Source organism: Enterobacter cloacae complex sp. ECL414, from assembly GCF_021869685.1.
Taxonomy (GTDB): Bacteria; Pseudomonadota; Gammaproteobacteria; order Enterobacterales; family Enterobacteriaceae; genus Enterobacter; species Enterobacter kobei.
Genome location: NZ_CP091481.1, coordinates 1,494,832 through 1,956,204, shown reverse-complemented (window position 1 = coordinate 1,956,204; position 461,373 = coordinate 1,494,832). Strand labels below are relative to the sequence as shown.

Genomic DNA, 461,373 nt, shown 5'->3' with positions numbered 1-461,373 from the left:
GAGCAGCTCAAGGGCATCACCACCACGCTGGTGCTGGGTAACGCCTTCGACAAGGAATACTGGTCTCCTCAGGGTATTCCGCAGGACGGTCGTAACGGCAAGATTTTTGTGAGTTATCAGTGGTAATTCCCCGCGGGGAAACTATTCAGAAGGAAAAGACAATGGATCACTACACGCGCTGGCTGGCGCTAAAAGAAGAAAACCCGGGTAAGTATGCGCGCGATATTGCAGGGTTAATGAACCTCAGTGAAGCAGAACTGACCTTTGCGCGCGTGGGCCATGATGCCTGGCGACTGCGCGGTGAAATTCGCGAGATCTTAGGCGCGCTTGAAGCCGTAGGGGAAACAAAATGCATCTGCCGCAACGACTATGCCGTTCACGAGCAGGCAGGCAGCTTCACCCATCAGCACCTGAACGGCCACGCCGGGCTGGTGTTGAACCCGCGCGGACTGGATCTGCGCCTGTTCCTCAACCAGTGGGCAAGCGCGTTTCACCTCAGCGAAACCACCGCACGCGGCGAGCGGCAGAGCATTCAGTTTTTCGATCATCAGGGTGATGCCGTACTGAAAGTTTACACCACGGACAACACCGACCTCGCCGCCTGGGCTGACGTGTTGACCCGCTTTATCTTTGCCGATAACCCATCGCTTGAGCTGAAGGCTGCCGAGGCCCCGCTGCATGCCGAAAATGCAGATGCCGCCCTCGTGGACAAAGCGTGGCGTGCGATGACTGACGTGCACCAGTTCTTCGGCCTGCTGAAACGCCACAACCTCAGCCGCCAGCAGGCATTTCGCCTGGTGGGCGACGACCTCGCCTGCCAGGTTGAAAACAATGCGCTGGCACTGCTGCTGGAAACCGCGCGCCAGCACGGCAACGAAATCATGATCTTCGTGGGTAACCGCGGCTGCGTGCAGATCTTCACCGGCGCGGTGGAAAAAGTCGTGCCGATGAAAGGCTGGCTGAACATCTTTAACCCCACCTTTACCCTGCATCTGCTGGAGGAGACGATTGCGGAGAGCTGGGTCACGCGCAAACCGACTGCAGACGGTCACGTCACCAGCCTGGAACTGTTTGCCGCAGACGGCACGCAAATTGCCCAACTCTATGGTCAGCGTACGGAAGGCGAGCCGGAGCAGAGCCAGTGGCGTAGCCAGATTGATGCCCTGACGCCAAAAGGGCTGGCCGCATGAAAACGTGGTTTGCCCTGCTGACCGCCCTGCCGCTGGTGGCGTTTGCCGCCGCGCAGGAGAAAATTGTCACCCTTGGCGGCGACGTCACGGAGATTGTTTATGCGCTTGGCGCGGACTCTTCGCTGGTCGCACGCGACAGTACCAGCCAGTGGCCGCAGGCAGCGAACGCGCTCCCCGATGTGGGCTATTTGCGCCAGCTTAACGCCGAAGGGATTTTGTCCATGCGTCCCACGCTGGTGCTGGCCAGCGACCAGGCGCAGCCGTCTCTGGCGCTAAAGCAGGTTGAACGCAGTCACGTCAGGGTGATTACCGTTCCTGGCCGCAACGATCTGAGCGTCATTGACGAAAAGATCCGCATTATTGCCGAGGCCACCCACCGTGAAGCGCAGGGAGAGAGCCTGCGCCGCTCGCTACGTCAGGCGGTGGCGGCTCTGCCCGCAGAACCGCTCAACAAACGGGTGCTGTTTATCCTCAACCACGGGGGAATGACCGCCATGGCCGCCGGACAGCAAACCGGCGCCGATGCCGCCATCCGTGCCGCCGGGTTACAGAACGCGATGCAGGGTTTCACGCGGTATCAGCCGCTGTCGCAGGAAGGGATTATTGCCAGCCAGCCCGACATGGTGGTGATTTCGCAGGACGGCGTGAACGCGCTGGGTGGCGAGGCGAATCTGTGGAAGCTGCCCGGACTGGCGCAAACCCCGGCGGGACGGCACAAACAGCTGCTGGCGATTGATGACATGGCGCTGCTGGGTTTCAGCGTGCGCACGCCGGAAGCCATCCGGCAGTTGCGTGCTAAAGCGGAGCAACTGCCCTGATGTCCCGGCGGATCGCACTGTCGCTGTGGATGCTGGCCGCAATTCTGAGCATCATGACCCTTACGGCAACAGGCTTTGGGGCATTGCCTCTGCCGGTCAGCCTGCTGTGGAACGGCAGCGATGAGGCGATGCGTCAGATCTGGCTGACCATTCGCCTGCCCCGCGTACTGCTGGCGCTGGTGATTGGCGGCGCGCTGGCGCTGGCCGGGTGCGTGATGCAGGGACTGTTCCGCAACCCGCTGGCAGACCCGGGTTTGCTTGGGATCAGCAGCGGCGCGGCGCTGGCGGTCGCGATGTGGGTGGTTATTCCTGTCACGTTGCCGGCCCTGATGATGCTTTACGCCCCGATGGTTGCGGCATTCCTCGGCGCGCTGGCTGCAACCGTTGTGATCTTCCTGCTCAGCCAGCAGCGTCACGGTTCCCTGTCCCGTTTACTGCTGGTGGGGATCGCCATCAACGCCCTGTGCGGCGCGGCCGTCGGTCTCCTTTCCTGGCTTAGCAACGATGCGCAGCTTCGCCAGCTTTCGCTCTGGGGAATGGGCAGCCTCGGGCAGGCGCAGTGGTCCACCCTGCTTGCGGTGACCTCGCTGATGGTGCCTGCGGTTCTGATTATCTGGCGGCTGGCTGGTCCACTCAATTTGCTGCAGCTGGGTGATGAAGAGGCGCACTATCTCGGGGTGGATGTTGCCCGGGTACAGCGGATCCTGCTGCTGTGCAGCGCCCTGCTGGTCGCTGCGGCGGTGGCCATCAGCGGCGTGATTGGCTTTGTTGGCCTTGTAGTCCCACACCTGATGCGTATGTGGCTGGGGGCCGACCACCGGGCCGCGATCCCCGGCTCGGTGCTGGCCGGAGCGTTACTGCTGCTGGCTGCCGATACGCTGGCGCGCACTCTGGTCCCCCCGGCGGAAATGCCCGTCGGGTTGTTGACCAGCCTTCTCGGTGCGCCGTGGTTCCTGTGGCTTATCTTTCGTCGTGGAGGTGCGCATGGCTGAACGCTATTGTGCGGAAAACCTGGTCTTTCACGCCGGGCAACGGACGCTGATCGACGATGTATCACTGACCTTATCTCAGGGTGAGCTGGTCGCGTTGATTGGCCCTAACGGTGCCGGGAAATCGACATTATTACGGCTGCTGACCGGCTATCTCACACCCGCAAGCGGGCGGTGCAGTCTGGCAGGCACGCCGCTTGCGGACTGGCCAACGGAGACCCTCGCCCGCTACCGGGCAGTGATGCGTCAAAATACGCAGCCCGGATTCGACTGGCCGGTGGAAGCCGTGGTCGGTATGGGGCGCGCGCCCTGGACGCGCTCCCCTGAGACGTCAGTGGTTGAGGAGGTCATGGCGATCACAGGCTGTTTACCCCTGGCGGGCAGACGCTATTCGGCACTCTCCGGAGGCGAGCAGCAACGGATCCAGCTCGCTCGGGCGCTGGCCCAACTCTGGTGCGACGGCGCCCCGCGCGGCTGGCTGTTTCTTGATGAACCGACCTCCGCACTGGATCTCTTCCACCAGCAACATCTGCTGCGCCTGATGAAAACCCTGACCCGTCGGGGGCATCTCCACGTCTGCGTGGTTCTGCACGATCTTAATCTGGCGGCACTGTGGGCGGATCGTATCCTGCTGCTGCATAACGGCAGGCTGGTCTCCCGGGGGGCACCGGAGGACGTTTTGCAGGCCGGGACGCTGGCGCGCTGGTATGGCGCGCAGGTGCTGGTCGGCAGCCATCCGGCTCATGCCGTGCCGCAGGTGTTCCTCGCTCCCTGAGCGGGGTGGTAAAAATCCTTCAGCGTTTCCAGCAGGGCATGCGCCGCTTTAGAGAGCTGCGTGTGCCCGGGATGGATCACCCCGATGCACTTTTCAATGGGCGGGTTATCCAGCGGAATACAGACCGCCCCCAGGGAAGCCATCTGCGCCTCGCAGAGCGCCGGCACGGCGCTGCCACCCAGCCCGCTGGCGACCATGCGCCCTACCGTCACCAGTTGATGACTCTCCAGCGCCACGTCCAGCTTTCTGCCGCTCCGCGCCAGCTCCTCCTCCATCATCAGACGTACCGCCGAAGGGCGCTGCAGGGTGATGAAATCCAGCGTCAGCAACTCCTCCCATGCCAGGCGTTTTTTTCCCGCAAGCGCGGAATCTTTCGGCACAATGGCGACAAACCTGTCCAGCCCCAGCGGCGTAAACAGCAGGTTATGCGTGGGTGCCGGCTCAAAAGCTATTCCCATCTCAACCCGCCCTTCCCGCACCATCTCAATCACCTGCTCGTTGATGACATCATGCACGGTGACGTTAACCCCGGCATGGCGATCGCGAAACGCTTTCAGCACTTCCGGTAAAACGTTGGCGGCAAACGACGGCATCGCCGCGACCGAGATTTTGCCGCGCTGGAGCGTAAAGCACTGGTGCATTGCCTCTTCCACGTTATCCCAGTCGGCCAGCAGCTGCCGCGCCATCGGCAGAAATGTTTCTCCCTCCTGCGTGAGGGCAACCTTGCGCGTGCTCCGCTGCAACAGCGGCCCACCGAGCGCATCTTCCAGGCTTTTAATCGTCAGGCTCAGCGCTGGCTGGGAAAGATTTAAGCGTTCGCTGGCGTGCGCGAAATTGAGAGTGTGAGCTACCGCTAAAAACGCGCGTAACTGTTTGACACTCATTCTCATTTTTCATCCTGTTAACTAATTGAAAAAATTTAGTTAACAGGAAATTAATAAGAAATCCAAATGAGTAGGTCACAAATTCAAAATTAACAAATGAGTCGCCACCCCTAATGATACCGGCACGGTTAACGGGAGGGATGACTATGGCAGGACTGGATAAGCGCGTCAGCAGCTATGCGCAGGCGCTGGATGGGCTGACGGACGGCATGACCTTGCTGGCGGGCGGCTTCGGGCTGTGCGGTATTCCTGAGAACCTGATTGCAGAGGTTCGACGCCGTCAGGTGAAAGATCTGACGGTCGTGTCAAACAACTGCGGCGTGGATGGTTTCGGTCTGGGGATACTGCTCGAAACGCGCCAGGTTCGCAAAGTGGTGGCGTCTTACGTCGGCGAGAACGCGCTGTTTGAGCAGCAGGTACTGAGCGGGGAACTGGCAATCGAACTTACTCCGCAGGGGACGCTGGCAGAAAAGGTCCGCGCGGGCGGGGCCGGTATTCCGGCGTTTTATACGGCTACCGGTTATGGCACCCCCGTGGCAGCGGGCAAAGATGTGCGCCAGTTTGGCGGTAAAAATTACATTCTTGAAGAGGCCATTACCGGTGATTTCGCGCTGGTTAAGGGCTGGAAAGCGGACTGGTACGGCAACGTTATCTATCGCCATACCGCGCAAAATTTTAATCCACTGATGGCAACGGCGGGCCGAATCACGGTTGTGGAGGTGGAAGAGATTGTTCCGCCGGGTGAACTTCCTCCGTCGGCTATTCATACGCCGGGAATTTACGTCGACAGGCTGATTGTCGGCCAGTTTGAAAAACGCATTGAACAGCGCACGCTGCGCGCGCAAGGAGTCTGACGATGTTAACCCGAGAACAGATGGCGATGCGCGTCGCCCGCGAACTGCGCGACGGGTATTACGTCAACCTGGGGATCGGCATCCCTACGCTGGTGGCGAATTATATTCCCCCGGAAATGGACGTGATGCTGCAGTCGGAAAACGGTCTGCTCGGAATGGGGGCTTTTCCCGATGAGCAGAGCCTTGATGCCGACATGATCAACGCCGGAAAACAGACGGTCACTGCGCGGACCGGCGCGGCCATTTTCGACTCGGCCCAGTCGTTTGCCATGATCCGCGGCGGCCATGTGGATCTGACCGTGCTGGGCGCATTTGAAGTCGATGTCGAGGGCAACATTGCCTCGTGGATGATCCCCGGAAAGATGGTGAAAGGGATGGGTGGCGCGATGGATCTCGTTGCCGGGGCGCAGAACATCATTGTGGTGATGACCCACGCTGCAAAAAACGGTGACTCCAAACTGCTGCCGCGCTGCACGCTGCCGCTCACCGGTGTGGGCTGCATCCGTCGGGTCCTGACCGATCTCGCGTTGCTGGAGATAGCGGACGGCGCGTTCATCCTGCGGGAGTACGCCCCGGGTGTCGGTATCGACGAGATTGTCCGTAAAACGGCCGGAAAAATCATTGTGGCGGACGACGTTCGCGAGATGCGCTTCAACTGAGGACTCAACATGAAAAAGGTCATGATTGTCGGGGCAACGCGAACCCCCATTGGCAGTTTTCGCGGTTCGCTCTCGCCCCTTTCAGCCATTGAGCTGGGTGCCGTCACGGTACAGCGTCTGCTGGAGAGCAGCGGCCTTCACCCAGAGCAAATAGACGAACTGGTTTTCGGTCAGGTGCTGACGGCCGGGTGTGGACAAAACCCCGCCCGCCAGACGGCCATCACTGCCGGATTACCCGTCAGCACCCCGGCGACAACGGTCAATCTGGTGTGCGGCGCGGGGTTGAAAGCGGTACAGCTCGCCGCCCAGGCAATCCGCTGCGGTGACGCAGACGTGGTTATCGCTGGCGGCCAGGAGAGCATGAGTAACGCCCCGTATCTGCTGGATGGCGCACGTTCAGGGCTGCGTTTTGGGCATACGGGCCTGCAGGACAGCATGATCACCGACGGCCTGTGGGACGCCTTCAACGATTACCACATGGGCATCACTGCGGAAAACGTCGCCCGTGAGTACGGCATTTCCCGCGAGCAACAGGATGCCTTCGCCTTCCGGTCACAGCAAAAGGCAGCGTCCGCCATTGAGACTGGTCGGTTTGACGCCGAAATAGCGCCAGTGACGGTGAAACAGGGCAAACGTGCGCCACAGATTGTCCGCCATGATGAACAGCCACGCCCGGAAACCACCGCCGGGCAGCTTGCACAGCTTCGCCCCGCATTTTTGCATGACGAGGGCACGATCACGGCCGGGAACGCCTCCACCCTTAACGATGGTGCCGCCGCGGTACTGCTGATGAGCGAGGAAAAGGCGCGGGAAAGCGGGTTACCTGTTCTTGGCCACATTGTGAGTTACGCCGTGACAGGCGTTGATCCGTCGGTGATGGGCATCGGCCCGGTCAGCGCCTGCCGGACGGCGCTGGCGCGGGCGGGCTGGACGCTCGACGACGTCGATCTCATTGAAGCCAACGAAGCCTTTGCCGCACAGGCACTGGCGGTGGGCAAAGAGCTTGGCTGGGATGAACAGAACGTCAACGTTAACGGTGGCGCCATCGCCCTGGGCCATCCGATTGGCGCATCCGGCTGTCGCATCCTGGTGACCCTGCTCCATGAAATGCAGCGCCGGGGGGTAACAAAGGGACTTGCCACCCTGTGCGTTGGCGGCGGACAAGGCATTGCCCTGACCGTTGAGCGTTAAACCTCTCGTTGGTACCCGAATAATAATTAAAGTGAGGAGTCGTAATGAGTGTGTTAATAGCCCTGGCGGCGCTGGGATTACTGATGCTGGCGGCCTACCGCGGATACAGCGTGATTTTGTTTGCGCCGATTGCGGCGCTTGGTGCCGTGCTGCTGACCGATCCGGGTGCCGTCGGCCCGACGTTTACTGGCCTGTTTATGGAAAAGATGGTCGGCTTCGTTAAACTCTATTTCCCGGTGTTCCTGCTGGGGGCGGTGTTTGGCAAGCTGATTGAGCTTTCCGGTTTTTCACGATCCATCGTTGCCGCCGCGATCCAGATCCTCGGTCGTCGGCACGCTATCCCCGTGATAGTCCTGGTGTGTGCGCTGTTAACCTACGGCGGCGTGTCGCTGTTCGTGGTGGCATTTGCGGTGTACCCGTTTGCCGCCGAACTGTTCCGCCAGAGCGGCATTCCTAAACGGTTAATCCCCGCTACCGTGGCGCTGGGGGCGTTCTCGTTTACCATGGACGCCCTGCCCGGCACGCCGCAAATCCAGAACATTATTCCCACCAGCTTCTTTGGCACTAACGCCTGGGCGGCCCCGTGGCTGGGTCTTATCGGCTCTCTGTTTATTATCTTCTTTGGCCTGCTCTGGCTGGAGCGGCAGCGGCGTAAGGCGATCAATAACAATGAAGGTTATGGCACGGACCTGAAAAACGAACCTGAAACGCCGGACAATATTCATCTCCCGCATCCGCTGATTGCTCTCTCCCCGCTGCTGGTCGTGGGTATATTGAACCTGCTGTTTACCCGCTGGATCCCCGGCTGGTACGGTACGAGTCATGAGCTTACCCTGCCAGGACTGGCGAAACCGATTGTGACCGAGGTGAGCAAGATCACCGCCATCTGGGCCGTGGAGGCGGCGCTGCTCTCCGGTATTGTGCTGGTGTTGATTTTTGGTTTTCGCAATATCCGGGGACGTCTGGCAGAAGGCAGCCGAACGGCGGTGAGCGGCGCCATCCTCGCGGCGATGAATACCGCGTCCGAATACGGTTTCGGCGCGGTTATCGCCGCCCTGCCCGGTTTTCTGGTGTTATCTAAAGCGCTGTCTGCCATCCCGAACCCGTTGCTGAACGAAGCCATCAGCGTGACCGTTCTCGCCGGGATCACCGGCTCAGCGTCCGGCGGAATGAGTATTGCCCTTGCGGCCATGGCGGACACCTTTGTTGCTGCCGCCCACGCGGCCAATATCCCGCTTGAGGTGTTGCACCGCGTGGCGTCAATGGCAAGCGGCGGGATGGATACGCTTCCCCATAACGGGGCGGTGATTACCTTGCTGGCCATCACCGGCCTGAGCCATCGTCAGGCCTACGGCGGCATTTTCGCTATCACTATCATTAAAAGCCTGGCAGTGCTTTTTGTCATTGCCGTGTTCTATCTGACCGGCATTGTGTAAGGAGAGAAAAATGAATCTGAACGGTAAAATCGCCCTGGTGACCGGCTCGACAAGCGGCATTGGCCTGGGGATCGCTCGCGTGCTGGCGAAATCAGGGGCGCAGTTAATTCTCAACGGTTTCGGTGACAGCGGCTCAGCGCGAGAAGAAATTGCACAACTGGGCAAAAAGCCGGGCTACCACGATGCCGACCTGCGTGACGTGTTGCAGATTGAAGCCATGATGCGCTACGCCGAATCGCAGTTTGGCGGCGTGGATATTCTTGTTAACAATGCCGGGATACAGCATGTGGCTCCGGTGGAGACCTTCCCGGTGGAGAAATGGAACGACATTATCGCCATTAACCTTTCTGCGGTGTTTCACACCAGCCGGCTGGCGTTGCCCGCCATGCGTGAACAAAACTGGGGACGCATCATTAATATCGCCTCCGTTCACGGGCTGGTTGCGTCGAAAGAGAAGTCCGCCTACGTTGCCGCCAAGCATGGCGTGGTGGGCTTTACCAAATCCCTGGCGCTGGAAACCGCACGCACCGGCGTGACCGCCAATGCCCTCTGCCCGGGGTGGGTACTGACCCCGCTGGTACAACAGCAAATCGATAAGCGCATCGCGGATGGCGTCCCGCCGGAACTGGCGCAAGACCAGCTTCTCGGGGAAAAGCAGCCTTCAGGTGAATTTGTCACCCCGGAGCAGTTGGGCGAACTGGCGCTGTTTTTATGCAGCGACAGCGCCGTTAACGTTCGCGGCGCCGCGTGGAATATGGATGGCGGCTGGGTGGCACAGTGAGTTTCTGGCCGGGTAAGGCGAAGCCGCTACACGGCCAGAAATGTTTAGCTTGAGCAACTCACTTCCAGCCGTTTGCCCCAGTCTGGCGGGCGGCTGATATAGTCATCATCCCGGTCGGCAAACGGCGTGCGCAACGCCAGGTGCAGACGGTGCAACTCGTCATACTCTCCCTGCTCTGCCTGTTCAATCGCCCGCTGCGCCAGCCAGTTGCGCAACACCATCGCGGGATTCGTCGCGTTCATCTGCGTCTGACGGGCGGCGTCATCGACCTGTTCCTGCTGCAAGCGGGAGCGGTAACGTGCAAACCAGTCGTCAAAGGCCTGCCTGTCAATAAACTCGTCGCGCAGCGGCGAGGCAGCACTGTGCTGCTCCGTCTGGCCCAGCATCCGGAAAGTGCGGGTATAATCACTCCCCTCACGCGCCATCAGTGCAAACAGATCGTTCAGGATCTCGTTATCCCCTTTCTCCTGGGTCATCAGCCCCAGCTTGTTGCGCATCAGCGTGCCATATTCTCGCAGCAAAACGTCCTGATAGCTGTCGAGAGTATCATTCAGGGCATCGACATCCATAAACGGCGACAATGTTTGCGCAAACCGCTGCAGGTTCCATAGCCCAACCGCTGGCTGGTTGTCAAAACTGTAACGTCCCTGATAGTCAGAGTGGTTGCAGATATACCCCGGCTGATAATCATCCAGAAAACCAAACGGCCCATAATCAAAGGTCAGCCCGAGGAGCGACATGTTGTCAGTGTTCATTACCCCATGCGCAAAGCCCACCGTTTGCCAGCGAGCAATCATCCTGGCGGTACGGGCGACCACGTCCCGGAACCAGAGAACGTATTTATCAGCCTCATCCTGCAAATGCGCCCAATGGCGGCGAATAGCGTAGTCCGCGAGCTGACGAACCTTGTCCGTCTCACGACGATAGTAAAAGTGCTCAAAATGGCCAAAGCGCAGATGGCTTTGTGCGATACGCATCAGCATCGCCCCTTTTTCTACCGTTTCGCGCATAACCGGCGTGTCGCTGGTGACAATCGACAGCGCGCGCGTGGTGGGGATCCCCAGAGCATGCATGGCTTCAGATGCCAGGCATTCACGTATTGTTGAACGTAATACTGCGCGGCCATCGCCCATCCGAGAATAAGGGGTAAGACCTGCACCTTTCAGATGCCAGTCAACCGTCTCTCCGTTGGAAAGCTGTTGTTCGCCCAGCAGGATCCCCCTGCCGTCGCCCAGCTGTCCCGCCCAGACGCCAAACTGGTGTCCGCTATAGACCTGGGCAAGAGGTTGCATACCGGGCAGAAGCGTTTCGCCTCCCCAGACGCCCGCGCCCCCGGAAGGCTTAAACATCTCAGGCGGAACGGCCAGTTCATCGGCCAGCCGGTCGTTGTGCCAGATAAGACGTGAATTGTGTAACGGTGTGGGTTTGAGTGCGGTGTAAAAGCCAGGCAACTCGTCATGCCAGTGTGCAGTAAAAGACAGGGTCATAAGTCCTCCTGCTTTTAGTGTAGAGGGTTTGCCCGAACTTAAACACGGGCGAAAGACAGGGTTATCGCTACTGAACCAGCGTCGTGACATGCTCCGCCGGGACAGCGGGCCACAGCGTGCCCTGCATGGCGCCAAAATTGAAGGACAAGACGCGTTGCAGCAGACCGTGGTCGTCAATACCTGAGACGATCACCGACTGGCAGTGCGGCGTTATTTGCCAGAGGATAGCGCGCATAAAAGGTTCGAAAGAGAGCTCCGAAGCCCGCTGCTGGATGAAACCTTTATCGAGAATCACCCGTTTAAATAATCCATCATAGACAGCTTTGAGCGATGCCGCGCCTGCACCAAAGTTTGCGAGGACCAGCGGGAAATGGATCGCCATTCTCGCCAGTTGCAGATCATCCTTTCCGTTATTTAAACCTGGATAATTCTCATTAACAGTAAACTCAAGAAAAGGATACCGCTCAAGAATTGAAACAGCATTCCCATTACTTAATAAAAATTCAACAATAGCCGGTGTAATATTGATCCATGCAATTAACTGATGCTGAATAAAAAACAGTTTACATGTATCAAGCAATTGCAGTTTTTCGTTAAACAGCGCTAACTCTTCTGCCGCGGAAAGCCGGGGGATAACGAGCTCAGTGGGGATCCTCACATCGGTGCCGACGCCAGTAAAGTTAACCAGAACCTCTAAACCTTTAAGCTCGCCAGCACTATTACGTGCTGGCAAAAGCATCAGTTCAGACTGGTATGCATTATCTAGCGTAATCATCATTGCACTCGCCCCGCATTAAAGATGAGAGAGGACATCCTGGAGCAATTGCCGACACAATTCCACTGTCTTGATTTTAATAAGTTTAATTTCATTAGTTCCGTATTAATTTTCAGATTTATCCCTGAATCTAAAATAATCTTATCCTGGTTACAGAGTAATAGCCAGTTTTAGATAAAACAGACACATAAGGATGACGCTAATTTTAGGTAAATTTAACTTTAATCAGCTTATTCAAGAAAAACCGGCATGATTTAATAGTTACCCTGCCGGCAGTGAGACGTGTTCGGGCAGATTAAATACGTCGTGCCTGCCAGAAATTTTTACGCCAGTAAACATTATCCAGAGAAGAGCGCATCACCCCACGGCTTGTTGAGGCATGAATAAACTGGTTGTCCGTGTCATAAATGCCGACATGCAGGCCACTTTCTCCCGAACCGGTTTTGAAAAAGACCAGGTCTCCCGGCAGCAGGTCGTCTTTATCAATTTCAGTCCCAATTTCAGCCTGCTTGCGCGTTTCGCGCGGAAGCTGTAAATCAAACTTGTCACGAAACGTCATCAGCACAAAACCAGAGCAGTCCACCCCGCCGCGACTCATACCGCCGTAGCGATAAGGCGTCCCGCGCCAGTTGCTCAGCTGGTCGTTCAGACTGGCAATGACGGTGATAGAATCTGAAAGCCGCGGATTAGGCGGCGGTGCACGATGGCTGCTGCATCCCGCAAGAAAGAGTGCCGCCACCAGGATAAACCAGAATCGCATTTTCAGACGAATCCTCTGCTTTTATTGTTCTTTCGGTAATTTAGCGCGCAATTGTGTTAACAGGCAAGAAACGGTTACTCCTGCCCCGTAGAAATCAGCATCTTATGTCCCTCGATATCCAGCCTGCGGAACGACATGTTATAGGCACGTGCCAGATGTGGCGGCGTAAGAACCTGGTCCCGCGCGCCGCTGGCAATCATCCTGCCGCGCGACAGTAGCCACACCCGATGGGCATGGCGCAACGTATGGTTAAGGTCGTGGCTGCTCATCACCACGGCAATACCTTTCCGGCTCAACGCGCTTAACAGCGAATCCAGCGCCGCCTGCTGGGCGACATCCAGACCACTCATGGGTTCGTCCAGGAGCAACATCCGCCCGTGAGGGTTGCCTGCGGGGTGGATCTGCAGAATGACCGCCGCCAGACGCACTCGCTGCCATTCACCGCCGGAAAGCTGGCTGGCATGGCGGGGCAGTTTATCTTCCAGTCCTAACGCCGCCGCCACCTCCGTAAGCAGTGCCGTATTCTGTTTGTCGTGCAAATGCAGCATCAGATAATGCCAGACCGGCATCGCAAACGGCGGTACCTGCTGCTGCACCAGATAGCTGCGCCGGTGGGCCAGCGAGCCGGGAGACCAGTCAGCAAGAGGATGTTCCAGCAGTGTGATCTGCCCGGGCCCGGTGGTCAGCCCTGCCATCCGCGCCAGCAGCGTGCTTTTTCCCGCGCCGTTTGGCCCAACCAGATGCAGGATTTCCCCCGCATTGATAGCGCCGGTCATCGGCTCCAGACGCCCCTTCTCGGCGACGTCCGTGAGCTGCATCAGCAGTGACATTATTTTGCCAGCGCCAGCTTGATCGATTCCATGACAATCGGATCCTCAGGCGTCATATCCGGCGAGAAGCGCTGAACGACCTGGCCGTCGCGACCGATCAGGAATTTTTCGAAGTTCCACAGAATATCGTCCGGATAGAGCGGCGCGCGGCCTTTGCTGGCCATACGCTCGTAAAAACCACTGCCCTCAGGCGCAACGGCCTTCGGCGCGGCAGCAATCAGCTTCGCGTACAGCGGATGGCGATCTTCACCGTTAACATCAATTTTGCTGAACATCGGGAATGTTACGCCATAGGTGGTGCTGCAGAAGGTTTTGATCTCTTCTTCGCTGCCCGGCTCCTGGCCCAGGAACTGGTTGCACGGGAAGCCCAGCACGGTGAAACCGTCTTTCTCCCAGGCTTTCTGAATGTTCTCCAGCTGTTCGTACTGTGGCGTCAGGCCGCATTTGGACGCCACGTTGACGATAAGCAACACGTTGCCTTTGTAGCTTTCCAGCGTGGTTTTCTCGCCATCAATGGTCGTCACTTCGGTATTCAGGATATCAGTCTGCATAGCATTCCCTCAGGTTGTCTTACGGGTCGTTTTTTAACGTCCGGATTTTAATAGTAGCCAGATAAAGACTGGCGCGCCCAGCGTGGCGGTTACCACACCAATCGGTAACTCCGCGGCTGTCAGGGCAAGACGAGCGATGATATCAGCCACCAGCAGCGTGACGGCTCCGGCCACGGCCGAAGCCGGAAGCAAGGTTCGATGGTCCGTGAAGCCACACAGACGCAGCATATGCGGGATAACCAGCCCGATAAAACCAATCGCTCCCGCCAGCGCCACGCTCACGCCCACCAGCCAACCGATGGCAATGACCAGCACGTTACGCCAGAACGCCATCGGCATGCCGAGCTGACGGGCTGAGATCTCCCCCAGCGCGAGCATGTTCAGCGGCTGCGCCTGCAGGGCTGCCCATACAACCCCAGGCACCAGAAGTGCCATCAGCCAGCCCTGATGCCAGTCAACGCCACCAAAGCCGCCCATCATCCAGTACATCAGCTGACGCAAGTCAAAGGAGGTCGAGAAGTAAACCGCCCAGGTCATTAGCGCGCTGCAGATGATCCCCAGCGCAACCCCGGCAAGCAGCAGGCGGCTGGTCGACAAGTGCCGTCTGGCAAAGCGAAGCAGGATGATGGTGATCAGTAATGCGCCGAGAATGGCACTGAGGCTAATGCTCCATGCGGAGAGTTCTCCCCCGCCCAGCATTACCGCCGCAATCAGTCCGACGCCTGCACCGTTCGACACCCCGAGCAGCCCGGGTTCCGCCAGCGGGTTTTCAAACAGCGCCTGCATAACGGTACCTGACAGCGCCAGTGCAGCACCGACCAGCATCACCGCTACGGTGCGCGGCAGACGAATTTGCCAGACGAAGAGTTGCCCGTCAGGCCCCAGCCAGCGTTCGGGCCCAATCCAGCTGTCGCCCGCGCAGAGGCTGATACCCGCGGCGACAATCAGCAACAGCGCCAGCAATAGCAGGCGACGTCGGTCGGAACGGTGTTGGCGATGAGCATAATCAAGCATGAGCGTGGTTTTATTAGCGTGTGATGTCTTTGATTTTACGGTCGGTTTGCCAGAGAGCGCAAAGAAAAAAGGCCGCGTGGGCGGCCTTTTTGGTTAGTTCATATTACTCTGCTTTGGGCGTTGCGTTTTCGACACGGCTTTTTAACTTCTGGCCGGGTCTGAAGGTCACCACGCGGCGGGCTGTAATGGGAATATCTTCCCCCGTCTTCGGGTTACGGCCCGGACGTTGGTTTTTGTCTCGCAAATCAAAATTGCCAAAACCGGAGAGTTTTACCTGCTCACCATTTTCCAGAGCACGACGGATCTCTTCGAAAAACAGCTCTACCAGCTCTTTGGCATCCCGTTTGCTAAGCCCAAGCTTATCAAACAGATATTCTGACATTTCAGCTTTTGTAAGCGCCATAGGTTCAATCCCTCAATGATGCCTGGAATCGCTCTTTTAATGCCTCTACACATTTGGCGACGGTAGCGGCAATCTCCTCTTCTTCGAGTGTACGGCTGGTATCCTGAAGGATAAGGCTGATAGCGAGGCTCTTGAAACCTTCTGCTACGCCCTTGCCGCGGTACACGTCAAATAAGTTTACGCCAACTACCTGATTTACGCCAACTTTCTTACATTCGGCCAAAATATCTGCTGCGGGAACGTTTTCCGCGACCACAACCGCGATATCACGGCGGTTCGCCGGGAAGCGGGAGACGTCCTGCGCCTGAGGAATGACGCGGTCTGCAACCGGGCTCCACTCCAGCTCAAACACGATGGTACGGCCGTTCAGGTCCAGCTTACGCTCCAGCTCAGGATGAACAACACCAATGAAACCAATGCGTTTGCCGTCTAAATAGATCGCCGCACTCTGGCCCGGATGCAGGGCTGGAATCGCTTCTGCACGGAATTCAATTTCAGATAATTTACCGGTCAGATCCAGAATGGCTTCCAGATCGCCTTTCATATCGTAGAAATCAACCGTGCCTTTTGCCAGGTCCCAGTGCTCTTCATAACGGTTGCCGCTGATAGCACCAGCCAGCATGAGATCCTGACGGATGCCTAAATTTGCCTGATTATCCGGTACAAAGCGCAAACCGCTTTCGAAAATTCGCACGCGGTTTTGCTGGCGATTCTGGTTGTAAACGATAGTGCCCAGCAGCCCGGTCCACAGGGACAGACGCATTGCGGACATTTCGCTGGAGATTGGGCTTGGCAGGATCAACGCCTCCTCGCCCGGGTGGATCAGTTGCTGCAGCTTAGGATCAACAAAGCTGTAGGTGATCACTTCCTGGTAGCCTTTGTCGTTAAGCATGGTTTTCACACGCTTCAGGGACAGGTCAGCTTCACGATGGGTACCCATCACCAGACCGGCCTGAACGGGCTCGTCCGGGATGTTGTTGTAGCCGTATACGCGGGCCACTTCTTCCACCAGATCTTCTTCGATTTCCATGTCAAAACGCCAGGATGGCGCAACGGCTTTCCACTCGTCCTGACCTTCGGTCACTTCACAGCCCAGACGCGTCAGAATGTCGGTCACCTGGGCATCGGCAACATGATGACCAATCAGGCGATCGAGCTTGCTGCGGCGCAGGGTAATGGTTGCGCGTTTCGGCAGCGTCGCTTCGTGAGTGACATCGATAACCGGACCGGCTTCACCGCCGCAGATGTCGATCAGCAGGCGAGTCGCTCGCTCCATCGCTTTGTACTGCAGCGCAGGGTCAACGCCACGCTCGTAGCGGTGAGACGCATCGGTGTGCAGGCCATGACGGCGTGCGCGACCGGTGATAGAGAGCGGGCTGAAGAAGGCGCATTCCAGCAGGACGTTTTGCGTTTCGTCATTTACCCCAGAGTGTTCGCCACCGAAGATACCGCCCATCGCCAGCGCTTTGCTGTGGTCAGCAATCACCAGCGTATCCGCGTTCAGCTTCGCTTCGGTGCCGTCAAGCAGAACCAGGGTTTCGCCCTCTTTTGCCATACGGACAACAATACCGCCTTCGATACGATCTTTATCGAACGCATGCATTGGCTGACCCAGTTCCAGCAGAACGTAGTTGGTGACGTCAACCACCGCGTCGATAGAGCGAATGCCGCAGCGGCGCAGCTTCTCTTTCATCCACAGTGGTGTTGGCGCTTTCACGTTGATGCCTTTTACCACGCGGCCGAGGTAGCGTGGGCAAGCATCCGCGGCGTCAACCTGAATAGGCAGTACGTCACTGATGGTCGCTTCTACCGGTACGATCTCCGGCGCTTTCAGTTCGGTCTGGTTCAGCACGGCCACGTCGCGCGCCACGCCGATGATACCTAAGCAATCAGCGCGGTTTGGCGTAACGCTGATCTCGATGGTGTTGTCATCAAGCTTCAGGTATTCGCGGATATCGGTGCCAATTGGCGCATCCAGCGGAAGCTCAATGATGCCGTTGTGATCGTCGGAAATACCCAGCTCGGAGAAGGAGCACAGCATGCCTTCAGACGGCTCACCGCGCAGTTTAGCCGCTTTAATTTTGAAATCACCCGGCAGTACCGCACCCACGGTTGCCACGGCGACTTTCAGGCCCTGACGGCAGTTTGGCGCACCGCAAACGATGTCCAGCAGGCGGTCGCCGCCGACATTCACTTTTGTCACGCGCAGTTTGTCGGCGTTCGGATGCTGGCCGCACTCGACCACTTCACCGACCACGACGCCGGTGAAGGCACCGGAAACCGGCTCAACGCCGTCAACTTCCAGGCCCGCCATGGTGATCTGGTCAGACAGCGCGTCGCTGTCCAGCGTGGTATTGACCCATTCGCGTAACCACAGTTCACTGAATTTCATTGTTCTGTCCTGCCCTTATTTAAACTGTTTGAGGAAACGCAGATCGTTTTCGAAGAATGCACGTAAATCGGTCACACCGTAACGCAGCATGGTCAGACGCTCCATGCCCATACCGAAGGCAAAGCCGGAGTACACTTCCGGATCGATACCGACGTTGCGCAGTACATTTGGATGCACCATGCCGCAACCCAGCACTTCCAGCCATTTGCCGTTTTTGCCCATCACGTCAACTTCCGCAGACGGTTCAGTGAACGGGAAGTAGGATGGACGGAAACGAACCTGCAGGTCTTCCTCAAAGAAGTTGTTCAGGAAATCGTGCAGCGTGCCCTTCAGGTTGGTGAAGCTGATGTTTTTATCAACAATCAGACCTTCCATCTGGTGGAACATTGGGGTATGGGTCTGATCGTAATCGTTACGATAAACGCGACCCGGCGCGATGATGCGGATTGGCGGTTCCTGATCCTTCATGGTACGGATCTGTACGCCAGAGGTCTGGGTACGCAGCAGACGCGTGGCGTCAAACCAGAAAGTGTCGTGGTCAGCGCGTGCCGGATGATGGCCAGGAATATTCAGGGCATCGAAGTTGTGATAATCATCTTCAATTTCCGGGCCAGTCGCCACGGTAAAGCCGAGCTCACCGAAGAAACTTTCAATGCGATCGATGGTACGGGTAACCGGATGCAGCCCCCCGTTTTCGATACGGCGACCCGGCAGAGAAACGTCGATCGTCTCTGCGGCCAGGCGCGCATTCAGCACCGCGCTTTCCAGCTCGGCTTTACGTGCGTTCAGTGCCTGCTGCACCTGCTCTTTAGCTTCGTTAATCACCGCACCCGCTGCCGGGCGTTCTTCTGGCGGCAGTTCACGCAGGGTTGTCATTTGAAGGGTCAGGTGCCCTTTCTTCCCAAGATATTCGACGCGGACATTGTCTAACGCGGCAACATCTGAGGCCTGATTAATGGCGGCTGTTGCACTGGCAACCAGCTCTGCGAGATGTGACATGATTTTCCTCATTATGTCGGTGCAGACACCGATTTGGTGGAGTTATTCTCTCAAATTCAGATACAAAAAAAGCCTCCATCGGGAGGCTTATCTGGCGCTGTTTTTCGTTTCATCTTTCACGCGCTAGCCTCCTGGAGTCAGGTGCTAAAGTAAAAGAAGAAGCGGAAAATAGCAGCATTCATGCTTGCGTTACCTTGTTGGGTAAAAACCGTTGAGAACTTATTGAAAAGCCTGCACGGATAAATGTCAATCTTCTGATGGTGTTAAATGAAAAGAGGAGGCAAAGCCCCCTCTCTCAACTGGCTTATGCCAGTGCTGCTTTCGCTTTTTCGACCAGAGCGGTGAACGCTACTTTGTCGAATACTGCGATGTCAGCCAGGATCTTACGGTCGATTTCAACAGAGGCTTTTTTCAGGCCGTTGATGAATTTGCTGTAAGAAATACCGTTCTGACGTGCTGCTGCGTTGATACGCGCAATCCACAGTTGACGGAACTGACGCTTACGCTGACGACGGTCACGGTAAGCGTACTGACCTGCTTTGATAACAGCCTGGAAGGCAACGCGGTATACGCGTGAACGCGCACCGTAGTAGCCTTTAGCTTGTTTCAAAATTTTCTTGTGACGTGCACGTGCAATTACACCACGTTTTACGCGAGCCATGTGTGCTCTCCTGTATCTATTCTAAGTTAAAAAAGTTAAACGTTAACGACTTATGCGTACGGCAGGCACGCGATTACCAGGCCCAGATCGCCTTTAGAAACCATGGCTTTTGGACGCAGGTGACGTTTACGCTTGGTAGCTTTCTTAGTCAGAATGTGACGCAGGTTAGCGTGCTTGTGCTTAAAACCACCTTTACCGGTTTTTTTGAAGCGCTTAGCAGCACCGCGTACGGTCTTAATTTTTGGCATTTTAATAACTTCCACTTCGCATTGTTAAATAAACGAAACATAGGCGAACAAAACCTATGAAACCCGAAGGCTCCACAGATTTTGCTGCTTGAAGGCCTTACTGTTTCTTCTTAGGAGCGAGCACCATGATCATCTGGCGGCCTTCGATCTTCGTAGGGAAGGATTCGACTACTGCCAGTTCACTCAGATCTTCACGGACGCGGTTAAGCACTTCCATACCGATCTGTTGGTGGGCCATTTCACGACCGCGGAAACGCAGTGTGATCTTGGCCTTATCGCCATCTTCCAGAAAGCGAATCAGGCTGCGGAGTTTTACCTGATAATCGCCATCGTCGGTACCAGGACGGAATTTGATTTCCTTAACCTGGATAACTTTTTGCTTCTTCTTCTGTTCCTTAGAAGACTTACTCTTTTCATAAAGGAACTTGCCGTAGTCCATGATACGACAAACTGGCGGTTCGGCGTTAGGGCTGATTTCAACTAAATCTACTCCAGCTTCTTCAGCCTTTTCGATTGCTTCTCTCAGACTCACAATCCCCAGCTGCTCGCCTTCCAGACCTGTTAAGCGAACTTCCTGGGCGCGAATCTCGCCATTGATACGATTCGGACGTGCCGTTTGAACTCGTTTTCCGCCTTTAATACCTTATTCCTCCAGTTGTTGAAGACTGCGGCTGCGAATCTCTTGTTGCAGCTTCTCAATCACTTCACTTACGTCCAGGCTGCCCAGGTCTTTACCACGGCGGGTGCGAACGGCAACTTTGCCTGCTTCCACCTCTTTATCACCACAGACCAACATATACGGGACACGACGTAAAGTGTGCTCGCGGATTTTAAAGCCAATCTTCTCATTTCTCAAGTCTGCTTTTACGCGAATGCCCGCATTTTGTAGTTTCTGCGTCAATTCTTTAACGTAATCTGCCTGAGAATCGGTAATGTTCATCACCACTACCTGCACTGGCGCAAGCCAGGTTGGGAAGAAGCCCGCGAACTCTTCGGTCAGGATGCCGATGAAGCGCTCCAGTGAACCGAGGATTGCACGGTGAATCATAACCGGTACCTGACGTTCGTTGTCTTCGCCAACATAAGAGGCGCTTAAACGCTGCGGCAGGGAGAAGTCCAGCTGTACAGTACCGCACTGCCATGCGCGATCGAGGCAGTCATACAGGGTAAATTCAATTTTCGGACCGTAGAATGCGCCCTCGCCCAGCTGGTATTCGAACGGAATACCGTTCTCTTCCAGCGCCACGGCGAGATCCGCTTCTGCGCGATCCCATGTCTCATCGCTACCGATACGTTTTTCCGGACGCGTTGAGAGTTTGACCACGATCTTCTCGAAGCCAAAGGTGCTGTACATATCGTAGACCATACGAATACAGGCGTTAACTTCATCACGAACCTGATCTTCAGTACAGAAGATATGCGCATCATCCTGAGTAAAGCCACGAACACGCATCAGACCGTGCAGCGCACCTGATGGCTCGTTACGGTGGCAGCTACCGAACTCCGCCATACGCAGCGGCAGGTCACGGTAGGATTTCAGACCCTGGTTGAAGATCTGAACGTGGCCCGGGCAGTTCATTGGCTTAATGCAGTATTCACGGTTCTCGGATGAGGTGGTGAACATCGCATCTTTGTAGTTGTCCCAGTGGCCGGTTTTTTCCCACAGCACACGGTCCATCATGAACGGGCCTTTTACTTCCTGGTACTGGTACTCTTTCAGCTTGGAGCGTACGAACGTTTCCAGTTCACGGAAGATGGTCCAGCCGTCGTTATGCCAGAATACCATACCCGGCGCTTCTTCCTGCATGTGATACAGGTCAAGCTGTTTACCGATTTTACGGTGGTCACGCTTCGCCGCTTCTTCCAGGCGCTGCAGATAGGCGTTCAGGGCTTTTTTATCGGCCCATGCGGTACCATAAATACGCTGCAACATTTTGTTGTTGCTGTCGCCACGCCAGTAGGCGCCTGCGATCTTCATCAGTTTAAAGTGATGACAGAAACGCATATTCGGCACGTGCGGTCCACGGCACATGTCGATGTATTCTTCGTGATGGTACAAGCCTGGCTTGTCATCATGAGAGATGTTCTCGTCAAGAATAGAGACTTTATAGCTCTCGCCACGCTTGACGAAGGTTTCACGCGCTTCGTGCCAGCTGACTTTCTTCTTGATGACGTCATAGTTCGTTTCGGCGAGCTCGTGCATACGTTTTTCGAGCGCGTCGATATCTTCCTGGGTCAGGGTGTGGTCAAGGTCAACGTCATAGTAGAAACCGTTGTCGATAACCGGACCAATCGCCATTTTGGTGTTTGGCCACAGCTGCTTGATAGCATGACCTAACAGGTGCGCACAGGAGTGACGAATGATCTCCAGACCTTCTTCGTCTTTCGCGGTGATGATTGCAAGCGTCGCATCGTTTTCAATCAGATCGGACGCATCAACCAGCTCACCGTTCACACGGCCGGCGATGGTCGCTTTCGCGAGGCCAGGACCGATATCCAGGGCAACATCCATTGGGCTAACAGCGCGGTCGAAATGGCGTTGGCTGCCATCAGGAAGAGTAATTACAGGCATTTTATATCCTTATTTGCAGTGATGCCCCACACATAAGAGCATATACAAAGAAAATAATCGTGATTAAACAGTAGATTACGAAACATCTGACCAACAATCGTCAAATTGGTTCGTTATCCTGCACCTGCCGAATTCAGATAAATGCGGGTTTACGGCAAGGGACTTAATGTTAACACTAACAGCAAGGGGATTGCACCCTCTGCTGCCACAATGAAGGACTGGCATGTTGCAGATAGTTGCAGATTGCGTCTCTCTGGCACTCGCATTTCGCCGATGCTGAGCTAACTTTGAACAGGCCTTTAAAATCCACAGGTGCTTACCATGAACGTATCCAGTAGAACGGTAGTGATATTAAATATCCTGGCAGCAACCGGTTTATTGTTGATTCTCGCCGATCGATTCCACTGGTTCTGAGCTGAACCCCATACCGGCATAACCCGATTGCTTCCGGGAAGGGGCATATTTCGGCCCCGTTTGATAGACTATGCGTATCAACGGACAAGGATTAGGTTATGCCAACAAAACGATTTGCCGTAAAACACTGGAAAATGGTGCTGGTGCTGATTGCCATCTGCGGCGCGATGCTGCTACTTCGTTGGGCGGCAATGATTTGGGGTTAGAGAATCAGAAGGGACGTCTGGCAGAAATGAGAAACGGGCCGATATTTTCGGCCCGCCATGATTACATTCTATAACCCAGTGAAACGGTGGTTCTGCGATCGGTATGTTCAGGCGCGCTTGCTGGTGGTGAAGAGTTCCAGGTCACGTTGTAGGCCACTTTCAAACCGAAGTGTTCATTGATAGCCACGTTCAGGGCACTTTCAGAGTTCAGCGTTGTATCCTCGGCACCAAACACAGACACACCCTGAGTGAATTTGGTGTTATCGGTCATCTGCCATGCGTAGGTACCTGACGCATAACCCAGCGGCTGGGTTTCATCTTCGCCGTTGGTGTACTCGTCGTAGCGAACACCAGGACCGAATTCAAAACGGAAGCTGTGTACAGGCCCATTCAGGAACTGACGACCATAACCCGTCGTGAATACATCACGCTGGCGATAGCCATTATAACGGTCGGTTAACCAGCTTGCCTGACCGAATATGTAGTCATAGTCGGTCATGTTGTAACGGCTACGTCCACCTGCCGCATATTTCTCGGAAGAGCGTTCATCGTTAGCGGACGTGTTGCTGGCATTCCCCCACAGCGACCATGCTGTGGTATTACCGTACCAGGTCAGGGTGCTGTCCGCCGTCAGAGAAGAGCTTTTTGTGTTACCTGATTGCGCGAGATACCCGGCATTCAGATTACCTTCGAAGGGTTTTTTGGCAGTGGAGGGATCGTCCATGACAGTAAAAACGGTGTCATCGGCGGTTGCATTCAGTGATGCAAATACGCCACCCGCCAGCATCAGTGCTGCGGGTACTGTCTTCAAAAGCTTCATTTTATTTAAGGAGTCCGTACAACAAAAAAAGAGACCACCACGGTCTCGGAAACTTTCTTGAGGATCAATGACAAGGCGTCCAGAGAAAGGTAACAAATTATAAAAAGGCGCAAATAACATAGCAATATTTTCTTATTTCATTTTTTGAATAAGAACGATCCCAAAGCGCGTTTTATTTTATATATCTTTTATCACGCTTGTTTCAGCATTCATTTTTAAAATCATACTGTTATTTACATTGCCTTCCTGTCGATCGGTGCCAGGCTTAAAAGAACCCATACTAAAAGGAGGTTATGATGGCTTCTATTTATACGCTGACGCTCTCCCCTTCCCTCGACTCCGCGACTATCACCCCGCACATTTACCCTGAAGGTAAACTACGCTGTAGCGCCCCTGTGTTTGAGCCGGGCGGCGGCGGCATTAACGTGGCGCGCGCCATTACCCATCTTGGCGGTAAAGCCACCGCCATATTCCCTGCCGGGGGTGCCACGGGGGAACATCTTGTCTCTTTGCTGGCGGATGAACAGGTTGCCGTAGACACCGTAGCGGCCCAGGACTGGACCCGGCAGAATCTGCATGTCCACGTCGAATCCAGCGGGGAGCAGTATCGTTTCGTGATGCCGGGCGCCAGACTGAGCGATGATGAGTTTCGTCAACTGGAAGAGAAGGTACTGACCATTGAAAGCGGCTCACTGCTGGTTATCAGCGGTAGTCTGCCGCCAGGCGTCAAAACGGAAAAGCTGACGGCGCTGGTTAAGGCAGTGCTTCAGCGTGGTATCCGCTGCATCGTCGACAGCTCAGGTGAAGCCCTGCAGGCAGCGTTAGTCCCCGGGCATCTTGAACTCGTTAAACCTAACCAGAAAGAGCTTAGCGCGCTTGTGAATCGCGAACTTAACCAGCCTGATGACGTGCGCACCGCCGCAGAAGAACTGGTTCGCAGCGGCAAAGCGCACCGCGTGGTCGTCTCTCTCGGTCCTCAGGGGGCACTGGCTGTCGACAAGACGGGCTTTGTGCAGGTTGTGCCGCCGCCCATGAAAAGCCAGAGTACCGTGGGTGCGGGCGACAGCATGGTCGGCGCGATGGCGCTAAAACTGGCGCAGGGTGCTTCTCTTTTGGAAATGACGCGTTATGGCGTCGCGGCGGGGAGTGCCGCCACCATTAATCAGGGGACGCGGCTGTGTTCGCTTGCCGATACGCAGAAAATCGTCGATTACCTTTCAAAAGACTGACCTCTATTCCCCTTCCCAATCGAATGGGAATTTACCTTAAAGTCGCCAAATATGGCATATCAACTATGCTAAAAAAACTTTCAGAATAACAACGAGGTGAATTATGAGCAGTGGTGATATCACCCGCTATGTCGCAACCATCAATCTTCGTGAAGCGTCACTGACCGAGCTGAACGAGCTCAATAACGCCTTTACTCGCGCGAATTTTCTGCTCACGCTGACGGACGATGACGGCCATATTCATGATTTAGGCACGCTGACATTTGGTTTGATCGCTGCCCTGAGTGAAGAAGACGTTCACGCCCTGGCCGCCAGCCTGGTGGAAAGTGTGACCGACAAGCCCGCCGACATCACCGTGGAAACGTGGGAAAGCTGGCACAAAAAAGAACAATAAGTGCGCTGCATGAATTTAAACCGCTCAGGTGTGCGTTAGTTCGTATTTTTTTACCGCAATTATGCGCTAACTTTATGATCTGGCAGACAACATGGGAGAGTCAACATGTGGCAGGCTATCAGTCATCTTTTAAGTGAGCAACTGGGTGAAGGTGAAATTGAACTGCGTAACGAACTGCCAGGCGGAGAGATCCACGCCGCGTGGCATTTACGCTACGCAGGACGCGATCTTTTCGTGAAGTATGATGAGCGAGAACTGCTCCCGATATTCACCGCTGAAGCCGACCAGCTGGAACTGTTGTCTCGCAGTAAAACGGTGACAGTACCGCAGGTGCTGGCTCTGGGCAGCGACCGGGACTACAGTTTCCTGGTCATGGACTATCTCCCTCCCCGCCCGCTGGATGCCCATAACGCCTTCATTCTTGGACAACAGCTCGCGCGCCTGCACCAGTGGAGCGACCAGCCCCAGTTTGGGCTCGATTTTGACAACGACCTTTCCACTACCCCACAGCCCAACGCCTGGCAGCGTCGGTGGTCGACGTTTTTTGCCGAACAGCGCATCGGATGGCAGCTTGAACTGGCCGCCGAAAAAGGGCTGGAATTTGGCAATATTGATGCCATCGTTGAGCATGTACAACAGCGCCTGGCCTCCCATCAGCCGCAGGCATCTCTGCTGCACGGCGATTTATGGTCCGACAACTGCGCGCTGGGTCCCAACGGCCCCTATATCTTCGACCCGGCCTGCTACTGGGGTGACAGAGAGTGCGATCTGGCCATGCTGCCCCTGCATCCAGAGCAGCCCCCGCAAATATATGATGGCTATCAGTCAGTCTCCCCTCTGCCGTCCGATTTTCTCGAGCGCCAACCGGTGTATCAGCTTTATACGCTGATGAACCGCGCTATCCTTTTTGGCGGGCAGCATCTGGTCAACGCCCAGCGTGCGCTTGAACGCGTACTTGCGGCATAGGGACAAATCGGGTGGCCGTGCCGCCACCCTCATCTGTCAGAGAAAACCCAGCAGAGAGAAGAAGAAGTATCCCGCCACAATGATGATAATGGGGAGAATATAGAGCGGGAAAATTTGCAGGAAAATGGTGTGACGCGGTACCACAATGCGGGATTCAATCTGCTCCCGGCTCATTCCTTCCGGGCCTTTCGCCTGTTCCAGAATTAACTGATCCTCAACGCCTTCGCGCAGAAAACGGGTCTGGCGACTCATTCGCGCACCGGATGCCTGTAACGCCATGGCAATAAAAATCAACGCATAGATGACCCAGAACCCAATATTAAGCTGCTGGTGAAAATCCGGCGTTGGCGAGTTGAACCAGAAGACATTCAGGAACGGGGTGTTGAACCGCATCATCTCAATCATGACATGCGCAAAATCAAGCATGACGGCATTAATGCCTGGCTGTTTTTCGCTGTGATCGTACATAAATTTGAGCACAGAAATCAGCGTAGAGATGACGGCGGGAATAAAAATCACCCAGCCAGCAATACGTTTTAAGACAGCAATGCGTCCAGCTTGTTGATACGTCATCAGTTCCTCTTCATAAAGACGCGTTATTTGTGGCTAAGTCTACCTGCTGGACAGCATTTTCGCCCGATCTTTGAAAGCAATATGCTAAATTGCTAAGTGTGCTTAGCACTTATCGTCTGTCGAACACCCTGGATAAGGAGACGTTGTGATGTCGACACCGCGCCAGATACTTGCCGCTATTTTTGACATGGATGGATTACTGATTGATTCCGAGCCGTTGTGGGATCGCGCCGAGCTGGACGTGATGGCCAGCCTGGGCGTTGATATCAGCCGCCGTAATGAACTTCCCGACACGCTGGGCCTGCGCATTGATATGGTCGTAGACCTCTGGTACGCCCACCAGCCGTGGAGTGGCCCAGATCGCGACGAAGTCACCGCGCGCATTATCAGCCGCGCCATCGCGCTGGTGGAGGAGAACAAGCCGCTATTGCCTGGCGTGCGTGAAGCGGTCGCGTTGTGTAAGGCTCAGGGGCTGAAGGTGGGCCTGGCCTCCGCTTCACCGCTGCATATGCTGGAAAAAGTGCTCATTATGTTTGAGCTGCGCGACAGTTTTGACGCCCTGGCGTCAGCTGAAAAATTGCCCTACAGCAAACCGCACCCGCAGGTCTATATGGACTGTGCCGCTAAGCTGGGTCTTGATCCGCTTACCTGTGTCGCGCTGGAAGATTCCGTTAACGGCATGGTCGCGTCCAAAGCCGCACGTATGCGCTCCATTGTGGTTCCGGCAGAGGAAGGCCGCCACGATCCCCGTTTTGCCCTTGCCGATGTGAAGCTTAATTCGCTGACAGAACTCACGGCGCATCACCTTAAGGGCGGCTAACAACATGCTCCATTTGTGACAAACAGTTACACCGTCACCTCTTCCGCCTACTGTATAAAAACCCTATACTGTATGAATTGACAGTTTCGTGGGTTTTATCATGACGGCGGAAGGCCACCTCCTTTTTTCCATAGCGTGCGCAGTATTTGCCAAAAACGCTGAACTCACTCCCGTGCTCGCACAGGGGGACTGGTGGCATATTGTCCCTTCCGCCGTATTGACCTGTCTGCTGCCCGATATTGATCATCCCAAATCATTTCTTGGACAACGCCTGAAGTGGGTATCGAAACCCATCGCCCGCGCGTTCGGCCACCGGGGGTTTACGCACAGCCTGCTGGCCGTTTTTGGGCTGCTTACCCTTTTTTATTTAAAAGTGCCCGAAAGCTGGATCGTCCCTGCTGATGCCATTCAGGGGATGGTGCTCGGCTACTTAAGCCATATTCTTGCCGATATGCTGACGCCCGCTGGCGTTCCACTTCTCTGGCCGTGTCGCTGGCGCTTTCGTTTTCCCATCCTTGCGCCACAGAAAGGGAACCAGCTTGAGCGCGTATTGTGCATGGCGCTCTTCGCTTACGCCGTCTGGATGCCACAGACATTGCCCGAAAACAGTGCAGTGCGCTGGTCTTCGCAGATGATCAATTCGCTGCAATTTCAGTTCAATCGCTTTATTCATCACCAGATTGAACAGTAAACCAACAAAATCATTCCGTTTGTCATAAACCATTCCATTTGGATATAAGCGCGACATCACACTTCTGCTAACCTTCCGCCAACAGGATCGGGAAAAACCGATCCCATAATAAATCAGGAGAACGGGGATGAATTTTCCACTCATCGCGAACGTTGTTGTGTTCGTTGTATTGCTATTGCTTCTCGCGCAGACGCGCCACAAACAGTGGAGCCTGGCGAAAAAAGTGCTGGTTGGTCTGGCCATGGGTGTCGTATTTGGTCTGGCGTTGCAGGCGATTTATGGCTCCGATAATCCAGTTCTGAAAGACTCTATTCAGTGGTTCAACATTGTCGGCAACGGCTATGTCCAGCTGCTGCAGATGATCGTGATGCCGCTGGTGTTCGCCTCTATTCTGAGTGCCGTTGCCCGCCTGCATAACGCCACTCAACTGGGTAAAATCAGTTTTCTGACCATTGGTACCCTGCTGTTTACCACGCTGATCGCCGCGCTGGTGGGTGTGCTGGTAACCAACCTGTTTGGCCTGACGGCCGAAGGTCTGGTGCAGGGCACGGCTGAAACAGCACGCCTGACCGCGATTCAAACCAACTACGTGGGTAAAGTGGCCGATCTGACGGTTCCGCAGATGGTGCTCTCCTTCATTCCGAAGAACCCGTTTGCTGACCTGACCGGCGCCAGCCCAACGTCCATCATCAGCGTGGTGATCTTCGCGGCATTCCTCGGTGTGGCCGCACTGAAACTGCTGAAAGACGATGCGCCGAAAGGCGAGCGTGTGCTGACGGCGATTGATACCCTGCAAAGCTGGGTGATGAAGCTGGTGCGTCTGGTCATGCAGCTGACGCCATACGGCGTGCTGGCGCTGATGACCAAAGTGGTTGCGGGTTCTAACCTGCAGGACATCATTAAGCTGGGCAGTTTTGTCGTCGCCTCTTATCTGGGCCTGGGCATCATGTTCGTCGTACACGGTATCCTGCTGGGCGTGAACGGCGTCAGCCCGCTGAAATATTTCCGCAAAGTCTGGCCGGTACTGACCTTTGCCTTCACCAGCCGCTCCAGCGCCGCGTCTATTCCACTGAACGTTGAAGCGCAGACCCGTCGCCTGGGCGTGCCAGAATCTATCGCCAGCTTCTCTGCGTCCTTTGGTGCCACCATCGGCCAGAACGGCTGTGCGGGTCTCTACCCGGCGATGCTGGCGGTGATGGTTGCCCCGACCGTGGGTATCAACCCGCTGGATCCGGTCTGGATCGCCACGCTGGTCGGCATTGTGACCATCAGTTCCGCCGGTGTTGCCGGTGTTGGTGGCGGCGCGACCTTCGCTGCGCTGATTGTGCTGCCTGCACTGGGTCTGCCAGTAACGCTGGTCGCGCTGCTGATCTCCGTTGAACCGCTGATCGACATGGGTCGTACCGCGCTGAACGTGAGCGGCTCCATGACCGCCGGTACGCTGACCAGCCAGTGGCTGAAGCAGACCGACAAAGCCATTCTGGAAAGTGAAGACGACGCCGAACTGGCGCACCGGTAATTGCCGGGAAATAAAAAAACCGCCTGATGGCGGTTTTTTTATGGCTGTTATTCTTCAACCTCTTCATCCTGGCGGATTTGCACCGCCCATCGCTGGGCAGACTCCGGCACGGAAAACGTCGGCGATCGACGGAAATGCTCCCTCATCAGGACAAACGCCACATATTTACCACGAAGCTGCCAGACATCACGAAAACCCTCCACTTTCAGGGCATGGTCAGGCGGCGCGGGTTCCACGCGGGGCACATAGCTAATAACCTGGCGGTTTTGTTGACGAAGAGGTTTCATAAGCGACGGGTTCACTAAAGCAAATTCTTGAAGCAGGAAAATTCTATGATAGCCGATTCTGCTCCCTTCCGTCGCGCTCCGAATGGCTGAGAGGGCTCCTTTCGTTAATGGCGGCATGTGAAAACTCTTAGTTCGCGAGCTATCTCACGACATTGTTCTATCCTTAATAGGGTTTTTAGCAATGGATAAAGGAGAAGCGTGCAATGTCGAACAAAGATAATACACATCAATCACCGATTCATGGCACTGAAGAATCTCAACCGGGTATGGACTCTCTCGCCCCTGCTGACGGCTCTCACCGCCCCTCGCCAGGCCCTTCCGCCCCCGGCGAACAGCCTACCGCACCGGGAAGCATGAAATCGCCGGACACCGGGAACGAGAAGCTGAAATCGCTTGAGCCACACCGTAAAGGTGGTGAAGGTTTTGCACTCACGACCAATCAGGGCGTGCGCATTGCTGACGATCAAAACTCTCTTCGCGCCGGCTCGCGCGGCCCCACCCTGCTGGAAGACTTTATCCTGCGGGAAAAAATTACCCATTTCGACCACGAGCGAATTCCGGAACGTATCGTTCACGCGCGCGGCTCGGCTGCGCATGGCTACTTCCAGCCGTACAAGAGCCTGAAAGCGATCACCAAAGCAGATTTCCTCTCCGACCCGGATAAAATTACCCCGGTGTTTGTCCGATTCTCCACCGTACAGGGGGGCGCGGGTTCGGCAGACACGGTGCGTGATATTCGCGGTTTCGCCACCAAGTTTTATACCGAAGAGGGTATTTTTGATCTGGTGGGCAATAACACCCCGGTGTTTTTCATTCAGGATGCGCATAAATTTCCTGACTTTGTCCATGCGGTAAAACCGGAGCCCCACTGGGCCATACCGCAGGGACAAAGTGCGCACGACACCTTCTGGGACTATATCTCTCTGCAACCTGAAACGTTACACAACGTGATGTGGGCGATGTCTGACCGGGGTATTCCGCGCAGCTATCGCACGATGGAGGGGTTTGGTATTCACACCTTCCGTATGATTAACGCGGAAGGAAAAGCCACGTTCGTCCGGTTCCACTGGAAGCCGGTAGCGGGCAAAGCCTCGCTGGTGTGGGATGAGGCGCAGAAGCTGACCGGGCGCGATCCAGACTTCCATCGTCGTGAACTGTGGGAGTCCATTGAAGCCGGCGATTTCCCTGAATATGAACTGGGCCTGCAGCTCATTCCGGAAGAGGACGAATTTAAGTTTGATTTCGACCTTCTTGACCCGACCAAACTGATCCCCGAGGAGCTGGTGCCGGTTCAACTGGTGGGGAAAATGGTGCTCAACCGCAACCCGGATAATTTCTTTGCCGAGAACGAGCAGGCCGCGTTCCACCCGGGGCATATCGTGCCGGGACTGGATTTCACCAACGATCCGCTCTTACAGGGACGTTTGTTCTCGTACACCGATACGCAGATCAGCCGCCTTGGCGGGCCGAACTTCCACGAAATTCCAATTAACCGTCCGACCTGCCCGTACCACAATTTCCAGCGCGACGGGATGCATCGTCAGGACATTGATACCAATCCGGCTAACTACGAGCCTAACTCGATCAACGATAACTGGCCGCGCGAAACACCGCCAGGCCCGAAACGCGGAGGTTTTGAGTCGTACCAGGAGCGTATCGATGGCAACAAAATTCGCGAGCGCAGCCCTTCCTTCGGCGAGTATTACGCCCATCCTCGCCTGTTCTGGAACAGCCAGACGCCGATCGAGCAGCAGCACATCATCGGCGGCTTTAGCTTCGAGTTAAGTAAGGTGGTGCGCACCTACATCCGCGAGCGCGTGGTCGATCAGCTTGCGCACATTGATATTCAGCTCGCCCAGAGCGTGGCGGATAACCTGGGTATTACCCTGACCGACGAGCAGCGCAACCTTGCTCCGCCAAAAGAGGTCAACGGCGTGAAGAAAGATCCGTCGCTGAGTCTGTATGCGATGCCAGGTGGCTCAATTAAAGGCCGCGTGGTCGCCATCCTGCTGAACGATAAAACCCGGGCCAGTGACGTACTGGGCATTATGCAGGCGCTGAAAACCCAGGGCGTACACGCCAAACTGCTTTATTCCCGAATGGGTGAAGTGACGGCTGATGACGGTTCCGTGCTGCCGGTGGCTGCGACCTTTGCCGGGGCACCCTCGCTGACCGTCGATGCGGTGATTGTGCCGTGCGGGGATATTGCCAGCCTGTTGACCAACGGTGACGCCGTCTATTACCTGCTGGAAGCTTATAAGCACCTGAAACCGATCGCGTTGTCCGGCGATGCGCGTCAGTTTAAATCCCAGCTGAAGGTTGCCGAGCAAGGTGAGGACGGCATTGTCGAGGGCGATAACGTGGACGACGCCTTTATGACGAAGCTGTTTGACCTGCTCGCCGCGCACCGCGTCTGGTCACGCAGCAGCAAGATTGACCAGATCCCGGCGTAAAAAAAGCCCGGTGGCGGCTTCGCCTTACCGGGCCTACAAAATCTCAGGAAATGTAGGCCGGGTAAGCGCAGCGCCACCCGGCTTTTTTCCTCACAGATCCCCGAACGTCCCCAACCGATACCCACGTTCGGCAATCGCGTATTTCAGCGACGGCGACGTCAGCACATCCAGCTCCGCCAGGCGCGGCCAGCAGTACGCGCTCTTGCGCACGATATTATCGACAAATGCGGGGTGCGCCATGACCTCCAGTGACTTTTCTCCCCGGGCTGCAGAATCATCCAGCACCTTCAGGAACAGCGCTTCGTCGATCGCCTCGCCGTAAAACGCGCTGCTGAACCCTGCGGTGGTTGTCACCGCACTGTCCGGCAACCCTTGCACCTCACGATCCACGCGCATCGCTACGCCTTTGCGTTGAGCAAACGCCGCAACGATCGGGAAAATTGCCGGGATCATATGCACGTGGTGATGGCTGTCGATGTGTGTTGGCAGATCACCAAACAGATCAGCAAAGCGGTTGAACTGACAGTCCAGCTCGCGGGCAATATCTTCCAGCGGCAGAGCGTCCTGCTCCGCCTGTTCCCAAATCCATTTACCTAACTGTCCGTCACGGGTCAGACCCGGCATTGGCGTAAGCGGTATACCGAGCGTCAGCACAAAATGCATCCCGACGCCCAGCTCAGGCACGTCGCGGCTTAGCTGCGCCGCGTGTTCAACCGCTTCACCATTAACCAGTGCCGTAGTGGATGTCACAACCCCCCGGCGACAGGCTTCAATAATGCCGTAGTTCTGACCTTTCGAGAGGCCAAAATCATCAGCATTAACGATCAGCAGGTTTTCCATTGTGCGTCCTCTCAGTGGTGTTTGAACTTCAGCTTCTCGATCGTGGCGGCAAAGTTCGGCAACCATTTTTCATGCGCCAGGATCATCTCTGCTGCAAGCTGCTCCGCATCGCGGTCGGAATGCACCAGCGGGCTGAGGTTCAGTGCCAGAAGCACGTCATTCAGCTCGCCGCTCAGCGCCGCCTGACTTGCCGCCACTTCAAAGCCTTTAATGGTGTGGATCAGACCCATAACTTTGTCATCAAAATGAGTAATGCGCGGATGCGGTTTAGCGCCATCGCGTCCCAGAATGCAGGTCATCTCAACGGCCCAGTCAGCCGGGATATTGTCGATGTGGCCGTGGTGCGGCACGTTAACATAGTGTTCCGCTTGCTTGTCGTTGTAGATGGCGTTGATCACTTCACACGCCGCATCGGAATAATAGGCCCCGCCGCGCTGCTCAAGCTCTTTCGGCTTGACGTTCAGGTTCGGATCTTTATACAAGTCGAACAACTGCTTCTCAACTTTCTGAACGATTTGCGCCCGCGCGCCCCCCTTGTAATACTCGCCCATTTCGATGGCCAGCATCTCTTTCTGCTTGAAGTAATAAAGCAGGTAGGAGCACGGCAGCAGATTCAACGAGCGGATCAGCCCTTCGCTGAACGGCAGGTCAAAGATGTTTTTCACAGACGCAGCGGTCAGACGACCCGAGGCGACCCCGTCCAGCAGTTCAGCAAAACGCGGTGTTCCGTTCACGATGACATCTTTAATGAACACCATATGGTTCAAACCGAACAGATCGATAGAGAGATCGTCATTATCGGTCAGTTCCAGCACGTCACGGATAAACATTTTCATGCCGACTGGAATATTACAGACGCCAATAAAGCGCCTGAAACCGGTATGACGATAGACCGCTTCGGTCACCATCCCTGCCGGGTTAGTGAAGTTAATTACCCACGCGTCTGGACAGATTTCCTCCACGTCTTTAACGATGTCGAAAATAACCGGAATGGTACGCAGGCCTTTGAACAGGCCACCGGCACCGTTAGTTTCCTGACCGAGATAACCGTGGCTCAAGGGAATACGCTCGTCCAGTTCACGCGCTTTCAACTGGCCAACGCGCAGCTGGGTGGTCACGAAATCTGCATCTTTCAGCGCCAGTCGACGATCCAGCGTTTTATGCACGGTCAGAGGTACGCCCGCTTTCTCAACCATGCGTTGGCACAGATCGAAAATAATATTCAGCTTCTCCTGACCTTCCTCCACGTCCACCAGCCACAATTCGCTGACCGGTAATTCATGATAACGTTTCAGAAAACCTTCAAGTAATTCCGGGGTATAGCTGCTGCCGCCACCAATGGTTACGACTTTTAATTTCTTTTGCATAATATCTCCCTTTGCGTATCAGGTTAATCGCCTGCAAGGTATAGCGTACTCTTCCCGCTATTTGGGCAAGCCATTAAAGCAATATTCGTGGCGGATAAAACCGCCGAAAGTTAATTCATTACCGTCAAACTTTTGCGGTAACTGTTCGGGGTGAATGACGTTAATTTCTTAAACGTTTTAATAAACAGGCTGGGGCTACTGTATCCCGATTCGTAAGCAATATCGGTGACCGAGTAGTTAGTAATTTCCAGCTGTTTTTTGGCAAAGTTAATGCGAATGTCATTAATAATTTGCACAGGTGTTTTACGATAATACCGCTGCGTCGCGCGGGTCAGATATTCCTGGGATTTTCCCGACAGGGAAACCATATTCTCCAGTGCATTGTCACTGAACTGGGCTTTATCGTGCATCAGTTCAACAGTGCTGCGCAGCCACTGTGGAATATCATCCGTCACCTGCTGCTCTTCACGATGATGACGCAGCCGGTTCATCACATAGAAAGTCACCGTTTCAATAAACTCGTCAAATTCATTTTCACGGAAGTTAAGCGAGGCAATAACCGTTTCAATCCAGGTCATGAACTCGTTTTTCACGCGATAAACCTGAGACGCCACAAAGCAGAACGGTACCAGCGGCAGATAGTGCTTTTCAAAGAAGCGCCTGCTGACGCCGACATTCAGAATGCGGGTTGCACCGAATTCGTAAAAGCTCTGGTGATAGGACCCCATCGGCAGGAAGACAAAATCCCCTCGCTCAAGCAGGACGCGCTTACCGTTGATCTCCTGGTAGTAGCGGCCGGTCAGAACAATCGTGAACTCGTAGTAGTCATGCTGGTGCAGACCACTGGCGCTCTCCGTCTTGTTGTAGATAACCACGTGAAAATTTTTGCCATTAAACAGCTGCTGTTCAAGTGCGGTTTTAATTTCCATCGTGCTGACCTCCTTCTGCAACATCCGACTTAGTGCATTTTCTCGTGAAGCTCAATCAACTCCGCCACCAGCTCGCGCGCCAGCATGGAGGTCATCAGGTGATCCTGCGCGTGTACCAGCACCGGGCTGACCTTCATCTTCCCTTCACCCTGATCGCTTTCAATAAGCTTTGTCTGCACCAGGTGCGCTTCGTTCAGCGCGGTACGGGACTGCTCCATCATGGTTTTTGCGGCGGCAAAATCACCCTGCTTGGCCTGCTTCAGTGCGGCATACGCCAGGCTGCGGGCCTGCCCGGAGTTGATGATAAGCCCCATCACCACTTCTTCAAGATCGTTCTCTGCGGCGTCGTCTGCGACGATACTATCCAAATCTAACATGTTTAAGCTCCTTGTGGCTGACGCGGGTTTCCCCGCGTCGGTCAATCTTAGAATTTCAGTGAGAGGGCAATGTCCTCTTCGCTCTCTTCTTCATCAATGATGGTGGCAGCTTTGTTCGCAATCGCCACGAATGGCATGTAGAGCAGGGTCGCAATCCCGAGGTTGAATATCGCCAGCAGGAAGGCCGCGACGCTACCGTTGGTATTGAAGAACGCGCCCAGCCCCGCTGGCATGGTCCACGGTGCAATGTTGGTCACCGGCGGAATAATGCCCATGTAGTAAGCCGTCAGGGTGATGGCTGCCAGCAGTGGTTGAACCAGGATGAACGGAATGAACATGACCGGGTTCATGATGATTGGCAGGCCAAACAGAATCGGTTCGTTAATCTGGAAGATACCTGATGGCAGCGCCAGTTTGGCTACCTGACGATAGTCAGCACGACGAGAGACAATAAAGACCGCGATGATCAGACCCAAGGTCGCCCCGGTACCACCCAGGAAGATATAGGAGTCAAGCATCGGCTTCGCCCATACATGGAAGGTTTTACCTGCCGCCAGCGCCGCGTCAACGGAGCCGTACTGCTGGTAAAGTGCCACGTTTTCCAGTGCCCACGGGGTCATAATTCCGCTATCCAGCGCAGCCAGTGCCAGTGAACCATGTACGCCGAAGAACCACAGCAGAGAGGTGAAAATCACATACGCCCAACCGACCACACCACCCATCGACGCCAGCGGCGTGGAGATAGAATCCATGATGATCTGGTGGAAGTTCGTGCCCCAGTGAGAGAGCGCCCAGGCAATAATCCCCATAATGGAGAGAATAATAAAGCCCGGAATCAACGCGGAAAATGAACGAGAAACGGACGTCGGTACGCTATCCGGCAAGCGGATAACCCAGTTGCGACGAATAATAAAGGTGAACATTTCCGCCACCACCAGACCGATAACAATACCGGAGATGATGTTCGCCCCACCCAACCAGTTGGCGCCGACGGCATACGCCTCCCCTACGCTGTAAGGCGTGACGGTCATAAATGCAGCAACGGATAATAACCCGGCAGCCAGCGGATCCACTTTTCGCTCTTCTGCCAGTGCCATGCCAATAAAGAAAGGCGCCATCAGCGACATAATACCTAACGTACCGTTATATACGTTGCCGCCGATGGCTTTAAAACCATTAAGGGTTTCAATTGTGGAAGCGTCTAACCGAATGCCTAATGAATAAAAGAAGGAACCTTCACCAAAGCTCAGAAAAACGTTGTTAATTAAAACGAACATGGCCCCGGCCAGCGTCAACGGCATTAATTTAATAAAGCCGTTTTTAATGGCATTAACGTGAGGCTGCTTTCCTATTTTAACAGCAAAAGGAAGGAGTACCTTTTCAAGTGAAGCGATGACTTTACTCATAGGTAAATACCCTTAAATGCCGTAACTCGTGTTACGGCGTATTGTGTGTGAAATAACTCTTTGACGGGAAAAATAAAAATTAATTAGCAGCTTTTTTAATGGCTGCCACAGCAGCTTTCAGAACACCTAAACCATCAATCTTGCCATACAGCCCCGAGTCGATCACTTCGACCGGTTTGTTGGGTAGCAGTCGTTGTATTTCGGGCAACATATAGGCGATTTGCGGCCCCAGTAAAACAACATCGGCTTTCTGGCCTTTCTCGCCCGCCAGTGTTTCTGGAAACGCTTCAATCACCACAGGGACTTCATACTTTTCAGCCTGCGCACGCATCTTTGACACCAGCAGTGAGGTTGACATGCCCGCTGAGCAGAACAGGTAGATATGTTTCTTTTCCATCGTAATTTCCCTCTTGTAGGTCTACCTGCCATCGCGCTATCACTCGACTTGCTGTCCCGGCAGACAGGTAGTTTGCATACTGTTGTTTGTCGTTGGAGTGAGTATACGCAATGGTACAGACAGGGGATAATTCTGAACAGGTTGAAATTGTCTCTCATTGACCTGGCTTGTTGACTACCTTCACATTTCGGGCAAATAATTCGCGCAAAGAAATAAGATTTACGTATACACAAAAAAACCGGCCCATGGGCCGGTTCGTTAACATCTTCACACAAGCTGGGTTACTGAGCCTTTGGAGCCTGGGGATCGGTGTCGTATTCAGCACAGGTCTGATAACCGGAGTTAATAACATGACCAGTGTCATCCAGGGCGACAAAGTAGGTCTCTGCCTTACCATCACGTTGACCCAGGATATAGGTCTGGCAGGTCCCTTTCGCATGAATCATTGTCACTTCAGAAGAAGGTTTACCGGCGATCGCAGCGACCTGCGAACGGGTCATCCCTTTTTTAACGTCTTTAACCACGGGCTGTGTAAACTGATCCTTGGTGCGATCGTAAGCCGTACACCCTGCCAGCATCGTCAGTACTGCCGCTGCGCTAAGAATTCCTGCTACGTTCTTGTTCATATTCCGTCCTCTTGTTTATCAGCGTGTTATCTAAGCATGGAATAAAAAGTACTATTGTTCAACTTTGTGAATTACGCCAGACGAATTTCGGAAAATTCTAATAAAACAACGATAACCTGCTAAATCGGCGCAAATTAGCGCACTCGAAACTGTGATCCTTGTCGTTTCTCGCCCAAAGGGTTAGTTTTAACAGTTAACACATTCTGTTTATGTTCTGCATATGGAGGGCGTGATGGCTCTGCAACACGAGATTATTCAGGCACTGGGCGCGAAGCCCGCGGTAGATGCACATGAAGAGATCCGCCGTAGCGTGGATTTTTTAAAATCGTACTTAAGAAAGAACGCTTTCCTGAAATCCCTGGTGCTGGGCATCAGCGGCGGGCAGGACTCCACCCTGACCGGTAAACTCTGTCAGATGGCGATTTCAGAGCTTCGCGAAGAAACGGGCGATGAGAAATTGCAGTTTATCGCCGTGCGTCTTCCCTATGGCGTGCAGGCCGATGAACAGGATTGCCAGGATGCCATCGCGTTCATCCAGCCCGATCGCGTACTCACCGTTAATATTAAAGGGGCGGTGCTGGCAAGCGAGCAGGCACTGCGCGAAGCGGGCATTGAGCTGAGCGATTTTGTTCGCGGCAACGAGAAAGCTCGCGAGCGTATGAAAGCCCAGTACAGCATCGCCGGAATGACCAAAGGCGTGGTTGTCGGCACCGACCATGCGGCAGAAGCCATCACCGGTTTCTTCACCAAATATGGCGATGGCGGCACCGACATTAACCCGATTTTCCGTCTGAACAAGCGTCAGGGTAAACAGCTGCTTGCCGCGCTGGGCTGTCCTGAGCACTTGTATAAAAAGGCACCGACGGCGGATCTGGAAGACGATCGCCCTTCCCTGCCGGATGAAGCGGCCCTTGGCGTCACCTATGACAATATTGATGATTATCTGGAAGGCAAACAGCTGGATGAAGGTACCGCGAAGATCATTGAAAGCTGGTATCTGAAAACCGAACACAAGCGCCACACGCCGATTACGGTGTTTGACGACTTCTGGAAATAAAAGCAAAACGGCAACCCCGTTGCCGTTTTTAGTGTTTGCGCCCTCTCCCGTGGGAGAGGGTTGGGGTGAGGGCAACAGACCGCACGATGTGGCCGGGTAAGGCGTAGCCGCCACCCGGCTCTTTTTTAACCACAGCGCACCTGCTACACTGTATACCTGAACAGTATACGGAGTAATATGTGAGCAGGCGTCAATCCGCCCCGCGTCTTGAGTTTGAAGCGGCGGCTATCTACGAATATCCCGAGCACCTTCGCCCCTGGCTTGAGGCGCTGCCAAAACAGCCTGGCGTGTACATTTTTCACGGTGAAAGCGACACCTTGCCGCTTTATATCGGCAAAAGCGTCAATATTCGCAGCCGGGTGTTATCCCACCTGCGTACCCCGGATGAGGCCGCCATGCTGCGCCAGTCGCGGCGCATCACCTGGTTTCAGACGGCGGGAGAAATGGGTGCGCTGTTGCTGGAGGCCCGGCTGATAAAAGAGCAACAACCGCTCTTTAATAAGCGCCTGCGCCGCAACCGTCAGCTTTGTTCCCTGCAGATCAGCGACGGTAAGCCGCAGGTGGTTTACGCCCGCGACGTCGATTTTTCTCATGCGCCAAACCTTTTTGGATTATTTGCCAACAAACGCGCGGCCCTTCAGGCTCTGCAAACACTGGCCGACGAGCTACAGCTTTGCTACAGCCTTTTAGGTTTAGAAGGCACCACGCGTGGCCGCGCCTGTTTTCGCTCCGCGCTGAAGCGCTGCGCAGGCGCCTGCTGCGGCAAAGAGAGCGTTGAGGCGCATCACGCACGCCTCCTGAGCGGTCTTGCGGCCATCAGCATCAACTGCTGGCCGTGGGAGGGCGCCGTGGCGCTAAAAGAAGTGGGTGAAACGATGACGCAGTATCACATCGTCAATAACTGGCTCTGGCTGGGGGCTGTCGATGATTTAAGCGACGCGGCAACCCTGTTACGCACCCCCGCCGGGTTCGATCAGGATGGCTATAAAATCCTCTGCAAGCCCGTTTTAACCGGCAAGTTTGAGGTCATTATGCTCAGTGACCCGGCAGCCAGTTAATTTCACTGAACAGCAGGGTACCCTGAGACTCCAGCAAACGCAGAGTATGGGTCCCCTCCTCCCAGCTGGCGCCCTGATCGGCCGTCAGCAGTTTATCACCCAGCTGCCACGCCCCGCTTAGCACAAACACCACGCCGCCACGCGAGCCAAACGTAGTAAAGGTACGGTCGGCAACGCGCACTTTCGCCTTGCAGCAGTCACGCCGGGTCATGATGTTGAAGTCCATCGCCATCCTGCCATCGGAAAGCAATGCCTTTACCGGCAAATCGCCGGCAAAATGGTAAGGTTGATGCGGTTTAAGAGTATGGCGGAACGCCTGTCCGGCATCCAGCGTCACCTCCCCGCCCTCCAGCAAGGTAATGACCCGGTCAACTCCGGGAAAAGCGGAGAATTCGCCGTTGCTGGCGATCGTCGCAATACTGGCTCGCCAGCAAAAATCGCGCGTTGCGGGAGGGATACAACAAATTTCTCGCGTTTCGCCAGCACCATTACGCCAGAGGCTGACCGGCATTTTACGGATATCAAAGAACTCCATCACCACTCCTGAATGGCACAACCCGTGCCAGGGCAAGGATATCGCTACCCTTGCAGTCTTGTTTGTTATCGTTAGGTATTCACAGACACAGTATCGGCAGCAAAGCGGGCAGGCCTTAGCGGAACGTCAATAAAATTGCTAACGCCATGACTCTACAAACATTCTCTGAAGCGACTACAGGAGAATACCGCGCTGGCAGCGGCAGACAAGAGGGCAGGAAAGAAAAACCGCCGGTCCTGTCCACAGCGGTTGCGCTTTTGTGGACAGGATCCCGGCGGTCTTAAGATGTTGAACCAATTATTCGGTCGGTGCTGGCATTTTACCTTCCATCGCCGGACGTTCTGTCAGACGCTTCTCAAAATTGGCATTAAACTGTTTTTTCTGTTCCGGGGTCAGAATGTTGTAGATCTTGTTCTGGGTTTCCATGTGGGCCAGCATGCGGGCTTTATGCTGCTCGGCCATTTTGTCGATCTGCGCTTCGGCTTTCGCCTTATCGAAGGTGTCGCTGGCAATGATGTCATGCATTGCGCGGCGCTCTTCCAGCGGAGGACGCTTCATCTGGTCGCGCTGGCTTTTCATGATGTCGCGGATCTGCTGCTTCTGCGCATCCGTCAGGTTGAGCCCCTTAAACATCATCATCTCGTTGTGCATACCCGGGCCTTTATGATGCATCATCATTTTGCCTTCGGCCGGTGCGGCAGTCGTGGTTGCGGTATCTGCGGCGAACGCCATGCTGGTAGCGCCCAGAGCCAGGGTAGAAGCAACAAACAGTGCAGTAAACTTACGCATAATTTATTTCCTTTCTTTCAGTTATTCTTCGGCGCTATGCCGTGTTGACGAGATTAACTTTACGGGGTTTATCGTCAATTAGTCAGAGCAACAGTAAAACAATGAAAGTGTAAAAAACAATTTTTCGCCAAATGTGGAGGAAATAAGGATAAAGCGTGGAGAGTTGCAACAAAAAATATTCAAAACGATGAATTTAAAGCAATTTCTAAAAAGTATAGCGAAGTGAAGATGAATAATAAAGCAATTCACCAGGAATATTCCGCAAAACAAGGACCAGCGCTTTAAACGTTAAGAAACGTTTTTACTTTCCCCTCCCGGATGATGAGAGGGGAAAGGTTCATGATATTTTTTCCAGCATCAGACCGGCTCGCAGGCCAAACGCGACGGTAGGGTTAGGGAACAACACATATTCCGTTGTTTTCTGCACTTCGTAACGTTCTTCACCATCTTCCGCCAGCAGCGCTCCTTTGCGAAACGGCGTGAAGTTCAGGGTGTGCGCGGCCATATGAAGCTGGAAAGCATCGCTGCGGCGGGTGATCTGCTGTACGACGCGATACCGCTCAACGGGCTGATGCTCATGGTCGGGAGCCTCTCCCCCGAGCAGAGCCCGCAGCGCGAGATGCGTGGGAGCAAAACGCGTCAGATCGTTCTCACCGAAAGGAAGCGCTTTTCCCAGTTCCAGCGTACAGGCCAGGGCAGCAAAATGTTCGCAGGTAAAATGGGTAAACGTTCCGCCCGGCGACTGATGAAAGACCAGCGCCTCCAGCCCGGCGTCCCCCAGCCAGCGTAGAAACGCTTCATCCCAGGGCTGATTCCGCTGCGGTAACACGCCAAAGCGCACATGGTAAGACGCGCGGATCGCGGTATGGAGATCAAGATGCCAGCGCACTGGCCCCGCCGTGGAGAAAAACGCGGTCACGACATTCTCAAGCCACGCGGCCCTTGCCGTTTCTTCACTTTGCGGAAACTGCGACCAGCGACCGCCAAACATGCGGTTAATGTCACTCACCAGGTAGCGTTTGTTTTGCGCCAGCGCAGGCGGATTGCCCAGCACCACCAGTACGCGACACGTAAGGGTGATATCTCCGCGATATAACGCACGCAGTAGCAAATCGACAATCTCAACGGGCGCCGTTTCATTGCCGTGAATGCCCGTTGAGAGCAGCAGCGACAGCTCGCTGTCGGTAGTCGGCGTCAGCTCAAGCACCCCGCGCCCCAGCCACCGCCAGCGGAATGAGGGGCCGTCCCCTTCTTTCTGTTCCGGCGTTTCATCGGCCAGGGTCAGCGCCAGTAAATTTTCCATACCCACTCCTTTAGCGCTGGAACGGATAAACCGATCCTAGTTGCAGGATTGATGTCAACGCGTCCAGCGCCTCGCGCCCTTCACGCAGAAGCTGCGGGTCAATCAGATCCGCCTGCGTTAACCGGTCGCGATAGTAGCGATCCACCCAGCCATTAAGGGTGGTAAACAGCGCTTCGTTCATCATGACTGCCGGGTTAACGGCCTGCATTTCATTCGGCGTTAATACCACGCGCAGACGCAGGCAGGCAGGACCGCCGCCGTTAGCCATGCTTTCACGCAGATCAAACACGCGCAGTTCGTCAATGGGGTTATCGGCCTTAACCAGTTGCGTCAGGTATTGCCAGACGCCTTTATGATCCTGTGACTCCTGCGGTAGCACCAGCATCATGCTGCCGTCATCGCGGCTCAGCAGCTGGCTGTTGAACAGATACGTTTCAACCGCGTCCTGCACGCTGACGGCCTGCGTGGGCACCTGAATGGGCATAAAGCCGGGTACGCGTTCGCGCAGTGTCGCGAGCAGTTTCTCCTGATGCGCAAACGCCTGCTCATGGCAGAACAGCACCTGACGGTTGGAAACGGCAATCACGTCGTTATGGAACACGCCCTGGTCAATCACCTGCGGGTTCTGCTGGGCAAAAATCACCTGTGAAGGATTGACCTGGTTCAGGCGAGCGACCGCCTGGCTGGCGGCCAGCGTCTGGCGGGCAGGATAGCGAACGGGGGCAGAATGACCGCCCTCCTCGCGCCCGTAGATAAACACCTGTACGCCAGGCTCGCCATAGTCGCCTCCGAGACGGTTATGGTTGGCCGCGCCTTCGTCGCCGAACATCGCCACCTGCGGCAGAGCCTGATGCACCTCAAAATGGGCGTCATGGTTGAAAATAGCGCGCAGCACGCGCTCGGTGGTTTCCGCTTCGGTGGCGCGGTGGAATTTGTTGTTCAGGTTAGCCACCGTCAGATGGACTTTGCCATCCAGCGTATCGGCTGACGGTGCGACGGTCGCCGCGTTCGCCACCCACATAGAGGAGGCGGAGCTCGCCGCCGAGAGCAGATGTGGCGTTTGCGTGCCCGCTTTTTCGACCACCTGCTCATCACTCCCGGTAAAGCCGAGCTGGCGCAGCACCGCCACGTTCGGCCGTTCCTGCGGCGGGATCACCGCCTGTGGAAACCCGGCATCTGCCAGCGCTTTCATTTTCTGCAGGCCCTGCTTCGCCGCCAGTTTCGGGTTGGAGACCTGAAACTGATGCTTCGTCGAGGCTTCATTACCAAAGGAGAGACCGGCATAGTGGTGGGTCAGCCCCACCAGCCCGTCAAAGTTGACTTCACGCGCTTTCATGACGATCCCCTTCGCTAAAATCCAGCCCCGGACTGAGCGTCTCCGGCAGCGTCAGCGCCGGGGTTTCCAGGCTCGCCATCGGCCATGCACAGTAATCCGCGGCATACCACGCGCTGGCGCGATGGTTACCCGACGCACCCACGCCGCCGAATGGCGCGGTGCTCGCCGCACCGGTCAGCGGTTTATTCCAGTTTACAATCCCGGCGCGCGCTTCCAGCAGCAGTTGATCAAACTTCTCGCGATGCGGCGAAATGAGTCCGCTCGACAGGCCATAGCGGGTGTTGTTTGCCATCGCAATCGCCGCATCAAAATCGTCGTAACGCCAGACGCACAGCAGCGGGCCAAAGACCTCTTCATCCGGCACGTTGCTCGCGCCGCTCATCTCAACAATACCCGGCGTCAGCAGCGAGGTTCCCGGCTGTACCTGCCTGGGTTCCAGCAGGGTTTTCGCGCCGCGCGCAACGTGGTTTTGCCAGGCGTTAAGCACATTCAGCGCGGCCTGTTCGGAAATCAGTCCACCCATAAACGGCTGCGGATCGGCATCCCACGCGGCGGGGACCAGACGTGCGCTCACGTCGACCAGGCGTTTCAGGAAGGCATCCCCTTGTGCGCCTCGTTTCACCAGCAGGCGGCGGGCACAGGTGCAACGCTGTCCGGCGGTGATAAAGGCGGACTGGATCGTCAGGTGCACCGCGGCGTCAATATCATCGGGGTCTTCAACAATCAGCGGGTTGTTGCCCCCCATCTCCAGCGCCAGAATTTTTTCCGGCTGTCCCGCCAGCTGGCGATGCAGCTGATAGCCCGTTCCGGCGCTGCCGGTGAACAGCAGACCGTCAATATCGCTCAGCGCACTGAGCGCCTGACCGGTTTCACGACCGCCCTGCACCAGGTTCAGCACGCCCGGCGGCAACCCGGCCTGTTCCCACAGCTTCACCACCGCCTCGCCGGTTAAGGGGGTTAACTCGCTCGGCTTGAAAATAACGGCATTGCCCGCCAGCAGTGCGGGAACAATATGGCCGTTCGGCAGATGTCCCGGGAAGTTGTACGGGCCAAATACCGCCAGCACGCCGTGCGGACGATGGCGCAGCGTCGCCGCGCCGTCCGGCATCTCGGTGTGTTGCTCGCCGGTGCGGGTATGGTATGCCTTCACCGAAATGGCGATTTTGTTGATCATCGCCGTCACTTCCGTTGCCGCTTCCCATCGTGGCTTACTGGTTTCGGAAGCAATAATGCGCGTGAGCTCAGCTTTGTTCGCCTCCAGCAGCCCGGCAAACGTTTCAATAATGGCCTGGCGCGTGGCGAAAGGCTGTTTGGCCCACGCCGGAAACGCACGACGCGCGGCATGACAGGCTTGTTCCACCTGGCTGGGGCTGGCGTCATTTCCCTTCCAGAGCACCTCATTACCTACCGGATTGGTCTTTACGCGCAGCTCGCCTTCGCCCATTACCCAGTCACCGTTAATCCATAATGTCATGCTGTTTTCTCCTCAGGGCAGAGACGCACCAGACGAACCGTATCGCCGGCGTTACATTTCAGGGCATCCAGTTCTGCAGCCGTCAGCACCAGACGTTCACATTTCGGGTTAGTCCGCACCAGCATGGCGCGGAAGTGGGTGTAATTTTCGTTCGCCACCAGACATGCCGGCCAGTCGCCTGGCGCGGGCTGACCTTCAGAGACCTCTACCAGGCGGCTTTTACGGATCGCGCGAACGCGGTCGATATCGCACTCAAGCGTCGGTCCGCCGTCAAAGATGTCGACATAGTTACGGTAGCGGAAGCCCTCTTTCTCCAGCACTGCGCGAGCTGGCGCGGTTTGCGGATGCACTTCGCCGATCACCGCCTGCGCTTCCGGGCTAAGGAAATGGGTATAGATAGGATGCTTCGGCATCAGCTCGGCAATAAAGGCTTTCTGGCCGGTGCCGCAGAGATAGTCTGCACGGCTGAACTCCATAGAGAAGAAGCGCTCGCCCAGACTCTCCCAGAACGGCGAGTAGCCGGTGTCATCGATCACGCCGCGCATCTCGGCGACCACCTTTTCGTTAAAGCGATCGCGGAAGGCAGCCATAAACATAAAGCGCGATTTGGAGAGCAGATAACCGTTGCCCTCTTTGCGCCACGCCGGGTCGAGGAACAGCGTGCAGAGTTCGCTGGCACCCGTGTGGTCATTACAGAGAAACAGCGTCGGCAGCGCGTTATAGACGTTCAGCTCTTTCGACGCGTGAACCATAGTGCCGACGCGGTAGTTATACCACGGGTCGTTAAGGCCGACGGCCACTTCAATGGCGCAGATCCCGGCCACCGTCCCCGTCTCGGTATCTTCCAGCACGAACACGTAGCCCTGTTCGCTTTTTGGCAACGTCCCCTGCCAGGTTTGCAGGGCGCGCTCAATGCGCGCCGACAGCGTTTTTTCATCGGCAGGAAGCGAGGTCAGCCCGCCTCCCGTCTTACCGGCAAGCTGCATGAGCCCGGCGATATCGCCGCGCTCAACGGGACGGATGACCATCATGATGACACCCCGGACTTCACTTTTTCACACGCCAGTGCAAATCGATCCAGACCGGTTTGCACCTCTTCCTCGCTGACAATCAGCGCGGGAGCAAAACGCACCACGTTGGCACCGGCAATCAGCACCATCACGCCCATTTTTGCCGCTTCCTGTGAAATAAGTTTAGCTTTTCCGGCAAACTCAGGGGTGAGCTCGCAGCCAATTAACAGCCCCAGGCCGCGAATTTCTTTGAACAGTCCGGTCTTGCCATTGATGGCGTTCAGGCGTTCAACAAACCAGTCGTGACGCTGCTTAACGCCCTTCAGCACCTCAGGGGTGTTAATGATGTCGAGAACCTGTCCGGCCACAGCGGTCGCCAGCGGGTTACCGCCGTAGGTGGTGCCATGGGTGCCCACGGTCATCACGCTGGCGAATTTATCGGTCGTCAACGTGGCCCCAATCGGGAAGCCGCCGCCCAGCGCTTTGGCGGTTGAGAGAATATCCGGCGTCACGCCGTAGTGCATATACGCATACAGCTCGCCGGTGCGGCCGACGCCGGTCTGTACTTCGTCGAAAATCAGCAGCGCATTATGGCGATCGCACAATTCGCGCAGCCCCTGAAGGAATGCTTTTTGCGCCGGAAGCACGCCGCCCTCGCCCTGCATCGGTTCGACGATCACCGCGCAGGTGGTGTCGTTAATCAGCTCGCTGGCAGACTGCAGATCGTTATAGATGCCGTGGCGAATATCCGGCGGCAGCGGTGCGAAATCCTGCGAATAAGAGGGCTGACCGCCCGCGCTCACGGTAAACAGCGTGCGTCCGTGGAAGGCATTTTTAAATGCCACAATCCCGCTCTTGTGGGTACCGAACTTGTCGTGGGCATATTTACGTGCCAGCTTCAGCGCCGCTTCGTTGGCTTCCGCCCCGGAGTTACAGAAAAAGACTTTTTCGGCAAATGTCGCGTCAATCAGCTTTTTCGCCAGACGAAGCGCAGGCTCGTTGGTAAAACCGTTACCGGTATGCCAGAACTTCGCGGCCTGATCGTTCAGCGCCTGACGCAGCGCCGGATGCGCATGACCCAGCGCATTCACCGCAATCCCCCCGGCAAAGTCGATGTACTCTTTCCCCTGCTGATCCCACAGGCGTGAGCCTTCCCCGCGAACCGGAATAAACGCCGCCGGCGCGTATACCGGCATCATCCATTCATCGAAATTTTCACGCGTAATTGACAGAGACATAGCGACCTCATCCGGTAAATAAAAGGTTATTTGAATGTTAAATAATTGAGTGTTTGCACTGTGAATGTAGATTGCAGCCTTCGTGCCAGCCAGCGATAAAAATGCATAAACGGGTTGAGGCAACAGAATATCAATGAGTTATGACATGGAGTTATTCACTGTTACTGCATAAAAAGTGAATATTTTTACGATAAGCGGCGCTTTGCCGCATGAAAATAAGAAAGAGTATGCAAAGGCAAAATATAATTCTGGAATTGTGATCGCTCGCGAAATTTCCCGGCCATTTACGCCCTGTCCGGGGGCAAAACGCGTCAGGATGGTGCAAATATTGCACCACCGGCATTATCTGTCGCAGTTATTGGTCGAACCCGGTAACAGTTGATGCAAATTCTGCTACCATCCATGCACTATTCACCTTGCACTGGCAGCGACTATGAAATTTGTCTCTTTTAATATCAACGGCCTGCGCGCCCGTCCTCATCAACTGGAAGCCATTGTTGAGCAACATCAGCCCGATGTTATCGGCCTGCAGGAGACCAAGGTTCACGACGACATGTTCCCCCTCGAAGAGGTCGCGAAACTGGGTTACAACGTCTTCTACCACGGTCAGAAAGGTCACTATGGCGTCGCGCTGCTCACCAAAGAAACCCCGGTTTCCGTGCGTCGCGGCTTCCCCGGGGACAATGAAGAAGCGCAGCGCCGTATCATCATGGCGGAAGTGCCCTCTGCACTTGGCAATATCACGGTCATTAACGGCTATTTCCCACAGGGTGAGAGCCGTGATCACGAGACAAAATTCCCCGCCAAAGCGAAGTTTTATCAGGATCTGCAGAACTACCTGACAACCGAACTGAAAAAAGAGAATCCGGTGCTGATCATGGGCGACATGAATATCAGCCCGACGGATCGGGATATCGGCATAGGCGAAGAGAACCGCAAGCGCTGGCTACGTACCGGCAAATGTTCCTTCCTGCCGGAAGAGCGCGAGTGGATGGAACGCCTGCTGGGCTGGGGCCTGGTGGATACCTTCCGCCATGCGAACCCTGAAACCCAGGATCGCTTCTCGTGGTTTGACTACCGCTCAAAAGGCTTTGACGACAACCGTGGCCTGCGTATCGACCTGCTGCTGGCCAGCTCGCCGCTGGCTGAGCGCTGCATCGAAACCGGGATCGACTACGATATCCGCAGCATGGAAAAGCCATCGGACCATGCGCCGGTGTGGGCTAAATTCAAGCTCTGATCGCGCGTGAACAGTCGAAAACTACTCTTCCTGTGCGCCCTTCTGGGCGCATTTATTCTGACGTTTGTCATGTTGCCACCGGGCACGCTCTCTCTGGAAGGGATTAAAACTCACCAGCAGACGTTACTTTCCCATGTCGACCGCGCGCCGCTGCAGAGCGCAATGATCTTTTTTGCACTCTACGTAGCGGTCTCCGCCCTGTCGCTTCCCGGCGCGACGATCCTGACCCTGCTGGGCGGGACACTGTTTTCCCTGTGGGAAGGCACCGTGCTGGTCTCGTTTGCCTCTACGCTCGGGGCTACGCTGGCCATGCTTGCCAGCCGTTATCTCCTTCGCGACTGGGTTCAGCAGCGCTTTGCCCGACAGATGAATACGGTGAATACCGGTATGGCACGCGAGGGTACGGCCTATCTTTTTGCCCTGCGCCTGATGCCGCTGTTCCCGTTTTTTGTGGTGAATTTGCTGATGGGGGTGACCCGCATCACGGTGAGGCGCTACTGGTGGGTTAGCCAGGTCGCCATGCTGCCCGCCACAGTTGTCTTCCTCAACGCCGGGCGCGAGCTGGGAAAAGTGACATCGCTGCACGATATTGTATCGCCGGGTATGGTCTTCGCCTTTACACTATTGGGGTTATTGCCGCTGGCTACCCGCTGGCTGTATTCCCGTTACACCTCTTCGTTCAAAAAGTGAGGCATTATGCGCCGTGTGCGTTTTTGCACGTTTCTGACAGGCCTGCTGCTGGCCGTCCCCCTGTATGCCGCCGACAGCTGGCAAAGTATCCAGCAACAAGCCAACGGGCAGACTGTCTGGTTTAACGCCTGGGGAGGCGATCCGGCGGTCAACCGCTACCTTGAGTGGGTGAGCGGCGAGATGCAAACGCACTACGCCATTACCCTTAAAATCGTCCCGCTGGCCGACGCTGCCGATGCGGTAAAACGGATCCAGACCGAAGCCGCCGCGGGGCGCAAAACGAATGGCTCGGTCGACCTGCTGTGGGTCAACGGCGAAAACTTCCGCACGCTAAAAGAGGCTAATCTCCTGCAAACCGGGTGGGCGCAGAGGTTGCCCAACTGGCGCTATGTCGATACCCGCAAACCTGTCACCGAAGATTTCGCCATTCCCACAGACGGCGCGGAATCGCCGTGGGGCGGCGCGCAGCTGACCTTTATCGCCCGCAAAACCAGCATGCCGACGCCGCCAGAAGATCCGCAGGCGTTGCTGGATTACGCAAGGCAGAACCCCGGCAAGCTCAGCTATCCCCGCCCGCCCGATTTTACCGGTACCGCGTTCCTTGAGCAGCTGCTGATGACGCTCACGGCTCATCCGGATGCGTTGCAAAAAGCACCCGATGACACCTTTGCCCAGGTGACCGCCCCGCTCTGGGCGTATCTCGATAAATTGCACCCGCTGCTGTGGCGTGAAGGGAAAGACTTCCCTCCCTCGCCCGCCCGGATGGATACCCTGCTTGCCAGCGGGAGCCTGAATCTGTCGCTGACCTTTAACCCGGCGCATGGGCAGCAGAAAGTGGCGAGCGGCGAACTGCCTGCCGACAGCTACAGCTTTGGTTTTCGCAACGGGATGCTCGGCAACGTCCATTTTGTGGCGATTCCGGCCAATGCCAGCGCAAGCGCTGGCGCAAAAGTCGTCGCCAACTTCCTGCTGTCACCGCGGGCGCAAATCCGCAAGGCCGACCCGGCCATCTGGGGTGACCCGAGCGTGCTGGATGTGAAAACGCTGCCCGAAGATGAAGCAAAACAGCTGCTGGCTCATACGCCGCAGGGGCTGCCGAAGGTTCTGGCAGAGCCGCAGTCCGCCTGGGTTAACGCGCTGGAGCAGGAATGGCTGCGTCGTTACGGCACCCGTTAAGCTGGCTTGTCTGGCTGGCGATGGCGATTATTTATCTGCCGCTCCTGCCCGCCGGTGCCATGCTGCTTGCTCCGGCATTTTCTGTCGTTAACTGGCAGCGGCTGCTGAACGACCCACAATTGCCTCAGGCAGCCATCGCCACCCTGGTTTCAACGCTTATCGCCACGCTGGGGGCGTTGTTTATCGCCCTTTCTCTCGTGGCCCTTTTCTGGCCCGGCAAACGCTGGCGGCATCTCAGTACGCGCCTGCCGTGGCTGCTGGCCGTGCCCCATGTGGCTTTCGCCTCCAGCGCGTTGCTGCTGTTTGCCGAAGGCGGTCTGTTTTATCAGGTCTGCACCGTCTGTTCACCTCCGTATGACCGCTACGGCATCGGGCTGGGTCTGACGCTCGCGGTCAAAGAGAGCGCGTTTGTGCTGTGGGCGATTTACGCCGTGCTGCCGGAAAAACGGCTCGCACCGCAGAAGATTGTCCTGCAGACCTTCGGCTACGGGCGTTTTCAGACGCTTAACTGGCTGCTCCTTCCGGCGATCGCGCCGGTACTCGGCGCGGTGATGCTGGCGGTGCTGGCGTGGTCGCTGTCCGTCGTGGACGTGGCGATCGTTCTCGGGCCCGGTAACCCGCCGACGCTGGCCGTGCTGGCCTGGCAGTGGCTGAGCCAGGGCGACATACAGCAGCAGGCAAAAGGGACGCTGCTGTGCCTGCTTCTCCTTCTGCTGCTGGCCGCGCTTGCTGCGCTGGGCTACGGGCTGTGGAAGGTGTGGCGTCGCACGTTTGCACATCCGACGGGCGCACGCCAAAGGTCTCATCTCGCCCTGCCAGAGCGTGTATTCAGCGGCTTTCTGCCCGCGTGCGGGATACTTTGCGCCGCGGTGCTGTTGATGCTGGCCCAACGGGACGATGTTGGCCCGGTGAGTACCAGCCTTTCTTTCGGTCTGCTTTCGAGCCTTGTCGCCCTGATCGTCATTTTTCTCTGGCTGGAATGGGGGCCGCAGCGAGGCGCTCCGTGGGTGTGGTTACCGCTCGCGCTCCCGGCGCTACCGCTGGTCACAGGGCAATATGCCATTGCGTTACATCTGGGCCTCGACGGCCACTATGCCGCCGTGCTCTGGAGCCATCTGCTCTGGGTACTCCCCTGGATGCTGCTGGTGCTGCAACCGGCCTGGCAAAGGCTCGATCCCCGGCTTATTCTTACCGCCAGGACGCTCGGCTGGCGGCGGGCAAAAATCTTCTGCCTGCTGAAATGCCCTCTGCTGGTGCGCCCTGCGCTGCTGGCCTTTGCCACCGGTTTTTCAGTCAGCATGGCGCAATATATGCCGACGCTGTGGCTGGGCGCAGGTCGTTTCGCCACGCTGACCACCGAGACCGTCGCGCTCAGCAGCGGGGGCAGCATCCCGGTTCTCGCTAACCGGGCGCTGGGTTTACTGCTGGTCACGGGCACGGTGTTCGGTCTGGCCTCACTCTTCTCCCGCCTTGCGGGCCGCTATCGTCAGGGATTACGTTAATGTTGAAGGTAAAGGATCTCACCATCGAACCGCTTTTCCGCGAGGTCAATTTTTGCGTTCCCCGCGGGGAGATCGTCACCCTGATGGGCCCCTCCGGCAGCGGAAAATCGACCCTTTTTTCCTGGATGGTCGGCGCGCTGTCAGATGATTTTCAGGCACGGGGCGAGCTGTGGCTCGATGAGCGTCGCTGCGACGGCCTTCCCGTCGAATCTCGCGGGCTGGGCATTCTCTTTCAGGACGCGCTGCTGTTTGACGCGTTCAGCGTCGGGCAAAATTTGCTGCTGGCGTTGCCTGAGCGGATCGCCGGACGCGCACGTCGGGAAACCGTAGAGCTGGCGCTGAATTCCGCCGGGCTTGGCGACCGTTACGCCAGCGACCCGGCAACCCTTTCCGGCGGTGAGCGCGCCCGGGTGAGTCTGCTGCGCGCCCTGCTCGCTGAACCGCAGGCACTGCTGCTGGATGAGCCCTTCAGTCGCCTCGATAAAGCGTTACGCACGACGTTTCGGGCCTGGGTGTTTGACACCGTCCGGGCGCGCAATATTCCGGTGGTGCTGGTCACCCATGATGAGGACGATATTCCGCCCGCCGGCGAGGTGATTGAGATTTCTCGCTGGCAATAATGTGCTAACGCAATGTTTTCTGTTTCGGGAGAGACGACAATGCCCCCCTCTTTTACTGACGTCAGGTTATTCGATGAAACGTGTTTCTCAACTGACCGCGCTGGCCCTGCTCTGCGGCCTCGCTTCGTTTTCCTCTCAGGCGGCTGAAATGGCCAATTCACTCACGCTGTCCCAGCTTCAGGCGCAGCACGGTACGCCTGTCGACACCCGTGCCAGCGCGTTCTACAACGGCTGGCCGCAGACCCTCAGCGGTCCTTCCGGGCATGAACCCGCAGCGCTCAACCTTGCGGCCAGCTGGCTTGACGCAATGAGCGACGAACAGCTGGCGCGCTGGGCTAAACAGCATCAGCTTTCGCCTGCGACGCCTGTCGCGCTGTACGGCGACGATAGCGCCAACCAGGCGGTGAAAGCGCGCCTGGAGAAAGCCGGATATCACGCTATCTCGCTGCTCAGCGATGCGCTGCAAACCCCGGACCGCCTGCAGCGTCTGCCGCACTTTGAACAGCTGGTCTATCCGCAGTGGATCCACCAGCTCCAGCAGGGTAAACCGGTGACAGCCGCGCCCGCGGGTGAATGGAAAGTCATAGAAGCGGCCTGGGGCGCGCCGAAGTTTTATCTGCTGAACCATATTCCCGGCGCGGGATACATCGACACCAACGAAGTGGAAAGCGAGCCGCTGTGGAATAAAGTTTCCGACGACAAGCTGAAAGCGATGCTGGCGAAGCACGGGATCCGTCACGATACCACCGTCATTTTGTATGGTCGTGACGTTTACGCCGCCGCGCGCGTGGCGCAGATTATGCTGTATGCAGGCGTGAAGGATGTGCGCATACTCGATGGCGGCTGGAAGGCGTGGTCAGATGCGGGTCTGCCGGTTGAACGCGGTACGCCAGGGAAAGTGAAACCCGCCCCTGATTTTGGCGCACCGATCCCTGGTCAGCCGCAACTGATGGTGGATATGGAACAGGCACGCGGTATGCTGCACCGCCAGGATGCCTCTCTCGTCAGTATTCGTTCGTGGCCGGAATTTATCGGCGAAACCAGCGGCTACAGCTACATCAAGCCAAAAGGTGACATTGCCGGCGCCCGCTGGGGCCACGCGGGAAGCGATGCCACCCACATGGAAGATTTCCACAACCCGGACGGCACCATGCGCAGCGCCGACGACATCACCGCCATGTGGAAAACGTGGGATATCCTGCCGGAGCAGCACGTCGCCTTTTACTGCGGCACCGGCTGGCGAGCGGCTGAAACCTTTATGTACGCCCGGGCGATGGGCTGGAAGAACGTCGCCGTCTATGACGGCGGCTGGTATGAGTGGAGCAGTCACCCGCAGAACCCGGTCTCCCGCGGAGAGCGCGGGCCCGAGAGTACGCGTTAAGGTTTGAGTGACTTTAGCGTCACATAACCGCTCCAGATGCGCGTTGTGGTGGTCAGCCAGCACAATGCGCCAAATATCCACGCGAACACGGCAAAATGGGCCGGAAACAGGCAGCAGAGCACGAACAGCACGATGGTCTCCGTCCCCTCCGTTAACCCGCCGATGTAGTAAAACGACTTGTGCGCATAGCCGGGGTTGTCGATATTGTGCTTCGCCGCCAGTGCCGCAAAGGCCAGAAAGCTGCTCCCGGTGCCAATAAATGCGAACAGCAGCCAGGCGGCAGCCAGCGTATTCTGCTCAGGTGCCGCCAGCGCAAAGCCAAACGGCACCAGCGCATAGAACAGGAAATCGAGCGCGATATCCAGAAACCCTCCCGCATCCGTGAGCCCTCTCCGGCGCGCCAGCGCACCGTCCAGACCATCCAGCAGGCGGTTCAGGACGATGGCGACCAGTGCTGCCGGGTACCAGCCGAGGGCCAGAAATGGCAACGTCAGCAGGCCGATGGCAAACCCCGCCAGGGTAAGTCCGTCGGGCGTGATGCCCGGCTTATCCAGCACAGAGACCAGACGATTCAGCCCGGGTTTTATCCGTGGGTGCAGGTGACGGTCAAGCATCAGGCTTCCCTTTAAACGTGGCGCACAGCCCCTGCGCCGGGATATCCAGCGCGGCGTTAAAGCGGGCGGAGAGATTCTGAAAGGCGATGAGCGCCGTCATTTCAGTAATAACCTCATCGGTAAAGTGGCGTTTCAGCGCCGTTTTGATTGCTTCATCCACCCTGGGCGGCGTGGCGGTGACCGCCTCAACATAGGCCAGCGCCGCGCGCTCTTGTTCACTGAACAGGTCAGAGTCTGGCCAGTCGCTCACGGCCTGGACTTTATCCAGCGCCCCGCTGCGCTCGGCCAGACGCAGGCTGTTAGCATCAATGCAAAAAGCACAGTGGCACAGCTGCGATACCCGCGTCATCAGCAGCGAGCGGAGTTGCGGCGTCAGGCGCGCGTTTCTTCGCTCCAGAAAACCGACAAACAATGCGACCAGCCAGAACAGACGCGGCATGCGCCCCCACCAGCGTGTGGGATTCAGGACTGCACCAAAGTGTTTTCGCTGCATGGCGGCAATCGGTTTTACGCTCGCCGGAAGGGTTGGGATGGGTTCTACCCAGGTGGACGACTCTTTCACCTGTTTCTCCTGATGACTGGACTCTTTGAAAGGGCACGATAATATGTCGTTTTTCGCTATCAAGTATTGACGACCATGCTAAAAACAGTCGATGTCGTTGCGGCCATCATCGAAAAAGACGACAAAATTTTACTGGCGCAGCGCCCTGCTCACGCCGATCAACCGGGAATGTGGGAATTCGCTGGCGGAAAAGTCGAGGCCGGTGAAACCCAGCCTCAGGCGCTAATCCGCGAGCTGCGTGAAGAGTTGGGTATTGAGGCGCAGCCCGTGCAGTATGTGGCAAGCCACCAGCGCGAAGTGTCGCAGCGGTTAATCCACCTGCACGCCTGGTATGTTCCTGCCTTTAGCGGAGCGTTAACCGCACACTACCACAGCGCGCTGGCGTGGTGCACGCCGGAAGAGGCGTTGAGCTACGACCTGGCCCCGGCGGATATTCCGCTGCTGGAGGCGTTTATTCTTTTACGCGCCGCCAGACCAGCGGGTTCGTGCTGATCGCGCGTTCATCACGCTGGCATTGCAGCAAAACCCCGTCCGCTTTTACCACTGCTCCTTCAGAATAATTTTGATCCTGATAGATACAGCACTGGTTACAGGGTTGCGCACGCTGGCCGCCGGAGCTAAAGACCTCCGGCGGGACATTCACCTCCACGTCCGGGCGAATGCGGTCAGCCTGCGCGCCAGCGGTCAACACCAACGAAAATGCAGCCATCACGTAACGATTCATAGACTTGTCTTCCTGTTATGTCCTGATAATGACTATAACGGTTAATTGGGCGGAATCTTTAATTTCGCACATCATCGCTTTTTGTTATGACGCAGCGTGAGTCATTAATTTCCCTTTCACCCTACATTTCTGCTTGCTTCACAAAGCAGTACGGGTGGTATAGTCAAAAAAACAACACAAATCGCATAAGCAATATACATAAATGACTATAAGGGGTTCTTATATCTATGGATCAGACACGCTCTCTGGAAAGCTTTCTTGCCCATGTTCAGCAGCGCGACCCGAATCAGAGCGAGTTCGCTCAGGCCGTTCGTGAAGTGATGACCACCCTGTGGCCTTTCCTTGAAGAAAACCCGCGTTATCGTCAACTGTCGCTGCTGGAACGTCTGGTTGAGCCAGAACGGGTGATCCAGTTCCGCGTGACCTGGGTGGATGACCGCAATCAGGTCCAGGTCAACCGCGCCTGGCGCGTACAATTTAACTCCGCCATCGGCCCGTTTAAGGGCGGCATGCGTTTCCACCCTTCCGTGAACCTGTCGATCCTGAAATTCCTCGGCTTTGAGCAGACGTTTAAAAACGCGCTCACCACCCTGCCGATGGGCGGCGGGAAAGGCGGGAGTGACTTCGATCCTAAGGGGAAAAGCGAAGGTGAAGTGATGCGTTTCTGTCAGGCGCTGATGACCGAGCTCTGGCGCCACCTTGGTCCGGACACCGACGTACCGGCGGGGGATATCGGCGTGGGGGCCCGCGAAGTGGGCTTTATGGCCGGGATGATGAAAAAGCTTTCCAACAACAGCGCCTGCGTCTTTACCGGCAAAGGATTGTCGTTTGGCGGGAGTTTGATTCGCCCGGAGGCGACCGGATATGGTCTGGTCTACTTCACCGAGGCGATGCTCAAGCGTCACGGGTTAGGGTTTGAAGGGATGCGCGTGGCGGTGTCCGGCTCCGGTAACGTGGCGCAATACGCTATCGAAAAAGCGATGCAGTTTGGCGCCCGCGTGGTGACGGCCTCGGACTCCCGTGGCACGGTGGTGGATGAAGCGGGCTTTACGGCAGAAAAACTGGCGCGCCTGTGCGAAATTAAAGCCAGCCGCGACGGGCGGCTCGCAGACTATGCCCAGGAATTTGGGTTGACGTATCTGGAAGGCAAGCAGCCGTGGGGTGTTCCGGTGGATATTGCCCTGCCGTGCGCCACGCAAAACGAACTGGACGTGGACGCCGCGCGCACGCTGATCGGCAACGGCGTGAAGGCGGTGGCCGAAGGGGCGAATATGCCGACCACCATCGATGCGACGGATCTGTTCCTCGAAGCGGGCGTGCTGTTTGCCCCAGGCAAGGCCGCCAATGCGGGCGGCGTGGCAACCTCCGGCCTTGAGATGGCGCAAAACGCCGCGCGTCTTGGCTGGAAGGCGGAGAAAGTGGATGCCCGTTTGCACCATATCATGCTAGATATTCACCACGCCTGCGTGGAGTACGGCGGTGAAGCGTCGCAAACTAACTACGTGCGCGGAGCGAATATCGCCGGATTCGTGAAGGTGGCGGATGCGATGATTGGGCAGGGTGTGATTTAAGCTTTCACTGTGTTCTCGCCCTGTAGGCGCGGTAAGGCGTAGCCGCCACCGGGCTTTTTTTCAGGCCGCAGAGCTGCTTTTCGCCGGGTGGCGGCTACGCCTTACCCGGCCTACGGTTTAAGAAGCTGCCGCGCTCTTTTTCTTTTTAAAGGGCTTCTTCGCGCCGCTACCCGGCGCAACCATCCCTCTGAACCGCTTCACCGGCGTACTGCGTGCCTGATCGATCAACTGATACAGCGTCCCCACCAGCGGCTGCATAAAGTCCTGGTAGCGGCACTGCTTTTCACTGATTTGCGTTAGCACGGATTCCCAGTGCGCGGTCATGTCCGGCCTCGCGGCCAGCTCCGGAAGGGAGTGGATGAGAGCCCGCCCCGGCTCCGTGGAGTGGATATAGCGTCCTTTTTTCTCCAGGAAGCCGCGCTTGAACAACAGTTCGATGATCCCCGCTCGCGTCGCTTCCGTACCCAGACCGTCGGTGGCGCGCAGGATTTTCTTCAGATCTTTATCCTGCACAAATCGGGCGATCCCGGTCATGGCCGACAGCAGCGTCGCATCGGTGAAATGGCGTGGCGGCTGGGTCTGACGTTCAACCACTTCACCTTTCTCGCACAATAACTCGTCATCTTTGGCGACTACCGGCAGCGGCGTACCGTCGTTCTCCTCGTCACGCTCTTTGTTGCCGAGCAGCGTGCGCCAGCCCGCTTCCGCGAGGAAACGCGCTTTGGCGATAAACTTACCTTTGGCAATCTCAAGCTCAATGACGCATTTGCGGAACACCGCGTCCGGGCAGAACTGCATCAGATACTGACGGGCGATGAGGTTATAGACCTTCGCTTCGTTATCCGTCAGGTTAACGTGGCTGGCGCGTGCCGTCGGGATAATTGCATGGTGGGCGTCCACCTTTTTATCATCCCAGCAGCGGTTATGGGTGTCCGGATTCACCACCGGCTGCGGCAGGAGATCGGCGGCGTGTACGCTTATCGCATTCAGTACCGCGTGGCGACCGGCAAAATGTTCTTCCGGCAGATAACGGCTATCCGAACGCGGGTAGGTGATCAGCTTGTGGGTTTCATAGAGCTTCTGGCAGATATCCAGCACGTTTTGCGCGCTGAGGCCAAAGCGCTTCGCCGCCTCAATCTGCAAGGCCGAGAGCGAAAACGGCAGCGGTGCGGGTTCTAATTCCCGTTTATCGTTATAGCTGGTGACGATGGCAGGCTGACCGGTAATACGGTTAACCACATGCTCCGCCAGCGGACGGTGCAGCAAGCGCCCCTCTTCATCCTGGTACGATTCACAGGCATCGCTCGGCTGCCAGACGGCGGTAAAGCGTTCGTCCTTAGGCGTAACGATATGCGCTTTCACTTCAAAGAAATCTTTGGCGACGAAGTTCTCAATCTCTTCATCACGACGCACCACCAGCCCCAGCACCGGCGTCTGCACGCGGCCCACGGAGAGTACCCCCTGATAGCCCGCATTACGCCCGAGGATGGTGTAGGCGCGGGTCATGTTGATCCCGTACAGCCAGTCAGCGCGCGCGCGCGCAAGCGCCGAGACGCACAGCGGGATAAACTCGCTGTTGGCACGCAGACGCGAGATCGCACGCTCTACCGCCTGCGGGTTGAGGTCGTTTATCAGGCAGCGCTGTACCTGCTGGCGTTTTTCCGGCGCCAGCTCGAGATAGTCCAGCACTTCATCTACCAGCAGTTGCCCTTCCCTGTCCGGGTCACCTGCGTGAACCACTTCAGAGGCTTCGTGCAGGAAACGCTTGATCACGTTCAGCTGTTTGGTCACCGAAGGCCGGGGCTGCAGGCGCCATTTTTCCGGCACGATGGGCAGATCGTTGAGGTTCCAGCGGGCGTAGCGGCTGTCGTAGACGTCCGGCTGCGCCTGCTCAAGCAGGTGACCAATACACCAGGTCACCACCTGCCCGTTACCGCATTCGATAAAGCCGTCGCCCTTGCGGTGCGGCTTCGGCAACACGTCGGCGATGGCGCGCGCCAGGCTCGGCTTTTCGGCAATAAACAACCGCATCGAATTAACGGATCTCAATCATCGGTCGGCCACCGCGTGCGGTCACCAGCTCGCCGATCGCCGTCAGGGTAATGCCAAACTCGGCGGCCGTTGCCTGAACGTCAGCTTCGGCTTCCGGTGTGACCGCCAGCAGCAGGCCGCCGGAAGTTTGTGGATCGCACAGCAGGTTGCGCCACTCTTCAGGCATCTCGCCCATCAGGTGACCGTAGCTGGCAAAGTTGCGCTGAGTACCGCCCGGCACCGCGCCCTGCGCAATGTACTCTTCCACGCCCGGCAGTTTCGGCACGTCCTGATACCACACCTGTGCCTGCACGCCCGCGCCCTGACACACTTCGGAGAGGTGTCCCAGCAGACCAAAACCGGTCACATCGGTCATCGCCTTCACGCCGTCGATATTGGCGAATGCCGCGCCCGCAAGGTTCATCTGGCACATCACTTCCGTTGCCAGACCTTTGTGTTCCGGCTTCAGCAGGGATTTTTTCTCGGCGGTCGTGAGTACGCCAATGCCGAGCGGCTTGGTGAGGAACAGCTTGCAGCCCGCCTGCGCGGTGCTGTTGCGCTTCACGCGCTCGGTCGGCACCACGCCCGTGACGGCCAGGCCAAAAATAGGTTCAGGCGCGTCAATCGAGTGACCACCGGCCAGCGCAATTCCCGCCTGCTGACAGGCGAAACGGCCGCCATCAATGACGTCGCGGGCAATTTCCGGCGCGAGGGTATTAATTGGCCAGCCCAGAATGGCGATGGCCATAATCGGCTTACCGCCCATCGCGAAGATATCACTGATGGCGTTGGTGGCCGCAATGCGCCCGAAATCGAAGGGGTTATCGACAATCGGCATAAAGAAGTCAGTGGTGCTGATAATGCTGGTGCCGTTACCTAAGTCATAAACTGCAGCATCGTCACGCGTTTCATTGCCGACAAGCAGGTTCGGGTCGACAAACTTCGCCTGTTCACTGTGCAGAATGGTCTCCAGCACTTTCGGGGAAATTTTACAACCGCAACCGGCTCCGTGGCTGTACTGCGTTAAACGAATGGTTTGCTCGCTCATGGACGTCTCCTGTCATCTCAATCGCGCTATGGTAGCGCTCATTCCATAAAGAGGTAAGTATGACTGTCTGAATTCTGCGGCAGATGCTCAGAATCCAGACAGTTTAGCGTGGGTTATCAGAAACGGCTGACGAAAGGCGAAGTGTCCGGCACGCTGATGGTGCTGGAGGCTTTAAGCTGCGGCGTACCGAGGTAGAGGAAACCGACAATTTTATCGTGCTCACCGCAGCCAAAACCGTCACGGACTACCGGGCTCCCGGTCAGCGGACCGGTACGCCAGATACCGTTAAACCCCTGTGCGACAGCGGCCATTTGCATCGCCATTACCGCGCAGCCAGCAGACATTTCCTGCTCCCAGACCGGGACTTTGTGGCCAGCCTGACATTTCGCCACGACGGCGATGATCATCGGCGCACGGAACGGCGCATTGCGCGCTTTATCGATACCCTTCTCATCCTGCCCGACGGCAACCGCGCCCTGCTCCAGCAGCTGGCTGAAACGATCGCGGCCTTCACCTTCAATCACAAAGAAGTGCCACGGCTGCAGCGTGCCGTGATCGGGGGCACGCATCCCGGCACGCAGAATGTTTTCCAGCTGCTCGCCCGCCGGGGCAGGTTCGGCCAGACGTGACGCGCTGCGGCGGTTAACAAGCAGTTCAAGTGCGTCCATTGGTTAACTCCTTTATTGAAATTTACTCACAAAATTAACACGGCCGCAGATTTTGTTACAGCCTGGCAGGCGATTCCTGCTGACAAGTGGCGGTTGGGTCATTACGATAACCCAACATTACCGTCCAGTGGCGACGGAAACAGTCATTTTCTGGTTAGGGAGAATACATGCGAACCCTTTGGCGAATCTTTGCCGGTTTCTTTAAATGGACGTGGCGACTGCTCAACTTCGTCCGCAACCTGGTGATGAACATCTTCTTCATCCTGCTGGTTCTGGTTTGCGCAGGCATCTGGATGCATATCAGCAATGCGAATCAGGCGCAGCATTCAACTCGCGGGGCGCTGTTACTCGATATCACCGGCGTCATCGTGGATAAACCGTCCACCAGCAACCGTCTGGGGGTCATTGGCCGTCAGCTGTTTGGCGCGACGTCCGACCGCCTGCAGGAAAACTCCCTGTTCGATATTGTCGATACTATCCGTCAGGCCAAAGACGACCGAAATATCACCGGGATCGTACTGGATCTGAAAGATTTTGCCGGAGGCGACCAGCCTTCAATGCAGTACATCGGTAAAGCGCTGCGTGAATTCCGCGACAGCGGTAAGCCAGTGATCGCCGTGGGCGACAGCTACAGCCAGGGGCAATATTATCTGGCAAGCTTCGCCAACAAGATCTGGCTCTCTCCGCAGGGGACGGTCGATCTGCACGGCTTTGCCACCAACGGCCTGTACTACAAATCGCTGCTCGACAAGCTGAAAGTGACGACCCACGTCTTCCGCGTCGGCACCTATAAATCAGCCGTGGAGCCGTTTATTCGCGACGATATGTCCCCTGCTGCCCGTGAAGCGGACAGCCGCTGGATTGGCGAGCTGTGGCAGAACTATCTGGGCACCGTGGCCGCTAACCGTCAAATTACCGCTGAGCAGGTCTTCCCGGGCGCACGTGGCGTGCTGGAGGGTCTGCGTAAGGTTGACGGCGATACCGCGAAATATGCCCTCGACAATAAACTCGTTGATGCGCTGGGTACCAGTGCAGATATCGAAAAAGCCCTGACCAAACAGTTTGGCTGGAGCAAAGAGGACAAAAACTACAGCGCGATCAGTATGTATGACTACGCTGCGAAAAAACCGGACGAGAGCGGTGACAGCGTAGCCGTGGTGTTTGCCAACGGCGCCATCATGGACGGTCAGGAAACCCCGGGTAATGTCGGCGGTGACACCACCGCGTCGCAAATCCGTGACGCGCGCCTTGACCCGAAAGTGAAAGCCATTGTTCTGCGCGTAAACAGCCCGGGCGGCAGCGTGAGCGCCTCCGAAGTGATCCGCGCTGAGCTGGCCGCGGCCCGCGCTGCGGGCAAACCGGTCGTCGTCTCCATGGGCGGAATGGCGGCATCAGGTGGGTACTGGATCTCCACGCCAGCCAACTACATTGTGGCTAACCCAAGCACGCTGACCGGCTCTATCGGCATCTTCGGGGTGATTAACACTGTGGAAAACAGTCTGGATTATCTGGGCGTGCACACCGACGGTGTTTCTACGTCGCCGCTGGCAGATGTGTCGATAACAAAATCCCTGCCGCCGGAAGTGTCGGAGATGATGCAGCTGAGCATTGAGAACGGGTATAAGCGCTTTATTACGCTGGTGGCTGACTCGCGTAAAAAGACGCCAGAACAGATTGACCAGATTGCTCAGGGCCACGTCTGGACCGGTCAGGACGCGAAGAACAACGGACTGGTGGACAGTCTGGGTGACTTTGACGACGCCGTGAAGAAAGCGGCCGACCTGGCGAAGCTCAAGCAATGGCACATTGAGTATTATCAGGATGAGCCGTCATTCTTCGATATGGTGATGGACAGCATGTCTGTCTCCGTTCGCGCCATGCTGCCGGAGGCGCTGCAGGCTTACCTGCCTGCGCCGGTTGCCACTGCAGCGAAAGCGATGAAGACGGAAAGCGATAAGCTCGCGGCCTTTAACGATCCACAAAGTCGTTACGCGTTTTGCCTGACCTGCGCGAACGTCCGTTAAAAACCGTCCCCTCTTCCCGCGAAGAGGGGATTTTTTTCTTTTGAAGAACAAGAACTCACTACCATGCAGAAGAAATCGATTTATGTAGCCTACACTGGCGGTACCATCGGTATGCAGCGCTCTGAAAATGGCTATATTCCTGTCTCCGGCCACCTTCAGCGTCAGCTTGCGTTGATGCCTGAGTTCCACCGTCCGGAAATGCCTGACTTTACCATCCATGAATACGAGCCGCTGATGGACTCCTCCGACATGACGCCAGAAGACTGGCAGCACATCGCGGATGACATTAAAGCGCATTACGACCAGTACGACGGCTTCGTGATCCTGCATGGTACCGACACCATGGCGTTCACGGCCTCGGCGCTCTCCTTCATGCTGGAGAACCTGAGCAAGCCGGTTATCGTCACCGGGTCGCAAATTCCGCTGGCGGAGTTACGCTCCGACGGGCAGATCAACCTGCTGAACTCCCTGTACGTGGCGGCAAATTACCCGATTAACGAAGTCTCGCTGTTCTTCAACAACCGTCTGTATCGCGGCAACCGCACGACGAAAGCCCATGCCGATGGTTTTGACGCCTTCGCCTCACCGAACCTGCAGCCGCTGCTGGAAGCGGGGATTCATATCCGTCGTCTGGGCACGCCGCCTGCACCGAATACCGCTGGCGAGCTGATTGTGCATCCGATTACCCCGCAGCCCATCGGAGTGGTTACCATTTACCCGGGTATTTCCGCCGACGTGGTCCGCAACTTCCTGCGCCAGCCAGTGAAAGCGCTGATCCTGCGCTCCTACGGCGTGGGCAACGCCCCGCAGAACGGTGAGTTTCTGAAAGAGCTTCAGGAAGCCAGCGAACGCGGAATTGTGGTGGTGAACCTGACCCAGTGTATGTCCGGCAAAGTGAATATGGGTGGCTATGCCACCGGCAACGCGCTGGCACATGCGGGTGTCATCAGCGGTTTCGATATGACCGTTGAGGCGACGCTGACTAAACTTCACTATTTACTGAGTCAGGATCTGGACATTCAGTCCATTCGCAACGCCATGATGCAAAATCTGCGCGGTGAACTGACCCCGGACGAATAAGGAGGCCTCATGACGCAACGCGCCCTGCTACTGGTCGATTTGCAAAATGATTTCTGCTCAGGCGGCGCGCTGGCCGTCGCCGAAGGTGACAGCACCGTTGACGTGGCGAATACGCTGATTGACTGGTGTAAAGCCCGCGGTGAAGCGGTGGTCGCCAGCCAGGACTGGCACCCGGCTAACCACGGCAGTTTCGCCAGCCAGCACAACGTCGAACCGTTCACTCAGGGTGAACTCGACGGGCTGGCGCAAACCTTCTGGCCGGATCATTGCGTGCAGCAAACGGAAGGCGCGGCGCTGCATCCGCTCCTGAATCAGAAAGCCATCGACGCGGTGTTCCATAAGGGTGAAAACCCGACAATAGACAGCTACAGCGCGTTTTTTGATAACGGTCATCGTCAGAAGACCGCGCTGGACGCGTGGTTACGCCACCATGAAATCACGGAGCTGATTGTGCTGGGGCTGGCGACAGATTACTGCGTGAAGTTTACCGTACTGGACGCGCTCCAGTCAGGCTACACCGTCAGCGTGATCACCGACGGCTGCCGCGGGGTCAACATTCACCCTCAGGACAGTGCTCAGGCGTTTATGGAGATGGCTGCCGAAGGCGCGACGCTGTATACCCTGGCAGACTGGCTGGAAACGCAGGCGTAGTTTTTTAAGCCGGGTGGCGGCTTCGCCTTACCCGGCCTACTTTCTCTGGAGCGCAGCGCCACCCGGCATTTCTTCTCCAATCCCCATAAAGTGAACTCCCTCGCATCCTCAGCGAAGCGGCAATGCTATTCTCGTCAGGTTGTTTTTTCGCCACGCCTTTTCTGTGGCGTGGTTATTTTTATTAAGTCAAAGAGGAAATTATATGAAACGTTTGCCCTTGCTGGCAGCATTACCCTTGCTTTGCGCGTCACTGGCTTCCGCTGCGCCCCTGATGTCCGTCGGCTATTTCAACGGGGGTGGCGATGTCACCGCCGGACCGGGTGGCGACATTAATAAACTGGATGTCCGCCAGATCACCCACCTGAACTATTCGTTTGGTCTGGTCTACAACGACGAGAAAGACGAAACCAACGCCGCGCTGAAAGATCCGACGAAACTGCATCAGATCTGGCTTTCGCCAAAAGTGGCATCCGATCTGGCCTTAATCCCCACTCTGCGTAAACAAAACCCGCACCTTAAAGTGCTGCTCTCTGTTGGCGGCTGGGGTGCGCGTGGTTTCTCTGGCGCAGCGGCCACCAAAGAGAGTCGTGCGGTGTTTATCCGGTCCGCTCAGGAGGTTGTCGACAAATACGGTCTGGACGGGATTGATCTCGACTGGGAGTACCCGGTCAACGGCGCGTGGGGACTGGTTGCCAGCACGCCAGCCGACAGGGACAACTTCACCGCGCTGCTGAAAGAGATGCGCGACGCATTCGGGCAGAAAAAGCTGGTGACCATTGCGGTAGGCGCCAATGCGGAAAGTCCGAAAAGCTGGGTGGATGTCAAAGCCATCGCTCCCCTGCTCGACTACATCAACCTGATGACCTACGACATGGCGTATGGTACCCAGTATTTTAACGCCAACCTCTATGATTCCAGCGCCTGGCCGACGGTGGCTGCTGCCGATAAATACAGCGTGGACTTTGTGGTAAATAACTATCTGGCCGCGGGACTGAAACCACAGCAGATGAACCTCGGGATCGGGTTTTACGGTCGCGTACCGAAACGCGCCGTTGAGCCGGGTATCGACTGGAGCAAGCCGGACGCACAAAAAAATCCGGTCACCCAGCCCTACTTTGGACCGCAGGAGCTCGGCTTGTTCAGGTCGCTCGGCTATGACCTGACCAAAGATACCTACGTGAAGTACAACGATATCGTGAAAAAGCTGCTGAACGATCCGCAGAAGCGTTTTACCGAGCACTGGGACGACCAGGCGAAAGTGCCGTGGCTCTCCGTGGAAGCAGCCGACGGCAAGGCGCTCTTTGCGATTTCGTATGAGAACCCACGTTCCGTGGCGATCAAAGCGGACTACATTAGACAGAAAGGTCTCGCCGGGGCGATGTTCTGGGAGTATGGCGCGGACGATAACAACCAGTTAGCGAAGCAGCTGGCAGAGTCATTAGGGATCCCGCAAAAGTAGCGACGCATTCAAACCCTCTCCCACGGGGAGAGGGTTGGATGAAGGCATCAGCCCGCACGGTTATTGCATTTTCAGCGTCGCAATTGGCTTCGGCGTGATGCCAAAATCTTCTTTCAGCTCTCGCTTGCTTTTCATCACCATCTGGCCGTTGGTATCGATCGTCATGTGCTGCGCGTCAGTATTGTTGCGCGCCTGCCACAGCATCACCAGCTGCAAACTGTTCTCTTTTTGCTCAGGGGTAAGCGCCACGCCATCCGGCCATTTTCCCAGTTCAACGGCGGTGACCAGACGCTGATAAACATCCTGGGTCATCCCGTTAATCATGTCATCAATATTCACGATCTCTCCCTTTCAAAGGAATAATTTGCTGAATCGTTTTTTCAACCCTTGATCTGGTCGCCGTTTTCATCATCCGTAAAGCTCATGGAGGCCGAATTGACGCAGAAACGCTCCCCCGTTGGCTGTGGACCATCCGGGAAGACGTGCCCCAGGTGCGCGTCGCAGGTCCCGCAACGGATTTCCGTGCGCACCATGCCGTGCGAGGTGTCAGTCAGATAGCGGATGGCCTCATCGCTCACCGGCTCGTAAAAGCTCGGCCAGCCGCAGCCGGAATCGAATTTCGTTTGTGAGTTAAACAGCGGGGCATCACAGACCAGACAGTGATAGACGCCGTCTCGCTTGTTGTGCAGTAAACGCCCGGTGAATGGCGGTTCCGTGCCGTGGTTCTGCGTCACGTAAAACTGCATTTCTGTGAGGTTTTTTTTCAAATCGTCAGGGTTACGTTGGTTCGACATATGCTTACATCTCGCTGTAGAAACAGACATCTTTTAACCCGGATTCTAACAAAACATTAACACCCTTGCGTGCACTTTTGTTCTAAACTTATGTGTCGCGAAAAGGCGGTCAGGCAATTGTGATCATGTTCACATTTTTATCCTGCGAGGACTTTAAAATTCCGGGCGCAGCCCCCATGTGGTTGCAAGCTCAAAGGGAAAGTGAGGCGAGTCAGTCGCACAAACGTTAGTCACAGGATTGATTTGTCGCAATGATTGACACGATTCCGCTTGACGCTGCGTAAGGTTTTTGTAATTTTACAGGCAACCTTTTATTCACTAACAAATAGCTGGTGGAATATATGACTATCAAAGTAGGTATCAACGGTTTTGGCCGTATCGGCCGTATTGTTTTCCGTGCTGCTCAGAAACGTTCTGACATCGAAATCGTTGGTATCAACGATCTCCTGGACGCTGAATACATGGCGTACATGCTGAAGTACGACTCAACTCACGGTCGTTTCGACGGCACCGTTGAAGTGAAAGACGGCCACCTGGTTGTTAACGGCAAAACCATCCGCGTTACTGCTGAGAAAGACCCAGCTAACCTGAAATGGAACGAAATCGGTGTTGATGTTGTAGCTGAAGCTACCGGTATCTTCCTGACCGACGAAACTGCACGTAAACACATCACTGCAGGCGCGAAGAAAGTTGTTCTGACTGGTCCTTCTAAAGACAACACCCCAATGTTCGTTCGTGGTGCAAACTTCGAAACTTACGCTGGCCAGGACATCGTTTCCAACGCATCCTGCACCACCAACTGCCTGGCACCGCTGGCTAAAGTTATCAACGACAACTTCGGCATCATCGAAGGTCTGATGACTACCGTTCACGCTACCACCGCTACTCAGAAAACCGTTGACGGCCCGTCTCACAAAGACTGGCGCGGCGGCCGTGGCGCGGCTCAGAACATCATCCCATCCTCTACCGGTGCTGCTAAAGCTGTAGGTAAAGTACTGCCAGAACTGAATGGCAAACTGACTGGTATGGCGTTCCGCGTTCCAACGCCTAACGTATCCGTTGTTGACCTGACCGTTCGTCTGGAAAAAGCTGCTTCTTATGAAGAAATTAAGAAAGCAATCAAAGCTGCTTCCGAAGGCGCAATGAAAGGCGTTCTGGGTTACACCGAAGACGACGTTGTATCTACTGATTTCAACGGCGAAGTGTGCACTTCCGTGTTCGATGCTAAAGCTGGTATCGCACTGAACGACAACTTCGTGAAACTGGTTTCCTGGTACGACAACGAAACTGGCTACTCTAACAAAGTACTGGACCTGATCGCTCACATCTCCAAATAAGTTGAGATGAGTGTTTGATCCAAAAAGGCGACTTCGGTCGCCTTTTTTATTGTTTTTTAGACAGAGGATTGCTTAATGATTAATAAAATATTTGCACTTCCGGTAGTCGAACAACTTACCCCTGTGCTCTCCCGCCGCCAGATTGACGGCGCTGATGTTATCGTCGTTGACCACCCGCGCGTGAAAGCCTCCGTGGCGCTGAATGGCGCCCACCTGCTCTCCTGGAAGCCTGAGGGCGAAGAGGAAGGACTGTGGCTGAGCGAGGCCACCTCGTTCAAAAAAGGGGCTGCTATCCGTGGCGGCGTCCCCATCTGCTGGCCATTGTTCGGCCCGTCCACACAGCAGGGTTTGCCGTCTCACGGTTTTGCCCGTAACCAGCAGTGGACGCTGAAAGCGCACAATGAAGATGACAACGGTGCCGTGCTGACCTTTGAGCTGCAGGCGAATGATGAAACCCGCGCCCTGTGGCCGCATGATTTCACCCTGTACGCCCGTTTCAAGCTGGGTAAAACCTGCGAAATTGAGCTGGAAGCGCATGGCGAGTTCGAAACCACGTCTGCCCTGCACACCTACTTCAACGTGGGTGACATCAACGCAGTGAAGGTGAGCGGCCTCGGCGATACCTTTATCGACAAAGTTGATAATGCGAAAGAGGGCAAGCTGAGCGACGGCGTTCAGGCTTTCCCCGATCGTACCGACCGCGTCTATCTCCACCCGGAAGCCTGCAGCGTGATCCACGATGGTGCCCTGAACCGCGGCATTGAGGTCGTTCATCATCATCACAGCAATGTGGTGGGCTGGAACCCAGGTCCGGCATTGTCTGTCAGCATGGCCGATATTCCTGATGACGGTTACAAAACATTCGTTTGTGTAGAAACAGCCTGCGTGACCACGCCGCAGAAAGCGAGCGAAGAAAAACCGTCTCGTTTAGGGCAGACGATCCGTATTGTTAAGCGATAATCGCCCTGCACCACAAAAAAGCAAACGGGGCGCAAGCGCCCCGTTTTGATGCAATGATTGCACTGAATTAATGCACAATCAGAACTTGTAGGTCACACCCACAGAGAAGATACCCGCCCAGGACTTATCGACCATCGGGCTATCTTTCACTTCATCGCTCAGACGCTCATAACGGCCAGTACCGTAGACGCTCCAGTCGCCAAGGAAGTTATAGCTCGCGGTCAGCTCCAGGTAGGGATCCCAGCCATCATCTGCGCTGTAGCTTTTCAGACCACTGCGGCGAGACTCGTTTTTAGAGACGCCGTAATAGTAGTCATTGTAGTTTTCACTGTTGTACTGCACACCGATGCCCGGCGTCAGGGTGAGCCCGCCGTTGGTATAACGGTACAGCCATGCCAGATCCCAGATAAAGCCGTTGCTGTTGTCCAGCGTATCACCTGCCAGAGCAGTACGCAGGAAGCCATACTCGGTGTTATGCACGTATGAAAGCCCGGCCATCATGCTACTTTTGCGCTTATCGAGCTGGCGAAGCGCGTGGCTGTCGCTGTCTCCCGGCTTGAAGTGCGTTGGATCGTAGTAGGCCATGATAGAGAGCTTGTCGGCCGTGTCGTTCCAGAGATAGTAGCCGCCGCCGAGACCGCGGAACCAGACGTTCTCGCCTTCATAGGTGATAACGGGAACAGGATATACGTCACGATCATACTGTTTGTATGGGCTGTTAATGACGCCAACACCCGCGCCAACCGTCCACTGACTTTCCGCCTGAGCGGTGCTAACTGCGGTCGCGGCAAGGATGCCCAATGCCAGAAGTTTGAGTTTGGTCACAATCCATTCTTTCCTGTAGTCAAATAATCAGCGGGAGAAGTGTAACCGCCATTCCCGTACAACCCAAAATTTTTTGCCTGCTAATCAGTCTGATTAACCCGTTATTTTTCACTTTTCAGATGACAGCACGCTTTCATTTATATGACCACTGAATGAAAAACGTGCTTAAGCCTTAGAACCCAGGTGGAAATTTTTGGATGAGTTATTGATATGTCATTGAAATTAGATTTTCTCAGCATGCAAGTTTGGCAAATGCCATCTACGCTTAATTTTAAGAAGAGTTTTCCTGAACGCCCTGCGGTTCTTAGCCTCTGACCTGGCACACAGGTTGCTGCTCTGGCAGTGAGGTGCGAGAGATTCTCTTCCGGGAGCCTCCACTACTCATACGAACGGCTCTTATCCTGTGCTAAAAAACGAAAGGACGGCATGCCATGAATATATTCGATCACTATCGCCAGCGCTATGAAGCTGCCAAGGACGAAGAGTTCACACTGCAGGAGTTTCTTACCATTTGTCGGCAAGATCGCAGTGCCTATGCCAATGCGGCAGAACGGCTATTGATGGCTATTGGTGAGCCAAACATGGTTGATACTGCCCTGGAGCCACGGCTTTCCCGTCTATTTTCGAATCGGGTGGTCGCCCGATATCCGGCGTTCGAAGAGTTCTACGGCATGGAAGATGCCATTGAACAGATTGTCTCCTATCTGAAGCATGCCGCTCAGGGTCTGGAAGAGAAGAAACAGATCCTCTATTTACTCGGCCCGGTCGGTGGCGGTAAATCCTCGCTGGCTGAACGCCTGAAGTCGCTGATGCAGCGCGTGCCGATTTATGTGTTGAGCGCTAATGGCGAACGCAGCCCGGTGAACGACCATCCGCTGTGCCTGTTTAATCCACAGGAAGATGCGCAAATTCTGGATAAAGAGTTTGGCATTCCGCGCCGCTACCTCGGCACCATCATGTCGCCGTGGGCGGCAAAACGCCTGCATGAGTTTGGGGGCGATATCACCAAATTCCGCGTGGTGAAAGTGTGGCCGTCTATCCTTGAGCAGATCGCCATTGCCAAAACGGAACCGGGTGATGAGAACAACCAGGATATCTCGGCTCTGGTGGGTAAAGTTGATATCCGTAAGCTGGAAAACTTCGCACAAAATGACCCGGATGCCTACGGCTATTCCGGTGCGCTGTGCCGCGCCAACCAGGGGATTATGGAATTCGTGGAGATGTTTAAAGCACCAATCAAAGTGCTGCATCCTCTGCTGACGGCGACCCAGGAAGGGAACTATAACGGGACGGAAGGTATCTCCGCCCTGCCGTTTAACGGGATAATCCTCGCCCACTCGAACGAATCCGAATGGGTGACCTTCCGTAATAATAAAAACAATGAGGCCTTCCTTGACCGCGTGTACATCGTCAAGGTGCCTTATTGCCTGCGGATCTCCGAAGAGATCAAGATTTACGAGAAACTGCTCAACCACAGTGAGCTGGTGCACGCACCCTGCGCGCCAGGCACGCTGGAAACGTTGTCGCGCTTCTCTATCCTTTCGCGTTTGAAAGAGCCGGAAAACTCCAGCATCTACTCAAAAATGCGCGTCTATGATGGCGAAAGCCTGAAAGACACCGACCCGAAAGCGAAATCCTATCAGGAGTATCGTGATTACGCCGGGGTCGATGAAGGGATGAACGGCCTGTCCACCCGTTTCGCGTTTAAGATCCTCTCCCGCGTCTTTAACTTCGACCATGCGGAAGTGGCGGCCAACCCGGTTCACTTGTTCTACGTGCTGGAGCAGCAGATTGAACGCGAGCAGTTCCCGCAGGAGCAGGCTGAACGCTATCTTGAGTTCCTGAAAGGCTACCTGATTCCGAAATACGCCGAGTTCATTGGCAAAGAGATCCAGACAGCCTACCTGGAATCCTATTCAGAGTACGGACAGAATATTTTCGACCGTTATGTCACCTACGCTGACTTCTGGATCCAGGATCAGGAGTACCGCGACCCGGATACCGGCCAGCTGTTTGACCGTGAATCCCTGAACGCGGAACTGGAAAAAATCGAGAAGCCTGCCGGGATCAGCAACCCGAAAGACTTCCGTAATGAGATTGTGAACTTCGTCCTGCGCGCCAGAGCGCATAACAACGGACGCAATCCGAACTGGACCAGCTACGAGAAACTGCGCACCGTGATTGAGAAGAAAATGTTCTCCAATACCGAAGAGCTGCTGCCGGTTATCTCGTTCAACACCAAAACCTCAACCGATGAGCAGAAGAAACACGACGATTTTGTCGACCGTATGATGGAAAAAGGCTACACCCGCAAACAGGTTCGCCTGCTCTGCGAATGGTATCTGCGCGTGCGTAAATCGTCCTAAAACAAGTGCCCGGCAGCGCTAGCGCCTGCCGGGCCAACAAAAACGCAAGTTGGCAAATGCAGTACGGGGGGTATATGACCTGGTTTATTGACCGGCGTCTTAACGGCAAAAACAAGAGCACGGTGAACCGCCAGCGCTTCTTGCGCCGTTACAAAGCGCAAATTAAACAGTCGATCTCCGAGGCCATCAACAAACGCTCGGTGACCGACGTCGACAGCGGCGAGTCTGTTTCCATCCCCACCGATGACATCAGCGAACCGATGTTTCATCAGGGGCGAGGCGGTCTGCGCCATCGCGTACACCCAGGTAATGACCACTTCGTTCAGAACGACAGAATTGAGCGTCCTCAGGGCGGCGGCGGTGGTTCAGGAAGCGGTCAGGGACAGGCCAGCCAGGACGGTGAAGGTCAGGATGAGTTCGTTTTCCAGATTTCAAAAGATGAATACCTCGACCTGCTGTTTGAGGACCTGGCGCTGCCGAATCTGAAAAAGAATCAGCATCGTCAGCTTAACGAGTACAAAACCCATCGCGCGGGCTATACCGCCAACGGCGTCCCCGCCAACATCAGCGTTGTGCGTTCGTTGCAGAATTCGCTGGCGCGACGCACGGCCATGACGGCAGGCAAACGTCGTGAACTGCGCGAACTTGAGAGTAGCCTGAAGGTCGTGGAAAACACGGAGCCGGCGCAACTGCTGGAAGAGGAGCGCCTGCGCAAAGAGATTGCCGAGCTAAGAGCGAAGATCGATCGTGTTCCGTTTATCGACACGTTCGACCTGCGTTACAAGAATTATGAAAAACGCCCAGAGCCCTCCAGCCAGGCGGTGATGTTCTGTCTGATGGACGTCTCCGGCTCCATGGACCAGGCCACCAAGGATATGGCGAAGCGTTTTTATATCCTGCTCTACCTGTTCCTGAGCAGAACCTATAAGAACGTGGAAGTGGTCTATATTCGCCACCATACGCAGGCTAAAGAGGTCGACGAGCATGAGTTCTTCTACTCGCAGGAGACCGGCGGCACCATCGTCTCCAGCGCGCTGAAGCTGATGGATGAAGTCGTGAAAGAGCGTTACGACCCGGCGCAATGGAATATCTATGCCGCGCAGGCGTCCGATGGTGATAACTGGGCCGACGACTCACCGCTTTGTCACGACATCCTGGCGAAGAAAATTCTGCCGGTGGTGCGTTACTACAGCTATATCGAAATTACCCGTCGCGCGCATCAGACCCTGTGGCGGGAATATGAACATCTGCAATCGATGTTTGATAATTTTGCCATGCAACATATCCGTGACCAGGATGATATTTATCCGGTGTTCAGGGAGCTCTTCCACAAGCAGTCTGCTAACAGCAACGCATAATCTCACAGCCAGCGAACGCGCTGGCTGTTTTCTTTCGACGCCGTTCTTCTCGTGCTAATGTAGCCATCTGCATACTGGATTATCACCGGGAAAATCACGATGACTGACGACGTTATGGGGACAGGAACCCACCAGCAACTGATAACCTTACTCACCGGGCAAGGCGCACGTTTTCGCGTTATGGAGCACGAGGCGGTCGGGAAATGTGAAGCGGTAAGTGAAATACGCGGGACCGATCTGCGTCAGGGCGCAAAAGCCCTGGTCTGCAAAGTGAAGGGAAACGGTGTTAAAAAACATGTTCTGGCGATCCTGGCCGCCGATCTGCAGGCAGACCTGAGCCGGCTTGCCAGCCATTTCGGCGGGCTTAAAGCCTCCCTCGCCAGCCCGGCCGAGGTAAGTACCCTTACCGCCTGCGTATTCGGCGCTATTCCGCCTTTTAGTTTCCACCCCGATCTGACGCTGGTCGCCGACCCGCTGCTGTTCGAGCGTTTCGACGAAATCGCGTTTAACGCCGGCCTGCTGGAAAAATCCGTGATCATGGATACCCAGGATTACCTGCGCATCGCCCGTCCTGAGCTGGTGACTTTCCATAAAGTCTAACCGTGAAGGCTGACTGTCAGCCTTTTCTCTCCAGCAACAGCACGGAGGCGACGAGAATCGCGGCAATGGCGAAAAACGATGAGGAGATAATCAGCGTTTCAACAAACATGTGATCGTTCATGATAGCGACCCCTTTGCGATATCTGCCTTCGTTTTAAACCGCGTAAATGACAAGGTTATGACAGCGGTAAAATCTTTTTAAAACTGTTCTCCGCCCTTTTTCCGCGTACAGTAAGCAGGACGATTATTTTGGCAAGGATTCCCTATGTTTGACCCTACTCTGCTCATTCTCCTGGCACTCGCCGCGCTGGGTTTTATCAGTCATAACACCACCGTCGCCATCTCGATTCTGGTGCTGATTATCGTACGCGTCACGCCGTTAAATACCTTTTTCCCGTGGATAGAAAAGCAAGGCCTCACCATCGGGATAATCATTTTAACCATCGGGGTGATGGCGCCCATCGCCAGCGGTACGCTTCCCGCCTCAACGCTGCTGCACTCGTTTGTCAACTGGAAATCGCTGGTGGCTATCGCGGTAGGTGTTTTTGTCTCATGGCTCGGGGGGCGCGGCGTTACGCTGATGAGCAGCCAGCCTTCGCTGGTTGCGGGTCTGCTGGTGGGCACGGTGCTGGGCGTAGCGCTCTTTCGCGGCGTGCCGGTGGGCCCGCTGATTGCAGCCGGGCTGGTCTCCCTGTTTATCGGGAAGTCGTAGTCAGGCTGGCCATGTAACGCGCCGGCGTCTGACCCAGCCCCTTCTTAAACATGGTAATAAACGCGGTGGTCGAGTCATAACCCAGTGACTGCGCCACCTGCTGTACCGATTTCCCGCCGATCAAATGCTGTAACGCCACAATAAGCTGCAGCTGGTGACGCCAGCGACGAAAGCTTAAACCGGTCTCTTTTACCACCAGTCGCGCCAGGTTGCGTTCGCTCATGGCGAAGTGGCTTGCCCATTGTGCCAGCGTCTGCCAGGCCGCGGGCTCTTCAGCCATCTTCTCGCTCATCAGCCGGATTTTTGGATGGGGCGAGACGGGTAACTGTAAATGCTCCTGACGCTGTAGCGGCAGTTCATCAAACAGGACATCGACCAGCCGGGATGTGGCCGCAAGCTGAAGCTGTGCCTGCGATTTTTCTGCCAGAGATAAAATGAGCTCCCGCACCAGAGGGGACATTTTCAGCGTACAACAGCGGTCGGGCAGACTGGCGGCGCCGGGCTCAATGAACAAAAAGCAGAGCTGCGCCCCCGGCGTGGCCCTGTTACTGTGCGGCATCTGCCCGGGGATCCAGACCGCGTACTGGGGCGGTACCATCAACATGGCATTTTCCACTTCACAGGTAATCGCGCCGCCAAGCGCCAGAATCAGCTGTCCCTTGCGGTGATGATGCAGGGGAATATATTGTTCCTCCGCCACCACACGGATGCGAAAGGCGACGGCCGCATCATGCTGGCTATCAGGATCGTAGCCGTCCAGTCCCAGTCCAATCATCATGTTGTCCGATTTTAGCGATAAACTGTCATTTTAGCCTGATTTCAACCGCCGGGAAAATCGGTATTGTGTGCGCTCGCTTGAACGTATGAGAACATAATGACTACTGCTATTCGCACCTCAGGAAAACACGGCGCGCTGTTGATTGCAGGCATCCTGATGATCGCCACCACGCTTCGCGTCACCTTTACCGGCGCAGCCCCGCTGCTGGATACCCTTCGCCTTGATTATGGCTTAAGCACGGCGCAAACCGGTCTGCTGACCACCCTGCCCCTGTTGGCTTTTGCCCTGATCTCCCCGCTCGCCGCAGGTCTGGCCCGACGTATTGGCATGGAGCGTAGCCTGTTTATCGCCCTCTTGCTGATTTGCGCCGGGATAGCCGTTCGCTCCCTGCCTTCCGCTGCCCTGCTTTTCATCGGCACGGCAGTGATTGGCTGCGGGATCGCGCTTGGGAACGTGCTGTTACCAGGTTTAATTAAACGTGACTTTCCGGGCCAGGTGGCGAAACTCACCGGTGCCTATTCCCTGACGATGGGGGCAGCCGCCGCGTTAGGCTCGGCGCTAATCGTGCCGCTGGCCCAGGGTCATGCAGGCTGGCAGGGCGCGCTGCTGATGCTGATGGTGTTTCCGCTGCTCGCCTTGCTGCTCTGGCTGCCGCAGTGGCGTCAGAAACATGTTGCGACGGTAACAGGCGCAGGCGCGTTACATAACCGCGCAATCTGGCGTTCTGCTCTCGCCTGGCAGGTGACGCTCTTTCTGGGGATTAACTCTCTTATCTATTACGTCATCATCGGCTGGCTGCCGGCGATACTGCTTAGCCACGGCTACAGCGAGGCGCAGGCAGGTTCGGTGCATGGTCTTTTACAGCTGGCGACAGCCGTGCCGGGACTTGCCGTTCCGCTGATCCTCCATCGGCTGAAAGATCAGCGGACGATCGCCGGTGCAGTGGCGCTGATGTGCGCAGTAAGCGCTGCGGGATTGTGGTTTATGCCGGATATGGCGGTGATGTGGACGCTGGTGTTTGGCTTTGGCTCCGGAGCAACGATGATCCTCGGCCTGACGTTCATCGGTCTGCGCGCGAGCTCTGCGCATCAGGCGGCGGCATTGTCCGGTATGGCACAGTCTATCGGCTACCTGCTCGCTGCCTGCGGACCGCCGCTGATGGGTAAAATCCACGATTCGGTAGGAGACTGGCGCATCCCCCTTCTCGCCTGTGCGCTGGCCGCGATCGTCATGGCCGTCTGCGGGATACTTGCCGGGCGCGACCGGGAAATCGCGCCCCGCTAAACACGAAGGCAGACCATCGGGTCTGCCCTGTTTTAGCCCCGCGCCGCGCGAAGCAATGCCTGTACAAGAACCACCGGACGTCCTTCCAGCGCAGCACGCTCGTGCTGGAACAAAGTGATCACAAAGAACGGGTGGGTTATCAGCTCCGCCGCACGGATTTCCCCCTGTTCGTCCCAGCCCGTCACGCGCATATCACCGCTCTCCAGCGCCTGAGCAAATTCCGGCGACACACCATAGTTGCAGTGATATCCCTCTTCAATTTCGGGTTTGCCGTAGGCTTTGGCGATCAGCGTATTGCTGCGCAGTTCAATGGCATCGGATATTTCCACCAGCGAGCAGGTCAGCGGCGCGATCACCATAGTGCCTTCGGTATCCGTCTCAGCATGTGCCGCATCGTGCCAGCCCAGCACGTTACGGGCATACTCAATCAGCGCATGCTGGAACCCACCGCAGGTCCCCAGGAACGGAATACTGTTTTCACGGGCGTAGCGTGCGGCGATAAAGGCGGCCTCTGTGTTTTTATAGGGGCTCGCAGGAACCAGCCAGATGGCATCGTAGCCCACCAGATCCTCAGAACTGGTTAATTCCGGGGTAGCAAGCCAGTCGTAATCGGCGGTGAGGTCAAGAACGGCCGCAGCATCGTCAATGGCCAGCGGGATCGCCTTGTGTGCAATAACATCAGGATTGTAATCGCCAACCAGCGCAATGCGGAGCGTCGTTTTAACCGGGAGGTGTTCCATGAAAGGTTCCTTATGCCAGAGTATTATCAGATAACATAAGGAACCTCAGACTACCGATCTTCTGCAATTATCACAATACCTTAAATTGGGAGGGTGGAATTATGATTCAGTGCAAACGCGTCTATGAGCAGGCAAGCCCGGACGATGGCTATCGGGTGCTGGTGGACAGACTCTGGCCGCGCGGGGTTAAAAAAACGGACCTCGCCCATGACGAATGGTGTAAAACACTCACGCCATCGAACGCATTACGTCAGGAGTATCATAGCGAAGCTATTGATTTTGCGACTTTCAGTAAAGCCTATCAGGAAGAACTGGCGCAGCATAAGGACGAGGGAAGGCGTCTTGCGGCGCTGGCACACAAGCAGACTCTCACCCTCCTCTATGGCGCGAAAAACACGGAACAGAATCACGCCCTGGTTTTAGCCGACTGGCTACGCCATTTGTGATCAGCTGATTGTCAGCTCATCCAGCATTTGCGGGGCTTGATCAGGGGTGAGCGGCATCAGATGTTCGGCGCGAACAAACGCAAAGCCGTGCTGATTGTCAAAGGCATAGACGTCTCCGGTGACCAGCCAAAGCGCACGATCCGCACTTGCGGGTAATTGCGTCATCACGCCGTTAACCGGGTTTACAAAACGCAGGCCAGGCTGGCAAAGACCAAACAACTCAACAGATTTACCAATATTGCGACGGCCAGACGCCGTGCGGGCACCGATGATCATCGCCATGCTGCCCGGTTTAAGCTGAAACATACTTCTCTCGCGGTAACAGTAGCCAGATACTGGCTAAGAATAATCCTAAAGAGAAGTGTATCGCAGCACCTGCCCTTCTGTCACCTGGTGGGTTGCGGATGATCGCGACGATAGAGCGTCCATTCGTCGATCACTTCACCACCCGGCAGCTTGCACTCGGTACGAACACCCTGCGGGCTTTGAATCGGGATCTGTTCCCCGCCCTTTTCCAGACAGTAAACGGAAGCCGGGTTCGCCATACCTACGGCCTGTGGCGGTTTGGGCGCATCGGGTGGGGTTGTTTTTGCGGTACAGGCGACCAGGGGAAGCGTCAGCGCCAGAAGCAGAAATCTCATCGCATCGATCCTTGTGACATCATCTTTGCCTAAGGGTAACGGCTCAGCGCCGCTTTCTCCATATATAAAATTTTCTGCATTCATGTTTTACTATGCCTGAAGCCTAAGAATTCAGCATAACATGCAGATGCAGACGTCTTCTGCCTGGGAGTCTTTCTACGTCATGTCGGATATTATCCTTGCCCGTGTTTCAGAAACCCTCGTTACTGAGCAATCCCTTGAAAGTCTCGTTCGTCAGCTGCTGGAGATGCTGGAAATCGTCACCGATATGGAGTCGACTTACCTGACGAAGGTGGATATCCAGGCGCGGCTGCAGCATATCCTTTATGCCCGAAACAGTAAGCAGATGACGATCCCGGAGGGGCTGAGCGTGCCCTGGGATGAAACGCTGTGTAAGCGCGCGCTGGATAGCGACACCATCTTCAGTAACGATGTCCCCGAGCGCTGGCCGGAGTGCGAAGCGGCGAAAGCTCTCGGTATTACCACTTACATGAGCATTCCGGTTCATCTCGCCGATGGCTCGCTTTACGGTACGCTTTGCGCCACCAGCACGGCTAAAAAGCCGCTCAGCGAGCGCGGTGAACAGATGTTAAAATTATTCGCCGGGTTGATTGGTCAGTACATTCAGAAAGAATCTCTGGTGAACCAGCTTCGGGAAGCCAACGCGGCGCTCATCGCACACTCTTATACCGATGCCCTTACCGGCCTGCCCAACCGTCGCGCCATCTTTGAGGATCTGACTACTCTGTTTTCCCTGGCTCGGCACTTGAAACGTAACGCCATCATTGCGTTTATCGACCTGGACGATTTTAAACTGATTAACGATCGGTATGGGCATGAAGCAGGCGACCAGTTCCTGATTGAAGTGGGCAAGCGTTTGACCGCAGAAAAACAGCAGGACGATATCATTGGTCGGCTGGGCGGCGATGAGTTTCTGGTGGCCTCTCTGAGTCATGTCGACAATGAGGAGCACATGAATCAGCTTAAAGCGCGCTTCAGCGCCCGCATTGCAGGGGAATACTGGCTGGGTAACATTAACCTTATTTATCCGGGAGCCAGCCTCGGCGTCATCGAAGTGGACCCAGACGTAACCGATCCGGACAGCGCATTACGTGCTGCTGATGTGGCGATGTATCAGGATAAGAAAGGAAAAAGCAAAACACGCTTTCTCGCGATGGATTAACCCCGTACACTCTACGGCGTTATAAAAAGAAAAAGGTGATGATATGAGAATAGGGATCCTCTTCCCTGTCGTTATTTTTATAACGGCAGTCGTGTTTCTGGCATGGTTTTTTGTCGGTGGTTACGCTGCACCGGGGGCATAAATGAGAAAAACCACGCTCATTATGTTAATCATCGCCATTGTGGCCTTTGCTGGCACGCAGCTTGGCTGGTGGTGAACCCGTGATGTAAAAAGGCCGCCATCCGGCAGCCTTTTTTAACGTTTCAGTTTTAGCTTTTGATCTTTCTGTAGATAAACAGCACAACCAGCGCGCCGATCACCGCAACCGCAAAGCTGCCGAAGTTAAAGCCATCTACTTTCCCGAAGCCGAACAGCGTACTGATCCAGCCGCCGACTACCGCGCCGACAATACCCAGTATTACGGTGACGATAAACCCACCGCCATCTTTGCCCGGCATGATCCACTTCGCCAGAATACCCGCAATAAGCCCAAAGATAATCCAGGATAAAATTCCCATAACTTTCCTCTCTGTATGGTTTTTGTCATTAAATCAACGACACAAAAAAGGATAGCACAGGATTTGAGAAAGGAAATTTGTGATAAGCCTCACACTGACCGGATGCGCATTTTGCCATCAAAATGCCCTTCCCCAGGAAATGTGGGGTTGCATCTTTTGTTGAGAAAGATTATCTTTCTCAATGCTGAATAGTTGAGAGAAATACTCAGGTATTCAGTACGACATTGCTCACATTGCTTCCAGTATTTCTTGCCCACGCTTTCGTGGGCTTTTTTTTGGGTTATACCCCAACAAAAGCGTGCCGGTTACGGCCTCCGCGTTTTGCCTGATAGAGCGCCTGGTCCGCGGCAATAATAATATTCTGCTGACTGCCCGCGATGTCGACAGCACGCGCAGTGGAGATGCCTACACTTACCGTGACCCGCCCAAAAGGACTGAACGCGTGTTCAATGTGGAGTGAGAAGACATTGCGAATAATCGCCTGTGCAAGGCGGAGCGCCTCCTGGATATCCGATTCAGGCAATATCAATGCAAACTCCTCCCCGCCATATCGCGCCACAAGCTGGTTGTCGCGAGTGAGGCTTTCCCTGAGGCAGTTTCCCAGTAATGCCAGACACCTGTCCCCTTCCGGGTGACCATAGTTATCGTTGTACTTTTTGAAGTAGTCCACATCCACGAGGAGGAGCGAAATAGGCGCGTCCTCTGCCGCACACGTCGCGATATCGGAGAGAATTTTTTCATCGAAAATACGTCGGTTATAAAGCCCAGTCAGGGCATCCTCCGAGGCAATAATCTTTAGCGCTTTGTTATCCCGTGTTTTTCTGGATAAGTCGGAATACAGGAAATAAGACGCCACGATGAGTATCGCGGTAAAAACGAAAATAAGTAAGGCAAGCTGAATCGCCTGCTTGCGCCAGGGGGAAAGGGCTTCATCCGCGCTGACCGCCACCGTCGTGACCAGTCCGTAGCGGCTGTTTTTCTCATAGGCATAAATGCGTTCGATTTTATCAAACCGGGAAACGGAGCTGGCTATCCCTGTATTTTGTACTTTTAGGTATTTCCTGAAGAGAGGGGAATCTGAAAAAATCGTACCGATATAGGTATTCTTAAAGGGGTAGCGAATCAGTAAAACGCCTCTTTGTGTCGTTAAGCCAATAACGCCCGCGTGTCCGATATTGATCTGTCCATAAAGGGTCAGAAAGTTTTCGATACCCAGCGTCACCACCACGACGCCGTTAAATGCCCCCGTGTGAGTCTCAAGGCGTCGGCTTATGGTAATAACCCATTTACCATTGGTTCTGCTTATCACTGGCTCGCCAATAAATATCTGCTGGCTTTTATTTTCCTTGTGATAGACAAAGAATGACCGGTCCGCGCCTTTACGGGGACCTGCAAAAGTTTCGTGCAAGGCGGTGAAGATATCCCCCTGCGCATCATAGACAACCACATTATTAATCTGGGTAAGAAGGTTATCCTGATTGCTTATCATTCGCTGAATATTGATCGCCTGTTGCGGGGTCATGCCATAAATTTCAAGGGTGTCGGAAACGGTGGTAATCAACATTTCACTTTGGCGTATGATCCCTTCTGTATAGACATTCAGGGTATGGCTCAGGTTGGCAACGCTGGTATTGATCTGCTGGATTGACTGCTGTCGGGACGTTGCAATCTGCACGGCAAGCGACAATGAAATGATCAACGAGACAATGATGACGGTAATGGTTGTTGTGTAAAAAGTATTTTTGACATGCACGAGCTTTTCCACCTTATCACGCCTGACATCCCTGGCTGACAACTCTTGTCACTGTAACAAAGCTCAGGTTAAGAGGAAAATGAATTGCACTTAAGCATAGTTCATCCGCCTGGATTAGGCTGACTACCCATATTATCAGGCTTGTAGCAAGCCCAGCCTGTGATAAGATTTGAAAAATCAGGGAGCGGACAAGGTATCTGGAAAATGAAAAAGATCGTTGCCGTTACTATCGTTTCAGCGTTTCTGGTCTTTCTGTCTCTCTATACGGTCAATGCGGTTATCATGGGCCAGCAGAAAAGCAAACTGCGTGAGATTTCCCAGACCCTTTTACAGTATTCAGAAGGCCTGTCTCAGAGCGTGGCGCAGACACTCAAAGGCCTGACCACTCAGGGATGCGACAAAGCCAGCCTTGATCGCTACAGACAGATTAAGCTCGACAGCCTTTATTTTGCAGACATCGGTTTTATAGAGCAGGGAAAAATAATCTGTACCGCTTTTTGGGGAAAACTCGCTAACCCTGTCCCCCTGCCGGCAGAGCTCCATAAAACACCCAGAGGATTCCTGCTCGCGCAATTTTCCAGAAAAGATTTTTTCACGGGCAATGCGGCCATCTACAATAATCTTATTATCTTCTCCTCCCGCTACGCTTACGATAAATTCACCCCGGTTACTAACAATTACTCACTCAGCGCAACCACCAAAGACTTTGCCAGAATATTTTTTTCAGCAACCCATGAGGTAAAAGAACAGGATGGGGTACATTCCACGTTATTTACCCTCACCCTCACAGAGTGCAGCGCTTCCTGGGATTTGTGCGTCATTGTGAAGCATCACCATGCAGGACTGGCCTCGTTATCTCCCGCGGTGTTTGCCTTTCTCGTGGCTATTTTATGTTTTATCTGGATTGCAATAACGTTATTTTTCTTTCGACTCAATGAAGACCGCTTTTCACTGGAACGGACGTTGGTTAAAGCCGTCTTAACCAACACTATTGGCGTTCACTACCAGCCCATAATTCGCATTCAGGATAGCAAAATAGTGGGCGTGGAGGTTTTATCGAGATGGCGCGACGCAAAACACGGTGACGTCTCGCCGGAATTGTTTATTCCATTAATCCAGAAAATTGGTTTGTATAAAAAATATTATACCCATATTCTTGAGAAATCCCTTAAGGACATCGCACCGCTGGTGCTTAAGCATCAGCTGGTCGTTTCGCTCAATGTTGGTCGAACGGAAATTGAAGATGGACAATTTATCAGCATTTTGCGCCGTGGATGTTTAGCCAACAACATTCCGCTGTCTCTGGTAAAAGTCGAGCTCTCTGAAAAAGCCGTTTCCACCGCGAATATTCTGGAGGGCTTCTGTCAGAAGTTAAAATCCCTTGGTGTCAGAATATCCATTGATGACTTCGGTGTGCAAAACTCCAACCTGGCCAGGCTTTCGCTTCTTGAATATGATGAGATCAAAATCGACAAGTCGCTGGTCGATGGCATCAGTGAGCATTATAAGCAGAACATTTTTGTGATCTTTAGCGACGCCCTCGCAAAACTGAATAAAACGCTGGTTTTCGAAGGCGTTGAGAACGAAATACAATTCCGCTTTATTGCTGAACGATATCCTGAGGCTCTGGTTCAGGGATGGTATTTTTCAAAATCTGTTTCCCGCCGTGAGCTTGCGAAGCGGCTCCTGGGTCTGGCGCGGTAGGCTATTCATTTCCCCACTGATTAAGGAAGTTCGCAATATCATCAATACGTTCAGCATGAACCCCGGCTTCACGCGCCATCTCTTGCTGAGCTTCCTCATCAATCTCCTCATTATTTGATAACCGCGTGAGCAGCAGCTGGAAATAATGCGCCAGTGGGTCCTGCTCTGACTCACTGACAGGCTTTGCGGCTTCCGTCGCGTATTCTTCGACGATGTCATAATACTTCAATGGGATGTCGTTATTCATAACTGTCTAAACCTCTCAGGATGAAGTCACAAGTATATCGGACGACGCACGGTTGACCAACGCGTTGCTTCAGATAAGCAGCGCAAGCAGGGCGGCAAGCGCAGGTAAAGCCTGAACATACAGAATCTTCCGGCTGGCGGTCACTGCGCCAAAGAGACCGGCAATCAGCACGCAGGCCAGGAAGAAGATGGCCACATGAACACCCTCTTCACCGAGCCAGAGGCTCCAGAGCAAACCCGCCGCAAGAAAACCGTTGTATAGCCCCTGATTCGCGGCCAGCGCGCGGGTTTCACGCGCAAATTCCGGGCTGAGATTAAACGCCTTATGCCCGGTTCTGGTGTCCCACAGGAACATTTCCAGCACAAGGATGTAAAGATGGATAAATGCAACGACAGCGATAAGAACAGTGGCTAGCATCGTGTTATTTCCTGCAGGCAGAGGCAAAAAAAACGGGAACCCTCAGGCCCCCGCTCTTGTTTAACCCAGAGTCTGGATTACATGTTCGCGATGATCGCGTCGCCAAACTCTGAACATTTCAGCAGTTTAGCGCCTTCCATCAGACGTTCGAAATCGTAAGTTACGGTTTTGGCGTTGATCGCGCCTTCCATACCTTTCACGATCAGGTCTGCGGCTTCGAACCATTCCATATGACGCAGCATCATCTCTGCGGACAGGATGATAGAGCCTGGGTTCACTTTGTCCTGACCTGCATATTTAGGAGCAGTACCGTGGGTCGCTTCGAACAGAGCGCACTCGTCACCGATGTTTGCACCAGGGGCGATACCGATACCGCCAACCTGTGCTGCCAGGGCGTCAGAGATGTAGTCACCGTTCAGGTTCATACAGGCAATCACGTCGTATTCAGCAGGACGCAGCAGGATCTGCTGCAGGAACGCATCGGCGATCACATCTTTAACGATGATCTCTTTGCCGGTGTTCGGGTTCTTGATCTTCTGCCACGGGCCACCGTCGATCAGCTCACCGCCGAACTCTTCTTTCGCCAACTGGTAACCCCAGTCTTTGAAGGCACCTTCGGTGAACTTCATGATGTTGCCTTTGTGAACCAGAGTCACAGAGTCACGGTCGTTGGTGATCGCGTATTCGATAGCCGCGCGCACCAGACGTTTAGTCCCTTCTTCGGAGCATGGCTTGATGCCGATACCGCAATGTTCAGGGAAGCGAATTTTCTTCACGCCCATCTCTTCGCGCAGGAATTTAATCACTTTTTCTGCGTCTGCAGAGTCTGCTTTCCACTCGATGCCCGCGTAGATGTCTTCTGAGTTTTCGCGGAAGATAACCATATCGGTCAGTTCAGGGTGCTTAACCGGGCTTGGGGTGCCCTGATAGTAACGCACCGGACGCAGACAGACGTACAGGTCCAGCTCCTGACGCAGTGCCACGTTCAGGGAGCGGATACCGCCGCCGACTGGGGTGGTCAATGGGCCTTTGATAGCAACGCGGTAGTCGCGGATCAGGTCCAGCGTTTCTGCTGGCAGCCAGACGTCCTGGCCATAAACTTGAGTCGATTTCTCACCGGTGTAAATTTCCATCCAGGAAATTTTACGCTCGCCTTTGTAGGCTTTCTCAACAGCGGCATCAACCACTTTCAGCATTGCCGGGGTAACGTCTACACCGATACCGTCACCTTCAATGAACGGGATAATCGGATTGTGAGGAACGTTAATCTTGCCGTTTTGCAGGGTGATCTTTTTACCTTCCGCCGGAACAACTACTTTGCTTTCCATTAACCTCTCCTTCGAGCGCTTCTGGTTGTTACTGATCTTATGTTAATAAATTGTAATGAGCCCTTCGATAGTACCTGAATGTCCTGCGCCATGAAAGGTCTTCGTTATTAGGCTATAATGCGGCAATTGATAACGCCTGAAAATACCATGAAGAAAACTTCTTTTACAAAACACCGGGTTGAGCGATTCAGCTCGCGACAAGCCGCCAGAAGACCGCAAGAAACCCAGCCGAAGCGGGTTATTTTGTTCAATAAACCCTACGATGTTTTGCCGCAGTTCACCGATGAGGCCGGACGCAGCACGCTGAAGGATTACATTCCCGTTCAGGGCGTTTACGCCGCCGGGCGTCTGGACCGGGACAGCGAAGGACTTTTAGTTTTAACCAACGACGGCGCTCTGCAGGCAAAGCTCACACAGCCGGGAAAACGCACGGGCAAAATTTACTTCGTGCAGGTCGAAGGCGAACCGGACGAAGAAACGCTGGAGAAATTACGCCGTGGCGTAACGCTGAACGATGGCCCAACCCTGCCTGCAGGTATTGAACGCGTGGATGAGCCGGAGTGGCTATGGCCGCGCAATCCGCCCATCCGCGAACGCAAATCCATTCCGACAAGCTGGCTCAAAATCACCCTTTATGAAGGCCGCAACCGTCAGGTTCGGCGCATGACCGCTCACGTCGGCTTCCCTACTCTGCGTCTGATTCGCTACGCCATGGGCAGCTATACCCTGGAAACGCTGGCAAACGGTGAATGGCGAGACGTTACCGCTTAAGGAGTCACTATGTTTAAACCTCATGTTACGGTCGCCTGCGTGGTCCACGCCCAGGGTAAATTCCTTGTGGTCGAAGAGAGCATTAACGGTAAAGCGCTGTGGAACCAGCCAGCCGGGCACCTTGAAGCCAATGAGACCTTACTGCAGGCAGCAAAACGCGAGCTGTGGGAAGAGACCGGCATACACGCTGAACCCCAGCACTTTATCCGACTGCATCAGTGGATTGCGCCCGATAGCACCCCGTTCCTGCGCTTCTTGTTTGCCGTCGAGCTTAGCGAAATGTGCGCCACAGAGCCGCAGGATGACGATATCGACCGCTGCCTTTGGGTGACTGCCGAGGAGATCCTTAACGCGCCAAACCTGCGCTCGCCGCTGGTTGCGGAAAGCATTCGCTGCTGGCAGTCTGCTGGCCGCTTACCGCTGGAAGTCATCGGCGCATTTAACTGGCCGTTTACAGAGGGTGCCAATGGTGGGGGGGCGTGATAGAATACGCCGCCTTGAAGTTCAATGTCGTGAGTATTCCATGTCAGATAACAGCCAGAAAAAAGTGATCGTCGGCATGTCCGGCGGTGTCGATTCCTCCGTTTCCGCCTACCTGTTACAGCAACAGGGCTATAAGGTGGAGGGCCTGTTCATGAAGAACTGGGAGGAAGATGATGGCGAGGAATACTGCACTGCCGCTGCGGATCTCGCCGATGCGCAGGCCGTGTGCGATAAGCTCGGCATTGAACTGCACACCGTTAACTTTGCTGCAGAATACTGGGATAACGTCTTTGAACTGTTCCTGGAAGAGTACAAAGCGGGGCGCACCCCGAACCCGGATATTCTGTGCAACAAAGAGATCAAATTTAAAGCCTTCCTGGAATTCGCTGCGGAAGATCTGGGCGCAGACTACATTGCGACCGGCCACTACGTGCGTCGTGCAGATGTGAATGGCAAAAGCCAGCTGCTGCGCGGCCTGGACGGCAACAAAGATCAGAGCTACTTCCTTTATACCCTGAGCCACGAACAGATCGCCCAGAGCCTGTTCCCGGTTGGCGAGCTGGAAAAGCCGCAGGTACGTAAAATCGCGGAAGAGCTGGACCTGATCACCGCGAAGAAAAAGGACTCTACCGGCATCTGCTTCATCGGTGAGCGCAAATTCCGTGATTTCCTTGGCCGCTACCTGCCTGCACAGCCGGGTAAAATTGTCACCGTTGATGGCGATGAGATCGGCCAGCACCAGGGGCTGATGTACCATACTTTAGGCCAGCGCAAAGGTCTGGGTATCGGTGGAACCAAAGATGGCAGCGAAGATCCGTGGTATGTGGTCGACAAAGATGTCGAAAACAATATTCTGGTTGTCGCCCAGGGGCACGACCATCCGCGTCTGATGTCCGTTGGCCTTATCGCGCAACAGCTGCACTGGGTCGATCGCGAGCCGCTGAAAGGCACGCTGCGCTGCACGGTGAAAACGCGCTACCGTCAGACCGATATTCCTTGCACCGTTACCGCGCTCGATGACGAACGCATTGACGTGCGTTTTGACGAGCCGGTTGCCGCCGTCACCCCGGGTCAGTCTGCTGTCTTCTACAGCGGCGAAATCTGCCTGGGCGGCGGGATCATTGAACAGCGCCTGCCGCTGCCCGCTGTTTAACAGAGTGCACACATAAAGGAGACCATGTGGCGAAGAACTACTACGACATCACCCTGGCGCTGGCAGGAATTTGCCAGTCTGCCCGTCTGGTGCAACAGCTGGCGCATCAGGGTCATTGCGATGCCGATGCCCTGCACGTTTCACTCAACAGCGTTATCGACCTTAACCCCGGTTCAACTCTGGGTGTATTTGGTGGGAGTGAAACCAATCTTCGTCTCGGTCTTGAAACCCTGCTTGGCGTGCTTAACGCCAGTAGTCGTCAAGGGTTAAACGCAGAACTGACCCGTTACACCTTAAGCCTGATGGTACTTGAGCGTAAGTTGAGCGCGGCGAAAGGCGCGCTCAATACCCTGGGCGATCGTATCGGCGGGCTCCAGCGTCAACTCGACCATTTTGATCTGCAATCCGAAACGCTGCTGAGCGCGATGGCCGGTATTTACGTTGATGTCATCAGCCCGCTGGGCCCACGTATTCAGGTCACCGGATCCCCTGCCGTGCTGCAAAGCCCGCAGGTGCAGGCAAAAGTACGTGCGTCCCTGCTGGCAGGGATCCGCGCCGCCGTGCTGTGGCATCAGGTTGGCGGTGGCCGTCTGCAGTTAATGTTTTCTCGTAATCGCCTGACCACTCAGGCAAAACAAATTCTTGCTCATTGTTAACCTCCCGGAGTTGCGAATTATGGAATTATCCTCACTGACCGCCGTATCCCCTGTCGATGGACGCTACGGCGATAAAGTCAGCGCGCTGCGCGGGATCTTCAGCGAATATGGTTTGCTGAAGTTCCGTGTTCAGGTTGAAGTACGCTGGCTGCAGAAGCTGGCCGCCCAGGCAGCAATCAAGGAAGTTCCTGCTTTTGACGAAAAGGCAAACGATTACCTTGATAAAATCGTTGCTGAGTTTAGCGAAGAAGATGCCGCGCGCATTAAGACCATTGAACGCACCACCAACCACGACGTGAAAGCGGTTGAGTACTTCCTGAAAGAGAAAGTGGAAAGCGTCCCTGCCCTGCACGCGGTGTCAGAGTTCATTCACTTCGCCTGTACCTCTGAAGATATCAACAACCTGTCTCACGCGCTGATGCTCTCTACCGCGCGTAAAGAGGTTGTGCTGCCTTACTGGCGTAAGATCATCGACGCGGTGAAAGCGCTCTCCGTGGAATACCGCGACATTCCGCTGCTTTCCCGTACTCACGGCCAGCCAGCCACCCCTTCCACCATGGGTAAAGAGATGGCAAACGTGGCGTACCGCATGGAGCGCCAGTACCGTCAGCTTGAGCAGGTTGAAATTCTGGGCAAAATCAACGGCGCGGTCGGTAACTACAATGCCCACATCGCCGCTTACCCGGAAGTGGACTGGCACCAGTTCAGCGAAGAGTTCGTGACCTCTCTGGGTATTCAGTGGAACCCGTACACCACCCAGATTGAGCCGCACGACTATATCGCCGAACTGTTTGACTGCATCGCGCGCTTTAACACCATCCTGATCGACTTCGATCGTGACGTGTGGGGCTACATTGCGCTTAACCACTTCAAGCAGAAAACCATCGCCGGTGAAATTGGTTCTTCCACCATGCCGCATAAAGTGAACCCAATCGACTTCGAAAACTCCGAAGGCAACCTGGGCCTGGCGAATGCGGTGCTGCAGCATATGGCGAGCAAACTGCCGGTATCCCGCTGGCAGCGTGACCTGACCGATTCCACCGTGCTGCGTAACCTGGGCGTGGGCATTGGCTACGCGCTGATCGCTTACCAGTCCACCCTGAAAGGCGTGAGCAAACTGGAAGTGAATCGCGATCGTCTGCTGGACGAACTGGATCACAACTGGGAAGTGCTGGCGGAGCCGATTCAGACCGTGATGCGTCGCTACGGCATCGAAAAGCCGTATGAAAAACTGAAAGAGCTGACTCGCGGCAAGCGTGTAGATGCTGAAGGCATGAAACAGTTTATTGACGGTCTGGCACTGCCAGAAGAAGAGAAAACGCGCCTGAAAGCCATGACGCCGGCGAACTACATTGGCCGCGCCATTACCATGGTCGACGAGCTGAAGTAACACCCCTTCCCCCCTTTCCGCCCGGAAAGGGGGTTGCTTTTCCCCGGTTTACTGAATGTTTATCCCCACGGCAACATAATCAGCGTTAAACTATTCGTACTACATATTCTGGGAGAAAAGATGATGCGCGTACTGGTTGTTGAGGATAACGCATTGCTACGCCACCACCTGAAGGTTCAGCTTCAGGAGATGGGACATCAGGTGGACGATGCTGAAGATGCAAAAGAAGCCGATTATTATCTCAATGAACATCTGCCGGATATCGCCATTGTCGATTTAGGCTTGCCTGATGAAGACGGTCTGTCGTTAATTCGTCGCTGGCGCAGCCATGATGTTTCTCTCCCGGTGCTGGTTCTGACCGCCCGCGAAGGCTGGCAGGACAAAGTTGAAGTGCTCAGCGCCGGTGCGGATGATTACGTCACCAAGCCGTTCCATATTGAAGAAGTGGCTGCGCGAATGCAGGCGCTATTACGCCGCAACAGCGGGCTGGCTTCACAGGTTATCTCCATCCCGCCTTTCCAGGTGGATCTCTCCCGACGCGAGCTCTCGATTAACAATGAAGTGATCAAGCTGACCGCATTCGAATACACCATCATGGAAACGCTGATCCGTAACAGTGGCAAGGTTGTGAGCAAAGACTCCTTAATGCTCCAGCTCTACCCGGACGCGGAGCTGCGCGAGAGCCATACTATTGATGTGCTGATGGGGCGTTTGCGTAAGAAAATTCAGGCGCAGTACCCGCAGGATGTGATCACGACCGTCCGCGGCCAGGGCTACCTGTTTGAATTACGCTAAATGAGACAGATTTTGCGCCATATACTGCCCCTCTCACTGCGGGTTCGTTTTTTGCTGGCAACGGCCGCAGTGGTGCTGGTGCTGTCGCTCTCCTACGGTATGGTCGCCCTGGTGGGTTACAGCGTCAGCTTCGATAAAACGACTTTTCGACTGTTACGTGGCGAAAGTAATCTGTTTTACACTCTGGCGAAATGGGAAAACAACCGTATCAGCGTTGAAATGCCCGAGAACCTGAATCAACAGAGCCCTACTTTAGCCCTGATTTACAACGAAAAAGGGAAGTTGCTGTGGGCGCAAAGAGATATCCCGTGGCTGGTTAAAAGCATTCGTCCGGAGTGGCTTAAAACCAATGGTTTTCATGAGATAGAAGCCGATCTTAACACCACCAGCTCGCTGATTCGCGAAGATCGCTCTATGCAGCAGAAACTCAATGAAATCCGCGAGGATGATGCCGAAACGGAGATGACGCACTCCGTGGCGATTAATATCTACCCGGCGACGATGAACATGCCGCAGCTGACCATTGTGGTGATCGACACCATTCCTGTCGAGCTCAAGCGCTCCTACAGGGTCTGGAGCTGGTTCGTTTATGTTCTGGCCGCTAACCTGCTGCTGGTAATCCCGCTGCTTTGGGTGGCGGCGTGGTGGAGCTTGCGCCCCATTGAATCCCTGGCGCGAGAGGTGCGCGAGCTTGAGGAACACCATCGCGAAAAACTCAATCCGGAAACCACCCGTGAGCTGACAAGTCTGGTACGTAATCTCAATCGCCTGCTGAAAAGTGAACGTGAACGCTATGATAAGTACCGTACAACTCTGACTGACCTCACTCACAGCCTGAAAACACCGCTGGCCGTGATGCAAAGTACCCTGCGTTCAATGCGCAGTTCAAAGCTGAGCGTTGATGATGCCGAGCCGGTGATGCTGGAGCAGATCAGTCGAATCTCACAGCAAATTGGCTATTACCTGCACCGCGCCAGTATGCGTTCCGGCAGCGCGCTTCTGAGCCGCGAGCTGCACCCGGTGGCACCGCTGCTGGATAATCTTACGTCCGCCCTCAACAAGGTGTACCAGCGTAAAGGGGTGAACATCAGCCTCGATATCTCGCCTGAGATAAGCTTTGTCGGCGAAAAGAATGACTTCATGGAAGTCATGGGCAACCTGCTGGATAACGCCTGTAAATACTGCCTGGAGTTTGTGGAAGTGTCTGCGCGTCAGACGGATAACGAGTTACATATTATCGTTGAAGATGATGGCCCGGGGATCCCGCGCAATAAACGTGATGTGGTGTTCGATCGCGGCCAGCGCGCCGATACGCTGCGCCCCGGCCAGGGGGTGGGGTTAGCCGTCGCACGTGAAATTGTCGACCAGTACGATGGAAAAATTGAAACCAGCGAAAGTTTGCTGGGCGGCGCCAGAATGGAAGTGATTTTTGGTCGCCAGCAGCCCACATCGAACGATAGTTAACCCGTTATGTGAAAAATGCGAGGATCTCGCAGCCGGGGGGCTGAGCTTCCGTTATAATCCGTGTCAGTAAGAACCTGCGGAATAAAAAAATATGGATTATCACTTAACGCTTAACTGGCCCGAGTTTATTGAACGTTACTGGCAAAAACGCCCGGTGGTTCTGAAACGTGGGTTCAGCAACTTTGTCGACCCTATCTCGCCTGACGAACTGGCCGGTCTGGCCATGGAAAACGAAGTCGACAGCCGCCTGGTCAGTCACCAGGACGGGAAATGGCAGGTCAGTCACGGTCCTTTCGAAAGCTATGATCATCTCGGTGAAAACAACTGGTCGCTGCTGGTGCAGGCCGTCAACCACTGGCACGAACCCACTGCCGCGCTAATGCGCCCGTTCCGCGCCCTGCCCGACTGGCGGATGGACGATCTGATGATCTCCTTCTCCGTTCCGGGTGGCGGCGTGGGTCCGCACCTTGACCAGTACGACGTGTTTATTATTCAGGGTACGGGTCGCCGCCGCTGGCGCGTGGGCGAGAAAGTGCCGATGAAACAGCACTGTCCGCATCCGGACCTGCTTCAGGTGGATCCGTTTGAAGGGATTATTGATGAAGAGCTGGAGCCAGGCGATATTCTCTACATTCCGCCTGGGTTCCCGCATGAGGGTTACTCCCTGGAAAACTCGCTCAACTACTCGGTTGGGTTCCGCGCACCAAGCGGTCGCGAGATGATCAGCGGCTTTGCCGACTATGTTCTGCAACGCGAGCTGGGCAGCTATCGCTACAGCGATCCGGATGTGCCTGCGCGCGAGCATCCGGCAGATATTCTGCCAGCAGAGCTGGACAAGCTGCGCGGTATGATGCTGGATCTGATCAACGAGCCGGAACATTTCAGACAGTGGTTTGGCGAGTTTATTAGCCAGTCCCGCCACGAGCTGGACGTGGCGCCTCCGGAGCCGCCTTATCAGGCTGACGAGATTTATGATGCCCTTCAGCAGGGCGACAAGCTGGTTCGTCTGGGCGGGTTGCGCGTGCTGCGCATCGGTGAAGAGGTCTTCGTCAATGGCGAGAAGCTGGATTCCCCGCACCGTCCTGCCCTGGAAGCGATTGCCAGCCATATGGTTCTGACTGCTGAAACCTTTGGCGATGCGCTGGAAGATCCCTCATTCCTCGCCATGCTGGCCGCGCTGGTTAACAGCGGGTATTGGTTTTTTGAGGATTGAGTCACCTTAATGCCCGGTGGCGCTGCGCTTACCGGGCCTACGGGATCGTGCTTTTGTAGGCCGGGTAAGGCGTAGCCGCCACCCGGCTTTTTCACTTCCGCTCCCCCGCCGCAAACTCCTCGATCTCACCTGCCCAATCGGCAGGATATAATCCCTCGTGAACATCGCGATGAAACGTTGAAAACGGCCAGTCGATAACCTTACTGACATACCCATGCTTCATCGGATTGATGTAGATGTAATCCAAATGCCGCCGGTAATCCTCTTCGTTTCGAATGGTGTGCTCCCAGAAACGCGGCTGCCAGATATGACGCATGTCGATGTTACGACTGAACGTTTTTTTGATATCACGCCAGCGTGCCGAAAAGTCACTGTCTCCTTCCGGTAAGGTCCAGATACAGTGCATATGTTCAGGGAGAATAACCCAGGCGTTAATGGTGAAGGGTTTCGCACGTTTAACCGTTAAGGTTGCAGCACGTAAGCTGTCGATATGGCGGGTAAGCAAATCGCTCTGGCGGTTTTGAAGGTTAACGGTGAAAAACCAGGTGCCGCCGGGAATATAGTGGCGACGATAGTTTGACATGGGGGCTCCTTGCCTGAATGCCGGGTGGCGGCTTCGCCTTACCCGGCCTACATTTCGATCGTAGGCCCGGTAAGCGCAGCGCCACCGGGCAATGTCTCACCGCTTCGCGGTTAACTCCGCTATGCGCACAATCACCTTCACCGCTTTTTCCATTCCTTCCAGCGTCACAAACTCATGCTTGCCGTGGTAGTTGTAGCCACCGGTAAACAGGTTCGGGCACGGCAATCCCATAAATGACAGCTGCGAACCGTCGGTACCGCCACGAATCGGTTTTAAGATCGGTTCAATATCGCAGTCGCGCATTGCCTGCCGGGCGATATCAATTATGTGCGGATGCGCCATCACCTTCTCACGCATATTGTAATAGCTGTCTTCGATGATGAGTTCAATGTAGCAGTCAGGATGCAGCCCTTTGCCTACCTTTTTGGCGATCTCCATCATCTTACGCTTGCGCGCTTCAAAGGCTTTACGGTCAAAATCGCGCACGATGTAGTGCATCTGGGCGCTATCCACGGTGCCCTTAATGCTGGTCAGGTGATAGAAACCTTCATACCCGTCTGTCATCTCCGGGCTCTCTTGCGCCGGGACTTCAGCATGAATACGCGACGCCAGCGACAGCGCATTCACCATCACCCCTTTGGCTGAGCCGGGGTGAACGTTGTTCCCGACAATTTTAATGGTGACCGAAGCGGCGTTAAAGTTTTCATACTCCAGCTCGCCCACGCCACCGCCATCGACGGTGTAGGCCCACTGCGCGTTAAAAGCCTCCACATCGAAATGTTTCGCGCCTTTCCCCACCTCTTCGTCCGGCGTGAAAGCAACCCGGATATCCCCGTGCGGAATGTTTTTGCCTTTCAGCACCGCCAGCGCCGTCATGATCTCCGCGATCCCCGCCTTATCATCTGCGCCCAGCAGCGTTTTCCCGTCGGTGGTGATGAGCGTCTGACCGAGCAGCTGGTGCAGGACCGGGAACATCACGGGAGAGAGCACTTCATCGCCAATGCCCAGCGCAATATCACCGCCGCGGTAGTTTTCAACAATCTGCGGGTTCACATGTTTACCGCTAAAATCCGGAGAGGTGTCGACATGGGATATAAAGCCAATCGCCGGGATATCACCCGGGACATTCGCCGGCAGCGTCCCCATCACAGTGCCCTTTTCGCTTAACGTGACGTTAACCAGCCCCATGGCGTCGAGCTGCTCTTTAAGCAGGTTTAATAACTTCCACTGGCCTTCGGTGCTTGGCACCTGGCGGACACCCGGTTTAGATTGGGTATCCAGCGAAACATACTGTAAAAAACGCTCAAGTAATTTATCCATGCAGTCACCCTCACTTTTTGTGACAACATTATCAATAAGCATCAAAACGCAAATATTGCGTCAGGTCACTTTTATCCCGCAAACGAGAATATTTTCCGTTTATATCGTTCTGCGTTAGTAAATGTAGCTTATGAATCAGTGACAAGGATTGGCGATTCCCGAGGTTTGCCGTAGAATGTCCGCCCTCATTACGAGTCACCAAGGTGGTTACACACAAACCCCGCTTCGGCCTGCTGCCTGAGGCGTCTATATGGGACAGTGCAAAAATTGAATACACAACCCCGTTCTCGTTCACCGCTGGTGCAACTTGAACGAATTCGTAAAAGTTTTGATGGCAAAGAGGTCATTTCCGACCTCAATCTGACCATCAATGACGGCGAGTTTCTTACGCTGCTTGGCCCCTCCGGCTGCGGCAAGACAACCGTACTGCGCCTTATCGCCGGGCTGGAAAGCGTCGATAATGGCCACATCCATCTTGAGAACCAGGACATAACCCAGGTTCCTGCCGAAGATCGCCACGTCAATACCGTCTTTCAGAGCTATGCCCTGTTCCCTCACATGACCGTGTTTGAGAACGTGGCGTTTGGCCTGCGGATGCAAAAAACGCCGGCCAGCGAGATCCCCCCGCGCGTCACGGAAGCCCTGCGGATGGTGCAGCTGGACGAGTTTGCTCAGCGAAAACCCCACCAGCTCTCCGGCGGTCAGCAGCAGCGCGTGGCCATTGCCCGCGCCGTGGTCAATAAACCGCGCCTGCTTCTTTTAGATGAGTCGCTTTCCGCGCTGGACTACAAACTGCGCAAGCAGATGCAGAACGAGCTGAAGGCGCTACAGCGCAAGCTTGGCATCACCTTCGTCTTCGTCACCCACGACCAGGAAGAGGCGCTGACCATGTCAGACCGTATTGTGGTGATGCGCGATGGCAAAATAGAGCAGGACGGCACGCCGCGTGAAATTTACGAAGAGCCGAAAAACCTGTTTGTCGCCAGCTTCATTGGCGAAATCAATATCTTTAATGCCACGGTGATTGAACGTCTGGACGATCGGCGCGTGCGCGCGAACGTGGAAGGACGTGAATGCAATATCACCGTGAACTTCGCCGTCGAGAAGGGACAAAAACTCAACGTCCTGCTGCGTCCTGAAGATCTGCGTGTCGATGAAATTCACGGTAATACCGAAGCCGAAGGGCTTATCGGCTATATCCGCGAGCGCAATTACAAAGGGATGACGCTGGAGTCCGTCGTCGAACTGGAAAATGGCAAAATGGTAATGGTCAGCGAATTCTTTAACGAGGACGATCCTGACTTCGACCACTCTCTCGACCAGAAAATGGTTATCAACTGGGTAGAAAGCTGGGAGGTTGTACTGGCTGATGAAGAACACAAGTAAATTCCAGAAGGTGGTGATTACCACTATCGTCGGTTGGCTTGTGTTATTTGTCTTTTTACCCAACCTGATGATCATCGCCACCAGCTTTCTGACCCGCGACGATGCCCACTTCGTTAAGCTGGTCTTTACGCTGGATAACTACGCGCGCCTGCTCGACCCGCTCTATTTTGACGTGCTTCTGCACTCGCTGAATATGGCGCTGATTGCTACCGTCGCCTGCCTGCTACTGGGGTATCCTTTCGCATGGTTCCTGGCCGGGCTGCCACAAAAGGTGCGCCCGCTTTTGCTGTTTCTGTTGATCGTGCCGTTCTGGACCAACTCGCTGATTCGCATCTACGGGTTAAAAATCTTCCTGAGCACCAAAGGCTACCTCAACGCGTTTCTGCTGTGGCTGGGGGTAATTGATACCCCTGTACGCATCATGTTTACTCCGGGTGCGGTGATTATTGGCCTTGTCTATATTCTGCTGCCGTTTATGGTGATGCCGCTCTACTCCAGCATCGAGAAGCTCGATAAACCGCTGCTGGAAGCGGCAAAAGATCTGGGTGCTAACAAGCTGCAAACCTTTATCCGCATTATCATTCCACTGACCATGCCCGGCATTATCGCCGGTTGTCTGCTGGTGATGCTCCCGGCAATGGGGCTGTTCTACGTGTCAGATCTCATGGGCGGGGCAAAAAACCTGCTGATTGGTAACGTGATCAAGAGCCAGTTCCTGAACATCCGCGACTGGCCGTTCGGATCCGCGACCAGCATTACGCTGACGGTGGTAATGGGGCTGATGCTGCTGGTCTACTGGCGGGCCTCACGATTGCTGAATAAAAAGGTGGAACTCGAATGATCGGTCGACTGCTTCGCGGCGGTTTTATGACCGCCATTTACGCTTACCTTTATATTCCGATTATCATTTTGATCGTGAATTCGTTTAACAGTTCACGCTTCGGCATCAACTGGCAGGGCTTTACCACCAACTGGTACAGCCTGCTGATGAATAATGACAGTCTGCTGCAGGCCGCTCAGCACTCGCTGACGATGGCGATTTTCTCCGCCACCTTCGCCACGCTGATCGGTTCCCTCACCGCGGTGGCATTGTATCGCTATCGCTTTCGCGGTAAGCCGTTCGTCAGCGGCATGCTGTTTGTGGTAATGATGTCGCCGGATATCGTGATGGCGATTTCGCTGCTGGTGCTGTTTATGCTGCTGGGCATTCAGCTTGGCTTCTGGTCGCTGCTGTTTTCCCACATCACCTTCTGCCTGCCGTTTGTGGTGGTCACCGTCTTTGCACGTCTGAAAGGGTTTGACGTGCGTATGCTTGAGGCGGCGAAAGATCTGGGGGCCAGCGAGATGACCATCCTGCGCAAAATCATTCTGCCGCTGGCGATGCCCGCGGTAGCCGCAGGATGGCTACTCAGCTTTACGCTGTCGATGGATGACGTGGTTGTTTCTTCGTTCGTGACCGGGCCGAGTTACGAAATCCTGCCACTGAAGATCTATTCGATGGTCAAAGTCGGCGTCTCACCTGAAGTGAACGCGCTGGCGACCATTCTGTTGGTGTTTTCGCTGGTTCTGGTGATTGCCAGCCAGATTATTGCTCGTGATAAAACAAAATCTCAGGGGACAATGAAATGAAAAAAATGCTCGCCGCTGCGGCACTGGTACTTGGCATGGGTGCCGCGCACGCTGATGACGGTAAAACGCTCTACTTCTATAACTGGACCGAGTATGTGCCACCGGGCCTGCTGGAACAGTTTACGAAAGAGACGGGCATCAAGGTCATCTACTCGACCTACGAGTCGAATGAAACCATGTATGCCAAGCTCAAAACCTACAAAGACGGCGCATATGATCTGGTGGTGCCGTCTACCTACTTTGTCGACAAAATGCGCAAAGAGGGCATGATTCAGAAGATCGATAAAACGAAGCTCACTCACTTCAACAATCTCGATCCGGAGATGCTCAACAAGCCGTTTGACCCGAATAACGACTACTCCGTTCCTTACATCTGGGGCGCAACCGCAATTGGTGTCAACAGCGAGGCTATCGATCCGAAAACCGTTACAAGCTGGGCCGATCTGTGGAAACCGGAATACAAAGGCAGCCTGCTGTTAACCGACGACGCGCGCGAAGTGTTCCAGGTAGCGCTGCGTAAGCTCGGCTACTCCGGCAATACGACGGACCCAAAAGAGATTGAAGCGGCCTATAACGAGCTGAAAAAGCTGATGCCTAACGTGGCGGCATTTAACTCTGATAACCCGGCAAACCCGTATATGGAAGGCGAAGTGAATCTGGGCATGGTGTGGAACGGCTCCGCGTATGTTGCCCGTCAGGCCGGTACGCCGCTGGAGGTAGTGTGGCCGAAAGAAGGCGGGATCTTCTGGATGGATAGCCTCGCGATCCCTGCCAATGCCAAAAACGTGGAGGGTGCGCTGAAGCTGATTAACTTCCTGCTGCACCCGGACGTGGCGAAGCAGGTTGCCGAAACGATTGGCTACCCGACACCGAACCTCGCGGCACGCAAGCTGCTGAAGCCTGAAGTGGCTAACGATAAGTCACTCTATCCGGATGCCGACACCATCAGCAAAGGGGAATGGCAGAATGACGTTGGTGACGCCAGCCGCCTCTACGAAGAGTATTACCAGAAGCTAAAAGCGGGCCGATAAACGGCATCGCGCGATTCCTCACGCCGTGCGAACGGCGTGAGGAAGCATTAACTGGCCGCATTCTCGCCAGCCCAAATCGTCGCCCTTCTCATCACCTCGACCACATCATCATCCGACAGCCCCAGTGCGTGACTCAGTCTTGTCGCCTCCTCCCACTGCTGCTGCTCGTAGTAACGACAGAGTGCGATCATATCAGCTAGCTGCCCCTCCTGATGGCACAGTGCGTTGCTCACGCTCTGCGGTACCGCAATCTGCTTCATCAACTCGGTCATCGGCAGTTCAAGGAGAGTATCCAGCAGCGAGAACAGGCCGCACAGAAAGGCATTTTCAGCCAGCGTCGGTTCGTTTATCGCCTCTGCGATCAATTCGCAGAATTTCCCACGCATCATGCTCAACGGATAAAGCTCGCTGACGGTGTCATTGTCCGCACTCGCCAGGACCACGACGGCAACGAACCGTCTCAGCTGATTCTCCCCAAGATAGCGGAGTACCTCACTCAGGGTTAACTTGCTGAAATTACAGGCACCAACATGTTTAAATGCCGTGTGCTTCATGTAGCGCATAATTTTCCAGGAGAGGGTGAGATCACTTTTTATCAGCGACTCGATAATGCGATAATCAGGTTTATTACGTCCGATTTCCATTTGCAGGCGGAAAATCGCAAGCTGATTTTGCGATAAGCGTTTATATTTAATCATCTCCGGACGGCAGAAAAAATAACCCTGAAACAGAGAAAATCCTTCATCTCTGAATCGAATAAATTCCTCTTTAGTCTCAATTTTTTCAGCGAGATATTTTATATGTGCGGTCTCTTTTTTACGCGATGCCAGATACTCTTTAATTTGCGCTAAGGTATAATTTCTGACATCGAATTTCAGAACCGAAATATAAGGTAAAAACGCATCCCATTCCGGAGCGAGGGTGAAATCATCGAGTGCGAAGTGGTAGCCGTGCGCATTCATCTCTCTGACGGCCTGCAACAGCTCAGCCCCCGGAACCGCATCTTCCAGTATCTCAATGACCACGCTCTCTTTATCGAGCGCTTCTCCGCTCCGGTCGATGACCATCCGGGAGGGAAAATTAATAAACGACGTGTGCTCCCCGGCGATCCGTTGCGCGGGTACACATAAAAACTGATCTGATATCATTCTGGATGTCGCATATTCCGCCGAGACATCCGGAAAACGGTTTGTCATTCCCTCTCTGAAGAGCAGTTCATAGGCGACCGTCTTCATCTCCGGGTTAAAAATGGGTTGTCTGGCGATAAATCCGTACATATCCCATCCTCCTCTACCACTTAATATTTATTAGCATCCTCTTTCTACACGACGATAACGAGCATTATCGAGCACTATTTTGATTGAATGCACAAAATAAAAGCATCCACACTAATTAACAGGGTTTATATTCTCAGAATTTAAATTAAATACTCCCGGTACTCTACAGAAAGAGAGTGATATATCCGATAAGTAATATGTGCCTGACCGACACGCACACGATTACGGGAGATAAGAATGCAAAACGCCAAGGTCCGAAGATCAAAAATGAGCGTCAAAACGTTAATGCTATTGTCCATTTTTCTCACCGTGACGGTAGGCTTTACCGCCACGATTGGTTTTATGATGTGGCAGTGGATGGCGCAGCAGGACAGTCTGGCCAAAAAACATATCCGCCAGATTGCTGAGGTGCAGTCTTTGCAGGTCAGTAAGGAGATGGATTCCGCGCTGGCTGCCGCCAGGGATATGGGCAACAGTGCCCTGGCGCTGAGGGATGCGGGCATCTCCGATCGCCAAAGTCTCAACCAGCTGCTGATCCATTATCTTGCGGCCCACCCGCAGTTTCTCTCCATGTCGATGGCTTTTGAGCCCAACGCGTTTGACCATCAGGATGCCGCCTTTGCCGGACAGAGCGGAGAGGATCCTGCCGGACGCTTTGCCCGCTATGTCGACCGCGATGCCTCTGGCAAACCCGCACTGCACCTGCTGACGGACCTGGAAACACCCGGCAGCGGCGATTATTACCTGCTGCCGAAGCAACGGCAAAAAGAGGTGATCATCGAACCCTATATCTACCCGTACAATGGCGTAGACGTCATGCTTACCTCCATTGCCGCCCCCATTATGGCTGACGGCAAGTTTCTGGGATCGGTCACCTCTGACTTTTCACTCGCCACACTGCAAGCCATGACTGGGGCAATAAAACCGTGGAACGGGACTGGCTATGCCCTGCTCCTCTCAGCGGAAAATAAAGTGGTATTCAGCCCGGACAAACAGGCCACCGGAAAGCCTTACGCGGGGAAGATAACGGGCCATGATGTCATCCGGGAAAACGATCCACTGCTGAAGGAGGAGGCATTTATTACCTGGCAGGATATTGCAATTGGTAACAGCCAGACGCCGTGGAAGCTGGCCATCGTCACTCCTGTCAGTGAGGTGATGGCCGAGGCGCGTGCATTTTTGCTGAAAGCCATTGTCCTTATGGTGCTCAGTATCGTAGTGGTGAGCCTGGTCATGGCGCAAATCTTTACGCGTAAAGTTGACCGACCGGTGGGTGGCGAACCTTCTGACGCCGCCGGAATTGCCCTGGCCGTCGCCCGCGGGGAGCTGAACAATACAATTCCGGTGCGCGCGGGAGATACTCGCAGTATTTTTTACGCCCTGCACACCATGCAGATGCAGCTCAAACGCATCGTCGACAACATCAGCGATGCCAGCCATTCCGTGCGGGGTGGCACCAGCGAGATTTCGGCAGGTAACCTTGACCTTGCCTCGCGAACCGAGGAGCAGGCAGCAGCGATTGTGGAAACCGCGGCCAGCATGGAAGAGATTTCGGCCACGGTGAAGAATAATGCCGACAATGCGCACAAAGCGACCACGCTGACCGACCGCGCCGCCAGCCTCGCCGGACATGGCGAAACGCTGGTGAACGACGTCGTCACGGTGATCGGCGAGATTGATGACAGCGCGCGTAAGATCGGTGAGATCAACAGCATTGTCGATGGCATTGCCTTCCAGACCAATATCCTGGCGCTAAACGCTGCCGTAGAAGCCGCACGGGCGGGTGAGCAGGGACGCGGTTTTGCGGTGGTGGCCGGTGAAGTCCGTAACCTGGCCCAGCGGAGCGCTAACGCAGCAAAAGAGATTTCTCAGCTCATTGCCGAATCGTCTGGCCGCGTCAACAAAGGCGTTGAGCTGGTCAATGAAACCGGCGTGATGATGAAACAGGTTATCGAGGCGGTGTCGCATGTGCATCTGGTGATCAACGATATCGTTCAGGCGCTGGACGAGCAAAATCGGGGGGTTAGCCAGGTCAGCACCGCCGTGAATCAGATGGACAGCACAACCCAGCAGAACGCCGCTCTGGTGCAGCAGATCTCAGCCGCGGCGCTCTCACTGGACGAGCAGGCTAAATCGCTGGAGAAGACGCTGGCGTTCTTTCATTCGTAAATCGTCAGGCACCCGCAGGACGGGTGCCTTTTTACACCATTGCCGCTACAGCCCTTTCAGCAGCTTGTCGACAAATTCCGGGACGACCGCGCTTGCCAGACCGTAGTGTTTCTCTTCAAACTCGCTGCCCACCTGGCTTGGCTCCAGATTGAGCTCAACCGTATGGGCGCCGTGCAGTCGCGCTTCGTGAACAAACCCCGCCGCCGGGTAAACATGGCCGGATGTACCAATGGCGATGAACACGTCCGCCATCGCCAGCGCGCTGTAGATATCATCCATCCCCAGGGGCATCTCCCCGAACCACACCACGTGCGGGCGCAGGCGTGCGGGGAACTGACAGCAGTGGCATTTGTCTTCTGGCAGCACGTCCTCTTTCCAGTCCAGCACCTGGCCGCTCCAGGCACAGCGAACTTTGAGCAACTCACCGTGCATGTGGATGATGTTTTTGTTACCGGCTCGCTCATGCAGGTTGTCGATATTCTGCGTCACCAGCAGGAAACGATCCCCCAGCGCCTCTTCCAGCTTCGCCAGCGCCAGATGCGCCGGATTGGGCGCAATCTCAGGCTGCTGCAGCTGGCGACGGCGGGCGTTGTAAAACGCCTGCACGAGATCCGGATCGCGGGCAAAACCTTCCGGCGTGGCGACATCCTCCACGCGGTGTTCTTCCCACAGTCCGTCCGCCGCGCGGAAGGTTCGAATTCCTGACTCTGCGGAGATTCCCGCCCCGGTCAGCACCACCACTCTGGGTTTATCCATCGCTTCTGGCATCATTCTGTCTCTGAAAAAGATCCGCTGACGCAAGCGCTCACGTAAGCGGCGTTTGTTTTTGCGAAAACGGCTGAGTCGACCCTGGCGACGCGACAGCATAGAAACCTCGTAAACTAATCGGTGAGATGAAGGAATGCGGCTCCGCGCATGCCTCCTGCGTCCCCGTGTCGCGCACGTTCAATACGCGGCACGCGTGCAACCGGCAATAAATGTCGGGGCAAACGCCCGGACAACTGTTCCGTAATCGCAGTGAAGTTTGACAACCCTCCCCCAATCACCAGCAGATCCGGGTCGACGATAGTGAGAATATTTCCCAGACATACCGCCAGCAGATCCAGATAGCGCTCAACGTGCTCACGCGCCTGCGCATCCCCTTGCTCCCACAAGGTAATGATTTGAGGGGCCTCAAGTTTCTGATGATAGAAGTGTTCGTAAAGCCATGCAAACCCGCGGCCGGAGAGGTAGTTCTCAATACAGCCGTGCTGGCCGCAGCCGCAGCGGGTCAGCGGAAACTCACGCCCGACAACGTCCAGGGCATCCACCGGCAAGCGGATATGGCCGAACTCACCGGTGATATAGCTACGCCCGGTGATGGGCTTACCGTTGATCACGATCCCTCCGCCGACGCCCGTGCCGAGGATCAGTCCCATGACCAATGGATACTGACGGAATTCATCATCCCAGGCTTCAGAGAGCGCAAAACAGTTGGCATCGTTATCTAAACGCACGTCGCGTTCAAGGCGGGCAGAGAGATCGGCGCGCAGCGGTTTGCCGCTGGCAGCAGGTACGTTGGCGGCATACAGCGTGCCGTCGTCGGTTTCGGGCATGCCCGGAATACCAATGCCGACGCTGCCTTTGACGCCAAAGCGTTCATCTGCTTGCGCCACCAGCGCGGCAATGGCGGTTAAAAATTCGTCGTAGCTCTCGCGCGGCGTGGGAACGCGCGTTTCCCACTGCAGCCTGAGGTCTTTATCAAATACGCCGAGCGCAATCTTGGTGCCGCCAATATCAAATCCATAATACATAGTGCATTCCTCTTTTGACCTGGCGGCCCAAAAGCCGCTAGATCATGACGTAATTACTGGCCACTTAATACCCTCGCCGGATCAATTCGGCTTGCGCGACGCGCCGGATACCAGCTTGCCAGCAGACTCAGTAAAAGTGCTGTAACCAGCACATAAAAAACGTCCAGCCAGTGCAATTCAGACGGCAGGAAGTCAATAAAATAGATATCACCCGACAGGAACTGGTGACCAATAAGCTTTTCAATGCCGTTGATAATTGGCGTCAACTGCAGGGAAACCACCACGCCAATCACCACGCCACACAGGCTACCGAACAATCCTGCCAGCAAACCGTACCAGACGAAGATGGCGCGAATAAGACCGTCTTTCGCCCCGAGCGTTCTCAGCACGGCAATGTCACCGCTCTTGTCCTTGACTGCCATCACCAGCGTCGAGACGATATTAAAGCACGCGACGCCAATCACCAGCACCATCGCCAGATACATAATCGCGCGGATCATCTGGATATCACGGTACATATACCCGTAAGTGCCGATCCAGCTTTTGATGTAAACATAGTTATTGGTCACGCTGCCCGCGTCGCGTACCAGTTTGTTGGCATTAAAGACGTCGTTCACCTTAATGGCAATGCCCGTCACGCTGTCGCCCATGTCGAGATACTGCCGCGCATCTTCCATCGGCACCATCGCAAAGCTATGGTCAAGCTGACCGCTCAGCTGAAGAATACCGGTGACGTGCAGGCGCACGCGTTTCGGCTGCTGCAATTTGTGATCGGCGCTGGCGTTCGGGATCATGATCGACACCCAGTCGCCCTGCTTCACCTTCAGGGCATCTGCAACGCCTTTGCCCATGATGATCTGCTGCTCGCCGGCCTTAAAGTTTGCCCACGCGCCGTTCTGCACATATTTCGGCAACGCGCTCAGGCGTTCTTCCTGGGCGGGGTTCACCCCTTTCACCTGGATGGCACGCAGGTTTACCCCGCTCTCCACCAGCCCGGTAAAGTTGATATAGGGCGCGGCAGCAGCGATGCCCGGGACTTTCTCTACTTTGTTGAGCGCATCGCTCCAGTGGGTCCAGGGCTGGTTAACCGGCTCGATTTCCCCGTGCGGTACCACCGCCAGAATGCGGTTATTCAGTTCGCGCTCGAAGCCGTTCATGGCGCTCAGGCCGACAATCAACACCGCCACGCCCAGCGCAATTCCGATGGTCGAGATGACGGAGATGAGCGACACCATGCCGCCGCGACGGCGACCGCGGCTAAAGCGTAACCCGATGAGTAACGATAACGGTGAAGCCATTACTCCGCTCCCATCAGGGTCAGTTCTGCATTCAGATGACCGTCGCGCATTTCAAGCTGGCGCCCCATGCGTTTTGCCAGCTGCAGATCGTGGGTGACCACCAGAAACGCGGTGCCCTGCGAGGCGTTAAGTTCACCCAAAAGCTGGAAAATACTGTCCGCATTACGCGCATCCAGGTTACCGGTCGGTTCATCCGCCAGTACCAGACGCGGGTTGTTGACCAACGCACGGGCAATGGCCACGCGCTGACGTTCGCCGCCGGAAAGCTCCGACGGACGGTGATTGCCACGGTGACCCAGCCCTACTGCGTTCAGCATGTCGCTGGCGCGGGCGTTAATTTCTGCCGGTTTCTTTTTGCCAATCAGCAACGGCATCGCCACGTTTTCCAGCGCCGTGAAATCCGGCAGCAGGTGGTGGAACTGGTAGATAAAGCCCAGCTCGCGATTACGCAGCTCGGCCTTCGCCGCTGAGGACATTTTGCTCATCGGCTGGCCGGAAAAAATCACGTCGCCGTTGGTTGGGGTATCCAGCCCGCCCAGCAGGTGCAGCAGCGTACTTTTGCCCGAGCCGGAGCTGCCGACAATCGCCATCATCTCGCCTTCGCCCACGCTAAAGCTCACATTGTGCAGCACGTCGGTCTGCACAGCGCCTTCCTGATAGCGTTTGGACAGGTTGTCGCATTGCAACAGGATCTTATTCATAACGTAAAGCCTCAGCGGGTTGAGTGGCGGCAGCGCGCCAGGAAGGATAAAGCGTCGAAAGCAGCGCAATGGCCATCGCGGCCAGCGCAATACCGATAACCTGCAGCGGCTCGATAGCCACCGGCAGCGCCGCGCCATCAAGCAGCGCGCCGATGATCGGCATTAAATTATTAAGCTGGCTGGCAAGCAGTGCGCCGAGCCCCGCCCCCAGCAGCGCGCCGATAATCCCGGCGCTGGCACCCTGCACCATAAAGACCGCCATGATCTGGCGCGGCGTGAGCCCCTGGGTTTGCAGGATGGCGACCTCGCCTTGCTTTTCCATCACCATCAGACCCAGCGAGGTGATGATGTTAAAAGCGGCCACGGCCACGATCAGGCTCAACAGCAGCCCCATCATGTTTTTTTCCATACGCACGGCCTGGAACAGTTCGCCTTTACGTTCGCGCCAGTCCTGCCATTTGGTGCCGTCCGGCAGTTTTTGCTGGCTGAGGGTATCAACCTTCAGCGGCGCGTCGAGCCACAGGCGCCAGCCCGTGATGTTCCCTGCCGGGTAACGCATCAGGCGCGAAGCATCCTGAATGTTAACCAGCATCTGATAACCATCGACTTCGCTGTTGGCGGCAAAAGTACCAATTACGTTAAACAGGCGCTGGCTTGGCAGGCGCCCCATCGGCGTAAACTGACTGGCAGAGGGCACCATCACACGCAGCTGGTCGCCACGGTTGACGCCAAGCTGGCCGGCAAGCTGCTCACCCAGAATAACGTTGTATTTTCCGGCGGCCAGATCGGTCTGCTTCACGTTAACCAGGTACGGCGTCAGCGGATCGTTTTGTGCAGGGTCAATACCCAGCATGACGCCGACCGCCACGCTGCGGGCGCTTTGCAGCACCACGTCGCCGGTTGTTAACGGCGCAACGCGCGTGACCCCCTGTAACTTCGCCGCACTTTCCGGCAGCTGTTGCGGGTTCAGCGAACCGTTGGTGGAGGAGAGAACGGCCTGCGGCATCAGCCCCAGGATGTTGTTTTGCAGCTCGCGCTCGAAGCCATTCATGACGGAAAGGACCGTCACCAGTGCCATCACGCCGAGCGTAATGCCAATAGTCGAAAGCCAGGAGACAAAGCGACCGAAGCGGTCCGCGGCGCGCCCACGCATGTAACGTAAGCCTATGAAGAGTGCGACAGGTTGATACATGAAATCCGTCTGTTTGCTGATAGCAGACCCACGAGTATATAAGCGAATCCGTTAAGCGTAAATGACTGAAACCGTAAGCTTTGGTAATCATTTTTCTGAAAAATTCAGATAAATCAGCGTGCTATTGTCTGAATTGTCGCCTCGCAACCTCCACCTTTTCCGAAAAACCTCCTGATACAGACTGTTACCCGTTACATCCCGGTTTCATTTCAGAACAATTGCTCGTTCGTTTATGGCAATTTAAGGTAGTCGCGAACAATGAAGCAAAAAGCATTATGGATTAACCAGATAAAAGGGCTGTGTATCTGCCTGGTGGTTATCTATCATTCGGTCATCACCTTTTATCCGCACCTGAGCGGGCTGCAACATCCGCTATCCGGCCTTCTCGCGAAATGTTGGGTCTATTTTAATCTCTACCTCGCCCCATTCCGCATGCCGGTATTCTTCTTTATCTCCGGCTATCTGATCCGTCGTTATATCGATGAGGTGAACTGGCGAACCAGTCTCGACAAACGGATCTGGAGCATTGTCTGGGTTCTGGTCCTGTGGGGGATTCTGCAATGGCAGGCATTGACCCACCTGAATGCCTGGCTGGCGCCCGATCGTGAGCTTGCCACCTCCTCGAACGCGGCCTACGCCGATTCCCTCTCAGGATTTGTACGCGGTATGCTCACCGCCAGCACCAGCCTGTGGTATCTGTATGCTCTGGTCGTCTACTTCACGCTGTGTAAACTACTGAGCCGCTGGAAGCTACCGGTGCTCGGGCTGCTGGCACTGGCGAGCGTCGCGATCAACTTCCTGCCGTTGCCGTGGTGGGGAATGAACAGCGTAGTACGCAACATGATCTACTACAGCCTCGGAGCGTGGTATGGCGCAGAGCTGATGGCGTGGATGAAAAGTTTCAACCTGCGCCGCACGTGGCTGGCGACAGGCGCGTTCGCCGCCGTCTCCGTGGTGCTGTGGTTTGCTAACGTTCCTCTCCTGCTTTCCCTGCTGTCGATTGTGTTGATCATGAAGCTTTTCTACAGTATTGAGCAGCGTTACGCCGTGCATCCCAACAATCTGCTGAACGTGATTGGCTCCAACACCATTGCGATCTATACCACCCACCGCATCCTCATTGAGGCCTTCAGCCTGTTCCTGATTGGCGAGATGAATGCCGCATACTGGCCGGTCTGGGCAGAGCTGGGCTTAATTCTGGTCTATCCGTTTGCCAGCCTGCTTATCTGCACCCTTGCCGGGCTCGGGGTGCGCAAACTCTCCACCGCGCTGTTTGGCGATCTTTTCTTCTCTCCTCCGTCAACGCTCTCCCTGTCACCGTCCCCCCGCTAATGCCTTCTCCGCCCCCCGTTTTGGGGGCGGAAAGTCACCCCGTGCGGTTACAATTTGCTTATGTAAAACGATCGAGGATAATAAAGACATTGCGTATCAGTGATATGCCCCAATACTGTTGGTATATCCATAAGAGACTCTGACATAGCCATGCCTGAACACTATCGTTATTCCTTGCCTGTCAAAGCGGGCGACCAGCGCCAGTTGGGTGAACTTACGGGCGCGGCGTGCGCCACGCTGGTGGCAGAAATTGCTGAGCGACACCCCGGCCCGGTGGTGCTTGTTGCCCCGGATATGCAAAATGCCCTGCGCCTGCACGACGAAATCCGCCAGTTCACCGATAGCCTGGTGTTCAGCCTGGCCGACTGGGAAACGCTGCCGTATGACAGCTTCTCTCCGCATCAGGAGATCATCTCCTCGCGCCTGTCGACGCTCTACCAGTTGCCGACCATGCAGCGCGGTGTGCTGATTGTGCCGGTAAATACCCTGATGCAGCGCGTCTGTCCGCACAGCTATCTGCATGGTCATGCGCTGGTGATGAAAAAAGGCCAGCGCCTGTCCCGTGATGCCCTGCGCGAGCAGCTTGACGGTGCCGGCTATCGTCATGTCGATCAGGTGATGGAGCACGGGGAATACGCAACCCGTGGCGCGTTGCTTGACCTTTATCCCATGGGCAGCGACCAGCCGTATCGTCTCGATTTCTTCGATGATGAAATCGACAGCCTGCGCGTGTTCGACGCCGACACCCAGCGCACGCTAGAGGAAGTAGAGTCCATTAACTTACTGCCCGCGCATGAATTCCCGACGGACAAAACTGCCATCGAACTGTTCCGCAGCCAGTGGCGCGATAAGTTCGACGTCAAGCGTGATGCCGAGCACATCTATCAGCAGGTCAGCAAAGGCACGCTCCCGGCCGGGATCGAATACTGGCAGCCGTTGTTCTTTAACGAGCCGCTGCCTGCCCTGTTCAGCTACTTCCCGGCAAATACGCTGATTGTGAACACCGGCGATATCGACGCCAGCGCCAGCCGTTTCGAAAGCGAAACCCGCGCCCGCTTCGAAAATCGGGGCGTTGACCCGATGCGTCCGCTGCTGCCGCCGGAAGCGCTGTGGCTGCGTACCGACGAACTCAATGCGGAGCTGAAGCGCTGGCCGCGGATCCAGCTCAAAACCGATTCGCTTGCCGATAAGGCCGCCAACACCAACCTCGCCTTCCGGACGCTGCCGGACCTGGCCGTTCAGGCGCAGCAGAAATCGCCGCTGGATAATCTGCGCAAGTTCCTGGAGTCCTTTACCGGCCCGGTGGTGTTCTCCGTTGAGAGTGAAGGCCGCCGCGAAGCACTCGGCGAGCTGCTGGGTCGAATAAAAGTTGCGCCGAAACGCATTCAGCGCCTGAGCGACGCGGCCGGAAACGGCCGTTATCTGATGATTGGTGCCGCCGAACACGGGTTTATTGATACGCTCAACAACCTGGCGCTGATTTGCGAAAGCGATCTGCTGGGTGAGCGCGTCGCGCGGCGCCGTCAGGACAGCCGTCGAACCATTAACCCGGACACGCTGATCCGTAACCTGGCCGAACTGCATCCGGGCCAGCCGATTGTTCACCTGGAGCATGGCGTTGGGCGCTATCAGGGAATGACCACGCTGGAAGCCGGCGGCATCAAAGGTGAATACCTGATGCTGACCTACGCCAACGACGCCAAACTGTATGTTCCGGTGTCATCCCTGCATCTGATCAGCCGATACGCGGGTGGCGCGGAGGATAACGCCCCGCTGCACAAACTGGGCGGCGATGCCTGGGCTCGCGCGCGCCAGAAAGCGGCGGAGAAAGTACGCGACGTGGCGGCCGAGCTGCTGGATATCTACGCCCAGCGCGCGGCCAAAGAGGGCTTCGCCTTTAAGCATGATAAAGAGCAGTACCAGCTGTTCTGCGACAGCTTCCCGTTTGAAACCACGCCGGATCAGGCCCAGGCCATCAACGCCGTATTGAGCGACATGTGCCAGCCGCTGGCGATGGACCGCTTAGTCTGCGGCGACGTCGGCTTCGGCAAAACCGAAGTGGCGATGCGCGCCGCCTTCCTGGCGGTTGAAAACAACAAGCAGGTGGCGGTGCTGGTGCCGACCACCCTGCTCGCCCAGCAGCACTTCGACAACTTCCGCGACCGTTTCGCCAACTGGCCGGTGCGCATTGAGATGCTGTCACGTTTTCGCAGCACCAAAGAGCAGACGCAGATCCTCGAACAGGCAAGCGAAGGCAAAATCGATATTCTGATCGGTACGCACAAGCTGTTGCAAAGCGACGTGAAGTGGAAAGATCTGGGGCTGCTGATCGTCGACGAAGAGCACCGCTTCGGGGTGCGTCACAAAGAGCGGATCAAAGCGATGCGCGCCGACGTCGATATTCTGACCCTGACCGCAACGCCAATTCCGCGTACGCTGAACATGGCGATGAGCGGCATGCGCGATCTGTCGATTATCGCCACACCACCGGCGCGTCGTCTGGCGGTGAAAACCTTTGTCCGCGAGTACGATAATCTGGTGGTACGCGAGGCGATCCTGCGTGAGGTACTGCGCGGGGGCCAGGTTTATTATCTTTATAACGACGTTGAAAATATCCAGAAAGCCGCGGACAGGCTGGCCGAACTGGTACCGGAAGCGCGTATTGCCATCGGCCACGGGCAGATGCGCGAGCGCGAGCTGGAGCGGGTGATGAACGACTTCCACCACCAGCGCTTTAACGTACTGGTGTGTACCACCATCATTGAAACCGGCATTGATATCCCGACGGCGAATACCATCATTATTGAGCGTGCGGATCACTTTGGTCTGGCGCAGCTTCATCAGCTGCGCGGTCGCGTCGGGCGTTCGCATCATCAGGCTTACGCCTGGCTGTTGACCCCGCATCCGAAAGCGATGACCACCGACGCGCAAAAGCGTCTGGAAGCCATCGCCTCGCTGGAAGACCTCGGTGCAGGCTTTGCGCTGGCCACGCACGATCTTGAGATCCGTGGTGCCGGCGAACTGCTGGGCGAGGATCAGAGCGGCTCCATGGAAACCATCGGCTTCTCGCTCTATATGGAGCTGCTGGAAAACGCGGTTGATGCCCTGAAGGCCGGACGCGAGCCGTCGCTGGAAGATCTCACCAGCCAGCAGACCGAGGTCGAGTTGCGTATGCCGTCCCTGCTGCCGGATGATTTCATTCCTGATGTGAATACCCGCCTGTCATTCTACAAACGCATTGCCAGCGCGAAGAATGAAAATGAGCTGGAAGAGATCAAAGTGGAACTGATTGACCGCTTTGGCCTGCTGCCCGATGCGGCGAGAAATCTGCTGGATATCGCGCGGCTGCGCCAGCAGGCGCAGAAGCTGGGGATCCGCAAACTTGAAGGTAATGAAAAAGGCGGCGTCATTGAATTCGCCGAGAAGAACCACGTCAACCCGATGTGGCTGATTGGCCTGCTGCAAAAACAGCCGCAGTATTTCCGCCTGGATGGGCCAACCCGTCTGAAATTTACCCAGGAGCTGGCGGATCGCAAAACCCGTATGGACTGGGTGCGTAACTTTATGCGGCAGCTCGAAGAGAACGCGGTCGCGTAATCTGACCTCCCCCCGTTAGCCAGTGCTGCCGGGGGGACAATTTACAAACTCTTTGCACTTCACCCGATCTTCCCGACACACCCTTTCGCCATAATTATCATTAACACCTTATAAAACAATAACCTTATCATTTATATGGATTATGGTGATGATGACCTCTTCGCGTTTTACCCGCTCGATAACCCTGTTTACGCTGGCTGCCGCCGTCGCGGTTGCACTTCCCGCTCGCGCAAACACCTGGCCTCTTCCACCGCCTGGCAGCAAGCTGGTCGGGGAAAACCGCTTTCATGTGGTTGAAAATAATGGCGGTTCACTGGAAGCCATTGCCAAAAAATATAACGTCGGTTTTCTGGCTCTGCTGCAGGCGAACCCCGGCGTCGATCCGTATGTCCCGCGCGCGGGCAGCGTACTGACGATCCCGTTACAAACTCTCCTGCCGGATGCCCCGCGCGAGGGGATCGTCATAAACCTGGCTGAGTTACGTCTCTATTATTATCCGCCGGGTAAAAATGAAGTGACCGTCTACCCTATCGGTATCGGTCAACTGGGCGGCGACACCCTGACACCGACGATGGTGACGACCGTCTCGGATAAACGGGCGAATCCAACCTGGACGCCAACGGCCAACATTCGCGCCCGTTATAAAGCCCAGGGCATCGATCTTCCCGCGGTTGTTCCGGCTGGCCCGGATAACCCAATGGGGCACCACGCGATCCGCCTGGCGGCATACGGTGGGGTTTACCTGCTGCACGGAACGAATGCCGACTTTGGCATCGGCATGCGCGTCAGCTCCGGCTGTATTCGTCTGCGCGATGACGATATCAAAACGCTGTTCAACGTCGTTACGCCGGGGACTAAAGTGAATATTATCAACACACCGATTAAAGTCTCTGAGGAGCCGGGCGGCGTACGGCTGGTCGAAATTCACCAGCCGCTTTCAAAAAATATCGGCGACGATCCGCAGACGTTACCCATTAACCTGAATGCTGCGATGGTGAGCTTTAAAACGAATGCGAATACCGAGAGCCAGGTGATGGAACGTGCGATAGAGGCCCGGTCAGGCATGCCGACCGATGTCACCCGGCATCACGATATCGTTCAGCAGTCGATGTAAAACAGAACGTAAAACGCCCTGCTTAGCAGGGCGTTTTTTATTGCAGTGGCATAAATGAGGGTTTATGCCCGGCTTATTTGTAGATGACAGCCGTGCCGTGCAGCGTGTTAGGACCGGTCACAGAGGTGATGCGGTAGGATTTTGCACCCATTGCTTCCGCTTTTTGTGCCAGCTGATCTTCCAGTGAACCCAGGTTAGTCCCGGCAGACGCAGAGATCGTCCCGACTTTATGCTGATCGGCTGGCGTTGACTGAACTTGTACAGCAGCAAAGCTTGCGAAAGAAAGTGAACTCAGTACGGCTGCAGCGATGAGGGTTTTTACGTTTTTCATGATGTTTACCTTTGGCAGATGAATTTGGAGGTCGTTAGCGATTTAGTTAACGATCGATAGGTAAATCATAAATGTGATCCAGCTCACGCGTCAACATAATTTTATAACGAGCATTAATTAATTTTTAAAGTCTTTAATTTTCATACATATATGATTAATTTATTTTTAAGCATTCTGCACTGGTGATGGGTTGCGTTTATTTTTATAATGGTTATTCAACAAATCAACAGAGGACCAACGGCAAATGACAACCGACGTCACGAGTTGTGCGAAGAAAAGCCGTGGCCGACCAAAAGTGTTTGACAGGGATGCAGCGCTTGATAAGGCCATGACTCTCTTCTGGCAACATGGGTATGAAGCGACCTCGCTTTCCGATCTGGTAGAAGCCACCGGCGCCAAAGCACCGACGCTCTATGCTGAATTTACCAACAAAGAGGGGCTGTTCAGGGCAGTGCTGGACCGATACATTTCGCGCTTTGCAGCGAAACACGAAGCCCAGCTGTTTTGTGAAGAGAAAAGCGTTGAACAGGCGCTACGGGATTACTTCACCGCCGTTGCCACCTGCTTCACCAGCAAAGATACGCCCGCGGGCTGCTTTATGATTAACACCTCCGCCACCCTGGCGGCAGCGTCGAAAGAGATCGCCAATACGGTGAAATCGCGTCATGCCATGCAGGAAGAGACGCTCAGCGCATTTCTGGCTCAACGCCAGCAGCGCGGTGAAATTCCCGCGCATTGTCAGCCGCAGATGCTGGCGCAGTACCTGAGCTGTATTTTGCAGGGTATGTCGATCAGCGCGCGTGAAGGCGCGACGCTGGAAAAACTGCAGAATATAACCGAAACCACACTACGCTTGTGGCCTGAACTCCTCAAAATTTGAGGTAAAAAAAAGCTCCTCAGCCTGAGCGCTTGAGGAGCTAAGTTCAGAGAACATCTTTTTTACACTTTGTTATTCAGTACCAGCTGGCCATTTCCATCCAGTGGGATTTGCGTTCCTGGGTCTTTATCCATACGGATTTTGCCCTGCTGATCGCCAATTTTGTAGGTGACGTCATAACCCAGCATTTTTTCCGACTTGTCATAGACGGTTTTACAACGCTGCTGAGTCGTGGTGTAAGTATCGTTATCCTGCATCGCACCCTGCACCTGGTTGCCGGCATAGCCGCCACCCAGCGCACCAACGACGGTCGCGACATCTTTACCCCGGCCACCGCCAAACTGGTGACCAATTACCCCACCCGCTACCGCACCCAGAACAGAGCCGGCAATACGGTTTTCATCCTGTACCGGACGACGGTGGGTCACGGAGACGTTACGGCACTCCTGACGAGGGGTTTTTACGGTTTCTTTAATGGGAGTAGCAGAAACCACCTGCGCATACTGCGGGCCGCGATCTAATACGTTGAGACTGGCAACAGCAGCCACACCTAACGCCGCTGCGACACCAATCCCTATACCCGCCAACATAGATTTATTCACGGGACTTCCTCCTTTGTTGCTATTGGTAACAATTTTGCAATGAAGCCACGGCTTCGCCAATAAGACAAAGGATCAAAAAGTGGACACTGGAGAGGGATATATCATGTTTAGGAGAACTCTTAAGCACCTAATCCATGACGGGCAGCATGATATGCTAAAAACTCCCTCCGGAGGGCCCGGAGGGAGTGAAAGATTAGTGGAGTTTAAGACGCGGACGGATGACGCGGTTGATTCTGCCCACCAGCATCATCAGACCCGTTTTGAAGTAGCCGTGCAGTGCGATCTGGTGCATACGGTACAGTGAAATATAGACAAAGCGTGCTATGCGCCCTTCTACCATCATTGAGCCACGCATCAGGTTACCCATCAGGCTACCGACGGTTGAGAAGTTGGACAGCGATACCAGAGAGCCGTGGTCTTTATAGGCATACGTCTTCATCGGTTTGCCTTTGTACTGCGCCAGAATATTATGCAGCACCAGGCTTGCCATCTGGTGCGCAGCCTGAGCACGCGGCGGCACGAAGCCACCTTCAGGGCGCGCGCAGGAAGCACAGTCGCCAATTGCAAAGATTTCCGGGTCGCGCGTGGTTTGCAGCGTTGGCTCCGTCACCAGCTGGTTAATGCGGTTCGTTTCCAGACCACCGATATCTTTCATAAAATCAGGTGCTTTGATACCTGCCGCCCAGACCATCAGATCCGCTTTGATGTACTCACCGTCTTTGGTGTGCAGACCGCCTTCGTCGGCGCTTGTCACCATCGTCTGTGTCAGCACCCGCACACCCAGTTTGGTGAGTTCATTGTGCGCCGCACCGGAGATACGCGGAGGCAGCGCCGGGAGGATGCGTTCACCGGCTTCGACCAGCGTGACGTTCAGCGCGTCGTTTGTTAACCCTTTATAGCCGTAGCTGTGCAGCTGTTTCACCGCATTGTGCAGCTCAGCAGAGAGCTCTACCCCCGTTGCCCCGCCGCCGACAATTGCAATGTTAACCTTGCCATTCGCACCCATGTTATTGGTGTACTTCAGGAACAGGTTCAGCATCTCCTGATGGAAACGACGTGCCTGGTGCGGGTTATCAAGGAAGATACAGTGCTCTTTCACGCCCGGCGTGTTGAAATCGTTAGAGGTACTGCCCAGCGCCATTACCAGCGTGTCATACGCCAGTTTGCGTTCAGGAACCAGCAGCTCGCCTTTTTCATCACGCAGTTCTGCCAGGGTGATGGTTTTGCTTTCACGGTTGATATCCACCACGGAACCCAGCTGGAACTGGAAATGGTGATTGCGTGCGTGCGCCAGATAGCTCAGCGCATCCACGCCCTCATCCAGCGATCCGGTCGCCACTTCGTGCAGCAACGGTTTCCACAGGTGACTGTGGTTACGATCCACCAGCGTGATTTTGGCTTTTTTACCACGACCCAGCTTCTTACCCAACTGTGTGGCCAGCTCCAGCCCGCCAGCACCACCGCCTACAATCACTATCTTTTTCAATGGCGTAGTCAACGTGACCCCCTCAAATTATTAACCAATTGTTAATTAAAAGTTATAAAAATAACCCTTAATTAACAACAGGTTACAGCACTGAAACCATTCAGGTGAATTGAGAATACCACGTCAGGCGCATTGGTCATACCAAAATTGATATGCATCAAGTTTTGATGGCTTAAAAGTAGACAATTCTGGACAAAAAGAAACCCGGTACGCATTAGCGACCGGGTTCCGGAGGTGACTGACTGTGACTTAGCCCAGCGTTTTAAAGGCTTTTATGCGCTGCAGATGTGGGGAGATGTTCTTGAACTTATGGGTCTGTTCTTCATCCCAGACAATCTCATAGTAATGATGCAGAAGCTCCGCAGCCCGGTGGCTGTTGAGCGCCTCATCATTACGCGAAAGGATCACCAGACACCGGTCGCGGTTTTTATCGCGAAAATTACTGACGCACTTGGTGGCAATATCGACGTACTCTTCCGGGCGGTCAATTTTGCCTTCCATGTTCTCATTCGGGAAAAGGTTAGGATTAAATACAACCTGGCGAATGTCGCACAGAAAACCAATCCGCTCTGCCCAGTAGCCACCCAGGCCCACGCCGCAAATCAGCGGGCGATCGTCGATATTAAGCTGCAGCATCTTGTCCACTTCTTTGAGCAGATGCTGCATATCATGCTTCGGATGGCGCGTGCTGTAGCTGATCAACCGGACATCGGGATCGATAAACTGCAGCTGCAACACCTTCTCATGATTACCTGGACTGTTTGAGTCAAAACCGTGTAAATAGATGATCATTGTCTTCTCACCATGCTACGCCTTCCGGGAGGGATTACAGGCTGGCTTTGTGCGCCTGCCAGCGCTCATTCAGGTCTTCAAGCCGGGCGTTGACCGTCTTCCAGCGCGCCGAATCCATCAGATCCTGACGGCTAAATGAACCTTTATGATACAATTGTGTAACACGCTCTGCATTGATCGGCGACAGGTTATCCAGCACGCTAACAGCCCCTTTACGATTATTGCAGACCAGGATCATATCGCAACCTGCGTCCAGCGACGCCTGACCGCGTTCTGCATAGCTGCCCATAATTGCCGCCCCTTCCATCGACAAATCGTCGGAGAAAATCACGCCATTGAAACCCAGCTCCTGGCGCAATACGGTTTTCAGCCAGTGCGGAGAGCCACTGGCCGGCCGCGGGTCGACGTCGCTGTAAATCACGTGGGCAGGCATGATAGCGTCAAGTTTGTTATCGGTGATAAGTGAACGGAACACCGACATATCTTTGGCACGAATTTCCGCTTCCGGGCGCGGATCGCGCGGGGTCTCTTTGTGGGAATCCGCCGTCACGGCCCCGTGGCCCGGGAAGTGTTTGCCGGTGGTTTTCATACCTGCATCGTGCATCCCGTCGATAAATCGGGTCGCCATTGCCAGCGCAATACGCGGATCTTCATGGTATGAGCGCTCGCCAATAGCGGCGCTGATATGGCCCACATCAAGTACCGGGGCAAAACTGATATCGATATCCATGGCTATCATCTCGCAGGCCATCAGCCAGCCCGCTTCCTGCGCCAGTTTGCCCCCCTCTTCCGTACCGAGCAGCGCGGCAAAAGACTGGGCAGCCGGCAAACGGGTAAAACCGTCGCGAAAACGCTGCACGCGTCCACCTTCCTGATCGACGGCCACCACCAGATGATTGCGCGATGCCGCGCGGATCTGACGCACCAGTTCACGCAACTGCGCCGGATCGTGATAGTTGCGGGTAAACAGGATCAGGCCGCCAACCAGCGGATGCGCCAGAATGTCACGCTCCTCCGCATCCAGCTCAAACCCTTCAACATTCAACATGACTGGACCCACACTCACCTCTCTTATCCTTTCGTTTGTAACTGACGCCAGGCATCGTTTGCCAGCGCAATAAATTGTTTATCTCTGGACTGCTGAAGGCGAATTTCAAACCAGCCCGCCATCAGCATAATGACCCAGGGTCGCCAGCGTCTCACCTGCCGAGCCAGCGCGTCGGCGTCAATATGCGCTACTCTGGCATACTCTCTGATGAGCGTCAGCCGCGCGGCGTCACTTTCCGTCCAGACCGCGGCCAGCTCCAGCGCCACATCGCCGTCTCCGGCATATTCCCAGTCAATAAGTCTGGCTCCTCCTGACGTATGCACAATGTTCCCGGCGTGTACATCCATATGTAACGGTGAGAGCCGAATCGGTTGCGGCTCGCCCGCTTTACGCAGCCGTTTGAGATGCGCAAGCCAGACTGGGGTACGTCTTTTCGGGGAGGCTTGCTGCCAGTAGTGCTCAAGCAGCGGAAGTAACGCGATTCGCCACCCCAGACGCTGTTGCTGGTGCAGATGATACAGCATCGCCGCGAGCTCCGGGGTGTCCGGCAGCGCGCTTTTCACCTCGCCCTCAAGATAGTCGACGGCCATCCAGCCCTGTCGGAAAAAACGGGGTTCCGGCACGAGATCCGACGGAAGACGTCTGAGGGCACGAAACTGACGACGAAAATGGAAAGCGGGCGCGAAGGGATCGTGATTATGTCGTAAGACCAGACGGTGCGCGCCCTGCTCCAGAATACAACTCGCGCCGCCAAGCCCGGAGTGGGCCTGCGGCGCGATAAGGCGGTACTGCGGAAAATAGCGCGTCAGGATCGCATCACGCGTGCTGTCATTGTTGCGTAACCGCACCTTTACCTGACCAGATAATTTCGCCTGTCTGAACCAGCATCAGCTGCATCTGCAGGGCTGGGGTATTCACGTTGCCGGTCGCATTAGAGTACAGCACATACTGGGCGCCAACGTTGCGGGCAATCCCAATCGCCTTGCTGCGGGTGCCGAGGCTATCCTGCGGCGACAGGCCGAGTTGCTGTTTGGCCACCGCGAGCTGCTGAGCAGAGACCAGCGTAAACTTGCCGTTGTTCGCCAGGGCATTGCGCAGGGTTTCCGTCGCTTCGCCCGCGTTCAGCGAACCGTTAGTACGGTTGTTAACGCTGTCGACCAGCAGCACGCCGCCTGCCGTCACGCCCTGTGCCTGCAGCATTTTACCGACCATCGGTTGCATTGCACCGTTCCAGTCATAATGGCGCACGCGCGGCGTAGGCTGTGACGTCTGGTCCGGGTGCTCAATTGGACCGGGCTGGGACGGAATAGACGGTACAGACGGCACGGTTGGCTGTGGCTCCGTTGGCGTTGTCGGCTGCTCAGTACCCGGTTTAGCCTCTTCTACAGGTGCAGGCTGTTCAGTACGGGTCACACACCCTGCCAGAAACAGAGCGAAAGCGGTCACGAGCGCATAACGGCTCAAATTTTTAATCAAAGTTCACCCCTTACAGATAAAGATAAAGTCTTACCTTATGTGCACCCAAATAGCTGGCGCTGTCATAGATCGTTACCGACGACCTCGCCGGAAGGGTGACGCTGCGCGGCGCCTCCAGCGGATGCATTTCAAGACCTCTTACGTCATACCAGAAAAAACGGTAGTGGACCGTCACGGGTTCATTTCGTTCGTTAAAGAGCGCAGAGGAGGCTGAAGACTTAATTTCACTGACCGTTAACGCGGGCTGTTGCGCCGTAATACCCGCCGCCAGCACGGAGGACTCCATCACCAGCGTCTGTTCATCGCTCACGGGGATCGCCGGGCGCGTGCTGCATCCCACAATCATCATCGTCATTACCAGCGCTGCAATACGCCCTTTAAACATGTCAAAGACCTTTGTGTGCCAGCATCGGCCCCAGAGGACGTCCACCCAGCAGATGCATGTGAATATGATAAACTTCCTGGCCGCCATGACGATTACAGTTCATGATCAGACGGTAACCGTCTTCCGCTATGCCTTCCTGCTCGGCAATTTTCGCCGCCACCGTCAGCATACGACCTAACGCCACTTCGTGCTCGGTTTTTACGTCATTTACGGTCGGAATCAGAATATTGGGAATGATAAGGACGTGTGTCGGTGCCTGGGGGGAAATGTCCCGGAAAGCCGTCACCAGTTCATCCTGATAGACGATATCCGAGGGGATTTCGCGACGGATAATTTTACTGAAAATCGTTTCTTCAGCCATGACCTTTTCCTTTTTTGTTAAATCTGGCGTGGTGCGTCCGCTGATAACACACTCTCGGGAAGACTGTGTGACACAATCCAAGAGTATGAGCGAGTTTCTCCTGTCCTTTCAACCTTCTCCCCCGAATTCTTTCCTGAATCTTCATCAGCTGAATGAAGAGTGACCGCTCAGGCGTATTCACTGGCTGAAACATTATTTCAGTTCCGCTCGACACATCTGTTTACAGCATTAATGGCAATGCGTATATTTCGCATTTGCATTTTCATGCGCATTTTTAACATAGAAAACGACGTCAGACCGCGATCGCGGGACTGATGCTACCAACCTTCACCGTTCTTAAGGGTTTGATCATGTCTTTCAATCATCATACCAGGGATGGGCAACGTCAGCCTGTCGCAACGCCTTCGTTGCTGGCAGCCTGTATTGCTATGGCATTGATGCCAGCCGTGAGTTTTGCCGCCTCCACAGACGAAGATACCGTTGTGGTTGATGGCGGTTTCGATAACGCGCCAGCCTTGTCCGACGGGCAGGATCGGGACTACAGCGTCAAGACCACCACCACCGGGACCAAACTGCTCCTCGTGCCTCGCGATATTCCGCAGTCCGTCAGCGTCATCAGCCAGCAGCGCATGGCGGATCAAAACCTGCAGTCTATCGGTCAGGTGTTAACCAATACCACTGGCGTGACGGCGCAGGTTCAGGACAGCGACCGTACCGTATTTTACTCACGCGGATTCTTCGTGAGTAACTATGCGTACGATGACCTGCCGACCTCCATCAGCGAAGTGTGGAACTTCGGCGATACTGCCGCCGATACCGCGATTTATGACCGTATCGAAGTGGTACGCGGCGCAACCGGCCTGATGTCCGGGACGGGAAACCCGGCGGCCTATGTCAATATGGTGCGCAAACATGCAGACAGCAATGAATTCAAAGGTAATGTCAGTGCCAGCTACGGCAGCTGGGATAAACAGCGCTACGTGCTGGATCTGCAGGCGCCGCTGGTGGAGTCCGGCAAGATACGCGGCCGCCTGATTACGGGCTATCAGGATAACGACAGCTTTGTTGATAACTACCACTACCGTAAAAAATTCCTCTACGGCGTGGTGGATGCAGATGTGACCGACAGCACGACCCTTTCTGTCGGCTATGAATACCAGGAAAGCAACACCGAGGATCCGACCTGGGGCGGATTGCCAACCTGGAACAGCGACGGGAGTAAAACCCATTACGATCATAGCCAGACCGTAGCGCCAAAGTGGGCATATTCGGATAAAGATAACACCCGCATTTACGCCAACCTGACTCAGCGCTTTGACAACGGCTGGGAAGCCCACATCAACGGCATGCATGCTGATACGAATTTCGACAGCAAACTGATGTATATGTCCGGCTATCCCGATCAAGCGACCGGTGCAGGCATGGTGGGCTATGGTGGCTGGAACAAAGGCGAGCGCAAACAGGATGCGGTTGATGCCTTCCTGCGCGGCGGATTCGATCTCTTTGGCCGTCAGCACGAAATGATGTTTGGCGGCAGCTTCAGCCGCCAGCGCAACCATTATGACAATAGGATGCCGGATACGTTATACGGCATGGTCGACGTGGGTAATTTCAAAAACTGGAACGGGGATATTGCCGATCCTCAGTGGACGCCATGGACGCTCTACAGCCAGGACGACATCCGTCAGTCATCGGCCTATACTTCCGCCCGCTTCTCGCTGGCCGATCCGCTGCACCTGATCCTCGGGGCGCGCTATACCAACTATAACATTCGCTATAACCCGGCGGGCTCTCCGGACACCCGTCTGGAAAGTACCAAAGATGACGTCACGCCTTACGCGGGCCTGGTCTACGACATTAATGAAGACTGGTCGACTTACGTCAGCTATACCTCAATCTTCCAGCCTCAGGACAAGCGTAATGCCAGTGGTCGTTACCTCGACCCAACCACGGGTAAAAGCTATGAAGCCGGTGTGAAAGCGGACTGGTTCAATACCCGCCTGACCACCTCGCTGGCAATTTTCCGCATTGAACAGGATAACGTGGCGAGCAACACTTATACCTACATGCCGAGCGGTGAATCCATTTATGAATCGCTGGACGGTGTGGTGAGCAAAGGGATTGAGTTCGAGCTTAACGGCGCGCTGACGGATAACTGGCAGCTAACGTTCGGCGCAACCCGCTACATTGCTGAAGATAAAAACGGCAACGCAGTCAGCTCCGATCAGCCGCGCACAACCATGAAGCTGTTTACCCGTTATCAACTGCCAATGCTGCCAGAACTGACCGTGGGCGGTGGCGTAAACTGGCAGAATAAGGTGTGGACGGATGTGGACGGCGGCCCGGCGGGACAATCACGTGCAGAGCAAGGCAGTTACGGGCTGGTTAACCTGTTCAGCCGTTATCAGGTCACCAAAGAGTTTGCCGTCCAGGCTAACGTCAACAACCTGTTTGACAAAGAGTATTACGATTACGTCGGCTCTTATGTGGTTTACGGCGCGCCGTTGAACGTCTCGGTGAGCGCGAGCTACGACTTCTGAGTGTTTAGCCGGGTGGCGGCTGCGCCTTACCCGGCACAACAAACCGCAGCAATAAAAAAGGCAGCCATTCGGCTGCCTTAGTCTCCCCTGCTCACAGCTTAGCTGTTGCGGATGTACTCATCCATTTCGGTTTTCAGGTTATCGGATTTCGTACCGAAGATTGCCTGAACACCAGAACCTGCAACAACCACGCCCGCTGCGCCCAGTTTTTTCAGACCCGGCTGGTCTACTTTCGCAACATCGGCAACGCTCACACGCAGACGAGTGATACACGCGTCCAGGTTAGTGATGTTCTCTTTGCCACCGAACGCTGCAACCAGGGCCGGAGCCATTTCGCTGGTCACACCTGCTTTGCTGTCTTCAGTTGCATCTTCACGGCCTGGGGTTTTCAGGTCCAGTGCTTTGATCAGCACGCGGAAGATGGTGTAGTAGACAACGGCATAGCACGCACCCACGATTGGGAACAGCCACAGTTTGCTGCTGTTACCGGACAGAACGATAAAGTCGATCAGACCGTGAGAGAAGGACGTACCGTCACGCATACCCAGCAGGATACAGATTGGGAACGCCAGACCCGCCAGAATCGCGTGGATAACGTACAGGATCGGCGCAACGAACATGAAGGAGAACTCGATCGGCTCGGTGATACCGGTCAGGAACGAGGTCAGCGCTGCGGAGATCATGATACCGCCCACTTTTGCACGGTTCTCTGGTTTAGCAGAGTGCCAGATTGCAATCGCAGCAGCCGGCAGGCCGTACATTTTGAACAGGAAGCCACCAGACAGTTTGCCTGCAGTTGGATCACCTGCCATGTAACGTGGGATATCACCGTGGAATACCTGGCCCGCTGCGTTGGTGAATTCACCAATTTGCATCTGGAATGGAACGTTCCAGATGTGGTGCAGACCGAATGGCACCAGGCAACGCTCGATGAAGCCGTAGATACCAAACGCCACAACCGGGTTCTGGTAAGCAGCCCACTGAGAGAAGGTCTGGATCGCGGAACCGATTGGTGGCCAGATGAAGGACAGGATCACGCCAGTGAAAATCGCTGCCAGACCAGAGATGATCGGAACGAAACGCTTGCCCGCGAAGAAGCCCAGATACTCAGGCAGCTTGATGCGATAGAAGCGGTTAAACATATACGCTGCAATCGCACCGGAGATGATACCGCCCAGAACACCGGTGTCTGCCAGGTGTTTCGCGGCAATCTCTTCTGCCGGTAAATGCAGAACCAGAGGCGCAACCACAGCCATGGTTTTCACCATGATGCCGTAGGCAACCACTGCAGCCAGCGCAGAAACGCCGTCGTTATTGGTGAAGCCCAGCGCCACACCGATCGCGAAGATCAGAGGCATGTTAGCAAAGACGGAACCGCCTGCTTCGGCCATCACATGGGAAACTACGGCTGGCAGCCAGCTGAAGTTTGCAGAACCGACACCCAGCAGGATACCTGCGATAGGCAGTACGGATACTGGCAGCATCAGCGATTTACCGACCTTTTGCAGGTTAGCAAATGCATTCTTAAACATAATTGAGAGTGCTCCTGAGTATTTGTGCTTTTTTTACGCTTTCACGCATTGGCCCGGGGGGAGTACCGTGCCGTGGACAGGACATCTAAGCGCCCTTTATTTATTACACAGAGTAAAATAATTCCCTCTGGGATTGTTTGACGGCTATCACGTTTCAGCTTAAGACGGACGAAAAACTTGCAGTTATTTACAAAAAGCATGTCTGGATGTGTCTAAATACATCCTCACCGCCCCAAATGAGGCGGTGAACTTTACTCGTTTTGTTTATTAATTACGAGCCTAAAAAAAACAGGTGTATCAGACAGATTGCAGGCGGGCGGGGTCGATATGGAACAGCGCAGAGAAGTTTTCCGTCGTGACGCGGGCCAGCTCTTCGATGCTGACGCCTTTAAGCACGGCCATGTATTCCGCAACGTCTCGCGTCATGGCTGGCTGGTTCTCTTTCCCGCGATGCGGTACCGGTGCCAGATACGGAGAGTCTGTTTCTACCAGAATGCGGTCGAGCGGAACATAACGCGCAGCATCACGCAGCTGCTCTGCATTACGGAACGTCACGATCCCGGAAAACGAAATATAAAACCCTAGATCAAGCAGTTTACCCGCCGTTTCTCTGTCTTCTGTGAAACAGTGTAGTACGCCACCGCAATCCGTCACCTTTTCTTCCTGGAGGATCGCCAGCGTATCGGCGCGTGCATCACGGGTATGCACGATGACCGGTTTATTCAGCTCGCGGCCAATGCGGATATGGTTGCGGAAGGATTCCTGCTGGCGCGGTTTCGTTTCCGGCGTGTAAAAATAGTCCAGCCCGGTTTCACCCATCGCCACGACGCCCTCTTCCGCAGCCAGTCGGCGTAACTCATCAACATCGTACGCTTCATCCTGGTTCAGCGGATGCACGCCGCAGGAGAACACCACGTTATCGCGAACGCCCACCAGCTCACGCATGGCGCGGTACCCCGGCAACGTCGTCGCCACGGCAAGACAAAATTTCACATCGCGGGCAGCGGCTTTTGCCAGCACGTCATCCACGTCATTGTGAAGGGATTGATAATCCAGGCCATCAAGATGGCAGTGTGAGTCGACTAAAAACATAATGTCTCTCTCAGAGATGGGAAACAGGCGGCGTAACGCCTGGTTGCAGGTAATGTTCAATACGCAGTAACTGGTCGGTCAGTAACAGCTCGCGATTAAGACCCGTTACGGTTAAAAGCTGTTCCCGGCTTTCGCAGATATCATGAAGGATAGCGTGCAAGGACGTTCCTGAAAGGCGGCTCGCCAGCAGGTTCACCAGTGGCCACGCGTCCGGGTTTGTCAGTAGCGTTGCCCGCTGCTGGAGCTTTAGCGCATCCAAAAGTAAGGACGCCAGCCAGTGCAAACGCTCAACGGCCCGATCGCTATTCAGTGCAGGCAGCAAGCTCAACCAGTCCTGGCTGTTGAGCGAAGCCTCGACGGCCTTACAGAGCGTTTCTCGCTGCGACCAGACGTCGGGTTGCAGTAATGCCAGCGCCGCTGCGGGCGCGCCGCTGCTCAGGCGAAGCGCAGAGAGCGCACTTTCCTGTGACGTTGTCACCTCGCGTTCTAGCCAGCTCAAGGACCATGATTCCTGGGGCACCGCAAGGTGATGAAGACGACAGCGGCTGCGCAACGTTGCCAGCAATCGGCCCGGATCACGGCATGAGAGGAAGAACCATGTTTTCTCCGGCGGCTCTTCCAGCGTTTTGAGCAGCGCGTTAGCCGCCGCCTCGGTCAGTAACGCAGCGTCGTTGAGCCAGACGACTTTCGCCCCGCCCAGCCGCGCATGTTCGTACAGTTTTTCACTGACTTCACGCACGGCATCAATACCGAGCGCGCTTTTACCCTTCTCAGGCGCCAGCGTGTAATAGTCAGGATGCGTGCCCGCCTGCATCAGCTGGCAGCCACGGCATTTCCCGCAGCTTTTGTGCCCTTCAGGCTGCTGGCACATCAGGAAACGGGTAATGGCGTAAATTAACGCATCATCCCCCATCCCCGGCAATGCCTGAATCAGTAACGCATGATGCCCCCGACCGGCCTGATAGCTGTTGATCAGCTGTTCAAAGTGCGGGCGCAACCATGGATACCATTTCATGCCTGCTGCTCCTGTAGCCACTGCGTAACGGTCTGCTGGATGTCTTGCGTGACGTCTTCCAGCGATTGCGTCGCATCGATGGTACGAATTGAGCTGTCCTGCGCGGCCAGCTCAAGATAGCGTGCGCGGGTGCGGTTAAAGAAATCAAAGGACTCTTGTTCAATGCGATCCAGCTCGCCGCGCGCGCGGGCGCGTTTGAGGCCCACTTCCGGAGTGACATCCAGATAGAGCGTCAGGTCCGGGCGAAAATCACCCAGTACGGCATTACGCAGCGTTGCCAGCATTGTCTGGTCAATACCGCGTCCCCCGCCCTGATACGCCTGAGTGGACAGATCGTGACGGTCGCCGATCACCCACTTGCCATTGGCCAGAGCGGGTTTAATCACCGTCTCAACCAGCTGGACGCGCGCCGCATAGAACATCAGCACTTCGGCTTTGTCAGTGATAACTTCGTCACCAACAGATTTGATATCCAGCACCAGGCTGCGCAGTTTCTCAGCCAGCTGAGTGCCGCCTGGCTCTCGGGTGAAGACCATGTCAGTGACGCCAAGCGCGTTCAGCGTTTCCACCACTACGTCGCGAGCGGTGGTTTTCCCCGCGCCTTCGAGTCCCTCAATGACAATGTATTTACTGCGCATTTTTTTCCTTAAGTGCCTTCAGATAGTCCTGAACAGAGCGATTATGACTGACAAGGTTGGTGTTAAAGGTGTGCCCCCCTTTTCCGTCAGCCACAAAATAGAGATACGGTGTTTTGGCCGGATGCGCGGCGGCTTTAAGCGACGCCTCGCTCGGCGTTGCAATCGGGCCCGGCGGCAGGCCGTTAATGACGTAGGTATTATACGCCGTTGGCGTCTCGAGATCTTTCCTCGAAATCTTTCCGCTGTAGCGCTCGCCCATGCCGTAAATAACGGTAGGGTCGGTTTGCAGACGCATGCCAATGCGAAGACGGTTGATAAATACCGACGCGACCCGATCGCGCTCGGCAGCAACGGCAGTCTCTTTCTCGATGATCGAAGCCATGGTCACGAACTGGTTTTGATCTTTATAGGGCAGCCCTTCCATACGCCCTTCCCAGGCGGAATCGACTGCCGCGACCATCTTTTTGTGCGCCCGTTTAAGAATTGCGACATCCGTCGTGCCCGCGGTGTACATCCAGGTGTCCGGCCAGAACCAGCCTTCCACCCACTCAGGATGCTCAAATTTCAGCACCCCGGCGACCGTCTCGTAACGATCATCTTTCAGAGTGTGCTTGATATAGGGCGCATCACGCAGCTGTTTCAGGTAATCGCTCAGTCGCATCCCTTCGACAAAACGCAGCGGGAACTGCGCTTCTTTGCCACTTTCCAGCAGCTGCAGCATCTCCCTGACGGTCATGCCGGGCGTAAAACGATAGGTACCGGCCTTGAAGTGAGACAGTTCCGGCTCGATACGCAGTAACCACTGGAACACGCGCGGGCGGTTGATGATTTTATCGCTGTAAAGCTGTTCGCCCAGCGCCATCCGCCCGGTACCGGCTTTAAGGGTAAAAATCGTCTCGTCTTTAATGAGGATCTTACTGTCCGCCAGTTGGAAAACTTTCCATACACCGACGCCGGCGGCAGCGCCGAGGACAACCAACAGTAACAGAACAAGGCGTAACAGTTTCATCATGCTAATCGGACGACTCACAAATTGGGGCTAAATAGTGGTAAAGTTCGCGCGCGGGCCACTCTCGCTCTGCGTAGCGCTGTACGGGGACAACCGGCATTAGCGCGTTACAGATAAGCACTTCATCAGCCTGCGCGAGCGCCGTTAGCGGCGCATTCACTTCGACAACGCGATACGCGGTCAGTGCCAGTTGGGCGATAATAAACTGCCGCATAATGCCGTTTACGCCCGCCTGATCGAGGCGTGGGGTAAAGACATCCTGCCCACAGCGCCAGAACAGATTTGCGGCACAGCATTCCGTAAGCCACCCATCGCTGTCAAGGACAAGGGCTTCATCGGCATCCGTCTGCTCAAGATGAGAACGAATCAGCACCTGCTCAAGGCGGTTGAGGTGCTTCATTCCTGCAAGATAAGGGTTGCGACCCAAGGGGATCGGGCTGAGAGCAAGCGTTACGCCGGTTTCTTTCCAGCGTGCGTAATGCGTAGGATATTCAGAAACGCTCAGGATGCGCACCGGTTGCTGACAGCCTGCGGGGCTATAGCCGCGACCGCCAGCTCCACGCGTGATAACGACCTTTAACACGCCGTCACCCTTTTTTTGCGCCATATCCCGCATTTCCGCAGCAAGGGTTTCCCATGCATCAAACGGGATAGCCAACCTTGTGCAGGCCGTCTGCAAACGTGTCAGATGGTGGCTGAAAAGTGAAACAACGCCGCCGCTAATTCGAGCAGTGGTAAAACAACCATCCCCAAACTGAACGCTACGATCGTTCACATCTAACTTTTTTTGTAACTCACCATTAATTAGATACATTCACCCTCCATATAAATACCTGACTAGGGTGGCAGGTGAAAGAGGATATCGCAAGTCTGTTATCTTCGAATAAATGTAAAAAAGCACAGGAAGGTTGGGCGCGCCTACGCCTGTATACATGAGAGAAATGCTATTCATCTATTAATGAATAAATGAAATATTATTCACGGAGAGGATTATTAAAGTTAAATTAAAAACACTCATTAGATATAGTTTATAGTTCATATTTTAGCACATAGATATAATCCCCCATGTGAATACCCAAGTGCGCAAGATAGTTTTAAAAACACAAGACAATGTTTCTTGCTGAAAACTATCGAGCATCATCACATCGTGTGCCATGAGTACTCACCTGTGTTTTATATCAATCACACTCTTCAAGGACATTATCAATGAAAGGAAAAGTAGCGGCTGTTGCCTTAATCACTACACTCGGAATGGTTTCTGCCGCGCAGGCCGATGATGGACAGGTAAATTTCACCGGTAATATCATCGAGCAAGGTTGTAAAATTGACACCACCATGACCGCGCCGCAGACCGTCAAGTTAGGTGATATCGCTAAAACTGCTCTGCCAGAGGCTGGTTCTGTTGCCGCGAATACTCGCTTTACTCTGAAACTGTCTGAGTGCCCGGCAGACCTGAAAGGCAAAGCTGTTGTTGTGAAATACACCGGCAAACCAGACGCCACTAATAATGACTATCTGGAAGTCACCGGCGCAGGCACCACTGGCGTTGCCAAAGGCGTTGCTATTCAGTTGCTGAACGGCGACGGCACCGCGTTACCGCTGGCAACCGCATCTAAAGCAGCGACCATCGATGCGACTGCTGGCACCGCTACCATGAATTTCAGCGCACAGTATATCGCAACTGCCGCTACCGTTGAGGCGGGTTCCGCTAACGGTACCGCTAACTTTACGCTGGCATACAATTAATCATCGCGCGATAAATTTCCGCCTTTGGCTATAAGCAATGCCGGGGCTTCCCGGCATTGCTATTTTGAGGTTAACCAGATGAAATTAGTGAATTCATTAATCGCCGCTGCATTTGTTTTTTCAATGGCAACAGCGCAAGCGGGTGTTATTATTGGAGGCACTCGCATTATATACCATGCAGACAAAAAAGAATCTTCCCTGGACGTCAAAAACCCAGACCCATACTCCTATTTAATTCAGTCATGGGTTGATAAAGATGAAAACGACACCAGTAAAACACCGTTTATCGTCACGCCGCCCCTGTTCCGCTTAGCTGGCAATGAAGAAAACAAACTGCGTATTATTAATACGGGCGGGAATCTGCCACAGGATCGTGAGTCACTGTTCTGGATGAACATTAAAACCATTCCGGCAACAGAAAAGTTAGACAACGTAAATACCCTACAGATTGCGATTAAGACACGTATCAAACTCATTTATCGCCCCGCATCGCTTACTGAGATGCCGGAAAAGTTTGCCAGCAAGCTTAGCTGGAAACGCAGCGATCAACAGCTTACGGTCAGTAACCCAACCCCCTATTACATGAACTTCAGCGAAGTCAAAGTCGGTGCCAGTACGGTTACGGATGCGACATACGTTGCGCCCATGTCCAGCGCGACCTTCAGTCTTCCGGCAAATGCCAAAGGCAATATTCGCTGGAAAATTATCAGTGACTTCGGCGCAGCTGGCGCGGAACACCAGACGCAGTAATCACTCATTAGATACTCGGACTCCGAAAGGATCACGGAATGATCAGAGCTAAAAAAAATAAGATCTCGCCAACCAGGCTGGCCTGCTTCATCGCATTGCAGTGTACATTCTCGTTGTCGCACCCTGCCTGTGCCCGGGAATATTTTAACCCCGCGCTACTGGGTATTGACGGTCCAGGTAAAGACATTTCTGACCTGAGTGCCTTTGAAGAAGGTGTTGGCCAAATGCCGGGTACTTATCGCGTTGACGTGCTGGTCAATCAGACATTGACTGGCACACATGACATTGAATTTAGCATGCAAAAGGACAGTCACGGCCAGACATCATTGCAACCGTGCATAAGCGTGGAGATGCTACGTGACTTTGGCGTCCGAACCGAGCAATTTCCGCAACTGACCGGAGAGAACCATTGCGCAAACCTGGCCGCTATTCCCAACGCTGCTACTCAGTTCGTCTTCAATAAACAGCAACTTTTGTTGAGCATCCCTCAGGCGGCGATGAATAACCAGGCGCGTGGATATGTTGCTCCAGAACGCCTGGATGAAGGCATCAATGCGCTGCTGCTTAATTACAGCTTTACAGGCGGCAACACCCAGGCTCGTCACTCTGATATGACCGATTCAGACAGCTATTACCTGAACCTGCGCCCAGGGCTAAATATCGGCCCATGGCGCGTACGTAACTACAGCACCTGGTCACGCAACACCAGCGGCAACAGTACCCAGAATAACTGGGATTCGGCATATACCTACGCTCAGCGAAATATTATCGCGCTCAAAAGTCAGCTGACGCTTGGCGAAAGCAACTCCCCTTCCGATCTGTTTGACAGCGTACCTTTCCGGGGTGCGCAACTGGCCTCCGATGACGACATGCTGCCTGACAGCCTGCGCGGCTACGCACCGGTGGTTCGCGGAATTGCCCGGACCAACGCCCAGGTCATCATTAAACAAAACGGCTACACCATTTACCAAAGCTATGTGTCGCCGGGGGCATTTGAGATCACTGACATGTATCCCACGGGCAGTAGCGGCGATCTGGACGTGACGATTAAAGAAGCTGACGGCAGCGAACAGCACCAGTTGGTCCCCTTCGCCTCACTGCCGGTTCTACAGCGTGAAGGTCGTTTAAAGTACAGCCTGACCAGCGGTCAGTACCGTCCTTACGACAGCGCCGTCGATAAAACATTCTTTACTCAGGGCTCGGCCATCTACGGCCTGCCAGCAGGATTTACCGCCTACGGCGGCGGACAGCTATCGCAACATTATCAGTCGCTACTTGTGGGGATCGGTAAAAACTTTGGTGGGCTGGGAGCCGTATCCGTCGATGGCACGCAGGCCTGGTCAACCCAACAGGATCAGGAAAAAGCGATCGGCCAGTCAATGCGGGTTCGTTACAGTAAAAACATTCTCGAAACGGGGACCAATATCGCCATTTCGGGTTATCGCTACTCAACTTCAGGCTATTACACCCTGCAGGAAGTACTCGACACCTGGCGGGACAGTAACTGGCAGGACAATACCGAACGCCGGCGTAATCGTGCCGAGATATTGCTTAACCAGAATCTCTGGGAAGGCGCGGGGTCCATCTCGTTAAACGCCATTAGCGAGGATTACTGGAACAGCGACCGAACAATGCGCTCAATCGGCGCGGGTTACAGCAACAGCTGGAACGGCATCACCTGGAGCCTGAACTACAGCTTTAACCGTAACACCACTGATGCCCGCGACAGCGACACCGTTTACAGCGAGGACCAGGTGTTCTCAATGAGTATCAGCGTGCCGCTGGATCGCTGGCTCAGCAGCAGTCGCGCCACCTACAACCTCAATACCAGTAAACATGGCAGCACCAGCCATACGGTCGGGCTGAATGGCACCGCGCTGCAAGATCAGAACCTCAACTGGAGCGTGCAGGAAAGCGAGACGAACCACGATGGGGGTAACGGTGGTAGCGCCAGCCTGGACTATCAGGGTACCTATGCCAGAATGAACAGCGCCTACAGTTACGACCATGATCAGCGCCGGGTAAATTATGGTATCAGCGGCGGTGTGGTTGCGCATGCAAATGGCATTACGCTGAGTCAGGAATTAGGTGAGACCGTCGCTCTGGTTGAAGCGCCGGGAGCAAGCGGTGTTGATATCACTAACCAGACGGGCGTCAGCACCGATTTCCGCGGCTATACCGTTGTGCCGTTTATCAGCCCATACCGTGAAAACACGCTGTCGCTGAATACCGAACAACTGCCGGATGATGCCGACGTTGAGCTTTCTGCGAAAACGGTCACGCCAACCCGAGGGGCTATTGTCCGGGCACATTTTGACACACGTGTGGGTAAACGCGTTTTGATGACGTTAACCCGTCGTGACGGGCGCCCTGTTCCGTTTGGTGCAATCGTGACTGACGACAAGAACGCAAAAACCACCTCGATTGTCGGTGATGGTGGACAGGTTTATCTGGCTGGTATGTCACTTCAGGGAAGTGCAACCGTTAAATGGGGTGCAAATAAGCAGTGTCATACCCGCTGGCAATTACCAGAGAGCACATCATCAAGCGCAATTGTAGAGGTCAACGCATCATGTCGTTAAATAAAATGCTTAAAAAATGGCTAACCCCTGTTATTTTTATTCCATGTGGTCTGTCAGGCATAAATTGCGCCTACGCAAATTATATTGAAGTTCAATCTTTCCATGTCATGCACCATGGATTTTCTACATTATCTATACCGAATGTCGTGGGCGGCACGACAGACTGGTATGATAATGATTCCATTTATACCGAGACTATCCCCGGCGAAGGAAAAAACTCCTATATTGATTTGTCTGTTAACGGACAATTACTTGCCGACAATGTGACCTGGGCAACAAGCAATCCAGGTATTGGTATTCAATATCAGGTCCATGTTTCATCTGTACCGGGATATTCACCGCAAGATAATCCCACAGCTCCCAATTACCGCATCAATCTGCCAATTGTCGATGGTAGCGCGCGTGACGGTTACTACCATGTATGGTATCGCCTGGTCAGATTAAGTGAAAAAATACCAGCAGGTACTATTATTTCTGTCCCCGACGTAACCATGAACGTACATAACCCTGATGGTGATGGTGTTGCGTTAGATTCGGGCCTGATTCTGTCCGGCGTAGTCAGTCAGCCAATTATAACTGCCTGTACTATTAACGCACCAAAGGAAATAAAATTATCCCCACTGTATGGCGCAAGCCTGGCAAGTGGCGCATCAAACATTACCGACGTACCCAAAGTTGAGTTGAAAAACTGCCCTGGCGCGATTAATGGGATCACCTATAACTTATTCGCGGTATACGGCGCACACAATGCCAATAATGGGGTATTAAATACGGTCACTGGCGATGGTTACGCCAGCAATGTCTATATTCAGGTAAAGAACGCCGATGGTTCTGCACATAAGATCAACAGTGAGATCAATCTGGGCCTTTATGACGGCTCAGGCGACTACACCCTGCCCGATTTTAAGGTCGCTTATTATATTGATGACGCTGCAACCGTTACTGCTGGCAATGTGAAATCGGCCATTGAACTTAAAGTAACCTACAACTAATACATAAGGAATGAAAATGAATATCGCGAATGGAAAAAAAATAGCGATTCTGGCAACGCTCTGCGGAGGTCTGTTTTCTGGCGCGTGTTCAGCCAACTCGGTCAATATTGACATTACAGGCACGGTTGTTGCCTCACCCTGTGTGGTCAATGGAGATAGCCCCTCGCTGGCGGTAAAATTAGGTGACAATATACAGGCTGATAGTCTGGCCACTGCCGGAAGTGCAACAAACTGGACTAACTTTACGCTTGCATTAACAAACTGCCCTGCTTCAACGTCCAGCTTTAGCGTTACTTTTGGCGGTACAGCGGATACCGATACTAACTATTATAAAAATACCGGAACGGCCACTAACCTGAAGCTGGAGTTGACCGACGAAACGACTAACACGGCTTACAAGAGTGGCGCCACGTTGCAAAATGTCGCCATCAGCAGCAGTACGCACGCCTATGATTTGAAAATGCGCGCCCGAGCCGTTTCCAACGGCAACGTGATGCCAGGCACCATTATCGGCCAGGCACAGGCCACCTTTACCTATCAGTAATGCAGGATGGGGATGATGATAGAACGGGTAAAATCTACTCTCGCATGCCTGGTGTTTGCGCTTTGTAGCACCGCGCAGGCAACCACTATCGATCTGAGCGGCACGGTCGTGGCGTCTGCCTGTACCGTGGATGCGGGATCCAAAAATCAGACAGTAAGGTTCGATCAAGCACGAGCGGTAAACTTTAGTCGCGTTGGGGCAACCGGAGAATGGCAGGATTTTTCACTCACGCTTTCATCCTGCCCCAGCTCAACGACACGTGTTAAGGCTACCTTGACCGGCGATTCAGACAGTGACGATCAGACAAAATTTGCTAATAGCAGCGGGGATGCAACAGGCATGGCGATGCAGATCATGACCCGCGATCATCTCACCGAGATCTCACCCGCGGGCTCGATTACCGTCGATGTAGACAGAACAACGCACAATGCGCAGTTTCCTCTCGCGGCCCGCCTCTATACCCCTACGGGAACCGTCACGGCAGGCGAATTTAACACCACCGTCCAGTTCACTTTTACCTATCAGTAACGAAAATGTGAACTAAAAAAAACGGAGCGCTATGCGCTCCGTTTTTTATGGGCAAGAAACCATTACACGCGTTTGAAAATCAGCGAGCCATTGGTACCGCCGAAGCCGAAGGAGTTACACAGGGTGTACTCCATACCGCTAACCTGACGCGCTTCGTGAGGCACGAAGTCCAGATCGCAACCTTCATCCGGGTTATCCAGGTTGATGGTTGGTGGAACCGCCTGATCGCGCAGCGCAAGGATAGAGTAGATTGACTCTACTGCACCCGCCGCACCCAACAGGTGACCGGTCATGGATTTTGTGGAGCTGACCAGTACGCGGCTGGCAGACTCGCCGAAGATAGACTTAACAGCCTGAGCTTCCGCTTTGTCGCCTGCAGGTGTAGAGGTACCGTGCGCGTTAACGTAGCCAATATGAGCTGGCGTAATGCCCGCATCACGGATCGCGTTTTCCATTGCCAGCGCAGCACCTGCGCCATTCTCCGGAGGAGACGTCATGTGATAAGCGTCGCTACTCATACCAAAGCCAACGACTTCAGCATAAATTTTCGCGCCGCGTTTTTTCGCGTGTTCGTACTCTTCCAGCACGAGCATGCCCGCACCGTCACCCAGTACGAAACCGTCACGGTCTTTATCCCACGGACGGCTTGCCGCCTGAGGATTATCGTTACGGGTAGAGAGCGCACGCGCTGCACCAAAACCACCGACACCCAGAGGGGTACTGGCTTTTTCTGCACCACCCGCAACCATAGCATCTGCATCGCCGTACGCAATCATGCGCGCGGCCTGGCCGATGTTATGTACGCCAGACGTACAAGCAGTCGCGATTGAAATGCTTGGACCACGCAGGCCAAACATGATGGTCAGGTGACCCGCCACCATGTTAACAATCGTGGACGGAACGAAGAACGGGCTGATTTTACGCGGGCCGCCATTCATCAGGGATGTATGGTTTTCCTCGATCAGGCCAAGACCGCCAATCCCGGAGCCGATAGCGGCACCGATACGGGTTGCGTTCTCTTCCGTAATTTCAAGGCCAGAATCCTGCATGGCCTGAACGCCAGCGACAATTCCATATTGAATGAAGGCATCCATCTTGCGCTGTTCTTTGCGCGAGATGATCTCTTCACAGTTAAAATCCTTTACTAAGCCAGCAAATTTCGTTGCATAGGCGCTAGTATCGAAATGGTCGATTAGGCTGATGCCGCTCTGACCGGCAAGGAGAGCTTTCCAGGTGGACTCTACGGTATTGCCGACAGGAGACAACATGCCAAGTCCGGTCACAACTACACGACGCTTAGACACGTTTGTCCTCCAGGGAGGGATAAAAAAAGAGATTCGTGGGACTAAAAAAGATAAAACTCAGGCGGTCGAATGACCGCCTGGAGATGTTCACTTACGCCTGGTGGCCGTTGATGTAATCAATGGCAGCCTGAACGGTGGTGATCTTCTCAGCTTCTTCGTCCGGAATCTCAGTATCAAACTCTTCTTCCAGAGCCATTACCAGCTCAACGGTGTCAAGAGAATCTGCGCCCAGGTCTTCAACGAAGGAAGCGGAGTTCACAACTTCTTCCTGCTTAACGCCCAGCTGTTCGCCGATAATTTTCTTAACGCGTTCTTCGATAGTGCTCATACTCTTAAATTTCCTATCAAAACTCGCTTTCGCGATGGTTTTCGTAGTGTATAAAATGTTGAAAAATTTGCAACTAAATCCCGGCAGGTCTTACCACGATTTTACGTTATTTTGAGGCCATTTGCCCTAATAACGCAAATATTTTCGATCGTGATTAAACCATGTACATCCCGCCGTTGACGTGGAGGGTTTCACCAGTGATGTAACCCGCTTCGTCAGAGGCTAAAAATGCAACCGCACTGGCGATTTCTTTAGGGTCGCCAAGACGACCCGCCGGAACTGCCGCCAGTGTACCCGCACGCTGCTCATCGGTCAGCGCACGCGTCATGTCCGTTTCAATAAAGCCCGGAGCAACAACGTTTACAGTAATCCCGCGGGACGCGACTTCACGCGCCAGCGACTTACTGAAACCAATCAGACCCGCTTTCGCCGCAGCGTAGTTAGCCTGACCAGCATTTCCCATGGTACCAACCACAGAACCAACAGTGATAATACGACCATGACGCTTTTTCATCATAGCGCGCATTACCGCTTTTGACAGACGGAATACAGATGACAGGTTGGTTTCGATAATATCGTTCCACTCATCATCTTTCATTCGCATCAGAAGGTTGTCGCGAGTGATCCCGGCATTGTTTACCAGAATATCCACTTCGCCAAACTCTGCACGAATATTTTCCAGAACAGATTCGATAGATGCAGGTTCGGTCACATTCAGTACCAGACCTTTACCGTTTGCCCCCAGATATTCGCTGATGGCCTGAGCGCCATTCTCGCTGGTTGCTGTACCAATCACTTTCGCGCCGCGCGCAACCAGTGTTTCAGCAATTGCGCGCCCGATACCACGGCTTGCGCCAGTGACCAGGGCAATTTTTCCTTCAAAACTCATGGTATTCCTCTTTTATTGCGAGAGTGCCGCTGACATCGCTTCCGGCTCGTTAATCGCGGACGCTGTCAGGGTGTCAACAATACGTTTTGTCAGACCGGTGAGGACCTTACCTGGGCCGACTTCATACAGTTGCTCAACGCCCTGAGCGGCCATAAACTCAACGGTTTTGGTCCACTGTACCGGGCTGTAGAGCTGGCGAACCAGCGCGTCGCGGATGGCTTCCGGCGCGGTTTCGCATTTCACATCGACGTTGTTCACAACGGAAATCGTCGGTGCGTTAAAAGTGATTTTTTCCAGCTCAACCGCCAGTTTCTCGGCAGCGGGCTTCATCAGTGCACAGTGAGACGGCACGCTCACCGGCAGCGGCAGTGCACGTTTCGCGCCTGCAGCTTTACAGGCAGCACCGGCACGTTCAACCGCTTCTTTATGACCGGCGATAACAACCTGGCCTGGCGAGTTGAAGTTAACCGGAGAAACCACCTGACCTTCAGCAGACTCTTCACACGCTTTTGCAATCGCGGCATCATCCAGGCCGATAATGGCAGACATGCCACCCGTGCCTTCCGGCACCGCTTCCTGCATGAATTTACCGCGCAGTTCTACCAGGCGCACCGCGTCAGCAAACGCGATTACACCGGCGCAGACCAGCGCAGAGTATTCTCCCAGGCTATGACCCGCGAGCAGAGCGGGGGCTTTACCGCCCTGCTGCTGCCAGACGCGCCACAGTGCAACGGAAGCGGTCAGTAATGCTGGCTGGGTCTGCCAGGTTTTGTTCAGCTCTTCGGCCGGACCCTGTTGAGTCAGCGCCCACAGATCATAACCCAGCGCGTCAGAAGCTTCACGAAAAGTCTCTTCAATGACCGGGTAGTTTGCTGCCATTTCAGACAACATCCCAACGGTTTGAGAACCCTGGCCCGGGAACACAAAAGCAAATTGCGTCATTTTTTATTCCTTATCCTAGAAACGAACCAGCGCGGAACCCCAGGTGAACCCGCCACCGAAGGCTTCAAGCAAGACCAACTGGCCCCGTTTGATTCGTCCGTCGCGTACCGCTTCATCAAATGCGCACGGTACTGACGCCGCAGAGGTGTTGCCGTGACGGTCCAGCGTCACCACAACGTTATCCATCGACATGCCCAGCTTTTTAGCGGTCGCGCTGATGATACGCAGGTTCGCCTGATGCGGTACCAGCCAGTCGAGTGCGGTACGTTCAAGGTTGTTCGCTTCCAGCGTCTCATCGACAATGTGCGCAAGCTCAGTCACCGCCACCTTGAACACCTCATTACCCGCCATGGTCAGGTAAATAGCGTTATCCGGATTAACGCGATCGGCGTTAGGCAGCGTTAACAGTTCACCGTAGCGACCATCGGCATGCAAATGCGTAGAGATGATACCCGGCTCTTCGGACTGCCCCAGCAGCACCGCGCCTGCACCATCACCAAAAATAATGATCGTCCCGCGATCGGTTGGATCGCAGGTACGCGCCAGTACGTCAGCACCGATCACCAGCGCATATTTGACGGAACCCGATTTAACATACTGATCGGCAATGCTCAGCGCATAGGTAAAGCCTGCACACGCGGCGGCAACGTCAAACGCCGGGCAGCCTTTAATACCGAGCATGTTCTGCACCTGACACGCTGCGCTAGGGAAAGCATGCGTGGCAGACGTCGTAGCGACCACGATCAAGCCAATCTGTTCTTTATCAATGCCCGCCATTTCGATAGCACGCTGTGCGGCTTCGTAACCCATGGTGGACACGGTTTCGTCTGGCGCGGCGATACGACGTTCACGGATACCTGTGCGCGTGACAATCCACTCGTCAGACGTATCTACCATTTTTTCCAGATCGGCGTTGGTACGCACTTGTTTTGGCAGGTAGCTGCCGGTACCTAAAATCTTCGTATACATGTACGCTCAGTCACTTTTAGCTAATACAGATTCCAGGCGAGCGGCAATCCGCTGAGGGACTTGTCGCTGCACCGCCTGCACTGCCTGTTCTATGGCGACAGAAAATGCTCGCTGATTGGCGGCTCCGTGACTCTTAATCACAATGCCGCGCAATCCTAACAGACAGGCGCCATTATACTGGTCGGGGTTGAGGTGACTGAATCGCCGCGTCAGGCTTTTTTGTAACCAACGTTTCAATAAAATTAGCCACCAGGCACTTTTTTTGCCCTCTCCCTGAGATTTCAGCAGAGAAAGGAACATGCGCACGACCCCTTCCATGGTCTTCAACGTGACGTTCCCGGTGAAGCCATCGCACACCAGAACGTCCGTTTTCCCCGTCAGCAACTCATTGGCTTCGAGATAACCAATATAGTTGATGGAGGGAACCTGTTTGAGCATTTCAGCAGCTTCGCGAATGCTGTCCAGGCCTTTGGTCTCTTCTTCACCAATATTTAATAACGCCACGCGGGGATTCTTAATCCCGACCACGTCTTCTGCCAGCACCGATCCCATCACGGCGAACTGAGCCAGCATGGTACTATCACAATCCACGTTAGCACCGAGATCCAGCACCACCGTTTTGCCCTTTTGTTGATGCGGTAATACCGTCACCAGCGCCGGGCGCTCAATACCCTCAATCGGCTTGAGCAATAATTTCGACAGCCCCATCAGCGCGCCGGTATTTCCCGCACTGACGCAAGCCTGCGCTCGCCCTTCTTTCACCAGCTCCAGCGCGATCCGCATTGAGCTCCCACGGCTGTTGCGAATCGCCTGCGAAGGCCGGGCATCACTGGCAATAACTGACTGCGCAGGAATAATCTGCAGACGTGAACGTTGTTCAAAGTCAGCTTTTGCAAGTAATGGCGTGATTGTGTCGGGATTGCCGACTAAAAGAAGTGTGAGTTGCGAATTAGAATTCAGTGCCTGCAATGCTGCAGGCACTGTCACGGAAGGGCCAAAATCTCCCCCCATGACATCTAACGCCAGGGTTAGACGTGTCAAGGTATCGTCGCAGCCTGGTTCGGTAACTTCCCCGTTTGCACGGGGAAATCCTCACTAAGCCTAATCACGCTGACGCGTGATTACTTAGTGATAACCTTGCGGCCGCGGTAGAAACCGTCAGCGGTGATGTGGTGACGCAGGTGTTTCTCACCAGAAGTCTTGTCTACAGACAGGCTGGTAACTGCAGTCAGCGCGTCATGGGAACGACGCATGCCACGTTTGGAACGGGTTGGTTTATTCTGTTGTACGGCCATGGACCTTACTCCTCAATTACTTACGCTTTAAGCTGGCTAATACGGCAAATGGGTTTGGTTTTTGCGCTTCATCAGGCAATTCCCCAAAGACCATGTCCGCCTCGGACACTTCACAGTGTTCAGAATCATGCACCGGAACCACTGGCAAGGTGAGGATGATTTCATCTTCAACCAGAGCCAGAAGATCGATTTCACCGAATTCGTTTACCTCAATCGGCTCATACGCTTCCGGGAGTGCTTCAGCCTGTTCGTCAGAACGAACCGGACTAAAACAATACGTTGTGTGAACATGCTGTACAAACGGTTTCCCGCAACGCTGACACTCGAGGGTTACCGTCACCTTTGCATCACCGGTTAAAACGGCGAGACGCTGGTTGTCGATAGCGAACGACATGGAGCATTCTACATCACTGTCCACACTGACTACGGATTCGGCAATACGCTCAGCCTGATCGGAAGTATAAATACCTTCGTAATCGAGGCGTTTTTGAGCCGTACGAACCGGATCAAGAGTCAGGGGTAATTTTACCTTTTGCATAGGGCGCGCATATTAACTTTGTAACGTCATAGAGTCAAAGAAAAAGGCAACCAGAGCTGCCTTTTGCCAATTATTCGCACACATTGCGGCCTGTAGTTTAAAATGGCTGGCATCGATACGCTATATCTGGTGATAAAAATATGCCAAATCTCGTCCTTGCTTCCACTTCTCCTTACCGCCGAATGTTGCTGGAAAAGCTTGGGATCCCGTTTGAATGTGCCGCACCGGATGTTGATGAAACGCCACAGCCTGGTGAATCACCACGACATCTGGTGAGCCGTCTCGCTAAGGAGAAGGCGCAGTCGCTCGCCGCGCGCTATCCTTCACACTTGATTATAGGCTCCGATCAGGTTTGTGTGCTGGACGGAGAAATAACAGGTAAACCGCACACTGAAGAGAACGCGTTCAAACAGCTTATGCAGGCGCGTGGCAACATTGTGACCTTTTATACGGGTCTGGCGCTCTATAACTCCGCCTCTGGTCATCTGCAAACGGAGTGTGAGCCTTTTGACGTGCACTTCCGCCATCTCAGCGAGCAGGAGATCATGGATTATGTACGCCGGGAGCGTCCGCTGAACTGTGCGGGAAGTTTTAAAAGTGAAGGATTGGGGATTGCGCTATTCGACAAGCTGGACGGACGCGATCCGAATACGCTGGTGGGGTTACCGTTGATAGCGCTGTGCCAGATGTTACGCAGAGAAGCGTGTAATCCGCTGACCCTGTGACGTTTGCCCAGCGGCGCTTCGCTTGCATGGGCCTACAGATTTCGTAGGCCGGGTAAGCGCAGCGCCACCCGGCACATAATCAGCCGCGCAAAACCTTCAGGCAGCGTTTCAACTGCTCATCCAGCGGCGCTTCAATACGAATGACTTCCCCGGTATTCGGATGGGTAAACTTCAGCGCAGCCGCATGCAGGAACAGACGAGACAAGCCGGTTCCCGCCAGCTGCTTATCAAATTCGCGATCGCCATAGCGGTCATCAAACGCAATCGGATGGCCCGCAAACTGCGTATGCACGCGAATCTGATGGGTACGCCCCGTCACCGGGCTGCAGCGTACCAGCGTGGCAAACTCATAACGCTCTTCAACTTTAAAGCGCGTCTCAGACGGTTTCCCTTCCTGGTTTACGCGGACGATGCGCTCACCGCTTTGCAGAATGTTCTTCAGCAACGGCGCCTGCACCACTTTCACATGGGACTGCCACTGACCGCGCACCAGCGCGAGATAATCTTTCTGCATGCCTTTCTCACGCAGTTGCTCATGCAGGGAACGCAGCGCGGAACGCTTTTTCGCCACCAGCAGCACGCCGGAAGTATCGCGGTCAAGACGGTGAACCAGCTCGAGGAAACGGGCTTCCGGACGCAGCGCGCGTAACCCTTCAATCACGCCGAAGCTCAGGCCGCTACCGCCGTGGACTGCGGTCCCTGACGGCTTGTTCAGCACCAGAATGTGGTCGTCTTCATACAGGATCACATCACTCAGAGCCGCCACTTTCTGTAGTTTAGGTGAAACGGTCTCTTCTTCACGCTCGGCAACGCGCACCGGCGGAATGCGCACTTCATCACCCGCCTCGAGTTTGTACTCGGGCTTCACACGTTTTTTGTTAACCCGCACCTCGCCCTTACGCAGGATGCGGTAAATCATGCTCTTTGGCACCCCTTTCAGTTGGGTACGCAAAAAGTTGTCGATACGTTGCCCCGCGTCATCATCCGCGATAGCAACCATTTTTACGGCTGGAGTCTCTGTTTTCATGGTTGGCGATTCTAAATATCGTCAGCCATTAGCGCCACTCATTTTTCTATGCTTATATTTACTTTTGTCCGGCCTGCACCCCGTTTCACGCAATCGATTTGGTGGTTATTAAACCAATCACCGTTTTGAAGTGAAGAAACTGTGAGTAACCGGGTGATAATTGGTAAAAGTCATCTTGCTATAACCCGGCGAGCAGTGGAATAATGAAGCCGTTTTCCGTGTTAAATCCTGGTTACGTAAGGATGTTGACGGAATGACCAATTTTGCCTGACCGATCATCCACGCAGCAATGGCGTAAGACGTATTGATCTTTCAGGCAGTTAGCGGGCTGCGGGTTGCAGTACTTCCCGGTATAAGGATTGTTCTCTGGAGAGTTCTACCCAGGCAATTCCCCTGATAATTGCGCTGTGTTTCCGTATGAAATACAGGCAACCGACACTCTGCGCCTCTTAAGCGAGCGACAACCGTGAGGTTGGCGACGTGAACAGACACGAGGCCATCGGTTCATACCCCGGAAAGCGTCACCTTGCCCGCAGCTTTGTCGTCAATGTAAGAATAACGAGTAAGTTACGATGAAAAGAATGTTAATCAACGCAACTCAGCAAGAAGAGTTGCGTGTCGCCCTTGTGGATGGGCAGCGCCTGTACGACCTGGATATCGAAAGTCCTGGACACGAACAGAAAAAAGCGAACATTTACAAAGGTAAAATCACCCGCATTGAACCCAGCCTTGAAGCTGCATTTGTTGATTACGGTGCTGAGCGTCATGGTTTCCTCCCTCTGAAAGAAATCGCCCGCGAATATTTCCCTGCCAACTACAACGCCCATGGCCGCCCAAACATCAAAGATGTTCTGCGTGAAGGTCAGGAAGTTATCGTCCAGATTGATAAAGAAGAGCGTGGCAACAAAGGTGCCGCACTGACGACCTTTATTAGCCTGGCAGGGAGCTATCTGGTGCTGATGCCAAACAACCCGCGTGCGGGTGGCATCTCTCGCCGTATCGAAGGTGATGACCGTACCGAGCTGAAAGAAGCGCTGGCAAGCCTTGAGCTGCCGGATGGCATGGGGCTTATCGTGCGTACCGCAGGCGTGGGCAAATCTGCCGAAGCGCTGCAGTGGGACTTAAGCTTCCGTCTGAAGCACTGGGAAGCTATCCAGAAAGCTGCAGAAAGCCGCCCTGCTCCGTTCCTGATCCACCAGGAAAGCAACGTTATCGTGCGTGCCTTCCGTGACTACCTGCGTCAGGACATCGGTGAAATCCTGATCGACAACCCAAAAGTGCTTGAACTGGCTCGCCAGCACATCGCCGCACTGGGTCGTCCGGATTTCACCAGCAAAATCAAACTGTACACCGGCGAAATCCCGCTGTTCAGCCACTATCAGATTGAATCCCAGATTGAGTCCGCCTTCCAGCGTGAAGTGCGCCTGCCCTCTGGCGGTTCTATCGTAATCGATACAACAGAAGCGCTGACCGCAATCGACATCAACTCCGCACGTGCCACACGCGGCGGTGACATCGAAGAGACCGCCTTCAACACCAACCTTGAAGCCGCAGATGAAATCGCCCGCCAGCTCCGCCTGCGCGACCTGGGTGGTCTGATTGTTATCGACTTCATCGACATGACGCCGGTCCGCCACCAGCGTGCGGTCGAGAACCGCCTGCGTGAAGCGGTACGTCAGGATCGTGCACGTATCCAGATTAGCCATATCTCGCGCTTCGGCCTGCTGGAGATGTCCCGCCAGCGCCTGAGCCCGTCGCTGGGTGAATCCAGCCATCACGTCTGCCCGCGTTGCTCCGGCACCGGTACCGTACGTGATAACGAATCTCTCTCCCTCTCTATCCTGCGTCTGATTGAAGAAGAAGCGCTGAAAGAGAACACCAAAGAGGTTCACGCCATTGTCCCTGTGCCAATTGCCTCCTACCTGCTGAACGAAAAACGTGCTGCGGTGAGTGCTATCGAAGCACGTCAGGGCGGCGTTCGCTGCATCATCGTGCCAAACGACCAGATGGAAACCCCGCACTACCACGTGCTGCGTGTCCGTAAAGGTGAAGAGACCAGCACGCTCAGCTATCTGCTGCCGAAACTGCACGAAGAAGAGATGGCGCTGCCTTCCGATGAGGAACCCGCCGAGCGCAAACTGCCAGAGCAGCCTGCGTTAGCCACTTTTATCATGCCAGAAGCACCGCCAGAAGCGGCCCTGGAAAAACCAGTCACTAAACCTGTCGTGCAGAAACCAGAAGCCGCTGCACCGAAAGCCCAGCCGGCGCAACCGGGTCTGCTGAGCCGCTTCTTCGGCGCGCTGAAAAAGATGTTTGCGGGTGAAGAAGTCCAGCCAGAGCAGCCGAAAGAAGAACCAAAAGCGGCTAAACCTGAGCGTCAGCAGGATCGTCGTAAACGTCAGAACAACCGCCGCGATCGTAATGACCGCAACGACCGTAACGATCGTAACGACCGTCGTGACAACCGTTCAGACAACAGCGAAGGCCGTGAGCAACGCGAAGACAACCGTCGCAACCGTCGCGAGAAACAACAGCAGAACGTTGAAGATCGTGAAATTCGCCAGCAGGCGGGCGATGAGTCTGAGAAAGGCAAACAGCGTGACGACCAGCAGCCACGTCGCGAACGTAGCCGTCGTCGTAACGACGAGAAACGTCAGGCGCAGCAGGAAGTCAAAAATCTGAACCGCGAAGAGCCTGTAGAGCAGCAGGACAGCGAGCAGGAAGAACGTACTCAGGTTATGCCACGTCGTAAGCAGCGCCAGCTGACGCAGAAAGTGCGCATTGGTGCTCCTCAGGCAGAAGAAACCGCAGCTGTAGCGGCTGAAGTACCGGAAGCCGCAACGGGTACGCAGATTGCAAAAGTTGATCTGCCAGCCGTTGTGGAAAATCACGTTGAGCAGGATGAGAATGGGGAAAACCGTGACAACGCAGGCATGCCGCGCCGTTCACGTCGTTCTCCGCGTCATCTGCGCGTCAGCGGCCAGCGTCGTCGTCGTTACCGTGACGAGCGTTACCCGACTCAGTCTCCAATGCCGTTGACCGTCGCGTGCGCGTCACCTGAAATGGCATCCGGCAAAGTCTGGATCCGTTACCCGGTTGCTCGCCCGGAGCAGGCTGTTGAAGAACAGGCTGTGACCGAAGAGGTGATTGCACCTGTCGCCGCGGTTGAAGAGGTCGTGACTGAAGCCGCAACCGTGGTTGAGCCTCAGGCTGTTGAAACAGCAGAACCTCAGGCTGTAGAAGTCGAAACCACGCACCCTGAAGTGATTGCCGCGCCGGTTGAAGCCGCTCCACAGCTGATTGCTGAAGAAGATGTCGTGGTCGCTAAGGACGTCGCTGAAGAGGCTGAACCTGTAGCCGCAGTGGAAGAGACCGCTGAAGCCATCGTCGAAACCACCACTGAAGACGTTGTTCAGGACGTTGAGATTCAGGTTGAACCGGTTGTCGAAGACGTGAAAGCGCCTGAAGTGGAGCCAGAGCCGGTTAAGATTGTCGCCGCGCCTGCGCCAGTTCACGTTGCAACAGCGCCGATGACACGTGCTCCGGCACCGGATTATGTGCCTGAAGCACCGCGTCACAGCGACTGGGTTCGCCCGGAATTCAACTTCGAAGGTAAAGGTGCAGCCGGTGGTCACAGTGCTACGCACAAGGCTACTGCACCAGCCACCCGTCCGCAGTCTGTTGAATAACGGACGCTGGCGCTGAAAGCCGACCTTCGGGTCGGCTTTTTTATGGCTGCTGCACGGGCTTTCTCATTCCCGTGACCTCCGGCATGACCTGCCGCATCAACTCCAGAAAACGCCGCAAACGCGCAGGATAATAACGAGACCAGGGATAAACCAGATGCACCGGTAATGCCGCCGGTTGCCACTCTGGCAGCACATGCACCAGCCGCCCTTCCCGAATATCGTCATGTACCGTCCAGCTTGACACTACCGCCACACCCAGCCCGGTGAGTGCCGTTTTACGTGCAACATACAGGCTGTCAGTGCTGAGGCGCGGAGTAATGTCAATTCGCGCGGTGGCTGACGAAGCATCATGAAAAAGCTCTACATGACGCTGGTAGAAAGAGTTAATGGCAATCCACGGAAACGGTTGCAAATCCTCAGGCGTGTTAACCGCCGGGAAACGGGCCAGTAATGCCGGAGATGCCACCACCGAGCGCGGCACTTCCGCCAGCAGCACGGATACGGTCGCCGGATCGACTTCTGCCCCCACCCGAATAGCACAATCAAGGTTGTCACCGAGAAAATCAGCCGACCGATCGTTGAGCAACCACTCAATGGAAAGCTGCGGATAACGCTGCAAAAACTCGGTTAACGGTTGCAGGAGTTGATCCTGACCAAACGCGTGCGGTGCCCGCACCCTCAGCACACCTACCGGTTCATCTTCCGTCTGCCCCACCTCATCTTCCAGTGCCAGCCAGCTGTCAATCACCCGACGAGCGTGCTGATAGCAGCGTTCACCGTCATCCGTCAGCCGTGTCGTATGGGTGGTGCGCAACATCAGGCGTACGCCAAACATCGTCTCAAGCGATTGCAGCCGTCGACTCACCGTGGCCTGGGTTGTTGCCAGCTGGCGTGCCGCAGCAGAGAGTGAACCAGCCTCAACAATACGGACAAACGTTCGCATTAACTCCACCCTGTCTATACGCTCAACTCTTTTCATTATCTTTCCACTTATACGTTCAACGTATAAGCGTTTTACCACCGGGCCCGCTACCGTCGCAAGGCGTCCTGGTAAAAAATAGCCGTACACCATGAATGAGGAATGTCTTATGAAAACAACCACTGCCGCCCATGCCGTAAGCCGCTGGGTCATTTTAATGCTGGCACTCGGGGCTGGCTTTAGCGTGGCATCTATCTATTATGCCCAGCCTCTGCTGCCCCTGATGGGCGCAGACCTTCACCTGAGTATCGAAGGAATGGGCATGGTCCCTACGCTCACCCAGGCCGGTTATGCCTTAGGGATCCTGTTCCTGTTACCGCTCGGCGACCGCCACGACCGCAGGACATTAATACTGATAAAAAGTGCGGCGCTGGCGCTGTTTCTTCTTGGCTGTAGTCTGACCGGACAGATCCACTCCCTGCTGCTGACGAGTCTGCTCATCGGCATGGCCGCCACCATGGCGCAGGATATTGTCCCGGCAGCGGCTATTCTTGCGCCGGAAGGTAAACAGGGGAAAACCGTGGGTACAGTGATGACCGGTCTGCTGCTGGGGATTTTGCTCTCCCGAACCGTCAGCGGTATCGTGGGCGAAGCGTTCGGCTGGCGCGTGATGTATCAGCTGGCTGCGGCAAGTATCGCATTTATCGGCGTGGTGATGTGGGCGGTACTTCCTCGTTTTGCCATTCACTCCACGCTGAGCTATCCCGCGCTTATGCGCTCAATGGCGCATTTGTGGCGTCGTTACCCCGCTCTGCGCCGTGCGGCGCTGGCTCAGGGTTTTCTGTCGATTGCCTTTAGTGCCTTCTGGTCTACGCTGGCGGTCATGCTGCTGGAACGCTATCACCTCGGGAGTGCAGTCGCGGGTGGTTTTGGTATCGCCGGTGCGGCCGGTGCGTTAGCCGCGCCGCTGGCGGGTGGTCTGGCAGACAAATTGGGTGCCGGGAAAGTCACGCAGCTTGGTGCAATCCTCGTGACCATCTCGTTTGCCCTGATGTTCCTGATGCCCGCGCTGGGGATGCACGGACAGCTGGTTCTGATTGCCCTCTCTGCCGTCGGGTTCGATCTGGGTCTGCAGTCCAGCCTGGTTGCACACCAGAATCTGGTCTATAGCCTTGAACCGAAGGCGCGCGGTCGTCTTAACGCCCTGCTCTTTACCGTGATCTTTATCGGCATGGCATTGGGCTCCGCATTAGGCAGCAATATTTATACGCTGGCGGGCTGGACGGGCGTGGTCGCTCTGGCAACGGTATGCGGCATCATTGCGCTGGCAATCCGTCTGGTTGAAAGCGCCCGCCTCGCCTCAGCGCCGGCGGAAATGGCATAAAAAAATGCCCAATCCAGACGGATTGGGCAGCAAAACATGCCCAGTTTCAAGACATGTTCTAAGAGGTCAAGATGTTATTTGTTCAGCTGGAACAGAGACATGCCCTGCATATCGCTAAACGCTTTATACGAGGCCTGCAAGGCCGCCTGCTGCATGGTGTAGGATGAAATTACCGAGTTCCAGTCCACGTCAACCAGGTCACTCATCTGTTGGGTCTGGCCCAGAGCACGGTCTTCACCCAGAGAATCCAGCTTGCCTAGCTCATCCAGCTTAATGCCGAGATCGGCGCGCACGGTCAGAACGTTGTTGAGAGAGTTGCTCAGGCCACGGTTGGCTTTATCAATAGCCGCAGTAAACGCCTCGGCTTTCGTTTCGTCATCACCAATCGGCGTATTCAGCGCCCCGATAGCGGTGTCGAGGATCTTGAACAAATTCGTTTCCTGCGTACTCCCCGCCGGCTCTGGTTTCGCATTGCTGGTGAAGCTGTCGAAAACTTCTGCGCCCGTATGGCTTATTTGCATCGTGCGCGCGGAGTCAACCTGCTGGCTGATTGGCGTCCCGCCGCCCTTATAGTCACCGGTAGTCTGGTCAAAAGCCGCCGCTTCGGTTTTGTATCCTGAAAAGATATAGCGACCGTTACCGTCCGTGCTGTTAGCCAGGTTCATTAGCTGATCGCGAATACCTTGCAGGTTCGTTGCCAGCGAAGCGCGGTCATCATCACTTAACGTGCCGTTGCCCGCATTGACAATCTTTTCCTGAGCAGCCTGGATAGCGGTTGTCACTTGCGATAACACGTTCTCTTCCAGCGAAACTTTTGTCGTAGCGAAGGAGCGCGCCAGCGCATACTGGCTGTTTTGTGTTTGAGCCTGAGAGAGCACAACGGCCTGCGAGGCGGCAATCGGGTCGTCAGAAGGACGGTTGACGCGCTTACCCGTAGACATCTGCTCGCCGTAGCTTAGCCAGAGGCTTTGGGAGTTCGTCACGCCGCGCATGCTTTGCTCATACATCATTTGAGTACTAATACGCATTTTTTATGCCTCAGCCTTAGCGGATATTGATCAATGCATCAAACAGCGTACTCGCCGTTTGAAGCACCTGCGCATTCGCCAGATAGTACTGCTGATAGCGCTGGAGGTTGCCATACTCTTCATCCAGGTTAACCCCGGAGATTGACTGCTGTTGTTTGGTAAGCTGCGTCACCACGTTAACTTTGGTTTCACTGCTGGTTTTCAGCGACGCCGTGGTGCTACCCACCGTACTGACCAATGAGGCATAAGCATCGTTAAAGGTTTTATTCCCACCCACCAGCCTGGCGCTCTGCAAATCCAGGAGCTTTTGGCCATTGGTATTGTCGCTTGCTCCGCTTCCATTCGCTGAAGCCATCGCCAGTTTGGACTCGTCGCTGATCGTAACGTCCATATTGATGATAACGTCATTCACCGGTTTGACGATGAAACTGTCTTTAGTATTGGCTGAGCCACTAATATTGACGTTGAGACCATCAAACGACAGATTACCACTGGTATCAGGCTGGGCCGTGAAGCTGGTGTTGTCTGAAAGACGCGTGATTGTCCAGTCAGTACCGTTGTACTCAACTTTATAGTTTGTCGCCTGGACCTTAGTACTGTCCGTCATCGTGGCCGTAACAGACGCACTTCCGGTATTTTTGCCATTACTCAGCACCGCCGGAGATCCAAAGTCGAACAGTTTACCGCCTGGGTCCCCGTTTGCATCAAAGCCAGCCTGATGCTGGGTATTCATGGCATCAGCAAACGCCAGCGCCATCTGGTTAAGCGTATTTCGTGCCTGATCCAGATCCTGAGAACGAAACGTTAACAGCCCCCCAAGCGACCCCGTGGTGATCTGTTTTTCCTTGATCTCCACGCTACCCGCTACGGCATCCACATAAGCAATGGTTGTACGCGCAGGATCCGCGCTGGATTTCACCGCCGCCAGCTGGCTTGCGTTGCTGCCCTGTACCAGGCTGTAGCCGTTGGCGATAGAGATGTTGTAGGTGCCACTGTCCTGTATGGTGACATCAACACCGACAATCTTATTCAGTTCACTCACCAGCTGATCGCGCTGGTCGAGCAGTTCGTTAGGCGATGCACCCGCGCCAACACCGGTAAGACGGGAAATCTGATCGTTCAGATTGGCAATCTGCTTCGCATAGTTATTGATCTGATCGACGCTGGTAGAAATCGCCGTATTAACCTGTGAATCCTGGTCACGGAGATACTGATCGTTCGTTTTGAACTGATTCACCAGACCGTCCGCTTTACCCAGCACCGTTTGACGTGCAGCCGGGTCTTCGGCGTTGCTCACCAGCGTTTGCAGACTTTTGAAGAAATCCTGCAGGGTGGTTGAAAGCGAGTTCGTGGTATCGGAGAGCACATCGTCAATTTTTGACATCTGCTGATAGCGCGTCGTCAGGCCGCTGCTCTGGGTCTGCGCGGCGCGCAGCTGGTTGGTAATGAAAGCGTCATACTCACGCTGGACACCGGAGACATACACCCCGTTACCCACCCAGCCACCGCCGGTCAGCGTGCTGTTAGAGGCACCCAGTACCGTGGTCTGGCGGGTGTAACCTGCCACGTTATAGCTTGAAATATTATTACTGACGGTATTGAGTGCCGACTGCGCGGCACTGAGGCCACTCATGGCGCTGTTAATCAAACTGGACATGGGGGTTCCTTTTATACGTTCAGACACGAGTCCTGATGAAGGTTATCGGCAACCTCCACCGGGACTTGAGAACTTTCAGAACAGATTTTCAATATCTGTGCTATAGGCTTTACTGACCTTCTCGCCCATGGATTTCAGCTGCTGGATCATGCTGGTAAGCTTACGAGCGTAGTTCGGGTCGGTCGCGTAGCCTGCGTTTTGCAGGGCCTGAGCGCCCTGCTCCGCCGTCGCCGCCTGCGTAACGGCGGTATAACGTGGATTTCGGCTCAGCAGACCGACATAGTCGGACAATGCTTCCAGATAGGAGCTGTAAACACGGAATTTCGCTTTCACCTTCACCGCCGCACCGTTCTCGTATTCGGTGGTGGTGATCTCCGTTGTCGGTCCCTTCCAGCTGGAGGTGGCCTTCACGCCGAAGATGTTAAAGCTCGGGTCGCCGTTTTCCTTACGGATCTGGCGCTGGCCCCACCCGGATTCCAGCGCGGCCTGGGCCAGAATAAGATGGTGTGGCACACCGCTCTGCTCACTGGCAAGGCGGGCCGGCAGCGAAAGCTGCGCCAGAAAGTCTTTGCTGTCACCGGAGAGCGGCTCGTCGCTGCTCACCGTCGCCTTCGGTATCGCTTTACGCACCATTTGCGTCAGGGCCTGGTTCTGATAGCTGGTCACCGTTTGCAGGTCAAACTTCATCGGTACCTGCTGCGGCTCATCTTTCGGCTGGATCCCCTGCGCGGCTTCGGTCTGTTTGACTATCATGTCAGCCAGACCGAGGCCTTTACCGGCGGTCATCTGCTGCGCAATCTGCTGGTCATACATGCTGGTGTAAAGACGCGTTGAATCGCTGCTGAACATCCCGTCTTTCGGCAGGGTTTCACGCATGCTTTTCAGCATCATCTGTACAAACATCCCTTCCACCTGGCGGGCGACCGGGCGGATATTCGCCGCCGGGTCTTTACCTGCTTTGGTTTTCAGTTCGTTGAGCGACTGCGCATCCCAGGCGGCACTGGTCAACAGTTTGCTATCGGTCAGCATCAGATGATTTCCAGTTTGGCGCGCAGACAGCCTGCACTTTGCATGGACTGCAGAATGGACATCAGATCCATCGGCGTGGCACCCAGCGCATTCAGAGCACGCACGACGCTGTTCAGGTTGGCGCTGGAGCGTACGCTCTGCAGAGAACCACCGCTCTGACGTAAATCAATCTGCGTTTGTGGCGTCACCACCGTCTGGCCGCCACCAAATGGGGTATCCGGCTGGCTGACGTTGGCAGAACGGTTAACCGTCACGGAGAGGTTACCCTGCGCCACGGCGCAGCTATCCAGCGAGACTTCCCGGTTCATCACCACGGAGCCCGTACGGGAGTTGATGATCACTTTGGCATCCTGAACAGGGACGTTCACTTCCATATTCTGGATATCGGCCAGCATGCGCACCTGGTTGCTGCTGCCTGTGGAGGTACGGATCTGCACGGTACGGGCATCCAGCGCCGTCGCACTGCCATAGCCGCGGCTGCGGTTGATGGTGTCGGCGATCTGCTGCGCCATGGTGAAATCTTCGTTGTTCAGCTGCAGGTTGATGGTATTCCCGGCGCCGAACTGGGTCGGCAGTTCACGCTCAATGATCGCGCCGTTGGTAATGCGTCCGCCGTTCAGCTGGTTCACCTGCACACTGCTACCGCCAGCTGAGGCCCCCGCACCGCCGACCAGAATGTTACCCTGCGCCAGGGCATAGACCTGGCTGTCGACGCCTTTCAGCGGCGTCATCAGCAGCGTACCGCCGCGCAGGCTTTTGGCGTTCCCCATAGAGGAGACCACCACATCAATGGTCTGCCCCTGGCGTGCAAACGCCGGGTAAGAGGCCGTGACCATGACCGCAGCCACGTTTTTCAGCTGCATGTTGGTTCCCGCCGGAACGGTAATACCGAGCTGGGAAAGCATGTTGTTCAGGCTCTGCGTCGTGAATGGCGTCTGGGTTGTCTGGTCACCCGTACCGTCCAGCCCCACCACCAGGCCATAGCCAATCAGCGAGTTCTCGCGTACGCCCTGAACGCTGGTGAGATCGCGAATACGGTCAGCCTGGGCAAAGGTAGCCACCAGAACCAGCGCCACGGCGAAGATCGATTTAAACATGGGTCACCTCGCTTACATCGGCGATAAATTAAGGAAGAAGCGCTGCAGCCAACCCATATTTTGCGCTTCATTAATGTAGCCGTTACCGACGTACTCAATGCGCGCATCCGCCACCTGAGTGGACGGAACGGTGTTGGTGCCGCTGATGGTGCGTGGATTCACCACGCCCGAGAAGCGAATGAATTCAGTGCCCTGGTTAATGGCGATCTGTTTTTCACCCACAACGTGTAAGTTGCCGTTAACCAGCACCTGGTCAACCGTGACCGTCAGCGTACCGCTAAAGGTATTGCTGGCGTTCGCGCCACCTTTACCGTTAAAGGTATTGCCGCCGGAAGCCTCAACGTCCGCTCGCGCATTGCCGAAGAGTCCTTGCAGATAACGCGGTACGGTGTCAAAGCCAAAATTGGTTTTGCCATCGCGGCTGGCATTCGCCGACGAGCTCTTGCTCGCGCTGACGTTTTCCTGCAGAACAATGGTCAATGTATCGCCGACGTTACGCGGGCGGCGATCTTCAAACAGCGGCTGATAACCGTAATTAATCGGCTGCGCGGTCTGGAAAATAGAGCCGTTTACCACTGGCGCAGGGCCAGGAACGGGTTGGGCAGTCGTCGCACCCTGGACTAATGGTTTAGACGGGATCCAGGCACACCCGCTGAGGGTGACGGCCAGGACAGTCAGTATCGGATAACGAAACGCCGCGTTTTTTTGCATTGCCTTCATCTTCGAAAACAGGGAGCCGGTGCGGCGTTTACCGCACCGGGCAACACCTTAGAGTTGCGTCAGTTTTTGCAGCATCTGATCGGTCGTCGAGACTGCTTTACTGTTAATTTCATACGCGCGCTGAACCTGGATCATATTCACCAGCTCTTCCGCCACGTTCACGTTGGAGGTTTCTACATACCCCTGATACAGCAAACCCGCACCGTTCAGGCCAGGCGTGCTTTCATTTGGCGTACCGGAGGATTGCGTTTCGGTGTAGAGGTTCTCACCAATGCTTTCCAGACCGGTATCGTTCATGAAGGTGGTCAGGTTGAGCTGTCCGACCTGGACCGGCGCAGCCTGGCCCTGCTGGGTCACGCTGACCACACCGTCGCGGCCGATAGTAATGCTCAGGGCGTTCGCCGGAATGGTGATCGCAGGTTGAACCTGGAAACCGCCCGCCGTCACCAGCTGGCCGTTCTGATCGACCTGGAACGAGCCGTCACGGGTATAGGCAGAAGTACCGTCAGGCAACTGCACCTGGAAGAAGCCCTGACCTTTGATTGCCACGTCTTTACTGTTGTTGGTCTGAGACAGGTTGCCCTGGCTGTGCAGACGCTCGGTGGCCACCGGGCGAACACCGGTACCGATCTGCAGACCTGACGGCAACGTCGTCTGTTCAGAAGACTGCGCGCCCGGCTGACGGATGGTTTGATAAAGCAAATCTTCGAAAACGGCGCGCTGACGCTTGAAACCATTGGTGCTGACGTTTGCCAGGTTGTTGGCAATCACATCCATGTTGGTTTGCTGCGCGTCCAGGCCAGTTTTCGCGATCCATAAAGAACTGATCATAAAGAGTCCTGTTAACTCATAGACAGAAGTTGGTTAGCCTTGCCCGCGTTTTCATCCACGCTGCTGATAATTTTCATCTGCATTTCGAAACGACGGGCGCTGGCGATCATGTCGCTCATGGCGGCTACCGGCTTGACGTTACTGCCTTCCAGAACGCCGGACATCACGCGGATGCTCGGATCGGCCTGTAACGTAGCACCACGGGTAGCCTGAGCAGCCTGGGTCAGACGGAACATCCCGTCGTCACCACGCTGCACCTCTTTGCCTTCCGCTTTTACCAGTTTCAGTCGTCCGACAGGGGCAACGGTATTGGCCGGATCGCCCGGGTTCAACGCGGAGATGGTACCGTCAGCCGCGATGGTCAGCTCAGAGCCTTCAGGCACCGTCAGCGGACCCGCTTCCCCCATCACCGGATGACCCTGAATCGTCAACTGGCCGGTTGCACTAACCTGGATATTCCCGTTACGGGTATAGCCTTCGCTGCCATCAGCGGTCTGCACCGCCAGCCAGCCGTCCTGCTGCAGCGCAACGTCCAGCGGGCGTGAGGTGTAATCCATCTGCCCTGGCGTCATATCTGCGCCAGGGGTAGAGGCGGCGACCAGCGTACGGGTCGGCAGGGAAAGACCTTCTACCGGCACCGCGCGCAACGCATTCAGCTGCGCGCGAAAGCCCGGCGTCGAGGCGTTTGCCAGGTTGCTGGCAGTAACGGCCTGCTGATTGAGCGTCTGACTTGCCGCGCCCATCGCGGTATATATTGCGTGATCCATTGCGCTTTCCTGTTAGCCGCTTAACGCAGGTTAACCAGCGTGTTGAGGATCTGATCCTGGGTCTTGATGGTCTGCGCGTTCGACTGATAGTTACGTTGCGCGACAATCATGTTCACCAGCTCTTTACTCAGATCGACGTTTGAGGCTTCCAGCGCACCGTTGGTCAGCGTGCCGAAGTTACCGCTTCCCGCTGTACCCAGCAGCGCCACGCCGGAGGACTGGGTAGCCGACCAGACGTTATCGCCTTCAGACTTCAGGCCTTCGTTGTTGGCGAAGTTTGCCAGCACGATCTGACCCAGCACCTGAGTCTGTTCGTTGGAATAGTTCCCCACCACGGTACCGTCATCGTTGATCTGATAGCTCACCAGATCGCCCGGCTTGAAGCCATTCTGGCTGGTCGCCACGATATTGTTTGCGCCGGTGTTCTGCTGCATAGAGTTAGCAAAACTCATGGCGAAGGTCGCAGGGGTCGCACCCGGGATGGTCCCGGTCGTCAGGTTGATGTTTCCACCACCGGTCAACGTCCCGTTATTATCGAAGGTCAGCGTGGTGGCCAGTGCCGCCGTGCTGCCTGCCACGCTACCGTCCTGGGCATACACTTTCCAGGAGTTGGCCGGAGTCGCATCTTTGACGTAAAACAGGTTCATGTTGTGCGCATTACCCTGGCTATCAAAGACGGTTACCGTGCCTTTTTTGTTGTAGGTATCCGGGTTAGCCGGATCAAAGGCGGTGGTCGGTGCGGTGTCGGTGGAATTGAGGTTAATCTGCTGGGAAGCCGTGGAGGTGGACTTCGCGGCCATCAGCGTGGTCGGGATATTAATCGCCTGTGGATTCGCACCGGTCTGAACCGTTGATGGCGTGCCGGCAACCGGATAACCGGTTAATTGCATCCCCTGCATGTTCACCAGGTTACGGTTCTCGTCCAGCTTAAACTGGCCGTTACGGCTGTAGAACACCGAGCCGTTTGCATCGACCATACGGAAGAAACCGTTCTGGCTGATGGCAACGTCCAGGCCGCGCCCGGTATTGGTGGTGGTGCCGTCGGTAAAGTCCTGAGTGATACCCGCAACTTTGACGCCCAGCCCCACTTTGGAACCGGCAAACATGTCTGCAAAGGAAGCAGAACCGGATTTAAAACCATAGGTCGCGGAGTTGGCGATGTTGTTGCCAATGACATCCAGGTTGGTGGCCGCAGCATTCAGGCCGCTGACCGCTTGAGAAAAGGCCATGACTTACTCCTGATAAGTGTTAAGGCTTAGATAATCTGCCGAACTTCGTCGAGTGTGGTGGTACCTGAGGTACCCAAATCCAGTTTGTTGCCGTCGCCCCCTCTAATCACGCCCTGAACCAGCGCGAACTGCAGCGGCTGCGCCACCAGCTGGGTTGTCCCGTTGCTGGCGCTAATCGCGACTTTGTAGGAGCCATTTGGTGCTTTGGTGCCGTCCGCCAGGCTGCCATCCCAGGTAAAGGTATGAACGCCCGCCTTCAGCTCACCAATGTCGATGGTGCGAACCACCGCGCCGGTCGAGTCGGTGATCGTCGCAGTCACTTTGTCAGCGGCCTGCTGCAATTCAACGCCAAACGGGGTCGTCGTGGTGGTCGAGGTACCGTCTGTGGTGCTGGTGCCGGCAAGAATAGTGGTGCCCGGGATCATTACCCCGTGACCAATCAGGCTGGCCGCCTGCAGAGACTGGCTGCTGTTAATCTGGCCGGAGACGGAACCCAGGGTCGTGTTAAGTTTCTCAATGCCGCTCACGGTACTGATCTGCGCAAGCTGCGTCGTCAGTTCGTTGTTCTGCATTGGGTTCGTGGGATCCTGGTTCTTCAGCTGAGCCACCAGCAGCGTCAGAAAGCTGCTCTGCAAATCGGAGGCGTTACTTCCCGTCAGGGAGCTGGAGCTTGTCGAACTTTGGGTGTTATTAACACCCGTGTTCGTGGGATCATTCACATTGACGGCGATGGACATGCGTGTCTCCTTTACTGGCCGAGAGTGAGTGTTTTGAGCATCATGCTCTTCACGGTATTAAGCACTTCGACGTTCGCCTGGTAGCTACGAGAGGCCGACATGGAGTTCACCATCTCACCTACCACATCCACGTTTGGCATCTTCACGTATCCGTTAGCGTCCGCAAGCGGGTTACCGGGCTCATACACCAGCTTGTCCGGCGCCTGGCTCTCTACCACGTCAGACACCTTCACGCCGCCCGTGGCCGCACCGGGCGCCGCATCGACCTGAAAGACGACCTGTTTGGCACGGTAAGGCTGTCCGTCAGGTCCGGTCACGCTGTCGGCGTTCGCCAGGTTACTGGCCGCCACGTTCAGACGTTTGGACTGAGCGGTTAACGCCGAACCGGCGATATCAAAAATGTTCAGCAAGGCCATTTATCAGTTGCCCCCCTGCAGGACGTTCATCATGCCTTTGATTTGTCCGCCGAGTAGGGTCAGGCCCGTCTGGTATTTCAGGCTGTTATCGGCGAACTGCGTACGCTCCCGGTCCATATCCACGGTGTTACCGTCGAGTGATGGCTGGTCGGGGATGCGATAAAGTAAATCGGTCGCTGGCGCGGTCATCGCCTGAGCAGGAATATGGCGAGAGGATGTCATGGCAAGTGCAACACCCGTTCCTTCGGCACGTCCACGCTCCATCACCTTTTTGAGTTCACTGGAAAAATCAATATCGCGCGCCTGATACCCGGGCGTATCGGCGTTAGCGATGTTGGCGGCTAAAATCTCCTGCCGCTGGGCGCGTAAATTGAGCGCTTCCTGCTGAAAACGTAACGCGGCGTCGAGTTTATCGAGCATGTCTCCTCCGCTGATGGCAAAATTTCAGTTCACAGCTTAAATCTCACCCGGTCTCCCCTATCGACGGAATAAGCGCAAAATGCGTCGCTATTTATTCCGTTGATGCAAAACCACTGCAGGTAGAATTCAGTCAACTCTGGAAACGGTGGAACTTGCGATGCAAACGTTAAAACGTGGTCTGGTGGCGGCTTTCTTGCTGTTTAGCCCTCTGGTGCAGGCTGAAGGTTTACAGGATCAGTTAACGGCTTTCTTTGCCCAAAAGCTGGCAGGCTTTAGCGATGACGTTACCGTTACCGTACGTACGCCCCCGAATCTGTACCCCACCTGTGAGCAACCGTCATTCAGCGTCACGGGAACCACGAAGCTGTGGGGCAATGTGAACGTGCTGGCTCGCTGCGCCAACGAAAAACGCTATTTACAGGTTGCCGTTCAGGCGACGGGCAATTATGTTGTTGCCGCCGTGCCTATTGCGCGTGGCAGCCTGCTGCAGGCAAACAGCGTGACGTTGAAGCGCGGGCGCCTGGATCAGCTCCCGCCACGGACAATGCTGGAAATGAACCAGGCACAGGATGCCGTCAGCCTGCGCGATGTTGCGCCAGGCCAGCCGATTCAGCTTTCAATGCTGCGCCAGGCATGGCGTGTCAAAGCGGGACAGCAGGTGATGGTTGTGGCCAACGGAGACGGCTTTAGCATCAACAGTGAAGGGAAAGCGTTAAACAATGCCGCGGTCGCGCAAAACGCCCGCGTCAGAATGTCCTCAGGCCAGGTGGTGAGCGGAACCGTCGATTCTGATGGGAATATTCTGATTAACCTATAATCTTTTTAAAGATTTCGCGGCGCGTGCCGATAAATATTCAACTAATGATGATGTCAGGCGCAAACGCCGCGAACCCTCGATGAGGACAACACTATGAGCATTGATCGTACATCAGCCCTGAAGCCGGTAAGCGCTGTACAGCCTCGCGAAACGAATGACGCTACCCCTCAGAAAACGCGTCTGGAAAAACCGTCAACGTCTAACAGCACCAGCGTGACGCTGAGCGATGCCCAGGCAAAACTGATGCAGCCCGGCAGCAACGATATCAATATGGAACGTGTGGAAGCGCTGAAAACGGCAATTCGTAACGGCGAGCTGAAAATGGACACCAGCAAAATCGCTGATGCCCTGATTCAGGAAGCACAGAGTTTCTTACAGAGTAACTAACCGTATGAGTCGACTGTCAGAAATACTGGATCACATGACGGTTGTCCTGAACGACCTGAAAACGGTAATGGACGCTGAACAGCAGCACCTCTCTTCCGGTAACATCAACGGCAGTGCGCTGCAGCGGATTACTGAGGATAAGAGTTCGCTTCTGGCGACGCTGGATTATCTGGAGCAGCAACGACGCGCTGAGCAGGATCCTAAGCGCAGCGCCAATGACGATATTGTTGAGCGCTGGCAGACCATAACGGAAAAAACCCAGCACCTGCGCGACCTCAACCAGCATAACGGCTGGCTGCTTGAAGGCCAGATAGAGCGTAATCAGCAGGCGCTTGAAGTGTTGAAGCCGCATAAAGAAACCGGACTGTACGGTGCGGATGGTCAGACAGCGACGGCGCGCATTGCGGGTGTGAAAAAGATTTCGATTTGACGCATATGCGGCAAATCATGCAGTGGGGAGCACCCTAAGGTGAACTCCCCTTTTGGCGTTTATGCCGTACGGCGGGCAAACTCTTTCACTTTGAAGCCCAGTACGGCGAGCGTGGCAAAGTAAGCTACCACCCCGACGCCCACCACGGCCATCAGCCGCATCAGACGATAAGGCATCGTGCCCTGGGACCACTCTGGCATAACATGCATCATCCCGAGTAATGCCGCAGACATCACCAGTACTGCAATAATCAACCGCACAAGGAAGCTCGCCCAGCCCGGCTGCGGCGTAAAGATATCCTGCTTGCGCAGTTGCCAGTACAACAGCCCGGCATTCAGACAGGCCGCCAGACCAATAGACAGCGACAGACCGGCATGCTTCAGCGGGCCGATAAACGCCAGGTTCATCAGCTGCGTCATAATCAGCGTCACAATGGCAATTTTCACCGGCGTTTTAATGTCCTGACGCGAGTAGAACCCCGGAGCCAGCACCTTGACGACAATCAGCCCCATCAAGCCGACGGAGTAGGCAATCAGCGCCCGCTGGGTCATCGCGGCGTCAAAGGCAGTGAATTTACCGTACTGGAACAGGGACACAGTCAGCGGCTTGGCCAGAATCCCCAGCGCCACCGCACTTGGCAATGCCAGCAGGAAGCAGAGACGTAACCCCCAGTCCATCAGGCGGCAGTATTCATCATGGTTGCCGCTGGCAAAGCTTTTTGACAGCGACGGCAGCAGGATGGTCCCCAGCGCCACGCCCAGCACACCGGATGGAAACTCCATCAGACGGTCCGCGTAGTACATCCACGACACAGAGCCCGACACCAGGAAAGAGGCAAAGATGGTGTTGATGATAAGCGAGATCTGGCTGACGGAGACGCCAAGAATGGCGGGCCCCATCTGCTTAATCACGCGCATCGCGCCGGCATCTTTGAGATTAATGCGCGGCAGCACCAGCATACCGATTTTCTTCAGGTGCGGCAGCTGATACGCCAGCTGCAGCACGCCGCCCACGGTTACCGCCCAGGCCAGCGCCAGTACCGGTGGGTTGAAATGCGGCGCGGCGAACAGGGCAAAACCGATCATGCTGACGTTAAGGAACGTCGGCGCAAACGCCGGAACGGAGAAACGGTTCCAGGTGTTCAGTATCGCCCCCACCAGCGAGGCCAGCGAGATCAGCAGAATATAGGGGAAGGTAATGCGCAGCAGCTGCGAGGTCAGTGCAAATTTATCAGCCGTATCGGCAAAACCGGGGGCGGTCACCAGAATCACCCACGGCGCGGCCAGCATCCCGATAACGGTCACCACGGCTAGCGCCAGGGTCAGTAGCCCAGAGACGTAAGAGACAAAGACGCGGGTCGCATCCTCGCCCTGCTTGCTTTTATATTCCGCGAGAATAGGCACAAATGCCTGCGAAAATGCCCCTTCCGCAAAAATACGACGCAACAGATTTGGCAATTTGAACGCGACGAAAAAGGCGTCCGTCGCCATTCCTGCACCAAAAACCCTTGCCACAATCGCGTCACGTGCAAAGCCCAGCACGCGAGAAAACATGGTCATCGAGCTGACTGCCGCCAGCGATTTTAATAAGTTCATTAACGTGAATTTCCAGAACCATACGGATGTGTAGGCCGGGTTAGCGTAAGCGCTACCCGGCAAAGCCAACAAGCGGCGCTTAGTCTAACCGGATTTCATCGAATTACTATCGGCAGATGTTACAGCGAATTATTCACTCATGGCATCGCGCCAGAGCCTTTCCACAATGCGCTGCGCCAGAATGGCCTGCTCGCCGGACGTTTCAGGAACCGTCTGATTTTGCACACAGGTGATGAAGTGACGGGCACATCCTGCGAAACCACGCTGCTCAAGCGTACTTTGCCAGCCGGGTGCAGGAGGCGTAACAACGCCATTGCCCTTCTCTTCGCGCCACTCGCGCATATCGGTAATGTCATACAGCGCACCGTCGGTGACGGCCTGAACGAACTCACGCTGGCTGCCCGCACGACGGTGCATACTGGTGGTAATCTGAAGATGCTCAACGGCAAAATGGTGTTCCGCGTACACCATCTCCCCTCGTTCGTTAGTGACCAGGGTGCCGCTTTTCAGCTGTGCATTACCGTTGCTCAGCCACAGCGCGGTATCCACCACGTGAAGATAATCATCAAGAAGGGTAAAACGCAGATCGTTCGGCCCTACGCTGTCGGTACGATGCTTATCCATACGCAGCGAAGCCATATTGCCGGACTGCGCTTTCAGCTGCTGGTAAAGCGGCGCAAAGCGGCGGTTAAACCCCACCATCAGGGTCAGGTTTTTACGCGCCGCCAGATCAATCAGGCGTTCGGCGTCCTGCACGTTTTCCGCCAGCGGTTTATCCACGCAGACGTGGACGCCCGCATTGAGCAGCTCGCTTACCACCTGATAGTGGGTGGCCGTAGAGGTATGCACAAAGACGGCGTCACACTCGCGGGCCAGATCCTGCAGCGAGGCGGCATACGGAATACGCCAGGTTGCGCAGATACGCTCTGCTTTTTCACGGCCAGGAGACCATGCGCCTTGCAGCGTCCAGTCGGTCGCAGCCCCTAAAACCGGTAGCCAGGCTTTTTGCGCTATTCCGCCCAGCCCCACGACGCCAATGCGTAATTTTTTCACCGTCAGTCTCCCAAATGTGCCAGTAATGCATCCAGACGTTGTTTCAACCCGGCAATCTCACCTTCCAGAGCCTCCACACGGGCAACCAAATCGTCATCGCCAGTTGTTATATCGGTTACAGGAGACTTAACTGAAATATCAACGTCACCGCAGAAGAGATGCATATAGCGGCTTTCACGTTTACCCGGCTCGCGGGCCAGACGGACAACGTACGGGCCATCTTCACGTGCGGCCAGCCCCTCCAGCGTCTGCTCAACTTCCTGCATGTCGCTAAACTCATGCATACGGGAAGCACGCGTGCGCAGCTCCCCTGGCGTCTGCGCCCCGCGCAACAGCAGCGTAGTAACGACCGCCACTTCGGCGCTGCTCAGCTTCAGGTCGCCAAATTCGGAGTTACAGAAACGCTGTTCGTATTTGGTCACGCGGTTACCGAAGCCGCTGACGGTGCACAGATAGTGGCGTTTTACCAGCGCATCCAGCACCTCCTGAACGTCATGCTCGCTGAGGTTCATCACCGGCTCACGGTTCGTTTTTTGGTTACAGGCCATGGTCACGGCGTTAACAGAAAGCGGATACTGTTCCGGCGTGGTGACCTGTTTTTCGAGTAAGCACCCAATCACGCGCGCTTCTGTACCGTTTAGCTGATACTTCATCTTTTCTCCTTAACGACCTGCAGTCCAGTCACGGGTGGTTAACGCCGTCAGCACGTGGTCACGCCACTCGCCGTCTATCAACAAATAGTCTTTGGCGTAACCTTCTTTCTCGAACCCTAAGCGCGCCAGTAAATTTCCGCTGCGCTGATTATGCGGCATATAGTTCGCCATAATGCGATGAATGTGTTGCGTACGTTGCATATAGCGGATGGCCGCCGTTAACGCCTCGTACATCAGCCCCTGCCCCTGCCATTTCTGACCGATGGAGTAGCCAAGGTAACAGGCGTGAAACGACCCGCGCACCACATTCGAGAAATTGGCGATCCCGATAATTTCTTTCTCTTCTGGATCCAGCAACGCAAAATAAAACGCGCTACCCTGCTTATGAAATTCCGCAATCATGCTGAGGCGCGCCTGCCAGCCGGAGGGGTAACAATGGCTCTCATCCCGAACGGGTTCCCAGGGTTTCAAAAACTGGCGATTCTCGGCGTAATAATCCGCCAGACGCCAGGCATCACGCTCATGCACCAGACGAACGACCAGCCGGTCCGTTGTCAGACGCACTTTTGGCACATTACTGCGATAGCCAAACATCAATACCACTCCTTCCCGTCACTTCAGCTTGCCCATTAGCTTTACTATACCTGCGCCCGTGCCGTCTGTGAAAACAGTGACATACCATTTTCACCTCTTTTCACCTTTTTCAATGAAAACTCTCTATCAAAGCACCCTTTTGATAAAAAAATATTGTCGCGTCCAGGGGTGGGAAAAAACGTGGCGACACCGCAGAATGTTAGCGTGCTCACCTTCTTATTTTCCCTGGAGGGAAAATGTCCCGCGTATCACAGGCGAGGAGCCTGGGTAAATATTTCCTGTTAGTCGATAACATGCTGGTCGTGCTCGGCTTTTTTGTCGTGTTCCCTCTCATCTCGATCCGCTTTGTCGATCAAATGGGCTGGGCGGCGGTAATGGTCGGTATTGCCCTGGGACTGCGTCAGTTTGTCCAGCAGGGTCTGGGCGTCTTTGGCGGCGCGATCGCTGACCGCTTTGGCGCTAAACCGATGATCGTGACCGGTATGCTGCTCCGCGCGGCAGGCTTTGCCACGATGGCCGTTGCCCACGAGCCCTGGCTGCTCTGGTTTTCCTGCTTCCTCTCCGGTATCGGCGGCACGCTGTTTGACCCGCCCCGTACCGCGCTGGTGGTGAAGCTGATTCGCCCGCAGCACCGGGGGCGTTTCTTCTCCATTCTGATGATGCAGGACAGTGCCGGCGCGGTGGTTGGCGCATTGCTGGGAAGCTGGCTGCTGCAGCACGATTTCCGTCTGGTCTGTGCGGCCGGGGCGGTACTCTTTATTCTGTGCGCGCTGTTTAACGGTCTCTATCTTCCCGCCTGGAAACTGTCGACGGTAAAAGCGCCGGTGCGCGAGGGGCTAGGTCGCGTTCTTCGCGACAAGCGTTTTGTCACCTACGTATTGACCCTGACCGGGTATTACATGCTGGCCGTGCAGGTGATGCTGATGCTGCCGATCATGGTAAACGATATTGCGGGCACGCCTGCTGCCGTTAAATGGATGTACGCCATTGAAGCCTGCCTGTCACTGACGCTGCTCTACCCCATCGCCCGCTGGAGCGAACGGCGTTTTCGCCTGGAACATCGCCTGATGGCCGGGCTGTTTCTGATGACGCTGAGCATGATGCCGATCGGTCTGGTGAGCTCGCTCCAGCAGCTGTTTACGCTGATTTGCACCTTCTATATCGGCTCCATCATCGCCGAGCCCGCCCGGGAAACGCTGAGCGCCTCGCTTGCGGACGCGCGTGCCCGCGGCAGCTATATGGGATTCAGCCGACTCGGTCTGGCCTTTGGTGGCGCGTTAGGCTACACCGGCGGCGGCTGGCTGTTCGATGCCGGTAAAGCGCTGAATCAACCGGAACTGCCGTGGATGATGCTCGGCGCAGTGGGCTTTATGACGTTACTGGCCCTCTGGTGGCAGTTCAGCCAGAAGCGCAGCGCGAGCGGTATGCTCGAGCCCGGCGCATAATCCTTCTCGTTGGCGGGAGAACTCTCCCGCCTCACTTCTCAGTATTTTCTGCTGGTTTCTGCCATTTCACACTGACATACTGACGCTACAGGACAGAAGCGCCGATTTTTCGTTGAGGAACACCATGAAGAAAATTGTCATTGCCGCCGCATTTATCGTTAGCGGCCTGCTGGTGGGCTGCAATCAGCTTACGCAATACACCGTCAGTGAACAGGAAATTAATCAGGCGCTGGAAAAACATAACAATTTCTCCAAAGACATTGGTGTGCCAGGCCTTGCCGATGCGCATATCATTCTCACCAATCTCACCAGTCAGATTGGTCGTGAAGAGCCCAATAAAGTCACCCTCGCCGGGGATGCCAGCCTTGATATGACCTCCCTTTTTGGCAACCAGAAAGCCAACATCAAGCTCAAGCTGAAGGCACTTCCGGTTTTCAACAAAGAGAAGGGCGCGATTTTCCTGCAGGAGATGGAAGTGGTCGATGCGCAGGTTTCACCGGACAAGATGGCACCGGTTCTGCAAACCCTGATGCCCTATCTGAACCAGTCGCTGCGTAACTATTTCAATCAGCAACCGGCGTATGTCTTAAGCGAAGACAAAAGTAAGGGTGAAGCCCTTGCGAAAAAATACGCAAAAGGGATAGAGGTGAAACCGGGAGAAATCATCATTCCTTTCACCGATTAACCTGAAGGGCGCTGCGGCGCCCTTTTTTTTACGGAAAAGTGTGCAAACGAAAACGTTTCCGCTTATGATTTGTGTCCGGCAAAAACAGCCATCCTTATGACTGATTCCTGACAAGCCGGAGCTTCCATGACTGCACAACCCCAGGTTCTTAAAATCCGCCGCCCTGACGACTGGCATATCCATTTGCGCGATGGCGATATGCTGAAAACCGTCGTGCCTTATACCAGTGAAATTTATGGCCGCGCGATTGTCATGCCAAACCTGGTTCCGCCAGTCACCACCGTCGATGCCGCGATTGCCTACCGCCAGCGCATTCTGGATGCCGTCCCGGCTGGACATAATTTCACCCCGCTGATGACCTGCTATCTGACCGATTCTCTCGATCCGGACGAAGTTGAGCGCGGGTTTAACGAAGGCGTTTTTACGGCGGCGAAACTCTATCCTGCAAACGCCACCACCAACTCCAGCCACGGCGTCACCAGCATTGATGCCATCATGCCGGTGCTGGAACGTATGCAGAAACTGGGCATGCCGTTGCTGGTACACGGCGAAGTCACGCATGCCGAGATTGATATCTTCGACCGTGAAGCCCGCTTTATCGAGACCGTGATGGAACCGCTGCGTCAGCGCCTGCCTGCGCTTAAAGTGGTCTTTGAACATATCACCACCAAAGACGCCGCAGAGTATGTGCGTGACGGCAACGAGTTGATTGCCGCCACCATCACCCCACAGCATCTGATGTTTAACCGTAACCACATGCTGGTAGGCGGGGTACGCCCTCACCTGTACTGCCTGCCGATCCTTAAGCGCAACGTTCACCAGCAGGCGCTGCGCAAACTGGTTGCCAGCGGTTTCTCACGCGCTTTCCTCGGCACAGACTCCGCGCCTCACGCCCGCCATCGTAAAGAGGCGAGCTGCGGCTGCGCAGGCTGTTTCAACGCCCCTACGGCCCTTGCCAGCTATGCAACGGTATTTGAAGAGATGGACGCGCTGGAACATTTCGAAGCGTTCTGCTCCCTCAACGGCCCGCGCTTTTACGGCCTGCCGGTCAATGACACGTTCATTGAACTGGAGCGCAAAGCGAGCCAGGTGGAGGCATCCATTGCCCTGACGGATGATACGCTGATCCCCTTCCTGGCAGGCGAAACCGTCAACTGGACGGTAAAACGCTAAATAATCAACGCCCCTTGTTGTCAAACGAACAATATACCTGTATAAATAAACAGTATATTACACAGGGGGCATTTATGCGTATTGAAGTCACCATAGCCAAAACTACCGTTCTGCCTGCTGGCGCGCTTGACGCACTGGCAGGCGAATTATCCCGTCGTATTCATAACACCTTCCCCGACAATGCAGGCGCCGTCACTGTTCGTTACGCCGCGGCGAACAACCTTTCCGTCATTGGCGGTGCAAAAGAAGATAAAGATCGCATCAGCGAAATCCTGCAGGAAACGTGGGAGAGCGCTGACGACTGGTTCATCACAGATTAACACTGCTCCCTCATTGTGTTTTTTGCCGGGTCGCCCCGGCTTTTTTTTGCCTGAAATTCCAGAAAGTTCAAAATAATTCGGCAACTTCTTTAAAAATCGTGAACAAGATGGTGTTTTATTGCTCGAACAATCCTAAAAAGCAGAAAAATGTGTTGCTAGCTGTTTATTTTTCCCTTAGGAACCCTTATTACTTGTATACTGAAGTTGCTTTCAGAAAAACATGCATTGAACCTCGAAGTCGTTGTCTTCTAACACGCATTATGGGGGTTATAATGGAAAAGAATAGCGAAGTCATCCAGACCCACCCACTCGTTGGCTGGGATATCAGTACCGTAGACAGCTACGATGCACTGATGCTGCGTTTGCACTACCAGACCCCAAATCAGCTGAACCGTGAAGAAGCGGAAGTTGGACAGACGCTGTGGCTTACGACAGACGTCGCCCGTCAGTTTATTTCTATTTTAGAGGCAGGAATTGCAAAAATAGAATCTGGCGACTATCAGGAAAATGAGTATAAACGGCACTAACCGAATGCTCACTTTTCTTTCAACAGGCACCCACGCGGTGCCTTATTTATTTCCCGCTTGTTTGCACCCGCTTTGTTAATTACTCTGCTAAAAAAAACGTACGTGACGAGATGCATATGAGATATGACCTAATCATTATTGGCAGTGGCTCCGTAGGATCGGCCGCCGGGTATTACGCGACACAGGCAGGACTCAATGTCCTGATGATTGACTCTCACCTGCCGCCCCATAGCGAAGGTAGCCACCACGGCGACACGCGTCTCATTCGCCATGCCTATGGCGAGGGGGAACGCTATGTTCCGCTGGTGCTTCGTGCCCAGACGCTGTGGGACGCGCTGGCTAAAGAGACTGAAGAGCGCATTTTCGAACGTACGGGCGTCATCAATCTTGGCCCGGCCCGTTCGGAATTTCTGGCTAATGTGGAACGCAGCGCAAAGGCCTTTAATCTGGAGGTTGAGAAGCTGGACGCGCCGGCTATCACCGCGCGCTGGCCAGAAATTACCGTCCCGGACGATTATATTGGCCTCTTTGAAGCCAACTCCGGGGTGTTGCACTGTGAAACCGCCATCAAAACCTGGATCGACCTTGCCGCCAAAGCGGGCTGTGCGCAATTGTTTAACTGTCCGGTGGAGGCCATCACGCATAACGCAGATGGCGTGACGGTAACGACTCTGGACGGTGAATATTCGGCGTCTCGTTTGCTTATCAGCGCTGGAACCTGGGTCACCCGCCTGCTGCCAGACCTGCCGATCCAGCCCGTGCGTAAGGTCTTTTCGTGGTTCCAGTCGGATGGTCGCTACAGTGCCCAGAATAAATTCCCGGCGTTCACCGGCGAGTTGCCCAATGGCGATCAGTTCTACGGTTTCCCTTCCGAAAAAGACGCGCTCAAGATTGGAAAACACAACGGGGGGCAAGTTATCTCCTCACCTGACGAGCGTAAACCGTTTGGTGCTTGTCCGCAGGATGGTTCAGAAGCCTTCTCGTTCCTGCGCAATATTCTCCCGGGCGTGGGTGGCCTGCTCTACGGCGCGGCCTGCACCTACGACAACACGCCGGATGAAGACTTTATCATTGATACGCTGCCAGGACATGACAACACCCTGCTCATTACCGGGCTGAGCGGACACGGATTTAAGTTCGCTTCCGTGCTGGGTGAAATCGCCGCGCAATTTGCTCAGGGTATCACGCCTCAGTTTGATCTGACGTCCTTCTCACTCGCGCGTTTTAACGGATAATCGCTATGGGCTCCGGACAGTTCGGGGCCCGTTTTCTTTACGGTGAATCATGGGGCATTATGCGCAGGATCGTGAGTTTTCTCGTCGATAATATTCGCGAACATTTTATGCTCTATATCTTACTGTGGGCACTGCTTGCGATCGTTGATTTTATTTACATTGTATTTTATTGAAAGCGTTGACTGACATTTATTGACGTTACTTTATGTTTATTTAATCTCTTTCCCCCTGCTTATTGCGCCTTGCACGAAGCCTTTGAATTACCTTTGCGGTTCCTTTTCAAAATTGCTGAAATAAATAAAATAAAAATCCATATACTCTTATTTCAGTTGCAATATCTTGCCTTCCCGTTCATTTTTACGTTTCGGTTAATTTGAAAATGGACATTCTGATGCAATTGCGTAACTCCTCCCGGCGCTACGGAATAATATCCATAAGTTTGCACTGGATATTTGCCATTGCCGTCTATGGCATGTTCGGACTTGGACTCTGGATGGTCACGCTCAGCTATTACGACGGCTGGTATCACCAGGCGCCGGAGTTGCATAAAAGCATCGGCGTTTTGCTGATGCTGGGGCTGATTTTCCGCGTGATATGGCGACATATCTCTCCGCCCCCTGCAGCACCGAAGACCCACAGTAAATTGACCCGTTTCAGTGCTGTCGCCGCGCATATTGCGCTTTATGCGCTGCTCTTCGCCATTCTGATCAGCGGCTATCTCATTTCGACGGCAGACGGCAAGCCGATCAGCGTTTTTGGTCTGTTCGAGGTGCCAGCAACGCTCAGTGATGCCGGGGTTCAGGCCGACACGGCGGGGGTGGTCCACCTCTGGCTTGCCTGGAGCGTGGTGATCCTGTCCGTGCTGCACGGGCTTGCCGCCCTTAAACACCACTTTATTGATAAAGACGATACGCTCAAGCGCATGCTTGGCCGCTCGTCAATTGACTCTGGAGTATAAAATGAAAAAACACCTGCTGGGTATCGCACTGGGCTCTCTGTTATTCACCACCGGTTCCGCCGTGGCGGCTGATTATAAAATTGATAAAGAGGGCCAGCACGCGTTCGTCAATTTCCGTATTCAGCATCTGGGATACAGCTGGCTGTACGGTACCTTTAAAGATTTTGACGGCACATTCACCTTTGACGAGAAAAATCCTGCGGCGGATAAAGTCAATGTGACCATTAATACGAACAGCGTTGACACCAATCATGCTGAGCGCGATAAACACCTGCGCAGCGCAGAGTTTCTGAACGTCACTAAATTCCCGCAGGCGACCTTCACCTCTACGGACGTGAAAAAAGACGGTGATAAGTTGAATATTACCGGTAATCTGACCCTGAATGGCGTCACGAAACCCGTGACTCTGGATGCAAAATTGATCGGCCAGGGTGACGATCCGTGGGGGGGTAAACGCGCAGGTTTTGAAGCGGCAGGAAAAATTCACCTGAAAGATTTTAATATCACAACGGATTTGGGTCCGGCGTCTCAGGATGTTGAGCTGGTTATTTCTGTTGAAGGTGTGCAGCAGAAGTCATAATAGATTCGCCCGGCAGGATCTCGCCTGCCGGGCGTTATTATCATTCCGGGTCGGGAATACCCAGTTTGGTATTCAGACGGCCGCGTGATTTATTAAAAATCTTATTGCCGTTTTCTCGTCCCGCACGACGCCGACGCTGCTCTTCTTCCGGCAGAATACTCTCTTCACTGCACAGTTCACTGCAGCAGCCGTTAAACTTCTCGGCACAGGCAGGGCACTGGATGAAGAGCAGATGGCAACCGTCGTTTTTACAGTTGGTATGGGTATCGCACGGCGCACCGCACTGGTGGCACTGGGCAATAACGTCTTCCGAGATACGCTCACCCATACGCTCGTCAAAGACAAAGTTTTTCCCGATAAAACGCACCGGTAAACCCTGCTCGCGCGCGCGGCGGGCGTACTCGATAATGCCGCCTTCAATATGCCAGACCTTATTAAAGCCGTTATGCTTCATCCAGGCACTGGCCTTCTCACAGCGGATGCCGCCGGTGCAGTACATAACGATTTTTTTATCTTTATGCTCCTGCATCATCTCAACCGCTTTAGGCAGTTGCTCGCGGAAGGTATCGGCCGGAATTTCCATCGCGTTTTCGAAATGCCCCACTTCGTATTCATAGTGGTTACGCATATCAATGAACACGGCATCCGGATCGTCCAGCATCGCATTCACTTCCGCGGCCTTCAGATATTCACCGACGTTCGCCGGGTTAAATTCAGGATCGTCAATACCGTCCGCCACAATGCGTTCACGCACCTTCATGCGCAGCACCCAGAAGGATTTCCCGTCATCGTCCAGGGCAATGTTCAGACGTAAGCCGTCGAGGGCGGGGTCGAAGCGATAAAGACACTCGCGGAAAGCGCTGACTTTGCTTTCCGGTACGCTAATCTGCGCGTTGATGCCTTCGCGGGCAAGGTAGACGCGCCCGAAAACGTTCAGCGCCGTGAAGGCCTGGTAAAGCGCATCGCGGGTCGCCTGCGGATCGTCGATCGTGAAGTATTTATAGAAAGAGATGGTTGTGCGCGGTTCGGTTTCAGCCAACATACGCGCTCTTAACATCTCATTCGACACGCGGTTGTGTAACACTGGCATGGTGTACAGTCCTGGAATCGTTAGAGAGAATGAAAAATCGGTCGGCATCATATAGCAAACAAAACCAATTTACATCCACACAATTTACGCTACATTTCACACACCCTGATTAATCAGGTTTAACAATTGCTCTCGTCGTACAGGTTTCGTTGGCAGATATTTTGGCAACGTCTCAAAAAATGCGACAATAGCGAAACAGGACGTTTGAACACAGGAAAGACATGACCCAGTTACCCAAATTTACCGTCGCCCTTTTGCACCCTCGCTATTGGATGACCTGGCTTGGCATTGGCTTTTTATGGCTACTGGTACAGCTTCCCTACCCTGTTATCTTCCGGTTAGGTAAATCGTTAGGCCGAATCGCGCTAACGTTCATGAAGCGTCGGGCGCGCATCGCGTACCGAAATCTTGAGCTGTGCTTCCCGCAGATGAGCGAGGCAGAGCGCCACGATATGGTCACGAAGAATTTCGAATCCGTCGGTATGGGGCTCATGGAAACCGGTATGGCGTGGTTCTGGTCAGATAAGCGCATGGCGCGCTGGAGCAAAGTGACGGGAACTGGCATGGAGCCCGTGCATACGCTTCAGGCTAACCAGACCGGCGTTCTGCTGATCGGGGTTCATTTTCTGACGCTGGAGATCGGGGCGCGGATGTTTGGCATGCAGGCGCCCGGCATCGGTGTTTATCGTCCAAACGACAACCCGGTTATCGATCTCATTCAGACCAACGGCCGCATGCGCTCCAATAAAAGCATGATCGACCGTAAGGATCTGAAGGGCATGATCCGCGCCCTTAAATCCGGTGAAGTGGTCTGGTATGCTCCCGACCACGACTACGGCCCGCAGTCGAGCGTATTTGTGCCGTTCTTCGCCGTTGAAGAGGCGGCCACCACCACCGGCACCTGGATGCTGGCACGGATGTCCAAAGCCGCCATCGTCCCATTTGTGCCCCGCCGTATGCCGGATGGCTCAGGCTACGAGCTGATGATGCTCGAACCGGAGCTCGCGCCGCCGTTAGACGATGCAGAAACCACCGCGCGCTGGATGAACAGCGTTGTAGAGAAGTGCATCATGCTGGCCCCTGAGCAGTATATGTGGCTGCATCGCCGCTTTAAAACGCGACCACAGGGCACACCGTCCCGCTATTGATCCTCATGCGGCCCCATTCGGGCCGCCTCCTGTTTTAGCTTTAAAAGCGCTTCCGCATTGCGGCAATCATAACCCAGGCGCATAATTAGCAGGCTTATTACTTTATGCCTCAGGTGCTCAGCACCTCATTATGCGGAATGTTATGTCACCCTCAGATGCCCCCATAAACTGGAAACGTAACCTCACGGTTGCGTGGCTTGGCTGTTTTCTTACCGGTGCGGCGTTCAGCCTGGTTATGCCTTTCCTGCCGCTCTACGTCGAACAACTGGGCGTGACGGGCCACAGCGCGCTCAATATGTGGTCTGGACTGGTCTTCAGCATTACGTTTCTCTTCTCCGCGATTGCCTCACCCTTCTGGGGTGGCCTTGCCGATCGCAAGGGCCGAAAAATTATGCTCCTACGTTCTGCGCTGGGGATGGCCATCATCATGGCGCTGATGGGGGTCGCGCAAAACGTCTGGCAGTTCCTGGTATTGCGGGCATTGCTGGGTTTACTGGGCGGATTTATTCCCAATGCGAATGCCCTGATTGCCACGCAAATTCCGCGCCATAAGAGCGGCTGGGCGCTTGGGACGCTCTCCACCGGTGGCGTAAGTGGCGCCTTGCTGGGGCCACTGGCCGGAGGACTGCTGGCGGATAATTACGGCCTGCGCCCGGTCTTTTTCATCACCGCCAGCGTGCTGTTCCTGTGCTTTATCGTCACTCTGCTCTGTATCCGTGAGAACTTCACGCCTGTCGCCAAAAAAGAGATGCTCCATGCCAGAGACGTGCTGACCTCGCTTAAGAATCCCAGACTGGTGCTGAGCCTGTTCGTCACGACAATGATTATTCAGGTCGCTACCGGCTCGATTGCGCCAATTCTGACGCTCTACGTGCGTGACCTGGCGGGTGATGTCAGTAACATCGCCTTTATCAGCGGGCTCATTGCCTCCGTGCCCGGCGTGGCGGCGCTGCTTAGCGCCCCGAGGCTGGGCAAGCTGGGGGATCGGGTGGGCCCGGAAAAAATTCTGATCTGCGCGCTGGTGCTCTCCGTCCTGCTGCTTGTCCCCATGTCGATGGTGCACTCTCCGTGGCAACTGGGGGTTCTGCGCTTTTTACTGGGCGCCGCCGACGGGGCGTTACTGCCCGCCGTGCAGACCCTGCTGGTTTACAACTCCACGAACCAGATTGCGGGGCGTATTTTTAGCTATAACCAGTCATTTCGCGATATTGGTAATGTGACCGGACCGCTTCTCGGTGCAGGTATATCCGCCAGCTTTGGTTTCCGCGCCGTCTTTATCGTGACGGCGGGCGTGGTGTTGTTCAACGCGATGTATTCGTGGTTCAGTTTATCCCGCGCGTTACGCCCCGCGACAGAATAAGGCGAAAGCCTGACGGCTTATTTTCGCATTCATACTTGCAGAATCCGATCTTCAGCTATTCTTTCCCTGAAACCTTCTGGAAAACAGGGAGACACCAATGACCATGTACGCCACGCTGGAAGAAGCTATTGATGCCGCTCGCGAAGAGTTCCTCGCCGACAATCCCGGTGTTGAGGAAGAAGATGCTGACGTGCAACAACTTAATATCCAAAAATACGTTCTGCAGGACGGGGATATTATGTGGCAGGCCGAATTCTTTGCTGATGAAGGTGAAGAAGGGGAATGTTTGCCGGTCCTGAGCGGTGAAGGCGCGCAGGCCGTCTTTGATGGTGATTATGACGAAATCGAGTTACGGCAGGAGTGGCTGGAAGAGAACACCCTGCACGAGTGGGATGAGGGCGAATTTCAGCTCGAACCCCCGCTGGATACGGAAGAAGGTCAAACCGCAGCCGATGAGTGGGACGAGCGTTGATTTACGCTACTCGTACGGGCCGTGGCTGGCATCGATGGGCAGCAACAGCGTGTCGAAAATCAGCGAAAACGGCAGATCGAGCACGGTCAGGTAGCGCCACGCGGAATCACGGACATCCCATTTCACACCCGGGTAATACTGATTCCCATGGCCCTGCCCGGGAATAGTGCGGCTGATGATGCTGCCGCAGCCGCTAAGCAGGCACGCCATCAGGACGACAATGATTATTCTCATAAGTTACCTCTAAAAAAATACCGGCGATTAAGCCGGTATTTTTATCTGGCGGGTGGCGCTACGCTTACCCGCCCTGGTTAACAACTTACTTCGCCTTCAGTGCAAGCGGATTCAGCTTCACGTCTTTGTAGTAGTTCACCCACGAAGAATACTTTTCCGGAGCGGACCATACGCGATAGTGAAGCCTTGCCATCGTGACCGGATCGCTCAGCAGCACCAGACGACGGTCGCGGTTGAGTTTTTCCGGCGTCTCGTTAAGCGCCTGCTCAACGTGACGATCGCGGGCAATCTCCAGCACATGACTTGCACGGTGGCGCGCCGTCGCCATGGCTGTTGCCAGGGCGTTAAATGACGGGTTAAACACAGCGTGCATAAAGCCATCATCCAGCGTGCGATTGCGGTTCTGCTCCAGATAGGTATCGGTATCCACCAGCACCTTCGGCGGGGAGTACTCTTCCGGGATCAGGAACAGTTTCCAGCGTTTAGTCCGCAGTCCCACCGTTGAACGGCTGGAGATCACAGAGACGAACGGCGACAGGATCAGCGAGAAGACAATCGGCGCCAGCCAGAACAGGAAGCGCAGATCCAGCCAGGCCATGCCGGCCGCCCACACCAGCCCCAGCAGCAGCTGAGAACCGTGACGCATGAAGGCTTCGCCCCACGGCGTGGAGTCGTCATCACGCTGCGGTGAGTTCCAGACCACTTCCCAGCCCAGGAACGCACTGACCACAAACACGGTGTGGAACAGCATACGCACCGGTGCCAGCAGCACGGAGAACAGCACTTCCAGCAGCAGTGAAAGGGTCACGCGGAAGAAACCGCCGTACTCTTTCGAACCTTTGCACCAGATCAGGATGATACTGAGCAGCTTAGGCAGGAACAGCAGCACCATGGTAGACGCAAACAGCGCAATTGCCAGCTCCGGACGCCACTGCGGCCACACCGGGAACAGCTGGCGCGGTTGCAGGAAGTATTGCGGCTCCGTCAAAGCATGGACGACCTGCAATGCAGTAGAGAGCGCAAGGAACATGAACCACAGCGGTGCAGAGAGATAAGACATCACGCCCGTCAGGAACACCGCGCGGTGAACCGGGTGCATCCCTTTGACAAGGAACAGGCGGAAGTTCATCAGGTTGCCGTGACACCAGCGGCGGTCACGCTTGAGCTCATCCAGCAGGTTCGGCGGCAGCTCTTCGTACGATCCCGGGAGGTCGTAGGCAATCCAGACGCCCCAGCCCGCACGACGCATCAGCGCAGCTTCCACGAAGTCATGCGACAGAATAGAACCGGCAAACGAACCCTCACCTGGCAGCGGCGCAAGCGCACAGTGTTCAATGAACGGCTTCACGCGAATAATGGCGTTGTGACCCCAGTAGTGCGATTCACCCAACTGCCAGAAGTGCAGACCGGCAGTAAACAGCGGCCCGTAAACACGGGTGGCAAACTGCTGGCAGCGCGCATAAAGCGTGTCCATACCGGACGCTTTTGGCGAAGACTGAATGATCCCCGCGTTCGGGTTGGCTTCCATCAGACGCACCAGACCGCTCAGGCAGTCACCGCTCATGACGGAGTCCGCATCCAGCACCACCATGTAGCTGTACTGGTTACCCCAGCGACGGCAGAAGTCATCGATGTTACCGCTTTTACGCTTCACACGACGGCGACGACGACGGTAGAAGATCTGGCCTTCGCCCTGTACTTCTGCAATCAGCTCCATCCACGCTTTTTGTTCTGCAACGCAGATATCCGGGTTGTAACTGTCGCTCAGGATATAGACGTCGAAATGCGCCGCGTTGCCGGTCGCCTTGACGGACTCCCAGGTCGCACGCAGGCCCGCAAAAACGCGGTCAACGTCTTCGTTACAAATAGGCATGATCAGCGCGGTACGGTGCTCAGGATTGAGGGGTTCATCCCCGACCGTTGACGCTGAAATGCTGTATTTGTCCCGCCCCATCAGCAATTGCAGGAAGCCCATTAGCGCGGTCCAGAAACCGGCCGAAACCCAGCAGAACAGAACCGCAAACAGCAGGAGGATGCCGCTTTGCAGGATATAAGGCAGTAGCTGCATGAAGGAGACCCAGAGATCCTGACCCATCATGTCCGTTGGGTTAATAAACGCCCAGCCCTGGTAAGGCAGAATGGTTTTCATGTACCAGGTCGCGACAACCGTTTGTGCCAGCGTCAGAAGCAGCAGGATGTAACGGCGAATAGTCCCCACGGTACGCCATTTCTGCTCAGAGGCCTGCTCTTCTTTCGTCAGGCGTGACAGATAGCGCGGCGTCACATCACGCCCACGCAGGCGATCCCAGAAGCGGCCAACCGGGTTGGTGCGCCATGGATCCGGGAACATAGAGGAACGCGTCGCCTTCGGCATCGCCTGAAGCTGATCGCGTCCTTCGTCGTCTTTAATCAACTGCCCTTCTGCCAGCGAGTCTGGCCATGCCTGCTCCAGACGCGCTTTTACTGACCCCAGCGGCGTATCATCATCACGGGAAAACTGACGATGTTCACCATCCAGCGCGGTGTGAACCGCGCGGATGTCGCTCTTAGGCAGCGCCGCTTTTTCGATATCCGTCAGCGGCATGGCATCAATATATTCAGATGTATTATTCATTGGCAGGTAGCTGATAGCTCCAGGTTTCACTCAGCGGCTGATCGTCACTGACCAGCGCAGCACGCATTTCAGTGGTCTGTTTCGGATCTTTCACTTTCACGCGCAGGGTCAGACGCCAGCCTTTGGTTACCGGATTGTAACGCACCGTGTTTTCAACGATTTCACCGTTATCACCAATGCTGGCCTGAGCCGACACCGCCGTATCCGGAGACAGTTGCTTCATATCCTGGCCTGTGAAGTCCACGACAAACGCCACGGTACCGTCAGGCTGACGGATAAGGTTAGACTGCTTCACATCACCCGTTGAGCGGCGAGTCTGCATCACATACGCGTTATCCGGCGCATGCAGCTTATCTTCGTCGCGGCTGAAGGTAATGGTGTACTTAAAGTTCATCTCTTTGCCGGCTTCCGGCAGTTGATCCGGCGTCCAGTAAGCGACGATGTTATCGTTGGTTTCGTCGTTGGTTGGAATTTCAACCAGCTCTACCTTGCCTTTACCCCAGTCGCCTTTCGGCGTAACCCAGGCGCTTGGACGCAGGTCATAACGATCGTCCAAATCTTCAAAGCGAGAGAACTGACGGCCACGCTGCAGCAGGCCAAAGCCCTGCGGGTTTTCCATCGCAAAGCTGCTTACTGCCAGATGTTTCGGATTATTCAGCGGACGCCAGATCCACTCACCGTTACCGGCATGAATAGACAGACCATTGGAGTCATGCAGTTCCGGGCGGAAGTTGGTTGCCGGCGACGGCTGGTTTGGCCCAAACAGGAACATACTGGTCAGCGGCGCAACGCCCAGTTTGCCCACTTTGTCACGCAGATAGACTTTAGACTGCACGTCAACGACCGTGTCACGACCCGGCATAATCACAAAGCGATAGGCACCGGTTGCGCGCGGGGAGTCCAGCAGCGCATAAATAGTCAGACGTTTGTCCGTTGGTTTTGGACGTTCAATCCAGAACTCGCGGAAACGCGGAAACTCTTCACCTGATGGCAGCGCGGTATCAATGGCCAGACCACGCGCAGAAAGCCCGTACACCTGCCCCGCGCCAATCACGCGGAAGTAGCTGGCGCCAAGCATGCTGACGATTTCGTCGTTTTTATCTTTGCTGTTAATCGGGTAAAGCACCTTGAAGCCTGCGAAGCCCAGGTCTTTCACCGTATCTTTGTCGTGTTGCACATTGCCAAAATTGAAATAATCCGGGCTGTACTTGATCTTACGTACCGCGGTCGCCGTCACTTCATTGATGGCAACAGGCGTGTCGAAGTACATACCCTGATGATAAAATTCAAGCTTGAACGGGGTTTTAATGTTGTTCCAGTACGCTTTATCGTGATTGAACTGGATCTGCTGATAGTCCGCATACTTCATGTCGCGGAAAACGGAGGGCAAGTTACTTTTCGGCGCTTCGTAGCTCTTGCCTGCCATCGATTTTGCCTGTTTTGCGACATCGTCGATGTTAAAGGCCAGTGCCGATGAGGTATACAGTGATAACACGACTGCAGCACCCACCCAACGCATTTTCATCATCTGTGGTTTATGTTTCATAATAAGTAAGCACTTCCCCCTTTGTGTGCTTATATCGATCCGATCCATTTTAATGGAAACTCAGGCAATCCGACAACATAATCACTGCTTTGTTCAGCTACTGGCTCATGGATTAAGCAAATGAAAGAACCCGCGATTCACTTTGCGTGCTTATCCTGGAGACAGTGTGTCGGTCTTGGTGTAGGGTTGGCGTCGAATGTAACCATTATGAGTCTTAGGGATAAGACGAAAAGTCTGAGAATGCACAAAGTTATATGAGCACATCACCAACAGAACGTGAATATTTCCTCGACTCGATCCGGGCATGGCTGATGCTATTGGGGATCCCCTTTCACATTTCACTGATTTACTCCAGCCACACGTGGCATGTTAATAGCCAGATGCCCTCCTGGTGGCTCACGCTGTTTAATGACTTTATTCACGCCTTCCGTATGCAGGTGTTTTTTGTCATTTCAGGCTATTTCTCCTACATGCTTTTTTTACGCTATCCGCTGAAGCGCTGGTGGAAAGTCCGCGTAGAGCGCGTGGGTATTCCTATGTTGACCGCCATCCCGCTGCTGACGCTGCCGCAGTTCATTATGCTGCAGTATGTTAAAGGCAAAGCAGAGAAATGGCCGAATCTTACGCTGTATGAAAAGTACAATACGCTGGTCTGGGAACTGGTGTCTCACCTCTGGTTCCTGCTGGTACTGGTGGTACTGACCACGGTCAGCCTGGTGATCTTTAGCCGTCTGCGCCGTCATTTAAGCACGACCGCTGACGCCTTCTTCGCCAACGTCACGCTGGGCAAACTGTCGGTGCTCTTTTTGCTGCTTGGCGTTGCTTATGCCGCCGTGAGACGCACTCTGTTTATCGTCTACCCACCGATACTGAGCGACGGGTTGTTTAATTTTGTGGTGATGCAGTCGCTGTTCTACATTCCGTTCTTTTTAATTGGCGCACTGGCGTTTATTTATCCGAAGCTTAAAGCCTTGTTTACCACACCGTCACCGTGGTGCGCAGTGGGTGCCGCCTTCGCGTTTGCGGCCTATCTGCTGAACCAGCGCTACGGTAGCGGCGACGCCTGGATGTATGAAACGGAAAGCGTGATCACTATGCTGCTGGGCTTGTGGATGGTGAATGTGGTGTTCGCACTCGGCCACCGCTTGCTGAACTTTAAGTCCAGCCGCGTGACCTACTTCGTCAATGCTTCACTGTTTATCTATCTGGTGCATCACCCGTTGACGTTGTTCTTCGGGGCTTACATCACGCCGCATATCGCCTCTAACACGCTGGGCTTCTTTACCGGACTGGTGTTTGTGGTGGGCGTGGCGATCGTGCTCTACGAAATCCATCTGCGGATCCCTCTCCTGCGTTTCCTGTTTTCAGGCAAACCCCAGACGAAAACTGCCTGAGCAGCGTGGCGCACTGACGGTGCGCCACGTTTGTTTCAACTCTCCAGCGCTTGTCTGCGCTGCGCCAACAACCGCTGATACAGATGCAGGGTGTCTTGATCAAAACAGACAAAGGTCACCTTCTCTGGCAGCGGTTTCAGCGACAGGTAGCGGTAAACGGTTTCTACCGCGATGGTCGCCGCTGCCGCCTTGGGATAACCATACACGCCGGTACTAATTGCCGGAAACGCCATCGTTTTGTAGCCGTTGTCGGCGGCAAGCCGTAGGCAGTTTCGGTATGCCTCTTCCAGCAGACTCGCTTCATGGTAGTCGCCGCCCTGCCATACTGGGCCAACGGCGTGAATCACCGCTTTGGCCGGAAGGTTACCCGCAAGCGTAATCACCGCATGGCCCGGCGGGCATTCGCCCTGTTGCTGACGCACGATTTTACAGGCTTCCAGCAGCTGCGGTCCGGCAGCGCGGTGAATAGCACCGTCAACCCCGCCTCCCCCCATCAGGGAAGGATTGGCCGCATTGACGATGACATCGACATGCTGGGTCGTAATATCGCCATGAATCACTTCAATTTGCGGTTTCATAAAAGCCCTCTGCTACCCGCCTTTTTCTTAAGTGTATCGCAGAGGGGTTATTGAGAAAAACGATCGGCGGTAAAACACGAATTAGCGGTACTGGATCTGAACCACTGCGAGCGTTTTTTCAGGATTAAGGTATTTCATATCCACTGTCGCCAGGCTGGAAGGTGTCGTCATGCCGTTCAGCGCATCGTCGTAACTGACCATACGGGTTTGCATACGGTTTTTATCCGGGCACGATACCGCCAGCTGCCGATGTTGCTGCGTAACTTCACACGGGTCAGCAACGATTGCACCGCGAAAGTGAATGACGCCCCCTTCCGCAAAAGTGGCCGAATGTGCAGGAACGATAAAGGCAGAAACGAGCAGGCCCAAACCTGAAATAAGATGTGCAAAATTGTGGGTCACGATAGGTACTCCTCAATGAAAATCGTCCATGAGGGGCAAACGCGCTTCATTATGTTAACGAAGTGTCACGTTACGGAACATTACGACACAGTTCCTGATAACAGCATAGCTCAACGGCACAGACCCGCCACCTTCGCAACATATTGATATTATGAATGATTAGCGCGCGCGCCCTCCAGGCGACCACTGTTGTGATAAATGAAGTGCTTTTCCATCAGTGACGGTTACCACGATCGTTACCGTGTCTCCCGCAGAGATATTTAAACTCAAGCGCATTAAATCAATCGCCTGATTAGCGGGGATAAAAAGTGTGTTTTGCTGGCGGGATGAACTTTGTCCACTCTGCCCTTCGCGCAAAGAGACAATCTGGACCTGACAATCACACGATTCCGTCAACGTGACCTGCGGAATAATGGTGGTCATATTGCCCTGCTGTGAGGTTTGAAAGGTTATCTGGCTCGACAGCGCGGCGAGGAGAATTAAGGTATTCATAATTAACTCCCGAAAAAAAACAGGGCATCAGCCCTGTTTTTTGTAGCACAGATGTCAGTATCAGTACTGATGAGCTGTCGCGTGGTTACCAAAGCCAATCTGGGTAACGTTGACGGTGGAGTTAGACGCCGTCTGGTCTACCAGTGCGCCGTTAAGGCCACCGTACTGGCTGACATTCATCACGGAATCTTTACTGTTCCACTGATCAAGTGTCGCACTGTTGCCAAATCCGTTCTGGGTCAGGTTAATGCTACTGTCGTCAGACCCCTGGCCAACGTCAGCGCCGTTACCGCCACCGGTCTGGCTAATATTCAGAACTGAATTTCTGGCATCAGTCTGCAGAGCCAGCGCGGAGTTACCGCCACCATTCTGGTAAATATTCAGGGTTGAATTTGGGCCACCGTATCCGCCATGACCATGTCCATGACCCCATCCGCCCTGGTTAATCATACCAGCCATAGCACTACCAGAAACTACGATTGCTGCAAGTGCTGCCACTTTGATAAATTTCATGGTAAACCCCCATCGGATTGATTAAAGTCGTCGCGAAATAACTAGCGTTGAATAACGCGAATTGCCATCTGCGACTGTTTCTGCACTACAACTGCGGTTTTCTGCGTACCGTACTGCGTAATATTTGCTCTATTACCCGACCCTTTCTGGATAATTTTTGCACTGTTACCATATCCATCTTGCGTAATACCTGCATCGTTCCCGTTACCGCTCTGATCGATCCAGGCAATATTGTAAGTCCCTGATTGATCAACTCTCGCTCTGTTGCCTGCACCATCCTGGGAAACGACTGACAAGAGTTTCGACCCTTCCTGGCGAATCTGAGCGTCATTAAATACGCCCTGTTGACCAATAATGGCTGCCTGATTTAATGATGAACGACTTAATTCATTAACCGCAAAATTATATTCAGCATTCGCCAAATCAGTATTAGCCGCGGTTACAAATTCAGGCACACCCAGTAATGTAAACATCAAAAATAACGATGTGTTTTTCATGTTGTCACCCTGGACCCGGCTACCTGAAAACACCCTGTTCGTATTTCGTGTTAAACGACTCGTTTTTTTGTTAACGCGTCGTTACGGTGAAGAGTATGTCCGCTGAAACATTTTAAATATCTCACCCGCGTGGCTTATTTTTATTTATAAGGTCACCACAAAGTCGTAATTTGCAGAAAAAATACACATTACACAGGCTGGTTTAATTTTTATAGAATATTTATGCGCGTTGTGTCGTACAACGACGACAAGCCTGCCCACGCTTCCCTCCGCGTTGTTTAAGCGTAACGGCAGGATGGCATTTTGTTCATCACGTGACACAGGACGTGTTTTCTTAAGCCAGAGAGAGGAGAACATTATGGCTTAGAAAGTATCAGTTACTCATACCAAAGCTTAACGTCTCCAAAATAAAAATTAAGGCATAAAATCAACCAGTTAATAAAATTTGTATGATTTTTAAAATCTGTGCACGCCTATTTATATGTACAACTTTCATATCAAATAACAACATTCAAAACAGCCAATATTCACAAATTAATATTGATTTTTACATCTTGTTACATGATTAACACTTGCTTTAAACTTCGTAAAAGCTAGATTGAAATTAGCTGTACGAAATTGGTTTTATATTTACCTCCCTGTGGAGGTTATGTTCTGATTCTACACACAGCAGTGCAACATCTGTCAGTACTTCTGGTGCCTTCCTCTTTTCAGGAGGGCAGCTGTCAGGTGCCAAAAATAAGTGGGGTTTCATCATGTATAATGAAGTCCATAGTTTACATGGTCATACATTACTGTTGATCACAAAACCTTCTCTGCAAGCGACAGCTTTATTACAACATTTAAAGCAATCTTTATCATTGAACGGGAAATTGCATAATATTCAACGTTCTTTTGATGATATTGCGCCTGGCAGCATCATTCTGTTTGATATGATGGAAGCTGATAAGAAGCTTATCCATTACTGGCAAGATAACTTAAGCAGGAAAAACAATAATATCCGCGTGTTATTATTGAACACTCCTGATGAATACCCTTTCAGAGATATTGAAAGCTGGCCGCATATCAATGGCGTGTTCTACGTCACTGAAGAAGAAGGCCGGGTGGTAGAGGGTCTGCAGGGCATATTGCGCGGAGAGTGTTATTTCTCGCAAAAGCTGGCCAGCTACCTCATCACGCACTCCGGTAACTACCGCTATAACAGTTCGGAATCCGCGCTGCTCACGCACCGTGAAAAAGAGATCCTGAACAAACTACGCATTGGTGCTTCAAATATTGAAATCGCCCGTTCGTTATTTATCAGCGAAAATACGGTAAAGACGCACCTTTATAATCTTTTCAAGAAGATAGCTGTTAAAAATCGAACTCAGGCTGTTTCATGGGCAAACGATAACCTCAGGCGTTAATCACATGAAGCGCACGTTGAGTTGGATCGCCGCAGCGAGTTTCTTGCTCGCTGCAGGGAACCTGCAGGCCGTCGAGGTCGAAGTTCCCGGATTGTTAACTGACCACACAGTCTCATCGATCGGGCACAGTTTTTACCGGGCCTTCAGTGATAAATGGGACAGTACCTACACGGGTAATTTAACAATCAACGAGCGGCCCAGTGCACGTTGGGGAAGCTGGATAACCATCACGGCTAATCAGGACGTTATTTATCAAACGTTTTTATTCCCCTCGAAAACAGACTTCGATAAAAACGTGGCCTTAGCACTGGCTCAAACTGAAGACGCTATTAATCGCCTGCAAATAGACAAAGCGCTATTAAGCACCAGCGATTTAGCAAAAGATGAGTTCTAGCGAACCGATATGCGGAGGCTGTCATGCGTATTGCATATGCAGTTGTTTCGATAATGCTTATTACCCCTCTTTGCTGGGGCGGAAATATGACGTTCCAGTTCCGTAACCCTAACTTTGGCGGTAACCCTAACAACGGTGCGTTCCTGCTGAATGAAGCTCAGGCGCAAAACTCCTATAAAGATCCCAGTTATAAGGACTTTACCGTTGATACCCCTTCCGCACTGGATAACTTCACCCAGGCTATCCAGTCGCAAATTTTAGGGGGATTGCTGACAAACATTAACACCGGCAAGCCCGGCCGAATGGTGACCAACGATTTTATTGTCGATATCGCCAACAGAGACGGACAACTTCAGTTGAACGTAACCGATCGTAAAACCGGAAAAACCTCCACCATTGAGGTTTCTGGCCTACAAAGCAATTCAACTGACTTTTAAACAATAGCTAAATAAGGACAATGATCATGCAGCGCTTCCTGATATTTGTTGCAGTGTGCTTATTGAGCGGTTGTTTAACTGCTCCGCCTAAAGAAGCTGCAAAACCAACATTAATGCCTCGGGCTCAGAGTTATCGTGATTTAACCCATTTGCCTTCTCCAACGGGCAAAATATTTGTCTCGGTATACAACATTCAGGATGAAACAGGGCAATTTAAGCCCTACCCGGCCAGTAACTTCTCCACGGCAGTGCCGCAAAGCGCCACCGCCATGCTGGTTACCGCACTCAAGGATTCGCACTGGTTTATACCGCTGGAACGCCAGGGGCTACAGAACCTGTTAAATGAACGAAAAATTATTCGTGCTGCACAGGAGAATGGCACCGTCGCGGACAATAACCGAATGCCTCTGCAGTCTCTGGCTGCGGCAAACGTCATGATCGAAGGCTCGATTATCGGTTATGAGAGCAACGTTAAATCGGGTGGTGTGGGAGCACGTTACTTTGGGATTGGCGCGGATACCCAGTATCAGCTCGACCAAATTGCCGTTAACCTGCGTGTCGTCAACGTCAGTACCGGTGAAGTGCTCTCCTCGGTAAACACCAGCAAAACGATATTGTCTTATGAAGTCCAGGCGGGGGTATTCCGCTTCATCGACTACCAGCGTTTACTGGAAGGTGAAATTGGTTATACCTCGAATGAACCGGTCATGATGTGTCTGATGTCAGCCATTGAAACCGGCGTGATCTTCCTGATTAACGATGGTATCGATCGCGGGCTGTGGGATCTGCAAAACAAATCAGACGTGCAGAACCCGATCCTGGTGAAATACCGTGATATGTCCGTGCCTCCGGAATCCTGACAGGAAGCGCATAAAAAAGGCGAGATGATTATCTCGCCTTTTTTTATTCACTCACCACGGTGATGTTTTGCGTTTTTTCCCGTCGCGCCGCCAGCCAGAGACCGCTGTTCTTCATGGCATAGCCAAACAGCAACCCCAGCGCCAGTGAAGGGACTACCAGCTTCCACTCCCCCTGTCCGGCAAAGGTCGCGCACGCCCCCATAAAGGTGCCCGGTACAAACGACAGCAGCAGATGCTTCGCCTGAATACACATCAGGAAGGCAACGACCCCTGTCATGACGTAGCCCAGGATCTCCAGATGCGGCGCCAGCGCGCTGCCTTTGATGATAACCAGCGCCCATATAACGCCGCTCATCAGCGTGCAACCAGAGATAAAGAGCCCTTTCAGCCCTCCCTGCGGGCAGGCGAAATAGGCCGTGCAGCCAAGGAAGCCAGCCCAGCTTAATAAACCGAGAGACACCGCCACCCATCCCCAGATACCGGAGAGAATGCCCGTCGTGATTGCAATACAAAGTAATATGTTCATGGTGCGCATCTTAGCAGATGCGCACCATTGAAATGAGATCAGAAGCACATTACGTGCAATTTGAAATGTATCGTTGCATAATTTTTGTGATTTAAATCACTCTTCACTCTCTTCTTCCAGCTCATCCCACATTGCTGCGATGGCGTCGCGCGTCAGCGGAGCCAGCGTTCTCCAGAACGGAGAGGTGGCGTGGGCTTCAACTTTCCCCAGGAAGGTTCCAACCCACGGCAGCAGATACGTCTCGAAGAGGATTTCGATGGCTTCATTTTCATCATCACCCGCGTTGTCTTCGATCCAGGAGGCCGCCAGCAGCAGAGTACCAATATGATCGGCTGGCGTATCGCTCAGCGGCATACCGCGCTCAGAGAGGAATGCCCGCACTTCCGCTTCGGTCGCCCCTTCCTGCCAGGCAGAACGGTAAGGCGAAACGCGGCACTCTTCCCCCACGAACAATGCGTTGTAGTCAGTTGAGATCTGCTGCATATCACAGCTTTTCTGCAGACGTTCCAGTAACTCATCCTGTTCCAGCGGCCAGTTCTGCGCCAGCTTACCCTCGCGAATGAGCGTAAACAGCGGAACCAACAGCGGGTCCTGCGGCTGGCGATAATACAGGGAGCCCAGCACGCGGCAAAGGATGGAGAATTCATTCATTGTGTTATTCCGTTATTCAATTAAAGGTCGGCAAATTCATCAACGGGCGTCATGCCGCGCGACTCCAGGAAGTCGAGCATACGGCGCGGCGTGACGTTCAGGATCTGTGCTTCCGGGAAATTGACGTCCTGCAGCACTTTCATGCACTCGCCAAAATCCCCCAGCGTGAAGGCCGTGTGCGAATCAGAGCCCAGCGCCACCATCCCTCCGGCATCACGCACGGCGGCTGCCACTTCGCGACAGTTGGCTTCACTGCCTTTACGCGAGTGCACGAACGAGGAGTTGTTAATCTCCAGCGCCACACGGTGTTTCGCGGCGGCCTGCGCCACGGCCTGAATATCAATAGGGTATTTAGGATTACCCGGATGGCTGATGATATGCACATTGCCGCTGGCAATGGTGGCAATCATCGCCGCGGTATTGGTCTCTTTATCCTGCGGTGGGAAAACCGGCTCATGGAAACCGGCAAGGATCAGATCTAAGGAGGTCAGCATCGGGCCGGTGCAGTCGATTTCACCGTCGGTGTTTTTGATGTTCGCCTCAATGCCGCGCAGTATCCCAATGCCATCCACCAGACGTGGCCAGATCCGCATATTCACAAAATGCCAGTAGTGCGGCGCATCCGCCATATCCGGGCCGTGATCGGTTATCGCAAAGAGCTTGATACCTTTTAGCTTTGCCTGGGCGATATAATCATGGAGGTTGCTATACGCGTGGGTGCTGGCGACGGTGTGCATATGCAGGTCAACGGGATACATCTTTCTCTCCTCTGCGGTTTTTCCAAAGGATAGCAGTTATCAGCGGCGAATATTAGCAAAAACCCGGCCAACGCCGGGTTTATCTCAGTAGCCGCGCTGTCGGTCGACCTGACCGGTAACCGCGTTCCCCTTCTCTATTTCACCGATAGTATGCGAGATATAAGCCACCGCCTCAGCCGGTCGCGTCACGGCGGCGACATGCGGGGTCATTGCCACGCGAGGGTGTCGCCATAGAGGGCTTTCTTCAGGCAGCGGCTCACGGCTGTAAACATCCAGCATGGCACCTTTAAGCTTTCCGCTATCCAGCGCCTTCAGCAGATCGGGCTCCACCAGATGCACCCCGCGCGCAAGGTTCATCAGGTAGCTCTGATCGGCCAGCTGATTGAGCAAGGCTTCGTTGATAATCCCCACCGTTTCCGCCGTATTCGGCAGCAGGTTGATCAGCACGCGTGTGCCTTTCAGAAATGCCGGGAGTTCATCCGTTCCGGCAAAACTCTCAACGCCCGGATACGCTTTACGGCTACGGCTCCAGCAGCGTAACGGGAAGCCCCACGGGGCAAGGGCTTCAGCCACCTTTGAGCCCAGCACGCCCGCCCCGAGGATACCGATGGTAAAGTCTTCACGTTGATATTCCGGCAGCGGCTCCCAGTGGGATTGCTGCTTAAAGGCCTGATAATCATCAAAGCGACGGAACCAGTGCAGGACCTGGCTGACGGCATATTCCTGCATTTGCTGGCCCATACCGGTATCTTCCAGGCGGAACAGGGGGATATCTTCCGGCAGCATCTCCGGGTGTGCCTTCAGTTTGCTCAGAATGGAATCCACGCCAGCGCCAAGCGCAAACACGGCCTTCAGTTTACGGCCCTGAAGCATCTCAACGGGTGGATGCCAGACCAGCGCATAGTCAGCATGTTCGTTATCGCCCCGCTTCCACTCACGAACGCGCGCGCCCGGCAGTGCTGCCGACAGTGCTTTAATCCAATAAGCCGTATCAAAAGTGGGGTGATAGAAGAGTATATCCATAGTCATTCCTGCCTTTTTTCGCGCTGTTTTGTTTTCATTTTCAAATGGATTGTCAGCATAACAAATTTATGGCGCTATGTTATTGCTGATAAAAAAGACGCTTTTCGCACATTTCGGAATCAGGTTGCCTGAAGTTTGTCTAAACACGCTAAATTACTGAAAAAGTGAGTTGACGGCAGTTCGGCTTTTCCTTACATTAGCGCCCGTCCCGGCAACAACGGGATGACAATATGGTGAGGTGTCCGAGTGGCTGAAGGAGCACGCCTGGAAAGTGTGTATACGGCAACGTATCGGGGGTTCGAATCCCCCCCTCACCGCCATATTCAAGATGAGAGCTCGTACGAAAGTACGGGCTTTTTTCTTTTATATTCTCCAGCGGGGGGGATGAGAATCCCCGTCCGGGGTTCGACAACTGGCGTAGCCAGTTGGACAGACTGAGAGCGCAGCGAGCAGGCTGCCCGCAGGGCGAGCGAAGCGAGTCAATCCCCCCCTCACCGCCATATTCAAGATGAGAGCTCGTACGAAAGTACGGGCTTTTTTCTTTTATATTCTCCAATAGGGGGAATGAGAACTTTGCTTCCTCTGCGGTGATGGTGTCGGGTGGCGCTTCGCTTACCCGACCTATAAAGAATTTACTCCTCAACCATCCGCGCATACTCTTCGGTTAGAAAATCGACCAGCGCCCTGACCGATGGCAGTAGACCGCGCCGCGAAGGATACACCGCGTGGATCACTTCCCGTCTGGGCTCCCAGGCATCCAGAACCCACACCAATTCCCCTTTCGCCAACTGATCTTTAACCATTAAAATCGGCAACTGCACCACGCCTACGCCCGCCATCGCCGCTTCCCGCAGCGCCAGCATATCGGTAGTTATAAAGCGCGGCGTGTAGTGGATTTCGGCTTTCGCTCCCTCCGGACCGCTCAGATCCCATTTATGCAGTTGCTTGCCCGCCCCCATACTTAAACCCGGCCAGTCACTGAGTTCAGCAGGCATCACCGGGTTGCCCATCCGCTCAATCAACGCCGGGCTCGCCACCAGGCAGTGTCCTCTGTCAGCCAGCACCCTTAACACCAGATCGCTGTCATCAAACGGACGCGGACGAACGCGGATCGCCACGTCAATGCCTTCACCTACCAGGTCAACCCGCCGGTTGGTGGCCTCCAGCTGAAGATTGATCCCCGGGTAGCGCGCCATAAACCTCGCCAGCATGGGCCCCACATGAACGTGCAGCAACGTGACAGGACACGTTATCCTGACAACACCGCGCGGTTCAGCCTGTAAGGCAGCCACCGCCTCCTCCGCCGCTTCAGCCTCGACCAGCATGGCTTTACAGTGCTGATAGAACGTTTGCCCCACCTCCGTCACCGTAAACTGCCGCGTGGTACGCTGTATCAACCGCACACCCAGTCGCTCTTCCAGTTGCGCAATCCGGCGGCTCAGTTTCGATTTAGGCTGATCGAGCGCCCGACCTGCCGCTGCAAACCCACCGTGGTCCACCACTTTCACAAACCACACGAAATCATTGAGATCCTGCATATGCCCCCATTGTTCCATTTTAAGAACAGTGAATGTCATTTTCACTCTCTACCGGGATATTAGCTCTGAATATAAGCTAATTACATCAACAGCACATCAGGAGTTAATCATGAAAAACGTAACAGGCGTCTATACCGCACCTCGTCCCCATTGGGTCGGAGACGGTTTCCCGGTTCGTTCGATGTTTTCCTATCAGACACACGGTGAATCACTCAGTCCGTTCCTGCTGCTGGACTATGCCGGTCCCTACACCTTCCCGGCGGATGGCGCGAAGCGTGGCGTGGGCGAGCACCCTCACCGTGGCTTTGAAACGGTCACCATCGTCTACTCCGGCGAAGTGGAACATCGTGACTCCAGCGGCAAAGGCGGAGTCATCGGACCGGGCGACGTGCAGTGGATGACGGCGGGCGCAGGCATTTTGCACGAGGAGTTCCACTCCAGCGCGTTCTCGCAGAAAGGCGGCGAACTGAAAATGATGCAGCTGTGGGTCAACCTGCCCGCCAAAGACAAGATGGCAGCGCCCGGTTACCAGAGCATCACGAAGGCGGATATCCCTGTCGTCACGCTGCCGGATAGCAGCGGAACGTTGCGCGTCATCGCCGGCCGCTTTGACGAGGTGACTGGCCCGGCTCATACCTTCTCACCGCTGAATGTGTGGGATCTGACACTACGCCAGGGCAGCCACCTGACGCTCAATCAGCCTGAAGGCTGGAGCACGGCGCTGGTGGTACTTGAGGGCAGCGTAACGGTGAACGGCACCACGCCAGCGGGTGAGGCACAGCTGATCGTATTCAGTCAGCAAGGCGACAAGCTTCATCTGGAAGCAAACGGCGACGCAAAAGTACTGCTGATGGCCGGCGAGCCGCTGAATGAACCGATTGTGGGCTATGGCCCATTTGTGATGAACAGTAAAACCGAAATCGCGGAAGCCATTCGTGATTTCAACTCCGGCCGCTTCGGCCAGATCTAAACGTAATAAGGAGCGCAAAATGTCTACCCCTGCAAACTTCAACGGTACACGTCCCGTCATTGACGTAAACGATGCAGTCATGCTGCTTATCGACCACCAGAGCGGGCTGTTCCAGACCGTCGGCGATATGCCGATGCCAGAACTGCGCGCCCGTGCGGCGGCGCTGGCAAAAATCGCCACCCTGGCGAAGATCCCGGTGATCACCACCGCTTCCGTCCCGCAGGGACCGAACGGCCCGCTTATCCCGGAGATCCACGCCAATGCGCCGCATGCTCAGTACGTGGCCCGCAAAGGTGAGATCAACGCCTGGGATAACCCGGAGTTTGTCGCGGCAGTAAAAGCCACCGGGCGCAACACGTTGATCATTGCGGGCACGATCACCAGCGTCTGCATGGCCTTCCCGTCGATCAGCGCGGTTGCGGATGGGTATAAAGTCTTTGCGGTCATTGACGCCTCCGGGACCTACAGCAAAATGGCGCAGGAGATCACCCTCGCGCGTGTGATGCAGGCCGGTGTGGTACCGATGGACACCGCGGCGGTGGCGTCTGAGATCCAGCGAACCTGGAACCGCGAAGATGCTGCGGAGTGGGCTGAGGTGTACACCCATATCTTCCCGGCGTACCAGCTGCTGATCGAAAGCTATAGCAAAGCTCAGGAAGTGGTTAAAAACAGCGAAGTGCTCGATTCACAGCGTTAATTCAGCCCTCAGCGGCATGTGCTGATTAAGGCTTAACCGAACAAGCACGAATACAGAAAATCTGCTTGACCGTGTAAGCGCAACTCCCTATAGTAGCGCCCCGTTGCCCCCCACGCGGTCAGGCAGCAAAACAATATGGTGAGGTGTCCGAGTGGCTGAAGGAGCACGCCTGGAAAGTGTGTATACGGCAACGTATCGGGGGTTCGAATCCCCCCCTCACCGCCATATTCAAGATGAGAGCTCGTACGAAAGTACGGGCTTTTTTCTTTTATATTCTCCAGCGGGGGATGAGAATCCCCGACCGGGGTTCGACAAAACCCGTAGGCCCGTGCAAGCGTAGCGCCGCCGGGCGAAACGTTGTCAGCAGTCTGGGCCCGTATTGCGATACGGGCTGTCACGATTAATTGTTCAGTTTCCCTGCGCTTTGCTCTCTCACGACAGAAGTCGTCTGCCCCGGATTCGCAGCCGGTTCATCCTTTCGCTCTCCCAGCCAGTAATCGGCATTTTTAATTCCCAGTCGAACCGGATCAAACTGTGGATCCAGTCCCTGTGCATTCTGGGTTTCATAATCCTTAAGGCTGACAAAGGCTTTTTTATGTAAAAGCACAATGGCAATAATGTTAAGCCATGCCATCATCCCAACCCCAATATCCCCCAGTCCCCACGCGAGATCCGCGGTGCGGACGGTCCCGTACACGGTGGAAGCCATCAGACATAATTTGAGCAGGAATGTCAGCCAGGGACGGTGAATTTTACGGTTGATGTAGGCGATGTTGGTTTCGGCAATATAGTAGTACGCAATAATGGTGGTAAAGGCGAAGAAGAACAGCGCAATGGCAACAAAGTAATTACCAAAGCCCGGCATCATACTTTCCATCGCCGTCTGAACATAGCCAGGACCTGCGGCCACGCCTGCAATCCCCGTATAGAGTGCAGCGCCATCGACGCCCTGAACATTATACAGCCCGGTGATCAGCAGCATAAACCCGGTCGCGGAGCAGACAAACAGCGTATCGATATAAACTGAGAAGGCCTGCACCAGCCCCTGTTTCACCGGATGGCTCACCGCTGCCGCAGATGAAGCATGCGGTCCGGTCCCCTGTGCCGCTTCGTTGGAATAGACGCCGCGCTTAACGCCCCACATAATCGCCTGACCCAGAATCGCGCCAAAGCCCGCTTCAAAGCCAAAAGCACTTTTCCAGATCAGCAGAATAACACCAGGAAGCTCGGTAATATTAATCGCGATAATAACGCAAGCCACAATAATATAGCCGAGTGCCATAAACGGAACGACCATACTGCTAAAACTGGCGATCCTTTTCACACCACCGAAAATAATAAAGCTTAACAGTACGGCAAGTAACGCCGCCGTGACATTGGGATCAAGCCCAAAAGCTATCTCCAGGCTGGCGCCAATCGAGTTTGCTTGAACCCCTGGCATTAATAAACCGCAGGAGAAAATGGTGACGACTGCAAATAACCATGCATACCATTTGACCCCTAATCCTTTTTCGATATAAAAGGCAGGACCGCCACGATATTCACCGTTGATTTTTTCTTTATAAACCTGGCCCAACGTAGATTCCACAAACGCTGAGCTGGCACCCAAAAACGCCACCATCCACATCCAGAAAAGTGCGCCCGGTCCACCGAAGGTGATTGCGGTGGCGACACCAGCAATGTTTCCGGTCCCTACTCGCCCTGCCAGCGTCATCGTCAGTGCCTGGAAAGACGATACCCCTGCATCGGTAGGACGCCCCTGGAACATCAAGGTAATCATATGTTTTATATGACGTAACTGCAAAAAACGACTACGTAATGAGAAATAGAGACCGACACCCAGACATAAGAATATTAACGCCGGGCTCCAGATAACACCGTTAATTGCACCAACCAGTTCGTTCATGTATGACCCTCAACGTGATGTTCCAGGGAAACGGTTCCCCATGGGATTTTCTTGTTAGAATGTTGTTTGAATCAGTACGAAACATAGATAATTACCCTCAATACACCAACTTAATTTTTACAACTTAGTAATATTATGTGACAACATTCACGTTTAAATTTGAACGAACAATTAGCGCGATCATGATATTCATGGGTATTTTGTGGATATTATAAATACGCATCACATTTCACCAGGCGTGATAAAAACCCACCGCTGAAATAAATACCGAAATGATGAATTCCGTACGACAGGCGATCTATTAAAAGATAACCAGGCGCGAGTAGAGCACAGGAATAAAAGAAGCTTCCCGGCATGATGCCGGGAAGGGATTACTGAAGAAGGATAAAACGGTAATGTTTTACCTTCAGTCGGAATAGACTTGCAACGTCCGCTGACACAGTGCCGAACGCACGCAATCCTCTTTCGTGAAGCGTACCACCCCAATCATCTCATCTTCCTCAAAACGTGACATCGCGTCGCTCAGCCCGGATTTCACGCCGGATGGCAGGTCACACTGGGTAATGTCGCCGTTAACGATGACCGTCACGTTCTCCCCGAGGCGCGTTAAGAACATCTTCATTTGCGCAGCGGTCACGTTCTGAGCCTCGTCAAGAATGACGACCGCATTTTCAAATGTACGTCCGCGCATATAGGCGAACGGCGCGATTTCCACCTTGCCAATCTCTGGTCGCAGGCAGTACTGCATAAAGGATGCACCCAAACGCTTCACCAGCACGTCATAGACGGGTCTGAAGTACGGGGCAAACTTCTCCGAAATATCGCCGGGCAGGAAGCCGAGATCTTCATCCGCTTGCAGTACCGGACGGGTAACAATAATACGCTCCACGTCCTTATGGATCAGCGCTTCCGCCGCTTTGGCTGCACTGATCCAGGTTTTCCCGCATCCGGCTTCACCGGTTGCAAAGATGAGCTGTTTACTCTCGATAGCATTCAGGTAGTGCGCCTGAGCCTCATTGCGCGCCACAATTGGAGAATGATCACGGCTGTCTCGGGCCATGCCAATTGCTTCTACGCCACTCATCTGCACAAGCGAGGTGACCGATTCTTCTTCACGCTGTTTATGGCTACGTGAGTCCCGTCTCAGCACACGTTTTGCCTCGCGACGAGCTTTGATCACTGCTTTTTGTCTTCCCATGGATAGCACCTTGAGTTGTTGGTATTCATCACACGTGCCAGCGTCGGCACGATTATGCGCACGAACATCAGAGGGTTGGCTTCCTTGTAAGCCATTGCTTGCTTTATCAGATGACGATACAGAACGGCTACGCGCACCAGTCTGCACGTCGGTCGAATCAGATTCTTGAGGAGAGGGGGAGAATTTAGTGGTGAGGAAATCGCTGCCGGAGTCTGAGCCTCCGCGCCGGGTGCTGCGGTTGTTATGTTTACCTTGTCCAGTACAGGACGCAACCATTCGCGATCTCCATAGTGATTCAGCATCACTGCCGGGAACTACCGCTGTCTTATCTTAAGTACATCAGGAGTTATCATAAATGCAACATTTATTTTACCTGATTGCAACTTTTCAGACTGCTCCTGCAGCGGATTCAGTCTTATATAGAAATATTACAGAAATATAACAATATGTTTGTCATAGGAAAAAATAATGTCCCCGCGAACTCTCGCAGGGACAATTATCAGGCTTCAATCAGATCTTGCGCGAGATACGCGTTCCGGTCGCGCACGCCAGGCAGGGCAAAGAAGTAGCCGCCGCCGATGGGTTTTACATACTCTTCCAGCGCTTCGCCGTTTAAGCGCTTCTGCACGGTCAGGAAGCCCTTTTCAAGGTCATGCTGATAGCAGACGAACAGCAGCCCCATATCGAGCTGGCCTGCGTTGGTCACGCCGAGGGAGTAGCTGTAGCCACGACGCATCATCAGGCTGGACTGCGTCTCTTTTGTGCGCGGATTGGCGAGGCGAATATGGCTGTCCAGCGCAATCACATCGCCATTGGGATCGCGGGCATAGTCGGGCACATCATGCTCATGCGTCATACCGAGCGGCGCCCCGCTCTGCTTGTCGCGGCCGAAAATGGTCTGCTGCTCTTTCAGCGGCGTGCGGTCCCAGAACTCCACATGGAACTGGATAATGCGCACCGCCTGGTAGCTGCCGCCGACGGCCCACGCCGGTTCGCCCTGATCCGCCGTCACCCACACCACCTCTTTCATGAGCGCAGCATTGCTGCTGTCCGGGTTGGCCGTGCCGTCCTTAAAGCCCAGCAGGTTAACCGGCGTCTCTTTCCCTTTACTGCGCGCAGCGTGGTCAGAGATAAACCCTTCCCGCTTCCAGCGCACGCTGAGCAGATCCGGCGTGTGCTTGATGATATCGCGCAGGGCGTGGATCACCGTGTCCTGGGTATTGGCGCAAATCTGCAGGAGCAGGTCGCCATGACACAACCCCGCGTCGAGGGAATCGTTTGGAAAACGCGTCATTTTTTGCAGCGCTTTCGGCTTCTGCTTTGTGAGGCCGTAGCGGCCATCAAACAGCGACTCTCCGACCGACACGGTAATGGTCAGGTTATCGGGCGCGATAAACGCCCCGAGAATACCGGAGTCCATTGGCGGCAGGCGCGGATTAGGCGTGTCCGGCGCCGGTCCACCTGCGGTCAGAAACGCAATGCGTGCCGTCAGCAGGCGGAACAGACGTTCCAGATCGGCTTTATCGCTGGCCAGCGAATCAAACGCCACCAGCATCATGGAGGCCTGCTGCGGCGTCAGAATGCCCGACTGATGATCGCCGTAAAAAGGCTGAGTCTCCATGCGGGCATTGGGGGACAGCGTGCCGGGTGCGCTTTGCGGTTTCGCCGCATGCGCCACCGGGCAGCCGCCTGCAAGGGCAAGCGCGCCGCCCAGCGCCCCTACCCCTTTTAACAACCGACGACGGGAAGGTTCTACCTCGTCGAATTTGCCATTCTTGTTCATCGTGCTTAGTCCAGACCCAGTACGCCGCGCAGCAGAGAGAGATCTTCCGCCAGGGCGGTAATCGGGCCTTTCAGCGCATTACGGTCGGCGTCGGTCAGCTTATCGTATGTTTCAAATCCGTCTTTGGTACGGTATTTCGCCAGAATGGTGTCGACTTTTTTGAAGTTGGCATCCACTTTTGCCAGCAGTTCGCTGTTCTCTTTCTGCAGCTGAGGACGCAGCAGATCGACAATTTTCTGCGCACCGTCGACGTTGGCCTGGAAGTCCCAGAGGTCGGTGTGGCTGTAGCGATCTTCTTCACCGCTGATTTTGCTTGCGGCCACTTCTTCAATCAGACCCGCCGCGCCGCCCACCACTTTTGAAGGCGGGAAGGCCAGCTCGCTGATGCGCTTTTGCAGTTCCAGCACGTCGCTGTTCAGCTGTGCGGCGTATTTTTCCATCCCTTTGGTGGTGTTATCGCCAAACACGGCTTTTTCCAGACGGTGGAAGCCGGTGAATTTCGGATCGGCGGCCTTTTGCTCGTAGTCGTCTTCGCGGGCGTCAATGCTGCCATCAAGGTCTGAGAACAGCTCGGCAATCGGCTCGATGCGCTCGTAGTGCTGACGAGCTGGTGCATAAAGGGATTTGGCTTTTTCGATATCACCGGCTTTCACCGCATCGGTAAAGGCTTTCGTACCCGCCACCAGATCTGCCGTCTCTTTGGTAACGTATGCTTTATAAGCGGTAATCGCGTCACCCAGGCTCAGCACTGCAGCGCCTTTCGCCGCATCCGCCGTCGCTTCACCTTTAACGATCAGCTTACCCTTAGGATTGGTCAGCAGACCGCAGGTCATTTCATACTCGCCCGGCTGCAGGTTGGCAGTCATCTTCTGGCTAAAGCCAGGGGCGATATTTTCACGCTCTTCGACGACCAGTACCCCTTTCAGAATTTCCCACTCCAGCGCCTTCTGGCTGTGGTTCTGAATAATGAACTGGGTTTTACCGCTGTTCACCGTGAGGGTCATCGGCTCGCACTGCTTGTCATTGACGGTCACTTTGACCTGAGGAACATCGGCCCCCCAGGCGGAAAATGCGGAAGCGAACAGCGCGGCAATGCCTGCGCATAACGCACTACGACGGAACTGAATTGCCATGACTCTTCCCTTTAAAAGTATGTTGTAACTAAATCAACTATTACGGCGCGACGCGCGTCGCCTGTGTGCCGGTACGCGGCGGCATCGCAAACAACACCAGCGCCGGCACCAGATAAATAAAGTACATCGCCACTTCGCTCACGCTCGGTGTCTCCTGGTAACCGAAGATACCTTCGAGCAGAGTGCCGGTCAGAGAGTGTGTGGAGAGGACATTGCTGAGATCAAACGCCACGTCCTGGAAGTGGTTCCACAGGCCCGCTTCATGAAAGGCGCGGATCGCCCCAGCCGCCAGCCCCGCGGCGACCAGCAGAATAAACAGGCTGGTCCATTTGAAGAACGCCCCCAGGTTAAGGCGAATACCGCCCCAGTAGAGCAGGAAACCCAGCACAACGGCCGTTGCCAGCCCCAGCACTGCCCCCAGCGGCGGCCAGATGCCTACGTCCTGCTGGAAGGCGGCCAGCAGGAAGAAGACCGATTCCAGCCCTTCACGCGCCACCGCAAAAAAGACCATCATGATCAGCGCCCAGCCGTGATGGTTGCCTTTTTGCAGGGCGTTATCCACCGCCTGCTCCAGCTGGACTTTCACATTGCGGGAGACCTTACGCATCCAGAACACCATCCAGGTCAGGATCACCACCGCAATGACGGCGACAATCCCCTCAAACAGCTCTTGCTCTTTCTGCGGGAACTCGCCGGTGGTTTCGTTGATCAGGATACCCAGGCCCAGACAGAGCGCCGCGGCGAGGAACACGCCAATCCACATGACGCCAATCCAGCGTCCGCGCTGGGTTCGCTTCAGATAACTGGCGATAAGGCTGACAATCAGAGCCGCTTCGAGCCCTTCACGTAACATAATGAGAAATGGAACAAACATGCCGACACCTTAAATGTTTATCGCGGTCAACTGATGCAAAGAAAGGTAAATTCTTGTGATAGTGATTATCATTACGTCGAGAAGAAAAACAAGCGAAATGTGGGATGTTTTGATGACGAGTTGTAAACGCGAAGCCTGATAATAGTTGTCAACGTAATCATTACGTTTATAAGTTATAACGAAAATGCCCGTTTACGGTTAATCAGCGCTGTGGCTAAATATCTGCCTCGAAAACCAAGTGAAAATAAACCATGTTTAAGATTATCCATTTCCTGCTGGCGCTGGTGATTATTCTTGCGCTCGCCTGGCTGGTGAGTTTCGACCGCCGAAAAATTCGCATTCGTTATGTTTTACAGCTGATTGTTATTGAAATTGCCCTGGCGTTCTTTTTCCTGCACGCCGAAAGTGGGTTATTCCTGATTAAATACGTTTCCGGCTTCTTTGAATCCCTGCTCAAATTTGCTGGCGAAGGCACCAATTTTGTCTTTGGCGGAATGGGTGAAAAAGGGCTGGCGTTCATTTTCCTTGGCGTGCTTTGCCCGATTATTTTTATTTCCGCATTGATTGGTATTCTCCAGCACTGGCGGATCCTGCCGATTTTTATTCGGGTTATCGGGACGCTGCTGTCAAAACTGAACGGTATGGGCAAGCTGGAATCGTTTAACGCGGTGAGCTCGCTGATCCTCGGCCAGTCGGAAAACTTCATTGCCTACAAAGGCGTGCTGGGGGATCTCTCCTCGCGCCGTCTGTTCACCATGGCTGCGACCGCCATGTCGACCGTTTCCCTGTCGATTGTCGGCGCATATATGACCATGCTTGACGCCAAATTTGTCGTTGCGGCGCTGATCCTGAACATGTTCAGCACCTTCATTATTCTCTCCGTCATTAATCCGGTGCGTCCGGAAGCGGAGCCGGATATCAAGCTGGAAAAACTGCATGAATCCCAGAGCTTCTTCGAAATGCTCGGGGAGTATATTCTGGCCGGTTTTAAGGTAGCGATGATTATTCTGGCGATGCTGATTGGCTTTATCGCGCTTATTAGCGCCGTTAACGCCCTCTTCTCCAGCGTATTCGGCATGAGCTTCCAGCAGATTTTGGGTTATGTGTTTTATCCGCTGGCGTGGCTCATCGGTATTCCGCTGAGTGATGCGCTCAACGCCGGCAGTATTATGGCAACCAAGCTGGTGGCAAATGAATTTGTGGCGATGATTGAGCTGAAAAAAATTGCCCATCAGATGTCACCGCGCGGGTTGGGCATTTTATCCGTCTTCCTGGTGTCGTTCGCTAACTTCGCGTCTATTGGTATCGTCGCAGGCGCCATCAAGGGCCTGAACGAGCGGCAGGGGAACGTGGTTTCGCGGTTTGGTCTGCGCCTGGTGTACGGCGCGACGCTGGTGAGCCTGCTGTCGGCGAGCTTTGCGGGATTAGTGTTGTAAGTTTTGTGCGGTTTGTGCCCGGTGGCGGCTACGCCTTACCGGGCCTACAAAACTATCCCGCCATTTTGCTTAAAACTGCACGCACACCGGCTGATCGACCCGCATCACCGACTCCTGCGCGAAGCGAGATTTATAAATCCCGCGCAACGCTTCGATATTCTTCTCGCTCTGCGCGTCTTTACCGTGGATCAGCATCAACGCTTTGCTCGGCTCGCGCGCCACTTTCCCGTCATTCCCCAGCCACTGGCCACGTGCATCAAACACCGTTAAGCCGTCCCGAAAGCGCGGCGTCACGTCCTGGTCAACAAACTGCTGCCACTCGTTGCCGGTGATCTGCGCTCCGGCCGGACGATTCAGTCCGAAATAAAGCGTGGTTTGCTGCATCTGGTTATCTGCTTTGCAGGTCTCCATTGCCGCGTGTTGCGCGGGTGCGTTGCAGCCTGCGAGCATCAATAATGCCGCCGCCATAAGCCCTGTTTTGATGGTCATTGTTCGCTATCCTCATTGTTATAAGTGCAGCGATATCAACGTAATTTACGCATTTTGGCAAGAAAAAAGCCGGGTCGCGCTAGCGCTTACCCGGCTTACAGGAGGGAATAGGTTTTTTTACTCAGCCTGAAGCTTCGTCGGTGGTGCAGTGTGGTAGTGCGCGTCCGCTTCCGCAAAGCGTTTCTGCATGGAGGCAGACGGTGCTTTACCCAGCAGGCTGAACACCACAATACCGATGCTGCCGAAGATGAAGCCCGGGATGATTTCGTACAGACCCAGCCACGCGAACTGCTTCCAGACGATAACGGTCACCGCTCCGATGATCATCCCCGCCAGCGCGCCGTTGCGGGTCATACGTGACCACAGAACGGAGAACAGAACCACCGGACCAAACGCCGCACCAAAGCCCGCCCACGCATAGCTCACAAGACCCAGAACGCGGTTATCAGGATTGGCCGCCAGCGCGATGGCAATCAGCGCCACTAATAGCACCATAAAGCGCCCGACCCATACCAGCTCTTTCTGGCTCGCACCTTTACGCAGGAAAGCTTTGTAGAGATCTTCGGTAATCGCACTGGAGCAGACCAGCAGCTGGCAGCTCAGAGTCGACATCACCGCCGCCAGAATTGCGGAGAGCAGAATACCGGCAATCCACGGGTTGAACAGAATGCCCGCCAGTTCGATGAACACACGCTCGGCATTCTGGTTTACTGCACCTGCCTGCGCCGGGTTATTGTTGAAGTAAGCGATGCCGAAGAAGCCAACCGCACAGGCACCCGCCAGACAGAGGATCATCCACGTCATACTGATACGACGGGCATGAACAATCGTGTGGTGAGAGTCAGCGGCCATAAAGCGCGCCAGAATGTGCGGCTGACCAAAGTAGCCCAGACCCCAGCCCATCAGAGAGACGATGGCCACGAAGTTCAGCCCTTTCAGCATGTCGACGTTTTCAATGCTCTTCTGCTTGATCACTTCCAGCGATTCACCGAAGCCGCCAACGGTGAAAATCACAATCACCGGGGTCAGGATCAGGGCGAAGATCATCAGGCTCGCCTGCACGGTGTCGGTCCAGCTTACCGCCAGGAATCCGCCCACGAAGGTATAGAGAATGGTCGCCGCGGCACCTGCCCACAGCGCGGTTTCATAGCTCATGCCGAAGGTGCTCTCAAACAGACGCGCGCCCGCCACGATGCCGGAAGCACAGTAGATGGTGAAGAACAGCAGAATCACCACCGCGGAGATAATGCGCAGAATGCGGCTGTTATCTTCAAAACGTCCGGTGAAGTAATCCGGCAGCGTCAGGGCATTGTTGTTCGCTTCGGTATGCACGCGCAGACGGCCTGCTACCAGCTTCCAGTTGATCCACGCCCCAAGGGTCAGGCCGATGGCAATCCAGCTTTCAGAGATACCGGAGATGAAAATCGCGCCCGGTAACCCCATCAGCAGCCAGCCGCTCATATCGGATGCGCCCGCAGACAGCGCGGTCACCATCGGGCCTAAACTGCGGCCGCCGAGAATGTAGTCGTCAAAGTTCTTTGTTGAACGCCATGCCAAAAACCCTATCAGGATCATGCCAAAAATATAAACGAGAAATGTCACCAGCATCGGTGTGCTAATAGCCATTCAAATTCTCCAAAATGTCGAGCGACAACCGTCCGGGTTGCCTTGTTATGTCATCACCGGAACGTAGTGATGTGTGTATGTGTTTCCATTGGGCGCGCTATCCTGCCGTATGCGCATCCCGCTGACAAACGATTTAACACTGCATTTACATCAAATTCATCCCCGGTTTGATACGAGTTTCCTATAGGTTGCACTCGCTCACACTTATACGGGTTGCACCTTTTAAAAGTGTTAAGTACCGCATAAAAACAGGCTTCTCATGCAGAAGCCAGCGCTTTTTTCCAGCTAACCAATCATTAACAATCCATTCATTTTCTGGGTTGCAAACCAGGTCACATTTAACACGGTTGCACAAAGTTGCAACATGGTGGATATTTCATGCCATCTACAAAACGCGATTACAGAACAACAGGAGTTTTGGCATGGGGATGACCACCATGGGGGTTAAGCTGGATGACGCTACCCGCGAACGGATTAAAACCGCAGCGACCCGCATTGACCGCACACCGCACTGGTTAATCAAGCAGGCGATTTTTAACTATCTGGAAAGACTGGAGAGCGACGAAGGCCTGCCAGAACTGCCTGCCCTGCTGGCGGGTGCCGCCAATGAAAGCGAGGATGCACCCGCCGCTGGTGACGAAAGCCACCAGCCGTTCCTCGAATTCGCCGAGCAGATCCTGCCGCAGTCCGTCAGCCGTGCCGCCATTACCGGCGCTTACCGTCGTGCCGAAACCGACGCCGTGCCGATGCTGCTGGAGCAGGCCCGCCTGCCGGAAGCCATTGCCGCTCAGGCGCACAGCCTGGCGTATCAGCTGGCCGACAAGCTGCGCAACCAAAAAACCGCCACCGGCCGCGCCGGGATGGTGCAGGGTCTGCTGCAGGAGTTTTCCCTCTCTTCACAGGAAGGCGTGGCGCTGATGTGTCTGGCGGAAGCGCTGCTGCGTATTCCGGATAAAGCCACCCGCGACGCGTTGATCCGCGACAAGATCAGCAACGGCAACTGGCATTCGCACATTGGCCGCAGCCCGTCCCTGTTCGTTAACGCCGCCACCTGGGGCCTGCTGTTTACCGGCAAACTGGTATCAACCCATAACGAAGCCAACCTGTCACGCTCTTTGAACCGCATCATCGGTAAGAGCGGCGAGCCGCTGATCCGCAAAGGCGTGGACATGGCGATGCGCCTGATGGGCGAGCAGTTCGTGACCGGCGAAACCATTGCCGAAGCGCTGGCGAACGCCCGCAAGCTGGAAGACAAAGGTTTCCGCTACTCGTATGACATGCTCGGTGAAGCGGCCCTGACTGCCGCCGACGCGCAGGCCTACATGGTCTCTTATCAGCAGGCGATCCACGCCATCGGTAAAGCCTCTAACGGCCGCGGTATTTATGAAGGTCCGGGTATCTCTATCAAACTGTCCGCCCTGCACCCGCGCTACAGCCGCGCGCAGTACGACCGCGTGATGGAGGAGCTTTACCCGCGCCTGAAATCCCTGACCCTGCTGGCGCGCCAGTATGACATCGGCATCAATATCGACGCCGAAGAGGCCGACCGTCTGGAGATCTCCCTCGATCTGCTGGAAAAACTGTGCTTCGAGCCAGAGCTGGCGGGCTGGAACGGCATTGGCTTCGTTATCCAGGCGTACCAGAAACGCTGCCCGTTCGTCATTGATTATCTGATTGACCTGGCAAGCCGCAGCCGTCGCCGCCTGATGATCCGCCTGGTGAAAGGCGCCTACTGGGACAGCGAAATCAAACGCGCCCAGATGGAAGGTCTGGAAGGCTATCCGGTCTATACCCGTAAGGTCTACACCGACGTCTCTTACCTCGCCTGTGCGAAAAAACTGCTCGGCGTGCCGAACCTGATCTACCCGCAGTTTGCTACTCATAACGCCCACACCCTGGCGGCAATCTACAGCCTGGCGGGTCAAAACTATTATCCTGGCCAGTACGAGTTCCAGTGCCTGCACGGCATGGGTGAACCGCTGTACGAGCAGGTGACCGGTAAGGTAGCGGATGGCAAGCTGAACCGCCCATGCCGCATTTATGCGCCGGTAGGTACGCACGAAACGCTGCTGGCGTACCTGGTGCGTCGTCTGCTGGAAAACGGCGCGAATACCTCCTTCGTAAACCGCATCGCCGACACCACGCTGCCGCTCGACGAGCTGGTGGCCGATCCGGTGCAGGCCGTTGAGAAGATGGCGGCCCAGGAAGGTCAGATTGGTCTGCCGCATCCGAAGATTGCCCTGCCGCGCGAGCTGTATGGCGCAGGCCGCGTCAACTCTGCGGGTCTGGACCTGGCGAACGAACATCGTCTGGCGTCCCTCTCCTCTGCCCTGCTCAACAGCGCGCTGCAGAAATGGCAGGCGAAACCGATCCTTGAGCAGTCCGTCGAGGACGGTGAGATGCAGCCGGTTATCAACCCGGCAGAGCCAAAAGATATCGTCGGCTATGTACGCGAAGCCACCGAAGCGGAAGTGGATCAGGCGCTGGACAGTGCGGTCAACAACGCGCCAATCTGGTTTGCCACCCCGCCGCAGGAGCGTGCCGCCATTCTGGAGCGTGCTGCCGTGCTGATGGAAGATCAGATGCAGTCGCTTATCGGCATTCTGGTGCGTGAAGCGGGTAAAACCTTCAGCAACGCTATCGCCGAAGTGCGTGAGGCCGTGGACTTCCTGCACTACTACGCGGGTCAGGTGCGCGATGATTTCGATAACGAAACCCACCGTCCGCTCGGACCGGTCGTGTGTATCAGCCCGTGGAACTTCCCGCTGGCTATTTTTACCGGTCAGATTGCCGCCGCCCTTGCCGCAGGTAACAGCGTGCTGGCCAAACCGGCAGAGCAGACCCCGCTGATTGCCGCGCAGGGCATCAACATTCTTCTGGAAGCCGGCGTACCTGCGGGCGTGGTCCAGCTGCTGCCAGGCCGCGGCGAAACGGTCGGCGCTAAACTGACCTCCGATAACCGCGTACGCGGCGTGATGTTTACCGGCTCGACCGAAGTTGCCTCTCTGCTACAGCGCAACATTGCTACCCGTCTGGATGCGCAGGGTCGTCCTACCCCGCTCATCGCGGAAACCGGCGGCATGAACGCCATGATCGTTGACTCCTCTGCCCTCACCGAACAGGTGGTGGTCGACGTGCTGGCCTCCGCGTTCGACAGCGCCGGTCAACGCTGCTCCGCCCTGCGCGTACTGTGCCTGCAGGATGACGTGGCCGACCACACGCTGAAGATGCTGCGCGGCGCGATGGCCGAATGCCGTATGGGCAACCCGGGGCGTCTCACCACCGACATCGGCCCGGTGATTGACGCGGAAGCTAAAGCCAATATCGAAAACCACATCCAGACCATGCGCGCCAAAGGCCGTCCGGTGTTCCAGGCGGTGCGTGAGAACAGCGAAGATGCCCGCGAGTGGCAGACCGGCACCTTCGTGCCGCCAACGCTGATTGAGCTGGCAAGCTTCGACGAGCTGAAAAAAGAGGTCTTCGGTCCGGTGCTGCACGTGGTGCGTTACAACCGTAACAACCTTAATGAACTGATCGATCAGATCAACGCCTCCGGCTATGGCCTGACGCTAGGCGTACACACCCGTATCGACGAAACCATCGCGCAGGTGACCGGCAGTGCCAAAGTGGGCAACCTGTACGTTAACCGCAACATGGTCGGCGCGGTCGTGGGCGTACAGCCGTTCGGCGGTGAAGGTTTGTCCGGCACCGGTCCGAAAGCGGGCGGTCCGCTTTACCTGTACCGTCTGCTGGCGAACCGTCCAGAGAACGCGCTGGGCGTGACGCTGGCACGTCAGGACGCAGACTATCCGGTCGACGCGCAGCTGAAAACCGTGCTGACGCAGCCGCTTGAAGCGCTGATCGCCTGGGCGGAAAAACGACCTGAACTGCGTGCCATTGCGCAGCAGTACGGCGAGCTGGCGCAGGCTGGCACGCAGCGTCTGCTTCCGGGTCCAACCGGCGAGCGCAACACCTGGACGCTGATGCCGCGCGAGCACGTACTCTGCGTAGCGGATAACGAGCAGGATGCGCTGGTACAGCTGGCTGCCGCGATGGCAACCGGATGTGAAGTGCTGTGGCCGGAAGATGCGCTGCATCGCGACCTGGCAAAACAGCTGCCAAAAGCCGTTTCAGCCCGCATTCGCTTTGCGAAGGCCGATGCGCTGCTGACGCAGCCGTTTGACGCCGTGATTTATCACGGTGATTCCGACCAGCTGCGCGAACTGTGCGAACAGGTGGCGGCCCGCAGCGGGGCGATTGTTTCGGTACAGGGCTTTGCGCGCGGGGAAACCAACCTGCTGCTGGAGCGTCTGTACGTGGAGCGTTCACTCAGCGTCAACACCGCGGCGGCGGGCGGTAACGCCAGCCTGATGACCATCGGTTAATCGTGTAAACTCTCCCCGGTGGCGCTACGCTTACCGGGGCTACTAAGAATCGTAGGCCGGATATGCATAGCGCATCCGGCTTTTTTTTACACGGAGGGGATGATGAAAAGAGTATTTCTCGCAGGTGCCGCACTGCTGTTGAGCACCAGCGCGCTGGCCAACGAGTGCGACAACGCCACCACCCAGCTTGAACTGAACACCTGTAGCGCGCAGCAGTACCAGGCGGCGGATAAGAAGCTCAACGCGACGTATCAGGCCGCTATCAAACGTGCGGCAGCCCCCCAGCGTGACCTGCTAAAAAAAGCGCAGCAGGCGTGGATTACCCTGCGGGATGCAGATTGCACGTTTATCGGTTCGGGTACGGAAGGTGGAAGCATTCAGCCAATGATTGTCAATCAGTGTCTGGCAGAGAAAACCGCGGAGCGAGAAGCGTTTCTGGCCTCGCTGATGCAATGTGAAGAGGGCGATTTAAGCTGCCCTCTCCCGCCGGGAAACTAACGCACGCGGATCCCTTCGATAATCATCCGCTGTACGTTTTCCAGGGTGCTGTGGAAAAACGCTTCATCCTGGAGCGTTTTCCCGGTCACCGCCTCGACCTGGGCCGCAAAGTCAGCGTAATGCTGGGTGGCGGCCCAAATCATAAAGATCAAATGTTGCGGATCGACCGGCGCCAGCTTGCCGCTGGCGACCCAGCCGGCAATAATCGCCGACTTATCGTCCACCAGCTGCTTTAAATCCCCCGTCAGCTCAGCCTGCAACAGCGGCGCGCCCTGCAGCATCTCAAGACAAAACAGGCGCGACGCCTGCGGGTAATCGCGTGACACCTCCAGCTTCAGGCGGATGTACTCTTTGATCGCCACCAGCGGGGCCAGCTCTGCGCGGAACGCTTTCAGGGGCGCCAGCCAGATATCGAGGATCTGCTGCATCACCGCCACATAGAGCGCCTCTTTCGACGGGTAGTAGTAGAGCAGATTGGTTTTGGAAACCCCGGACTGCTCCGCTACCTGCTCCAGCCGCGTGCCGTGAATGCCAAACTGTGAAAACGTCTCCAGCGCCGCGCTGAGAATAGCCTGCTTCTTGGCGCTGACTGCCTGTGACCGTTTACCTGGTGTTTTCACTGCGCCTTGTGTCATTCCCGCTCTCCTTATTCTGCGTTGCCCTCAGCATAGCAAAACCCCCGTCTCGCCACGACATTCTGCACTCCCATCGCGCATGAATGCCTGTTTTCTGTGCAATGTTTTTGACCAGTTAGTCCACTTTTGACCACATCAATACGCCAACCTTCGATTAACACATTAATAACAAAGTCATTTTCAAAACTGGCACTCCCTTTGCAAAAACGCCAGTACCTGCAACGTAGTGAAGAGAGGTTCGTGATGAAAATTGGCGTATTTGTACCTATCGGCAACAACGGCTGGCTTATCTCGACCACTGCCCCGCAATACATGCCGACCTTTGAGCTGAATAAAGCCATCGTGCAAAAAGCGGAGCACTACCATTTCGACTTTGCACTTTCGATGATCAAGCTGCGCGGCTTTGGCGGCAAAACAGAATTCTGGGATCACAACCTGGAGTCCTTCACCCTGATGGCAGGACTGGCCGCTGTCACCTCGCGGATTCAGATCTACGCTACCGCCGCCACGCTCACCCTGCCCCCGGCGATCGTCGCGCGCATGGCCTCCACCATCGACTCGATCTCCGGAGGACGCTTTGGCGTGAACCTGGTGACCGGCTGGCAAAAGCCGGAGTACGAGCAGATGGGGCTCTGGCCGGGTGACGATTACTTCTCGCGTCGCTACGACTACCTGACCGAATACGTGCAGGTCCTGCGCGATCTCTGGGGCACCGGCAAAAGCGATTTCAAAGGTGACTTCTTCACCATGAACGACTGCCGCGTCAGCCCGCAACCGTCGGTGCCGATGAAGGTGATCTGCGCCGGGCAGAGCGACGCGGGGATGGAATTCTCCGCCAAATACGCCGACTTTAACTTCTGCTTCGGGAAAGGCGTTAACACCCCTGCCGCTTTCGCCCCCACCGCGGCGCGCATGAAAGAGGCTGCCGACAAAACCGGGCGCGACGTGGGCTCCTACGTGCTGTTTATGGTGATTGCCGACGAAACCGACGAGGCCGCACGCGCGAAATGGGAATGTTACAAAGACGGTGCCGACGAGGAGGCCCTGAGCTGGCTTACCGAGCAGAGCCAGAAAGATACCCGTTCCGGCGCAGACACCAACGTCCGCCAGATGGCTGACCCCACCTCCGCCGTCAATATCAATATGGGCACGCTGGTTGGATCCTATGCCAGCGTTGCCAGAATGCTCGACGAAGTCGCCGCCGTACCCGGCGCAGAGGGCGTTCTGCTGACCTTCGATGATTTCCTCACCGGTGTGGAAACCTTCGGCGAGCGCATCCAGCCGCTGATGCAATGCCGCGCCCACATTCCTGCCGTCACGAAGGAGGTTGCGTAATGACGACCTTAAACGCTCGCCCGGAAGCCATTACCTTTGCGCCGCAGCAGAGCGCGCTGATCGTGGTGGACATGCAAAACGCCTACGCCAGTAAAGGGGGTTATCTGGATCTGGCGGGGTTCGACGTCTCCGCCACGCAGCCGGTCATTGCGAACATCAACACCGCCGTCAGCGCCGCACGGGAAGCCGGCATGCTCATCGTCTGGTTCCAGAACGGCTGGGACGACCAGTACGTGGAGGCCGGTGGCCCCGGCTCGCCCAACTTCCACAAGTCCAACGCCCTGAAAACGATGCGCAAAAACCCTGAACTGCAGGGCAAGCTGCTGGCAAAAGGCGGCTGGGATTATCAGCTGGTGGACGAGCTGGTCCCGCAGGCAGGTGATATTGTCTTGCCCAAACCGCGCTACAGCGGCTTTTTCAACACCCCGCTCGACAGCCTGCTGCGCAGCCGGGGCATTCGTCACCTGGTCTTTACCGGCATCGCCACCAACGTTTGTGTGGAGTCGACCCTGCGCGACGGCTTTTTCCTTGAGTATTTTGGCGTGGTGCTGGAAGACGCGACCCATCAGGCCGGGCCGGAATTCGCGCAGAAAGCGGCCCTGTTCAATATCGAAACCTTTTTTGGCTGGGTGAGTAACGTCGCAGCGTTCTGCGATGCCCTGAATCCGCCGCTCGCCCGTATCGCCTGAGGAGAACGACGATGCCGAAATCCGTGATTATTCCGCCGGGCACCAGCACACCGATTGCCCCGTTTGTCCCCGGAACGCTCGCCGACGGCGTGGTGTATGTCTCTGGTACGCTGCCGTTTGATAAAGACAACAACGTGGTGTTTATCAACGACCCAAAGGCACAAACCCGCCACGTGCTGGAGACGATCAAAAGCGTGATCGAAACGGCGGGTGGCACGATGGAGGATGTGACCTTCAACAGCATCTTTATCACCGACTGGAAAAACTACGCCGCGATTAACGAGATCTACGCCGAGTTCTTCCCCGGCGATAAGCCGGCCCGGTTCTGTATACAGTGCGGGCTGGTGAAGCCGGACGCGCTGGTTGAAATTGCCACCGTTGCGCACATTGCGAAGTGAGGCGGCCATGAAACTCTCCGTCTCACCGCCCCCGTATGAGGGGGCACCCGTGGTAGTCCTCATTGCCGGTCTCGGCGGCAGCGGCAGCTACTGGCTGCCCCAGCTGGCCGCGCTGGAGCCGGAGTATCAGGTGGTGTGCTATGACCAGCGGGGGACGGGTAATAACCGCGACACACTGCCGGAAGGCTATAGCCTGGCGCAAATGGCGGACGAACTGGCCATAGCGCTGGCCGAAGCCGGAATCACCCGCTACTGCGTGGTCGGTCATGCGCTGGGCGCGCTGATCGGGCTACAGCTGGCCCTCGACAGACCTGATGCGCTCACCGCGCTGGTGTGCGTCAACGGCTGGCTAACCCTCAACGCCCATACCCGACGCTGTTTTCAGATCCGCGAGCGTTTGCTGCATTCCGGCGGCGCGCAGGCGTGGGTAGAGGCGCAGCCGCTGTTTCTCTACCCGGCAGACTGGATGGCTGCTCGTGCGCCCCGCCTGGAGGCCGAAGAAGCGCTGGCGCTGGCCCATTTCCAGGGCAAAAGCAACCTGCTGCACAGGCTCAGCGCCCTGAAGAAAGCGGATTTCAGCCGCCACGCCGCGCGTATTCATTGTCCGGTACACCTCATCTGTTCCGCCGACGACATGCTGGTACCCTCAGTCTGCTCGACTGAGCTACAGGCGGCTCTCCCACGCAGCCACAGCGTGGTCATGCGCCAGGGCGGGCATGCCTGCAACGTCACCGAACCGAACGCCTTTAACACCCTGCTGCTGAACGGGCTTGCCAGCCTGCTGCACAGTCCTGAACCCGCTTTATAAGGAGCTTTAATGAGCGAAGCCATTAATCCTGCGGCGCGCGAAACGCTATTCACCGGCGCCCGTACCCACAACGGCTGGCAGAATCTGCCCGTCAGCGACGAGACGCTGCGCGAAATCTACGACCTGATGAAATGGGGCCCAACCTCCGCCAACTGCTCCCCGGCGCGAATCGTGTTTGTGCGCAGCGCAGAGGGAAAAGAGAAGCTGCGCCTGGCGCTCTCCAGCGGCAATCTGGAAAAAACGCTCACCGCGCCGGTCACGGCGATTGTTGCCTGGGACAGCGAGTTTTATGAGCGCCTGCCGGAACTGTTCCCGCACGGCGATGCCAGAAGCTGGTTTACCACCAGCCCGGCGCTCGCCGAAGAGACGGCATTTCGCAACAGCTCAATGCAGGCTGCTTACCTGATTTTCGCCTGTCGCGCCCTCGGGCTGGACACCGGCCCGATGTCAGGCTTTGACCGACAAAAGGTCGACGAGGCCTTTTTCACCGGCACGCTGCTTAAAAGCAATCTGCTGATCAACATTGGCTATGGTGATACGAACAAACTTTACGGACGCCTGCCGCGTCTGGCGTTCGAAGATGCCTGCGGGCTGGCGTAAGGAGCAATCATGACGACACCGGATAAACAAACCTTTCGCGACGCCATGGCCTGCGTCGGCGCGGCAGTCAACATCATCACCACCGACGGCCCGGCGGGAATGGCGGGATTCACTGCCAGCGCGGTGTGCAGCGTCACGGATTCGCCTCCCACCCTGCTGGTATGCCTGAACCGCGGCGCGTCCGTCTGGCCGACGTTTAGCGAAAACCGCACGCTGTGCGTGAACACCCTGAGCGCCGGACAAGAGCCGCTATCCAACCTGTTTGGCGGCAAAACGCCAATGGAGACGCGCTTTGCCGCCGCCCGCTGGCAAACGGGCGATACGGGGTGTCCGCGTCTGGAGGATGCGCTGGCCTCGTTTGACTGCCGCATCAGCCAGGTGGTGAGCGTCGGTACCCACGACATTCTGTTTTGCGACATTGTTTCGATTGTTCGCAACCCCGCGCCGCAAGGGCTGGTGTGGTTTGACCGCGGCTACCACGCGCTTATGCGACCCGCCTGCTAAGGCGCTTTAAGGAGACAGACCATGTTCGGATTTCCCCACTGGCAGTTGAAATCGACCTCCACAGAAGCAGGCGTGGTCGCGCCGGATGAACGACTCCCGCTCGGACAAACGATGGTGATGGGCGTCCAGCATGCAGTCGCGATGTTTGGTGCGACCGTACTCATGCCGATGCTAATGGGGCTTGATCCCAACCTGTCGATTCTGATGTCGGGTATCGGCACCCTGCTGTTCTTTTTTGTCACCGGTGGGCGCGTGCCCAGCTATCTGGGCTCCAGCGCCGCGTTTGTCGGGGTGGTTATCGCCACAACCGGATTTAACGGCCAGGGGATCAACCCTAACCTGAGCGTGGCGCTCGGCGGCATCATCGCCTGCGGCCTGGTCTATACCCTGATTGGTCTGGTGGTGATGAAGATCGGCACGCGCTGGATCGAACGCATGATGCCTCCCGTGGTGACCGGTGCCGTCGTCATGGCGATTGGCCTGAACCTGGCGCCGATCGCGGTGAAAAGCGTCTCCGGCTCGCCGTTTGAAAGCTGGATGGCGGTGATCACCGTGCTGTGTATCGGCCTGGTGGCGGTGTTTACGCGCGGGATGATCCAGCGTCTGCTGATTCTGGTCGGGCTGATTGTCGCCTGTCTGGTTTACGCTCTGCTGGCGAACGTTTTCGGTCTCGGCAAGCCGGTCGATTTTACCCTGCTCCATCAGGCTGCCTGGTTTGGCCTGCCGCAGGTCACTTCCCCCACCTTTAACACCCAGGCAATGATGCTTATCGCACCGGTGGCGGTGATCCTGGTGGCGGAGAACTTAGGTCACCTGAAGGCGGTCGCGGGAATGACCGGCCGCAGTATGGACCCGTACATGGGCCGGGCATTTGTCGGTGACGGTCTGGCAACCATGATCTCAGGCTCCGTGGGCGGCAGCGGCGTCACCACCTATGCCGAAAATATCGGCGTGATGGCGGTGACCAAAGTCTACTCGACGCTGGTCTTCGTCGCGGCAGCGACGATGGCGATACTGCTTGGTTTCTCTCCGAAGTTCGGCGCGCTGATCCACACCATTCCGTCGCCGGTCATCGGCGGGGCATCGATTGTGGTATTTGGGCTGATCGCCGTGGCTGGCGCGCGAATCTGGGTGCAGCATCGGGTCGATCTGAGCCAGAACAGCAACCTGATTATGGTGGCGGTCACGCTGGTGCTGGGCGCGGGCGATTTCGCGCTAACGCTGGGCGGATTTACGATTGGTGGGATCGGCACGGCGACGTTCGGGGCAATTCTGCTTAACGCCCTGCTGAGCCGCCGGAAAGGGGATGAAGCGCAGGCTGAAGCCATCACCCCCTCAACCTGAAATGAGTGCTGCTTTCTTGCCGGGTGACGCTACGCTTACCCGGCCTACAATGAGCATGTAGGCCCGCGCAAGCGTAGCGCCGCCGGGCAAAACGGGCAGCGTGCACGTTGTTAGCTATCTGCCCCTTGTTCAGCCCCCCGCCCCGGCAATCGCCTTGCGTCGTTTTTTTAGCTTTAACTCGCTCACCAGCACCCCGGCGACAATAAATGCCGCACCGACCAGGGCCAGCAGCGGCAAACGCTCTCCGGCGAGGCGACCAAAAATCCCCGCCCATACCGGTTCGCCGGTGTAGATCACCGTTGCCCGCGTCGGGGAGACGCTGCGCTGCGCCCAGTTCATCGTGACCTGAATAATGGCGCTGAAGATGCCCAGCCCCAACGCGACCACGATCAGACCGGTAGACATCGGCGGCACGGACTCTCCGGCCGGTACCATCGTCGCAAACGCCACCAGCGAGGCCGTGGCGAGCTGGACCACCGTCACGCGCTTGACGTCCACCTTGCCCGCCCAGGCGCTAATCAGAATAATTTCCGCCGCAATGGCAATCGCCCCGACGAGGGTAATGATCTCGCCCGGTCCCAGTGCCAGCAGGTTATTTTCCGGCCCGGCCAGCAAAATCAGGCCGATAAATGCCAGCACGATACCGATGCAGGACATCATCCCCGGCAGCCGTCCCAGGCAAAGCCACTGCAGGAGCGGTACCAGCGGTACATACATGGCGGTGATAAATGCCGATTTGCTGCTGGAGATAGTCTGTAATCCCCATGTCTGCAGGCTGTAGCCCATTGCAATCGCCACCCCGATCGCCACCCCGGCCTTCAGCTCTTTAAGGGTTAATCCGCGCAGGGATTTTAGCGATACGAGCGCCACGGCTATCGCCGCCGTCGCAAAGCGCAGACCAACAAAAAAGAACGGATCGCTCAGCGTTACCGCGTACTGGACGGCCAGAAACGTCCCGCCCCAGAACATGGTGATGAGAATAAGGATGGCTTCCTGCGGTTTTACGGAGAATTTAAAGCGTGAGACAGACATGCGACACCAGCAAATGAGAACAATTCTGTAGTGTGCGTCGCCTTTGGTTACAGTTCAATGTTGCAGAAATAAAAAAACCGCCGGGAACGCCCGGCGGCAGGGTTCAGCCTGGCGCGTTACTTATTGCTGCCGTGGCTGTTTTTACCCCCTTTCTTGCCAGCCTCTGATGCGCGCTGAGGGTCATTTTTGAAGTTGCCCCCGCTATGCTGGCCACCTTTACGACCTGCTTCTGATGCTCTTTCACGGTCTTCAGCGAAATTACCTGAACCACCACGATGGTTTGCCATCTCTAACCTCCAGAGTGTGAAACATTAGACATCATATTGCATTCAGTAAAAGAGGATTCTTTCACCTCGCGGCATGAGGACAGTGCCTTTATCTGTGCCGCGTGAAACTAAGCTTAGTGGACTAAGGCTGTCCGGCAAGCCGCTGGTAATATCCTGCAACAGGATCTCAGTCTTTCGGGTGAGATAACGCGACGGAGATTCATAACTCTTTCTTATCATTTCAAAAAACGGAGGCGAGAAAGTTGTTTCATTTTGCTACAGCACGCTTCCCCAATCATATTGTTATAAATCAAAGAAATGGTGTTCATTTTTGCAGTCTGGCCGTGATGGCATATCTTTAAATGAACGCAGCGATCCGCTGTCAGAAAACACAAACGAGGAGTGATGCAAAATGGCAAAAGTTCTGGTGCTCTATTATTCCATGTATGGACACATTGAAACCATGGCTCACGCAGTCGCAGAAGGTGCAAACAGGGTGGACGGCGTTGAGGTTGTGGTGAAGCGCGTACCGGAAACCATGCAGGCGGAAGCCTTCGCCAAAGCCGGGGGAAAAACACAGAATGCCCCGGTCGCCACGCCTCAGGAGCTGGCAGATTACGATGCGATTATTTTCGGGACGCCAACCCGTTTCGGCAATATGTCCGGCCAGATGCGCACCTTTCTCGATCAGACGGGCGGGCTATGGGCCTCAGGCGCTTTATACGGCAAACTCGCCAGCGTCTTCAGCTCTACCGGCACCGGTGGCGGTCAGGAGCAGACGATTACCTCAACCTGGACTACCCTTGCTCATCATGGGATGGTGATTGTGCCGATTGGCTACGGCGCGCAGGAACTCTTTGATGTTTCTCAGGTACGTGGCGGTACTCCCTACGGTGCAACCACCATTGCCGGCGGCGATGGTTCCCGACAGCCGAGCGACGAAGAGCTCGCCATCGCCCGTTATCAGGGTGAGCATGTCGCGGGCCTCGCCAAAAAACTGAACGGCTAACTCAACAGGAGGACAAGCATGCCAACTCAGGAATCAAAAGCCCACCGCGTGGGTGAATGGGCAAGTTTACGCAATACCTCTCCGGAGATTGCCGAAGCCATTTTTGAAGTCGCGAAATATGACGAGAAACTGGCAGAGCAGATTTGGGAAGAAGGTAGCGACGAAGTGCTGGTTCGCGCCTTCGAAAAGACGGACAAAGACTCGCTCTTCTGGGGCGAACAGACCATCGAGCGTAAAAACGTCTGAACGTTTCCCCCCGCCTTTGCGGGGGGTTATCCTCTATTTTGCCGCGCTGTTCATCACCGCATTAAACTTATCAACCGGGCAGAAGCCGTTAGCATCCACCGGGCAGCCTTTCAGCTCCAGCGTCACACGCTGCGCGGGGGATTCCAGCGACAGCACGCTGGCGTTTCGCAGCTGCTCTGAGCTCTGGTAGACATACTCAATTTTCATCAGTTCCTGGTTAGCGTTTTTGTCATGCCAGCGCTGGAAGACTATTTTGCCGCCAATTGGCGTGCGCTCGTGCTGATCGTGGAGTTGATACGGTTTGAAATCCAGTGCGGTTAGCAGCGACGCAATGTTCGAATCATGCCCTACCAGCAGGGTGATTTTAGGCGCTTTCGCCTGATCGGTGACCAGCGCGTTATCAATATATTTCACCAGCGGTTTGGCGACGTTTTGCGCCACCTCGGTGGAGGTAAACAGCGAGTCCTGATAGCCGTTTTTGAGCTTCGACAGCACACGCCACTGCTGGTCAGTCTTGATCTCACCCCAGGCCACCTGGTCAGCCGGGAAACCTTCGTAATATTGCAGCGTGAACGCATCCACCAGCGAGTTACCCACTTTCAGCGGACCGGACACGCCTGGCTCTTTTTCATAGTCGGCACTGAACGTATCTTTCGCGTCCGCCAGCGAGCAGACTTTTTTCTCTTTGCAGGACGGCGAATCGGCGTAGTTCGTCATCTGCTCCAGCAGCTTATAGCTTTCTGAAAGCTGCATTTTCTGCCGCTCGGTCTCCATCGCCTTCAGCGCTTTTTCGCGGAACTCAGGCGAGTTATCGGTAATGACCGGATTAAAGGTGGGATCCATCGTGCCCATTTTTTCCTGATGATGCACAGGCACATCGCACCCCGGGAACGCGCCGGTAATGAAGAATTGCGCGGTCGCAACGGTACGCTGCAGGCTATTGGCATATGCATAAACGGTGTCCGCTGGCGGGCACTCTCCAGTCTTTATCATCCCCTGCTGCGCCAGCCACTCGCGCATGTAATGACCCATATAGACCTCCAGCACGCCGCCTTTGGTGGTGAGCTGACCACCCGGTACCTCCCACTCTGGCCACTGTTTCGGCGTGGACTGCTCCAGCACGCTGCCGTTGTTGGCGAGCGGTGCGCGCAGGTTATGGCGACTCATGATTAAAACTTGCTCCAGCTGATACCCTTCCGGCGTCTCTTGTGCCTGCACGCCAAACGTTGCTGAAATGGAACCGGCGACTGCCAGCGCGAGTAGTGCTTTTCTCATCCCTAATTCCTCACTCGTTTTAAAATGTCGCATTCAGTGTGACAGATTCGTGACAATTTTCCGGGAAGCATTTCTCAATCTGATGAATACCTTACTCGCCGATTCAGACGCTGATGCCAGCGACGATGCCAACATACAGCGCCGCCCACGCGCAGGCAGAAAGCAGGCTGACGGCATAGACCTTCACGGCGCTTAGCCTGAGCATCCCCGCTGCCAGCGGCACGATATAACGCAATACCGCCAGAAAGCGCGACGTAAACAGCGCAATTTCACCGTTCTTTTGCAGCTGATGCTGCACTCTCAAAAACCTGTCGGCATGCTTAGACGTGAAACGCGTGACCAGCCGGGTGTGTCCCATCAGCTGGCCAACATGGTAATTTAGCACCGACCCCACCGTTGCCCCCATTACCACGGCAAGCCATGCGAGCCCAGGATGCATGCTCCCCTGGCTGACGCCGATGCCCGCCAGCAGCATCACCGAGGCGGGTGGCAGCACGGAGGAGATCAGTACCGTCGATTTACCCAGCGCCATCACGAATAACAACGCAAACAGATGTGCCGGATAGAGCGCAAAATGAGTAAGCAGATGATCAAACCACGCCATTTACCCCATCCTCGTGATGATTTAATCTTTTATTTAAAATGAATAACCTTAAATAAACCCTCAACATCGTATTAATAAAATTCTTCTAAACCGTTCTTAAACATTATTTAAAATCCTGAGCGGTAAAATTAAATATGCGTATTATCCCTCACGTTTTACAACGATCTCGTTATGGCGAGGCTCCTGTACAAATACACGTTATCGCTCTGGTGGGTTCGAGAGAACCAACACAGGGTAAAACAGGCACTGTCGAATCAAGGCTTTGTCAGTATAACTTCCCTTGCGGGATACGGTGTACAGTGCTGAACCCAGGACGTGGGGATCTCCTCTTCGACATGCCCTGTCTTGCTCGCCCCTGAGAGATATTTTTATTCAAAGGGAATTCACTATGTCTTACGCTATTCACAATCAAAACCCGGCATTCAATGACAGCGCCATCGCGCAATATATGAATACCGATTTTATCGTCCTTGATATTGCATTATGCGTGGCGCTGGCGCGCGAGCAATTCTTCGCAAAATTAAAAGCCGACGATATTCCATCGCATATTTTTATTGAAGACAATGGCCGCCTGGCGGGCATGATTGCGGTGCGTAAATTGCTGCAAACCGCCGATACGCTACAGCCGGTGAAATCGCTGATGATCTCGCAGTTTTTACAGGTCAAACCGGAGGATGAACGTGCCAATGTTGCCGGCCAGCTGGCGCACGGCGGCGCGGACGTGGTGCCGGTGGTCACCCACGGCAAGCTCGTCGGCTGCCTGACCGAGCGCGAAATCGCCCATCTGCTGGAAGATGACGTCACCGAAGACGCTCAGCTTCAGGGGGCGACGCTGCCGCTGGAGAAGCCCTATCTGGAAACCAGCGCCTTCAGCTTGTGGAAGAAACGCTCCGTCTGGCTCCTGCTGCTGTTTGTCGCGGAAGCCTACACCAGTTCGGTGATCCAGCACTTTGAAGAGGCGCTGGAGTCTGCCATTGCGCTGGCGTTCTTTATTCCGCTGCTGATCGGCACGGGCGGCAACAGCGGAACGCAGATCACCTCCACGCTGGTGCGCGCCATGGCGCTGGGAGAGGTGCATCTTCGCGACGTCGGGCGCGTGCTGCGAAAAGAGATGACCACTTCGCTGATGATTGCCGTGACGCTCGGGATTGCCGGGTGTATCCGCGCGTGGATGATGGGGATTGGGCTGGAAATCACGCTTATCGTCAGCCTGACGCTGGTGTGCATAACGCTGTGGAGCGCGATTGTATCGTCCGTGATTCCGATGGTGCTCAAACGCTGCGGCATTGACCCGGCGGTCGTCTCCGCGCCGTTTATCGCGACGCTTATCGACGGTACCGGGCTGATTATCTACTTCAAGATCGCGCAATATACGCTGGGGCTGGAGTAACACGGTCCGCCAGCTGGATCACCGCTCGCGAAAACGCCTCAATCGCCAGCGCGACATCCTCAGCCATCACCGACTCTGCCGGGTGGTGGCTGACGCCCCCCTTGCAGCGCACAAACAGCATCCCTACCGGCCAGCGTTCCGCGATGGCAATCGCATCATGGCCCGCGCCGCTGGGCAGCGACAGTGAACGCCCCTGCACCGATTCGACGGCCTCCCCTAACACGTTTTGCAGGTGGATATCGCACGGCGTGGCGGCGATGCGGTAAAACTCCTCGGCGCTGAACTGCAGTCCGCGTCGCGACGCGATTGCCTGCGCATTTTCCAGCAATTCGGCCAGCAACCGATCCAGCGGCGCATCCTGCGGACCGCGGATATCCAGCGAGAGATGCACCTCACCGGGGATCACGTTTACCGCACCGGGCAGGCAGCGCAGCTCCCCGACCGTCGCCACCCGATTACCGCCCTGCTGCCGGGTGGTATTTTCGATGAGAACCATCCATTCGGCAGCGGCGGCCAGCGCGTCCTTACGATGGTTCATCGGCACGGTTCCCGCGTGCCCGGCTTCGCCGGTGAAACGGCAATTCAGGCGACGCGCGCCGTTGATGGCTTCCACCACGCCGAGCGCGAGACCGTCCTGCTCAAGGCACGGCCCCTGTTCAATGTGCAGCTCCAGGTAGGCGCTGAAATCCTCGGGACGGCGTGCGGCATGCGACACGCGGCCGGGATCGAGCCCCACCTGCACCATTGCCTGCGCCACGCTGATGCCGCTGGCGTCGGTTTTTTCCAGCCAGTCCTGCGGCCAGGTGCCCGTCAGCCCCCGGCTGCCTAACAGCGTAATGCCGAAACGGGTGCCCTCTTCATCGCAAAAACCGACAATCTCAATGGCCTGCGCCAGGTGCAGGCCCTGCTGGTGCAGGCTGTCCACCACTTCAATCGCGGTGAGCACCCCGAGCATACCGTCGTAGCGCCCCGCATTGCGCACGGTATCCAGATGCGAACCGAGCAGCACCGCCTGCGCCCCTTCCTGAGCACCTTCATAGCGTCCACAGATATTGCCCACGCTGTCCTGCCAGACGGTCATCCCCGCCTGGCTCATCCACTGTCCAACCAGCTGGTTGGCCTGCAGATGCTGCGCCGAGAGGTAGACCCGGGTCAGCGCATCCGGCGTTTCGCTGATGGCGGCCAGCGCATCGGCGCGCGCCATCACCCGTTCTGCCGCCGGGCTCATTGCGGCGTCTCGCGGCGATAGTGGTCCCACGCGGCCTGCATGGCGGCCCCCTGCGTGGTGGTGAATTTCAGGTAGTTCAGCACCGACTCCAGCGCGCTCAGGGTGGTCATCACGCAATCCTTACGTGCGTTATAACCCATGGTGCCAATGCGCCACACTTTACCGTGCAGCGGGCCAAACGAGGTGCCGATTTCAATCCCGAAATCCTCCAGCATCAGCTTACGCACCTCGTCGCCGTTGACGCCCTGTGGAATCACCACGCCCAGCACGTTATTCATCTTGTGCTTCAGGTCGCCAAAGGTCTCCAGCCCCATCGCCTGAATGCCCTTCAGGAGCGCATCGCCGTGCAGCTTGTGGCGGGCAATGCCGTTATCAAGCCCTTCCTGCAGGATCAGCCGCGCGCATTCGCGGGCGCCAAACAGCGCGGTGGTGGCTTCGGTATGGTGATTCAGCCGTTCCGGCCCCCAGTAGTCCATCACCATGCCAAGATCGAAGTAGTTGGAGTAGATCATCTCCTCGTCGCCGTCGCGGTGGGCGTCGGTGCGAATGCCCGCCTCAACGCACTTGCGGCGGCGGATCGCCTCCTCCATCCGCATACTCAGGGTGACTGGCGAAGTACCCGATGGCCCACCGAGACACTTCTGCATCCCGGCCGAAACGGCATCCAGCCCCCAGGCGTCGGTCTCCAGCGCGTTGCCGCCGAGGGACGCGGTGGCGTCGGTGTAAAACAGCACGTCGTAGCGGCGGCAGATAGCGCCAAGCTCCGCGAGTGGCTGCAGCATGGTGGTGGAGGTGTCGCCCTGTACGGTGAGCAGCAGGCGAGGACGAATACGCTTAATCGCATCCTCCACCTGGTCCGGGGTGAACACCTCGCCCCACGGCACCTCGATGGTATGTACCTCCGCCCGACAGCGGCGGGCAATTTCGCACAGCAGGTGACCAAAGCGGCCAAAGACCGGAACCAGCACTTTATCCCCCGGGCGAATGGCGGAAACCAGTATCGCTTCAATTCCCGCCCGGGAGGTACCGTCGACCAGCATCGTCCAGCGATTTTCAGTGCGGAATACGCCGCGATAGAGCGCCATCACCTCGTTCATGTAGTGGGTCATGGCCGGATCGTACTGGCCAATCAGCTGGCTCGACATAGCGCGCAGCACGCGCGGGTCGGCGTTGATCGGCCCCGGCCCCATCAGCAGACGCTGCGGCGGGTTAATTTGCGGAAAATGTACAATATCCATGAGTCAGTCCTTATCAGTTGAGGCCGCGCACGGAGGAGATGAACTGCTTCAGTTCCGTGGTCTGTGGGTTGGCGAACAGCGTTTTGCTGTCGCCCTGCTCCCAGACTTTCCCCTGGTGCATAAACACCACGCGGTCGCCCACTTCGCGGGCAAAATTCATTTCGTGCGTCACGAGAATCAGGGTCATCCCCTCGGCGGCCAGCTGCTCCAGTACCTTGAGCACTTCGCCCACCAGCTCCGGGTCAAGCGCGGAGGTGATCTCGTCACAGAGTAAAACTTTAGGCGACATCGCCAGCGCGCGGGCAATCGCCACGCGCTGCTGCTGGCCGCCGGAGAGGCTCGACGGGTAGTAATCCAGACGATCGCCTAAACCCACTTTCTCCAGCATGCGCTGCGCCAGCTCCCGGCATTCGGCAGCACTTTTCTTCAGCACCCGACGCGGGGCGAGCATGACGTTTTCCAGCGCCGTCATGTGCGGGAACAGGTTGAAGCTCTGGAACACCATCCCCACCGAGCGGCTGATTTCACGCGCCTGGGAATCCCGGTCGGTAATGGTCATGCCGCCCAGCTTAATGCTGCCGTCCTGATAGCCCTCCAGGCCGTTGATACAGCGCAGCAGCGTGCTTTTTCCCGATCCGCTGCGCCCGATAATAGAGATCACCTGGCCCATGTCGATATCCAGATCGACGCCCTTGAGCACGTGGTTATTACCGTAGTACTTCTGCACCTGATTAATGGTGATGAGAGGCATTGAATTTCGTCTCCAGATAGCGGCTGTAGCGCGACAGCGGATAACACAGAATGAAGTAGCCCAGCGCCACCAGCGCAAAGACTTTGAACGGCTGATAGGTCACGTTGGTCAGCATGGTCCCGGCCTTGGTCAGCTCGATAAAGCCGATAATCGACGCCAGCGCGGTGCCTTTGATTACCTGCACCGCAAAGCCCACCGTCGGGGCGATGCCGATGCGCAGCGCCTGCGGAGCGACCACGCGAAACAGGGTCTGGCCGAAGGTCAGGCCCAGGCAGCGCGAGGCTTCCCACTGCCCCTTCGGCAGGGCGCGAATGCTGCCGTACCAGATATCGAGCAGAAATGCGCTGGTGTAAAAGGTTAACGCCAGCGAGGCGGCGGTCCACGGCGAGACGTCAATGCCGAACAGCGCCACGCCGAAGAAGGCCAGGAACAGCTGCATCAGCAGCGGGGTGCCCTGAAACAGCTCGATATAGCCGCGGATAATGCGCTTCACCGTGCGCCCGCCCGTCAGGCGCAGCAGCAGGAGCGGCAGCGTTACCACCGCCCCGCCGACAAACGCCACCAGCGACAGCAGCACCGTCCAGCGTCCGGCCAGCAGCAGGTTGCGAACAATGTCCCAGTCGGTAAAGGTGGTCATCATGCCTGCACCCCCAGCCATTTCCGTCCAGCCGCCATCATCAGCTGGCGCAGGGTAATCGACAGCGCTAAGTAAATACCGGTTGTCACCAGATAGACCTCAAAGCTCAAAAACGTTCTGGACTGGATCAGGTTGGCGGCAAAGGTCAGCTCTTCATACGAGACCTGCGACACCACCGACGAGCCGAGCATCACGATGATGCACTGGCTCACCAGTGCCGGATAAATACGTTGCAGCGCGGGCGGCAGCACCACGCGAATAAAGGTCTGCAGGCGGGTCAGCCCCAGCACGCGTCCGGCCTCCCACTGCCCTCTCGGCGTTACCTGAATGCCCGCGCGGATAATCTCAGTGCTGTAGGCGCCAAGGTTAACCACCATCGCCAGCAGCGCCGCTTCCCCCGCCGTCATCTTCAGGCCCAGATTCGGCAGGCCGAAGACGATGAAAAATAGCTGCACCACAAACGGCGTGTTGCGGATAATCTCCACGTAACCGCCCCAGATCCGGCTGTACCACGTTGGGCGTCCGCTGCGGATCGCCGCCCCGAAAATCCCTATCGCCAGCCCGCCGACGGTCGCCATCACCGTCAGCTGGATGGTGACCCACAATCCCGCCAGCAGCGCCGGCCAGTGCGGCCACAGTTCAGAGAAATGAAGTTGCTCAGTCATCGGCTCAGGCGCCAAGGTTTGCCGGCAGCGGGGCCTTCAGCCATTGCTCAGACAGACCGTTCAGCGTGCCGTCCTTAATGCCCTGCTCAATCAGCGCATCCACTTTTGCCTTCAGAGCCGGTTCGTTTTTCTTCAGGCCGATAAAGCACGGTGAATCTTTCAGCATAAAGCTCGGCACCGGGGCCTTATCGGCATTCTGGCGGGAAATCGCCGCCACCACGAGGTTGCCAGTCGCCACGTACTGCACCTGTCCGGAAAGGTATGCAGAGAGCGTGGTGTTATTGTCTTCGTAACGTTTCACGTTGGCATCTTTCGGCGCCAGGCTGGTGAGTACCATGTCCTCCACCGCCCCGCGCGTCACGCCGATAGTTTTTCCGCTCAGCCCGGCGGCATCTTTCAGCTCGGCCCCTTTCGGGCCAAACACGCCAAGGAAGAACGGCGCGTAGGCGCGGCTAAAATCAATCACCTTCTCGCGCTCCGGGTTTTTCCCGAGGCTGGAGATGACCAGATCCACCTTATCGGTTTGCAGATACGGCACACGGTTGGCGCTGGTCACCGGCACGAGCTGCAGCTTGAGCTTCATCTGTTTCGCCAGATAGCGTGCCATGTCAATGTCGTAGCCCTGCGGCTGCAGGTCGGTCCCCACCGAGCCAAACGGCGGGAAGTCCTGCGGCACGGCAATGCGGAGGGTGCCGCGCTTCTCGATATCCTGAAGCTGGTCAGCCTTTGCAGGCAGTTGTGTGAAGAGGCATGCGGCCCCGGCCAGTGCAATCAACAGTTTTTTCATGGTGCTTCCCCGTAACGTTAACATGAAACAAAAGATTCTTTGAATGTGATTTTGCAACTAATGTGCCAGGTGAGGCGAAACGGGGGATATTCTTATAAAGCCTGATAAAACGCGGACGGAGCGAAAAATTGAGGATGTTCACGCCCCGCCACGTTGCACCATTTCAATGCAAAGCACCAGTCTGACGCCCCATTATCGTTGTTCGAGTTCGTCCAGTTGCTGATAAAGGGAAGCAATCTCGTGAATGCGCGGACGGCCTTTATCGAGACTGTCATGCAGGAAGGCATTCGCCAGCAGGTTGATCAGGCTGTTGACAGAGGAATAGCTGTCATAGGCCGAGACGCTGTCCAGCGGGGCGCAGAGCTGCCAGCTCGCCAGCGGAAACAGGCTGTGCGCCTGCGGCTCGCACATCAGCAGCACCGGAATACCGCTACTCTGAAGCTGCTGCATCAGCGGGCGGATAATGCGCGGACGGCGGCGAAAGGCCATCATCACCACCAGATCGTCAGGGGTTAAATCCACCAGTTCTTCGCTCAGGCTCTGGCCTGGCTGAGGGAGCACCAGCACCTGACCCCGCGCCTGCAGCAGCTGCTGGCGCAGGTGGAGCGCCGCGGGATAGGCGTTACGCATGCCAATAATGACAATGCGCCGCGCCTTCACCATGCAGGCCATGGCGTCGGCAAACTGCTGAGCATCGAGAGCATTGACCCACTGGGTCAGGTTCGCCATCTCCTGCTTATAATGGCGCGCCAGTAGCGTGTTGCCCTGCACCGCGTCGCGGTTATCGGTAAGCGGCATCCCGCTCTGACGCAGGGTGCGCAGCTCGTCACGCATCTCTTTATACTTCTCATAGCCCAGACGCTTGAACAGACGGCTCACCGTGGCTTTCGATACCCCGCTCAGCTGCGCCAGCTCGGCACTGTTATAGCTAATAAGGTCGTCAAAATGATCGAAAATAAAATCCGCCACCCGCTGCTCCTGCGGCGACAGTGACGGGTATTGCGCTTTCAGTCGTTCATCAAGCTGTTCCATAACGCCTCTGTAACGTTTGTTTCATCTCATACTCACTATTCATTAAGCATGCCACCTTCTGCGGCAACTGGCATGAAACTTTTTATTCAGAACTGGAACAGCTTTTGCAGCACCTTGTGACTTTCAGGGTTATGAGGACGCTTCATGCAAAGTAATGTCTCCACACACGGGATGGCTGTTGCCCCCCACCACCTTGCCAGCCAGAGTGCGCTGGCCGTCCTGCGCGAAGGCGGCAGCGCGATAGAAGCCATGGTCGCGGCGGCGGCCACCATTGCCGTAGTTTACCCGCACATGAACGGGCTGGGTGGCGATGGCTTCTGGCTTATCGTGCCGCCGGAAGGGGATCCGATCGCCATTGATGCCAGCGGTGCGGCGGGATCGCGCGCGACGCTCGCGGCCTACGACGGGCTCCCGCATATCCCCCATCGCGGCCCTCAGGCGGCGTTGACCGTTGCCGGCACGGTGAGCGGCTGGGACGAGGCGCTGAAGGTCTCGCGCGAGATGACGGGCAAGGCGCTGCCGCTGTCCCGCCTGCTGGCCGACGCCATTGAGTACGCGCAAAACGGTACCCCGGTCACGGCGTCACAGGCGCATGCCACCGCCAGTAAATTTGACGAGCTAAAGGACGTTCCCGGCTTTGCCGAAACCTGGCTGGTGGACGGCAAGCCACCGCCGGTCGGGAGCCGTTTTTACCAGCCCGCCATGGCCACGACCCTTTCGCGCCTGGTGGAAGACGGTCTGGACAGTTTTTATCGCGGCCCGCTGGCGGAGGTGCTGGCGCAGGGTATGGAGACGCTGGGCCTGCCGGTCACGCTGGCCGATCTACACGCCCACGTCGCCCGGCGCACCACGCCGCTGAAGTTGCAGCATCAGCAGGGAGAAATTTATAACCACGCCCCGCCGACGCAGGGGCTGGTGTCGCTGGCGATACTCGGCATCACAGACCGCCTGAATATGGCGGAGGCTGACGATGCGGGAACGATTCACCGTATTGTTGAAGCCACCAAGCTGGCCTTTGGCCTGCGCGATGCGCACATTACCGATCCGCGCGAGCTGAAAACGGATATTCAGGCACTGCTGGCACCCACCGCCCTTCAGGCGCTTGCCGACAGGGTTGACGACAGCCGTGCCGCATCGTGGGGCACCGGCAAAGGTCCCGGCGATACGGTGTGGATGGGCGTGATGGATAACAGCGGGCTTGCCGTGTCGTTTATCCAGAGTATTTATCACGAATTTGGCAGCGGCGTGGTACTGCCCGATACCGGCATCGTCTGGCAGAACCGGGGCGCATCGTTCAGTCTCGACCCCAGTCATCTTCTGGCCCTCGCGCCGGGCAAACAGCCTTTCCACACCCTGAACCCGGCGGCGGCGCGCCTCAAGGACGGGCGCGTGATGGTCTATGGCTCGATGGGCGGCGACGGACAGCCGCAAACCCAGGCCACGCTGTTTACCCGCTATGTGGTCCAGGGTGCGCCCCTGCAGGAGAGCATCGCTCGCCCGCGCTGGCTGCTGGGGCGTACCTGGGGACAAACGTCGGACACGTTAAAACTGGAAGGACGCTTTTCGGGTGAGACCGTGTCACAGCTCAGGGCGCGTGGACACGACGTGGAGATCTTCCCGGACTTCAGTGAAGCCATGGGCCACGCGGGGGCGATTGTGCGCCACCCCAACGGGCTGTTTGAAGGGGCGTTTGATCCGCGCAGCAACGGCGCGGCCGCCGGATTTTGAGGAGAGAATAATGACGACACAACAACCCGACTGGCAAGCCTATCTCGCGCAAATGGAGACCGTTCTTGGCGTGACGCTGGATGATGCCCGCCGCGCCGAGCTACAGGTACAGTTCAGCCGCATTGCCAGCATGGCCGCTCCATTGATGGCGCTGCCGCTCGATGACCGTCTGGAGATCGCAGGAGTGTATAAAGCATGACGCTACACGAGATGAGTATCAGCGCAATCCAGCAGGCGCTGAGTGCGGGCGAGCTGAGCGCCCATGAGATTGCCCGTCAGACGCTGGAGGCGATAGCGCGCGTGAACCCGCAGATCAACGCCTGGACCGCCGTGACGGAAGCGCGCATGCTCGCCGAGGCCGCGAATATCGACACCCTGCGCCGCGAAAAGCGCCCCCTGCCACCGCTGGCCGGCGTGCCCTATGCGGTGAAAAACCTGTTTGACGTTGCCGGGCATACTACCCTCGCCGGGGCCGAGCTGTTCAGCCAGCGCCCTGCCGCGGCCACTGACAGTTTTGCCGTACGTCAGCTACGTAGCGCGGGCGGGTTACTGACCGGGATGGTGAATATGGATGCCTACGCCTACGGCTTTACCACCGAAAACAGCCACTACGGCGCGACGCATAACCCGCACGACCTGACGCGCATCGCGGGCGGTTCGTCCGGCGGTTCAGCCGCCGCCGTGGCCGCCGGGCTGGTGCATTTTTCGCTCGGCACCGACACCAACGGCTCCATTCGCGTTCCGGCATCCCTGTGCGGGATTTATGGCCTGAAACCCACCTTTGGCCGCCTGTCGCGATCCGGTAGCCATCCGTTTGTCGCGAGTCTGGATCATATCGGGCCCTTTGCGCGCCGCGTGTGCGATCTGGCGTCGGTGTACGACGCGCTGCAGGGGCGCGATACCCGCGACGGTTTTCAGGCAGAACGCTCGCGCGAGGAGACGCGTCCCCTGCTCGAACGAGGTCTGGACGGCCTGCGCTGTGCGGTGCTTGGCGGCTACTTCACCACCTGGTGCGACACGGAGGCCCGGGACGCCGTGGCGCGGGTGGCGAAGTCCCTCGACGTGCAGGAGGAGCTGCAGTTCCCCGACGCCGGGCTGGCGCGCTCCGCGGCGTTTATCACCAGCGCCTCGGAAGGGGGTAACCAGTACCTGCCCGCGCTTCGCCGCGAGCCTGAGCGTTTTGAACCCCATTCCCGCGAACGGCTTCTGGCAGGCGCGATGATCCCTTCCGCCTGGTATATTCAGGCCCAGCGGTTTCGCGCTCAGGCGCGTCAGGCGTTCAACGCCTTGTTTGAACAAGCCGATGTCCTGATCGCCCCCGCCACGCCGCGTAGCGCCACGCGGATCGGTGAGCAAACCATGGAGATTAACGGTCAGCCGCTGCCCATTCGCGCCAGCATGGGCATGCTCACTCAACCGATTTCGTTCCTGGGTTTGCCGGTGACCACCGTTCCGCTACGCACCGCCCGGGGTATGCCGATTGGCCTGCAGCTGATTGCCGCGCCGTTTAACGAGCAGGCCTGCCTGCGCGTCGCGCGCGTGCTGGAAGAGAGTGGCATCACCGATGCCCGCCCGGCGGAGGTGGTCGCATGATGAATCACGATGACATTAACCTGCCGTGGGTGCTAGCCGAAGTGACGGCGGCGTTTTACCGCTATGAAGATGCGCTGGTGAGCAACAACATTGCCGTGCTGGATGAACTGTTCTGGCACGACAAAAATACGGTGCGTCTGGGGGCAGGTGAAAACCTGTACGGCATTGATGAAATCCGCGCCTTTCGTGCGGCGCGCCCGTCAGCCGGGCTGGCGCGAACGTTGCGTCACACCGTCATCACCACCTTCGGGGAGAATTATGCCGTGTGCAGCACCGAGTTTACCCGTGAAGGCAGCGAACGCATCGGCCGCCAGCAGCAAACATGGGTGCGGTTTGCCTGTGGGTGGCGGATCGTGGCGGCGCAGGTGAGTTTGATGTCGTAGTCGTAGGCCGGGTAAGGCGCAGCCGCCACCCGGCAAAACATCGCACAATTATTTCAGAAACGGATGCACCTCCCGCCAGTGGTCGGCAATCTGCTGGCGGGTACAGACCCACACCTGCTCATGCTGCTGCACGTAATCCAGGAACCGCTGTAGCGCGCGAAAACGCCCCGGCCGCCCCAGCAGGCGGCAGTGCATGCCGATAGACATCATTTTCGGCGCGCGTTCCCCCTCCTCGTACAGCACGTCAAAACTGTCCTTCAGATACGTATAAAACTGCTCGGCGGTGTTAAACCCCTGCGCGGTGGCAAAGCGCATATCGTTAGCATCCAGCGTATAGGGCACAATCAGGTGCGGTTTACGGGTCCCGTCGCTACAGGCCACTTCCGTCCAGAAGGGTAAGTCATCGCCATAGTAGTCGCTGTCGTAGTCGAAGCCGCCATGCTCCACGACCAGCTGGCGCGTGTTGGGGCTATCGCGCCCGGTGTACCAGCCTGTGGGCGGTTTGCCAAACAGATCGGTCAGCACGTGCACCGCTTTATGCAGATGCTCACGCTCCTGGGCGATGCCCATATGCTGATAGTGGATCCAGCGCCAGCCGTGGCTGACCACGTCATAATCTGCCGTTTTAATCGCTTCGACGATTTCCGGATGACGCGCCAGCGCCATCGCTACGCCAAAGACCGTCAGCGGCAGACCGCGTTTTTGAAATTCAGTGTGGATGCGCCAGAACCCGGCGCGGCTGCCGTATTCGTAGAGCGAGTCCATCGACATGTGCCTGTCCGGGTAGCTTGCGGCACCGATGATGTCCGACAGGAACTGCTCGGATCCGGCATCGCCGTGCAGAACGTGGTTTTCCGCTCCTTCCTCGTAATTGAGTACAAACTGCACGGCGATGCGCGCCTGATTCGGCCACCGCGCGTGCGGTGGGTTGCCTGCGTAACCGCGCAGATCGCGCGGGTAATCCTGTTCAAAAGTCCCCATTGCCACCCCCAAAAATTAAAATGGATTCAGTGCCTGAAATTGTCCGCTTAACGCTTTATTTTCCGGGAAGGCCAGATCCCCGTGCTTGCTGGTCGACAGCCCCAGCGCCACCAGCGACTCCACCATCTTCACCGCCGCGCTGACGCCGTCGATAACCGGCACGCGCAGTTCGCGCGTCAGCTCCTGCGCCAGCGTCGCCATGCCGCCGCAGCCCAGCACGATGGCCCCGCAGCCATCCTCTTTCAGCGCCTGTATACAGCGCGCGCGCACCTTTTCCTGCGCCAGGCCGCTGCCGTCTTCCAGCGCCAGCACCGGGAGATCGATGGCATGCAGCGCCGCGCAGTGGTCCTGAAAGCCATACTGATGCAGCAGATGGCGGGCGATAATCAACGTGCGCGGCAGCGTGGTGACCACCGAAAAGCGCGTCGCCACCAGCGTCGCCATATGCATGGCGGCTTCAGCAATCCCTACCACCGGACCCTGGGCCAGCTCGCGCGCCGCCAGCAGACCCGGGTCGCCAAAGCAGGCAATAACGTGACCATCCACGCCCTGCTGTCTGCCGAGTTTGACCTGTTCGAGAACGCCCACGGCAGCAATGGCCTCGTCAAAGTGGCCTTCGATGGACGGCACGCCTGCGGTCGGGCAGACCGCGAGGATTTCCGTTCCCGGTGCAGCCACCGCACGGGCTGCCGCACCGATGGTTTCCGTCATGGCGAGGCTGGTGTTGGGGTTGATCACTTGTATACAGACAGACGACATTACGACTCCTTGTGGCCGGCAAACAGCCGGGCAAAATCAGGCAGACACTCGCCCGCCCGCTCGAAGCTGAGGCTGGCGACGATATGTTCAAAATGGTGCATTAAGGCCTCGCTAAGCGGCTGGAGCGCCTTCTGACGCAGCAGATCCACCAGCTGTTCGTGATCGTTGCAGCGACAGCCCTGCCGCCACGGCGCACCCCAGGTGGCAATCACCAGCGATGAACGCTGGCTCAGGCCGGTCACCATCTCCGTCAGCACCTGGTTGCCGGAGATGGCCTGTAGCTGAATGTGAAAATTGGCGGAGTGGCGGATCGCCGCCGGGCCGTCATAGGCCTCGTGCGCCTGCTGCTCCTGACGAATAATGGCCTCCAGTGCTGCCAGATGCAGCGGCTGGCAGTGGGTCAGCACGTCCGGCAGATTAGCGACCTCCAGCAGCGCGCGGGTGCGGAAGATGTGCCGCGCCTCTTCTACCGTCGGGCTGGCGACGTGTGCACCACGTTTGGGCGTTAAGGTGACCATTTGCACAGCGGCGAGTCGTTGCAGCACCTTTCGGATGCCGGTACGGCTCACGCCAAACACCTCGGCCAGCGCCTCTTCCGGCAATTTGCTCCCCGGCAGCAACTGATGTTCGACAATTGCGGTCATCAGCGCCTGAAAGATGGATTCGTCTTTGTCATGCAGGTCTGGCGCGGTCTGCAGGCCATTTACGTTGTTCATTCACCACTCCGTGCTTTACCTTTCGTTATCGAATCGTATACATAAAAATAAAATATTGCATACAAGATTTATTATTTTGGCCTGGATCCTGCAACACCGTTTGCACTCCCACTCAACGGGTTTTCATTCACAGGAGCAGGTTTCATGCCAAACAGTCAAAACGCGCAGCAGGGTACGGCCGCTGATTCCGGTGCGGTTTACAGCCCACGTCTTTGCAATGAGGATCTGGCACCCACGCGTGACCAGAACTGGAGCTGGTACAACATCTTTTCATTCTGGATGTCGGACGTTCACAGCATGGGGGGATATGTGGTCGCCGCGAGCTTCTTTACGCTCGGGCTGGCAAGCTGGCAGGTGTTACTCTGCCTGCTGGTGGGGATTTGTATTGTGCAACTGTGCGCCAACCTGGTCGCAAAACCGAGCCAGATGGCGGGCGTGCCCTATGCCGTGATCAGCCGTCAGGCGTTCGGCGTCTTTGGGGCGAACATTCCGGCGGTGATCCGCGGGCTTATCGCCTTTGCGTGGTATGGCATCCAGACCTACCTGGCCGCCAACGCCCTGATGCTGGTGGCACTGAAGTTCTGGCCGTCGCTCTCTTCACTCACCACCGGCGCGTTCCTCGGCCTGTCACATCTGGGCTGGATCTGCTTCGCCATCATGTGGGTATTGCAGGCGATGGTTTTCTGGCACGGGATGAGCGCCATCAAGCGCTTCATTGATATCGCCGGTCCGGCGGTCTACGTAGTGATGCTGGCCCTTGCGGGCTGGATTGTATACAAGACCGGTTTTGACGGGATCTCCTTTACCCTCGCCAGCAAATCCCTGACCACGGGCGAGCAAACCTGGCAGATGATCACCGCGACCGCGCTGGTGGTCTCCTACTTCTCCGGCCCGCTGCTCAACTTTGGTGACTTCTCCCGCTACGGGAAAAGCATGGGGGAGATCCGCCGCGGTAACCGCTGGGGTCTGCCGTTTAACTTCCTGCTGTTCTCCATCGTCACCGTGGTGATTGTCTCCGGTACCCAGTCGCTGTTTGGCCGCATGATCACCGACCCGATTGAAACCGTCAGCCGTGTGGGTAACGATCTGGCCGTGGCGATTGGTCTGCTGACGATGATCACCGCCACCATCGGGATTAACATTGTGGCGAACTTTGTCTCGCCAGCCTTTGATTTCTCTAACTGCTCGCCGCAGAAGATCAGCTTCCGCACCGGGGGAATGATTGCTGCCGTCGGCTCGATCCTGCTCACCCCGTGGAACCTGTTCAACTCACCGGAGTTAATCCACTACACCCTGGACGTGCTCGGGGCGTTTATCGGCCCGCTGTTCGGCATACTGATTGCTGATTTCTATCTGATTAAACGCGGCAAGGTGTCGGTTGACGACCTGTTCGATGACACGCCAAAGGGCAAATACTGGTATCGCAACGGCTTTAACCCGAAAGCCATCGGCGCGCTGATCCCGTCCGTTGCCGTGGGCCTGGTGATTAGCTTTATCCCGGCCCTGCATGAGGTGGCGAACTTCAGCTGGTTCATCGGCGTCTTCCTCGGCGGCGTGACCTACCGCTGGCTGGCGCGGGAAGATCGCGAGACAGCAGGCGCGACGACGTTCAGCTCCCGCGTGGCAACGCAAAAAGAGTAACCCTTCCCTCCTCCTCTGGCCGCAGCGTAACTGCGGCCCGTTCATTCTGGCACTGTTCTTGCTGCGCTTTCTCACCCCGCTACGCAAACACGAAGGCAGGAACCATGATGGAATACCAGACTGCGATACGCGGTACATTTTTTGACATTGCCCAGGTCTGCGACAGCGCAGACACCATTGCCGAACACGCGCGCTACCTTGAGGACGGGCTGCTGTTTATTCAGAATGGCCACATTCTGGCGCACATGGCGTGGCAGGAGGGCGAGCAGTATCTTGACCCGCACAAAGGCTACACTGACCTGCGCGGCAAGCTGCTGCTGCCCGGTTTTATCGATACCCATGTGCATTATCCGCAAACGGAGATGATCGGCGCCTTTGGCGAGCAGCTGCTGGAGTGGCTGACCACCTATACCTTCCCGGTGGAGAGCCAGTTTGCCGATGAAGCCTACGCGAAAGAGATCGCCGAATTTTTCATTAACCAGCTGGTGAGTAATGGCACCACCACCGCGCTGGTGTTCTGCACGCTGCATCCGGAATCGGTCGAGGCGCTGTTTGCTGAGGCGCTGCGCCTCAACATGCGCCTTATCGCCGGGAAGGTGATGATGGACAGACACGCGCCGGACTACCTGAGCGAGGACGCGAAACAGAGCTATCGGCAGACGCGTGAGCTGATCCAGCGCTGGCATCACCGGGGGCGGCTGGGCTATGCCATTACGCCACGCTTTGCCCCGACGTCATCCCCCGAGTTGCTCGCCGCGGTCAGCCTGCTGAGAGAGGAGTTTCCGGATACCTGGCTGCAAACCCATCTGAGCGAAAACCCAAACGAAGTGGCCTGGGTGAACGACCTCTGGCCGGAGCATGAACGCTATCTGGACGTGTATCACCACTACGGCCTGACCGGGGAGCGCAGCGTGTTTGCCCACGCAATCCACCTGCACCACAGCGAGTGGCAATGCCTGCATGACACCGGTTCGGCGGTGGCGTTTTGCCCCACATCGAACCTGTTTCTCGGTAGCGGGCTGTTTCGCCTGCCCGCCTGCTGGCAGCACAGAGTGCGGATGGGCATCGGCACTGACGTGGGCGCGGGCACCACCTTCAGCATGCTGCGTACCCTGGGGGAAGCGTACAAGGTGGGTCAGCTCCAGAGCTACCGTCTCCGCGCCAGCGAGGCGTTTTACCACGCCACGCTGGGCGGCGCGCACGCCCTCCGGCTTGACGAGAAGATTGGCAACTTCACGCCCGGCAAAGAGGCGGATTTCGTCGTCATCGACCCGGACATAACGCCGCTGCAGCGCCTGCGCAATCGCCGCTGCCAGGACATTTACGAGCAGCTCTTTGTGCTGATGACCCTGGGCGATGAGCGCAACATCAGCGAAACCTGGGTCAACGGCGTGCAGGTGTGGTCAGCTGCCCCGGTAGGTTGACCAGCCACCGGGCGCAATCACAAACGGCAGATGGAAATGCTCGTCTGCCGATTCTCCCGTCACAAACTCAATCTGCGCGCAGGGATAGATCGTCTCGCGGCCTGTGTCGCTAAACCACTTACCGATTTCGGCCACCAGCCGGTAGCGGCCTTTTGCCAGGTTCGGGACGAATTCTGTGATGCGCCCACTGGCGTTCGTGACGCCAGTCGCCATGATCTCCCCGTCCCGCTCAAGATGAACCGTCACGCCCTCGGCGGGTTTCCCCGTTGAAATATCGAGAATATGGGTGCTGAGTGTGCTCATTCGCTTATGACTCCTTCCAGCCGCAGCAGCGTAATTTCCCGCAGCTGTTCCAGCGCGGTCAATACTTCCTGCGTATCGTTGTTTTCCAGCCGCGCGTTCAGCGCCTCTAAGATCTCTTCTCCGCTGCGGCCCTTCGCGCGGATAAGAAAGACCCGTCCGAAACGGGCTTCATAGCGGGCGTTTCCCTCCCGTAACGCCTGCGTCAGGGCAGCATCGCGATCATTCACCGCGCCCTGTTCCTGGCGCGACAGTGCTGCCTCCGCCTGGGAACCCGCTGGCTTTTCCCCGATACGCGGATGGGCGCTCAGGGCTTGCGTTAACGCCGTCTCATCCCAGCGTTGCGTCAGCGCCAGTGCCGTACTGAACACGTCTTCCCGGCGGGAGTAGGGCCGCCCGCGTACCAGGGCTTCAGCCCAGCCGGGGATCGCCACGCAGGGGTGGAGCCGCGCGAGAGCCTCTTTCTCAGGAAGCCGATTAAAGTCGTGCAGTGCGATCATAGTATCTCCTTGATTATCCTCTTTCAGGTCATTGCACAAACCACGCCACTCCTTGCCTGAGCGTGAAACAGTTGATTCCGTATAGCTCAACTGGAAATTTTTGATTCAAAAAAAGGCAAGCTCACCGCGTCTGTGCACCTTAGCAGTGCAAACCTGCCCTTCACAACGCCGTTTTCACCCTGTTGCAGCCTGGTACGCAAATTGCTGAATGGCTTTACACCCTGCAAAAGGAGAGAAGCATGAAAGCAATCGTTATTGGTGCGGGAATTGGCGGCCTGAGCGCCGCTGTTTCGCTGAAGAAAGCGGGCATCGACTGTACCGTGTTTGAAGCCGTCAAAGCGATCAAGCCCGTCGGGGCGGCCATCTCCATCTGGCCTAACGGCGTGAAATGCATGCAGCACCTCGGCATGGGCGACATCATCGAGACGTACGGCGGGCCGATGCGTTTTATGGCCTACAAAGATTACCGGCGCGGCGATACCCTGACCCGCTTTAGCCTCGCGCCGCTGGTCGAGCGCACCGGCGGGCGTCCCTGCCCCGTCTCGCGCGCGGAACTTCAGCGCGAAATGCTGGACTTCTGGGGGCGCGATAACGTGCAGTTTGGCAAGCGCGTCGAACGTGTGCGGGAAGATGACGCGGGCGTGAGCGTCACCTTCACCGATGGCACCGCGGCAACCGGAGATTTTCTGATTGCCGCCGACGGCAGCCACTCAGCGGTTCGTCCGTATGTGCTGGGGTATACGCCGGAGCGCCGCTACGCCGGTTACGTGAACTGGAACGGGCTGGTGAAGATTGATGAAGAGATTGCCCCGGCGCACCAGTGGACCACCTTCGTTGGTGAGGGCAAACGCGTATCGCTGATGCCCGTCTCCGGCGGACGCTTCTACTTCTTCTTTGACGTGCCGCTCCCTGCGGGTCTGGCAGAAGATCGCACCACCCTGCGTGCCGATCTTACGGGCTACTTCCGCGGCTGGGCGCCGCCGGTGCAAAAGCTTATCGCCGCGCTCGATCCTGACACCACTAACCGGATTGAAATCCACGACATCGAACCGTTCGATACCCTGGTGCGCGGCAACGTCGCGCTGCTTGGTGATGCCGGGCACAGCACCACGCCGGATATCGGCCAGGGCGGCTGTGCGGCGATGGAAGATGCCGTGGTGCTGGGCGAATGCCTGCGAGAGAACCATCACATTACGCTCGCGCTGCGACAGTACGAAGCGCTGCGCTGCGACCGGGTGCGTGACCTGGTGCTGAAGGCGCGCAAACGCTGCGACGTCACCCACGGCAAAGACATGACGTTGACGCAGGCCTGGTATCAGGAGCTGAAAGAGGAGACCGGGGAGCGCATCATCAACGGTCTGTGCGAGACCATTCAGGGCGGCCCGTTAGGCTGAACAAGAGGGACAACGATGAAAAGAGAACCGACTCCACCCGCCCACTGTACCTTTGAGCCAGAGGACTGGCTGCGCCTGGCGAAATGCTGGCATCCGGTTGCACGCGCCTGCGACATCGGCCCGGCACCGGTTAAAGCAACCCTGCTGGATGAACAACTGGTCATTTACCGGATTAACGACCAGGTCGTGGTCGCCCGGGATGTCTGTCCGCACCGTGGCGTGCCGCTGACGCTGGGCTTTCACGATGAGCACGGCATTATTTGTCCGTACCACGGCTTACGCTTCGGAGAGGACGGGCGCTGCAACCGTATCCCGTCCAGCCCCGACCAGCCCGTTCCGGCGAAGCTGAACCTGATTAACTACGCTGTGGAGGAGCGCTTTGGCCTGATCTGGACCTGTCTGGCCTTTGACCCGGATAATCCGGTACCGCTGCCCGCCATGCCGCACTGGGATGACGATGGATTCCAGCAGATTAACTGCCCGGCGTTCGAGGTGAATGGCTTCGCCGGTCGCCAGGTGGAAGGATTTCTGGACGTGGCGCACTTTGCCTGGATCCACACCGATACCTTTGCCGATCCCAATAATCAGCTGGTTCCCACCTATCAGCCGCAGGAGACGCCGTTCGGTTTCGTGGCCGATTACTGGAGTTCCGTGAGCAACTATCCCGCCAGTTCAGACGTCCAGGCTCCGGAGGGCTTCCAGTGGCTGCGTCATTTTGAAATGCATCTGCCGTTTACCGCCACGCTGACGATCCATTTCCCGGGGGAATCCCGACTGGTGATTATGAACGCCGCGTCGCCAGTATCATCGCGGGTGACCCGGATGTTCGCCCCTATCGCGCGCAACTTCGATCTGCATATTCCGGTGGAAGATGTGCATGCCTTCAATCTGCGCATTTTTGAAGAAGACCGTCTGATGGTCGAAACCCAGCGCCCGGAAAGCCTGCCGCTGGATCTGACGCTCGAAGCCCATATCCCGGCGGATAAAAGCTCGATTGCCTACCGTCGGGGACTGAAAAAGATGGGATTCGGCGAATTTTTCCTGGTATGACGGAGGCCAATATGTTGAGCGTTATCGTTGATGGGCTGTGCCGTGAGGGGGATAAAAGCCTCGCCGTCAGGCTGGTGGCGGAAAACGGCGCCGCGCTACCGGCGTGGCAGCCCGGCGCGCATATTGATGTGCACCTGCCCTGCGGCCTGGTGCGCCAGTATTCCCTGACCGGAGCCTGTGAGGACGAGGGGTATCTTATCTGCGTGGGGCGCGAAACCGCCTCGCGCGGCGGGTCGCGCTACGTTCACGAGACGCTGCGGCCTGGACAGAAACTCACGATCTCCGCCCCACGCAATCTGTTCCCGCTCGTTCAGGCAGAGCGGGTTTTACTCCTGGCTGCGGGCATTGGCATTACGCCGCTGTTTGCGATGGCCCTGCAGCTGAAGGCGGCCGGAACGCCGTTTACGCTGCATTATTACGTTAAAAATCGCGAAAGCGCGGCGTTTGTTCGGGAACTCTCAAAGTACGGTGAGTGCATCATTCATACCCTCAGCCCCCGCTCAGCGCTGGCAGAACATCTCCCCATACCGGAAGCGGGACTGCATGCCTGGGTGTGCGGACCTGCGGGTTTTATGGAGAAAGTCCGCAATGTGGCAACGACGAAGGGATGGGATAACGCCCACATTCACAGCGAGGCGTTTCAGCCTGCTGCGCCTGCCGCTGGTCATGAAACCGGCGAGATCTTTACCGTTAAACTGGCCTCCACCGGGGAGCGCTGGCCGGTGCCTGCGGATAAAACCATTGCCCAGGTCTTACAGGCAAACGGCGTAGACGTACCGCTGTCCTGTGAAATGGGGATCTGCGGCGCCTGCCTGACGCCAGTGATTGACGGCGTGGTGGATCACCGGGACGGCGTGCAGTCGGAGGCGGAAAAAGGCGCAACAAACCAGCAGGTGGCGCTGTGCTGCTCGCGGAGCCATTCGGGGGAGCTGGTGATTGGGCTGTAAAACGACATCAACATTTTAGCGGGCCTTCTTGCCGGGTGGCGCTGTGCTTACCCGGCCTACAATCCGTAACAATATCAATACATTGCACTATTCATTGTAGGCCCGTGCAAGCGTAGCGCCGCCGGGCGAAACTCACACATCGCTTTTTGCCAGCTCGTAAACGGGATCGCTATCCTGCCACGCGTACTCAATATGGCTGGCCTGCTCGCGCGCCAGGGCATCATCGCCCTGTAATCGCGCCGCCAGGGTAAAGGCGAAATCAAATACGTTACCCAGGCCGCGACCGCTCAGCAGATTGCCGTCTTCCACCACCTCGGCATCGACGTACCTGCCCTCGCTGACTGTTTTCCACAGATCGCCGGAACAGACGTAGCGGCGCCCCTTCAGCAGCCCGTTACCGCCCAGCACACGGGCGGCGGCGGAACAAATCGGGCAGATATATTTGCCCATTTCATCGTGGCGGCGGACGAAGGCGATGACCTCCGCGCTTTTCGCCAGGTTAACGCTGCCCTCCGGGCCGCCCGGTAACACTACGGCGTCAAAGGTGCAATCGAAACTGGCTTTCAGGGTGCTGTCCGCCACCATTGAGATGGCGTGATAGCTCACCACTTCGCGGCTCTCGCCGCAGGCAATCGTCTGCACCGTAATATTCAGGCGACGCAGGATATCGATGGTGACGATCGCTTCCCCCTCTTCAAAACCGGGGGCTAATAGCACGGCTACGCTTTTCATTTTGCTCTCCATGGCTTCAGGGTTACCAGTACGGGTGCCAAATCTGTCGCAGCCGCGCCAGCAGCTCGAGATAGAAATAGTCTCCCCAGCTACAGCACTGATCGACCCCCTTGCCGCTGCCCATATGATAAACCGAGTGTTGCAGCAGCCCTTCGGTCGGATCGTCGTCGTGGGCAAGGTAGTTATCGGTCAGCGACAGCGCAATACGCAGCGCCATCTCTTCGTAATACGCACGGTTTGCGTCGAGCGTCGGCAGCGCCTTGACCAGCTCCAGCAGACCGCAAGCGGCAATCGCCGCCGCTGAACTGTCGCGCACGGCGTCAGTACCGAGCAGCGCCAGATCCCAGTGGCACACATCATCTTCCGGCAAACGGTTGAGGAAGTAATGTGCCAGGCTGCGTGACAGCTCAACCATCTGCTTATCGCCGGTGTGCTGATAGCTGAGCAGAAACCCGTAAATGCCCCATGCCTGCCCGCGCGACCAGCACGAGGTGTCGCTGTAGCCCTGATGGGTATTACCAAAGCGCGGCTCACCCGTCTGGACATCCATATAGTATGTGTGATACGTCGAGGCATCTTCCCGCACGATATAGTTCGCGGCCTGTCCGGCGTGAGCCGTCGCCGCTTGCGCATAGCGCGGATCTCCGGTCTGTTCGCTGGCCCAGTACAGCAGCGGCAGGTTCATGTTGCAGTCGATGATCATTCGCCCCTGCTGCTCCGGGTCGTTTAAATCACCCCATGCCTGGATAATCCTGGCCGTTGGGTTAAAACGCTCCATCAGGCGCTCGGCTGCCAGCAGCGCCGACCGGCGAGCGGCTTCGTTGCCGGTTAGGCGCCAGGCGCTGATGCAGGAGAGCGAATAGAGAAAACCAAGATCGTGCGTTGCCGTGTCGATACGCTGCTCAATACGCCGGGCGAACGACGGTAAATAGCGCTCGGCGGCGTCACGATAATGCGCTTTGCCCGTCATCTCCCACGCCAGCCACAGCTGGCCTGGCCAAAAACTGGTGGTCCATTCCACGTTATCGGTGCGCGGCCAGACGCCCTTCTCACAGGCTTCGCCGGGGAATTTATCGCCGAAGGCAACAATATTTTTGTCGAGCTTGCGCGTTACGCGGGTTAACGCCGCTTCCAGCTTCTGGCTCAGGGCCAGGCGATCGACCTGATGCAGTTCGATCGGCCGCAGCGCTTCGGTGATAACAGATTTGGTCATAACAACTCCTGAATTAATGTTTGGCCGGTTCAACCGGGGCGGAATCTAATGCCGGAGCAAAGGGGCGTGAGACATCGCACTTAGACTGGCAGCGCGACAGCGTAAAGGCGGAAATCAGCGTAAATATCAGGGCGCAGCAGCCCATCAGCAGATAGGTATGCTCAAAGCCTATCCTGTCGTACAGATAGCCAGCAGGTGGGGCGACCACAATCGACCCCACGTAAATCATCGCCTGGTAGCCCAGCAGGTACATCGTGGCGTTAACCCGACGATGGAAATGTTCGGCGATGTATTTGAAGACCGAGATCAGCAGCAGCGCGATCTCGACGCCATAAAACGGTTTGATGATAGAGATCACTATCGGGTCACTGGTGAGTCCGGAGGCGATCAGCCGAGCCCCTACCACGCAGCCGCAGAACACCAGGCCGCGCTTGGCGCCGTAGTGATTCACCAGCCACGGGATACACATCATCATCAGGAATTCCATACCCGACTGGACGGTGCTCAGGTAGCCGTACCAGGCATTTCCCTGCTCTTTGGTGGCGAAGAATGATACGAAGTAGCGCGGGAATTGCTGTTCGGCGATAAACATCATCCACGCCACCCCGGCGACGTAGAGGCTGAACATCCAGAATTTGCGGTTTTTCAGGAGCATCAGCACATCGGCGAAGACAATCTTATTGGCGGAAATAACGCTGTTATTACGCAGCTGCTCATCGCCGATTTTGAGGCTAATCAGCACCAGCAGCATCAGTACCGAGGTACCGCTGCTGAGCAGAAAGTTGGCCAGCGGCGTGACGTTAAACAACAGCCCGGAGACCGAAGCCGCCATCGCCCAGCCCAGCGAACCCCACATTCTGATGCGGCCAAACTCCAGCCCGTACAGACGGCTAAAGCGGTCTGCGTAAGATTCAGATGCCGCCACGCCAGCGTACCAGCCCAGGCTCAGATACAGCGCGCCGATGATAATCCCGGCCATCGCATGGCTTTCCAGCAGCGGCTGGTACACCAGCGCAAAAAACGGTGCCATCAGCGCAGAAATGGCGCAGACAAAATAGAGCAGCCACTTGCTCATGCCGATTTTGTCCATGATGTAGCCATACACCGGCTTCAGGACAACCGCGAAGACGCCATTGATGGCGAACACGCTGCCGATAGTGATGCTATCGAGGCCCACTTTCTGGCTCAGCCACAAGGCGTACAGGCCAAAGCTGGATGACCAGGTGAAGAAGTAGAGAAAAATAAAGGTACTCATTTTGTACTGTGCGGCGCGTACGGACGATGATGTGCTCATAGCGATGTCTCCGGGGCCAGAACGAGCGTCGTTTCTTGTCGTGCCATCACGAAGCGTACCGCGTCATCGCTTATGAAGGCCTGCGGGCAGTGTTGCGGATCGAAGCCTGCGGCATTTCCCGCCCACACCGCGCTTATCAGCAAATGCGTGCCGGGGTCGAGTTCACCGCGCAGCAGCGGCACTGCCGCGCGCTCGGCAAACAACAGATTACTGTTTGGCGGCGTCACCACCGTTTCGCCGCGGCGGGCGTGCGGATGTAAACAGAAAATGGCTGAGGCATCCTGGGCATTGCGTAACCAGCAGGCGCTTTCCATCTCCTGCGCCTGCGGCTGTGGGCGGTTCGCGAGGCTAAAGCCCCCTTCCGCGCAATCCAGCGCGCGTTGAGTATTGATACGATGGACGCGCAGTTGCCAGTCGCCCAGCGCCAGCAGCCAGCTTTCAACCACCACGTCGCGCCACGGCAGCCAGCGGCTGTAAATGGTGCCGTCAGCGGTGACCACGTGCTGGCATTCACGGCGGCCACGCCAGTAGTTATCTTTTTCGGCCAGCAGCAGCATCGAATCGGGTGCGGCATGGTTCAGGCCGTAGCGCCCGCGTTCGAGGGTGAAGCCAAAGCGGGTGGAATAGGCAAATTTGCAGTATTTCGCTTCGGTATTCACGAAGTTGTTCAGCTCCAGCTGGCCGGATGTCAGCATCCACAGGTGATCGGCCTGATGCACCACCACCTGATCCGCGTGGGCTATCGTGTGCTGCGCGGGCAATGGCGGCAGCGGCAGCTCGGCCGCCTGCCAGAAAGCGCCGCCCTCATCTAATGCCAGTACCAGCAGGGTCTTCAGGCCCCAGTACGGTGAACCCGGCGCGTTGTAGTCTTCCGCCATCACCAGATTCGGGTAGCTGTAGCCGACGCTCAGTATGCCGTCGCGGTCGAATATCGGCTGCTTCAGCCACCAGCGCAGATGGCGCAGCACGATGCCCTTAATCACGCCAGGCGAAAAGACCTCCAGCCCGGCGAAAGCCGCCGCACTCCAGAACGCCGCCTCGGCAAAGCGGTAGGTCAGGCTACGGCCAAACGGGATCGCCGCACCGTCTTCGGCAAAGAAATGAATGAAGTCAGAGGAGAAACGCGCGGCGCGATCGCGCAGGGTTGCGCACCGCGTTGGATCGACATCGGCCATTAGCTTCGCGTAAATCAGTCCATAGAAATGGAAGCCCATCGAGATGTAATAGTCGCGCGGCCGGCCCGGACCATCGGAGTACCAGCCATCGCCAAGATAGTAGTGCTCCATGGCAGCGAAGTGATTTTCCAGCGCCTGCGGATGGGTCGGCATGCCACAATAATGGAAGCCAACCTGCACCAGAATCGGGAAGAAGTGCCAGTTGTTATCGGGGATATCCTGGGTCTCGCACTGCTTTAGCCAGCGCCATAGATTCTCTTTCTCCGTCTCAGTGAAATGTGCCAGTACGGTTTCGCCCGCCAGCGCCAGCAGTAATCCGTAAGCCGCCATTTCGACGATTCGCTGATCGAAAGGACCGACATCGCCCCAGTAATCAGCATGCTGCGGATTGGTGCCGTTTTTTATCGCCTGTAAATAGAAAGAGAAGTGTTGCGGCTCGCTGCCGCCAGCCAACAATGGCGTGATGCCCCACAGCAGACGGGAAAAGGTTTCCATGCTCGCGACCTGCTGGCCGTAGTGAGCGGTAAAGTTCGCTAAATCAATGCGGCTGGCGTCTTTTTTAAAATAAGGCGTCACCGCGTTCAGCATATCGTTAACCAGCCGCAGTACCTCATCACGGCTCGTCAGTGGGTTATCCACATGAATATTTTCAGGTTGCACAGGGTCCTCCCGCATAACACGAGGGTAGAGATAAGTTATTGTTATTTGGCTTATTAAAGCCACGAGTGCGACGTCTGAATGAAGAGTAACCGCTTTTATTCCCGGTGCTGAGTGAGCAGACTCACAAAATTAAACCGGCATTTCATTTTTGCTGGATTTTGTCGATCGAGAGAGGGATAAATTACAAATGATGGTCTAAAAATTTAAATCTGTTGTCCTGGAGGGAAAATGGGTGAAACGCAACTGCTGGAACGCATTACGCTCGATCGGCAGGCCATTTCATTTAACCGCATGTACACCACCAGCGCGGTTTACTACCACTGGCATCAGTGCGTTGAATTGCTCTATATTTCCAGCGGTTATGGCATCGTGGTGGTGGACAATCAGCACTACACCGCCCGTCCGGGGCGTTTATTTGTCTTCCCGCCCTTCCGTTTGCACAAAGTGCAGGTCGATCATAGCGATAAGAACCCCTACCACCGCACCACCATGCACATTGCGCAATCGGTCGTCGAAAGTGCGCTCAGCACCTTTCCGCGCCATCAGGCCCGGTTCGACGCGCTGGCCGCCAGCAATCTCCCGGCACAAATTTACGATCTCAGCACGCACGCGGCGTTTATTGAGAGAATACTTGAACAGTTTCAGCACCTGGAGGACAACGCGCAGACCGAGGCCTGCGAGGTGGCATTTCTGGTGATGCAGTTGATGACATGTCTGCCCGAGCAGCCGCAGCCCTACCCGCCGCGCCAGCAGACCGTCGCCTCGCGGATAATGAGCTGGGTCGAAGCCCACTATGCCAGCAAGTTTTCGCTCGATCGGTTAGCGCACGACCTGGGGCTCTCGCGAAGCTATACCTCACGCATTTTCCGCCAGCAGACCGGCGGTAGCATCCACGAATATTTGCTGACCCGGCGGATTAAAAGCAGCTGCGATCTGTTACGGTACAGCGATGAGCCTGTTGACGCCATTGCACTGGCAGTGGGGTTTAGCGAGGTGACCTATTTCATTACCTGCTTTAAAAAGATGATGCGTCAGACGCCGCTGCAGTATCGACGGAGTAACTCCGGCACCAGAATTCCCGGTTAAGGCGGTTTTAACAAACAAAAAACCCAGGTCGCATAACGACCTGGGTTTCGAATTTGGCGGAAGCGTAGAGATTCGAACTCTAGAACCCTTTCGGGTCGCCGGTTTTCAAGACCGGTGCCTTCAACCGCTCGGCCACGCTTCCAAAGTGAGGCGCACTATAAACATCTATTAGCGCCTTGTAAAGCAGGAATTTTTCTATTTCTACGCCCTGGCGTTTAACTGCGCAAAAAATCGCTCATTCCACGATCCCCGCGTCGCTCTCTCCCACTTGTACATACCGTTACACGGCAACGCTCATCCTTCTAAATCGCTCTGGTATAGAATGCCCCAAAATAGACGGCCATTTGTTGTGTAATTGTTATAAAGCCGGTTATTAACGGATTTTAGAAAATTGCCGCCATGTAGTCTTACTGGTTAATGATGAAAATCAAAAATACGTTTTGCTTACATATCCTGATGGCAGCCCTGGCCATTTTATTCCTCAGCATTCACCCGCTGGTGACCAGCTTTGATCCGCCGCTTAAATTCCAGCCGCTGATCAAATCCATGGCGGGCACACCGAAAGAACAAGCGGAAAAAATTGCCACCATTTCCCATGCCCTGGAGGGGAATGCCATTTTCTTCATTGGTGCCTCTGAAGTTGCCACCTCTGAAGATGAACATTACGCGGTCTATCATTATTTTAATCAGCAATTACACCAACCCGTCGTGGCGTATGGCGATGCGTTTGTCGATGATGAAACACAATTTTTACTGTTTTCACGTTTTAAAAATAGCCTTAACGCAAACAGTAAAGTGGTTTTATTGTTGGCACCTGACAGCTTTTACTCAAAAGGTCTGCCACCCGCTATCTATGCGGATAATTTTCCGGGCTCTGTTTTTGATCCCCTGATGAAGGATCCGCAGGCACGTCCGATCCTCATGAATTATTTAAAACATATTGATGCTAAAGAGATAAGCCATTTAACCTTTGGGCAAATGCGTGTCTTCGGCTGGCACCCCGATCTGATTTGGGATGAGATCGGTTTCCAGTTCGCTAATTTTTGTACCCTGATAAAAAACGACTGGCTGTCGCTGCTCAATATCAGGCCTGAGACGGCGCAACCCTGGCCGCAACAGCCAACCACCCACATGACTCCGGACTGGAATAAAGAGCTGGCGAATGCCCGTGAATTAAATAAAGTTCGCCAGCAAAGTGCGGCGACCCTGTGGATGGACAAAACGATTTACGAAGAGGACGGTAAGCCGCAGCAGTGGGATGACACGCCGGTGGTGCCCGGCCAATTCGCCGCGTTCAGGAAAACCGTCCAGCTGCTGAAGGCACATCACGTGCAGGTCATTGCTATCGTCGACCCGGTTAACCCGTGGGCGCTTTACCATACCGACACTTTCCGCCCGTACGATAAGCAAATTCAATCCATTCTGAAAGAGAACCAGATCCCTTATTTAGATATGTACGCTATGCCTTATCAGAATGGCTGGAACTGGGACCGACTGCACCCGACTGAACTGGCCTGGGTGCCTATGCTTCGCTTTATTGCACAGAGTTTTAAATAATGAAAATCGCGATCCGTCTGTTTTTCCTTTATCTCCTGCTTGGGATCACCATCGTCGCGTGGACCGCTGTCGATGACAGCATGAGTATGCAACTGCATTTTGAATATCAGAAATTCTGAGGCCGAATGATGTACAGCTCAGGACTGTTTTTTGTCTGTTTATTTTCATCGGCACTGGTATTTGCGCTGATTAATCGCCTGCTGCGCCATCGCCTGACCTGGTTATCGTCCTTGGCCGTCCTGACAGCATTGGGCTGGAGCTATATTTTTCAGGGCGATTATCGTATTCCGGCGATCGTATTTGGCTGTTTTTATCTTTTCGCCACGTTAAAAGAAAAAGGATGGTTAAAAACCTGGCAGGCGATCGTGTTAACGCTGCTGCCCCTGTTTTTGGTGAAATTACATTTTAATCACCATCTCGGCATGATCGGTCTCTCTTTTATGACCTTTCGCGCGGTGGATGTGCTGTTGTATCGCAGTAAAAAAGAGGGCCAGAATATTCTGCACTATTTCTGCTACCTCTTTATGCCCTTTATTATTCTGGCCGGGCCGATGTACCGCTGGCGGACATGGATGAGCGATGTGAATAAACCCGCATTCACCCTTAACCGTGAACAATGTTTAACAGCGTTAGAGCAGATCGTCACCGGTATCATCCAGAAGTTCCTGTTTGCCATGCTGATCGATTCGCTTGTGGTGCAGCCCTGGAGCCATAAGCCGTTTTCGCTGACCGTCGGCGTGGTGATGTCGATTGCTTACAGCGCCTATCTGTACTTTGATTTTGCAGGTTACAGCAATATGGCCATCGGTGCCGGGCGCTTATTCGGGCTGAATATTCCGGCAAACTTCAATATGCCGCTGCTTGCAAAGAACCCTCAGGACTTCTGGCGGCGCTTCCACATCAGCCTGTCTGAATGGCTGCGCGATGTGGTGTTTATGCCCGTCTATATGAACCTGATGAAGTTCAACTTTTTCCGTCAGAACAAAACGCTGGCGCAAAATATCGGTATTTTTTGCACCCTGTTCTGCATGGGGGCATGGAATGGCCTGGAACGCCATTATGTCATCAGCGGCGCGCTGTTTGGCGCCATTTCTGTCGCACACAACATGCTGCTGTGGTCAGCCAAACGCAGCCCGGCATTACACCGTGGTTTGCAGTATCCGGCAGTGGCGTTTTTGGGGCGAATTCTGACGCTGGGCAGCGCCGCAGGAGCCCTTTACATCTTTAGTGGAATGTCTCCTCTATGAAATATCACACCGATCTGCAGGAACTGCAGGATTTCTTACGTGCGGCATTGCGCGATCCCGCCTCCCCGCAGCAGCTGGCCATCACGGGTAGCGACGAAACCCTCAGCTGGCTACAGCTTTCCGCCGCCGTGATGGACTGGGCGGAACGCTATCAACGCTGCAAGCCTATCGAAGGCACACCGGTCGTATTATATGGTCATCAGCAGGCCGAGTTCGCCGTGGCGATTTATAGCTGCCTGTTGCACAACATTCCGTACATCCCGGTGGATTGCATCTACCCGCAGGAGCGGCTCCGGGAGATTTGTAGCCTGGCCAGTGTCCCTTACTATTACGACGTTGCAACCCGGCAGTTTATTGCCACCGGTGAAGCGGGCAAGGTCCTGGAAGAGCAGGATCTGGCCTATATCATGTTTACCTCAGGCAGCACCGGCAAACCGAAAGGCGTGCAGATTGGACGTGAGAGCGTCTGGCACTTCATGAAATGGGTCAGCCAGGACTTTTCCCTGCCGGCAAAACCGGTGCTGATGAACCACGCGGTGTTCAGCTTTGACCTCTCCCTGATCCCTTTGCTGGCGAACCTGGCGATGGGCGGACACATCGTGCTCAACGCCAAAGAGGATATTCAGAAAGAGAACTGGCTGGCGCGACTCAAAAGCAACGCGGTCTCCGCCTGGGTGTCCACGCCCTCTTTTGCCTACCAGCAGCTGCTGTCCCCGCAGTTTAACAGCGAGTATTTGCCTGAACTCGGCGTCTTTATCTTCATTGGTGAAGTGCTCAATAAAGCGCTGGTTAAACAGCTGCGCCGCCGTTTCCCGCAGGCCAAAATCATCAACTCCTATGGCCCAACGGAAGCGACCATCGCGACGACGGTGGTTGAAATTACGGATGAGATCCTTAACCAGGACAGCGCCGTGCTGCCGGTGGGGGTCATGATGCCGGAGAGCAGAATGGACATTTCCGCCGAGGGCGAGCTGATTATCTGGGGTAAAAACGTCATGCGCGGCTACCTCGGCCTGCCGCAGGAGAACGCGGCAAAATTACTGCATCGGGAAGATGACGCGTGTCGCGGCTACCGGACCGGCGATCTGGGTTATGAAGCGGGGATGATCTATTGCCAGGGTCGCAACGATAGTCAGGTCAAACTGAATGGCTACCGTATTGAAATCAACGAGATCGAAAACCGTCTGCTGGCCATGTCAGGCATTAATGAAGCGGTAGTGATGCCGCTGATGAAACCCTGCGGCAGCGTGCTGCGTATTGCCGCGTTCTGCGTGACGGAAATGGCACCGGATACGATCAAAACCTCGCTGTCGAAAGTGGTTCCCCACTATATGGTGCCTTCACAAATTATCGTAAAAGACGCGTTGCCGCTGAACCCTAACGGCAAAATTGACCGCAAATTGCTGGACGCTTACGCCCGCACTCATTAATTATCCAGGAAACATAATGGAAAACGAAATTCTCGCCCTGTTCGAAAAAGTATTATCCCGTAAAGTGGGCTTTCACGATGAACTGATTGAATCTGATATTCTCGACTCTATTCTGGCAGTCGATATGGTGCTGGAAGTGCAGGACGTTTACGGCTGTATGATCCCGCCAACTGACGTAGCGACGGTGTTGAAGACCCCGGCAGATCTCGCCCGCTATATTGAAGAGAACCGCTAAGCCCCGCTGTATGACCCCGCCCTGGGGGCTCTGGCGCACCGCGCCAGAGCCCTGAATGCAAAATGAATACCTTTCACGGGAATGAAACCCACCGCTGATATGATTTCTCCTACACTTTAGGGGTCGTGTTGTTTTTAACAGAGGAGTCTGCGGTATGGCATTCGTAACAACGAAAGACGGCGTCAACATTTATTACAAAGACTGGGGTCCGAAAGAAGCTCAACCCATTGTTTTCCATCACGGCTGGCCATTGAGTGCCGATGACTGGGATAACCAGATGCTCTTCTTCCTTGCAGAGGGCTATCGCGTTATCGCTATCGATCGTCGTGGTCATGGACGTTCGGATCAGGTCAGTGAAGGTCACGATATGGATCATTATGCGGCCGACGCGTCGGCCGTGGTTGAAAGCCTGGATCTGCACAATGCCGTGCACGTCGGTCACTCTACCGGCGGCGGCCAGGTCGCCCGCTATGTAGCGAAATACGGCCAGCCGCAGGGGCGCGTCGCCAAAGCGGTGCTTGTCAGCGCCGTTCCCCCGCTGATGGTCAAAACAGAGAATAACCCCGGCGGGACACCCATCGAGGTGTTTGACGGCTTCCGTAGTGCGCTGGCAGCCAATCGCGCGCAGTTTTACCTCGACGTAGCCAGCGGCCCTTTTTACGGTTTTAACCGGGATGGCGCGGAGGTTTCACAGGGTACGATTCAGAACTGGTGGCGTCAGGGAATGATTGGCAGTGCCAAAGCGCACTATGAGGGGATTAAGGCGTTTTCAGAGACTGACCAGACGGAGGACTTAAAAGCCATCACGGTTCCCGTTCTGGTAATGCAGGGCGATGACGATCAGGTCGTACCGTATAAGAATGCCGCCCTTCTGCAGGACAAGCTGCTGGCGAACAGCGTGCTGAAAATTTATCCAGGCTTCCCGCACGGGATGCACACCACGCATGCGGAGACCATCAACGCGGACATTCTTGCGTTTATCCGTTCATAAACGTCAGGTTTTAAATTCACGCCAAAAGAAAAACCCCAGCTTAACGAGTAAGCTGGGGTTTATATCTGGCGGAAGCGCAGAGATTCGAACTCTGGAACCCTTTCGGGTCGCCGGTTTTCAAGACCGGTGCCTTCAACCGCTCGGCCACACTTCCTAAGTGAGGCGAACTATAAACACCTCACCGCGTGCTGTAAAGAGTGGCTGCAATCGTTCGCTGTAAAAATAGCCAAAACGCGTTTAATCGGTTGAACTGACGACATATCGGCGATTTTAACAGCATAACATTCAGCCCGCCCTCTTAGTGCTTTTTGATGTACATGTCTTTTGTGAAATAGTACCCGAGCTTATCCGGTGTGAATCCCCCTACCCACGGTTTGACCAGGTGGGTACGAACGTAGTGATAAACCGGAATGGCTGGCACATCACGGCCAAGCAGATCCTCCGCCTGCTGGTAGAACTTACACCGTTCCCCCGCTGTTTTCGCTTTCGCGGCGTTGATCAGGGCCTGGTCGTACTCCGGATTGCTGTACTGGCTGGTATTTTCGCTGTCGCCGGTACGGAAGTTGTTCAGGAAGGTTGCTGCATCGTCGTAGTCCGCAATCCATGCGTAACGCACCGCGTCAAAGTTGTGGGTGTGCATGGTATCCAGCATGGTTTTCCACTCCTGATTTTGCAGCTTCGCGTCCACGCCGAGGTTTTTCTTCCACATGGAGCTGGCGGCAATCGCGATGCGCTGGTGCGATTCAGAGGTGTTATAGAGCAGGTTGAAGCGCAGGGGATGGCTTTCGTTATACCCCGCTTCGCTGAGCAGTTTTTTCGCCTCCGCGATGCGCTTGTCCAGCGGCCAGCTGGCGTAATCCGGGTTCTGCAGCTTGACCCCACCGATGTCCGGCTGGCTAATCAGCCACGCCGGACGCTGCCCCTGCCCTAACACTTTCCCTGCAATGATGTCTTTATCCAGCGCCATATTCAGCGCCTTACGCACGCGCGCGTCGTTAAACGGCGGGCGCGTGGTGTTGAACTCGTAGTAATAGGTCGCGAGCTGCGGTGAAACGTCCAGCTCGCTGCCAAGGGTTTTCTTCAGCTGGGCAAACTGGTTAATGGGGACCGTGTAGACAATATCAATTTCACCCGCTTTATAGCGGTTCACATCTGAAGCTTCAGAGGTGATGGGCAAATACGTCACTTTGTTGATAACGGTATGCGCATTATCCCAGTAGCGCGCGTTACGCTCCGCCACAATGCGTTCGTTGACCACCCACTGAGAAAGTTTATACGCCCCGCTGCTGACGAAATGCTCCGGCTTGGTCCACTTATCGCCAAAACGCCCAATCAGCACTTTGTCCACCGGTACCAGCGACGGGTGCGCAAGCATCGCAAGGAAAGCCGCGTTTGGCTGCGTGAGCGTCACTTCCAGGGTGGTGTCGTTAATCGCTTTTACCCCCAGCGTATCGGGGGCTTTTTTCCCCTGGGCGATATCGGCCGCGTTGGCAATATGCATGTTACCCGGATAGCTGGCATACGGTGACGCCGTTTTAGGATCGATCAGGCGCTGCCAGCTCCAGACCACATCTTCTGCGGTAATCGCTGTCCCGTCGCTCCAGGTGATGCCCGGCCGCAAATGGAACGTCCAGACGGTATTGTCTTTGTTCTCCCACTTTTCCGCCAGCCGGGGCTGAATTTCACCCGTCGGGGAGACGCTCACCAGACCTTCGAATAAATCGCTGATAATATTGAATTCGACATCGCTTTCGACTTTATGCGGATCGAGCGAAGCCGGTTCACTGCCATTATTTCTGACCAGTTCCTGTTTCTCTGCCAGCGCGGTTCCTGCCGGGACGTTGGCCGCCCAGGATGCCGTACTGGCGCACAGAATCCCGGCGGTAAGTAAAGAGAGTGTAAAGCGCGTGCGTGTTTGTGGTTTCATGTTCTTCGCCTTATTGTCTGTTTTATGACGATCCGGAGATAACTCTTAGCGCCCTAAGGGTAATAACGCAATATTTTTCAGTAACCTATAAGAGGTTGATCTGGTAAATTTTCTCAAACCGCTGTTCATTCTGGTGAAATGCATTTCTGCAGAAGAAATAACCATCTCCTTCGCTAACGTGCTGAGTAAAGATGGGTAAAACCACTTTGAGACTGGCTCGCCGTTTCCTATTCTTTCCGCTAATTACATCTGTCATAAGAGAGTGACTCATGGATCGTATTATTACTTCTTCACGCGACCGCACATCGCTACTCAGTACCCACAAGGTGCTGCGCAATACCTATTTCATGCTCAGCCTGACGCTGGCGTTTTCGGCGATCACTGCCACCGCCAGCACCGTGCTGATGCTGCCGTCTCCGGGGCTGATCCTGACGCTGGTGGGGATGTATGGGCTGATGTTCCTGACCTACAAAACCGCGGATAAACCGGTCGGTATTCTGTCCGCGTTCGCCTTCACCGGCTTCCTGGGCTATATCCTGGGGCCGATTCTGAACGCGTATCTGTCTGCCGGTATGGGCGACGTGATTGGCATGGCGCTGGGCGGTACCGCGCTGGTGTTCTTCTGCTGCTCGGCCTACGTGCTGACCACCCGTAAGGACATGTCCTTCCTCGGCGGTATGCTGATGGCGGGTATTGTGGTGGTGCTGATTGGTATGGTGGCAAACATCTTCCTGCAGCTGCCTGCCCTGCATCTGGCGATTAGCGCGGTGTTTATCCTGCTGTCATCTGGCGCGATCCTGTATGAAACCAGCAACATCATTCACGGCGGTGAGACGAACTACATTCGCGCCACCGTGAGCCTGTATGTATCGCTGTACAACATCTTCGTCAGCCTGCTGAGCATTCTGGGCTTCGCCAGCCGGGATTAATCTGCATCACTGATACGAAAAAAGAGAATGCCCATGGCATTCTCTTTTTTTTGTCTTATTCTCCCCGGCAGATATAGGTAGGATAACGCCGATCCTGAATCAGCCACACGGCGGGCGACAGTTCAGAGATCGTCAGGTAGTAACGTGCGGTCGGATAGGCGAAGCTTCCCCATTGAGCATCCGGGGTATTGTCATTGTGTCGACGCCGGGTTTTGGTGTAGCTCAATACAATGACGTTATCATCTTTCCGTTGCTCCCAGGTAAAGTCGACATCCCTGTCAACGATCAAACATTGCCCGCCAGCCCTTGCCGCGCCTTTGTAAGTCGTCAACCCGGTTCCATCCTGATGAAAATAGAACTGAGCAAAGGTATTGACCTTCACCTCACTTGCTTTTCCCTCATTGCGCGTGAAATTAAATTCTGTACTGCAGGCAAGCACATCCTTTTTACCCAGGCCGCCAGAACAGTAAAAAAGCGCTATTGCACCACCAACCAGTACACCGCTCAGCCCAAAAATAAGTTTTATTTTCATTTTTCAGCCCCGCTTTTATAACGAATGGTTTTGCACAGTCTGGTTTTACTTCCCGGGCAGGCACCAATGAAAACCTCATCCGCGGCGGAAATAGCAAAACGGGCGCTGAAATAATAAATATTATACTCTTCTCGCTCGCATGCCACGTTATTCGCCTCCAGCTGTTTCGCTAATTTCGATAACACTAACGGCCGTCCATGATCGTTAATTATCCAGATACTGCAACGCGCAATTTTTTCCTTAACTGGCGTGAGTTTCGCCGGAACGGTTATCCCCTGCGGGCGGCTAAAGTACAGGCATCCCCCTAGTGCAGCGACGATCGCGACCGCCGTAATCGCCCCCCTTTTCAGGAACGTGCGCCGCGGCTTTACGTCTTGCTGTTCAACCGGAGACTGAGAATCAACGGGTTGAATATTCTCCCGAGGCTGAAAAATCACATCGGCCTCAAAACGAAATCCATAGCGGGGTACGGTCACGATAAATTCATGCCCCTCTCCCAGCGACTGGAAGCTTTTACGTAATTCGCTTACCGCTTTATTGAGATTATTTCCTGATGGCGTAAAGCCGAACGCTTCCCACACGCGCGCGATCAATTCATCCCGGCTAAGGTCACGACCTCTGTGCTTAATAAACTCCTGTAAAAGACGAACGGCCGGTGCCGAAAGCGTTAATACAGACTCGGGTTGTCCAACAAGACTTATTGCATGTGATTCAGGATCGAATAACAACGAATTATTGCATATAAAAAACATCTTTTATTCTCGGCTGTTACCGCATGCTTTTTAATCCCTGGTACATCGACATGAAAATCACCTCCTGATCTGCTTATTTTGTAATCAGAAGGAATTTTCTTCCCATCCCTGGTCGCGGTATTTTCGCTTAACTATACAACCTTAAAGACAGAAAAGCAGGATAAAAAACTGTATTTAACGAGTTAATTAATACAAATTTTCACAAACCGCTGTTCTGGTTAAAGTTTCCCTGCCCTGAAGCGATACGAAAGCAGACGGTGTCCTGGTGTTAACGCGCCACCGATGAACTCAGAGCAGGCAGGCAGAATGTGAAACAGAAAAAAAGAGTGAACATGACAACCGCCTTTTATGTCGCCGCGCTGTCATTACCATTTTTCTCAGAAATGGCAATGGCCAATATGAGCGTGTACCCGATGGAACTTAACGTGGATAAGTCCGGGGCGGCGCAAATAAAAGTGGCTTCAAAAACGGATGATATTCAGTTCATTCGGGTGAGGCAAAAGAAAATTCTTAATCCCGGTACTGCCGAGGAAAAAGAGATTGATGTGGCCTCGTGGAAAGAAGGTGGCGTTGTTGTGACGCCAGAAAAATTTGCCCTGGCGGCTGGCGCAATGCGCGTCGTTCGTCTGGTATCGCTCACGCCACCGGAAAAAGAGACCACCTGGCGCGTCTATTTTGAAGGGGTAAAGCAACCTGACAGCATTATTCCAGGTCAGGCAGAAAGCGCTGCGGCGAAGGCGACATTGGGCGTCAATGTCATCTGGGGCGCCCTGATCCACCTCGCCCCGGAAAAAAGTGTGGTTTCACTCTCGATAGACCCTCGCAGGGGGACGTTAAAAAACAACGGTACGCTGCGCGTGCCGCTGAGAGAGGTCGGTATTTGTGACGCAAATTCGTCGTGTAAATGGATTAAAGAAGACGCGACGATTTATCCAGACACCGAACGGAAATTAAAAACGCTCACAAAGACACAAGGCCATAAATATAAATTCCGCTACTTCAACTGGGTGAATAAAACCGCTGAAGAAGCTGATTTACCCGTCGTGCAATAACACGACGTTACCGTAAAGACCCCAAAGGGTTTGTTTAAAGAGCCAGGGTGCTCATTTGTAAATATGGAGATATCAATGCGTAAGTATTTTAAACCCCTGATGATTGTTGCCGCGATGACCACGTCCGTTAGCGCGCTGGCGATCCAAAAAGATATTACCGTCAACGCCAGCGTTGATTCACAGCTGGATATGACCCAGGCCGATAATACGCCGCTGCCGGCAAGCATCGATATGCAGTACCTGCCAGGCCGCGGTCTGGAAAGCTACCGCCTGAATACCAAGGTATGGTCTAACTCCGCCACCAGCAACGTGAAAGTCCGTCTGGTGAGTGCCGCGAAGCTGGCAAATGCCGACGGTGCTGAGTCCATCCCAATGACGGTGAAGCTGGGCGATAAAACCCTCTCTACCGCCGATGTTGAATATACCGGTACCGAACTGTTCCCGGGGAGCATTGAAAACGGTTCAGCGGTACTGCCGCTGACCATTTCTCAGACCACCAAAGGCATTCTGAAAACCGGTCAGTACAGCGGCGTTGTCAGCCTGATGCTGACGCAAGCGACGACCACGGAAGGCGGTGCGTAACACCACAGCACCTAAGGAATAACGTCAGAGGGTGCCCACCCTCTGACGTCAGGATGATGTCGAGGCTCGTTCATGGCGTTTCACAGAAATACTCTCCTCTTTGTTGCTTTGTTACCCGCTTCCATCCAACTCGCCTGTGCCGGGATGACCGTCCCGGCAGGTTTTGAAGATCTGGCGAAAACCCAGCGCCTGTGGACAGAGGTAAACCTCTATGGCGAGTCGCTTGGCCTTTTTGAAACGGATATCACGCTTGAAACGGTCAGTTTTGTCGCACCTGAAACCGTTGTAGCAGCCATCAAACGACGGTTTAACGACGACCCTGCTCTCGTAGCCACCGTGTCTGCCACGCTGGCCGTTCCGCTTGCCCGTAACGGCAACCTGGCCTGCAGCAGCAACAGCTCCGCAGCGGGCTGCGATTACATTGATACCGACCGCGCGGCCATTATCTATGACGAGAATAACGCCCGTATTAGCCTGTTTTTAGACAAGAAATTCCTGCCTAAAGCCACCGCGGAAAATCAGTGGTATCAGCCCACGCAGGACACCGAAAATGCGCTTATCCATCAGCAGAATGTTAATTTTGTTGCCGACAGGGATTATCAGTCAGCCACCGTGCAGGGCAATGGCGCGCTGGCGCTCACGCAGGACGGCTATGTTAACCTCGACTGGACCTGGCTGGGACAGCGTTCAAGGCACCAGCAGCAACAGGAAATCACCGTTAACAATGCCTGGTTCCGCCAGGATATCTTGCGCCAGTACTATGTCCAGCTGGGCGAAATGGATACCCGCGATCTGTTCAGTAATGCCGGTGGAAATATCAACCTCAGCCAGCTGCCGCTGGGGAAAATTCGCGGCGTGCGCGCAGGCTCAACACGGGCGTGGATAAATCCGGTTCAGCAGTCAAAGGGAACCCCTATCACCGTGCTGCTTTCCCATGACGCGCGTATTGATGCCCGCCGTGGCAGTCAACTGCTGGCCAGCTTTTACCTGAATGCCGGGGCGCAAACTCTCGACACGCGATCGTTTCCGGACGGGAGCTACACCGTCACGCTGTCGGTCTATGAAAATAACCGGCTAACGCGTACCGAGCAGGTGCCGTTTACCCGAACCGGCATTACGCCATTCGACCGCGTCGAGTGGTTCCTGCAGGCGGGTGAAACCGACAATAGCGATCAAAACGAAGAACCCAGCGCGGTTGCGCAGGCGGGCGTACGCCTGCCCGTCACCGAGATCTTAGCGCTTACCAGCGGAGCAACGATAAAGCAAAACCAGCGCTTCCTGGAAAATGCGCTCGACTGGAGCCGGGGCTTCAACGCGGGCCCGATCGACGGCGTGCTGAGTACCCGGTTTAGCTACCTTTACGGCAGCGAAGGCCAGCGCGGCAATATTCAGCAAATCAGCTACAACGACGGTTTTTCACTGAGCCTCTATCGCAACGCGCTATCAGCGGAAAACTGCAACACCCGAAGCGCCGGGTTTGACGCCGTGAACGGCTGTTATCGCACCCTCTCGGTGATGTTTTCCGTCCCTGTCGGCGCCTGGTATGCGAGCCTCGGCTATTCGGATAACCGCAACGAAGGACGGTACGTTTCACGCCGGGAGCTGCCGGATAACGACGATCGCCACGATGCGGGTTTGCCGTGGGAATCGGTCTATATGACCCGCTCGCGCTCGCGGGCCTGGCAGGGAGGCCTGAGCAATGCCTTTAGCACCCATGGTCTGAACATTAACAGCAGCGTTAACCTCTTCATGCGCAACGATGATGCCCGCGACGGCAGGGACAAAGGCGGCTACCTGAGCGTGAGCCTGTCCATGGCGCATAACCGTCAGGGTGATGCGTCTAGCTATACCTCTCTGGGGGCGACCTGGCAGCACCAGCAGCGTGAAAAAAATCAGCTGAGCTACAACGTGGCGCATAACTGGTACAGCGATGCACGCGGTGAAAACGAGTACGGCCTTAGCGCATCAGGCATTAACAGCGACTCGCTGAATACCTCAGCTTATACGCGCCAGGGCGGGCGATATGGCAACGGCAGTCTGACCGTCAGCGACGCCTGGGATCGTCAGGACAGACGCCATACGCTGAGCACCAGCGGCAACTACAGCTCGACACTTGCGCTGTCGCGTTCTGGCCTGTGGCTGGGCCGCTGGAGCGACGGACGCCCTGCTTCCGCCGTCGCGGTTAACGTTGCCACACCGACTGATACCCAGGCTCCGAGCGTTGCCGTGTCGCTGGATAACAGCGGGAGCGCAGACATTCCGGGTAATAGCCGCGCCCTCTTCGCCGTACCGGGCTACCAGCAGACCACGTTGACGATTAACGAATCGCTGGATGTATCCCGGGGAGCCAGCAGTGAGATCACGCAAGGTTCAGGCAGCAGAACGCTGTTTATGGTGCCAGGCAAGCTGCTGCGTCGGGATGTGCAAACCACCGCAAGCTACACCTGGCTCGGCCAGTTAACCGACGAGCGTCATTCGCCGTTTATCGGTGGTGTGCCGCTGAACGTTAACGGCTGGAGCGATCTCGGCAACGGCGGATTCAGCGCCCAGAGCGATGCCCTGCTGCATAACCTCTACCTGGTGCGTCAGCAGCAGTTTTATCAGTGCGAACTCAACGTGAAAAGTATGCGCGACGTGGTGCGCTATGTCGGCTCAATTCCTTGTCGGGAATTAACCTTCTCGGCCCTGCCGGATGCCGTCCAGCAGCAGGCGCAGCTGATGCTCGCCGGACGGTCGGTACCTGCCGGGCCAACTGCCATGAACGCCGACAACCTCAAAAAAGGGAAATGATGTGATGAAGTACCTCTTTATTTTACTGTTGTTAAGCCTGTGGACAGGCCAGACGCTGGCGGGCGCCCCTGCGGAACGAAACACCAGCGTTGGGATCAGCTTCGATCGCACGGCACCGCCTGCGCGTTTCGATATCTGGTTGCATGAATCGGGCGGCTTTGACACCGCCGACCCGCAAAAATGGGGGCGTAACACCCTGACCTGTGAGTCCCGGACTGATACCGCGTACGGGGCCTGCGCGACCTCTCCGGTCTGGAGGACGAGTAACTCGGCCGCACCCTATGCCATCAATTTACGTTTTACGCATGCCCTCTCCAGCAAGACGGTGGATATCAAGGTAAATGGCGATCATTACATATTTATCCGAAACGAAGTGTTTACCTATGCCAGCTACGTAGCAATGGGATCGGACACAATCGCTGACTGGAACAGAGAACCGTATTTTGATTTCTATATTGTGAAAAGCGAACTGGATAAGCTCGCCCTGCCGGGGATCTGGACAGCAACGCTGAAGCAGAACCTGCGTCAATGGGATAGCGCCGACTGCGGAGGAAACTGGAATGACGTGAATGTCGGCTGTCCTGGCTATCTCACTATCGCCAGGTGGCAGGCAAACATTCGCATTGAGGTGGTCGATCCGGGTAATCAGCAGATTTATCTGCCGGCATTTCCGCACTCCACGCCCATCGTTAACCTCAACCTGACTAACTTCCCGGGGCGGCCGGGTGGCAGTGAGATCCAGGGAGAAAATACGCTGGATATGTGCCTGTACGATGGTAAAAACAGCACCAGCACCCGCACCTACCTTCGGTTTGAGGACGACGGACTCGCCTCAGCGGGCCGTACTGAAGGTGCGTTTTCAATCAGGCGACGCGGAGGAAGCCAGACCGATGCGCGGGACCGTCTCGACTATCAGGTCTTTGTCACCCATCCCATCACAGGCGCAACAGACATCGTCGCTAACGGTAAAACCGTGGTCTGGCAAGGGACTAACGATCCGCAGTATCTGCGTCAGGTCGTCCTTCCCGGCGGACGCGAGAGCGTACTGTGCGTGCCAGCCCCTATTATCCTGAAAACCCCTTCATTTACTGCCAGCAGCAAAAATGCCGGGGATTACACCGGCACGCTACGCATTATCTACACACCCAGTACGTTATAAAGAGGCCGCCGTGAATTACGTTATTCTTGATAATAATCGCTTTTATGCCGAAGGTTTACGCTACGCCCTTCTGCGCCGTAACGCTCAGATGCTGGTTGACAGCGGCGCGGTAACGTGGCGCCATTCGTTATTGGCCTGCGACACCCTCGTTGTGCGCTGCCGCTTTTCCGTCGCCGGGACGCATCAGGCGCTGGTTGAGATTCTGCTTCAGCTGGAGGCCAGCCGCTGGGAAGGAACGCTTTATCTGGTGTGCAATGAAAAAGGCTGGGCGCTGGCCACGCATCTGCGAAAGCGTTTTGCCACGCTGACCTCATATATTATTGATGACAGAATTGCCGTCGCGGATGCAGCGTATCTGCTTGCAAAAGAGCCCCGTCGGGTCCGCAGCCTGAATTGTTGCCTGACGGGCATGGAGTTCAATGTTCTGGACAGGCTGGTTAACGGGCAATCGGTAAGACATGTTGCGACAATGACGCAGATGAGCGAAAAACAGGTCTCGACGTACAAATGCAACGCGTTAAAAAAGCTGAATGCCAACAATCTGCTACAGCTTCTTCTATAGACCGAAGTTTCTCATGCCGCCCCTTCTTTGCTAGACTAGGGGCGGTTTTTACTTTATCGACAGAGCACTATGTTCATTTTTGCAGGCCAGGAAATTGAGACCGATAGCGAAGGCTATCTGAAAGATACCACGCTATGGAGCGAGCCACTGGCGGAAAAAATCGCCGAAAACGAAGGTATCACCCTCTCCCCCGAACACTGGGAAGTCGTGCGTTTTGTGCGCGAATTTTATCTCGAATTTAATACCTCTCCGGCGATCCGCATGCTGGTGAAAGCGATGGCCAATAAGTTTGGCGAAGAGAAAGGCAACAGCCGCTATCTGTATCGTCTGTTTCCGAAAGGCCCGGCAAAACAGGCCACCAAAATTGCTGGCCTGCCAAAGCCGGTGAAGTGCATTTAATAACGAATACTGAAGTTCTCGTATTCCCGGCCGGGTTGATGCGGTTCCGTTAGCACCCTGTCAACCCGCGCGCTGCGCGGGCCACCCGCTTTCAGCCACACCATCAGTTTTTCTACCTGCTTCGCGTCGCCACAGGCGACCACCTCAACGCTGCCGTCATCCATGTTTCGCGCATAGCCCGTGATCCCGAGCTGAAGAGCCTCACGCTGGGTGCTGTAGCGGAACCCGACGCCCTGAACGATGCCGTGAACCCAGGCAATAGTGCAAACTTTTGACATTTTTCTTCTCCTTAACGTAGCGTTTTCGGCAAACAGCCGTAGTGCTGCCGAAAGCGGGCGGTGAAACGAGAACTGGAAAGATACCCACATTGTAATGCGATTTCGCCAATGGGTAATCGGGTCGATTGCAGCTGTGACAGCGCAACGGCCATTCTCACCTCTTCCACGATCTGGCGAAAACTCTGCGACTCTTCACGCAACTTTCTGCGCAGCGTCGGCACGCTTAAGGCCAGACGGCTTGCGATATCCTGCGCAGTCCAGGATCTGGCCGGCGATAGCATGATGAACTGTCGCACCTGCTCAGTCAGGTTACTGCTTCGCTCAATAAGCAGCGGACCTGCCACGCCTTCATGCAGCAATGCCAGCAAAAGACCGAAGGCCTGATGTTTTTGTAACGCCTCCGGTAAATCCTGACGCACGGCGTGCAGCAGGTTATCCCACATAAACGCCAGCCCTTCGCTCAACGGGACACAAAGGGAATGTAACGTCGTGCCCGGCCAGGATTTCAGGTAATGCGCTTTAAACTCGGCCAGGATCTCTGGCGACAACATCAGCAAGTCCGATCGAAACATGCCGTTCGCAGGCTGATTAATAATCTCCATTGACGTATTGGCCGGGATAATAATCAGCGCATCCCTCGTTGCCACCAGGCGATTGTCATCCTGAACAATGACCTTACTGCCGTGAGTAATGTGACAAATGGCTGGAAAAAAAAGTTTAACCTGGTGCAGGCGATGCATTTTGCTGGCACTGACTTCGCCCGCCGTCAGCTGTTTATGTTGAAGGTAAAACTCCTGCACCGGGTCATCCTTATCTGCTGTACGTTGCGGTTAACTGCGTTTTTCCGAGAACGTGACTGTTTATCATATAACCGACCAGCGCGCCGCTGGCATTGTTATCAAGGGGCAGTGTGTCCACGTTCAGCGCCCAGACGGTAATCTGGTAACGGTGCGGTTTGTCTCCCTCAGGTGGACATGCGCCGCCAAATCCAGAATAACCGAAGTCATTACGCCCCTGCACCGCGCCAGCGGGTAATTTCTCACTCTTTGGGTTACCCGCGCCCGCAGGCAGTGCCCTTGTTTTCGCAGGAATATTGGCGACTGTCCAGTGCCACCAGCCACTGCCGGTGGGGGCATCGGGGTCATATACCGTGATGGCAAAACTTTTCGTACCGGCTGGCGGATGTTTCCATGCAAGCTGCGGAGACTGATTATCACCGTGGCAGCCAAAACCGTTGAACACCTGCTGTTGCGCTAAACGGTGCTCCCCGGAGATATCCTGACTGGTGATACTGAAAGGCGTTGCCGCTAAAACCTGAAAACTTATCGCCGCCAGAGCGGTTGTTGCTATTACACTGCGCTTTTTCATGGGGGAGTCCTTTGCTGAACGGGAAGCCCCAATGTAAGGCACGCGGCCATACCGTAATGTGCTTAAGCGATTTGATTTTGTGCCGAAACGCTCAAAGGCATCCACAGATGATTGCGACTTGCTGAATGTGATAATCTACGCGCCATTTCCCTGAAATCGACAGAACAGCAAATTATGAGTGTACGTTTAGTGTTAGCCAAAGGGCGCGAGAAATCCTTACTGCGTCGTCATCCCTGGGTTTTTTCTGGCGCAGTTGCCCGCATGGAAGGCAAAGCCAGCCTCGGTGAAACCATTGATATCGTTGACCATCAGGGGAAATGGTTAGCGCGAGGCGCATACTCGCCTGCGTCCCAGATCCGCGCTCGCGTCTGGACCTTCGACAAAGATGAAACCATTGATATCGACTTCTTCATTCGCCGCCTGCAGCAGGCGCAGCAGTGGCGTGAATGGCTGGCAAAGCGTGACGGTCTGGACAGCTATCGTCTGATCGCCGGTGAGTCCGACGGCCTGCCGGGTGTGACCATCGATCGCTTCGGCAACTTCCTGGTGCTGCAACTCCTGAGCGCCGGAGCGGAATACCAGCGTGCCGCGCTGATTAGCGCGCTGCAAACGCTGTTCCCGCAGTGTGCCATTTACGACCGCAGCGATGTGGCAGTGCGCAAAAAAGAGGGCATGGAGCTGACTCAGGGGCCAGTAACGGGCGAACTGCCGCCAGCCCTGCTGCCCATTGAAGAACATGGCATGAAGCTGCTGGTGGATATTCAGGGCGGTCACAAAACGGGCTATTACCTTGACCAGCGCGACAGCCGTCTGGCGACACGCCAGTACGTCGCCGACAAGCGCGTACTTAACTGCTTCTCCTATACCGGCGGTTTTGCCGTTTCGGCGCTGATGGGTGGCTGTGCGCAGGTCGTCAGCGTGGATACGTCACAGGAAGCGCTTGACGTGGCAAAACAAAACGTCGAGCTAAACAAGCTGGATTTGAGCAAAGCGGAGTTTGTACGCGACGACGTTTTCAAGCTGCTGCGTAAATATCGCGATCAGGGCGAGAAGTTCGACGTTATCGTGATGGATCCCCCTAAGTTTGTGGAGAATAAAAGCCAGCTGATGGGCGCCTGCCGCGGGTACAAAGATATCAACATGCTGGCCATCCAGCTGCTGAACCCGGGTGGCGTTCTGCTGACGTTCTCCTGCTCCGGTCTGATGACCACAGATTTATTTCAGAAAATCATCGCCGATGCCGCAATAGATGCTGGTCGTGATGTACAATTTATAGAGCAGTTCCGTCAGGCAGCCGATCATCCCGTGATTGCTACCTACCCGGAAGGGCTGTATCTGAAAGGGTTTGCCTGTCGCGTCATGTAACTTGAAAAGAGAAATATTGACCACACATAACGTGTAAGTCGTATTTCCCGGGAGGTGACTATGATTGCCAGCAAATTCGGTATCGGCCAGCAGGTCCGCCACACTTTGCTAGGGTATTTGGGTGTGGTCGTCGATATCGACCCGGAGTATTCCCTTGATGAACCGTCAGCAGACGAGCTGGCGGTTAACGCCGAGCTTCGCGCTGCGCCCTGGTACCATGTGGTGATGGAAGGTGACGACGGACAACCCGTTCATACCTACCTTGCCGAAGCGCAGCTGAGTAGTGAGTTGCAGGAAGAGCATCCGGAGCAACCTACGATGGATGAACTTGCTCAGACCATCCGTAAACAGCTACAGGCTCCGCGCCTGCGGAACTAAGCGTGCAAAAAAAGCCCGATAACGGGCTTTTTTTATTATTTCGCCAGCCCCAGACGGGGGATCTCAATCGCCGGGCATCGGTCCATGACCACTTTCAGACCCGCTTCACGCGCCAGCACGGCCGCCTGCTCGTTAATCACACCCAACTGCATCCACAGGGTTTTCGCCCCGACGGCAATAGCATCCTGCGCTACGCCCCATGCGGCCTCGGAATTACGGAAGACATCGACCATATCAATTTTTTCGGGTACGTCAGCGAGCGTGGCATACCCTTGCTGGCCCAGCAACGTTTTCCCCGCCACTTTTGGCGAGACCGGGATGACGTGATAACCCTGATCGAGAAGGTATTTCATCACCCGATAGCTGGGACGATCGGGTTTATCACTCGCGCCCACCAGCGCAATGGTCCGCGTGGATGTCAAAATCTCAGCAACATCATTCTCTTTCATGGTTTTTCTCCTGGCTTTTTTAAAAGTGTACGCCAAAGCGCACATCTCAACCATCCATCCCATACAGATGCATGAGGGCAAAACGGCAAAATATGTCTATATGTTAGTAAACGTGATTATCGAAAAATTTAGATACATTAATGCGGCGACAGTATGTCTGACGGGAGCCTCCTATGAAAACCGGTATTGCCACGGCTCTGATTGCGTTAGTGATGCCGGTTTGCGTATTTGCTACCACGCTTCGGCTCTCTGGCGACATTGATCTTCTGGTACTGGACGGAAAAAAAGTGTCCAGCTCATTATTACGCGGTGCTGACAGCATCGAATTAGATAACGGCCCCCATCAACTGGTCTTTCGAGTAGAAAAATCGATCGGCCTGGCTAACCATGAGCAACGACTGTACATCTCGCCGCCGCTGATTATCAGCTTTAATACCCGGCAAATCAGTCAGGTGAACATTACCCTGCCTCGCCTTGAAACAGAAAAGGAATCGGCGGCCTTTGACGCCTCGCCGCGCATTGAACTGCTGGACGGTGATGCGATGCCAATCCCGGTGAAGCTGGATATTCTGGCATTAACCACGTCCCCCAAAGGCCCGGATTACGAGGCGGCTACGCAGGTTTATAACAAAGCCGGTAAACGCGCCTCCCTTCCGCAGTTTGCCACCCTGATGGCCGACGACAGTACGCTGCTTTCCGGCGTATCAGAACTGGATGTTATCCCGCCTCAGTCCCAGACGCTGACGGAACAGCGCCTGAAATTCTGGTTCCAGCAGGCCGATCCCGACACGCGGGCCCGATTTTTACAGTGGGCAAAGCAACAACCTTCATCCTAAGCCACATTTTTTTCGCCTGAGGCTTGCAGCGTCAGGCGCTTCCCGTCATCGTGTAGTCAGTTAACCTGATGGATATGATTATGGAACTGACAACACGCACGCTGCCTGAACGCAAACACATTGCACTGGTGGCGCACGATCACTGTAAACAAATGCTGCTTAACTGGGTGCGCCGCCATCAGTCTTTGCTGGAAAAGCATGCCCTTTCAGCGACCGGCACCACCGGAAACCTGATCCAGCGCGAAACGGGTCTGGAGGTCAATGCGATGCTGAGCGGCCCGATGGGCGGCGATCAGCAGGTCGGCGCGCAGATTTCCGAAGGGAAGATTGACGTGCTGATCTTCTTCTGGGATCCGCTGAACGCGGTTCCGCACGATCCCGATGTTAAAGCCCTGCTGCGTCTGGCGACGGTGTGGAATATTCCGGTGGCGACAAACCTCTCGACGGCGGATTTCATCATCGAATCACCGCAGTTCAATTCGCCGGTTGATATCCTGATTCCGGACTATCAGCGTTATCTTTCTGAGAGACTGAAGTAGCTTTTTTGCCGGGTGGCGGCTTCGCCTTACCCGGCCTACCCATCCTTGCCCGTCGTCGCTACGGCTTTCTCGCTACCGGCACATCAATACTCTTCAGAATATCGACAAACACGGATGGCTCCGCTTTATTGAACAGCAGCCAGACGCGGTGACGTGCGCGCGTCATTGCCACATAAAGCAAACGTCGCTCTTCGGCATCCGGGAAATCTTCCGGCACCGGCAGTAGGGCCTGTTCCATCACCGATTCACGGGCCGGAGCCGGGAAACCGTCGCTGCCCTCTTTCAGCCCCATCACAATCACATAATCGGCCTGCTGCCCTTTGCTGGCGTGAATGGTCATAAATTCAAGCTGCAGTTTCGGCCAGCGGGTAGCTGCTTTTTCCAGCGCTGCAGGTTTAAGGTGATGATAACGCGCCAGCACCAGGATACGCTCATCGGGCTTCGCATAGCCGCTGAGCTTGTCCAGCAGCGGTTCCAGCTGGTCATCCGCCAGCAGGGTGACGGCTTTTTTATCCCCAGGCCGCAGGCTGTTAAGCGGCTTGGTCAGCTGATGCGGGTTTTGCTGGATAAAACGGTTGGCGATTTCACCAATCCGGGAGTTGAAGCGATACGTGGTGTCCAGATCGCTGCGATCCCCTTCACCAAAATAGTGGTGGAACGCGGTCGTGAGTGAAAGCTGTGCGCCGCTGAAGCGATAGATAGCCTGCCAGTCATCCCCCACCGCAAACAGCGAGGTATGTTTATTTTGCGCCCGTAGCGCACAGAGCAGTGCTGCGCGCTGGGGTGAGATATCCTGAAACTCATCCACCAGAATATGTTTCCACGGACTGACAAAACGTCCTTTCTCAAGAATGACGATCGCCTGATGGATCAAACCGGAAAAATCGACGGCATTTTCCGCCTTCAACGCGGCTTTCCAGGCTTTTAAGAGCGGTGCCATCAGTTTGACCCGCTTCGAAAATAGATCGCGGATCCCCTCTGGCGCACCTTCAATCATTTCAGGCTGTGAGCCACCGTGCATCCGCATCAGGCTGACCCAACGGTCAAGACGCGATCCCAGCCGACGCGCCAGTTTATCATCCTGCCAGAAACTGCCTTCCGGCACTGCCCAGTTGAGCTCCTCTTCCAGCCACTGACGCCACCCTTTCGCCTGCGCTTTTTTCTCACTGCACTGCTGACGCCACGTTTTGATAAACAGCGCCTGGCGCGCCTGCGTGTCGTTTTCCAGTTTACTGACGGAAGGCACTTTTTTACTGCCCTGCTGAATGATATGCAGCGCAAGGGCATGGAAGGTTCTGGCAGTAATATCCCGGGTATGCAGACGTTGCTGAATGCGTTCGTCCATCTCCTCGGCAGCCTTACGGCCAAAAGCCAGCAGCAGAATCTGATCGGCAACCGCTTCGCCGGTCGTCAGAAGCCAGCCTGCACGCGCCACCAGTACCGACGTTTTGCCGCTTCCCGCCCCCGCGAGCACCAGCAGCGACTGCTCGCCATTGACCACCGCGCGAGCCTGCGCAGGGTTGAGCGGCGAAGATTCCACCGTACTGAAAAAGTCGGCGTACTGGGTCAGCATGGCATCTGTCCAGGCCTGGTTATGCGCCAGCCGACTCTTATCCCTATCGTTCAGCCAGGCCTGACACTGACGCCAGGCGTCGCGACAGTTGTCGAACTCATCAAGACGCGTTACGGCAATCGGCAGGGCCGAGAGAGCCTGGCGAATCTTTTGCTGCAGCCCGGCAGTCTGCTGGCGGGTCAACCACGTTTGTTGCGCGTTGCTCTGGGCGATCTCGTCCAGCACCTGGTGCAGAACCTGGGCGGCAATCACGCTCATGTCGTGACTCCACTGCTGCCAGCGGGCGTTCAGGTGGTGATGAAAACGCTGGGTTTCCGCCCACTCGGTGCCGTGAAGACGCACGACTTTATCGTCTGGCAGAACAAACTCCAGCTCACCCCATACCAGCCCACGCTTACAGTGGATGGCCAGAAGCTGATTAAACGGAATAAGGTATTCGTGGCGTTCTCCGGAGACTTTCACCCCGGCGTTGAGCAAAACAACGCTGTCATAGGGGTGTTGCGCCAGGCGTTTGCCTAATGAAGTTGCTTTCAGTTCCATGTCCCGCCAAATCCACGAAGAGATAATTTACCTGACAGTTTAACTGCCAGTTTTAAGGTGCTCCAGCCTAAAAAAACGTTACAATCATTGGGCGTTAATTTTATCGAAAGGAAGTGAGGGTTTATGCGTACCGTTCTGAATGTGTTGAATTTTGTGCTGGGCGGTTTTGCCACCACCCTTTCCTGGCTTATTGCCACACTGGTGAGCATCGTCCTGATTTTCACACTCCCCCTGACCCGCTCCTGCTGGGAAATCACCAAACTCTCGTTGATCCCCTACGGTAACGAAGCCATCCACGTTGACGAACTGAATCCGGAAAGTAAGAACGCCCTGATGAACACGGGGGGAACCCTGCTGAACATTCTGTGGCTGATTTTCTTTGGCTGGTGGCTATGCATCATGCATATTTTTGCCGGTATTGCACAGTGCATCTCAATTATTGGGATTCCGGTAGGGCTCGCGAACTTTAAGATCGCCGCCATCGCCCTTTGGCCCGTCGGGCGCAGAGTTGTTCCGGTTGAAGTGGCCCAGGCGGCGCGTGAAGCGAACGCACGCCGTCGTTTTCAGTAAATAAGGACTGGCCGCGTTTATGCTAAGCCCACTGCTTCGCCGTTATACCTGGAACAGTTCCTGGCTTTACAACGTCAGGATTTTTATCGCGCTTTGCGGCACGGTAGCCCTGCCGTGGTGGTTGAATGACGTCAAACTCACCATCCCGCTCACGCTGGGGGTGGTGGCCGGGGCGCTTGCGGATCTGGACGATCGCCTGGCCGGTCGTTTGCGTAATCTGGTGATTACGCTCGTCTGCTTTTTTATTGCGTCAGCGTCCGTTGAGTTGCTCTTCCCCTGGCCGTGGCTGTTTGCGCTGGGCCTGACGCTTTCGACCAGCGGGTTTATTTTGCTGGGTGGACTGGGGCAGCGCTATGCCACCATCGCCTTCGGCGCCTTACTGATCGCCATCTATACCATGCTGGGCGTGTCACTTTACGACCAGTGGTACCAGCAACCTCTACTGCTGTTGCTGGGCGCCATCTGGTATAACCTGCTGACGTTAACCGGCCATCTTATCTTCCCGGTTCGCCCGCTGCAGGATAACCTTGCCCGTAGCTTTGAGCAGTTGGCCCATTATCTGGAACTGAAATCCCGGCTGTTTGACCCGGATATTGAAGAAGAAAGCCAGGCGCCGCTTTACGATCTGGCGCTGGCAAACGGTCAGCTGGTCACCACCCTTAACCAGACGAAAGCCTCACTGCTTACCCGTCTGCGCGGCGATCGCGGTCAGCGTGGAACGCGAAGAACCTTACACTACTATTTTGCCGCCCAGGACATTCATGAACGCGCCAGTTCCTCGCATGTTCAGTATGCCGCCCTACGTGAAAAGTTTCGCTACAGCGACGTGATGTTCCGCTTCCAGCGCCTGCTGTCAATGCAGTCCCTGGCCTGCCAGCAGCTCTCGCGATCCATTCTGCTGCGCACGCCCTATCAGCATGACCCCCGTTTCGAACGCGTGTTTAGCCATCTTGATGCGGCGCTCGATCGCGTTCAGGCCAGCGGAACATCACCGGAACATATCAAAGCGCTGGGTTTTCTGCTCAATAACCTGCGGGCTATAGATGCTCAGCTGGCGACCATCGAATCCGAACAGGCGATGGCGCAACCGGGTAATGATGTGGAAAATCAGCTGGCTGATGACAGCGTGCATAGCTTTAGCGATATGTGGCTACGGCTGAGCCGCAACTTTACGCCAGAGTCGGCGCTCTTTCGCCACGCGGTGAGAATGTCTCTGGTGCTATGCGTCGGTTATGCCTTTATCCAGATAACCGGTTTGCAGCATGGCTACTGGATCCTGCTGACCAGCCTGTTTGTCTGCCAGCCAAACTATAACGCCACCCGGCACCGCCTTGCGCTGCGTATTATCGGTACGCTGGTCGGTGTCGCGATTGGACTTCCCGTGCTGTACTTCGTGCCTTCTGTTGAAGGGCAGCTGGTGCTGATTGTGATTACCGGCGTGTTGTTTTTCGCGTTTCGCAACGTGCAGTACGCTCATGCCACCATGTTCATCACGCTGCTGGTGCTGCTCTGCTTTAACCTGCTAGGTGAAGGGTTCGAGGTCGCCCTGCCTCGCGTGCTCGATACCCTGATCGGCTGTGCGATTGCCTGGGCAGCGGTGAGCTTTATCTGGCCGGACTGGCGTTTCCGTAATTTACCGCGGGTGTTAGACAGGGCATTGAACGCCAACTGCCGATACCTGGATGCCATTCTTGAGCAGTACCACCAGGGACGCGATAACCGTCTGGCTTATCGGATAGCCCGCCGCGATGCGCACAACAGTGATGCTGAACTGGCTTCGGTTGTCTCTAACATGTCAACGGAGCCTCGTGCCACGGCCGAGATGCGTGAGACGGCTTTCCGGTTGCTCTGCCTCAACCATACCTTCACCAGCTATATTTCCACGCTGGGTGCACACCGCGAGAAACTGGTCAACCCGGGCATACTCAACCTGCTGGATGACGCGGTCTGCTACGTCGATGATGCACTGCATCACCGGCCAGCCGATGAACCGAAAGTGAGACAGTCGCTGGATGAACTGACTCAACGTATCGCGCGTCTTGAGCCAGGAAACGACAGCAAAGCGCCGCTGGTGCTACAGCAGATTGGCCTGCTTATCGCTCTGCTGCCAGAAATTTGCCGGTTACAACAGCAAATCGCTACCTGGAGGAGTGATTCTTCTGTGGCTCAGGCAGCGCATTAAACCACTCCGTCAACTCCCGGCGAGTGCCTGCCGGGAGTGCCGCCTCATGCAAACCCTCAATAGCCCCCTCAAGGGCGAAGAGCACTTTAATACCGAGTGCCCTATTTTTAGCCCGCATCTTTAACCAGCACTCCCTGGCACCCAGTGCCCGCAGCGTCTCTTCGTTAGTAATGCCAGCTTCAAAAAGTAATACCTCAAGCTGAAAGGTCAGGTTTGGCAGATCTTTAAGCCGGTTTCGTTGATGGCGCTGACAGCGCTCTTTCCTCGCCGCATTGAGCGCGAAAGAGGAGAGCTGAAGCAGCCGTTCCCTGTCTTGCCACAGTCCATCATCGACACGGTAATAGTTGAGAAGTACCGGGCGGCCTCGTTTCATCAGCGTCAAAAAAGAGGCGGCATTTTTTACACAGTATTTCGCGCTTTCTTCACAGGCGCGAAGGTACAGCTCGCCATCTGACACCATGGCAAAAACCGCGTCATCTATCGCCAGGGTATAGCCACCGAACAGGGCGCGATGATGAATTTCTCCTAGCGGTGAGAGGTATTCCTGGGATTGATAAATCCGTTCATAAGATATCTTTTTCATGATATTTCCCTTCTAAATCATAAGGTAACAGCGAAATTTCTTACTAGCGGATCCGTTAGCAGGAAAATAGGCAACTTAGCGCCGTTGAGCAAGATGATTTTTCGAGGGGCATCAACATTGAACGAATTTTGCGAGTCGCTTTCCGAAAATGAGGTTGATCTTTATGCATACAGGGGTTACTGTATATCCATACAGTAACTACAGGGCTGGAATGAATATGTACACTTCAGGCTATGCAAATCGCTCAACTTCTCTCTCCTCTACCGCGGGCACTGTCGCGCACAACACCGTTGGGGGTGTTTCGACGGGGCTTATTAGTGAAGTGGTTTATCGTGAAGACCAGCCTCTGTTGACCCAACTCCTGCTACTGCCTTTATTACAGCAGCTTGGTCAGCAATCGCGCTGGCAGCTCTGGCTGACGCCACAGCAAAAATTGAGCCGTGAATGGGTTCAGTCCGCAGGCCTGCCGCTGGCTAAGGTGATGCAGATTAACCAACTCTCTCCCTGCGATACCGTTGAGTCTATGGTTCGCGCGTTGCGCACCGGAAATTACAGCGTGGTGATCGGCTGGTTACCCGAAGAACTGACGGAAGAGGAACATTTTCGTCTGACTGAAGCGGCTGAAGAAGGGAATGCGATCGGGTTCATCATGCGCCCGGTTCGTCCAGATTCTTATCGCAGAGGACAACTTTCTGGGCTAAAAATTCACTCAAATTTGTATCATTGAGCGAAATTAAGATTTTTCCTGGAATTTTTTTTGACCGCAAGATACGGATTTAGTTCCCGGCGTCAAAATTGCGGCAAGGCGCGTCTGGAGCGGTTCTCCTTAATTTTACTGCACAAAATTCGTTCTAAAAATGTTAAATAATAGGTATACGGAACTTTTTTTTTCATATGCCTGACAGACTTCACACTTGTAAGTTTTCAGCTACGTTGTAGACTTTACATCGCCAGGGGTGCTCGGCCTAAGCCGAAGATATCGGTAGATTTATATTTGACCACGCCCCCCGGTGAAGGATTTAACCGTGATTCTCTACTTGAGACATTCATGGCGAATTTTGGATGATAACGAGGCGCAAAAAATGAAAAAGACAGCTATCGCGATTGCAGTGGCACTGGCTGGCTTCGCTACCGTAGCGCAGGCCGCTCCGAAAGATAATACCTGGTATGCAGGTGGTAAACTGGGCTGGTCTCAGTTCCACGACACCGGCTGGTACAACAGCAGCCTGAACAATGATGGCCCTACTCACGAGAGCCAGCTTGGTGCAGGTGCGTTCGGTGGCTATCAGGTTAACCCGTATGTTGGTTTTGAAATGGGTTACGACTGGTTAGGTCGTATGCCATACAAAGGCGACAACGTTAATGGCGCTTTTAAAGCTCAAGGCGTACAGCTGACCGCTAAACTGGGTTACCCAGTAACTGACGATCTGGACGTGTACACCCGTCTGGGTGGTATGGTATGGCGCGCTGACTCCAGCAACAGCATCGCTGGCGACGACCATGACACCGGTGTTTCCCCAGTATTCGCTGGTGGCGTTGAGTGGGCTATGACCCGTGACATCGCTACCCGTCTGGAATACCAGTGGGTTAACAACATCGGCGACGGTGCTACCGTTGGCGTTCGTCCAGACAACGGCATGCTGAGCGTAGGTGTTTCCTACCGTTTCGGCCAGCAGGAAGATGCAGCACCAGTTGTTGCTCCAGCGCCGGCTCCAGCTCCAGAAGTACAGACCAAGCACTTCACTCTGAAGTCTGACGTTCTGTTCAACTTCAACAAAGCGACTCTGAAACCAGAAGGCCAGCAGGCACTGGATCAGCTGTACACCCAGCTGAGCAACCTGGATCCTAAAGACGGTTCCGTAGTGGTTCTGGGCTTCACCGACCGTATCGGTTCTGACGCTTACAACCAGAAACTGTCTGAGAAACGTGCTCAGTCTGTTGTTGATTACCTGATCTCTAAAGGTATCCCAGCTAACAAGATCTCCCCACGTGGTATGGGCGAATCTAACCCAGTTACTGGCAACACCTGTGACAACGTGAAAGCTCGCGCTGCACTGATCGACTGCCTGGCTCCAGATCGTCGCGTAGAGATCGAAGTTAAAGGCGTTAAAGACGTTGTAACTCAGCCAGCGGCATAAGTTATCGTCTGATAAAAAACCCCGCAATGCGGGGTTTTTTATTGTCTGAAGAAAAACACAAATCTACTTTTTGCCCAGCAACGCCTGAAGGTCGTTTTTTAGCGACGACATTTGGTTAGCATACTTCTCTTTATGTTCGGCATCCTCAATCAACTGCACGATGGTTTCCGACAGCGTTTTACCACGCCGTTGCGCCAGCCCAGCCAGACGCTGCCAGACCACGAACTCCAGATCGATTGATTTTTTACGCGTGTGCTGATGCTCAGCATTAAAATGCCGTTTGCGTCGCGCGCGGATCGTTTGCTTCATCCGGTTTAACAACGCGGGATTGATGTGTTTCTCAATCCAGCCGTTAACCTGTACCGGTTCATTCTCGAGGGTCAGCAAAATATCCACGGCTTCTTGTGCAGCGCTGGCTTCGATGTAGCAGGTAATCAGCTCCCCTTCACGGTGCTTTTTGACCAGGTACTTCCATTTCCAGCCGCTTTCGAGATTTTCCAGTTGTTGATATTTCATTGCGATCTCAGTGTTACCACGTAACTCTGTTCAGAATATCAGTTTTTTGGCAATCTGCTGAAAAGAAATCATATCCTGTGAGTCAATGCAGCCATTCCCGCTGTCGAAATACCCAATCCTGCTTGGGTAGATCCCCCCGCTTACGGTATACTCCACGCTTTTACATCTGACTAAAAAACATCAACTTTGACGATTACGAAACTTGCATGGCGTGACCTTGTTCCGGATACCGAGAGCTATCAGGACCTGTTTTCACAGCCCGAACTCGCAACAGAACATCCATTCATCCTTAGCGATACGCAACCCCGTTTGCATTATGCGCTGGAGCAGGCGTTAAGCCCATGGGCGACATCGCCCTTCATGCTGCTGAAAGCCCCCGAAGAGGCGGAATATCTGACGCTTCTCGGGGACGCTATGCGCCAGTTGCGCCCGGAAGCGAACGCGGTCTTTGGCGGCCAGTATCGTATCGCGGGAGATAAGATCGCCTTCGAACCGGCGGACCAGGCCGATGACCGTTTTGCAGCGACAGGTGAAGTCATTACCGCTAACTGGGTCGAGGCTGAACAACTCTTTGGCTGTCTGCGTCAGTTCAATGGTGAGCTTTCACTGCAACCAGGTCTGGTACATCGCGCAAACGGCGGCGTGCTGATCATCTCTCTGCGCACCCTGCTCTCGCAGCCGCTGCTGTGGATGCGCCTGAAAACGATTGTGACCCAGCAACGCTTTGACTGGGTCGGTTACGATGAGTCTCGCCCTCTGCCGGTCTCCGTGCCGTCAATGCCGCTGTCGCTGACCGTCGTGCTGACGGGCGATCGTGAATCGCTGGCTGACTTCCAGGAAATGGAGCCGGAACTGGCTGAGCTGGCGGTTTACAGCGAATACGAAGACAACATCCAGGTAGCCGATGCTGATGACATGGCACAGTGGTGTCAGTGGGTGCTGGCCGTTGCGGAACGCTTTGCATTGCCAATGCCTGCCGCTGACGCGTGGCCGGGTTTGATCCGCGAAGCGGTTCGTTATACCGGTGACCAGGAAACCCTGCCGCTCAGTCCACTCTGGATAGGCAAGCAGCTGCGTGAAGTGGGTGTGATCAGCGGTAAAGGTGCGTTTACTGGCGAACAGCTCACGCAGATGCTGGCGCAGCGTGAGTGGCGCGAAGGCTATCTTGCTGACCGTATGCAGGATGAAATTCTGCTGGAACAAATTCTGGTCGAGACCGAAGGTGAACGCGTCGGCCAGATTAACGCCCTGTCCGTGATTGAATTCCCTGGCCACCCGCGCGCGTTCGGGGAACCCTCACGCATCAGTTGTGTTGTGCATGTTGGCGATGGCGAGTTCACCGATATTGAACGCAAAGCCGAGCTGGGTGGCAACATTCACGCCAAAGGCATGATGATCATGCAGGCGTTTTTGATGTCTGAGCTGCAGCTTGAGCAGCAAATCCCCTTCTCCGCCTCGCTGACGTTTGAACAATCCTATAGCGAAGTGGATGGCGATAGCGCCTCTATGGCGGAGCTCTGCGCCTTGATCAGCGCCCTGGCAGACGTGCCGATCAACCAGAACCTCGCGATCACCGGTTCGGTCGATCAGTTCGGTCGTGCTCAGCCTGTTGGCGGTCTGAACGAAAAAATTGAAGGCTTCTTCTCTATCTGTCAGCAGCGTGGTTTAAACGGCAAACAGGGTGTGATTATTCCAGCACCCAATGTACGCCATTTAAGCCTTAGCCAGGCTATTCTGGACGCGGTTGAGCAGGAACAATTTGCCATCTGGGCCATCGAAGGGATTGAGGATGCACTACCCTTACTGACAAACCTGGTATGGGATAGCGAGGGGCAGACGACCCTGATGCAGACCATCCAGGAGCGAATTGCTCAGGCGACACAGCAAGATGCTCGCCACCGTTATCCATGGCCGTTACGCTGGCTGGGCTGGTTTAATTCAAACTGATCGGACTTGTTCAGCGTACACGTGTTAGCTATCCTGCGTCCTTCACTAAAATAAGGCTTACTGAGAACATGGTAGATAAACGCGAATCCTATACAAAAGAAGATCTTCTTGCCTCTGGTCGCGGTGAACTGTTTGGCGCGAAAGGCCCACAGTTACCGGCCCCGAACATGCTGATGATGGACCGTGTCGTGAAAATGACCGAAACCGGCGGCAACTTCGATAAGGGTTACGTAGAAGCAGAACTCGATATCAACCCGGACCTGTGGTTCTTCGGTTGCCACTTCATTGGCGATCCGGTAATGCCTGGCTGCCTGGGCCTGGATGCCATGTGGCAGCTGGTTGGCTTCTATCTGGGCTGGCTGGGTGGTGAAGGTAAAGGCCGCGCACTGGGCGTGGGCGAAGTGAAATTCACCGGCCAGGTTCTGCCTACAGCGAAGAAAGTGACCTATCGTATTCACTTCAAGCGCATTGTTAACCGTCGCCTGATTATGGGCCTGGCGGATGGCGAAGTGCTGGTAGATGGTCGTCTGATCTATACCGCGAACGACCTGAAAGTTGGCCTGTTCCAGGACACTTCCGCATTCTGATTTTGCGTTAAGCCCTCCCTGAAAGGCGAAACCTCCGCAGTGCGGAGGTTTCTTTCTTTAAAGAGACGTTATCAGGCAATGAGTGCCCTGTCGCCGATGGCTTCTCGCCAGCCTCCAAGCCATTGTGACCTTTGATTTATCGTCTGATAAGGACACATTTCTTTAGAACGTCCAGCGATGCCGGCCTGATAACCACGTTGATGAGCCCGTTCCAGGCGATCTCGTTTCTGTCTCTTCATGCCTCGTTTCCCTCATTCTTTTGTCTGGTGGAAAGAAAACAGTGTCTGCACTAAATGTACAGGCACAGATAACGAATACCCCGAATTCATTGCAGCGTCAATGTTCAAAATTCATACGGGTGTCATATTTGTGAGCTAGCCAGAAGATCATTTGTACAAAAAGTGTGACCCGGCACAAGTAACAACCTGAAGCCAAAACGAAAAAAAAACCGCAATCAGCGACAGGCTAACTGCGGTTTTTGATGATGAATTTTACTTATGGCAGCCGGGAAATCTCCCTGGCGATACTGGCTGACTCCTGCGCCCAACCCTGAGCCAGGACTTTCACCATTTCATCATAGCCATCTTTCTGCTGCTTCAGTTCCAGATGGAAAGGACGTTTAATCAGCTGTCCCTGATGATTCAGCAGCCACTCTCCGCTGATGATAACGGCACCGTCATACCGACCATGGAAGCCCGTTACCGTGACGTTCAGCGTATCCTGATCGCTACCCAGTGGCTGGGAAGCGACAACCCAGCCCGGAAGCTGGCTGCTCAGATTTGCCACCAGCGTATTGCGCAACTGCTGATCCAGCGGGCTGGCCCACAGGTTATTGTTGGCGATGGTGTACTGTACATCGCTGGTCTGGTAGACCACCCCGTTGCCGGCCAGGTAGTCCGGCACGGCAACTTGCTCAACCCACAGCAGACGGTTGCCTTGCGAAGCGGTACTCTGGGTACCTGCCTGCGCCATCAGCGGTAGCTGATAGTAGCTTTTCGTTTCACTGCCTGAGCTACAGGCCGTGAGTACCATCGCTCCTACAATCGCTAGCCATTTTTTCATTGTTTCGCCCTCTTCGGCTCAGGATCCTTTTTATCTTTCGCTTCAAACACCAGCGCGTTGCTCTTCTCGTTGAGCGTTTTCAGAACCGGCTGCAGTTCGCGCAAGACCTGATCAAGACGCTGCATATCTGCCACCATCTTGTTGTACGCCGCCGAGCCTGGCTGGAAGCCCTGCATACTGCGGTTCAGCTCACGCAGCGTTTTCTGCATATCCTGCGGCAACTGCTGCATGCTCTGGCTTGCAGTGAGCTTATTGATGTTATCCAGCGTGGTTTGCAGGCGTTGCATCGTCGCCTGGCTCTGATGTAACGAACCTGTCGCGGCTTCAATCATTGGGTTCAGCGGCAGATTGTTAATCTTATCCAGCGTTTCCATCAGACGCTGCTGGATCTGAGCCAGTCCGCTGCTCACGGTTGGGATGATTTTATAGCCACCGAATTCACGAATGCCGGTAATCGGCGGTGCTTTCTGATAGAAATCCATATCCACATACAGCGCGCCGGTCACCAGGTTGCCGGTCTTCAACGACCCGCGCAGACCACGTTCCATCAGTTGAGAGATATGCGTGGCAATATCCTGGTTCTCGCCAATCTGGTTGATCAGACGTTCTGGTTCGATACGAATCAGCACCGGAATGCGGTAATCATCATCCAGGACCTGCTGCAGACCAGGCACAAAGAACGGTACTTGCCCAACCGTACCGAGACGAATGCCGCGGAACTCAACCGGCGCCCCCGGCTGCAGGCCACGAACGGAGTCTTTAAAGAACATCAGGAAGTCAACGTGATCGGTGTAGAGCGCATCCTGAATGCTTTTTTGATCGTCAAACAGGCGGAAAGCAGTGTTCTCCGCAACCGGCTGCCCCAGATCCAGACCTTCCGGCACGTCAAAACTTACGCCACCGCCAAACAGCGTTGTCAGGGAGCCCATTTCAACACGCATGCCTGCCGAGGTCAGATCGACCGCGATGCCGCTGTCTTTCCAGAAACGGACATTGCTGGTGACCAGACGATCGTTAGGTGCATTGATGAACAGCTGATAGCTGATGGACCTTTTCTGTGGGTCAAACGTGCTTTTCTCAACCGAACCCACACGATAACCGCGGAACAACACCGGATCGCCCGCCGTGAGCTGACCCGCTTTTTTACTGTCTAAAATCACGCGGATACCTTTTGCATCCGGCGGAGCTAGCGGCGGTGAATCCAGAAGCTGATATTGCCCCGGCTGGTTACCTTTTGTACCCGGCTGGAGTTCAATATAGGCACCTGAAAGCAGCGTTCCTAAGCCGCTGATCCCTTCACGCCCCACCTGCGGTTTAACCACCCAGAAAACAGAATCGCCATGCAGCAGTTTTTCCATGCCGGCATTCAGGCGCGCCTTGATCTCCACATGGGTTAAATCGTCGGTCAGGGTTGCGCTTTCCACCACGCCCACATCCACGCTGCGGCTTTTGATGGTCGTTTTACCGCCCTCAATCCCCTCGGCATTGGTGGTAATCAGCGTCACTTCCGGTCCCTGATGGCTGTAATGATAAAACAGGATCCAGGCACCGATCAGCGCCGTCACGATGGGGAAAATCCACACCGGTGACCAGTTTTTGACCTTCTGCACTTTCGCCTCTCCACTCTTATTTTCCATGCTCTTACTCTTCCTCATGGCTTGATTCAGGCTCACGATCCCACGATAAACGAGGGTCGAAGGTCATGGCCGCAAACATGGTCATAATCACGACCAGCGCAAACATTAAAGCCCCCATCGCGGGATAAATACTCATCAAACCGCCCATCCGCACCAGCGCAGAGAGAACGGCAATCACAAACACGTCGATCATTGACCAGCGACCAACAAACTCGACCACCTCATAAATCAGATGCATGCGTTCGCTGTCGCGCTTTCCGTGACCTTTTGCATCCCAACAGAGCCAGGCAATGGCGATCATTTTTAAGGTGGGTACCATAATACTGGCGATGAAAATCACGCCGGCGACCGGATAGGATCCTTCGCCCCAGAGCAGGATCACCCCCGCGAGGATCGTCGAGGGCATTTTGTCGCCGAGCAGGTCGGTGATCATAATCGGCAGAATATTGGCGGGCAGATACAGCATGACGGATGTCACCAGCAGCGCCATTGTCCACTGCAGGCTGTTCTTGCGACGGACGTGGCCTTTCGTTTCGCAGCGCGGACACACGTCGAGATCGGCGGGCAGCACGGCGGTACAGCACGGACAGGAACGCAGCCCCTGGCGGATACCCGGCACACCGACCTTCACCGTCTGTGCAAGCGTCGGTGCCGGAGCGATATCGTCCCACGCCCAGCGCCTGTCCACGCACTGGAAGGCGCGCAGCTGCAGGACGCAATACAGGCACCAGGGCACAAAGCTACTGCCAATCCCGACATCGCCATACGCCATCAGCTTCACGAAACTGACCAGTATCCCGGCCAGAAAGATCTCAGCCATCCCCCAGCTTTTGAGCTGGAAAAGGACACGCGCGAGCCGGATTTTCAGTGATGTCGGCATCCTGACGCGGTTGACCAGCAGAAGAATGACCACCAGGCAAAACGCCGGGACTATCTGGACAAACAGCAGAAAAAAGGTGCCGAGGCTGGCGTAATCTTCCGAGAACATCACGCCCGGGATTTCAAGCAGATCCACCTGGCTTGTCATCCCCCCCACCTTCATATAGATGAAGGGGAAGAGATTGGAGAGCAGCAGCATAAATAATGCCGCCAGTGCGTAAGCAGTGGGACGCTGCCTTGGCGCGTCCCACTCGGTCGTCAGCGTTGCGCCGCAACGTGGACACAGGGCTTTATGTCCGTGACCCAGCTCTGGCAACGCCACGAGCATATCGCATTGCGAGCATAATATATGCCTGTCGGCATGGTGCTGGTCACACATATGTTATCCCTGTTTATGCGCCGTTCTTCAGAGACTCAAGGTACTCCCAGCGCTCAAATGCTTCTTCCAGGGCTTTTTCAGCCGCGGACAGTTCAGCCAATACTTTCTGAGTATAGTCATGCGACTGGGTAAAGAATGAGGCATCAGCAACCTGTGCCTGAAGATCTTCAAGCGCCGCCTCCAGCTCTTCCAGACGCTGAGGAAGCCCCTCCAGTTCGCGCTGCAGGTTATAGCTTAGTTTAGCCGAGCTTTTCTTGACTGTTTCTGCTTTTGTTACAGCAGGTTCAGCACTTGTTTTGGACTTTGACTGTTTTTGCGCCAGAGACTGTGACTGCTGCCCTTTTGCATCGTGGTACCCGCCCACATACTGTCCAATTCGCCCTTCCCCTTCGAAGATCCAGCACTCGGTCACGGTATTATCAACGAACTGACGATCGTGGCTGACCAGCATCACGGTTCCCTGGTACCCGTCGATCAGCTCTTCCAGCAACTCCAGCGTTTCGACATCCAGATCGTTCGTCGGTTCATCGAGGATCAGCAGGTTGCTTGGCTTCAGGAACAGACGTGCCAGCAACAGGCGGTTACGTTCCCCGCCGGACAGGGCGCGAACCGGCGTCATCGCACGTTTCGGATGGAACAGGAAGTCCTGCAGGTAACCCAGCACATGGCGCGGCTTACCGTTTACCATGACCTCCTGCTTACCTTCAGCGAGGTTATCCATTACCGTGCGGTCCGGATCCAGCTCCGCGCGGTGCTGGTCGAAGTAGGCCACTTCAAGTTTGGTGCCGCAGTGAATACGGCCGCTGTCAGCCTGCAACTGACTCAGCATCAGCTTCAGTAATGTGGTTTTGCCGCAGCCGTTGGGGCCAATCAGCGCAATTTTGTCGCCGCGCTGGACCTGAGCAGAGAAATCTTTTACCAGCACTTTGCCGTCAACCTGATAGTTAACGTTTTCCATTTCGAAGACAATCTTGCCGGAGCGGGATGCCTCTTCAACCTGCATTTTGGCGCTGCCCATCACTTCGCGGCGTTCGCTGCGCTCGCGGCGCATCGCTTTCAGGGCACGCACACGGCCTTCGTTACGGGTACGGCGGGCTTTGATGCCCTGGCGGATCCAGACCTCTTCCTGCGCCAGTTTGCGGTCAAACTCAGCATTCTGCAGCTCTTCCACGCGCAGGTTTTCTTCTTTCTCCAGCAGATAGGTATCGTAATCGCCAGGATAAGTGACCAGCTTACCGCGGTCGAGATCGACAATACGGGTCGCCATATTGCGAATAAACGAACGGTCGTGCGAGATAAAGATGATGGTGCCGCTGAAGGTTTTCAGGAACCCTTCCAGCCAGTCAATGGCTTCGATATCCAGGTGGTTCGTCGGTTCGTCCAGCAGCAGCACTTTCGGCCCGCTGACCAGCGCGCGGCCCAGGGCCGCTTTACGCAGCCAGCCGCCGGAGAGCGCAGACAGCTCCATATCCGCTTCCAGACCAAGCTGTGCCAGCACTTCATTAATGCGGTTTTCAAGCTGCCACAGGCCGTGGTGATCGAGCATCTCCTGCACTTTTGCGAGCTCATTGAGATTCTTGTCGCTCGGGTCGGTCATGACCAGATGCGAAATCTCGTGATAGCGCTTCAGGTATTCCGCCTGCTCAGAGATCCCCTCCGCCACGAAGTCGTACACGCTGCCGGTGACATGGCGCGGCGGGTCCTGCTGGAGGCGGGAGACAATCAGATCCTGCTCGTACACGATGCGGCCGTCATCCAGCCCCTGCTCGCGGTTGAGGATTTTCATCAGCGTGGATTTACCCGCGCCGTTACGGCCCACCAGACAGACGCGTTCGTTATCTTCGATATGCAGCTCTGCATTATCGAGAAGCGGTGAGTCACTGAAAGAGAGCCACGCGCCGTGCATACTAATTAAAGACATTTATTATTCCTTTCAGACCGCGGTAATCAACCAGCAGTTATGGATTTGACGGTTACGGGCGAAGTCCTGAGACAGCGTTTTTTGGCTAATTTCTTGTGCTTTCAGTCCCAGGGCTGCTAAACCGTCGTGATCCATACGGAAGCCGCGTTTGTTGTTCGAGAACATAATGGTGCCGCCTTTACGCAACAGGCGCTTCAGGTCGGTCATCAGGCGCAGGTGGTCGCGTTGAACGTCAAAGCTATCCTCCATGCGCTTAGAGTTGGAGAAGGTCGGCGGATCGATAAAGATCAGGTCGAACTGTTCATCGGTATCACGCAGCCAGCCCAGCACGTCGGCCTGCATCAGGCGATGCTGGCGCCCGGTTAAACCATTCAGACGCAGGTTACGCTCGGCCCACTCCAGGTAGGTACGCGACATATCCACGGTAGTGGTGCTGCGCGCGCCGCCGAGGCCGGCATGCACACTCGCGCTACCGGTATAGGAGAACAGGTTGAGGAAATCTTTCCCCTTGCTCATCTGGCCGAGCATACGGCGGGCGATACGGTGGTCAAGGAACAGACCGGTATCGAGATAGTCGGTCAGGTTAACCCACAGGCGGGCGTTATATTCGCCCACTTCAATGTAGTCACCCTTCTCGCCCATCTTCTGGTACTGGTTTTTGCCCTTCTGACGCTCGCGGGTTTTCAGCACCAGCTTGTTCGGCGTAATGCCCAGCACGGCGATGGTGGCCGCAATCACGTCCAGCATACGCTGGCGCGCTTTTTGTGCATCAATGGTTTTTGGCGGAGCATATTCCTGAATGACAACCCAGTCGGCGTAGCGATCAACCGCCACGTTGTACTCCGGCAGGTCGGCATCGTACAGGCGGTAACATTCAATCCCTTCCTGCTTCGCCCACTTCTCGAATTTCTTCAGGTTCTTGCGCAGACGGTTGGCGTAATCTTCCGCCACGCCGGTTGGCTTACTGTCCGCCGCTTTTTCTGCCAGATGGTAGTTTTTCTGCACACAGTCCAGCGGACCGTTTTTTGCTTTAAACTGGCGATCGGCGCGCAGTTGCAGACAGCTCAACAGCTCCGGCGACGCGCTGAACAAAGACAGATTCCAGCCGCCAAAATAGTCTTTCATATTGCGGCCCAGCAGGCTGTGCAGGGCGATCAGCGCCGGTTCGCTGTCCAGACGCTCACCGTATGGCGGGTTACTGATGACGGTACCGTACGGGCCTTTCGGCAGCGGGTTGGTCAGGTTCGCGACATCTTTCACGTCGAAGGTGACCAGCTCACCGATACCCGCTCGACGGGCGTTGCTTCGCGCACGTTCAATCACGCGCGGGTCGCTGTCCGAACCATAGAAATGCGAGGTGTACTCTGCCAGGCCTTTACGCGCACGGCTCTGCGCGTCATCTTTGACCTCTTTCCAGAGGGCTTCATCATGCTGCGCCCAGCCTTTAAAGCCCCAGTGACCGCGGTGCAGCCCTGGCGCACGGTCGGTAGCCAGCATTGCGGCTTCAATCAGCAGCGTACCGGAACCACACATCGGATCGAGCAGCGGTGTGCCCGGCTGCCAGCCGGAGCGCATCACAATGGCTGCGGCAAGGGTTTCTTTGATCGGCGCCATCCCGGTGCGATCGCGATAGCCACGTAAATGCAAACCCGCGCCGCTCAGATCGAGAGAAATGCTCGCCGTGTCGCCGTTCAGCCAGACGTTGATACGCAGGTCCGGATTTTCGCGATCGACATTAGGGCGTTCCTTATTCTTACGGGTGAAGCAGTCCACAATGGCGTCTTTCACGCGCAGCGCACCGTACTGACTGTTGCGGATCTCATCGTTCACGCCGTTGAAATGCACCGCAAAGGTGGCATTTGGGGTGAAGATCTCTGTCCAGTCGATCATCTGTACGCCGGTATAGAGGTCAAGGTCGCTATAGACCTTGCACTCCTTCATCGGCAGCATGATGCGCGACGCCAGACGGCTCCACATCAGGCTCTGGTAAATAAGCCGCGTGTCGCCCTCAAAATGGACACCACCCTGAACTACCTGGCACTCTTGCGCACCCAGGGCTTCCAGTTCAGTTTTTAACAGCTCTTCCAGCCCACGGGCCGTACTGGCAAACAGAGAATTCATATCGTCACTTTTACTCTTAGAAAATTGTCGCGCATTATAGCTAATATGGCGTGTATGTCATAAAGTTGAAGGCTTATTTTCATTTGCGGGAGTATGCAGTGGCGACGTTATCCAGGCTTTTTATTCATCCGGTGAAATCCATGCGCGGCATTGGCGTTTCTCACGCACTGGCAGACATGAGCGGATTTGCCTTCGATCGTATTTTTATGGTCACCGAGCCTGACGGTACGTTCATCACCGCGCGCCAGTTCCCGCAGATGGTTCGCTTTACCCCTTCCCCGCTTCATGACGGATTGCATTTGACCGCGCCGGACGGTTCCAGCACGGTGATTCGTTTTGCTGATTTTGCGCCCGTCGACGCGCCAACGGAAGTCTGGGGTAACCATTTTACCGCGCGCATCGCCCCGGAAGAGATTAACCGCTGGCTAAGCGGCTTCTTTTCCCGCGACGTGCAGCTGCGCTGGGTGGGGCCTGAACTGACGCGCCGCGTGAAGCGCCACGATGCCGTTCCGCTCTCCTTCGCCGACGGCTTCCCGTTCCTGCTGACCAACGAGGCGTCGCTGCGTGATTTACAAAACCGCTGTAAGGCCAGCGTGCAGATGGAGCAGTTCCGTCCGAACCTGGTGGTAACCGGTGCCGATGCGTGGGAAGAAGACACCTGGAAAACGATCCGCATTGGTAGCGTCATCTTTGATGTCGTCAAGCCGTGCAGCCGCTGTATCTTTACCACCGTGAGTCCGGAAAAAGGCCAAAAGCACCCCTCTGGCGAACCGCTGAAAACGCTGCAATCGTTCCGCACCGCCCAGGATAACGGCGATGTCGATTTCGGCCAGAACCTGATCCCCCGCTCCAGCGGTGTGATCCGCGTGGGCGATGAGGTCGAAATCCTCGCCCGCGGGCCTGCGAGAGTGTACGGCGCCGGTCAGGAAGAAGAAAGCGTTGAAGTTGAGACGAACGTCGCCTCTGCCGTGGATATTCACTGGCAGGGCAAAATTATTCGTGGCAACAATCAGCAGGTGCTGCTGGAGCAACTGGAACAGGCCGGTATTCGCGTACCGTATTCTTGTCGTGCGGGAATCTGCGGATGCTGTCGTATCAAGCTGGTAGAGGGAGAGGTGACTGCGCTGAAGAAATCGGCAGTGGGAAACGACGGCACAATTCTGTGCTGTAGCTGCGTACCGAAAACATCCGTACAGCTGGAAGCTTAAACCGCCTGTTCGAGGCTGAAGGAATCGACACGCAGCTGTGGCTTCAGCCTGTCATTCATGACTTTGATCGCATCCCCTAACTGCATTACGCGCCCGGCAATCGTCACGCCGGGTTGCGCCAGCAGACAAAGCGCAGCATTTTCGCCCGGCTCCACCACTAACAAACTCACCTCTTCGGCGGTATCGCTCAGATTGACGCTGGCCGCATCACCCGTTGCTGGCGTCCAGTTCATGTCGTGCGGCAGGAAATGCCAGCTTTTCGGCATTTGCGGTTTCAGGAAACGAATCGCCACCAGCGCATTTAATACCAGCTCGGCACGCTGCTCTTTAGAGAGCACCAGATCGCGACATTTTTCTTCAAAGGAGAAATAAAGTGCAGCATCGTCAACGCAAAAGCCCGAGGGTGAAAACGCGTCCGGGGTTAACATTCGGCGGGCAAAACGAGAACGAAACAACATGCCATTGGCTAAATCGAGCATCATACGATCGTGCTCGTCGCAAAAATACCAGCGCCAGTTATCGTCAGGTTTAATTCGCATCTTTCTCTCCCGTCCCCAAACGTCCTGTACTAAAAATGTCCTGATTGTCGCTTCGTTTATAACAACATTAATAAAAGACCAGAATGTCTAAATAAGCAACAGTGACGGAATATAAAACAACCAGGGCTGGAAATAAAGCCCTGGTTGTCTGATTAAGAGAAAAGATTAGATATGCGTAACGATTTCTTTAATCAGCGGCGGTCCTTTAAAAATAAAGCCGGAATAGATTTGCACCAGCGATGCCCCTGCCGCAATCTTCTCGCGCGCAGCAATGACCGAATCGATACCGCCGACACCAATAATCGGCAAACGCCCTTTTAATTCTGCAGACAGAGCACGAATAATTTCGGTGCTTTTTAATTGTACCGGACGGCCACTTAACCCACCCGCTTCGTCACAGTTTTTCATTCCCTGAACGAGGGAGCGATCGAGCGTCGTATTGGTCGCAATAACACCATCAATATTATGGCGAACTAAACTGTCGGCAACCTGGATCAATTCTTCAGGCGAAAGATCCGGCGCGATCTTCACCGCGACCGGAACATATTTATGGTGGATCGCCTGCAGTTCATTTTGTTTATTTTTAATGGCGCTGAGAAGATCGTCCAACGCTTCGCCATATTGTAAAGAACGCAGGCCCGGGGTATTCGGCGATGAAATATTCACCGCGATGTAACCGGCATAGGCGTAGACTTTTTCCATACAAATCAGATAGTCATCTTTACCTTGCTCAACCGGCGTGTCTTTATTTTTACCGATATTAATGCCCAGCACCCCATCGAAATGGGCTTTTTTCACGTTCTCGACCAGGTGATCAACGCCGAGATTATTAAAGCCCATGCGGTTGATCAGCCCTTCGGCTTCCACCAGGCGGAACAAACGCGGCTTATCATTTCCCGGCTGTGGACGCGGGGTAACGGTACCGATTTCAATGGAGCCAAAGCCCATTGCGCCCAGGGCATCAATGCACTCGCCGTTTTTGTCCAGACCGGCCGCCAGACCCAGCGGGTTTTTAAAGGTCAGACCCATGCACTGCACAGGTTTTTCCGGCACATTCTGGCGCACCAGAGCCGCCAGAGGCGTTCCGGTAATGCGACGTAATTGCTGGAATGTCAATTCATGAGCGCGCTCAGGGTCGAGCTGGAAAAGGGCTTTACGAACGAAGGGGTAGTACATGAACTCTCCTGGATTCCCGGTGTGCAAACCGGGAGGGGATTATGGGCGATCCCGCTGCGAAAAGGAATTGACCTGCGGCAAAAAAATCAGCGTAAAACGCAAACGTTTACCTCCCGGTCTCTTTCTTATGCACTTTTTCGCATTTTAATTGCAGATAAATCATTTAGTGGAATAACCGCGCGGTGTCACACTCCTGAAAATTGTTATGAATGTTAGATAAAAGCAAACAATTGGTTATAAGGAGGAAGTATGCGCGTCATTACCCTGGCCGGAAGTCCACGATTCCCTTCGCGTTCCAGCGCCCTGCTGGAATATGCCCGTGAAAAGCTCAATGCGCTGGATGTGGAAGTGTGCCACTGGAATCTGCATAACTTCGAACCCGAAGATTTGCTGTACGCCCGTTTCGACAGCCCTGCGCTGAAAACCCTCACAGAGCAACTGAAAGAGGCAGACGGTTTAATCGTGGCGACACCGATCTATAAAGCCTCTTTTTCTGGCGCACTGAAAACCCTGCTCGATCTACTGCCGGAGCGCGCGCTGGACGGCAAAGTGGTGCTGCCGCTGGCAACGGGCGGAACGGTTGCCCATCTACTGGCGGTGGATTATGCCTTGAAACCGGTCCTGAATGCCCTGAAAGCACAAGAGATTCTTCATGGGGTTTTCGCGGACGATTCGCAGGTCATTGATTATCAACACAAGCCGCACTTTACGCCGAATCTGCAAACGCGCCTCGATGCTGCGCTGGAAACCTTCTGGCACGCGCTGCATCGCCGGGATATCCAGGCACCTGCGTTTGGCCAGCCTCAAGGAGTCGCACATGTTTAAAACCTTAACCCGCCTCGGGCTGGCTGGCCTGATGGCCTTGACCGGGCTGGCTCAGGCCGCAGAAACAGCGCCGGACAGTTTACGCATTGGCTATCAGAAAGGCAGCGTCAGTATGGTGCTGGCAAAAAGTCACCAGCTTCTGGAAAAACGCTTCCCGGACACCAAATTCTCCTGGATCGAGTTTCCTGCGGGCCCTCAGATGCTGGAAGCCCTGAACGTAGGCAGTATCGATCTTGGCAGCACAGGCGATATTCCGCCGATATTCGCCCAGGCTGCGGGGGCGGACCTCGTTTATGTCGGCGTTGAACCGCCGAAACCGAAGGCCGAAGTGATTCTGGTGCCTGAAAATAGCGAGATTAAAAGCGTTGCCGATCTAAAAGGTCATAAGGTCGCTTTTCAGAAAGGCTCCAGTTCACACAACCTGCTGCTGCGCGCTTTACAGGAGGCCGGGCTGAAATTCACGGACATTCAGCCCGTTTACCTGACTCCAGCCGACGCGCGTGCCGCGTTCCAGCAGAAGAATGTTGATGCCTGGGCTATCTGGGATCCGTACTACTCCGCAGCATTACTGCAAGGAGGCGTGCGTGTGCTGAAGGATGGCACGACGCTGAAGCAGACCGGCTCGTTCTACCTTGCCGCGCGTCCTTACGCGGAAAAGAATGGCGCATTTATTCAGAGCGTACTGGATACCTTTACGCAGGCCGACACGCTGACCCAAAGCCAGCGTCAGGAAAGTATTGCGCTGCTGGCGAAAACCATGGGCTTACCTGAACCGGTGATTGCGAGCTACCTCAGCCACCGTCCGCCGACCACCATTTCACCCGTGGATGCGCACGTCGCCGCGCTTCAGCAACAAACCGCTGACCTCTTCTATCAAAACCGCCTTGTGCCAAAACAGGTCGATATTCGCGAACGCATCTGGCAACCCGCAGGCAAAGAAGGAGCTAAATCATGAGTCTGAATCTTTTCTGGTTTTTACCCACCCACGGAGATGGCCACTATCTTGGCACTGAAGAGGGTTCCCGCCCGGTTGACCATGGCTACCTGCAGCAGATTGCACAGGCGGCGGACCGCATCGGTTTCACCGGCGTGCTGATCCCAACCGGGCGCTCATGTGAAGATGCCTGGCTGGTCGCCGCGTCGATGATCCCGGTCACCCAGCGTCTGAAGTTCCTGGTTGCGTTACGTCCAGGCGTGGTCTCCCCCACCGTGGCGGCGCGTCAGGCGGCAACGCTGGACAGACTCTCCAACGGTCGCGCCCTGTTTAACCTGGTGACGGGCAGCGATCCGCAGGAACTGGCAGGCGATGGCGTGTTCCTCGACCACACCGAGCGCTATGAGGCTTCTGCCGAGTTCACCCGCGTCTGGCGGCGCCTGCTTGAAGGTGAAACCGTCACCTTCGAAGGCAAGCATATCCACGTTCGTGACGCGAAACTCTATTTTCCGCCGGTACAACAGCCACGCCCGCCGCTCTATTTCGGCGGGTCGTCGGATGTAGCCCAGGATCTGGCAGCCGAGCAGGTCGATCTGTATCTGACCTGGGGCGAACCGCCTGAGCTGGTGAAAGAGAAAATTGCCCAGGTGCGCGCTAAAGCGGCCGCCCATGGCCGCAAGGTGCGCTTCGGTATTCGTCTGCACGTGATTGTTCGCGAAACCACTGAAGAGGCCTGGCGGGCGGCAGACCGTCTGATATCCCATCTGGACGATGAGACCATCGCAAAGGCGCAGGCCGCGTTTGCCAAAACCGACTCTGTCGGACAGCACCGAATGGCATCCCTGCACAACGGCAAGCGCGAGAAGCTGGAGATCAGCCCGAACCTGTGGGCAGGCGTTGGCCTGGTGCGCGGCGGTGCGGGCACGGCGCTGGTCGGGGACGGCCCGACCGTGGCAGCGCGGATTAATGAATACGCCGACCTCGGTATCGACAGCTTTATTCTCTCCGGTTATCCGCACCTGGAGGAGGCCTACAAAGTGGGCGAGCTGTTATTCCCGCATCTGGATGTGGCCATCCCGGAAATACCGCAGCCACAGCAGCTTCAGCTGCAGGGAGAAGCGGTGGCAAACGAATTTATCCCTCGAAAAGCCGCGCAAAGCTAAGGAGTGACCATGTCTGCCACCTCACAAAAATGGCTGCTGCGCGCCGCGCCGTGGTTTTTACCCGTCGGCATTGTGGCTCTCTGGCAGCTCGCATCATCCACCGGCTGGCTGTCGAGCCGTATTCTGCCCTCTCCTGAAGGCGTTGTAGAAGCGTTCTGGTCGCTGAGCGTCAGCGGTGAGCTGTGGCAGCATCTGGCGATCAGTTCCTGGCGCGCGGTGATTGGGTTCTCTATTGGCGGCAGCATCGGGCTGGTGCTGGGGTTGATCAGCGGTCTTTCCCGCTGGGGTGAGCGGCTGCTGGATACCTCCATTCAGATGTTGCGTAACGTGCCGCATCTGGCGCTGATCCCGCTGGTCATTCTGTGGTTTGGGATTGATGAGAGCGCGAAGATCTTCCTCGTGGCGCTGGGCACGCTGTTCCCGATTTACATTAATACCTGGCACGGCATCCGCAATATCGATCGCGGCCTGGTGGAGATGGCGCGAAGCTATGGCTTGTCGGGTTTTTCGCTCTTTCTACACGTGATCCTGCCGGGCGCACTGCCCTCCATCATGGTCGGGGTGCGTTTTGCCCTCGGCCTGATGTGGCTGACGCTGATTGTCGCGGAAACCATTTCGGCTAACTCTGGCATCGGCTACCTGGCGATGAACGCCCGCGAGTTCCTGCAAACGGACGTCGTGGTGGTTGCCATTATCCTTTATGCCCTGCTCGGCAAACTGGCCGACGTCAGCGCCCAGTGGCTGGAACGCAGCTGGCTACGCTGGAACCCGGCGTATACCCTTCAGGAGGCGAAAGCATGAATACGGCACGACTGAATCAGGGGACACCGTTACTGCTAAACGGCGTGACCAAACGCTACGGCGAAAACACCATTCTTAACGCGCTGGATCTGCATATTCCCGCCGGGCAGTTTGTGGCCATTGTCGGGCGCAGCGGCGGCGGCAAGAGTACGCTGCTGCGCCTTCTGGCCGGACTGGAATCCCCCAACGGCGGCGACATTCTGGCAGGGACAACGCCGCTGGCCACTATTCAGGACGATACCCGCATGATGTTTCAGGATGCGCGACTGCTGCCCTGGAAGACGGTGATTGATAACGTCGGGCTGGGGCTCAAAGGACACTGGCGGGATGAAGCCCGTCAGGCGCTGGCCGCCGTCGGACTGGAAAACCGCGCCGGTGAATGGCCTGCTGCGCTGTCGGGTGGGCAGAAGCAGCGCGTGGCGCTGGCACGGGCGTTGATTCATCGTCCGGGCCTGCTGTTGCTTGATGAGCCGCTCGGCGCGCTCGACGCCTTAACGCGGATCGAAATGCAGGATCTGATTGAATCCCTGTGGCAGACGCATGGATTCACGGTTCTGCTGGTCACGCATGACGTCAGCGAAGCCGTGGCGATGGCCGACCGGGTGCTGTTAATAGAAGACGGAAAAATTGGTCTGGATCTGACGGTGGATCTTCCACGTCCTCGTCGTGTCGGTTCGGCAAGACTGGCGGAGCTGGAGGCAGAAGTGCTGGATCGGGTGATGAAGCGCGGGGGAACGGAGTTACAGCGAGTTAAGGCTAATGCCTGATGCCCTCACCCCGGCCCTCTCCCACAGGGAGAGGGAGAAAACACAAAAAACGGCAACCTGGGTTGCCGTTTTGCTTTTACCTGCCCACCGGGCTTTTTTACATCACGCTAAGGCTTTCGCGATCTTCTCGTACAAATCGCCGGACAGGTTTTCCAGCCCTTTCAGCTGTTCAAGCGCGGCGCGCATTTTCGCCTGACGCTTCGCATCGTAGCGTTTCAGACGGATCAGCGGCTCAATCAGACGCGACGCCACCTGCGGGTTACGGCTGTTCAGTTCAGTCAGCATTTCCACCATGAACTGATAACCGCTACCGTCCTCCGCGTGGAACGCGGCCGGGTTGCTGCTGGCAAACGCACCAATCAGGGAACGCACGCGGTTCGGGTTACTCATGGTGAACGAACGGTGCTTCAGCAGGCTGCGGACTTTGCTGAGCGCATCGGCCGCCGGGCTGGTCGCCTGCAGAATGAACCATTTGTCCATCACCAGACCATCCTGATGCCACTTGTCGTCGTACTCCTGCATCAGCGCATCGCGGCACGGCAGTTCAGCGGCAACGCTCGCCGCCAGCGCGGCCAGCGCGTCGGTCATATTGTCCGCTTTATGATACTGCATGCTCACCAGCGTGTTCGCCAGCTCGGTTTCACCAAACGCCAGATAACGCAGGCAGGTGTTACGCAGAGAACGTTTACCAATGTCCGCGTGCTCAACGCGATAAGCATCAAGCTTATTGGCGTTATAGATGGCGAGGAATTCGTCCGCCAGTTCAGCAGCCAGCGTGCGGGTCAGCGCTTCACGCACGGCCACGATGGCAATCGGATCAATGATGTCAAACAGCTCGGCAATTTCAGTTGCCGACGGCAGGGTCAGAATTTCAGCCGCCAGCGCCGGATCAATAGATTCATCCAGCAGGATCGCACGGAACGCGTCTGCTACATGCACCGGCAGCGTCAGCGGCTGGCCCTGCTGGTAACGGTTCACGTTCAGCTTGATGTAGGTCGCCACCAGACTCTGCGCGGCATCCCAGCGGGAGAAATCGTTGCGGGCGTGACGCATCAGGAACGTCAGCTGCTGATCGCTCCACTTGTACTCCAGCTTCACCGGGGCGGAGAATTCGCACAGCAGCGCAGGCACCGGCTGGAAATAGACGTTATCGAAGATAAAGGTCTGCTCTGCCTGGGTTACGTTCAGTACGTGGTGTACCGGATGACCGCCCTTCTGCAGCGGGATCACTTTGCCTTCGTTGTCATACAGCTCAATGCTGAACGGGATGTGCAGCGGATGTTTTTCTTCCTGCTCGGCGGTTGGCGGCGTGCGCTGGCTGATGGTCAGGGTGTATTGCTCGGTTTCCGGGTTGTAGTCGTCTTTAACGGTGACAATCGGCGTCCCGGCCTGGCTGTACCAGCGGCGGAAGTGAGAGAGATCCACGTTAGAGGCATCTTCCATCGCCTGCACAAAATCGTCACAGGTCGCCGCGCTGCCGTCATGACGCTCAAAATAGAGTTGCATCCCTTTCTGGAAGTTCTCTTCGCCCAGCAGGGTGTGGATCATACGGATAATTTCAGCGCCCTTCTCATACACCGTCAGGGTGTAGAAGTTGTTCATCTCAATGACTTTATCCGGACGGATTGGGTGCGCCATTGGGCTGGCATCTTCCGCAAACTGCAGGCCGCGCATAGTGCGGACGTTGTTGATACGGTTTACCGCACGAGAGCCCAGATCGGAGCTGAACTCCTGATCGCGGAAGACGGTCAGTCCCTCTTTCAGGCTCAGTTGGAACCAGTCACGGCAGGTGACGCGGTTACCGGTCCAGTTATGGAAATACTCGTGGCCGATGACGCGTTCGATATCAAGGTAGTCTTTATCGGTAGCGGTGTCGGTACGTGCCAGTACGTATTTGGAGTTAAAGATGTTGAGACCTTTATTCTCCATCGCGCCCATGTTGAAGAAATCGACGGCGACGATCATATAGATGTCAAGGTCGTATTCGAGGCCGAAACGTTCTTCGTCCCACTTCATGGAGTTGATGAGCGAGGTCATCGCCCACGGTGCGCGGTCAAGGTTGCCACGGTCAACAAACAGCTCCAGCGCCACTTCACGCCCGGAGCGAGTTTTGAACGTATCGCGCAGCACATCAAAATCACCCGCCACCAGCGCAAAGAGGTAGCACGGTTTCGGGAACGGATCCTGCCACTGCACCCAGTGACGACCATTTTCCAGTTCGCCCTCACCGACGCGGTTACCGTTGGAGAGCAGGAACGGATAAAGCGTTTTATCGGCGATGATTTTCGTCGTGAAGCGCGCCAGGACGTCCGGGCGGTCCAGATACCAGGTGATATGGCGGAAACCTTCGGCTTCACACTGGGTACACAGAGCCACGCCTGACTGGTAAAGCCCTTCCAGCGCCGTGTTGGCTGAAGGGCTGATTTCATTCACGATGCGCAGCGTAAAGCGTTCCGGCAGGTTGTCGATGACCAGCTGGTTGCCTTCTTCTTTATAGTCTGACCAGGGTTCATCATTAATATGCAGGGAGACCAGCGTCAGGTCTTCGCCATCGAGACGCAGCGGCACGGCAGTCGCACTGTGGCGCGTCACCTGACTCACCGCCGTCACGACGGTTTTTGTGGCATCCAGGTCAAACGTCAGGTCGATATCGCTAATCAGGTATTCCGGCGCACGGTAGTCGTGGCGGTATTTGGCTTGTGGCTGTTGTGTCATAGAAAACCTTATGCATCGTTTGTCGAGTAACGTTTCAATATATTCCTGTTGCGCAAAACGCGCTATGCAGAATGTTCATCTTTTCAGGCAGAAACACCTTTTTCGCTACATTTGTATAATATGAACTCATAGTTTTTAAAATCGATAAAGATCGTCCAGGAGCGCTTTAAACAAGGGATGAGCGAGATCGAGACAAATCAAGATTTACGAACTTTAACGAACTTCATAGACCACTTTTGCCCCATCCATGCCCCACAACCCTTTTCATCGGATCGCTTATGCCATCTGGTCTACAGTCCATTTTCGCTTCGCAATACCTACCAAAAACCACCGAAAATCTAATCACTGGCTTTCATCTTCCTTGACAGACTTTATCATTGCGGTGTAAATACTGTACATAAAACCAGTACTCATGAGGTGCGTTATGTTCGTTGAACTCGTTTATGACAAAAGAAACGTTGAAGGGTTGGAGGGCGCTCAGGAGATCATTCTTGCAGAGTTGACTAAACGTGTTCATACCGTCTTCCCGGCCTCCTCTGTCCGCGTAAAGCCGATGCAGGCTAATGCAGTAAATAGCAACTGCACAAAGACAGAGAAAGAGAAGTTGAACCGGTTAATTGAGGAGATGTTTGAAGAGGTCGATATGTGGCTGGTCAAAGATTAACAAACCGATTATCTACCGTTCCGTAGATAACATGACCTGCCCCCACGATTAGATACAACACTCAGTTAGTAACGTCGGAATCTTCATTCTCAGAATGACCCTTTCTCCAGCCCGCTGCAAATTCAGACGGTGTCTGATAATTCAGCGTGGAGTGCGGGCGGCATTCGTTATAATCCTGCCGCCAGTCATTAATAATTTTCCTGGCATGAACGATATCGCTGAACCAGTGCTCATTCAAACATTCATCGCGAAATCGTCCGTTAAAGCTCTCAATAAATCCGTTCTGCGTTGGCTTGCCCGGCTGGATTAAGCGCAACTCAACACCATGCTCAAAGGCCCATTGATCCAGTGCACGGCAAGTGAACTCCGGCCCCTGGTCAGTTCTTATCGTCGCCGGATAGCCTCGAAACAGTGCAATGCTGTCCAGAATACGCGTGACCTGAACGCCTGAAATCCCAAAGGCAACAGTGACCGTCAGGCATTCCTTTGTGAAATCATCGACGCAGGTAAGACACTTGATCCTGCGACCGGTGGAAAGTGCGTCCATGACGAAATCCATCGACCAGGTCAGATTGGGCGCCGCCGGACGGAGCAGCGGCAGACGTTCTGTTGCCAGCCCTTTACGACGTCTTCTGCGTTTTACGCCCAGGCCACTGAGGTGATAAAGCCGGTACACGCGCTTATGATTAACATGAAGCCCTTCACGGCGCAGCAACTGCCAAATACGACGGTAGCCAAAACGCCTGCGCTCCAGTGCCAGCTCAGTGATGCGCCCTGATAAATGCGCATCAGCAGCCGGACGGTGAGCCTCATAGCGGCAGGTCGACAGGGATAAACCTGTAAGCCTGCAGGCACGACGTTGCGACAGACCGGTCGCATCACACATCAACATCACGGCTTCCCGCTTCTGGTCTTTCGTCAGTACTTTCGCCCAAGAGCCACCTGAAGCGCCTCTTTATCCAGCATGGCTTCGGCAAGCAGCTTCTTGAGTCTGGCGTTCTCTTCCTCAAGCGACTTCAGGCGCTTAACTTCAGGCACCTCCATACCGCCATACTTCTTACGCCAGGTGTAAAACGTGGCATCGGAAATGGCATGCTTGCGGCAGAGTTCACGGGCGGGTACCCCAGCTTCGGCTTCGCGGAGAATATTGATGATCTGTTCGTCGGAAAAACGCTTCTTCATGGGGATGTCCTCATGTGGCTTATGAAGACATTACTAACATCGGGGTGTACTAATCAACGGGGAGCAGGTCACTATCTCATCGGATGCCACCTTGGTTCATCTGTCTTTTTTAGTAGGTGTGTGTAAGATGGTTTTACATTACAGTCATTCTTTGTCTAATACATGATCAGGAGATTTGTTCAGTGAATGTTTCCGCCCGTTTTGTTATACTCTTAAATCTTGCATGCGCTGCTTTATTATTTACTCTACTCAATGCTCGGTTTGATTTATTCTGATCAGGTTCTCATTTCACTTACTTAAAATCCCTCCCAAGATTTATGCAAGTACATATTTTATATCCAATCGAGTAGTAAATCGACAATCATCAGGGAGAATAATGACTTGATAAAGGACGTGATCATAGACCATCGTCCTAATCTTCCATACACAGGTGGGTATGTTGTGTATGAACCCCCGTCCAACTAGTTCCTTACGATTACCCTTAAAGCACTTTTCATGGTGATGTTTTTCCTTGTTACATATTTGGATGCTTGTTTTAAGGCATTATTCATTGCTATTACAGTCACAGGCCTAGCTAATCCTTTAACTCGATTTGATCTACTCTGGAAAACATAAATATCAGAAGAATTGCAATCCTTTCTGCACGCAATTAACTTAGAAAGCAATAAATTTAATCTAATTGTTCGTGGCTCAAATTTTGGAGTTCCAGCCAAGTGCAGCATGTCATCTTCGATATCGGAATATCTAATAGTAATCACCCTGCTGCCTTCAGCACGGAGAGAAAACAATGTTAACCATAAGTCTGCCCAAGTTGATGAGATTTTAGACAATTCAACGTGAATAGCCCTGAACTCTTCTGGTGTAATAGAATCTGTTTTTGCCATGAATACCCCCAATGCTCACCCCAACCGCTCACCAAAATTTCAACAACTTTATTACATTCTTTCAATACTTTATTACGAAAACTGTATTAAATGTTCAATATTTTTTCCTCTGCCCCTACCGCGCCGGAAATTTCTTATACAAGGTGCACACCGCAACGTCGTAAATAATCGCTACTTGCTTTCTGTCTACGCCGTTAGCAATCAGTCGACCCGCCTGGTCCCATTGTTCCTGGGTAAGTTTCGGACGCCTGCCGCCGATTCGCCCTTTCTCACGAGCTGCTGCTAAGCCAGCGCGAGTGCGCTCCACTATCAACTCCCTCTCCATCTCGGCCAGGGCAGACATGATGTGGAAAATGAAACGCCCCATAGGGCTGGAAGTGTCGATGCTGTCCGTAAGACTTTTGAAGTGGATGCCGCGCTGCCGTAGTTCGTCGACCAGCAGTACCAGGTTCCGCATGCTTCGCCCTAGGCGATCAAGCTTCCACACCACCAGCGTGTCTCCCTCTTTCAGCGTCTTAAGAAGCTTTTTCAGCGCTGGCCGGTTAGCCACTGTTCCGCTCATTTTTTCTTCGAAAATTTGCTCACATCCTGCGCGTTCGAGTGCCTGTCGCTGAAGATCCGTATTTTGGTCATTTGTTGACACCCTTACATAGCCAATTTGCATGTTTTTCACCCAATAAATTCTGCAAAAAAATCAGATGAAGTTATCGGCAAGGCTGGTCTAGGGCAATCTATAAAACGTCGGTTTAGGAAGTAGCGCTTTATTGGATGCTCAAAGTTCCTGGGGGGATTCCGGTCAAAAGAAAGTTCTAACTGTGGGGGCTTTTGGTCTGGGGCGTGAAATTACTGAATCAGTTCCACTTAATACTATGAGCGAGTCCTACCCCTCATCGTTTATATGGTCAGTAGAGGACGCCAGCTACATGGGGGTCTCAGGAAGTCAGAGCATTACCTCAATCGTAATAGCTCGCGGAGGTAGACCAACTCGCATTCATCAAATCTACACGTTAGGGCGGACTTTCTTCAGTTACCGAACACCTACAGGGTGGCTGTATCAGGAAGCCTACACAACGGGGAACACCACTAAGGCGAGCGACGGCACGCTAAAAGCGGCCTCACCAGTTGCCCGCATAGTGACGAGTCGGGATGCATGCCAGCGCGCTGACGTAGCCGAAGATGGTTTCTCCTGGTGCGGCTGTGGGACAGCAAACGCAGAGGCGGAGGGCATAACCCTTTCTCGCCTCGAGGCGGGCGTTTACCTGCTGACAGGTTCAGCAGGACTGGCTTCAGAGGGATGGCAGCTACTGCCACCGATGGACCCTGGTGGCATGGGAGAACTTGGCGTGGTTGAAGCTGAGCAGACGGAAAGCGGAGGCCTGACAATCCGTCTTTTCAAGCAAAAATACATCCTGAGCGGTGAAGGTGAGATCATTAAAACCAAAGGTGAACCGATGGACGTGCCGGCGAACAGCTGGATCGATGTTCGCCTGGATATGCCTGACGATTCCCTGTTTAACCAGCGGATGAGCCAGGAGCCGCGACATTGATCTCTTCCTCTAATGCGCTGACGCGGATAGCCAGGGCTTTGATTGCCGCCAGCGCATCGAGCACCAGAGGATTGAGGTCGAGTGTCATTTTCCCAGACTCCTCAGCCGAGTGAACATATTGCGGATCTATCTTTTCCAGCTCCTGAGCAATAACGCCGCGGCGAATGGCTTTATCTTCATCAGCAAGGTAGTAGAAGGTCTTAAAATCCATTGCCTCGATGTTTGACAGCGATTCGTTTAAATCCAGCTCGCCAGTCACTTGCTTAAAATTAATGTCTGATGTGCCAGCAGACTGCAACTGCGCCCACGGCACTGACGATTTTGGTGTTTGAGGGTCAGTAGTTGTTAGAAAACGGCTGAATACCGCACTGCCGGAAGTAATCCACAGCTGCGCAATTCGCTGGCCGGTGTAGGAACTCTGGAAACCACAGCCATTCGCAGGAGCCCACAGAGTATTGCCATCAGCATCACTGATGAAGGATGAACTGGCATCTGTGGGCTTATTTTGGAGAACAGCACCAACCCCAAAAGCTCCCACCTGCATAACATTCCCTGCCGCAGTTCCGACGTCCTTTGTCGCACTACTTCCTAAACCGAGGTTTGTGCGAACGTCTGCAGCGTTCGTTGCACCGGTCCCGCCCTGGTCAATCGGGAGAGCACCGTTGGGCCCTTTCTGCGCCAGCTTACCGATGCCGGGGATAGTCACGGGGGTGCCGTTAATGGTTACCGTTATGCTCTGGTTTGCTGAGGTAGTAGCGAACGTCTCCCATGCGCCAATATTCTCGTCATACTCTTTAATGAGCTGAGACATGGCCTGCGCCAGCCCATCGACCGAGATATTGTCTGATACCAGAATGCCGTACTTCTGGCCGCTCAGCGCCGGTGATGCAGCAGGCGTTACCGTCATTGACGTGGCGCTGTTCACGGATGAAATCTGAAACATCTGCACCGGGTTGGACATAACGATAATTGTCTGGCCAGCGCGAACCTGGCTGGCGGGTGCCGTCCAGTTCGTTCCGGTGCCGGTTGCTGTATTTCCGTTAATGGCTATGGTGCCAGTGTTATAAAGCATATTTTCTCCAGGCAATAAAAAACCCCGCCGGGGCGAGGTTTGTTTTGAAACAGAATGAGTTATTGGCAGGTGGTGCTGGTGAACGTGTTGGCACTCACCCAGGTCCAGTTAAAGGGATAACCGGCGCGGTACTGGGTCTGATTGTTTTGTTTACGCACTCCGTAAATCTGGACACTGTTTTCCTGCCCGCCGATAAGGGCGGTACCAGAACACACAGGTTGCTGCTTCTCAATAACGCCAGCGCAACCGGAGAGCAAAACCGCCACCGCCAGGCAAAGAATCATGTTTTTCATAGTGGTTATATCCCAGGGCATTCACAAGGTTACACAATAACAATATGAATCAACGGGATATAATTGATTTGGTAGATCAATTATTCAAAATTGATCGTTGAAAACGATCAATCATAGTTGGCGCAGTTGATGGCCATGATGACGTTTCTCATGTTTGAGTACGCGACGTTTTGCAGCCCTCCGGAGGGGGTTGTCTGAGGTCTGGCAAATATCCGCGTGTTGCTTCCCTCGAGTTTTGCCATGCTCTTGTAAATTGCAGCGTAGGGCTGCGGCTGGCCACCGGCTGATATAACCCCGGTAATCAGGCCGAGCATGACGGGCATGCAGGCCCATTTCCCCGCCAAGGTTGTGTTGATGTTGTAGCCTGAGCTTGCATCCACTCCGGCAGTGCCTATGGTAACGACATCGCCGAGCGTGCGCGTCTCGTGGGTCAAAATCAGGGTCCCCGATGCATCCCACACGGCCATCCCGTAATCTGGCTTTGTCTGGGGGAAAATTGTGAAAAAATAAACGTACGCTGTGCCGGTTGCATTCGGTCTGAGAAAATCAATCGTGATGGTGTTTCCGCTTACCGTCTGAGTGATTTCCACCTCAACCGTGCAATGAACGAAGGCCACAACGGGCTGACCTGAGGGAAAGGTGTGCGTCACCTTGGTATTGAAACCCGATGTTCCCTGCAGTGCCGCTGTCTTTCGCGCCTGTAATGCAATTGGCGAGCTGTTGGCGGTAACCCACACTTCACCGCTCGTCGTCGTCAGTAAACCGCCGTACTGCGCCATTTATGCCCTCTCGATCTGGAAAATGAGAAAAGCTGCAACAGCGGGTTCAGTCCCTGCTGAGTAGTCGGCATCCCCCACTGAGGAAACCGTTGCAGTGCCACCTGAGATGGTGATCTTCCTTCTTCCCGTTCCCCACTTATCATCGTTCATGACCTGAAAGTAGGTCAGTTTGCAACCCGGTGGAAGGGCAACGGAATAAGAGCCTGTTTTCTGGTTAACGGCCAGTTGCAGATAGCCGCAAACGCTGACTGGCTTAATTCCATAGTTGTTAACCTTGCCTGATGCGTCCCATGTTTGAACACCGAAGTCCGCCATCGTATCTCCTGAAAAAAAGAGGCCCCACAAGAGGCCTCTGTTCACCATATACCTGTAATTCTCCCTATCTGAACCCTCAGCACATTGTTCGCGTCCTTAACGCTGATGGTCTGATTGGTTTGCTTCATGGCTCCTTCACCTGCTGTCGAACCGTAGTTCTCAAACGTGCCTGTCTTAAAGTTTATGGACAAACCAGACTGCCCCTGAACGTAGTTAACTGAACTGAGCGTTTCAGCCAGTTTCGCGCGTGTGATGGTCCCTTCACCGATAACGGCATCACGGATGATTAACTGACCATTTTGCGTTGTGAATACGATGGTAGGCGTAGACCCTGCCTGCATCATCACAGCAAAACGATCCGCCAGGAAAAGTACCTGTGACTGCATACCTCCAGGGGTATTTTCCACGCCTATGCCCATCCCGGCTGCATACTGACGTCCGTTGGCATCTACAGCCACCTTGATGTTGTACATCGCGCTGAGGCCGCCGTTTACGTTCGCTATCGCCTGAGCGTTAGTTGTGATGGCGGAGGTATGCCCGTTCACCGTCGCCGTAATGCCGTTTATCTGCGTGGCCGTGGCCTGCTGATAATCGGAGAACGTCTGGTTGAGGCTGTTGATGGATGCCTTGTTGCCGTTGACGTCCGTCTGCAGGCTCAGCAATGAACGTGCTGTGGCTTCCTTCTCACTGACGATCACTTCGTCGAGACGGTCCAGCTGAGCGCTGTTACCTGCGACCGATGCAGACAACGTTTTACGCGCGGCCACCTGCGCCAGCCCGTTCTGAATAATGGCGATAGCCGAGTTTTTTACGCCTCCTGCCATACCATCCATGGACACGCTGATGTTATCGATACGCTGGCCAAGGGCGGTATCTGCCGTTGCTACGGTCTGCTCAAGTTGAGACAGAGATGACGACACATCTCCAACGTTACTTGTCAGTTCCTTCACATCGGTCTGAACCTGCCCGATGTCCTGGGCGTTTTTGGCTATCTTCAGCGCCTGCTGTTCGAGCTCATTATTCGCCTGCAGGATATCTTCAGCCATACCAGCAATTTTTTCGTTGGTATCAACGGCATTCTCAATCAGATCCTTGAACGTCTCAGACCCTTTGATGTCCTCCAGGATCACATCAGTGATATCGGAAACATCGATACTGGCCTGCCCACGAACCCAGCCGGTATAACCGGACTCGTTACCGGTTCGGTCAACCAGCTGCGCCCGGTACCAGAATACCTGCCCCGCTTTAAGGCCCATCTGCTGATATTTACGCTGCGGGTATGGCACATCAGCCAGCAACATCGCATCGCCATCAGTACCCGTCAGACTGTACTGAATTTCCGTCTTCAGCGTATCGTCGGTGTTCGCCGGGAACCCCCAGTTCAGCTCGATACCGAATACCACGTTTTCAGACGCGATGAAACCCACCGGCTTCGGAGGATTTCCGTCCTTGCCCGTCAGCGTTTTCTCTTCTGAATAGCCCCATCCGGACGAAATTTCAGCGGCATTGATGGCACGAACGCGCACCAGGTATCGTCCCGCGTAAATCCCCGGAACGTCGAATGACGTGGTGGAGCTGCGAGGCACGTTAACCCAATTCCCGTCGTTGCGCCGCCATTGCGCTTCATAGGAGATGGCGTTCTTCGCCTGGTCCCAGCTGACGCGCATGGTCTGAACGTTCACATTCTGCTGAACCACAGAGAATGAATTGATGACGATGTTGGCTGGCGGGGACTGATTACCTGGCGGAATAACACTTATTGGCCGCTGGTCGATAATGGCACCGGTATCGATACGCGCATATTTATCCGGATCGTGCAAAGCACCAGAAATCGAATACGTTCCGTCATTATTATCCGTGACGCTGATAACGCGATATTGCTGCGCATAAAGCTCCTCGGACTCGACAATCCACACCGATTCCACTGCAGGTGTTTCGCTGTATGCCGTTGTCACGGTGACGGCCCTGCCGTTTACGCTTTGTATCGTTCTGCTCTGCGATGCGCCGGACGGAAGGTTAACCATAAGGCGGCTTCCGGGAGCGGCTTCAGACTCACGATCAAGCGTGATAACGCGACCGTTAACCGCGCTGATACGCCCTCCCATCACCTTGCCGGAAAGCAGCTCATCGGCAACCGCGATGATATAGCCAGGCTGTGGGATCTTGCCGTCCAGACCCACATCGAACGACACGAGGCGATCCTTGTTATTGGTCAGGATACCCCAGCGCCCCTTCCGGTTTGCCTCTGACTGCCGGGTGCAGCCAATGGCTGTCATTTCGAGCTGGTTTGTACCAAAGCGAGCGACGAGATCCTGTTCAAAAACCGGCTCCATCGCGTCTGCGTAGGCATTACCCGGATCGGACCAGGAAACCAGTGCCGTGGTATATCGGGTTTTGGTGGTGCTGCCCGAATAGGTAAAGCGGCCATCAACCACGTTTGCACGCGTGTAGCTGTAATCCACATCGCGGGGCATATCCGCAAGCGCAACGATTTGATCGCCACCCCAGTACGTCATGCCCCGGAATATCGCCGCAAAATCACGTAACACGGTATAGGCGTCATTCCTCTCCTGCACGTACACGTTGCAGGTATAACGAGGCTCGGTGCCGCTACCGCCTTTACCATCGGGAACCGGCTGATCGCAATATTGTGCGACCTGGTAAAGCGTCCATTTATCAATATTGGCCGCCGTCAGGCGATTGCCCAGCCCAAAGCGGTCGCTCACCACCAGATCGTAAAAAATCCAGGCCGGATTATCCGTCCACGCCCACTTAAACACCCCCGTCCATGTGCCGCTATAGGTGCGGGTCTCCGGGTCATACGTATCCGGAACGCGGATTACACGTCCTCGCGGTTCGCAGGCTATTTGCGGGATAGAGCCGTTAAACTGGCTTGAGTCAAATTCGATGTAGAGCAGCGCGGTATTTGGATAACGCAGTTTGGCGTCGATAACCTCTGTGTAGCTCTGCAGCGTCATTGTGTCGCCAATTTTCGCGCTGTTGGCATCCGCCGTGAGCTTACGCAGGCGCACCGTCCATGTGCTGCCTGCCTGTGGTAAGTCGATGCGATGGCTGCGTTCGTAGCCGGAAGTTGTCTTGCCTGTTACGCTGGTATTAAGTACCGTCTGCCAGGTACCACCATCAGTCTGCAGATCAATGGCGTAGTTAATTGAATAGCCAACCAGATCGCCATCGTTCTCCTGTTTAAAAAGCGATGGCCATTTCAGGCGCAGGCGAACGGCTGACAGCTGCGTGTTGGTAAAGGTGTGCGTCCAGGCGGTGGTGCTTGAAACTTCGGTGCCCACGCTGATTTCGTTTTCGGTACCGGGGATGCCCTGAATGTATTTTTGTGCCTGCGTCCCCGGGCGGAATTCCCACGCCACGCCGCTGAAGTTTTGCGAACCGTCTGCATTCTCCAGTGGTGTGCCGTCGAGATAGATATCTTTCGCCGTCAGTTGCCCGGCAAATTCCCCCTCTCCCAGCGCAACAAGAATTTTGGCCTTTGCTACGGACTGGAGGTCGTCTGGTTGTTCAGTCGGGGTGCGGGAACTTGAGCTGCCGCCCTTGCGGCCTCTAATCGGAGTAGATGTAGCCATATTGCGCCCATAAAAAAAGCCACCCTGAGGTGGCTTATTGCAAGAGAAAATTAATCAGATATTTGTTTCGCTAAATGGGTTTACAAAATCAGCTTCTGCTTTGAAAAACTGACAATCACTGGACGACGTTACTGATACTGGAATACCGGTATCTTCAACTTCATATAGCTTTGAATATTTATCGGAAACTTTGCCAGAAAATGTCTCGCGACAAATAACCTCTCCGCCACGGTTTACTATTACTGTCGCATTTCCGCCGATTAGGATTCCGTCATCAACGCGATGCAGGCCTGAAATGGTCAATCTTAAGTATTTCTTCATTGTTGATCCTCAACGTAAATCCCGGCTGAAATAATTGCGCCGCCTATGCGTCGGCGACCATAAAGAAGCGGTACCGGATAGCCCTGCGCTGCGGTGTTTGTGACTCCGCCGAACGCGTATGAGGCGCGGTTATCTGAGCTCTGTTTGCTGGCCAGCCCCGCAGGTTGAGGGGAAAGCATCTGAACAACGCCGCCCAGTATGACCGCAGCACCAAATTTGTAGAGGAATGGTGATGCCGCAGCCCAGGGCGTGAAGTTAAGCACCGCCCCTACGGCAACCAGAACCGCCCCGAGTATAGTCTGGAGAAAGCCGGCTTTTTTGCTCCCGATAATCACCGGGACAATGCGGATAACATCGCCGGTAACCGGGAAACCAAGGTCATCAACACCAATATTCTTTTTCCCTTTGAATACGGAATAAGTGAGACCACGGCGCTGGCTGGAGATCATAAACTGCTCAAAGCCAGGAACAGTCTTTGCCAGCGCAACACTCGCCTCGTTCACGCGGGAAATCAGGCGGTGGTGAACTTTACCGAATGTTTTTCCGAGCACGCCGCCAAGCTCAATGCGGGTCATTACTTCCTGCATGTTTCACCTGCCATTACATCTTTATAGCGAACGATCTTCATCGTGCGCTCCTGCCAGTATCCGCCATAAGGAACACGCTGACTCAGATGCCCGTAAAGATGGTGCAGCAGCATGTTACCCTCCAGCAATATCCCGGCATGATTCCACTTATCGGCCTGCACCTGCATGATGACCAGATCGCCTTCCTGCGGCGGTCCGTCAAACTCCCTGAATCCGCACTCGTACCAGCACTCCTGATAGAAATTGTCCGGGTAGTCCTTTTCCCACCAGGGATAATCCACCCGGTAATCGTGGAGCTCGATACCGTGGGCCTGCCGGAAATAGCTCATTACCAGGCCCCAGCAATCGAAGTGGCCAAGGACGAACGGACGCTCCAGCAATGGCAGTTCCCCGCGCGGATGAATGGTGCGTAAGTCCCCCTCTGGCCAGCTCACAATATGCCAGGGCAGCAGCGTTGCATCACACTGCGCCTTATCCAGCTCGCTGGCCTGTGTCGTCGCGTCAGGATGGCTGTGAACAATGGCCACCACCGTCCCCCAGTCTTCTGCCGCTGCGTAATCTTCGGGGGACAGGTGAAAATGTTCAGTCGGCTCTGCTGCGAGATTACGACAGGGAAAATAGCGCTCAACCCGGCTTTTCTGTGCCACCACGCCGCAGCACTCGCGCGGATATTCCGCTGCAGCGTGTGCCATGATGGCATCAATGGTTTTCTGGCGCATATCAGCTCCTGATAAGAGATGTACCGGGGAAACCACCGAACGGCAGCTCGTTGCTGTCTCCATGCCGGAGCTTGCAGGCCGTCAGCGTGCCGTTGCAGACATCCAGCGAGGGATCGTCAACCGGATTATTGTTTTTGTCGAAATAGCGCGTTCCGGCATAGTCGCAGCCGTCGCCGGTCCGGTACTTGTTCCGGATGCACCAGGTACATAGCGAATGCAGCTGCCGCGTCGGTATCATCTGGCCCTGTAAATCCATCGGGCTGGAAAGCGTAAATTCAACAGCTTCATCCGTCTCGGTACTTCTGGCGTCGATATAAAAGACCTTCAGCTTTTCCTGTGACGGGTCGGCGGTGGGGTTGCCCTGCGGAAAATTTCTGGCGTCCAGATACTGTGCCAGCGTGTCGTGGATACTCACTTTCGCCTGCAGCAGATCGTCATACGCAAGACAGAGCGCTGAGATCGAACTGTCCAGGTTCGCCACCGTCAATTTTGGCTGTGGGCTGGTACCGTCAGTGGTCGCCTCAATACCCTCCACCTGACACGGCCAGGCTTTATACTCCTCTCCCTGCCACCAGATGGACTTTGCCGGAAGTTTATTCTCGTCGCCGCCTGCGGCTTCAATCTCTTCCGGGGTGTGCGCGATATTGTGTGCGTGGAAGCGGAGCACATCTGACATACCGAACGCTGTACCATCGACAGAAAAAAGCCGGACTTCATTGCCCGGCTCAAGTTTTTGATAATCAGCATTAAGACTCATGGTGCAAATGCCTGTTCAAACGTTGCGGTTACGGTTATCACTTTTACGTTTTTAACCACCTTTTTGAGCGTGTCAGCCTCGACACGCCACAGTGCGGTATCGCCGAAAGGCGGAGTGAAAATAAACGACTTCACTTTATGCCGCCGAAGGAAGGCATGAATTTCATTCGCTGTAGTCGGATCCCCTGAGAAGGAAAATTCATAGGTGCGAATTTCATCATTCAGACCTGAGCCGCTCACCTGTGCGTACCCGTCGCCGAACTGGACCTTCCTGACGGTGTCTTTGCTTCCCTCTGTGGGCTGGCTGGAGACCTTAATACCCCAGGAGAATGTTTCTATCGTCATAACTGTTACCTGCGATTGGTCGCATTCCAGATAAGCCCACCGGGCTGGATTGCCCTGGCGATACCATCGTTGACAGATTTGTTAATCACCTGCTGATACGCCTTACCCAGCCTGTCTCCGTCATTTTGCTGCTGTGCGCCACCGGAGGCATTCTCGACCGTCACCGGGGCATATACACTGACACCGAAAGGTGCTGCAGCTGGACCTGTTCCGCCCCCCCCGACGTATCCACCCGTGGCGTACCCTTTCATCATCCGGTAAAGGTTGCCAACGCCGATCCGGCTGGTAGCCTCTTTGGTGAAGACAAACTCACCACGGTGAACGACACCTGCAGGCTCATATTTCCCGCCTGAACCGGTATAACCGCCACCTGCAAATCCCAGCGCGGTTGTCGCTGAATCCGCCAGGCCTACCATCGCCTGTTTCAGCAGGATCTGTGTCAGCATGGAGAGCGTGGATCGGGTAAAGTCAGCCCAGTCAGCCTTTCCGCGCGTCAGCATGTCAGCCATATTCTGCCCGATGCCATCAAACGTACTGGTGGCAAACGACTTCATCTGGCCATAAGCATCTGAAGCAGAATCGACATAATCTGCCCATGCGGATTTGGCCCCGGACTGCCAGTCACCCCGAAGCTTATCCTGCTCGGCGTAATACGCCTGCAGCGCCTGCAGCTCATTCTGATAACCGGCATCGTTCTCAGACCCGCCACCATTTTTCCAGCCCTGAAGAAGCTGGGCCTCTTCATTGCGACGTTGTGCTGCACGACTGCTCATACCAGCACTTTCCGCCAGGGCACGGGTTTTCTCGCCGATCTGCGTGACGTATTTTTGGGACGTATCCTGCAGGCGATTAAGCCGCTCCTGCGCCACTATCTGATCGCCAAGCTTCGCATTCAGCTCCGCCCGGGAAAGCACCTCGCTTTTACTGGCCAGCAGGGATTTTTCCTCAGCAGAAAGCGTCCGGGTCTTCGCGGCCTCTTCCAGAACCGTAAAGCGGGACTGCTGATGCCACAGCTCCTGACGCTGCTGGCTGATGGTGTCATTGATGCTCTTATGCTCCTGCAGGGTGCGCAGCTGTGCCTGCAGCTCCAGCGTCTGGGCGCTGGCCGTATCGGTGGCACGGGCACCTGCGGGGGTTCTGATTGCCGGGGTCTTCTTCGGCTTTTTAAGGGTGTCTTCGTACTCTTTTTTCGCGGCAGCCAGGTTGATGTTGTAGTCAGCCTGGAGGATCCGCCCCTCTTTCAGCGCCTTGTTGAGCTCGCTCTGCCTGGCCGTGTATTTCTCCAGTGCCGTCTGCGTTTTGGCATAGTTTGCCTGAGCCTGCGCAGCATACTTCTGGCGATCCGATTCCGCTGCCGCTTCGCGCGAAGCATTCTCTTCATTCGCCCTGGCAATTCCCGCCTGCTGCTGCGCCATGTCCAGCGCCAGCCTGGCCGTTTCGCGGTCATTCCAGAATCGGGCGCGGGCCTCATCATTGACATATCGGTCACCTTTACGCAGGTTCCAGATTTCATCGGCTTTTTTGAACGCGGCTTCGGCTTTTGCCACCATCTCCTGCGCGGTGTCAGGTCGGCCAATATCGAGGGCTGCATCCCACATCGACTTGAAGGCACGCTTCAGGGAGTCCGCTGAAGATTCAATCGTCCCCATATTGTCGCGGATGGCTTTGGTCTGATCGTTGAATCCGGCTGTAGCAGCCTCGTTAGCCGCCTGCAGTGCGCCAGCCTCATCACCGGCACGCTGCAGCTGCGCCACATGGGCAATCTGTTCAGCGGTAACGTTATGGAACTGCTGGGCCATCGCGATCAGGCCCGATGTCGGGTCAGTTGCGAGCTTGCCATAGGCTGCTGCGACCTTTTCCACCGGCACGCCGGAGGCATCGGTAAACCGCGCCACCGCCTGGCTCATGTCATCAAAGCGGGAGCCAGCACGCACACCCGCGTTGATAAGCTCGGTCAGCGCTTCACTGGTCTGGTTGAAGGTCAGTCCAGCAGCCTGCCCGTTCCGCGCCAGTGCCAGCATGCGGTCAGCTGTCAGTCCGGCTGTGTTCCCCGACAGTACCAGCGTTTTGTTGAAATCAGACAGAGTGGAAGAGCCCTGGTACCAGGCATAGAACAACGCGCCCGTTGCAACGGACAATGCACCAATGCCGACCATCAACGGGGAAACCGTCCCAATCAACGCCCGGAATGTCGGGATGATCCCGCCAAAGGAGTCCTTAACCTGACCACCCTGCTGAAGCAGAATCAGCCAGGGGTTCTGCCCACCCGCAAGCTGCGTGGCCACATCGGTAAACTGCGCCGGGAGCATACGCATCGCTGCGTTATACTGACCCACTGAAATACCGGCCTTACGCGCGGCGTTCTCCTGGCGGCTGAAGGACTGCTGGATACGTAACGCTTCGTCGTTTGCCGCACTGCCGGTCTGTTTTAATTCTTTTTTGACGTAGTTGAGCTGCTCGCTGAATTTCGTTGAGTTAACGTCAAGGTTTACGACCAGATCACCGACTGCCGTCTGGGCCATAGCGCACGCCTCCTGAAATACCTGCAGCCTTCGCCATCAGCGTATTGTCATCCGGTTCATCAATGTCGATGGGTTCCGGTGCAGTATTAAGAATGCTGAAACTGTCCGGGGTTAACTCCGGATCGGCAAAAAACAGGGTTGAGATGGTGTAGAGCAAGCCGGAGAAGTGAGCGTCCAGCTGCGCATCATGAAAGTAATTGTCCTGATAGAAGATTTTCCAGTCGCCGTACTCCGTTGAGGACATGCCAGCAAGCATGGCACGCCAGTCCGGGCGACCGAACTCACGCGCCAGTTTCATGGCAAATTTCAGCTCACTGGCGAGGACTTTTCCGCAGTAACGGGTTCAGCGGGTTCATTACCTTCTTCGCCGGTTGCTGCCTGGTCATCAGTTACCGGCGCAATCATCCCGGACAGGAGTTTCACCTTATATTCCGCTTCGGCAACCAGTTCGGTCGGCCATGACTGCATGACCTCATCCTGAATCTTTGCCACTTCTGCCGCCGCATTTTCTCCCTGGGAGCCTTTCAGTTCGTGGCCGTGCCAGAGTGACATCGCCACAAGGAACGCCCCACTTTTTACGGTGAGGGTGATGGCCGCCTGGAAATCGCCGGCTTCAACTGCCTCCAGCTGCTTCAGGTATTCGAGGTATTCAATACGCTGAAGAGCCGAAAGCTGGAACAATGTGACGCTGCTGCCGTTACTTTCCAGCAGTTCGCTCTTGAGAAACATAATTACTCCGGGTCGGAACGGGGCTCACGCCCCGGTTATCAGGAAACAGTGACTTTGCAGATCGCCACAAAGTTACCGTCATTGCTCATAACGATGATTTCTACGGTGCCCGCCGCCACGCCGGTGACAGTCAGGGTATTGCCGTTAACGGTGACCGTTGCTTTTGAAGGATCAGAGCTGGCTACGCGGAAGGATTTATCTGACGCACTGGCCGGCAGGACAGAAACCACCAGTTGCGTTGTGGCTGCGACCGCGACAGCTGCAGTAGATTTATCCAGACTGATCCCCGTGACAGCAATCGGCGCGGTACCGCTGTCCTCTGCCAGCGATGGTTTGCCGTTGTTGGTGATTTTGGCCGTGCGGGTCATGACCTCTTTTGACGAGATAGTCTTGCCGAGACTGCTCACCCAGCCCTTAAAGACGTCAACAACCCCATTAGGGTATTTGATTTTATATCCCCTCACGGTGCCCTCATCGAACCAGTTCACCAGGTCCTGCTGACCGGAATCTCCAGGCATCCACGCGAGCGTCAGGTTGGTTTCACCGGCTGATTTCTGCCCCTGCATCGTTGATGTCCAGTCGGCATTCTCATCATCGATGTAGGTGTCATCTTCAGATTCAGCCGTCAGTTCACCGGGCTGCAGGTCTTTAATCTTTGCGAGGCGCAACCAGTCAACGTCTGAAAGCGGATTGGCATAGGGGTCACCGGTTCCGGTGTAAACCCAGAGAGTGGTACCGGCACCTTTTGTTGGCGCCAGCGGGTTTGGTGTGGTCATAGGATCCTCACATTACATAGCTGATTGAATAACTGAGATCGGCTGATCCCCACATCATCACTTCCTCATCTCGCTGATAGTCATAGCCATTTGCATTCATCAGTTCGATCAGGGGCAGCAATTCTGGGATATCAGCCAGAGCGGGGTACACTTTTTCTTCCATCCAGGCATCCAGAGCGGAATCGGTCTCTTTTGCCTTCAAAAAGACCTCGATATGCAGCAGTGCAGTCCACATATCTTCATCCACGCTATCTTCTGAAGCTCTCGCGTCTGTCAGATAGACGGCTACAGCAGGCAGATCTTCTTCTTCCAGAAATCCCGGACGGCCGTCGAACCAGGTTATTTGCTCTGTAATACTGCGTTTCAGGGCCGTCAGAACGGCGGCGCGTATCTGCGGGTGTTTCATCGTTTGAGTATCAACCTCAGTTGGTTTTGCAGATTCTGGCGCATAACTGCTGGCATGTTTTCGTCCATCAGGCGGGGCAACTCCCCACGGAAGGCCTCTGTAAGGGGAACAGCCAGGGGAATGCTGACCACTTCAATGGGGTAGCGGTTCTTTGTGGTGCGTCGCAGCACATGCCATCGACCGTTTGCCAGTTGCTGGATAAAAGCGCCTGGAAAACGAAACGGGCCTATTCTGAGCACACTGTTTGCACCCGACTTATCCCGTTTTCTGCGGGACAGACGAACACTGGCGGGACCGAGTTTTATGGCGGGGAGATTTCCCCGGTTCACCCGAATAAGTGCGCGTGGTTTACTGACGGTAGCCCGCCGTAACCGGGCACGTTGCTTAACCAGTTTTCGAGGTACTCGAGTCGATTTCGAAACGACAGAAACGCTTCGGTTGATGGCCTGCCCGGCAATACGGTTAACCGACTGGGCAGAGGCACGTGGAACGGCCGTTTTGCTGATGCTGTTGAGGTTTGCGATAGCCTGCTCGAGCCCTTTGATCGACATAGCCCCTCCTACTCAATGAAGATACGAGGTTTCCCGTTAAACAGTTCGTGACGTGTGACTGTCCAGTTTTTGCCTTCCCAGACCACTTCATCGTTTCGCCGCGGGGTATATTCTCCACTGAATACCACCAGAGACCTTAAATTCCCTGATAACGGCCCCATCTCTTCAAGCAACTCAGCAGAGATTACGTCGTATGTGATTCCGTTAATCAGAGCCGTTTTCCCCATCTTTTTTATGGTGGCCGCGTCCATGCGAGCCGCCATCCGGTCAAAGGGATTAGACATTAATCTTCACTTCAACAACGGTGGTGTTTGCCGGTGCATCTTCCCAGGCGATGCCTGCGGCAACGGCATCCGTTTCATCGGTCTGGATTTTTCCGTCCTTGAGATACACCTGCGCCCCGGCAGTCACCGCGTCGGCGGAAACTTTTGGCAGAAGGAATACACCTTCAGCAAAACCGTCCCCGGTGTCGCCTGCCGGAATATTGGTAATCGCCACTGCGATAAGTTTTCCAACAACAACCGGGTCGCCGCTCAGAATATCGGTTGCACCACTGTTTACCAGCGGGATCGTTTTCCCGTCCTGCGCATAGTTCTTAGCCATAACTTCTCCATTCAGCCCCTTGCGGGGCTGGTTTCAGGTATAAAAAAAGCCCTTACGGGCATCTGTTTGTCAGGACTGTTTTTACTGACCAGTGGATTTGGTCATACCGCGGTAGTCCAGCGGCGCCACACCGGCATCAATACGCACTTTCGTGGCAATACCATCAGTGGTGAAGCCTTCCTGCTGATCGATGTAAGGCGTATCGACGCCGTTGAGATAAGCGACCTCGATGGTATCGGTGCCCTTCGCGGCGGCCAGATACCAGGCTTTCGCATCCGCTTCATCCAGACGCGGTTCAGCGATGACCTCTGCAAAGTTCTGGATCGGGTTAACGATGCCGGCATTAATATCAGCACCTTTAACACTGGCCGACTTGATGGTCTGATTCGCCAGGGTTTCCAGAGCTACAGGTACCAGCATGAAGGCCGGACGGATATTCAGGGTACGCTCACCTTCCTTCTGCAGGCGCATCAGCTTGCGCGCTTCGTCCAAGCTGGCCACAGAAATTGCGCCCGCGCTCAGGTTCTTGTGATCGGCATGGAACAGCGCCTTGCCGTCGGAGAGCTTCGGGTTTTTGGTCAGGATGGCGTAAACCAGATCGCCAATCGTTGCTTTCGCCGCGCGCCCCATCTTCATCGGCACGTCGGTGAGCTGGTTCAGATCGTCGTTAATGATCGCCTGGCGGGTTACAGAGAAAATTTCACCATAAGTGGCAAGCGCGATGGTTTCGCCTTTATCACTGGTAGTGACGTACTTGTACTCCGCCCCCTCGCGAACCTGTCGCAGAGAAGGGAAACCACCCATACCGACACGATGCGCCGTTTTGAAGTCTGACAGCTGGCCTTTTTTGGTCCACAGTTCGAAAGTTTCCTGGGATTCTTCCCAGCCCTGAAGCAGCGCTTTGTTCGCCACATCGAGCAGAATATTGCCAAAGTCAGAGGTGCTGTGCGTCAGCGCCAGGCCAACCATCTGCATCGGATTGTAGCTGGATACACCGATACCTTTTTCTGTCAGGGCCATGCGCGCATACTCGCGCAGCGTCATACCGTTATAAACGTTATCCCGCTCCTGACCTTCGAACCCGGCACGCGCCATCAGTGCCTGGCGAATACCATCCGCGACGAAGTTACCATTGCCTGCATGAATATGCGGCTGGGTGGTTTTATTGGACGGCGTGGCCGTTTTACCGAGTTCTGCCAGCAGCAAATCTTTCGCCTTATCGACGGAACAATCAGGGTCGGCCACACACTGATTCTGCAGTTCCATGTGCTTATTGCCGAACATGGCAAAGAGATCGCCGATAGCGTTAACACGGGCTTTCTGCTCAGCCAACACCTGCGCGCGGATCACATTTTCATCCGGTGCCGGGTCTGTTTTTGCCTGCGGTGCCTGAGGCTGGGTAATAACCGGGTCACGCTGGGTAGTGTTGCGCGGCGGGGTGATCATGTTGCGAATGCTTTTTGGCATTTTTTCAAATTCCTCAATACGTTTTGAATGAATACAGGCCATAGCCTGAAGGGATGGTGTCACCTGGTCGGCAAAACCCAGTTCAAGGCACTCGCTGCCGTTCATCCAGGTTTCGTCCTCCAGCATTGCCGCAATTTCTTCGGTGGATTTTCCGGTTTTCTGCGCGTAAGCCGGGATAAGAACGGATTCAACCTTGTCGAGAAGATCCGCATAGTCGCGCATATCGCTCGCGTCACCACCAGCAAACCCCCAGGGCTTATGGATCATCATCATCGTGTTTTCAGGCATGATGACCGGATTGCCTACCATCGCAATCACCGAGGCCATGGAGGCCGCGAGACCGTCGATATGCACGGTAATCGCCGCGCCGTGGTGCTTCAGCGCGTTATAAATAGCAATACCGTCGAAGACATCACCACCTGGCGAGTTGATATAAAGGTTGATGTGGGTGACGTCCCCAAGTGCCCGGAGATCATTGACGAACTGTTTCGCCGTTACGCCCCAGTACCCGATTTCGTCATAGATAAAAATGACGGCCTCGCTGTTATTGCTGGCCTGCATGCGGAACCACGAATTACTTTTTGCGCTGGCTTTCGGACGGTGGCGCGCCCGGTTCTTTGGCTTCGGCACTGGTGCCTCCTTTATCATTGGCGGGGTCGGTGTCAAACACCAGGCCCTGTTCACGGTTCTCGTCAACCTCCGCTTTACGGCGTGACTTAACATCATCCGGGTTGCGACCGCTGGCACGTATCCAGTCGGATTCAGTAGCAGCACCGCCGCGGATCTGCGTTTTCCAGGCATTCGCTTCTTTAACGGGATCAATCCACGGCATAACGGGCCCCGAATAAACCGCGTTATAAAGCGAGTCCATATCGATGCCTCTCGGCAGCTTGATTTCTCCGGCAGCAATAGCCATCTTCAGCCAGGCCCGGTACATGGGCCGGGTCACTGAACCGATGAACCAGTCCTGAAGAATCAGATATCCGTCGGTTGACTCGACAAGCTCCTGCCGCTGGGCACTGTACGTTCCGTTGTAGTTTCTGGATGTGCTGGAAAAGCTGAGGCGACTGCCGGCGGACACGGCACGCAGCTGTCCGTTACGAAACGATTCGAGGTTAGGGTTCGGGCGATCGGATTTAATCATCCCGATTTCTTCCCCGGCCTGCAGTTCGTCATAGAGCATACCGGGCTGAATCATCAGCTCGCGGTCATCGCTGCTGGAATCTGAATCGAAACTCTGTCCGTCGCCTTTTTTGATGTACATGCCGAGTGCCGCAGCAATTCTTGCTGCAGTAAGCTCCGAGTCCTCGTATTCTTTCAGCGCGCTCAGGCGCATCAGGACGCCAGACAAAAGAGACGTTCCGCGGGTCTGGTGCAGGCGGCGGGTGAATTTGAGATGGAGCATGTTCTCAGCATCTATCTCTTTCGTATCGAACTGTCGCCCGGATACCGGCAGACTTTTATAGACCTGATATTTTTTAGGCCGTCCCCAGTTATCGACAAAAACGCCCTGATTAAGCTGGGTGGCTTCATCGCTGTTCATCGGTACGAAATCAGGCTCCAGCGCTTCCAGCCAGAACGGCACACCAGCGACCGGCTGAAGCCCATTTCCGGTACCGCGAACCAGCTGAGCAAAAACCTCGCCGTCCCTGAGCCACGTTCGCAGCATAAGACGCTCAAGCATGGGCCGGGTAAACTGGGTTGTGACATCGGGCCTTACGGACCATTCGCCCCACTTTCTGCGGATATCAGTGGCAAGCTTTTTGGCTATCTTCCCGTTACTCAGCATCGGATGAGGTTCAACTATGATGCCCTTCGCACCCACCACTCTTTCTTCCAGCTTGTCGAAAACGCCGATCACCAGATCGTGGTTGTTGTCCAGCCAGCGCGCCTGCTGCCTCAGTGAAACTGCCCCCATCTGGCTGAGCTGATCAGCTGAGCGATTTTCCTTCTGGGCTTTGTGGGTACGCGTTTGCTTAACTGCCTCATACGCCTTAATGACTGCACGGGCACGCAGGCGTGAGGCTTTCCAGCCTGGAGAAAACAGGCCAATCGCATCATCTAAAAGACTCATCCAAACCTCGCCAGCCTGTAGCCGGGTCGCCCGCGGCGTTTGTTATTGAGCGTTGCCAGTCGGCGCTCCCATTCCTGACGGCCTTTTCTGATTTCCGACAGGTTTTCGAGCGTCATCTGCTGCCCGTTGAAAGTGATTGATTTCCCTTCCAGAACAGACAGCTCTGCAGCAGCGTAGCGGTCGATCATGTTTTGAATATCAGCTGGACTCACACCCAACCTCCTGACGAAGACCACGGATTAGCCTGTTCAGTTACGGGCTTCTCACGTTTTGGTTTTGATTTAGATTTCGGCGCAAGCGACGGGGATGGCACTTCGCCAGTTTCCGTCTGCGTGTCCTCGATCCACGTTTCCCGCCGTGCCCACTCAGGAGCTGACGGCCATTTAATTTTTTCGTATCCACTAAGGATGGCGAGCGCATCTGCATAAACGAGCAGGTCGAATGCTTCGTTTGCGCCCCGGCCGGGCTTACTCCACTTCCCTTCATTCGAGCGTTCCTCATATGTCAGTTCGTCATAGAACCAGCTGCCCAGCCAGGCGGGGAAATGCACATAGCCAGGGCCGGGTGAATCACGCCACAGCGCATTGTTCACCCGGTCTTTAAGGGCATCGGTCTGGAGAAGATAAAGAGGCACATCCCCGGTCGCCTGTGCGCGGCGTGTTGATCTGCCGGTGTTGTCGGGAAACGTTCGCTGGATAAGTTTGCTGCGACGAACACTGTCACCTTTGAAGAGATAGATACGCTTACCCAGCCCCTCCCGGCGGCATCTGCGCCAGAACTTGTAGGCATTATCCGTCACACCGTCCTCGCCCCCGGAGTCCACGGCCATCGACATAAGCCGCATGCCCTTTGACGGGTCAGATGCCAGAGGCCACGTTTTCTCAAAGACGTCAGTGAGCAAAAGATCCCAGTCCTCCGGATAGCTTGCCGGATCAACCTGTATGCTTTCCCCGTTGCCGTCACAGCGCAGCGAATACCGTATGTTGTAACGGTCAACTATCCAGCGCTCACCCATACTTCCGTAACCCGTAACCTGCACTACAAATCGCCGGTCGCGCCCGGCCTGCACGTCCACGGTCGCGGTGAGAAACTGCACGCCGTCCGGTACCGAACGTTTTGGAACATCCTCGGCACGCTGCTCGAGCAATTCACTTTTACGCTGCTCCAGGCTTGCCCGCGGCAGATAGGGTCTGCCGAAATCGGTGTTGATCACCGTTTTCAGGGTTTCTTCGCTGCGCGTGGATTCGTATTCCTGCTCGGCGGTCAGGTACTTATAAATAAGCTGCGCCCAGGTCTGGTATGCAGCTGCCGGACCTTCCATCCAGAAGGAGGCAATACGGGAACGACGGCCATCACCACTTACCTGACCTTTACGGTCGATACTCTGCCCATCCCTCAGCCAGACACATTTCATGTTCAGCGCACGCTTCATGTCCGGTGTGATCCTGCCTTTACAGGCCGGGCACTGTAGAAACGCGGCTTCACTGGCCAGCACGGGATCGCTGCTGTCGCGGTACCCGGTCATATTGTCCATTTCCGGCTGGAAATATTCCCCACAATGCGGGCATGGCCAGTAAAGGCGGCGGCGGTCGCCACGGTTATAGAGTGATAAAATTCCGGTAGTTGGAGGGGCTTCATGAGGCGTGGTTCGCCGCCATTTTGTGTCTCTGATATCCCTGCCGGGTGAACTCTCAACCAGCGTCATCCCGGAGGACATAAATGTCGTGGTACGTTTCGACGCCAGTGAAAAAGCGTCGCCCTCCCCGTCGATATCTTCAGGAAAGCGGTCGTAATCCGTCAGCGCCACACTTTTATAGTCAGAGGACGACATAATATTGACGGATGGCCAGCCGAGCTTCAGATAGTTACCGGCGCGGAATGTACGATCGTAGACGTTATTATCGTTACGCCTCGGACTTAACCGGTTTTTAACTTCAGGGCTGCAGCGAAAAGTACGGTCCAGACGTTTTTTTGAATGTTCGCGCGCCTTTTCCTCTGATATCTGAATGACGAGCATATCTGCCGGATCGCAGACGATGTTATAGACAATCCATCCGTCAATCAGCCCGATGGTTTTACCCGTTCGCGCCGGGCCAACAAACACAACCGCATCGTATTCACGCGAGGCCAGGCAATTCATCGGCTCAATCACATAAGGTGCAAGATCCGGGTCCCATGGAACGGAGTTTCCTGCCCCCATTGGCACGCGCATATATGTACCGACCGCATCGGCCACCGGCATACGACGCGGGGCACGTAAAATACCGGAAACATCGCGGCGGATGCCCCTGGCGGATGCCCGCTTTGCCATCAGTCCTCCTCTGGCTCTTCCTCCTCTGTTTCAGCGTCCTTCACCCTCTCCGCCATCTGGTCGCGCAGGTCATCGATAACGTTTTGTACGCGGGAAACCGCAGTCGGCGTTAATGCGCAGTCGCGTTCGAGTATGTCAGGGAGAGTTTCAAGTACCATGACGACGGCTTTCGCCATCAATGAGAATTCACGCGCCACTTCATCAGCGGGTATTAACTGCCCCGTATCTTGTTCAAACTTCAGCCTCTCGTTCTCTGCTTTCCAGTGAGCGAGCCTGTCGGATGGATCCATATCGTCGATATTCGTCGATACGGTGGGGATCATCAGTTCGGTCAGAATGTCTGTAACCAGATAGAGCTTTAATTTGCTGTTGCTGCCTGGCGCAGGTTCGACATTTTTCAACCTCGCGGCAACCGTCTGACGGTGTACGCCGGTTATCCCGGCAAGCTGGTTGATATTCAGTTTTAATGCGGCGATTTCCTGGTCCATGATGGTGAACACTTTTTAAACGATTCGACATCTTGCGAAAACGGCCTTTAAACAAATCAAAGACCTGCATAAATGATGATGATGACCCTAGATCGCAAAAACTAGCCGTTTTCCGCGCGCCAGCCGCCCCGTGGCAGGCCACCCTGCCGGGAGGACCCACGAATGATAATGATTAACATTTGAGCGATTGCAACTTGATTCGCATCCATTTGGACGTCTAAACGTCCATTCATCGCGACAGCGCTGACCAGATCGTGCCGCCCGGCTGAAGATTCTTTTTCAGTTCCGCAGATACAACATCTGAAATCGCTTTTTCCATTTCAGGGGATAGCTTCACGCTGGTCTTAATTTCGGGACCAATGCCAACATTGATGGCATACCCTTTTCGCGGGTCCGTTTCAGTACGGCTCAACTGAACTTTCTGGATAACTGCATCCTTGATAAATACCTGTCCGCCCTTCACGAAATATGGTGATGATTCAGCCATCGCCTTTTCGTCGGCTTTCTGCTTCCTGAGGCGCTTAATGTATTCAACGGCATCACGGACTTCGTCAGGAGTAAAATCCCCATTAATAGCGACCCAGCGACCGTCCATGAAAACAACCGCTACTTTTTCACGTTCTGTATCGTTAAACCGCCCATAATGTCGAGCCAGAGCATCGTCGAGGGCATCAGCAATGATTTTCTCACCCGAAAATTGTGATTGGTCTGCAAGCGCCTTCTGCTTATCGTCGATGTTCATCTTCGCGTTAAAGTTAGAAGACGATATGGATTGTCCGTCTTTTTCGATTCGCCAGCCTTTTGGCTTTTCCGAACGTACCCAATGAACAAAGCGTTCTATAACCTGTTGCAACGATAAATATTTCATGAGTGATTTCCTTTTAGGCGTGAGCCTGTCGCACGGCAAAGCCGCCGAAAGTTAACGGTTTGCCCAGGCTCACAGCTGAAAGACTTTCTTTGATCTGCGCGTGCGATGCGCATAAAAAAACCACCAGCGGACGCCAGTGGCTTGATTGTTATTTCATCCCCTACAAGGGATCTTAGGCAAGTTATCCGCTGTAGGGAATATTGCAATTTCGATGAGCCTCCCCATTTTAATGGCAATAAAAAACCGCCCTCAGGCGGTTAAATTTTGAGATTTAAAATTTTGGTGCTATACCATATTTCGGCGTCTTTATATTCGCAGCCCAGACTTTGATATCGTTTTGAAGCAACAAAGTGAAATCTGACTTGAGATAGTTAACCATCTCGTTGACCTTGCCTGCATCATTCACTGCAAAGTGTTCAATCCTGTTAGCTCCGACTGATACACAGGTGTAAGTCGCAGGCACATCCTTCCCGTTAGCATTAAGCCGCATCTTCCTATCGCCACAACCACCATCGGACATATAGGATACGAGCATATTAGCTGACTCCCTCCCCGGTTGAGAGATACTTATCATGACAGGCAACCCCTCTGAGGTCTGGGTAATGTCGTAGAGTACAGCATCTTTTTGATACCAGGTATTGTATTCTCTTTCCTGAAACGCTGCGTAGGATGGAGAAGAAATCGTCGCCAGCAAAGCGATTGTAAGAGAGTGAATTTTCATCGGTTGCTATTGTATTGTTTAGGCAAAGTTATTATCCATATTGTGCCAACAGCATCAACAACGTAAGATTATTCCTACTATTTTTAGTAGCGCTAAATTCTCTCTTAGCAACAGTTAAGTACCCATATATCTCATATCAATAAAGCATTATAAATCCCGGTAATTTGCATTAAGTAAAAACTAACTCCATGATAACGAAAAAAATTTGCAATCACCTCTCAATACATTATCGGTATTCTACAGCATCAACCTTATTTTTGGTGAGCTTTTTCGAATGGAGAACTGGCTGCTATGTTTCATCCATGATGTCTAATAACAAAGAGTCACTTATTAAACAAATAAGCGAGTATGCCAGGCTTAACGAGTTGGAAGAAATCCAGTTGCGCAAGATAATCAGCTGATTTATTCATCTGAATAAGTCTATAACCATTATCAAGCCCACCAGCAGGTGAGCTTTGTAATGGCTGCCACTACCCGGAGTGGCCACGCTCATGCCCTTGAGACGCTGTCGCTTCATCGCCGCTTATAACCGGTGCGCGTCTGGCGTTCGCGCTGCTTTACCGGAGCATGTTCCCTTACTTACCCTCACAACGGTCTGCTATACCTGCTCGCCATTACGCGACTCGGGGCAGCATCATGACTGCTGCATTGCCTTTCCGGCCTATCCGCTTTATTGGTTCATTGGCTTTCTCCCGGCAATAAAAAACCGCCCTGAGGCGGCTTATGCTTCTTGAAAATATTTCATGTTGAATTAGGAATTTTCGCACCAATAACAGATTTGCCCAATCCGGGATAACCTCTGGAAAATTCTATGATTCATACTGTTCATTTTTTATGCCCAGTCAATCCAAGCACAGTAAGCTTGCTTCAAAACAACATTTTGTCAGCAATAGCTCAAGGGGCAACCCGAATCAACCTACACATTTCGAGCTCTGGCGGCGACGTAACATCCGGCTTTACCGCTTACAATTTCATCAAAACACTTCCAATTCCAGTTTATTGCTTCAACATTAGCAATATAGATTCAATTGCTAATGCGATTTTCCTCGCTGGTATAAAGCGCTTTGCTAATCATGGAGCAAGATTTTTGTTGCATCCCTTTCAGTGGAACTTCGGCGGAATGCAAAGTGTCGATCACGAACGAATGCGCGAATGGGTATCTAGTTTAGATCACGACCTTGACCGCCTCGTTTCTATCTTTAACGAGGAAACTGTTTCCGCTGGACAATTCACTGACTGGCGTGAGCTGATCAGAACTTCTTCCATTCTTAATCCTGAGAGAGCAGCAACTCTCGGCCTTATTGAAGGTATTCAGGAGGCTAGCATCGTTGACCCCAATGCTACCTGGTGGATTAATTGTTGACATAAATTAACCTTTCAGAGCCCGATTATTTTTAAGATTATAGTCGGGCTTAATCATTGCGATTGTCAAATAAATGTTCAATTAAGAATCTTTTTCTTGCAATTGACCTGCCAAGATCTGTTATGCGTCAGGATGTCTTTCTTCGTCTGGCGCTCCTGAACATTGATAACGTGAACAGATAGATAACTTGGTACCTAACAGCAATCTACCTGCCTAAGTAAAATCTTAATTCTTTACGCTTACGCTTGTTGATCTCTGGATCCATGCCAGGATAACCAAGACTCTGATGCGGAGAATGCCAACTCCAGGGAAACATCGATAATAAGAGCATGTGAAACTGAGACTCCGGTAGCCCCCCCTTGTGGGGGCTTTTTTTTTCGGATTGATGCGCTTCGCTTGTTAAATATTGAGTCTTTTCTAAAATTTAAAGGTGCTTTGCTATGTCAGGTAAAGCCGTCGTTCAGGAATACCCGTGTGCTCAAGGACGAGCCATCCCTAGTTTTTCCTTTCAAGCTCTATCTGCCTAATGCCTGCGAAGTTATTGTTGCCCTTCTCAATAACGGCCAGCAGCGGCTTAATCCAGAGCACAGCCTGGCAGTACGTTATTGAGCCGGCGGCAGCGGCACTATCATCGGCTGCGTCAGGTCCGTCGGTATCGGCGTGCACTGCGCTGGCACGTAAACGGTGCGCGTATTCGAGCAGCCCACCAGCGACATCAGCAGGAACAGGCAGATCACAAGTTTTTTCACGACGGAGAATCTCCCGGTATTCGATTACGGTTTCTTCGGTGCTGGTGTCGATAAGGGAGTTAAGCTTATTGGCATGTTCTGCAACCTGATTGAATCGATTGAAGTTGAATGCCTGGGTGGCGATTACCTGTCCCTGCAAAGAGTTGTCACTTCGCAGAACGTTGTTATCACTCTGCAGGCTGCTGGCATCTGAACAACTTTTAACGAGTGCTACTGACAGGACAGCAATGATGACAATCGCAACTGGGAAAAGATTAAATTTCACTGATCTATCCCCCAGCACGCCAGCGCACTTTCCTGATCACGACGCTCAACCTGACCGTAACAGCCATTTTTCTGGCCTTTGGTCAGGCGACAATCCCGCCCGCCGTCTTTAATCCACCAGCGGATAGCCTCACAGGCCCCTTTACGGTCACCGGCGTTGATTCGCTGGTAAAAGGTGGATGGATAGCATTTTCCGGGGCCGATGTTGTAGGGGCAGAACGATGCAATTCCTACCTTTTGCGGCGCTGTCAATGGAACCTTGATGTTCCTGTCGACCCAGGCAAGTGCTTTGTCGCGCTCAATGGCGTTCACTTTTTTGCATTGCGCCTCGGTGGCGGTCATGCCCTTCACGACACGCTTGCCGTCAATAACTGTCACGCCATGGCAGAGCGACCAGACGCCACCAGGATCCATGACGGCCACAAGAGCGTTGCCTTCTTTCTCACTGATGAACTGGTCGAACAGTACAGGCGCTGATGCTCCAGCGGCGATCAGGGATAGCATGGCGGCGCTGAGTTTTGCTCTTGTCGATGCCATGTTAATTATCCTGTGGTGGAGCGGTGATGTAGCCCTTCTTGAGGGCCTTCTCGTATGCCTTGGTCTGGCGTCTTTTGAAGTAGAGGTTGGTAAGGTAAGTGGCTATACCGATAAGAAAACCGCCAATCACTGCAACCTTGTTCCAGTCGAGGTCGTGCAACCATTGCAAAATGCCGCCTCCACAAATAAGACTGCCAGACACGCAATACGAGACTGCGGATGCGATTTTGTCAGGCATATATCGGATCATCTCTTTCTCCTCGCGTATTGGCGGGAGCTGTGTGTAATGGGTCAGGCCCTCGGGACGATTTAACAAGAAGGCATGTCGAGGATGGTTCCCGGAGCCTGAAATAAAAAAGCCCGCTTTTGATGGCGGGCTAATGAGTTGACTATTTGTAAGGTAGGTGTGAGTAAGACCTATGCTCAGAAGTGAAGCTGTATCGGCTGATTCACTATCGGTCCAGGAGAACCACCGGGCATTCAGTTACTGCCCACAACTCAAAGCGTAGCAGCAGTTTGTAAAACTATAAAAAAAAGCCTGCTTTTTATGGCAGGCTCTCAAGGAATTAAAGCATCGTTGTTATTTGTGTTTTGGTGCCGGGTGCCTCCCGGTGTCTCTGCCCCAGTTAGCAAAGACGCGCGCATACCTGCAAATAGCAGTTGACTGGAATGCCCTTTCGCTTAGAAAGAATTCACCACATTCATAATCTATGTTTGAGTCATAATCTGAGTCAATGGCAATTTAACAGGAGGCTAACCCAAAAAGACGCCTGTCCGGGTAAACAGGCCGAAGTTTATTCACAACAGGAATTATTATAGTTAAGTGGCGCCGGGGGCCTCCCGGTGGACTCTCCAGACACGAAGTCCGCGATCTCGTATACGATTCTCACCAGAGAAATTTTGACTGTACGCCACGCCGCATACGGGGATTCACCACGACTGCAATTTACCTATGATTCATAAATATCGTCAATCTACCAAACGGTAGGGGTTGATATTTTTTAAAATTTATTAATTAATTTTTTAACTTACAGGATTGTTATTACCACCGTAAGGAACTAAATCCCAGCCGCCGGCTTTTACAACCACAGACAGAAAAATGTGAAAACGTTTTGGCGGGGGATGCGATGTCGTCCCCCGCTTTTTTGTATTCAGTAACGGCAATCGAGGTGGACATCCCCCCCTCTTATTGCCGTGAGTCCTCTCAGAATGAGGGGAAACAAAAAAGGCCACCGTGAGGTGGCCTATATATGATTGAAATTTTTGATTTGGTAAGGCTTGATCAGACCGGCAATGCCTTCGGCTTGCCCATGTGATATGTAACAAGACTGCTTTTGCTGCCATCTTCCCAGACTGTAGAGCTCTCTGTGATCTGAATCGCCACGGATAATCTAGACACTTCCTAGCCGTTGATAATACTGGTTTTCATATTCTGTCGGTGACATCTGATCGCTGGAACCATGCCGACGCTTACTGTTATAAAACATTTCGATGTAATCAAAAATATCGCTGCGGGCTTCTTCCCGCGTTCCGTAGATCTTTTTCTTTATCCGTTCGCGTTTCAACAACTGGAAAAAGCTTTCTGCAACCGCATTATCATGGCAGTTACCGCGACGGCTCATGCTGCCCTCCAGGCCGTGTGATTTCAGGAACGACTGCCACTCATGGCTTGTGTACTGACTGCCCTGATCCGAATGAACCAGCACCTGTTTTTGGGGATTACGGCGCCATACAGCCATCAGCAGTGCGTTCAGGACAATGTCCTTTGTCATCCGGGATTGCATGGACCAGCCGATAATTTTGCGTGAGAACAGATCAACAACCACGGCAAGATACAGCCAGCCTTCGTGGGTCCTGATGTAGGTTATGTCCGTTACCCAACGCTTATCCGGAGCATCCGGATTGAACTGTCGCTGGAGCCTGTTGGGCGACACGATACTGGCCTCGCCTTTACGTGCCCGCGGGCTCCGGTATCCGACCTGAGCCTTTATCCCGACACGTTTCATCAGTCGCCAGACTCTGTTCACTCCGCACTGTTGCCCGCTGTCACGCAGATCCAGATGGATTTTGCGATAACCATAGACGCATCCCGATTCCAGCCAGAACTGTTTAATCTGTCCTGTCAGTCTCAGGTCTGCCTGATGGCGTTGTGAATGCGGCTGCTGAAGCCAGGCGTAAAAACCACTGGGATGAACATCCAGCACCCGACAGAGCAGGCGAACAGGCCAGCAACAGGTGTTGTCACGGATAAAGGCGTACCTCAGTCGGACAGCTTTGCGAAGTACGCCGCGGCTTTTTTTAATATGTCCCGTTCGTCGGTAACCCGCTTCAGCTCTTTCTGGAGACGGCGGATCTCGGCCTGAGCATCTGACTGTTCTTTATTAGCGGAAGAATCCGGACCGTACTTCTTTATCCAGGCGTAAAGGCTGTGGGTGGTGATATCGAGACGTGTTGCAACGCTGGCAACAGAATAACCGCGATCAACAACCTGTTTGACTGCTTCAATTTTAAACTCTTCGGGATAACGCTTACCGCTCATGGGCACCTCTCTTTAAGCCATCTTAAATGACTCTGAGGTGTCTGTTAAACCCGTGGCGATTCAGAACAGTTATCTGGTTTGTCGCAAACATTATATGAATATCACGACAAGCTCGACCGATTTCAACTTAAAACTCTATGTGCTCTGGTTTATGACCTGGCCGCTGAGATTCACGGATGAACCGAAAAGGAGGAAGAAATAGTTATGGGTTTGGAGGAGGAAAAGCGCAATGGATAAATTAATCGAGACATATCGACGCCGAATTTTAAAAGCAGCGTTATTACGCCACCAGCGTAAAACAGGCAGTTACTGCCTTGTTATTAAGCTCAATAAAGGCGGTATTAACACGATCGAGTTAACCGAGATTCTTCTCGATGGATTATTACGAAAATTCGAAAGGCTCGCGATCAGTGAGTACGGGAATGTCGAAGGCTTAAAAGCTATCAAGGGAATTTACAGCAGCGCTGTTGATGTTAATGGCAGCGGTGAATTCCTTACGGATAGCGGGAAGGAGTTAATCGACGAGCTCATTTCTGAGCTGGTTGAGTTCGTCAAAAAACAAAAAGTGGAGGCTCCGAAAACGGAGGGTCATGAAATGGGGGGATCTGATGGCACTTACAGCGATACGAATTCCTGAGTGGGTTCACCTCAAAGCAGCACACGTTTTAAGCCAGTTCAGGGCAAGGCGCATTCACCCCTGCCGAATGCACGGCTCCGGGAATTTGAGCCTCAAAGTTAACCATCGCTGGCGGCTACTCTCCCGCGATGGCGGCAAGAACTGGGAAGTAATGAGTCACGAACGATACAGCAAAGTTAAGGACCGGAAATGAAAGATAAACGCACCGTAAGCATGATTGACCTGGCATTACAGAAACACGATACGCCAGTTGGCCCACTGTTCGTAGCAGTACGTCACGGTCGTATCAAAAAATGCTTCACGCGAGATACTGCGATCCGCTATCTGGCTTTCTTCATGACCACCGAGGCTTTTGAGCGTTCAGGTTTTCCGCAGCGTCACCCGAGGGTGCGTATTGATCGCGATGACAGGGAGGTATGGCGTGACGGGGAAACAAAGGTTGAGTATCTGGCCGCCCACCATCGTTGTGTTCGCCGTCTGCGTCGCATCCTGGCGCGCAAGCGAGAAATGGAGAAATGGTGTGAGAAATGGGACGCGATGCATGACCGGTTCATTAAAGAGGTCGATGCACTTCAAGCCATCAAGCCTAAAGGAGTGTATTGATGATTGCCTCAGCCTTTACTCCGGAGCCTACATCAACAGGCATCCGCTTTGGTAACCGCGTCATTGGTTATTCCGTCGCGGTTCGCCAGCTCGACAATGGCAACTATGACAAACGAATTCCGGATGGATTAGATCTGCTGGCTTGCATCATGGAAGCGATTGAAAGCGGCTGGTTTACCCCTGGCATCGAGAAAGAAATCATCATTTGGCGTTGGATGCTTGTTGCGGTCTTCATTACCGAGGAGCAGGCAAAGAACGGCACAGTTGAGGTTGCCAACGATTCTGGAGGGTTTGACACCGCAGTTATCTACTCCGGACAGCACGGTTCAATCAGTGTTTATCCTGCGCCAGAGCGGTTCGCACTCGCAAGCCATGTGGAAGGGTTAGCCATTGAGAAATACGGTCAGGAACTCGGCCAGCAGATGGCGCTGCGCATGTACCGGGACATGTTAGATACGGACGCTGAGAACGGGCTTCAACTCTCAAAAATGGGCCGGGAAGGTTTTAATCTCCTTCATGACAGCTTCATTGAACAGATTCAGAAAGAAGGTATGCCTGACAAGCCGGTTATGCACTGAGGAGGACGAAAATGAACACAGTAACGATCAATAACAAACAGCTGCCGGCAGTCGAATATCGCGGTCAGCGCGTTGTGACATTCGCAATGATTGACGAAGCTCACCAACGACCAGATGGAACAGCAGGACGTAATTTTCGTGAAAACAGGAACTACTTTGTCGAGGGGGTAGATTACGTTGAATTAGGTTCCGACGCTATACGCCGGGACCTTCCGGAAGGTGTGTTTTCTAAGTTTGCGCCCTCTGGAATTGTGCTTTTCGAATCTGGATATCTGATGGTGGCGAAGTCACTCACGGACGATCTGGCCTGGCAGGTTCAGCGTGAGCTGGTTAACAGCTATTTTCGCACTCGCGCACCGCTGACGGAAATCGAGATGATCGCCGCAATGGCCGCCGATGCCGTTCGCCAGCAGAAGCGCCTGAATCATGTTGAAGAGCAGATCGAAACAGTCACAGAAGCTGTGGAGAACATCAAACGCGGGACCATGCGCGCCGGATATGTCGGTTACCGCCAGGTAGTAGCCAAAAGCGGAATGAGTGACGCCAAGTGCCGAAATTTGGTCAATGCCTACCGCATCCCTACAGACACGCACGAATTTATGACTCCAGACGGGCTTTTGTCACGTAGGGCTATCGTCGAACTGGAGCCGTTTATGGCCGCGTTTCGCCAGATGATGTCAGAAGCTGAACCGCGCGGCACCCGCTGGTATCACCCTAAAATGGGCCTGTTCCAGGCGATTGGGTGGGAGGGTTAAGAATGCATAAATTCTTCGTGGAGACAAACAACCTGAACACTATCAGCGATTGCCTGCAGCAGCTTGTTAACGCAGAAGAAGCGCAGCTCAGTATTGAAGAGCAACTGGCGAGATCGAACAGCAGTAGTGACTGGAGCACATGGCGCAAAAAGGCAGAGAACGCGCTGCGGCTGATCAAAGGGAAGCGTCGAATCATCACAGCTCGTTTGGCAGTTCTGCGTCATGAGGAAAAAGAGCGCAACCTGGAGCTGCACCAGCAGCACAACGAATTCCTGGTTCAGGCTCTGCGCGAAATCGTAACGCCCTCCTCTTTTGCGCGTTGCGTGCGTATGGCTAAAGAGAAAATGGAGGAGATCCATGCAAACCAGTGCTGAAATCGTTCTTCTGGTGCCGAATGACTGGGTTAGCGAAAAGGTTCTGATTGCTGTTACCGGGCTCAAGCCCGGAACCATCACCCGCGCCAGAAAAGAATCCTGGATGCTGGGCCGCGAGTACCTGCACATTTCACCAGATGGTAATCCCAAGCCTTCGAGCGAATGCATGTACAACAGGAAAGCCGTTGATCAGTGGATCGAGGCGCAGAAAAAAAATCAACCAGGTGCGAAGACAGCATGAAAAGCAGTACACTCGTCCACGCTCCTGGACGTCAGGAGGGATCAATGGCTAATGCATCATACCCGACAGGCGTCGAAAATCATGGCGGTTCGCTCCGCATCTGGTTTCTGTATAAAGGTAAACGTGTCAGGGAAAACCTCGGTGTCCCTGACACTGCAAAAAATCGCAAGATAGCTGGTGAGCTGCGTTCTTCGGTTTGTTTTGCGATAAGGATGGGGAATTTTAACTATGCAGAAAAATTCCCAAACTCACCGAACCTTGCCCGGTTTGGTCAGGATAGAAAGGAAATTACTGTGCTGGAGCTTACCGAAAGATGGTCAGAGCTGAAGAGAATGGAGATCAGCTCTAATACCATGAGTAGGTACGAGTCCATCATAAAAAACATGCTTCCGCGCATCGGCGAAAATAAAATGGTTTCTGCGGTTACCACTGAAGATTTGCTGTATGTCAGGAAGGAGTTGCTGACGGGCTTCCATGTAATGAAGAAGGATCACCGGACACAGGTAAAAGGCCGGAAGTCTTCCACGGTGAATAATTACATGATGCTGATGGCCGAGATCTTCCAGTTTGGAGCTGATAACGGCTACGCAAAGGAAAACCCGTTTAGCGGAATTAACCGTCTCAGGAAGGCAAAAGACGAACCAGATCCACTCACGACAGACGAGTTCATCAGGTTCATTCAGGCATGCGGCCACCAGCAGATGCGAAATCTCTGGACCGTCGCCGTTTATACCGGAATGAGGCATGGGGAATTATGTGGTCTTGCATGGGAAGACATCGATCTCACCGCGGGAACCATTACGGTTAAGCGTAACCTTACCCAAACGTATGAGTTCACCCTGCCAAAAACCGAGGCAGGCACTGACAGGGTGATTTATCTCATACAACCAGCTATTGATGCCCTCAGGAATCAGGCCCAACTGACGCGCCTTGGCCGGCAGCATGAGGTTGAAGTGAATTTGCGGGAATATGGCCAGTCAGTCATACATCCATGCACTTTCGTTTTCAGCCCTCAATGCGTCAAACATGGGTCTCGCACAGGATATCACTACGCGGTTAATTCGATTAATAAAATTTGGGCTCCGATAATCAAGCGCGCCGGTATTCGTTACCGCAACGCTTATCAGTCACGGCATACCTATGCGTGCTGGTCATTATCAGCTGGTGCGAACCCAAACTTTATAGCAACTCAAATGGGGCATACCGATGCACAGATGGTTTACAAGGTGTATGGAAAGTGGATGTCAGAGAAGAGCGGCGAACAGGTTACTCTGCTCAACAAGGCGCTTTCACACATTGCCCCATCGCTGCCCCAAAGCATGATAGTAGCGCAGTAGTAATCTGTAAATTCAAGTGGTTAGCAGCCATATCACTACATTTGTATAACACGGGGCACAAAATGCCCTCGACCATAAAGTGTGCTTATGTTGTGATCGGGGTTCAATAAATCACTAAACAAGGTATACTCCGGAGTTGTTTATTGTACTAAACGCTCCCGTGAGAGGATGCTACAGCGCACCTATGACTCAATTCGCTTCTCCGGTTCTGCATACGTTGCTGGATACCGACGCGTATAAACTGCATATGCAGCAAGCCGTTTTCCACCATTACTATGACGTTCACGTCGCGGCGGAATTCCGCTGCCGTGGTGACGATTTGCTCGGTATCTACGCAGACTCCATTCGTGAACAGGTCGATGCGATGCAGCATCTGACGCTGCAGGACGATGAATACCAGTGGCTTTCTGGCCTGCCTTTCTTTAAAACCGATTACCTGAACTGGCTGCGTGATTTCCGCTATAAGCCGGAGCAGGTCACCGTGACCAACGAGAACGGCAAGCTGGATATTCGCCTTGAAGGTCCGTGGCGGGAAGTGATCATGTGGGAAGTGCCGCTGCTGGCAGTGATCAGCGAGTTGGCTCACCGCTACCGTTCGCCGGAAATGGGCGTCGCCCAGGCGGTCGCCTCGCTGGAAAATAAACTTGCAGCCTTCACCACGCTGACCGAAGGGCTGGATATGTCCCGCTTCCGCCTGATGGATTTCGGCACCCGTCGCCGTTTCTCTCGCGAGGTTCAGCAGGCCATCGTTAAACGTCTGCAGCAGGAGCCGTGGTTCGTGGGCACCAGTAACTACGACCTGGCGCGTCGCCTCAACCTGACGCCGATGGGTACCCAGGCGCACGAGTGGTTCCAGGCGCATCAGCAAATCAGCCCGGATCTGGCTAACAGCCAGCGCGCGGCCCTCGCCGCATGGCTTAAGGAGTACCCGAATCAACTCGGGATCGCCCTCACCGACTGCATTACGATGGATGCCTTCCTGCGTGACTTCGGACCCGAGTTTGCTGAACGTTATCAGGGGTTACGCCACGATTCCGGGGACCCGGTTGAATGGGGCGAGAAGGCGATAGCCCATTACCAAAAACTCGGCATTGACCCGATGAGTAAGGTGCTGGTTTTCTCCGATAATCTTGACCTGGCGAAAGCGGTTGAACTTTATCGCCATTTCAACACCCGAGTGAACCTGAGCTTCGGGATTGGTACCCGTTTGACCTGCGACATTCCTCAGGTAAAACCTCTGAATATTGTGATAAAGCTGGTGGAATGTAACGGCAAGCCGGTGGCGAAACTCTCCGACAGCCCGGGTAAAACCATCTGCCATGACAAAGCGTTTGTCCGCGCATTGCGCAAAGCCTTCGATCTCCCGCAGATCAAAAAAGCCAGTTAAGCGCTTACGGGAGCCTGAAGGGCTCCCTTCCCTTATTTATTTCTCAATTCTTCTCTTTTGACTGCGAAATTTACTTGTCTGATAGCGGATGGCAGGTAACATAGATATCCCCCCATAAGGGTGGACAAGTGTTTATTTTTTCCGACTATTAACAGAGAGAATATTATGAGCGTTGTGCCTGTAGCCGACGTACTCCAGGGCCGTGTCGCCGTTGACCAGGAAGTCACCGTGCGCGGATGGGTGCGTACCCGCCGAGATTCTAAAGCTGGCATCTCCTTCCTCGCCGTCTATGACGGTTCCTGCTTTGATCCTGTACAGGCCGTCATTAATAATTCTCTGCCCAATTACAATGATGACGTTCTGCACCTGACAACCGGCTGTTCCGTCATTGTGACCGGCGTGGTTGTGGCGTCTCCGGGTCAGGGCCAGAGTTTCGAAATTCAGGCCTCTGCAATTGAAGTGACCGGCTGGGTTGAAGATCCGGACACCTACCCGATGGCGGCAAAACGTCACAGCATCGAGTACCTGCGTGAAGTGGCGCACCTGCGTCCACGTACCAACCTGATCGGCGCGGTGGCACGCGTGCGCCATACGCTGGCTCAGGCGCTGCATCGCTTCTTCGATGAGCAGGGTTACTTCTGGGTGTCTACCCCACTGATCACCGCTTCCGATACGGAAGGTGCGGGTGAAATGTTCCGCGTCTCGACGCTGGACATGGAAAACCTGCCGCGCACGCCAGAAGGTAAAGTGGACTATGACAAAGACTTCTTTGGTAAAGAGGCCTTCCTGACGGTATCCGGTCAGCTCAACGGCGAAACCTACGCCTGTGCACTGTCTAAGATTTATACCTTCGGCCCAACCTTCCGTGCTGAAAACTCCAACACCAGCCGCCACCTGGCGGAATTCTGGATGCTGGAGCCGGAAGTGGCGTTTGCTAACCTCGACGATGTCGCCGGTCTGGCAGAAGCGATGCTGAAGTACGTCTTCAAAGCGGTGCTGGAAGAGCGTCCGGACGATATGAAGTTCTTCGCTGAGCGCGTAGACAGCGATGCGGTCGCCCGTCTGGAACGTTTTGTCTCTGCCGACTTTGCGCAGGTGGACTATACCGACGCGGTTGCGATCCTCGAGAAATGCGGTGAGAAGTTCGAGAACCCGGTTTACTGGGGCGTTGACCTGGCGTCTGAGCACGAACGCTATCTGGCCGAGAAACATTTCAAAGCGCCGGTTGTCGTTAAAAACTACCCGAAAGACATCAAGGCCTTCTATATGCGCCTTAACGAAGACGGTAAAACCGTCGCAGCGATGGACGTCCTGGCGCCTGGCATCGGTGAAATCATCGGTGGTTCTCAGCGTGAAGAACGTCTGGATGTGCTGGACGCGCGCATGGAAGAGATGGGTCTCAATCCTGCGGACTACAGCTGGTATCGCGATCTTCGTCGTTACGGCACCGTTCCGCATTCAGGTTTCGGCCTGGGCTTCGAGCGTCTGATCGCCTACGTTACCGGTGTTCAGAACGTGCGTGATGTGATTCCGTTCCCGCGTACGCCACGTAACGCCAGCTTCTAAGAGCAAAAAAACAGACCATGGCCAGCATTTGCTGGCCATTATTTTATTCTGCACTGTCAGTTTTCGTCAGCGCAAAGTCAGTGTTTTTAAAGCACCACCCCGTCACAACCACTACCTGTTACGTTTTGTTTCCGAGAAACATCTAGCCACAAAAAATAAACCCTATTCTTATTGCGATTATTACACCCTCAAGCAATAGCACAATTTTCAACCACTTTTTCAGCCATCCAGAAGTCTTTTTTCGGTCATAAGAAAAAACGAGTCGTTTAACATCTGTTTATAGGAATTGCCTTTATCCAAATTAATCATAAGGAATTCATATATATAGGAAACAATCTGCTGTTTAATTCGCCAGGGCGTTCTGAAATTTGAGATGGTTCACAAAGTTCCGAAAAATACACATTTAGTTACACATATTTTCTTTTTGTAACTCAATCTTGAGAATTGTAGCACTTTCAGGCTAGCGAAACGCTTCGGTGAATGGAAAGATGCCTGTCAGATACATAAAGACACCTAACTCTCATCAATAGTTCCGGAAATATTTATTGACAGAATTTATTGACGGCAGTGGCGAGTGTCATAAAAAAACCAATGAGGGTAATAAATAATGATGAAGCGCAATATTCTGGCAGTGGTAATCCCTGCCCTGCTGGTAGCCGGTGCAGCTAACGCTGCAGAAATCTATAACAAGAACGGCAACAAACTGGACTTCTACGGGAAAGTTAACGCCGAGCACGATTTCGTGACCTCTGGTGATGACACCAACAACAACGACGCGACCTACGCGCAGATCGGTTTCAAAGGTGAAACTCAGATCAACGACCAGCTGACCGGCTATGGCCAGTGGGAATACCGTTTCATGGCTAACCAGGCTGAGAACACTGCTCAGGCTAACAAAAACCGTCTGGCTTTCGCGGGCCTGAAAGCGGGTGACGCTGGCAGCATCGACTATGGTCGTAACTACGGTATCGTTTACGACGTTGAGTCATACACCGATATGGCACCGTCCTTCTCAGGTATGACCTGGGGCGGTAACTACGTTGATAACTTTATGACCAGCCGTAGCACCGGCCTGCTGACCTACCGTAACAGCGATTTCTTCGGTCTGGTTGACGGTCTGAGCCTGGGCGTACAGTACCAGGGTAAAAACGACCGTGCTGACGTTAAAACTTCTAACGGTGACGGCGTAGGTTACTCTCTGGGTTACGACTTCGGCGAAGGCTTCGGTGCAATCGCATCTTACAGCAACGCTAACCGTACTCTGAACCAGAAAGCTGATGGTCAGGGTGACAAAGCTGAAGCATGGGGTGTTGGTCTGAAATATGACGCTAACAACCTGTACCTGGCAACCACCTATGCAGAAACCCGTAACACCACCCGTACCGGTTCTAGCGGTGATGCTGGTTTTGCTAACAAAACGCAGAACTTCGAAGTGGTTGCTCAGTACCAGTTCGACTTCGGCCTGCGTCCAGCCATCTCCTACGTGCAGACCAAAGGTAAAGACCTGGCTGCCGTCGGCGGCTTCAGCGGTGGCGATGCAGACCTGGCTAAATTCATCCAGGTGGGTACCACTTACTACTTCAACAAAAACTTCAACGTGTGGGCTGACTACTACATCAACCTGCTGGACAAAGACACCGACTACGCGAAAGCGGTTGGCGGTCTGAACGGCAACGACGATATGGCTGCTGTGGGTGTAACCTACCAGTTCTAATCAGAACACCACTTTGTTATATGCTTAATGAACAGGGCTTCGGCCCTGTTTTTTTATGCCTGACAGAAAATAATGGCGACTTTTGAAAAGCCGCACGCTTTTCGTCGCAAACGGTTGGCATTTTGTAAATCTACCGTTAACCTGATAGCGGATTTCACTTCTGTAATCACAATGGAACTTCGTCATGTTTGAGAACATTACCGCCGCTCCTGCCGACCCAATTCTGGGCCTGGCCGATCTGTTTCGTGCCGACGACCGCCCTGGCAAAATCAACCTGGGTATTGGTGTATATAAAGATGAAACCGGCAAAACTCCGGTACTGACCAGCGTAAAGAAAGCTGAGCAGTATCTGCTGGAAAATGAAACCACCAAAAACTACCTCGGTATTGATGGTATTCCTGAATTTGGTCGCTGCACGCAGGAGCTGCTGTTCGGTAAAGGTAGCGCAATTGTGAGTGACAAACGTGCGCGTACAGCACAGACCCCTGGCGGTACCGGCGCACTGCGTGTGGCGGCGGATTTCCTTGCGAAAAACACCTCTGTTAAGCGTGTCTGGGTGAGCAACCCAAGCTGGCCGAACCACAAGAGCGTCTTTAACTCTGCAGGTCTGGAAGTGCGCGAATATGCATACTACGATGCGGCAAACCATGCTCTCGACTTTGATGGCCTGCTGGCAAGCCTGAACGAAGCGCAGGCGGGTGATGTGGTGCTGTTCCACGGCTGCTGCCATAACCCAACCGGTATCGACCCGACGCTTGAGCAGTGGGAACACCTGGCTAAACTCTCCGTAGAGAAAGGCTGGCTGCCGCTGTTTGACTTCGCCTATCAGGGCTTCGCCCGTGGACTGGAAGAAGATGCAGAAGGCCTGCGCGCTTTTGCAGCCGTGCACCAGGAATTGATCGTTGCCAGCTCCTACTCCAAGAACTTCGGTCTGTACAATGAGCGCGTAGGTGCCTGTACGCTGGTTGCGGCTAACGACGAAACCGTCGATCGTGCCTTCAGCCAGATGAAATCGGTTATCCGCGCGAACTACTCTAACCCACCGGCACACGGTGCGTCCGTTGTTGCGACCATTCTCAGCAACGATGCGCTGCGCGCGATCTGGGAACAAGAGCTGAACGATATGCGCCAGCGTATCCAGCGTATGCGTCTGCTGTTTGTTAATACTCTGGCCGAGAAAGGCGCAGACCGTGACTTCAGCTTCATCATCAAACAGAACGGCATGTTCTCTTTCAGCGGCCTGACCAAAGAGCAGGTTCTGCGTCTGCGTGAAGAGTTTGGCGTATACGCCGTGGCTTCCGGTCGCGTGAACGTGGCAGGGATGACGCCTGACAACATGGCGCCTCTGTGCGAAGCGATTGTCGCCGTACTGTAATTTACGCCCACAAAAAAGCCTGCGTTCAGCAGGCTTTTTTATTTAACCAGGTTTACCAGACAGGCATCTCATCCTGAAGGAACGGATTATGGAGCCGTTCATAGCCCAGCGTCGACATCGGACCGTGTCCAGGGATAAACGTCACGTCATCACCCAGCGGCAATAACTTCTGTTTGATCGACTGAATCAGCTGCCCGTGATCGCCGCGCGGAAAATCGCTGCGTCCTACGCCGCCTTTGAAAATCACGTCGCCAGAAATCAGCAGACGAGACTGGTCATCAAAGAAGACGATATGGCCTGGCGTATGCCCAGGACAATGCAACACCTGTAAAGTCACATTCCCTACGTTAACGCGCTCTCCTTCGTTCAGCCAGCGATCGGGCGTCAGAGGCTGACACTCATCAAGGCCAAACATGCGGCTTTGGGCAGGTAACCCCTGCAGCCAGAACTCATCTTCTTTTTCCGGACCGATGATCGGCACACCAAAATGCTGTGCCAGCTCTGCCGCTGCGCCAACATGATCGAGATGACCATGCGTCAGTAAAATCTGCATCAGCGTCACACCGCTGTCGGCGACGTCCTGCTTGATTTTCTCGGCGTCACCGCCGGGATCAACAAGCGCGGCCAGTTTGGTTTGCTCGCACCAGATCAATGAACAGTTCTGGGAGAACGCGGTAACCGGAATAATACGATAGTTCATACTGCTCCTGTGTTTCGTTATTACCAGTGCCGGACCGGACCGGTATCAATATGCACAAAGTTGCTGCTGGGATAATATCCTACACCACCTGCGCGCATAGATAACGCAGCTTTGCGAATATTGGCTAACGAAACGCCTTCAATATGGAAATCCATTGCCTGTCCCTTCGTGTGATAGCTTTTTTTCGCTACCCCACGGCTATGGGCGCGTAGTTCATTATTGGTATCCAGTGAGCGATAACCAGAAATGAGCTGCACGGGCTTCCTGGTGCCCAGCAGGCCCTGAAGGCGGAACAACTGATCAAACAATCCTGGGTCGATGGCTTTTACTTTATTCGCGCGGAAATCACGGAAAAAATGGTTGAGTCTTGCTAATTCATCCTGAATATAGCCTCTGCCATCGAAAAACTCCGCTTTTAGCGACTCACCGGTATGAAGATTGTTGAGCGTTAAAACTCGCGGACGAGGTGTCGAGAGGGTGGCAAATGCTGGCGTCGGCAAGATGGCCGCTGCGCCAAGCGCAACACCACCTAACGCCAGCAGTTTGCGGCGATTAGCGTCAAATTTGTCCATGATAATCAGGTCTACAGGTCAATGAAATCGTAAGTATGCTTAGCGCACGAAGGGCACCTTAACTGGCAAAACGGGGTACGTCAAGGCGCCCAACCCCAGTGAATACGCGGCTTACAGCGATATCGCCCCCTATTCACCATAACTTACGACAATCATTTTTCCCGAACTACTTCATTTACCTGATTAATTGTTCCGCTTTTGGCAAAATTTGTGCGCCGGATCGCGCAGTGAGATCATAATTGTAAATATCTGTACGATACTGAGTGCGCCCGTCTTCACCCACAAACGCCGTCAGATAGTAAAGATTGACCGGAATGTTGTGTCGAATATTCACGTAGCGCGTATCCCCCTGTTTCAGGGCGTCAGAAATACGCGTATCGTTCCAGCCCGCATCCTGCAACAGCATATTGGCCAGCTCCGAGGCTTTGTTTACGCGCACGCAGCCTGAACTGAGGGCGCGGGTATCTTTCTGGAACAAGTTGTGGTTCGGCGTATCGTGCAGATAGATAGCATCTGAACTCGGCATATTGAATTTGTAACGCCCCAGGGAGTTATGCGCCCCGGGAGCCTGCTGGAAGCGGAACGGCAGGTTGGAAGCCGTAATCGTCGACCAGTCGACCATGTAAGGATCAATCGCCTCTTTACTGTTCCAGCCGCGCATCACCGTATAGCCATGACGTTCCAGATAACCCGGATCGTTCCAGACCTTTGGCAGAATGTCTTTACGTGCCAGCGTCGGCGGCACGTTCCACGGTGGGTTAACCACCACGTTATTTAACGCGCTGCTCATCATCGGTGTTTTACGATCCGGACGCCCGACAATGACGCGCGAGGCCAGTTTTTCGCTGCCATCCTGATAATAGACCAGGGAATAGGCCGGAATATTCACCATAATGCCTGTGGACAAGGTGCCCGGCAGCAGGCGCAAACGCTGAATATTCAGTGCCAGGACCCCTGCCCGCTGCGCAGGAGAGACGTTAAGCCAGTCGCGCGTTGACGGACCTATTACCCCGTCGGCACCCAGCCCCTGCGCAGCCTGGAATTGCTTAACCGCAGCAACCAGTTCGCGATCGTATGCCGCAGGTTTATCGCTCAGGAGAGCGGCCTTCTTCTCTTTCACCGGCGCTGACGGGCTCACAACCGCGCTTTGCGGATCGTCGCCCGGCAGGGCAATCTTCGGCCCGCCCTCAAGAATACCGGAGCGTTTCAGGATTTCGCGCAGAGCAGGAACATCGCTGCTCCACTGGCCTGGACGCAGCGTCGCGGTACCCCGCATTTGCGGCCAGGGACGCGAGTCGCCCACCAGCGCGAGGAGCGACTCATGCAGGGTGGCATACTGCGGGTGCGCTGGGGCGAGACTGGCAATAAAGCGCGGCAGATCGCCATTATCCAGCGCCAGCTGCCACTGGTTGATAACCGACAGCGCTGGCGTCGCCAGCTTGTAGGGCTTATCGCTATATAACCAGCGGTTGCCGTTGACCGGAATACCCGCCACAAACTGCAGATAGCCCATCATGGCATCGGAAAGCACCACGTCCCGCGCCTGGCCAGTGACGGCTGGATCGGTTAACAGCTCAACCCACTTCGTAAACTGCGGCTGAAAACCCGCAATCGCCACTTCTGCCAGCTGCTGCTGGAACGCGCGCACGGCATCACGGTCTTCCCACATGGGTTTCATGTCCCGGGCAGCATAAAGCAGCGTGAGCTGATTGATATAGGCGGGCGTGTAGCCTGACGGCAACCCTGAGAGGAGCTGCTGGCTAAGCGATTCGATATCGATGCCTTCCGGCAACGGCTTAATGCCGGCCATGACGGCGGTCGCCGGAGACTGTTCCAGCGGCTGAGACAATGACGTCGGCTGCGCGCCTGTCGCTGCGGAGCTGTCCGTCGGCACAATTTCAGGCTCGTCGGCCTGGGCGGTTAACAGTGGAGCAAACATCACTGCCAGGCATAAACTCAGCGCAGACAGCTGACGACCACATTCTTTCTTTAGCAACATCCCTTGCCCCCTGTTTTCACGACATGCCCATCACGGTGGGGCTTTCTTTTATTATAGGTAGACGGCAAACCTGTTGCCTTACCTTATGTAAAGAAGTTTAAAGATAACGCAGCCCTAAGCACAAGTTAAGTGAATAAAAAAAGCGGCGCTTTTGCGCCGCTCTTTGTAACAAAACGCCTCAGGAAGCGTCTGCCGTGGTTTCCGGCAATGACTCCGGAGGCTGCGGCGCAAAACCACGCAACCCGACAACATGAACGTGTTCGCTGTTCTGGAACACTTTACGCACCAGTTTATAGGTGGTCCCTTTTTCAGGGCTGATGTTTTCCGGTGCCGCAATGATGAGCTGCATATCAAGACGCTCGCAAAGCTCAAACAGCGTGGCAATAGAGCGGGCATCAAGACGCGCCGCTTCATCCAGGAACAGCAGGCGGCATGGAGAGATGTCTTTACCGCGCAGACGGCGCGCTTCATCTTCCCAGCTCTGTACAACCATCACCAGAATGGACATCCCGGTACCGATCGCTTCACCGGTAGAGAGCGCCCCGGATTCCGCACGCAGCCAGCCGTCTGAACCACGGTTAACCTCAACTTCCATTTCCAGGTAGTTACGGTAATCCAGCAGTTCTTCACCGATGGTTTGCGGCGTGCGCTGACCCATATCAATCTGCGGGTTCAGACGCTGGTACAGCTTCGCCAGCGCTTCAGAAAAGGTCAGACGGTTGCTGTTGAACAGATCCTGGTGCTGCTCGTGCTGCTCAGAGAGCACGTCCAGCAGCGTCGCGTGGGCTTCACGCACGTTGACGTTGAGACGCACGCTGTTCACCTGACCAAACGACACGCTCTGCAGACCCTGGTTCAACTGGCGGATACGGTTCTGCTCACGCTGAATGGTTTTGCGAATAATATTCGCCACGCTGCGGGAGCTGATAGCCAGCTTCTGCTCGCGGGAAGTCAGCTCTTCCGTCAGGCGCCCCAGCTCAATTTCCATCTGTTCGATGGCTTCGACCGGATCGTCGGTACGGATGATATCCTGACGAATACGCTCGCGCAGATGCTGATAAACCGCCACGAAGAACTGAATTTTACGCTCCGGACGTTTCGGATCTTCTGACATGCGCAGCACATCGCGCAGGTGCTCGTTATCCGCCACCGCCAGGCGCAGCGCACCCAACGCCTTATCCGACATTGAACGCAGCTCATCGGCTGAGAGGTACGCCAGTTCGCGACGGTGCAGGCGACGTTCCACGTTGTTGTCTTTCACCATCCGCATGACCGCACACCAGCCCGCTTTCGCCGTCACCACCTGCTCGCGCATCTCGTGATAGTCGCGTTCCAGCTTGCGCAGGCGACGGGTCAGGTTATCCATTTCGGCTTCGCAGAAGGTCAGCGCTTTTTCCAGCTGATTACGACGCGCACGGTTGTTGCTGAGCTGGCTATGCAGTTCATCACGACGAAGACGGGCGCGCTCTTCCGCCCCGCTGTCGGCACGCACGCCAATGTCCTGCAACTCTTTCTGCAGGTCGTTTAACAGCTCTTTCTTGGTGTCGAAGGAGCTTTTCAGCGAGGCCAGCACCTGGTTGTACTGATTAAGCTGAGCGGAGTGGCTGCGCATCGCTTCGCGTGCTCGGGTACGTTCCGCTTCTGCCTGCTCAAGACGTTGACGCAGCTTTTCATTCAGGTCGCTGTTACCGCTCAGCATTTCAGCCGAATCGGAATAGCCGAAGTGCGCGCGACGCTGCACGACTTCCGTCAGGGCAAACGCCTGCTGACGCGCTTCGCGCTGCACCTGCTGCGACCAGGCATAATCTTCTTTTAACTGCTCGAACTGTTCCGGGTCGCTCTGCAGGACAGACACCACGGGCTCCAGCTTCGCCAGCTGATTGCCGTGCTGCTGCACGAAACGCGCGGCTTCCTGGGCTTCATCCAGACGTTCCTGGATCTCATCCACGCGATCGGCCAGCGTGTCATCTGCCAGCAGGTTGAGGCGCGGCAGGATGCGGTTAAGGGCCGCGACGCCCTCTTTCGCCTGTTCAAACTGGACGCGACTCTGCTGGTTGTCACTTTCATGACTGGCAATGGCGCGTTCCAGCTCGCCGCGGCGGGTATTGAGTTTGCGGATTTCCGCTTCCGGGTCGGCTTCAAACGCCACGCCCAGATGGCTACCGATAAAGCGGCTGAACGCCTGATGCAGACGCTGGGTTTTCTGTACATCAAACGACAGGGTCGCAAAACGTTCCGACAGCGTTTCACGCTCGGCATGGAGGCTCTCAATACGGCTTTCACGCGCGGCACGGCCAAACAGCGGCAGTTCCGGGAAGCGGGAGTAACGCCACTGGCGGTCAGCGATTTTCACCACCACCGCTTTTTCCAGCTCGTCAACGCTAAACACGCTGTCATCGAACGACTGCGGATCCCCTTCGATCAGATAGAGATCTTCCGGGCAATCTTCCAGCCCGGCGAGCTGGTCAGAAATCAGCGACAGATCCGGCACCACAATCGCGTTACGGGATGGACCGTACAATGCGGAGAAGTATGGCGCATCGTCCAGGCCGACATCGTCGTAAATCTCAGACAGCAGAACGCCACCAAAACGCTCGGCTAGCGCATTGAGGCGCGGATCTTCTGACCCGCCCGGCTGGCTTAAGCGCTCAATTTCTTCATCGACGTCACGCTTACGTGCGCCGACTTCATCACGCTCAACAATGGCTTCGCGCTCACGCTCCAGCAGCTGTTGCAGGTATTCGGTCACCTGCTGGCTGGATTCGAACTGTTCGCCGCACTGTTCGCTGAGCTGGTTAAGGCTGCTTTGCGCCGCCAGCCAGACCGGCGCGCGCTCCAGGAGCCTTTTAGAACGGGACTGAAGCTGTTCCAGCTCCTGGCGCAGGGTCATGCGCTGCTCACTGGCGCTGGAGACCGTATCGGAAAGCGCAGCGATACGCGCTTCCAGCTCCTGATGCAGCGCCTCAAGCTCGTCGAAATCGTAATGTTTACCCTGACGCTTACAGAACTCAGCCAGCAAACGCTCGGCTTCCTGCTGCTCACGCAGGCGCTGTTCCAGTTCGTTCAGGCGCATACGCAGCGGCTGCACCTGCTCGGCCAGATGGCGCTGGTTGACGCCGTCGCGCAGCAGTTCACGGGCAACGTTCCAGGCTTCGTTACGCGCCAGCGGGCCATTAATGGCGACCACCAGCTGATACGCTTGTTCAAACTGGCTGTGCGCCGTTTGCGCGACGCTCATTTTCTGTTCAAGAGAGAGCAGTTTCTCGGTGGCTTCCTGCTCTTTGGCCTGGAAGGTATCCAGCCACTCGTCGGCGCTTTCCGGCGTCAGGTCAGGCAGATGGCACAGCTCTTTCGCGCGCTGTAACGCCTGCAGTGCCTGGGTGTACTGAATCGCACGCGTCTGCTGCACGTCCAATGCCTGCTGGTAATCAGCAAGCTGGCTTTTCAGCTCATCCACTTCCAGCTCGGCGGCTTCGGCGCGGGCTTCGTTCTCTTCCTGCATCTCGGCGGCTTCGGCCACCACTTCATTTTGCTCTTCGAGACGAATTTGCAGCTCATCGAGATCCGCTTCGTAGCGCTCGATTTTCTCCTGCTGGCGCAGCGCGGTCTGCACCAGGTTCAGGTGATCGCTGGCGGCCTGGTAGTCGGCTTCCAGATCACCTTCAGCACCGTTGTGCTCGCCCAGCTCGCGCGCCATTTCGACGTGCTTATACTGCTCTGCCACCAGCTGTTTACGGGAGGTAAACAGTTCGCGGCGGTATTCTAATGCCTGATCGAGATGGACGCGGCGCTCATTGGCGTGACGCATGTAGTCCGCCGCCACGTAGTTGGTGGCTTCGCTGATCAGGTGTTTAAACAGGTCACGGTCTGACTGGGTCACGCGAATCGCTTCCAGCGTCATGCGGTTTTCACGCAGCGCCGCTTCCATATCCTGGAACGCCTTACGCACGCCGCTGTTCTCCGGCAACAGGTAGTCGCGCAGGGAGCGGGTAATGGCGCTGGAGATACCGCCGTACAGGGACGCTTCGATCAGACGGTAGTATTTGCTACGGTCTGAAGCGGTACGCAGACGACGCGCCACTACGCCCAGATCGAACATCAGAGAGTGGTAGTCGGTGATGGAGTTGAACTGCTTGAACTGCACGCCCTCAATGGCTTCGAGCTTGTCTTTCAGTTCCTGTAACGTCAGCACGCGCGCCTGGCGTTCATTCAGGGTTTCCGTCAGCAGCGCGGTCGGCTGCACGGAGGTTGGCAGCCCCTGGATAGCAAACGGTTTGATATCCACTTTACGGTCGCGACCGGCAACCTGCTGCAAACGAACCCCCACCACCACGCGCTGGTGACGAGAGTTAATGACGTCCAGAACGGAATAACAGACGCCCGCTTTCAGCTTACCGTGCAGACCTTTATCGCGGGAGCCGCTTGTCGCGCCTGCTTCAGTGGTGTTACGGAAGTGAAGCAACGTCAGGTCGGGGATCAGCGCCGTCACAAACGCCGCCATGGTGGTGGATTTCCCCGCCCCGTTACCGCCGGAGAGCGTCGTGACCAGCTCGTCCAGATCGAAGGTTCGGGCAAAGAAGCCGTTCCAGTTAATCAGCGTTAGTGAGCGAAATTTACCGCGTTCAATCATTACTCTTCCTCCCCGCTATCCGGCAGATTCTCTTCATGCTCGTCATTGAGCTGCAAATGGTTTTCCACCGGCATCGCTTCACCGTCACGGATCATGCGAAGCTGCGCTTCACGCGCGTCATCCCCCGCACGCACATCGGCGCCGAAGCGGAAGACTGATTCCGTAATGCGGAATTTGCTGCTGTCGTGGCCCATAAACCAGACCATCCCCAGACGACGCAGACGGTTCAGGGAAGAGCGCACCTTTTCCTGTAATTTCTGACGGTCAAGATCCGATCCGGTCGAACGGTTGTTCACCAGCTTGAGCAGCTTGCTCTCATCCGCCAGCGTCAGTAGCTCATCGTAGAGTTCCTGCTGGGTGAAGATGCCTTCATTCGCCAGACGTTCCGGGCTGAGATAGAGATAGCAAAGAATTTTGCCGACCATCATATCCAGCTCGGAGAGCACGGAGCGCGGGATCAGCGTCGTGGAGCGCGGGCGCAGGTAGAAAAAACCTTCCGGCGCGCGAATCAGCTCCACGTTGTAGCGGGCGTAAAACTCTTCCAGGTACTCCTGGAAGTCCATCAAAAAGGCGTGATTATCCAGCTCGTCTAAGCCAATGTGACGACCGGCACGCAGCTGGCTGTCCAGCGCCGGAAATAACGGATTCGCCAGCGCCTGTGCCAGCTTAACCGGCATCACTTGTTCAATATTTGTCAATGACATGCGCCTGTACCTTGGCTCCGTAATCGTTAATTGGCTGCCACTTCGGCGGCAGTCCGGTGAAATCTGCTTGCGCGATACCCAGGCGCACCGCCTGGTCTACCACAATGCGGGCAACGTCGAAGTGGCGCGCTCGCGGATATTGCGCCAGATAGTCGCGCACCACGAGTCCAAGATCCAGCGGAGCTTGTCTGGTTTTGTAGACAGCGAGCTGTTCTTCGATCATCGCCGCAAGTTGCTCACGAATTTCGTTGAATTCTTCGAACTCCAGATCCGGCGGCAGTTCACCGGTCACCTCTTCATCGCGCAGGGCCATCTCTTCGTCGCGCATATCCAGCAGACGATCGGCATTGGCGTAAGTCAGCGCCCATGGCGCATCGAAGTAGGTCTGAACCGACTGGCGCAGACGCTGAGCAAAGACGCGGTTTTTATCCATATCAATCGCGGTGCGGATAAACTTATGCACGTGTCGGTCGTAGCCGATCCACAGGTCGATCGACTGCTGTCCCCAGCTAATGATGCGGTCGAGCTTGCTCTGCAGATCGAACACCAGACGGTCGATAAAATGCAGATCGTCATGCGCCAGCGTCGCGTCCTGGATGCGCAGCAGGTTGGCCTGCAGCTTATCCCCTGCCGCCTCCAGCGTATCCTGCAGTTCACGCAGCGTACCGGAGGTTTCTGACAGTAAAAGTTCGCAGCTGGAGATGGCGGCACGCCAGTCTTTATTCAGCAGTTGCGCAATGTCGTCTTTGACCTGCTGCTGCTGTTCGTCCATCAAACGCTGGGTTAGATCGATGCTGTCGAAAATCTCGGCCACCGAATATTTCAGCGGCGCGTAAACGTTGCGGTGCCAGTGGAATTCATCACCGTTTTCATCTGCAGCATCGGCGGCACGCTTAAGCTCACCCGCCACGATCGAGAGCTGCATGGAAAGACGCAGCGTGGAAAATTCGCGCTGGCGAATGTAGTAATCGGTGATGCCGATACCCAACGGCGTCAGGCGATAGATGGCGTTTCCTTCCGCCTGCTCGCTGGTAAAGCGGTTCAGCAGACGTTGACGTACCATATCGTTGATTGCGTTGTTGGCACGCACGCTAATGGTTTCGCTGGTTTGCTCAAACGCATCACTGACATGGCGGAACGCATCCACCAGTTCACCCTCGCTCATTTCGCCATCCAGCCGTTCGCCGTTTAGCGTGGCAACCGCCAGCAGGAAAGAGAGTCTGTCTACCGGCAGCGAGATGGAGAAATCGTTTTTCCTGGCCCAGGCAACCAGTTCGGGGACTGTCTGGGAAAATTCACTCATAGGTTATCCTTGCATCTGCGGCTTGTGCGCGGTGACGTGAATATAGCGGCCAAGGCTGACAAATGGCTCCTGACGGCAATACCGCGTTTCTAATTCTGTTAAGGTGTCAAAACAGTCACGCTGTTTGTGTTTTTCACGCAGATAATCATGAAACACCCTGACGCCCGTTTTCCCGACAATCTGCCAGCCAATCTCTTCCAGCCAGCCGTAAACCTGCTGCGGATCGCGCGGATAGTCCGGGGAAAGCGTGCGCTTTTTCTTTTTAGGCATCCCGACCTGCACATAGTCAAAGTTACCTGCAACCATGTTGTGCATCAGGAAGCCGTTAGCATTGTAGAACATCAGCGACAGCGTGCCGCCCGGGCGCAACATCGACCACAGGGTTTGTAACACGCTTTGCGGATCGGCCACCCACTCCAGCACCGCATGAAACAATATCAGATCAACCTGGGTTTCCAAATGCTGTGCGATGTCCTGAGCGGCGCATTGTATAAAATGCATGTTGTCGCTCACACCTTTCTCATCTGCAGCACGCGTCGCGCGGGCGACCATTTCAGCCGAAAGATCGCAAAGCGTGACGTGATGACCGCGCTCGGCCATTTTTATCGCCGTCTGTCCTTCGCCGCCACCGGCGTCCAGCACGCGCAACGTCTGGTCGCCAAAAGTGGCCAGAATGGTGTCCAGATCCTGCCAGAGGATCGTCTGACGGAGCTGCCCCTTTGTGGTGCCATAAATGTTGCGCGAAAACTTTTCCGCGATGTCATCAAAATTGCGATCCCGCATTGGGAGAGTTCCACTCGCTAACTGCAAAACCGCTATTTTGTCACACCCGCGCGGAGAATGAACCTCTCTGGTGTAATATCACCGGTAATCACCTGCTGTATGGTCAAAAAAGGAACCAAAAAGGATGCTTTTTACCCTTAAGAAATACATTGGAGGGATGATGCTTCCCCTTCCGCTGCTGCTCATCATCATCGCGCTGGGGCTGGCGCTGGTGTGGTTCAGCCGCTTTCAGAAAAGTGGCAAAACGCTCATCACGTTCGGCTGGCTTCTCTTACTGCTGCTGAGCCTGCAACCGGTCGCGGATGGCCTGTTACGCCCCATTGAAGATAAGTACCCGACATGGCAGGGAAATCAGAAAGTGGAATACATCGTGGTGCTGGGCGGTGGGTATACCTGGGATCCTGACTGGGCCCCCAGCTCGAATCTGATCAACAACAGCCTGCCACGGCTAAACGAAGGGATTCGCCTGTGGCTGGCGAATCCGGGATCAAAAATGATCTTCACCGGCGCCGCAGCAAAAACGAACCCGGTGAGTACGGCTGAAGCGGGTGCCAGAGTTGCGGAATCCCTCGGCGTACCGCGTTCCGCTATCATCACCCTGGACAGTCCAAAAGATACCGAAGAAGAAGCCGCTGCGGTGAAGCAGGCGATTGGCGATGTTCCATTCTTGCTGGTCACCTCCGCCTCACACCTGCCACGGGCGATGATTTTCTTTGAAAAGCAGGGCCTGCACCCGCTTCCCGCACCGGCAAACCAGATGGCCATCAACGCGCCACTTAACCCATGGGAACGCGTGATCCCCTCCCCGATGTGGCTGATGCATAGCGATCGCGTCGGCTATGAGACGCTCGGCCGTCTCTGGCAGTGGCTGAAAGGTTCCTCAGGCGAGCCAGGGCAAGAGTGACTTAGCCGCGAGATCGAAGTTTGCGCGATTGAAACGCCCGGTATTGACCAGTTGCGCGACTTCATCCCAGAGCAGGTACAACCAGCGCCGCCAGAGAAACGCTTCGGCAACGGGCGCACGCTGAAGGTAGTGCCACAGTAACCCTTCTGCCGCCGCGCTGTCGCTGAGCCTGAACAACTCATATTCACGTGGGGCCCACAGCATTATTCCAGGCCCCAACATCGCCAGCAGCTGATCGCTGCGGGAGTCTTTCAGCATACTCCGCAGGGTAAAATTGCCGTGGATCAGCACGCAGTTATCATTAAAACCGTCGAACAGCGCTGGCAAGCATTCACGAGTGCGAAAAAGAATACGTTTGTCCTGCATGGTCAAACCGGTGTTATTGAACTGGTTGAGCGTTCCCCACAGCACTTCCACCCGCTGGCGATACCACAGCGGCCACAGGTTCTCCTGGGTGCTGTCGACCGGCCCCACGAGCCCACGGCTATCCTGGCGATGCCAGGCCAGCAGCGCCTCGACAATCTGGTCTTTCAGCTGCTCCCAGCGTTCCGGCGTGCGCGCGGGTGCTTCAACAGGCACGCCGCGTAAACGCTCTATCAACAGGACATCGGGGCCGGGGTGTTCCTCGTGCGTCATGACGCCGTACACGGTCGGCATTCGGACGGTACCCTCCCGCGCCAGCATCGACATTTTCCAGGCGAGCTGCCTGGCAACACCCGGCGACGTGAAACTTCGCGCCATCAGCGGCATTGGGTTTCCCTGACTGTCATACAACGACCAGAGCGCGGTATCGGCCTTTTCACTCACACACTCGACCCGGCTTAATTTCTCACCCAGCAGATGGCTAAGTTCGGCACGCAGCTGTTCCATATGAGATTACCCCCATTAATGCTACTGCTTTTATAATGAGCGCGCAGAATGAAGATGTCACCCGGTAGAGATCAATCAGGGAAAAGAAAAGCGAAAATTGTGGCGAGAGGACATCCCTCCGAAAGGAGGGATGCAGACGGTATTAACGTAATTCGGCGCGAACGCGCTCAAGGTCTTCCGGCGTATCAACGCCCGTTCCTGGTACTTCTTTGGCAACAGCAACGTGAATTTTCTCGCCATACCAGAGCACACGAAGCTGCTCCAGCATTTCGATATGCTCCAGCGGGCTGGGTGCCCAGGTGACATAGCGGCGAATGAAACCGGCGCGATAGCCGTAAATCCCCAGATGGCGCAGGAAGGAATCCCCGATGGTCTCTTTCGAGAGCGCAAAACGGTCGCGATCCCATGGAATGGTGGCGCGGGAGAAATAGAGCGCATAGCCTTCGGCATCCATCACCACTTTCACCGCATTCGGGTTAAATGCCTCTTCAGCGTGGTGAACAGGCACCGCAAGCGTCGCCATACCCACCTGACGCTGCGCCAGGTTTTCTGCCACCTGACGGATAATAACGGCCGGGATCATCGGCTCGTCGCCCTGCACGTTCACAATGATCGTATCATCGCTGAAACCACATTTCTCAACGACTTCGGCGAGACGCTCGGTGCCGGACTGGTGATCGACGCGGGTCATGCACACTTCACCACCTGCGGCTTCAACCGCACGGGCGACGTCCGGATGATCGGTGGCAACAATCACGCGATCGGCTCCGGATTCACGGGCGCGATCAAGGACGTGCACAATCATTGGCTTGCCGTTGATATCCACCAGCGGTTTACCCGGCAGACGCGTTGAGGCATAACGAGCAGGAATAATGACAACAAAACTCATGGTTTGCTCTCTTCTGCCACCAGGGAACGGGCTTCGTTTTCCAGCAACACCGGAATGCCGTCACGCAGCGGGAAAGCCAGACTGTCCAGCTTGCAAATCAGCTCCTGTTTGTCCTGGCTGTAGTAGAGTTTGCCGTTGCACACCGGGCAGGCAATAATTTCAAGTAAACGGTGATCCATAGTTCCTCCGTATGGGTAATCGCTAAAGCTTAACACATTCCTTTTTCAGGGCGTGTCTGTTTCCCAGCCACTTCGACAGGATATAAATAACCCTTCAGGAACGCGTCCCAGCGTGACGTCGCGAGCCCCCTGCCAGAGGGCGAACTCGCTAATGGCGGACGTTAAGCCCTTCTCCAGACTCGCCGTCACCCTGACCCCCTCTTCCAGATAGAGCGCAATGACTTCAAGCGTGCCGGTTTTGCGGTGCATTTTGGCATCCATGCGCCCGACCAGCCGCCCCTTATGCAGCAGGGGTAAAACAAAATAGCCGTACTGACGCTTTGGTGCCGGGGTATAACACTCCAGCCGGTAGCTGAAATCAAACAACTGTTCGGCGCGTTTTCGGTCCCAGACCACCGGGTCGAAAGGCGACAACACTGCACTGTGGGTTGCCTGGAGCTTTCCGTCCAGCGCCTGGGGCAGCAAAGGAAGGAGATCCGCATGCAGCCACATCTCGCCCAGCGTTTCTACCGTGACGGGAATGACGCGCTGTTCGCGTTGCCACATCTCCAGAAGCGGCTTCAGCGCGGGCTGGCGCAGGCGGTAATAATCTGCCAGCCATTGCGGCCGGAAAATGCCCAGACTGCGGGCGCTGTTTTCCAGCATGATGGCCTCGGCAGCCTCCTGGGTAAGCAGGTCACGTTCGTCGTCCCAGTGTGGCATCACGCGCTGGGTCAGGTCATAGACGCGCTGAAAATTACGCCGTTCAATCACCATGACCTGGCCGGAGGTGAATAACCCTTCAAGATGACGTTTGTGCGGTTTCCACTCCCACCAGCCGCTTGAGCCTTTTCGCGGATGTTCAAAATCAGCGGAACGCACTGGTCCCTTTTCCTGAATATGGCTGATCAGTTGCTCTATTTCGGCCGCGTGCTCCTGCATCCACGCCTGTCGGTATTTCCAGCCCATCTTTTCTGGGGCAAGCATGCGGTGACGCACCAGGGCAAAATCGCTGCGGGGCAGGAAACAGGCTTCGTGCGCCCAGTACTCCATGAGATCCCCTTTGCTGAGCGCCTCATCAAGCCAGTGAGAGGGATAGTGGCCCAGGCGGCTGAACAGCACCAGGTAAGGGCTACGGGCAACAATATTAATGGTGTCGATTTGCAGCAGCGACATGCGCTGGATGGCAGAGAGGATATCGGCAGGCTGTGCGCGGCGACGGGGCTTTTTGAGCAGCCCCTGCGCGGCGAGGTGTAAATGACGTGCAGCTGTAAGCGAGAGTTGCGGTAAAGACATGCGTTTTCCTGTCAGTCAAAGCGCCACCAGAACCGCGTAAGCCCTCACTGCACTAACGCAATCAGTTCCTTGAGCAAGTGTTCCGGCTGCTCGCCGCTGAGTTCAGCGTCAACCGGCAGATACCACCAGTTTTCTTTCGCAAAGGCACGGCATTTCACCGCATCTTTTTCGGTCATAATGAGCGTCTGTCCGGACGCCGTGAGCGCATCAACCTGCTCTGCCAACAGCGCCTGATGGTCAGCCAGTGGAATGCGTTTTTCAAGCCTGGCACCACACTGCTCAAGCGTTGCGAAGAAGCGCGGAGGATGACCAATCCCTGCCATTGCCACCAGCGAAGGCAGCTCAGCAACCGCCCGGCGTTCACCCGTCACCAGGTTTACCGCCAGTCCCGGCAACAGGTGCATAGGGATTTCACCCGCTTTTGCCTCACCACCGTTTACAATCACCGCATCAACGGACTTCAGACGTGAAGCGCGTTCACGCATAGGGCCGGCTGGCAGCCACCATCCGTTACCGAAACGGCGAACCCCGTCGATGACCACAATCTCTTTATCACGCGCCAGCGCGTAATGCTGCAGACCATCGTCAGTGATGATAATTTGTACCGAGTGTTCGGCAAGCAGCGCCTGCACGGCGTCGCTGCGAACCGGGGAGACTGCCACCGGCGCGCCAGTACGCTGGAAAATCAATACCGGTTCATCACCCGCTTCGGCAGTGGTGGTTTTCTCTGCCAGCAGCAGTGGGTACTGCGCCGCTTTACCGCCATACCCACGCGAGACCACACCCGGGCGGATACCGCGTTTTTGCAGCTGTTCCACGAGCCAGATCACCACCGGCGTTTTACCGTTGCCGCCCGCCGTAAGATTGCCCACAACCACAACCGGCACTGGCGCACGCCAGGCCCGCTTGATCCCCAGACGGTAAAGCAGACGAATGATGCCGCTCACCAGGCCGTAAAGCCAGGAGAGCGGCAAAAGCAGCAGCCACAGCGGGGATTCACCGGACCAGATGCGTGCAATCATTCGCCGAACTGCATCTTATGAAGCTGGGCGTATACGCCGCGGTGTTCCAGCAAAGCTGCGTGGCTTCCGCGTTCAACAATGACGCCATCCTCAACCACCACGATCTCATCCGCCTGCTCGATAGTCGACAGACGGTGTGCAATCACCAGTGAGGTACGGTTCTTTTGCAGTTCGTCCAGCGCCGACTGAATAGCGCGTTCAGATTCGGTATCCAGTGCGGACGTCGCTTCATCCAGAATCAGGATTGGGCTGTCACGCAGCAGCGCGCGCGCAATCGCAATACGCTGACGCTGACCACCGGACAGGAGCACGCCATTTTCACCAATGATGGTATCCAGACCGTTATCCATCTTGTTGATAAAGTCCATCGCATAGGCCATGCGTGCGGCATTCTCGATCTGCTCGCGGCTGTACTCGTCAGTGCGCGCATAAGCGATGTTGTTGGCGACCGTATCGTTAAACAGATGCACGTTCTGAGAAACCAGCGCAACCTGGTTACGCAGCGACTGCAGGGTGTACTCCCGCAGGTCGTGACCGTCCAGGAGAATTTCACCTTCGTTGATATCGTAGAAACGGGTGATGAGGCTGGCAATGGTGGATTTACCGGAGCCAGAACGGCCTACCAGCGCCACCGTTTTACCCGCCGGAATCGTCAGGTTGATATTGCGCAGAGCGGGCGTATCGCGGCCCGGATAGGTGAAGGTCACGTTGTGGAATTCAACATCGCCACGGGCGCGCTCAATCTCGCGTGTACCTTCGTCTTTTTCCTGCTCGGAATCCAGAATGCTGAACAATGTCTGACAAGCCGCCATCCCGCGCTGGAACTGGGCATTCACGTTAGTCAGAGATTTCAGGGGACGCATCAGGGCGATCATCGAGGAGAAGACCACGGTGATGGTACCCGCCGTCAGCGTCTCCATCACGCTTGGGAAGCTTGCCGCATAAAGGACAAACGCCAGCGCCAGTGAGGCAATCAGCTGAATGATCGGGTCAGAGATGGAAGAAGCCGAGACCATTTTCATCCCCTGAAGACGCATTTTGTTGCTGACTTTGTCAAAGCGTTTGGTTTCGACGTCCTGGCCACCGAAAATTAACACCTCTTTGTGTCCTTTCAGCATCTGTTCGGCGCTGGTTGTTACCTGCCCCATCGTATTCTGCATATTTTTACTGATATTGCGGAAACGCTTGGACACAACGCGGATGGCAATGGAGACAACCGGAGCCAGAACGATCAGGATGAGCGACAGCTGCCAGCTGTAATAGAACATCATGATAAACAGGCCGATGATCGACGCCCCTTCACGCACGACGGTAATCAACGCGCTTGAGGAGGAGGACGCAACCTGCTCTGAATCGTAGGTAATACGGGACAGCAGTGTCCCCGTAGACTGCTTGTCAAAGAATGAGACCGGCATGCCCATCATGTGGCTGAACAGACGACGGCGCATGGTCATAACCACTTTCCCGGATACCCAGGAGATGCAGTAGCTGGAGATATAGCTGGTGATACCACGTAAGATCATCAGCCCGATAACCACCAGCGGCATCCATAGCAACACTGAGCGATCCGTTTTACCAAAACCGTCGTCCAGTAACGGTTTAAGGAGCGATAACATAAAAGTATCGCTGGCTGCGTTGAGGATTAACGCTACACCCGCCACGATCAAGCCTGCTTTAAAAGGTGCAATCATCGGCCAGAGTCGGCGGAAGGTTTGCCACGTGGAGAGATCTTTGTCGTTATGCATTCAAAAAACCAGCATTTGTTGAAATAGCCGCATATTCTACCCGTTATCTACGGGCGCGCCAAACCACTGATGATACCAACGTGGTAAAAATTGATCCCGCAAGCGCCGGATTTGCCAGCGATGTTGCGAGAATGTCACCGATATTTGCCCGGAATGGGGGGTATCTTGCCAGATATACCCCTCTTTTCGATAACGTCGGACCACATTCGCCGACGGAAACCGCCAGGCGTTATAGCGGGCTGCTGAATCCAGCGCAATGTTTCCCTCCACCCGTTGTACCAGCGCCAATGACGATGAGGTATTGCTGCCATGATGGGGAACCTGGATTAACGTCGACGTCAGATGTTGCCAGTAATGGCTAAGCATAGCCTGTTCTGCTGGCGCTTCAATGTCTCCCGTCAGCAGAATACTCTGCTCACCATCGTCCACTTTCACCACGCAGGAGCGGTTGTTTCCCCGAGCCGGGTCACTTTCCAGGGGCCAGTGAACGGTGAAGGTTAATCCCTGCCATCTCCAGCTCTGCCCACGAAAGCAGGGCCGATGCCCCGCCAGACGTAATGGACTTCTTACCCACATCTCCGGCCATGCTTTTTGCAGCGATGCGAGACCTCCTGCATGGTCAAGATGTTCATGGCTGAGAATCACGCCATCTGGCCGCAGATGGTGCCAGCGCAGCCAGGGGATAATTAACCGCTGTGCGCTATCTCCCCCTGGCCAGGCGAGCCCGGTATCATAGAGAATCGCTTTTCCCTGCCGTTCGATGACCATGGCCAGCCCCTGCCCCACATCCAGCATATGTAGCGTCCAGGCATCACTTTTAGCCGTTCGCCAGAGGGGAAATGCCAGCAACAGACACCCAGCCAGACACACGGCTGGAACGGTTTTCCAGGCTCGCAAACGCCAGCCGATGATGATAAGCCAGGGCAGTAGCGTCATGTACTGCCAGCGCTGATCCACACTCTGCCAGCCGTCTGGCAAGCGTATCAGTAGCCAGAACAGCCCGGCAAGGGACTTATCGGCTGCAAACCAGATGGCACTTTCTATTCCCCCCAGCGGAAACAGATGGAGCAACATACCAAGTAAAATCAGCGGTACGCTGACAAACGTCACTATCGGAACGGCAAAGAGATTGGCGACCAGAGAGGAGATACTGAAGCCGTGGAAAATCAACACCTGTAACGGCATGAGCAACACCAGCATGCCGACCTGCAGATAGATCAGATTAAGTAGTGGCCGTATGCGTCGGGCCCACTGCCAGCGAGGAAGAGGCAGCCACTGAAACCAGAAAATCAGCGCCGCGACGGCAAATGCGGACAGGAGCAGACTCTCAGAAAGTATGGCTAAGGGATCGCTTATCAAGATCGCCGCGACACAGCAACACCATACCTGCCACGGCGACCATTGGCGGGAACCGATTCGCAGCGCCGCCAGCACGGCAAGTGCGATGACCGTTCGTAGTGCAGGAGGTTGCAGACCGGTAAGCCAGGCGTAGAAAGCGGCGAAGAACAACCCGGCCAGGAGTGGCATTTGCCAGTGGACCCGGTGGCTGGGGAATATAAACTGGATCGCACGCGCGAGTAACCAGACGAGGGATGCCGCCAGCGTGATATGCAGGCCCGAAATCGCCATCAGATGCAGTGTGCCGGTTTCACGCATCAGGTCTTTTATTTCTCGGGGGACATCCAGACGCTCTCCCATCCCCAGCCCGAGGATAACCGCTCCCCAGCGATAATCAGAAAGTCGGTTTTGCAGCGACATCAGGTATTGCGATCGCAGGCTGCAGTGTCCATCAACAAGTTCCGCATGGGTGAAGCGCCCGCTCAGCGTTTGATGTCGGGCAATGGTGCTGCGTTGGGGATCATAGCCTCCGTCGTTCAGCTCGCCGTGTGCAGGTTTTAGCCTGAGCATCATCGCCCAGCGCTGGCCAGCACATGCTCTCTGTGGCAAATAATTGCCATACAGCGTTACGCCGGTGGACGCCCACCAGCGCCCGCCGTTTACGGTGCGTATTTTTCCCTGATGCTGAGTTGCGCCATCAGTGGCGGTGATCTCTACCTCGGCCTGCACGGCTCCCGTGGTTAAATGCTGCATCGGCCAGACGCTCTCCTGCGCGGCCAGAAGGCCCCACGCGCAAAATAACAGCGCGATTCCCACATACTTCAGGCGCACGTTTTGACATGTGCCCAGAACCACCCCGCCCGCCAGCATTATCCAGACGGTATAGCGTGATGGCAGTTCAGGTAACCAGAGTAACGGGGCTATCGCCAGAATGGCGCAGATACATAAAGCGGGAATTCCCATTGCTACCTCCCTGTTTCAGGGGGACAGTATGCTCGTGGGTGATGCGGCTCGTCAGTTGTGAAGAAAAGGATTTACAGCAAGCGCAGCAAGGTTTTTAACAGGTTGCAGAAAACGCAGAGGGAAATGCGGGATGCCTCCCAGAAGAAAACGACAGGAACAAAAAAAGCACCCGCAGGTGCTTTCTTTCGAACCCAGTTTAACCGGCTGGCTAAACTCAGTTGCCGTAAATATTGGCGCGATCGCGCAGTTCTTTACCCGGTTTAAAGTGTGGAACGTACTTACCTTCCAGCTCGACTTTATCACCCGTTTTCGGGTTACGCCCGGTGCGTGGAGCACGATAGTGCAGAGAAAAACTACCGAAACCGCGGATTTCAATGCGCTCGCCCTGGGCAAGAGTGGAGGCCATATGCTCCAGCATCTCTTTTACGGCATCTTCCACTGCCTTGGCAGGGATATGCGGTTGCTGACTGGCAAGTCTTTCAATCAATTCTGACTTGGTCATGATTCCTCCGGTTCCTTTCAAACCAATTAGCTGAACAGCTCATTAAACAAGGGCGGCCGTAGCCGCCCTTTGTTATTGATTACAGGACGGATCCTGTAATCTGTCAAGTTTGCTCTTCATCCTTCACGCTGTAAATGCGTTACAGCTCAAATGATGCTGAGAACCTGATATTACTCGCCTTTAGCTGCTTTGAAAGCTTCAGCCATTGCGTTGTTAGAGAAGTTTGCATCTTCCTGTTTGTTAACAGTTGCGATTGCATCTTTCTCATCAGCTTCGTCTTTAGCACGAACAGACAGGCTGATTGCACGGTTCTTACGGTCAACACCGGTGAACTTAGCTTCAACGTCGTCGCCTACGTTCAGAACCAGAGTGGCATCTTCAACGCGGTCACGGGAAGCTTCAGAAGCGCGCAGGTAACCTTCAACGCCGTCAGCCAGCTCTACGGTTGCGCCTTTAGCGTCAACTGCAGTTACTTTACCGTTTACGATTGCGCCTTTCTTGTTCAGTGCAACCCAGTTGTTGAACGGATCTTCTGCGAGCTGTTTAACGCCCAGAGAGATACGCTCACGCTCTGCGTCAACCTGCAGAACAACTGCAGCGATTTCGTCGCCTTTTTTGTATTCACGAACTGCTTCTTCGCCTGCAACGTTCCAGGAGATGTCAGACAGGTGAACCAGGCCATCGATGCCGCCGTCCAGGCCGATGAAGATACCGAAGTCAGTGATAGACTTGATTTTACCTTCAACACGGTCGCCCTTGTTGTGGGTTTCCGCGAACTGCTGCCATGGGTTGTTTTTGCACTGTTTCAGGCCCAGGGAGATACGACGACGTTCTTCGTCGATATCCAGAACCATCACTTCCACTACATCACCAACGTTAACAACTTTGGATGGGTGGATGTTTTTGTTGGTCCAGTCCATTTCGGAAACGTGCACCAGGCCTTCAACGCCTTCTTCGATTTCAACGAAGCAGCCGTAGTCGGTCAGGTTGGTTACGCGACCAGTCAGTTTAGTACCTTCTGGGTAACGCTTAGCGATAGCTACCCATGGATCTTCGCCCAGCTGTTTCAGGCCGAGGGATACACGAGTACGCTCGCGGTCGAACTTCAGCACTTTAACAGTGATTTCGTCGCCCACGTTCACGATTTCGCTTGGGTGCTTAACGCGTTTCCACGCCATGTCGGTGATGTGCAGCAGGCCATCAACGCCGCCCAGGTCAACGAATGCGCCGTAGTCAGTGAGGTTCTTAACGATACCTTTGACTTCCATGCCTTCCTGCAGGTTTTCCAGCAGCTGATCGCGTTCTGCGCTGTTTTCGGATTCGATAACGGCACGACGGGATACAACAACGTTGTTACGCTTCTGGTCCAGCTTGATGACTTTGAACTCAAGCTCTTTGCCTTCCAGGTGCAGGGTGTCACGGACTGGACGAACGTCTACCAGAGAACCTGGCAGGAACGCACGAATACCATTCAGCTCAACAGTGAAGCCACCTTTAACTTTGCCGTTGATAACACCGACCACAGTTTCAGCTTCTTCGTAAGCTTTTTCCAGGGTGATCCATGCTTCGTGACGTTTAGCTTTCTCACGAGAAAGCAGGGTTTCACCGAAGCCGTCTTCTACTGCGTCCAGCGCAACGTCAACTTCGTCACCAACCTGGATTTCCAGCTCGCCCTGGGCGTTTTTGAACTGCTCTGCCGGGATGGCGGACTCAGATTTCAGACCGGCGTCAACCAGTACTACGTCTTTGTCGATAGCAACAACAACACCACGAACGATGGAACCCGGACGGGTTTCGATTTCTTTTAAGGATTCTTCAAACAGTTGAGCAAAAGATTCAGTCATGTTTAATCTTCAGGTTAATATTAACGTCCACCTGGCTCCGTGCCGGATGGGGTTGTTTCACATACCCGCCGTCAATCCATTGCAGCGGGGGTACTGCTAAATCGGTCGCGTTTACGCGAGTGCCAGTTTTTGGCGCGCATATTGTAGCGCTTTTTCAATCACTTGCTCAATAGTTAAACTGGTTGAATCCAGAACTAATGCATCTTCTGCAGGAACAAGTGGCGCGACAGCGCGGTTACGATCGCGATCATCGCGCTCTTTTATCTCGGATAAAAGGCGATCAAAGTTAACACTAAACCCCTTCTCCTGCAACTGAAGCATGCGGCGTTGAGCACGTTCTTCTGAAGAGGCGTCAAGGAAAATTTTTACAGGCGCATCAGGGAATACCACGGTGCCCATATCGCGTCCGTCGGCGATCAACCCCGGGGCTTCGCGGAACGCACGCTGGCGACGTAACAGCGCCTCGCGCACACGCGGGAAGGCCGCAACCTGAGAGGCCGCATTCGCCACTTCCTGCGTACGGATTTCACCGCTCACGTCTTCCCCTTCAAGGATCACTTCCAGGTTGCCATCGGTAGACACAAAACGGACATCCAGGTGCGCAGCCAGCGGTACCAGCGCTTCTTCAGAGGCGACATCGACATGATGATGCAGCGCAGCCAGCGCCAGCACGCGATAGATTGCGCCCGAATCTAAAAGATGCCATTGCAATGCTTCCGCCATCGCTTTGCACAGGGTACCTTTCCCTGCGCCACTCGGCCCATCAATGGTGATTACCGGGGCAACTGCCGTCATCTTTTTCTCCTTAAATAAGGCATACCGTTAACATGAACGCCGCGCATTATACGCGCCAACGTGCGCAACTGTTACCTTTGCGTGCAAATTACGGAATGATTGAAGCAGAGTGTAGAAGAAATGAGCGGAAGTGTTCGTCAGGAAGCGTAAGGAAATGCCGCATCGAAGGATGCGGCATAACGCTATCAGGCCAGCGTACTGATGCGCGCCAGCTGCTCGAAGTAGTCCGGGAAGGTTTTCGCCGTACATTTCGGGTCAAGAATGGTCACTGGCGTGTCGGACAGCGCCACCAGCGAGAAGCACATCGCCATACGGTGATCGTTGTAGGTGCCAATTTCTGCGAACTGCAGTTTTGCCGGAGGGGTGACGCGAATGTAGTCTTCGCCCTCTTCCACCTCAGCCCCCACTTTACGCAGCTCGGTCGCCATCGCGTACAGACGGTCAGTCTCTTTCACGCGCCAGTTGTAGATGTTGCGCAGCGTGGTGGTGCCTTTGGCAAACAGCGCAGCCGTGGCGATGGTCATCGCCGCATCCGGAATGTGGTTCATGTCCATATCAATGGCATTCAGCTCGCCGCGGGTACAGGAGATGAAATCATCGCCCCAGGTGACAGTGGCGCCCATTTTCTCCAGCACGTCGGCAAAACGGATGTCGCCCTGCACGCTGTTGCGGCCAATCCCGGTCACCTTCACTGTGCCGCCTTTGATCGCGCCCGCAGCCAGGAAGTAAGAGGCCGATGATGCATCGCCTTCAACCAGGTAATTGCCCGGAGACTGATACTGCTGCGCCCCACGCACCACAAAACGCTGATAAGACTGGTTTTCCACCTCGACGCCGAAGGTTTTCATCAGGTGCAGCGTGATATCAATGTACGGTCTGGAGACCAGCTCACCTTTAATCGAGATAACCGTATCCTGCGGTGCCAGCGGCGCGGTCATCAGCAGGGCCGTCAGGAACTGGCTGGAAACGCTACCGTCCACCTCGACGTCACCGCCGCTAAAGCCCCCGCGCAGACGCAGTGGCGGATAATTTTCCTGCTCAAGATACTCAATCTGCGCGCCACCCTGACGCAGGGCATCGACCAGATGGCCGATCGGACGCTCTTTCATGCGCGGCTCGCCGGTCAGCACGATGTTATTGGTGCCCAGACACAGCGCCGCCGCCAATGGACGCATCGCGGTACCCGCGTTGCCCAGAAACAGCTCGAGCTCTTCACCCGAACGCAGCGCACCGCCGTTGCCGGTCACTTCACAGCGGGTACGATCGTCAGAGAGAGTGTAATGAACACCCAACGCTTTCAGCGCATTGAGCATGTGGCGTACGTCATCGCTGTCCAGCAGGTTTGTAAGGACGGTGGTGCCGTTTGCCAGAGCTGCCAGCAGCAGAGCGCGGTTCGAGACACTTTTTGAACCAGGCAGATTGATGGTGCCATCTACCCGCGCGATAGGTTGTAACGTCAGGGATTCCATGAAACTTAACTCTCAACTCAACATAATAAAAACCCCGCAGCAGGGCTACGGGGGTGGAAACAGCGCGATTAACCGTGGCGACGTTCGAAGTCGATCATGAAATCGGTCAGAGCTTTAACCCCTTCCAGCGGCATCGCGTTATAAATAGAGGCGCGCATCCCCCCCACCACACGGTGGCCTTTCAGCGCGTGCAGACCTGCCGCGAAGGACTCTTTCAGGAACACGTTGTCCAGGTTGCTGTCTGCCAGCTGGAACGGCACGTTCATGCGGGAGCGGTTAGCTTTCGCCACATCGTTACGGTAGAAATCGCTTTTGTCGATCACGCCGTACAGCAGTTCAGCTTTCTGTTGATTGACCTTGTCCATCTGCGCCACACCGCCGTTTTGCTTCAGCCATTTGAAGACCAGGCCCGAGAGGTACCAGGCAAACGTCGGTGGCGTGTTGAACATGGAGTCGTTATCGTTCAGCACGGTGTAGTCGAGAATCGACGGGCAAGACTTATGCGCTTTACCCAGCAGATCTTCACGTACAATGACGATTGTCAGGCCCGCAGGACCGATATTTTTCTGTGCGCCTGCATAGATAACGCCGTAGCGGCTGACATCAATCGGGGCAGAAAGAATGGTGGAGGAGAAGTCGGCGGCAACCACAACATCGCTGGCGAAGTTTGGCGTCTCGTCGATGGCAATCCCGTCGATAGTTTCGTTCGGGCAGTAGTGGAGATAGGCGGCGTTATCAGAAAGCTGCCATTCGCTCATAGGCTTCACGGCGCGCAGACCGTCGACGGTCACTTTGGCGTCGATAACGTGCGGCGTGCAGTATTTGTGCGCTTCTTTAACGGCGCTTGCCGCCCAGTAGCCCGCATCAACGTAGTCAGCCGTCGTTTTATCGCCAAGGATATTCAGCGGTACGCCAGCAAACTGGCCGCGTCCGCCGCCGTGACAGAACAATACTTTGTAGTTCGAGGGAATATTCAGCAGATCGCGAAAATCCTTTTCTGCCTCTTCCGCCACCTGAATAAACTCTTTACCACGGTGGCTGATTTCCATCACCGACGTACCGAGACCGTTCCAGTCACAAAGTTCCTGTTGAGCCTGTTTAAGCACGTCTGCCGGTAACATCGCCGGACCTGAACTGAAATTAAAGACTTGAGCCATTTCCCCTCACCACGCTAAAAGCCATAAGTTATAACTGTGGATATCGGTTTTATCATTCAGTGACACGCGCCGCAATGTCTAAAACTTATGACCCGTGAAATGTGGCTCACATCACACAAAACAATCTGCCGCCTCGCCAGGACAAAACCGACAAAATGGCTGTCAGGTGATCCGTTTAGCCCGGCTAACCTTCGTCCATTCTGGATTCGTACAGAGAGGGCATAATTGATGATCGCCTGCCTTCATAACCACCACATGGCTACATTTTATACAGGCATATTCGCCCGCATCGGGGACGGTTTTGTATCGCTCAATGAGCATATCCGGCAGGATGCATAACCCCGGCTTCACCTCGTCATCATGATAGTAATACACGCTGATTTGACCGTTCGTTTCCATAATGGCCAGACGCACCTGTCCGAGTTGTTCGACGCTGTTCAGACGCAATTCCATAAAAAATTCGAACTCGGTCATATTGGCACTTTGCACATTTTCCCAGGCCAACTGTCCGTCTTCGACAATCACCACAGGCTTCCCTTCCAGCAGATCTTCCAGCTTTTCGCTCTTCGACATCAGCCACATCACAAGGCGGTACAGCAGCGCCAGCGAGACAAAGACGATAAAGACCGGCACCATCGGCACATCGTCATAAAAGGCGACATCCCCCGCCGCTGACCCCAGCGTGAGGATGATTAACACTTCAAAAAGCGACATCTGCCGCACACCGCGACGGCCAGTAATCTTAAGAAACAGAAAGACAAGAACGAAGGTATACAGGCTCCGCAAAGCCACTTCGCCTAAAAACTCGGGGGGAACTTTATCAAACGCCATCCGCTGGAGATCAAATGCTTTCATTTTTCTATGCCTTAACAGTCAGTTACTGCCACTAAGCATAGCCCAGCCTTTTATTTTCGCCGAAGATAGCACCCGTCACGCAAAACCCGTATCATTGCGCGCTTTACGTACGATAAAAGTGAACGCCATGACTCAAACGTTTATCCCCGGCAAAGACGCCGCTCTGGAAGATTCCATCGCTCGCTTCCAGCAGAAACTGACCGACCTGGGTTTTAACATCGAAGAAGCCTCCTGGCTCAATCCGGTGCCCCATGTCTGGTCCGTCCATATTCGCGACAAAGAGTGTGCCCTGTGCTTTACCAACGGGAAAGGCGCGACTAAAAAAGCGGCACTGGCCTCCGCGCTGGGTGAGTATTTTGAGCGTCTGTCCACCAACTATTTCTTCGCTGACTTCTGGTTGGGCGAAACCATCGCTAACGGCCCATTCGTTCACTATCCGAACGAAAAATGGTTCCCGCTGACCGAAGACGATGAACTGCCGGAAGTTATTCTCGACGCCCGCCTGCGTGCGTTCTACGATCCGGAAAACGAACTGACCGCCAGCATGCTGATCGATCTGCAGTCTGGTAACGAAGATCGTGGTATCTGCGCCCTGCCGTTCACCCGCCAGTCTGACGAGCAGACCGTGTATATTCCGATGAACATCGTCGGCAACCTGTATGTGTCTAACGGCATGTCCGCCGGTAACACCCGCAACGAAGCGCGCGTTCAGGGCTTGTCAGAAGTGTTCGAGCGTCACATTAAAAACCGCATTATTGCCGAATCTATCAGCCTGCCTGAAATTCCGGCCGACGTGCTGGCGCGCTACCCGGGCGTGGTGGAGTCCATCGCCAAACTCGAAGCGGAAGGTTTCCCAATCTTCGCCTACGATGGCTCACTGGGCGGAAAATATCCGGTGATCTGCGTGGTGCTGTTTAACCCAGAAAACGGCACCTGCTTCGCCTCCTTCGGCGCGCACCCTGACTTCGGCGTGGCGCTGGAGCGTACCGTCACCGAACTGCTGCAGGGCCGTAGCCTGAAAGATCTCGACGTCTTCACCCCGCCAACCTTTGACGATGAAGAAGTGGCGGAGCATACCAACCTCGAAACCCACTTCATCGATTCCAGCGGCCTGATCTCCTGGGATATGTTTAAGCAGGACGCAGACTATCCGTTCGTAGACTGGAGCTTTGCAGGCACCACGGAAGAAGAGTTCGCCACGCTGATGGCCATCTTTAACGCCGAAGATCAGGAAGTCTACATTGCCGACTACGAACACCTGGGCGTTTACGCATGCCGCATCATTGTGCCGGGCATGTCCGACATCTACCCTGCTGAAGATCTGTGGCTGGCGAACAACAGCATGGGCGCGCACCTGCGCGAAACCCTGCTTGCTCTGCCAGGCAGCGAGTGGGAAAAAGAAGATTATCTGAACCTGATCGCCCAACTGGACGAAGAAGGTCACGATGATTTCACTCGCGTGCGTGAACTGCTGGGCCTGGCGACGGGTAAAGACAACGGCTGGTATACCCTGCGTATCGGGGAGCTGAAAGCGATGCTGGCGCTGGCTGGCGGCGATCTGGATCAGGCCCTGGCCTGGACGGAATGGACGATGGAATTCAACCAGTCGGTCTTCTCTGCCGAGCGCACCAACTATTACCGTTGCCTGCAAACCCTGCTGCTGCTTTCGCAGGAAGAGGATCGCGAGCCACTGCAATACCTGAACGCTTTCGTGCGTATGTACGGTGCTGAAGCGGTTGAAGCCGCCAGCGCGGCGCTCAGCGGTGAAGAGCCATTCTACGGTCTGCAGGCCGTGGACAGCGATCTGAAAGCCTTCCCGGCGCATCAGTCGCTGCTCAAGGCCTATGAAAAGCTGCAGAAAGCAAAAGCCGCTTACTGGTCAAAATAAGCGCATATAACATTAGCAGCAGTAGGCGTATTCAATCGTCTGGGCTATATTACGGGGCAATTTCATTGCCCCGTTTTTTATTTTTTCGGTAATGATTGCTGATTGTAATAATAAAGTTAAACATGGGTAAATATAATAATCTTTACCCGGGCTTTATTGTTACTTTTTATGGTAAATACTCCATATTAATTAACTGTTTCGGAGGGGGCCGAACGAAATAATTCAACTCTTTTCATAACTTTTAAAATTTATTTTTATACGGATAATCAATTACTTACTCCGCATTTGCTGTAAAACCATACACACTGCGGGCCTATAAGCCAGGCGAGATATGATCTATATCAATTTCTCTTCTATAATGCTTTGTTAGTATCTCGTCGCCGACTTAATAAAGAGAGAGTTAGTGTGAAAGCTGACAACCCTTTTGATCTTTTACTCCCCGCCGCGATGGCAAAAGTTGCCGAAGAAGCGGGTGTCTATAAAGCAACGAAACACCCGATGAAGACGTTCTATCTGGCGATTACTGCTGGTGTGTTCATCTCAATCGCTTTCGTCTTCTACATCACTGCCACTACCGGTACTGCTGCCATGCCTTTCGGCATAGCCAAACTGATTGGCGGCATTTGCTTCTCACTGGGTCTGATTCTTTGCGTCATCTGCGGTGCCGACCTCTTCACCTCAACGGTGCTGATTGTCGTGGCAAAAGCCAGCGGAAGAATTACCTGGGGTCAACTGGCGCGCAACTGGCTTAACGTCTACGTTGGCAACCTGATTGGCTGTCTGCTCTTTGTTCTGTTGATGTGGCTTTCTGGCGAGTACATGACCGCCAACGGCGGCTGGGGACTTAACGTCCTGCAAACCGCCGACCACAAAATGCACCACACATTTATCGAAGCCGTTGCTCTCGGCATCCTTGCAAACCTGATGGTCTGCCTGGCGGTCTGGATGAGCTATTCTGGTCGTAGCCTGATGGATAAAGCCATGATTATGGTTCTGCCGGTTGCGATGTTTGTTGCCAGCGGCTTTGAGCACAGTATTGCGAATATGTTCATGATCCCGATGGGGATTGTTATCCGCAACTTTGCAAGCCCGGAGTTCTGGACCGCAATTGGTTCATCCCCGGAAAGTTTCTCTCACCTGACTATTATGAATTTCATTACTGATAACCTGATCCCCGTCACTATCGGGAACATTATCGGTGGGGGTCTGTTAGTTGGGTTGACATACTGGGTCATTTACCTGCGTGGCGACGACCATCATTGATGGTTATCTCAGGCAGTAAATAAAAAATCCACTTAAGAAGGTAGGTGTTACATGTCCGAGCTTAATGAAAAGTTAGCCACAGCCTGGGAAGGTTTTGCGAAAGGTGACTGGCAGAATGAAGTCAACGTCCGTGACTTCATTCAGAAAAACTATACCCCGTATGAAGGTGACGAATCCTTCCTGGCTGGCGCAACTGACGCGACCACCAAGCTGTGGGACAGCGTAATGGAAGGCGTTAAACTGGAAAACCGCACTCACGCGCCAGTTGATTTTGACACCTCCGTTGCTTCCACCATCACTTCTCACGATGCTGGCTATATCAACAAAGCCCTTGAGAAAATCGTTGGTCTGCAGACTGAAGCACCACTGAAACGCGCAATCATCCCGTTCGGTGGTATCAAAATGGTTGAAGGTTCCTGCAAAGCGTATAACCGCGAGCTGGACCCAATGCTGAAAAAAATCTTCACCGAATACCGTAAAACCCACAACCAGGGTGTATTCGATGTTTACACCAAAGACATTCTGAACTGCCGTAAATCTGGCGTTCTGACTGGTCTGCCAGATGCGTATGGCCGTGGCCGTATCATTGGTGACTACCGTCGCGTTGCGCTGTACGGTATCGACTTCCTGATGAAAGACAAATACGCGCAGTTTGTTTCCCTGCAGTCTGACCTGGAAAACGGCGTAAACCTGGAAGCGACTATCCGTCTGCGTGAAGAAATTGCTGAACAGCACCGTGCGCTGGGTCAGATCAAAGAGATGGCAGCGAAATATGGCTGCGATATCTCTGGTCCTGCAACCAACGCCCAGGAAGCTATCCAGTGGACCTACTTCGGCTACCTGGCCGCTGTTAAGTCTCAGAATGGTGCAGCAATGTCCTTCGGCCGCGTATCCACCTTCCTGGATGCGTACATCGAACGTGACCTGAAAGCAGGTAAAATCACCGAGCAAGACGCTCAGGAAATGATTGACCACCTGGTCATGAAACTGCGTATGGTTCGCTTCCTGCGTACCCCAGAATACGATGAACTGTTCTCTGGTGACCCAATCTGGGCAACCGAATCTATCGGTGGTATGGGCGTTGACGGCCGTACGCTGGTCACCAAAAACAGCTTCCGCTTCCTGAACACCCTGTACACCATGGGTCCTTCTCCGGAGCCGAACATCACCGTTCTGTGGTCTGAAAAACTGCCTCTGAACTTCAAGAAATTCGCCGCTAAAGTGTCCATCGACACCTCTTCTCTGCAGTACGAGAACGATGACCTGATGCGTCCGGACTTCAACAACGACGATTACGCTATCGCTTGCTGCGTAAGCCCAATGGTTGTTGGTAAACAAATGCAGTTCTTCGGTGCGCGTGCAAACCTGGCGAAAACCATGCTGTACGCCATCAACGGCGGCGTTGATGAAAAACTGAAAATGCAGGTGGGTCCTAAGTCTGAGCCAATCAAAGGCGACGTTCTGAACTTCGACGAAGTGATGGAGCGTATGGATCACTTCATGGACTGGCTGGCTAAACAGTACGTCACTGCGCTGAACGTTATCCACTACATGCACGACAAGTACAGCTACGAAGCCTCTCTGATGGCGCTGCACGACCGTGACGTTATCCGCACCATGGCGTGTGGTATCGCAGGTCTGTCCGTTGCTGCTGACTCCCTGTCTGCAATCAAATACGCGAAAGTTAAACCAATTCGTGACGAAGACGGCCTGGCTGTAGACTTCGAAATCGAAGGCGAGTATCCGCAGTTTGGTAACAACGACTCTCGCGTTGATGACATGGCGGTTGACCTGGTAGAACGTTTCATGAAGAAAATTCAGAAACTGACTACCTACCGTAACGCTATCCCGACTCAGTCTGTTCTGACCATCACTTCTAACGTTGTGTATGGTAAGAAAACCGGTAACACCCCAGACGGTCGTCGTGCTGGCGCGCCATTCGGACCAGGTGCTAACCCAATGCACGGTCGTGACCAGAAAGGTGCGGTAGCCTCTCTGACCTCCGTTGCTAAACTGCCGTTTGCCTACGCGAAAGATGGTATCTCTTATACCTTCTCCATCGTGCCAAACGCGCTGGGTAAAGACGACGAAGTGCGTAAAACTAACCTCGCGGGTCTGATGGATGGTTACTTCCACCACGAAGCGTCCATCGAAGGTGGTCAGCACCTGAACGTGAACGTAATGAACCGTGAAATGCTGCTCGATGCGATGGAACATCCTGAGAAATATCCTCAGCTGACCATCCGTGTATCTGGCTACGCAGTACGTTTTAACTCCCTGACTAAAGAACAGCAGCAGGACGTTATCACCCGTACTTTCACTCAGTCCATGTAAGTGGAATTGACTGAAATCACGCGTTAAAAGGCGTACAATAAAGGCTCCACGCAAGTGGGGCCTTTTTAACACCCTCGCTTCATCAGTCTCTTTTGTCCGCTATCTATACTGAATGGATAACAGCCAAAACAGACTCGACATAGCCTTTGAGCTGTGCAACTACATAGGCCCCCGGATGGGCCAAATTCGGAGATCTCACCGCAATGTCAACTATTGGTCGCATTCACTCCTTTGAATCCTGTGGCACCGTCGATGGCCCGGGTATCCGCTTTATTACCTTCTTCCAGGGCTGCCTGATGCGCTGCCTGTACTGCCACAACCGCGACACGTGGGACACTCATGGTGGGAAAGAAGTCACCGTGGAAGATCTGATGAAAGAGGTGGTGACCTATCGCCACTTTATGAACGCGTCCGGCGGCGGCGTGACCGCATCCGGCGGCGAAGCCATTCTTCAGGCTGAATTTGTCCGCGACTGGTTCCGCGCCTGCCGCAAGGAAGGCATTCACACCTGTCTCGATACCAACGGCTTCGTGCGCCGCTACGATCCGGTTATTGATGAACTGCTCGAAGTGACCGATCTGGTGATGCTCGATCTCAAACAGATGAATGATGAGATCCACCAGAATCTGGTTGGCGTTTCCAACCACCGTACGCTGGAATTTGCGAAATACATTGCCGACAAAGGCATCAAAACCTGGATCCGCTATGTTGTTGTTCCCGGCTGGTCAGATGATGACGACTCTGCGCACCGCCTGGGGGAATTTACCCGCGACATGGGCAACGTCGAGAAAATTGAGCTTCTGCCCTATCACGAACTCGGCAAACATAAATGGGTGGCGATGGGTGAAGAGTACAAACTTGATGGCGTGAAGCCACCGAAAAAAGAGACGATGGAGCGCGTGAAAGGTATTCTTGAGCAGTATGGCCACAAGGTCATGTATTAAAGAAAAGGCCCGGTGAGAACCGGGCCTTTTTAAATTCTATTTAAAGACGCCGTTAATAACGGAAGTCACAATCGCCGTACTCAGCGCAATTAAGACCAGATCGTCACCCACCACGCGCCATTCATAACCTGGGTAGGATGGAAGCTGGCCAAGCATAGAGGCTGGCACGGTTTTCTTCGCAATACCCGGAGGAAGTGGTTTACCGCGGGCCAGGTTTTTCGCAATACCCGGAGGCAGAGACTCATAGCCCGTTAAGCCGTAATTCAGTGCCAGGTGACGGGCATGATCGAAGCTCACGCGAGCGTCAACATCATTGCCGACATCTTTGCTGCTTTTAAAGCTCTTATCAGATTTCCCTGGGTTATCCTGACCGCTATTTTGCTTATTACCATGGTTACCAGAGTTCCCGTTACCATGATTGCCGCCATTACCTTGTCCGCCACCGTTGCCGTGACCACCGCCATTCCCGTTTCCTGGATTAGCCATGACCGGAGCCGCTGCAAACGTTAAAGACAACACTACGGCAAGTGCGGTAGTGGAAAAACGACGTTTAGACATGATTGTTGCCTTTTAGTGGTAGAACTCATTTGAATTATCGCCGGGCGGGGAAAACAAACAATACGTAAAAGTCTTATATATGACAGGGACAAAAAAGCCTGTCATTGACAGGCTTTTATTTAATCAGGCGTGCGCCACAGGCGTTGGATGCTCGCCTGCTTTGCGCAGCAGCATTAAGAGATAAATAAACGACACGCTGGCGATCATGATAAACAGCAAATTGTCAGAATAACTCTGCATCAGCATCGCGGTAAATGTTGGTCCCAGCAGGCTGCCGATGGTATAGCTTAATAACAGCGCCTGGTTCATCGCCACCAGCTGGTGATGTTCAACTTTCTCACAGGCCCACGCCATCGCGACCGGATAAAGCGTGAACCCCGCTGCCCCAAGGATAAACAGCGCTGGGGCCATCGCGGCGTTGCTGAGCATAGCAAGACAGCCCATGATCACCACAAAGACCTGAACGCGCAGCACCAGCAGGCGACCGAAGCGATCGGCCAGGCGGCCAATCGGCCACTGTCCGACAATCCCCGCGCTCACCATGACCGCCATCCAGAAACCAATCCCGGCATCGCTGACGCCCTGATGGTTCAGGTAGAGCGGCATAAGACCATAGAGCGAGCCCAGAACAATCCCCGAGATAATACAGCCATTAACTCCCAGACGCGCCTGGCGCAGCCTCAGCATCGGCCAGATGTGGGTCGCTTCCTGATGCTCACTTTTCTGGTTCACGATACGCGTAAAGAGCAGCGGCAGGATCGCCGCCAGCACCATACCGGTTACCCATGGCAGCACGCTCATCAGGTCCGTTGGCAGTTTGCTGACCATCAGTTGTCCCAGCACGGTGCCCACATAGTAAACCATCATATAGGCTGCCAGCAGGCGTCCGCGGTTACGTGACGTACCGCTGCACATCAGCGCACTTTCAACAACCACCCAAATCATCGCGCAACCGACACCGGCGATAAAGCGCCACGCCATCCAGCTCCAGAAGCCGACCATCAGGCCCAACCCGGCACACCCGGCGGCGAAAATCAGCGAAGCCAGATAATAGCTGCGATTAAAGCCAAAGCGTTTAATCAGGCTACCGGTTAATAATGTGCCCAGCAGGTTCCCGGTGAAAAAGGACGAGCTAACCATACCCACCTGCCAGGTCGGTAAGTTTTCATGGGCGAGCCACAGCGGGACGAGCGTATTCAACACTGCGATCGCCAGGGTCAGCAGAAGCAGGCCACAGAGCAACAGTAGCACTGGCCGGGTATAGGTGGTCATGGATTAAAAACCGTGAGGAAGTTCAGATTTCGTGCGCATCATGCCACTGGCAAAAACAAAGTCAATCCACTGATTTAGCCGGCTCGCACGATATGTTCCCTGTCGATTTAAAAAACTTATCCTGCTAATGCAGTGCCTGCTATAGATATTAATTATGTCTCTGTTTTTATTTATTAATGGTAGAAATTAAAACAAAACGACAGTCGAAAAATTTCATGAATGAAAAAAGAAAAGCCGGGCGCTATGTCCCGGCTTTTTATAACAAAAAATAAGATTAGCTGGCGATGGCCATATCGACCGTCATATGCAGACCATAAAAGACGCCACGACCAATCAACTCCCCTGCCAGCACCAGCACAAAGGCCAGTGATAACAACGGCAGAGCAGGCTGGTAGCCTTTTAGCTGAGGCGCGATCCAGAATACCAACGCCGCTACCAGCAGCACGATACGCCAGGCCATCAGAGAACCGTAATCCGGCACCAGCGCAGAGGCCTGCTGAATGGAGCTATGAATGGTGGCCAGCTCAGCGCCCTGCATCAGGGCAACGATTGCACTCACTACCAGCGCCAGCAGCGATACGGCTGGCAGCAAACGCATTGCCCAGCCGTCTACCCCCGCCACGCGCAAAAGCAGATAGCCGAGCAGCGGCCCGCCGATAAACATCGTCAGGAAGAAGCTCATTGGCGTCCAGACGCTGTACCAGGTAGGGACGGTATCAATGGTGTTATAGACACGCACCATCATCCATACAAACACCACGCCCAGCACCATGGTCACGATCAGCCAGAGGCTACGCAGACCTGCAGGCAATTTTTTAAGCGCTGCCAGCAACCAGCCCAGCCCGCCGATGGCGAAGAAAACCGCCCCGCTGGCAATCTCGTTACTGAGGGACGATGCCCCCACGCGGTTAAGCGAGTTAAACGCGCGCATCGGTGAGCCCAGGTGCAGCGTAGAGGCGATAAAACCAATCCCCATCAACACCCACAGGCCAAACATGCTCAACACTAAACGCTGCTGCTGTTCAGCAGTGAGTTGACCTTTCAGCAGTGCCAGCGCGAGCACGATGAAGCCACCCGCCACGCACTGACCAAAGACCGTGAAGATCATCAGCGGCCATTCATGCCATCCACTTCCCATCTCACACCTCCTTCGGGTTTGCCAGGTAGCCGGTGGTATCACCTGTAGGACGGCTGTTGGCGTTGGGTTTAATCACAATACTCGGCTTCGTGAAGTGCGCGGACGGCAGCGGTGCTACCGCAGCAAGCTGACCATGTTTTTGACGCAGTTCTTCTATAGGGCCAAAGTCCAGCGCGCGCAGCGGACAGGACTCAACGCAGATCGGTTTTTTGCCATCCGCGACGCGAGAGTGGCAGCCGTCGCACTTGGTCATATGCCCTTTGGCGGCATTGTACTGAGGTGCGCCGTACGGGCAGGCCATATGGCAGTAGCGGCAGCCGATACAAACATCTTCATCCACGACCACGAAACCGTCTTCACGCTTGTGCATCGCCCCGCTCGGACAGACCTTCGTACAGGCAGGGTCTTCGCAGTGGTTACAGGCAATCGACAGGTAATAGGCAAACACGTTTTGATGCCAGACACCGTTATCTTCCTGCCAGTCGCCTCCGGCGTATTCGTAGATGCGACGGAAACTCACGTCTGGGGTGAGATCTTTGTAATCTTTACAGGCCAGCTCGCAGGTTTTGCACCCGGTGCAACGGCTGGAATCAATGAAAAATCCATACTGGGTTGTCATCGGTTACTCCTTAAACCTTTTCAACCTGAACAAGGTTTGTGTGAGACGGGTTGCCTTTCGCCAGCGGCGACGGACGCTGCGTGGTCAGTACGTTAATGCTGCCTGCCTGATCGATGCGGTTGGCATCAGGGCTGTACCATGCCCCTTCTCCCAGCGCCACGACGCCTGGCATCATGCGTGGCGTGACTTTGGCTTCAATGTGCACCTCCCCGCGGCCGTTGAAGATGCGCACGCGATCGCCATTGTTAATACCACGCGCTTTCGCATCCATCGGGTTAATCCACATCTCCTGACGGCAGGCGGCTTTCAGTACGTCGACGTTACCGTAGGTGGAGTGAACGCGCGCTTTATAGTGGAAACCGGTCAACTGCAGCGGGAATTTCGCCGTGAGCGGATCGTTATAGTTTTCGAATCCTGGCGTATAGATCGGCAGCGGATCGATAACGTCCCCCTCCGGCAGCTCCCAGGTAGACGCAATTTTTGCCAGTTCTTCGGAGTAGATTTCAATTTTGCCCGACGGCGTAGTCAGCGGGTTCGCCTGCGGATCTTCGCGGAACGCTTTGTAGGCAACGTGATGCCCTTCAGGATCGCGCTGTTTGTACATGCCCTGCTTGCGGAAGGTATCGAAATCCGGCAGGTCTGGGATGGCTTTGCGGGAGAGTTCATGCAGATGGCGCATCCAGCCTTCCTGAGTACGTCCCTCGGTAAACTGCTGCTCAACGCCCAGACGCTTCGCCAGCTCGGAGGTCATCTCATAGATGGTTTTGCACTCGAAGCGCGGTTTGATCGCCTGATCGGTGAAGATCACGTAAGACATGTTGCCGCAGGAGGCATCCAGCGCGAAGTCCATCTGCTCAGACGCGGTGCAGTCCGGCAGCAGAATGTCGGCGTATTTTGCCGAGGAGGTCATGTGGCAGTCGATCACCACAATCATCTCGCACTTCTTGTCGTCCTGCAGGATTTCATGAGTGCGGTTGATTTCCGAATGCTGGTTGATAAGACAGTTACCGGCGTAGTTCCAGATCATCTTGATCGGCACGTCCAGCTTGTCCTTACCGCGCACGCCGTCGCGCAAGGCGGTCATTTCCGGGCCACGTTCAATCGCATCGGTCCACATAAACATGGAAATGCTGGTTTGCACCGGGTTGTCCAGCGTTGGCATACGTTCAAACGGGACTTCATATGAGCCTTCACGCGCACCAGTGTTACCGCCATGAATACCCACGTTGCCGGTCAGAATGGAGAGCATGGAGATTGCGCGGGTGGCAATTTCACCGTTCGCATGACGCTGCGGTCCCCACCCCTGGCTGATATAGGCCGGTTTGGCTGAGCCAATCTCACGCGCCAGTTGAACAATACGCTCGACCGGAATACCGGTGATGGTGGACGCCCACTCCGGCGTTTTCGCCACGCCGTCGCTGCCCTGACCGAGAATATACGCCTTGTAGTGGCCATTAGCTGGGGCACTGGCTGGCAGGGTTTTCTCGTCATAACCGACGCAGTATTTATCCAGGAACGGCTGATCGACGAGATTTTCAGTGATCATCACCCACGCCAGCGCGGAGACCAGCGCGGCATCGGTACCTGGGCGGATTGGGATCCACTCATCTTCGCGTCCTGCACCGGTGTCGGTATAGCGCGGATCGATAATGATCATGCGGGCATTGGATTTAGCACGCGCCTGTTCGAGGTAGTAGGTCACCCCGCCGCCGCTCATACGCGTTTCACCCGGATTGTTCCCGAACAGAACGACCAGCTTGCTGTTTTCGATATCAGACGGGCTGTTGCCGTCTGCCCAGCCACCGTAGGTGTAATTCAGTCCTGCGGCGATTTGTGCAGAGGAGTAGTCACCATAGTGGTTAAGATAACCGCCGCAGCAGTTCATCAGACGCGCCACCAGCGTTTTTCCTGGTGGCCAGGAGCGGGTTAGCGTGCCGCCCAGCGTGCCGGTACCGTAGTTCAGGTAGATGGATTCGTTGCCATACTCTTTGATCAGCCGCTGCATATTGGTGGCGATAATATCGTAGGCTTCATCCCAGCTAATGCGCTCGAACTTCCCTTCCCCACGTTTACCCACGCGCTTCATTGGGTACTTAAGACGATCCGGATTATAGACGCGACGACGCATGGAGCGGCCACGCAGACAGGCGCGAACCTGGTGTAACCCTTCGTAGTTATCGTCCCCGGTATTGTCGGTTTCGACATATTTTATTTCGCCATCCACTACGTGCATACGCAGCGGGCAACGGCTACCGCAGTTTACCGTACAGGCACTCCACACCACTTTTTCCGGGACTGAGACCGGGGATAGTGCATCCGCCGCTGACGCCAGTCGGGTAAAAGGGAGCGTGAAAGCGCTGCTGGCTACAGCCAGGCCGCCTATTGCCGTGGTTTTCATCAAACCACGGCGAGTGACCTCGGCAGCCAGCAATTCTTCAGGCGCGTTGATTTTCATAGAGACTCACTTTGGTTGCTCACAAAGAAAAGAGAGGCGGCACAAACCGCTATGTAGTTTTATATATAACGAAATTATTCGTTATCAGCTTTTTCTGCTGACTTTCATTCGGAGGAGTATTACTACTTTAGAGGCAGGGGGTATTGCGTCGTATCAATTCACAGGCATAAAAAAAGCGCCCGAAGGCGCTTTTTTTGTTTTGAGGCACATATTTAGCCGATGTACTGCTGACCTTTCATGTATGGGCGCAGCACTTCAGGGATCTCAATACGGCCATCTGCCTGCTGATAGTTTTCCAGCACGGCAACCAGCGTACGACCCACAGCCAGACCAGAACCGTTCAGGGTATGCACCAGACGGGTTTTCTTGTCAGATTTACTGCGGCAGCGTGCCTGCATGCGGCGCGCCTGGAAATCCCAGACGTTAGAGCAGGAGGAGATTTCACGGTAGGTGTTCTGCGCAGGTACCCACACTTCCAGGTCGAAGGTTTTGCAGGCACCAAAGCCCATATCACCGGTGCACAGCGCCATACGACGATACGGCAGGCCCAGCAGCTCGAGGACTTTCTCGGCGTGACCCGTCATCTCTTCCAGCGCGTCCATGGAGTCTTCCGGACGAACAATCTGCACCATCTCGACTTTATCGAACTGGTGCATACGGATCAGACCACGCGTGTCGCGGCCATAAGATCCCGCTTCAGAACGGAAGCACGGAGAGTGTGCGGTCAGTTTGATCGGCAGTTCGTCTTCGTCGATGATCTCATCACGCACGAGGTTAGTCAGCGGCACTTCTGCGGTAGGGATCAGCGCATAGTTGCTGCTGTCTGCTTCTTCATCCAGCGGACGGGTATGGAACAGGTCGCCGGCAAATTTCGGCAGCTGACCCGTACCGTACAGCGTATCGTGGTTGACCAGATACGGGACGTAGGTTTCGCTGTAACCGTGCTGCTCGGTGTGCAGATCCAACATGAACTGGGCCAGCGCACGGTGCAGATGGGCAATCTGGCCTTTCATCACCACGAAGCGAGAACCGGTCAGCTTAACCGCGGCCGCAAAGTCCAGACCCGCGTGCATTTCGCCCAGCGTGACGTGATCGCGCACCTCGAAGTCGAACTCGCGAGGCGTACCCCAGCGTTTCACTTCAACGTTGTCGTTCTCGTCTTTGCCGACAGGCACGCTGTCGTCAGGAATGTTCGGGATCGCCAGCGCAATATCGCGAATTTCGGCCTGAAGAACGTCCAGCTCGGCTTTCGCCTGATCCAGCTCTTCACCCAGTTTGTTCACTTCCAGGCGTAATGGCTCAATATCTTCCCCGCGCGCTTTCGCCTGGCCAATGGATTTCGATCGAGAATTACGCTCTGCCTGCAGATTTTCAGTTTGTACCTGCAGAACTTTACGACGCTCTTCAAGAGCGCGCAGCTTATCTACATCCAGCTTAAAGCCCCGGCGTGCCAGTTTTTCAGCGACTGCGTCTGGCTCATTACGCAGCAGATTGGGATCGAGCATGCTTATCCTGTGCTTATCGAATTAAAATAGGAAAATGTGACCACAGCCTGCGGTCACAAGGATACTATGCCAACATTACCGCAACGATCGAACTAACGGTAGCGTTTTATAGGGCTATTTTGATCCTGTCCGGCGAGCCAGGTGAGCTTTTCACCAATCTTGCCCTCAAGACCTCTGTTTGTAGGGTGATAATAGCGGGTTTGTGCCATTTCCTGCGGGAAATACTCCTCCCCGGCGGCATAGGCGTTGGGCTCGTCATGCGCATAGCGATACTCCTGCCCGTAGCCCATCTCCTTCATCAGTTTGGTTGGCGCGTTGCGCAGATGAACCGGCACATCGTAATCCGGGCGTTCACGTGCGTCCGACATCGCGGCCTTAAACGCGGTATAGACAGCATTGCTTTTCGGCGCGCAGGCCAGATAGACAATCGCCTGCGCAATCGCACGCTCGCCTTCTGCCGGGCCCACGCGGGTAAAGCAGTCCCAGGCAGAAAGGGCAACCTGCATGGCGCGCGGGTCAGCATTGCCGACATCTTCTGAGGCAATGGCCAGACAGCGGCGCGCTACGTACAGCGGATCGCCACCCGCGGTGATTATGCGCGCGTACCAGTAAAGCGCCGCATCCGGGGCGCTGCCGCGGACGGACTTATGCAACGCCGAGATCAGATCGTAGAAACGATCGCCTTTATTATCAAAACGCGCGCTGCGCTCACCGGCAATTTCGGTCAGGAGTTCCGGCTTCAGCACCCGCTTTCCGGCATCATCCACTTCGGCCATATCGGCCATCATTTCCAGGGTGTTCAGCGCGCGGCGCGCATCGCCATTAACCAGCTCCGCAATCGCCCTGCGCGTTTCGTCAGGCAGAACGATATCCTGCCCGCCGTAGCCACGTGCTTTATCGTCCATCGCCTGGGTGAGAACCTTTTCGATATCCTCGGTGGTCAGGGATTTGAGCAGATAAACGCGGGCGCGAGAGAGCAGCGCCGAATTCAGTTCAAACGAGGGGTTTTCGGTGGTCGCGCCGATGAAGAAAATTGTGCCGTCTTCGATATGCGGCAGAAAAGCATCCTGCTGGCTCTTGTTGAAGCGGTGAACTTCGTCGACAAAGAGGATGGTGCGGCGCCCGGCATTACGGTTCTGGCGCGCGCGCTCGATTGCCTCGCGGATCTCCTTTACGCCGGACGTGACCGCCGAGATACGTTCGACGTCAGCGTTGGCATAGCGGGCAATCACTTCAGCGAGGGTCGTTTTGCCGGTCCCGGGTGGTCCCCAGAGGATCATGGAGTGCAAATGCCCGGCCTCAATGGCCCGCGGCAAGGGTTTCCCCGCAGCCAGCAGGTGCTGCTGGCCGATGTACTGCGCTAAATTTTCTGGCCGCATACGAGCGGCCAGAGGTTGAAACGCATTATCTGAAAAATCGAGCGACAGATTGCTCACTCATGCCTCTTACTTATTGCGTTGGTCGTCCACCGTTACGCCCTGCGGCGGGGTGAAGGTGAATTTCGATGCATCCACGGCGCCGTTCTGCTGAGACTTGAGCTGGTAGCTGCTGCGCTGATCGTCCTGCTCAACCGCGCCGAACTGATTGATGGTCCCGTTGGTGCTGACGTTGATGGTGAACTGCTTCAGGTTGCCGTTGCTGCCTTTCGGCGTCAGGACAAACTCATCACCGTTCTGCTTAATATTGTACTGCTGCCAGTCGCTGGCCTGGTTGCGGGCGATCAGCATAAAGGGCGTATTGCTGGTGGCATCTTTCAACCAGGTTGCCGTGGCCTGCTCAACGAACGGGTTGAAGAACCACAGTGTTTTACCGTCAGAGACCAGGATGCTCTCATCCGGCTGAGTCATGTGCCAGTTAAACAGATTCGGGCGTTTTACCCACAAATCTCCCTGACCTTCCTGCACCGCGTTGCCGCTGCCGTCAGTCACTTTCTGCGTGAAGCTGGCGTGGAAGCTGCTCACTTTATCCAGTCGGCTTTTAAGGTCGCTGGCCGCATCAGCCCAGACGCTGCTGGCTACAAAACTGGTGAGTAATGCACAGGCAATGGCGATTTTTTTCATTGTTATTCCTTAAAATACGTCTTCCCGAAATGGGGTTTCCGTCATCTATTCTGGACCTGCCCGAAGGCAGGCGACAGAAGAAAATGCTTAATTTTGGCTGATTTACCCTTCTTTGCAATCGCTGAAGGTTAATCAAACGGCGGCGGCGCCAGCACCTCGCGGTTACCGTTATGCCCCTGCTCGCTCACGATGCCCTGGGCTTCCATCTGTTCGATGATACGCGCCGCGCGGTTATAGCCAATGCGGAACTGACGCTGGACGCCAGAGATCGAGGCTTTACGTTTTTCGGTGACGAAATTAACCGCCTGATCGAATAACGGATCCAGCTCTTCGCCGCCGTCAAAGCCACCGCCGCCGCCTTCGCTTTCCGTATCGCTGGTAATACCGTCCACATATTGTGGGCGACCGCGTGCTTTCCAGTCCTGCACGACGGCGTGAACTTCTTCATCGCGGACGAACGCACCGTGGACACGCACCGGAGAGGTGGAGTTCGGGCCGGAATAAAGCATGTCACCCATACCCAGCAGCGACTCTGCGCCGCCCTGGTCAAGAATGGTACGGGAGTCGATTTTACTTGATACGGTAAAGGCGATACGCGTCGGAATGTTCGCTTTGATAAGACCCGTAATAACGTCCACCGAAGGACGCTGGGTGGCCAGCACGAGGTGAATACCGGCCGCACGCGCTTTCTGCGCCAGACGAGCAATCAACTCTTCTACCTTCTTACCGACGGTCATCATCAGGTCAGCAAACTCATCCACCAGCACGACGATATAAGGCAGTTTTTCCAGCACCGGATGCTGGGCATCCATGCTATCGCCCGGCTTCCAGTAAGGATCCGGAATCGGACGCCCCATGCGCATCGCCTGGGCGATTTTCTCGTTATAACCGGCCAGGTTACGCACGCCCAATGCAGACATCAACTTGTAGCGGCGTTCCATCTCGTTGACGCTCCAGCGCAGGGCGTTGGCAGCGTCTTTCATGTCGGTGACCACTTCCGTCAGCAGATGCGGGATACCTTCGTAGACGGACAGTTCGAGCATTTTCGGGTCGATCATGATGAAACGCACATCTTCCGGCTGCGCTTTGTAGAGCATGCTGAGGATCATGGCGTTCACGCCGACGGACTTACCGGAACCGGTCGTACCGGCCACCAGCAGGTGAGGCATTTTCGCGAGGTCTGCCACCACCGGATCGCCAGCGATATCTTTACCCAGCACCACGGTCAGCGGAGAGGGGTTATCACGGAACTTGGTGTTGTCCAGCACTTCACGCAGGTAGACGGTCTGACGTTTTTTGTTCGGCAGTTCAAGACCCACGTACGGTTTACCCGGAATCACTTCCACCACACGCACCGCCACGGTCGACAGAGAACGCGCCAGGTCACGAGACAGGTTAGAAATACGCGCGGCTTTTACGCCCGGCGCCAGGTTCAGTTCGAAACGGGTGATGACCGGACCCGGGGAGTAGTTCACCACATCCGCCTTAATGCGGAAGTCAGCCAGACGGGCTTCCACCAGACGGGCCATCTGCTCCAGAGCAAAAGTATCAACCGGCTCGACTTCAGCAGGAGGTGGTGTCAGCAGATCCAGTGACGGCAGCGGCGTGCTTGGACGCTGCAGCGGACGGCTGTCACCGTTACGCATCAGCAGCGGGTGAATCAGGCTCTCCTGCGGCTGTGGCGCTGGCTGCTGGAACTGCGGCGGCTGGTGTTGTGGCTGCTGCGGTTGAGCATACGGCTGCTGAACCGGTTGTTGCGGCTGCGCATAGGCCTGCGGGGCAGGCTGCTGACGCACAGGTTCAGCTTCAGGCATCACGCTCGGGGTAAATAAAGGCTCACTCGGACCATCATCCACCAGGTCTTTCATTGGTGAGAACTCGAAATCAGACAATGAGAACGGGTTGGCACCCGTTGGCTGTTCCCCGGAGTAGCGCTGCTGTTGCGTTGCCGCGAACTGACGCGCTAACTCTGCCTCTGCAGCTTCATCTTCATCGTCCAGAGCGGGCTCATCGTGCTGGTATTCTTCACCGTAGCGTTGATTCTGCTGTGCCGCGAACTGGCGAGCCAGTTCGTCCTGCTGCATGTCATCTGCGTCATCTTCGTAGTCCGACTCACGTGCTTTTTCTTCGGCCATACGCTGGGATGGCAGTTTGATGCCGTAAGAGGCAAGTTCACGACGGGTAGGAACGCGAACGCGGTTAGGGCGTGGCAACTGTGGACCAATCCCCTCTTTCACCTGAGGACGCGGTGCGCCACCCGTAGCCAGGCTGAAGACAGGTGCGGCAGCAGCAGCGGCCACGGTGGCCTGCTTCACGCTTTCGGCGACAGGTGCAACCGCAGGCGTCGCGTCGACCGGCGGAACCGAAACTGAAGGTGCCTTCGTAACGGGCTCCTGCGCGGGTTCAGGCACAGGCTGATACCAGGCCGCCAGCTGCTCGCGTTCACGGGCGCGGCGTTCTTCAACTTCTTCAAAATAGTACATTGGCGGACGAGACGGCTTCACCTCTTCCATCACCTCAGGTTCAGGCTGAGGCTCTGCATATGGCTGCGCAGGTTCAACCGGTTCAGGCACATATTCCTGATACGGCTGGGCCACAGGCTGCTCATAGTGCTGCGGTTCATACTCAGGTTGCGGCGGCTGGTAAGGCTGCTGCCACGGTTCCTGCTGCACAGGAATATAGCTTTCAGGTTCAGGCGCGATAACGGGCTCCGGCGTATGAACACCGGGCGCGGTCTGCCACGCAACGTTTGGCTGCTGAATAACGGATTCTGGTGGTGGAACCGGCGCGGATGGCATCACGGCTTCGACAGGCGCGGCATACGCCTGCGCGGCCGTCGTGGCGGCTGCGGCTGCCGCAACCGGTGCGGTGACCGTATGGCCGTTTAGCAGCGGATCGTATTCGTCAAATTCACCCGGGGTAGCACGGCTGCCGGAGAACAGCACATCATCAGGATCGACAGCGGCACCCGCGGCACGGTACTCAACCTGCTCGTCTTCATCCATACGTTTACCGGAGAAGAGCGCAGCATCCGTTTTGCGTCCAAGCGGGTTGGCAAATTTTTCCGCGACGCGCTGGCGACGCGCCAGGGCACCGCGCAGAATACGGGCACGACGAGATTCACGACGCTGTACCGGGGCCTCGTCTTCCTCTTCGTATTCCTCTTCATAGTCGTCATCATCGACCCACGTATCGTCGCGGCGGGTCCGGTTGCTGGCGAACGTCAGGATCGTGAGAATAAAGCTGCCGATTTTTTCGGCAATGCTCACCCATGACCAGCCGGTAAACAGCGTCAATCCTGCCGCCCAGATGCACAGCAGCGCCAGCGTGCCACCGCTGCTGTGCAGCATGGGCTGTAACGCAGAACTGAGCAGGCTACCAATGACCCCGCCGGAGGCGAAGTACCAGATGTCATCGGCGTTAATCGCCGCCAGCCCGCAGGAGGTGAGGATCAGTGCCAGCGCGCCAATCAGGCGCAGGGAAACCGCAAAATAGTCGATGTAATCATCGTTCTGACGATGACGCCATGCAAACCAGCATCCGCCGATGATAATGACGGGAATGGTGTAGGCCATCACACCGAATATGAAAAAGAGCGTGTCCGCAAGCCAGGCACCGGGTACACCACCTAAATTATGGATAGGTTCATGCCATGCGGTTTGTGACCAGCTGGGATCGGAAGGGTTGAAACTGAGTAAGGCTGCCATCAGCCAGACGGCAAAAAGGGCAATAACAATCAGCAAAGCCTCGAGGAGACGACGTCCGCTGCTTAGCTTCGATAGTGTGACTTCTTTGTCTTCAGTGTATTCCTGGCTCAAGAAAGGCTCTCCAGGTATCAGGCATATCCTGCCTGTTTGCTAAAACGGACAACAGCGCCGGGACTCCCCGGCACTGTTGCTGTATGGATTAACAGGAGTGTAATCAAACTACGCTGATTTTGCACCTGTTCCGTGTTAGCGCGTCTTAATAACCAGACGATTGCTCTGTTTGACCTCTTCCATCACCACATAAGTACGGGTGTCGTTCACGCCTGGCAGACGCAGCAGGGTTTCCCCCAGCAGCTTACGGTAGGCGGACATATCAGGCACACGGGTTTTCAACAGGTAGTCGAAATCACCGGACACCAGGTGACACTCTTGAATTTCTTCAAGTTTTTGTACAGCGGCGTTAAATTGCTCAAACACATCCGGTGCACCACGATTCAGAGTAATCTCAACAAATACCAGAAGTGAGGCATCCAGATAATGCGGGTTCAGCAGAGCCGTATAGCCCTGAATAAAACCCTGTCTTTCCAGTCGGCGCACACGCTCAAGGCACGGCGTCGGGGAAAGACCCACACGTTTTGAAAGCTCGACGTTGGAAATACGCCCATCCTTTTGCAATTCATTAAGAATGTTACGATCGATACGGTCGAGATCTTTGCCAGGGCGCTTCTTGCTATCTACCATTATTATTGTCTCTCTGTATTCCTTCCCTACTCCTGCCTGGACCCTGTGCACATCACTGTTCAGAGCCTGTACCCGTTAGTCATCACATCGCCTGGTTATGTATTTGACGCGATGCGGATTCGGGTTCTATTGGTAAGAAGACCGTTGCCCGAAGGCCGTCACCGACATCACGTATGGCGTCTGTCCACGCCATGCGTAGATTTCACTGACACGGTAAAAATGGCATTTACGTGCATGCCTATGCGGCATACGGTTAACGCGGTTTTTTTTCTTCCTTGAATGTTTTCGCAAAAGCGCAGGGGATTGTCAAAGCAAAACATCGATTTTTAGTACAAGATGCCGGATATTCATTACGGAGGGGTATTAATCCTCATTTTACTGCCTTATAAACGCGCGATTTTCAGAAGCAGACGTGATAACACTGCGTCATATCCATCGGGCGTAGCTATTGCATATATCGAAAGCAAAACTCCAGTGCTCTTTTTTTACGGCAACAAATTCCCTACAATCCAGCCCATTGCCTGCCAACAACAATGGGGATCTCATGGGCACGACCAAACACAGTAAGTTGCTAATCCTTGGTTCCGGACCTGCGGGATATACCGCGGCGGTCTATGCTGCACGCGCTAACCTGCAACCGGTACTGATCACCGGTATGGAAAAAGGCGGTCAGCTGACCACCACCACAGAAGTGGAAAACTGGCCGGGCGACCCGAACGACCTGACCGGGCCGCTGCTGATGGAGCGCATGCACGAGCATGCCGCGAAATTCGAAACTGAAATCCTGTTCGACCATATCAACAAGGTCGATCTGCAGAACCGTCCGTTCCGTCTGACGGGTGACAGCGGCGAGTACACCTGTGACGCGCTGATTATCGCCACCGGCGCCTCTGCCCGCTACCTCGGCCTGCCGTCTGAAGAAGCGTTTAAAGGCCGCGGCGTCTCTGCCTGCGCAACCTGCGACGGTTTCTTCTATCGCAACCAGAAAGTCGCGGTTATCGGCGGCGGCAACACCGCGGTGGAAGAAGCGCTCTACCTGGCAAACATCGCCTCTGAAGTGCATCTGATCCACCGTCGTGACACTTTCCGCGCCGAGAAGATCCTGATCAAACGTCTGATGGATAAAGTGGCGAGCGGCAACATCGTGCTGCACACCAATCGCACCCTGGAAGAAGTAACGGGCGATCAGATGGGCGTTGCCGGACTGCGCATTCGTGACACCCAGAACACCGATAACGTCGAAACGCTGGACGTGGCTGGCCTGTTTGTGGCAATCGGTCACAGCCCGAATACCGCTATCTTCGAAGGTCAGCTGGAACTGGAAAACGGCTACATCAAGGTGCAGTCTGGTATTCACGGTAATGCAACTCAAACCAGCGTCCCTGGCGTGTTCGCTGCTGGTGACGTGATGGACCATATTTACCGTCAGGCGATCACCTCTGCGGGCACCGGCTGTATGGCCGCGCTGGACGCAGAACGCTATCTTGATGGACTGGCTGAACAAGGTAAATAATCTTTACAAGTCAGTAACAAACGTAAATAAAGGCGGCCACAGGTCGCCTTTATTTTTGCTCGCGTGTAACATGCAGATGTCTAATTTCTTATAACGTCACCTGCAAAATACGCAATGGAAAAAACCCGTCAACAAGAGTTAACACGCTGGCTGAAACAGCAAAGCGTTATTTCCCGCCGCTGGCTTACGATCTCCCGAGTTCTGGGGTTTGTCAGTGGTCTGTTGATTGTTGCCCAGGCATGGCTGCTGGCCCGCATTCTTAACCACATGATCATGGAGAACATTCCGCGCGAAGCGCTCCTGATGCCTTTTATCGTCCTGGTCCTGATTTTTATCCTGCGCGCATGGGTGGTGTGGCTGCGCGAGCGCGTCGGTTTCCATGCCGGACAGCATATCCGCTACGAGATCCGCCGTCAGGTGCTCGATCGTCTGCAGGAAGCCGGACCCGCGTGGATCCAGGGTAAACCGGCCGGAAGCTGGGCGACGTTGATCCTTGAACAGATTGACGATATGCACGACTACTACGCACGCTATCTGCCACAAATGGCGCTTGCCGTCTTCGTTCCGCTGCTGATTGTGATCGCCATCTTCCCGGTGAACTGGATGGCTGCGCTGATCCTGATGGGCACCGCGCCGCTGATTCCCCTCTTTATGGCGCTGGTCGGAATGGGTGCTGCAGATGCCAACCGCCGTAACTTCCTGGCACTGGGGCGCTTAAGCGGCCATTTCCTGGACCGTCTTCGCGGCATGGAAACATTGCGCATTTTTGGTCGTGGTGAAGCGGAAACCGAAAACATTCGTCGGGCATCACAGGACTTCCGTCAGCGCACCATGGAGGTGTTACGCCTGGCATTCCTGTCGTCCGGTGTACTGGAGTTCTTTACCTCGTTGTCTATTGCCCTCGTGGCGGTCTACTTTGGCTTCTCCTATCTGGGCGCGCTGGATTTCGGTCATTACGGCACGGCAGTGACCCTTTCCGCCGGTTTCCTGGCGCTGATCCTGGCCCCGGAATTTTTCCAGCCGCTTCGCGACCTGGGGACGTTCTATCACGCCAAAGCGCAGGCAGTTGGCGCAGCCGATAGCCTGAAAACATTCCTGGAGACGCCGCTGGCGCATCCGGATCGGGGTGACGTGACGCTGAACAGCAAAGAGCCGGTAACCCTCGACGCGAGCGATTTCTGCATCCTCTCGCCGGAAGGGAAAGTGCTGGCAGGCCCGCTGAACTTCACCCTGCCGGCGGGAAAGCGCGTGGTGCTGGTTGGCACCAGCGGTTCCGGGAAAAGTTCTCTACTGAATGCGTTATCCGGTTTTATGGCCTACACCGGTTCACTGCGGATCAACAAAACCGAACTGCGTCATCTCGATCCTGACGCCTGGCGTCAACAGCTCAGTTGGGTGGGGCAAAACCCGCAACTGCCTGCCTCTACGCTGCGTGAAAACGTTCTGCTGGCGCGCCCGGATGCGCGGGAAGATGAACTGCAATCGGTTCTCGACCGCGCCTGGGTCAGCGAGTTTCTGCCGATGCTCCCGCAAGGTATAGATACCGTGGTCGGCGACCAGTCTGCCGGGCTGTCGGTTGGACAGGCGCAGCGCGTGGCCGTCGCCCGCGCACTGCTTAACCCGTGCCAGCTGATGCTGCTGGATGAACCCGCAGCCAGTCTGGACGCACACAGTGAGCAGCGCGTCATGGCGGCGCTGAACGCCGCCTCCTTGCAACAAACCACGCTGATGGTTACCCATCAGCTGGAAGGGATTGCTGACTGGGACGAGATCTGGGTGATGGAAAACGGACGTATTGTTGAACAAGGCGATTACGCCTCACTCGTTGCCGCGCAGGGGCCGTTTGCCGCCCTGCTGGCAAACCGTCAGGAGGACATCTGATGCGTGCTCTGCTGCCTTATCTTGCGCTCTATAAACGCCATAAATGGATGCTGACGCTGGGGATTGTGCTGGCCATTGTGACGCTGCTCGCCAGTATCGGCCTGCTCACGCTTTCCGGTTGGTTCCTGTCGGCCTCGGCCGTGGCGGGGTTCGCCGGATTATACAGCTTCAACTATATGCTTCCGGCGGCAGGTGTTCGCGGTACCGCCATTACCCGCACGGCCGGACGCTATTTCGAGCGTTTAGTCAGCCACGACGCCACGTTCCGCGTCCTGCAGCATCTGCGTATCTACACCTTCAGCAAACTGCTGCCCCTCTCCCCTGCCGGGCTGGCGCGTTTTCGTCAGGGTGAATTACTGAACCGTGTCGTTGCGGATGTCGATACGCTGGATCACCTTTACCTGCGCGTAATCTCCCCGATCGTGGGCGCGTTTGTGGTGATTGTGGTGGTCACGCTGGGGCTGGCTGTTCTGGATGTTCCCGTTGCGCTAACGCTCGGCGGGATCATGCTGCTAACGCTCATTATTCTGCCGCCGCTGTTTTACCGCGCCGGAAAATCCACGGGGGAAAACCTGACGCGTCTGCGCGGCGATTACCGCCAGCAGCTGACCTCCTGGCTTCAGGGGCAGGCAGAGCTGACCATTTTTGGCGCAAGCAAGCGCTATCGCGCCCGGATGGAAAGTACGGAGCTGAACTGGCACGAAGCCCAGCGCCGTCAGTCGGAACTGACGGCCTTCTCTCAGGCGCTAATGATGTTGATCGGCGGCGTGGCGGTGATCGCCATGCTGTGGCTGGCTTCCGGCGGAGTTGGCGGTAATCCTCAGCCAGGTCCGCTTATTGCCCTCTTCGTTTTCTGCGCACTGGCCGCTTTTGAAGCGCTGGCACCGGTAACGGGCGCTTTCCAGCATCTTGGTCAGGTGATCGCCTCTGCCCTGCGCATCACCCAGATTGCCGAGCAGGAGCCTGAGGTAACGTTCAGCGCAGCGCAGACCGCGGTGCCTGAGCAGGTGACGCTGACGCTTGATGACGTGACCTTCGCCTATGACAAACAGGCGCAGAATGCGCTGGAAGGTATCACTCTGTCAGTTGATGCGGGGCAGCGGATTGCGATCCTTGGCCGCACCGGCTGCGGTAAATCGACGCTGCTACAGTTGTTGACCCGCGCCTGGGATCCGCAGCGCGGCCAGATTCGCTTCAATAATACGTTGCTGACAGATTTCAGCGAGCAGGCGCTACGTAAGACCGTCAGCGTCGTTCCACAGCGTGTGCATCTGTTTAGCGCCACCCTGCGCGATAACCTGTTACTGGCCGCGCCGGAGGCTTCGGACGACGCGCTTCGCGCCACGCTGGAACAGGTCGGGCTGCAAAAACTGCTTGAGGACGACGGGCTGAACAGCTGGCTGGGTGAAGGCGGTCGTCAGCTCTCCGGTGGAGAACTGCGTCGTCTGGCGATTGCGCGTGCGCTGCTGCATGATGCACCGCTGATGCTGCTCGACGAACCGACTGAAGGACTGGATGCGACGACTGAGAGTCAAATCCTTGATTTACTGGCGAATGTGATGGCAGGGAAAACCGTGCTGATGGTCACACACCGACTGCGTGGACTGGCAAGTTTTGATCGGATAATTGTGATGGACAACGGACACATTATTGAGCAAGGTAGTCACGCAGAGCTGTTGACGAAACAGGGTCGCTACTACCAGTTTAAACAGCGTCTGTAGACTATATTTGTAGCGTCCTCACTCGCGTACTGGAGTTTTGCTGTCATGCGCCTGGTCCAGCTTTCTCGTCATAACATTGCGTTCCCGTCGCCGGAGGGAGCGCTACGTGAGCCCAATGGGCTGCTGGCCCTGGGTGGGGATCTCAGCCCTGCACGGCTCTTGATGGCTTACCAGCGCGGCATCTTCCCGTGGTTTTCGCCCGGCGACCCGATTTTATGGTGGTCGCCCGATCCGCGCGCCGTGCTGTGGCCAGCGCAGTTTCACCTCAGCCGCAGCATGAAGCGTTTCCATGCCAAATCTCCATACCGCGTCACCCTCAATCACGCGTTTGGTCAGGTCATTGAAGGCTGTGCGCAAGACCGCCATGAAGGGACGTGGATAACCCGCGATATTATTACCGCCTACCACCAGCTTCATGAGCTTGGCTACGCTCACTCCATCGAAGTATGGGAAGACGGCATACTCGTCGGCGGCATGTACGGCGTGGCGCAAGGGACGCTGTTTTGCGGCGAGTCGATGTTCTCTTGCGCGGTGAACGCCTCGAAAACCGCGCTGCTCATTTTCTGCCAGGAATTCGCGCAACGCGGCGGAAACCTGATCGATTGTCAGGTCCTCAATGAGCATACGGCCTCCCTCGGCGCCGTTGAGATCCCGCGACGCCAGTACATCGAACATCTGGATGCCAGCCGCCAGCAGAAGCTCCCGCGCGACTTCTGGATACCGAGAACGCTCTTTATGCCCAATGCCTAAATGTTTTCCGCATATTTTTTGTGAGGGTGTTATAATTATGCCGCAGAGTAGCTTCTGCCTGTTGCCCCGCCGCCGTTTGGGACCTTCGCTTCAGATAACGTCCTGACGTTTATCCTGTTGTATCCCCTTTACGAATGCGCTTTCCGTTCGGTTGTACCGTGACGCTTGGGCAATGCGCCGAAACTGTTTTGCTGCGTTTTAAACGCGCAATTCTTTACTTAATTGATGAATTTCGGCATTATCTTGCCGGTTCAAAACTTGGTAGTGATACCCCAGAGGATTAGATGGCCAAAGAAGACAATATTGAAATGCAGGGTACCGTACTTGATACGTTGCCTAACACCATGTTTCGCGTAGAGCTGGAAAACGGTCACGTGGTAACTGCGCACATCTCCGGTAAAATGCGCAAAAACTATATCCGCATTTTAACGGGCGACAAAGTGACTGTTGAACTGACCCCGTACGACCTGAGCAAAGGCCGCATTGTCTTCCGTAGTCGCTAATTGTTTTCGCCTGTAATGGCAGATGAATATTTAAAAGGTCGGGATCATCCCGGCCTTTTTTATTTATGGCTCTAGTGTAGCTGTACCGGAAGATGTATTGTCATCCACGGCTGTACAGTAGTGATTAAATCCACCGCCATAGAATGAACCATATCATGCAGTAATCCCGTCAGGTGCGGCAACATATCGCGGTCAAAATGCGATACCAGCAGCACATGGTTTAATGCCCGGCAGTAGTCGCATTTCGTTTCTGTATCTTCCAGCAGCCACTCTTTTTGTCGCGGTTCTTCCGCTTCGTGCTCAAATTCCACCACCTGAAAGTCACGCATTGATTCTGTGAGGCCGGTTTTCATTTCTTCCAGGTATGCACCAAGGCAACGGCACACGGGCTGCGTCTGCGGGAGTGATTTGCAGTCGAGGAGGATTTCGGTGAGTAGTTTGCAGCGCTCAGCAAGGGTTGGAAGATCGGGATTGAGGGAGAGTTCGGTGTAGAGTTGGGTGAAGCCATTAATATCAGTCATATGTGATCCTTTATGCACGCAAGATTGTCTGTGCACACGCTTTCAGGACGCCAATCCCGACACCTGATTTTGCAGGTGCGCCGCCATTTTATTACTGTGGATTCATCCAGCAACAGACATCGAAAGAAACTGGAAAGCGCCTCGCAAAATTCCTCTGCTGCCTGTTGCCCTCACCCCGGCCCTCTCCCACAGGGAGAGGGAGAAAAGCGGGCATAAAAAAGCCGGGTTAAAAAACCCGGCTTTTAAACTCAAAAAACTCAGTGAGCCGCTTCCGGCTTGTGCTTCGCCGCACTCTGGAAGTCGTACGTCAGCTCGTTCTTCGCCTGATCCAGCGCCACGGTCACCTGACCGCCGTCCACCAGCGAGCCAAACAGCAGCTCGTTCGCCAGCGGTTTCTTCAGGTTGTCCTGAATCACACGCGCCATCGGACGGGCCCCCATCGCACGGTCGTAGCCTTTTTCAGCCAGCCAGTTGCGGGCCTCCTGGCTCACTTCCAGCGATACGCCTTTCTGGTCAAGCTGTACCTGCAACTCGACGATGAACTTATCCACCACCTGATGGATCACCTCGGTAGACAGGTGATCGAACCAGATAATGTTGTCCAGACGGTTACGGAACTCCGGCGTAAAGATCTTCTTGATCTCTTCCATCGCATCGGTGCTGTTGTCCTGATGGATCAGGCCGATGGATTTGCGCTCGGTTTCACGCACCCCGGCGTTGGTGGTCATCACCAGCACCACGTTGCGGAAGTCCGCCTTGCGCCCGTTGTTGTCGGTCAGCGTCCCGTTGTCCATCACCTGCAGCAGGATGTTGAACACATCCGGGTGCGCTTTCTCGATTTCATCGAGCAGCAGTACCGCGTGCGGATGCTTGATCACCGCGTCGGTGAGCAGGCCGCCCTGGTCGAAGCCCACGTAGCCCGGAGGCGCACCAATCAGGCGGCTGACGGTGTGGCGCTCCATATACTCGGACATATCAAAACGCAGCAGCTCAATGCCCAGCGCTTTGGAGAGCTGAACCGTCACCTCGGTTTTCCCGACGCCGGTTGGGCCAGCGAACAGGAAGGACCCGACAGGCTTGTGCTCATGCCCCAGCCCGGCGCGGGCCATCTTGATCGCTTCGGTTAAGGCCTCAATGGCTTTATCCTGACCAAAGACCAGCATTTTCAGGCGATTGCCGAGGGTGCGCAGCGTGTCGCGGTCACTCTGAGAGACGCTCTTCTCAGGAATACGCGCGATACGGGCCACCACGGACTCAATGTCCGCCACGTTAACGGTTTTCTTACGCTTGCTGGCCGGCATCAGGCGCGCTCGCGCCCCTGCCTCATCAATCACGTCAATTGCCTTATCCGGCAGATGACGATCGTTGATGTATTTCACCGCCAGCTCCACCGCCGCACGGACCGCTTTCGCGGTGTAACGCACGTCGTGGTGCGCTTCATACTTCGGCTTCAGACCGTTGATGATCTGCACCGTTTCCTCAACGGACGGTTCGGTCACGTCAATTTTCTGGAAGCGGCGCGCCAGCGCACGGTCTTTTTCGAAAATGTTGCTGAACTCCTGGTAGGTAGTGGAGCCAATCACGCGGATCTTGCCGCTGGAGAGCAGCGGTTTGATCAGGTTAGCGGCATCTACCTGGCCACCGGACGCCGCACCTGCGCCGATGATGGTATGGATCTCATCGATAAACAGAATGCTGTTGGTGTCCTGCTCCAGCTGTTTTAACAGCGCCTTGAAGCGTTTTTCAAAATCGCCGCGGTATTTGGTGCCCGCCAGCAGCGAGCCAATATCCAGCGAGTAGATGGTGCAATCGGCAATCACTTCCGGCACATCGCCCTGCACAATGCGCCAGGCCAGACCTTCGGCAATCGCGGTTTTCCCCACGCCTGACTCACCCACCAGCAGCGGGTTGTTTTTGCGGCGACGGCACAGCACCTGGATCGCGCGCTCCAGCTCTTTATCGCGACCAATCAGCGGGTCGATACCGCCAACGCGAGCAAGCTGGTTAAGATTGGTGGTGAAGTTTTCCATACGATCCTCCCCGCCTGCTTGCTCTTCATTGTTATTGACCTGATTGCTGGAATCCGATGGCTGGTTAGGCTCGTCTTTGCGCGTTCCGTGAGAAATAAAGTTCACCACGTCGAGTCGGCTGACTTCGTGTTTGCGCAGCAGGTAGGCCGCCTGTGACTCCTGCTCGCTGAAGATGGCGACCAGGACGTTTGCGCCAGTCACTTCGCTACGTCCGGAAGACTGGACGTGGAATACCGCGCGCTGCAGCACGCGCTGGAAGCTGAGCGTCGGCTGCGTGTCGCGCTCCTCTTCACTGGCTGGCAGCACCGGTGTGGTTTGTTCGATGAAGGCTTCGAGTTCCTGACGTAGCGCCACCAGATCCACGGAGCAGGCTTCCAGCGCTTCGCGGGCAGATGGGTTGCTAAGCAGTGCGAGCAGTAAATGCTCGACGGTCATAAACTCATGTCGGTGCTCACGCGCTCTGGCGAAAGCCATGTTTAAACTGAGTTCCAGTTCTTGATTGAGCATAGGCACCTCCCCCAATTTTATGCCTTATCAGGCCTTTTCCAGCGTACACAGCAACGGATGCTCGTTCTCCCTCGCATAGTCGTTCACCATCGCCACTTTGGTTTCCGCCACTTCTGCCGTAAAGATGCCGCAGATGGCTTTGCCTCGATAATGAACGGTAAGCATCAGTTGCGTTGCACGTTCTACATCATAAGAAAAGAACTTTTGTAGCACGTCAATAACAAATTCCATCGGCGTGTAATCATCGTTCATTAACATAACTTTATACATAGATGGCGGTTTTAGCGCGTCACGCACTTTATCTTCCGCCAGCTGGTCAAAATCCAGCCAGTCGTTGGTCTTACCCATTTTGCATAACCACTTTGAATCTACCTCAGATGTTAGATAACAATCATCTATTACTGTCATCCGCGATGTCTGTCACAAACCGTTGCAATAGCGTTAACTGCTTCAAACTTTGGTTGATTATTGTCCCATCTCCAGCGCCAAACGCTTGACGACGTCTTTCGTTTCTCTAAATTGTACAAGCGTGAGATGGCGAGGTTTTGAACAGCCCCCACTCCACCACCGGTTCATTCCATCTTAACTTATAAGATTTACGAAGGATGTCGAAGCATGGAAATGGGTACTGTTAAGTGGTTCAACAACGCCAAAGGGTTTGGCTTCATCTGCCCCGAAGGCGGCGGCGAGGATATCTTCGCTCACTATTCCACCATTCAGATGGATGGTTACAGAACGCTCAAAGCCGGGCAGTCCGTCCGGTTCGATGTACACCAGGGACCAAAAGGCAATCATGCAAGCCTTATTGTACCCATTGAAGCAGAGACGGTTGCATAGCGCTCTGTTTTATTGTGTACATCCCGCAGTCAAAATGCCAGCCCGATCGGCTGGCATTTTTATTTTCGGGTTATTCCCGAGCCAGCGCATCCACCGGATCCAGCCGCGCCGCGTTGCGGGCGGGGAGCCAGCCAAACAAAATGCCGGTAAAGGTCGAACATAAAAATGCGGTAATAATGGCGACCGGCGAGAAACCAATCTCCCACCCGGGTAAAAAGAGCTGGAGCGCGAACGCAATCATCATCGAGAGCGCAATCCCCATCGCCCCGCCGACCAGGCACACCAGCACAGCCTCAATCAGAAACTGTTGCAGTACATCACTGGCTCTGGCCCCGACCGCCATGCGGATGCCAATCTCCCGGGTACGTTCCGTGACCGACACCAGCATGATATTCATCACCCCGATGCCGCCGACGACCAGCGAGATCACCGCCACCAGCGTGAGGAACAGCTGAAGAGTACGTGTGGTCTTTTCCGCCGTTTTCAAGAGGCCGTCCATGTTCCAGGTGAAGAAATCCTTCTTCCCGTGGCGCAACGTGAGCAACCGCTCAAGCTGCTGTTCGGCCAGCGCGCTGTCGTAGCCCTCCTTCACGCGCACGGTGATGGAGTTGAGCCATGACTGCCCCATGATCCGCCCGGAAATCGTTGTGTAGGGCAACCAGACGCGCAGGATCTTGCTGCTGCCAAACATCGACTGTTTCTCTTCCGCCACACCAATGACCGTGGCAGGCATGTTGCCGACCAGGATCACTTCACCGACGACACTGGCTTTATTAGGGAAGAGTTGCCTGCGCGAGTTCGCGTCCAGCACCACCACCTGCGCCCTGCCCGCCAGTTGTTCGGCATTAAAGGTCGCCCCTTCGCTGAAGGTCATGCCGTAGACGTTGAAGTAGTCCCCGCTGACGCCGTTGGCGCTGGCGGCAACATCAACATTCCCTACCCGCAGACGCAGGTTTTGCGAAACGGCTGGCGTGGCGGAGTTTACCCACGGCTGCTTCTGAATCGCTGCCAGATCGTCATACTTTAGCGCCTGCTGATACTGCGGTTCGTCGTCGCCAAAGTCCTTGCCGGGATAGACATCAATGGTATTGGTACCGATGGCGCGAATATCGGCCAGCACCAGCTGCTTGGCGGCGTCGCCCACCACCACAATCGAGACCACCGAGGCGATACCGATGATAATCCCGAGCATGGTCAGCAGGGTGCGCATTTTGTTGGCCGCCATCGCCAGCCAGGCCATGTTCAGCGCTTCACGAAAGCCGCTGGAAAATTGTCCCCAGCCGGTTGAGGCTGGCAGCGCTTCTTTCGGGGCTGCCGCTCTGGACGCACGCGGCGGCGGGTTGCTGACCAGCTCGCCGTCGTGGATCTCAATAATGCGTTCCGCCTGCGCCGCCACCTGCGGATCGTGGGTAACGATGATCACCGTGTGCCCCTGATCGCGAAGCTGGTGGAGGATCGCCATCACCTCTTCACCGGAATGGCTGTCGAGCGCCCCGGTGGGTTCATCCGCGAGGATCACCTGCCCGCCATTCATCAGCGCGCGGGCAATACTCACGCGCTGCTGCTGGCCACCGGACAGCTGCGACGGCTGGTACTCCACGCGTTCAGCCAGCCCGAGACGCGTTAACAGCGTCTTCGCACGCTCAAGACGTTTCTTCCGCTCCACGCCTGCATAGACGGCGGGCACTTCGACGTTTTGCGCCGCGTTCAGGTGTGAGAGCAGGTGGTAACGCTGGAAGATAAAACCAAAATGTTCCCGGCGCAGCTTCGCCAGCGCGTCGCCGTCGAGCGTGGAGACATCCGTCCCGGCCACGCGATAGGTCCCGCTGGTGGGTTTATCCAGGCAGCCGAGAATGTTCATCAGCGTCGATTTACCGGAGCCTGACGCGCCGACAATCGCCACCATCTCGCCCGCTTCCACGCGCAGGGAGATACCTTTCAGCACCTCCACCGGACCGTCGCCCGACGGATAGCTGCGACGGATATCCTTCAGCTCAAGCAGCGCGGTCATTTCGCGGCTCCGGGCAGGCTTTCACTGACAACCACCTCCTCACCCTCTTCCAGCCCTTTCACCACCACCACATCGGTATCATTACGCGCGCCAATCACCACTTCGCGATCGCGCGTCTCGCCGTTGCGCAGCACTTTCACTTTATAGCGATTGTCCCCGGCGGATTCGCCCAGCGCGGAGAGCGGAATGGTCAGCACGTTCTTCACGCCGGTCAGCTGGATATGCACCTGGGCAGTCATATCCAGACGCAGCACGCCCTGTGGGTTTGGCACCTCAAAACGGGCGTAGTAAAAGATAGCGTCGTTAACCTTTTCCGGCGTCGGCAGAATGTCTTTCAGCACGCCTTCATAGCGCGTCTGCGGGTCGCCAAGCACGGTAAACCAGGCATTCTGCCCAGGTTTTAGATGGATCACATCCGCCTCGGAAACCTGCGCTTTGACCAGCATAGTGCTCATATCCGCCAGCGTCAGAATATTAGGCGCCTGCTGGGCGGCAATTACCGTCTGCCCCTGCAGCGTGGTGATCTGGGTGACTTCACCGGCCATCGGCGCAACGATTTGCGTGTAGTCGAGGTTGGTTTTCGCCGTGTCCAGCGAGGCCTGATTGCGTTTGATTTGTGCGTCGATGGTGCCAATCTGCGCCTGCTTGACCGCCAGCTCCGTCGTGGCAGTATCTAAATCCTGCTTCGAGATAGCCTGGGTTTTTGCCAGCGCCTGCTGACGGGTCAGCGTGACCTGGGCCAGATTACGTTCAGCCAGCGCCTGAGCACGCTGGGCGCGCAGCTCCATCAGCGTGGCTTCCACCTCGCGGATCTGGTTCTCGGCCTGTTCAGGATCGATAACACCCAGCAGCTGGCCTTTTTTTACCTTATCACCGATCTCTACCGACAGCGTTTTCAGCTGGCCGCTGACCTGAGCGCCGACGTCAACCTTGCGCAATGCATCAAGCTTGCCCGTCGCCAGGACGTTTTGCTGCAGTTCGCCGGGGCGAACGATCAGTGTCCGGTACTGCGGCACCGGTGCGTTAAGCACCTGCCATAACCAGAATCCACCGACTAAAATCACGACCGCCAGCAGCAGAAATAGCGTTCTGCGTTTTCCCTTGAGGTTCATAAATATTCCAAATAAATGTTCTGGCAATAATAAATGTTGATTCTATCTAAACGACTCCTTAACGAAACCCCTGTTCTCCGAAATCGTCCTGATTTGTTGACGAGATGTTGATATTCCTCTTGTTGAAATAGCGATATTCCAAAAGATTCAGGATTTATCATGTCTTCCATCGTCGATACGCCTTATTCCACCCTTACACAGCCTACCTCCGGCTGGCAGCTTTTCAAAAACCTAGCTTTGGGTAAGCTTACCCCAGGACTGGCATGGCAGAATCCGGCTTATCGGCGCAAGTTCGTGTTACGGTCGCTTGCGGCTCCCGTCACCACCTCTCGCCTGTTGACGCGCCTGGCAAAGCAGCCGTGTCTGATGCAGTTATTACAAGCTCAGCCGGGGCTGCCCTGCCGGATGCATCGCCCGTGGCTGACGGTGAATATGGAACGTCAGCACGCGCTGGAGTCTCTTAACTGGCACTATCAGACCATGATCCGCCAGCTTCCGGCGACGCTGCTGCAGGGCTATCTTTCGAAGCAGGGTGCCACGCTGCTGACCTTAACCGGTAAAGATGAACAGCACTTTACCGTTCGCCTGTGTGCTGATGCGTTTATGGATAAAGAGGGAGAAGCCACCCTCGTCTTCTGTGACGATCAAAATACAGTCCTGGCGGAGATGACCTTCACGCTCTGCCCGTTTGCCGGACAATCGACGCTGTTCATTGGCGGTTTGCAAGGCGCAAAAGCGCATGTTCCCCATGAGCGGATCCAGAAAGCGACGAAGGCCTGTCATGGGCTGTTCCCGAAACGTCTGCTGGTTGAAACCGCCATGACGCTCGGCGCCGCTTTCCCGGTCGAACAGATTGTTGCCGTCAGTAACGACACCCATATTTATCGCAGCTGGCGCTACCGCAAGAAAAAAGAGGGAAAACTGCTGGCTGATTATGACAGCTTCTGGCTCTCCCTCGGCGGTGAAAAGCAGGAAAGCGGTAACTTTATGCTGCCGCTTGTCATGCCGCGTAAACCGATGGAAGAGATCGCGAGCAAAAAACGTTCCGAATATCGCCGTCGCTACGAACTGCTGGACAGCCTGATTCAGCAGGTGAATCAGGCGACCCGGGGTTAATCCGCCCTCCCGCGTGCCAGCCACAGCACGCGGGAGAACATCTTCCTCAGCAGAGTGGGCACCGCCTCCACGCCCCGCCTTCCCGCTTCTGTCGCCACTTCAATGGCCAGATCCGGTTTTGACGAACGGTGTATCGCTTTGGCGATCACGCGGCGCATGTTCATCGGAACATCGACCGGCACCATCGCAATGCGGTGGAACACATCGTCAAACCCCTGACGATACATAAAGTGCTCCATGTCCATCGCGGGGAGCATGGTTAAATGGTCGCGCTCTTCTTCCCGTTCATTATTCAGCAGGCTACGCACGGTCGAGGCATACTTTTTACCCGCCTCGTCACCGTCCACCAGCACATGCCATTCAATACCCATCCGGCGGGCAAATTTTATCAGCGGTTTTAATCCCGACTGGGCAAATTCGATCACCTTAATGCCTTCCGCATCAAAATGGTGCCCACACTGACGCGCCAGTTCGTTGATGACCCAGGTCTCCGTTTCCCCTTCCACCAGCAGCCAACAGCGGGCAAAAAGTGACGACGCACGATTAAAACGAATATGAAACGCGATGCGCCGCCCGTCTTCGGCATTTAAACCGCCAGGCCCGAGACGGTACGCGGAGACCCGCGAAGACTCGCGCACCAGACGGCAGATATGCTCAACCGGCGTCATGGATAATAGCTCACCAGAATTGGTGGTCGTAATCCGCTGGAGCGGCAGCAAATTCAGCAGATGCCACGCCACCGAGAGCATGATGGGGTGAAGCCGCGTTTCAGGATCTTCCACCAGCAGCAACGGGCGGGCATCCCGGTCAAGACGCACGGTGCCTTTAGCCTGCAAAAGTGTTGAAAACAGCCCCAGCAGAATCACCCGATGGGTACGACCGCCGGGCCGGTCGATCATCCGGTTGATGATGTCGAGATAGCGCCAGCTGCGTTGTTCATCATGAGAGCGACGGCGCATCAGCCGGTGGCGCGACTCCGATGTCCCCTGCTCGGAAAAATAGTGCTCCAGCAGTTGTACCATCGCGGACAACCCCTGGCGAATCTGACCATCGGTCAGGTTTTGCGGACGCGACACCAGCTCACGCGCCAGAAAATCCAGCTCGCGGGCGGTGACTTCCACCTCCGGCATATTCGGTACCGTGCCGTTACGGATACGCCGCATAAAGCGCGCATCACGCAACCGCAATACCGGCGTCAGGCGGGTCAGGTGGCGAGCCAAATCGTCGATGTTGTCCAGTGGGATCGGGTTGGCTTTTTCATCAAGAAACTCGCGCAGGGTCAGGACCCCTTCGTTTTCCGCCATCTCGCCTTCCAGGCGATAGAAAATCCGGTGGAAATCATCGTCACAGGGCACCCAACAGGGTGACAGCGGTCGGAAGCGACGCACGCGGTGACGGCCTGGCTCGGATTCACGGAACGTCAGGATAATATGCAGGTGCTTCTCGCGTCCAGTCACGTCCCCGGGTGGGAACCAGAAATCGTCGTGGACAAAGTGATACAGATCGTCTTCGGGGGATAGCAGTAACGTCAGCGCATCGAGCAGGCTGGACTTACCCCACGCGTTCTCGCCGATCAGGACGTTGTTCTGCTCAAGCTGCAGCGACAGGCGGTTAATACCGCGAAACCCGACAATTTCCACACGTTCGAGAAGCATAAATCCCCCGCGAAATGAACACTTTTTCCTTTAAGTTATCAGCAGTATAGCGGGAGGAATCTTGTCACGACAGTATAACATTCACCCTGACAAGAATTGGTCTATGCTCTATTTAACGCTCATTTGAACAAGGAATGACATCACATTGCCTTAAATCAAATTTATCGAATTTATTTAAGTGGCGAAGGGATGTTGTTGGTTTCTAAAATACGGGCTCTTTGAGTCGTCATCCCTTTATGGCGATATATCCCGCCCGCGGGAAAGCGCGCGGAAATTATTTGAGGTGGTTATGTTTAGAAAATTGGCTGCAGAATGTTTTGGTACATTCTGGCTGGTATTTGGTGGCTGCGGTAGCGCCGTTCTGGCAGCAGCGTTCCCGGAATTAGGCATTGGTTTTGTCGGCGTCGCGCTGGCGTTTGGCTTAACCGTATTAACCATGGCCTTCGCCGTGGGGCATATTTCCGGTGGTCATTTTAACCCGGCTGTGACGTTAGGTTTATGGGCGGGCGGTCGTTTTCCTGCTAAAGACGTCATTGGCTACATCGTGGCGCAGGTGGTGGGCGGTATTATTGCGGCTGGCGTTCTGTACGTTATTGCCAGCGGTAAGGCCGGCTTTGACGCGGCCGCCAGCGGCTTCGCCTCAAACGGCTTTGGCGAACACTCGCCGGGCGGTTACTCCATGCTGTCTGCCATCGTGATTGAAATTGTGCTGACCGCGGGCTTCCTGCTGGTGATCCACGGCGCCACCGACAAACACGCGCCTGCTGGCTTTGCCCCTATTGCTATTGGTCTGGCGCTGACGCTTATCCACCTGATTTCAATTCCGGTCACCAACACCTCCGTTAACCCGGCACGCAGTACCGCCGTCGCCATCTTCCAGGGCGGCTGGGCGCTTGAGCAGCTGTGGCTGTTCTGGGTGATGCCAATTATCGGCGGTATTCTGGGCGGCGTGCTGTATCGCACCCTGCTGGAAAAACGCGATTAATCTTTCCCTCCCTCTCCCCGTGGGAGAGGGCCGGGGTGAGGGCAACAGGCCGCACATACAAGCCGGGTAAGGCGTAGCCGCCACCCGGCTTTCTTTTGCCGCTTTACTGAATAGCCTTTATTGGGTAGTGTCTCTGGCGCTCAACAGACACTCAAAAGGACCGGCTGTTCATGTTTTCAGGACTCCTCATTATTCTGCTGCCCCTGATTGCGGGCTACCTTATTACGCTGCGTCAGGAATCCGCATTACGGCTTATCAACCGTTTTCTCAGCGGGATTGTTTATCTCATTCTTTTCTTTATGGGGATCAGCCTGGCCTTCCTGGATAACCTGTCCGCGAATTTACTCTCCATTTTGCATTATTCAGCCGTCACGGTTACGGTTATTTTGCTGTGCAATATTGCCGCACTGCTGTGGCTGGAACGCACCATTCCCTGGAAAAACCATCACCACCAGGAAAAGCTGCCCTCCCGTATTGCGATGGCACTTGAGTCATTAAAACTCTGCGGCGTCGTGGTGCTCGGTTTTCTTCTGGGTCTCACCGGATGGGCATTTTTACAGCACGCGACAGCAGCCAGTGAATATACCCTGATCTTCCTGCTGTTCCTGATTGGTATCCAGCTGCGAAATAACGGCATGACCCTGAAACAGATTGTCCTCAACCGTCGGGGAATGATTATTGCCGTAATGGTTGTCGCCAGCTCAATGGTGGCGGGTGTGATTAATGCTTTTATTCTCGATCTGCCGCTGAAAACCGGCCTGGCAATGGCCTCCGGATTTGGCTGGTACTCCCTTTCCGGTATTCTGCTGACTGAATCATTCGGTCCGGTGATCGGCAGCGCCGCCTTCTTTAACGATCTAGCGCGTGAGCTGATTGCCATTATGCTGATCCCGGGGCTGGTTCGCCGCAGTCGCTCTACCGCACTGGGTCTGTGCGGCGCGACCTCGATGGACTTTACCCTGCCGGTACTTCAGCGCTCAGGCGGGCTGGAAATGGTGCCCGCGGCCATCGTGCACGGCTTTATTTTGAGTTTACTGGTTCCCATTCTGATGGCGTTCTTCTCTGCCTGATACTTCTTTGGCGGTAGGGTGCCTGCCGCCAAAATTGCGCTAAATCAATCTCCCTCTATTTTGTAGCAGAAAGCGCTTTTCACCGTTCTGGCACAGGCATAATCTTAAACATGTATATCAAATATAACTTTAACAGGTGTGATTATGTTTTGTGTGCAATGTGAACAAACCATCCGTACCCCGGCAGGCAATGGCTGCTCTTACGCGCAGGGTATGTGCGGCAAAACCGCAGAAACATCAGACCTGCAGGACCTGCTGATTGCTGCCCTGCAAGGCCTTTCCGCATGGGCATTCAAAGCCCGCGAATACGGCATCGTCGACCAATACGTCGACAGCTTCGCGCCGCGCGCATTCTTCTCTACGCTGACCAACGTTAACTTTGATTCCCCTCGCATCGTCGGCTATGCCCGTGAAGCTATCGCCCTGCGTGAAGCGCTGAAAGCGCAGTGCCTGAACGCTGATGCTAACGCTCGCGTGGACAACCCGATGTCAGAACTCCAGCTGGCGAGTGATGACCTGGGCGACCTCCAGCGTCAGGCGGCAGACTTTACCCCGAATAAAGACAAAGCGGCGATTGGCGAGAACATTCTCGGCCTGCGCCTGCTGTGCCTGTACGGTCTGAAAGGCGCAGCGGCGTATATGGAGCACGCGCACGTTCTCGGTCAGTACGACAACGATATCTACGCGCAGTACCACAAAATCATGGCGTGGCTGGGTACCTGGCCTGCCGATATGAACGCCCTGCTTGAGTGCTCAATGGAAATCGGCCAGATGAACTTCCGCGTGATGAGCATTCTGGATGCCGGTGAAACCAGTACCTACGGCCACCCGACGCCAACGCAGGTCAACGTGAAGGCGACCGAGGGCAAATGTATCCTGATCTCCGGTCATGACCTGAAAGATCTCTACAACCTGCTGAAGCAGACTGAAGGCACTGGCGTCAACGTTTATACTCACGGCGAAATGCTGCCTGCGCACGGCTACCCGGAGCTGCGTAAATTCAAACATCTGATCGGTAACTACGGCAGCGGCTGGCAGAACCAGCAGGTGGAGTTCGCCCGCTTCCCTGGCCCTATCGTGATGACCTCTAACTGCATCATCGACCCTACCGTGGGCGCGTATGACGACCGCATCTGGACCCGCAGCATCGTCGGCTGGCCGGGCGTGAGCCACCTCGAAGGCGACGATTTCGGTCCGGTTATTGCCCAGGCGCAGCAAATGGCGGGCTTCCCATACAGCGAAATTCCGCATCTGATCACCGTCGGCTTTGGCCGTGAAACCCTGCTCGGCGCCGCAGATTCGCTGATCGATCTCGTCAGCCGTGAAAAGCTTCGCCACATCTTCCTCGTCGGCGGCTGCGACGGCGCGCGCGGTGAGCGTAACTACTTCACCGATTTCGCCACCAGCGTACCGGACGATTGCCTGATCCTGACCCTGGCCTGCGGTAAATACCGTTTCAACAAGCTGGACTTCGGCAATATCGAAGGTCTGCCGCGCCTGATCGATGCGGGCCAGTGTAACGATGCTTACTCGGCCATTATTCTGGCGGTTACCCTGGCGGAGAAACTGGGCTGTGGCGTGAACGACCTGCCGCTGTCGCTGGTGCTTTCGTGGTTTGAGCAGAAAGCGATCGTCATCCTGCTGACCCTGCTCTCTCTGGGCGTGACCAACATCGTGACCGGCCCGACCGCACCAGGCTTCCTGACGCCGGACCTGCTGGCCGTGCTGAACGAAAAATTCGGCCTGCGCTCCGTCACCAACGTTGAAGATGATATGAAGCAGCTGCTGAGCGCGTAAGGAGTTATTCATGACCATGCCAACCTCACAATGTCCGTGGCGGATGCAGGTTCATCACATCCACCAGGAGACGCCGGATGTGTGGACGCTCTCACTGATTTGCCACGATTACTATCCGTACCGTGCCGGTCAGTATGCGCTGGTCAGTGTCCGCCATTCGGCGGACACCCTGCGTGCCTACACGATCTCCTCAACGCCGGGCGTGAGCGAATACATCACGCTTACCATTCGCCGTATTGATGACGGTGCCGGCTCGCAGTGGCTGACCCGTGACGTTAAGCGCGGAGACTATATCTGGCTGTCAGACGCCCAGGGCGATTTCACCTGTGACGACAAGGCGGAAGATAAATTCCTGCTGCTGGCGGCGGGCTGTGGCGTCACGCCGATTATGTCCATGCGCCGCTGGCTGGCGAAAAACCGTCCGCAGGCCGACGTGCAGGTGATCTTTAGCGTTCGCTCTCCGGAAGATGTTATTTTTGCCGAGGAGTGGCGTAATTATCCGGTAACACTGGTGGCAGAACACAATGCGGTCCACGGTTTTGTGCCCGGTCGTCTGAGCCGCGAGCTGCTGCAAAGCGTGCCGGATATTGCGCACCGTACCGTGATGACCTGCGGCCCGGCGCCTTACATGGATATCGTCGAGAAAGAAGTGAAGGCGCTTGGCGTGACCCGCTTCTTCAAGGAGCAATTCTTCACGCCGGTAGCGGAGGCGGCAACCAGCGGGATTCAGTTTACTAAGCTACAGCCTGCGCAGACCTTCTTTGGCCGCGTGGGAACGACTTTGCTGGAGGCACTCGAAAGCAATAAGGTGCCGGTAGTGGCCGCCTGTCGTGCGGGCGTATGCGGTTGCTGTAAGACGAAAGTGGTTTCAGGTGAGTACACTGTCACCAGCACCATGACGCTGTCCGACGCGGAAATTGCCGAAGGTTACGTGCTGGCGTGCTCATGCCATCCGCAGGGGGATCTGGTCCTCGCATAATCTTACGCGGTGCCCCTGTTTTTGCCGGGTGGCACTGCGTTTACCCGGCCTACCTTGTAGGGGCTGGACGTCGTAGGCCCGGTAAGCGCTAGCGCCACCGGGCTTTTTTGTCGGGCGGCACATTGTTTACCCGATCGACAACAGCCTCAACGCCACGCCGGTGCTTTCCCCAGCGCAAACCGCCCAGCCCCTAAAAATGCCACCGCCAGCGAGCCAATAAAGAAGTACACCAGGCTTTCAATCGCCCATGCCCCAACCTTATCGAGGGCGAACGTTTCACCCATTCCTACCATAAGCCATGCCACAATCATCGTAAACGCCAGCATCAGCGCGGCCGGTCGCGTAAAGAGGCCGACAATAATCAACATCGGTGCCACCACTTCGCCAATCAACACGCCATAGGCGATAAACCCCGGCAACCCTTTTTCCACCAGCATGCCGCTGATAAAGCCCACGCCGCCGAATAACTTGTGCAAACCGTGAAAGAGCATCAACCCACCGACGGCAAGTCGTAACAAGAGTTTGCCAAGATCGTCGCACGATAGCTTTTCATTAACAGCAATTAACAATGATTTAACCATTTGAAATGATTCCTGTTTTCACCTGAGTCAGCACCAGATTATGCCGAATTATCGCGCAAGGAAACCCTGTTAATTGAGGGGTGTTGAGCAGGCAATACAGCGACTTTCTTCCTAAGCTTGTAAGCGATATCACAAAAAGGAGAAGGACACCCATGAAACAAACTGTGGCTGCATATATAGCGAAAACCCTGGAACAGGCTGGCGTGAAACGTATCTGGGGCGTAACCGGCGATTCCCTGAACGGACTGAGCGACAGCCTTAACAAAATGAAAACCATTGAATGGATGCCGACCCGCCATGAAGAGGTCGCTGCATTTGCCGCGGGAGCCGAAGCGCAGCTCACCGGTGAACTGGCCGTGTGTGCAGGCTCGTGCGGGCCAGGTAACCTGCATCTGATCAACGGTCTGTTTGACTGCCACCGTAACCACGTGCCGGTGCTGGCGATTGCCGCCCATATCCCCTCTTCCGAAATCGGTAGCGGCTATTTTCAGGAGACGCATCCGCAGGAGCTGTTCCGTGAATGCAGCCACTATTGCGAACTGGTTTCATCCCCCGAGCAGATCCCGCAGGTTCTGGCAATCGCCATGCGCAAGGCGGTGCTGAACCGCGGCGTGTCGGTGGTCGTTATCCCGGGTGATGTGGCCCTTAAGGCCGCACCAGAAGGGGCCAGCACCCACTGGTATCACGCCCCGCAGCCTGTGGTGACGCCTGCGGAAGAAGAGCTGAAAAAGCTGGCGCAGCTGCTGCGTTACTCCAGCAATATTGCCCTGATGTGCGGTAGCGGCTGCGCGGGCGCGCACAAGGAGCTACTTGAATTCGCGGGTAAGCTAAAATCCCCCATTGTTCACGCCCTGCGCGGCAAAGAGCACGTCGAGTACGACAACCCCTACGATGTGGGAATGACCGGGCTGATCGGTTTCTCCAGCGGGTTCCACACCATGATGAACGCCGACACGCTGATTTTACTCGGTACCCAGTTCCCTTACCGCGCGTTTTACCCGACGGATGCCAAAATCATTCAGATCGATATCAATCCGGCCAGCATCGGCGCGCACAGCAAGGTATATATGGCGCTGGTGGGCGATATCAAATCCACCCTGGCCGCCCTGCTGCCGCTGCTCGAGGAGAAAACGGATCGCGCGTTTCTTGATAAAGCCCTCAGTGACTACCGCGATGCCCGTAAGGGGCTGGACGATCTCGCCAAACCGAGCGACAAAGCCATCCACCCGCAGTACCTGGCACAGCAGATCAGTCATTTCGCTGACGACGACGCCATTTTTACCTGCGACGTCGGCACGCCAACCGTCTGGGCAGCACGCTACCTGAAGATGAACGGCAAACGCCGCCTGCTGGGTTCGTTCAACCACGGCTCGATGGCCAACGCCATGCCGCAGGCGCTGGGCGCAAAAGCGACGGCACCGGAACGTCAGGTGGTGGCCATGTGCGGCGACGGCGGGTTTAGCATGCTCATGGGTGATTTTCTCTCCGTGGTACAGATGAAGCTGCCGCTCAAAATCGTGGTCTTCAACAACAGCGTACTGGGCTTTGTGGCGATGGAGATGAAGGCCGGTGGTTATCTGACGGACGGTACCGAACTGCATGACACCAACTTCGCGCGCATTGCCGAGGCGTGCGGCATCACCGGTATTCGCGTGGAAAAAGCGTCTGACTTGGATGAAGCCCTGCAGCGCGCCTTCTCTATCGACGGTCCGGTGCTGGTGGATGTGGTAGTCGCCAAAGAAGAGCTGGCTATTCCACCGCAAATCAAGCTGGAACAGGCGAAAGGTTTTAGCCTCTATATGCTGCGCGCCATCATCAGCGGCCGCGGTGATGAAGTGATCGAACTGGCAAAAACCAACTGGCTCAGGTAAAACATTTCACGTGACCTCTTAAAATAAAGGGATGTGAAATGATTGATTTGCGTAGTGATACCGTTACCCGCCCGAGCCGTGCCATGCTCGAAGAGATGATGGCCGCCCCGGTCGGGGACGACGTCTACGGCGATGACCCGACGGTCAACGCGTTACAGCGCTATGCGGCAGAGCTGAGTGGCAAGGAGGCCGCGCTGTTCCTGCCGACCGGCACGCAGGCGAACCTCGTGGCGCTGCTCAGCCACTGCGAGCGCGGCGAAGAGTATATTGTCGGCCAGGGCGCGCATAACTATCTCTACGAAGCCGGCGGTGCGGCGGTGCTCGGCAGCATCCAGCCGCAGCCGATTGACGCCGCGCCGGACGGTACACTCCCGCTCGATAAGGTCGCGGCAAAAATCAAAGCCGACGATATTCATTTCGCCCGCACGAAACTGCTCAGTCTGGAAAATACCCACAACGGTAAAGTGCTGCCGCGCGAGTACCTGAAAGCGGCATGGGACTTCACCCGCGAGCGCAAGCTCGGCCTGCACGTTGACGGTGCGCGCATTTTTAACGCCGTAGTGGCGTACGGCTGCGAGCTGAAAGAGATTACGCAATATTGCGACTCGTTCACCATTTGCCTCTCCAAAGGGCTGGGTACGCCGGTGGGTTCCCTGCTGGTCGGCAATGCGGATTACATCAAGCGCGCCAACCGCTGGCGTAAGATGACCGGCGGCGGCATGCGCCAGGCCGGTATTCTGGCGGCAGCGGGTCTGTATGCTCTCAAAAATAACGTGGCGCGCCTGAAAGACGATCACGATAACGCCGCATGGATGGCCACACAGCTGCGCGAGATCGGTGCGGACGTGATGCGCCACGACACCAACATGCTGTTCATTCGCGTGGGCGATGAGCATGCCGCTGCGCTGGGCGAATTTATGAAAGCGCGCGGCGTGCTGATCAACGCCTCTCCGATGGTGCGTCTGGTCATGCACCTCGACGTGAACCGCGAACAGCTGGCAGAGGTGGTGAAACACTGGCAGGCGTTTTTACAGCGCTAAGGAGCCTCACGTGCCGCAACGCATTCTGGTGCTTGGCGCCAGCGGGTATATCGGTCAGCATCTCACCACGGCGTTGAGCCAGCGGGGACATCAGGTGCTGGCAGCGGCACGCAACACCGAGCGCCTGCAAAAGCTGGCGTTGCCGGGCGTCACCTGCCACAACGTTGACCTCAACTGGCCGAAGGCGCTTCCCGCGCTGCTGGAAGGGGTCGACACGCTTTACTACCTGGTCCACAGCATGGGCGAAGGCGGCGATTTTATCGCCCACGAGCGACAGGTGGCGTTGAACGTTCGCGATGCCCTGCTGCAAACGCCGGTGAAGCAGGTGATTTTTTTAAGTTCGCTCCAGGCGCCTGAGAGCGAGCAGTCCGATCACCTGCGCGCGCGCCAGCTGACGGCGGACACCCTCCGCGGGGCGAATATCCCCGTCACCGAACTGCGCGCAGGGATCATCGTCGGCGCGGGCTCAGCCGCTTTTGAAGTGATGCGCGATATGGTCTACAACCTGCCGGTACTGACGCCGCCGCGCTGGGTCCGCTCGCGCACCACGCCGATTGCGCTGGAGAACTTGCTCCACTATCTGGTGGCATTGCTCGATCACCCGGCGGAGCAACACCGGGTGCTTGAAGCAGCAGGCCCTGAAGTGCTGAGCTATCAGCAGCAGTTCGAACATTTCATGCGCGTCAGCGGACGCCGCCGCTGGCTGATCCCCATCCCCTTCCCGACCCGCTGGATCTCAGTCTGGTTTTTAAATGTGATCACCTCCGTGCCGCCGACCACCGCCAAAGCGCTGATTCAGGGGCTGAAACACGATCTGCTGGCGGACGATCGCGAGCTGCGCGCCTTAATCCCTCAGGATCTGATCCGGTTTGACGACGCGGTACGCAATACGCTGAAAGAAGAAGAGCAGCTGGTGAACTCCAGCGACTGGGGTTATGACGCGCAGGCCTTTGCCCGCTGGCGGCCGGAGTACGGTTATTACCCGAAACAGGCGGGCTGCACGGTAAAAACCTCTGCCAGCCTTGAGGCGCTGTGGGAAGTGGTGAACCAAATTGGCGGCAAAGAACGTTATTTCTTCGGCAATCTCCTCTGGCAAACGCGGGGGACAATGGATCTGCTGGTGGGGCACAGGCTGGCTAAAGGTCGCCCGGCGCGCCCGTATCTTGAGGTGGGCGACGCGGTGGACAGCTGGAAAGTGATCATCGTCGAGCCGGAAAAGCAGCTGGCGTTGTTGTTCGGTATGAAAGCGCCGGGGCTGGGGCGACTCTGCTTCACCCTCAAGGATAAAGGCGATCGCCGGGAACTGGACGTCCGCGCCTGGTGGCACCCGCACGGGATGCCGGGCCTTTTTTACTGGCTGTTCATGATCCCCGCCCATCTTTTTATCTTCCGGGGAATGGCGAAACGAATTGCGCAACTGGCAGAACAAAAAACGAAAATAACTCATTAAAACGCTTTTTCTTTCACCTTTCCCATTGCATAGCGCCGTAATTCACGAAAGAATGCGCACGAAATTCTTTTTCAACACAGTGGATTGATATGAAGGTACTGGTTACCGGGGCGACCAGCGGCTTAGGCCGAAATGCGGTCGAATTTCTGCGCAACAAGGGCATTAGCGTCAGGGCTACCGGTCGCAACGAGGCGATGGGAAAACTGCTGCAAAAAATGGGCGCAGAGTTCGTCCATGCCGACCTGACGGAGCTGGTCTCCTCGCAGGCGAAGGTGATGCTCGCCGGAATCGATACGCTGTGGCACTGCTCCAGTTTTACCTCTCCGTGGGGGACCCAGGAAGCCTTCGATCTCGCCAACGTGCGGGCCACCCGCCGTCTGGGTGAATGGGCCGTTGCCTGGGGGGTACGTAACTTTATTCATATCTCCTCCCCGTCGCTCTATTTCGACTATCACCACCATCGCGATGTGCAGGAAGATTTCCGTCCGGCACGCTTTGCCTGTGAATTTGCGCGCAGCAAGGCGGCCAGTGAAGAGGTGATCGACCTGCTGGCGCAGTCGAACCCGCACACCCGTTTTACGGTACTGCGTCCGCAGAGCCTGTTCGGACCGCACGACAAAGTGTTTATTCCGCGCCTGGCGCAGATGATGCATCACTACGGCAGCGTGCTGCTGCCACGCGGTGGCGATGCGCTGGTGGATATGACCTATTACGAAAACGCCGTCCACGCCATGTGGCTGGCCAGCCAGTCGGACTGCGATAAGCTGATCTCTGGTCGCGCCTATAACATCACCAACGGCGAACCCTGTACGCTACGCAGCATTGTGCAGCGGCTGATTGATGAACTGCAGATCGACTGCCGCATCCGTTCTGTCCCCTACCCCATGCTTGACATGATTGCCCGCAGCATGGAGCGATTCGGCAGTAAAGCGGCCAAAGAACCTGCGCTGACGCATTACGGTGTCTCTAAACTCAATTTTGATTTCACGCTGGATATTTCGCGGGCAGAGAACGAACTGGGGTATCGGCCGGTGGTGACGCTGGATGAAGGGATTGTGCGCACGGCGGCGTGGTTACGGGATCACGGCAAACTGCACCGCTAGCCTGTTGCCTGGTGGCGGCTTCGCCTTACCGGGCCTACAACTGCACCGTACCGCTGGAAAGGGTGCAAAAACTAAAACGGCAACCTTTCGGTTGCCGTTTGCTTTTACAGAGCTGTCCAGGCATCAGACCATGCCAGACCAGCGCCCGGTTCATAGTATGCCGGGGCGTTGTTACACCAGCCGCTGTACGGGAACGGTTTGCACTGGAACAGTTTACCGTGGTTGTTCACGATATCACCGGCCTTGTACTTGCTGTTCGCGCTCCACGCCGCGTAATCGCCAGACGTGCCTTCGTCCTGAGACGGTGCTGCTTTGGCTTTCACGTTCAGCAGATAAGAGGTCGTGCTGCTCAACTCACCGTCGCTCACGGTCAGGCTGATTTCAATCTGCTGAGCCGTTGCAGACTCTGGAGCAGTAAAGGTGACAACCGCTTTATCCTGACCGGTTACGGTCTGACCGTCCTGGGAACGCCAGGTGTAGGTCAGCGCGTTGCCGTCTGCATCGGTAGAACCTTCCGCGCTCAGAGAGACATGTGCACCCGCCTCAACGGCGCCGATTGGACCCGCGATATGCGCCACCGGCGCGTGATTCACCACAGCAGGTTCAGCCGGGGTTTCATCCGGAACTGGCGCTGGCGCCGGCGTTTCGTCTTCTGACGGCGTAGGCGTTGGCGTTACCGGGGTTTCATCCGGCGTAACGGAACCGTCGTCGTTAACGATGTTCACGTTAAAGAACTTCTGCACGCACTTGCTGTAATCACCCTCTTTGAACGCGCTGAACGGCGTCTGGTAACCAACGAGCTGGCAAGAGTAGGTTTCGCCGCTTGGCGTATCCGCGCTCCATCCCCAGTCCTGCTCCCAGTAAATCTTCAGCGCGCCAGCACCGCCTTCGTCGAACTGCTTCATGTTCGCGCAGCCCAGCACTTCGTTCGCCGGAACAGGGACCTTCAGGTAGTTCGCGAACTCTTTGTAGTACTTGATACGGTTTTCAGACTGTGCAATTTCAGTTGGACCGCCGCACTCAACGCCACCGTTGATGATCTGGGTGGTCACGCCGAAGCCAGGGACCAGACCGTTGGCTTTATCGTGATCGTTCGGCTGCCATGTACCGTCGATAACCTGCAGCATGCTTGGTTTAGGCGGCTGCGGATAGGCGAAGAAGAAGATCGCACTCGCCAGGTTCAGCCAGGTATCCGCCACCAGCTCAGGTTTGTCGAGCAGCGTACGCACGTCACCGTACATCGCTTCAGAGAACGGGCCGTAGTTGTAGTTGTAGGACAACTGCTTCGCACCGCGACCGAAGTAGCTCAGGAAGTCGCCGTCTTTATCTTTACCGCACGGCCAGGTCTGACCCTGCCAGACGTCCGGGTTACATTCGCCGTTATAGCCGCCCTTCTGGCCTTCGCTCCAGCCCATCTCACGCACGTGAACCAGGGCCTGACGCCATTCTGCTTCCGGACGCCAGCTTTCGTGACCGCCCGTTTCCTGAGCAAAGTGCGCAAACATGGTTGCCAGCTCTTTACGGCAGATAGCGTCACTGTCGCGACCGTCATTGTAGGTCTTACACAGCGCCGGGAATTTACCAACCGCTTTCAGGAAGTTGCTGTAGGTGTACGCCTGCGCGCGCAGCGGGAAGAGATATTCCCAGTCGCTGGCTTTCACGATCCCTTCCACGCGTTTCACGTTCTCCGGGTTCGCCGCACGACCAGGTTCAATCAGTTCAACCTGGGCGTTGTCCAGCGTCTTAATGGTTTCCTTTACGGCATCCATCAGCGGGAAGCTGGTCAGCTCTTTCTCTTTCTTCGCCAGATCGCTGGCGTTCATGGTGTATGGTTCACTGGTGGTCGCTTGCAGCGAGGCAGCCTGCGCCATAAACGGTGCTACGCATGCGCCGGCAACGAGAACACTCAGTAACGTCCTTTTGTTCATTTCACTATTCCTGTTTATTTAAGTTAAATAATAACTATCCAGGCTTATGTATTAATCCGTTAATAAATAAACCGCAGACAGCTGTTTTCTCTTTTCGAAGAACACCCTCAGGAATTCTTCAAAAATAAAAAACTCATTCGTTTGCTGTCGCTTTCAGTTCCTGATATTTTTTCCACACTTTGTGGGCGTATATCATGCGTTGCGGATAATTTTCTTTCTTTAATCCGGCGTTATAGGCGCCGACCGCCTCCCAGTTATAGCCATACACTTTAATCATGCTGGATAAAATCGATGCGCCAACCATAATCGAGGTACAGGGTTCGGTTATTAGCCGATATTCATCTATCCCCCTGCTCTCCAGTGCCGAAAAATGTGAGCTGTTAATTTGCATCAACCCCACGTCACGCGTACCGTCATGGTTTCTGCCGACCGCATACGGATTCATTCCCGACTCCACATTGGCAATGGCGTACAGTAAATAAGGATCGACGTGATAATAATGTGCCGCTTTATCCCAACAGTTTGCCAGCGCGCTTTGGCTGATAATCAATAATAAAAAAATTAACTTTTTCATTTTTACCTGCTGACCGTTTCGTTTATTTCTCCTTAACAACATCCTGTAAAATCATTTTTGATTTACTCCCCCCTTATACGGGGGGAGTCTTTATCAGCTCAGATTATTGGCAATCTGTCGCTGGGCCTTCTTTGACCCATACATCGCTGTTCGCTGGGTTGTCACCACGGGTCCACCATTTGGCACGGTAAACGTTGCCCTGGTAAGTAGTGGTTTCGCCGCCGTTGTACACCAGATCAGAACGCCAGTTCATCTTCACGTTGCTCGCAAGTTCCCATGCGTCCACGCCGAAGCCAGGCTGGTTGCCCTGAGTCCAGTACTTCGCTTTCCACACCAGATGGTCGAAGCTTACGGTATCGCCAGTGTTGTAGATTTTGCTGGAATCCCACGCGGCGTAGTTGCCGGCGTTGGCGTCAACCGGTGCGTCGCAGCTGCCGGTTGCAGTGCCTTCGTCAGATGGCGGAGTCACGTCATCAGCAGGTGGTGTAACTTCGTCAGACGGCGGAGTCACGTCATCAGCTGGCGGCGTCACGTCGGCTGGTTTCGGATTAACCGTTACCTGGACGTTAGACTGCACGCTGGTTTTACCATCGCCTACCACCACACTCAGGGTGTAGGAAGAGGTAGAAGCCACTTCTGGCGCAGTGATGGTCACGTTCGCGGTGTCAGTACCGGTCGCGTGCATATCTGCCGGAACGCTCCAGGTATAGGTCAGGTTATCACCGTCTGGATCCGCAGCCTGCGCATGCACAACATAGGTTTCACCCGCCTGCAGCGTCACCGCTTCCATTGGGTTCACAACCGGTGCCTGGTTAGCCTTCGGCGCCTTGTTAACAACTTGCACGTCAATCGCGTTGCTCAGGCCTTTGGCGTCGGTAACCGTCAGGCGGAACACCATGGTCTGATCGCTGGTCGCAGCCGCGACGTTGAAGGTCGCTTTCGCTTTGGTGCTGTTGGTCAGGGTGACCGATGGGCCAGAAACCTGAGTCCATTTGTAGGTAATCGCATCGCCATCTGGATCGCTGGACGCAGAACCATCGAGCGTAACGGTTGCCGGGCCAGAAACGTTCTGGTCTGCAGAAGAGGCGATTGGCGCATGGTTGGTCACAACAGGATCAACCGGCGTAGAGCCGCCACCCAGCAGGCTTTCGTTCATGGCGTTCAGGATGTCGCCGGTATCGGAGTCAATAGACCATGCGAACAGACCACCCAGGTTTTTCTGAAGCACGTATTTGCCTTTTGCAGCAGTAGAACGCGCGTCTTCGTAGGTGATCAGGTCACCCGTCGTTTTGTTGAACACGTATGGCGCTTCTGCATCCGCGTCGTAGCCGTATTCCCAGCCTGGTTTGCCTTTGTACTCGTTAACGATCTGACGATAGTCAACCACGCCCGGTTCCCAGGTTCCTCTCACCATACCGGTCGCGGTACCGGTGAATGGATTGTTACCGGTGTAGCCGTGTACACCCGTCCAGCCGCGGCCATACATGCCCGCACCGACCACGATCTTGCCAGGCTGTACGCCTTGCTGCAGCAGGGCATCAACCCCGTTTTCCGTGGTGTAGTTGGTGTCTGGTCGCCATGCTGGCGCATGCAGCGCAGCCTGGTGGCCCAGCTCGGTGTTGCTCCAGCCGCCGTAGAAGTCGTAGCTCATCAGGAAGATGTGGTCGAGGTACTGCTGAGCAGTGGTGTAGTCCACGTCTTCAATCTTATCTTTACCCGCACCGATTGCGCTGGTCAGCTCATAGGTACGGCCAGTCTGGGCAGACAGCTCGTTCAGCATCGCGCGCAGATCGTGCATCAGCGCCGTATAGGTCGCTTTATCCTGCTGCGGGTTGCCTTTCGTCTCGGTCACACCGCCGCCGCCCGGGAATTCCCAGTCGATATCCACACCGTCGAAGAATTTCCAGGTCTGCAGGAAATCTTTAACAGAGGAGACAAAGCGTGCGCGGATAGCCGGATCGCCCATGTGGAAGAACGGATCGGACAGGGTCCAGCCACCGATAGATGGCAGTACTTTCAGGTCCGGATGCGCTTTTTTCAGCGCCATCAGCTGACCAAAGTTACCTTTGTACGGGTCGTCCCAGTTGGACACGCCAGCCTGCGGTTTTTGCAGGGCAGCCCACGGGTCGTGGATCGCCACGGTAAAGTCAGGACGTCCCTGGCAGTCGCGCTGCAGCACGCCGTAGCTGTTGCCGCCTTCTACGGTTTTCAGGCCGTCGTTGATGCCGTCACCGCCACAGATTGGAATGAAGCCATACAGAATGTGGTTGAGGTTCGCAGCAGGAATTTTGTCAACCGGGAAGTTACGGTCGTAAACGCCCCACTCAGGGAAGTAGGCCGCAACCACTTTATCGGTATGCTGCGCGAAGGATTTGTTGTTCTCGTGCATTGTCGTGTTCAGCGGCAGCAGGTGGCTACCGTCGGTATCCGCAACGATGATCAGCTTGCTGGCGCTTTTCGTACAGCCGCTGTTGTTACAGACTTCAACCTGCTCCTGATAACGTCCGCCTTTTTTCACTTTGAACGTTGCAGAGCCCGCCGCGCCGCCGGCACCGGTCCACACGGTTTTACCGTCCAACAGCACTTTGGCTGAAGTTGGCGCATCGCCGCTCCAGACGTTCCACTCGACTTTGACATCTACGCCGTCATTATGGACTTTAACCAGACTGTTATAATCCTGAGCGGCCTGATCCACTTCAACCAGGGCAAATTTGTCATTGCCGGAACCAATGGACGGTGCGCCTGGTGCCGCTGCGAATGCGGAGCTGGTTGCCGCCGCAATAAAGAGCGCCAGATATTTAGGCTTCATAAAATTCATTTTTATTTCCTGATAAATTTATTCGTAACGTTAATACCCATGCCTTCCTTGAGAACATGGCGTGTTTCGCGTAATGCGTATTTAACCAACCTGACAACCGAGACAAAAAACGTTTTGCTGCTTTGTATTCCTCCATAAAAAGATACAAGCCCAAATTCCGTGTAGCTTATATCCTTTACGATACACTGAGCGCAAAGAGACGTCCTTCTCTTCCACCGCTGAAAAAATTTATAAAAAAGCTTGACCTGTATATTTAAAATATGAAAGCAAACTGCTGCCCAATAAACACAACTATTCCAGCAAAAGAAAGGTAAGGTCCGAAAGAAATAGTGAGGTTATTTTTATTTGAATTATTTAAAGCAAAATACCCAACGATACCGCTCAGTGCGGCTGCGAGTTCAATCGTGGGCAGAGCCTGCCAGCCGCACCAGGCACCTAATGCCGCCAGCAGCTTGAAATCACCGTATCCCAGACCTTCCCGCCCGGTAGCCAGACGAAACGCCCAGTAAAGCAACCAAAGAGACATATAGCCCGCCACCGCGCCGAGCAGCGCGTCGCGTAGCGGCAGTTGGTGATCGAACGCATGAAGCAACAGTCCCGCCCAGAGCAGCGGCTGGGTCAGGCAATCCGGGAGCAATTGATGCCGCCAGTCAATCATCGTCAGCGGGAGTAAAAAGCCGGCCAGCAGCCACAGAGAAAACAGCGCCTGAACGTCGGGCATACACCACGCCGTCAGGCCAAAAAACAGGGCGGAAACCAGCTCAACCAGAAAGATTCGCAGCGGGATAGCGGTTTTGCACTGGCTGCATCGCCCGCGCAGAAGCAGCCAGCTCACCAGCGGAATATTCTCCCAGGCCGCCAGCGCGTGCTGGCACACCGGGCAGTGCGAGGACGGAAAGAGCAGGTTTCCGCATCCCTCCTCTTCCCTTACCATGGCCGGCACGCGTTCGGCGACGACGCCGAGAAAACTGCCCACCATGCCGCCTAACACCGCGCTCGCGATCGCGAACCCCACCGGGTAGACGTCCCGCATCAGCGCAACGCTGTTCATGCGGTTTTACCCCACGTGAGTTGCACTTCAGCCTTCACGTCGCTGAGATGATCCACCGGCTTAAGGTTCATTTTCTGCAGCCTGACGCCGGAGGTCTGGTTAATTTCCCGCAGCCAGTTCTTTAATTCATAAACGTTCACGCGGCTGACCACGAACGATAACGTTTGTCCATCCTGATGCACATCCGTCAGGGGAAGATGGATCTCCTGGGCGCTATTTTCCACCAGCGCACGCGGGTTATTTGTTTTGGTTACCTGAACCTGCAAATGGTTTTTATCTATTTCACTGCGCATCCAGTTCAGGGTTTCTTTTTGTCTGGCCAGGGTCGAAGCACTATTTTGAATCATATTATCCAGCGGCATAACCCCGGCGTAATAGACCGCGGCCCCCAGCAGGGCGGCGGCACATATTTTTAAAATGACTTTTTCCCTGGCGCTGTAATTCTGGTAACGAGACTTAAGCTGCGCAATTCGCTGTTTCATTTATATTTCCCTGCGATCATGGCGGTATAAGGTGCTGACGTGGACACGGGCTGCAGGGTGAAATCAAATTTCTCACTGGCCTGGTTCACAAACGTCTGTAATGCGGTCTGGTTTTGTGCGCTGACGCTCAGCGTCAACATATTCTGCCGCGCATCGTATTCCAGCAGGTCGATTTCCATTGCCGGAACGGCCTGTCGGGCTTTCTCCAGATCGTCAAACTGAAGAAAGATCCCTTTGCCCTGCTTCTTCATGTTTTGACCAAAGTGGTACTTAATATTGGTCTTGTGACGCATGCTCGGGAAATGGTGTTCGTAGACCTGCTGGATCTCCTGCTGGATCTGATTTTCCTGCTGTACCAGCATCCAGGCCATCGCAATGCGCGGCCCCAGTAGCAGGCTAAGGGAGAGCAGCCCTACGGCGGCCATCGCCACGTTTAACCGTCTGGCGGCTTTGCCATTGCTGGCTTTGGCGCTGAACGCCCCGTGCAGAAGCGTGACGCGGCAGGCCTGCCACTGGGGCTGAATCAGCACCAGCGGATGCTGCCAGGGCAGCACAACATCGACATCCACACCGGCAGGTGCATCACCGTAGCAGCAGACCTCACCCTCTCCGGCTTTCTGCATCAGCAGCGGCAGCAGGTTGGCCTCCATTTCACCCGCGACGTGCGGGGATAACCGCAGCCACCAGGTTTCACCTTCGGCAACCAGCGTGCTGCCGCCCGCCGTCACGGGCAGCAGCCAGGCATCCGGTAGCGCCTGCACCACCGTCAGACCCGCCTCCTGACAGCGGGTTAACCACGCCTGAAGACTGTCGGCATCGATCGCCACCGCGTCGACCTCTGCGCCCTTTTTGCTAAGCACGGTCCAGTGAAGCGAGTCCACGTCACCAATCAGCGTCTCTTCGGCCATCCACGAGAACGCCGTCGCCAGAGAAGCGACCTTTTTCGGCAACGTAAAATGGCGGAAGATCATGCTGCTGGCCGGCAACAGCAGACATACGCGCGTCGCCAGCGGATGATCCGCCAGTGCCTCCAGGCTAGCCACGGTTTCCACCTGCTGAGTGCCGGAGACACACCACATTATTTTCCCGCCCTCGACGCTGTCGGGACGAACAAAAAGTACCTGTTTCATAGCGATCTACTTTTCTTATTCAATCATTCGGTAACGACGCTGCCACGTCACGATCTCACCGGCTTCGTTATTAACCTGAAGCTGGCTTACCACACGAAGCGTTAATTCATCGGTATTGCCGGTGTAGTTAACGCGGAAATACCGGCTATTTATTGAGAGAAGCTCTGCCACCTGCGGAAGGTCATCTTTCAGCTGCGGGAAGGTTTGCTCCAGCGCTTTGCTGAAGGTCTCCATGTTTTCCCAGCCGCTTTCAGGACGCGATTCAATCAGGCGAAGGGCGTCATCTTCAGTTAATTTCTCCGGGAACAGGGCGGCCAGTAAGGCGGCCTGCTCCGGTTTCAGGGTATTCACATCCACCTTGCTGGCGGTGTCCGGTAACGCGCACAGCAGTTTGCTTACCTTCGGATATGCCGCCGCCGGGAACGCAGGCAGCAGTTTGATCTCCGCAATGGTGCGCATCATCTGGTTAGCCGGCTGACGGGCAGGCACGACGCCTGCCCAGGCATCACTCTCGGAGCCTTCTTTGGCCGTCGTCGTGTCGCCATCGAGGTAGTCCACCAGCTGGAGGTAAACTTCTTCCGCCGTGGACTGGCTTAGCCCGCTCTGCGTCAGGATCTGCTCAACAATTCGCTCGTTGCGCGGCTTTTCCGGCACGGCAGTCTGCGCTTGCCCCTGGGCAGGCTTTTCTGCTGCCAGCAGGTTATTAACGTTGAAGCAGTCCTGGGCATCTTCGACCTGGCTTACCACCGTGTAATCTTCCCCCTGCGTTTCCAGCGGCTGCTGCCAGTCCCCTTCCGGTGACAGCGCGTTGCTCTCGCCGCTGGCGTCACTCTGCAGACGGTCTTTGACCACTTTTTCCTGGGCCTGCATCGCCCAGCGCAGCTGCTGCTGGCTGACCTGATAATGCGTTTTCTGCAGGTTGCGGCAGAACTGCTGGCTGATTTTGGCGGCCAGGGCCGACATCATCACCAGCAGGATCAACACCACCAGCAGCGCCACCCCTTTCTGTTTGCGTAAGGCACTCATGGTTTCGCCTCCGGAGCAGGTTGTGGCGCGGGTTGCGGCGCAGTCCTTGCCTCTGGCGCGGCGGCAGGCGCGGCGTCTGACCCGGTGGCCGGTGCCGGTGCAGCCACCGCAGGCAGATCGCCCGGGGTCGTGAAGACCCAGCGCCAGGTATCACCGTTTTCCATCGTCAGCGTCAGCTCAACCCCGTCCGGCAGATGCGCCGGGTCGCTCCAGCTTTTCTGCCAGCCCTGACGGTAAAAACGCCACGCCAGGGATTTCACCTCGCTGACGATCGGCACTTCGTCCGGTTTAACGTCCGCCGGGCTGTCAATGACCGGCCAGACATCGCGGTAAAGACGCCCCTCTTCCAGCCGCCAGCGCACGCGTTCGAGTTGCACCGTACCGCTCACGCCGTTGAGCGTGGTCAGTTCCAGCGCATCATCGACCTGACGGAACAGGTCCGGCTCGTTGCGCGGCGCGCGCGCCTGAAGCTGGTAAAAATCGCGCTCCATCAGGCTCCAGGCGCGCTGAAGCTGATTGAGCTTCGCCGCGCTGGCGTCGGTTGCCGAACTGGTGCGCATCGCGCCGTCCAGAATCTGCCAGGCCAGGGTGCTGATCACCGCAAAAATGGTCAGCGCAATCATGATCTCCAGCAGGGTAAATCCGCGCTGGCGTCGGGCTTTGTTCACTTGATCTCTCCCGGCGGCACAATCTGCAGCGATATCACGGGCTGGCTGTCGTCGCCTTCCGCATAAACGCTGATGGCGTTTGCCCAGCGGTTGTCCGCCGTTTTGATGCGCTGTTTACGCCACGTCCAGCCGCGCCCGCCCATGGTTTCGCTTCCCCGTTCTTCGGCATCGGGAAAGTCGCTTTTAGTCAGTTGCACTTCCGCCAGCTGGTTTTCCGCCACCCAGCTGGCCTGCAGCGTATCGGCAAGGCCGTGGGTGAAACGCACGTTCAGAGACACCGAGTTCATCAGCGCCAGCGCGGCGGTGGAGAAGATGACCAGCGCCACCATGACCTCCAGCAGCGTCATCCCCGTTTGCTTTTTCTTACCGTTAGCCATCGTTTTCTACCGATACGGGCGCCGCGCCTTGCGACACCACGCGGAAATGGTGCTCTTTGTCATAGCTTTGCAGCGTCAGCGTGAAGCGGCTGATTTCGCCGTCCGGCAAAAAAAGCACCTGCGGATCGGACGTCAGCGTTGCGGCCAGGCGCTGCGGCGAGAGCGATACGTGCATCTCCTCCGGGAAATCACCTTTGGTGGTGATACGGCCCGCGGATAACGGTACCCAGCGACGCTCGCCCTCTTTATCTTCGAGCGTCACCAGCTGATAGTTATCCGTGGTGATCACCAGCCCGACGATATTTCCGTCCATCACCGCACGGTCTGAACCATAATCAACGAGGGCTTTTAATTGCTGGCCAAATATATCCGCACCGCTGCGCGAAGGTATTGTTGACACCACCATCATGGCGCAGCTGGCAAATATCACCAGCGCCAGAATAATTTCCAGCAACGTAAAGCCGCGTTGATTTTTCATTATTTCTCTTTCTTATCCAGAGACCAGTTCGTAATATCATCGGCGGTATTGGCTTCACCGTCCGGGCCGGACGAGAAGACGTCAACCGCACCGTGCTCACCCGGGCTTACGAGGAGATAATCATTACCCCATGGGTCCTGCGGCAGACGGCGAATATAGCCATCCGCGCGGTAGCCGTTCGGGATTGGCGCGATTTCCGGCTTGGTCACCAGCGCCTGCAGGCCCTGTTCGGTTGTCGGATAACGGTGGTTATCCAGCTTATACATATCCAGCGAACCTTCGAGCGCGACAATATCGCTGGTCGCCTTTTGGGCATCCGCTTTTTCTTTATTACCCATTAAATTGGGCACCACCATACTCGCCAGTACGCCGAGAATAACAATGACCACCATTAACTCGAGCAATGTGAAGCCCGCCTGGCGAGCCAGGTTTTTACGTTTTAAAGCCATGATTTAACCTACCATATTATTAAGTTGCAGAAGCGGTTGTAATATTGACAGCACGATGAATAAAACAATCGTTGCCATGGATACCACCAGCGCCGGTTCAAATACCGACAGCGTTAACGTAATGCGATGCTGTAATCCCGATTCCTGGTTTTCCGCCGCGCGGTCCATTAAATTACCTAATTCGCCGCTCTCCTCCCCGGAGGCAATCATATACAGCATGGTCGGCGGGAAGAGTCTCGCCTGCTCCAGTGCGGCATACAGCGATGCCCCCTGGCGGACGGTATCCGCCGCCTGCTCCAGCACCTGCCGGGCGTAGAGGTTTTCGATACCGTCCATCGCGATATACATCCCCTCCAGCAGCGGCACGCTACTGGCCTGCAGAATACTCAGGGTGCGGATATATCGGGCGCTGTTGATGGCGCACACCAGTTTTTTTATCGGCGAACCGTTCACCAGCCAGCTGTGCCAGCGAAAGCGGTTTTTGACGTTTCTGACCCAGGCTTTGAAACCGACAATCCCCCCGCCGATGCCGCCCGCGATATAAATCCCGTAAGCCTGCAGGAAATCACTCACTGCAATCAGCGTGCGGGTGGTGATCGGCAGTTGCTGCTTCATGTGGGTGAACTGTTCGATCACCTGCGGCACCACCGCGACCAGCAGAATGCTGATGACCGCAATGGCCACTACCGTCAGGGTAATCGGGTAGACCATCGCCTGCGTCAGCTTGCTTTTCATCTTCTGACGCTGCTCGTTGTATTCGGCCAGCTTTTCCAGCACGTCGCCCAGGTGACCGGTCTTTTCACCGGCCATCACCAGCGTGCAGTAGAGTTTGTCGAAGGTGCGCGGAAACTGGCTGAAGGCGTCAAACAGCGTGTGCCCTTCCACCACCTTCTCGCGAATTTCAACCACCATCGCCGCCAGCTTTTTGTCTTCCGTCTGTTTGGAAATCGCTTTGAGCGCGCTCTCCAGCGGCAGCGCCGCGTTGACCAGCGTGGAAAGCTGGCGGGTAAACATCGACAGCACCGGCGTAGAGAGCTTTGCGCCGGTTTTCGCTTTTCCGGCAGACGCAGCCTCACGGGTTTCGTTGATGCTGACGGGCATCAGCTTTTGCTCGCGCAACATCTGGCGAACCTGCTTTTGCCCCTCAGCCTGCAGCGTGCCGCGCTGGGTTTTCCCCGCTGCATCCGTTGCCGTCCAGGCGTAAAAGGCCATTACGCATCTCCTCCACGCTCGGCGGTAACGCGCATCACCTCTTCGAGAGAGGTCACGCCGCTAATGACCTTCAGCAGGCCGTTCTCACGCAGGCTGTAGGCCTGCTTAAAGAGCTGCGTTTCAATGGACATTTCGTCTTTATCTTCATGAATGGCGCGGCGCATGGTGCTGTCCACCACCAGAAACTCATGAATACCGGCGCGCCCCTGGTAGCCGCTCTGGCGGCAGTGTTCACAGCCCACCGCGCGGTAGATGGCTTTTGGCGGCGTGTCCATAAAGCTGAAAAGCGCTTTCTCATTGGCGTCCAGCGGACTGGTGGTCCGGCAATGCGTACAAAGCCGACGCACCAGACGCTGGGCAATGACACCGAGCAACGATGAACCAATTAAAAAGGATTCCAGCCCCATATCCCGCAGACGGGTGATCGCCCCCGCGGCGCTGTTGGTGTGCAGCGTAGACATGACCAGGTGACCGGTGAGCGACGCCTGCACCGCAATTTGCGCGGTTTCACCGTCACGAATTTCCCCGATCATCACCACATCCGGATCCTGACGCAGAATGGCGCGCAGTCCGCGGGCAAAGGTCATGTCCACGCGCGGGTTAACCTGCGTCTGCCCCACCCCTTCCAGTTCGTATTCAATCGGGTCTTCTACGGTCAGAATGTTGCGTTCGTGACCGTTCAGCGCCGAAAGAATGGCGTACAGGGTGGTACTTTTACCGGAGCCAGTCGGCCCGGTGACCAGGATGATGCCGTGCGGGCGGTCAATCAGCCCTTTCAACTTTTCCAGCTCTTCATCAATCAGGCCAAGCTTGTTGATGTCGGGCTTCAGATTGCTTTTATCGAGCAGACGCATCACCACACGCTCGCCGTACTGCGAAGGAATGGTCGATACACGCACGTCGATTGCCTTACGGCCGATGCGCAGGGAGATACGTCCATCCTGCGGCAAACGCTTCTCGGCGATGTCGAGTTTTGACATCACCTTGATGCGCGACACCAGCAGCGGCGCGAGCTTGCGCGCTGGCTGGAGCACCGGGCGCAGCACGCCGTCGACGCGAAAACGAATGCTCAGCGTGCGCTCAAAGGTTTCGATATGAATATCCGACGCGCCATCTTTGACCGCCTCGCCAAGAATGGCGTTGATCAGGCGGATCACCGGCGAGTTTTCGTCGTTGTCGAGCAAATCCTCGTTGTCCGGGATCTCCTCAGTTAACGCCATCAGATCGATATCCGCGTCCATATCGTCCACCAGCTGCTGAGAGACGCCGCTGCTCTGCTGCCAGATTTTCGCCAGCAGCTCGTCAAAGGCCTCTGGCGTCAGAGTCACCGGGACGAACGTGCGTCCCAGCACCCGGCGCACTTCCAGCAGCGCAAATGCCGGGGTGTCTTCACGGATAAAGACGTCATTGTTGTAAAATAAAACGCCGTTATCTTTTGCATAGCTGCTGCTACACAGGGTTTTACTCAGTTCGTCCACGTTGCCCCTCCGCCTTACTGTTTAAACGGGTTGCGCGTTGCGGCTGCGCTGGTTTTCACCGGCACCGCGTCGGCAGAAGGCGCGGACGGATATGCTGGCATCACCGGGTTATTGCTGTTCGTTACGATGCCCAGCTTTTTCTCCTCCATGCGCTGCTGCTGGCGAGCACGGATCTGGTCATATTTCTCTTTCGACGCCGCACTGTAGTTGTCGTCGTCGCGCAGCACCGTGGTGTGGATGAACACCATCAGGTTACGTTTAGAGGTATCCTCAGAGGTGTAGCGGAACAGCTGGCCCACCAGCGGAATATCGCCCAGCAGCGGCACCTTGGAGACGGTCTCTTTGGTGACGTTTTCCATCAGACCGCCCAACACCACGGTCTGGCCGCTGTGTACCATCACTTCGTTGTTGATGGTACGGGTGTTGAAGGTTGGGCCGAGGCTGGCGTCTTCAGTCGCGTTAGCGTCAACGCTGGAGACTTCCTGTTCAATCTTCAGATGAATCATGTCGCCGTCGTTAATCTGCGGCACGATTTTCAGCTTGGTCCCCACCGTCTTACGCTCAACGGAGTTAAAGACGTTGTCGCCACTGGTCGTTTGCGAACCGGACAGTACCGGCACATCCTGACCGACGTTGAACGACGCTTCTTTGTTATCCAGCGTCACCACGCTTGGCGTAGAAAGAATGTCGTTCTTGGACCCGGTGGAGAGCGCAGTCATCAGCGCACCAAAATCACCGTTAAAGAAGCCGGTTGCCAGACCGGTATACGACAACCCTTTCATCGTGCCATTTTTGACCTGCCCGATTGGCAGGCCGGTGGATCCGAACTGGACGCCGCCGTGCTTGCTGGTCCACTGCACGCCCAGATCCATGCCGTTACCGTCCTGTACTTCCGCAATGATGGCTTCCACCAGCACCTGCGGACGGCGGATATCGAGCTTATCGATCACCTTCTCCAGGGAGTTCATCACGTTAGGCTGCGCGGTGATCACCAGAGAGTTGGTTGACTCGTCGGCGGTAATATTCAGATCGCTGGACGCGGCGGCGGTTTTCGCTTTTGGCGCGCCCGCTTTGTCTTTCAGCTGTTCGCCAATCCCGGTCAGCACCGGCACCACCTTGGTGGCGCTGGCGTATTTGAGATAGAACACGCGGGTATTCCCTTCGTTGTTCTGCTCGCGATCCAGCTCATGAATCAGAGAGCGGGTGCGGGTGCGCGCCGCTTCCGAGCCGCTGATCACCAGGCTGTTGGTCTCGTCATCCGCAACCACTTTCGTGGCCAGCTGCGGTGCGTTCTGCCCTTTCTGCTCTTCGTTGTTGAGGTTGTTCAACATGTCTGAGAGCTCTTTGGCAGAGGCAAAGCGCAGCGGCACAATTTCACGGCGCTGAACACCGTCTTTATCCACGCGCTGCACCAGATCCACCAGGCGGTTCACCACCGAGGCTTTACCGGTTAACAGCAGTACGTTGGACGGCTCAAAGTGAACCACGTTACCGATGCCGGTTGCGTCGTTGAGCTGGCGCAACAGCGGTGCAAGCTCGCGTACTGGCACATTTTCCATGCGCACGACGCGGGTGATGATTTCATCCCCTTTGCCCGGGTTGCTGCTGTCCGCCAGCGGCGCCCCGGCGGTGCGGGCGACGCTTGAACGCACCACTTTGACCATGCCGTTGTCCATCGGGATCACCGACAGGCCGTACAGGTCCAGCACGCTCAGGAAGAACTGGTAATACTCATCTTCCGTCAGCACGTTATAGGTTCTTACGGATACCGTGCCCTGAACGGACGGATCGACAAGAATGGTTTTATTAAGATTGCGGCCTACCGTATCGATAAACTCCCGAATATCGGTATTTTTAAAGCTCGCGCTAAAGTTCGCCGCGAACAGCGAACCTGAATATAACGACAATGCGGTCAGCGCCACGCACGCCCAAGGAAATTTCTTCATGGCTGTACACTTGTTAATTGTTTAGAACATTAATCCGAATATTTTCAAGGTGAGCGTGACGTCTGACGACGACCTCCGCTTCTTTCATTTTCGACCAGTTGGCAATAATATTTTTTGCCTTTGCTTCATCGGTCATATCGACAGAGTTTACTTTTACCGCCACATCCCCCTTTTCCAGTCCTGAATGACTGAAGAAGGCGGAGGCGTTCCTTGGATTAATGTTGTAGCCTTCCAGCTGGCCTTTTTCGATCAGAGGCTTTAACACCAGATAATCATCCAGATGCACGCTTTCCGCGCCTGCATCCTTCGTCGATTTCGTCACCGGGCCGCTGTCAACGCCGCCCTTAAAATAATCCGGCTTATTTAATGCGAGTACCTGCGTAGCACCTTCATAATTAACCACCACATTATCTTTATTAATTTCCTGAACAAACGCGTCGGAAAAACCGGTCAACGGCTCGCCCTCCCGGTAGTTTCTCGCCCCTCCGGGGGTTTTAATGACGGCGAAGGAGAGCCAGGCATCATCACTGCGCACGATACCTTCGATCTCCGCTGCCAGCGGCGCTTTTGCCGCTATCTCGACGTTATCCTGGCGAACAGCAGCCGTGAAAAGCGTGAAGGATTTTTCTTCGCGACGTTTTTTCAGCGGCTGCACATCAGAATTAGCCAACTTATTTGTAACTTTTTTATAATCTTTAAACGTCAGATACCCTTGTTGGCCGCAAAATAGCAACAGCGCAAACATAATACAGGGGGTTATCCACCGTGACAGAAATGAGAACCTCATTTTTCATCTGGCCTATAGCAAAGCGAAAATAAGCAGCGTCGTGCTGCGCTAACATGTGAGGAAATAGTAATGAGCTGCTGTAAATTCGACCACTGACTTTGCCACTAACTTTCATACAGAAAACTATTGACCGTATAAAATCCAGATGTTAGGCATCGTCCAGTGGATATTTTTACCCTGTGTGTAAATTGACCACACCCTGGCGTTGCTTTACTTTCTCGTCCTGTTGCTATTCCCAATCAGAGACGGTAAGTCGTTATGTATCAGAAGCACTTTAATTTTAAAAATCCGCCCTTTCGGAAGATCGTCCGCTCAAACGGCGATTTTCTGGTGCCTTATCATCAGGATGTTTTCAACCTGCTGAAGGAGAAAACCCAACAGGCGGGAATTATCGGGCTCTTTTCCGACGATGCCCCTCTGCTGGGGCAGTTCAGTGACGCCCTCAAATCTGCCCACCCCGACGTGCTTGCTATTAATGCGTTTCCAAAACTGAGTGCCAGTAGCCTGCTGTACAAGCTCAGCCCGGGAACCAAAGAGAACAAGAACCGGATTCAGGCGGTGGATGCCGTACTGCACCAGTGGCAGGCGGATAAAAACCGGGCGAAGGTACTGATCGTTAGCCATTGCGAGGCGATGAAAGAGAGCTGTCACGAGGTGCTGGCGATGCTACTCACCCGTGCCCAGGAGCTGGCGTTTCGCCTGTCGGTGGTGCTGACGGGCGCGGCGGATCGGGACGTTGTTCTGATGCAGCAATCTGAACTGCGTGAATATGCGCATACTCGCCACACTTTGCGTCCCCTTACCTGCCGGGAATATCTCAGCTATGTACAGGCGCAGTGTGAAGAACACGGGTGCGAGAGCGCACCGTTATCCCCGGCACGCGTGCGTAAAATGCATGCGCTGACCAAAGGGAATATCAGCAAACTGAATGAACTGTCGCATCTGTCGATGCTGGCTGCCTGGACCGAACGTGCAGCCCAGGTCAGCCCGCGTCATTTACGGCTGGCGGCAGGTGAGATCCTCCCGGCGAAAAAACACGGTAAGCGCCTGGCAACCGTGGGGCTTTTTGCCTCAGTGCTGTTCGCCGCCTGCGGCTGGTATTTAACGTCGTCGATCGCCGGAAGACTTCCGGTTCAACTCCCGGTACCCGTCAGCTGGAAACAGCAGGCGCCAAAAGTTGAGGCACCGGTGGTGCCGGTCATCGACAACGAAATGGTTAATCAGCCGGATGCCATGCACCAGCTCTACCTGATGTGGGGGTATGACGCCTCGGCGGATGATGCCCTGTGCCAGAACGCCGCGAAGGTGAACCTGATGTGTAAACAGGGGAATGCCTCACCCGATGCGCTGGCACAGGAGGGGTATCCGTGGGTGAGCGAGCTGAAAACCGGCGATCATCTTAACTATGCCGTGGTCGCCCGCGTCGGAGATACGTCACTCGACCTGCTGATGAATAACCGTACCTGGCAGGTAAGCCGCCGCTGGTTTAACCAGCATGCGACCGGCAACTTTACCCAGTTGCACCGCCTGACGCCGGAAGGTAAAGACGCTATCAGTGCCGCCAGCGACACGAAAGACATGGGCTGGCTTGACCAGCAGTTGAGCCTGGCGCTTGGCCAGCCAGAAACCCATTCGCAGACCTGGACGGCGGAGATGATGAAACGCACCCGCGAATTCCAGCAAAAAATGCATCTGCATGTGGATGGCATTCCTGGCGAAGATACTTTGATGCAGTTGATGCGTGAAACCCATACCGCGCCGAGCGTACTGCTCCAGACCACGCATGCCACACCCGACGCCAACACGCAGGAGAAGCATTCCTAATGTCTACCATCTGTCTTGCGGCTCAGCGCAGTTACACCACCGGCGAGGCGGTCTGGTTTTCATACCGCCTCCCCCGTCTGAGAAACATCGTTAGCCATGCCTTTTTAGGGATGGTGGCTCTGTGCGCCATGATCATGGCAGGGCTGTACGCACATGTTTACTGGAACCTGCGCCATCCGGCGCCGGAACCGGTCAAAGCAAGCGCCGCGAAACCGGAAACGCAGCTTTCAGATATGCACTATGTGTATGTGAGCAAGCCGTTCCCGCATCCCCATCCGCATCCGCAGCCAAAACCGGCTCCGGTGCAGGCGGATGTTCCTGCCATGCAGGATCTGCCCATCAACAGCGATGATGCCGACTGGCAGCAGGCACCTGATGGTGACGTGCCCCATGATACTTCCCGGGATACGTTACCCGGAACCGAAGCACACGAAGCCGCCTCCGCCAGCACAGGCAATGATGACGCTTCTATAAGCGAGTTACTTAAGCAGGCGTTAAAAGAACAAGAGCAAGATTATTCGCAAGGCAAAATTCCCGCGCCGCCGGTTGACGAAACGCAGGATAATTCGCAGAGGGATGTGAATCATAAAGTGGATGCCCGGTCCCCTTTGAGTGAGAAAGGAGACCGGCTGGAGTAGTTAATATTTTTCAGGCAAGGCTGTCAGGTTAAGGAGTCTTCCCTTTTCCACAACAATATATTGACCTTTTTTCAGATCGGAAAGAATTTTAATGATGGTGCTACGAGCCAGGTTGGTGTACTCCTGAATATAATCATAAACGTTAATATCGCGTTGCTGATGAACAATCAGGTCATTGATCTCGTATAAAAACTCACGTACGACTGAATACGCACTGCGGGCAACCAGAACATCGTCACGTTTGCTCAACATACAAATATACCAGGAGAGAACTTTGGTCAGTTGAGGCCACAAATTGTTATCCGTCATAAGCTGTGCGAAGGTCTCTTTTTTAATTGAGCGCACCACGGTATTGGCCCGAACGAGGCCGTACATATGGGTCGCGTCGTAGTACATCGAAGAGAGACCAAAAATGCACTGGCCGGTAACCGTGAACATACACAGTTCGTCGGATTCACGTCGGAATTCAACTTCACCGCTGACGATAATATGAATATATTGTGAATCAGAGGTGGATATTTTCTGCCATTTCTTTAAGGTTTTCTCTTCAAAACCTGAGGTTGCAGAAATAATACTATTCATTTCGTCCTGTGGACGTAACTTTTTACCGTAAATGCTTAACATTGTTATACCCGATTTAAGATGTTAATTTTTAGAATGCAGACCAAAGCATAAAAACCTTAGCCTTAGAATATTTTTCCTGATGATGCGCTCAAGGAGAAAAATAAAAAATGGATACGATATATTTATCTGCTGCATTAATTAGCAAGCTATGTGTCTATCTTAAATGCGGATAATTTTAAGTCAATTAACTAAAAATGAATTGAGTTTGTACCTAAGATTAATCTCAAGTAAATCAGGAGTAATTGGCGCTTTCGGGGGTATCCGAAGGATTACCCCTGCCCGTATTTCTCTAAAAGCGCTTCAGCAATGGCCATCGTTTCGACATCTGCGACGCCGTTCCACAGGTCAGGCCTGAAGTGCATCTGGAATACCATGATGATACGTTTTTGCTGCGCTGGGGTGCTGTTGGCCGGCACGTCATAGCCGTAGCGCGCAAGCAAATCGAGTAACGCTGCGGTATCCACCGCCTGAAAGCGTGGTCGTCCGTTGATATAAAATGCGACGCGCGCGGGATCGGGCCATGCGCCTATCCCCTGCTGAGCCAGCTGTCGCCACGGGAACAACGGACCAGGATCGTCTTTGCGCTGCGGCGCAATGTCCGAATGGGCCACCACGTTCTCAGGTCTGATGTTGTAGCGGGCAATGATGTCTTTGGCGAGTGGCACCAGCGCCGCAATCTGCGCGGGTTCGAAAGGTGTAAAACGCTTTACACCAGCAGACTTTTGCCAGCCACGATTTTCAAGTTCAATGCCCACAGACGTATCATTAATTCGGTTGGTACCGCGCCAGAAGCTGATACCTGCATGCCAGGCCAGTTCGCTCTCGGGTACCAGTTGCCAGATACGCGGCTTGCCGTCCGGTGCTGGCGGCTTTGCGGGGATCAAATAATGAGAGCTGACGTTTTTATCGGTTAGGGTCGCCAGCGACGTGTCAAAATCATCGGCGGTGTAGTGGATCACCAGCACCTTTATTCGCGGGTAGGCCGCCTGCGCCTGATGGCGGGTATCCAGCTCGAACGCGCCTTTATCAACAATGCCCTTTTCCGAGGTACATCCTGCCAGCAACAGCGCCAGCAGGAGAGTGGAGAGCGAACGCTTCATCGACGGGTTTTCACCGCCGTTCCACTGACGCTCACCATCAGCATACTGGCATCTTTCCCGACCGTTTCGTAGTCGATATCAATGCCGACTACCGCATCCGCACCCAGCGCCTTGGCCTGCTCACCCAGCTCCTTAAAAGCAATTTCTCGCGCTTTACGCAGCTCTTTTTCGTAGGCACCGGATCGTCCACCCACGATGTCACGGATGCCAGCAAAAAAGTCGCGGAAGATATTGGCACCGAGAATTGCTTCCCCGGTCACCACGCCGCAATACTCGGTTATTGTTTGCCCTTCCAGGGTTGGCGTTGTTGAAAACTGCATAGTTTCTCTCCTTCTTTAGCGTTCAATGCCTTAGGCACAGCATTATCGGTTCGTTACGCTATGATTGAAAGGATAGTTAATAAATAAGGAAATCAACATGCGCTACTCTGCTTTAACACTTTTGGTGCCCTGCGCGCTGGTGCTCAGCGCCTGTACCACCACGGTCACGCCAGCCTTTAAGGATATTGGTACCCGCAGCGGCCCCTGCATTGACGGCGGCCCGGACACCGTGGCGCAGCAGTTCTATGATTACCGCATTCAGCACCGCAGCAACGATCTCACCGGCCTGCGCCCTTACCTGAGCGACGGTCTGGCAAAACTGCTCAACGACGCCACCCGCGATCCGCAGCATAATACCCTGCTTAAATCCGATCCGTTCTCCAGTCGTACCACGCTGCCGGACAGTGCGGAAGTGGCCAGCGCTTCTACCATTCCCAACACCGATGCGCGAAACATTCCGCTGCGCGTCAAGCTGACCCAGGGGACCCAGTCCTGGCAGGATGAGGTACTGATGATCCGTGAAGGTCAGTGCTGGGCTGTCGACGACGTTCGCTACATTGGTGGCAGCGTTCATGCCCCGGCAGGCACGCTGCGCCAGTCGATTGAGAACCGCTAAATCATCAGTTATAAAAATGTTACCCCCGTAAAATGTCCGGCATTTCTCACGGAATGCCGACATTTATACTCGCCGCCTTTGCCCTTCGCTATTTTGTGCTATGTTTAAGAGGAAATACGGGTTATATTTAACTTTTAACGCAGAAATATTGCATAACTATTCTGTCAACGGTACTATCTGCGGCCTCAATTGCTATAGATTGCCTGGATGAGTAAAGACTGCCCCGATGAGTATTAAACTAAACGGCATTAACTGCTTCTACGGCGCACACCAGGCGCTGTTTGACATCACGCTGAACTGCCCGGAAGGCGAAACGCTGGTTTTGCTTGGCCCAAGCGGTGCAGGTAAAAGCTCCCTTCTGCGTGTCCTTAATCTGCTTGAAATGCCCCGTTCAGGTACGCTGGCGATTGCCGGTAACCATTTTGATTTCGCGAAAACGCCATCTGATAAAGCGATTCGCGAGCTGCGTCAAAACGTCGGCATGGTCTTCCAGCAATACAATCTCTGGCCGCATCTGACGGTGCTGCAAAACCTGATTGAAGCCCCGTGCCGCGTGCTGGGGTTAAGTAAGGGTCAGGCCATCGGCCGTGCCGAAAAGCTGCTGGAGCGTCTCCGCCTTAAGCCTTACAGTGACCGTTATCCGCTGCATCTTTCGGGTGGTCAGCAGCAGCGTGTGGCGATTGCCCGTGCGCTGATGATGGAACCGGCGGTTCTGCTGTTTGATGAACCGACCGCAGCGCTGGACCCGGAAATCACCGCTCAGATCGTCAGCATTATTCGCGAGCTGGCGGAAACCAATATCACGCAAGTCATCGTTACCCACGAAGTGGAAGTGGCGCGTAAAACCGCCAGCCGTGTGGTCTACATGGAAAATGGGTATATCGTTGAGCAAGGTGACGCGAGCTGCTTCGCTAACCCGCAAACCGATGCCTTCAAAAACTATTTATCTCATTGATTGTGTCAGGGGAAATATAATGAAAAAAGTATTACTTGCCGTGCTGCTTGCTGGCGTTACCCTTTCCGCTACCGCAGCCCAGACCATTCGTTTTGCCACGGAAGCGTCTTACCCTCCGTTTGAGTCCATTGATGCAAACAACAAAATTGTTGGCTTCGACGTAGACCTGGCAAACGCCCTGTGTAAAGAGATCGATGCGACCTGCACCTTCAGCAACCAGGCGTTCGACAGCCTGATCCCAAGCCTGAAGTTCCGCCGTATCGACGCCGTCATGGCCGGTATGGACATCACCCCTGAGCGTGAAAAGCAGGTGCTGTTTACGACGCCTTACTACGACAACTCGGCGCTGTTCATTGGTCAGAAAGGAAAATTCACCTCTGTTGATCAGCTGAAAGGCAAAAAAGTGGGCGTGCAGAACGGCACCACGCACCAGAAATTCATCATGGATAAGCATCCGGAAATCACCACCGTTCCGTATGACAGCTATCAGAACGCGAAGCTGGACCTGCAAAATGGTCGTATTGACGGCGTCTTTGGCGACACCGCGGTCGTGACCGAGTGGCTGAAAGCGAACGATAAACTGGCGCCAGTAGGCGACAAAGTGACCGATAAGGACTACTTCGGTACCGGTCTGGGGATTGCCGTTCGTCAGGGCAACACTGAGCTGCAGCAGAAGTTCAACGCTGCGCTGGAAAAAGTGAAGAAAGACGGCACCTACGAAACCATCTACAAAAAATGGTTCCAGAAGTAATTCCTGATGAATGAAATTTTTCCTTTAGCAAGCGCCGCCGGGATGACCGTCGGCCTTGCCGTTTGCGCACTGATTATCGGCCTGGTGCTGGCGATGTTCTTTGCGGTGTGGGAGTCCGCGAAATGGTTCCCCGTCGCCTGGACAGGCTCCGCGCTGGTCACCGTGCTGCGTGGACTACCGGAAATTCTGGTGGTCCTGTTTATCTATTTCGGCTCCTCGCAGCTGCTGCTTACGCTGTCGGACGGCTTCACCGTCAATCTTGGCTTTGCGCAGATCCCGGTGCAGATGCAGATTGAAAACTTCGACGTCAGCCCGTTCCTGTGCGGCGTGATTGCCCTCTCCCTGCTCTACTCGGCGTATGCGTCGCAAACCCTGCGCGGTGCGCTGAAAGCCGTGCCGCAGGGGCAGTGGGAGTCGGGTCAGGCGCTGGGTATGTCGAAATCCGCGATCTTCTTCCGTCTGGTCATGCCGCAGATGTGGCGCCATGCCCTGCCGGGCCTTGGGAACCAGTGGCTGGTGCTGCTGAAAGATACCGCGCTGGTGAGCCTGATCAGCGTTAACGATTTGATGCTGCAAACCAAAAGCATCGCCACCCGTACTCAGGAGCCCTTTACCTGGTACATTGTGGCGGCGGCGATCTACCTGGTGATCACGTTGCTCAGTCAGTACATCCTCAAGCGTATTGACCTGCGGGCGACGCGCTTTGAACGGAGACCAGGCTGATGCTTGAATATTTCCCGGAGCTCATGAAAGGGCTGCATACCAGCCTGACGCTGACCGTGGCGTCCATTATCGTGGCGCTGATCCTGGCGCTCATCTTCACCATCGTCCTTACGCTGAAAACGCCGGTACTGGTATGGATTGTGCGCGGCTACATCACCCTGTTTACCGGTACGCCGCTGCTGGTGCAGATCTTCCTGATTTACTACGGCCCGGGACAGTTCCCGTCGCTGCAGGAGTATCCGGTTATCTGGCATCTGCTCTCTGAGCCGTGGCTGTGCGCCCTGATCGCCCTTTCCCTGAACAGCGCGGCCTATACCACCCAGCTGTTCTACGGCGCGATTCGTGCCATCCCGGAAGGGCAATGGCAGTCCTGTGGGGCGCTCGGCATGAGCAAGAAAGACACGCTGGCGATCCTGCTGCCGTACGCCTTTAAGCGTGCGCTCTCCTCTTACTCCAACGAAGTGGTGCTGGTGTTCAAGAGTACCTCTCTGGCCTATACCATCACCCTGATGGAAGTGATGGGCCACGGACAGCTGCTGTATGGACGCACCTATGACGTGATGGTCTTCGGCGCGGCGGGCGTTGTGTATCTGGTCGTGAACGGCCTGTTGACGCTGATGATGCGCCTGATTGAGCGTAAAGCTTTAGCGTTTGAGCGCAGATCGTAGGCCGGATAAGCGCAGCGCCACCCGGTAAGAAGTGCATAAATGTGATTAATCAATGCGGATAACTTTCTGGTTATCCGCTTTTTTTTGCCATAAAAATAATATTTAATCATTTTTATTGCATATAAATTCATTAACTGGCATTGTACATCCAGGCCGCAGACACGGCGCATCAATAAGACAGACGGGAGCATTACCATGAAAAAGTTAGTTCTGGCCGCATTACTGGCAACGTTCGCCGCAGGCGCATCCGCAGCGGATAAAATCAATTTTGGCGTGTCCGCCACCTATCCGCCGTTTGAATCACTGGATGCCAGCAACCAGATCGTCGGTTTCGATATCGACCTGGCGAAAGCGCTGTGCAAACAGATGCAGGCCGACTGCACCTTTACCAACCACGCCTTTGACAGCCTGATCCCGTCGCTGAAGTTCAAAAAATACGATGCGGTAATCTCCGGGATGGACATCACCCCAGAGCGCAGCAAGCAGGTGGCGTTCACCGACCCGTACTACGCCAACTCGGCGGTAGTGATTGCGAAGAAAGGGGCGTATAAGTCCTTCGACGAGCTGAAAGGCAAACGCATCGGCATGGAAAACGGCACCACGCACCAGAAATACCTGCAGGACAAACATCCTGAAGTGAAAACCGTGGCCTATGACAGCTATCAGAATGCGATTATCGACCTGAAAAATGGCCGTATTGATGGCGTCTTCGGCGATACCGCCGTGGTCAACGAATGGCTGAAAACCAACCCGCAGCTGGGCACGGCGACCGAGAAAGTGACCGATCCACAGTACTTCGGTACCGGCCTCGGCATCGCGGTACGTCCGGATAACAAAGCCTTGCTTGCAAAACTGAACGGCGCGCTGAAAGCGATTAAAGCTGACGGTACGTACCAGAAAATCAGCGAGCAGTGGTTCCCGCAGTAAGGTGTTTTGCCGGGTGACGGCTTCGCCTTACCCGGCCTACGAGGGGGGTTTTGTAGGCCGGATAAGCGCCACCCGGCAATTCTCACAACGGCACAAAGAACCTGAATCGTGCCCCACTCACCGACTCCATCAGCCGTATTCCACCGCCGTGCAGCTCCAGCATCCGTTTGACGATTAACAGCCCTAACCCGCCGCGGTTCTCCCGCGAGGCCTGAGTGTTCAACGCCGAAGGCCGCTGGAACAGATCGTCGCGCAGCGACGCATCCACGCCCGTACCGCTGTCAGCCACTTCGACCTGAAGCCGTTCATTCTCCTGCCAGACCGCCAGACGAATTTCCCCGCCGGTCGGCGTATGACGCATTGCGTTATCCAGCAAATTGGTCACCACGCGCTCGATCATCGACACATCAGCATTGACCAGCGGCAACGGCCCAGGTACGTCAATATGCAGATTGACCTCTCGCGTGCGGGCAGTGAGCTCAAACTTCTGCGCCACGTCGGAAATCAGCTCCCCCATCGCGAAACGCTCGCGCTGCGGTTTAATGCCGCCGTGCTCAAGGCGAGCCAGCTCAAACAGCTGCTGGGAAAGATGGCGTACCTTTTGCCCCTGACGCAGGGCGGTGGCGAGATATTGCTGGTGCTCCTGAGGCGTCAGCGTGGTGGATTTCAGCGACAGCGTTTCCAGATAACCCAGCAGGGAGGTCAGCGGCGTGCGGAGATCGTGCGAAATATTGGCGATAAACTCCCGGCGCTGGCGATCGCTGTCGGCCAGCTGATCCCACTGGCGGGTGATTTTGCGCGCCAGCTCGATAAAACTGTTGCGCAGGCGTGCCACTTCGTCATTGGCCGCGACGTCCGGCGGCTCTGCTGCCAGCAGCCTGATTGCGCTAATGCTGTCCTGCTCAAGCCCGGTGACCTCTTCCGTCAGGCGTTTAACCGGACGCGTCACCCAGTACCAGACCAGTAATCCCGCCAGCAGGCCGAACAGTGCAACCCACAGCAATGACCAGAGCACCGTGCTCCACAGCGCCTTATGCCAGGCCATGTCCGCCAGCGCATTCGACTCCTCGCCCTGCAAAATAATGTACAGGTAGCCCTTAAGCTCGCCGTCCTGACGCAGCGGCGTGGCGCTGAAGACTTTTTTGTTCTGGCTGCGCGGATCGTCGCCCAGTACCGGGATGGCGGTACCGCTCAGGAAGGTCTGAACCGGGGCCAGATCGATTTTTTGCCGCTGAATATGGCCCGGCGGGGCGGCATCGGCCAGGATGTCGCCGTCGGGTGAGACAACATAGAGCTCCACGCTCGGATTAAAGGTCATCAGACGGTCAAAGAGCGGTTTCAGCGAACTGCGGTCAACCCTGCCCTGCGCGTCGAGAATCGGTTCCCGCTGGACGATCTGCTGCGCCAGTCCGCCCGACAACCGTTGCACCATCGCGTTGCCGTATTGCGTACTGGTGTAGAGCTGTACCGCGCAGGCGACGGTGGCGCAGAGCATCATCAGCAGAATGAACAGCAGCGTCAGGCGCTGGCTGAGGCTAAAGCGACGCATCAGGCGTTGGCTCCGCAAATTTGTATCCCTTACCCCAGACGGTGCGAACGATTTCCGGCTCGGCAGCGTCCTTCTCAATCTTGATGCGCAGGCGGTTGATATGGGTGTTGACGGTATGCTCATAGCCTTCGTGCTGATAACCCCAGACCTGCTCCAGCAGCGCCAGACGGGAAAACACTTCGCCAGGGTGGCGGGCAAAGAAGTAAAGCAGTTCGAATTCGCGCGGGGTGAGATCCACCACCTGTCCGTGGAGCAGGACGCTGCGCGCCAGCGGATCGATCGTCAAACCGTGCGCCTGAATTTGCCCGTCCGTTTGTGCCTGCCCCATCGCCTGCTGACGGCGGAACAGCGCTTTGATGCGGGCAATCAGCTCCTGCACCGAAAACGGCTTAGCCAGATAGTCATCGGCACCGGTTTCCAGCCCGGTAATGCGGTCGGTTTCGCTGCTGCGGGCGCTGATGATGATGACCGGCAGGTAGCGCGTCATCTGACGGATGCGTCGGCAAATCTCCAGCCCGTCAACGTTCGGGAGCATCAGGTCGAGGATCACCGCATCCCAAGGCTGTTTTTCCAGGCGCTGCAGGGCGTTGCCCCCGTCGGGCTCGTGGGTGATGGCGTAGCCTTCGTCTTCTAAATTGAGTCGCAGAAGCGCCGCGATATCGTGGTCGTCTTCCACCAGCAGGATGTGCTTCATGGGTCAGCCTTCAATCATTTCTTATGACGTAAGCTTACCTGATTTCGAGCGGGGGAAGAGTTCACATTTTGTTGAACATTGTGCGGGGTTCATGCCGGGTGGCGGCTACGCCTTACCCGGCCTACGGGTTAACAACGTCAACACTTCGTAATGCGCGGTATGCGGGAACATATCGAAAAGCTGAACGCGTTCAATGCGGTAGCCCGGCAGGCTGGCGATATCTTTTGCCATGGTCTGCGCATTGCAGCTGGAGTAGACGATGTAATCCGGTGCCATCTGGCTCAGGTAATCGCAGAGTGCGTTTCCGATGCCCCGTCGCGGCGGGTTGACCAGCACCAGTTCCGGCACATTGCCCTGGCCGGTGGCGAACTGGGTAGAGTCAAGCGCCTGGAAGTGGAGATTCGTTAACCCCAGCCCGGCGGCGGACTGTTTCGCGCAGGCAATCGCTTCGGCAGAGATCTCAATCCCTGTCAGCTGCATTTCAGGCGTGGCGCAGTGCAGGCCGAAACCGCCCACGCCGCAGAACAGATCCCACATATGATGAATGTTTAACGCCCGAACCCAGTCACGGGCGGTGGCATACAACGCACTCGCCACGGTCGGGTTGGTCTGGAAGAAGCTTTGCGGGCGGATCCACAGCGGTACGCCGTTAAAATTTTCGGCCAGCGCAGGCTGGTCGGTGAAGAAGATCTCTGTCTCCCCTTCCATAATCGCCATGTGCACCGGCTGTATGTTTGCCGTAATGACCTTAAGCTGCGGCAGTTGCGCCTGCAGCCACGGCAGCGCCGCGCGAAGCTGCGCCAGCTTCGCTTCCGAGCGCAGCACAAAACGCAGCATCATGCCGCCGTCTAGCTGGCTTTCCGTCAGCAGGAGATATTTCAGCTCGCCGCGCTTGCGGGCGACGTGGTAGGGCGTTAACCCTGCCCGCGCAATAAACGGTTTGAGTGCGGCAAAGACGGGTTCAAACGACGCGGGATACAGCGGGCAGTCGGTTAAATCTTCCGGCGTGCCGTCGCGGTGCAGCATCCCCAGCAGCGGTTTTTCGACGCTGCCGCTGACCACCATTTTGGCTTTGTTGCGAAAGCCCTGCTCCGGTCCGCTGACGGGTGCGCACCACTCCTCCACCGCGTGTTCAGCCAGCAGCTGTTGCAGGTCGGCCATTTTGGCGGTGAGTTGTTGAGAGACCGGCTGTTCTATCCACTGACAGGAGCGGCAGCGTCCGGCGTCATAGAGTGCGCACTGCATATGAAAACCTTAAGAATAACGGGGGCTGCGATTATACACATTATTGCAACTGGAAGAACCGTCGACTGGACGCAGGCACGAACAGGAAGAACAGCACCAGCATATCCGGCAGTTTTTGCAAAAACAGCGCGTGCAAAATCTCGCGTTTTGATCCGCCCGCAATGCTGAACAGTTCGGGATAGCCATACCCCAGCGAGGCGGCCCACAGGTAGCTGGCGGCGGTCACCTGCGTAAGCAGATAGACCCAGCGCGCCCAGTTGCGCCCTTTGACCAGCGAAAACGCACAGTAGATCTCAATGAACACCAGCACCAGGCTGCTCAGAAAAACCAGCGTCAGATTCCACGTCTGCACGCTGCGGTGAATGAATTCACCGATACCGCGCATGCCCAGGGTATTCAGAATCATCAGCACGTCCAGGCAGCGGATCATAATAATGGCGAGCGCCGCCACCTGTACCAGCGCAGGAACGTTAGGACGAGCGTGCGTAAGCCGTGATTTTTTTAATAATCCCAATGTTTTACTTCCCTGAAAAACAGCGCCGCGTGATACGCGGCACATCACTGGAAATTTTAAATGCTTCAGCCGCGTCTTGCACGCTGGATATCACGCACGCGCTGTTTTTCCGCGCGCGCCATCAAATACCAGGCGATAAATCCGACAATTCCGACCACGCCGAGGATGATAGAGGCCAGGGCGTTGATCTCCGGGTTAACCCCCATGCGCACGCTGGAGAAGACCAGCATCGGCAGCGTTGTCGCGCCCGGGCCGGAGACAAAGCTGGCGATCACCAGATCGTCGAGCGACAGGGTAAATGCCAGCAGCCAGCCGGAGATCACCGCCGGCATGATCATCGGCAGGGTAATGATGAAAAAGACCTTCAGCGGGGTCGCGCCGAGATCCATCGCCGCCTCTTCTATCGAGCGATCCAGCTCGCGCAGACGCGAGGAGATCACCACGGCGACATAGGCGGTACAGAACGTGACGTGCGCCAGCCAGATGGTGAGCATGCCGCGATCCGCCGGCCAGCCAATGGCATGCGCCAGCGCCACGAACAGCAGCAGCAGCGCAAGGCCGGTAATCACGTCCGGCATGACCAACGGCGCGGTGATCATAAAGGCGAAGCCGTTCGAACCGCGAAAACGGCCGAAACGCACCATCACCAGCGCGGCGATGGTGCCCAGAACAGAGGCCATCGTTGCCGCCAGTGCGGCGATGGTCAGGCTCAGCCCTACCGCGCTCATCATTGCATCGTCGTGGAACAGCTCACTGTACCAGCGCGTCGACCAGCCCGCCCAGACCGTCACCAGTTTGGAACTGTTGAACGAGTAGATCACCAGCATCAGCATCGGCGCATACAGGAAGGTAAAGCCGATCGCCAGGATCGCAATTCGCCACGGGGAGCGCACTACCGGTAAGTTATTCATCCGTGGTCTCCCATCTGTTTCTGCTGATGTTTGTGGAACCACATGATCGGCACGATCAACAGCAGCAACATGATAATCGCCACCGCAGACGCCACCGGCCAGTCGCGGTTATTGAAGAACTCCTGCCACAGCACGCGGCCAATCATGATGCTGTCCGGCCCGCCGAGCAGCTCCGGGATCACAAACTCCCCTACCGCCGGAATAAAGACCAGCATCGACCCGGCGATTATCCCGCCTTTGGTCAACGGGACAATGACGCTGAAGAAGGTTTTCAGCGGACGCGCACCGAGGTCAAGCGAGGCTTCCACCAGCGAGTAATCTATCCGCGTCAGCGCCGTATAGATCGGCAGAACCATAAACGGCAGATAGGCATACACAATGCCAATATAGACCGCGAGGTTGGTGTGCAGGATCGTCAGCGGCTGATCGATAACCCCAAGCCACATCAGGACGTTATTCAGCACGCCGTTGTTTTTCAGGATCCCCATCCAGGCGTAAACGCGGATCAGGAATGAGGTCCACGACGGCAAAATCACCAGCAGCAGCAGGATATTACGCGTCGAGGGTTTACTGTGCGCCACGGCCCACGCCAGCGGATAGCCCATCACCAGACAGCAGAGCGTCGAGATCGCCGCCACCTGCAGCGACTGCAGATAGGCTTCAATATAGAGCGGGTCCTCGGTGAGCTGCAGGTAGTTACCGAGGTTTAAGGTCAGCGTCAGCTGCCCGTCTGCCCACTCCCACAGGTCGGTATACGGCGGGATCGCCCGCGCCATCTCCGCCAGGCTGATCTTGAAAACGATCAGGAATGGCAGCAGGAACAGCAGGATCAGCCACACGTAAGGCATGGCAATCACCAGCTTGCGGCCGTGCTTCATCTTAAGGCGCGTCAGCCAGCTGGCTGCGCGGGCTGGAGGTTCAAGTGTACTCATTGGCCGCTCCTTATACCGTCAGCACGACACAACTGTCAGCATCCCAGCACAGACGCACTTCGTCGCCCCAGGTCGGCTGACCTTTGCGGTAGCGATGTTCGTTTTGCAGCTGGGCGCTCAGCATCTGACCGCTTTTCAGACGCACATGATAGATAGACAGATCGCCCAGGTAAGCAATGTGCACCACTTCACCCACGGCGAAGTTATAGCCATCGGCTGGCGGATCGTCACAGAGCATGATCTTCTCCGGACGCAGCGCGACGTAGACCGGCACGTTGTCCACCACGGCGCTGTCAGGATCGACCTTGAGCGGATGCTGCAGACCCGGCGATTCAATGACCAGGCCATCCTCCTGACGCTCTTTCAGTAGCCCTTCGAAGACGTTGACCGAGCCAATGAACTCGGCGCTGTAGCGGGTGGTCGGATGCTCATAAATTTCCTCCGGCTCGCCAATTTGCACAAACTTCCCGCGGTTCATGATCGCAATACGTCCGGCCATGGTCATGGCTTCTTCCTGGTCGTGGGTCACCATTACGCAGGTCACGCCGACGCGCTCAAGAATATCCACCACTTCCAGCTGCATACGATCACGCAGTTTTTTATCCAGGGCCCCCATAGGCTCGTCGAGCAGCAGCAGTTTCGGGCGTTTTGCCAGGCTTCTGGCGAGCGCCACGCGCTGGCGCTGGCCGCCTGAAAGCTGGTGCGGTTTACGCTTCGCGAACTCCTGCATGTGGACCAGACTCAGCATCTCGGCCACGCGCGCGGTGATTTCGGCTTTTGGCAATTTATCCTGCTTCAGGCCAAAGGCGATGTTCTGCTCCACCGTCATGTGCGGGAACAGTGCGTAGGACTGGAACATCATATTAATCGGGCGCTGGTACGGCGGCACGCTGGAGAGATCCACGCCATCAAGCATGATTTGCCCGGCCGTGGGTTGTTCAAAACCGGCTAACATACGCAGCAGGGTTGATTTGCCACAGCCCGATGCGCCCAGTAGCGCGAATATTTCGCCTTTATAGATAGTCAGGCTGACGTCGTCCACGGCATGCTGGCCATCGAAAGATTTGGTGAGGTTACGAATTTCAAGAAGCGGGGTCAGCGCTTTACGGACTTTCGCCTGCGGGCGGGGGATCGCGTCATTCACGGGGTGCTCTCCGGCAGAAATCAAATCATGGTGCAGGCGCACCAGAACGGTGCGCCTGTTGCCGGGGGCGCTTCGCTTGCCCGGCCTGTGACAAAGGGTTACTTACCGCTTTTCACCTTGGTCCACGCACGGGTACGTACGCGGTCAATTTTTGGATCCTGTACTTTCAGGGTGAAGAGCTTGGCGAACACGTCCGCTGGCGGATAAATTGCCGGATTACTGCGGATCGATTCACTCACCAGCGGCACGGAAGCCTTGTTACCGTTGGCGTAATAAACGTGGTCGCTGATGTGGGCGATTACTTCCGGACGCATCAGGTAGTTGAGGAACTGATACGCTTCGTCTTTGTTTTTCGCATCAGCTGGCATCGCGAAGACGTCGAAGAAGGCCAGCGCCCCCTCTTTCGGGATGAAGTAGGACACATTCACGCCGTTTTTCGCCTCTTTCGCGCGGTTCGCCGCCTGCCACACGTCCCCTGCCCAGCCAATCGCAACGCAGATGTCACCGTTCGCCAGGTCGTTGATGTACTGGGAAGAGTGGAAATAGCGAATGTTTGGACGCAGCTTCAGCAGCAGATCGGTCGCCGGACCGGTGTAGTCATCCGCCTTGTTGCTGTTCGGATCTTTGCCCAGGTAGTTCAGCACGGTGGCAAAGATCTCTTCTGGCGCGTCCAGGAAAGAGACGCCACAGCTTTTCAGCTTCTCAAGGTTTTCCGGCTTCAGCACCACGTCCCAGCTGTCCAGCTTGACGTCCGGGCCCAGCGCCGCTTTAACTTTATCCACGTTGTAGCCGATACCGGTGGTCGCCCACAGGTAAGGCATGGCGTATTTGTTATCCGGGTCATGCTTAGCCACCAGCTTCAGGACTTCTGGATCGAGGTTTTTCCAGTTCGGTAATTTGCTCTTGTCCAGTGGCTGGAAGACACCCGCCGTCAGCTGACGCTCCAGGAAGCTCGCGGAAGGCACGACCAGGTCAAACCCGGTGCTGCCTGCCATCAGTTTTCCTTCCAGCACTTCGTTGGAATCGAAAACGTCGTAGACTACTTTAATGCCGGTCTCTTTCTCAAAATTGGCCACGGTGTCCGGCGCAATATAGTCAGACCAGTTATAAACGTGCAGCGTTTTTTGTTCCGCAGCGAGCGTGCCGGCAGAGACGGCCATCAGAGCACCCGCAACCAGACCCGATAACCATTTTTTATTCAAGGCGATCATAGTGTTATTCCTTCTGAAAGCTCGTTAACAAACGAACTAAAACTGTGCAATCTGGATATATGCAAAAATCATGCATAGTTTGTCGCTCTGCTCAAAATAAAAAGAAACCTCTTTACCCGGCAGGATCCGCTCGCTTTTTGAAGCATCGCAAGAATAACTGTAGCCCGTGTCTCCGGCTATAGCCCAGACGAAAAAACGCCTTTTATCAATTTTTTATGCAGGTTTAGTCTACGTGATAAGCCGAAACGGCCTTTGGGGAGGTGAAAAATTCTTTAAAGAAAGGTTAAAAGCAGCAGAAAAAATGGCCTAATGCAGCCGCCATGGCAGCGACTGCGCAAAAGTCAGGCAGCCTTAGTGAAGAAAATTGGGAGATGCATCATTATTCTCTGCATCATCTTCCGCGCTATACAGCAGATGGTGTGCATTGGCTTCCATCATGACCATGGAAATTTGCTCTTCACTCAAGCGCATAAACCAGGCGAACTGCTTGAAGGAGAGCCCTGCCCCGGAGAATAAAGACTGGCAAACGACCAGTTTTGGCAGATTATCATCCTGTATATCGAGAAATGCTTTCACCGTCAAAGAACTGGCATTGATGGCCGACAGGTCGGAGGCCAGCGCCAGTAGCGCAGACGGCTTCACTTCGGCCAGCGCGGAGAAAAGGATCACGTCGTTAATCAGATCGATTTTGGCATCAAAAATACCGTCGAAATTTTGCATATGAGGCAGATGCAGCGCCTGGCAGGAATCACATTCAAAGAACGTAATACCGGCATCATCGAGCCATTGACGTAACGTATCCAGTGTTGGTACGACCTGTAAATCCATCGCGGTGCAGCCTCTCTAATAAAAACTTCGCATAGATTACGCAAAAAGTGCGTTCAATGCCATTTAACCGCCCGTTTTCAGACAGTAGCCCGGCGTGGCATGACGCTCGATCCATGTGATCATTTTACCTGCAATATCGACCCCCGTGGTTTTTTCCACGCCTTCCAGCCCCGGTGAGGCATTCACCTCCATGACCAGCGGCCCGCGCGTCGCCCGCAGGAGGTCAACGCCCGCCACGTCCAGCCCCAACGTTTGCGCGGCTTTTACGGCAATGTCCCGCTCGCGATCGCTAATATCAGCCACTCTCGCTATGCCGCCGCGGTGAAGGTTAGAGCGGAAATCGCCCTCTTTGGCCTGACGCTCAATGGCCGCCACCACTTCATTTCCGACCACGAAACAGCGAATATCACGCCCTTTCGCCTCTTCGATATACTCCTGCACCAGAATGTGCGCATTCAGTCCCCGAAAGGCGTCGACCACACTTTCAGCAGCCTGCCGCGTCTCCGCCAGCACCACGCCGATACCCTGCGTGCCTTCTACCAGCTTGATCACTAAAGGCGCGCCGCCCACCATGTCGATCAGATCGCTGGTGTCGTCCGGCGAATGGGCTATTCCGGTAACGGGGAGATCGATCCCCTGACGGGCGAGCAGCTGCAACGAGCGCAACTTGTCGCGGGCGCGGGAAATGGCCACGGATTCATTGAGCGGATAGCTGCCCAGCATCTCAAACTGGCGCAGCGCGGCGGTGCCGTAATAGGTGATCTGGGAGCCGATACGCGGGATCACCGCATCAAAATGCGGCAGCTTGCGGCCTTTGTAGTGTATAGATGAAGCGGCGGGGTCGATGTTCATATAGCAGGACATCGGGTCAAGGATCTCAACCTGGTGTCCGCGTTTTGCCGCCGCTTCTCGCAGGCGTTTACATGAATAGAGCGTTCCATCCCGGGACAATATGGCAATTTTCACCCTGCACCTCTCTGAAGACATGGAAAAAGCCTTCATATCATACAGAATGGACTATCGCGTCGCCCAGCCCTGTTTATGCAGATAATCGAGAATAAACGGGCGATTTTCTTTAATGATGGTGCGGCGAATGTGGTCGCTCCAGGTATCACGGCGGTTATTGCTGTCACGCGTCAGATAGTAATTCGCCAGCTCTTCATCATAGTGATTCAGGACATCACGATCGACCGGCTGGTAGTGGTTCTCGTGCACCAGCATTGCCGCAGGAATACGCGGTTTCAGGTCCGGATTATCCGCCGGCCAGCCGAGGCAGAGGCCAAACAGCGGCAGTACATGTTTTGGCAGCTTCAGCAGTTCGGTGACGCTTTCAATGTTGTTACGCAACCCGCCGATATAGACCCCGCCTAGTCCCAACGATTCCGCCGCCGTAAAGGCGTTTTGCGCCATCAGCGCGGTATCCACGACGCCCAGCAGCAGCTGTTCGGCGAGCCCCAGTTGCGCTTCAGGGCAAATCTGCAGATGGCGGTTAAAGTCGGCACAAAATACCCAGAACTCGGCGGCCTGGGCCACATGCTTCTGCCCGCCGGTCAGCGTCACCAGCTGTTCACGCATCGCCGGGTCGGTAATGCGAATAATGGAGCTGCACTGCAGGAAACTGGAGCTGGAGGTCGCCCTTGCGCTGTTAATAATGGCGGTACGCTGCGCCTCGGTGATCGGCTCATCGGTGAAGTGGCGAATGGAACGGTGGGAAAGGAGCAGGTCAATCGTGGGTGTCATCTTCTCTCTCTTTGCTTGCTTAAAACGTATGGCAGCCAGTATAGGCAATGATCTGCGCGGTGTAATTGGCGAAACATAGCTCATAGGTATTATAACGACAGGCGAAACCTTCTTTAATGACGACAGGTTATGGGGCACTATACGTGTCATTCGCCGTCAGGCTTGTTTTTTGAGGAGAGAGAAATGTTTGCAGTAATTTTTGGTCGTCCAGGGTGCCCTTACTGTGTGCGCGCAAAAGAGCTGGCAGAGAAACTGACCGCAGAACGCGATGACTTCAATTTCCGCTATGTGGACATCCACGCGGAAGGCATCACCAAAGCCGATCTGGAAAAAACAGTCGGTAAGCCGGTTGAAACCGTCCCACAGATCTTCCTCGATCAGAAACACATCGGCGGTTGCACCGACTTTGAAGCCTACGCCAAAGAACATCTTGGCCTGTTTGCCGAGCAGTAATGAAAGGACGCCCTCACCCTGAGGGCGTTTTTATTTGTGGTGCCGTCGGTGCTGAATCAGGCTGCGCACAAATAAGTAGCAGAGCGCGCCAAGGGCGCACCAGAATATGGCACTTAGCAACCACGCCAGCTCCTGCCAGAAACTCCGCGTTGAAACATACAGCAGGCGCATTAGCAGCAGACATAATGGCGCTGCAAGTATCGCCCCCAGTAACGGTTTCACCACTTCCCCTTTACGGGAGAGAAAACTGGCGGCGGCTCCCGGTAGCGTGAAGAAGAGCAACCCCAGCTCCGGATGCCCGGACGCCCTGAATGCGCCCTTCACATTAAATGCGAGCGACATGCATACGACCGTGAACAGCAAAAAGCAGCTGATCACCCCCGCCCAGTTTCGTTTCATATTCAAACAATCCTCCTGACTTATCTCTATCAAATACACTTTCGTCGGGTAGACGCCCAGTCAGATAAAGCAATGCGGCAATCCTTGCCAAAGTACGCACAGGGTGATGCGATAATCAGTAGCTGTCAGTAGCTAATGCGATTAAACTACACGCCAGCTAATGTTTTAGGGAATAAAGCAGGAAACAGGGAGCGTTAACGCCTTTCCCTGACCCAGAAAACAGTAGCCCAAAAAGTCCTTTCATTCAACAACTTACTGGTAAACAAGAAGTTAGCCTCCGTGAATATAAACGTCGCAGACTTGTTAAATGGGAATTACATCCTGTTATTATTTGTGGTACTGGCGCTGGGTCTTTGCCTGGGTAAATTGCGCCTGGGATCGGTTCAACTTGGTAATTCCATTGGCGTTTTAGTCGTCTCCTTATTATTAGGCCAGCAGCACTTCAGCATTAACACGGACGCGCTCAACTTAGGTTTTATGTTGTTTATTTTTTGTGTTGGCGTGGAAGCAGGACCGAACTTTTTTTCGATTTTCTTCCGCGACGGCAAAAATTATCTGATGCTGGCGCTGGTGATGGTCGGCAGCGCACTGCTGATCGCCTTAGGACTGGGTAAGCTGTTTGGCTGGGATATCGGGTTAACGGCCGGTATGCTGGCAGGCTCCATGACCTCTACGCCAGTGCTGGTGGGTGCAGGGGATACCCTGCGCCATTCGGGCATGGCTGGCGCACAGCTTTCGACAGCGCTCGACCACCTGAGCCTGGGCTATGCCCTGACCTATCTGATTGGTCTGGTGAGCCTGATTGTCGGCGCGCGCTATCTGCCAAAACTGCAGCATCAGGATCTGCAGACCAGTGCCCAGCAAATCGCCCGTGAGCGCGGGCTGGATACCGACAGCAAACGTAAAGTCTACCTCCCGGTGATCCGCGCCTACCGCGTCGGACCTGAGCTGGTGGCATGGGCAGACGGGAAAAATCTTCGCGAGCTGGGGATTTACCGCCAGACCGGGTGCTACATCGAACGTATCCGCCGTAACGGCATTCTGGCGAACCCGGACGGTGACGCGGTGCTGCAGATGGGCGACGACATCGCGCTGGTGGGTTACCCGGACGCGCACGCGCGTCTCGACCCAAGCTTCCGAAACGGCAAAGAGGTGTTCGACCGCGATCTGCTCGACATGCGCATCGTCACCGAAGAGATCGTGGTGAAAAACCATAACGCCGTTGGCCGTCGTCTGGCGCAACTCAAGCTGACCGACCACGGCTGCTTCCTTAACCGCGTAATCCGCAGCCAGATTGAGATGCCCATCGACGACAACGTCGTGCTCAACAAAGGCGACGTTTTGCAGGTCAGCGGCGACGCGCGACGCGTAAAAACCGTTGCCGACCGCATCGGCTTTATCTCCATTCACAGCCAGGTCACTGACCTGCTGGCTTTCTGCGCCTTCTTTATTGTGGGCCTGATGATCGGGATGATCACCTTCCAGTTCAGCAACTTCAGTTTCGGAATCGGTAACGCCGCCGGTCTGCTGTTCGCCGGGATCATGCTGGGCTTCCTGCGAGCGAACCATCCGACGTTCGGTTACATTCCGCAGGGCGCATTGAACATGGTAAAAGAGTTCGGTCTGATGGTGTTTATGGCGGGTGTTGGCTTAAGCGCCGGCAGCGGCATTGGACACAGCCTTGGCGCCGTCGGCTGGCAGATGCTGGTTTCCGGCCTTATCGTCAGCCTGGTGCCGGTGGTGATCTGCTTCCTGTTTGGTGCCTACGTGCTGCGCATGAACCGCGCCCTGCTCTTCGGAGCAATGATGGGGGCGCGTACCTGTGCGCCGGCCATGGAAATTATCAGCGACACCGCGCGCAGCAACATCCCGGCGCTGGGCTATGCAGGCACCTACGCTATCGCCAACGTACTGCTGACGCTGGCAGGTACGCTGATCATCATCATCTGGCCAGGACTCGGATAACTCTGAAGTTTACGCGTAATGAAAAAATTTTTGTTACGCGCAGAACTTTTTTATCAGGGGGCAGTCATAACTAGTGCCACTGCTTTTCTTTGATGTCCCCAATTTGTGGAGCCCATCAACCCCGCCGTTTTGGTTCAAGGTTGATGGGTTTTTTGTTGCCTTAAATAAACCCCAACAAAGAATAACCAAAGCCCGTTATCCAGCTTTTCTAAACATGGGCATACGTAATGCCAGGCTTAACGAGCGATGTCTAAGCGTTTCCCTCCCCCGCAATCCTCCCAACCATCGCCCGAATCTCGTCCCGGGTTAACGGCGCACGGTCGGTCACATAGTGCAACGTCATCCCTTCGATAAACGCATCCAGCGCGCGGGTGGTAACCGGATCGAACCACTGCTCCAGCGTAGTCTGGCTCATCTTCATCCAGTCCTGCATCACCGTTTTGAGCGCCGCGCTGCGGTGCATAAAGGCGTAAAGCTGGTACATCAGCGCCATGTTGTGCGGCGTCGTCACCTGCGAACTGTGGATCAGGGTGGTGATGGACTCGCACGCCATTTCAGGCCCGGTGACGCCCGCAAAGAAATCCCGATACTGCTGCGACATCTGTTGCGTAAACCATGTGAACGCTTCCTCCAGCAGTGGCTCCATACCGTCGAAATAGTAGGTCATCGACCCCAGCGGCACGCCCGCGCAGGCGGCGATTTTACGGTGCGTGACGGCGTGAATACCGTGCTCGGCAATGGTATCGAGTGTTGCCTGCAGGATCTTCTCCCGGCGATGCGGATCGTTCGGTGGTCTGCTCATAAATTCCTCACGTGGTTTGTGTACAAATGTACACAAACTTGCTAGTGTTGTCGCTATTGTTGTACTTCTGGTGCTACCCCAATGACGCTGACCTCTCCCCGTAAAACCCTGCAGCTCCGCATGTGGGCGCTGTTTATGTTCTTCTTTATTCCCGGTCTGCTGATGGCCTCCTGGGCCACGCGCACGCCCGCCATTCGCGATATTTTGTCTGTCTCTACGGCTGAGATGGGCATCGTGCTGTTCGGCCTGTCGATCGGTTCCATGAGCGGCATTCTCTGTTCCGCATGGCTGGTGAAGCGCTTTGGTACGCGAGCAGTGATCCGCACCACCATGTGCTGCGCGGTGTTCGGGATGGTGGTGCTGAGCGTCGCGCTGTGGTTTGCCTCGCCGGTGTTGTTCGCGCTGGGGCTGACGGTATTTGGCGGCAGCTTCGGTTCTGCGGAGGTGGCCATCAACGTTGAAGGGGCGGCGGTCGAGCGTGAGATGAACAAAACCGTGCTGCCCATGATGCATGGCTTCTATAGCCTCGGTACGCTGGCCGGTGCGGGCGTGGGAATGGCGCTGACGGCCACGGGTGTGACCGCCAATCTGCATATCCTGCTGGCGGCGCTGGTGTGCATCATTCCGATCCTCACCGGCATCCGGGCCATCCCGGACGGCACCGGTAAAAACTCTGCTGACGAACGCTCGTCAGCCGAAAAAGGACTCCCCTTCTACCGCGATTTCCAGCTGATGCTGATCGGCGTGGTGGTACTGGCGATGGCGTTTGCAGAAGGCTCCGCCAACGACTGGCTCCCGCTGCTGATGGTGGACGGTCACGGCTTTAGCCCGACCTCCGGCTCGCTGATTTACGCCGGGTTTACGCTGGGGATGACCGTCGGGCGCTTCACCGGCGGCTGGTTTATCGACCGCTACAGCCGCGTGGCGGTGGTGCGCGCCAGCGCCCTGCTGGGCGGCCTGGGGATTGCGATGATTATCTTTGTGGACGTGGACTGGATTGCCGGCGTCTCGGTGATCCTCTGGGGACTGGGGGCGTCACTCGGCTTCCCGCTGACCATTTCCGCCGCCAGCGACACCGGGCCGGATGCCCCGAAGCGCGTCAGCGTGGTGGCGACAACGGGCTACCTCGCCTTCCTGGTGGGGCCGCCGCTGCTCGGCTTCCTGGGTGAACACTACGGGCTGCGCAGCGCCATGCTGGTGGTGTTAGGGTTGGTGATCATCGCCGCGCTGGTGGCGCGCGCGGTGGCAAAGCCGGAAACGAAACAAACGACACTGGAGAAGGGATATGAGCGTTAAACTGATCGCCGTCGACATGGATGGCACATTCCTGAGTGATGCAAAGACCTATAACCGCCCGCGCTTTCTGGCGCAGTACGCCCGCATGAAGGCGCAAGGCATTCGCTTCGTGGTCGCCAGCGGCAACCAGTACTATCAGCTGATCTCCTTTTTCCCGGAGATTGCGCATGAAATTGCGTTCGTCGCTGAGAACGGCGGCTGGGTCGTGAGCGCCGGAGAGGATGTCTTTAACGGTGAATTGTCGAAAGCCCATTTCGAGACCGTCGCGAATGTATTAAACGACGTTCCGGGCATTGAGATTATCGCCTGCGGAAAAAACAGCGCCTATACGCTGAAATGCTATGACGATAACTTTAAGGATATCGCCGCGAAGTACTATCACCGGCTCGAAATGGTGAGTGATTTCGACAACCTGAACGACATTTTCTTCAAGTTTGGGCTGAACGTGTCAGACCATGAAATTCCGCGCATCCAGGCGATGCTGCATGAAAAGCTTAACGACATTATGGTGCCCGTGACAACCGGCCACGGCAGTATCGACCTGATTATCCCCAGCGTGCACAAAGCCAACGGCCTGCGGATCCTGCAACAGCGCTGGGGCATAGAGGACAGTGAAGTAGTTGCCTTCGGTGACAGCGGCAACGACGTGGAGATGTTGCGTCAGTCCGGGTTCAGCTTTGCGATGGCGAATGCCAGACCGCATATTAAAGCGGTGGCGCGGTTTGAAGCGCCGCATAATAACGAGGAAGGTGTGCTGGATGTGATTGAGAAGGTGTTGAACGGGGAGGCACCGTTTAATTGATATCGTGCGGTCTGGTGCCTTCACCCTAACCCTCTCCCTGTGGGAGAGGGAATAAACAGATTACGGTTGCAGGGCGTTGCCGACGCGTTTATCCTTCAGGAACACCACCATCAGGCCAACCCACAGCACGCCGTTGGCGAGGTTAAACAGACTGAACAGACCGTTGCCGCCCATCGCGTAAGCGTGCTTGCTCACCTCGATACCGACGGTAAAAATCAGCATCTGCAGCATACCCATCGCCGCGGACACCGTGCCTTTACTCATCTCGCTGGCAAACAGCGTCAGGCGCACCAGCCCGGCGTTCGCCACGCCAATCCCGAAAGCATAAAGGCTGAGCCCCGCCGTCATCCACAGATAAGCGTGGGATGACGCAACGGTCGCCACCGCGGCCAGAATCAGCCCTGCTGCAATCGGCCAGCCACCCATAATAATCAGTGAACGCACGGTGCGGCGTGACGTCAGACGTGCCAGCACCAGGTTACCGATAATCAGCGCGCCAAAAATCGGCACCTGCAGCAGACCGTACTCGTAGCTGCTGAGCTTTTCACCGCTGATGATAATGACCGGAGACTGCGCAATCCATGCCAGCAGCGGCAGGCTCACAAACCCGGTCGCCAGCGCCCCCGCCAGAAAGCGGCCATTCTTCAGCACTTCTTTGTAATCCCGGCCCAGCTCCTTGAGCGAGAGTTTTTCACCCAGACGGGTCGCCGTTTCCGGCATTGCGCGGTGCAGGCCAAAGAACGCGATAGCGGCGAGAACCGCAAAGAGGATAAACATCCCTTCCCAGGGCGCAACATGTACCCACGCGGCGCCCACCAGCGGCCCGAGTAAAGGGGCAATCAGCGCCACGTTTGCCATGAGCGCGGTAATTTTGATACACACCGCCTCTTCAAACGACTCCTGAATGGCGGCATACCCCACGGCACCGATAAAGCACAGGCTCACCCCCTGCAGGAAACGCAGCAGGGTAAATTGCTCGATATTTTGCGCCAGCAGCGTAGCGAGACAGGTGACGATAAACCACACCACGCCGGTCAGCATCACCGGACGGCGGCCAATACGATCCGACAGCGGCCCTAACAGCCACTGTAAAAACATGCCGCCAGCCAGATAGGCGGTCATGGAGGTCGGCACCCATTCAATTCCCGCGTTGTACTGCTCCACAACGGCCAGCATGCCGGGCTGGATCATATCGTTGCCGATATAGGTGGAGAATTCGTAGAGCACCAGACACAGGGGGAAAAGCAACGCCTGACGACCCAGACGTGAACCAGAAGAAGAACGGTTTAACATGCAATCTCTTTAAAATGACAAAATCGCGACGAGTGTAATGAAATGCCGCAGCCCGAGATAGTGATTTATCGAGGATAAACAGAAATAAAGCACATATCGTCTTCGTTTAAGGTTTCCTTAAGTTGACAGATTTATGATAGCCCGATTACTCGTCAACGATCCCAAATTATGGCACTCACTTCCAGCCGTTCAGAATTGTCTAACTTACAGACAAATAAGACAAAACGACTTTACCGCTTACCCTCCCACTTTTATGGTTATCAGCTTTTCGTGCTGTTAGTCCTTGCCGTGGTGTTTACGTGGCTTTCGCGCGATGAAGCGCTCGACAGATGGATCACCGGTTTTTGGTATGACGCGGCGACGCAGAGCTTCCCGCTGCAGAAAGACCACCTGCTGGATTTGCTCAACCATCGTCTGGCGAAGTACATCGCCATCGCCTTAGGTGCCGTGGCGCTGCTTTACGGCGCTTACAAACGTAACGCCAGGCTGGTTACGGCGGCGCTGCTGATGGGGCTTGGCGCGCTGGTAGTGGGCGTACTGAAAAGCATTAGCCACCACAGCTGCCCGTGGGATCTGGTGGAGTATGGCGGGAAGGCGATGTCTTACCCCCTGTTTAGCGCCGTCCCGACAGACAGCGGTCCGGGGCGCTGTTTCCCCGGCGGCCATGCCTCCAGCGGTTTTATGGTGATGGGGCTGTTTTTTGCCTTCTGGCGCGAGCGTCCACGTCTCGCCTGGAGCTTTGTTGCCCTCGGCGTGCTGCTGGGTCTGGCGATGGGCTTCGGTCAGGTGATGCGCGGGGCACATTTTTTCTCTCACAACCTGTGGGCCGGGTGGTGGGTTTGGTTTTCCCAGGTGGCCGTCTACGGGCTGGTTTCCACCCGGTTTGCAAAAGAGTAATAACGCTATGCTAGAGAATCTGAATTATCAGCTGTTTTATCTGATCAACGCCACACCGGCCTCGCCAGAGTGGATGATTGATTTCGCCACCTTCCTGGCAAAAGATCTGATTAGTATCGTGCCTGTGCTGGCCGCTGTCCTCTGGCTCTGGGGCCCTCGCAGTCAGGTGAAGGCACAGCGCCAGCTGGTGATCAAAGTCGCGATGGCGCTCGGGGTCAGCGTACTGGTTAGTTATATTCTCGGCCATGCGTTCCCGCACGATCGTCCTTTTGTCGACCATGTCGGTTATACCTTCCTGCACCACGCGCCGGATGACTCCTTCCCGAGCGATCACGGTACGGTTATCTTCACCTTCGCGCTGGCTTTCCTGTTCTGGCATCGCCTGTGGTCTGGTGCGGTGCTGATGGTGGCAGCCGCGGCGATCGCCTGGTCCCGCGTGTATCTTGGCGTCCACTGGCCGCTGGATATGGTCGGCGGTTTCCTGGTAGGACTGATTGGCTGCGTGAGCGCGGCAATCCTGTGGAATCTCTTCGGTGAAGCGCTCTACCGGGGGCTCTCTTCCCTTTATCGCGCCATTTTTGCCCTCCCGATCCGCAAAGGCTGGATACGTGACTAACCCCAACCGGACAGGTTACACTGAGCCCCCGCCCTGCGGGGGCTCATTTTTTTTATCCTGAGGAACTATGGAAACACGACGCGATGACCGCATAGCTCAGCTGCTTCAGGCGCTGAAGCGTAGTGATAAGCTGCATCTTAAGGAAGCCGCCAACCTCCTCGGCGTCTCAGAGATGACCATTCGTCGTGATCTGAACAGCGACAGCGCTCCCGTGGTACTGCTGGGCGGGTACATTGTGCTTGAGCCGCGTAGCGCCAGCCATTATCTGATAAGCGATCAGAAAACGCGTCTGGTGGAAGAGAAACGCAAAGCCGCGCGCCTGGCCGCCACGCTGGTACAGCCGCA

At 55.1% G+C, this 461,373-nt stretch carries 455 protein-coding genes, 4 tRNA genes, 1 other RNA gene, 1 pseudogene, 1 riboswitch and 1 other annotated feature (2 of these 463 cut by a window edge); of the genes and pseudogenes, 198 read left to right on the top strand and 263 right to left on the bottom strand.

Features of this window, described 5'->3' with window-relative positions:
- The 5 genes in view from L3068_RS09225 to L3068_RS09205 are tightly spaced (at most 35 nt apart) and all read left to right on the top strand, a layout consistent with a single transcriptional unit that may run on beyond the window.
- A protein-coding gene (locus L3068_RS09225; protein WP_117581549.1) for a TonB-dependent hemoglobin/transferrin/lactoferrin family receptor crosses the window boundary here: on the top strand, positions 1-126 show its 3' end. 1,857 nt of this gene lie to the left of the window's left edge; 126 of the gene's 1,983 nt are visible here — the last part of the coding sequence; its start codon lies beyond the left edge, outside the window; the stop codon is at positions 124-126.
- 35 nt (positions 127-161) lie between these two features.
- The gene (locus L3068_RS09220) at positions 162-1,190 is read left to right on the top strand and encodes a hemin-degrading factor (RefSeq protein WP_058690484.1); all 1,029 of its coding nucleotides are present in this window, start codon (positions 162-164) and stop codon (positions 1,188-1,190) included.
- Positions 1,187-2,008 (top strand): heme/hemin ABC transporter substrate-binding protein, encoded by an 822-nt coding sequence (locus tag L3068_RS09215; protein ID WP_117581551.1) that lies wholly within the window; start codon positions 1,187-1,189, stop codon positions 2,006-2,008. Before L3068_RS09220 ends, L3068_RS09215 begins: the two co-directional genes overlap by 4 nt.
- The gene (locus tag L3068_RS09210; RefSeq protein WP_071922312.1) at positions 2,008-3,000 is read left to right on the top strand and encodes a FecCD family ABC transporter permease; all 993 of its coding nucleotides are present in this window, start codon (positions 2,008-2,010) and stop codon (positions 2,998-3,000) included. Before L3068_RS09215 ends, L3068_RS09210 begins: the two co-directional genes overlap by 1 nt.
- The gene (locus L3068_RS09205) at positions 2,993-3,772 is read left to right on the top strand and encodes a heme ABC transporter ATP-binding protein (protein WP_071922313.1); all 780 of its coding nucleotides are present in this window, start codon (positions 2,993-2,995) and stop codon (positions 3,770-3,772) included. The genes L3068_RS09210 and L3068_RS09205 overlap by 8 nt, the downstream gene beginning before the upstream one ends.
- Here L3068_RS09205 and L3068_RS09200 read toward each other — a convergent pair.
- Positions 3,739-4,662, bottom strand: coding sequence for a LysR family transcriptional regulator (locus L3068_RS09200; protein WP_045135067.1), 924 nt, complete (start codon positions 4,660-4,662; stop codon positions 3,739-3,741). The two genes, L3068_RS09205 and L3068_RS09200, sit on opposite strands and share 34 nt — an antisense overlap.
- 140 nt (positions 4,663-4,802) lie before the next feature.
- On the opposite strand from L3068_RS09200, the gene L3068_RS09195 reads away from it, so the two are divergent.
- From L3068_RS09195 to L3068_RS09175, 5 genes are read left to right on the top strand one after another with little or no spacing between them, the layout of a single operon-like run.
- The gene (locus tag L3068_RS09195; protein WP_014883501.1) at positions 4,803-5,510 is read left to right on the top strand and encodes a CoA transferase subunit A; all 708 of its coding nucleotides are present in this window, start codon (positions 4,803-4,805) and stop codon (positions 5,508-5,510) included.
- Positions 5,511-5,512: 2 nt separating this feature from the next.
- Positions 5,513-6,169, top strand: coding sequence for a 3-oxoacid CoA-transferase subunit B (locus L3068_RS09190; RefSeq protein WP_014883500.1), 657 nt, complete (start codon positions 5,513-5,515; stop codon positions 6,167-6,169).
- A 9-nt stretch (positions 6,170-6,178) separates the two neighbouring features.
- A complete protein-coding gene (locus L3068_RS09185) occupies positions 6,179-7,360 on the top strand; it encodes an acetyl-CoA C-acetyltransferase (RefSeq protein WP_071922314.1) in 1,182 nt (393 codons plus the stop codon).
- 44 nt (positions 7,361-7,404) lie between these two features.
- The gene (locus tag L3068_RS09180) at positions 7,405-8,796 is read left to right on the top strand and encodes a GntP family permease (protein WP_045135064.1); all 1,392 of its coding nucleotides are present in this window, start codon (positions 7,405-7,407) and stop codon (positions 8,794-8,796) included.
- A 10-nt stretch (positions 8,797-8,806) separates the two neighbouring features.
- The gene (locus tag L3068_RS09175) at positions 8,807-9,577 is read left to right on the top strand and encodes a 3-hydroxybutyrate dehydrogenase (protein ID WP_023332776.1); all 771 of its coding nucleotides are present in this window, start codon (positions 8,807-8,809) and stop codon (positions 9,575-9,577) included.
- A gap of 44 nt (positions 9,578-9,621) precedes the next feature.
- Here L3068_RS09175 and selO read toward each other — a convergent pair whose 3' ends face one another.
- The 14 genes from selO to thrS all read right to left on the bottom strand — a co-directional run bounded on the left by selO (position 9,622) and on the right by thrS (position 22,269).
- Positions 9,622-11,064 (bottom strand): protein adenylyltransferase SelO, encoded by a 1,443-nt coding sequence (gene selO, locus L3068_RS09170; RefSeq protein ID WP_117581553.1) that lies wholly within the window; start codon positions 11,062-11,064, stop codon positions 9,622-9,624.
- A gap of 67 nt (positions 11,065-11,131) precedes the next feature.
- Complete coding sequence (locus L3068_RS09165; protein WP_014883496.1) at positions 11,132-11,842, bottom strand: EAL domain-containing protein; 711 nt, start codon at positions 11,840-11,842, stop codon at positions 11,132-11,134.
- Between the two features lie 292 nt (positions 11,843-12,134).
- Entirely contained in the window at positions 12,135-12,599 is a 465-nt protein-coding gene (locus tag L3068_RS09160) for a C40 family peptidase (RefSeq protein ID WP_014883495.1), read from the bottom strand.
- 74 nt (positions 12,600-12,673) lie between these two features.
- The gene (btuD, locus tag L3068_RS09155; RefSeq protein ID WP_023332773.1) at positions 12,674-13,429 is read right to left on the bottom strand and encodes a vitamin B12 ABC transporter ATP-binding protein BtuD; all 756 of its coding nucleotides are present in this window, start codon (positions 13,427-13,429) and stop codon (positions 12,674-12,676) included.
- Complete coding sequence (locus L3068_RS09150) at positions 13,429-13,980, bottom strand: glutathione peroxidase (RefSeq protein WP_014883493.1); 552 nt, start codon at positions 13,978-13,980, stop codon at positions 13,429-13,431. Before L3068_RS09150 ends, btuD begins: the two co-directional genes overlap by 1 nt.
- 33 nt (positions 13,981-14,013) lie before the next feature.
- Positions 14,014-14,994 carry a vitamin B12 ABC transporter permease BtuC gene (gene btuC, locus L3068_RS09145; protein ID WP_117581555.1) on the bottom strand — a complete coding sequence of 327 codons (981 nt, stop codon included), beginning with the start codon at positions 14,992-14,994 and terminating at the stop codon, positions 14,014-14,016.
- A gap of 103 nt (positions 14,995-15,097) precedes the next feature.
- Positions 15,098-15,397, bottom strand: coding sequence for an integration host factor subunit alpha (ihfA, locus tag L3068_RS09140; protein ID WP_003857805.1), 300 nt, complete (start codon positions 15,395-15,397; stop codon positions 15,098-15,100).
- Between the two features lie 4 nt (positions 15,398-15,401).
- Entirely contained in the window at positions 15,402-17,789 is a 2,388-nt protein-coding gene (gene pheT / locus L3068_RS09135; RefSeq protein WP_117581557.1) for a phenylalanine--tRNA ligase subunit beta, read from the bottom strand.
- A 15-nt stretch (positions 17,790-17,804) separates the two neighbouring features.
- Positions 17,805-18,788 (bottom strand): phenylalanine--tRNA ligase subunit alpha, encoded by a 984-nt coding sequence (gene pheS, locus L3068_RS09130; protein ID WP_010426091.1) that lies wholly within the window; start codon positions 18,786-18,788, stop codon positions 17,805-17,807.
- Between the two features lie 62 nt (positions 18,789-18,850).
- Positions 18,851-18,975 (bottom strand) — a sequence feature (Phe leader region).
- Positions 18,926-18,970 (bottom strand): pheST operon leader peptide PheM, encoded by a 45-nt coding sequence (pheM, locus tag L3068_RS09125; protein WP_001386830.1) that lies wholly within the window; start codon positions 18,968-18,970, stop codon positions 18,926-18,928. Its footprint overlaps the feature before it by 45 nt.
- Positions 18,976-19,092: 117 nt before the next feature.
- Positions 19,093-19,449, bottom strand: a complete 357-nt coding sequence (gene rplT, locus L3068_RS09120) for a 50S ribosomal protein L20 (protein WP_000124850.1) — start codon at positions 19,447-19,449, stop codon at positions 19,093-19,095.
- Positions 19,450-19,499: 50 nt separating this feature from the next.
- Positions 19,500-19,697 carry a 50S ribosomal protein L35 gene (gene rpmI / locus L3068_RS09115; RefSeq protein ID WP_001124225.1) on the bottom strand — a complete coding sequence of 66 codons (198 nt, stop codon included), beginning with the start codon at positions 19,695-19,697 and terminating at the stop codon, positions 19,500-19,502.
- 97 nt (positions 19,698-19,794) lie between these two features.
- Positions 19,795-20,337 carry a translation initiation factor IF-3 gene (gene infC, locus L3068_RS09110; RefSeq protein WP_059287945.1) on the bottom strand — a complete coding sequence of 181 codons (543 nt, stop codon included), beginning with the start codon at positions 20,335-20,337 and terminating at the stop codon, positions 19,795-19,797.
- A 3-nt stretch (positions 20,338-20,340) separates the two neighbouring features.
- Complete coding sequence (gene thrS / locus L3068_RS09105) at positions 20,341-22,269, bottom strand: threonine--tRNA ligase (protein ID WP_014883490.1); 1,929 nt, start codon at positions 22,267-22,269, stop codon at positions 20,341-20,343.
- A 321-nt stretch (positions 22,270-22,590) separates the two neighbouring features.
- Between thrS and yncL the strand changes: the two genes are divergently transcribed.
- Both yncL and yniD read left to right on the top strand, forming a co-directional pair.
- Complete coding sequence (gene yncL / locus L3068_RS09100) at positions 22,591-22,683, top strand: stress response membrane protein YncL (protein WP_117581559.1); 93 nt, start codon at positions 22,591-22,593, stop codon at positions 22,681-22,683.
- 98 nt (positions 22,684-22,781) lie between these two features.
- Complete coding sequence (gene yniD / locus L3068_RS09095; RefSeq protein ID WP_008500658.1) at positions 22,782-22,889, top strand: small membrane protein YniD; 108 nt, start codon at positions 22,782-22,784, stop codon at positions 22,887-22,889.
- A 61-nt stretch (positions 22,890-22,950) separates the two neighbouring features.
- Here the strand turns inward: yniD and L3068_RS09090 are convergent, their stop codons facing one another.
- Complete coding sequence (locus tag L3068_RS09090) at positions 22,951-23,709, bottom strand: DUF481 domain-containing protein (RefSeq protein WP_014883489.1); 759 nt, start codon at positions 23,707-23,709, stop codon at positions 22,951-22,953.
- Between the two features lie 296 nt (positions 23,710-24,005).
- On the opposite strand from L3068_RS09090, the gene pfkB reads away from it, so the two are divergent.
- The 3 genes from pfkB (at position 24,006) to L3068_RS09075 (ending at position 26,298) form a co-directional block, all read left to right on the top strand.
- Positions 24,006-24,938, top strand: a complete 933-nt coding sequence (pfkB, locus tag L3068_RS09085; protein WP_045281796.1) for a 6-phosphofructokinase II — start codon at positions 24,006-24,008, stop codon at positions 24,936-24,938.
- Between the two features lie 103 nt (positions 24,939-25,041).
- The gene (gene ghoS / locus L3068_RS09080; protein ID WP_014883487.1) at positions 25,042-25,332 is read left to right on the top strand and encodes a type V toxin-antitoxin system endoribonuclease antitoxin GhoS; all 291 of its coding nucleotides are present in this window, start codon (positions 25,042-25,044) and stop codon (positions 25,330-25,332) included.
- A gap of 105 nt (positions 25,333-25,437) precedes the next feature.
- Positions 25,438-26,298 (top strand): fructosamine kinase family protein, encoded by an 861-nt coding sequence (locus L3068_RS09075; protein ID WP_117581561.1) that lies wholly within the window; start codon positions 25,438-25,440, stop codon positions 26,296-26,298.
- 36 nt (positions 26,299-26,334) lie between these two features.
- Here the strand turns inward: L3068_RS09075 and L3068_RS09070 are convergent, their stop codons facing one another.
- Positions 26,335-26,871 carry a YniB family protein gene (locus L3068_RS09070; RefSeq protein WP_023332771.1) on the bottom strand — a complete coding sequence of 179 codons (537 nt, stop codon included), beginning with the start codon at positions 26,869-26,871 and terminating at the stop codon, positions 26,335-26,337.
- Between the two features lie 148 nt (positions 26,872-27,019).
- Between L3068_RS09070 and hxpB the strand changes: the two genes are divergently transcribed.
- The 3 genes from hxpB (at position 27,020) to tcyP (ending at position 29,901) form a co-directional block, all read left to right on the top strand.
- A complete protein-coding gene (hxpB, locus tag L3068_RS09065; protein WP_014883484.1) occupies positions 27,020-27,691 on the top strand; it encodes a hexitol phosphatase HxpB in 672 nt (223 codons plus the stop codon).
- Positions 27,692-27,791: 100 nt separating this feature from the next.
- The gene (locus tag L3068_RS09060; RefSeq protein WP_014883483.1) at positions 27,792-28,382 is read left to right on the top strand and encodes a metal-dependent hydrolase; all 591 of its coding nucleotides are present in this window, start codon (positions 27,792-27,794) and stop codon (positions 28,380-28,382) included.
- A 127-nt stretch (positions 28,383-28,509) separates the two neighbouring features.
- The gene (gene tcyP, locus L3068_RS09055; RefSeq protein WP_014883482.1) at positions 28,510-29,901 is read left to right on the top strand and encodes a cystine/sulfocysteine:cation symporter; all 1,392 of its coding nucleotides are present in this window, start codon (positions 28,510-28,512) and stop codon (positions 29,899-29,901) included.
- A 47-nt stretch (positions 29,902-29,948) separates the two neighbouring features.
- On the opposite strand, the gene cedA is transcribed toward tcyP, so the two are convergent.
- The gene (gene cedA, locus L3068_RS09050; RefSeq protein WP_404851333.1) at positions 29,949-30,224 is read right to left on the bottom strand and encodes a cell division activator CedA; all 276 of its coding nucleotides are present in this window, start codon (positions 30,222-30,224) and stop codon (positions 29,949-29,951) included.
- A gap of 167 nt (positions 30,225-30,391) precedes the next feature.
- Between cedA and katE the strand changes: the two genes are divergently transcribed.
- On the top strand, positions 30,392-32,641 hold the full coding sequence (gene katE, locus L3068_RS09045; protein WP_117581563.1) for a catalase HPII: 2,250 nt from the start codon (positions 30,392-30,394) through the stop codon (positions 32,639-32,641).
- Positions 32,642-32,731: 90 nt separating this feature from the next.
- On the opposite strand, the gene chbG is transcribed toward katE, so the two are convergent.
- The 7 genes from chbG to osmE all read right to left on the bottom strand — a co-directional run bounded on the left by chbG (position 32,732) and on the right by osmE (position 38,583).
- The gene (gene chbG / locus L3068_RS09040; RefSeq protein ID WP_117581565.1) at positions 32,732-33,481 is read right to left on the bottom strand and encodes a chitin disaccharide deacetylase; all 750 of its coding nucleotides are present in this window, start codon (positions 33,479-33,481) and stop codon (positions 32,732-32,734) included.
- A gap of 11 nt (positions 33,482-33,492) precedes the next feature.
- Positions 33,493-34,848 carry a 6-phospho-beta-glucosidase gene (locus tag L3068_RS09035; RefSeq protein WP_088126866.1) on the bottom strand — a complete coding sequence of 452 codons (1,356 nt, stop codon included), beginning with the start codon at positions 34,846-34,848 and terminating at the stop codon, positions 33,493-33,495.
- A 110-nt stretch (positions 34,849-34,958) separates the two neighbouring features.
- Entirely contained in the window at positions 34,959-35,801 is an 843-nt protein-coding gene (gene chbR / locus L3068_RS09030) for a transcriptional regulator ChbR (RefSeq protein ID WP_071922321.1), read from the bottom strand.
- Between the two features lie 5 nt (positions 35,802-35,806).
- On the bottom strand, positions 35,807-36,154 hold the full coding sequence (chbA, locus tag L3068_RS09025; RefSeq protein WP_117581567.1) for a PTS N,N'-diacetylchitobiose transporter subunit IIA: 348 nt from the start codon (positions 36,152-36,154) through the stop codon (positions 35,807-35,809).
- A gap of 47 nt (positions 36,155-36,201) precedes the next feature.
- The gene (chbC, locus tag L3068_RS09020) at positions 36,202-37,560 is read right to left on the bottom strand and encodes a PTS N,N'-diacetylchitobiose transporter subunit IIC (RefSeq protein WP_014883475.1); all 1,359 of its coding nucleotides are present in this window, start codon (positions 37,558-37,560) and stop codon (positions 36,202-36,204) included.
- 79 nt (positions 37,561-37,639) lie between these two features.
- Positions 37,640-37,957 carry a PTS N,N'-diacetylchitobiose transporter subunit IIB gene (gene chbB / locus L3068_RS09015; RefSeq protein WP_014883474.1) on the bottom strand — a complete coding sequence of 106 codons (318 nt, stop codon included), beginning with the start codon at positions 37,955-37,957 and terminating at the stop codon, positions 37,640-37,642.
- Between the two features lie 281 nt (positions 37,958-38,238).
- Positions 38,239-38,583: an osmotically-inducible lipoprotein OsmE gene (osmE, locus tag L3068_RS09010; protein ID WP_010430142.1), complete on the bottom strand. Its 345-nt coding sequence runs from the start codon at positions 38,581-38,583 to the stop codon at positions 38,239-38,241.
- 232 nt (positions 38,584-38,815) lie between these two features.
- On the opposite strand from osmE, the gene nadE reads away from it, so the two are divergent.
- Both nadE and cho read left to right on the top strand, forming a co-directional pair.
- Positions 38,816-39,640, top strand: coding sequence for an NAD(+) synthase (nadE, locus tag L3068_RS09005; protein ID WP_023332763.1), 825 nt, complete (start codon positions 38,816-38,818; stop codon positions 39,638-39,640).
- 179 nt (positions 39,641-39,819) lie between these two features.
- Positions 39,820-40,698, top strand: a complete 879-nt coding sequence (gene cho, locus L3068_RS09000; protein ID WP_014883472.1) for an excinuclease Cho — start codon at positions 39,820-39,822, stop codon at positions 40,696-40,698.
- Here cho and ves read toward each other — a convergent pair.
- The 7 genes from ves to astC form a co-directional block, all read right to left on the bottom strand.
- Positions 40,676-41,233, bottom strand: a complete 558-nt coding sequence (gene ves / locus L3068_RS08995) for an environmental stress-induced protein Ves (protein ID WP_014883471.1) — start codon at positions 41,231-41,233, stop codon at positions 40,676-40,678. The two genes, cho and ves, sit on opposite strands and share 23 nt — an antisense overlap.
- Positions 41,234-41,530: 297 nt before the next feature.
- Positions 41,531-42,022: an ATP-independent periplasmic protein-refolding chaperone Spy gene (gene spy, locus L3068_RS08990; protein WP_014883470.1), complete on the bottom strand. Its 492-nt coding sequence runs from the start codon at positions 42,020-42,022 to the stop codon at positions 41,531-41,533.
- Positions 42,023-42,359: 337 nt separating this feature from the next.
- On the bottom strand, positions 42,360-43,325 hold the full coding sequence (gene astE / locus L3068_RS08985) for a succinylglutamate desuccinylase (protein ID WP_032636902.1): 966 nt from the start codon (positions 43,323-43,325) through the stop codon (positions 42,360-42,362).
- Positions 43,326-43,335: 10 nt separating this feature from the next.
- Positions 43,336-44,661, bottom strand: a complete 1,326-nt coding sequence (astB, locus tag L3068_RS08980) for an N-succinylarginine dihydrolase (protein ID WP_014883468.1) — start codon at positions 44,659-44,661, stop codon at positions 43,336-43,338.
- Entirely contained in the window at positions 44,648-46,135 is a 1,488-nt protein-coding gene (astD, locus tag L3068_RS08975) for a succinylglutamate-semialdehyde dehydrogenase (RefSeq protein WP_117581569.1), read from the bottom strand. Before astD ends, astB begins: the two co-directional genes overlap by 14 nt.
- On the bottom strand, positions 46,132-47,166 hold the full coding sequence (astA, locus tag L3068_RS08970) for an arginine N-succinyltransferase (RefSeq protein WP_023332758.1): 1,035 nt from the start codon (positions 47,164-47,166) through the stop codon (positions 46,132-46,134). The genes astD and astA overlap by 4 nt, the downstream gene beginning before the upstream one ends.
- Positions 47,163-48,383 (bottom strand): succinylornithine/acetylornithine transaminase, encoded by a 1,221-nt coding sequence (astC, locus tag L3068_RS08965; RefSeq protein WP_023332757.1) that lies wholly within the window; start codon positions 48,381-48,383, stop codon positions 47,163-47,165. The genes astA and astC overlap by 4 nt, the downstream gene beginning before the upstream one ends.
- Positions 48,384-48,816: 433 nt before the next feature.
- Between astC and xthA the strand changes: the two genes are divergently transcribed.
- From xthA to L3068_RS08935, 6 genes are all read left to right on the top strand, one after another.
- Complete coding sequence (gene xthA / locus L3068_RS08960) at positions 48,817-49,623, top strand: exodeoxyribonuclease III (RefSeq protein WP_014883464.1); 807 nt, start codon at positions 48,817-48,819, stop codon at positions 49,621-49,623.
- A gap of 6 nt (positions 49,624-49,629) precedes the next feature.
- The gene (locus L3068_RS08955; protein ID WP_032645241.1) at positions 49,630-50,313 is read left to right on the top strand and encodes a TVP38/TMEM64 family protein; all 684 of its coding nucleotides are present in this window, start codon (positions 49,630-49,632) and stop codon (positions 50,311-50,313) included.
- Between the two features lie 15 nt (positions 50,314-50,328).
- Positions 50,329-51,489, top strand: a complete 1,161-nt coding sequence (locus tag L3068_RS08950) for an ABC transporter substrate-binding protein (RefSeq protein ID WP_371886121.1) — start codon at positions 50,329-50,331, stop codon at positions 51,487-51,489.
- Positions 51,462-52,991, top strand: coding sequence for an ABC transporter permease family protein (locus L3068_RS08945; protein WP_117581571.1), 1,530 nt, complete (start codon positions 51,462-51,464; stop codon positions 52,989-52,991). The genes L3068_RS08950 and L3068_RS08945 overlap by 28 nt, the downstream gene beginning before the upstream one ends.
- On the top strand, positions 52,991-53,611 hold the full coding sequence (locus L3068_RS08940; protein WP_063861586.1) for an ATP-binding cassette domain-containing protein: 621 nt from the start codon (positions 52,991-52,993) through the stop codon (positions 53,609-53,611). The genes L3068_RS08945 and L3068_RS08940 overlap by 1 nt, the downstream gene beginning before the upstream one ends.
- 73 nt (positions 53,612-53,684) lie before the next feature.
- The gene (locus tag L3068_RS08935; RefSeq protein ID WP_023338252.1) at positions 53,685-54,992 is read left to right on the top strand and encodes a sulfurtransferase; all 1,308 of its coding nucleotides are present in this window, start codon (positions 53,685-53,687) and stop codon (positions 54,990-54,992) included.
- On the opposite strand, the gene L3068_RS08930 is transcribed toward L3068_RS08935, so the two are convergent.
- Positions 54,989-55,606, bottom strand: coding sequence for a CDP-alcohol phosphatidyltransferase family protein (locus L3068_RS08930; RefSeq protein WP_050862223.1), 618 nt, complete (start codon positions 55,604-55,606; stop codon positions 54,989-54,991). The genes L3068_RS08935 and L3068_RS08930 overlap by 4 nt on opposite strands.
- A complete protein-coding gene (locus L3068_RS08925; RefSeq protein WP_063861585.1) occupies positions 55,599-56,168 on the bottom strand; it encodes a carboxymuconolactone decarboxylase family protein in 570 nt (189 codons plus the stop codon). Before L3068_RS08925 ends, L3068_RS08930 begins: the two co-directional genes overlap by 8 nt.
- Before the next feature lie 75 nt (positions 56,169-56,243).
- On the opposite strand from L3068_RS08925, the gene L3068_RS08920 reads away from it, so the two are divergent.
- Entirely contained in the window at positions 56,244-56,660 is a 417-nt protein-coding gene (locus L3068_RS08920) for a pyrimidine (deoxy)nucleoside triphosphate diphosphatase (RefSeq protein ID WP_023332750.1), read from the top strand.
- Here the strand turns inward: L3068_RS08920 and L3068_RS08915 are convergent.
- Positions 56,620-56,892, bottom strand: coding sequence for a YnjH family protein (locus tag L3068_RS08915; protein WP_063861584.1), 273 nt, complete (start codon positions 56,890-56,892; stop codon positions 56,620-56,622). The genes L3068_RS08920 and L3068_RS08915 overlap by 41 nt on opposite strands.
- Before the next feature lie 227 nt (positions 56,893-57,119).
- On the opposite strand from L3068_RS08915, the gene gdhA reads away from it, so the two are divergent.
- A complete protein-coding gene (gene gdhA, locus L3068_RS08910) occupies positions 57,120-58,463 on the top strand; it encodes an NADP-specific glutamate dehydrogenase (protein ID WP_063861583.1) in 1,344 nt (447 codons plus the stop codon).
- A gap of 117 nt (positions 58,464-58,580) precedes the next feature.
- Here gdhA and L3068_RS08905 read toward each other — a convergent pair whose 3' ends face one another.
- The 3 genes from L3068_RS08905 to L3068_RS08895 form a co-directional block, all read right to left on the bottom strand.
- A complete protein-coding gene (locus tag L3068_RS08905; protein WP_063861582.1) occupies positions 58,581-60,494 on the bottom strand; it encodes a DNA topoisomerase III in 1,914 nt (637 codons plus the stop codon).
- A 4-nt stretch (positions 60,495-60,498) separates the two neighbouring features.
- On the bottom strand, positions 60,499-61,542 hold the full coding sequence (gene selD, locus L3068_RS08900) for a selenide, water dikinase SelD (RefSeq protein WP_014883453.1): 1,044 nt from the start codon (positions 61,540-61,542) through the stop codon (positions 60,499-60,501).
- A gap of 116 nt (positions 61,543-61,658) precedes the next feature.
- Entirely contained in the window at positions 61,659-62,210 is a 552-nt protein-coding gene (locus tag L3068_RS08895; protein WP_063861581.1) for an NAD(P)H nitroreductase, read from the bottom strand.
- A 167-nt stretch (positions 62,211-62,377) separates the two neighbouring features.
- Here L3068_RS08895 and sppA point away from each other — a divergent pair, with 167 nt between their 5' ends.
- The 4 genes from sppA (at position 62,378) to chiD (ending at position 67,424) form a co-directional block, all read left to right on the top strand.
- Positions 62,378-64,234 (top strand): signal peptide peptidase SppA, encoded by a 1,857-nt coding sequence (gene sppA, locus L3068_RS08890; RefSeq protein WP_023332746.1) that lies wholly within the window; start codon positions 62,378-62,380, stop codon positions 64,232-64,234.
- 63 nt (positions 64,235-64,297) lie between these two features.
- Positions 64,298-65,314, top strand: a complete 1,017-nt coding sequence (gene ansA / locus L3068_RS08885) for an asparaginase (protein ID WP_014883450.1) — start codon at positions 64,298-64,300, stop codon at positions 65,312-65,314.
- A 9-nt stretch (positions 65,315-65,323) separates the two neighbouring features.
- Positions 65,324-65,965 carry a bifunctional nicotinamidase/pyrazinamidase gene (pncA, locus tag L3068_RS08880; RefSeq protein WP_117581573.1) on the top strand — a complete coding sequence of 214 codons (642 nt, stop codon included), beginning with the start codon at positions 65,324-65,326 and terminating at the stop codon, positions 65,963-65,965.
- A 202-nt stretch (positions 65,966-66,167) separates the two neighbouring features.
- Positions 66,168-67,424 (top strand): chitinase ChiD, encoded by a 1,257-nt coding sequence (chiD, locus tag L3068_RS08875; RefSeq protein ID WP_047027171.1) that lies wholly within the window; start codon positions 66,168-66,170, stop codon positions 67,422-67,424.
- Between the two features lie 60 nt (positions 67,425-67,484).
- On the opposite strand, the gene L3068_RS08870 is transcribed toward chiD, so the two are convergent.
- Together L3068_RS08870 and msrB are read right to left on the bottom strand one after the other, a co-directional pair.
- Positions 67,485-67,763, bottom strand: a complete 279-nt coding sequence (locus tag L3068_RS08870; RefSeq protein WP_045135041.1) for a YeaC family protein — start codon at positions 67,761-67,763, stop codon at positions 67,485-67,487.
- Positions 67,764-67,804: 41 nt separating this feature from the next.
- A complete protein-coding gene (gene msrB / locus L3068_RS08865; protein ID WP_023332742.1) occupies positions 67,805-68,218 on the bottom strand; it encodes a peptide-methionine (R)-S-oxide reductase MsrB in 414 nt (137 codons plus the stop codon).
- A gap of 341 nt (positions 68,219-68,559) precedes the next feature.
- On the opposite strand from msrB, the gene gapA reads away from it, so the two are divergent.
- Together gapA and L3068_RS08855 are read left to right on the top strand one after the other, a co-directional pair.
- Positions 68,560-69,555, top strand: a complete 996-nt coding sequence (gene gapA, locus L3068_RS08860) for a glyceraldehyde-3-phosphate dehydrogenase (RefSeq protein WP_014831506.1) — start codon at positions 68,560-68,562, stop codon at positions 69,553-69,555.
- Positions 69,556-69,630: 75 nt separating this feature from the next.
- Positions 69,631-70,515: a D-hexose-6-phosphate mutarotase gene (locus L3068_RS08855; RefSeq protein WP_214602793.1), complete on the top strand. Its 885-nt coding sequence runs from the start codon at positions 69,631-69,633 to the stop codon at positions 70,513-70,515.
- 78 nt (positions 70,516-70,593) lie between these two features.
- Here the strand turns inward: L3068_RS08855 and L3068_RS08850 are convergent, their stop codons facing one another.
- Complete coding sequence (locus L3068_RS08850) at positions 70,594-71,340, bottom strand: MipA/OmpV family protein (protein WP_014883444.1); 747 nt, start codon at positions 71,338-71,340, stop codon at positions 70,594-70,596.
- A 431-nt stretch (positions 71,341-71,771) separates the two neighbouring features.
- On the opposite strand from L3068_RS08850, the gene yeaG reads away from it, so the two are divergent.
- The 3 genes from yeaG to L3068_RS08835 all read left to right on the top strand — a co-directional run bounded on the left by yeaG (position 71,772) and on the right by L3068_RS08835 (position 75,664).
- Positions 71,772-73,706, top strand: coding sequence for a protein kinase YeaG (gene yeaG, locus L3068_RS08845; protein ID WP_014883443.1), 1,935 nt, complete (start codon positions 71,772-71,774; stop codon positions 73,704-73,706).
- A gap of 74 nt (positions 73,707-73,780) precedes the next feature.
- A complete protein-coding gene (locus L3068_RS08840) occupies positions 73,781-75,064 on the top strand; it encodes a YeaH/YhbH family protein (RefSeq protein WP_014883442.1) in 1,284 nt (427 codons plus the stop codon).
- 99 nt (positions 75,065-75,163) lie between these two features.
- The gene (locus L3068_RS08835; RefSeq protein WP_023332738.1) at positions 75,164-75,664 is read left to right on the top strand and encodes a YbaK/prolyl-tRNA synthetase associated domain-containing protein; all 501 of its coding nucleotides are present in this window, start codon (positions 75,164-75,166) and stop codon (positions 75,662-75,664) included.
- 16 nt (positions 75,665-75,680) lie between these two features.
- Here the strand turns inward: L3068_RS08835 and yoaI are convergent, their stop codons facing one another.
- Positions 75,681-75,785, bottom strand: a complete 105-nt coding sequence (gene yoaI / locus L3068_RS08830; RefSeq protein WP_023332737.1) for a small membrane protein YoaI — start codon at positions 75,783-75,785, stop codon at positions 75,681-75,683.
- Between the two features lie 144 nt (positions 75,786-75,929).
- Here yoaI and L3068_RS08825 point away from each other — a divergent pair, with 144 nt between their 5' ends.
- Positions 75,930-76,376, top strand: coding sequence for a DUF441 domain-containing protein (locus L3068_RS08825; RefSeq protein WP_023332736.1), 447 nt, complete (start codon positions 75,930-75,932; stop codon positions 76,374-76,376).
- Here the strand turns inward: L3068_RS08825 and L3068_RS08820 are convergent.
- On the bottom strand, positions 76,360-77,151 hold the full coding sequence (locus tag L3068_RS08820; protein WP_023332735.1) for an AraC family transcriptional regulator: 792 nt from the start codon (positions 77,149-77,151) through the stop codon (positions 76,360-76,362). The genes L3068_RS08825 and L3068_RS08820 overlap by 17 nt on opposite strands.
- Positions 77,152-77,250: 99 nt before the next feature.
- Here L3068_RS08820 and L3068_RS08815 point away from each other — a divergent pair, with 99 nt between their 5' ends.
- Positions 77,251-78,438: a CynX/NimT family MFS transporter gene (locus L3068_RS08815; protein WP_045281780.1), complete on the top strand. Its 1,188-nt coding sequence runs from the start codon at positions 77,251-77,253 to the stop codon at positions 78,436-78,438.
- Positions 78,439-78,470: 32 nt separating this feature from the next.
- Here the strand turns inward: L3068_RS08815 and L3068_RS08810 are convergent, their stop codons facing one another.
- Positions 78,471-79,178: a CTP synthase C-terminal region-related (seleno)protein gene (locus tag L3068_RS08810; protein ID WP_049010365.1), complete on the bottom strand. Its 708-nt coding sequence runs from the start codon at positions 79,176-79,178 to the stop codon at positions 78,471-78,473.
- 101 nt (positions 79,179-79,279) lie between these two features.
- On the opposite strand from L3068_RS08810, the gene L3068_RS08805 reads away from it, so the two are divergent.
- Positions 79,280-79,624 carry a DUF488 domain-containing protein gene (locus L3068_RS08805; RefSeq protein WP_045135040.1) on the top strand — a complete coding sequence of 115 codons (345 nt, stop codon included), beginning with the start codon at positions 79,280-79,282 and terminating at the stop codon, positions 79,622-79,624.
- Here the strand turns inward: L3068_RS08805 and L3068_RS08800 are convergent, their stop codons facing one another.
- Together L3068_RS08800 and L3068_RS08795 are read right to left on the bottom strand one after the other, a co-directional pair.
- Positions 79,625-79,930: a nuclear transport factor 2 family protein gene (locus L3068_RS08800; RefSeq protein ID WP_023332731.1), complete on the bottom strand. Its 306-nt coding sequence runs from the start codon at positions 79,928-79,930 to the stop codon at positions 79,625-79,627.
- 80 nt (positions 79,931-80,010) lie between these two features.
- Positions 80,011-80,265, bottom strand: a complete 255-nt coding sequence (locus tag L3068_RS08795) for a putative hemolysin (protein WP_014883433.1) — start codon at positions 80,263-80,265, stop codon at positions 80,011-80,013.
- 163 nt (positions 80,266-80,428) lie between these two features.
- On the opposite strand from L3068_RS08795, the gene L3068_RS08790 reads away from it, so the two are divergent.
- Positions 80,429-81,448, top strand: coding sequence for a sensor domain-containing diguanylate cyclase (locus tag L3068_RS08790; RefSeq protein WP_032637908.1), 1,020 nt, complete (start codon positions 80,429-80,431; stop codon positions 81,446-81,448).
- Positions 81,449-81,491: 43 nt separating this feature from the next.
- Positions 81,492-81,590: a YoaK family small membrane protein gene (locus tag L3068_RS08785; protein ID WP_014883431.1), complete on the top strand. Its 99-nt coding sequence runs from the start codon at positions 81,492-81,494 to the stop codon at positions 81,588-81,590.
- A gap of 127 nt (positions 81,591-81,717) precedes the next feature.
- Here L3068_RS08785 and L3068_RS08780 read toward each other — a convergent pair whose 3' ends face one another.
- Entirely contained in the window at positions 81,718-81,966 is a 249-nt protein-coding gene (locus L3068_RS08780) for a GlsB/YeaQ/YmgE family stress response membrane protein (protein WP_008500746.1), read from the bottom strand.
- A 280-nt stretch (positions 81,967-82,246) separates the two neighbouring features.
- Entirely contained in the window at positions 82,247-83,731 is a 1,485-nt protein-coding gene (locus L3068_RS08775; protein ID WP_232947883.1) for a sensor domain-containing diguanylate cyclase, read from the bottom strand.
- A gap of 192 nt (positions 83,732-83,923) precedes the next feature.
- Here L3068_RS08775 and L3068_RS08770 point away from each other — a divergent pair, with 192 nt between their 5' ends.
- A complete protein-coding gene (locus L3068_RS08770) occupies positions 83,924-85,423 on the top strand; it encodes an EAL domain-containing protein (RefSeq protein WP_059371998.1) in 1,500 nt (499 codons plus the stop codon).
- Between the two features lies 1 nt (position 85,424).
- Here L3068_RS08770 and L3068_RS08765 read toward each other — a convergent pair whose 3' ends face one another.
- The 3 genes from L3068_RS08765 to icd all read right to left on the bottom strand — a co-directional run bounded on the left by L3068_RS08765 (position 85,425) and on the right by icd (position 87,415).
- Complete coding sequence (locus L3068_RS08765) at positions 85,425-85,670, bottom strand: DUF2543 family protein (RefSeq protein ID WP_014883428.1); 246 nt, start codon at positions 85,668-85,670, stop codon at positions 85,425-85,427.
- Positions 85,671-85,739: 69 nt separating this feature from the next.
- Positions 85,740-86,087: a DUF1304 domain-containing protein gene (locus L3068_RS08760; RefSeq protein ID WP_047344171.1), complete on the bottom strand. Its 348-nt coding sequence runs from the start codon at positions 86,085-86,087 to the stop codon at positions 85,740-85,742.
- Positions 86,088-86,164: 77 nt separating this feature from the next.
- Positions 86,165-87,415 carry an NADP-dependent isocitrate dehydrogenase gene (icd, locus tag L3068_RS08755; protein ID WP_014883426.1) on the bottom strand — a complete coding sequence of 417 codons (1,251 nt, stop codon included), beginning with the start codon at positions 87,413-87,415 and terminating at the stop codon, positions 86,165-86,167.
- 117 nt (positions 87,416-87,532) lie between these two features.
- Here icd and rluE point away from each other — a divergent pair, with 117 nt between their 5' ends.
- The 8 genes from rluE to L3068_RS08715 all read left to right on the top strand — a co-directional run bounded on the left by rluE (position 87,533) and on the right by L3068_RS08715 (position 95,340).
- Positions 87,533-88,186, top strand: a complete 654-nt coding sequence (rluE, locus tag L3068_RS08750; protein ID WP_071922335.1) for a 23S rRNA pseudouridine(2457) synthase RluE — start codon at positions 87,533-87,535, stop codon at positions 88,184-88,186.
- Positions 88,187-88,195: 9 nt separating this feature from the next.
- Positions 88,196-88,669, top strand: a complete 474-nt coding sequence (locus L3068_RS08745) for an NUDIX hydrolase (protein ID WP_014883424.1) — start codon at positions 88,196-88,198, stop codon at positions 88,667-88,669.
- A gap of 40 nt (positions 88,670-88,709) precedes the next feature.
- Positions 88,710-89,822: a tRNA 2-thiouridine(34) synthase MnmA gene (gene mnmA, locus L3068_RS08740; protein WP_025204436.1), complete on the top strand. Its 1,113-nt coding sequence runs from the start codon at positions 88,710-88,712 to the stop codon at positions 89,820-89,822.
- 26 nt (positions 89,823-89,848) lie between these two features.
- Positions 89,849-90,478 (top strand): high frequency lysogenization protein HflD, encoded by a 630-nt coding sequence (gene hflD, locus L3068_RS08735; protein WP_014883422.1) that lies wholly within the window; start codon positions 89,849-89,851, stop codon positions 90,476-90,478.
- Between the two features lie 19 nt (positions 90,479-90,497).
- Positions 90,498-91,868, top strand: coding sequence for an adenylosuccinate lyase (gene purB, locus L3068_RS08730; protein WP_014883421.1), 1,371 nt, complete (start codon positions 90,498-90,500; stop codon positions 91,866-91,868).
- 123 nt (positions 91,869-91,991) lie between these two features.
- A complete protein-coding gene (gene phoP / locus L3068_RS08725; RefSeq protein ID WP_014883420.1) occupies positions 91,992-92,663 on the top strand; it encodes a two-component system response regulator PhoP in 672 nt (223 codons plus the stop codon).
- The gene (gene phoQ, locus L3068_RS08720; protein WP_014883419.1) at positions 92,664-94,127 is read left to right on the top strand and encodes a two-component system sensor histidine kinase PhoQ; all 1,464 of its coding nucleotides are present in this window, start codon (positions 92,664-92,666) and stop codon (positions 94,125-94,127) included.
- A 91-nt stretch (positions 94,128-94,218) separates the two neighbouring features.
- Positions 94,219-95,340, top strand: a complete 1,122-nt coding sequence (locus L3068_RS08715; protein ID WP_014883418.1) for a ribosomal protein uL16 3-hydroxylase — start codon at positions 94,219-94,221, stop codon at positions 95,338-95,340.
- Between the two features lie 91 nt (positions 95,341-95,431).
- Here the strand turns inward: L3068_RS08715 and L3068_RS08710 are convergent, their stop codons facing one another.
- Both L3068_RS08710 and pepT read right to left on the bottom strand, forming a co-directional pair.
- Positions 95,432-95,923, bottom strand: coding sequence for an REP-associated tyrosine transposase (locus L3068_RS08710; protein ID WP_047027470.1), 492 nt, complete (start codon positions 95,921-95,923; stop codon positions 95,432-95,434).
- Between the two features lie 96 nt (positions 95,924-96,019).
- Positions 96,020-97,243, bottom strand: a complete 1,224-nt coding sequence (gene pepT / locus L3068_RS08705; RefSeq protein ID WP_014883416.1) for a peptidase T — start codon at positions 97,241-97,243, stop codon at positions 96,020-96,022.
- 237 nt (positions 97,244-97,480) lie between these two features.
- Here pepT and potA point away from each other — a divergent pair, with 237 nt between their 5' ends.
- The 4 genes from potA to potD are packed head-to-tail and all read left to right on the top strand — an operon-like array spanning position 97,481 to position 101,289.
- Positions 97,481-98,629: a spermidine/putrescine ABC transporter ATP-binding protein PotA gene (gene potA, locus L3068_RS08700; RefSeq protein ID WP_198923270.1), complete on the top strand. Its 1,149-nt coding sequence runs from the start codon at positions 97,481-97,483 to the stop codon at positions 98,627-98,629.
- A complete protein-coding gene (potB, locus tag L3068_RS08695) occupies positions 98,613-99,470 on the top strand; it encodes a spermidine/putrescine ABC transporter permease PotB (RefSeq protein ID WP_014883414.1) in 858 nt (285 codons plus the stop codon). Before potA ends, potB begins: the two co-directional genes overlap by 17 nt.
- On the top strand, positions 99,467-100,258 hold the full coding sequence (potC, locus tag L3068_RS08690; protein ID WP_014883413.1) for a spermidine/putrescine ABC transporter permease PotC: 792 nt from the start codon (positions 99,467-99,469) through the stop codon (positions 100,256-100,258). Before potB ends, potC begins: the two co-directional genes overlap by 4 nt.
- Complete coding sequence (gene potD, locus L3068_RS08685) at positions 100,255-101,289, top strand: spermidine/putrescine ABC transporter substrate-binding protein PotD (protein ID WP_117581398.1); 1,035 nt, start codon at positions 100,255-100,257, stop codon at positions 101,287-101,289. Before potC ends, potD begins: the two co-directional genes overlap by 4 nt.
- A gap of 47 nt (positions 101,290-101,336) precedes the next feature.
- Here potD and L3068_RS08680 read toward each other — a convergent pair whose 3' ends face one another.
- Complete coding sequence (locus L3068_RS08680) at positions 101,337-102,566, bottom strand: EAL and HDOD domain-containing protein (protein WP_117581396.1); 1,230 nt, start codon at positions 102,564-102,566, stop codon at positions 101,337-101,339.
- A gap of 237 nt (positions 102,567-102,803) precedes the next feature.
- On the opposite strand from L3068_RS08680, the gene L3068_RS08675 reads away from it, so the two are divergent.
- Positions 102,804-104,735, top strand: a complete 1,932-nt coding sequence (locus tag L3068_RS08675) for a methyl-accepting chemotaxis protein (RefSeq protein WP_117581394.1) — start codon at positions 102,804-102,806, stop codon at positions 104,733-104,735.
- A 45-nt stretch (positions 104,736-104,780) separates the two neighbouring features.
- Here the strand turns inward: L3068_RS08675 and cobB are convergent, their stop codons facing one another.
- From cobB to lolC, 5 genes are read right to left on the bottom strand one after another with little or no spacing between them, the layout of a single operon-like run.
- Positions 104,781-105,602: a Sir2 family NAD+-dependent deacetylase gene (gene cobB / locus L3068_RS08670; protein WP_014883409.1), complete on the bottom strand. Its 822-nt coding sequence runs from the start codon at positions 105,600-105,602 to the stop codon at positions 104,781-104,783.
- 14 nt (positions 105,603-105,616) lie between these two features.
- Complete coding sequence (gene nagK, locus L3068_RS08665) at positions 105,617-106,528, bottom strand: N-acetylglucosamine kinase (protein ID WP_023337102.1); 912 nt, start codon at positions 106,526-106,528, stop codon at positions 105,617-105,619.
- A gap of 53 nt (positions 106,529-106,581) precedes the next feature.
- A complete protein-coding gene (gene lolE, locus L3068_RS08660) occupies positions 106,582-107,826 on the bottom strand; it encodes a lipoprotein-releasing ABC transporter permease subunit LolE (protein ID WP_014883407.1) in 1,245 nt (414 codons plus the stop codon).
- Entirely contained in the window at positions 107,826-108,527 is a 702-nt protein-coding gene (gene lolD, locus L3068_RS08655; RefSeq protein ID WP_045269419.1) for a lipoprotein-releasing ABC transporter ATP-binding protein LolD, read from the bottom strand. The genes lolE and lolD overlap by 1 nt, the downstream gene beginning before the upstream one ends.
- Entirely contained in the window at positions 108,520-109,719 is a 1,200-nt protein-coding gene (gene lolC, locus L3068_RS08650; protein WP_014883405.1) for a lipoprotein-releasing ABC transporter permease subunit LolC, read from the bottom strand. The genes lolD and lolC overlap by 8 nt, the downstream gene beginning before the upstream one ends.
- Before the next feature lie 258 nt (positions 109,720-109,977).
- On the opposite strand from lolC, the gene L3068_RS08645 reads away from it, so the two are divergent.
- The 3 genes from L3068_RS08645 (at position 109,978) to ldtC (ending at position 115,762) form a co-directional block, all read left to right on the top strand.
- Positions 109,978-111,051, top strand: a complete 1,074-nt coding sequence (locus L3068_RS08645) for an acyltransferase family protein (protein ID WP_014883404.1) — start codon at positions 109,978-109,980, stop codon at positions 111,049-111,051.
- Positions 111,052-111,201: 150 nt separating this feature from the next.
- Positions 111,202-114,648: a transcription-repair coupling factor gene (gene mfd, locus L3068_RS08640; protein ID WP_023337098.1), complete on the top strand. Its 3,447-nt coding sequence runs from the start codon at positions 111,202-111,204 to the stop codon at positions 114,646-114,648.
- A 148-nt stretch (positions 114,649-114,796) separates the two neighbouring features.
- Positions 114,797-115,762: a L,D-transpeptidase LdtC gene (gene ldtC, locus L3068_RS08635; RefSeq protein ID WP_117581392.1), complete on the top strand. Its 966-nt coding sequence runs from the start codon at positions 114,797-114,799 to the stop codon at positions 115,760-115,762.
- A gap of 73 nt (positions 115,763-115,835) precedes the next feature.
- Here ldtC and bhsA read toward each other — a convergent pair whose 3' ends face one another.
- A complete protein-coding gene (gene bhsA / locus L3068_RS08630; RefSeq protein ID WP_023332711.1) occupies positions 115,836-116,093 on the bottom strand; it encodes a multiple stress resistance protein BhsA in 258 nt (85 codons plus the stop codon).
- Between the two features lie 244 nt (positions 116,094-116,337).
- Between bhsA and comR the strand changes: the two genes are divergently transcribed.
- Positions 116,338-116,973 carry a TetR family copper-responsive transcriptional repressor ComR gene (gene comR, locus L3068_RS08625; RefSeq protein ID WP_014883400.1) on the top strand — a complete coding sequence of 212 codons (636 nt, stop codon included), beginning with the start codon at positions 116,338-116,340 and terminating at the stop codon, positions 116,971-116,973.
- A gap of 59 nt (positions 116,974-117,032) precedes the next feature.
- Here the strand turns inward: comR and L3068_RS08620 are convergent, their stop codons facing one another.
- The 8 genes from L3068_RS08620 to hinT all read right to left on the bottom strand — a co-directional run bounded on the left by L3068_RS08620 (position 117,033) and on the right by hinT (position 123,120).
- The gene (locus L3068_RS08620) at positions 117,033-117,572 is read right to left on the bottom strand and encodes a glycine zipper 2TM domain-containing protein (protein ID WP_008500779.1); all 540 of its coding nucleotides are present in this window, start codon (positions 117,570-117,572) and stop codon (positions 117,033-117,035) included.
- 193 nt (positions 117,573-117,765) lie between these two features.
- A complete protein-coding gene (locus L3068_RS08615; protein ID WP_117581390.1) occupies positions 117,766-119,070 on the bottom strand; it encodes an NAD(P)/FAD-dependent oxidoreductase in 1,305 nt (434 codons plus the stop codon).
- 237 nt (positions 119,071-119,307) lie between these two features.
- Positions 119,308-119,850 carry an alpha/beta hydrolase YcfP gene (gene ycfP / locus L3068_RS08610; RefSeq protein ID WP_014883398.1) on the bottom strand — a complete coding sequence of 181 codons (543 nt, stop codon included), beginning with the start codon at positions 119,848-119,850 and terminating at the stop codon, positions 119,308-119,310.
- Between the two features lie 34 nt (positions 119,851-119,884).
- On the bottom strand, positions 119,885-120,910 hold the full coding sequence (gene nagZ / locus L3068_RS08605; RefSeq protein ID WP_045282245.1) for a beta-N-acetylhexosaminidase: 1,026 nt from the start codon (positions 120,908-120,910) through the stop codon (positions 119,885-119,887).
- Between the two features lie 11 nt (positions 120,911-120,921).
- The gene (thiK, locus tag L3068_RS08600; protein ID WP_050862962.1) at positions 120,922-121,746 is read right to left on the bottom strand and encodes a thiamine kinase; all 825 of its coding nucleotides are present in this window, start codon (positions 121,744-121,746) and stop codon (positions 120,922-120,924) included.
- The gene (lpoB, locus tag L3068_RS08595) at positions 121,727-122,374 is read right to left on the bottom strand and encodes a penicillin-binding protein activator LpoB (RefSeq protein WP_014883395.1); all 648 of its coding nucleotides are present in this window, start codon (positions 122,372-122,374) and stop codon (positions 121,727-121,729) included. Before lpoB ends, thiK begins: the two co-directional genes overlap by 20 nt.
- Before the next feature lie 10 nt (positions 122,375-122,384).
- Complete coding sequence (locus L3068_RS08590; RefSeq protein WP_023332707.1) at positions 122,385-122,759, bottom strand: YcfL family putative periplasmic lipoprotein; 375 nt, start codon at positions 122,757-122,759, stop codon at positions 122,385-122,387.
- A 1-nt stretch (position 122,760) separates the two neighbouring features.
- Positions 122,761-123,120: a purine nucleoside phosphoramidase gene (hinT, locus tag L3068_RS08585; RefSeq protein ID WP_008500786.1), complete on the bottom strand. Its 360-nt coding sequence runs from the start codon at positions 123,118-123,120 to the stop codon at positions 122,761-122,763.
- A 350-nt stretch (positions 123,121-123,470) separates the two neighbouring features.
- On the opposite strand from hinT, the gene fhuE reads away from it, so the two are divergent.
- Entirely contained in the window at positions 123,471-125,660 is a 2,190-nt protein-coding gene (fhuE, locus tag L3068_RS08580; RefSeq protein WP_117581388.1) for a ferric-rhodotorulic acid/ferric-coprogen receptor FhuE, read from the top strand.
- Between the two features lie 98 nt (positions 125,661-125,758).
- On the opposite strand, the gene ptsG is transcribed toward fhuE, so the two are convergent.
- The 6 genes from ptsG to pabC form a co-directional block, all read right to left on the bottom strand.
- Positions 125,759-127,192 (bottom strand): PTS glucose transporter subunit IIBC, encoded by a 1,434-nt coding sequence (gene ptsG, locus L3068_RS08575; protein WP_014883391.1) that lies wholly within the window; start codon positions 127,190-127,192, stop codon positions 125,759-125,761.
- 297 nt (positions 127,193-127,489) lie between these two features.
- The gene (locus L3068_RS08570; RefSeq protein ID WP_023332705.1) at positions 127,490-128,284 is read right to left on the bottom strand and encodes a metal-dependent hydrolase; all 795 of its coding nucleotides are present in this window, start codon (positions 128,282-128,284) and stop codon (positions 127,490-127,492) included.
- A 10-nt stretch (positions 128,285-128,294) separates the two neighbouring features.
- Positions 128,295-129,299 carry a DNA polymerase III subunit delta' gene (gene holB, locus L3068_RS08565; protein WP_014883389.1) on the bottom strand — a complete coding sequence of 335 codons (1,005 nt, stop codon included), beginning with the start codon at positions 129,297-129,299 and terminating at the stop codon, positions 128,295-128,297.
- Positions 129,296-129,937 carry a dTMP kinase gene (gene tmk / locus L3068_RS08560; RefSeq protein WP_045269414.1) on the bottom strand — a complete coding sequence of 214 codons (642 nt, stop codon included), beginning with the start codon at positions 129,935-129,937 and terminating at the stop codon, positions 129,296-129,298. The genes holB and tmk overlap by 4 nt, the downstream gene beginning before the upstream one ends.
- Positions 129,927-130,949, bottom strand: coding sequence for a cell division protein YceG (gene yceG, locus L3068_RS08555; protein ID WP_023332704.1), 1,023 nt, complete (start codon positions 130,947-130,949; stop codon positions 129,927-129,929). The genes tmk and yceG overlap by 11 nt, the downstream gene beginning before the upstream one ends.
- A gap of 1 nt (position 130,950) precedes the next feature.
- Positions 130,951-131,760, bottom strand: coding sequence for an aminodeoxychorismate lyase (pabC, locus tag L3068_RS08550; protein WP_023332703.1), 810 nt, complete (start codon positions 131,758-131,760; stop codon positions 130,951-130,953).
- A gap of 392 nt (positions 131,761-132,152) precedes the next feature.
- Here pabC and L3068_RS08545 point away from each other — a divergent pair, with 392 nt between their 5' ends.
- The 6 genes from L3068_RS08545 to L3068_RS08520 all read left to right on the top strand — a co-directional run bounded on the left by L3068_RS08545 (position 132,153) and on the right by L3068_RS08520 (position 138,088).
- On the top strand, positions 132,153-132,692 hold the full coding sequence (locus tag L3068_RS08545) for a fimbrial protein (RefSeq protein WP_014883385.1): 540 nt from the start codon (positions 132,153-132,155) through the stop codon (positions 132,690-132,692).
- A 78-nt stretch (positions 132,693-132,770) separates the two neighbouring features.
- A complete protein-coding gene (locus L3068_RS08540; RefSeq protein WP_014883384.1) occupies positions 132,771-133,442 on the top strand; it encodes a fimbrial biogenesis chaperone in 672 nt (223 codons plus the stop codon).
- 38 nt (positions 133,443-133,480) lie between these two features.
- Positions 133,481-136,024: a fimbria/pilus outer membrane usher protein gene (locus L3068_RS08535; protein WP_014883383.1), complete on the top strand. Its 2,544-nt coding sequence runs from the start codon at positions 133,481-133,483 to the stop codon at positions 136,022-136,024.
- A complete protein-coding gene (locus tag L3068_RS08530; RefSeq protein ID WP_117581385.1) occupies positions 136,015-137,016 on the top strand; it encodes a fimbrial protein in 1,002 nt (333 codons plus the stop codon). The genes L3068_RS08535 and L3068_RS08530 overlap by 10 nt, the downstream gene beginning before the upstream one ends.
- A gap of 16 nt (positions 137,017-137,032) precedes the next feature.
- Positions 137,033-137,560 (top strand): fimbrial protein, encoded by a 528-nt coding sequence (locus L3068_RS08525; protein ID WP_023332699.1) that lies wholly within the window; start codon positions 137,033-137,035, stop codon positions 137,558-137,560.
- Between the two features lie 15 nt (positions 137,561-137,575).
- Positions 137,576-138,088 carry a fimbrial protein gene (locus tag L3068_RS08520; RefSeq protein WP_117581383.1) on the top strand — a complete coding sequence of 171 codons (513 nt, stop codon included), beginning with the start codon at positions 137,576-137,578 and terminating at the stop codon, positions 138,086-138,088.
- Positions 138,089-138,150: 62 nt separating this feature from the next.
- Here the strand turns inward: L3068_RS08520 and fabF are convergent, their stop codons facing one another.
- The 8 genes from fabF to yceD form a co-directional block, all read right to left on the bottom strand.
- Entirely contained in the window at positions 138,151-139,392 is a 1,242-nt protein-coding gene (gene fabF, locus L3068_RS08515) for a beta-ketoacyl-ACP synthase II (RefSeq protein ID WP_117581381.1), read from the bottom strand.
- A 91-nt stretch (positions 139,393-139,483) separates the two neighbouring features.
- Positions 139,484-139,720, bottom strand: coding sequence for an acyl carrier protein (gene acpP, locus L3068_RS08510; RefSeq protein ID WP_003857954.1), 237 nt, complete (start codon positions 139,718-139,720; stop codon positions 139,484-139,486).
- A gap of 154 nt (positions 139,721-139,874) precedes the next feature.
- The gene (gene fabG / locus L3068_RS08505) at positions 139,875-140,609 is read right to left on the bottom strand and encodes a 3-oxoacyl-ACP reductase FabG (RefSeq protein ID WP_008500795.1); all 735 of its coding nucleotides are present in this window, start codon (positions 140,607-140,609) and stop codon (positions 139,875-139,877) included.
- Positions 140,610-140,621: 12 nt separating this feature from the next.
- A complete protein-coding gene (gene fabD / locus L3068_RS08500; RefSeq protein WP_014883378.1) occupies positions 140,622-141,551 on the bottom strand; it encodes an ACP S-malonyltransferase in 930 nt (309 codons plus the stop codon).
- A 15-nt stretch (positions 141,552-141,566) separates the two neighbouring features.
- Positions 141,567-142,520: a beta-ketoacyl-ACP synthase III gene (locus tag L3068_RS08495; protein ID WP_023332696.1), complete on the bottom strand. Its 954-nt coding sequence runs from the start codon at positions 142,518-142,520 to the stop codon at positions 141,567-141,569.
- A gap of 6 nt (positions 142,521-142,526) precedes the next feature.
- Positions 142,527-143,561: a phosphate acyltransferase PlsX gene (gene plsX / locus L3068_RS08490; protein ID WP_014883376.1), complete on the bottom strand. Its 1,035-nt coding sequence runs from the start codon at positions 143,559-143,561 to the stop codon at positions 142,527-142,529.
- Between the two features lie 80 nt (positions 143,562-143,641).
- Positions 143,642-143,815 carry a 50S ribosomal protein L32 gene (rpmF, locus tag L3068_RS08485; protein ID WP_003857964.1) on the bottom strand — a complete coding sequence of 58 codons (174 nt, stop codon included), beginning with the start codon at positions 143,813-143,815 and terminating at the stop codon, positions 143,642-143,644.
- 16 nt (positions 143,816-143,831) lie between these two features.
- Complete coding sequence (yceD, locus tag L3068_RS08480) at positions 143,832-144,353, bottom strand: 23S rRNA accumulation protein YceD (protein WP_014883375.1); 522 nt, start codon at positions 144,351-144,353, stop codon at positions 143,832-143,834.
- A gap of 140 nt (positions 144,354-144,493) precedes the next feature.
- Between yceD and L3068_RS08475 the strand changes: the two genes are divergently transcribed.
- Positions 144,494-145,078 carry a Maf family protein gene (locus L3068_RS08475; protein ID WP_023332694.1) on the top strand — a complete coding sequence of 195 codons (585 nt, stop codon included), beginning with the start codon at positions 144,494-144,496 and terminating at the stop codon, positions 145,076-145,078.
- A gap of 79 nt (positions 145,079-145,157) precedes the next feature.
- On the opposite strand, the gene rluC is transcribed toward L3068_RS08475, so the two are convergent.
- On the bottom strand, positions 145,158-146,105 hold the full coding sequence (gene rluC / locus L3068_RS08470) for a 23S rRNA pseudouridine(955/2504/2580) synthase RluC (protein ID WP_014883373.1): 948 nt from the start codon (positions 146,103-146,105) through the stop codon (positions 145,158-145,160).
- A 572-nt stretch (positions 146,106-146,677) separates the two neighbouring features.
- Here rluC and rne point away from each other — a divergent pair.
- Complete coding sequence (rne, locus tag L3068_RS08465; RefSeq protein ID WP_048996966.1) at positions 146,678-149,794, top strand: ribonuclease E; 3,117 nt, start codon at positions 146,678-146,680, stop codon at positions 149,792-149,794.
- Between the two features lie 40 nt (positions 149,795-149,834).
- Here the strand turns inward: rne and L3068_RS08460 are convergent, their stop codons facing one another.
- The gene (locus L3068_RS08460) at positions 149,835-150,866 is read right to left on the bottom strand and encodes a LysR family transcriptional regulator (RefSeq protein WP_080470443.1); all 1,032 of its coding nucleotides are present in this window, start codon (positions 150,864-150,866) and stop codon (positions 149,835-149,837) included.
- 16 nt (positions 150,867-150,882) lie between these two features.
- Between L3068_RS08460 and L3068_RS08455 the strand changes: the two genes are divergently transcribed.
- Entirely contained in the window at positions 150,883-152,097 is a 1,215-nt protein-coding gene (locus L3068_RS08455; RefSeq protein WP_117581379.1) for an MFS transporter, read from the top strand.
- Positions 152,098-152,171: 74 nt separating this feature from the next.
- Here L3068_RS08455 and flgL read toward each other — a convergent pair whose 3' ends face one another.
- From flgL to flgB, 11 genes are all read right to left on the bottom strand, one after another.
- Positions 152,172-153,125, bottom strand: coding sequence for a flagellar hook-associated protein FlgL (gene flgL, locus L3068_RS08450; RefSeq protein WP_014883369.1), 954 nt, complete (start codon positions 153,123-153,125; stop codon positions 152,172-152,174).
- Positions 153,126-153,141: 16 nt separating this feature from the next.
- Positions 153,142-154,782, bottom strand: coding sequence for a flagellar hook-associated protein FlgK (gene flgK / locus L3068_RS08445; RefSeq protein WP_014883368.1), 1,641 nt, complete (start codon positions 154,780-154,782; stop codon positions 153,142-153,144).
- A 75-nt stretch (positions 154,783-154,857) separates the two neighbouring features.
- Positions 154,858-155,811: a flagellar assembly peptidoglycan hydrolase FlgJ gene (flgJ, locus tag L3068_RS08440; RefSeq protein WP_023332690.1), complete on the bottom strand. Its 954-nt coding sequence runs from the start codon at positions 155,809-155,811 to the stop codon at positions 154,858-154,860.
- Positions 155,811-156,908 (bottom strand): flagellar basal body P-ring protein FlgI, encoded by a 1,098-nt coding sequence (locus tag L3068_RS08435; protein WP_014883366.1) that lies wholly within the window; start codon positions 156,906-156,908, stop codon positions 155,811-155,813. Before L3068_RS08435 ends, flgJ begins: the two co-directional genes overlap by 1 nt.
- A 12-nt stretch (positions 156,909-156,920) precedes the next feature.
- Entirely contained in the window at positions 156,921-157,619 is a 699-nt protein-coding gene (flgH, locus tag L3068_RS08430; RefSeq protein WP_003857987.1) for a flagellar basal body L-ring protein FlgH, read from the bottom strand.
- Between the two features lie 57 nt (positions 157,620-157,676).
- Entirely contained in the window at positions 157,677-158,459 is a 783-nt protein-coding gene (gene flgG, locus L3068_RS08425; protein ID WP_008500810.1) for a flagellar basal-body rod protein FlgG, read from the bottom strand.
- Between the two features lie 11 nt (positions 158,460-158,470).
- The gene (locus L3068_RS08420) at positions 158,471-159,226 is read right to left on the bottom strand and encodes a flagellar basal body rod protein FlgF (protein ID WP_014883365.1); all 756 of its coding nucleotides are present in this window, start codon (positions 159,224-159,226) and stop codon (positions 158,471-158,473) included.
- Between the two features lie 20 nt (positions 159,227-159,246).
- On the bottom strand, positions 159,247-160,455 hold the full coding sequence (gene flgE / locus L3068_RS08415) for a flagellar hook protein FlgE (protein WP_014883364.1): 1,209 nt from the start codon (positions 160,453-160,455) through the stop codon (positions 159,247-159,249).
- 26 nt (positions 160,456-160,481) lie between these two features.
- On the bottom strand, positions 160,482-161,192 hold the full coding sequence (flgD, locus tag L3068_RS08410; protein ID WP_014883363.1) for a flagellar hook assembly protein FlgD: 711 nt from the start codon (positions 161,190-161,192) through the stop codon (positions 160,482-160,484).
- Positions 161,193-161,203: 11 nt separating this feature from the next.
- Complete coding sequence (gene flgC / locus L3068_RS08405; RefSeq protein WP_013097138.1) at positions 161,204-161,608, bottom strand: flagellar basal body rod protein FlgC; 405 nt, start codon at positions 161,606-161,608, stop codon at positions 161,204-161,206.
- 3 nt (positions 161,609-161,611) lie between these two features.
- Entirely contained in the window at positions 161,612-162,028 is a 417-nt protein-coding gene (flgB, locus tag L3068_RS08400) for a flagellar basal body rod protein FlgB (RefSeq protein WP_014883362.1), read from the bottom strand.
- A gap of 157 nt (positions 162,029-162,185) precedes the next feature.
- On the opposite strand from flgB, the gene flgA reads away from it, so the two are divergent.
- From flgA to flgN, 3 genes are all read left to right on the top strand, one after another.
- Positions 162,186-162,845, top strand: a complete 660-nt coding sequence (gene flgA / locus L3068_RS08395; RefSeq protein WP_045269405.1) for a flagellar basal body P-ring formation chaperone FlgA — start codon at positions 162,186-162,188, stop codon at positions 162,843-162,845.
- A 93-nt stretch (positions 162,846-162,938) separates the two neighbouring features.
- Entirely contained in the window at positions 162,939-163,232 is a 294-nt protein-coding gene (gene flgM / locus L3068_RS08390) for a flagellar biosynthesis anti-sigma factor FlgM (RefSeq protein WP_014883360.1), read from the top strand.
- 4 nt (positions 163,233-163,236) lie between these two features.
- Entirely contained in the window at positions 163,237-163,662 is a 426-nt protein-coding gene (gene flgN, locus L3068_RS08385) for a flagella biosynthesis chaperone FlgN (RefSeq protein WP_014883359.1), read from the top strand.
- 59 nt (positions 163,663-163,721) lie between these two features.
- On the opposite strand, the gene murJ is transcribed toward flgN, so the two are convergent.
- The 4 genes from murJ to rimJ all read right to left on the bottom strand — a co-directional run bounded on the left by murJ (position 163,722) and on the right by rimJ (position 167,557).
- On the bottom strand, positions 163,722-165,257 hold the full coding sequence (gene murJ / locus L3068_RS08380; protein ID WP_045269404.1) for a murein biosynthesis integral membrane protein MurJ: 1,536 nt from the start codon (positions 165,255-165,257) through the stop codon (positions 163,722-163,724).
- A gap of 129 nt (positions 165,258-165,386) precedes the next feature.
- Entirely contained in the window at positions 165,387-166,310 is a 924-nt protein-coding gene (locus L3068_RS08375; RefSeq protein ID WP_023332686.1) for a Gfo/Idh/MocA family protein, read from the bottom strand.
- Between the two features lie 2 nt (positions 166,311-166,312).
- The gene (locus L3068_RS08370; protein ID WP_214602819.1) at positions 166,313-166,963 is read right to left on the bottom strand and encodes a YceH family protein; all 651 of its coding nucleotides are present in this window, start codon (positions 166,961-166,963) and stop codon (positions 166,313-166,315) included.
- Between the two features lie 9 nt (positions 166,964-166,972).
- Positions 166,973-167,557, bottom strand: coding sequence for a ribosomal protein S5-alanine N-acetyltransferase (gene rimJ / locus L3068_RS08365; protein ID WP_014883355.1), 585 nt, complete (start codon positions 167,555-167,557; stop codon positions 166,973-166,975).
- Positions 167,558-167,793: 236 nt separating this feature from the next.
- On the opposite strand from rimJ, the gene mdtH reads away from it, so the two are divergent.
- The 9 genes from mdtH to L3068_RS08320 all read left to right on the top strand — a co-directional run bounded on the left by mdtH (position 167,794) and on the right by L3068_RS08320 (position 174,480).
- Positions 167,794-169,002, top strand: a complete 1,209-nt coding sequence (gene mdtH, locus L3068_RS08360) for a multidrug efflux MFS transporter MdtH (protein WP_117581375.1) — start codon at positions 167,794-167,796, stop codon at positions 169,000-169,002.
- Positions 169,003-169,126: 124 nt separating this feature from the next.
- On the top strand, positions 169,127-169,687 hold the full coding sequence (locus L3068_RS08355) for a lipoprotein (RefSeq protein WP_014883353.1): 561 nt from the start codon (positions 169,127-169,129) through the stop codon (positions 169,685-169,687).
- Between the two features lie 126 nt (positions 169,688-169,813).
- Positions 169,814-170,860 carry a dihydroorotase gene (pyrC, locus tag L3068_RS08350; RefSeq protein ID WP_117581373.1) on the top strand — a complete coding sequence of 349 codons (1,047 nt, stop codon included), beginning with the start codon at positions 169,814-169,816 and terminating at the stop codon, positions 170,858-170,860.
- A gap of 74 nt (positions 170,861-170,934) precedes the next feature.
- On the top strand, positions 170,935-171,180 hold the full coding sequence (gene dinI / locus L3068_RS08345; protein ID WP_014883351.1) for a DNA damage-inducible protein I: 246 nt from the start codon (positions 170,935-170,937) through the stop codon (positions 171,178-171,180).
- 272 nt (positions 171,181-171,452) lie between these two features.
- Positions 171,453-171,707 carry a biofilm formation regulator BssS gene (gene bssS, locus L3068_RS08340; protein ID WP_008500827.1) on the top strand — a complete coding sequence of 85 codons (255 nt, stop codon included), beginning with the start codon at positions 171,453-171,455 and terminating at the stop codon, positions 171,705-171,707.
- A gap of 116 nt (positions 171,708-171,823) precedes the next feature.
- Positions 171,824-172,942: an N-methyl-L-tryptophan oxidase gene (solA, locus tag L3068_RS08335; RefSeq protein WP_117581371.1), complete on the top strand. Its 1,119-nt coding sequence runs from the start codon at positions 171,824-171,826 to the stop codon at positions 172,940-172,942.
- 59 nt (positions 172,943-173,001) lie between these two features.
- Positions 173,002-173,115, top strand: a complete 114-nt coding sequence (locus tag L3068_RS08330) for a YceO family protein (RefSeq protein WP_088127059.1) — start codon at positions 173,002-173,004, stop codon at positions 173,113-173,115.
- A gap of 218 nt (positions 173,116-173,333) precedes the next feature.
- Positions 173,334-173,900 carry a cytochrome b gene (locus L3068_RS08325; RefSeq protein ID WP_045135501.1) on the top strand — a complete coding sequence of 189 codons (567 nt, stop codon included), beginning with the start codon at positions 173,334-173,336 and terminating at the stop codon, positions 173,898-173,900.
- A 1-nt stretch (position 173,901) separates the two neighbouring features.
- A complete protein-coding gene (locus tag L3068_RS08320; RefSeq protein WP_045269399.1) occupies positions 173,902-174,480 on the top strand; it encodes a YceI family protein in 579 nt (192 codons plus the stop codon).
- A 40-nt stretch (positions 174,481-174,520) separates the two neighbouring features.
- On the opposite strand, the gene trhO is transcribed toward L3068_RS08320, so the two are convergent.
- Positions 174,521-175,570: an oxygen-dependent tRNA uridine(34) hydroxylase TrhO gene (trhO, locus tag L3068_RS08315; protein WP_014883346.1), complete on the bottom strand. Its 1,050-nt coding sequence runs from the start codon at positions 175,568-175,570 to the stop codon at positions 174,521-174,523.
- A 221-nt stretch (positions 175,571-175,791) separates the two neighbouring features.
- On the opposite strand from trhO, the gene L3068_RS08310 reads away from it, so the two are divergent.
- The 3 genes from L3068_RS08310 (at position 175,792) to L3068_RS08300 (ending at position 178,550) form a co-directional block, all read left to right on the top strand.
- Positions 175,792-176,718 carry a Kdo(2)-lipid IV(A) acyltransferase gene (locus L3068_RS08310; protein WP_023332678.1) on the top strand — a complete coding sequence of 309 codons (927 nt, stop codon included), beginning with the start codon at positions 175,792-175,794 and terminating at the stop codon, positions 176,716-176,718.
- Between the two features lie 142 nt (positions 176,719-176,860).
- A complete protein-coding gene (gene mdtG, locus L3068_RS08305) occupies positions 176,861-178,078 on the top strand; it encodes a multidrug efflux MFS transporter MdtG (RefSeq protein ID WP_047624293.1) in 1,218 nt (405 codons plus the stop codon).
- Between the two features lie 97 nt (positions 178,079-178,175).
- Positions 178,176-178,550: a MysB family protein gene (locus L3068_RS08300; RefSeq protein ID WP_008500834.1), complete on the top strand. Its 375-nt coding sequence runs from the start codon at positions 178,176-178,178 to the stop codon at positions 178,548-178,550.
- A gap of 6 nt (positions 178,551-178,556) precedes the next feature.
- Here L3068_RS08300 and L3068_RS08295 read toward each other — a convergent pair whose 3' ends face one another.
- The 3 genes from L3068_RS08295 to mdoG form a co-directional block, all read right to left on the bottom strand.
- On the bottom strand, positions 178,557-178,784 hold the full coding sequence (locus L3068_RS08295) for a YceK/YidQ family lipoprotein (protein WP_014883343.1): 228 nt from the start codon (positions 178,782-178,784) through the stop codon (positions 178,557-178,559).
- Positions 178,785-178,869: 85 nt separating this feature from the next.
- The gene (mdoH, locus tag L3068_RS08290) at positions 178,870-181,398 is read right to left on the bottom strand and encodes a glucans biosynthesis glucosyltransferase MdoH (RefSeq protein ID WP_023338244.1); all 2,529 of its coding nucleotides are present in this window, start codon (positions 181,396-181,398) and stop codon (positions 178,870-178,872) included.
- Entirely contained in the window at positions 181,391-182,944 is a 1,554-nt protein-coding gene (gene mdoG / locus L3068_RS08285) for a glucans biosynthesis protein MdoG (protein WP_236904787.1), read from the bottom strand. The genes mdoH and mdoG overlap by 8 nt, the downstream gene beginning before the upstream one ends.
- 254 nt (positions 182,945-183,198) lie before the next feature.
- Between mdoG and mdoC the strand changes: the two genes are divergently transcribed.
- A complete protein-coding gene (mdoC, locus tag L3068_RS08280; RefSeq protein WP_045269396.1) occupies positions 183,199-184,338 on the top strand; it encodes a glucans biosynthesis protein MdoC in 1,140 nt (379 codons plus the stop codon).
- A 35-nt stretch (positions 184,339-184,373) separates the two neighbouring features.
- Here the strand turns inward: mdoC and ymdB are convergent, their stop codons facing one another.
- The 5 genes from ymdB to csgB all read right to left on the bottom strand — a co-directional run bounded on the left by ymdB (position 184,374) and on the right by csgB (position 186,820).
- A complete protein-coding gene (gene ymdB / locus L3068_RS08275; RefSeq protein WP_117581367.1) occupies positions 184,374-184,916 on the bottom strand; it encodes an O-acetyl-ADP-ribose deacetylase in 543 nt (180 codons plus the stop codon).
- 81 nt (positions 184,917-184,997) lie between these two features.
- Complete coding sequence (locus tag L3068_RS08270) at positions 184,998-185,318, bottom strand: YmdA family protein (RefSeq protein WP_014883338.1); 321 nt, start codon at positions 185,316-185,318, stop codon at positions 184,998-185,000.
- A 159-nt stretch (positions 185,319-185,477) separates the two neighbouring features.
- Positions 185,478-185,810 carry a curli assembly chaperone CsgC gene (gene csgC / locus L3068_RS08265; protein WP_014883337.1) on the bottom strand — a complete coding sequence of 111 codons (333 nt, stop codon included), beginning with the start codon at positions 185,808-185,810 and terminating at the stop codon, positions 185,478-185,480.
- A gap of 60 nt (positions 185,811-185,870) precedes the next feature.
- Positions 185,871-186,323: a curli major subunit CsgA gene (csgA, locus tag L3068_RS08260; protein WP_014883336.1), complete on the bottom strand. Its 453-nt coding sequence runs from the start codon at positions 186,321-186,323 to the stop codon at positions 185,871-185,873.
- A gap of 41 nt (positions 186,324-186,364) precedes the next feature.
- Entirely contained in the window at positions 186,365-186,820 is a 456-nt protein-coding gene (gene csgB / locus L3068_RS08255; RefSeq protein WP_117581365.1) for a curli minor subunit CsgB, read from the bottom strand.
- Positions 186,821-187,575: 755 nt separating this feature from the next.
- Between csgB and csgD the strand changes: the two genes are divergently transcribed.
- The 4 genes from csgD to csgG are packed head-to-tail and all read left to right on the top strand — an operon-like array spanning position 187,576 to position 189,917.
- Entirely contained in the window at positions 187,576-188,226 is a 651-nt protein-coding gene (gene csgD / locus L3068_RS08250; RefSeq protein ID WP_014883334.1) for a biofilm master transcriptional regulator CsgD, read from the top strand.
- A gap of 4 nt (positions 188,227-188,230) precedes the next feature.
- On the top strand, positions 188,231-188,620 hold the full coding sequence (csgE, locus tag L3068_RS08245; RefSeq protein WP_014883333.1) for a curli production assembly/transport protein CsgE: 390 nt from the start codon (positions 188,231-188,233) through the stop codon (positions 188,618-188,620).
- Between the two features lie 23 nt (positions 188,621-188,643).
- Positions 188,644-189,057: a curli production assembly/transport protein CsgF gene (gene csgF, locus L3068_RS08240; protein WP_014883332.1), complete on the top strand. Its 414-nt coding sequence runs from the start codon at positions 188,644-188,646 to the stop codon at positions 189,055-189,057.
- A 26-nt stretch (positions 189,058-189,083) separates the two neighbouring features.
- Positions 189,084-189,917 (top strand): curli production assembly/transport protein CsgG, encoded by an 834-nt coding sequence (csgG, locus tag L3068_RS08235; protein ID WP_014883331.1) that lies wholly within the window; start codon positions 189,084-189,086, stop codon positions 189,915-189,917.
- Positions 189,918-189,960: 43 nt separating this feature from the next.
- Here csgG and L3068_RS08230 read toward each other — a convergent pair whose 3' ends face one another.
- The 4 genes from L3068_RS08230 to ghrA form a co-directional block, all read right to left on the bottom strand.
- Positions 189,961-190,443 (bottom strand): DUF1097 domain-containing protein, encoded by a 483-nt coding sequence (locus L3068_RS08230; protein WP_139157750.1) that lies wholly within the window; start codon positions 190,441-190,443, stop codon positions 189,961-189,963.
- Between the two features lie 96 nt (positions 190,444-190,539).
- Positions 190,540-191,094: a TorD/DmsD family molecular chaperone gene (locus tag L3068_RS08225; protein WP_023332670.1), complete on the bottom strand. Its 555-nt coding sequence runs from the start codon at positions 191,092-191,094 to the stop codon at positions 190,540-190,542.
- A 20-nt stretch (positions 191,095-191,114) separates the two neighbouring features.
- Entirely contained in the window at positions 191,115-191,852 is a 738-nt protein-coding gene (locus L3068_RS08220; RefSeq protein ID WP_014883328.1) for a phosphatase, read from the bottom strand.
- Between the two features lie 84 nt (positions 191,853-191,936).
- A complete protein-coding gene (gene ghrA, locus L3068_RS08215) occupies positions 191,937-192,875 on the bottom strand; it encodes a glyoxylate/hydroxypyruvate reductase GhrA (RefSeq protein ID WP_032637010.1) in 939 nt (312 codons plus the stop codon).
- Between the two features lie 232 nt (positions 192,876-193,107).
- On the opposite strand from ghrA, the gene L3068_RS08210 reads away from it, so the two are divergent.
- Positions 193,108-193,195, top strand: a tRNA-Ser gene (locus L3068_RS08210).
- A gap of 43 nt (positions 193,196-193,238) precedes the next feature.
- Positions 193,239-193,375: non-coding RNA, RtT sRNA (locus L3068_RS08205), on the top strand.
- A gap of 132 nt (positions 193,376-193,507) precedes the next feature.
- On the opposite strand, the gene L3068_RS08200 is transcribed toward L3068_RS08205, so the two are convergent.
- The gene (locus L3068_RS08200; RefSeq protein ID WP_214602836.1) at positions 193,508-194,413 is read right to left on the bottom strand and encodes a LysR family transcriptional regulator; all 906 of its coding nucleotides are present in this window, start codon (positions 194,411-194,413) and stop codon (positions 193,508-193,510) included.
- Positions 194,414-194,522: 109 nt separating this feature from the next.
- Between L3068_RS08200 and L3068_RS08195 the strand changes: the two genes are divergently transcribed.
- The 3 genes from L3068_RS08195 to L3068_RS08185 all read left to right on the top strand — a co-directional run bounded on the left by L3068_RS08195 (position 194,523) and on the right by L3068_RS08185 (position 196,305).
- Positions 194,523-195,383 (top strand): pirin family protein, encoded by an 861-nt coding sequence (locus L3068_RS08195; RefSeq protein ID WP_023337078.1) that lies wholly within the window; start codon positions 194,523-194,525, stop codon positions 195,381-195,383.
- Between the two features lie 19 nt (positions 195,384-195,402).
- A complete protein-coding gene (locus L3068_RS08190; protein ID WP_023337077.1) occupies positions 195,403-196,080 on the top strand; it encodes an isochorismatase family protein in 678 nt (225 codons plus the stop codon).
- 137 nt (positions 196,081-196,217) lie between these two features.
- Positions 196,218-196,305: transfer RNA gene (locus tag L3068_RS08185), tRNA-Ser, on the top strand.
- Between the two features lie 175 nt (positions 196,306-196,480).
- On the opposite strand, the gene L3068_RS08180 is transcribed toward L3068_RS08185, so the two are convergent.
- The 5 genes from L3068_RS08180 to efeU form a co-directional block, all read right to left on the bottom strand.
- Positions 196,481-197,986 (bottom strand): alanine/glycine:cation symporter family protein, encoded by a 1,506-nt coding sequence (locus L3068_RS08180; protein WP_023332665.1) that lies wholly within the window; start codon positions 197,984-197,986, stop codon positions 196,481-196,483.
- 406 nt (positions 197,987-198,392) lie between these two features.
- Positions 198,393-199,184 (bottom strand): phosphate starvation-inducible protein PhoH, encoded by a 792-nt coding sequence (gene phoH, locus L3068_RS08175; protein ID WP_014883322.1) that lies wholly within the window; start codon positions 199,182-199,184, stop codon positions 198,393-198,395.
- Positions 199,185-199,683: 499 nt separating this feature from the next.
- Positions 199,684-200,967 (bottom strand): iron uptake transporter deferrochelatase/peroxidase subunit, encoded by a 1,284-nt coding sequence (gene efeB, locus L3068_RS08170; protein ID WP_014883320.1) that lies wholly within the window; start codon positions 200,965-200,967, stop codon positions 199,684-199,686.
- A 5-nt stretch (positions 200,968-200,972) separates the two neighbouring features.
- Positions 200,973-202,100, bottom strand: a complete 1,128-nt coding sequence (efeO, locus tag L3068_RS08165; protein WP_063861552.1) for an iron uptake system protein EfeO — start codon at positions 202,098-202,100, stop codon at positions 200,973-200,975.
- A gap of 40 nt (positions 202,101-202,140) precedes the next feature.
- The gene (gene efeU / locus L3068_RS08160) at positions 202,141-202,974 is read right to left on the bottom strand and encodes an iron uptake transporter permease EfeU (RefSeq protein WP_014883318.1); all 834 of its coding nucleotides are present in this window, start codon (positions 202,972-202,974) and stop codon (positions 202,141-202,143) included.
- 251 nt (positions 202,975-203,225) lie between these two features.
- Here efeU and L3068_RS08155 point away from each other — a divergent pair, with 251 nt between their 5' ends.
- A complete protein-coding gene (locus tag L3068_RS08155; protein WP_117581357.1) occupies positions 203,226-204,410 on the top strand; it encodes a NupC/NupG family nucleoside CNT transporter in 1,185 nt (394 codons plus the stop codon).
- A 69-nt stretch (positions 204,411-204,479) separates the two neighbouring features.
- Here the strand turns inward: L3068_RS08155 and L3068_RS08150 are convergent, their stop codons facing one another.
- Together L3068_RS08150 and putP are read right to left on the bottom strand one after the other, a co-directional pair.
- Positions 204,480-204,899, bottom strand: a complete 420-nt coding sequence (locus tag L3068_RS08150) for a DUF3574 domain-containing protein (RefSeq protein WP_014883316.1) — start codon at positions 204,897-204,899, stop codon at positions 204,480-204,482.
- 117 nt (positions 204,900-205,016) lie between these two features.
- Positions 205,017-206,525 (bottom strand): sodium/proline symporter PutP, encoded by a 1,509-nt coding sequence (putP, locus tag L3068_RS08145; RefSeq protein ID WP_014883315.1) that lies wholly within the window; start codon positions 206,523-206,525, stop codon positions 205,017-205,019.
- Between the two features lie 422 nt (positions 206,526-206,947).
- Here putP and putA point away from each other — a divergent pair, with 422 nt between their 5' ends.
- Both putA and L3068_RS08135 read left to right on the top strand, forming a co-directional pair.
- Positions 206,948-210,910, top strand: a complete 3,963-nt coding sequence (gene putA, locus L3068_RS08140; protein ID WP_014883314.1) for a trifunctional transcriptional regulator/proline dehydrogenase/L-glutamate gamma-semialdehyde dehydrogenase — start codon at positions 206,948-206,950, stop codon at positions 210,908-210,910.
- 102 nt (positions 210,911-211,012) lie between these two features.
- On the top strand, positions 211,013-211,408 hold the full coding sequence (locus L3068_RS08135) for a lysozyme inhibitor LprI family protein (RefSeq protein ID WP_014883313.1): 396 nt from the start codon (positions 211,013-211,015) through the stop codon (positions 211,406-211,408).
- On the opposite strand, the gene rutR is transcribed toward L3068_RS08135, so the two are convergent.
- Positions 211,405-212,043 carry an HTH-type transcriptional regulator RutR gene (gene rutR / locus L3068_RS08130; RefSeq protein WP_014883312.1) on the bottom strand — a complete coding sequence of 213 codons (639 nt, stop codon included), beginning with the start codon at positions 212,041-212,043 and terminating at the stop codon, positions 211,405-211,407. The two genes, L3068_RS08135 and rutR, sit on opposite strands and share 4 nt — an antisense overlap.
- A gap of 243 nt (positions 212,044-212,286) precedes the next feature.
- Here rutR and rutA point away from each other — a divergent pair, with 243 nt between their 5' ends.
- The 7 genes from rutA to rutG are packed head-to-tail and all read left to right on the top strand — an operon-like array spanning position 212,287 to position 217,721.
- Positions 212,287-213,378, top strand: a complete 1,092-nt coding sequence (gene rutA / locus L3068_RS08125) for a pyrimidine utilization protein A (RefSeq protein WP_014883311.1) — start codon at positions 212,287-212,289, stop codon at positions 213,376-213,378.
- Positions 213,378-214,067, top strand: coding sequence for a pyrimidine utilization protein B (rutB, locus tag L3068_RS08120; protein ID WP_014883310.1), 690 nt, complete (start codon positions 213,378-213,380; stop codon positions 214,065-214,067). The genes rutA and rutB overlap by 1 nt, the downstream gene beginning before the upstream one ends.
- Positions 214,068-214,078: 11 nt before the next feature.
- Positions 214,079-214,465 (top strand): pyrimidine utilization protein C, encoded by a 387-nt coding sequence (gene rutC, locus L3068_RS08115; RefSeq protein ID WP_014883309.1) that lies wholly within the window; start codon positions 214,079-214,081, stop codon positions 214,463-214,465.
- Positions 214,466-214,472: 7 nt separating this feature from the next.
- A complete protein-coding gene (rutD, locus tag L3068_RS08110) occupies positions 214,473-215,273 on the top strand; it encodes a pyrimidine utilization protein D (RefSeq protein WP_117581355.1) in 801 nt (266 codons plus the stop codon).
- A 9-nt stretch (positions 215,274-215,282) separates the two neighbouring features.
- Positions 215,283-215,873, top strand: a complete 591-nt coding sequence (locus L3068_RS08105) for a malonic semialdehyde reductase (RefSeq protein ID WP_071922399.1) — start codon at positions 215,283-215,285, stop codon at positions 215,871-215,873.
- Between the two features lie 9 nt (positions 215,874-215,882).
- Positions 215,883-216,377 carry an NADH-dependent FMN reductase RutF gene (gene rutF, locus L3068_RS08100; protein ID WP_117581353.1) on the top strand — a complete coding sequence of 165 codons (495 nt, stop codon included), beginning with the start codon at positions 215,883-215,885 and terminating at the stop codon, positions 216,375-216,377.
- A 21-nt stretch (positions 216,378-216,398) separates the two neighbouring features.
- A complete protein-coding gene (gene rutG, locus L3068_RS08095) occupies positions 216,399-217,721 on the top strand; it encodes a pyrimidine utilization transport protein G (protein ID WP_048996912.1) in 1,323 nt (440 codons plus the stop codon).
- 129 nt (positions 217,722-217,850) lie between these two features.
- Here rutG and L3068_RS08090 read toward each other — a convergent pair whose 3' ends face one another.
- Positions 217,851-218,753 (bottom strand): DMT family transporter, encoded by a 903-nt coding sequence (locus tag L3068_RS08090; RefSeq protein ID WP_117581351.1) that lies wholly within the window; start codon positions 218,751-218,753, stop codon positions 217,851-217,853.
- Between the two features lie 116 nt (positions 218,754-218,869).
- The gene (locus L3068_RS08085; RefSeq protein ID WP_023332656.1) at positions 218,870-219,040 is read right to left on the bottom strand and encodes a con-10 family general stress protein; all 171 of its coding nucleotides are present in this window, start codon (positions 219,038-219,040) and stop codon (positions 218,870-218,872) included.
- A 391-nt stretch (positions 219,041-219,431) separates the two neighbouring features.
- On the opposite strand from L3068_RS08085, the gene wrbA reads away from it, so the two are divergent.
- Entirely contained in the window at positions 219,432-220,028 is a 597-nt protein-coding gene (gene wrbA / locus L3068_RS08080; RefSeq protein ID WP_014883301.1) for an NAD(P)H:quinone oxidoreductase, read from the top strand.
- A gap of 18 nt (positions 220,029-220,046) precedes the next feature.
- Complete coding sequence (locus L3068_RS08075; RefSeq protein ID WP_014883300.1) at positions 220,047-220,274, top strand: YccJ family protein; 228 nt, start codon at positions 220,047-220,049, stop codon at positions 220,272-220,274.
- Positions 220,275-220,307: 33 nt separating this feature from the next.
- On the opposite strand, the gene agp is transcribed toward L3068_RS08075, so the two are convergent.
- Both agp and L3068_RS08065 read right to left on the bottom strand, forming a co-directional pair.
- Positions 220,308-221,549 (bottom strand): bifunctional glucose-1-phosphatase/inositol phosphatase, encoded by a 1,242-nt coding sequence (agp, locus tag L3068_RS08070; RefSeq protein WP_048996914.1) that lies wholly within the window; start codon positions 221,547-221,549, stop codon positions 220,308-220,310.
- 103 nt (positions 221,550-221,652) lie between these two features.
- Complete coding sequence (locus tag L3068_RS08065) at positions 221,653-222,153, bottom strand: DedA family protein (RefSeq protein WP_014883299.1); 501 nt, start codon at positions 222,151-222,153, stop codon at positions 221,653-221,655.
- Positions 222,154-222,311: 158 nt separating this feature from the next.
- Positions 222,312-222,481, top strand: a riboswitch (M-box (ykoK) riboswitch).
- Positions 222,482-222,541: 60 nt separating this feature from the next.
- Here L3068_RS08065 and L3068_RS08060 point away from each other — a divergent pair.
- Positions 222,542-223,543, top strand: a complete 1,002-nt coding sequence (locus tag L3068_RS08060; RefSeq protein WP_117581349.1) for a magnesium transporter — start codon at positions 222,542-222,544, stop codon at positions 223,541-223,543.
- On the opposite strand, the gene hpxK is transcribed toward L3068_RS08060, so the two are convergent.
- The 7 genes from hpxK to hpxU all read right to left on the bottom strand — a co-directional run bounded on the left by hpxK (position 223,509) and on the right by hpxU (position 229,881).
- Positions 223,509-224,771 carry an allantoate amidohydrolase gene (gene hpxK, locus L3068_RS08055; RefSeq protein ID WP_045134623.1) on the bottom strand — a complete coding sequence of 421 codons (1,263 nt, stop codon included), beginning with the start codon at positions 224,769-224,771 and terminating at the stop codon, positions 223,509-223,511. The genes L3068_RS08060 and hpxK overlap by 35 nt on opposite strands.
- Entirely contained in the window at positions 224,768-226,009 is a 1,242-nt protein-coding gene (locus L3068_RS08050) for a pyridoxal-phosphate-dependent aminotransferase family protein (RefSeq protein ID WP_023338230.1), read from the bottom strand. The genes hpxK and L3068_RS08050 overlap by 4 nt, the downstream gene beginning before the upstream one ends.
- A 13-nt stretch (positions 226,010-226,022) precedes the next feature.
- On the bottom strand, positions 226,023-226,760 hold the full coding sequence (locus L3068_RS08045; protein ID WP_023292833.1) for an amino acid ABC transporter ATP-binding protein: 738 nt from the start codon (positions 226,758-226,760) through the stop codon (positions 226,023-226,025).
- A complete protein-coding gene (locus L3068_RS08040) occupies positions 226,741-227,397 on the bottom strand; it encodes an amino acid ABC transporter permease (RefSeq protein ID WP_181969316.1) in 657 nt (218 codons plus the stop codon). Before L3068_RS08040 ends, L3068_RS08045 begins: the two co-directional genes overlap by 20 nt.
- Complete coding sequence (locus L3068_RS08035) at positions 227,397-228,062, bottom strand: amino acid ABC transporter permease (RefSeq protein ID WP_023332651.1); 666 nt, start codon at positions 228,060-228,062, stop codon at positions 227,397-227,399. The genes L3068_RS08040 and L3068_RS08035 overlap by 1 nt, the downstream gene beginning before the upstream one ends.
- Before the next feature lie 4 nt (positions 228,063-228,066).
- On the bottom strand, positions 228,067-228,849 hold the full coding sequence (locus tag L3068_RS08030; RefSeq protein ID WP_014883294.1) for a transporter substrate-binding domain-containing protein: 783 nt from the start codon (positions 228,847-228,849) through the stop codon (positions 228,067-228,069).
- A gap of 192 nt (positions 228,850-229,041) precedes the next feature.
- A complete protein-coding gene (hpxU, locus tag L3068_RS08025; RefSeq protein WP_014883293.1) occupies positions 229,042-229,881 on the bottom strand; it encodes a MurR/RpiR family transcriptional regulator HpxU in 840 nt (279 codons plus the stop codon).
- Positions 229,882-230,025: 144 nt separating this feature from the next.
- Here hpxU and hpxW point away from each other — a divergent pair, with 144 nt between their 5' ends.
- Genes hpxW through hpxZ form a run of 4 tightly spaced genes read left to right on the top strand, consistent with a single transcriptional unit; the run spans position 230,026 to position 233,585 of the window.
- Positions 230,026-231,609 (top strand): oxamate amidohydrolase, encoded by a 1,584-nt coding sequence (hpxW, locus tag L3068_RS08020; RefSeq protein WP_045134627.1) that lies wholly within the window; start codon positions 230,026-230,028, stop codon positions 231,607-231,609.
- A gap of 10 nt (positions 231,610-231,619) precedes the next feature.
- Positions 231,620-231,808 carry an oxalurate catabolism protein HpxX gene (gene hpxX, locus L3068_RS08015; protein ID WP_014883291.1) on the top strand — a complete coding sequence of 63 codons (189 nt, stop codon included), beginning with the start codon at positions 231,620-231,622 and terminating at the stop codon, positions 231,806-231,808.
- Positions 231,805-233,202, top strand: a complete 1,398-nt coding sequence (locus L3068_RS08010; protein WP_014883290.1) for an AtzE family amidohydrolase — start codon at positions 231,805-231,807, stop codon at positions 233,200-233,202. The genes hpxX and L3068_RS08010 overlap by 4 nt, the downstream gene beginning before the upstream one ends.
- Positions 233,199-233,585: an oxalurate catabolism protein HpxZ gene (hpxZ, locus tag L3068_RS08005; RefSeq protein WP_023338226.1), complete on the top strand. Its 387-nt coding sequence runs from the start codon at positions 233,199-233,201 to the stop codon at positions 233,583-233,585. Before L3068_RS08010 ends, hpxZ begins: the two co-directional genes overlap by 4 nt.
- 48 nt (positions 233,586-233,633) lie before the next feature.
- On the opposite strand, the gene puuE is transcribed toward hpxZ, so the two are convergent.
- Genes puuE through L3068_RS07990 form a run of 3 tightly spaced genes read right to left on the bottom strand, consistent with a single transcriptional unit; the run spans position 233,634 to position 236,041 of the window.
- Positions 233,634-234,566 carry an allantoinase PuuE gene (gene puuE / locus L3068_RS08000; protein ID WP_117581345.1) on the bottom strand — a complete coding sequence of 311 codons (933 nt, stop codon included), beginning with the start codon at positions 234,564-234,566 and terminating at the stop codon, positions 233,634-233,636.
- 15 nt (positions 234,567-234,581) lie between these two features.
- The gene (gene hpxA / locus L3068_RS07995) at positions 234,582-235,325 is read right to left on the bottom strand and encodes an allantoin racemase (RefSeq protein ID WP_032637029.1); all 744 of its coding nucleotides are present in this window, start codon (positions 235,323-235,325) and stop codon (positions 234,582-234,584) included.
- Positions 235,325-236,041, bottom strand: coding sequence for a GntR family transcriptional regulator (locus L3068_RS07990; protein ID WP_117581343.1), 717 nt, complete (start codon positions 236,039-236,041; stop codon positions 235,325-235,327). Before L3068_RS07990 ends, hpxA begins: the two co-directional genes overlap by 1 nt.
- A 144-nt stretch (positions 236,042-236,185) precedes the next feature.
- Here L3068_RS07990 and L3068_RS07985 point away from each other — a divergent pair, with 144 nt between their 5' ends.
- Positions 236,186-237,682: an NCS1 family nucleobase:cation symporter-1 gene (locus tag L3068_RS07985; RefSeq protein WP_047028032.1), complete on the top strand. Its 1,497-nt coding sequence runs from the start codon at positions 236,186-236,188 to the stop codon at positions 237,680-237,682.
- Between the two features lie 107 nt (positions 237,683-237,789).
- Entirely contained in the window at positions 237,790-239,106 is a 1,317-nt protein-coding gene (gene guaD, locus L3068_RS07980; protein WP_117581341.1) for a guanine deaminase, read from the top strand.
- On the opposite strand, the gene uraH is transcribed toward guaD, so the two are convergent.
- Both uraH and uraD read right to left on the bottom strand, forming a co-directional pair.
- Positions 239,086-239,409 (bottom strand): hydroxyisourate hydrolase, encoded by a 324-nt coding sequence (uraH, locus tag L3068_RS07975; RefSeq protein WP_023332642.1) that lies wholly within the window; start codon positions 239,407-239,409, stop codon positions 239,086-239,088. The two genes, guaD and uraH, sit on opposite strands and share 21 nt — an antisense overlap.
- Positions 239,406-239,906, bottom strand: a complete 501-nt coding sequence (gene uraD, locus L3068_RS07970) for a 2-oxo-4-hydroxy-4-carboxy-5-ureidoimidazoline decarboxylase (RefSeq protein ID WP_047028030.1) — start codon at positions 239,904-239,906, stop codon at positions 239,406-239,408. Before uraD ends, uraH begins: the two co-directional genes overlap by 4 nt.
- Positions 239,907-240,145: 239 nt before the next feature.
- On the opposite strand from uraD, the gene hpxO reads away from it, so the two are divergent.
- The 3 genes from hpxO to L3068_RS07955 are packed head-to-tail and all read left to right on the top strand — an operon-like array spanning position 240,146 to position 243,297.
- Positions 240,146-241,300 (top strand): FAD-dependent urate hydroxylase HpxO, encoded by a 1,155-nt coding sequence (gene hpxO / locus L3068_RS07965; protein ID WP_117581339.1) that lies wholly within the window; start codon positions 240,146-240,148, stop codon positions 241,298-241,300.
- A 15-nt stretch (positions 241,301-241,315) separates the two neighbouring features.
- Complete coding sequence (gene hpxD, locus L3068_RS07960; protein ID WP_014883280.1) at positions 241,316-242,350, top strand: molybdenum cofactor-independent xanthine hydroxylase subunit HpxD; 1,035 nt, start codon at positions 241,316-241,318, stop codon at positions 242,348-242,350.
- Between the two features lie 11 nt (positions 242,351-242,361).
- On the top strand, positions 242,362-243,297 hold the full coding sequence (locus L3068_RS07955; RefSeq protein ID WP_236904786.1) for a PDR/VanB family oxidoreductase: 936 nt from the start codon (positions 242,362-242,364) through the stop codon (positions 243,295-243,297).
- Between the two features lie 132 nt (positions 243,298-243,429).
- On the opposite strand, the gene L3068_RS07950 is transcribed toward L3068_RS07955, so the two are convergent.
- The 4 genes from L3068_RS07950 to L3068_RS07935 are packed head-to-tail and all read right to left on the bottom strand — an operon-like array spanning position 243,430 to position 248,371.
- Positions 243,430-244,029: a DJ-1/PfpI family protein gene (locus tag L3068_RS07950; RefSeq protein WP_117581335.1), complete on the bottom strand. Its 600-nt coding sequence runs from the start codon at positions 244,027-244,029 to the stop codon at positions 243,430-243,432.
- A gap of 22 nt (positions 244,030-244,051) precedes the next feature.
- A complete protein-coding gene (locus L3068_RS07945) occupies positions 244,052-245,242 on the bottom strand; it encodes a glycoside hydrolase family 88 protein (RefSeq protein WP_023332637.1) in 1,191 nt (396 codons plus the stop codon).
- 13 nt (positions 245,243-245,255) lie between these two features.
- A complete protein-coding gene (locus L3068_RS07940; RefSeq protein WP_014883276.1) occupies positions 245,256-246,536 on the bottom strand; it encodes an oligosaccharide MFS transporter in 1,281 nt (426 codons plus the stop codon).
- Positions 246,533-248,371: a DUF2264 domain-containing protein gene (locus L3068_RS07935; protein ID WP_164954879.1), complete on the bottom strand. Its 1,839-nt coding sequence runs from the start codon at positions 248,369-248,371 to the stop codon at positions 246,533-246,535. The genes L3068_RS07940 and L3068_RS07935 overlap by 4 nt, the downstream gene beginning before the upstream one ends.
- 228 nt (positions 248,372-248,599) lie before the next feature.
- Here L3068_RS07935 and L3068_RS07930 point away from each other — a divergent pair, with 228 nt between their 5' ends.
- Positions 248,600-249,457 (top strand): AraC family transcriptional regulator, encoded by an 858-nt coding sequence (locus tag L3068_RS07930; protein ID WP_117581331.1) that lies wholly within the window; start codon positions 248,600-248,602, stop codon positions 249,455-249,457.
- Between the two features lie 54 nt (positions 249,458-249,511).
- On the opposite strand, the gene L3068_RS07925 is transcribed toward L3068_RS07930, so the two are convergent.
- Positions 249,512-249,599, bottom strand: a tRNA-Ser gene (locus tag L3068_RS07925).
- Between the two features lie 278 nt (positions 249,600-249,877).
- Here L3068_RS07925 and L3068_RS07920 point away from each other — a divergent pair.
- From L3068_RS07920 to L3068_RS07900, 5 genes are all read left to right on the top strand, one after another.
- Positions 249,878-251,014 (top strand): D-alanyl-lipoteichoic acid biosynthesis protein DltD, encoded by a 1,137-nt coding sequence (locus L3068_RS07920; protein WP_063614077.1) that lies wholly within the window; start codon positions 249,878-249,880, stop codon positions 251,012-251,014.
- Between the two features lie 128 nt (positions 251,015-251,142).
- Positions 251,143-252,261, top strand: coding sequence for an MBOAT family O-acyltransferase (locus L3068_RS07915; protein WP_117581404.1), 1,119 nt, complete (start codon positions 251,143-251,145; stop codon positions 252,259-252,261).
- Positions 252,258-253,691 (top strand): AMP-binding protein, encoded by a 1,434-nt coding sequence (locus tag L3068_RS07910; RefSeq protein ID WP_045134642.1) that lies wholly within the window; start codon positions 252,258-252,260, stop codon positions 253,689-253,691. The genes L3068_RS07915 and L3068_RS07910 overlap by 4 nt, the downstream gene beginning before the upstream one ends.
- Before the next feature lie 16 nt (positions 253,692-253,707).
- Positions 253,708-253,926, top strand: a complete 219-nt coding sequence (locus tag L3068_RS07905) for an acyl carrier protein (protein ID WP_023332630.1) — start codon at positions 253,708-253,710, stop codon at positions 253,924-253,926.
- 154 nt (positions 253,927-254,080) lie between these two features.
- Complete coding sequence (locus L3068_RS07900; protein WP_014883268.1) at positions 254,081-254,917, top strand: alpha/beta fold hydrolase; 837 nt, start codon at positions 254,081-254,083, stop codon at positions 254,915-254,917.
- Positions 254,918-254,983: 66 nt separating this feature from the next.
- On the opposite strand, the gene L3068_RS07895 is transcribed toward L3068_RS07900, so the two are convergent.
- A tRNA-Ser gene (locus tag L3068_RS07895) sits at positions 254,984-255,071 on the bottom strand.
- A gap of 144 nt (positions 255,072-255,215) precedes the next feature.
- Positions 255,216-256,844, bottom strand: coding sequence for an ABC transporter substrate-binding protein (locus L3068_RS07890; RefSeq protein ID WP_117581327.1), 1,629 nt, complete (start codon positions 256,842-256,844; stop codon positions 255,216-255,218).
- Positions 256,845-257,113: 269 nt separating this feature from the next.
- On the opposite strand from L3068_RS07890, the gene yccA reads away from it, so the two are divergent.
- The gene (yccA, locus tag L3068_RS07885) at positions 257,114-257,773 is read left to right on the top strand and encodes an FtsH protease modulator YccA (RefSeq protein ID WP_013097244.1); all 660 of its coding nucleotides are present in this window, start codon (positions 257,114-257,116) and stop codon (positions 257,771-257,773) included.
- A 55-nt stretch (positions 257,774-257,828) separates the two neighbouring features.
- Here the strand turns inward: yccA and L3068_RS07880 are convergent, their stop codons facing one another.
- A complete protein-coding gene (locus L3068_RS07880; protein ID WP_045134644.1) occupies positions 257,829-258,305 on the bottom strand; it encodes a hypothetical protein in 477 nt (158 codons plus the stop codon).
- Positions 258,302-259,057, bottom strand: a complete 756-nt coding sequence (locus L3068_RS07875) for a winged helix-turn-helix domain-containing protein (protein WP_032637043.1) — start codon at positions 259,055-259,057, stop codon at positions 258,302-258,304. Before L3068_RS07875 ends, L3068_RS07880 begins: the two co-directional genes overlap by 4 nt.
- Positions 259,058-259,365: 308 nt before the next feature.
- Between L3068_RS07875 and L3068_RS07870 the strand changes: the two genes are divergently transcribed.
- From L3068_RS07870 to tusE, 6 genes are all read left to right on the top strand, one after another.
- Entirely contained in the window at positions 259,366-260,109 is a 744-nt protein-coding gene (locus tag L3068_RS07870) for a hypothetical protein (protein ID WP_063666689.1), read from the top strand.
- 75 nt (positions 260,110-260,184) lie between these two features.
- Positions 260,185-260,691 (top strand): CS1 type fimbrial major subunit, encoded by a 507-nt coding sequence (locus tag L3068_RS07865; RefSeq protein ID WP_023332625.1) that lies wholly within the window; start codon positions 260,185-260,187, stop codon positions 260,689-260,691.
- Between the two features lie 72 nt (positions 260,692-260,763).
- The gene (locus tag L3068_RS07860; protein ID WP_117581325.1) at positions 260,764-263,481 is read left to right on the top strand and encodes a TcfC E-set like domain-containing protein; all 2,718 of its coding nucleotides are present in this window, start codon (positions 260,764-260,766) and stop codon (positions 263,479-263,481) included.
- A 1-nt stretch (position 263,482) separates the two neighbouring features.
- Positions 263,483-264,640 (top strand): CblD like pilus biogenesis initiator family protein, encoded by a 1,158-nt coding sequence (locus L3068_RS07855; RefSeq protein ID WP_181969315.1) that lies wholly within the window; start codon positions 263,483-263,485, stop codon positions 264,638-264,640.
- 10 nt (positions 264,641-264,650) lie between these two features.
- A complete protein-coding gene (locus L3068_RS07850) occupies positions 264,651-265,202 on the top strand; it encodes a LuxR C-terminal-related transcriptional regulator (RefSeq protein WP_063666698.1) in 552 nt (183 codons plus the stop codon).
- Between the two features lie 69 nt (positions 265,203-265,271).
- The gene (tusE, locus tag L3068_RS07845; RefSeq protein WP_008499913.1) at positions 265,272-265,601 is read left to right on the top strand and encodes a sulfurtransferase TusE; all 330 of its coding nucleotides are present in this window, start codon (positions 265,272-265,274) and stop codon (positions 265,599-265,601) included.
- Here tusE and yccX read toward each other — a convergent pair.
- The 3 genes from yccX to L3068_RS07830 form a co-directional block, all read right to left on the bottom strand.
- Positions 265,598-265,879, bottom strand: a complete 282-nt coding sequence (gene yccX / locus L3068_RS07840) for an acylphosphatase (protein WP_023332620.1) — start codon at positions 265,877-265,879, stop codon at positions 265,598-265,600. The genes tusE and yccX overlap by 4 nt on opposite strands.
- 11 nt (positions 265,880-265,890) lie before the next feature.
- Positions 265,891-266,619: an AraC family transcriptional regulator gene (locus L3068_RS07835; RefSeq protein WP_198925977.1), complete on the bottom strand. Its 729-nt coding sequence runs from the start codon at positions 266,617-266,619 to the stop codon at positions 265,891-265,893.
- Positions 266,620-266,689: 70 nt separating this feature from the next.
- Entirely contained in the window at positions 266,690-267,247 is a 558-nt protein-coding gene (locus tag L3068_RS07830) for a kinase inhibitor (protein ID WP_050862055.1), read from the bottom strand.
- Positions 267,248-267,421: 174 nt separating this feature from the next.
- Here L3068_RS07830 and rlmI point away from each other — a divergent pair, with 174 nt between their 5' ends.
- Both rlmI and hspQ read left to right on the top strand, forming a co-directional pair.
- Complete coding sequence (rlmI, locus tag L3068_RS07825; RefSeq protein WP_045134648.1) at positions 267,422-268,612, top strand: 23S rRNA (cytosine(1962)-C(5))-methyltransferase RlmI; 1,191 nt, start codon at positions 267,422-267,424, stop codon at positions 268,610-268,612.
- A gap of 60 nt (positions 268,613-268,672) precedes the next feature.
- Positions 268,673-268,990 (top strand): heat shock protein HspQ, encoded by a 318-nt coding sequence (gene hspQ / locus L3068_RS07820; protein ID WP_008499919.1) that lies wholly within the window; start codon positions 268,673-268,675, stop codon positions 268,988-268,990.
- A 35-nt stretch (positions 268,991-269,025) separates the two neighbouring features.
- Here hspQ and L3068_RS07815 read toward each other — a convergent pair whose 3' ends face one another.
- The gene (locus L3068_RS07815; RefSeq protein WP_014883259.1) at positions 269,026-269,439 is read right to left on the bottom strand and encodes a CoA-binding protein; all 414 of its coding nucleotides are present in this window, start codon (positions 269,437-269,439) and stop codon (positions 269,026-269,028) included.
- A gap of 173 nt (positions 269,440-269,612) precedes the next feature.
- Here L3068_RS07815 and csgI point away from each other — a divergent pair, with 173 nt between their 5' ends.
- Entirely contained in the window at positions 269,613-270,275 is a 663-nt protein-coding gene (csgI, locus tag L3068_RS07810; protein ID WP_023332617.1) for a curli synthesis inhibitor, read from the top strand.
- 80 nt (positions 270,276-270,355) lie between these two features.
- Positions 270,356-270,814 (top strand): methylglyoxal synthase, encoded by a 459-nt coding sequence (gene mgsA / locus L3068_RS07805; protein WP_008499922.1) that lies wholly within the window; start codon positions 270,356-270,358, stop codon positions 270,812-270,814.
- A gap of 58 nt (positions 270,815-270,872) precedes the next feature.
- Here the strand turns inward: mgsA and helD are convergent, their stop codons facing one another.
- Positions 270,873-272,927 carry a DNA helicase IV gene (helD, locus tag L3068_RS07800; RefSeq protein WP_117581323.1) on the bottom strand — a complete coding sequence of 685 codons (2,055 nt, stop codon included), beginning with the start codon at positions 272,925-272,927 and terminating at the stop codon, positions 270,873-270,875.
- Positions 272,928-273,050: 123 nt separating this feature from the next.
- On the opposite strand from helD, the gene L3068_RS07795 reads away from it, so the two are divergent.
- Both L3068_RS07795 and yccS read left to right on the top strand, forming a co-directional pair.
- Entirely contained in the window at positions 273,051-273,497 is a 447-nt protein-coding gene (locus tag L3068_RS07795) for a YccF domain-containing protein (RefSeq protein WP_023332615.1), read from the top strand.
- Positions 273,498-273,516: 19 nt separating this feature from the next.
- Positions 273,517-275,679: a YccS family putative transporter gene (gene yccS / locus L3068_RS07790; protein WP_023332614.1), complete on the top strand. Its 2,163-nt coding sequence runs from the start codon at positions 273,517-273,519 to the stop codon at positions 275,677-275,679.
- Here the strand turns inward: yccS and L3068_RS07785 are convergent.
- Complete coding sequence (locus tag L3068_RS07785) at positions 275,636-276,262, bottom strand: TfoX/Sxy family DNA transformation protein (RefSeq protein WP_032637053.1); 627 nt, start codon at positions 276,260-276,262, stop codon at positions 275,636-275,638. The two genes, yccS and L3068_RS07785, sit on opposite strands and share 44 nt — an antisense overlap.
- Positions 276,263-276,479: 217 nt before the next feature.
- Between L3068_RS07785 and sulA the strand changes: the two genes are divergently transcribed.
- Together sulA and ompA are read left to right on the top strand one after the other, a co-directional pair.
- Positions 276,480-276,989, top strand: coding sequence for an SOS-induced cell division inhibitor SulA (gene sulA / locus L3068_RS07780; RefSeq protein WP_014883253.1), 510 nt, complete (start codon positions 276,480-276,482; stop codon positions 276,987-276,989).
- Positions 276,990-277,344: 355 nt separating this feature from the next.
- On the top strand, positions 277,345-278,400 hold the full coding sequence (gene ompA / locus L3068_RS07775; RefSeq protein WP_014883252.1) for a porin OmpA: 1,056 nt from the start codon (positions 277,345-277,347) through the stop codon (positions 278,398-278,400).
- A gap of 63 nt (positions 278,401-278,463) precedes the next feature.
- On the opposite strand, the gene matP is transcribed toward ompA, so the two are convergent.
- The gene (gene matP, locus L3068_RS07770; protein ID WP_023332611.1) at positions 278,464-278,916 is read right to left on the bottom strand and encodes a macrodomain Ter protein MatP; all 453 of its coding nucleotides are present in this window, start codon (positions 278,914-278,916) and stop codon (positions 278,464-278,466) included.
- Positions 278,917-279,102: 186 nt separating this feature from the next.
- On the opposite strand from matP, the gene L3068_RS07765 reads away from it, so the two are divergent.
- Both L3068_RS07765 and fabA read left to right on the top strand, forming a co-directional pair.
- On the top strand, positions 279,103-280,863 hold the full coding sequence (locus L3068_RS07765; protein WP_117581321.1) for an AAA family ATPase: 1,761 nt from the start codon (positions 279,103-279,105) through the stop codon (positions 280,861-280,863).
- A gap of 68 nt (positions 280,864-280,931) precedes the next feature.
- Positions 280,932-281,450 carry a bifunctional 3-hydroxydecanoyl-ACP dehydratase/trans-2-decenoyl-ACP isomerase gene (gene fabA / locus L3068_RS07760; protein WP_000227926.1) on the top strand — a complete coding sequence of 173 codons (519 nt, stop codon included), beginning with the start codon at positions 280,932-280,934 and terminating at the stop codon, positions 281,448-281,450.
- A 71-nt stretch (positions 281,451-281,521) separates the two neighbouring features.
- Here fabA and rmf read toward each other — a convergent pair whose 3' ends face one another.
- The 6 genes from rmf to rlmKL all read right to left on the bottom strand — a co-directional run bounded on the left by rmf (position 281,522) and on the right by rlmKL (position 289,449).
- On the bottom strand, positions 281,522-281,689 hold the full coding sequence (gene rmf, locus L3068_RS07755; protein ID WP_013097261.1) for a ribosome modulation factor: 168 nt from the start codon (positions 281,687-281,689) through the stop codon (positions 281,522-281,524).
- 256 nt (positions 281,690-281,945) lie between these two features.
- Positions 281,946-282,512, bottom strand: a complete 567-nt coding sequence (gene pqiC / locus L3068_RS07750; RefSeq protein ID WP_014883249.1) for a membrane integrity-associated transporter subunit PqiC — start codon at positions 282,510-282,512, stop codon at positions 281,946-281,948.
- Complete coding sequence (gene pqiB / locus L3068_RS07745; RefSeq protein ID WP_014883248.1) at positions 282,509-284,149, bottom strand: intermembrane transport protein PqiB; 1,641 nt, start codon at positions 284,147-284,149, stop codon at positions 282,509-282,511. Before pqiB ends, pqiC begins: the two co-directional genes overlap by 4 nt.
- Positions 284,150-284,153: 4 nt before the next feature.
- Positions 284,154-285,407 carry a membrane integrity-associated transporter subunit PqiA gene (gene pqiA / locus L3068_RS07740; protein ID WP_014883247.1) on the bottom strand — a complete coding sequence of 418 codons (1,254 nt, stop codon included), beginning with the start codon at positions 285,405-285,407 and terminating at the stop codon, positions 284,154-284,156.
- 13 nt (positions 285,408-285,420) lie between these two features.
- Entirely contained in the window at positions 285,421-287,328 is a 1,908-nt protein-coding gene (locus tag L3068_RS07735) for an ABC transporter ATP-binding protein (protein WP_014883246.1), read from the bottom strand.
- 12 nt (positions 287,329-287,340) lie between these two features.
- Positions 287,341-289,449, bottom strand: a complete 2,109-nt coding sequence (gene rlmKL, locus L3068_RS07730; protein ID WP_117581319.1) for a bifunctional 23S rRNA (guanine(2069)-N(7))-methyltransferase RlmK/23S rRNA (guanine(2445)-N(2))-methyltransferase RlmL — start codon at positions 289,447-289,449, stop codon at positions 287,341-287,343.
- 98 nt (positions 289,450-289,547) lie between these two features.
- Here rlmKL and L3068_RS07725 point away from each other — a divergent pair, with 98 nt between their 5' ends.
- Entirely contained in the window at positions 289,548-290,657 is a 1,110-nt protein-coding gene (locus L3068_RS07725; protein WP_032637058.1) for a YcbX family protein, read from the top strand.
- Here L3068_RS07725 and zapC read toward each other — a convergent pair.
- Together zapC and pyrD are read right to left on the bottom strand one after the other, a co-directional pair.
- Positions 290,654-291,196: a cell division protein ZapC gene (gene zapC / locus L3068_RS07720; protein ID WP_050862060.1), complete on the bottom strand. Its 543-nt coding sequence runs from the start codon at positions 291,194-291,196 to the stop codon at positions 290,654-290,656. The genes L3068_RS07725 and zapC overlap by 4 nt on opposite strands.
- Positions 291,197-291,361: 165 nt before the next feature.
- Complete coding sequence (gene pyrD / locus L3068_RS07715; RefSeq protein WP_117581318.1) at positions 291,362-292,372, bottom strand: quinone-dependent dihydroorotate dehydrogenase; 1,011 nt, start codon at positions 292,370-292,372, stop codon at positions 291,362-291,364.
- A gap of 249 nt (positions 292,373-292,621) precedes the next feature.
- Here pyrD and ssuE point away from each other — a divergent pair, with 249 nt between their 5' ends.
- Genes ssuE through ssuB form a run of 5 tightly spaced genes read left to right on the top strand, consistent with a single transcriptional unit; the run spans position 292,622 to position 296,862 of the window.
- Positions 292,622-293,197 (top strand): NADPH-dependent FMN reductase, encoded by a 576-nt coding sequence (gene ssuE, locus L3068_RS07710; RefSeq protein WP_014883241.1) that lies wholly within the window; start codon positions 292,622-292,624, stop codon positions 293,195-293,197.
- Complete coding sequence (locus L3068_RS07705; RefSeq protein ID WP_063434374.1) at positions 293,190-294,152, top strand: sulfonate ABC transporter substrate-binding protein; 963 nt, start codon at positions 293,190-293,192, stop codon at positions 294,150-294,152. The genes ssuE and L3068_RS07705 overlap by 8 nt, the downstream gene beginning before the upstream one ends.
- Complete coding sequence (gene ssuD, locus L3068_RS07700; protein ID WP_032637061.1) at positions 294,149-295,294, top strand: FMNH2-dependent alkanesulfonate monooxygenase; 1,146 nt, start codon at positions 294,149-294,151, stop codon at positions 295,292-295,294. Before L3068_RS07705 ends, ssuD begins: the two co-directional genes overlap by 4 nt.
- Before the next feature lie 9 nt (positions 295,295-295,303).
- Positions 295,304-296,095: an aliphatic sulfonate ABC transporter permease SsuC gene (gene ssuC, locus L3068_RS07695; protein ID WP_014883238.1), complete on the top strand. Its 792-nt coding sequence runs from the start codon at positions 295,304-295,306 to the stop codon at positions 296,093-296,095.
- Positions 296,092-296,862: an aliphatic sulfonates ABC transporter ATP-binding protein gene (gene ssuB / locus L3068_RS07690; RefSeq protein WP_014883237.1), complete on the top strand. Its 771-nt coding sequence runs from the start codon at positions 296,092-296,094 to the stop codon at positions 296,860-296,862. The genes ssuC and ssuB overlap by 4 nt, the downstream gene beginning before the upstream one ends.
- Before the next feature lie 102 nt (positions 296,863-296,964).
- On the opposite strand, the gene pepN is transcribed toward ssuB, so the two are convergent.
- Entirely contained in the window at positions 296,965-299,577 is a 2,613-nt protein-coding gene (pepN, locus tag L3068_RS07685) for an aminopeptidase N (RefSeq protein WP_117581316.1), read from the bottom strand.
- A 424-nt stretch (positions 299,578-300,001) separates the two neighbouring features.
- On the opposite strand from pepN, the gene L3068_RS07680 reads away from it, so the two are divergent.
- Positions 300,002-300,241 (top strand): DinI-like family protein, encoded by a 240-nt coding sequence (locus tag L3068_RS07680; protein ID WP_045617085.1) that lies wholly within the window; start codon positions 300,002-300,004, stop codon positions 300,239-300,241.
- A 61-nt stretch (positions 300,242-300,302) separates the two neighbouring features.
- Here L3068_RS07680 and L3068_RS07675 read toward each other — a convergent pair.
- Positions 300,303-301,423 (bottom strand): IS3-like element ISSen4 family transposase gene (locus L3068_RS07675; protein WP_236904785.1). Its coding sequence is split into 2 segments (ribosomal slippage): positions 300,303-301,165 and positions 301,165-301,423, totalling 1,122 coding nucleotides; the frame shifts between segments, so codons are not numbered across the junction.
- A gap of 116 nt (positions 301,424-301,539) precedes the next feature.
- Between L3068_RS07675 and L3068_RS25385 the strand changes: the two genes are divergently transcribed.
- Positions 301,540-301,698 (top strand): hypothetical protein, encoded by a 159-nt coding sequence (locus L3068_RS25385; protein WP_487282302.1) that lies wholly within the window; start codon positions 301,540-301,542, stop codon positions 301,696-301,698.
- A 186-nt stretch (positions 301,699-301,884) separates the two neighbouring features.
- Here L3068_RS25385 and L3068_RS07670 read toward each other — a convergent pair whose 3' ends face one another.
- The gene (locus tag L3068_RS07670) at positions 301,885-302,307 is read right to left on the bottom strand and encodes a hypothetical protein (protein WP_045617088.1); all 423 of its coding nucleotides are present in this window, start codon (positions 302,305-302,307) and stop codon (positions 301,885-301,887) included.
- Between the two features lie 115 nt (positions 302,308-302,422).
- Positions 302,423-302,971 carry a recombinase family protein gene (locus tag L3068_RS07665; protein WP_117582406.1) on the bottom strand — a complete coding sequence of 183 codons (549 nt, stop codon included), beginning with the start codon at positions 302,969-302,971 and terminating at the stop codon, positions 302,423-302,425.
- Between the two features lie 385 nt (positions 302,972-303,356).
- Between L3068_RS07665 and L3068_RS07660 the strand changes: the two genes are divergently transcribed.
- Positions 303,357-303,854 (top strand): phage tail fiber protein, encoded by a 498-nt coding sequence (locus L3068_RS07660; protein WP_214602934.1) that lies wholly within the window; start codon positions 303,357-303,359, stop codon positions 303,852-303,854.
- On the opposite strand, the gene L3068_RS07655 is transcribed toward L3068_RS07660, so the two are convergent.
- The 25 genes and pseudogenes from L3068_RS07655 to L3068_RS07535 form a co-directional block, all read right to left on the bottom strand.
- The gene (locus L3068_RS07655) at positions 303,820-304,926 is read right to left on the bottom strand and encodes a tail fiber domain-containing protein (protein ID WP_236904784.1); all 1,107 of its coding nucleotides are present in this window, start codon (positions 304,924-304,926) and stop codon (positions 303,820-303,822) included. The genes L3068_RS07660 and L3068_RS07655 overlap by 35 nt on opposite strands.
- A 59-nt stretch (positions 304,927-304,985) precedes the next feature.
- On the bottom strand, positions 304,986-305,219 hold the full coding sequence (gene cor, locus L3068_RS07650) for a phage exclusion lipoprotein Cor (RefSeq protein WP_045135225.1): 234 nt from the start codon (positions 305,217-305,219) through the stop codon (positions 304,986-304,988).
- A gap of 107 nt (positions 305,220-305,326) precedes the next feature.
- A complete protein-coding gene (locus L3068_RS07645) occupies positions 305,327-305,998 on the bottom strand; it encodes a hypothetical protein (RefSeq protein WP_214602925.1) in 672 nt (223 codons plus the stop codon).
- Positions 305,999-306,313 (bottom strand): hypothetical protein, encoded by a 315-nt coding sequence (locus L3068_RS07640; protein ID WP_214602924.1) that lies wholly within the window; start codon positions 306,311-306,313, stop codon positions 305,999-306,001.
- Positions 306,314-306,354: 41 nt separating this feature from the next.
- A complete protein-coding gene (locus L3068_RS07635; protein WP_214602923.1) occupies positions 306,355-309,909 on the bottom strand; it encodes a TipJ family phage tail tip protein in 3,555 nt (1,184 codons plus the stop codon).
- Positions 309,910-309,963: 54 nt separating this feature from the next.
- Entirely contained in the window at positions 309,964-310,230 is a 267-nt protein-coding gene (locus tag L3068_RS07630) for a hypothetical protein (RefSeq protein ID WP_001324901.1), read from the bottom strand.
- Positions 310,227-310,817: a tail assembly protein gene (locus tag L3068_RS07625; protein ID WP_095451065.1), complete on the bottom strand. Its 591-nt coding sequence runs from the start codon at positions 310,815-310,817 to the stop codon at positions 310,227-310,229. Before L3068_RS07625 ends, L3068_RS07630 begins: the two co-directional genes overlap by 4 nt.
- A complete protein-coding gene (locus L3068_RS07620) occupies positions 310,805-311,536 on the bottom strand; it encodes a C40 family peptidase (protein ID WP_117580479.1) in 732 nt (243 codons plus the stop codon). Before L3068_RS07620 ends, L3068_RS07625 begins: the two co-directional genes overlap by 13 nt.
- A 1-nt stretch (position 311,537) precedes the next feature.
- Positions 311,538-312,293 (bottom strand): phage minor tail protein L, encoded by a 756-nt coding sequence (locus L3068_RS07615; RefSeq protein WP_117580481.1) that lies wholly within the window; start codon positions 312,291-312,293, stop codon positions 311,538-311,540.
- Entirely contained in the window at positions 312,290-312,637 is a 348-nt protein-coding gene (locus tag L3068_RS07610) for a phage tail protein (RefSeq protein ID WP_025759358.1), read from the bottom strand. The genes L3068_RS07615 and L3068_RS07610 overlap by 4 nt, the downstream gene beginning before the upstream one ends.
- Positions 312,638-312,642: 5 nt before the next feature.
- Positions 312,643-315,159 (bottom strand): phage tail tape measure protein, encoded by a 2,517-nt coding sequence (locus L3068_RS07605; protein WP_117580483.1) that lies wholly within the window; start codon positions 315,157-315,159, stop codon positions 312,643-312,645.
- A pseudogene (locus tag L3068_RS07600) lies at positions 315,143-315,457 on the bottom strand (phage tail assembly protein T); the annotation flags it as partial. The gene L3068_RS07605 and the pseudogene L3068_RS07600, both read right to left, overlap by 17 nt.
- Before the next feature lie 8 nt (positions 315,458-315,465).
- A complete protein-coding gene (gene gpG / locus L3068_RS07595) occupies positions 315,466-315,888 on the bottom strand; it encodes a phage tail assembly chaperone G (RefSeq protein WP_117580486.1) in 423 nt (140 codons plus the stop codon).
- 38 nt (positions 315,889-315,926) lie between these two features.
- On the bottom strand, positions 315,927-316,664 hold the full coding sequence (locus L3068_RS07590) for a phage tail protein (protein WP_117580488.1): 738 nt from the start codon (positions 316,662-316,664) through the stop codon (positions 315,927-315,929).
- Between the two features lie 7 nt (positions 316,665-316,671).
- The gene (gpU, locus tag L3068_RS07585; RefSeq protein ID WP_013096337.1) at positions 316,672-317,070 is read right to left on the bottom strand and encodes a phage tail terminator protein; all 399 of its coding nucleotides are present in this window, start codon (positions 317,068-317,070) and stop codon (positions 316,672-316,674) included.
- Positions 317,067-317,621, bottom strand: coding sequence for a phage tail protein (locus L3068_RS07580; RefSeq protein WP_117580490.1), 555 nt, complete (start codon positions 317,619-317,621; stop codon positions 317,067-317,069). The genes gpU and L3068_RS07580 overlap by 4 nt, the downstream gene beginning before the upstream one ends.
- Before the next feature lie 8 nt (positions 317,622-317,629).
- Positions 317,630-317,905, bottom strand: coding sequence for a DNA breaking-rejoining protein (locus L3068_RS07575; RefSeq protein WP_044067056.1), 276 nt, complete (start codon positions 317,903-317,905; stop codon positions 317,630-317,632).
- Positions 317,898-318,224 carry a DUF2190 family protein gene (locus L3068_RS07570; protein ID WP_117580492.1) on the bottom strand — a complete coding sequence of 109 codons (327 nt, stop codon included), beginning with the start codon at positions 318,222-318,224 and terminating at the stop codon, positions 317,898-317,900. Before L3068_RS07570 ends, L3068_RS07575 begins: the two co-directional genes overlap by 8 nt.
- Positions 318,225-318,305: 81 nt before the next feature.
- Positions 318,306-320,339 carry a ClpP-like prohead protease/major capsid protein fusion protein gene (locus tag L3068_RS07565; protein WP_244998557.1) on the bottom strand — a complete coding sequence of 678 codons (2,034 nt, stop codon included), beginning with the start codon at positions 320,337-320,339 and terminating at the stop codon, positions 318,306-318,308.
- Positions 320,266-321,765: a phage portal protein gene (locus L3068_RS07560; RefSeq protein ID WP_117580494.1), complete on the bottom strand. Its 1,500-nt coding sequence runs from the start codon at positions 321,763-321,765 to the stop codon at positions 320,266-320,268. Before L3068_RS07560 ends, L3068_RS07565 begins: the two co-directional genes overlap by 74 nt.
- Complete coding sequence (locus tag L3068_RS07555) at positions 321,762-321,953, bottom strand: DUF6148 family protein (RefSeq protein WP_072216036.1); 192 nt, start codon at positions 321,951-321,953, stop codon at positions 321,762-321,764. Before L3068_RS07555 ends, L3068_RS07560 begins: the two co-directional genes overlap by 4 nt.
- A gap of 20 nt (positions 321,954-321,973) precedes the next feature.
- Complete coding sequence (locus L3068_RS07550; RefSeq protein WP_117580496.1) at positions 321,974-324,076, bottom strand: phage terminase large subunit family protein; 2,103 nt, start codon at positions 324,074-324,076, stop codon at positions 321,974-321,976.
- Positions 324,076-324,564, bottom strand: a complete 489-nt coding sequence (locus L3068_RS07545; protein ID WP_044158251.1) for a DUF1441 family protein — start codon at positions 324,562-324,564, stop codon at positions 324,076-324,078. The genes L3068_RS07550 and L3068_RS07545 overlap by 1 nt, the downstream gene beginning before the upstream one ends.
- Before the next feature lie 229 nt (positions 324,565-324,793).
- Positions 324,794-325,432, bottom strand: coding sequence for a hypothetical protein (locus tag L3068_RS07540; RefSeq protein ID WP_117580498.1), 639 nt, complete (start codon positions 325,430-325,432; stop codon positions 324,794-324,796).
- A 271-nt stretch (positions 325,433-325,703) separates the two neighbouring features.
- On the bottom strand, positions 325,704-326,153 hold the full coding sequence (locus tag L3068_RS07535) for a hypothetical protein (protein WP_032622824.1): 450 nt from the start codon (positions 326,151-326,153) through the stop codon (positions 325,704-325,706).
- 811 nt (positions 326,154-326,964) lie between these two features.
- Between L3068_RS07535 and L3068_RS07530 the strand changes: the two genes are divergently transcribed.
- Positions 326,965-327,516 (top strand): ATP-dependent Clp protease proteolytic subunit, encoded by a 552-nt coding sequence (locus tag L3068_RS07530; protein ID WP_117580499.1) that lies wholly within the window; start codon positions 326,965-326,967, stop codon positions 327,514-327,516.
- Positions 327,517-328,011: 495 nt separating this feature from the next.
- Here the strand turns inward: L3068_RS07530 and L3068_RS07525 are convergent, their stop codons facing one another.
- The 4 genes from L3068_RS07525 to L3068_RS07510 all read right to left on the bottom strand — a co-directional run bounded on the left by L3068_RS07525 (position 328,012) and on the right by L3068_RS07510 (position 331,605).
- Positions 328,012-328,530, bottom strand: a complete 519-nt coding sequence (locus L3068_RS07525; RefSeq protein ID WP_214602920.1) for a hypothetical protein — start codon at positions 328,528-328,530, stop codon at positions 328,012-328,014.
- Complete coding sequence (locus L3068_RS07520) at positions 328,527-329,066, bottom strand: lysozyme (protein ID WP_196362233.1); 540 nt, start codon at positions 329,064-329,066, stop codon at positions 328,527-328,529. Before L3068_RS07520 ends, L3068_RS07525 begins: the two co-directional genes overlap by 4 nt.
- Before the next feature lies 1 nt (position 329,067).
- Entirely contained in the window at positions 329,068-329,316 is a 249-nt protein-coding gene (locus L3068_RS07515; protein ID WP_008499363.1) for a class II holin family protein, read from the bottom strand.
- Between the two features lie 1,141 nt (positions 329,317-330,457).
- Positions 330,458-331,605, bottom strand: a protein-coding gene (locus L3068_RS07510; protein WP_089518920.1) for an IS3 family transposase whose coding sequence is annotated in 2 segments (ribosomal slippage) — positions 330,458-331,368 and positions 331,368-331,605 — 1,149 coding nt in all. Because the reading frame shifts where the segments join, the coding sequence is not laid out codon by codon here.
- A gap of 229 nt (positions 331,606-331,834) precedes the next feature.
- Between L3068_RS07510 and L3068_RS07505 the strand changes: the two genes are divergently transcribed.
- The 12 genes from L3068_RS07505 to aspC all read left to right on the top strand — a co-directional run bounded on the left by L3068_RS07505 (position 331,835) and on the right by aspC (position 342,172).
- Positions 331,835-332,242 (top strand): hypothetical protein, encoded by a 408-nt coding sequence (locus L3068_RS07505; RefSeq protein ID WP_045617944.1) that lies wholly within the window; start codon positions 331,835-331,837, stop codon positions 332,240-332,242.
- Entirely contained in the window at positions 332,196-332,435 is a 240-nt protein-coding gene (locus L3068_RS25380) for a ParE family toxin-like protein (RefSeq protein WP_418251298.1), read from the top strand. The genes L3068_RS07505 and L3068_RS25380 overlap by 47 nt, the downstream gene beginning before the upstream one ends.
- Entirely contained in the window at positions 332,432-332,845 is a 414-nt protein-coding gene (locus L3068_RS07495; RefSeq protein WP_045617946.1) for a hypothetical protein, read from the top strand. The genes L3068_RS25380 and L3068_RS07495 overlap by 4 nt, the downstream gene beginning before the upstream one ends.
- Positions 332,845-333,423, top strand: coding sequence for a DUF5375 family protein (locus L3068_RS07490; RefSeq protein WP_013097280.1), 579 nt, complete (start codon positions 332,845-332,847; stop codon positions 333,421-333,423). Before L3068_RS07495 ends, L3068_RS07490 begins: the two co-directional genes overlap by 1 nt.
- 11 nt (positions 333,424-333,434) lie before the next feature.
- On the top strand, positions 333,435-334,178 hold the full coding sequence (locus L3068_RS07485) for an ORF6N domain-containing protein (RefSeq protein WP_044158720.1): 744 nt from the start codon (positions 333,435-333,437) through the stop codon (positions 334,176-334,178).
- 2 nt (positions 334,179-334,180) lie between these two features.
- Positions 334,181-334,552 carry a hypothetical protein gene (locus L3068_RS07480; protein WP_045617949.1) on the top strand — a complete coding sequence of 124 codons (372 nt, stop codon included), beginning with the start codon at positions 334,181-334,183 and terminating at the stop codon, positions 334,550-334,552.
- Positions 334,536-334,793, top strand: coding sequence for an excisionase family protein (locus L3068_RS07475; protein ID WP_013097283.1), 258 nt, complete (start codon positions 334,536-334,538; stop codon positions 334,791-334,793). Before L3068_RS07480 ends, L3068_RS07475 begins: the two co-directional genes overlap by 17 nt.
- Before the next feature lie 44 nt (positions 334,794-334,837).
- Positions 334,838-336,130 carry a tyrosine-type recombinase/integrase gene (locus L3068_RS07470; RefSeq protein WP_045617951.1) on the top strand — a complete coding sequence of 431 codons (1,293 nt, stop codon included), beginning with the start codon at positions 334,838-334,840 and terminating at the stop codon, positions 336,128-336,130.
- 184 nt (positions 336,131-336,314) lie between these two features.
- Complete coding sequence (gene pncB / locus L3068_RS07465; protein WP_059373113.1) at positions 336,315-337,517, top strand: nicotinate phosphoribosyltransferase; 1,203 nt, start codon at positions 336,315-336,317, stop codon at positions 337,515-337,517.
- Positions 337,518-337,682: 165 nt separating this feature from the next.
- On the top strand, positions 337,683-339,083 hold the full coding sequence (gene asnS / locus L3068_RS07460; protein WP_014883234.1) for an asparagine--tRNA ligase: 1,401 nt from the start codon (positions 337,683-337,685) through the stop codon (positions 339,081-339,083).
- A 607-nt stretch (positions 339,084-339,690) separates the two neighbouring features.
- Positions 339,691-340,797: a porin gene (locus L3068_RS07455; protein WP_028012583.1), complete on the top strand. Its 1,107-nt coding sequence runs from the start codon at positions 339,691-339,693 to the stop codon at positions 340,795-340,797.
- A 184-nt stretch (positions 340,798-340,981) separates the two neighbouring features.
- Positions 340,982-342,172 (top strand): aspartate transaminase, encoded by a 1,191-nt coding sequence (aspC, locus tag L3068_RS07450; protein WP_117580531.1) that lies wholly within the window; start codon positions 340,982-340,984, stop codon positions 342,170-342,172.
- 52 nt (positions 342,173-342,224) lie between these two features.
- On the opposite strand, the gene L3068_RS07445 is transcribed toward aspC, so the two are convergent.
- The 7 genes from L3068_RS07445 to cmoM form a co-directional block, all read right to left on the bottom strand.
- The gene (locus L3068_RS07445; protein WP_047027823.1) at positions 342,225-342,872 is read right to left on the bottom strand and encodes an MBL fold metallo-hydrolase; all 648 of its coding nucleotides are present in this window, start codon (positions 342,870-342,872) and stop codon (positions 342,225-342,227) included.
- Between the two features lie 20 nt (positions 342,873-342,892).
- Positions 342,893-343,444, bottom strand: coding sequence for a peptidoglycan L,D-endopeptidase MepK (mepK, locus tag L3068_RS07440; protein WP_014883230.1), 552 nt, complete (start codon positions 343,442-343,444; stop codon positions 342,893-342,895).
- Positions 343,445-343,619: 175 nt separating this feature from the next.
- A complete protein-coding gene (gene ldtD / locus L3068_RS07435) occupies positions 343,620-345,443 on the bottom strand; it encodes a L,D-transpeptidase (protein WP_014883229.1) in 1,824 nt (607 codons plus the stop codon).
- A gap of 178 nt (positions 345,444-345,621) precedes the next feature.
- A complete protein-coding gene (gene mukB / locus L3068_RS07430) occupies positions 345,622-350,073 on the bottom strand; it encodes a chromosome partition protein MukB (RefSeq protein WP_023332552.1) in 4,452 nt (1,483 codons plus the stop codon).
- Positions 350,073-350,777: a chromosome partition protein MukE gene (mukE, locus tag L3068_RS07425; RefSeq protein ID WP_008499954.1), complete on the bottom strand. Its 705-nt coding sequence runs from the start codon at positions 350,775-350,777 to the stop codon at positions 350,073-350,075. Before mukE ends, mukB begins: the two co-directional genes overlap by 1 nt.
- Entirely contained in the window at positions 350,758-352,080 is a 1,323-nt protein-coding gene (mukF, locus tag L3068_RS07420) for a chromosome partition protein MukF (RefSeq protein WP_014883227.1), read from the bottom strand. The genes mukE and mukF overlap by 20 nt, the downstream gene beginning before the upstream one ends.
- 3 nt (positions 352,081-352,083) lie before the next feature.
- Positions 352,084-352,863: a tRNA uridine 5-oxyacetic acid(34) methyltransferase CmoM gene (cmoM, locus tag L3068_RS07415; protein ID WP_014883226.1), complete on the bottom strand. Its 780-nt coding sequence runs from the start codon at positions 352,861-352,863 to the stop codon at positions 352,084-352,086.
- A 124-nt stretch (positions 352,864-352,987) separates the two neighbouring features.
- Here cmoM and elyC point away from each other — a divergent pair, with 124 nt between their 5' ends.
- Positions 352,988-353,767 carry an envelope biogenesis factor ElyC gene (gene elyC, locus L3068_RS07410; protein WP_117580533.1) on the top strand — a complete coding sequence of 260 codons (780 nt, stop codon included), beginning with the start codon at positions 352,988-352,990 and terminating at the stop codon, positions 353,765-353,767.
- On the opposite strand, the gene L3068_RS07405 is transcribed toward elyC, so the two are convergent.
- The 13 genes from L3068_RS07405 to L3068_RS07345 form a co-directional block, all read right to left on the bottom strand.
- Positions 353,744-354,637, bottom strand: coding sequence for a YcbJ family phosphotransferase (locus tag L3068_RS07405; protein WP_117580535.1), 894 nt, complete (start codon positions 354,635-354,637; stop codon positions 353,744-353,746). The genes elyC and L3068_RS07405 overlap by 24 nt on opposite strands.
- A gap of 142 nt (positions 354,638-354,779) precedes the next feature.
- Positions 354,780-355,526 (bottom strand): 3-deoxy-manno-octulosonate cytidylyltransferase, encoded by a 747-nt coding sequence (gene kdsB, locus L3068_RS07400; protein WP_117580537.1) that lies wholly within the window; start codon positions 355,524-355,526, stop codon positions 354,780-354,782.
- On the bottom strand, positions 355,523-355,705 hold the full coding sequence (ycaR, locus tag L3068_RS07395) for a protein YcaR (RefSeq protein ID WP_006174474.1): 183 nt from the start codon (positions 355,703-355,705) through the stop codon (positions 355,523-355,525). Before ycaR ends, kdsB begins: the two co-directional genes overlap by 4 nt.
- 45 nt (positions 355,706-355,750) lie before the next feature.
- On the bottom strand, positions 355,751-356,980 hold the full coding sequence (locus tag L3068_RS07390; protein ID WP_047626975.1) for a winged helix-turn-helix domain-containing protein: 1,230 nt from the start codon (positions 356,978-356,980) through the stop codon (positions 355,751-355,753).
- 44 nt (positions 356,981-357,024) lie between these two features.
- On the bottom strand, positions 357,025-358,002 hold the full coding sequence (lpxK, locus tag L3068_RS07385; protein WP_117580538.1) for a tetraacyldisaccharide 4'-kinase: 978 nt from the start codon (positions 358,000-358,002) through the stop codon (positions 357,025-357,027).
- Positions 357,999-359,747, bottom strand: coding sequence for a lipid A ABC transporter ATP-binding protein/permease MsbA (msbA, locus tag L3068_RS07380; RefSeq protein ID WP_014883220.1), 1,749 nt, complete (start codon positions 359,745-359,747; stop codon positions 357,999-358,001). Before msbA ends, lpxK begins: the two co-directional genes overlap by 4 nt.
- A gap of 36 nt (positions 359,748-359,783) precedes the next feature.
- Positions 359,784-362,048: a ComEC family protein gene (locus L3068_RS07375; RefSeq protein WP_117580540.1), complete on the bottom strand. Its 2,265-nt coding sequence runs from the start codon at positions 362,046-362,048 to the stop codon at positions 359,784-359,786.
- Positions 362,049-362,262: 214 nt separating this feature from the next.
- Positions 362,263-362,550: an integration host factor subunit beta gene (gene ihfB, locus L3068_RS07370; protein WP_008499965.1), complete on the bottom strand. Its 288-nt coding sequence runs from the start codon at positions 362,548-362,550 to the stop codon at positions 362,263-362,265.
- 170 nt (positions 362,551-362,720) lie between these two features.
- Complete coding sequence (gene rpsA / locus L3068_RS07365; RefSeq protein WP_008499966.1) at positions 362,721-364,394, bottom strand: 30S ribosomal protein S1; 1,674 nt, start codon at positions 364,392-364,394, stop codon at positions 362,721-362,723.
- 111 nt (positions 364,395-364,505) lie between these two features.
- Positions 364,506-365,189 carry a (d)CMP kinase gene (gene cmk, locus L3068_RS07360; protein ID WP_013097305.1) on the bottom strand — a complete coding sequence of 228 codons (684 nt, stop codon included), beginning with the start codon at positions 365,187-365,189 and terminating at the stop codon, positions 364,506-364,508.
- Positions 365,190-365,374: 185 nt separating this feature from the next.
- On the bottom strand, positions 365,375-366,658 hold the full coding sequence (aroA, locus tag L3068_RS07355; protein WP_014883218.1) for a 3-phosphoshikimate 1-carboxyvinyltransferase: 1,284 nt from the start codon (positions 366,656-366,658) through the stop codon (positions 365,375-365,377).
- A 68-nt stretch (positions 366,659-366,726) separates the two neighbouring features.
- Complete coding sequence (gene serC, locus L3068_RS07350; protein WP_117580542.1) at positions 366,727-367,815, bottom strand: 3-phosphoserine/phosphohydroxythreonine transaminase; 1,089 nt, start codon at positions 367,813-367,815, stop codon at positions 366,727-366,729.
- Positions 367,816-367,977: 162 nt separating this feature from the next.
- A complete protein-coding gene (locus L3068_RS07345) occupies positions 367,978-368,670 on the bottom strand; it encodes a DUF421 domain-containing protein (protein WP_117580544.1) in 693 nt (230 codons plus the stop codon).
- 127 nt (positions 368,671-368,797) lie between these two features.
- Between L3068_RS07345 and ycaO the strand changes: the two genes are divergently transcribed.
- The 4 genes from ycaO to pflA all read left to right on the top strand — a co-directional run bounded on the left by ycaO (position 368,798) and on the right by pflA (position 375,099).
- A complete protein-coding gene (gene ycaO / locus L3068_RS07340) occupies positions 368,798-370,558 on the top strand; it encodes a 30S ribosomal protein S12 methylthiotransferase accessory factor YcaO (protein WP_176690539.1) in 1,761 nt (586 codons plus the stop codon).
- 405 nt (positions 370,559-370,963) lie between these two features.
- Positions 370,964-371,821 (top strand): formate transporter FocA, encoded by an 858-nt coding sequence (gene focA / locus L3068_RS07335; protein WP_014883214.1) that lies wholly within the window; start codon positions 370,964-370,966, stop codon positions 371,819-371,821.
- Between the two features lie 51 nt (positions 371,822-371,872).
- Positions 371,873-374,155, top strand: coding sequence for a formate C-acetyltransferase (pflB, locus tag L3068_RS07330; protein WP_014883213.1), 2,283 nt, complete (start codon positions 371,873-371,875; stop codon positions 374,153-374,155).
- A gap of 203 nt (positions 374,156-374,358) precedes the next feature.
- The gene (pflA, locus tag L3068_RS07325) at positions 374,359-375,099 is read left to right on the top strand and encodes a pyruvate formate lyase 1-activating protein (RefSeq protein ID WP_014883212.1); all 741 of its coding nucleotides are present in this window, start codon (positions 374,359-374,361) and stop codon (positions 375,097-375,099) included.
- A 36-nt stretch (positions 375,100-375,135) separates the two neighbouring features.
- On the opposite strand, the gene L3068_RS07320 is transcribed toward pflA, so the two are convergent.
- The 10 genes from L3068_RS07320 to lrp form a co-directional block, all read right to left on the bottom strand.
- Positions 375,136-375,657, bottom strand: coding sequence for an anti-virulence regulator CigR family protein (locus tag L3068_RS07320; RefSeq protein WP_023332541.1), 522 nt, complete (start codon positions 375,655-375,657; stop codon positions 375,136-375,138).
- Between the two features lie 123 nt (positions 375,658-375,780).
- Positions 375,781-376,929: an MFS transporter gene (locus L3068_RS07315; RefSeq protein WP_014883210.1), complete on the bottom strand. Its 1,149-nt coding sequence runs from the start codon at positions 376,927-376,929 to the stop codon at positions 375,781-375,783.
- Positions 376,930-377,203: 274 nt separating this feature from the next.
- Complete coding sequence (locus tag L3068_RS07310) at positions 377,204-378,067, bottom strand: dimethyl sulfoxide reductase anchor subunit family protein (RefSeq protein ID WP_117580546.1); 864 nt, start codon at positions 378,065-378,067, stop codon at positions 377,204-377,206.
- A 1-nt stretch (position 378,068) separates the two neighbouring features.
- A complete protein-coding gene (locus L3068_RS07305) occupies positions 378,069-378,686 on the bottom strand; it encodes a DMSO/selenate family reductase complex B subunit (protein ID WP_014883208.1) in 618 nt (205 codons plus the stop codon).
- A 10-nt stretch (positions 378,687-378,696) separates the two neighbouring features.
- Positions 378,697-381,141 carry a dimethylsulfoxide reductase subunit A gene (dmsA, locus tag L3068_RS07300; protein WP_087529469.1) on the bottom strand — a complete coding sequence of 815 codons (2,445 nt, stop codon included), beginning with the start codon at positions 381,139-381,141 and terminating at the stop codon, positions 378,697-378,699.
- Positions 381,142-381,353: 212 nt separating this feature from the next.
- Complete coding sequence (gene serS, locus L3068_RS07295; RefSeq protein WP_023332538.1) at positions 381,354-382,646, bottom strand: serine--tRNA ligase; 1,293 nt, start codon at positions 382,644-382,646, stop codon at positions 381,354-381,356.
- A 92-nt stretch (positions 382,647-382,738) separates the two neighbouring features.
- The gene (gene rarA / locus L3068_RS07290; RefSeq protein ID WP_023338207.1) at positions 382,739-384,082 is read right to left on the bottom strand and encodes a replication-associated recombination protein RarA; all 1,344 of its coding nucleotides are present in this window, start codon (positions 384,080-384,082) and stop codon (positions 382,739-382,741) included.
- Between the two features lie 9 nt (positions 384,083-384,091).
- Positions 384,092-384,706, bottom strand: coding sequence for an outer membrane lipoprotein periplasmic chaperone LolA (gene lolA, locus L3068_RS07285; protein ID WP_014883204.1), 615 nt, complete (start codon positions 384,704-384,706; stop codon positions 384,092-384,094).
- 128 nt (positions 384,707-384,834) lie between these two features.
- Complete coding sequence (locus tag L3068_RS07280) at positions 384,835-388,524, bottom strand: DNA translocase FtsK 4TM domain-containing protein (RefSeq protein WP_117580547.1); 3,690 nt, start codon at positions 388,522-388,524, stop codon at positions 384,835-384,837.
- Positions 388,525-388,659: 135 nt separating this feature from the next.
- A complete protein-coding gene (gene lrp / locus L3068_RS07275) occupies positions 388,660-389,154 on the bottom strand; it encodes a leucine-responsive transcriptional regulator Lrp (protein WP_000228469.1) in 495 nt (164 codons plus the stop codon).
- A gap of 544 nt (positions 389,155-389,698) precedes the next feature.
- Between lrp and trxB the strand changes: the two genes are divergently transcribed.
- The 5 genes from trxB to infA all read left to right on the top strand — a co-directional run bounded on the left by trxB (position 389,699) and on the right by infA (position 395,522).
- Entirely contained in the window at positions 389,699-390,667 is a 969-nt protein-coding gene (gene trxB / locus L3068_RS07270) for a thioredoxin-disulfide reductase (RefSeq protein ID WP_023332535.1), read from the top strand.
- Between the two features lie 114 nt (positions 390,668-390,781).
- On the top strand, positions 390,782-392,548 hold the full coding sequence (gene cydD, locus L3068_RS07265) for a heme ABC transporter permease/ATP-binding protein CydD (RefSeq protein WP_023332534.1): 1,767 nt from the start codon (positions 390,782-390,784) through the stop codon (positions 392,546-392,548).
- Positions 392,548-394,269 carry a heme ABC transporter ATP-binding protein/permease CydC gene (gene cydC / locus L3068_RS07260; protein WP_023332533.1) on the top strand — a complete coding sequence of 574 codons (1,722 nt, stop codon included), beginning with the start codon at positions 392,548-392,550 and terminating at the stop codon, positions 394,267-394,269. The genes cydD and cydC overlap by 1 nt, the downstream gene beginning before the upstream one ends.
- Positions 394,270-394,314: 45 nt before the next feature.
- Entirely contained in the window at positions 394,315-395,019 is a 705-nt protein-coding gene (gene aat, locus L3068_RS07255; RefSeq protein WP_032637078.1) for a leucyl/phenylalanyl-tRNA--protein transferase, read from the top strand.
- A 284-nt stretch (positions 395,020-395,303) separates the two neighbouring features.
- Positions 395,304-395,522 carry a translation initiation factor IF-1 gene (infA, locus tag L3068_RS07250; protein WP_002211347.1) on the top strand — a complete coding sequence of 73 codons (219 nt, stop codon included), beginning with the start codon at positions 395,304-395,306 and terminating at the stop codon, positions 395,520-395,522.
- Positions 395,523-395,593: 71 nt separating this feature from the next.
- Here infA and L3068_RS07245 read toward each other — a convergent pair whose 3' ends face one another.
- The 3 genes from L3068_RS07245 to clpS all read right to left on the bottom strand — a co-directional run bounded on the left by L3068_RS07245 (position 395,594) and on the right by clpS (position 398,928).
- Positions 395,594-396,043, bottom strand: coding sequence for a hypothetical protein (locus L3068_RS07245; protein ID WP_117580550.1), 450 nt, complete (start codon positions 396,041-396,043; stop codon positions 395,594-395,596).
- Between the two features lie 257 nt (positions 396,044-396,300).
- Positions 396,301-398,580, bottom strand: a complete 2,280-nt coding sequence (gene clpA, locus L3068_RS07240) for an ATP-dependent Clp protease ATP-binding subunit ClpA (RefSeq protein WP_088126964.1) — start codon at positions 398,578-398,580, stop codon at positions 396,301-396,303.
- 27 nt (positions 398,581-398,607) lie between these two features.
- Complete coding sequence (gene clpS, locus L3068_RS07235; protein WP_006174393.1) at positions 398,608-398,928, bottom strand: ATP-dependent Clp protease adapter ClpS; 321 nt, start codon at positions 398,926-398,928, stop codon at positions 398,608-398,610.
- Positions 398,929-399,195: 267 nt separating this feature from the next.
- On the opposite strand from clpS, the gene cspD reads away from it, so the two are divergent.
- Positions 399,196-399,417 (top strand): cold shock-like protein CspD, encoded by a 222-nt coding sequence (cspD, locus tag L3068_RS07230; protein ID WP_008499993.1) that lies wholly within the window; start codon positions 399,196-399,198, stop codon positions 399,415-399,417.
- Positions 399,418-399,487: 70 nt separating this feature from the next.
- On the opposite strand, the gene macB is transcribed toward cspD, so the two are convergent.
- Both macB and macA read right to left on the bottom strand, forming a co-directional pair.
- The gene (gene macB, locus L3068_RS07225; protein ID WP_023332529.1) at positions 399,488-401,428 is read right to left on the bottom strand and encodes a macrolide ABC transporter ATP-binding protein/permease MacB; all 1,941 of its coding nucleotides are present in this window, start codon (positions 401,426-401,428) and stop codon (positions 399,488-399,490) included.
- Positions 401,425-402,540: a macrolide transporter subunit MacA gene (macA, locus tag L3068_RS07220; RefSeq protein ID WP_014883196.1), complete on the bottom strand. Its 1,116-nt coding sequence runs from the start codon at positions 402,538-402,540 to the stop codon at positions 401,425-401,427. Before macA ends, macB begins: the two co-directional genes overlap by 4 nt.
- 159 nt (positions 402,541-402,699) lie before the next feature.
- On the opposite strand from macA, the gene L3068_RS07215 reads away from it, so the two are divergent.
- Positions 402,700-403,656: a VirK/YbjX family protein gene (locus L3068_RS07215; RefSeq protein WP_088126965.1), complete on the top strand. Its 957-nt coding sequence runs from the start codon at positions 402,700-402,702 to the stop codon at positions 403,654-403,656.
- Here L3068_RS07215 and L3068_RS07210 read toward each other — a convergent pair.
- A complete protein-coding gene (locus tag L3068_RS07210; RefSeq protein ID WP_014883194.1) occupies positions 403,653-405,311 on the bottom strand; it encodes an ATP-dependent endonuclease in 1,659 nt (552 codons plus the stop codon). The two genes, L3068_RS07215 and L3068_RS07210, sit on opposite strands and share 4 nt — an antisense overlap.
- 289 nt (positions 405,312-405,600) lie before the next feature.
- On the opposite strand from L3068_RS07210, the gene aqpZ reads away from it, so the two are divergent.
- The 4 genes from aqpZ (at position 405,601) to hcr (ending at position 410,142) form a co-directional block, all read left to right on the top strand.
- The gene (aqpZ, locus tag L3068_RS07205; protein ID WP_014883193.1) at positions 405,601-406,296 is read left to right on the top strand and encodes an aquaporin Z; all 696 of its coding nucleotides are present in this window, start codon (positions 405,601-405,603) and stop codon (positions 406,294-406,296) included.
- 170 nt (positions 406,297-406,466) lie between these two features.
- Positions 406,467-407,366, top strand: coding sequence for a LysO family transporter (locus tag L3068_RS07200; protein WP_117580552.1), 900 nt, complete (start codon positions 406,467-406,469; stop codon positions 407,364-407,366).
- 144 nt (positions 407,367-407,510) lie between these two features.
- Positions 407,511-409,163, top strand: a complete 1,653-nt coding sequence (gene hcp / locus L3068_RS07195) for a hydroxylamine reductase (RefSeq protein WP_117580554.1) — start codon at positions 407,511-407,513, stop codon at positions 409,161-409,163.
- Positions 409,164-409,173: 10 nt separating this feature from the next.
- Complete coding sequence (gene hcr / locus L3068_RS07190) at positions 409,174-410,142, top strand: NADH oxidoreductase (protein ID WP_023337002.1); 969 nt, start codon at positions 409,174-409,176, stop codon at positions 410,140-410,142.
- A 146-nt stretch (positions 410,143-410,288) separates the two neighbouring features.
- Here the strand turns inward: hcr and L3068_RS07185 are convergent, their stop codons facing one another.
- A complete protein-coding gene (locus L3068_RS07185; RefSeq protein ID WP_023338201.1) occupies positions 410,289-410,723 on the bottom strand; it encodes a DoxX family protein in 435 nt (144 codons plus the stop codon).
- A gap of 152 nt (positions 410,724-410,875) precedes the next feature.
- Between L3068_RS07185 and poxB the strand changes: the two genes are divergently transcribed.
- From poxB to L3068_RS07165, 4 genes are all read left to right on the top strand, one after another.
- Entirely contained in the window at positions 410,876-412,594 is a 1,719-nt protein-coding gene (gene poxB / locus L3068_RS07180) for a ubiquinone-dependent pyruvate dehydrogenase (RefSeq protein ID WP_117580556.1), read from the top strand.
- A 38-nt stretch (positions 412,595-412,632) separates the two neighbouring features.
- Entirely contained in the window at positions 412,633-413,634 is a 1,002-nt protein-coding gene (ltaE, locus tag L3068_RS07175) for a low-specificity L-threonine aldolase (protein WP_117580558.1), read from the top strand.
- A gap of 10 nt (positions 413,635-413,644) precedes the next feature.
- Positions 413,645-415,084 carry an SDR family oxidoreductase gene (locus tag L3068_RS07170; RefSeq protein WP_117580560.1) on the top strand — a complete coding sequence of 480 codons (1,440 nt, stop codon included), beginning with the start codon at positions 413,645-413,647 and terminating at the stop codon, positions 415,082-415,084.
- A gap of 89 nt (positions 415,085-415,173) precedes the next feature.
- Positions 415,174-416,187 (top strand): 3-beta-hydroxysteroid dehydrogenase, encoded by a 1,014-nt coding sequence (locus L3068_RS07165; RefSeq protein ID WP_023336997.1) that lies wholly within the window; start codon positions 415,174-415,176, stop codon positions 416,185-416,187.
- 104 nt (positions 416,188-416,291) lie between these two features.
- Here the strand turns inward: L3068_RS07165 and L3068_RS07160 are convergent, their stop codons facing one another.
- The 15 genes from L3068_RS07160 to gspC all read right to left on the bottom strand — a co-directional run bounded on the left by L3068_RS07160 (position 416,292) and on the right by gspC (position 432,549).
- Positions 416,292-418,115 carry a glycoside hydrolase family 19 protein gene (locus L3068_RS07160; RefSeq protein ID WP_023336996.1) on the bottom strand — a complete coding sequence of 608 codons (1,824 nt, stop codon included), beginning with the start codon at positions 418,113-418,115 and terminating at the stop codon, positions 416,292-416,294.
- A gap of 133 nt (positions 418,116-418,248) precedes the next feature.
- Positions 418,249-418,689 (bottom strand): type III secretion system invasion protein IagB, encoded by a 441-nt coding sequence (gene iagB / locus L3068_RS07155; RefSeq protein ID WP_014883183.1) that lies wholly within the window; start codon positions 418,687-418,689, stop codon positions 418,249-418,251.
- A gap of 103 nt (positions 418,690-418,792) precedes the next feature.
- A complete protein-coding gene (locus L3068_RS07150) occupies positions 418,793-421,507 on the bottom strand; it encodes a glycosyl hydrolase family 18 protein (RefSeq protein ID WP_045268545.1) in 2,715 nt (904 codons plus the stop codon).
- A 253-nt stretch (positions 421,508-421,760) separates the two neighbouring features.
- The gene (locus L3068_RS07145) at positions 421,761-422,558 is read right to left on the bottom strand and encodes a prepilin peptidase (protein ID WP_023336994.1); all 798 of its coding nucleotides are present in this window, start codon (positions 422,556-422,558) and stop codon (positions 421,761-421,763) included.
- The gene (locus tag L3068_RS07140) at positions 422,555-423,040 is read right to left on the bottom strand and encodes a type II secretion system protein M (RefSeq protein WP_117580564.1); all 486 of its coding nucleotides are present in this window, start codon (positions 423,038-423,040) and stop codon (positions 422,555-422,557) included. Before L3068_RS07140 ends, L3068_RS07145 begins: the two co-directional genes overlap by 4 nt.
- The gene (gene gspL, locus L3068_RS07135; RefSeq protein WP_117580566.1) at positions 423,037-424,170 is read right to left on the bottom strand and encodes a type II secretion system protein GspL; all 1,134 of its coding nucleotides are present in this window, start codon (positions 424,168-424,170) and stop codon (positions 423,037-423,039) included. Before gspL ends, L3068_RS07140 begins: the two co-directional genes overlap by 4 nt.
- Positions 424,171-424,185: 15 nt before the next feature.
- Complete coding sequence (gene gspK / locus L3068_RS07130) at positions 424,186-425,196, bottom strand: type II secretion system minor pseudopilin GspK (RefSeq protein WP_117580568.1); 1,011 nt, start codon at positions 425,194-425,196, stop codon at positions 424,186-424,188.
- Positions 425,193-425,864, bottom strand: coding sequence for a type II secretion system minor pseudopilin GspJ (gene gspJ, locus L3068_RS07125; RefSeq protein ID WP_117580570.1), 672 nt, complete (start codon positions 425,862-425,864; stop codon positions 425,193-425,195). Before gspJ ends, gspK begins: the two co-directional genes overlap by 4 nt.
- Positions 425,861-426,241 (bottom strand): type II secretion system minor pseudopilin GspI, encoded by a 381-nt coding sequence (gene gspI, locus L3068_RS07120; RefSeq protein WP_023332514.1) that lies wholly within the window; start codon positions 426,239-426,241, stop codon positions 425,861-425,863. The genes gspJ and gspI overlap by 4 nt, the downstream gene beginning before the upstream one ends.
- Positions 426,234-426,719, bottom strand: coding sequence for a type II secretion system minor pseudopilin GspH (gene gspH, locus L3068_RS07115; protein WP_014883175.1), 486 nt, complete (start codon positions 426,717-426,719; stop codon positions 426,234-426,236). The genes gspI and gspH overlap by 8 nt, the downstream gene beginning before the upstream one ends.
- Complete coding sequence (gene gspG / locus L3068_RS07110; RefSeq protein WP_014883174.1) at positions 426,719-427,168, bottom strand: type II secretion system major pseudopilin GspG; 450 nt, start codon at positions 427,166-427,168, stop codon at positions 426,719-426,721. Before gspG ends, gspH begins: the two co-directional genes overlap by 1 nt.
- Positions 427,169-427,171: 3 nt before the next feature.
- Complete coding sequence (gene gspF, locus L3068_RS07105; protein WP_014883173.1) at positions 427,172-428,380, bottom strand: type II secretion system inner membrane protein GspF; 1,209 nt, start codon at positions 428,378-428,380, stop codon at positions 427,172-427,174.
- Positions 428,380-429,858, bottom strand: coding sequence for a type II secretion system ATPase GspE (gene gspE, locus L3068_RS07100; protein ID WP_014883172.1), 1,479 nt, complete (start codon positions 429,856-429,858; stop codon positions 428,380-428,382). Before gspE ends, gspF begins: the two co-directional genes overlap by 1 nt.
- 14 nt (positions 429,859-429,872) lie before the next feature.
- The gene (gene gspD, locus L3068_RS07095; protein WP_014883171.1) at positions 429,873-431,804 is read right to left on the bottom strand and encodes a type II secretion system secretin GspD; all 1,932 of its coding nucleotides are present in this window, start codon (positions 431,802-431,804) and stop codon (positions 429,873-429,875) included.
- Positions 431,805-431,817: 13 nt separating this feature from the next.
- On the bottom strand, positions 431,818-432,549 hold the full coding sequence (gene gspC, locus L3068_RS07090) for a type II secretion system protein GspC (RefSeq protein WP_117580571.1): 732 nt from the start codon (positions 432,547-432,549) through the stop codon (positions 431,818-431,820).
- A gap of 300 nt (positions 432,550-432,849) precedes the next feature.
- On the opposite strand from gspC, the gene L3068_RS07085 reads away from it, so the two are divergent.
- Together L3068_RS07085 and L3068_RS07080 are read left to right on the top strand one after the other, a co-directional pair.
- Entirely contained in the window at positions 432,850-434,415 is a 1,566-nt protein-coding gene (locus tag L3068_RS07085) for an ExeA family protein (protein WP_117580572.1), read from the top strand.
- Positions 434,415-435,053, top strand: coding sequence for a type II secretion system protein GspB, cryptic system variant (locus L3068_RS07080; protein WP_023338191.1), 639 nt, complete (start codon positions 434,415-434,417; stop codon positions 435,051-435,053). The genes L3068_RS07085 and L3068_RS07080 overlap by 1 nt, the downstream gene beginning before the upstream one ends.
- Here the strand turns inward: L3068_RS07080 and L3068_RS07075 are convergent, their stop codons facing one another.
- The 3 genes from L3068_RS07075 to L3068_RS07065 form a co-directional block, all read right to left on the bottom strand.
- Positions 435,054-435,677 carry a helix-turn-helix domain-containing protein gene (locus L3068_RS07075; protein ID WP_014883167.1) on the bottom strand — a complete coding sequence of 208 codons (624 nt, stop codon included), beginning with the start codon at positions 435,675-435,677 and terminating at the stop codon, positions 435,054-435,056.
- 269 nt (positions 435,678-435,946) lie between these two features.
- Positions 435,947-436,777: an N-acetylmuramoyl-L-alanine amidase gene (locus L3068_RS07070; RefSeq protein ID WP_236904783.1), complete on the bottom strand. Its 831-nt coding sequence runs from the start codon at positions 436,775-436,777 to the stop codon at positions 435,947-435,949.
- A complete protein-coding gene (locus L3068_RS07065; RefSeq protein WP_023332507.1) occupies positions 436,774-437,097 on the bottom strand; it encodes a heavy metal-binding domain-containing protein in 324 nt (107 codons plus the stop codon). The genes L3068_RS07070 and L3068_RS07065 overlap by 4 nt, the downstream gene beginning before the upstream one ends.
- A 97-nt stretch (positions 437,098-437,194) precedes the next feature.
- Between L3068_RS07065 and L3068_RS07060 the strand changes: the two genes are divergently transcribed.
- The 6 genes from L3068_RS07060 to artJ all read left to right on the top strand — a co-directional run bounded on the left by L3068_RS07060 (position 437,195) and on the right by artJ (position 441,737).
- On the top strand, positions 437,195-437,713 hold the full coding sequence (locus tag L3068_RS07060; protein ID WP_014883164.1) for a lipoprotein: 519 nt from the start codon (positions 437,195-437,197) through the stop codon (positions 437,711-437,713).
- 226 nt (positions 437,714-437,939) lie between these two features.
- Positions 437,940-438,668, top strand: coding sequence for an arginine ABC transporter ATP-binding protein ArtP (gene artP / locus L3068_RS07055; protein ID WP_117580574.1), 729 nt, complete (start codon positions 437,940-437,942; stop codon positions 438,666-438,668).
- A gap of 19 nt (positions 438,669-438,687) precedes the next feature.
- The gene (artI, locus tag L3068_RS07050; RefSeq protein WP_008500032.1) at positions 438,688-439,419 is read left to right on the top strand and encodes an arginine ABC transporter substrate-binding protein ArtI; all 732 of its coding nucleotides are present in this window, start codon (positions 438,688-438,690) and stop codon (positions 439,417-439,419) included.
- A 6-nt stretch (positions 439,420-439,425) separates the two neighbouring features.
- Positions 439,426-440,142, top strand: a complete 717-nt coding sequence (gene artQ / locus L3068_RS07045) for an arginine ABC transporter permease ArtQ (RefSeq protein WP_014883162.1) — start codon at positions 439,426-439,428, stop codon at positions 440,140-440,142.
- A complete protein-coding gene (gene artM / locus L3068_RS07040; RefSeq protein ID WP_014883161.1) occupies positions 440,142-440,810 on the top strand; it encodes an arginine ABC transporter permease ArtM in 669 nt (222 codons plus the stop codon). The genes artQ and artM overlap by 1 nt, the downstream gene beginning before the upstream one ends.
- 195 nt (positions 440,811-441,005) lie before the next feature.
- The gene (gene artJ / locus L3068_RS07035; RefSeq protein WP_014883160.1) at positions 441,006-441,737 is read left to right on the top strand and encodes an arginine ABC transporter substrate-binding protein ArtJ; all 732 of its coding nucleotides are present in this window, start codon (positions 441,006-441,008) and stop codon (positions 441,735-441,737) included.
- An 82-nt stretch (positions 441,738-441,819) separates the two neighbouring features.
- On the opposite strand, the gene L3068_RS07030 is transcribed toward artJ, so the two are convergent.
- From L3068_RS07030 to nfsA, 11 genes are all read right to left on the bottom strand, one after another.
- Positions 441,820-443,289, bottom strand: a complete 1,470-nt coding sequence (locus tag L3068_RS07030) for a sensor histidine kinase (RefSeq protein WP_117580702.1) — start codon at positions 443,287-443,289, stop codon at positions 441,820-441,822.
- The gene (locus L3068_RS07025) at positions 443,273-443,980 is read right to left on the bottom strand and encodes a response regulator transcription factor (RefSeq protein WP_023332505.1); all 708 of its coding nucleotides are present in this window, start codon (positions 443,978-443,980) and stop codon (positions 443,273-443,275) included. The genes L3068_RS07030 and L3068_RS07025 overlap by 17 nt, the downstream gene beginning before the upstream one ends.
- Before the next feature lie 105 nt (positions 443,981-444,085).
- Complete coding sequence (gene rlmC / locus L3068_RS07020) at positions 444,086-445,225, bottom strand: 23S rRNA (uracil(747)-C(5))-methyltransferase RlmC (protein WP_117580578.1); 1,140 nt, start codon at positions 445,223-445,225, stop codon at positions 444,086-444,088.
- 40 nt (positions 445,226-445,265) lie between these two features.
- On the bottom strand, positions 445,266-445,784 hold the full coding sequence (locus L3068_RS07015; RefSeq protein WP_117580580.1) for a YbjO family protein: 519 nt from the start codon (positions 445,782-445,784) through the stop codon (positions 445,266-445,268).
- A 20-nt stretch (positions 445,785-445,804) separates the two neighbouring features.
- A complete protein-coding gene (gene potI / locus L3068_RS07010; RefSeq protein WP_014883155.1) occupies positions 445,805-446,650 on the bottom strand; it encodes a putrescine ABC transporter permease PotI in 846 nt (281 codons plus the stop codon).
- Entirely contained in the window at positions 446,647-447,582 is a 936-nt protein-coding gene (potH, locus tag L3068_RS07005) for a putrescine ABC transporter permease PotH (RefSeq protein ID WP_014883154.1), read from the bottom strand. The genes potI and potH overlap by 4 nt, the downstream gene beginning before the upstream one ends.
- Positions 447,583-447,592: 10 nt before the next feature.
- The gene (potG, locus tag L3068_RS07000; protein WP_023336982.1) at positions 447,593-448,726 is read right to left on the bottom strand and encodes a putrescine ABC transporter ATP-binding subunit PotG; all 1,134 of its coding nucleotides are present in this window, start codon (positions 448,724-448,726) and stop codon (positions 447,593-447,595) included.
- A gap of 98 nt (positions 448,727-448,824) precedes the next feature.
- Positions 448,825-449,937, bottom strand: coding sequence for a spermidine/putrescine ABC transporter substrate-binding protein PotF (potF, locus tag L3068_RS06995; RefSeq protein WP_117580582.1), 1,113 nt, complete (start codon positions 449,935-449,937; stop codon positions 448,825-448,827).
- A 351-nt stretch (positions 449,938-450,288) separates the two neighbouring features.
- Entirely contained in the window at positions 450,289-450,765 is a 477-nt protein-coding gene (locus L3068_RS06990; protein ID WP_003858385.1) for a YbjN domain-containing protein, read from the bottom strand.
- Between the two features lie 63 nt (positions 450,766-450,828).
- The gene (gene rimK, locus L3068_RS06985; protein ID WP_032628797.1) at positions 450,829-451,731 is read right to left on the bottom strand and encodes a 30S ribosomal protein S6--L-glutamate ligase; all 903 of its coding nucleotides are present in this window, start codon (positions 451,729-451,731) and stop codon (positions 450,829-450,831) included.
- A 51-nt stretch (positions 451,732-451,782) separates the two neighbouring features.
- Positions 451,783-452,505 (bottom strand): nitroreductase NfsA, encoded by a 723-nt coding sequence (gene nfsA, locus L3068_RS06980; RefSeq protein ID WP_014883150.1) that lies wholly within the window; start codon positions 452,503-452,505, stop codon positions 451,783-451,785.
- Positions 452,506-452,688: 183 nt separating this feature from the next.
- Here nfsA and L3068_RS06975 point away from each other — a divergent pair, with 183 nt between their 5' ends.
- Positions 452,689-452,958 (top strand): GrxA family glutaredoxin, encoded by a 270-nt coding sequence (locus L3068_RS06975; RefSeq protein ID WP_014883149.1) that lies wholly within the window; start codon positions 452,689-452,691, stop codon positions 452,956-452,958.
- Positions 452,959-452,988: 30 nt separating this feature from the next.
- Here L3068_RS06975 and L3068_RS06970 read toward each other — a convergent pair whose 3' ends face one another.
- Entirely contained in the window at positions 452,989-453,357 is a 369-nt protein-coding gene (locus tag L3068_RS06970; RefSeq protein WP_014883148.1) for an inner membrane protein YbjM, read from the bottom strand.
- A 279-nt stretch (positions 453,358-453,636) separates the two neighbouring features.
- Between L3068_RS06970 and L3068_RS06965 the strand changes: the two genes are divergently transcribed.
- Positions 453,637-455,322 carry an aspartate:alanine antiporter gene (locus tag L3068_RS06965; RefSeq protein WP_014169303.1) on the top strand — a complete coding sequence of 562 codons (1,686 nt, stop codon included), beginning with the start codon at positions 453,637-453,639 and terminating at the stop codon, positions 455,320-455,322.
- 250 nt (positions 455,323-455,572) lie between these two features.
- On the opposite strand, the gene L3068_RS06960 is transcribed toward L3068_RS06965, so the two are convergent.
- Positions 455,573-456,124: a TetR/AcrR family transcriptional regulator gene (locus tag L3068_RS06960; RefSeq protein WP_014883147.1), complete on the bottom strand. Its 552-nt coding sequence runs from the start codon at positions 456,122-456,124 to the stop codon at positions 455,573-455,575.
- An 81-nt stretch (positions 456,125-456,205) separates the two neighbouring features.
- Here L3068_RS06960 and L3068_RS06955 point away from each other — a divergent pair, with 81 nt between their 5' ends.
- On the top strand, positions 456,206-457,420 hold the full coding sequence (locus tag L3068_RS06955) for an MFS transporter (RefSeq protein ID WP_117580585.1): 1,215 nt from the start codon (positions 456,206-456,208) through the stop codon (positions 457,418-457,420).
- The gene (locus L3068_RS06950; protein ID WP_117580587.1) at positions 457,410-458,222 is read left to right on the top strand and encodes a Cof-type HAD-IIB family hydrolase; all 813 of its coding nucleotides are present in this window, start codon (positions 457,410-457,412) and stop codon (positions 458,220-458,222) included. The genes L3068_RS06955 and L3068_RS06950 overlap by 11 nt, the downstream gene beginning before the upstream one ends.
- Positions 458,223-458,282: 60 nt before the next feature.
- Here the strand turns inward: L3068_RS06950 and L3068_RS06945 are convergent, their stop codons facing one another.
- Positions 458,283-459,515, bottom strand: coding sequence for an MFS transporter (locus L3068_RS06945; RefSeq protein WP_032637112.1), 1,233 nt, complete (start codon positions 459,513-459,515; stop codon positions 458,283-458,285).
- 168 nt (positions 459,516-459,683) lie between these two features.
- On the opposite strand from L3068_RS06945, the gene L3068_RS06940 reads away from it, so the two are divergent.
- From L3068_RS06940 to deoR, 3 genes are all read left to right on the top strand, one after another.
- On the top strand, positions 459,684-460,412 hold the full coding sequence (locus L3068_RS06940) for a phosphatase PAP2 family protein (protein ID WP_117580588.1): 729 nt from the start codon (positions 459,684-459,686) through the stop codon (positions 460,410-460,412).
- Between the two features lie 7 nt (positions 460,413-460,419).
- Positions 460,420-461,028 (top strand): undecaprenyl-diphosphate phosphatase, encoded by a 609-nt coding sequence (gene ybjG, locus L3068_RS06935; protein WP_014883142.1) that lies wholly within the window; start codon positions 460,420-460,422, stop codon positions 461,026-461,028.
- A gap of 67 nt (positions 461,029-461,095) precedes the next feature.
- A protein-coding gene (deoR, locus tag L3068_RS06930) for a DNA-binding transcriptional repressor DeoR (RefSeq protein ID WP_180261925.1) crosses the window boundary here: on the top strand, positions 461,096-461,373 show its beginning. Its footprint extends 481 nt past the window's final position; the window shows 278 of its 759 coding nt (coding positions 1-278); its start codon is at positions 461,096-461,098; the stop codon falls past the right edge of the window.

Coding starts and splice junctions, on each gene's coding strand:
- rluC (WP_014883373.1), bottom strand. CDS start 146,105: ATGAAAACAGAGACTCCAGCCGTAAAAATGGTTGCTATCGCGGATGAT.
- L3068_RS08075 (WP_014883300.1), top strand. CDS start 220,047: ATGCCAACTCAGGAATCAAAAGCCCACCGCGTGGGTGAATGGGCAAGT.
- L3068_RS06950 (WP_117580587.1), top strand. CDS start 457,410: ATGAGCGTTAAACTGATCGCCGTCGACATGGATGGCACATTCCTGAGT.
- L3068_RS08310 (WP_023332678.1), top strand. CDS start 175,792: ATGACCCAGTTACCCAAATTTACCGTCGCCCTTTTGCACCCTCGCTAT.
- rutB (WP_014883310.1), top strand. CDS start 213,378: ATGACGACCTTAAACGCTCGCCCGGAAGCCATTACCTTTGCGCCGCAG.
- L3068_RS07140 (WP_117580564.1), bottom strand. CDS start 423,040: ATGAAACAGCGAATTGCGCAGCTTAAGTCTCGTTACCAGAATTACAGC.
- L3068_RS08825 (WP_023332736.1), top strand. CDS start 75,930: ATGTTTGACCCTACTCTGCTCATTCTCCTGGCACTCGCCGCGCTGGGT.
- L3068_RS07625 (WP_095451065.1), bottom strand. CDS start 310,817: ATGCAGGAAGTAATGACCCGCATTGAGCTTGGCGGCGTGCTCGGAAAA.
- ycaO (WP_176690539.1), top strand. CDS start 368,798: ATGACTCAAACGTTTATCCCCGGCAAAGACGCCGCTCTGGAAGATTCC.
- flgK (WP_014883368.1), bottom strand. CDS start 154,782: ATGTCCAGTTTGATTAACAGCGCCATGAGTGGCCTCAGTGCCGCGCAG.
- flgH (WP_003857987.1), bottom strand. CDS start 157,619: ATGCAAAAAAACGCGGCGTTTCGTTATCCGATACTGACTGTCCTGGCC.
- L3068_RS07945 (WP_023332637.1), bottom strand. CDS start 245,242: ATGACCAAATCTGTTATCACCGAAGCGCTGCGGCCGATCGAACTGCAT.
- L3068_RS07570 (WP_117580492.1), bottom strand. CDS start 318,224: ATGGCTAAGAACTATGCGCAGGACGGGAAAACGATCCCGCTGGTAAAC.
- L3068_RS07080 (WP_023338191.1), top strand. CDS start 434,415: ATGTCTACCATCTGTCTTGCGGCTCAGCGCAGTTACACCACCGGCGAG.
- gspL (WP_117580566.1), bottom strand. CDS start 424,170: ATGAAACAGGTACTTTTTGTTCGTCCCGACAGCGTCGAGGGCGGGAAA.
- flgB (WP_014883362.1), bottom strand. CDS start 162,028: ATGCTCGATAAACTCGACGCCGCGTTACGTTTTCAGCAGGAAGCGCTC.
- L3068_RS09220 (WP_058690484.1), top strand. CDS start 162: ATGGATCACTACACGCGCTGGCTGGCGCTAAAAGAAGAAAACCCGGGT.
- L3068_RS07815 (WP_014883259.1), bottom strand. CDS start 269,439: ATGAAAGAGAATGATGTTGCTGAGATTTTGACATCCACGCGGACCATT.
- L3068_RS07590 (WP_117580488.1), bottom strand. CDS start 316,664: ATGACCACACCAAACCCGCTGGCGCCAACAAAAGGTGCCGGTACCACT.
- L3068_RS08545 (WP_014883385.1), top strand. CDS start 132,153: ATGAAAGGAAAAGTAGCGGCTGTTGCCTTAATCACTACACTCGGAATG.
- L3068_RS08905 (WP_063861582.1), bottom strand. CDS start 60,494: ATGCGGTTGTTTATTGCCGAAAAGCCGAGCCTGGCGCGCGCCATCGCC.
- L3068_RS06975 (WP_014883149.1), top strand. CDS start 452,689: ATGTTTGCAGTAATTTTTGGTCGTCCAGGGTGCCCTTACTGTGTGCGC.
- L3068_RS08920 (WP_023332750.1), top strand. CDS start 56,244: ATGCTAAAAACAGTCGATGTCGTTGCGGCCATCATCGAAAAAGACGAC.
- cobB (WP_014883409.1), bottom strand. CDS start 105,602: ATGCTGTCGCGTCGCCAGGGTCGACTCAGCCGTTTTCGCAAAAACAAA.
- L3068_RS07405 (WP_117580535.1), bottom strand. CDS start 354,637: ATGGAACAGCTGCGTGCCGAACTTAGCCATCTGCTGGGTGAGAAATTA.
- pyrC (WP_117581373.1), top strand. CDS start 169,814: ATGACTGCACAACCCCAGGTTCTTAAAATCCGCCGCCCTGACGACTGG.
- lolD (WP_045269419.1), bottom strand. CDS start 108,527: ATGAATAAGATCCTGTTGCAATGCGACAACCTGTCCAAACGCTATCAG.
- L3068_RS08195 (WP_023337078.1), top strand. CDS start 194,523: ATGAAAAACGTAACAGGCGTCTATACCGCACCTCGTCCCCATTGGGTC.
- L3068_RS07655 (WP_236904784.1), bottom strand. CDS start 304,926: ATGCTTTATAACACTGGCACCATAGCCATTAACGGAAATACAGCAACC.
- L3068_RS09060 (WP_014883483.1), top strand. CDS start 27,792: ATGACGGCGGAAGGCCACCTCCTTTTTTCCATAGCGTGCGCAGTATTT.
- L3068_RS08155 (WP_117581357.1), top strand. CDS start 203,226: ATGTTTAAGATTATCCATTTCCTGCTGGCGCTGGTGATTATTCTTGCG.
- bhsA (WP_023332711.1), bottom strand. CDS start 116,093: ATGAAAAACGTAAAAACCCTCATCGCTGCAGCCGTACTGAGTTCACTT.
- csgC (WP_014883337.1), bottom strand. CDS start 185,810: ATGAATACCTTAATTCTCCTCGCCGCGCTGTCGAGCCAGATAACCTTT.
- serC (WP_117580542.1), bottom strand. CDS start 367,815: ATGGCTCAAGTCTTTAATTTCAGTTCAGGTCCGGCGATGTTACCGGCA.
- hpxK (WP_045134623.1), bottom strand. CDS start 224,771: ATGAGCCCGGCGGCAGAACGGGTGATGGCGCGCGCCGATGCGCTGGCC.
- comR (WP_014883400.1), top strand. CDS start 116,338: ATGACAACCGACGTCACGAGTTGTGCGAAGAAAAGCCGTGGCCGACCA.
- mukB (WP_023332552.1), bottom strand. CDS start 350,073: ATGATTGAACGCGGTAAATTTCGCTCACTAACGCTGATTAACTGGAAC.
- L3068_RS07900 (WP_014883268.1), top strand. CDS start 254,081: ATGGCATTCGTAACAACGAAAGACGGCGTCAACATTTATTACAAAGAC.
- rutR (WP_014883312.1), bottom strand. CDS start 212,043: ATGACACAAGGCGCAGTGAAAACACCAGGTAAACGGTCACAGGCAGTC.
- L3068_RS07065 (WP_023332507.1), bottom strand. CDS start 437,097: ATGCAGTTTTCAACAACGCCAACCCTGGAAGGGCAAACAATAACCGAG.
- chbC (WP_014883475.1), bottom strand. CDS start 37,560: ATGAGTAAAGTCATCGCTTCACTTGAAAAGGTACTCCTTCCTTTTGCT.
- L3068_RS07070 (WP_236904783.1), bottom strand. CDS start 436,777: ATGAAGCGTTCGCTCTCCACTCTCCTGCTGGCGCTGTTGCTGGCAGGA.
- L3068_RS09205 (WP_071922313.1), top strand. CDS start 2,993: ATGGCTGAACGCTATTGTGCGGAAAACCTGGTCTTTCACGCCGGGCAA.
- L3068_RS09150 (WP_014883493.1), bottom strand. CDS start 13,980: ATGCAGACTGATATCCTGAATACCGAAGTGACGACCATTGATGGCGAG.
- L3068_RS08540 (WP_014883384.1), top strand. CDS start 132,771: ATGAAATTAGTGAATTCATTAATCGCCGCTGCATTTGTTTTTTCAATG.
- L3068_RS08060 (WP_117581349.1), top strand. CDS start 222,542: ATGTCTTACGCTATTCACAATCAAAACCCGGCATTCAATGACAGCGCC.
- macA (WP_014883196.1), bottom strand. CDS start 402,540: ATGAACCTCAAGGGAAAACGCAGAACGCTATTTCTGCTGCTGGCGGTC.
- L3068_RS06945 (WP_032637112.1), bottom strand. CDS start 459,515: ATGTTAAACCGTTCTTCTTCTGGTTCACGTCTGGGTCGTCAGGCGTTG.
- L3068_RS07445 (WP_047027823.1), bottom strand. CDS start 342,872: ATGAACTATCGTATTATTCCGGTTACCGCGTTCTCCCAGAACTGTTCA.
- cydD (WP_023332534.1), top strand. CDS start 390,782: ATGGAAAAAACCCGTCAACAAGAGTTAACACGCTGGCTGAAACAGCAA.
- L3068_RS08810 (WP_049010365.1), bottom strand. CDS start 79,178: ATGGAACACCTCCCGGTTAAAACGACGCTCCGCATTGCGCTGGTTGGC.
- L3068_RS08790 (WP_032637908.1), top strand. CDS start 80,429: ATGTCGGATATTATCCTTGCCCGTGTTTCAGAAACCCTCGTTACTGAG.
- L3068_RS09090 (WP_014883489.1), bottom strand. CDS start 23,709: ATGAAGCTTTTGAAGACAGTACCCGCAGCACTGATGCTGGCGGGTGGC.
- selD (WP_014883453.1), bottom strand. CDS start 61,542: ATGAGCGAGCAAACCATTCGTTTAACGCAGTACAGCCACGGAGCCGGT.
- pflA (WP_014883212.1), top strand. CDS start 374,359: ATGTCAACTATTGGTCGCATTCACTCCTTTGAATCCTGTGGCACCGTC.
- yeaG (WP_014883443.1), top strand. CDS start 71,772: ATGAATATATTCGATCACTATCGCCAGCGCTATGAAGCTGCCAAGGAC.
- mukE (WP_008499954.1), bottom strand. CDS start 350,777: ATGTCATTGACAAATATTGAACAAGTGATGCCGGTTAAGCTGGCACAG.
- L3068_RS08295 (WP_014883343.1), bottom strand. CDS start 178,784: ATGAGAATAATCATTGTCGTCCTGATGGCGTGCCTGCTTAGCGGCTGC.
- yccS (WP_023332614.1), top strand. CDS start 273,517: ATGCTAAGCCCACTGCTTCGCCGTTATACCTGGAACAGTTCCTGGCTT.
- L3068_RS07540 (WP_117580498.1), bottom strand. CDS start 325,432: ATGAAATATTTATCGTTGCAACAGGTTATAGAACGCTTTGTTCATTGG.
- gapA (WP_014831506.1), top strand. CDS start 68,560: ATGACTATCAAAGTAGGTATCAACGGTTTTGGCCGTATCGGCCGTATT.
- yncL (WP_117581559.1), top strand. CDS start 22,591: ATGAACGTATCCAGTAGAACGGTAGTGATATTAAATATCCTGGCAGCA.
- L3068_RS09160 (WP_014883495.1), bottom strand. CDS start 12,599: ATGCGATTCTGGTTTATCCTGGTGGCGGCACTCTTTCTTGCGGGATGC.
- sppA (WP_023332746.1), top strand. CDS start 62,378: ATGCGAACCCTTTGGCGAATCTTTGCCGGTTTCTTTAAATGGACGTGG.
- L3068_RS25380 (WP_418251298.1), top strand. CDS start 332,196: ATGAAATGGGGGGATCTGATGGCACTTACAGCGATACGAATTCCTGAG.
- potH (WP_014883154.1), bottom strand. CDS start 447,582: ATGAGTACACTTGAACCTCCAGCCCGCGCAGCCAGCTGGCTGACGCGC.
- L3068_RS07480 (WP_045617949.1), top strand. CDS start 334,181: ATGCATAAATTCTTCGTGGAGACAAACAACCTGAACACTATCAGCGAT.
- L3068_RS08455 (WP_117581379.1), top strand. CDS start 150,883: ATGAAAACAACCACTGCCGCCCATGCCGTAAGCCGCTGGGTCATTTTA.
- macB (WP_023332529.1), bottom strand. CDS start 401,428: ATGACCGCGCTGCTTGAGCTGAAGGATATCCGTCGCAGCTATCCGTCG.
- yceG (WP_023332704.1), bottom strand. CDS start 130,949: ATGATGAAACTGTTACGCCTTGTTCTGTTACTGTTGGTTGTCCTCGGC.
- L3068_RS07495 (WP_045617946.1), top strand. CDS start 332,432: ATGAAAGATAAACGCACCGTAAGCATGATTGACCTGGCATTACAGAAA.
- mdoC (WP_045269396.1), top strand. CDS start 183,199: ATGAGCACATCACCAACAGAACGTGAATATTTCCTCGACTCGATCCGG.
- ltaE (WP_117580558.1), top strand. CDS start 412,633: ATGATTGATTTGCGTAGTGATACCGTTACCCGCCCGAGCCGTGCCATG.
- L3068_RS08300 (WP_008500834.1), top strand. CDS start 178,176: ATGACCATGTACGCCACGCTGGAAGAAGCTATTGATGCCGCTCGCGAA.
- hpxU (WP_014883293.1), bottom strand. CDS start 229,881: ATGGAACAGCTTGATGAACGACTGAAAGCGCAATACCCGTCACTGTCG.
- mnmA (WP_025204436.1), top strand. CDS start 88,710: ATGTCAGATAACAGCCAGAAAAAAGTGATCGTCGGCATGTCCGGCGGT.
- lolC (WP_014883405.1), bottom strand. CDS start 109,719: ATGTATCAACCTGTCGCACTCTTCATAGGCTTACGTTACATGCGTGGG.
- L3068_RS07580 (WP_117580490.1), bottom strand. CDS start 317,621: ATGTCGATCAAAGGGCTCGAGCAGGCTATCGCAAACCTCAACAGCATC.
- L3068_RS08045 (WP_023292833.1), bottom strand. CDS start 226,760: ATGCCTCTCATCACCATTAATCAGGTGCAGAAGTACTACGGTAATAAC.
- L3068_RS09180 (WP_045135064.1), top strand. CDS start 7,405: ATGAGTGTGTTAATAGCCCTGGCGGCGCTGGGATTACTGATGCTGGCG.
- L3068_RS07455 (WP_028012583.1), top strand. CDS start 339,691: ATGATGAAGCGCAATATTCTGGCAGTGGTAATCCCTGCCCTGCTGGTA.
- fabG (WP_008500795.1), bottom strand. CDS start 140,609: ATGAGTTTTGAAGGAAAAATTGCCCTGGTCACTGGCGCAAGCCGTGGT.
- pfkB (WP_045281796.1), top strand. CDS start 24,006: ATGGCTTCTATTTATACGCTGACGCTCTCCCCTTCCCTCGACTCCGCG.
- nagK (WP_023337102.1), bottom strand. CDS start 106,528: ATGTATTATGGATTTGATATTGGCGGCACCAAGATTGCGCTCGGCGTA.
- L3068_RS08320 (WP_045269399.1), top strand. CDS start 173,902: ATGAAAAAACACCTGCTGGGTATCGCACTGGGCTCTCTGTTATTCACC.
- flgG (WP_008500810.1), bottom strand. CDS start 158,459: ATGATCAGTTCTTTATGGATCGCGAAAACTGGCCTGGACGCGCAGCAA.
- flgE (WP_014883364.1), bottom strand. CDS start 160,455: ATGGCCTTTTCTCAAGCGGTCAGCGGCCTGAATGCTGCGGCCACCAAC.
- hspQ (WP_008499919.1), top strand. CDS start 268,673: ATGATTGCCAGCAAATTCGGTATCGGCCAGCAGGTCCGCCACACTTTG.
- L3068_RS09185 (WP_071922314.1), top strand. CDS start 6,179: ATGAAAAAGGTCATGATTGTCGGGGCAACGCGAACCCCCATTGGCAGT.
- L3068_RS07835 (WP_198925977.1), bottom strand. CDS start 266,619: ATGCATCGCCTGCACCAGGTTAAACTTTTTTTTCCAGCCATTTGTCAC.
- kdsB (WP_117580537.1), bottom strand. CDS start 355,526: ATGAGTTTTGTTGTCATTATTCCTGCTCGTTATGCCTCAACGCGTCTG.
- L3068_RS07485 (WP_044158720.1), top strand. CDS start 333,435: ATGAACACAGTAACGATCAATAACAAACAGCTGCCGGCAGTCGAATAT.
- cmk (WP_013097305.1), bottom strand. CDS start 365,189: ATGACGGCAGTTGCCCCGGTAATCACCATTGATGGGCCGAGTGGCGCA.
- L3068_RS09215 (WP_117581551.1), top strand. CDS start 1,187: ATGAAAACGTGGTTTGCCCTGCTGACCGCCCTGCCGCTGGTGGCGTTT.
- L3068_RS08085 (WP_023332656.1), bottom strand. CDS start 219,040: ATGGCAAACCATCGTGGTGGTTCAGGTAATTTCGCTGAAGACCGTGAA.
- yniD (WP_008500658.1), top strand. CDS start 22,782: ATGCCAACAAAACGATTTGCCGTAAAACACTGGAAAATGGTGCTGGTG.
- ybjG (WP_014883142.1), top strand. CDS start 460,420: ATGCTAGAGAATCTGAATTATCAGCTGTTTTATCTGATCAACGCCACA.
- rlmI (WP_045134648.1), top strand. CDS start 267,422: ATGAGTGTACGTTTAGTGTTAGCCAAAGGGCGCGAGAAATCCTTACTG.
- pqiA (WP_014883247.1), bottom strand. CDS start 285,407: ATGTGTGACCAGCACCATGCCGACAGGCATATATTATGCTCGCAATGC.
- infA (WP_002211347.1), top strand. CDS start 395,304: ATGGCCAAAGAAGACAATATTGAAATGCAGGGTACCGTACTTGATACG.
- ssuB (WP_014883237.1), top strand. CDS start 296,092: ATGAATACGGCACGACTGAATCAGGGGACACCGTTACTGCTAAACGGC.
- hpxA (WP_032637029.1), bottom strand. CDS start 235,325: ATGTCGTCTGTCTGTATACAAGTGATCAACCCCAACACCAGCCTCGCC.
- L3068_RS08680 (WP_117581396.1), bottom strand. CDS start 102,566: ATGTACGGATTTATCGCCAGACAACCCATTTTTAACCCGGAGATGAAG.
- btuC (WP_117581555.1), bottom strand. CDS start 14,994: ATGCTTGATTATGCTCATCGCCAACACCGTTCCGACCGACGTCGCCTG.
- L3068_RS07470 (WP_045617951.1), top strand. CDS start 334,838: ATGGCTAATGCATCATACCCGACAGGCGTCGAAAATCATGGCGGTTCG.
- L3068_RS08535 (WP_014883383.1), top strand. CDS start 133,481: ATGATCAGAGCTAAAAAAAATAAGATCTCGCCAACCAGGCTGGCCTGC.
- ldtC (WP_117581392.1), top strand. CDS start 114,797: ATGATGACCTCTTCGCGTTTTACCCGCTCGATAACCCTGTTTACGCTG.
- L3068_RS08150 (WP_014883316.1), bottom strand. CDS start 204,899: ATGACCATCAAAACAGGGCTTATGGCGGCGGCATTATTGATGCTCGCA.
- L3068_RS07930 (WP_117581331.1), top strand. CDS start 248,600: ATGGGTGAAACGCAACTGCTGGAACGCATTACGCTCGATCGGCAGGCC.
- mgsA (WP_008499922.1), top strand. CDS start 270,356: ATGGAACTGACAACACGCACGCTGCCTGAACGCAAACACATTGCACTG.
- L3068_RS07060 (WP_014883164.1), top strand. CDS start 437,195: ATGCGCTACTCTGCTTTAACACTTTTGGTGCCCTGCGCGCTGGTGCTC.
- hpxO (WP_117581339.1), top strand. CDS start 240,146: ATGAAAGCAATCGTTATTGGTGCGGGAATTGGCGGCCTGAGCGCCGCT.
- L3068_RS08945 (WP_117581571.1), top strand. CDS start 51,462: ATGGCTGCGTCGTTACGGCACCCGTTAAGCTGGCTTGTCTGGCTGGCG.
- L3068_RS07630 (WP_001324901.1), bottom strand. CDS start 310,230: ATGAAGAAATACTTAAGATTGACCATTTCAGGCCTGCATCGCGTTGAT.
- L3068_RS07515 (WP_008499363.1), bottom strand. CDS start 329,316: ATGATCCGATATATGCCTGACAAAATCGCATCCGCAGTCTCGTATTGC.
- L3068_RS09175 (WP_023332776.1), top strand. CDS start 8,807: ATGAATCTGAACGGTAAAATCGCCCTGGTGACCGGCTCGACAAGCGGC.
- rimJ (WP_014883355.1), bottom strand. CDS start 167,557: ATGTTTGGCTATCGCAGTAATGTGCCAAAAGTGCGTCTGACAACGGAC.
- csgB (WP_117581365.1), bottom strand. CDS start 186,820: ATGAAAAACACATCGTTATTTTTGATGTTTACATTACTGGGTGTGCCT.
- rne (WP_048996966.1), top strand. CDS start 146,678: ATGAAAAGAATGTTAATCAACGCAACTCAGCAAGAAGAGTTGCGTGTC.
- ycfP (WP_014883398.1), bottom strand. CDS start 119,850: ATGATCATCTATTTACACGGTTTTGACTCAAACAGTCCAGGTAATCAT.
- holB (WP_014883389.1), bottom strand. CDS start 129,299: ATGAAATGGTATCCATGGTTGCGCCCGCACTTTGAACAGCTGATCAAC.
- astC (WP_023332757.1), bottom strand. CDS start 48,383: ATGTCTCTGTCAATTACGCGTGAAAATTTCGATGAATGGATGATGCCG.
- L3068_RS07015 (WP_117580580.1), bottom strand. CDS start 445,784: ATGTGCCGCGTATCACGCGGCGCTGTTTTTCAGGGAAGTAAAACATTG.
- clpS (WP_006174393.1), bottom strand. CDS start 398,928: ATGGGTAAGACCAACGACTGGCTGGATTTTGACCAGCTGGCGGAAGAT.
- flgN (WP_014883359.1), top strand. CDS start 163,237: ATGAGTCGACTGTCAGAAATACTGGATCACATGACGGTTGTCCTGAAC.
- potD (WP_117581398.1), top strand. CDS start 100,255: ATGAAAAAAATGCTCGCCGCTGCGGCACTGGTACTTGGCATGGGTGCC.
- mdtH (WP_117581375.1), top strand. CDS start 167,794: ATGTCCCGCGTATCACAGGCGAGGAGCCTGGGTAAATATTTCCTGTTA.
- yccA (WP_013097244.1), top strand. CDS start 257,114: ATGGATCGTATTATTACTTCTTCACGCGACCGCACATCGCTACTCAGT.
- L3068_RS08815 (WP_045281780.1), top strand. CDS start 77,251: ATGACTACTGCTATTCGCACCTCAGGAAAACACGGCGCGCTGTTGATT.
- cydC (WP_023332533.1), top strand. CDS start 392,548: ATGCGTGCTCTGCTGCCTTATCTTGCGCTCTATAAACGCCATAAATGG.
- L3068_RS07830 (WP_050862055.1), bottom strand. CDS start 267,247: ATGAAAAAGCGCAGTGTAATAGCAACAACCGCTCTGGCGGCGATAAGT.
- L3068_RS07390 (WP_047626975.1), bottom strand. CDS start 356,980: ATGTCTTTACCGCAACTCTCGCTTACAGCTGCACGTCATTTACACCTC.
- ssuE (WP_014883241.1), top strand. CDS start 292,622: ATGCGCGTCATTACCCTGGCCGGAAGTCCACGATTCCCTTCGCGTTCC.
- L3068_RS07560 (WP_117580494.1), bottom strand. CDS start 321,765: ATGAGTCTTTTAGATGATGCGATTGGCCTGTTTTCTCCAGGCTGGAAA.
- csgF (WP_014883332.1), top strand. CDS start 188,644: ATGCGTATTGCATATGCAGTTGTTTCGATAATGCTTATTACCCCTCTT.
- ssuC (WP_014883238.1), top strand. CDS start 295,304: ATGTCTGCCACCTCACAAAAATGGCTGCTGCGCGCCGCGCCGTGGTTT.
- csgD (WP_014883334.1), top strand. CDS start 187,576: ATGTATAATGAAGTCCATAGTTTACATGGTCATACATTACTGTTGATC.
- pflB (WP_014883213.1), top strand. CDS start 371,873: ATGTCCGAGCTTAATGAAAAGTTAGCCACAGCCTGGGAAGGTTTTGCG.
- L3068_RS08190 (WP_023337077.1), top strand. CDS start 195,403: ATGTCTACCCCTGCAAACTTCAACGGTACACGTCCCGTCATTGACGTA.
- gspI (WP_023332514.1), bottom strand. CDS start 426,241: ATGGCTAACGGTAAGAAAAAGCAAACGGGGATGACGCTGCTGGAGGTC.
- L3068_RS06990 (WP_003858385.1), bottom strand. CDS start 450,765: ATGGATTTACAGGTCGTACCAACACTGGATACGTTACGTCAATGGCTC.
- L3068_RS07550 (WP_117580496.1), bottom strand. CDS start 324,076: ATGGCAAAGCGGGCATCCGCCAGGGGCATCCGCCGCGATGTTTCCGGT.
- xthA (WP_014883464.1), top strand. CDS start 48,817: ATGAAATTTGTCTCTTTTAATATCAACGGCCTGCGCGCCCGTCCTCAT.
- L3068_RS07985 (WP_047028032.1), top strand. CDS start 236,186: ATGCCAAACAGTCAAAACGCGCAGCAGGGTACGGCCGCTGATTCCGGT.
- L3068_RS08030 (WP_014883294.1), bottom strand. CDS start 228,849: ATGAAAAAACTGTTGATTGCACTGGCCGGGGCCGCATGCCTCTTCACA.
- csgI (WP_023332617.1), top strand. CDS start 269,613: ATGAAAACCGGTATTGCCACGGCTCTGATTGCGTTAGTGATGCCGGTT.
- L3068_RS08200 (WP_214602836.1), bottom strand. CDS start 194,413: ATGCAGGATCTCAATGATTTCGTGTGGTTTGTGAAAGTGGTGGACCAC.
- hcr (WP_023337002.1), top strand. CDS start 409,174: ATGACCATGCCAACCTCACAATGTCCGTGGCGGATGCAGGTTCATCAC.
- aqpZ (WP_014883193.1), top strand. CDS start 405,601: ATGTTTAGAAAATTGGCTGCAGAATGTTTTGGTACATTCTGGCTGGTA.
- potI (WP_014883155.1), bottom strand. CDS start 446,650: ATGAATAACTTACCGGTAGTGCGCTCCCCGTGGCGAATTGCGATCCTG.
- nfsA (WP_014883150.1), bottom strand. CDS start 452,505: ATGACACCCACGATTGACCTGCTCCTTTCCCACCGTTCCATTCGCCAC.
- rluE (WP_071922335.1), top strand. CDS start 87,533: ATGCGGCAATTGATAACGCCTGAAAATACCATGAAGAAAACTTCTTTT.
- mdoG (WP_236904787.1), bottom strand. CDS start 182,944: ATGAAACATAAACCACAGATGATGAAAATGCGTTGGGTGGGTGCTGCA.
- L3068_RS08135 (WP_014883313.1), top strand. CDS start 211,013: ATGAAAAGAGTATTTCTCGCAGGTGCCGCACTGCTGTTGAGCACCAGC.
- astA (WP_023332758.1), bottom strand. CDS start 47,166: ATGATGGTCATCCGTCCCGTTGAGCGCGGCGATATCGCCGGGCTCATG.
- gdhA (WP_063861583.1), top strand. CDS start 57,120: ATGGATCAGACACGCTCTCTGGAAAGCTTTCTTGCCCATGTTCAGCAG.
- aat (WP_032637078.1), top strand. CDS start 394,315: ATGCGCCTGGTCCAGCTTTCTCGTCATAACATTGCGTTCCCGTCGCCG.
- fhuE (WP_117581388.1), top strand. CDS start 123,471: ATGTCTTTCAATCATCATACCAGGGATGGGCAACGTCAGCCTGTCGCA.
- L3068_RS07210 (WP_014883194.1), bottom strand. CDS start 405,311: ATGCTTCTCGAACGTGTGGAAATTGTCGGGTTTCGCGGTATTAACCGC.
- icd (WP_014883426.1), bottom strand. CDS start 87,415: ATGGAAAGCAAAGTAGTTGTTCCGGCGGAAGGTAAAAAGATCACCCTG.
- L3068_RS08325 (WP_045135501.1), top strand. CDS start 173,334: ATGCAATTGCGTAACTCCTCCCGGCGCTACGGAATAATATCCATAAGT.
- spy (WP_014883470.1), bottom strand. CDS start 42,022: ATGCGTAAGTTTACTGCACTGTTTGTTGCTTCTACCCTGGCTCTGGGC.
- L3068_RS08330 (WP_088127059.1), top strand. CDS start 173,002: ATGCGCAGGATCGTGAGTTTTCTCGTCGATAATATTCGCGAACATTTT.
- astB (WP_014883468.1), bottom strand. CDS start 44,661: ATGAAAGCGCGTGAAGTCAACTTTGACGGGCTGGTGGGGCTGACCCAC.
- zapC (WP_050862060.1), bottom strand. CDS start 291,196: ATGCGAATTAAACCTGACGATAACTGGCGCTGGTATTTTTGCGACGAG.
- L3068_RS08930 (WP_050862223.1), bottom strand. CDS start 55,606: ATGCTTGACCGTCACCTGCACCCACGGATAAAACCCGGGCTGAATCGT.
- L3068_RS07520 (WP_196362233.1), bottom strand. CDS start 329,066: ATGGCATCGACAAGAGCAAAACTCAGCGCCGCCATGCTATCCCTGATC.
- hpxD (WP_014883280.1), top strand. CDS start 241,316: ATGAAAAGAGAACCGACTCCACCCGCCCACTGTACCTTTGAGCCAGAG.
- ldtD (WP_014883229.1), bottom strand. CDS start 345,443: ATGTTGCTAAAGAAAGAATGTGGTCGTCAGCTGTCTGCGCTGAGTTTA.
- L3068_RS08065 (WP_014883299.1), bottom strand. CDS start 222,153: ATGGCGTGGTTTGATCATCTGCTTACTCATTTTGCGCTCTATCCGGCA.
- L3068_RS08050 (WP_023338230.1), bottom strand. CDS start 226,009: ATGGATATTGTACATTTTCCGCAAATTAACCCGCCGCAGCGTCTGCTG.
- pepT (WP_014883416.1), bottom strand. CDS start 97,243: ATGGATAAATTACTTGAGCGTTTTTTACAGTATGTTTCGCTGGATACC.
- mdtG (WP_047624293.1), top strand. CDS start 176,861: ATGTCACCCTCAGATGCCCCCATAAACTGGAAACGTAACCTCACGGTT.
- ompA (WP_014883252.1), top strand. CDS start 277,345: ATGAAAAAGACAGCTATCGCGATTGCAGTGGCACTGGCTGGCTTCGCT.
- chbB (WP_014883474.1), bottom strand. CDS start 37,957: ATGGAAAAGAAACATATCTACCTGTTCTGCTCAGCGGGCATGTCAACC.
- L3068_RS08805 (WP_045135040.1), top strand. CDS start 79,280: ATGATTCAGTGCAAACGCGTCTATGAGCAGGCAAGCCCGGACGATGGC.
- L3068_RS07145 (WP_023336994.1), bottom strand. CDS start 422,558: ATGAACAGCGTTGCGCTGATGCGGGACGTCTACCCGGTGGGGTTCGCG.
- artQ (WP_014883162.1), top strand. CDS start 439,426: ATGAATGAAATTTTTCCTTTAGCAAGCGCCGCCGGGATGACCGTCGGC.
- L3068_RS07950 (WP_117581335.1), bottom strand. CDS start 244,029: ATGAAAAGCGTAGCCGTGCTATTAGCCCCCGGTTTTGAAGAGGGGGAA.
- L3068_RS08935 (WP_023338252.1), top strand. CDS start 53,685: ATGAAACGTGTTTCTCAACTGACCGCGCTGGCCCTGCTCTGCGGCCTC.
- artJ (WP_014883160.1), top strand. CDS start 441,006: ATGAAAAAGTTAGTTCTGGCCGCATTACTGGCAACGTTCGCCGCAGGC.
- hinT (WP_008500786.1), bottom strand. CDS start 123,120: ATGGCTGAAGAAACGATTTTCAGTAAAATTATCCGTCGCGAAATCCCC.
- purB (WP_014883421.1), top strand. CDS start 90,498: ATGGAATTATCCTCACTGACCGCCGTATCCCCTGTCGATGGACGCTAC.
- ghrA (WP_032637010.1), bottom strand. CDS start 192,875: ATGGATATACTCTTCTATCACCCCACTTTTGATACGGCTTATTGGATT.
- L3068_RS08090 (WP_117581351.1), bottom strand. CDS start 218,753: ATGTCTGTCTCACGCTTTAAATTCTCCGTAAAACCGCAGGAAGCCATC.
- msbA (WP_014883220.1), bottom strand. CDS start 359,747: ATGCATAACGACAAAGATCTCTCCACGTGGCAAACCTTCCGCCGACTC.
- L3068_RS06970 (WP_014883148.1), bottom strand. CDS start 453,357: ATGAAACGAAACTGGGCGGGGGTGATCAGCTGCTTTTTGCTGTTCACG.
- L3068_RS07320 (WP_023332541.1), bottom strand. CDS start 375,657: ATGTCTAAACGTCGTTTTTCCACTACCGCACTTGCCGTAGTGTTGTCT.
- L3068_RS07505 (WP_045617944.1), top strand. CDS start 331,835: ATGGATAAATTAATCGAGACATATCGACGCCGAATTTTAAAAGCAGCG.
- sulA (WP_014883253.1), top strand. CDS start 276,480: ATGTACACTTCAGGCTATGCAAATCGCTCAACTTCTCTCTCCTCTACC.
- yoaI (WP_023332737.1), bottom strand. CDS start 75,785: ATGAACGATCACATGTTTGTTGAAACGCTGATTATCTCCTCATCGTTT.
- rpmF (WP_003857964.1), bottom strand. CDS start 143,815: ATGGCCGTACAACAGAATAAACCAACCCGTTCCAAACGTGGCATGCGT.
- rutA (WP_014883311.1), top strand. CDS start 212,287: ATGAAAATTGGCGTATTTGTACCTATCGGCAACAACGGCTGGCTTATC.
- L3068_RS07475 (WP_013097283.1), top strand. CDS start 334,536: ATGCAAACCAGTGCTGAAATCGTTCTTCTGGTGCCGAATGACTGGGTT.
- solA (WP_117581371.1), top strand. CDS start 171,824: ATGAGATATGACCTAATCATTATTGGCAGTGGCTCCGTAGGATCGGCC.
- L3068_RS08800 (WP_023332731.1), bottom strand. CDS start 79,930: ATGTTTCAGCTTAAACCGGGCAGCATGGCGATGATCATCGGTGCCCGC.
- gspH (WP_014883175.1), bottom strand. CDS start 426,719: ATGAAAAATCAACGCGGCTTTACGTTGCTGGAAATTATTCTGGCGCTG.
- potF (WP_117580582.1), bottom strand. CDS start 449,937: ATGATCGCCTTGAATAAAAAATGGTTATCGGGTCTGGTTGCGGGTGCT.
- efeU (WP_014883318.1), bottom strand. CDS start 202,974: ATGTTTGTTCCATTTCTCATTATGTTACGTGAAGGGCTCGAAGCGGCT.
- L3068_RS06955 (WP_117580585.1), top strand. CDS start 456,206: ATGACGCTGACCTCTCCCCGTAAAACCCTGCAGCTCCGCATGTGGGCG.
- murJ (WP_045269404.1), bottom strand. CDS start 165,257: ATGAACTTATTAAAATCGCTGGCGGCAGTCAGCTCGATGACCATGTTT.
- L3068_RS07075 (WP_014883167.1), bottom strand. CDS start 435,677: ATGTTAAGCATTTACGGTAAAAAGTTACGTCCACAGGACGAAATGAAT.
- L3068_RS07860 (WP_117581325.1), top strand. CDS start 260,764: ATGGCGTTTCACAGAAATACTCTCCTCTTTGTTGCTTTGTTACCCGCT.
- pepN (WP_117581316.1), bottom strand. CDS start 299,577: ATGACACAACAGCCACAAGCCAAATACCGCCACGACTACCGTGCGCCG.
- L3068_RS08745 (WP_014883424.1), top strand. CDS start 88,196: ATGTTTAAACCTCATGTTACGGTCGCCTGCGTGGTCCACGCCCAGGGT.
- L3068_RS08460 (WP_080470443.1), bottom strand. CDS start 150,866: ATGGTGTACGGCTATTTTTTACCAGGACGCCTTGCGACGGTAGCGGGC.
- L3068_RS08820 (WP_023332735.1), bottom strand. CDS start 77,151: ATGATTGGACTGGGACTGGACGGCTACGATCCTGATAGCCAGCATGAT.
- mdoH (WP_023338244.1), bottom strand. CDS start 181,398: ATGAATAATACATCTGAATATATTGATGCCATGCCGCTGACGGATATC.
- L3068_RS07735 (WP_014883246.1), bottom strand. CDS start 287,328: ATGTCTTTAATTAGTATGCACGGCGCGTGGCTCTCTTTCAGTGACTCA.
- ihfB (WP_008499965.1), bottom strand. CDS start 362,550: ATGACCAAGTCAGAATTGATTGAAAGACTTGCCAGTCAGCAACCGCAT.
- L3068_RS07215 (WP_088126965.1), top strand. CDS start 402,700: ATGTCTTCCATCGTCGATACGCCTTATTCCACCCTTACACAGCCTACC.
- L3068_RS07705 (WP_063434374.1), top strand. CDS start 293,190: ATGTTTAAAACCTTAACCCGCCTCGGGCTGGCTGGCCTGATGGCCTTG.
- L3068_RS08220 (WP_014883328.1), bottom strand. CDS start 191,852: ATGTATCCCGTTGACCTGCATATGCACACCGTCGCCAGCACCCACGCG.
- L3068_RS08040 (WP_181969316.1), bottom strand. CDS start 227,397: ATGACCACCTTTACCGACTGGGACATTGTTCGCAACCTGCTGCTGGCC.
- hpxW (WP_045134627.1), top strand. CDS start 230,026: ATGCAAAGTAATGTCTCCACACACGGGATGGCTGTTGCCCCCCACCAC.
- rmf (WP_013097261.1), bottom strand. CDS start 281,689: ATGAAGAGACAGAAACGAGATCGCCTGGAACGGGCTCATCAACGTGGT.
- mepK (WP_014883230.1), bottom strand. CDS start 343,444: ATGGACAAATTTGACGCTAATCGCCGCAAACTGCTGGCGTTAGGTGGT.
- guaD (WP_117581341.1), top strand. CDS start 237,790: ATGGAATACCAGACTGCGATACGCGGTACATTTTTTGACATTGCCCAG.
- L3068_RS07565 (WP_244998557.1), bottom strand. CDS start 320,339: ATGATAAAGGAGGCACCAGTGCCGAAGCCAAAGAACCGGGCGCGCCAC.
- L3068_RS07535 (WP_032622824.1), bottom strand. CDS start 326,153: ATGAAAATTCACTCTCTTACAATCGCTTTGCTGGCGACGATTTCTTCT.
- L3068_RS08105 (WP_071922399.1), top strand. CDS start 215,283: ATGAGCGAAGCCATTAATCCTGCGGCGCGCGAAACGCTATTCACCGGC.
- mfd (WP_023337098.1), top strand. CDS start 111,202: ATGCCTGAACACTATCGTTATTCCTTGCCTGTCAAAGCGGGCGACCAG.
- rutD (WP_117581355.1), top strand. CDS start 214,473: ATGAAACTCTCCGTCTCACCGCCCCCGTATGAGGGGGCACCCGTGGTA.
- L3068_RS08520 (WP_117581383.1), top strand. CDS start 137,576: ATGATAGAACGGGTAAAATCTACTCTCGCATGCCTGGTGTTTGCGCTT.
- L3068_RS08475 (WP_023332694.1), top strand. CDS start 144,494: ATGCCAAATCTCGTCCTTGCTTCCACTTCTCCTTACCGCCGAATGTTG.
- uraD (WP_047028030.1), bottom strand. CDS start 239,906: ATGATCGCACTGCACGACTTTAATCGGCTTCCTGAGAAAGAGGCTCTC.
- L3068_RS08835 (WP_023332738.1), top strand. CDS start 75,164: ATGACTGACGACGTTATGGGGACAGGAACCCACCAGCAACTGATAACC.
- L3068_RS07185 (WP_023338201.1), bottom strand. CDS start 410,723: ATGGTTAAATCATTGTTAATTGCTGTTAATGAAAAGCTATCGTGCGAC.
- mukF (WP_014883227.1), bottom strand. CDS start 352,080: ATGAGTGAATTTTCCCAGACAGTCCCCGAACTGGTTGCCTGGGCCAGG.
- gpU (WP_013096337.1), bottom strand. CDS start 317,070: ATGAAACACCCGCAGATACGCGCCGCCGTTCTGACGGCCCTGAAACGC.
- phoH (WP_014883322.1), bottom strand. CDS start 199,184: ATGGGAAGACAAAAAGCAGTGATCAAAGCTCGTCGCGAGGCAAAACGT.
- L3068_RS07345 (WP_117580544.1), bottom strand. CDS start 368,670: ATGAAAGCATTTGATCTCCAGCGGATGGCGTTTGATAAAGTTCCCCCC.
- hpxZ (WP_023338226.1), top strand. CDS start 233,199: ATGATGAATCACGATGACATTAACCTGCCGTGGGTGCTAGCCGAAGTG.
- artI (WP_008500032.1), top strand. CDS start 438,688: ATGAAAAAAGTATTACTTGCCGTGCTGCTTGCTGGCGTTACCCTTTCC.
- rpmI (WP_001124225.1), bottom strand. CDS start 19,697: ATGCCAAAAATTAAGACCGTACGCGGTGCTGCTAAGCGCTTCAAAAAA.
- uraH (WP_023332642.1), bottom strand. CDS start 239,409: ATGAGCACACTCAGCACCCATATTCTCGATATTTCAACGGGGAAACCC.
- L3068_RS07680 (WP_045617085.1), top strand. CDS start 300,002: ATGTTCGTTGAACTCGTTTATGACAAAAGAAACGTTGAAGGGTTGGAG.
- lrp (WP_000228469.1), bottom strand. CDS start 389,154: ATGGTAGATAGCAAGAAGCGCCCTGGCAAAGATCTCGACCGTATCGAT.
- L3068_RS07610 (WP_025759358.1), bottom strand. CDS start 312,637: ATGACGATAGAAACATTCTCCTGGGGTATTAAGGTCTCCAGCCAGCCC.
- L3068_RS07620 (WP_117580479.1), bottom strand. CDS start 311,536: ATGCGCCAGAAAACCATTGATGCCATCATGGCACACGCTGCAGCGGAA.
- L3068_RS07645 (WP_214602925.1), bottom strand. CDS start 305,998: ATGGCGCAGTACGGCGGTTTACTGACGACGACGAGCGGTGAAGTGTGG.
- dmsA (WP_087529469.1), bottom strand. CDS start 381,141: ATGAAAATCAACGCGCCTGAAGAATTGCTGGCTGCCGAGGTCACTCGC.
- potB (WP_014883414.1), top strand. CDS start 98,613: ATGAAGAACACAAGTAAATTCCAGAAGGTGGTGATTACCACTATCGTC.
- btuD (WP_023332773.1), bottom strand. CDS start 13,429: ATGTCACTGCTGATGCAGCTCACGGACGTCGCCGAGAAGGGGCGTCTG.
- L3068_RS07640 (WP_214602924.1), bottom strand. CDS start 306,313: ATGGCGGACTTCGGTGTTCAAACATGGGACGCATCAGGCAAGGTTAAC.
- gspF (WP_014883173.1), bottom strand. CDS start 428,380: ATGGCCTTTTACGCCTGGACGGCAACGGATGCAGCGGGGAAAACCCAG.
- tmk (WP_045269414.1), bottom strand. CDS start 129,937: ATGCGCAGTAAATACATTGTCATTGAGGGACTCGAAGGCGCGGGGAAA.
- lolA (WP_014883204.1), bottom strand. CDS start 384,706: ATGAAAAAAATCGCCATTGCCTGTGCATTACTCACCAGTTTTGTAGCC.
- L3068_RS07490 (WP_013097280.1), top strand. CDS start 332,845: ATGATTGCCTCAGCCTTTACTCCGGAGCCTACATCAACAGGCATCCGC.
- selO (WP_117581553.1), bottom strand. CDS start 11,064: ATGACCCTGTCTTTTACTGCACACTGGCATGACGAGTTGCCTGGCTTT.
- L3068_RS08675 (WP_117581394.1), top strand. CDS start 102,804: ATGCAAAACGCCAAGGTCCGAAGATCAAAAATGAGCGTCAAAACGTTA.
- helD (WP_117581323.1), bottom strand. CDS start 272,927: ATGGAACTGAAAGCAACTTCATTAGGCAAACGCCTGGCGCAACACCCC.
- efeO (WP_063861552.1), bottom strand. CDS start 202,100: ATGGCAATTCAGTTCCGTCGTAGTGCGTTATGCGCAGGCATTGCCGCG.
- asnS (WP_014883234.1), top strand. CDS start 337,683: ATGAGCGTTGTGCCTGTAGCCGACGTACTCCAGGGCCGTGTCGCCGTT.
- L3068_RS07545 (WP_044158251.1), bottom strand. CDS start 324,564: ATGGACCAGGAAATCGCCGCATTAAAACTGAATATCAACCAGCTTGCC.
- ihfA (WP_003857805.1), bottom strand. CDS start 15,397: ATGGCGCTTACAAAAGCTGAAATGTCAGAATATCTGTTTGATAAGCTT.
- L3068_RS08785 (WP_014883431.1), top strand. CDS start 81,492: ATGAGAATAGGGATCCTCTTCCCTGTCGTTATTTTTATAACGGCAGTC.
- serS (WP_023332538.1), bottom strand. CDS start 382,646: ATGCTCGATCCCAATCTGCTGCGTAATGAGCCAGACGCAGTCGCTGAA.
- ves (WP_014883471.1), bottom strand. CDS start 41,233: ATGGAGTTCTTTGATATCCGTAAAATGCCGGTCAGCCTCTGGCGTAAT.
- L3068_RS07890 (WP_117581327.1), bottom strand. CDS start 256,844: ATGAAACCACAAACACGCACGCGCTTTACACTCTCTTTACTTACCGCC.
- L3068_RS08530 (WP_117581385.1), top strand. CDS start 136,015: ATGTCGTTAAATAAAATGCTTAAAAAATGGCTAACCCCTGTTATTTTT.
- L3068_RS08715 (WP_014883418.1), top strand. CDS start 94,219: ATGGATTATCACTTAACGCTTAACTGGCCCGAGTTTATTGAACGTTAC.
- iagB (WP_014883183.1), bottom strand. CDS start 418,689: ATGAAAAAGTTAATTTTTTTATTATTGATTATCAGCCAAAGCGCGCTG.
- L3068_RS08770 (WP_059371998.1), top strand. CDS start 83,924: ATGAAAAAGATCGTTGCCGTTACTATCGTTTCAGCGTTTCTGGTCTTT.
- pncA (WP_117581573.1), top strand. CDS start 65,324: ATGACGCAACGCGCCCTGCTACTGGTCGATTTGCAAAATGATTTCTGC.
- L3068_RS07605 (WP_117580483.1), bottom strand. CDS start 315,159: ATGGCCCAGACGGCAGTCGGTGATCTGGTCGTAAACCTTGACGTTAAC.
- L3068_RS08370 (WP_214602819.1), bottom strand. CDS start 166,963: ATGAAGTATCAGCTAAACGGTACAGAAGCGCGCGTGATTGGGTGCTTA.
- dinI (WP_014883351.1), top strand. CDS start 170,935: ATGCGTATTGAAGTCACCATAGCCAAAACTACCGTTCTGCCTGCTGGC.
- phoP (WP_014883420.1), top strand. CDS start 91,992: ATGCGCGTACTGGTTGTTGAGGATAACGCATTGCTACGCCACCACCTG.
- L3068_RS09190 (WP_014883500.1), top strand. CDS start 5,513: ATGTTAACCCGAGAACAGATGGCGATGCGCGTCGCCCGCGAACTGCGC.
- gpG (WP_117580486.1), bottom strand. CDS start 315,888: ATGTTTCTCAAGAGCGAACTGCTGGAAAGTAACGGCAGCAGCGTCACA.
- chbR (WP_071922321.1), bottom strand. CDS start 35,801: ATGTTGCAGAAGGAGGTCAGCACGATGGAAATTAAAACCGCACTTGAA.
- L3068_RS08035 (WP_023332651.1), bottom strand. CDS start 228,062: ATGACTGAGCAACTTCATTTCTCTGAACTGTGGCCGCACTGGCCGGCG.
- L3068_RS09035 (WP_088126866.1), bottom strand. CDS start 34,848: ATGCAAAAGAAATTAAAAGTCGTAACCATTGGTGGCGGCAGCAGCTAT.
- poxB (WP_117580556.1), top strand. CDS start 410,876: ATGAAACAAACTGTGGCTGCATATATAGCGAAAACCCTGGAACAGGCT.
- elyC (WP_117580533.1), top strand. CDS start 352,988: ATGCTTTTTACCCTTAAGAAATACATTGGAGGGATGATGCTTCCCCTT.
- L3068_RS07920 (WP_063614077.1), top strand. CDS start 249,878: ATGAAAATCAAAAATACGTTTTGCTTACATATCCTGATGGCAGCCCTG.
- aroA (WP_014883218.1), bottom strand. CDS start 366,658: ATGGAATCCCTGACGTTACAACCTATCGCGCGGGTAGATGGCACCATC.
- L3068_RS08760 (WP_047344171.1), bottom strand. CDS start 86,087: ATGCTAGCCACTGTTCTTATCGCTGTCGTTGCATTTATCCATCTTTAC.
- gspD (WP_014883171.1), bottom strand. CDS start 431,804: ATGAAGAAATTTCCTTGGGCGTGCGTGGCGCTGACCGCATTGTCGTTA.
- bssS (WP_008500827.1), top strand. CDS start 171,453: ATGGAAAAGAATAGCGAAGTCATCCAGACCCACCCACTCGTTGGCTGG.
- L3068_RS08435 (WP_014883366.1), bottom strand. CDS start 156,908: ATGTTTAAATCGATCTTCGCCGTGGCGCTGGTTCTGGTGGCTACCTTT.
- L3068_RS08355 (WP_014883353.1), top strand. CDS start 169,127: ATGAAGAAAATTGTCATTGCCGCCGCATTTATCGTTAGCGGCCTGCTG.
- rlmKL (WP_117581319.1), bottom strand. CDS start 289,449: ATGAATTCTCTGTTTGCCAGTACGGCCCGTGGGCTGGAAGAGCTGTTA.
- L3068_RS07305 (WP_014883208.1), bottom strand. CDS start 378,686: ATGACAACCCAGTATGGATTTTTCATTGATTCCAGCCGTTGCACCGGG.
- L3068_RS08525 (WP_023332699.1), top strand. CDS start 137,033: ATGAATATCGCGAATGGAAAAAAAATAGCGATTCTGGCAACGCTCTGC.
- L3068_RS08795 (WP_014883433.1), bottom strand. CDS start 80,265: ATGAGATTTCTGCTTCTGGCGCTGACGCTTCCCCTGGTCGCCTGTACC.
- L3068_RS07955 (WP_236904786.1), top strand. CDS start 242,362: ATGTTGAGCGTTATCGTTGATGGGCTGTGCCGTGAGGGGGATAAAAGC.
- L3068_RS07665 (WP_117582406.1), bottom strand. CDS start 302,971: ATGCAAATTGGCTATGTAAGGGTGTCAACAAATGACCAAAATACGGAT.
- astE (WP_032636902.1), bottom strand. CDS start 43,325: ATGGAAAATTTACTGGCGCTGACCCTGGCCGATGAAACGCCGGAACAG.
- L3068_RS08645 (WP_014883404.1), top strand. CDS start 109,978: ATGAAGCAAAAAGCATTATGGATTAACCAGATAAAAGGGCTGTGTATC.
- L3068_RS08230 (WP_139157750.1), bottom strand. CDS start 190,443: ATGAACATATTACTTTGTATTGCAATCACGACGGGCATTCTCTCCGGT.
- efeB (WP_014883320.1), bottom strand. CDS start 200,967: ATGAACAAGAATGGCAAATTCGACGAGGTAGAACCTTCCCGTCGTCGG.
- L3068_RS07785 (WP_032637053.1), bottom strand. CDS start 276,262: ATGAAAAAGATATCTTATGAACGGATTTATCAATCCCAGGAATACCTC.
- acpP (WP_003857954.1), bottom strand. CDS start 139,720: ATGAGCACTATCGAAGAACGCGTTAAGAAAATTATCGGCGAACAGCTG.
- pabC (WP_023332703.1), bottom strand. CDS start 131,760: ATGTATCTAATTAATGGTGAGTTACAAAAAAAGTTAGATGTGAACGAT.
- puuE (WP_117581345.1), bottom strand. CDS start 234,566: ATGGGGACTTTTGAACAGGATTACCCGCGCGATCTGCGCGGTTACGCA.
- ssuD (WP_032637061.1), top strand. CDS start 294,149: ATGAGTCTGAATCTTTTCTGGTTTTTACCCACCCACGGAGATGGCCAC.
- katE (WP_117581563.1), top strand. CDS start 30,392: ATGTCGAACAAAGATAATACACATCAATCACCGATTCATGGCACTGAA.
- flgM (WP_014883360.1), top strand. CDS start 162,939: ATGAGCATTGATCGTACATCAGCCCTGAAGCCGGTAAGCGCTGTACAG.
- ghoS (WP_014883487.1), top strand. CDS start 25,042: ATGAGCAGTGGTGATATCACCCGCTATGTCGCAACCATCAATCTTCGT.
- L3068_RS07310 (WP_117580546.1), bottom strand. CDS start 378,067: ATGGGAAGTGGATGGCATGAATGGCCGCTGATGATCTTCACGGTCTTT.
- putA (WP_014883314.1), top strand. CDS start 206,948: ATGGGGATGACCACCATGGGGGTTAAGCTGGATGACGCTACCCGCGAA.
- pheS (WP_010426091.1), bottom strand. CDS start 18,788: ATGTCACATCTCGCAGAGCTGGTTGCCAGTGCAACAGCCGCCATTAAT.
- L3068_RS07990 (WP_117581343.1), bottom strand. CDS start 236,041: ATGAACAACGTAAATGGCCTGCAGACCGCGCCAGACCTGCATGACAAA.
- tusE (WP_008499913.1), top strand. CDS start 265,272: ATGTTCATTTTTGCAGGCCAGGAAATTGAGACCGATAGCGAAGGCTAT.
- L3068_RS08840 (WP_014883442.1), top strand. CDS start 73,781: ATGACCTGGTTTATTGACCGGCGTCTTAACGGCAAAAACAAGAGCACG.
- L3068_RS07200 (WP_117580552.1), top strand. CDS start 406,467: ATGTTTTCAGGACTCCTCATTATTCTGCTGCCCCTGATTGCGGGCTAC.
- L3068_RS07875 (WP_032637043.1), bottom strand. CDS start 259,057: ATGTTTTTTATATGCAATAATTCGTTGTTATTCGATCCTGAATCACAT.
- pqiC (WP_014883249.1), bottom strand. CDS start 282,512: ATGAAAAAATGGCTAGCGATTGTAGGAGCGATGGTACTCACGGCCTGT.
- ycaR (WP_006174474.1), bottom strand. CDS start 355,705: ATGGATCACCGTTTACTTGAAATTATTGCCTGCCCGGTGTGCAACGGC.
- L3068_RS07375 (WP_117580540.1), bottom strand. CDS start 362,048: ATGGGAATTCCCGCTTTATGTATCTGCGCCATTCTGGCGATAGCCCCG.
- L3068_RS07915 (WP_117581404.1), top strand. CDS start 251,143: ATGTACAGCTCAGGACTGTTTTTTGTCTGTTTATTTTCATCGGCACTG.
- yceD (WP_014883375.1), bottom strand. CDS start 144,353: ATGCAAAAGGTAAAATTACCCCTGACTCTTGATCCGGTTCGTACGGCT.
- flgA (WP_045269405.1), top strand. CDS start 162,186: ATGCAAACGTTAAAACGTGGTCTGGTGGCGGCTTTCTTGCTGTTTAGC.
- cor (WP_045135225.1), bottom strand. CDS start 305,219: ATGAAAAACATGATTCTTTGCCTGGCGGTGGCGGTTTTGCTCTCCGGT.
- aspC (WP_117580531.1), top strand. CDS start 340,982: ATGTTTGAGAACATTACCGCCGCTCCTGCCGACCCAATTCTGGGCCTG.
- matP (WP_023332611.1), bottom strand. CDS start 278,916: ATGAAATATCAACAACTGGAAAATCTCGAAAGCGGCTGGAAATGGAAG.
- L3068_RS08590 (WP_023332707.1), bottom strand. CDS start 122,759: ATGTTTAAAGGGCGTATTGCAGCGCTGGTAATGACGATGATGATTGTG.
- gspC (WP_117580571.1), bottom strand. CDS start 432,549: ATGTTTGCGCTGTTGCTATTTTGCGGCCAACAAGGGTATCTGACGTTT.
- L3068_RS07880 (WP_045134644.1), bottom strand. CDS start 258,305: ATGAAAATAAAACTTATTTTTGGGCTGAGCGGTGTACTGGTTGGTGGT.
- L3068_RS09210 (WP_071922312.1), top strand. CDS start 2,008: ATGTCCCGGCGGATCGCACTGTCGCTGTGGATGCTGGCCGCAATTCTG.
- csgG (WP_014883331.1), top strand. CDS start 189,084: ATGCAGCGCTTCCTGATATTTGTTGCAGTGTGCTTATTGAGCGGTTGT.
- rutF (WP_117581353.1), top strand. CDS start 215,883: ATGACGACACCGGATAAACAAACCTTTCGCGACGCCATGGCCTGCGTC.
- rpsA (WP_008499966.1), bottom strand. CDS start 364,394: ATGACTGAATCTTTTGCTCAACTGTTTGAAGAATCCTTAAAAGAAATC.
- L3068_RS09070 (WP_023332771.1), bottom strand. CDS start 26,871: ATGACGTATCAACAAGCTGGACGCATTGCTGTCTTAAAACGTATTGCT.
- L3068_RS07165 (WP_023336997.1), top strand. CDS start 415,174: ATGAAGGTACTGGTTACCGGGGCGACCAGCGGCTTAGGCCGAAATGCG.
- L3068_RS09075 (WP_117581561.1), top strand. CDS start 25,438: ATGTGGCAGGCTATCAGTCATCTTTTAAGTGAGCAACTGGGTGAAGGT.
- L3068_RS07575 (WP_044067056.1), bottom strand. CDS start 317,905: ATGTCTAATCCCTTTGACCGGATGGCGGCTCGCATGGACGCGGCCACC.
- L3068_RS08895 (WP_063861581.1), bottom strand. CDS start 62,210: ATGGACGCACTTGAACTGCTTGTTAACCGCCGCAGCGCGTCACGTCTG.
- L3068_RS07905 (WP_023332630.1), top strand. CDS start 253,708: ATGGAAAACGAAATTCTCGCCCTGTTCGAAAAAGTATTATCCCGTAAA.
- L3068_RS07150 (WP_045268545.1), bottom strand. CDS start 421,507: ATGAATTTTATGAAGCCTAAATATCTGGCGCTCTTTATTGCGGCGGCA.
- trxB (WP_023332535.1), top strand. CDS start 389,699: ATGGGCACGACCAAACACAGTAAGTTGCTAATCCTTGGTTCCGGACCT.
- astD (WP_117581569.1), bottom strand. CDS start 46,135: ATGACATTATGGATTAACGGTGACTGGGTAATGGGCGAAGGCGAGCTG.
- L3068_RS08495 (WP_023332696.1), bottom strand. CDS start 142,520: ATGTATACGAAGATTTTAGGTACCGGCAGCTACCTGCCAAAACAAGTG.
- chbA (WP_117581567.1), bottom strand. CDS start 36,154: ATGTTAGATTTGGATAGTATCGTCGCAGACGACGCCGCAGAGAACGAT.
- pheT (WP_117581557.1), bottom strand. CDS start 17,789: ATGAAATTCAGTGAACTGTGGTTACGCGAATGGGTCAATACCACGCTG.
- chiD (WP_047027171.1), top strand. CDS start 66,168: ATGAAACGTTTGCCCTTGCTGGCAGCATTACCCTTGCTTTGCGCGTCA.
- L3068_RS09165 (WP_014883496.1), bottom strand. CDS start 11,842: ATGATGATTACGCTAGATAATGCATACCAGTCTGAACTGATGCTTTTG.
- flgC (WP_013097138.1), bottom strand. CDS start 161,608: ATGGCCTTGCTGAACATTTTTGATATCGCCGGTTCGGCGTTAACCGCT.
- agp (WP_048996914.1), bottom strand. CDS start 221,549: ATGAGAAAAGCACTACTCGCGCTGGCAGTCGCCGGTTCCATTTCAGCA.
- L3068_RS07635 (WP_214602923.1), bottom strand. CDS start 309,909: ATGGCTACATCTACTCCGATTAGAGGCCGCAAGGGCGGCAGCTCAAGT.
- L3068_RS07555 (WP_072216036.1), bottom strand. CDS start 321,953: ATGATCGACCGCTACGCTGCTGCAGAGCTGTCTGTTCTGGAAGGGAAA.
- L3068_RS07940 (WP_014883276.1), bottom strand. CDS start 246,536: ATGAGCACATCATCGTCCGTACGCGCCGCACAGTACAAAATGAGTACC.
- L3068_RS07530 (WP_117580499.1), top strand. CDS start 326,965: ATGATTCATACTGTTCATTTTTTATGCCCAGTCAATCCAAGCACAGTA.
- cmoM (WP_014883226.1), bottom strand. CDS start 352,863: ATGCGGGATCGCAATTTTGATGACATCGCGGAAAAGTTTTCGCGCAAC.
- lpxK (WP_117580538.1), bottom strand. CDS start 358,002: ATGATTGCACGCATCTGGTCCGGTGAATCCCCGCTGTGGCTGCTGCTT.
- L3068_RS07670 (WP_045617088.1), bottom strand. CDS start 302,307: ATGGCAAAAACAGATTCTATTACACCAGAAGAGTTCAGGGCTATTCAC.
- artM (WP_014883161.1), top strand. CDS start 440,142: ATGCTTGAATATTTCCCGGAGCTCATGAAAGGGCTGCATACCAGCCTG.
- L3068_RS08710 (WP_047027470.1), bottom strand. CDS start 95,923: ATGTCAAACTATCGTCGCCACTATATTCCCGGCGGCACCTGGTTTTTC.
- hcp (WP_117580554.1), top strand. CDS start 407,511: ATGTTTTGTGTGCAATGTGAACAAACCATCCGTACCCCGGCAGGCAAT.
- msrB (WP_023332742.1), bottom strand. CDS start 68,218: ATGTCGAACCAACGTAACCCTGACGATTTGAAAAAAAACCTCACAGAA.
- L3068_RS07865 (WP_023332625.1), top strand. CDS start 260,185: ATGCGTAAGTATTTTAAACCCCTGATGATTGTTGCCGCGATGACCACG.
- L3068_RS07160 (WP_023336996.1), bottom strand. CDS start 418,115: ATGAACAAAAGGACGTTACTGAGTGTTCTCGTTGCCGGCGCATGCGTA.
- ptsG (WP_014883391.1), bottom strand. CDS start 127,192: ATGTTTAAGAATGCATTTGCTAACCTGCAAAAGGTCGGTAAATCGCTG.
- L3068_RS07795 (WP_023332615.1), top strand. CDS start 273,051: ATGCGTACCGTTCTGAATGTGTTGAATTTTGTGCTGGGCGGTTTTGCC.
- rutC (WP_014883309.1), top strand. CDS start 214,079: ATGCCGAAATCCGTGATTATTCCGCCGGGCACCAGCACACCGATTGCC.
- tcyP (WP_014883482.1), top strand. CDS start 28,510: ATGAATTTTCCACTCATCGCGAACGTTGTTGTGTTCGTTGTATTGCTA.
- L3068_RS07025 (WP_023332505.1), bottom strand. CDS start 443,980: ATGAAGCACATCCTGCTGGTGGAAGACGACCACGATATCGCGGCGCTT.
- trhO (WP_014883346.1), bottom strand. CDS start 175,570: ATGCCAGTGTTACACAACCGCGTGTCGAATGAGATGTTAAGAGCGCGT.
- lolE (WP_014883407.1), bottom strand. CDS start 107,826: ATGGCTTCACCGTTATCGTTACTCATCGGGTTACGCTTTAGCCGCGGT.
- L3068_RS08180 (WP_023332665.1), bottom strand. CDS start 197,986: ATGAACGAACTGGTTGGTGCAATTAACGGTGTTATCTGGAGCCCGGCG.
- fabD (WP_014883378.1), bottom strand. CDS start 141,551: ATGACGCAATTTGCTTTTGTGTTCCCGGGCCAGGGTTCTCAAACCGTT.
- L3068_RS06940 (WP_117580588.1), top strand. CDS start 459,684: ATGGCACTCACTTCCAGCCGTTCAGAATTGTCTAACTTACAGACAAAT.
- osmE (WP_010430142.1), bottom strand. CDS start 38,583: ATGAACAAGAACGTAGCAGGAATTCTTAGCGCAGCGGCAGTACTGACG.
- L3068_RS08940 (WP_063861586.1), top strand. CDS start 52,991: ATGTTGAAGGTAAAGGATCTCACCATCGAACCGCTTTTCCGCGAGGTC.
- pyrD (WP_117581318.1), bottom strand. CDS start 292,372: ATGTACTACCCCTTCGTTCGTAAAGCCCTTTTCCAGCTCGACCCTGAG.
- gspG (WP_014883174.1), bottom strand. CDS start 427,168: ATGGCTTTAAAACGTAAAAACCTGGCTCGCCAGGCGGGCTTCACATTG.
- thrS (WP_014883490.1), bottom strand. CDS start 22,269: ATGCCTGTAATTACTCTTCCTGATGGCAGCCAACGCCATTTCGACCGC.
- flgD (WP_014883363.1), bottom strand. CDS start 161,192: ATGTCCATCGCCGTCAATGTGAATGATCCCACGAACACGGGTGTTAAT.
- L3068_RS08915 (WP_063861584.1), bottom strand. CDS start 56,892: ATGAATCGTTACGTGATGGCTGCATTTTCGTTGGTGTTGACCGCTGGC.
- hpxX (WP_014883291.1), top strand. CDS start 231,620: ATGACGACACAACAACCCGACTGGCAAGCCTATCTCGCGCAAATGGAG.
- wrbA (WP_014883301.1), top strand. CDS start 219,432: ATGGCAAAAGTTCTGGTGCTCTATTATTCCATGTATGGACACATTGAA.
- L3068_RS08780 (WP_008500746.1), bottom strand. CDS start 81,966: ATGGGAATTTTATCCTGGATTATCTTTGGGCTTATTGCGGGTATTCTG.
- L3068_RS08855 (WP_214602793.1), top strand. CDS start 69,631: ATGATTAATAAAATATTTGCACTTCCGGTAGTCGAACAACTTACCCCT.
- rplT (WP_000124850.1), bottom strand. CDS start 19,449: ATGGCTCGCGTAAAACGTGGTGTAATTGCACGTGCACGTCACAAGAAA.
- phoQ (WP_014883419.1), top strand. CDS start 92,664: ATGAGACAGATTTTGCGCCATATACTGCCCCTCTCACTGCGGGTTCGT.
- L3068_RS08765 (WP_014883428.1), bottom strand. CDS start 85,670: ATGAATAACGACATCCCATTGAAGTATTATGACATCGTCGAAGAATAC.
- artP (WP_117580574.1), top strand. CDS start 437,940: ATGAGTATTAAACTAAACGGCATTAACTGCTTCTACGGCGCACACCAG.
- yccX (WP_023332620.1), bottom strand. CDS start 265,879: ATGTCAAAAGTTTGCACTATTGCCTGGGTTCACGGCATCGTTCAGGGC.
- rutG (WP_048996912.1), top strand. CDS start 216,399: ATGTTCGGATTTCCCCACTGGCAGTTGAAATCGACCTCCACAGAAGCA.
- rlmC (WP_117580578.1), bottom strand. CDS start 445,225: ATGCAGTGCGCACTCTATGACGCCGGACGCTGCCGCTCCTGTCAGTGG.
- L3068_RS07245 (WP_117580550.1), bottom strand. CDS start 396,043: ATGACTGATATTAATGGCTTCACCCAACTCTACACCGAACTCTCCCTC.
- hxpB (WP_014883484.1), top strand. CDS start 27,020: ATGTCGACACCGCGCCAGATACTTGCCGCTATTTTTGACATGGATGGA.
- csgA (WP_014883336.1), bottom strand. CDS start 186,323: ATGAAATTTATCAAAGTGGCAGCACTTGCAGCAATCGTAGTTTCTGGT.
- L3068_RS07910 (WP_045134642.1), top strand. CDS start 252,258: ATGAAATATCACACCGATCTGCAGGAACTGCAGGATTTCTTACGTGCG.
- putP (WP_014883315.1), bottom strand. CDS start 206,525: ATGGCTATTAGCACACCGATGCTGGTGACATTTCTCGTTTATATTTTT.
- ymdB (WP_117581367.1), bottom strand. CDS start 184,916: ATGAAACCGCAAATTGAAGTGATTCATGGCGATATTACGACCCAGCAT.
- L3068_RS09195 (WP_014883501.1), top strand. CDS start 4,803: ATGGCAGGACTGGATAAGCGCGTCAGCAGCTATGCGCAGGCGCTGGAT.
- L3068_RS08570 (WP_023332705.1), bottom strand. CDS start 128,284: ATGTTTTTAGTCGACTCACACTGCCATCTTGATGGCCTGGATTATCAA.
- potC (WP_014883413.1), top strand. CDS start 99,467: ATGATCGGTCGACTGCTTCGCGGCGGTTTTATGACCGCCATTTACGCT.
- gspK (WP_117580568.1), bottom strand. CDS start 425,196: ATGAGTGCCTTACGCAAACAGAAAGGGGTGGCGCTGCTGGTGGTGTTG.
- nadE (WP_023332763.1), top strand. CDS start 38,816: ATGGCTCTGCAACACGAGATTATTCAGGCACTGGGCGCGAAGCCCGCG.
- L3068_RS09200 (WP_045135067.1), bottom strand. CDS start 4,662: ATGAGAATGAGTGTCAAACAGTTACGCGCGTTTTTAGCGGTAGCTCAC.
- chbG (WP_117581565.1), bottom strand. CDS start 33,481: ATGGAAAACCTGCTGATCGTTAATGCTGATGATTTTGGCCTCTCGAAA.
- clpA (WP_088126964.1), bottom strand. CDS start 398,580: ATGCTCAATCAAGAACTGGAACTCAGTTTAAACATGGCTTTCGCCAGA.
- L3068_RS07085 (WP_117580572.1), top strand. CDS start 432,850: ATGTATCAGAAGCACTTTAATTTTAAAAATCCGCCCTTTCGGAAGATC.
- L3068_RS08420 (WP_014883365.1), bottom strand. CDS start 159,226: ATGGATCACGCAATATATACCGCGATGGGCGCGGCAAGTCAGACGCTC.
- L3068_RS07615 (WP_117580481.1), bottom strand. CDS start 312,293: ATGAGTCTTAATGCTGATTATCAAAAACTTGAGCCGGGCAATGAAGTC.
- L3068_RS08225 (WP_023332670.1), bottom strand. CDS start 191,094: ATGAATGAATTCTCCATCCTTTGCCGCGTGCTGGGCTCCCTGTATTAT.
- pncB (WP_059373113.1), top strand. CDS start 336,315: ATGACTCAATTCGCTTCTCCGGTTCTGCATACGTTGCTGGATACCGAC.
- flgJ (WP_023332690.1), bottom strand. CDS start 155,811: ATGCTGACCGATAGCAAACTGTTGACCAGTGCCGCCTGGGATGCGCAG.
- cspD (WP_008499993.1), top strand. CDS start 399,196: ATGGAAATGGGTACTGTTAAGTGGTTCAACAACGCCAAAGGGTTTGGC.
- csgE (WP_014883333.1), top strand. CDS start 188,231: ATGAAGCGCACGTTGAGTTGGATCGCCGCAGCGAGTTTCTTGCTCGCT.
- L3068_RS06960 (WP_014883147.1), bottom strand. CDS start 456,124: ATGAGCAGACCACCGAACGATCCGCATCGCCGGGAGAAGATCCTGCAG.
- ansA (WP_014883450.1), top strand. CDS start 64,298: ATGCAGAAGAAATCGATTTATGTAGCCTACACTGGCGGTACCATCGGT.
- L3068_RS07315 (WP_014883210.1), bottom strand. CDS start 376,929: ATGACCACCTATACCCGGCCAGTGCTACTGTTGCTCTGTGGCCTGCTT.
- pqiB (WP_014883248.1), bottom strand. CDS start 284,149: ATGGAAAATAAGAGTGGAGAGGCGAAAGTGCAGAAGGTCAAAAACTGG.
- L3068_RS08010 (WP_014883290.1), top strand. CDS start 231,805: ATGACGCTACACGAGATGAGTATCAGCGCAATCCAGCAGGCGCTGAGT.
- flgL (WP_014883369.1), bottom strand. CDS start 153,125: ATGCGTATTAGTACTCAAATGATGTATGAGCAAAGCATGCGCGGCGTG.
- fabA (WP_000227926.1), top strand. CDS start 280,932: ATGGTAGATAAACGCGAATCCTATACAAAAGAAGATCTTCTTGCCTCT.